General features: G+C 49.4%; 414 protein-coding genes, 8 pseudogenes and 2 riboswitches (1 of these 424 cut by a window edge). Of the genes and pseudogenes, 173 read left to right on the top strand and 249 right to left on the bottom strand.

Features of this window, described 5'->3' with window-relative positions; all coding sequences use genetic code 11:
- On the top strand, window positions 1-446 hold the 3' portion of the coding sequence (locus tag PGRAT_RS14640; RefSeq protein WP_238326736.1) for a GNAT family N-acetyltransferase. Its footprint begins 163 nt before the window's first position; the window shows 446 of its 609 coding nt (coding positions 164-609); the start codon falls outside the window, past its left edge; its stop codon occupies window positions 444-446.
- Window positions 447-467: 21 nt separating this feature from the next.
- Window positions 468-902 carry an SRPBCC family protein gene (locus tag PGRAT_RS14645; RefSeq protein WP_025703593.1) on the top strand — a complete coding sequence of 145 codons (435 nt, stop codon included), beginning with the start codon at window positions 468-470 and terminating at the stop codon, window positions 900-902.
- A gap of 91 nt (window positions 903-993) precedes the next feature.
- On the opposite strand, the gene PGRAT_RS31670 is transcribed toward PGRAT_RS14645, so the two are convergent.
- Complete coding sequence (locus PGRAT_RS31670; protein ID WP_025703592.1) at window positions 994-1968, bottom strand: S-layer homology domain-containing protein; 975 nt, start codon at window positions 1966-1968, stop codon at window positions 994-996.
- A gap of 49 nt (window positions 1969-2017) precedes the next feature.
- Window positions 2018-4345 carry a helix-turn-helix domain-containing protein gene (locus PGRAT_RS14655; RefSeq protein ID WP_025703591.1) on the bottom strand — a complete coding sequence of 776 codons (2328 nt, stop codon included), beginning with the start codon at window positions 4343-4345 and terminating at the stop codon, window positions 2018-2020.
- Between the two features lie 247 nt (window positions 4346-4592).
- Here PGRAT_RS14655 and PGRAT_RS14660 point away from each other — a divergent pair, with 247 nt between their 5' ends.
- The 5 genes from PGRAT_RS14660 (at window position 4593) to PGRAT_RS14680 (ending at window position 10146) form a co-directional block, all read left to right on the top strand.
- Window positions 4593-5528, top strand: coding sequence for an ABC transporter permease (locus PGRAT_RS14660; RefSeq protein WP_025703590.1), 936 nt, complete (start codon window positions 4593-4595; stop codon window positions 5526-5528).
- A 51-nt stretch (window positions 5529-5579) separates the two neighbouring features.
- Window positions 5580-6452: a carbohydrate ABC transporter permease gene (locus PGRAT_RS14665; protein WP_025703589.1), complete on the top strand. Its 873-nt coding sequence runs from the start codon at window positions 5580-5582 to the stop codon at window positions 6450-6452.
- A gap of 60 nt (window positions 6453-6512) precedes the next feature.
- Window positions 6513-8078, top strand: coding sequence for an extracellular solute-binding protein (locus PGRAT_RS14670; protein ID WP_025703588.1), 1566 nt, complete (start codon window positions 6513-6515; stop codon window positions 8076-8078).
- A gap of 34 nt (window positions 8079-8112) precedes the next feature.
- Complete coding sequence (locus PGRAT_RS14675) at window positions 8113-9063, top strand: DUF1861 family protein (RefSeq protein WP_025703587.1); 951 nt, start codon at window positions 8113-8115, stop codon at window positions 9061-9063.
- A 72-nt stretch (window positions 9064-9135) separates the two neighbouring features.
- Window positions 9136-10146: a glycoside hydrolase family 130 protein gene (locus PGRAT_RS14680; protein ID WP_042266801.1), complete on the top strand. Its 1011-nt coding sequence runs from the start codon at window positions 9136-9138 to the stop codon at window positions 10144-10146.
- A gap of 152 nt (window positions 10147-10298) precedes the next feature.
- Here the strand turns inward: PGRAT_RS14680 and PGRAT_RS14685 are convergent, their stop codons facing one another.
- The gene (locus tag PGRAT_RS14685; protein WP_025704388.1) at window positions 10299-11543 is read right to left on the bottom strand and encodes a CynX/NimT family MFS transporter; all 1245 of its coding nucleotides are present in this window, start codon (window positions 11541-11543) and stop codon (window positions 10299-10301) included.
- A 73-nt stretch (window positions 11544-11616) separates the two neighbouring features.
- Window positions 11617-12288 (bottom strand): FadR/GntR family transcriptional regulator, encoded by a 672-nt coding sequence (locus PGRAT_RS14690; RefSeq protein ID WP_025704387.1) that lies wholly within the window; start codon window positions 12286-12288, stop codon window positions 11617-11619.
- A gap of 288 nt (window positions 12289-12576) precedes the next feature.
- Here PGRAT_RS14690 and sufC point away from each other — a divergent pair, with 288 nt between their 5' ends.
- From sufC to PGRAT_RS14770, 19 genes and pseudogenes are all read left to right on the top strand, one after another.
- On the top strand, window positions 12577-13356 hold the full coding sequence (gene sufC / locus PGRAT_RS14695) for a Fe-S cluster assembly ATPase SufC (RefSeq protein WP_025704386.1): 780 nt from the start codon (window positions 12577-12579) through the stop codon (window positions 13354-13356).
- Between the two features lie 24 nt (window positions 13357-13380).
- Window positions 13381-14703 carry a Fe-S cluster assembly protein SufD gene (sufD, locus tag PGRAT_RS14700; protein WP_025704385.1) on the top strand — a complete coding sequence of 441 codons (1323 nt, stop codon included), beginning with the start codon at window positions 13381-13383 and terminating at the stop codon, window positions 14701-14703.
- A gap of 39 nt (window positions 14704-14742) precedes the next feature.
- Window positions 14743-16140 carry a Fe-S cluster assembly protein SufB gene (sufB, locus tag PGRAT_RS14705; RefSeq protein ID WP_025704384.1) on the top strand — a complete coding sequence of 466 codons (1398 nt, stop codon included), beginning with the start codon at window positions 14743-14745 and terminating at the stop codon, window positions 16138-16140.
- A gap of 255 nt (window positions 16141-16395) precedes the next feature.
- On the top strand, window positions 16396-16608 hold the full coding sequence (locus tag PGRAT_RS14710) for a hypothetical protein (RefSeq protein ID WP_025704383.1): 213 nt from the start codon (window positions 16396-16398) through the stop codon (window positions 16606-16608).
- Window positions 16609-16656: 48 nt separating this feature from the next.
- Complete coding sequence (locus tag PGRAT_RS14715; RefSeq protein ID WP_025704382.1) at window positions 16657-16896, top strand: NifU family protein; 240 nt, start codon at window positions 16657-16659, stop codon at window positions 16894-16896.
- Window positions 16897-17163: 267 nt separating this feature from the next.
- Window positions 17164-18234 (top strand): hypothetical protein, encoded by a 1071-nt coding sequence (locus PGRAT_RS14720; protein WP_025704381.1) that lies wholly within the window; start codon window positions 17164-17166, stop codon window positions 18232-18234.
- A gap of 3 nt (window positions 18235-18237) precedes the next feature.
- Window positions 18238-19746, top strand: a complete 1509-nt coding sequence (locus PGRAT_RS14725) for a hypothetical protein (RefSeq protein ID WP_155990329.1) — start codon at window positions 18238-18240, stop codon at window positions 19744-19746.
- Window positions 19747-19757: 11 nt separating this feature from the next.
- Window positions 19758-20516, top strand: coding sequence for a DUF6063 family protein (locus PGRAT_RS14730; RefSeq protein WP_025704379.1), 759 nt, complete (start codon window positions 19758-19760; stop codon window positions 20514-20516).
- Window positions 20503-24999: a coiled-coil domain-containing protein gene (locus PGRAT_RS14735; protein ID WP_025704378.1), complete on the top strand. Its 4497-nt coding sequence runs from the start codon at window positions 20503-20505 to the stop codon at window positions 24997-24999. Before PGRAT_RS14730 ends, PGRAT_RS14735 begins: the two co-directional genes overlap by 14 nt.
- Before the next feature lie 99 nt (window positions 25000-25098).
- On the top strand, window positions 25099-25221 hold the full coding sequence (locus PGRAT_RS34650; RefSeq protein ID WP_272945704.1) for a hypothetical protein: 123 nt from the start codon (window positions 25099-25101) through the stop codon (window positions 25219-25221).
- 419 nt (window positions 25222-25640) lie between these two features.
- Window positions 25641-25931, top strand: a complete 291-nt coding sequence (locus PGRAT_RS14740; protein WP_025704377.1) for a hypothetical protein — start codon at window positions 25641-25643, stop codon at window positions 25929-25931.
- Window positions 25932-26009: 78 nt separating this feature from the next.
- Entirely contained in the window at window positions 26010-26177 is a 168-nt protein-coding gene (locus tag PGRAT_RS33245; protein WP_155990328.1) for a hypothetical protein, read from the top strand.
- Window positions 26178-26308: 131 nt separating this feature from the next.
- Entirely contained in the window at window positions 26309-26359 is a 51-nt protein-coding gene (locus PGRAT_RS34905; RefSeq protein ID WP_411830742.1) for a hypothetical protein, read from the top strand.
- A gap of 318 nt (window positions 26360-26677) precedes the next feature.
- A complete protein-coding gene (locus PGRAT_RS14745) occupies window positions 26678-27796 on the top strand; it encodes a phosphodiester glycosidase family protein (RefSeq protein WP_025704376.1) in 1119 nt (372 codons plus the stop codon).
- A 159-nt stretch (window positions 27797-27955) separates the two neighbouring features.
- Entirely contained in the window at window positions 27956-28888 is a 933-nt protein-coding gene (locus PGRAT_RS14750; RefSeq protein WP_025704375.1) for a LysR family transcriptional regulator, read from the top strand.
- 15 nt (window positions 28889-28903) lie between these two features.
- The gene (locus PGRAT_RS14755) at window positions 28904-30019 is read left to right on the top strand and encodes a 5-methyltetrahydropteroyltriglutamate--homocysteine S-methyltransferase (protein WP_025704374.1); all 1116 of its coding nucleotides are present in this window, start codon (window positions 28904-28906) and stop codon (window positions 30017-30019) included.
- 401 nt (window positions 30020-30420) lie between these two features.
- A pseudogene (locus tag PGRAT_RS31215) lies at window positions 30421-31259 on the top strand (serine hydrolase domain-containing protein).
- Window positions 31260-31429: 170 nt separating this feature from the next.
- A complete protein-coding gene (locus tag PGRAT_RS14765; protein ID WP_025704372.1) occupies window positions 31430-31786 on the top strand; it encodes a PadR family transcriptional regulator in 357 nt (118 codons plus the stop codon).
- Window positions 31767-32321 carry a DUF1700 domain-containing protein gene (locus tag PGRAT_RS14770; RefSeq protein WP_025704371.1) on the top strand — a complete coding sequence of 185 codons (555 nt, stop codon included), beginning with the start codon at window positions 31767-31769 and terminating at the stop codon, window positions 32319-32321. The genes PGRAT_RS14765 and PGRAT_RS14770 overlap by 20 nt, the downstream gene beginning before the upstream one ends.
- 248 nt (window positions 32322-32569) lie before the next feature.
- Here the strand turns inward: PGRAT_RS14770 and PGRAT_RS14775 are convergent, their stop codons facing one another.
- A complete protein-coding gene (locus PGRAT_RS14775; protein ID WP_025704370.1) occupies window positions 32570-32998 on the bottom strand; it encodes a PH domain-containing protein in 429 nt (142 codons plus the stop codon).
- Window positions 32999-33385: 387 nt separating this feature from the next.
- On the opposite strand from PGRAT_RS14775, the gene PGRAT_RS14780 reads away from it, so the two are divergent.
- The 9 genes from PGRAT_RS14780 (at window position 33386) to PGRAT_RS31220 (ending at window position 43198) form a co-directional block, all read left to right on the top strand.
- The gene (locus PGRAT_RS14780; RefSeq protein WP_042268098.1) at window positions 33386-34444 is read left to right on the top strand and encodes a Gfo/Idh/MocA family protein; all 1059 of its coding nucleotides are present in this window, start codon (window positions 33386-33388) and stop codon (window positions 34442-34444) included.
- Window position 34445: 1 nt separating this feature from the next.
- Window positions 34446-35393, top strand: coding sequence for an AraC family transcriptional regulator (locus PGRAT_RS14785; protein ID WP_025704368.1), 948 nt, complete (start codon window positions 34446-34448; stop codon window positions 35391-35393).
- A 12-nt stretch (window positions 35394-35405) separates the two neighbouring features.
- Window positions 35406-36491 carry a Gfo/Idh/MocA family protein gene (locus PGRAT_RS14790; protein ID WP_025704367.1) on the top strand — a complete coding sequence of 362 codons (1086 nt, stop codon included), beginning with the start codon at window positions 35406-35408 and terminating at the stop codon, window positions 36489-36491.
- A gap of 219 nt (window positions 36492-36710) precedes the next feature.
- On the top strand, window positions 36711-37130 hold the full coding sequence (locus tag PGRAT_RS14795; protein WP_025704366.1) for a hypothetical protein: 420 nt from the start codon (window positions 36711-36713) through the stop codon (window positions 37128-37130).
- 380 nt (window positions 37131-37510) lie between these two features.
- Window positions 37511-39064, top strand: coding sequence for a lysine--tRNA ligase (lysS, locus tag PGRAT_RS14805; RefSeq protein ID WP_025704364.1), 1554 nt, complete (start codon window positions 37511-37513; stop codon window positions 39062-39064).
- 93 nt (window positions 39065-39157) lie between these two features.
- A complete protein-coding gene (locus PGRAT_RS14810; protein WP_025704363.1) occupies window positions 39158-39877 on the top strand; it encodes a YebC/PmpR family DNA-binding transcriptional regulator in 720 nt (239 codons plus the stop codon).
- 260 nt (window positions 39878-40137) lie between these two features.
- On the top strand, window positions 40138-40317 hold the full coding sequence (locus PGRAT_RS14815) for a hypothetical protein (protein WP_025704362.1): 180 nt from the start codon (window positions 40138-40140) through the stop codon (window positions 40315-40317).
- A 299-nt stretch (window positions 40318-40616) separates the two neighbouring features.
- Complete coding sequence (locus PGRAT_RS14820) at window positions 40617-42833, top strand: NPCBM/NEW2 domain-containing protein (protein WP_025704361.1); 2217 nt, start codon at window positions 40617-40619, stop codon at window positions 42831-42833.
- Between the two features lie 107 nt (window positions 42834-42940).
- Window positions 42941-43198, top strand: coding sequence for an NUDIX domain-containing protein (locus PGRAT_RS31220; protein ID WP_051424699.1), 258 nt, complete (start codon window positions 42941-42943; stop codon window positions 43196-43198).
- 49 nt (window positions 43199-43247) lie between these two features.
- Here PGRAT_RS31220 and PGRAT_RS14830 read toward each other — a convergent pair whose 3' ends face one another.
- Entirely contained in the window at window positions 43248-44720 is a 1473-nt protein-coding gene (locus PGRAT_RS14830) for an amidase family protein (protein ID WP_042266808.1), read from the bottom strand.
- Window positions 44721-44933: 213 nt separating this feature from the next.
- Here PGRAT_RS14830 and PGRAT_RS14835 point away from each other — a divergent pair, with 213 nt between their 5' ends.
- Window positions 44934-45698 carry a TSUP family transporter gene (locus PGRAT_RS14835; RefSeq protein WP_025703654.1) on the top strand — a complete coding sequence of 255 codons (765 nt, stop codon included), beginning with the start codon at window positions 44934-44936 and terminating at the stop codon, window positions 45696-45698.
- Window positions 45699-45879: 181 nt separating this feature from the next.
- Entirely contained in the window at window positions 45880-47052 is a 1173-nt protein-coding gene (locus PGRAT_RS14840) for an alanyl-tRNA editing protein (RefSeq protein ID WP_025703653.1), read from the top strand.
- A gap of 170 nt (window positions 47053-47222) precedes the next feature.
- Here PGRAT_RS14840 and PGRAT_RS14845 read toward each other — a convergent pair whose 3' ends face one another.
- Window positions 47223-48326, bottom strand: a complete 1104-nt coding sequence (locus tag PGRAT_RS14845; RefSeq protein ID WP_025703652.1) for a hypothetical protein — start codon at window positions 48324-48326, stop codon at window positions 47223-47225.
- Window positions 48327-48329: 3 nt separating this feature from the next.
- Complete coding sequence (locus PGRAT_RS14850) at window positions 48330-48905, bottom strand: GNAT family N-acetyltransferase (protein WP_025703651.1); 576 nt, start codon at window positions 48903-48905, stop codon at window positions 48330-48332.
- A 131-nt stretch (window positions 48906-49036) separates the two neighbouring features.
- Here PGRAT_RS14850 and PGRAT_RS31675 point away from each other — a divergent pair, with 131 nt between their 5' ends.
- The 6 genes from PGRAT_RS31675 (at window position 49037) to PGRAT_RS14880 (ending at window position 54688) form a co-directional block, all read left to right on the top strand.
- Complete coding sequence (locus PGRAT_RS31675) at window positions 49037-50170, top strand: copper amine oxidase N-terminal domain-containing protein (protein WP_025703650.1); 1134 nt, start codon at window positions 49037-49039, stop codon at window positions 50168-50170.
- 184 nt (window positions 50171-50354) lie between these two features.
- Window positions 50355-52328 (top strand): elongation factor G, encoded by a 1974-nt coding sequence (locus PGRAT_RS14860; RefSeq protein ID WP_025703649.1) that lies wholly within the window; start codon window positions 50355-50357, stop codon window positions 52326-52328.
- An 87-nt stretch (window positions 52329-52415) separates the two neighbouring features.
- The gene (locus PGRAT_RS14865; RefSeq protein ID WP_025703648.1) at window positions 52416-52817 is read left to right on the top strand and encodes an NUDIX hydrolase; all 402 of its coding nucleotides are present in this window, start codon (window positions 52416-52418) and stop codon (window positions 52815-52817) included.
- Window positions 52818-53008: 191 nt separating this feature from the next.
- A complete protein-coding gene (locus PGRAT_RS14870) occupies window positions 53009-53434 on the top strand; it encodes a DMT family transporter (protein ID WP_025703647.1) in 426 nt (141 codons plus the stop codon).
- A 15-nt stretch (window positions 53435-53449) separates the two neighbouring features.
- Window positions 53450-54154 carry a Crp/Fnr family transcriptional regulator gene (locus tag PGRAT_RS14875; RefSeq protein WP_025703646.1) on the top strand — a complete coding sequence of 235 codons (705 nt, stop codon included), beginning with the start codon at window positions 53450-53452 and terminating at the stop codon, window positions 54152-54154.
- A gap of 39 nt (window positions 54155-54193) precedes the next feature.
- Window positions 54194-54688 (top strand): DMT family transporter, encoded by a 495-nt coding sequence (locus PGRAT_RS14880; RefSeq protein WP_025703645.1) that lies wholly within the window; start codon window positions 54194-54196, stop codon window positions 54686-54688.
- A 90-nt stretch (window positions 54689-54778) separates the two neighbouring features.
- Here the strand turns inward: PGRAT_RS14880 and PGRAT_RS14885 are convergent, their stop codons facing one another.
- Both PGRAT_RS14885 and PGRAT_RS14890 read right to left on the bottom strand, forming a co-directional pair.
- Window positions 54779-55831, bottom strand: a complete 1053-nt coding sequence (locus PGRAT_RS14885; RefSeq protein ID WP_025703644.1) for an anthranilate phosphoribosyltransferase — start codon at window positions 55829-55831, stop codon at window positions 54779-54781.
- 12 nt (window positions 55832-55843) lie between these two features.
- Window positions 55844-56440: an ANTAR domain-containing response regulator gene (locus PGRAT_RS14890; protein ID WP_025703643.1), complete on the bottom strand. Its 597-nt coding sequence runs from the start codon at window positions 56438-56440 to the stop codon at window positions 55844-55846.
- A 329-nt stretch (window positions 56441-56769) separates the two neighbouring features.
- On the opposite strand from PGRAT_RS14890, the gene nirB reads away from it, so the two are divergent.
- The 10 genes from nirB (at window position 56770) to PGRAT_RS14945 (ending at window position 66151) form a co-directional block, all read left to right on the top strand.
- Window positions 56770-59199: a nitrite reductase large subunit NirB gene (nirB, locus tag PGRAT_RS14895; protein ID WP_036703138.1), complete on the top strand. Its 2430-nt coding sequence runs from the start codon at window positions 56770-56772 to the stop codon at window positions 59197-59199.
- Between the two features lie 19 nt (window positions 59200-59218).
- A complete protein-coding gene (gene nirD / locus PGRAT_RS14900) occupies window positions 59219-59530 on the top strand; it encodes a nitrite reductase small subunit NirD (RefSeq protein WP_025703642.1) in 312 nt (103 codons plus the stop codon).
- 115 nt (window positions 59531-59645) lie between these two features.
- Complete coding sequence (gene cobA / locus PGRAT_RS14905) at window positions 59646-60413, top strand: uroporphyrinogen-III C-methyltransferase (RefSeq protein ID WP_042266812.1); 768 nt, start codon at window positions 59646-59648, stop codon at window positions 60411-60413.
- A 131-nt stretch (window positions 60414-60544) separates the two neighbouring features.
- Window positions 60545-60877 (top strand): iron-sulfur cluster biosynthesis family protein, encoded by a 333-nt coding sequence (locus tag PGRAT_RS14910; protein WP_025709216.1) that lies wholly within the window; start codon window positions 60545-60547, stop codon window positions 60875-60877.
- A 419-nt stretch (window positions 60878-61296) separates the two neighbouring features.
- Window positions 61297-61986 (top strand): response regulator transcription factor, encoded by a 690-nt coding sequence (locus PGRAT_RS14920; protein WP_025709214.1) that lies wholly within the window; start codon window positions 61297-61299, stop codon window positions 61984-61986.
- On the top strand, window positions 61979-63073 hold the full coding sequence (locus PGRAT_RS14925) for a sensor histidine kinase (RefSeq protein WP_025709213.1): 1095 nt from the start codon (window positions 61979-61981) through the stop codon (window positions 63071-63073). The genes PGRAT_RS14920 and PGRAT_RS14925 overlap by 8 nt, the downstream gene beginning before the upstream one ends.
- Before the next feature lie 109 nt (window positions 63074-63182).
- Window positions 63183-64061, top strand: coding sequence for a D-Ala-D-Ala carboxypeptidase VanY (locus PGRAT_RS14930; RefSeq protein WP_025709211.1), 879 nt, complete (start codon window positions 63183-63185; stop codon window positions 64059-64061).
- Window positions 64046-64543, top strand: a complete 498-nt coding sequence (locus PGRAT_RS14935) for a VanZ family protein (protein ID WP_238326926.1) — start codon at window positions 64046-64048, stop codon at window positions 64541-64543. The genes PGRAT_RS14930 and PGRAT_RS14935 overlap by 16 nt, the downstream gene beginning before the upstream one ends.
- A 318-nt stretch (window positions 64544-64861) precedes the next feature.
- Window positions 64862-65704 (top strand): aldo/keto reductase, encoded by an 843-nt coding sequence (locus PGRAT_RS14940; protein WP_025709207.1) that lies wholly within the window; start codon window positions 64862-64864, stop codon window positions 65702-65704.
- A 48-nt stretch (window positions 65705-65752) separates the two neighbouring features.
- Window positions 65753-66151 carry an FAD-dependent oxidoreductase gene (locus PGRAT_RS14945; RefSeq protein ID WP_272945734.1) on the top strand — a complete coding sequence of 133 codons (399 nt, stop codon included), beginning with the start codon at window positions 65753-65755 and terminating at the stop codon, window positions 66149-66151.
- Window positions 66152-66241: 90 nt separating this feature from the next.
- Here PGRAT_RS14945 and PGRAT_RS14950 read toward each other — a convergent pair whose 3' ends face one another.
- Entirely contained in the window at window positions 66242-66610 is a 369-nt protein-coding gene (locus PGRAT_RS14950) for an SDR family oxidoreductase (RefSeq protein ID WP_051424806.1), read from the bottom strand.
- A 105-nt stretch (window positions 66611-66715) separates the two neighbouring features.
- Here PGRAT_RS14950 and PGRAT_RS14955 point away from each other — a divergent pair, with 105 nt between their 5' ends.
- Complete coding sequence (locus tag PGRAT_RS14955) at window positions 66716-68092, top strand: sedoheptulokinase (RefSeq protein WP_025709202.1); 1377 nt, start codon at window positions 66716-66718, stop codon at window positions 68090-68092.
- A 19-nt stretch (window positions 68093-68111) separates the two neighbouring features.
- Here PGRAT_RS14955 and PGRAT_RS14960 read toward each other — a convergent pair whose 3' ends face one another.
- Window positions 68112-68744, bottom strand: a complete 633-nt coding sequence (locus PGRAT_RS14960) for a hypothetical protein (protein WP_025709201.1) — start codon at window positions 68742-68744, stop codon at window positions 68112-68114.
- A gap of 151 nt (window positions 68745-68895) precedes the next feature.
- The gene (gene lacZ / locus PGRAT_RS14965; protein ID WP_025709199.1) at window positions 68896-72018 is read right to left on the bottom strand and encodes a beta-galactosidase, LacZ type; all 3123 of its coding nucleotides are present in this window, start codon (window positions 72016-72018) and stop codon (window positions 68896-68898) included.
- 107 nt (window positions 72019-72125) lie between these two features.
- Here lacZ and PGRAT_RS14970 point away from each other — a divergent pair, with 107 nt between their 5' ends.
- The gene (locus tag PGRAT_RS14970) at window positions 72126-72950 is read left to right on the top strand and encodes an AraC family transcriptional regulator (protein WP_042266819.1); all 825 of its coding nucleotides are present in this window, start codon (window positions 72126-72128) and stop codon (window positions 72948-72950) included.
- Window positions 72951-73321: 371 nt separating this feature from the next.
- Here PGRAT_RS14970 and PGRAT_RS14975 read toward each other — a convergent pair whose 3' ends face one another.
- Window positions 73322-73912 (bottom strand): P-loop nucleotide/nucleoside kinase family protein, encoded by a 591-nt coding sequence (locus PGRAT_RS14975; RefSeq protein ID WP_036706039.1) that lies wholly within the window; start codon window positions 73910-73912, stop codon window positions 73322-73324.
- Window positions 73913-74055: 143 nt separating this feature from the next.
- Between PGRAT_RS14975 and PGRAT_RS14980 the strand changes: the two genes are divergently transcribed.
- The 22 genes from PGRAT_RS14980 to PGRAT_RS15085 all read left to right on the top strand — a co-directional run bounded on the left by PGRAT_RS14980 (window position 74056) and on the right by PGRAT_RS15085 (window position 102757).
- The gene (locus tag PGRAT_RS14980; RefSeq protein WP_052415716.1) at window positions 74056-75222 is read left to right on the top strand and encodes a DUF116 domain-containing protein; all 1167 of its coding nucleotides are present in this window, start codon (window positions 74056-74058) and stop codon (window positions 75220-75222) included.
- A gap of 40 nt (window positions 75223-75262) precedes the next feature.
- Window positions 75263-76444, top strand: a complete 1182-nt coding sequence (locus tag PGRAT_RS14985) for a YARHG domain-containing protein (protein ID WP_025705743.1) — start codon at window positions 75263-75265, stop codon at window positions 76442-76444.
- Between the two features lie 55 nt (window positions 76445-76499).
- Window positions 76500-77057 carry a TetR/AcrR family transcriptional regulator gene (locus PGRAT_RS14990; protein WP_025705742.1) on the top strand — a complete coding sequence of 186 codons (558 nt, stop codon included), beginning with the start codon at window positions 76500-76502 and terminating at the stop codon, window positions 77055-77057.
- On the top strand, window positions 77057-77434 hold the full coding sequence (locus PGRAT_RS14995) for a DMT family transporter (RefSeq protein ID WP_025705741.1): 378 nt from the start codon (window positions 77057-77059) through the stop codon (window positions 77432-77434). Before PGRAT_RS14990 ends, PGRAT_RS14995 begins: the two co-directional genes overlap by 1 nt.
- Before the next feature lie 96 nt (window positions 77435-77530).
- The gene (locus tag PGRAT_RS15000) at window positions 77531-78022 is read left to right on the top strand and encodes a DUF1036 domain-containing protein (protein WP_025705740.1); all 492 of its coding nucleotides are present in this window, start codon (window positions 77531-77533) and stop codon (window positions 78020-78022) included.
- A 160-nt stretch (window positions 78023-78182) separates the two neighbouring features.
- Entirely contained in the window at window positions 78183-79352 is a 1170-nt protein-coding gene (locus tag PGRAT_RS15005) for a GntR family transcriptional regulator (protein WP_025705739.1), read from the top strand.
- Window positions 79353-79418: 66 nt separating this feature from the next.
- The gene (locus tag PGRAT_RS15010; RefSeq protein WP_025705738.1) at window positions 79419-80111 is read left to right on the top strand and encodes a response regulator transcription factor; all 693 of its coding nucleotides are present in this window, start codon (window positions 79419-79421) and stop codon (window positions 80109-80111) included.
- A 35-nt stretch (window positions 80112-80146) separates the two neighbouring features.
- Window positions 80147-81523, top strand: a complete 1377-nt coding sequence (locus PGRAT_RS15015; RefSeq protein ID WP_162165080.1) for a HAMP domain-containing sensor histidine kinase — start codon at window positions 80147-80149, stop codon at window positions 81521-81523.
- Window positions 81524-81632: 109 nt separating this feature from the next.
- The gene (locus tag PGRAT_RS15020) at window positions 81633-82970 is read left to right on the top strand and encodes a family 8 glycosyl hydrolase (RefSeq protein ID WP_244884024.1); all 1338 of its coding nucleotides are present in this window, start codon (window positions 81633-81635) and stop codon (window positions 82968-82970) included.
- 239 nt (window positions 82971-83209) lie between these two features.
- A complete protein-coding gene (locus tag PGRAT_RS15025) occupies window positions 83210-84475 on the top strand; it encodes a glycoside hydrolase family 125 protein (protein WP_036705680.1) in 1266 nt (421 codons plus the stop codon).
- Window positions 84476-84523: 48 nt separating this feature from the next.
- Window positions 84524-85834: an ABC transporter substrate-binding protein gene (locus PGRAT_RS15030; RefSeq protein WP_025706674.1), complete on the top strand. Its 1311-nt coding sequence runs from the start codon at window positions 84524-84526 to the stop codon at window positions 85832-85834.
- Between the two features lie 74 nt (window positions 85835-85908).
- The gene (locus PGRAT_RS15035; protein WP_025706673.1) at window positions 85909-86796 is read left to right on the top strand and encodes a carbohydrate ABC transporter permease; all 888 of its coding nucleotides are present in this window, start codon (window positions 85909-85911) and stop codon (window positions 86794-86796) included.
- Window positions 86797-86829: 33 nt separating this feature from the next.
- Window positions 86830-87717, top strand: coding sequence for a carbohydrate ABC transporter permease (locus PGRAT_RS15040; protein ID WP_025706672.1), 888 nt, complete (start codon window positions 86830-86832; stop codon window positions 87715-87717).
- A gap of 45 nt (window positions 87718-87762) precedes the next feature.
- The gene (locus PGRAT_RS15045; protein ID WP_036705678.1) at window positions 87763-88827 is read left to right on the top strand and encodes a glycoside hydrolase family 76 protein; all 1065 of its coding nucleotides are present in this window, start codon (window positions 87763-87765) and stop codon (window positions 88825-88827) included.
- A gap of 90 nt (window positions 88828-88917) precedes the next feature.
- Complete coding sequence (locus PGRAT_RS15050; protein ID WP_025706670.1) at window positions 88918-89970, top strand: glycoside hydrolase family 76 protein; 1053 nt, start codon at window positions 88918-88920, stop codon at window positions 89968-89970.
- 67 nt (window positions 89971-90037) lie between these two features.
- Entirely contained in the window at window positions 90038-92092 is a 2055-nt protein-coding gene (locus PGRAT_RS32415) for an RICIN domain-containing protein (protein ID WP_025706669.1), read from the top strand.
- A gap of 21 nt (window positions 92093-92113) precedes the next feature.
- The gene (locus PGRAT_RS15060) at window positions 92114-93670 is read left to right on the top strand and encodes a glycoside hydrolase family 76 protein (RefSeq protein ID WP_025706668.1); all 1557 of its coding nucleotides are present in this window, start codon (window positions 92114-92116) and stop codon (window positions 93668-93670) included.
- 533 nt (window positions 93671-94203) lie between these two features.
- A complete protein-coding gene (locus PGRAT_RS15065; RefSeq protein WP_042266831.1) occupies window positions 94204-98124 on the top strand; it encodes a galactose-binding domain-containing protein in 3921 nt (1306 codons plus the stop codon).
- Window positions 98125-98229: 105 nt separating this feature from the next.
- The gene (locus PGRAT_RS15070; RefSeq protein ID WP_025703291.1) at window positions 98230-98586 is read left to right on the top strand and encodes a hypothetical protein; all 357 of its coding nucleotides are present in this window, start codon (window positions 98230-98232) and stop codon (window positions 98584-98586) included.
- A gap of 194 nt (window positions 98587-98780) precedes the next feature.
- Window positions 98781-100436 carry a spore germination protein gene (locus PGRAT_RS15075; protein ID WP_025703290.1) on the top strand — a complete coding sequence of 552 codons (1656 nt, stop codon included), beginning with the start codon at window positions 98781-98783 and terminating at the stop codon, window positions 100434-100436.
- A gap of 25 nt (window positions 100437-100461) precedes the next feature.
- A complete protein-coding gene (locus PGRAT_RS15080; RefSeq protein WP_025703289.1) occupies window positions 100462-101565 on the top strand; it encodes a GerAB/ArcD/ProY family transporter in 1104 nt (367 codons plus the stop codon).
- Window positions 101558-102757 (top strand): Ger(x)C family spore germination protein, encoded by a 1200-nt coding sequence (locus PGRAT_RS15085; RefSeq protein ID WP_025703288.1) that lies wholly within the window; start codon window positions 101558-101560, stop codon window positions 102755-102757. Before PGRAT_RS15080 ends, PGRAT_RS15085 begins: the two co-directional genes overlap by 8 nt.
- 15 nt (window positions 102758-102772) lie before the next feature.
- Here PGRAT_RS15085 and PGRAT_RS15090 read toward each other — a convergent pair whose 3' ends face one another.
- Together PGRAT_RS15090 and PGRAT_RS15095 are read right to left on the bottom strand one after the other, a co-directional pair.
- Entirely contained in the window at window positions 102773-103759 is a 987-nt protein-coding gene (locus tag PGRAT_RS15090; RefSeq protein ID WP_025703287.1) for a hypothetical protein, read from the bottom strand.
- A complete protein-coding gene (locus tag PGRAT_RS15095; protein WP_025703286.1) occupies window positions 103737-104657 on the bottom strand; it encodes an AraC family transcriptional regulator in 921 nt (306 codons plus the stop codon). Before PGRAT_RS15095 ends, PGRAT_RS15090 begins: the two co-directional genes overlap by 23 nt.
- Before the next feature lie 156 nt (window positions 104658-104813).
- Between PGRAT_RS15095 and PGRAT_RS15100 the strand changes: the two genes are divergently transcribed.
- The 8 genes and pseudogenes from PGRAT_RS15100 to PGRAT_RS32420 form a co-directional block, all read left to right on the top strand.
- On the top strand, window positions 104814-105056 hold the full coding sequence (locus PGRAT_RS15100) for an acyl carrier protein (RefSeq protein WP_025703285.1): 243 nt from the start codon (window positions 104814-104816) through the stop codon (window positions 105054-105056).
- Window positions 105053-106393: an ATP-grasp domain-containing protein gene (locus PGRAT_RS15105; RefSeq protein ID WP_025703284.1), complete on the top strand. Its 1341-nt coding sequence runs from the start codon at window positions 105053-105055 to the stop codon at window positions 106391-106393. The genes PGRAT_RS15100 and PGRAT_RS15105 overlap by 4 nt, the downstream gene beginning before the upstream one ends.
- 16 nt (window positions 106394-106409) lie before the next feature.
- On the top strand, window positions 106410-107531 hold the full coding sequence (locus tag PGRAT_RS15110; protein WP_025703283.1) for a glycosyltransferase family protein: 1122 nt from the start codon (window positions 106410-106412) through the stop codon (window positions 107529-107531).
- Entirely contained in the window at window positions 107531-108724 is a 1194-nt protein-coding gene (locus PGRAT_RS15115) for a radical SAM/SPASM domain-containing protein (RefSeq protein ID WP_025703282.1), read from the top strand. The genes PGRAT_RS15110 and PGRAT_RS15115 overlap by 1 nt, the downstream gene beginning before the upstream one ends.
- Window positions 108721-109749: a Gfo/Idh/MocA family protein gene (locus tag PGRAT_RS15120; protein WP_025703281.1), complete on the top strand. Its 1029-nt coding sequence runs from the start codon at window positions 108721-108723 to the stop codon at window positions 109747-109749. The genes PGRAT_RS15115 and PGRAT_RS15120 overlap by 4 nt, the downstream gene beginning before the upstream one ends.
- Before the next feature lie 332 nt (window positions 109750-110081).
- Window positions 110082-110741, top strand: coding sequence for a TetR/AcrR family transcriptional regulator (locus PGRAT_RS15125; RefSeq protein WP_025703280.1), 660 nt, complete (start codon window positions 110082-110084; stop codon window positions 110739-110741).
- A gap of 112 nt (window positions 110742-110853) precedes the next feature.
- Window positions 110854-111999 carry an alpha/beta hydrolase gene (locus tag PGRAT_RS15130; RefSeq protein WP_025703279.1) on the top strand — a complete coding sequence of 382 codons (1146 nt, stop codon included), beginning with the start codon at window positions 110854-110856 and terminating at the stop codon, window positions 111997-111999.
- A 53-nt stretch (window positions 112000-112052) separates the two neighbouring features.
- Window positions 112053-112279: pseudogene (locus tag PGRAT_RS32420) on the top strand (Tn3 family transposase); the annotation flags it as partial.
- 66 nt (window positions 112280-112345) lie between these two features.
- Here the strand turns inward: PGRAT_RS32420 and PGRAT_RS15135 are convergent.
- The gene (locus PGRAT_RS15135) at window positions 112346-113134 is read right to left on the bottom strand and encodes a nucleotidyltransferase domain-containing protein (RefSeq protein WP_025703278.1); all 789 of its coding nucleotides are present in this window, start codon (window positions 113132-113134) and stop codon (window positions 112346-112348) included.
- A gap of 275 nt (window positions 113135-113409) precedes the next feature.
- Here PGRAT_RS15135 and PGRAT_RS15140 point away from each other — a divergent pair, with 275 nt between their 5' ends.
- The 3 genes from PGRAT_RS15140 (at window position 113410) to PGRAT_RS15150 (ending at window position 117105) form a co-directional block, all read left to right on the top strand.
- The gene (locus PGRAT_RS15140) at window positions 113410-114792 is read left to right on the top strand and encodes a DHA2 family efflux MFS transporter permease subunit (RefSeq protein ID WP_025703277.1); all 1383 of its coding nucleotides are present in this window, start codon (window positions 113410-113412) and stop codon (window positions 114790-114792) included.
- A gap of 181 nt (window positions 114793-114973) precedes the next feature.
- Window positions 114974-115744 carry an NAD(P)H-dependent oxidoreductase gene (locus tag PGRAT_RS15145; RefSeq protein ID WP_025703276.1) on the top strand — a complete coding sequence of 257 codons (771 nt, stop codon included), beginning with the start codon at window positions 114974-114976 and terminating at the stop codon, window positions 115742-115744.
- Between the two features lie 128 nt (window positions 115745-115872).
- Window positions 115873-117105 (top strand): macrolide family glycosyltransferase, encoded by a 1233-nt coding sequence (locus PGRAT_RS15150; protein ID WP_202903617.1) that lies wholly within the window; start codon window positions 115873-115875, stop codon window positions 117103-117105.
- Window positions 117106-117221: 116 nt separating this feature from the next.
- On the opposite strand, the gene PGRAT_RS15155 is transcribed toward PGRAT_RS15150, so the two are convergent.
- Window positions 117222-118877, bottom strand: coding sequence for a cellulase family glycosylhydrolase (locus PGRAT_RS15155; RefSeq protein ID WP_025703274.1), 1656 nt, complete (start codon window positions 118875-118877; stop codon window positions 117222-117224).
- A gap of 147 nt (window positions 118878-119024) precedes the next feature.
- On the opposite strand from PGRAT_RS15155, the gene PGRAT_RS15160 reads away from it, so the two are divergent.
- Window positions 119025-119249 (top strand): hypothetical protein, encoded by a 225-nt coding sequence (locus PGRAT_RS15160; protein ID WP_025703273.1) that lies wholly within the window; start codon window positions 119025-119027, stop codon window positions 119247-119249.
- A gap of 114 nt (window positions 119250-119363) precedes the next feature.
- The gene (locus tag PGRAT_RS15165) at window positions 119364-120185 is read left to right on the top strand and encodes a methyl-accepting chemotaxis protein (RefSeq protein ID WP_025703272.1); all 822 of its coding nucleotides are present in this window, start codon (window positions 119364-119366) and stop codon (window positions 120183-120185) included.
- Between the two features lie 70 nt (window positions 120186-120255).
- On the opposite strand, the gene PGRAT_RS15170 is transcribed toward PGRAT_RS15165, so the two are convergent.
- Window positions 120256-121923, bottom strand: coding sequence for a ribonuclease J (locus tag PGRAT_RS15170; protein WP_025703271.1), 1668 nt, complete (start codon window positions 121921-121923; stop codon window positions 120256-120258).
- A gap of 405 nt (window positions 121924-122328) precedes the next feature.
- On the opposite strand from PGRAT_RS15170, the gene treC reads away from it, so the two are divergent.
- The 6 genes from treC (at window position 122329) to PGRAT_RS15205 (ending at window position 130851) form a co-directional block, all read left to right on the top strand.
- Window positions 122329-124032, top strand: a complete 1704-nt coding sequence (gene treC / locus PGRAT_RS15175; RefSeq protein WP_025703270.1) for an alpha,alpha-phosphotrehalase — start codon at window positions 122329-122331, stop codon at window positions 124030-124032.
- Between the two features lie 28 nt (window positions 124033-124060).
- Window positions 124061-126079, top strand: a complete 2019-nt coding sequence (gene treP / locus PGRAT_RS15180; RefSeq protein WP_025703269.1) for a PTS system trehalose-specific EIIBC component — start codon at window positions 124061-124063, stop codon at window positions 126077-126079.
- 31 nt (window positions 126080-126110) lie between these two features.
- A complete protein-coding gene (gene treR / locus PGRAT_RS15185; protein ID WP_025703268.1) occupies window positions 126111-126845 on the top strand; it encodes a trehalose operon repressor in 735 nt (244 codons plus the stop codon).
- A 387-nt stretch (window positions 126846-127232) separates the two neighbouring features.
- Complete coding sequence (locus PGRAT_RS15190; protein ID WP_025703267.1) at window positions 127233-128711, top strand: Lsa family ABC-F type ribosomal protection protein; 1479 nt, start codon at window positions 127233-127235, stop codon at window positions 128709-128711.
- Window positions 128712-128736: 25 nt separating this feature from the next.
- Window positions 128737-129864 (top strand): NAD(P)/FAD-dependent oxidoreductase, encoded by a 1128-nt coding sequence (locus PGRAT_RS15195; RefSeq protein WP_025703266.1) that lies wholly within the window; start codon window positions 128737-128739, stop codon window positions 129862-129864.
- Window positions 129865-130203: 339 nt separating this feature from the next.
- Window positions 130204-130851, top strand: a complete 648-nt coding sequence (locus PGRAT_RS15205; RefSeq protein ID WP_025703264.1) for a FusB/FusC family EF-G-binding protein — start codon at window positions 130204-130206, stop codon at window positions 130849-130851.
- 137 nt (window positions 130852-130988) lie between these two features.
- Here PGRAT_RS15205 and PGRAT_RS15210 read toward each other — a convergent pair whose 3' ends face one another.
- Entirely contained in the window at window positions 130989-132008 is a 1020-nt protein-coding gene (locus tag PGRAT_RS15210) for a GDP-mannose 4,6-dehydratase (RefSeq protein ID WP_025703263.1), read from the bottom strand.
- A gap of 315 nt (window positions 132009-132323) precedes the next feature.
- Window positions 132324-133472 carry an epoxide hydrolase family protein gene (locus tag PGRAT_RS15215; RefSeq protein ID WP_025703262.1) on the bottom strand — a complete coding sequence of 383 codons (1149 nt, stop codon included), beginning with the start codon at window positions 133470-133472 and terminating at the stop codon, window positions 132324-132326.
- Between the two features lie 108 nt (window positions 133473-133580).
- On the opposite strand from PGRAT_RS15215, the gene PGRAT_RS15220 reads away from it, so the two are divergent.
- Window positions 133581-134426: a helix-turn-helix domain-containing protein gene (locus PGRAT_RS15220; RefSeq protein WP_025703261.1), complete on the top strand. Its 846-nt coding sequence runs from the start codon at window positions 133581-133583 to the stop codon at window positions 134424-134426.
- Window positions 134427-134487: 61 nt separating this feature from the next.
- Here the strand turns inward: PGRAT_RS15220 and PGRAT_RS15225 are convergent, their stop codons facing one another.
- Window positions 134488-135078, bottom strand: coding sequence for a TetR/AcrR family transcriptional regulator (locus tag PGRAT_RS15225; RefSeq protein WP_025703260.1), 591 nt, complete (start codon window positions 135076-135078; stop codon window positions 134488-134490).
- 154 nt (window positions 135079-135232) lie between these two features.
- Here PGRAT_RS15225 and PGRAT_RS15230 point away from each other — a divergent pair, with 154 nt between their 5' ends.
- Window positions 135233-135895, top strand: a complete 663-nt coding sequence (locus PGRAT_RS15230; RefSeq protein WP_025703259.1) for a nitroreductase family protein — start codon at window positions 135233-135235, stop codon at window positions 135893-135895.
- A 161-nt stretch (window positions 135896-136056) separates the two neighbouring features.
- Entirely contained in the window at window positions 136057-137127 is a 1071-nt protein-coding gene (gene xerS, locus PGRAT_RS15235; protein ID WP_025703258.1) for a tyrosine recombinase XerS, read from the top strand.
- Window positions 137128-137362: 235 nt separating this feature from the next.
- Here xerS (PGRAT_RS15235) and PGRAT_RS33255 read toward each other — a convergent pair whose 3' ends face one another.
- Both PGRAT_RS33255 and PGRAT_RS15245 read right to left on the bottom strand, forming a co-directional pair.
- Window positions 137363-137707 carry a hypothetical protein gene (locus tag PGRAT_RS33255; protein WP_036702817.1) on the bottom strand — a complete coding sequence of 115 codons (345 nt, stop codon included), beginning with the start codon at window positions 137705-137707 and terminating at the stop codon, window positions 137363-137365.
- 94 nt (window positions 137708-137801) lie between these two features.
- The gene (locus PGRAT_RS15245) at window positions 137802-138479 is read right to left on the bottom strand and encodes a lactate utilization protein (protein ID WP_025703256.1); all 678 of its coding nucleotides are present in this window, start codon (window positions 138477-138479) and stop codon (window positions 137802-137804) included.
- Window positions 138480-138591: 112 nt separating this feature from the next.
- Between PGRAT_RS15245 and PGRAT_RS15250 the strand changes: the two genes are divergently transcribed.
- Together PGRAT_RS15250 and PGRAT_RS15255 are read left to right on the top strand one after the other, a co-directional pair.
- Window positions 138592-139275, top strand: coding sequence for a Crp/Fnr family transcriptional regulator (locus tag PGRAT_RS15250; RefSeq protein ID WP_025703255.1), 684 nt, complete (start codon window positions 138592-138594; stop codon window positions 139273-139275).
- 442 nt (window positions 139276-139717) lie between these two features.
- Window positions 139718-140461 (top strand): suppressor of fused domain protein, encoded by a 744-nt coding sequence (locus PGRAT_RS15255; RefSeq protein WP_025703254.1) that lies wholly within the window; start codon window positions 139718-139720, stop codon window positions 140459-140461.
- Between the two features lie 413 nt (window positions 140462-140874).
- Here the strand turns inward: PGRAT_RS15255 and PGRAT_RS15260 are convergent, their stop codons facing one another.
- The 4 genes and pseudogenes from PGRAT_RS15260 to PGRAT_RS15275 all read right to left on the bottom strand — a co-directional run.
- Window positions 140875-142242 (bottom strand): S41 family peptidase, encoded by a 1368-nt coding sequence (locus PGRAT_RS15260; RefSeq protein ID WP_025703253.1) that lies wholly within the window; start codon window positions 142240-142242, stop codon window positions 140875-140877.
- Between the two features lie 88 nt (window positions 142243-142330).
- Window positions 142331-143701: a sensor histidine kinase gene (locus PGRAT_RS15265; protein ID WP_036702815.1), complete on the bottom strand. Its 1371-nt coding sequence runs from the start codon at window positions 143699-143701 to the stop codon at window positions 142331-142333.
- Window positions 143694-144377: a response regulator transcription factor gene (locus PGRAT_RS15270; RefSeq protein WP_025703251.1), complete on the bottom strand. Its 684-nt coding sequence runs from the start codon at window positions 144375-144377 to the stop codon at window positions 143694-143696. Before PGRAT_RS15270 ends, PGRAT_RS15265 begins: the two co-directional genes overlap by 8 nt.
- 76 nt (window positions 144378-144453) lie before the next feature.
- Window positions 144454-144633: pseudogene (locus PGRAT_RS15275) on the bottom strand (cyanophycinase); the annotation flags it as partial.
- 271 nt (window positions 144634-144904) lie between these two features.
- Here PGRAT_RS15275 and PGRAT_RS15280 point away from each other — a divergent pair.
- From PGRAT_RS15280 to PGRAT_RS15305, 6 genes are all read left to right on the top strand, one after another.
- Window positions 144905-146122, top strand: coding sequence for an NAD(P)/FAD-dependent oxidoreductase (locus tag PGRAT_RS15280; RefSeq protein WP_025703249.1), 1218 nt, complete (start codon window positions 144905-144907; stop codon window positions 146120-146122).
- A 355-nt stretch (window positions 146123-146477) separates the two neighbouring features.
- Entirely contained in the window at window positions 146478-146720 is a 243-nt protein-coding gene (locus PGRAT_RS15285; protein ID WP_025703248.1) for a hypothetical protein, read from the top strand.
- Between the two features lie 12 nt (window positions 146721-146732).
- Window positions 146733-147119: a spore coat protein gene (locus tag PGRAT_RS15290; protein ID WP_025703247.1), complete on the top strand. Its 387-nt coding sequence runs from the start codon at window positions 146733-146735 to the stop codon at window positions 147117-147119.
- A complete protein-coding gene (locus tag PGRAT_RS15295) occupies window positions 147116-148252 on the top strand; it encodes a zinc-dependent alcohol dehydrogenase (RefSeq protein WP_025703246.1) in 1137 nt (378 codons plus the stop codon). Before PGRAT_RS15290 ends, PGRAT_RS15295 begins: the two co-directional genes overlap by 4 nt.
- Before the next feature lie 30 nt (window positions 148253-148282).
- Window positions 148283-148483, top strand: a complete 201-nt coding sequence (locus PGRAT_RS15300) for a hypothetical protein (protein ID WP_025703245.1) — start codon at window positions 148283-148285, stop codon at window positions 148481-148483.
- A gap of 10 nt (window positions 148484-148493) precedes the next feature.
- On the top strand, window positions 148494-148790 hold the full coding sequence (locus PGRAT_RS15305) for a spore coat protein (protein ID WP_025703244.1): 297 nt from the start codon (window positions 148494-148496) through the stop codon (window positions 148788-148790).
- Window positions 148791-149252: 462 nt separating this feature from the next.
- On the opposite strand, the gene PGRAT_RS15310 is transcribed toward PGRAT_RS15305, so the two are convergent.
- From PGRAT_RS15310 to PGRAT_RS15395, 18 genes are all read right to left on the bottom strand, one after another.
- Complete coding sequence (locus PGRAT_RS15310; RefSeq protein ID WP_025703243.1) at window positions 149253-149699, bottom strand: sugar phosphate isomerase/epimerase family protein; 447 nt, start codon at window positions 149697-149699, stop codon at window positions 149253-149255.
- A 401-nt stretch (window positions 149700-150100) separates the two neighbouring features.
- Window positions 150101-151963 carry a beta-L-arabinofuranosidase domain-containing protein gene (locus PGRAT_RS15315; RefSeq protein WP_025703242.1) on the bottom strand — a complete coding sequence of 621 codons (1863 nt, stop codon included), beginning with the start codon at window positions 151961-151963 and terminating at the stop codon, window positions 150101-150103.
- A gap of 360 nt (window positions 151964-152323) precedes the next feature.
- A complete protein-coding gene (locus PGRAT_RS15320; RefSeq protein WP_025703241.1) occupies window positions 152324-152512 on the bottom strand; it encodes a hypothetical protein in 189 nt (62 codons plus the stop codon).
- Window positions 152513-152740: 228 nt separating this feature from the next.
- A complete protein-coding gene (locus PGRAT_RS15325) occupies window positions 152741-153571 on the bottom strand; it encodes a phosphoenolpyruvate hydrolase family protein (protein WP_025703240.1) in 831 nt (276 codons plus the stop codon).
- 21 nt (window positions 153572-153592) lie between these two features.
- Window positions 153593-154810 carry a Tm-1-like ATP-binding domain-containing protein gene (locus tag PGRAT_RS15330; RefSeq protein ID WP_025703239.1) on the bottom strand — a complete coding sequence of 406 codons (1218 nt, stop codon included), beginning with the start codon at window positions 154808-154810 and terminating at the stop codon, window positions 153593-153595.
- Window positions 154811-154917: 107 nt separating this feature from the next.
- A complete protein-coding gene (locus PGRAT_RS15335) occupies window positions 154918-156117 on the bottom strand; it encodes a phosphoenolpyruvate hydrolase family protein (protein ID WP_025703238.1) in 1200 nt (399 codons plus the stop codon).
- On the bottom strand, window positions 156114-156302 hold the full coding sequence (locus PGRAT_RS33730) for a hypothetical protein (protein ID WP_025703237.1): 189 nt from the start codon (window positions 156300-156302) through the stop codon (window positions 156114-156116). Before PGRAT_RS33730 ends, PGRAT_RS15335 begins: the two co-directional genes overlap by 4 nt.
- A gap of 44 nt (window positions 156303-156346) precedes the next feature.
- Window positions 156347-158191 carry a sensor histidine kinase gene (locus tag PGRAT_RS15345; RefSeq protein ID WP_025703236.1) on the bottom strand — a complete coding sequence of 615 codons (1845 nt, stop codon included), beginning with the start codon at window positions 158189-158191 and terminating at the stop codon, window positions 156347-156349.
- A 20-nt stretch (window positions 158192-158211) separates the two neighbouring features.
- Complete coding sequence (locus PGRAT_RS15350) at window positions 158212-159654, bottom strand: response regulator transcription factor (RefSeq protein WP_025703235.1); 1443 nt, start codon at window positions 159652-159654, stop codon at window positions 158212-158214.
- A 122-nt stretch (window positions 159655-159776) separates the two neighbouring features.
- Window positions 159777-161381 (bottom strand): extracellular solute-binding protein, encoded by a 1605-nt coding sequence (locus PGRAT_RS15355; RefSeq protein ID WP_156124067.1) that lies wholly within the window; start codon window positions 161379-161381, stop codon window positions 159777-159779.
- Between the two features lie 118 nt (window positions 161382-161499).
- Window positions 161500-162396, bottom strand: a complete 897-nt coding sequence (locus PGRAT_RS15360; RefSeq protein WP_081954752.1) for a carbohydrate ABC transporter permease — start codon at window positions 162394-162396, stop codon at window positions 161500-161502.
- Window positions 162390-163340, bottom strand: coding sequence for an ABC transporter permease (locus PGRAT_RS15365; RefSeq protein ID WP_025706734.1), 951 nt, complete (start codon window positions 163338-163340; stop codon window positions 162390-162392). Before PGRAT_RS15365 ends, PGRAT_RS15360 begins: the two co-directional genes overlap by 7 nt.
- A gap of 281 nt (window positions 163341-163621) precedes the next feature.
- Complete coding sequence (locus PGRAT_RS15370; protein WP_025706733.1) at window positions 163622-166207, bottom strand: ABC transporter permease; 2586 nt, start codon at window positions 166205-166207, stop codon at window positions 163622-163624.
- Window positions 166204-166887 carry an ABC transporter ATP-binding protein gene (locus tag PGRAT_RS15375; protein WP_025706732.1) on the bottom strand — a complete coding sequence of 228 codons (684 nt, stop codon included), beginning with the start codon at window positions 166885-166887 and terminating at the stop codon, window positions 166204-166206. The genes PGRAT_RS15370 and PGRAT_RS15375 overlap by 4 nt, the downstream gene beginning before the upstream one ends.
- Before the next feature lie 24 nt (window positions 166888-166911).
- Window positions 166912-167850: a VanZ family protein gene (locus tag PGRAT_RS15380; protein WP_025706731.1), complete on the bottom strand. Its 939-nt coding sequence runs from the start codon at window positions 167848-167850 to the stop codon at window positions 166912-166914.
- Window positions 167851-167951: 101 nt separating this feature from the next.
- Complete coding sequence (locus PGRAT_RS15385) at window positions 167952-168953, bottom strand: sensor histidine kinase (RefSeq protein ID WP_025706730.1); 1002 nt, start codon at window positions 168951-168953, stop codon at window positions 167952-167954.
- Complete coding sequence (locus tag PGRAT_RS15390) at window positions 168954-169637, bottom strand: response regulator transcription factor (protein WP_025706729.1); 684 nt, start codon at window positions 169635-169637, stop codon at window positions 168954-168956.
- A 284-nt stretch (window positions 169638-169921) separates the two neighbouring features.
- Window positions 169922-171664 (bottom strand): glycoside hydrolase family 2 protein, encoded by a 1743-nt coding sequence (locus PGRAT_RS15395; protein WP_036705743.1) that lies wholly within the window; start codon window positions 171662-171664, stop codon window positions 169922-169924.
- Window positions 171665-171827: 163 nt separating this feature from the next.
- Here PGRAT_RS15395 and PGRAT_RS15400 point away from each other — a divergent pair, with 163 nt between their 5' ends.
- On the top strand, window positions 171828-172619 hold the full coding sequence (locus PGRAT_RS15400) for an AraC family transcriptional regulator (protein WP_025706727.1): 792 nt from the start codon (window positions 171828-171830) through the stop codon (window positions 172617-172619).
- Window positions 172620-172673: 54 nt separating this feature from the next.
- On the opposite strand, the gene PGRAT_RS15405 is transcribed toward PGRAT_RS15400, so the two are convergent.
- The gene (locus PGRAT_RS15405) at window positions 172674-174092 is read right to left on the bottom strand and encodes an MDR family MFS transporter (protein ID WP_036705739.1); all 1419 of its coding nucleotides are present in this window, start codon (window positions 174090-174092) and stop codon (window positions 172674-172676) included.
- 115 nt (window positions 174093-174207) lie between these two features.
- Between PGRAT_RS15405 and PGRAT_RS15410 the strand changes: the two genes are divergently transcribed.
- Together PGRAT_RS15410 and PGRAT_RS15415 are read left to right on the top strand one after the other, a co-directional pair.
- Window positions 174208-174801: a TetR/AcrR family transcriptional regulator gene (locus PGRAT_RS15410; protein ID WP_025706726.1), complete on the top strand. Its 594-nt coding sequence runs from the start codon at window positions 174208-174210 to the stop codon at window positions 174799-174801.
- A 39-nt stretch (window positions 174802-174840) separates the two neighbouring features.
- On the top strand, window positions 174841-175602 hold the full coding sequence (locus PGRAT_RS15415) for an ANT(4')-I family aminoglycoside nucleotidyltransferase (protein WP_051424753.1): 762 nt from the start codon (window positions 174841-174843) through the stop codon (window positions 175600-175602).
- A 69-nt stretch (window positions 175603-175671) separates the two neighbouring features.
- Here PGRAT_RS15415 and PGRAT_RS15420 read toward each other — a convergent pair whose 3' ends face one another.
- The 6 genes from PGRAT_RS15420 to PGRAT_RS15445 all read right to left on the bottom strand — a co-directional run bounded on the left by PGRAT_RS15420 (window position 175672) and on the right by PGRAT_RS15445 (window position 182864).
- Window positions 175672-177024 (bottom strand): MATE family efflux transporter, encoded by a 1353-nt coding sequence (locus tag PGRAT_RS15420; protein ID WP_025706723.1) that lies wholly within the window; start codon window positions 177022-177024, stop codon window positions 175672-175674.
- Between the two features lie 210 nt (window positions 177025-177234).
- Window positions 177235-177915, bottom strand: a complete 681-nt coding sequence (locus tag PGRAT_RS15425; protein ID WP_025706722.1) for a MarR family transcriptional regulator — start codon at window positions 177913-177915, stop codon at window positions 177235-177237.
- 231 nt (window positions 177916-178146) lie between these two features.
- Window positions 178147-178842 (bottom strand): AIR synthase related protein, encoded by a 696-nt coding sequence (locus PGRAT_RS15430; protein WP_052415717.1) that lies wholly within the window; start codon window positions 178840-178842, stop codon window positions 178147-178149.
- 117 nt (window positions 178843-178959) lie between these two features.
- Window positions 178960-181581, bottom strand: a complete 2622-nt coding sequence (gene ppsA, locus PGRAT_RS15435; protein ID WP_025704658.1) for a phosphoenolpyruvate synthase — start codon at window positions 181579-181581, stop codon at window positions 178960-178962.
- Window positions 181582-181902: 321 nt separating this feature from the next.
- Window positions 181903-182367, bottom strand: coding sequence for a DUF8821 family protein (locus PGRAT_RS15440; RefSeq protein ID WP_025704657.1), 465 nt, complete (start codon window positions 182365-182367; stop codon window positions 181903-181905).
- Between the two features lie 17 nt (window positions 182368-182384).
- Window positions 182385-182864: a GyrI-like domain-containing protein gene (locus PGRAT_RS15445; RefSeq protein WP_025704656.1), complete on the bottom strand. Its 480-nt coding sequence runs from the start codon at window positions 182862-182864 to the stop codon at window positions 182385-182387.
- Window positions 182865-182973: 109 nt separating this feature from the next.
- Between PGRAT_RS15445 and PGRAT_RS15450 the strand changes: the two genes are divergently transcribed.
- Window positions 182974-183939 carry a helix-turn-helix transcriptional regulator gene (locus PGRAT_RS15450; RefSeq protein WP_025704655.1) on the top strand — a complete coding sequence of 322 codons (966 nt, stop codon included), beginning with the start codon at window positions 182974-182976 and terminating at the stop codon, window positions 183937-183939.
- 114 nt (window positions 183940-184053) lie between these two features.
- Here PGRAT_RS15450 and PGRAT_RS15455 read toward each other — a convergent pair whose 3' ends face one another.
- A complete protein-coding gene (locus PGRAT_RS15455) occupies window positions 184054-185103 on the bottom strand; it encodes an NAD(P)-dependent alcohol dehydrogenase (protein ID WP_025704654.1) in 1050 nt (349 codons plus the stop codon).
- A 159-nt stretch (window positions 185104-185262) separates the two neighbouring features.
- Between PGRAT_RS15455 and PGRAT_RS15460 the strand changes: the two genes are divergently transcribed.
- Window positions 185263-185814 carry a TetR/AcrR family transcriptional regulator gene (locus tag PGRAT_RS15460; RefSeq protein WP_025704653.1) on the top strand — a complete coding sequence of 184 codons (552 nt, stop codon included), beginning with the start codon at window positions 185263-185265 and terminating at the stop codon, window positions 185812-185814.
- A 151-nt stretch (window positions 185815-185965) separates the two neighbouring features.
- Here the strand turns inward: PGRAT_RS15460 and PGRAT_RS32430 are convergent, their stop codons facing one another.
- Both PGRAT_RS32430 and PGRAT_RS15470 read right to left on the bottom strand, forming a co-directional pair.
- Window positions 185966-186364, bottom strand: a complete 399-nt coding sequence (locus tag PGRAT_RS32430) for a YmaF family protein (protein ID WP_081758688.1) — start codon at window positions 186362-186364, stop codon at window positions 185966-185968.
- 283 nt (window positions 186365-186647) lie between these two features.
- On the bottom strand, window positions 186648-187724 hold the full coding sequence (locus PGRAT_RS15470) for a hypothetical protein (RefSeq protein WP_025704651.1): 1077 nt from the start codon (window positions 187722-187724) through the stop codon (window positions 186648-186650).
- A gap of 229 nt (window positions 187725-187953) precedes the next feature.
- On the opposite strand from PGRAT_RS15470, the gene PGRAT_RS15475 reads away from it, so the two are divergent.
- The 3 genes from PGRAT_RS15475 (at window position 187954) to PGRAT_RS15485 (ending at window position 192178) form a co-directional block, all read left to right on the top strand.
- Window positions 187954-188706 carry a LytR/AlgR family response regulator transcription factor gene (locus tag PGRAT_RS15475; protein ID WP_025704650.1) on the top strand — a complete coding sequence of 251 codons (753 nt, stop codon included), beginning with the start codon at window positions 187954-187956 and terminating at the stop codon, window positions 188704-188706.
- Window positions 188696-189994 carry an ATP-binding protein gene (locus PGRAT_RS15480; RefSeq protein WP_025704649.1) on the top strand — a complete coding sequence of 433 codons (1299 nt, stop codon included), beginning with the start codon at window positions 188696-188698 and terminating at the stop codon, window positions 189992-189994. The genes PGRAT_RS15475 and PGRAT_RS15480 overlap by 11 nt, the downstream gene beginning before the upstream one ends.
- A 126-nt stretch (window positions 189995-190120) precedes the next feature.
- Complete coding sequence (locus PGRAT_RS15485; protein WP_025704648.1) at window positions 190121-192178, top strand: serine hydrolase domain-containing protein; 2058 nt, start codon at window positions 190121-190123, stop codon at window positions 192176-192178.
- A 120-nt stretch (window positions 192179-192298) separates the two neighbouring features.
- On the opposite strand, the gene PGRAT_RS15490 is transcribed toward PGRAT_RS15485, so the two are convergent.
- From PGRAT_RS15490 to PGRAT_RS15525, 8 genes are all read right to left on the bottom strand, one after another.
- Window positions 192299-193549, bottom strand: coding sequence for an MFS transporter (locus PGRAT_RS15490; protein WP_025704647.1), 1251 nt, complete (start codon window positions 193547-193549; stop codon window positions 192299-192301).
- Window positions 193550-193894: 345 nt separating this feature from the next.
- Window positions 193895-196546: an endo-beta-N-acetylglucosaminidase gene (locus tag PGRAT_RS15495; protein WP_025704646.1), complete on the bottom strand. Its 2652-nt coding sequence runs from the start codon at window positions 196544-196546 to the stop codon at window positions 193895-193897.
- 12 nt (window positions 196547-196558) lie between these two features.
- Window positions 196559-198091: an ABC transporter substrate-binding protein gene (locus tag PGRAT_RS15500; RefSeq protein WP_025704645.1), complete on the bottom strand. Its 1533-nt coding sequence runs from the start codon at window positions 198089-198091 to the stop codon at window positions 196559-196561.
- A gap of 69 nt (window positions 198092-198160) precedes the next feature.
- On the bottom strand, window positions 198161-199114 hold the full coding sequence (locus tag PGRAT_RS15505) for a carbohydrate ABC transporter permease (RefSeq protein ID WP_025704644.1): 954 nt from the start codon (window positions 199112-199114) through the stop codon (window positions 198161-198163).
- A 24-nt stretch (window positions 199115-199138) separates the two neighbouring features.
- Complete coding sequence (locus PGRAT_RS15510) at window positions 199139-200068, bottom strand: ABC transporter permease (protein WP_025704643.1); 930 nt, start codon at window positions 200066-200068, stop codon at window positions 199139-199141.
- A gap of 209 nt (window positions 200069-200277) precedes the next feature.
- Window positions 200278-201840, bottom strand: coding sequence for a response regulator transcription factor (locus PGRAT_RS15515; protein ID WP_025704642.1), 1563 nt, complete (start codon window positions 201838-201840; stop codon window positions 200278-200280).
- A gap of 4 nt (window positions 201841-201844) precedes the next feature.
- Window positions 201845-203671 carry a cache domain-containing sensor histidine kinase gene (locus tag PGRAT_RS15520; RefSeq protein ID WP_025704641.1) on the bottom strand — a complete coding sequence of 609 codons (1827 nt, stop codon included), beginning with the start codon at window positions 203669-203671 and terminating at the stop codon, window positions 201845-201847.
- A 216-nt stretch (window positions 203672-203887) separates the two neighbouring features.
- Window positions 203888-206602, bottom strand: coding sequence for a fibronectin type III domain-containing protein (locus tag PGRAT_RS15525; protein WP_025704640.1), 2715 nt, complete (start codon window positions 206600-206602; stop codon window positions 203888-203890).
- Window positions 206603-206780: 178 nt separating this feature from the next.
- Between PGRAT_RS15525 and PGRAT_RS15530 the strand changes: the two genes are divergently transcribed.
- A complete protein-coding gene (locus PGRAT_RS15530) occupies window positions 206781-207644 on the top strand; it encodes an AraC family transcriptional regulator (RefSeq protein WP_025704639.1) in 864 nt (287 codons plus the stop codon).
- Between the two features lie 147 nt (window positions 207645-207791).
- Here PGRAT_RS15530 and PGRAT_RS34345 read toward each other — a convergent pair whose 3' ends face one another.
- From PGRAT_RS34345 to PGRAT_RS15550, 5 genes are all read right to left on the bottom strand, one after another.
- Window positions 207792-207920 carry a DUF6254 family protein gene (locus PGRAT_RS34345; RefSeq protein ID WP_238326769.1) on the bottom strand — a complete coding sequence of 43 codons (129 nt, stop codon included), beginning with the start codon at window positions 207918-207920 and terminating at the stop codon, window positions 207792-207794.
- Between the two features lie 197 nt (window positions 207921-208117).
- Window positions 208118-208861 (bottom strand): amino acid ABC transporter ATP-binding protein, encoded by a 744-nt coding sequence (locus PGRAT_RS15535; protein WP_025704638.1) that lies wholly within the window; start codon window positions 208859-208861, stop codon window positions 208118-208120.
- A gap of 15 nt (window positions 208862-208876) precedes the next feature.
- Complete coding sequence (locus tag PGRAT_RS15540; RefSeq protein ID WP_025704637.1) at window positions 208877-209536, bottom strand: amino acid ABC transporter permease; 660 nt, start codon at window positions 209534-209536, stop codon at window positions 208877-208879.
- 28 nt (window positions 209537-209564) lie between these two features.
- A complete protein-coding gene (locus PGRAT_RS15545; RefSeq protein WP_025704636.1) occupies window positions 209565-210335 on the bottom strand; it encodes an amino acid ABC transporter substrate-binding protein in 771 nt (256 codons plus the stop codon).
- Window positions 210336-210585: 250 nt separating this feature from the next.
- On the bottom strand, window positions 210586-211464 hold the full coding sequence (locus tag PGRAT_RS15550; protein WP_025704635.1) for a LysR family transcriptional regulator: 879 nt from the start codon (window positions 211462-211464) through the stop codon (window positions 210586-210588).
- Window positions 211465-211577: 113 nt separating this feature from the next.
- On the opposite strand from PGRAT_RS15550, the gene PGRAT_RS15555 reads away from it, so the two are divergent.
- A complete protein-coding gene (locus PGRAT_RS15555) occupies window positions 211578-212957 on the top strand; it encodes an MFS transporter (RefSeq protein ID WP_025704634.1) in 1380 nt (459 codons plus the stop codon).
- Window positions 212958-212990: 33 nt separating this feature from the next.
- On the opposite strand, the gene PGRAT_RS15560 is transcribed toward PGRAT_RS15555, so the two are convergent.
- The 8 genes from PGRAT_RS15560 to PGRAT_RS15595 form a co-directional block, all read right to left on the bottom strand.
- Complete coding sequence (locus PGRAT_RS15560) at window positions 212991-214943, bottom strand: FtsX-like permease family protein (protein ID WP_025704633.1); 1953 nt, start codon at window positions 214941-214943, stop codon at window positions 212991-212993.
- Window positions 214930-215712, bottom strand: coding sequence for an ABC transporter ATP-binding protein (locus PGRAT_RS15565; protein WP_202903625.1), 783 nt, complete (start codon window positions 215710-215712; stop codon window positions 214930-214932). Before PGRAT_RS15565 ends, PGRAT_RS15560 begins: the two co-directional genes overlap by 14 nt.
- 2 nt (window positions 215713-215714) lie before the next feature.
- Window positions 215715-216746, bottom strand: a complete 1032-nt coding sequence (locus PGRAT_RS15570) for a sensor histidine kinase (RefSeq protein WP_025704631.1) — start codon at window positions 216744-216746, stop codon at window positions 215715-215717.
- 14 nt (window positions 216747-216760) lie between these two features.
- Window positions 216761-217447 (bottom strand): response regulator transcription factor, encoded by a 687-nt coding sequence (locus PGRAT_RS15575; protein ID WP_025704630.1) that lies wholly within the window; start codon window positions 217445-217447, stop codon window positions 216761-216763.
- A gap of 188 nt (window positions 217448-217635) precedes the next feature.
- Window positions 217636-219738 (bottom strand): serine hydrolase domain-containing protein, encoded by a 2103-nt coding sequence (locus PGRAT_RS15580; protein ID WP_052415718.1) that lies wholly within the window; start codon window positions 219736-219738, stop codon window positions 217636-217638.
- 110 nt (window positions 219739-219848) lie between these two features.
- Window positions 219849-220643 (bottom strand): SDR family NAD(P)-dependent oxidoreductase, encoded by a 795-nt coding sequence (locus tag PGRAT_RS15585; protein ID WP_025704628.1) that lies wholly within the window; start codon window positions 220641-220643, stop codon window positions 219849-219851.
- Between the two features lie 24 nt (window positions 220644-220667).
- Window positions 220668-221729 (bottom strand): helix-turn-helix transcriptional regulator, encoded by a 1062-nt coding sequence (locus PGRAT_RS15590; protein WP_025704627.1) that lies wholly within the window; start codon window positions 221727-221729, stop codon window positions 220668-220670.
- Window positions 221730-221878: 149 nt separating this feature from the next.
- Window positions 221879-222970 carry a hypothetical protein gene (locus PGRAT_RS15595; RefSeq protein WP_025704626.1) on the bottom strand — a complete coding sequence of 364 codons (1092 nt, stop codon included), beginning with the start codon at window positions 222968-222970 and terminating at the stop codon, window positions 221879-221881.
- Between the two features lie 112 nt (window positions 222971-223082).
- Here PGRAT_RS15595 and PGRAT_RS34350 point away from each other — a divergent pair.
- A pseudogene (locus tag PGRAT_RS34350) lies at window positions 223083-223229 on the top strand (DUF2306 domain-containing protein); the annotation flags it as partial.
- A 15-nt stretch (window positions 223230-223244) separates the two neighbouring features.
- Here the strand turns inward: PGRAT_RS34350 and PGRAT_RS15600 are convergent.
- Window positions 223245-224243: a histidinol phosphate phosphatase domain-containing protein gene (locus tag PGRAT_RS15600; protein WP_025704625.1), complete on the bottom strand. Its 999-nt coding sequence runs from the start codon at window positions 224241-224243 to the stop codon at window positions 223245-223247.
- A gap of 41 nt (window positions 224244-224284) precedes the next feature.
- Window positions 224285-225184 (bottom strand): metallophosphoesterase family protein, encoded by a 900-nt coding sequence (locus PGRAT_RS15605; protein ID WP_025704624.1) that lies wholly within the window; start codon window positions 225182-225184, stop codon window positions 224285-224287.
- A gap of 149 nt (window positions 225185-225333) precedes the next feature.
- On the opposite strand from PGRAT_RS15605, the gene PGRAT_RS15610 reads away from it, so the two are divergent.
- The 3 genes from PGRAT_RS15610 to PGRAT_RS15620 all read left to right on the top strand — a co-directional run bounded on the left by PGRAT_RS15610 (window position 225334) and on the right by PGRAT_RS15620 (window position 227693).
- The gene (locus PGRAT_RS15610; protein WP_025704623.1) at window positions 225334-226116 is read left to right on the top strand and encodes a DeoR/GlpR family DNA-binding transcription regulator; all 783 of its coding nucleotides are present in this window, start codon (window positions 225334-225336) and stop codon (window positions 226114-226116) included.
- Between the two features lie 186 nt (window positions 226117-226302).
- Window positions 226303-226926 (top strand): hypothetical protein, encoded by a 624-nt coding sequence (locus tag PGRAT_RS33265; protein WP_156124068.1) that lies wholly within the window; start codon window positions 226303-226305, stop codon window positions 226924-226926.
- 56 nt (window positions 226927-226982) lie between these two features.
- Complete coding sequence (locus tag PGRAT_RS15620; RefSeq protein ID WP_036706641.1) at window positions 226983-227693, top strand: YwiC-like family protein; 711 nt, start codon at window positions 226983-226985, stop codon at window positions 227691-227693.
- 210 nt (window positions 227694-227903) lie between these two features.
- On the opposite strand, the gene ilvB is transcribed toward PGRAT_RS15620, so the two are convergent.
- Entirely contained in the window at window positions 227904-229577 is a 1674-nt protein-coding gene (gene ilvB / locus PGRAT_RS15625; RefSeq protein WP_025708330.1) for a biosynthetic-type acetolactate synthase large subunit, read from the bottom strand.
- Window positions 229578-229679: 102 nt separating this feature from the next.
- Here ilvB and PGRAT_RS15630 point away from each other — a divergent pair, with 102 nt between their 5' ends.
- Window positions 229680-229919 carry a hypothetical protein gene (locus tag PGRAT_RS15630; RefSeq protein ID WP_025708329.1) on the top strand — a complete coding sequence of 80 codons (240 nt, stop codon included), beginning with the start codon at window positions 229680-229682 and terminating at the stop codon, window positions 229917-229919.
- An 8-nt stretch (window positions 229920-229927) separates the two neighbouring features.
- Here PGRAT_RS15630 and moaA read toward each other — a convergent pair whose 3' ends face one another.
- The 10 genes from moaA to PGRAT_RS15680 all read right to left on the bottom strand — a co-directional run bounded on the left by moaA (window position 229928) and on the right by PGRAT_RS15680 (window position 241919).
- A complete protein-coding gene (gene moaA, locus PGRAT_RS15635; protein ID WP_025708328.1) occupies window positions 229928-230944 on the bottom strand; it encodes a GTP 3',8-cyclase MoaA in 1017 nt (338 codons plus the stop codon).
- A gap of 35 nt (window positions 230945-230979) precedes the next feature.
- The gene (locus tag PGRAT_RS15640) at window positions 230980-232470 is read right to left on the bottom strand and encodes a nitrate/nitrite transporter (protein WP_025708327.1); all 1491 of its coding nucleotides are present in this window, start codon (window positions 232468-232470) and stop codon (window positions 230980-230982) included.
- A 183-nt stretch (window positions 232471-232653) separates the two neighbouring features.
- Entirely contained in the window at window positions 232654-233187 is a 534-nt protein-coding gene (locus tag PGRAT_RS15645) for a hemerythrin domain-containing protein (RefSeq protein ID WP_025708326.1), read from the bottom strand.
- 19 nt (window positions 233188-233206) lie between these two features.
- A complete protein-coding gene (locus PGRAT_RS15650; RefSeq protein WP_025708325.1) occupies window positions 233207-233854 on the bottom strand; it encodes a response regulator transcription factor in 648 nt (215 codons plus the stop codon).
- 7 nt (window positions 233855-233861) lie between these two features.
- A complete protein-coding gene (locus PGRAT_RS15655; RefSeq protein WP_042266849.1) occupies window positions 233862-234932 on the bottom strand; it encodes a sensor histidine kinase in 1071 nt (356 codons plus the stop codon).
- Window positions 234929-235387 (bottom strand): GAF domain-containing protein, encoded by a 459-nt coding sequence (locus tag PGRAT_RS15660; RefSeq protein WP_025708324.1) that lies wholly within the window; start codon window positions 235385-235387, stop codon window positions 234929-234931. The genes PGRAT_RS15655 and PGRAT_RS15660 overlap by 4 nt, the downstream gene beginning before the upstream one ends.
- Window positions 235388-235435: 48 nt before the next feature.
- A complete protein-coding gene (gene narI / locus PGRAT_RS15665; RefSeq protein ID WP_025708323.1) occupies window positions 235436-236122 on the bottom strand; it encodes a respiratory nitrate reductase subunit gamma in 687 nt (228 codons plus the stop codon).
- Window positions 236119-236685 (bottom strand): nitrate reductase molybdenum cofactor assembly chaperone, encoded by a 567-nt coding sequence (gene narJ / locus PGRAT_RS15670; protein ID WP_025708322.1) that lies wholly within the window; start codon window positions 236683-236685, stop codon window positions 236119-236121. Before narJ ends, narI begins: the two co-directional genes overlap by 4 nt.
- Entirely contained in the window at window positions 236678-238255 is a 1578-nt protein-coding gene (gene narH / locus PGRAT_RS15675; RefSeq protein ID WP_025708321.1) for a nitrate reductase subunit beta, read from the bottom strand. Before narH ends, narJ begins: the two co-directional genes overlap by 8 nt.
- Entirely contained in the window at window positions 238245-241919 is a 3675-nt protein-coding gene (locus tag PGRAT_RS15680) for a nitrate reductase subunit alpha (protein WP_025708320.1), read from the bottom strand. Before PGRAT_RS15680 ends, narH begins: the two co-directional genes overlap by 11 nt.
- A 318-nt stretch (window positions 241920-242237) precedes the next feature.
- Here PGRAT_RS15680 and PGRAT_RS15685 point away from each other — a divergent pair, with 318 nt between their 5' ends.
- A complete protein-coding gene (locus PGRAT_RS15685) occupies window positions 242238-242663 on the top strand; it encodes a hemerythrin domain-containing protein (RefSeq protein WP_025708319.1) in 426 nt (141 codons plus the stop codon).
- Between the two features lie 50 nt (window positions 242664-242713).
- Here the strand turns inward: PGRAT_RS15685 and PGRAT_RS15690 are convergent.
- Window positions 242714-243136: pseudogene (locus PGRAT_RS15690) on the bottom strand (RrF2 family transcriptional regulator); the annotation flags it as partial.
- Window positions 243137-243287: 151 nt separating this feature from the next.
- Between PGRAT_RS15690 and hmpA the strand changes: the two are divergent.
- Window positions 243288-244469, top strand: coding sequence for an NO-inducible flavohemoprotein (gene hmpA / locus PGRAT_RS15695; RefSeq protein ID WP_025708317.1), 1182 nt, complete (start codon window positions 243288-243290; stop codon window positions 244467-244469).
- Window positions 244470-244841: 372 nt separating this feature from the next.
- Here the strand turns inward: hmpA and PGRAT_RS15700 are convergent, their stop codons facing one another.
- From PGRAT_RS15700 to PGRAT_RS15735, 8 genes are all read right to left on the bottom strand, one after another.
- Window positions 244842-245549 carry a Crp/Fnr family transcriptional regulator gene (locus tag PGRAT_RS15700; RefSeq protein ID WP_025708316.1) on the bottom strand — a complete coding sequence of 236 codons (708 nt, stop codon included), beginning with the start codon at window positions 245547-245549 and terminating at the stop codon, window positions 244842-244844.
- A 25-nt stretch (window positions 245550-245574) separates the two neighbouring features.
- Window positions 245575-245736 (bottom strand): rubredoxin, encoded by a 162-nt coding sequence (gene rd, locus PGRAT_RS15705; protein WP_025708315.1) that lies wholly within the window; start codon window positions 245734-245736, stop codon window positions 245575-245577.
- Between the two features lie 23 nt (window positions 245737-245759).
- Entirely contained in the window at window positions 245760-246983 is a 1224-nt protein-coding gene (locus PGRAT_RS15710) for an NAD(P)/FAD-dependent oxidoreductase (protein WP_025708314.1), read from the bottom strand.
- Window positions 246984-246998: 15 nt separating this feature from the next.
- Window positions 246999-248234 (bottom strand): FprA family A-type flavoprotein, encoded by a 1236-nt coding sequence (locus tag PGRAT_RS15715; protein ID WP_025708313.1) that lies wholly within the window; start codon window positions 248232-248234, stop codon window positions 246999-247001.
- Between the two features lie 290 nt (window positions 248235-248524).
- Window positions 248525-249478, bottom strand: a complete 954-nt coding sequence (locus tag PGRAT_RS15720) for a helix-turn-helix transcriptional regulator (RefSeq protein ID WP_025708312.1) — start codon at window positions 249476-249478, stop codon at window positions 248525-248527.
- Between the two features lie 298 nt (window positions 249479-249776).
- On the bottom strand, window positions 249777-252572 hold the full coding sequence (locus PGRAT_RS15725) for an endo-beta-N-acetylglucosaminidase (protein WP_025708311.1): 2796 nt from the start codon (window positions 252570-252572) through the stop codon (window positions 249777-249779).
- A gap of 149 nt (window positions 252573-252721) precedes the next feature.
- Window positions 252722-253081 (bottom strand): MmcQ/YjbR family DNA-binding protein, encoded by a 360-nt coding sequence (locus tag PGRAT_RS15730; protein ID WP_025708310.1) that lies wholly within the window; start codon window positions 253079-253081, stop codon window positions 252722-252724.
- Between the two features lie 60 nt (window positions 253082-253141).
- Entirely contained in the window at window positions 253142-255535 is a 2394-nt protein-coding gene (locus PGRAT_RS15735; protein WP_025708309.1) for a polyprenyl synthetase family protein, read from the bottom strand.
- 342 nt (window positions 255536-255877) lie between these two features.
- Here PGRAT_RS15735 and PGRAT_RS15740 point away from each other — a divergent pair, with 342 nt between their 5' ends.
- Complete coding sequence (locus tag PGRAT_RS15740) at window positions 255878-257530, top strand: beta/gamma crystallin-related protein (protein WP_025708308.1); 1653 nt, start codon at window positions 255878-255880, stop codon at window positions 257528-257530.
- 111 nt (window positions 257531-257641) lie between these two features.
- On the opposite strand, the gene PGRAT_RS15745 is transcribed toward PGRAT_RS15740, so the two are convergent.
- The 10 genes from PGRAT_RS15745 to PGRAT_RS15790 form a co-directional block, all read right to left on the bottom strand.
- Complete coding sequence (locus PGRAT_RS15745; RefSeq protein ID WP_025708307.1) at window positions 257642-258541, bottom strand: hypothetical protein; 900 nt, start codon at window positions 258539-258541, stop codon at window positions 257642-257644.
- A 242-nt stretch (window positions 258542-258783) separates the two neighbouring features.
- Window positions 258784-259944, bottom strand: coding sequence for an amidohydrolase family protein (locus PGRAT_RS15750; protein WP_238326908.1), 1161 nt, complete (start codon window positions 259942-259944; stop codon window positions 258784-258786).
- Window positions 259941-260999, bottom strand: a complete 1059-nt coding sequence (locus tag PGRAT_RS15755) for a pyridoxal-phosphate-dependent aminotransferase family protein (protein WP_025708305.1) — start codon at window positions 260997-260999, stop codon at window positions 259941-259943. Before PGRAT_RS15755 ends, PGRAT_RS15750 begins: the two co-directional genes overlap by 4 nt.
- Window positions 260983-261768 carry an ABC transporter ATP-binding protein gene (locus tag PGRAT_RS15760; protein ID WP_042266855.1) on the bottom strand — a complete coding sequence of 262 codons (786 nt, stop codon included), beginning with the start codon at window positions 261766-261768 and terminating at the stop codon, window positions 260983-260985. The genes PGRAT_RS15755 and PGRAT_RS15760 overlap by 17 nt, the downstream gene beginning before the upstream one ends.
- Window positions 261768-262526, bottom strand: coding sequence for an ABC transporter ATP-binding protein (locus PGRAT_RS15765; protein ID WP_036705490.1), 759 nt, complete (start codon window positions 262524-262526; stop codon window positions 261768-261770). Before PGRAT_RS15765 ends, PGRAT_RS15760 begins: the two co-directional genes overlap by 1 nt.
- Window positions 262523-263389 (bottom strand): ABC transporter permease, encoded by an 867-nt coding sequence (locus PGRAT_RS15770; protein ID WP_155990433.1) that lies wholly within the window; start codon window positions 263387-263389, stop codon window positions 262523-262525. The genes PGRAT_RS15765 and PGRAT_RS15770 overlap by 4 nt, the downstream gene beginning before the upstream one ends.
- The gene (locus PGRAT_RS15775) at window positions 263386-264375 is read right to left on the bottom strand and encodes an ABC transporter permease (RefSeq protein ID WP_238326832.1); all 990 of its coding nucleotides are present in this window, start codon (window positions 264373-264375) and stop codon (window positions 263386-263388) included. Before PGRAT_RS15775 ends, PGRAT_RS15770 begins: the two co-directional genes overlap by 4 nt.
- A complete protein-coding gene (locus PGRAT_RS15780; RefSeq protein ID WP_025706404.1) occupies window positions 264372-265991 on the bottom strand; it encodes an ABC transporter substrate-binding protein in 1620 nt (539 codons plus the stop codon). The genes PGRAT_RS15775 and PGRAT_RS15780 overlap by 4 nt, the downstream gene beginning before the upstream one ends.
- Window positions 265992-266132: 141 nt before the next feature.
- A complete protein-coding gene (locus PGRAT_RS15785; protein WP_025706402.1) occupies window positions 266133-266993 on the bottom strand; it encodes a Cof-type HAD-IIB family hydrolase in 861 nt (286 codons plus the stop codon).
- A 143-nt stretch (window positions 266994-267136) separates the two neighbouring features.
- Window positions 267137-267568 carry a MarR family winged helix-turn-helix transcriptional regulator gene (locus tag PGRAT_RS15790; RefSeq protein ID WP_154965551.1) on the bottom strand — a complete coding sequence of 144 codons (432 nt, stop codon included), beginning with the start codon at window positions 267566-267568 and terminating at the stop codon, window positions 267137-267139.
- Between the two features lie 384 nt (window positions 267569-267952).
- Here PGRAT_RS15790 and PGRAT_RS15795 point away from each other — a divergent pair, with 384 nt between their 5' ends.
- Complete coding sequence (locus PGRAT_RS15795; protein ID WP_025706400.1) at window positions 267953-269557, top strand: M4 family metallopeptidase; 1605 nt, start codon at window positions 267953-267955, stop codon at window positions 269555-269557.
- Window positions 269558-269712: 155 nt separating this feature from the next.
- Here PGRAT_RS15795 and PGRAT_RS15800 read toward each other — a convergent pair whose 3' ends face one another.
- The 5 genes from PGRAT_RS15800 to PGRAT_RS15820 form a co-directional block, all read right to left on the bottom strand.
- The gene (locus tag PGRAT_RS15800) at window positions 269713-271674 is read right to left on the bottom strand and encodes an ABC transporter permease (RefSeq protein WP_025706399.1); all 1962 of its coding nucleotides are present in this window, start codon (window positions 271672-271674) and stop codon (window positions 269713-269715) included.
- Window positions 271664-272431 carry an ABC transporter ATP-binding protein gene (locus tag PGRAT_RS15805; protein ID WP_025706398.1) on the bottom strand — a complete coding sequence of 256 codons (768 nt, stop codon included), beginning with the start codon at window positions 272429-272431 and terminating at the stop codon, window positions 271664-271666. The genes PGRAT_RS15800 and PGRAT_RS15805 overlap by 11 nt, the downstream gene beginning before the upstream one ends.
- Window positions 272432-272530: 99 nt before the next feature.
- Window positions 272531-273562 carry a sensor histidine kinase gene (locus PGRAT_RS15810; protein ID WP_025706397.1) on the bottom strand — a complete coding sequence of 344 codons (1032 nt, stop codon included), beginning with the start codon at window positions 273560-273562 and terminating at the stop codon, window positions 272531-272533.
- The gene (locus tag PGRAT_RS15815; protein ID WP_025706396.1) at window positions 273559-274263 is read right to left on the bottom strand and encodes a response regulator transcription factor; all 705 of its coding nucleotides are present in this window, start codon (window positions 274261-274263) and stop codon (window positions 273559-273561) included. Before PGRAT_RS15815 ends, PGRAT_RS15810 begins: the two co-directional genes overlap by 4 nt.
- Before the next feature lie 73 nt (window positions 274264-274336).
- Complete coding sequence (locus PGRAT_RS15820) at window positions 274337-274681, bottom strand: hypothetical protein (protein ID WP_025706395.1); 345 nt, start codon at window positions 274679-274681, stop codon at window positions 274337-274339.
- A gap of 320 nt (window positions 274682-275001) precedes the next feature.
- Between PGRAT_RS15820 and PGRAT_RS34045 the strand changes: the two genes are divergently transcribed.
- Window positions 275002-275340 (top strand): ribosomal protein L7/L12, encoded by a 339-nt coding sequence (locus PGRAT_RS34045; RefSeq protein ID WP_025706394.1) that lies wholly within the window; start codon window positions 275002-275004, stop codon window positions 275338-275340.
- A gap of 152 nt (window positions 275341-275492) precedes the next feature.
- On the opposite strand, the gene PGRAT_RS15830 is transcribed toward PGRAT_RS34045, so the two are convergent.
- From PGRAT_RS15830 to melA, 4 genes are all read right to left on the bottom strand, one after another.
- Window positions 275493-276131 carry an ABC-2 transporter permease gene (locus PGRAT_RS15830; RefSeq protein ID WP_025706393.1) on the bottom strand — a complete coding sequence of 213 codons (639 nt, stop codon included), beginning with the start codon at window positions 276129-276131 and terminating at the stop codon, window positions 275493-275495.
- A complete protein-coding gene (locus PGRAT_RS15835) occupies window positions 276124-276993 on the bottom strand; it encodes an ABC transporter ATP-binding protein (RefSeq protein WP_025706392.1) in 870 nt (289 codons plus the stop codon). Before PGRAT_RS15835 ends, PGRAT_RS15830 begins: the two co-directional genes overlap by 8 nt.
- Window positions 276990-277370 carry a GntR family transcriptional regulator gene (locus tag PGRAT_RS15840; protein WP_025706391.1) on the bottom strand — a complete coding sequence of 127 codons (381 nt, stop codon included), beginning with the start codon at window positions 277368-277370 and terminating at the stop codon, window positions 276990-276992. Before PGRAT_RS15840 ends, PGRAT_RS15835 begins: the two co-directional genes overlap by 4 nt.
- Before the next feature lie 234 nt (window positions 277371-277604).
- Window positions 277605-278903, bottom strand: coding sequence for an alpha-glucosidase/alpha-galactosidase (gene melA, locus PGRAT_RS15845; RefSeq protein ID WP_025706390.1), 1299 nt, complete (start codon window positions 278901-278903; stop codon window positions 277605-277607).
- A 170-nt stretch (window positions 278904-279073) separates the two neighbouring features.
- Here melA and PGRAT_RS15850 point away from each other — a divergent pair, with 170 nt between their 5' ends.
- Window positions 279074-279934 (top strand): AraC family transcriptional regulator, encoded by an 861-nt coding sequence (locus PGRAT_RS15850; protein WP_025706389.1) that lies wholly within the window; start codon window positions 279074-279076, stop codon window positions 279932-279934.
- A 14-nt stretch (window positions 279935-279948) separates the two neighbouring features.
- Here the strand turns inward: PGRAT_RS15850 and PGRAT_RS15855 are convergent, their stop codons facing one another.
- From PGRAT_RS15855 to PGRAT_RS15865, 3 genes are read right to left on the bottom strand one after another with little or no spacing between them, the layout of a single operon-like run.
- Complete coding sequence (locus PGRAT_RS15855) at window positions 279949-280563, bottom strand: DedA family protein (RefSeq protein ID WP_025706388.1); 615 nt, start codon at window positions 280561-280563, stop codon at window positions 279949-279951.
- Window positions 280564-280612: 49 nt separating this feature from the next.
- On the bottom strand, window positions 280613-282031 hold the full coding sequence (locus PGRAT_RS15860; RefSeq protein ID WP_025706387.1) for a HAMP domain-containing sensor histidine kinase: 1419 nt from the start codon (window positions 282029-282031) through the stop codon (window positions 280613-280615).
- Entirely contained in the window at window positions 282028-282699 is a 672-nt protein-coding gene (locus tag PGRAT_RS15865; RefSeq protein WP_025706386.1) for a response regulator transcription factor, read from the bottom strand. Before PGRAT_RS15865 ends, PGRAT_RS15860 begins: the two co-directional genes overlap by 4 nt.
- A gap of 192 nt (window positions 282700-282891) precedes the next feature.
- On the opposite strand from PGRAT_RS15865, the pseudogene PGRAT_RS34910 reads away from it, so the two are divergent.
- Both PGRAT_RS34910 and PGRAT_RS15870 read left to right on the top strand, forming a co-directional pair.
- Window positions 282892-283026 (top strand): annotated as a pseudogene (locus PGRAT_RS34910) (Rpn family recombination-promoting nuclease/putative transposase); the annotation flags it as partial.
- A complete protein-coding gene (locus PGRAT_RS15870; protein ID WP_025706385.1) occupies window positions 283024-283203 on the top strand; it encodes an Rpn/YhgA-type helix-turn-helix domain-containing protein in 180 nt (59 codons plus the stop codon). The pseudogene PGRAT_RS34910 and the gene PGRAT_RS15870, both read left to right, overlap by 3 nt.
- 292 nt (window positions 283204-283495) lie before the next feature.
- On the opposite strand, the gene PGRAT_RS15875 is transcribed toward PGRAT_RS15870, so the two are convergent.
- Window positions 283496-284029, bottom strand: coding sequence for a GrpB family protein (locus tag PGRAT_RS15875; protein WP_238326831.1), 534 nt, complete (start codon window positions 284027-284029; stop codon window positions 283496-283498).
- A 174-nt stretch (window positions 284030-284203) separates the two neighbouring features.
- On the opposite strand from PGRAT_RS15875, the gene PGRAT_RS33735 reads away from it, so the two are divergent.
- Both PGRAT_RS33735 and PGRAT_RS15880 read left to right on the top strand, forming a co-directional pair.
- Window positions 284204-284374 carry a hypothetical protein gene (locus PGRAT_RS33735; protein WP_167337230.1) on the top strand — a complete coding sequence of 57 codons (171 nt, stop codon included), beginning with the start codon at window positions 284204-284206 and terminating at the stop codon, window positions 284372-284374.
- 451 nt (window positions 284375-284825) lie between these two features.
- Complete coding sequence (locus PGRAT_RS15880; RefSeq protein WP_025706383.1) at window positions 284826-285179, top strand: DUF4190 domain-containing protein; 354 nt, start codon at window positions 284826-284828, stop codon at window positions 285177-285179.
- Window positions 285180-285265: 86 nt separating this feature from the next.
- On the opposite strand, the gene PGRAT_RS15885 is transcribed toward PGRAT_RS15880, so the two are convergent.
- From PGRAT_RS15885 to PGRAT_RS15930, 12 genes are all read right to left on the bottom strand, one after another.
- On the bottom strand, window positions 285266-286474 hold the full coding sequence (locus tag PGRAT_RS15885; RefSeq protein ID WP_025706382.1) for a response regulator: 1209 nt from the start codon (window positions 286472-286474) through the stop codon (window positions 285266-285268).
- Window positions 286471-288237 carry a sensor histidine kinase gene (locus PGRAT_RS15890; protein ID WP_025706381.1) on the bottom strand — a complete coding sequence of 589 codons (1767 nt, stop codon included), beginning with the start codon at window positions 288235-288237 and terminating at the stop codon, window positions 286471-286473. Before PGRAT_RS15890 ends, PGRAT_RS15885 begins: the two co-directional genes overlap by 4 nt.
- Window positions 288238-288312: 75 nt before the next feature.
- Entirely contained in the window at window positions 288313-289137 is an 825-nt protein-coding gene (locus PGRAT_RS15895) for a carbohydrate ABC transporter permease (protein WP_025706380.1), read from the bottom strand.
- Window positions 289138-289154: 17 nt separating this feature from the next.
- Window positions 289155-290045: a carbohydrate ABC transporter permease gene (locus PGRAT_RS15900; RefSeq protein ID WP_025706379.1), complete on the bottom strand. Its 891-nt coding sequence runs from the start codon at window positions 290043-290045 to the stop codon at window positions 289155-289157.
- A 123-nt stretch (window positions 290046-290168) separates the two neighbouring features.
- On the bottom strand, window positions 290169-291539 hold the full coding sequence (locus PGRAT_RS15905) for a sugar ABC transporter substrate-binding protein (protein ID WP_025706378.1): 1371 nt from the start codon (window positions 291537-291539) through the stop codon (window positions 290169-290171).
- Between the two features lie 138 nt (window positions 291540-291677).
- Window positions 291678-291821, bottom strand: coding sequence for a hypothetical protein (locus PGRAT_RS33270; RefSeq protein ID WP_155990432.1), 144 nt, complete (start codon window positions 291819-291821; stop codon window positions 291678-291680).
- 435 nt (window positions 291822-292256) lie between these two features.
- The gene (locus PGRAT_RS33275; RefSeq protein ID WP_155990431.1) at window positions 292257-292424 is read right to left on the bottom strand and encodes a hypothetical protein; all 168 of its coding nucleotides are present in this window, start codon (window positions 292422-292424) and stop codon (window positions 292257-292259) included.
- Window positions 292425-292883: 459 nt separating this feature from the next.
- The gene (locus tag PGRAT_RS15910) at window positions 292884-295082 is read right to left on the bottom strand and encodes a DEAD/DEAH box helicase (RefSeq protein WP_042266862.1); all 2199 of its coding nucleotides are present in this window, start codon (window positions 295080-295082) and stop codon (window positions 292884-292886) included.
- Entirely contained in the window at window positions 295079-296398 is a 1320-nt protein-coding gene (locus tag PGRAT_RS15915) for an ATP-binding protein (protein WP_025704477.1), read from the bottom strand. Before PGRAT_RS15915 ends, PGRAT_RS15910 begins: the two co-directional genes overlap by 4 nt.
- Window positions 296395-298092: a TerB N-terminal domain-containing protein gene (locus PGRAT_RS15920; RefSeq protein ID WP_025704476.1), complete on the bottom strand. Its 1698-nt coding sequence runs from the start codon at window positions 298090-298092 to the stop codon at window positions 296395-296397. Before PGRAT_RS15920 ends, PGRAT_RS15915 begins: the two co-directional genes overlap by 4 nt.
- Window positions 298093-298252: 160 nt before the next feature.
- A complete protein-coding gene (locus PGRAT_RS15925) occupies window positions 298253-299467 on the bottom strand; it encodes an MFS transporter (RefSeq protein ID WP_025704475.1) in 1215 nt (404 codons plus the stop codon).
- Between the two features lie 84 nt (window positions 299468-299551).
- A complete protein-coding gene (locus PGRAT_RS15930) occupies window positions 299552-300319 on the bottom strand; it encodes a DUF1836 domain-containing protein (protein WP_025704474.1) in 768 nt (255 codons plus the stop codon).
- Window positions 300320-300434: 115 nt separating this feature from the next.
- Here PGRAT_RS15930 and PGRAT_RS15935 point away from each other — a divergent pair, with 115 nt between their 5' ends.
- Window positions 300435-301757, top strand: coding sequence for a hemolysin family protein (locus PGRAT_RS15935; RefSeq protein WP_025704473.1), 1323 nt, complete (start codon window positions 300435-300437; stop codon window positions 301755-301757).
- A gap of 54 nt (window positions 301758-301811) precedes the next feature.
- Here PGRAT_RS15935 and PGRAT_RS15940 read toward each other — a convergent pair whose 3' ends face one another.
- Entirely contained in the window at window positions 301812-302336 is a 525-nt protein-coding gene (locus tag PGRAT_RS15940; RefSeq protein WP_036703903.1) for a GNAT family N-acetyltransferase, read from the bottom strand.
- 286 nt (window positions 302337-302622) lie between these two features.
- The gene (locus PGRAT_RS15945) at window positions 302623-302976 is read right to left on the bottom strand and encodes a VOC family protein (protein WP_025704471.1); all 354 of its coding nucleotides are present in this window, start codon (window positions 302974-302976) and stop codon (window positions 302623-302625) included.
- A gap of 213 nt (window positions 302977-303189) precedes the next feature.
- Between PGRAT_RS15945 and PGRAT_RS15950 the strand changes: the two genes are divergently transcribed.
- Entirely contained in the window at window positions 303190-304473 is a 1284-nt protein-coding gene (locus tag PGRAT_RS15950) for a TrkH family potassium uptake protein (RefSeq protein ID WP_042268124.1), read from the top strand.
- A gap of 102 nt (window positions 304474-304575) precedes the next feature.
- Here PGRAT_RS15950 and PGRAT_RS15955 read toward each other — a convergent pair whose 3' ends face one another.
- Window positions 304576-304863 carry a hypothetical protein gene (locus PGRAT_RS15955; RefSeq protein WP_025704469.1) on the bottom strand — a complete coding sequence of 96 codons (288 nt, stop codon included), beginning with the start codon at window positions 304861-304863 and terminating at the stop codon, window positions 304576-304578.
- 159 nt (window positions 304864-305022) lie between these two features.
- On the opposite strand from PGRAT_RS15955, the gene PGRAT_RS15960 reads away from it, so the two are divergent.
- From PGRAT_RS15960 to PGRAT_RS33280, 3 genes are all read left to right on the top strand, one after another.
- Window positions 305023-306255 (top strand): aminopeptidase, encoded by a 1233-nt coding sequence (locus PGRAT_RS15960; protein ID WP_025704468.1) that lies wholly within the window; start codon window positions 305023-305025, stop codon window positions 306253-306255.
- A 36-nt stretch (window positions 306256-306291) separates the two neighbouring features.
- Complete coding sequence (locus PGRAT_RS15965) at window positions 306292-307521, top strand: aminopeptidase (RefSeq protein WP_025704467.1); 1230 nt, start codon at window positions 306292-306294, stop codon at window positions 307519-307521.
- A 229-nt stretch (window positions 307522-307750) separates the two neighbouring features.
- Complete coding sequence (locus PGRAT_RS33280; protein ID WP_155990333.1) at window positions 307751-307924, top strand: hypothetical protein; 174 nt, start codon at window positions 307751-307753, stop codon at window positions 307922-307924.
- 135 nt (window positions 307925-308059) lie between these two features.
- Here the strand turns inward: PGRAT_RS33280 and PGRAT_RS15970 are convergent, their stop codons facing one another.
- From PGRAT_RS15970 to PGRAT_RS15980, 3 genes are read right to left on the bottom strand one after another with little or no spacing between them, the layout of a single operon-like run.
- A complete protein-coding gene (locus PGRAT_RS15970) occupies window positions 308060-308749 on the bottom strand; it encodes an AlkZ-related protein (protein ID WP_036703901.1) in 690 nt (229 codons plus the stop codon).
- A gap of 35 nt (window positions 308750-308784) precedes the next feature.
- Window positions 308785-309372 carry a TetR/AcrR family transcriptional regulator gene (locus PGRAT_RS15975; protein WP_025704465.1) on the bottom strand — a complete coding sequence of 196 codons (588 nt, stop codon included), beginning with the start codon at window positions 309370-309372 and terminating at the stop codon, window positions 308785-308787.
- A gap of 1 nt (window position 309373) precedes the next feature.
- On the bottom strand, window positions 309374-310093 hold the full coding sequence (locus PGRAT_RS15980) for an MBL fold metallo-hydrolase (RefSeq protein WP_025704464.1): 720 nt from the start codon (window positions 310091-310093) through the stop codon (window positions 309374-309376).
- Window positions 310094-310286: 193 nt separating this feature from the next.
- Between PGRAT_RS15980 and PGRAT_RS15985 the strand changes: the two genes are divergently transcribed.
- The gene (locus tag PGRAT_RS15985) at window positions 310287-311300 is read left to right on the top strand and encodes an alpha/beta fold hydrolase (RefSeq protein ID WP_025704463.1); all 1014 of its coding nucleotides are present in this window, start codon (window positions 310287-310289) and stop codon (window positions 311298-311300) included.
- An 84-nt stretch (window positions 311301-311384) separates the two neighbouring features.
- Here PGRAT_RS15985 and PGRAT_RS15990 read toward each other — a convergent pair whose 3' ends face one another.
- The 5 genes from PGRAT_RS15990 to PGRAT_RS16010 all read right to left on the bottom strand — a co-directional run bounded on the left by PGRAT_RS15990 (window position 311385) and on the right by PGRAT_RS16010 (window position 316050).
- Entirely contained in the window at window positions 311385-312182 is a 798-nt protein-coding gene (locus tag PGRAT_RS15990) for a hypothetical protein (RefSeq protein ID WP_025704462.1), read from the bottom strand.
- Window positions 312183-312382: 200 nt separating this feature from the next.
- Window positions 312383-313159 carry a phosphate ABC transporter ATP-binding protein PstB gene (pstB, locus tag PGRAT_RS15995; RefSeq protein WP_020432278.1) on the bottom strand — a complete coding sequence of 259 codons (777 nt, stop codon included), beginning with the start codon at window positions 313157-313159 and terminating at the stop codon, window positions 312383-312385.
- Window positions 313160-313196: 37 nt separating this feature from the next.
- Window positions 313197-314093 carry a phosphate ABC transporter permease PstA gene (gene pstA, locus PGRAT_RS16000; protein WP_025704460.1) on the bottom strand — a complete coding sequence of 299 codons (897 nt, stop codon included), beginning with the start codon at window positions 314091-314093 and terminating at the stop codon, window positions 313197-313199.
- Entirely contained in the window at window positions 314090-314992 is a 903-nt protein-coding gene (gene pstC / locus PGRAT_RS16005) for a phosphate ABC transporter permease subunit PstC (protein WP_025704459.1), read from the bottom strand. Before pstC ends, pstA begins: the two co-directional genes overlap by 4 nt.
- Before the next feature lie 95 nt (window positions 314993-315087).
- On the bottom strand, window positions 315088-316050 hold the full coding sequence (locus tag PGRAT_RS16010) for a phosphate ABC transporter substrate-binding protein (protein WP_025704458.1): 963 nt from the start codon (window positions 316048-316050) through the stop codon (window positions 315088-315090).
- 317 nt (window positions 316051-316367) lie between these two features.
- Here PGRAT_RS16010 and PGRAT_RS16015 point away from each other — a divergent pair, with 317 nt between their 5' ends.
- Window positions 316368-317264 (top strand): LysR family transcriptional regulator, encoded by an 897-nt coding sequence (locus PGRAT_RS16015; RefSeq protein ID WP_025704457.1) that lies wholly within the window; start codon window positions 316368-316370, stop codon window positions 317262-317264.
- A 74-nt stretch (window positions 317265-317338) separates the two neighbouring features.
- Here PGRAT_RS16015 and PGRAT_RS16020 read toward each other — a convergent pair whose 3' ends face one another.
- The 10 genes from PGRAT_RS16020 to PGRAT_RS16065 all read right to left on the bottom strand — a co-directional run bounded on the left by PGRAT_RS16020 (window position 317339) and on the right by PGRAT_RS16065 (window position 325431).
- Window positions 317339-318193 carry a class I SAM-dependent methyltransferase gene (locus PGRAT_RS16020; RefSeq protein ID WP_025704456.1) on the bottom strand — a complete coding sequence of 285 codons (855 nt, stop codon included), beginning with the start codon at window positions 318191-318193 and terminating at the stop codon, window positions 317339-317341.
- A 33-nt stretch (window positions 318194-318226) separates the two neighbouring features.
- The gene (locus PGRAT_RS16025) at window positions 318227-319141 is read right to left on the bottom strand and encodes a DMT family transporter (RefSeq protein WP_174469027.1); all 915 of its coding nucleotides are present in this window, start codon (window positions 319139-319141) and stop codon (window positions 318227-318229) included.
- 94 nt (window positions 319142-319235) lie between these two features.
- Window positions 319236-320372: a zinc-dependent alcohol dehydrogenase gene (locus PGRAT_RS16030; RefSeq protein ID WP_025708128.1), complete on the bottom strand. Its 1137-nt coding sequence runs from the start codon at window positions 320370-320372 to the stop codon at window positions 319236-319238.
- Window positions 320373-320466: 94 nt separating this feature from the next.
- Entirely contained in the window at window positions 320467-321285 is an 819-nt protein-coding gene (locus tag PGRAT_RS16035) for a VanW family protein (RefSeq protein ID WP_238326893.1), read from the bottom strand.
- 3 nt (window positions 321286-321288) lie between these two features.
- Entirely contained in the window at window positions 321289-321816 is a 528-nt protein-coding gene (locus tag PGRAT_RS16040) for a cysteine hydrolase family protein (protein WP_025708126.1), read from the bottom strand.
- Between the two features lie 162 nt (window positions 321817-321978).
- Entirely contained in the window at window positions 321979-322701 is a 723-nt protein-coding gene (gene queE, locus PGRAT_RS16045; RefSeq protein ID WP_025708125.1) for a 7-carboxy-7-deazaguanine synthase QueE, read from the bottom strand.
- Window positions 322694-323176, bottom strand: a complete 483-nt coding sequence (locus tag PGRAT_RS16050) for a 6-pyruvoyl trahydropterin synthase family protein (protein ID WP_025708124.1) — start codon at window positions 323174-323176, stop codon at window positions 322694-322696. Before PGRAT_RS16050 ends, queE begins: the two co-directional genes overlap by 8 nt.
- Entirely contained in the window at window positions 323176-323844 is a 669-nt protein-coding gene (gene queC / locus PGRAT_RS16055) for a 7-cyano-7-deazaguanine synthase QueC (protein WP_202903658.1), read from the bottom strand. The genes PGRAT_RS16050 and queC overlap by 1 nt, the downstream gene beginning before the upstream one ends.
- A gap of 24 nt (window positions 323845-323868) precedes the next feature.
- Complete coding sequence (gene queF / locus PGRAT_RS16060; RefSeq protein WP_025708122.1) at window positions 323869-324369, bottom strand: preQ(1) synthase; 501 nt, start codon at window positions 324367-324369, stop codon at window positions 323869-323871.
- Between the two features lie 201 nt (window positions 324370-324570).
- Window positions 324571-324614, bottom strand: a riboswitch (PreQ1 riboswitch).
- A 79-nt stretch (window positions 324615-324693) separates the two neighbouring features.
- Complete coding sequence (locus tag PGRAT_RS16065; protein ID WP_025708121.1) at window positions 324694-325431, bottom strand: ZIP family metal transporter; 738 nt, start codon at window positions 325429-325431, stop codon at window positions 324694-324696.
- 211 nt (window positions 325432-325642) lie between these two features.
- On the opposite strand from PGRAT_RS16065, the gene ymzB reads away from it, so the two are divergent.
- Window positions 325643-325978, top strand: a complete 336-nt coding sequence (gene ymzB, locus PGRAT_RS16070) for a protein YmzB (protein ID WP_025708120.1) — start codon at window positions 325643-325645, stop codon at window positions 325976-325978.
- A 53-nt stretch (window positions 325979-326031) separates the two neighbouring features.
- Here the strand turns inward: ymzB and murB are convergent, their stop codons facing one another.
- The 17 genes from murB to bcaP all read right to left on the bottom strand — a co-directional run bounded on the left by murB (window position 326032) and on the right by bcaP (window position 345505).
- Complete coding sequence (gene murB / locus PGRAT_RS16075) at window positions 326032-326943, bottom strand: UDP-N-acetylmuramate dehydrogenase (RefSeq protein WP_025708119.1); 912 nt, start codon at window positions 326941-326943, stop codon at window positions 326032-326034.
- Window positions 326944-327147: 204 nt separating this feature from the next.
- The gene (locus tag PGRAT_RS16080) at window positions 327148-327954 is read right to left on the bottom strand and encodes a (2Fe-2S)-binding protein (RefSeq protein WP_025708118.1); all 807 of its coding nucleotides are present in this window, start codon (window positions 327952-327954) and stop codon (window positions 327148-327150) included.
- A gap of 12 nt (window positions 327955-327966) precedes the next feature.
- A complete protein-coding gene (locus PGRAT_RS16085; protein WP_025708117.1) occupies window positions 327967-328773 on the bottom strand; it encodes an ABC transporter ATP-binding protein in 807 nt (268 codons plus the stop codon).
- 123 nt (window positions 328774-328896) lie between these two features.
- Window positions 328897-329931, bottom strand: a complete 1035-nt coding sequence (locus PGRAT_RS16090) for a FecCD family ABC transporter permease (RefSeq protein WP_025708116.1) — start codon at window positions 329929-329931, stop codon at window positions 328897-328899.
- Window positions 329928-330986 (bottom strand): FecCD family ABC transporter permease, encoded by a 1059-nt coding sequence (locus PGRAT_RS16095; protein WP_025708115.1) that lies wholly within the window; start codon window positions 330984-330986, stop codon window positions 329928-329930. Before PGRAT_RS16095 ends, PGRAT_RS16090 begins: the two co-directional genes overlap by 4 nt.
- Window positions 330987-331201: 215 nt before the next feature.
- The gene (locus PGRAT_RS16100; protein WP_025708114.1) at window positions 331202-332239 is read right to left on the bottom strand and encodes an ABC transporter substrate-binding protein; all 1038 of its coding nucleotides are present in this window, start codon (window positions 332237-332239) and stop codon (window positions 331202-331204) included.
- A gap of 213 nt (window positions 332240-332452) precedes the next feature.
- A complete protein-coding gene (locus PGRAT_RS16105; RefSeq protein WP_025708113.1) occupies window positions 332453-334270 on the bottom strand; it encodes an APC family permease in 1818 nt (605 codons plus the stop codon).
- Between the two features lie 126 nt (window positions 334271-334396).
- Window positions 334397-334554: riboswitch (cyclic di-AMP (ydaO/yuaA leader) on the bottom strand.
- A gap of 228 nt (window positions 334555-334782) precedes the next feature.
- Window positions 334783-335214, bottom strand: a complete 432-nt coding sequence (locus tag PGRAT_RS16110; protein ID WP_025708112.1) for a disulfide oxidoreductase — start codon at window positions 335212-335214, stop codon at window positions 334783-334785.
- On the bottom strand, window positions 335214-335969 hold the full coding sequence (locus PGRAT_RS16115; RefSeq protein ID WP_025708111.1) for a DsbA family protein: 756 nt from the start codon (window positions 335967-335969) through the stop codon (window positions 335214-335216). Before PGRAT_RS16115 ends, PGRAT_RS16110 begins: the two co-directional genes overlap by 1 nt.
- Before the next feature lie 93 nt (window positions 335970-336062).
- Window positions 336063-337982, bottom strand: a complete 1920-nt coding sequence (locus PGRAT_RS16120) for an ATP-binding protein (RefSeq protein ID WP_025708110.1) — start codon at window positions 337980-337982, stop codon at window positions 336063-336065.
- Window positions 337983-338157: 175 nt separating this feature from the next.
- On the bottom strand, window positions 338158-339474 hold the full coding sequence (locus PGRAT_RS16125; protein WP_025708109.1) for a hemolysin family protein: 1317 nt from the start codon (window positions 339472-339474) through the stop codon (window positions 338158-338160).
- 743 nt (window positions 339475-340217) lie between these two features.
- Window positions 340218-340619, bottom strand: a complete 402-nt coding sequence (gene gerQ, locus PGRAT_RS16135; RefSeq protein WP_238326896.1) for a spore coat protein GerQ — start codon at window positions 340617-340619, stop codon at window positions 340218-340220.
- Between the two features lie 350 nt (window positions 340620-340969).
- Entirely contained in the window at window positions 340970-341392 is a 423-nt protein-coding gene (locus PGRAT_RS16140; protein WP_025708106.1) for a cell wall hydrolase, read from the bottom strand.
- 308 nt (window positions 341393-341700) lie between these two features.
- Window positions 341701-342093: a DUF2500 domain-containing protein gene (locus tag PGRAT_RS16145; RefSeq protein ID WP_036706434.1), complete on the bottom strand. Its 393-nt coding sequence runs from the start codon at window positions 342091-342093 to the stop codon at window positions 341701-341703.
- A 226-nt stretch (window positions 342094-342319) separates the two neighbouring features.
- A complete protein-coding gene (locus tag PGRAT_RS33740; protein ID WP_020432222.1) occupies window positions 342320-342496 on the bottom strand; it encodes a hypothetical protein in 177 nt (58 codons plus the stop codon).
- A 311-nt stretch (window positions 342497-342807) separates the two neighbouring features.
- Window positions 342808-344097, bottom strand: a complete 1290-nt coding sequence (locus tag PGRAT_RS16150) for a WD40/YVTN/BNR-like repeat-containing protein (protein WP_051424794.1) — start codon at window positions 344095-344097, stop codon at window positions 342808-342810.
- A 22-nt stretch (window positions 344098-344119) separates the two neighbouring features.
- On the bottom strand, window positions 344120-345505 hold the full coding sequence (gene bcaP, locus PGRAT_RS16155) for a branched-chain amino acid transporter BcaP (RefSeq protein WP_025708104.1): 1386 nt from the start codon (window positions 345503-345505) through the stop codon (window positions 344120-344122).
- Window positions 345506-345774: 269 nt separating this feature from the next.
- Here bcaP and PGRAT_RS16160 point away from each other — a divergent pair, with 269 nt between their 5' ends.
- Entirely contained in the window at window positions 345775-346701 is a 927-nt protein-coding gene (locus PGRAT_RS16160) for an L-lactate dehydrogenase (protein ID WP_025708103.1), read from the top strand.
- Window positions 346702-346983: 282 nt separating this feature from the next.
- Here the strand turns inward: PGRAT_RS16160 and PGRAT_RS16165 are convergent, their stop codons facing one another.
- Both PGRAT_RS16165 and PGRAT_RS16170 read right to left on the bottom strand, forming a co-directional pair.
- Window positions 346984-347895 (bottom strand): tyrosine-type recombinase/integrase, encoded by a 912-nt coding sequence (locus PGRAT_RS16165; RefSeq protein ID WP_025708102.1) that lies wholly within the window; start codon window positions 347893-347895, stop codon window positions 346984-346986.
- 60 nt (window positions 347896-347955) lie between these two features.
- Window positions 347956-348888 carry a LysR family transcriptional regulator gene (locus PGRAT_RS16170; RefSeq protein ID WP_025708101.1) on the bottom strand — a complete coding sequence of 311 codons (933 nt, stop codon included), beginning with the start codon at window positions 348886-348888 and terminating at the stop codon, window positions 347956-347958.
- Between the two features lie 130 nt (window positions 348889-349018).
- On the opposite strand from PGRAT_RS16170, the gene PGRAT_RS16175 reads away from it, so the two are divergent.
- Complete coding sequence (locus PGRAT_RS16175; protein ID WP_025708100.1) at window positions 349019-350329, top strand: APC family permease; 1311 nt, start codon at window positions 349019-349021, stop codon at window positions 350327-350329.
- 105 nt (window positions 350330-350434) lie between these two features.
- Here PGRAT_RS16175 and PGRAT_RS16180 read toward each other — a convergent pair whose 3' ends face one another.
- Together PGRAT_RS16180 and PGRAT_RS16185 are read right to left on the bottom strand one after the other, a co-directional pair.
- Entirely contained in the window at window positions 350435-351535 is a 1101-nt protein-coding gene (locus PGRAT_RS16180) for a DUF4179 domain-containing protein (protein WP_025708099.1), read from the bottom strand.
- Window positions 351532-352068 (bottom strand): RNA polymerase sigma factor, encoded by a 537-nt coding sequence (locus PGRAT_RS16185; RefSeq protein WP_025708098.1) that lies wholly within the window; start codon window positions 352066-352068, stop codon window positions 351532-351534. Before PGRAT_RS16185 ends, PGRAT_RS16180 begins: the two co-directional genes overlap by 4 nt.
- A gap of 180 nt (window positions 352069-352248) precedes the next feature.
- Between PGRAT_RS16185 and PGRAT_RS31225 the strand changes: the two are divergent.
- The 3 genes and pseudogenes from PGRAT_RS31225 (at window position 352249) to PGRAT_RS16200 (ending at window position 355788) form a co-directional block, all read left to right on the top strand.
- Window positions 352249-353197: pseudogene (locus PGRAT_RS31225) on the top strand (alpha/beta hydrolase).
- 246 nt (window positions 353198-353443) lie between these two features.
- Window positions 353444-354202 (top strand): alpha/beta fold hydrolase, encoded by a 759-nt coding sequence (locus PGRAT_RS16195; protein WP_025708097.1) that lies wholly within the window; start codon window positions 353444-353446, stop codon window positions 354200-354202.
- A gap of 251 nt (window positions 354203-354453) precedes the next feature.
- A complete protein-coding gene (locus PGRAT_RS16200; protein ID WP_025708096.1) occupies window positions 354454-355788 on the top strand; it encodes an outer membrane protein assembly factor BamB family protein in 1335 nt (444 codons plus the stop codon).
- A gap of 12 nt (window positions 355789-355800) precedes the next feature.
- On the opposite strand, the gene PGRAT_RS16205 is transcribed toward PGRAT_RS16200, so the two are convergent.
- Entirely contained in the window at window positions 355801-357030 is a 1230-nt protein-coding gene (locus tag PGRAT_RS16205) for an aminotransferase class I/II-fold pyridoxal phosphate-dependent enzyme (RefSeq protein ID WP_025708095.1), read from the bottom strand.
- A gap of 328 nt (window positions 357031-357358) precedes the next feature.
- Window positions 357359-357931, bottom strand: coding sequence for a TetR/AcrR family transcriptional regulator (locus PGRAT_RS16210; RefSeq protein WP_025708094.1), 573 nt, complete (start codon window positions 357929-357931; stop codon window positions 357359-357361).
- 172 nt (window positions 357932-358103) lie between these two features.
- Between PGRAT_RS16210 and PGRAT_RS16215 the strand changes: the two genes are divergently transcribed.
- Window positions 358104-358853, top strand: a complete 750-nt coding sequence (locus PGRAT_RS16215; protein ID WP_025708093.1) for an SDR family oxidoreductase — start codon at window positions 358104-358106, stop codon at window positions 358851-358853.
- A 99-nt stretch (window positions 358854-358952) separates the two neighbouring features.
- Window positions 358953-359120: a hypothetical protein gene (locus PGRAT_RS33745; protein ID WP_167337231.1), complete on the top strand. Its 168-nt coding sequence runs from the start codon at window positions 358953-358955 to the stop codon at window positions 359118-359120.
- A gap of 228 nt (window positions 359121-359348) precedes the next feature.
- Here PGRAT_RS33745 and PGRAT_RS16220 read toward each other — a convergent pair whose 3' ends face one another.
- From PGRAT_RS16220 to PGRAT_RS16230, 3 genes are all read right to left on the bottom strand, one after another.
- A complete protein-coding gene (locus tag PGRAT_RS16220) occupies window positions 359349-360332 on the bottom strand; it encodes a cation diffusion facilitator family transporter (protein WP_036706411.1) in 984 nt (327 codons plus the stop codon).
- Window positions 360333-360443: 111 nt separating this feature from the next.
- Window positions 360444-360857: a VOC family protein gene (locus tag PGRAT_RS16225; RefSeq protein WP_025708091.1), complete on the bottom strand. Its 414-nt coding sequence runs from the start codon at window positions 360855-360857 to the stop codon at window positions 360444-360446.
- A gap of 39 nt (window positions 360858-360896) precedes the next feature.
- Window positions 360897-362726: an ABC transporter substrate-binding protein gene (locus PGRAT_RS16230; RefSeq protein WP_025708090.1), complete on the bottom strand. Its 1830-nt coding sequence runs from the start codon at window positions 362724-362726 to the stop codon at window positions 360897-360899.
- Between the two features lie 181 nt (window positions 362727-362907).
- On the opposite strand from PGRAT_RS16230, the gene PGRAT_RS16235 reads away from it, so the two are divergent.
- Entirely contained in the window at window positions 362908-364146 is a 1239-nt protein-coding gene (locus PGRAT_RS16235) for an MDR family MFS transporter (protein WP_025708089.1), read from the top strand.
- 145 nt (window positions 364147-364291) lie between these two features.
- Here the strand turns inward: PGRAT_RS16235 and PGRAT_RS16240 are convergent, their stop codons facing one another.
- Complete coding sequence (locus PGRAT_RS16240) at window positions 364292-365248, bottom strand: helix-turn-helix transcriptional regulator (RefSeq protein WP_025708088.1); 957 nt, start codon at window positions 365246-365248, stop codon at window positions 364292-364294.
- A gap of 114 nt (window positions 365249-365362) precedes the next feature.
- On the opposite strand from PGRAT_RS16240, the gene PGRAT_RS16245 reads away from it, so the two are divergent.
- On the top strand, window positions 365363-366298 hold the full coding sequence (locus PGRAT_RS16245; RefSeq protein ID WP_025708087.1) for a Gfo/Idh/MocA family protein: 936 nt from the start codon (window positions 365363-365365) through the stop codon (window positions 366296-366298).
- A 418-nt stretch (window positions 366299-366716) separates the two neighbouring features.
- Entirely contained in the window at window positions 366717-367103 is a 387-nt protein-coding gene (locus PGRAT_RS16250; RefSeq protein WP_025708086.1) for a hypothetical protein, read from the top strand.
- 43 nt (window positions 367104-367146) lie between these two features.
- Here PGRAT_RS16250 and PGRAT_RS16255 read toward each other — a convergent pair whose 3' ends face one another.
- The 5 genes from PGRAT_RS16255 to PGRAT_RS16275 form a co-directional block, all read right to left on the bottom strand.
- Window positions 367147-368178, bottom strand: coding sequence for a hypothetical protein (locus PGRAT_RS16255; RefSeq protein ID WP_025708085.1), 1032 nt, complete (start codon window positions 368176-368178; stop codon window positions 367147-367149).
- Between the two features lie 75 nt (window positions 368179-368253).
- On the bottom strand, window positions 368254-369783 hold the full coding sequence (locus PGRAT_RS16260) for a sensor histidine kinase (RefSeq protein ID WP_155990520.1): 1530 nt from the start codon (window positions 369781-369783) through the stop codon (window positions 368254-368256).
- Complete coding sequence (locus tag PGRAT_RS16265) at window positions 369752-370450, bottom strand: response regulator transcription factor (protein WP_025708083.1); 699 nt, start codon at window positions 370448-370450, stop codon at window positions 369752-369754. Before PGRAT_RS16265 ends, PGRAT_RS16260 begins: the two co-directional genes overlap by 32 nt.
- Window positions 370451-370481: 31 nt before the next feature.
- The gene (locus PGRAT_RS31685) at window positions 370482-372515 is read right to left on the bottom strand and encodes a serine hydrolase domain-containing protein (RefSeq protein ID WP_025708082.1); all 2034 of its coding nucleotides are present in this window, start codon (window positions 372513-372515) and stop codon (window positions 370482-370484) included.
- 122 nt (window positions 372516-372637) lie between these two features.
- Window positions 372638-373147 (bottom strand): GNAT family N-acetyltransferase, encoded by a 510-nt coding sequence (locus PGRAT_RS16275; RefSeq protein ID WP_025708081.1) that lies wholly within the window; start codon window positions 373145-373147, stop codon window positions 372638-372640.
- 178 nt (window positions 373148-373325) lie between these two features.
- Between PGRAT_RS16275 and xerS (PGRAT_RS16280) the strand changes: the two genes are divergently transcribed.
- Complete coding sequence (xerS, locus tag PGRAT_RS16280) at window positions 373326-374408, top strand: tyrosine recombinase XerS (protein WP_025708080.1); 1083 nt, start codon at window positions 373326-373328, stop codon at window positions 374406-374408.
- A 33-nt stretch (window positions 374409-374441) separates the two neighbouring features.
- Window positions 374442-375311, top strand: a complete 870-nt coding sequence (locus tag PGRAT_RS16285; protein ID WP_025708079.1) for a pentapeptide repeat-containing protein — start codon at window positions 374442-374444, stop codon at window positions 375309-375311.
- 168 nt (window positions 375312-375479) lie between these two features.
- On the opposite strand, the gene mobB is transcribed toward PGRAT_RS16285, so the two are convergent.
- From mobB to PGRAT_RS16335, 10 genes are all read right to left on the bottom strand, one after another.
- The gene (gene mobB / locus PGRAT_RS16290) at window positions 375480-376040 is read right to left on the bottom strand and encodes a molybdopterin-guanine dinucleotide biosynthesis protein B (RefSeq protein ID WP_337588177.1); all 561 of its coding nucleotides are present in this window, start codon (window positions 376038-376040) and stop codon (window positions 375480-375482) included.
- Window positions 376041-376183: 143 nt separating this feature from the next.
- A complete protein-coding gene (locus PGRAT_RS16295) occupies window positions 376184-377464 on the bottom strand; it encodes a molybdopterin molybdotransferase MoeA (RefSeq protein WP_025708077.1) in 1281 nt (426 codons plus the stop codon).
- Window positions 377465-377629: 165 nt separating this feature from the next.
- Window positions 377630-377860 (bottom strand): hypothetical protein, encoded by a 231-nt coding sequence (locus tag PGRAT_RS16300; protein ID WP_025708076.1) that lies wholly within the window; start codon window positions 377858-377860, stop codon window positions 377630-377632.
- Between the two features lie 82 nt (window positions 377861-377942).
- On the bottom strand, window positions 377943-378446 hold the full coding sequence (locus tag PGRAT_RS16305; RefSeq protein ID WP_025708075.1) for a DUF4178 domain-containing protein: 504 nt from the start codon (window positions 378444-378446) through the stop codon (window positions 377943-377945).
- A gap of 57 nt (window positions 378447-378503) precedes the next feature.
- Window positions 378504-378914 carry a DUF350 domain-containing protein gene (locus tag PGRAT_RS16310; RefSeq protein ID WP_025708074.1) on the bottom strand — a complete coding sequence of 137 codons (411 nt, stop codon included), beginning with the start codon at window positions 378912-378914 and terminating at the stop codon, window positions 378504-378506.
- A 129-nt stretch (window positions 378915-379043) separates the two neighbouring features.
- Window positions 379044-379712, bottom strand: a complete 669-nt coding sequence (locus PGRAT_RS16315; protein ID WP_020429902.1) for a PspA/IM30 family protein — start codon at window positions 379710-379712, stop codon at window positions 379044-379046.
- Window positions 379713-379775: 63 nt separating this feature from the next.
- Window positions 379776-380123 carry a prenylated flavin chaperone LpdD gene (gene lpdD, locus PGRAT_RS16320; RefSeq protein ID WP_025708073.1) on the bottom strand — a complete coding sequence of 116 codons (348 nt, stop codon included), beginning with the start codon at window positions 380121-380123 and terminating at the stop codon, window positions 379776-379778.
- A gap of 86 nt (window positions 380124-380209) precedes the next feature.
- Window positions 380210-381142, bottom strand: coding sequence for a dihydroorotate dehydrogenase (locus tag PGRAT_RS16325; protein WP_025708072.1), 933 nt, complete (start codon window positions 381140-381142; stop codon window positions 380210-380212).
- Entirely contained in the window at window positions 381135-381839 is a 705-nt protein-coding gene (locus PGRAT_RS16330) for a dihydroorotate dehydrogenase electron transfer subunit (RefSeq protein ID WP_025708071.1), read from the bottom strand. Before PGRAT_RS16330 ends, PGRAT_RS16325 begins: the two co-directional genes overlap by 8 nt.
- Window positions 381840-381935: 96 nt before the next feature.
- Complete coding sequence (locus tag PGRAT_RS16335; RefSeq protein ID WP_025708070.1) at window positions 381936-382976, bottom strand: NADH:flavin oxidoreductase/NADH oxidase; 1041 nt, start codon at window positions 382974-382976, stop codon at window positions 381936-381938.
- Between the two features lie 182 nt (window positions 382977-383158).
- Here PGRAT_RS16335 and PGRAT_RS16340 point away from each other — a divergent pair, with 182 nt between their 5' ends.
- The gene (locus PGRAT_RS16340) at window positions 383159-384043 is read left to right on the top strand and encodes a polysaccharide deacetylase family protein (RefSeq protein WP_025708069.1); all 885 of its coding nucleotides are present in this window, start codon (window positions 383159-383161) and stop codon (window positions 384041-384043) included.
- A 73-nt stretch (window positions 384044-384116) separates the two neighbouring features.
- On the opposite strand, the gene PGRAT_RS16345 is transcribed toward PGRAT_RS16340, so the two are convergent.
- Window positions 384117-384785: a 3D domain-containing protein gene (locus PGRAT_RS16345; protein WP_238326892.1), complete on the bottom strand. Its 669-nt coding sequence runs from the start codon at window positions 384783-384785 to the stop codon at window positions 384117-384119.
- Window positions 384786-385154: 369 nt separating this feature from the next.
- On the opposite strand from PGRAT_RS16345, the gene ppk1 reads away from it, so the two are divergent.
- A complete protein-coding gene (gene ppk1 / locus PGRAT_RS16350; RefSeq protein ID WP_036706406.1) occupies window positions 385155-387275 on the top strand; it encodes a polyphosphate kinase 1 in 2121 nt (706 codons plus the stop codon).
- On the opposite strand, the gene PGRAT_RS16355 is transcribed toward ppk1, so the two are convergent.
- The 4 genes from PGRAT_RS16355 to PGRAT_RS16370 all read right to left on the bottom strand — a co-directional run bounded on the left by PGRAT_RS16355 (window position 387223) and on the right by PGRAT_RS16370 (window position 391197).
- A complete protein-coding gene (locus tag PGRAT_RS16355) occupies window positions 387223-388752 on the bottom strand; it encodes a Ppx/GppA phosphatase family protein (protein WP_025708066.1) in 1530 nt (509 codons plus the stop codon). The two genes, ppk1 and PGRAT_RS16355, sit on opposite strands and share 53 nt — an antisense overlap.
- Window positions 388753-388865: 113 nt before the next feature.
- Entirely contained in the window at window positions 388866-389588 is a 723-nt protein-coding gene (locus tag PGRAT_RS16360; RefSeq protein WP_025708065.1) for an amino acid ABC transporter ATP-binding protein, read from the bottom strand.
- The gene (locus PGRAT_RS16365; protein WP_025708064.1) at window positions 389575-390234 is read right to left on the bottom strand and encodes an amino acid ABC transporter permease; all 660 of its coding nucleotides are present in this window, start codon (window positions 390232-390234) and stop codon (window positions 389575-389577) included. Before PGRAT_RS16365 ends, PGRAT_RS16360 begins: the two co-directional genes overlap by 14 nt.
- A 144-nt stretch (window positions 390235-390378) precedes the next feature.
- A complete protein-coding gene (locus PGRAT_RS16370; RefSeq protein ID WP_025708063.1) occupies window positions 390379-391197 on the bottom strand; it encodes a transporter substrate-binding domain-containing protein in 819 nt (272 codons plus the stop codon).
- 372 nt (window positions 391198-391569) lie between these two features.
- On the opposite strand from PGRAT_RS16370, the gene PGRAT_RS16375 reads away from it, so the two are divergent.
- On the top strand, window positions 391570-393315 hold the full coding sequence (locus PGRAT_RS16375) for an alpha-glycosidase (RefSeq protein ID WP_025708062.1): 1746 nt from the start codon (window positions 391570-391572) through the stop codon (window positions 393313-393315).
- Between the two features lie 452 nt (window positions 393316-393767).
- Here PGRAT_RS16375 and glgA read toward each other — a convergent pair whose 3' ends face one another.
- Window positions 393768-395198 carry a glycogen synthase GlgA gene (glgA, locus tag PGRAT_RS16380; protein ID WP_025708061.1) on the bottom strand — a complete coding sequence of 477 codons (1431 nt, stop codon included), beginning with the start codon at window positions 395196-395198 and terminating at the stop codon, window positions 393768-393770.
- Window positions 395199-395230: 32 nt separating this feature from the next.
- Window positions 395231-397150 carry a 1,4-alpha-glucan branching protein GlgB gene (gene glgB / locus PGRAT_RS16385; RefSeq protein WP_025708060.1) on the bottom strand — a complete coding sequence of 640 codons (1920 nt, stop codon included), beginning with the start codon at window positions 397148-397150 and terminating at the stop codon, window positions 395231-395233.
- Window positions 397151-397366: 216 nt separating this feature from the next.
- On the opposite strand from glgB, the gene PGRAT_RS16390 reads away from it, so the two are divergent.
- A complete protein-coding gene (locus tag PGRAT_RS16390; protein WP_025708059.1) occupies window positions 397367-398590 on the top strand; it encodes a glucose-1-phosphate adenylyltransferase in 1224 nt (407 codons plus the stop codon).
- A gap of 90 nt (window positions 398591-398680) precedes the next feature.
- Here the strand turns inward: PGRAT_RS16390 and PGRAT_RS16395 are convergent, their stop codons facing one another.
- The 5 genes from PGRAT_RS16395 to PGRAT_RS16415 form a co-directional block, all read right to left on the bottom strand.
- The gene (locus PGRAT_RS16395; RefSeq protein ID WP_025708058.1) at window positions 398681-400108 is read right to left on the bottom strand and encodes a sensor histidine kinase; all 1428 of its coding nucleotides are present in this window, start codon (window positions 400106-400108) and stop codon (window positions 398681-398683) included.
- Window positions 400105-400803, bottom strand: a complete 699-nt coding sequence (locus PGRAT_RS16400; protein ID WP_020431216.1) for a response regulator transcription factor — start codon at window positions 400801-400803, stop codon at window positions 400105-400107. Before PGRAT_RS16400 ends, PGRAT_RS16395 begins: the two co-directional genes overlap by 4 nt.
- Window positions 400796-402079 carry a hypothetical protein gene (locus PGRAT_RS16405; protein ID WP_025708057.1) on the bottom strand — a complete coding sequence of 428 codons (1284 nt, stop codon included), beginning with the start codon at window positions 402077-402079 and terminating at the stop codon, window positions 400796-400798. Before PGRAT_RS16405 ends, PGRAT_RS16400 begins: the two co-directional genes overlap by 8 nt.
- A gap of 38 nt (window positions 402080-402117) precedes the next feature.
- Window positions 402118-402843, bottom strand: coding sequence for a phosphonate ABC transporter ATP-binding protein (locus PGRAT_RS16410; protein WP_025708056.1), 726 nt, complete (start codon window positions 402841-402843; stop codon window positions 402118-402120).
- 95 nt (window positions 402844-402938) lie between these two features.
- Window positions 402939-404117, bottom strand: a complete 1179-nt coding sequence (locus PGRAT_RS16415; RefSeq protein ID WP_244884025.1) for an MFS transporter — start codon at window positions 404115-404117, stop codon at window positions 402939-402941.
- A 137-nt stretch (window positions 404118-404254) separates the two neighbouring features.
- Here PGRAT_RS16415 and PGRAT_RS16420 point away from each other — a divergent pair, with 137 nt between their 5' ends.
- The 3 genes from PGRAT_RS16420 to PGRAT_RS16430 all read left to right on the top strand — a co-directional run bounded on the left by PGRAT_RS16420 (window position 404255) and on the right by PGRAT_RS16430 (window position 406801).
- On the top strand, window positions 404255-405172 hold the full coding sequence (locus tag PGRAT_RS16420; RefSeq protein WP_025705148.1) for an ArsR/SmtB family transcription factor: 918 nt from the start codon (window positions 404255-404257) through the stop codon (window positions 405170-405172).
- Window positions 405173-405211: 39 nt separating this feature from the next.
- Window positions 405212-405964 (top strand): HAD family hydrolase, encoded by a 753-nt coding sequence (locus tag PGRAT_RS16425; protein WP_025705147.1) that lies wholly within the window; start codon window positions 405212-405214, stop codon window positions 405962-405964.
- Between the two features lie 99 nt (window positions 405965-406063).
- Window positions 406064-406801: a DsbA family protein gene (locus PGRAT_RS16430; protein WP_025705146.1), complete on the top strand. Its 738-nt coding sequence runs from the start codon at window positions 406064-406066 to the stop codon at window positions 406799-406801.
- A 124-nt stretch (window positions 406802-406925) separates the two neighbouring features.
- Here PGRAT_RS16430 and PGRAT_RS16435 read toward each other — a convergent pair whose 3' ends face one another.
- Together PGRAT_RS16435 and PGRAT_RS16440 are read right to left on the bottom strand one after the other, a co-directional pair.
- Window positions 406926-409214, bottom strand: coding sequence for a type IA DNA topoisomerase (locus PGRAT_RS16435; RefSeq protein WP_042266884.1), 2289 nt, complete (start codon window positions 409212-409214; stop codon window positions 406926-406928).
- Between the two features lie 93 nt (window positions 409215-409307).
- Window positions 409308-411032, bottom strand: a complete 1725-nt coding sequence (locus PGRAT_RS16440; protein WP_025706210.1) for a proline--tRNA ligase — start codon at window positions 411030-411032, stop codon at window positions 409308-409310.
- A 503-nt stretch (window positions 411033-411535) separates the two neighbouring features.
- On the opposite strand from PGRAT_RS16440, the gene PGRAT_RS16445 reads away from it, so the two are divergent.
- Entirely contained in the window at window positions 411536-413533 is a 1998-nt protein-coding gene (locus tag PGRAT_RS16445) for a methyl-accepting chemotaxis protein (RefSeq protein ID WP_025706209.1), read from the top strand.
- Between the two features lie 146 nt (window positions 413534-413679).
- Here PGRAT_RS16445 and PGRAT_RS16450 read toward each other — a convergent pair whose 3' ends face one another.
- The 5 genes from PGRAT_RS16450 to PGRAT_RS16470 form a co-directional block, all read right to left on the bottom strand.
- Complete coding sequence (locus PGRAT_RS16450) at window positions 413680-414789, bottom strand: GerAB/ArcD/ProY family transporter (RefSeq protein WP_025706208.1); 1110 nt, start codon at window positions 414787-414789, stop codon at window positions 413680-413682.
- Window positions 414790-414816: 27 nt separating this feature from the next.
- Window positions 414817-415995, bottom strand: a complete 1179-nt coding sequence (locus PGRAT_RS16455) for a Ger(x)C family spore germination protein (protein WP_025706207.1) — start codon at window positions 415993-415995, stop codon at window positions 414817-414819.
- A 9-nt stretch (window positions 415996-416004) separates the two neighbouring features.
- A complete protein-coding gene (locus tag PGRAT_RS16460) occupies window positions 416005-417522 on the bottom strand; it encodes a spore germination protein (RefSeq protein ID WP_025706206.1) in 1518 nt (505 codons plus the stop codon).
- Window positions 417523-417903: 381 nt separating this feature from the next.
- Window positions 417904-419610 (bottom strand): GMC family oxidoreductase N-terminal domain-containing protein, encoded by a 1707-nt coding sequence (locus tag PGRAT_RS16465; RefSeq protein WP_025706205.1) that lies wholly within the window; start codon window positions 419608-419610, stop codon window positions 417904-417906.
- 10 nt (window positions 419611-419620) lie between these two features.
- Complete coding sequence (locus PGRAT_RS16470) at window positions 419621-420280, bottom strand: hypothetical protein (RefSeq protein WP_025706204.1); 660 nt, start codon at window positions 420278-420280, stop codon at window positions 419621-419623.
- A 335-nt stretch (window positions 420281-420615) separates the two neighbouring features.
- Between PGRAT_RS16470 and PGRAT_RS33285 the strand changes: the two are divergent.
- Window positions 420616-420801, top strand: a pseudogene (locus tag PGRAT_RS33285) (transposase); the annotation flags it as partial.
- Between the two features lie 116 nt (window positions 420802-420917).
- Here PGRAT_RS33285 and PGRAT_RS16480 read toward each other — a convergent pair.
- The 3 genes from PGRAT_RS16480 to thyA all read right to left on the bottom strand — a co-directional run bounded on the left by PGRAT_RS16480 (window position 420918) and on the right by thyA (window position 423969).
- Window positions 420918-422405: a glutamate synthase subunit beta gene (locus PGRAT_RS16480; protein ID WP_025706203.1), complete on the bottom strand. Its 1488-nt coding sequence runs from the start codon at window positions 422403-422405 to the stop codon at window positions 420918-420920.
- Window positions 422406-422639: 234 nt separating this feature from the next.
- Window positions 422640-423131 carry a dihydrofolate reductase gene (locus PGRAT_RS16485; RefSeq protein WP_025706202.1) on the bottom strand — a complete coding sequence of 164 codons (492 nt, stop codon included), beginning with the start codon at window positions 423129-423131 and terminating at the stop codon, window positions 422640-422642.
- A 43-nt stretch (window positions 423132-423174) separates the two neighbouring features.
- Entirely contained in the window at window positions 423175-423969 is a 795-nt protein-coding gene (gene thyA, locus PGRAT_RS16490) for a thymidylate synthase (protein ID WP_025706201.1), read from the bottom strand.
- A 299-nt stretch (window positions 423970-424268) separates the two neighbouring features.
- Between thyA and PGRAT_RS16495 the strand changes: the two genes are divergently transcribed.
- On the top strand, window positions 424269-425060 hold the full coding sequence (locus tag PGRAT_RS16495) for an alpha/beta fold hydrolase (protein ID WP_025706200.1): 792 nt from the start codon (window positions 424269-424271) through the stop codon (window positions 425058-425060).
- A 13-nt stretch (window positions 425061-425073) separates the two neighbouring features.
- Here PGRAT_RS16495 and PGRAT_RS33290 read toward each other — a convergent pair whose 3' ends face one another.
- From PGRAT_RS33290 to pdhA, 5 genes are all read right to left on the bottom strand, one after another.
- Window positions 425074-425232 (bottom strand): hypothetical protein, encoded by a 159-nt coding sequence (locus PGRAT_RS33290; RefSeq protein ID WP_155990418.1) that lies wholly within the window; start codon window positions 425230-425232, stop codon window positions 425074-425076.
- A 410-nt stretch (window positions 425233-425642) separates the two neighbouring features.
- On the bottom strand, window positions 425643-427055 hold the full coding sequence (lpdA, locus tag PGRAT_RS16505; RefSeq protein ID WP_025706198.1) for a dihydrolipoyl dehydrogenase: 1413 nt from the start codon (window positions 427053-427055) through the stop codon (window positions 425643-425645).
- 3 nt (window positions 427056-427058) lie between these two features.
- Window positions 427059-428693 carry a 2-oxo acid dehydrogenase subunit E2 gene (locus PGRAT_RS16510; protein ID WP_042266888.1) on the bottom strand — a complete coding sequence of 545 codons (1635 nt, stop codon included), beginning with the start codon at window positions 428691-428693 and terminating at the stop codon, window positions 427059-427061.
- A 142-nt stretch (window positions 428694-428835) separates the two neighbouring features.
- A complete protein-coding gene (locus tag PGRAT_RS16515) occupies window positions 428836-429813 on the bottom strand; it encodes an alpha-ketoacid dehydrogenase subunit beta (protein ID WP_025707013.1) in 978 nt (325 codons plus the stop codon).
- A gap of 15 nt (window positions 429814-429828) precedes the next feature.
- Window positions 429829-430896, bottom strand: coding sequence for a pyruvate dehydrogenase (acetyl-transferring) E1 component subunit alpha (gene pdhA, locus PGRAT_RS16520; protein ID WP_020431186.1), 1068 nt, complete (start codon window positions 430894-430896; stop codon window positions 429829-429831).
- A 265-nt stretch (window positions 430897-431161) separates the two neighbouring features.
- Between pdhA and PGRAT_RS16525 the strand changes: the two genes are divergently transcribed.
- A complete protein-coding gene (locus tag PGRAT_RS16525; protein ID WP_025707011.1) occupies window positions 431162-431893 on the top strand; it encodes an alpha/beta hydrolase in 732 nt (243 codons plus the stop codon).
- A gap of 152 nt (window positions 431894-432045) precedes the next feature.
- Here the strand turns inward: PGRAT_RS16525 and PGRAT_RS16530 are convergent, their stop codons facing one another.
- Entirely contained in the window at window positions 432046-432510 is a 465-nt protein-coding gene (locus tag PGRAT_RS16530; protein WP_025707010.1) for a low molecular weight protein-tyrosine-phosphatase, read from the bottom strand.
- 157 nt (window positions 432511-432667) lie between these two features.
- Here PGRAT_RS16530 and PGRAT_RS16535 point away from each other — a divergent pair, with 157 nt between their 5' ends.
- Both PGRAT_RS16535 and PGRAT_RS16540 read left to right on the top strand, forming a co-directional pair.
- Complete coding sequence (locus PGRAT_RS16535; RefSeq protein WP_025707009.1) at window positions 432668-433309, top strand: thiamine diphosphokinase; 642 nt, start codon at window positions 432668-432670, stop codon at window positions 433307-433309.
- 272 nt (window positions 433310-433581) lie between these two features.
- Window positions 433582-434088, top strand: coding sequence for a C40 family peptidase (locus PGRAT_RS16540; RefSeq protein WP_025707008.1), 507 nt, complete (start codon window positions 433582-433584; stop codon window positions 434086-434088).
- A gap of 61 nt (window positions 434089-434149) precedes the next feature.
- Here PGRAT_RS16540 and PGRAT_RS34655 read toward each other — a convergent pair whose 3' ends face one another.
- The 19 genes from PGRAT_RS34655 to PGRAT_RS16625 form a co-directional block, all read right to left on the bottom strand.
- Window positions 434150-434908, bottom strand: a complete 759-nt coding sequence (locus PGRAT_RS34655) for a response regulator transcription factor (RefSeq protein WP_025707007.1) — start codon at window positions 434906-434908, stop codon at window positions 434150-434152.
- A gap of 122 nt (window positions 434909-435030) precedes the next feature.
- A complete protein-coding gene (locus tag PGRAT_RS16550; RefSeq protein ID WP_025707006.1) occupies window positions 435031-435333 on the bottom strand; it encodes a Dabb family protein in 303 nt (100 codons plus the stop codon).
- A 16-nt stretch (window positions 435334-435349) separates the two neighbouring features.
- Entirely contained in the window at window positions 435350-436420 is a 1071-nt protein-coding gene (locus PGRAT_RS16555; RefSeq protein ID WP_025707005.1) for a ThiF family adenylyltransferase, read from the bottom strand.
- Between the two features lie 73 nt (window positions 436421-436493).
- A complete protein-coding gene (abc-f, locus tag PGRAT_RS16560) occupies window positions 436494-438047 on the bottom strand; it encodes a ribosomal protection-like ABC-F family protein (protein ID WP_042266892.1) in 1554 nt (517 codons plus the stop codon).
- Between the two features lie 152 nt (window positions 438048-438199).
- Window positions 438200-439705 (bottom strand): serine/threonine protein kinase, encoded by a 1506-nt coding sequence (locus PGRAT_RS16565; RefSeq protein WP_042266894.1) that lies wholly within the window; start codon window positions 439703-439705, stop codon window positions 438200-438202.
- Window positions 439706-439832: 127 nt separating this feature from the next.
- The gene (locus tag PGRAT_RS16570) at window positions 439833-440900 is read right to left on the bottom strand and encodes an SAM-dependent methyltransferase (RefSeq protein ID WP_025704226.1); all 1068 of its coding nucleotides are present in this window, start codon (window positions 440898-440900) and stop codon (window positions 439833-439835) included.
- Entirely contained in the window at window positions 440897-441679 is a 783-nt protein-coding gene (locus PGRAT_RS16575; protein ID WP_025704225.1) for an ABC transporter ATP-binding protein, read from the bottom strand. Before PGRAT_RS16575 ends, PGRAT_RS16570 begins: the two co-directional genes overlap by 4 nt.
- Window positions 441680-442003: a thioredoxin family protein gene (locus PGRAT_RS16580; RefSeq protein WP_025704224.1), complete on the bottom strand. Its 324-nt coding sequence runs from the start codon at window positions 442001-442003 to the stop codon at window positions 441680-441682. It lies immediately after the preceding gene.
- Window positions 442003-442137: a hypothetical protein gene (locus tag PGRAT_RS34660; RefSeq protein WP_272945703.1), complete on the bottom strand. Its 135-nt coding sequence runs from the start codon at window positions 442135-442137 to the stop codon at window positions 442003-442005. Before PGRAT_RS34660 ends, PGRAT_RS16580 begins: the two co-directional genes overlap by 1 nt.
- On the bottom strand, window positions 442134-442997 hold the full coding sequence (locus tag PGRAT_RS16585) for a deoxyribonuclease IV (protein WP_025704223.1): 864 nt from the start codon (window positions 442995-442997) through the stop codon (window positions 442134-442136). Before PGRAT_RS16585 ends, PGRAT_RS34660 begins: the two co-directional genes overlap by 4 nt.
- Window positions 442987-443802, bottom strand: coding sequence for an Fpg/Nei family DNA glycosylase (locus tag PGRAT_RS16590; protein ID WP_025704222.1), 816 nt, complete (start codon window positions 443800-443802; stop codon window positions 442987-442989). Before PGRAT_RS16590 ends, PGRAT_RS16585 begins: the two co-directional genes overlap by 11 nt.
- Window positions 443803-443857: 55 nt before the next feature.
- Window positions 443858-444646: an HAD-IIA family hydrolase gene (locus tag PGRAT_RS16595; RefSeq protein ID WP_025704221.1), complete on the bottom strand. Its 789-nt coding sequence runs from the start codon at window positions 444644-444646 to the stop codon at window positions 443858-443860.
- A 307-nt stretch (window positions 444647-444953) separates the two neighbouring features.
- Entirely contained in the window at window positions 444954-445904 is a 951-nt protein-coding gene (gene rnz / locus PGRAT_RS16600) for a ribonuclease Z (RefSeq protein ID WP_025704220.1), read from the bottom strand.
- Window positions 445905-446103: 199 nt separating this feature from the next.
- Window positions 446104-449481, bottom strand: coding sequence for a methionine synthase (metH, locus tag PGRAT_RS16605; protein ID WP_420329492.1), 3378 nt, complete (start codon window positions 449479-449481; stop codon window positions 446104-446106).
- Between the two features lie 185 nt (window positions 449482-449666).
- Complete coding sequence (locus tag PGRAT_RS16610; RefSeq protein ID WP_025704218.1) at window positions 449667-450089, bottom strand: FixH family protein; 423 nt, start codon at window positions 450087-450089, stop codon at window positions 449667-449669.
- Between the two features lie 204 nt (window positions 450090-450293).
- Entirely contained in the window at window positions 450294-451079 is a 786-nt protein-coding gene (locus PGRAT_RS16615; RefSeq protein WP_025704217.1) for an HAD family hydrolase, read from the bottom strand.
- A 38-nt stretch (window positions 451080-451117) separates the two neighbouring features.
- The gene (locus tag PGRAT_RS16620) at window positions 451118-451645 is read right to left on the bottom strand and encodes a hypothetical protein (RefSeq protein ID WP_025704216.1); all 528 of its coding nucleotides are present in this window, start codon (window positions 451643-451645) and stop codon (window positions 451118-451120) included.
- An 84-nt stretch (window positions 451646-451729) separates the two neighbouring features.
- Entirely contained in the window at window positions 451730-451903 is a 174-nt protein-coding gene (locus PGRAT_RS32445) for a DUF896 domain-containing protein (RefSeq protein WP_081758631.1), read from the bottom strand.
- A 103-nt stretch (window positions 451904-452006) separates the two neighbouring features.
- Window positions 452007-452411: a LysM peptidoglycan-binding domain-containing protein gene (locus PGRAT_RS16625; RefSeq protein ID WP_025704215.1), complete on the bottom strand. Its 405-nt coding sequence runs from the start codon at window positions 452409-452411 to the stop codon at window positions 452007-452009.
- A 240-nt stretch (window positions 452412-452651) separates the two neighbouring features.
- Between PGRAT_RS16625 and lexA the strand changes: the two genes are divergently transcribed.
- The 3 genes from lexA (at window position 452652) to PGRAT_RS16640 (ending at window position 454381) form a co-directional block, all read left to right on the top strand.
- Window positions 452652-453278: a transcriptional repressor LexA gene (lexA, locus tag PGRAT_RS16630; RefSeq protein WP_025704214.1), complete on the top strand. Its 627-nt coding sequence runs from the start codon at window positions 452652-452654 to the stop codon at window positions 453276-453278.
- Window positions 453279-453510: 232 nt separating this feature from the next.
- On the top strand, window positions 453511-453849 hold the full coding sequence (locus PGRAT_RS16635; protein ID WP_025704213.1) for a L,D-transpeptidase: 339 nt from the start codon (window positions 453511-453513) through the stop codon (window positions 453847-453849).
- Between the two features lie 154 nt (window positions 453850-454003).
- A complete protein-coding gene (locus PGRAT_RS16640) occupies window positions 454004-454381 on the top strand; it encodes a hypothetical protein (protein ID WP_025704212.1) in 378 nt (125 codons plus the stop codon).
- Between the two features lie 96 nt (window positions 454382-454477).
- Here PGRAT_RS16640 and PGRAT_RS16645 read toward each other — a convergent pair whose 3' ends face one another.
- The 3 genes from PGRAT_RS16645 to PGRAT_RS16655 all read right to left on the bottom strand — a co-directional run bounded on the left by PGRAT_RS16645 (window position 454478) and on the right by PGRAT_RS16655 (window position 455735).
- Window positions 454478-455020 (bottom strand): hypothetical protein, encoded by a 543-nt coding sequence (locus PGRAT_RS16645; protein ID WP_025704211.1) that lies wholly within the window; start codon window positions 455018-455020, stop codon window positions 454478-454480.
- A 106-nt stretch (window positions 455021-455126) separates the two neighbouring features.
- Window positions 455127-455348: a hypothetical protein gene (locus tag PGRAT_RS16650; protein ID WP_154966243.1), complete on the bottom strand. Its 222-nt coding sequence runs from the start codon at window positions 455346-455348 to the stop codon at window positions 455127-455129.
- A gap of 156 nt (window positions 455349-455504) precedes the next feature.
- Window positions 455505-455735 (bottom strand): hypothetical protein, encoded by a 231-nt coding sequence (locus tag PGRAT_RS16655; protein ID WP_025704209.1) that lies wholly within the window; start codon window positions 455733-455735, stop codon window positions 455505-455507.
- A gap of 326 nt (window positions 455736-456061) precedes the next feature.
- On the opposite strand from PGRAT_RS16655, the gene PGRAT_RS16660 reads away from it, so the two are divergent.
- Together PGRAT_RS16660 and PGRAT_RS16665 are read left to right on the top strand one after the other, a co-directional pair.
- Entirely contained in the window at window positions 456062-456280 is a 219-nt protein-coding gene (locus tag PGRAT_RS16660; RefSeq protein WP_025704208.1) for a hypothetical protein, read from the top strand.
- A 384-nt stretch (window positions 456281-456664) separates the two neighbouring features.
- The gene (locus PGRAT_RS16665) at window positions 456665-457096 is read left to right on the top strand and encodes a hypothetical protein (protein ID WP_025704207.1); all 432 of its coding nucleotides are present in this window, start codon (window positions 456665-456667) and stop codon (window positions 457094-457096) included.
- Window positions 457097-457427: 331 nt separating this feature from the next.
- On the opposite strand, the gene PGRAT_RS16670 is transcribed toward PGRAT_RS16665, so the two are convergent.
- Entirely contained in the window at window positions 457428-457646 is a 219-nt protein-coding gene (locus PGRAT_RS16670) for a helix-turn-helix domain-containing protein (protein WP_025704206.1), read from the bottom strand.
- A 454-nt stretch (window positions 457647-458100) separates the two neighbouring features.
- On the opposite strand from PGRAT_RS16670, the gene PGRAT_RS16675 reads away from it, so the two are divergent.
- Window positions 458101-458343 carry a DUF7667 family protein gene (locus PGRAT_RS16675; RefSeq protein WP_025704205.1) on the top strand — a complete coding sequence of 81 codons (243 nt, stop codon included), beginning with the start codon at window positions 458101-458103 and terminating at the stop codon, window positions 458341-458343.
- Between the two features lie 483 nt (window positions 458344-458826).
- Window positions 458827-459789 carry a hypothetical protein gene (locus PGRAT_RS33930; protein ID WP_179945394.1) on the top strand — a complete coding sequence of 321 codons (963 nt, stop codon included), beginning with the start codon at window positions 458827-458829 and terminating at the stop codon, window positions 459787-459789.
- 39 nt (window positions 459790-459828) lie between these two features.
- On the opposite strand, the gene PGRAT_RS16685 is transcribed toward PGRAT_RS33930, so the two are convergent.
- On the bottom strand, window positions 459829-460170 hold the full coding sequence (locus tag PGRAT_RS16685) for a YolD-like family protein (protein WP_244884026.1): 342 nt from the start codon (window positions 460168-460170) through the stop codon (window positions 459829-459831).
- Window positions 460171-460587: 417 nt separating this feature from the next.
- On the opposite strand from PGRAT_RS16685, the gene PGRAT_RS16690 reads away from it, so the two are divergent.
- The gene (locus PGRAT_RS16690; protein WP_025703357.1) at window positions 460588-461331 is read left to right on the top strand and encodes a stalk domain-containing protein; all 744 of its coding nucleotides are present in this window, start codon (window positions 460588-460590) and stop codon (window positions 461329-461331) included.
- Window positions 461332-461373 lie beyond the last annotated feature (42 nt).

The following is a 461373-nucleotide window of genomic DNA, read 5'->3' on the forward strand; positions in this document are numbered from 1 at the left end:
ATACGGCGCTTGCCAATCAGGCGAAGGGGACCGAGCTCCCTTTTGTCATGATAGAGCAATCCACCGGCAGGATCGCCGGCACCTCGCGGATTATGCATCTTGACCACATTCACCGCAACGCGGAGATTGGCTGCACATGGATCTCCCCGAAGTTCTGGAGAACAGCGGTCAATACAGAATCCAAAGCTCTGCTGCTGCAGTATTGTTTTGAATCTTTAGGTCTGATCCGGGTGAATTTTACCGTTGCGGGGGATAATAAGCGATCCCAAAAAGCAGTCGAACGCATCGGTGCGGTGAAGGAAGGCATGCTGCGCAAACACCGGATCACTGCGGAAGGCCGTATTTTGGATAGTGTGCTGTACAGCATTATTGACGACGAATGGCCTGCGGTAAAAGATAATCTGCACTACTTGCTTAACGTAAAGTATGCGGACAAGAAAATCTAAAGTTCCTAAGGGGGTTATGTATTGGAAACAGGTAAGCCGGTAACGATAACTGTGGAAGCGCTCGTTCATTCTCCAGTAGAAAGCGTGTGGAAATATTGGACCGGGCCGGAGCATATTACGAAATGGAATACGGCTTCTGATGACTGGCATACGCCATACGCCGAGAATGATCTTAGGGCTGGCGGTAAGTTCCTCTCAAGAATGGAAGCCAAGGATGGCAGCTTTGGATTTGATTTTGGCGGAGTCTACGACGAAGTGAGTATGAACGAGCGCATCGCCTATACGATTGGCGACGGCAGAAAAGTGAAGATCGATTTTGTCCGCCAAGGCAACGATACGAAAATCATCACAGTGTTCGAAGCGGAAGAGACCAACTCCGTCGAGATGCAGCAAGCCGGGTGGCAGGCGATTCAGGACAATTTCAAAAAATATGTGGAAACAGCTGCAGAAAAATAAATCCTTCGTTGCTTTTGAAGCGCATGCCGGTGTCGGCATGCGTTTTGTTGTCTACCGTGTTAGAAGAAGATGCGACTTGAATTACATGATCCTAATCGATTAGGAAGTCGATTTCTTTTTTTTGCACATCATTACTCAAGTTCAGGTATTCTGTCTTTAAGGCTAAATCTTCTGTTCCATATTGTACATCTGTTGGAGTATTTATTGTGAAGACGACATTTTCTCTTTCACCGATTTTGTATATATGAATGTTTTTCATAAGTTCCGGTCCCTCTGAAGACCAGACTTCTTTGGGCCAAACCGTCAAAGTAAAGAGTGTCCCACCATAATTTTTGTTGGATTTATCAATGAAGTTGTAGCTCATGGTTTTTACATCCGTATTTGTGGCAGTAACCACTTCGTATTTGCTCTTCCATTGTTGTGGAAACTGAATGCTTATATTTTGTTCCGAAATTGTATAAACATCTTTTTGTGCAAGGTCACTATTATACTTTTCTGCTGCTTTAGGAATTGTCTTCAACTCATCAAATCTATAGTTTAGTCGTTCTATAAAGGCCAATGCTTCAGTTCTTGTAACAGGCTCGTTTTTATTGAACCCCTGTAAGGATCGTTCCGTTTTTCCCTTTGCTATACCAATATCCAAAAGATATTGGATGGAGTCGTCAACAGTAAAGTTTTTCCCGGTTGCATTAGTTAAGTAACGAGCTACATTTCCTCTATTCAAAGCTACCTCCTCAGAAGGCTGAAGCTCTGTCCACCCAAGTTTATGGATATAGCTTAGATAAGGTGCGGACCAATCTTGACTCTTTTGGCTTGAATTAAAGTCGGAGGGCTTGTAGCTTCTGATGAGCATCGCCATAAATTCACTTTGACTTACCTTTGCATCAGGTTTAAACGTCCCATCAGGATAACCTTCGACGATTTTATGCTCAATTGCTCTTTCAATATACTCCTGTCCCCAAAAGTGATCTGGAACATCTTTAAACATGCTTGACTGCTCTGCCAGGGCAATGTTCGCTTGAAAGACGAGACTTATGCCCAATATACATGATAACCATTTTCTCATAATGATTCCCCATTCTCCTTCCACAAAATAAATACGCTGCTGTTGAAGCTTAATCTTCTCCAGCGCCCTCAGGACTTTTCAGCGCCTCCTGCTCGCGGTAGGCCGAAGGAGTCAGGCCATACTTTTTCTTGAAGAGCGTGGAGAAGTATGTGATATTGTACATGCCTACCGATTCACTGATTTTGGCGGCAGTCTCATGGGTGGAAGCCAGCAAATCCTTTGCTTTCTCCAGTCTGGTGTGGTTCAGGTATTCACTGAACGATTGCCGGGTTGCTCCTTTGAACAGCTTTCCCAGATAGCTTGGCGACAGGCCAGCAATGTTGGACACCAGCTCCAGGGATAAGTTCGGCTGGGCATAATGCTCCTGGATGTAATTCTGCACCTTCTCAATAATAAAATTGTGCTTCTGGGCATTCATCCAGAGACTTTTCTCTTCGATTAATGCGCAGATATTGTAACAATACCGGTGGAAGATGTCCTTGATTTCCGTTAGATGTTCGGCGGATTCAATATCTGTCACCGCAACCAGATACTCGTTGAAATTGGAATCCGGCACATGCTGCAAATACTCAAAGTGCTTGAGCAAGGAGAGCATAAGCTGGATGCTGTAGGTAATGACCTGATTGATTGAACCGTTTGAGATTTGTTCTACGAATTGTCCGATTGCATCTTGAATAGGCTCCGGCTTGCCGGATTGCACAGCATCGATTAGCCTCTTCTCATAGGCACTGGGATAGCTCAAAGCCGTCATCATATGCGGCCGCGTTGCTACAGCATCCAGAATCGATTCCTTTCCGTAGATCATCCGATATTTAACATACTGCTGCGCCGAAGTATAGGAGGAAGGGATATTCTTCCTGCCATAGCTTATATCCCCTACACCGATGGATACAGTTACCTTGAAGTAACGGTTCAAAAAGCTCTGAATATTACGCAATGCGGGTTTGAGTTCCTCCGGCGTCTGGTTTTTCGCGCACTGAAGGATTGCGGCAGTTTCATTCTCCCCAATATTTAAGTAATCACATACCCCGATATGCCCCAGCATCTCTTTTGCAATATTGCCAAGGGCGAAACGCAGCATAGGACGCTGTTCCGCATCCATTCTCCCTTTTGCCAGCTCCAGCTCATTGATTTTGAATACCAGTACGCAAAAATAAGGCCCGGACACCGCTGCGTCGATATCCCGGATGAGTTCGCTCGGAACCGAGTATTCCAGCGGATGGCCCTGGAGCAAGGAATGCAGATAAAGCTCACGGATCGTCCGGGAGGAGCTGCTGATCACGAACTGCATTGATTTATCCCGTTCCTCCAAGGAATGGAAAACCTCGGCCATGATCTTATATTCATCGATGAACGGCGAACCGGAGGCCGGAACATTCATGCCCGGCATGATCTTTTCAAACAGCGTCGATAACGGACTATAAATATTTTTGGTCAGAAAAATAGAGATCAGCAGACCTGCCAGTACGATCCCCGCCGTCACTAGCAGTGTAACGCTGCGGAGCTGGTCAATGTTAGAGATGAGCCCGGAGTAAGGGGAAACGCTTACAAAATACCAGTCCATTTTCTCCGACTTCACATAAGTGACCAGATGCTTTTTATTATGAATATTTGTTGTGAAACTGTTCTCATCCTTGTCTTGATTCAGAATTTGCTGCACATACTGTTCCTTGGACAAATCCTCCAGGAATAAATTTGAATCGGTATGGGAGATTACTTTGCCCTCGTTGTTGATAACGAAAACATTGCTCGCGGCATCCGCTTTGCTGATCTTGCGAATCGTCGTCAGAATGGACTTCTCTTCCACATTGATATAGATGAGCGGGTTGTCAGAGGTCTGAAATGAGAAATCCGGGTATAGCAGAAAGGTTAGAAGCTGCAGCGGCGCATCGTTATTACGGCCGGCAATCGTCAGGCTGCGCGGATAGAATTCCATGTACCGCTCCGCGCTGAGAGCGGTGAGCGATGAATCGAAAGGAAGCCCGGCTGTGTCGACTGTTGTTCCCGTAGAAGGCCGGTAGATTCCTATGCTGTGAATATAAGGATATATACTTGTAATCTGGGACATCTGTTGAAAGATACGATAATTGTTTATCTTGTTCTCAGTCTTGTCGTTGAGGAACGCGATGATCTCCCGCTGGATGAGCAGTGCATTGCCGATTGTCATGACTTGGTTATAGACAACATCTGAGGCGTAAGTGATCTGGGACAGCATGGCTTTGGAATTGCGGTCGATCTCCTTGACGGCGCTTCTGGAGAAGAGATAGAAGAGAACACCGGACAGCAGGCTGACGGTTAGAAGAACAAGCAGGAAATATGAGATGGTAAGCTTTTGAAAAGCCTTGTACCGGACAAGCTGGTTCATGGTGTTCCGCATGAAGAATACCTCCCAATGCGCTAATAGTACCTCTTCAATATAGATCATATTCGGCTAAAAAGGTACTCCATCGCGTAAAAATGAAAGCCAGTTCGTTTATTTGGAAGCCTTGTGCCGCATTGTAGAAGGGTTCTCCAGATTTTAAAATAGACAGGCGCCGGGCGCGCCGGCTAACCTGAATACATAACATCGGCCGCTGGTGAGATGCAGCAGCCGGTAATTCATAATAAATGGGGGGGAACAGAATTTGGAAAAGAAACAGCGGCGGGGATTCGGAATGCTGTCCGATATTCGCAGGAACGGTACGTCTTATCTGCTGGTTCTGCCTGCGATGGCCTACACCTTTATTTTTGGGTATATGACGTATCCGTATATGCTCATTGCTTTCCAGCGATTCAATTATAGTAAGGGAATATTCCATAGCGAGTGGATAGGCTTAAAGAACTTCGAGTTCTTCTTCCGGTCGAACAAGGCGTTTACGGTCACCTTTAACACCATCTTCCTAAACTTGCTCTTTATCGTCTTCGGCACGCTGACGGCGCTGGCGATCTCACTGATCCTGAACGAGCTGCGCAAAAGGCTGTTCGTTAAGATCAGCCAATCGATTATGCTGTTTCCGCACTTCATATCCTGGATCGTCATCAGCTATGTTCTGTACGCGTTTTTTTCTATGGATATGGGGATTGTGAACAAATTGCTGAACCAGTTCGGCATCGCCCCGGTTAACTGGTATACTGAGCAGCAGGCATGGCCGGCAATTCTTACCGTCATGCATGTTTGGAAGGGAGCCGGGATGAGCGCCGTTATTTATCTGGCTACCATTACCGGAATCGATGATACTTTGTATGAAGCAGCCGAGATTGACGGGGCCAGCCGCTGGCAGATGTGCATGCGTATTACAGTTCCGTTGATGATGCCTACGGTGGTTATCCTATCGCTGCTGTCTGTCGGTAAAATCATGTACGGCGATTTTGGAATGATCTACGCATTGATTGGCGACAACGGCACCTTGTATGCGACCACTGACATTATTGATACGTATGTATTCCGCTCTTTGCGTCAGATTGGCAATCCTTCCGAAGCAATGGCCGTCGGACTGTTCCAATCCGTTGTCGGATTTATTCTTGTCTTCGGTACAAATGCCATTACCCGCAAATTTTTCAAAGACGGCGCGTTGTATTAAAATCCGCTTACGGCATTAGCTTACCGAAGAGAGGTTTTAGGAGGAATAAAAATGAAGACGTTTTCAATCAGCAAAACGGTTATGTACGCTCTGATTACGATTTATTCGGCGCTTTCTTTGCTTCCGATGCTGCTGGTGCTAATGATCTCGGTTACGGATGAGGATGCCATATTGAAGAACGGCTACAGCCTTTTCCCGGAGAAGTTCTCCCTGTATGCCTATAAGCTGATCTTTACAGGCGGCTCCCAGGTTATGCGGAGCTACGGAATCTCCATCATTGTCACGATCATCGGCACCATGCTGGCGATTCTGATTACTTCCATGGCCGGCTATACGCTGGCGAACAAAAATGTGAAATACCGCAATCTGCTGTCGCTTTATTTCTTTATCACCATGATTTTTTCCGCTGGGATTGTGCCCTGGTATCTGATGAACCGGTCGCTTGGATTGACCAACAATATCCTTGCTCTGATTATTCCTTCACTGCTGTTCAGCCCGTTCAACCTTTTCCTTGTGCGCAATTTCATGAACGGGGTTCCAGACTCACTGCGGGAGTCGGCAACCATTGACGGTGCAAGTGATATTACGATTGCTTTCAGGATCTATCTTCCGTTATGCAAGCCGGTACTGGCGACGATTGCACTTTTCTACGGACTGGATTACTGGAACAATTGGTGGAATGCGATCATGCTGATTGACAGCAAAGATTTGTACCCGCTGCAATTTATGCTTCTGCAGATGCAATCGGAGATCAGTATGCTGAACGAGATGACGATGCTGGCCGGATCAAGTGATATCACGCTTCCTTCGGAATCGGTCAAGATGGCGACGGCGGTCGTCACGATCGGTCCGATCATATTTCTGTATCCTTACTTACAGAAGTATTTTGTCAAAGGGCTGGTAATTGGTTCGGTCAAAGGCTGATATTATCCCTTCGGGGTTAACATAAATAAGAAGGCATTATAGAAGGAGGTCGACTTTTTTATGAAAAAGTATTACGTAATTCTATTAGCTGTGGTACTTTTGCTTTCGACACTGATTGGATGCAGCCAGGGTTCCAATTCATCCAACACTGCGGATAAGGAAGACAACACTTCAGCCTCAAAACAGGAGAATAACGGCAAGCCTGCAGAGACGGTGAAAATCAAATATTTGGTTCCCGGCACAGAGCCGAAAGACTACAAGGAAGTGTTCCAAAAGGTCAATGAGAAGCTGGCTGCGGACGGTGTCGGCGTTGAGGTGGAGAAAATCTACATTCCGTGGGATGCGTGGGATCAGAAGCTGAACTTGATGCTGTCCACCGGCGAAGATTTCGACCTGTTCCACGTCATGCAGGACCGTACACCGTTCTCCAGCTACTATAATCGTGGTGCGTTGGCAGATATCACGGATGCAATCAAAAAGTATGGACAAAATCTGAAAAAATATATTCCGGAAGATATTTTCGACGGAGCTAAAATCAATGGCAAATATTATGCCGCTCCATCTTATTGGGTTGAAATGGCGAGTGAAGGTGAGTTCGATATCCGCCGCGACATTCTCCGCGAGAACAATCTCAAAGAGCCGGCTACTCCGGCTGAATTGATCAGCACTTGGGAGATTGTTATGAAGAACTGGAAGGGAAGCAACAAGCCCTATCTGAGCACACGGGCGGATTTTGACCCGATCTTCCTGCATACGTCTATTCTGCACCGGACTTATGACACCTTTCCGTTCACAGTGAAGGATAAGTTCTTCTATGTGAATCAGAGCGGCGAGGTCAAGTCTTGGATTGAAACCGAGGAGTTCAAGAAGGATGCATCCTTCATGCGCGAGCTATACACAAAGGGAATTACTAATCCCGATATCCTGGTCATGAAGCAGGAGCAGGTAGATGCGCAGCTCGACAGCGGTGAATGGTTCGTCCGCCTGGGAACCGGCGGAAGCTTGACCGGACTCAAGAAGTACAATCCAGAGGCCACTGTAAACGATATCGGTGTTGTGTGGTTTAACCCGGAGAAAGAATATCTGCGTCCGCTCACCTTCAAAAACGGGAATGCGGTACCGGTGAACAGCAAGCATCCGGAAGAGGCCGTCAAATTCATGGATTGGATGCTGGCAAGTCAAGAGAACTATGATCTGGTGCAATATGGCATCGAGGGCAAGCACTACACCAAGGACGGCGAGAAGGGCTATAAGCCGATCAAAGATCCGAATAACAATAACAATCCGGGGTATAGAGGATCTGATTCGCAAAACGGCAACGTAAACTTCATGCGTTTTGACTTGGAGAATAGCATTCCCGATAATAACAAAGTTTTGTTTGAGCCCAATCCGAAGGCGGTCAACAGTATCGCGGCGAACTTTATTTTTGACCCGACAAATGTAAGGACCGAGTACACCAACATTTTGTCCGAAGCTTCAGCAAGCATTACTCCGATTTATATGGGCGTCCTGGAATACGATAAGGCCTTCCCGGCCGCACTGGAAAAAATGAGAAAAGCCGGTTTGGATAAGGTAGTTGCGGAATACCAGAAGCAATTCCAGGAATATCAGGCTACACTTAAATAATGTAGTCGAAAACTAAAGGAAAGGATGGATAAATTTGACCCTGCAGAAGCAAAGAAATGAATTTGAAGCGGCAAAAAAAATATATGAACGTGCAACTTTGAAGTTTCAGGGTGTGGACGTTTATGATGTCTACAATGTTTCGGTCCTCTTCAAAAGGGACGGGAAGCGCTATTTGTTCGGACGGGTAGAACGCCGCGGGGAATGGGCCCGCTCTTGGGTCCGGCTGTTCGAGGAAACGGGACAGGATGAATGGTCCGTGGTGAAAGATAGCATGATCTATACCCTTGAGGACCCTTACATTAGTGAGATTGGCGACGAGCTTGTATTGGGCGGGACACATGTGCAATATCAGAGTGGAAGGTACAGTACGTTTTTCGGCTATTTCTTCCGGGGCACCGATCTCCACAATTTGTACTACTTCACTACTGGGCCTAACAAAATGAAGGATATCCGCCTTGTTGCGCTGGCGGATGGCAAGATCGGCGTCTTCTCGCGTCCGCGCAGCACCGGGATGAAAGACAAATACGGAAGTGAATCCATGATCGGCTTCACGGTTATTGACAGACTGGAAGAGTTGACCGCGGACGTTATCGAGAGCGCACCTTACATTCACGGCATTTTCGGGGCGGGCGAATGGGGAGGTGTCAATCAGGCGTATCTGCTGGACACTGGTAAAATCGGCATCATCGGACATATTTGCTACCAGGATAAGGATGCGAATGGCGGGGAAGTGAAGGTGTACCTGAACATGGCCTTCATCTTCGATCCAACAACCCGGGAGTCAATTGACCTTCATCTGATTGGAAGCCGTCCCTGTTACCCGCCGGGACCATCCAAGGCACCGTATTTGGCCGACTGCGTTTTTTCTTCGGGCATAGTGATGCGCCCGGACGGCAAGGCCGATCTGTACAGCGGTATTGGCGATTGCGAAACAGGGCGTATTACGATCGACTATCCGTTCGCAGGACATGGGCTTCTTGTCTAGAAGAAGATGGAATGACTCAGTCCTCACTATCGGACATATTAACAATCTGGACAACTAGGAGGATGTTGATAGATGAAAACCACAACTATGCCCATCATCGGAGCGCTGGAGTCCAGCCTGCTCATTCGCCGCCATCCGGCTAATCCTGTGCTGGACGCGGCCCGCGTGCCGTATCCCACCGCATTAGTCTTCAATGCGGGCGTCGCTAAGTTGGGGGGCCGCTACATCATGGTATTCCGCAACGACTACGGCTCTCTGGAGAAGCAGATCATCGGGCCGTCTCACACGACGGATCTCGGCATCGCTTTCAGCGACGATGGCATTCACTGGACGGCGGGGCCGAAGCCGGTGTTCAAGCTGTGCGACGAAGAGATTATACGCGCCTATGATCCGCGTCTGACAGTCATCGACGGCCGCTGCTACATGTGCTTCGCCGTAGATACACAACACGGCATCCGGGGAGGTATCGCAGTGACGGACGATTTTGAATCCTTCGACATAGTGAGCTTGTCGACACCGGACCTGCGGAATATGGTATTGTTCCCGGAGCGAATCGGCGGCAACTACGTCCGGCTGGAACGGCCGTTCACCGTGTACAGCCGCGGCGGCGTTGACCGGTTCGATACCTGGATTTCGGAGTCTCCGGATCTGATCTATTGGGGCCGTTCCGGGCTGCTGCTGGCGGTGGAGCAGGTACCGTTCGCCAACGACAAGATCGGCCCGGCAGCACCGCCTGTAAAGACGAATAAGGGATGGCTCACTACATTCCATGCGGTGGATATCGATCCCGCCCGAGGGAAGAACGGCTGGGAGCCGTCCTGGAAGAAGCGGTACACAGCCGGCATTATGCTGCTTGATCTCGACAATCCGAAGAAAATCCTCGGCATGAGCGCATCGCCGCTGCTTGTGCCTGAAGCAGATTATGAGACGGACGGGGGCTTCCGCAATGATGTCATTTTCCCCGGCGGCATGGTGCTGGAGGAGGACGGGGAAGTGAAAATATACTACGGAGCCGCCGATACGGTGGAATGTCTGGCTACCGCTCATGTGGACGATCTGATCAGGCTTTGTTTGGAGGGATGAGCCCTCTGTTCAAATAGATATGTATATGTGCCGCCTGTAATCTAGGAAGCAAATATAGGATGCTTAAACAAGGACTGGCCCTGTGCAGTAAGCTGCACAGGGCCAGTCCGTTTTGTATTCGTAGCGGCTAAGATCAAAGCGGTGGACTGTTCCTACTTCGCAGAACTAACAAATTGATTTCTAGCCGCACCCAGACCGACAAGACAGAGCAGAGCAGAAGCGCCAACCAATATCAGGAGTGGAACGCTCCAACTATGGGTGGCATCATGCAAGTATCCAATCAGCGCTGGGCCCATTGCAGCCAGCAGATATCCGATGGATTGGGCCATGCCCGATAATTCAGCCGCTTGATGGGCACTTCGGGTACGCAAGCCGAAAAACATCATGGACAAGCCAAAGGCAAAGCCTGCTCCCATACCAAGAATAATAGCCCAAAACAGAACCAGATGGATACTGCCATAGAGAAGTCCAAGTGTTCCGATCAAAAGCAGAATCGTTGTAATCACCACTAACAACCGTTGGTTAGACATGCGCCCGGCTATAACAGGAACGATAAAGGCAAAGGGGAGCGAAGCCATAATCAGAACCGATAGAAACCAGCCGGATTGACTTGAACTGATGCCCTGATCCTTTAGTATTTCAGGCAGCCATGCCACCAGTACATAAAAAATGGTTGATTGTAATCCCATAAAAAGAGTTACCTGCCAAGCCAACGGAGAGCGCCATATATTGACCTGATGCTTGTTCCCTGTGCTGCTGCCGGCAGCAGCGGCTGATTTCGCCGGAGCCTTGAGCTGCGGTGCCCAAAAGAGAATGGAGATGACGCTAAGTATCCCCCATACTCCCAAAGCACCTTGCCAGTTCAAGCCTGCCCCCACAGCTAAGGGAACACTAATGCCGGAAGCAATCGCCCCGCATAGATTCATGGAAACACTATAAACCCCTGTCATTGTCCCCATTTGCTGCGGAAATTCCCGTTTTATCAGGCTCGGTAGTAATACATTACATATGGTGATAGCAAACCCTAGAACTGCGGTTCCAACATACAAGGTTACCGCCCCGGATAACGAGCGAACAGCGATACCGATGGCCAAAAAAATAAGGGAAATCAGCATAATCCGTTCCACACCATATCTGCGTCCTAATTTTGGTACAAAAGGGGATAACAATGCAAATGCAATCAGTGGAACTGTGGTAATCAGGCCTGCTAAGGTATTCGAAATATGCACGTTCTCCCGGATAAGACTGACTAATGGTCCCACCGAGGTGAGGGGAGCACGCAAATTCGCTGCGATAAGAATAATTCCTACGATCATGAACCAGAATGCCGCTTGCTTGCGAATGCCGGTAGTGGATATTGCATCCTGTTTTTTTAACAATTGTTCTGATGAACTCATAAGGGTTCCTCCCGCGTTTTAAGTTAATTCATCGTCAATTTCATCCATGTGGAAGAAGTACCCTGATCACTATTTAGCACAGTTTTGCACGGGCCTTTTCAATGTATAAACGAACAGCCTCCTCGGCCTGAGGGCAATCCTGATTGGCAATGGCTTGATACAGCAGCTCATGAGAGTCGAGATAATAAGCTGCATTTTTGAAGTCCTTTGTTTCTAAAAGCATGTTTTGCAGTGCCTCGGTAATATGGTTGTACAAATTCGCCATCAGTAGGTTATGTGATGCAGCAATCACCATTTTGTGAAACTCGACATCCCAGTGAGCATAAGCTTTGAGATCCTGCTGGCTGGCTGCATGTCTGCACTTATCCAAGCATGTCCGAATCGCCTCTAAATCTTCATCGCTTCTCCTGGACGCAGCCAGGGCAGCAGCCTCTCTTTCCAATGCATATCGGACCTCCAGGCTCTCAAGCATATCGGTATGCTTAATCACTTTTTCGATCACTGACCCTAAGACACTTGAGGAACAGACATAGGTTCCATCCCCTTGTCTGGTCTTCAGCAGACCCGCATATGTTAAAGCCCGAATGGCTTCCCTTAACGTATTACGGCTGACTTGAAGCTGTTCCATTAGCTCAGGCTCTGCAGGAATTCGCATCCCTACTTGCCATTCGCCGTTTTCGATCTTCCCCTGGATCTGGTAGGCCACCTGTTCCACCAAGGTTAAACGTTGAGTTTTAATTAACAACAGCATCATTCCTTTACAAACGTAGGATGTTTGGTATTTTGCTGTTAGTATATCAGATTGACTTTGACTTGCATAGATGAAATTGAGAATGATTATCATCAAAATAATGATATTGATAATCATTATCACTTGTGATATATTGCTATTGTTTACTAGTGAACAATAATAAACAGTCACCGCATAAGCTCTGTTATTGCAAGAGAGGAGAGGATCGCCACCATTGGAGTTTTTGAATAATTGGAACGATGCGGGCTGAAGAAAGAAATGTAGAAAGGAAGAATGTGACCAATGACGACTTTAAAGATTAAGGATCTGAGATCCAGAATTGAAGGCAAAGAAATTCTAAAAGGACTTAGCCTGGAGGTTCATGGCGGAGAGATTCATGCCATTATGGGTCCTAACGGGACGGGGAAAAGCACGTTGGCTTCTGCGTTAATGGGCCATCCCAAATATGAGGTTACAGATGGCAGGGTAACGCTGGATGATAAAGATCTGCTGGAGATGGAGGTCGATGAGCGTGCCCGGGCAGGCTTGTTCCTGGCTATGCAGTATCCAAGTGAAATTGCCGGTGTAACGAACTCGGACTTTCTCAGAAGTGCGGTTAATGCACGGCGCGGGGAAGGCAATGAAGTAACCTTAATCCGCTTTATCCGCCAGATGGAGAGCAAGATGAAGGGATTGGAGATGAATCCTGAATTTTCACACCGTTATCTGAATGAAGGCTTCTCCGGAGGGGAAAAAAAACGGAATGAAATTTTGCAAATGATGCTGCTTGAGCCCAAATTCGTCATTTTGGACGAGGTGGATTCGGGTCTTGATATTGATGCCTTGCGTATTGTAGCCAATGGTGTTAATGAGCTGCGCAGTCCTGACAGAGGTTTTCTCATCATTACCCATTATCAGCGTCTGCTGAATTATATCACCCCGGATTTCGTGCATGTGATGATGCAAGGCCGAATTGTCAAATCTGGCGGTCCAGAGCTTGCACATCGTTTGGAGGCGGAGGGATATGACTGGGTGAAGGAGGAACTTGGCATCACGGATGAGACGGTAGAGCAGGAGGCTTAAGAGGCCGGAAAGGAGGAAAAGACAGTGGATGTACTAAATAGAGTTTCAGTGGATGCGGATGACTTGTGCGCCTGGTCAAAAGCCAAGGCCGAGCCACAATGGCTGCTTGAGCAACGTTTACAGGCGCTTAAGAAGGCAGAAGATCTGGAGCTGCCAGAAGTGGAAAAAATAAAGCTTGAGCATTGGGATATTCATGAGCATGGAGTCTACAAAGCTGAGAAAATGTGGCCGGACCTGCAGGAGGCGCACGAGGCAGTCCACAGTCTGGTCAACTTCCCGGTGGAAGGCGGGCTTATCGTTCAGCATAACTCAGATGTAGTATATACCGAATTGTCTGCTGATTTGGCTGCACAAGGAGTGATTTTGACTGATCTGCATACGGCGGCGAGAGAGCATGGGGAACTGGTGCAACGGTACCTCGGTCAGGCTGTAAAACCGGAAGAGCATAGGCTATCTGCTGTACACAGTGCCGTATGGAGCGGCGGTGTATTTCTATATATCCCGGATGGAGTAGAGGTTGAGGTGCCGCTTCAGGCGATCTTTTTTAGCAGCATGAGTGGGGCGCGTTTCGCACCGCATATCCTGATTGTGGCCGGAAACAACAGCAAGATCAGTTATGTAGACAATTGCATATCTGGCAGTGAGGATATCAAGGTTCTACACAATGGTGTGATGGAAGTTTTTGCAGGATCAGGCTCCAAGGTGCAGGTTGCTTCGGTTCATCAGCTTGCTGCTGCTACAACGGACTTTACCGAGCGGCGTGCGGTTGTGCTTGCAGATGGTGCGGTAGAATGGATTACCGGGGAGATGAATAATGGTTATACTGCCACAGATACCAAGACATTGCTCCAAGGCAACGGCTCCATCTCTGATGCCAAGGTGATAGCTGTAGGCTCGGGCTACCAGAAGTTAAGCTATACGACTCAAGCCCAACATTTTGGCAGAAGCTCTGTGAGCCGGATGATTACACGTGCAGTAATGCGTGAAGAGGCAACGGCCATTATCAATGGGATTACCAAGATTGAAAAAGGAGCAACCCATTGTGACGGCCAGCAGACAGAACGTATTCTGATGTTGAGTCCCAAAGCACGCGGCGATGCCAACCCCATCCTGCTGATTGATGAGGATGACGTCACAGCCGGCCATGCCGCATCCGTGGGACAAGTGAATGCGGAGCAGATCTATTACTTGATGTCACGGGGGATCTCCCGGAATGAAGCAGAATATCTTGTTATTTTTGGCTTCCTGGCTCCTGTCATTTCAGAGATTCCGCTGGAGGGAGTCCGCAGCCGCCTGCAGGTTTTAGTGGAGAGAAAGCTGGGCAGATCACAGGAATTCAAATCGTAGATCAAAGTAAGTTATATGAGGGACAAAGGAGTGACATCAATGGCTAAAAACGCACCTGATATGGGCGACTATAAATATGGGTTTCGTGACGGGCATCAGTCTGTTTTCCAATCAGGAAAAGGGCTGACCCCGGAGATCGTGCGGGAGATTTCCCGAATCAAGGAAGAGCCGGACTGGATGCTTGAGTTTCGTCTGAAAGCGTTGGAGCAATTCTATAAAATGCCGATGCCCCGGTGGGGAGCAGATTTGGATAGGCTTAATCTTGATGAGATTCAATATTATGTGCGTCCTTCAGAAAAGCAGGGAAAGACCTGGGAGGAAGTGCCGTCTGAAATCAAAGCAACCTTTGACAGGCTGGGCATTCCCGAAGCGGAGCAAAAGTTCCTGGCGGGTGTGTCCGCTCAATATGAGTCGGAAGTGGTATATCACAGCATGCGGCAGGATCTGGAGGAGCAGGGTGTTGTTTTTCTGGATACGGATACCGCTTTAAAGCAATATCCTGAATTGTTTAAGGAATACTTTGGTACTATTATTCCCCCAGCTGACAATAAATTTGCAGCACTTAATAGCGCGGTATGGTCCGGTGGAAGCTTTGTATATGTTCCCAAAGGGGTACAATGCGAGGTGCCTATCCAAGGGTATTTCCGGATTAACTCTGAAAACATGGGGCAATTTGAGCGGACACTAATTATTGCCGATGAAGGAAGCTTTATCCACTATGTTGAAGGCTGTACAGCACCTATTTACAGCACCAGTTCTCTGCACAGCGGGGTCATTGAGATCATTTGCCGGAAGGATTCCCGTGTGCGTTACACTACCATTCAGAACTGGGCACCCAATATCTACAATTTGGTGACCCAGCGGGCTGTGGCAGAGGAAAATGCCACGATGGAATGGGTAGACGGTAATATCGGCTCCAAGGTTACGATGAAGTATCCGGCGGTACTATTGAAAGGGCGAGGGGCCAAGGGGTCAATATTGTCGATTGCCGTAGCCGGCAAGGAGCAGCATCAGGATGCCGGTGCGAAGGTAATTCACCTGGCTCCCGATACCACTTCCACGATTATATCCAAATCAATCAGCAAGCAGGGGGGCAAAGTCAGCTACCGGGGCTTGTCCAGCTTCAGCCGCAATTCCGCGGGTTCCAAGTCCAATATCAAATGCGATACGCTAATTCTTGACAACCTGTCGACATCGGATACGATTCCTTACAATGAAATTAAAAACGATCAGATTACGCTGGAGCATGAGGCTACCGTATCTAAAGTATCCGAGGAACAGTTATTTTACCTAATGAGCCGCGGCCTTACAGAGGAAGAAGCCACGCAAATGATTGTCATGGGCTTCATCGAGCCCTTCACAAAAGAGCTGCCGATGGAGTATGCGGTTGAGATGAACCGGCTGATTCAATTTGAGATGGAAGGAAGCATCGGTTGATATGCTATATGGATTGAACTTGGCGGAGGTGAATTTTGGAACTGTAGAAGCGAACGCGTCCGCCTTTGTCTGCGGATTTCCACTGCGAACAGCGGCATACCATCAAAAAATCTGCAGATGGGCAGCGGCCGGAAGTCCAAACATTCTCTGGAGTCACGACCCATCCCGAAATAGAAAAAATCACAAGTTCAATTTATATAGTTTATAAATCAAGCATTTAACTTTTGCTCTTTAAAGAAGTACGAGGTGCTATTAATGAAGAAAAAAAATTCGGATATTGCAGAACTAACTCAAATTACCCGTGAGAAAAGGAAAGTTCAGTTCTACCTCAATATGCTGTTAGGATTGGGCGCGAGTTGTGGCGTGATGATACCTACAGAACCCATTTATACGCTTTTAATGGAGCTTTCGGATCAAGAAGCTTCACTGATGCAAAAAGCAAAGGATCACTCAGACTATCCAGAATGAAGCAGGCTTGAATTGACAGTTGATATAACTATGAGAGGAGCTGGCATAATGGAGGAAAATAGTATTTTATTTGATGAAGTATCGGAAGTGCTTCTCAAACTGCGTCCTTTCTTACTGCGTGATGGCGGAGATGCAGAATTGGTTGAGGTTGAGCACGGCGTAGCTAAATTAAGATTTTTGGGAGCTTGCCACGGTTGCCCAAGTGCAACGATTACGTTAAAAGCCGCTATTGAGCGCGCAATTCTTGAGGAAATCGATGATATTAAAGAAGTTGTACAAGTATTTTAAATTCCTAAACCCGCAAAAACCTTGTTTTTACAAGACTTTTTGCGGGTTCTTTTCAAATCAAACCTTAATGCGGTTATCAGGCTGATAAATTTTCTCTTCATTAATATGAAATGCAAATAGCCATATCTTTAAATCATTGATATAATAGAAAACGTTAGAATAGAAACATATATTCCCCGATAGCAGAAATTGAGCATGATCTTCCCAGCCCATACTCCACCCTTCATGGGGCAGATATGGGTTTATGTTATTTTATGAGGTGATTAATTGAAAGAGTTAATCATGCAGGTCATTGAGTGCAAATACGGTGCAGTGCGCCGAACGAGAACCAAACTGAAGCTGGAGAAGCTTGAGCAAGAAATTATAGGTACCTACGAGTACCGTTCGGATTATGTGGATGCAGGCGGTTTCTCCAAGTTTCAGGAGGGGATGAAGGTGCTTTTAGCTGAAGGGTATCTAACCCCGCTTATCCGGCCAAAGAAATACAAGTCTTCTGCTCTGGATGAAGTCTATTGGCTGGCTGAAACTGCGTCCACTACGGAAGGCTGGAACAGGGCTTCCATGCTGCGGGTATTGGCTGCGCATCCGCTGAAGATTAACTACTATATGAACCATCCCGCAGAGCAGACTGCACAAATATGGGAATACATAGAGCGGATATATACTTTTCTGCAGTCCGCAGGAGAACGGGAAATCATCACCCGGGAAGAACGCTCACTAGAGCTGTTCGGCGATGAGAAGTTTCTGTCCGGGAAAGAAGGCATGCAGCTCTTAACGAGATTGGGCATTACATTGGAGAACCTTAAGGCAGTGACCGTGCGGGAGCACTTTGAGTATTATCCGGAGCCCTTGCAGTCTGTACGTTCTATCCTGATTTCGGAGAATCATTCTTTTTATGACTCTGCCAAAAGACTGATCAAAGCAGGCAAATCCGTTTGCGGCTTGCAGCCGGATATGCTGATTTACGGTGAAGGCTGGAAGATCGCCAGCAGCTTAATGTTTCTTGAAGAACTGGATGTGGACCCCGTTGGAGCTTCCATCTTCTATGTTGGCGATTTGGACAAGGCGGGCTGGGATATTTACGGAAATCTGAAGCTCAGCTATCCGCACTTCAAGCTGAACCTGGCGCTCACAGTTTATGAATACATGGTCGATGTTGCAAAACAAACATACCCTTATGCAAACGAACAGAAATGTACCGCGTCCCACTTAGAGCTTGTGCTGCAGGAGTTGTCTGCGGTCCCCCGTCTGAAGCTGTGTATCGAGAAATTGCTTGAAGTGAACAACAGGATTCCCCAGGAAGTCCTAAACTACGAAGTGATGGCGAGGTTGGCGTAAAGCATGAATTGGAGTGACTTTGGAGAACGGAATCAACGGCTTAACCCTTTATGGACTCTGGGGGCAGGCATGAATCTCGGCGAGCTGCAGCCTTATAAGGAGATGATAGCGCTCAGTGTGCTGCTTCAGGTCTATTATCTGGAGCTGGAGTCCAACGAGCAGAGGGCCAGGGAAGATATTGTGGAGCTGGCCTGGAGTTCACTGGAACGGTTCAATATTACGAAGCTTGGCACTGCCGAATCTGTGGAGCGGCTGGTGGACGGTCTGCTGTGGAGCGGAAGCGGAGGGGATTTTGAAGCCTACTATTATGATGATCTGTCCCGGCAGATGGCCGTGCAGAAATATAAATATTTTACGGTGGACGAGGATGCTACACGCACCAGCTGGGAGGAGAGCGGGAGAACCGTCTACCGGCTGTCGGAATATGCCATGGAGCTGATCTTCATGAGCCATGAGATTATTGAAGAATTTCAGATCAGCATCAAGCTGCTGGAAATTCAGATGCACATCAAGCATGGACGGGTCACACGGGCGATGCAGGATGTGGGCGAGCTGATCTCACGGGTGCGGAAGATGACACAGCAGCAGCAGGAATACCGCAATGCGCTGCGCCGCAATCCCAAGCATATGTTCAGTGAATACGGTGTGCTGCGGCATCGGCGCCTGGAGGAAATTCACCTGCAATTTGACGAAGAGCGCAGGCATTTCGATAACATCCATCGTTCGCTGGCCCGGCTCGCCAATGATGAGAAGGATGTGATCGACTTCAATGAGCTGCGCCAGCTCTCGGAGAGGGTGGAGCTGTCCAGACGGGTGCATGATGAGCTGGCTGAGGTGGTGCTGAGCATCTTTGAGGCGGAGACGAATCTGCGGCTGAATTTCCCTGAGCTATTCTGGGGAGCCGGGGGCTTTAATTTCCGCACCCATATCTGGGAGGAATGGGTGAAGTCCGAAGGGCTGCCGGATGCGGACAGTCTGGAACTGCTGATCGGCGGGCTGTTCACGCCCAGCCAGGATTTTATCTATCCGCTGGCTTGGGCTTGGGAGGAGCAGGAGGCCGGCTTTTTGCCCGAAGATGTTTTAGACGAGCCGGACGAAGCCGGTGAAGAAGAGAGTATCCCATATACACCCAAGTCTATTCCCTGGGCAAAAGTTTCCGAGCTGTGGCTGCCTGTTTTTAAAGGACTGGCGGAAGAAGGAAGCTTTACCTTTGGCGCAGAAGCATTTACAGAAGAGGAACAGCGCAAATGGTCGGGTACTCCGGATGCGGTTGATCTGTGGGCGCAGTTTTTTCACACGGAAATTACTGTGCAGGCGCAGGACGCCGACAGCCAGAGCGGGGCGGCAGATGAATGCCAGACATTAATCCGGCATCTGCTGGCGGCAAATCCGGAGCTTACGGTTCTGTGCGGCAAGGTCCTGCGCACAACGATTCAAGGCAGCCATCGCCGAAACGTCTCCTGGCCCGGTCTGGAAATGAGTCCTTATACCATAACTATCGTAGAGAGGTGAGATGATTCAGCATGAACTATTCGCTAGAACAATTACAGCAGGCTTCGCGGCTGTTTTTTGACCTGCTGCGCCGGAAGGTGATTTCGCTGGATGATCCCGCAGCCGCAGAATGCCTTCAGGACAACGGAGCTTATGACGCCCTGCAGTACATGGCCAAAGAAGGAGGCTGCCGGATAATGAATTCGGGGCACCGCCTGCACCTGCTGGTCAATCCGCTGGGCTCGGGTTTTGCCAGCAACTTCACGCAACTCAGGAACAAATATTCACGGATTGAACGAAAAACCCATTTACATATCATCAACATCATTATTCTGGTGTTCCTGGCTGAGATGGACCAGGATGAGCACCATTTCAAGCCGGGTCAGGACAGCATGTCCTATATTCAAATCTCCGATCAGGTATCCTCGCTGTTTCAGGCATGGATCGAAATGGACAGCGAGGGCGGATTCAGCAGGCAGTGGCGCCTGGACATCCAGGCGATGCACAAGGTCTGGACCAGCCTCTACATGCAGACCAAAAGCCAGGAGGAAGCCGATTCTCTAAGCAGAGGAGCGAGCTCCCGGATCGGGTTGATTCATGAGGGCATGAAGCTGCTGGAGGAGGAGCATCTGGTCTTCATCTCGGAGAACGAGAAGCGGATTTTCCCCCGTGAAGAATTATATGAAAGAATGCGTTATCTGTACCATGATGTTGACCGTTATAAGGAACTGAAGGCACTGATCGGGCGCACTTTGACGGAGAAGGAGGGGGAAGCCCATGCCGCGCATTGAGCGGATTCGGATTGCCGGACTTAAATATGAGAAGATGCTCAAAAAATATGATGATATGGTTCTGGACCTCAGCAATGAGGAAGGGCCGGCCAACACGCTGATTACCCTGATGAACGGCGGCGGCAAGGGTGTACTGCTGCAATCGATTTTCCAGCTGCTGATTCCGAAAGCGGCCTGGGGCAAGGACAATGAGAATCAGGTTGAGGCTTTTTTCCATAATCACAAAAAACAGCTCAAGCCCTATACCTTTCACGTGGCCATTGAATGGCGGCTCGATAATAACGACCGCAATGAGTACATGACCACCGGTATCGCGATGACGGCCCACAGCTCTGTAGACCAGCTTGAGATCAAGGTCGATTATCTGCTCTATGCACTGCTGGACTATGAGGAACATGCTGAGCTTACACTTTCCACATTGCCGCTCTATGACATCGATGCCGGTGGTCCCGTGAGTTTCGAGAGCATTCAACAGTTCGTACGGGACCACCGGGGAGAAATGGCCTCCTTCGGAAGCCACAGCTCGGATCTCAAAAAATACTATAATTTCCTCGCGGAACGGGATATCCATATCGGCGAGTGGCGCAACATGCGGCGGATTAACGGTGAAGAGGGTGGAATTAAGGGCTATTTTCAGAAAAATGATGCCTTTACGAACCAGAATCTGTTCGAGAAGCTTATTATTCCCGAGATCGGCACCAGCCTGAACGAAGGCCTGCCTGAGCAGGAAGGCTCGCTCCAGAAAATGTTTATGGACGCGGCGACCGTTGCGCAGAGACTGCCGATGCTGGAGCAGCGCGAGAAGGCTTTTGCCGAGTTTACCGTGCTGGCTGCGCCGCTGCATGAGCTGGTGAAGCAGGGGACGGAAGCGGACCTTCGTTATCGCGAAACGGAGCTGCTGGGGCGGCAAATGTACACCGTGATCCATGACGAGCTGAAGACAGCCGAAGAGGGGCGCCGCAAAAAAGCAGACGAGCTGGTTCAGCTCCATCAGGAGGCCCGGCAGCTGCGTTTTGAAGCGGATAACCTGAATTACCTGCGCAGCAAAGAGGAGGCCGACCGGAAGCAGGAGGATTTCAACAAGATAAGCGATAATCAGAGCCGTGCCCGCCAGCGTCTGGAAGATTCGAAAGCGAAGGAAAAAGAGCTGGAGGTGGCCCATTATCTGGCCCGGCGGAAGCTTCAGCTCCGCCAGATGGAGCAGTGGCAGAAGGAGATTGAAGCCATCGAAGGGTCGCTTGAAATGAAGGAGCGCCAAGAGGTGGTGCAAGCTGCGAAGGAAGAGCTGCGCCAGCAGTGGGAGCAAGTGTCCAGGCTGTGGGAGGGGCAGATTTCGGCGTTCAGCCGCCGCCAGCAATCCTTGAGCGCAGAAGAAGCTGCCCGCCGCAAGGAACGCGAAAGCTGTCTGCTGGAGCTGGGCGGCCTGGACAGCCGGATTCACGAGCTGACCGCCTCCATCCGCCAATACACGGAAGCGCTCGGGGCATTTGCCTCCCGCCATGGGCAGGAAGCTGCCCATTCACCGGCTGCATCGCTTCAGCGGGCCATCGCTGCTGCCAGAGGTTTCGCCGAGAATATCGTTACGCTGAATGAACGGCGCAAGGCTGCAGACGAGGAGCACTTCAAGCTGCATACGAAGCATACTCAGGCCAGCGGGAAACTCCTTGCCCATGAGCAGCAGGAGCGGGAGCTGCAGGAACAGTTGGATAACCAGCTGAACCGGGAATCACAGCTCTGGTCACAGCTGGTCGTGCTGCTGGAACTGTATAATGAGCATAACGAGCTGGGCGCTACGGGCTTGTTCGAAGCAAAAGCTGCTGTGCAGGAGCGCTTCATCCGCAGGCTGGACGAAGCTGAGCTGCAGACCAAACGGCTCAGAAGAGATTATTATCATCAATTGCTGGATGTTGAGCTCCAGCATGAAACCTATTGGCTGCCGAACAGCGACCTGTTGAAAGTGCAGGACCGGCTCGATGCGCTGAAGATCAGCTCGATGCTGGGCAGCGCCTTTCTGAACGATCAGCCTTATCTGATCCGTGAGGAAGAGCTGGACCGGCATCCGCTGCTGCCTTACGGCCTTATTGTCACGGAGAAAGAGGCTGCCAAGCTGCAGCCTGGAATGCTGAAGGATCTGCTGCTCAAATCAGCAGTCCCGGTCTTCATCCGCGAGCAGATGGCGCAGCCGGCGGAGCAGCCTTTTCTGCTGCTGGGCGGACAAGGCCCGCAGATGGTGCTGCAGCCGGACCTTTTTCTGGAGTGGAAGCAGGGGATCTCTGCAAGACTCAAGGAGCAGGAAGCGGAGCTGCAGGATGCGGAGGGATATCTGGCCAAGCTGAAATCCGCAAGGCAGGAGTATGAGCGCTTGTTCCAGAATGAGCATTCGGTTAGCCTCAAGGGCAAGCTGAAAGCTCTGAATAGCTTGCAGAACGAGCTGCGCACAAGCTTGGGTGAACTTAACACAGAAATAAATGAAAACGCAGCTGCAATAGGTGTGATAGTGCGGGAAATCTCCGAATGTGAAGCCGGCAAAGCGGAGCAGGACGAGAAAGCGGCAGCACTGCGTGAGTGGAATGAAAGGACCCAAAAACAAGAACAGGACTATAAAGACAAGCAGAAGGCGGTTGACCGCAAAAGCGAGCTGAATAAAGAAATTACAGGCAAGGAACAGCAGCTCGCACAGTTGAAGGCTGAATTGGACAGCACCTCCCTGGAACGGGAAAAATGGGTTGGAGATACCCGGTATTCCTTGTTCCCAAGGCTGCAAGTCTGGTTTCCTGAGCTTGTCTTCCCGGCCGGACTACAGGCTTCCTCAACCGGACATGCAGAGGATCAGCCGGAGTTCCCCCTTGATGCTTCCATTCAGGACAAGCTCCTTCAGACCCTAAGTACTCTGGAGAGCCTTCAGCATTCCCTGAGCCGCAATGAGCTGGAAATCCGCACAAGGGCCGCACAGATCAAAGCAACGGCTGAACAGCTGGCCGAGCTTGAAGCAGCCGTGCAGCAGATCGAGGCGAATTGGCGCAATGTGCGTGAGCCGGGCGATACGCCTGACTCGATCATGGCAGCCAGAACGCGGCAGAAGAGCGACACAGGAATGCTGGACGAGGACTATCAGCTTGTCCGGGATTCCTTCGTCCGCTGTCAGACGGAGCTGGACAATCTGCAGAAGCAGCTGGCCAAAGCAGAGAAGTCAATCAAGGAAAAGCATGAACGGGCTGTGGAGCTCTGGAATGAACCGCTGGACCCGAAGGAGGAAGAAATCCGGGAACGGTCCCGCGAGAATGAGTATGCGCTGAACGGCTGCAAGCAGACCCTGGCTTCACTGGACCAGTGGCTTCAGACACTCGCCAGCCAGAGCAAAGTCATGGAAACCCATGTGGAAGGGCGTCTGCAGCTGCGTGACATTCCTGAAGAGGTGCAGCTGCGCACAAGAGAGGCCTGCGAGCAAGCGGTGGCAGAGTGGCTGCTGCGCAGCAAGGAAAGCCGCAGTGAACGGAGCGAAATTTCACGCAAAGTCAAGGAAGAGAAAACCTCACTCAGCGGCAGGATTGCCAAGAGCGGCTGGAATACCGAGCTGGAAACCAAGATCCAGGAACGGCTGAACACCGTGCATTGGGAGGACTTCTCCATTGCGCTGCAGGTGCTGGACTCGATGCTCCAGAGCTCACAGGATCAGATTGAGAGCATCCGCAGCGATAAGGAAGGTATGGAGCTGTCCCGTAAAATGTGGGTTGGACGGGCGGCTAAGCGGGTAGTGCAGATCGTTGACATTTTGAAGCGCATGGAGCGCCGGATGATGATCCACAACGAGAATGGCCATGCGTTCCCGCTGGTGCGTTTGAATTACAAAAACATCAATGTGCCCAAGACCACCGAAGATATCGAACCGCTGGTGAGCGATTACTTCAACCGCTGCATTAGCAGCCTCCTGGAGAAATTCCCCAAGATTGAACAGGCGCCGGCAGCGGCGGTAAGGGATCTGATCAGCGACGGCAAGATTGTCTACGCTGCCCTGCAGAACCGCTTCCCGGTCTTGCAGGTCTATAAGCCGGTGACGGAGAATTATTTCCTCTATGCCGCTCCGGAAGAGTATCACTACTCGGATTGGGAAGTCATCAACCGCGGAGCTTTGGATGAAGCGGTCGGCAGCGGCGGACAGCGCCAGTCGGTCCAGCTGCTGGTGGCGATGATGATCATGACCCATAAGCGGGTCAACCGCGAGAATAAAGGCTGGACGGTCTTTTTATATGACAATCCGTTCGGTGAAATGGTCTCCAATAACGTGCTTGATCCGGTATTTGAAATCTCCAAGGCACTGCGGTTCCAGTGGCTGATCGTTACACCGCCGGAGCTGGTGAAAAATGATGTCAGCGTCCGCTTCGGCGTCTACTGGCAGCTTTATTTTGGCGGTGAAAAGGGCGACATGCTGGAATCCACGCTCATTAAAGGCGGACGCAAGCTGATTCCGGCCTCCTTGTTCTGATTCTCAAATCATAATGATTGCAACTGATATAGAAGTTAGGTTTCTATGTCAAGCCTGGGGTACGTATGAAAAAAAACTTTTAAATCGGCACTTATCGCCATGCTGCTCAGTGTACTGCTGCTGCCGTCGCTCAGCTTGGCCAAACCCGCCGTTCCCAAACATACCGCTTCGTTTTATGTGAATGATTTTGCCAATGTCATTGACACGAAAACCGAGAATTAGTTGGAAAAAGGGAACTTATTTCCCCTCCAAATCAACAAATGGGAGATATAAGTGGAAAAAGGAAACTTAAATGGGTGATTTTACTCACTCAGGAGCGAAACGAGCTGAATTAGTGATCCTTTTTCCAACTTAGGCTACGGAGACCGGTGTCTGGGGCAAATTAATGATCCTTTTTCCACTTGGAATTGCCCATGGATTCATGCAGCGCCCTCCAGGCAATGCTAAACTGAAATTCAAAACGGCTGACTTATCCAATCAAGGACGCGCAGCCGTTTTGTTCTTTGTTTTGAAAACCATTTGCTGGGTGTGGACATCTCCAAGCTCATGGGGGGCAGGAGCAGCAGAAGGCGGCGCTGCGCCACAGGCACAGGAGGAAGGTCTGGCTGCGGACAAGAAGCTTAATAACAGACGACACCGAAATGGAGTCGGTGGAAGAAGGGGGGCTGGACCTGCGCTGGTGCAGAAAAGCGAATCTCAAGGATGGAGAAACGAAGCAGCTTCCAGGCAGCAGCAAGCCGGCTACGCTGGGCAGCATCATGGCGGATTTTGATACCGGAAAAGCGGATCAAAGCCTTGGCGGTAAAATCGCCGACGGCGCGAAGCTTCGTGCCAGCAATGCTAAAATGTGGTTTAACAGGCGGGGCAATCACTGCCGTCCTTTCGATGATTATGAATCTCATCACACTGTACCTGCAAGCAGATGCGATTAAAACCCTCGCCCAGACCTTAGTCCAAGCCTCTGATTATATTGGCACCTACCTGAGCCAGGGCAATATCGAGGTGCGGTAGTGAAGAAGACAGCGGGCGCAGGAGTCCAGGGCATCAAGTGCCTGCTGAAATCCGGAGCCAAGCTGGCCTCCAGGAGCGGCAGCATGAACATCCGGCGTGATCAAGAGTCAGCAAAAAAGGCTCATGAAGGGCTGAAGTCCTGCTTGACCGGTTCTTCAGAAGCTTAAATTCAAGAAGTTTAAGCTGAAGCGTAAAGGTTAGCAAATCCGTCTTTTTGGCGAGATTAATCCCTAGGTGCGTTGGCAGACGGTACATTCGAAAAAGTTAATGGGAACCGGAGCATGGTCTTGCTGTAAAAATTGAAGATGAAAAACTAGTAGAAGTTGGGTATCAGGATATAGTTCTCTGAGGGTTCATAAAAACGTAATAATTTAGAATTTGAATTTAAAACTTATTAGATTGTAATTGGAAGTATAAGAATTAATCAGAGACCACTTGGTGGTCTTTTATCATATAAGGGCAAAACCGGCAATAATTCCTGTACAAATCCAGATGATCCGCTTGTTCACACTGTGCTTCGCCATTACTTACCCCTGCATCATTTAATAAAGTCAATACCAACAGTTAAACAAACTGAAACCTTTAATCTCGCAATATCGTCTATGATGGGGTATATGAGCTTATGCCCATTTCCATTATCAGGCAGTAACAGGGAGGAAATCAAGCAGTGAATTCTTCATCATTACCACAACGCTCCACGGTCCGCAAGAAGAAACCCGTACGTAAACGCAAGAAAAAAAGCTTTTTCCGCACACTCTTCAGAGTCTTTTTATTCGGCCTATTTCTGCTCTTGGCCGCCGGAGGCTGGCTGTATTTTGCCCCATCTGCGCAGAACACCCGTTATCTGATAGCAGATACGTTAATAACCACACAACACCGCTATTTGGCGAAATATATCATTGGCGAAGATGAACTGAAAGAACGTGTTACGGAATACAATCAGCGGTTTGAGCATATGGGAGACGAGAAGGATACCCACGTGATAAAAGAACCTGCGGCTGAAGAACAAAATAAACCGCTGGTTGAGGTAGAAAAGGTGTCAGGCAGCGGCTACACCGGATATGTGATGACGGTTAATGATCCCACCAAAGTCCGCCTGGGTGTACCGAACAAGATCGGCTCAGGCGAAAAGGTGACCAGCATGGTTGCCCGCACAGGCGCAATTGCCGGCGTCAATGGCGGAGGGTTCGCCGATCCTAACTGGAAGGGCAACGGCTTCAAGCCGATTGGTCTGGTCATTTCGCAAGGCAAGCTGTTCTATAACGGTCTCGGCGGCAAAAAATCTACACAAATCGTCGGCTTGGACAAGCAGGGTAAAATGATCGCCGGTAACTATACGCTGGACGAGCTAAGCAAGATGGGTGTACAGGAGGCCGTGTCTTTTCAGCCCCGGATCATTGTCAATGGCAAAGGGCTGATCAAAAATGCCGCGGAAGGCTGGGGGATTGCTCCAAGAACCGCGATGGGTCAACGTGCCGATGGTGCGCTGCTGTTCGTGGTCATTGACGGCAGACAGCCCGGGTACAGCATTGGCGCAAACCTCTATGATGTGCAGCAGATTATGCTGAAGCACGGAGCCGTTATCGCTGCTAACCTCGACGGCGGTTCATCAACGGTCCTGGTGAAGGACAATGAGATTGTCAACAAACCATCCTCGCAATATGGCGAGCGCTATTTGCCCACCGCCTTCCTGGTGTTCGAGCATCCGGAACAGGCAAAGATCAGAAACATTTGGGAAGGGCTCGACCCATCGAAGATCGATGCAGGTAAAAAACGCAGCCAGTAGATACCCGCAGACTTTTCATATATATAGGCATGGATCGAACTATGAATCTATGCTACTATAAGCAGAAACTGAGGTGCCGTTCCTTCCGGGGAACGGTATCTGTTTTAAGCGGGAATAGAAGATTCAGCAACAACAGTTCTTGCTAAAGGGGGAACAGGGTTGACATTGCAGCAGCTCCGCTATGCCATAGAGATTGCGAACAGCGGCTCGATGAATGAAGCGGCCAAAAGGCTTTTTGTCTCCCAGCCAAGCCTCTCCAATGCCATTAAGGAGCTGGAGAATGAGCTGGGGATTACGATTTTTGAACGCAACAACCGGGGTATCAGCATTTCTGCCGAAGGGGTGGAATTTCTGGGTTATGCCCGGCAGATTATCGAACAGACTGAATTTATGGAGAACCGGTACACCGGGAAGAAGCGCAGCCCGATCTATTTTTCCGTGTCTACCCAGCATTATCCTTTTGTCGTGGATGCTTTTGTCATGCTCATGAAAGAGAACAGGGTGGCGGAATACAACTTCAGTCTGAGAGAGACACAGACCTATGAGATTATTGAGGATGTCCGAACGCTCCGCAGCGATCTGGGGATTCTCTACATCAATGAGGGCAATTATAAGGTGATGAACAAGCTGTTCAGCGACGGGAACCTGAAATTCACTCCGCTCTTCAACACCAATCCGCATGTGTATGTGCGGGCAGGCCATAGTCTTGCCGGCAAGGAACTGATTACACTGAAGGATATCCTCCCGTACCCGTACATTACCTTTGAACAAGGCGAGAATAACTCCCTGCATTTCTCTGAGGAGATGCTCAGCTTCACTCAAATTGAGAAAAATATCCAGGTCACAGACCGGGCCACGCTGACCCATCTGCTGCTGGGGAGTGACTCCTATACGGTAGGTACGGGAATTATGGATGCTGAGCTGAACGGCGACGGGCTGGTGACGATTCCTTTTGACAGTCCTGAGGTCTTCACTGTCGGTTGGATCGCCCATAAGGACCGCAAGCCCGGCGTGATGATGTCGGCCTATATCGATATTTTGAACGACCTGGTTACCAGAAATAATTTTGACCTTAAAACTTTTCTACTCTAACCGCAGGAGGAACGTATGATCAGTCCAGTTCACGGCTCCAAACGAAATACTCCGCCCTTTCGCTACGACATTGTCGGCAGCTTTCTCCGCACAGAAGCATTAAAAACCGCGCGCAGCCTGCATCTTCAGGGTGAAATTACAGACGGGCAGCTGCATGAAATCGAGAATACGGAGATTTACAAGCTGCTGCAACAGGAGAAGGCACTGGGTCTTAAGGCTGTCACAGACGGCGAGTTCCGGCGGTCCTGGTGGCATCTGGATTTTTTTCTCGGGATTACCGGTACGCAGAAGATCAGTCTGGATCAGGGCAGAAGCGCCAAAGAAGCAGTACAGCGGGCAGAAAGCTTTCGGATTGTCGGCAACATCGCTTTCGGCGATCATCCCATGGTTGGCCAGTTTATTGAGCTGCAACAGATGGCTGGAGATACACTCGCCAAAATGACCATTCCATCTCCGGCATTATTCCACTTCGTTGAGAATTACAACGGAAATGAAATTTACCCTGACCGCGAGACGTTGTTCCGCGATATTATCCAGGTCTACCAGGACGCCATCCGGGCCTTCTACGCGGCAGGCTGCCGTTATCTGCAGCTGGATGATACCACCTGGGGCACCCTGTGCAGCGGCAGACACCGGGCGCATCTGCGCAGCCGCGGCATCGATCCCGATCAGCTGGCACAGGATTATGTTCGATTAATCAACGAGAGTATCGCCGGACGGCCAGCGGATATGACCATTGCTCTGCATGTCTGCCGGGGCAATTTCCGCTCCACCTGGTTCGCCGCCGGGGGATATGAGCCTGTTGCGGAGGTCCTGTTCAGCCAAGCTGAAGTGGATGCCTTCTTCCTCGAATACGACAATGAACGTTCCGGTGATTTCGCTCCGCTGCGCTTCATCCGGGACCAGCAGGTGGTACTGGGCCTGGTGACTACGAAACACGGAGGTCTGGAGAGCAAGGAGCAGATCATCGCCCGAATAGAAGAAGCTGCCCAGATTGTACCGATCGACCAGCTGTGCCTCAGCGCCCAGTGCGGCTTCGCTTCCACTGAGGAAGGCAACATGCTGACAGAGGAGGAGCAGTGGGACAAGCTGCGGCTGATTATTGAGACGGCAAATGAAGTGTGGGTGTGAGGGGGGGCAGCCTCCTTCGGCAAGGGTGCAAATACAGGCAAAGCGACAGTTGTTGAACTGTAAGAATCTAATCTAGAAGTTCATACTCTTTGACACAAAGCCATCCGTAATCCGGGTGGCTTTTACTATCCCACGAGTTGAAAGAAGCTTCATTAGGCGCCTATTGCGTAACAGCCCGCTATTTCTGCTTGCGCTCGGCGGTGGTTGATATTGAATTTCTTTCAAAAGATCTCTCGATGAAAAAATATGATATACTATTGATAATTGAGGTACTGTGTTGTACGATGTACATGCAAGTGTGAAAGGCGGAACAGACTTGTTAGGACAGAATAGCGTTGGCAAAACAACAAATATGAAGATGATTACAAACTTACAGTCTTAAGAGAGAAGAGGAATGTCTTATGAAAATACGTAGTCAAATTACATTTGCGAGTCTGGCCCTTTTAATAATCGGGAGTTCCCTGCTATACTCATCGCCAACCTCATTTGTAAGAGCAAAGCCCACTCAAAATGTATCTAGTTCGTTACAAACAACCACTCAACGAGATCATAATCCCGTCAAGCAAGCAATGCATGATGCATTGCAACTTGGATTCCCGGGGATACTTGCTAAAACTTCTGAGGGTGGAGAAACGTGGGCTTATGCCACTGGGGTAGCGAATCTGAGCACCAAGAAACCCATGGAAACAGATTTTCGCTTTCGCATTGGAAGCGTGACGAAGACCTTCACCGCAACGGTTGTACTTCAATTAGCTGGTGAGAACCGCTTGAATTGTCGGATACATTCCTGCCTGGTAATTCAAACGTTATTCCAGGCACCAAACATGCTCGGGGGTATTCCCAACCAGACGAAGCAAGTGAGATAAAAGACGTTACATATTATAACCCAAGTGCATGTAGCTCGGCTGGTGATATGATTTCTACTGCTGACGACTTAAATAAATTCTTCTCTTCCTTGCTCGGTGGCAAATTACTAAAGGAACAGCCACTAAAACAAATGCTTACTACAGTTCCTGTAGGAAAAGGAGGAATCGATAGATATGGTCTTGGAATCTTTGAAACAAAGCTTCCAAATGGTGTATCGGTATGGGGACACACAGGTGGCATTCTAGGGTTTTCTACATTTGCTGGAGGTACACTTAGAGGCAAACATACGTTGGCCGTCAGTTTGAACAGTTTAGGTAGAGATAACAGCCCTAATCCTTTTAAAAATATTTTACTTGCTGAATTTAGCAAGTAGGCAAAACGGAAAAGCGGAAAAATTTTGGGGGGCTTTCTGGAATTATGACGCCAACTTTTTAAAACCTTGCCCGTATCACCCAAATAACCCGCGCGATACAAGGGGGGCATCAAGTACTATTGATAAGTATAGTACTGTGTTGTACGATATATGTGCAGGAGGTACATTACATGAGTGTGGAAGATTGGAAATCGCAAATTAAGCGGGGGACACTCGACTTTTGTATTCTATTGCTAATAAAGCAACGATCATATTATGGGTATGAAATCATAAGTAAGTTAGAGCAGTATCCTATTGTTGCTGCAAAAGAAAATACAATTTATCCTCTGCTTAGAAGATTATTGAAAGAAGAATATATTTCTTCATCTTGGCAAGAAAGCACAGAGGGCTTGCCACCGAGAAAATATTATACCCTTACAGAAAAAGGAAACGAATACTTAAACGCGATGTCGTTAGAGTGGGATAATTTATTAACAGCTATATCAGAAATCAAAGGAGAGTTAAATAATGGATATAAGTATGAATGAGTATCTTATAAAAATTGAAAAGTATTTGAAATCCATGTCCGATTCCGAGCGTATTGACATTGTAAAAGAAATCAAAAGTGTAATGCTTGAATTGCAAAATAATGGTGTATCTTCTGAGCAAATCATCGAACGGTTAGGAAACCCAAAAGAATTAGCGAAAGCATACTTAGGTGAAGCCATTTCAAAGAACAGTAAATTTAGTTGGCGTAAATTCGGCGCAATATTTGCATTTTGTAGCAGCTTTGCTGGCATCAGCGGTATATTACTTTTACCGTTCATCAGTACTCTGTCCATTGCTTTAATGATTGGTGGAGTTATTACGATGCTAGGCGGGATTGTTAAATTTATCGGGTATCTTATGGGATATGATATTGCCGGAATAACAATGGAAATGGGAGCATTTACACCAAGCCCATTGCAGTTCTTGCCCATTTCTATTGTGATTGGTGTGTTGATGTTTTGGCTCGGGAAAGTCTTATGGAATCTTACTATTAAATATATACACGTAATTAGTCAGAAAAAGAAAACAGTATAATAATATAAGACGGGGCGCGGCGGTCATTCAAAGACCAACCGCACCCCGTTTATACTATATGTCCTTCCAGACGAAGACGGACTGCCTGGTACCTTTCGTAGGAGTCGTTTGTCCGATGTTTGTTTTATTGCTGCATTCAACCGCTCGATTCCTTCGTTTCTCAGTTCACCGCCGCTTTCGGGAAAGTTATTACTATTCTTTACCCGATTTGGCGATTGGAATGACTTTGGCTGTTTCTTATATGCGTTCTAGGAATTTAGGCGCTTGTAATTGTCATTGGAAATACTGACCAATGCGGTATACAACGGCTGGACGTTGAATTTCTTGCCAAATTCAAATTTATAGAATGCGGTCTGCAGATTGTTGGATTTGTGATAGGGTGAGGTTATATAGTGAAGGGTAACTTCGCAATCATCAAAGCCGGTGCCTCCCGTCTCCATAGTGACCTCATAAATGGAGCTGAGGTGGATCGAAGCTACACGGGTCTTCTTCCCGGTAACACCCTGGTGGTCAATCAGAATCAATCTGTCATCCGTAATAATAAAAGCGTCGCGGATCAGCTTGAAGCCCATCCGGATTTCTTCCTGCGGCATCAGATAAGCGCCGTATTGATTCATTAATTCGGGAATGGTAACCTCCGAATAATTACCCATCAAACCGCCAAACAAGTTAGCCATTATTTTCCCTCCTGATTTTAAACCCCTAGTAAATGTACTGTTGTTTGTACTCTTTTGATATTCTCCACCAGTCGACAATATCCTGCATTTTCCTTTTGGCGATTTAGGGAACAGCTATAGAACGCATTGAATACCCTTATAAGATGGAGAAAGGAGCTTTTATATAAAAATACGTGATTAAGGAGGCGGTATAGTCCGCTTTGTTTGTATTTTGGACTAACCTGTACACTTCGTTTCTTTTAATCGGCAGAAGATGTACTGCGCTAACGGAGAACCATAGCTCAGCAAATCAGCGGTAGTCTAGGACTTTAATGCGCTGACGCATACGAAGAATGGCGTAATTCCATATAATCAATGTCGCATATTTCTATTAAAAATACGCTTTTTATGTGCTATTTTAAATGGAGATGTCTGAATATTATATATTGGAGGTATAACGCTGTGACGCTTAGAATCGGTGTATTAAGCTTATGGCATGTGCACGCCTGGGATTATATCAAGCAGGTCCAGGAACATGAGGATACTGTGATCGCTGCCGTGTGGGATGAAGATCCCGTGCGGGGGCAGGCCGCCGCCGACCAGTTGAACGTTCCTTTTTTTGCTTCACTGGCCGATCTGCTTGCGGAGGAGGATATAGACGGCGTTATTGTGGATGCGCCGACCTCCCAGCATACGGAGGTACTGACCGCTGCGGCGCAAGCCGGAAAACACATTTTTACCGAAAAAGTGATTGCCGCCACGCTGAAAGAAGCCAACGCCGTTCTCTCTGAGGTTTCCAAGCAGCAGTTAACCTTGACCGTGTCCTTGCCTCGTCTGAATGACGGATATACCTTGGCGATTCAAGAGGTTCTTCATCAGGGCTTGCTCGGCACCATTACTTACGTCAGAGTGCGCTTGTCGCATGATGGAGCGGTTGCCGGTTGGCTGCCGGCCCATTTTTATAATCTGGAGGAGTGCCGGGGGGGAGCTTTGATTGATCTCGGATGCCATCCAATGTACCTTACCCGGCTCTTCCTGGGTGAACCCGTGACTGGGGTAAGCGCAAGCTTTGGTTATGTCACCGGCAAGGAAGTGGAAGATAATGCAGTGGCGGCCCTTTCCACGGATTCCGGAGCGATCGGTGTCGTCGAAGCAGGGTTCGTCAACAGCCATTCACCCTTTGCCATTGAAGTGCACGGTACCGAAGGGACACTGCTGTTCGGGACACCTGAGCAAAAGCTGTTAATTCGCACGAAGGCGGCAGGAGACGCCTATCAGGACTGGACCGAATGGCCTCTGCCGGCTCCCAATAAGAGCGCTTTCCAGCAATGGGTGGCTCATATCCAAGCGAATACTTTTGCCGAGGAAAATGTTCAGATCGCCTTAGAATTGACAAGGCTGATGGAAGCGGCGAACCTTGCGGCCAGGGAAGGCCGTACGATCCTTTTGAAAGCGCTGACCGATTAGGATGATCCGGGAAGGTGCCGTATGGAGCCGGTCTTCATTTGAGAAAATGTTCGAGAAGCAGGATATGCTGGAACGTCTCGATATTTGCATTGAATGGGGGCATTACGAGATCAGGGTGCTCCGCTTCCACTTGACCTCTTTTCCGGCAGGCAAAGTTGTAGATTTCCACAAACATGCGGAGTTCGAATTCCATTTCATCCCGCGCGGGCGGGGTAAGGTTATTCTCAGCGGACACCAATACCCTCTTTCGGAAGGCATGCTCTATCTGACGGGACCTGGGGTCATCCACTATCAGGAAGCGGATGCAGGGGAGGCTATGGACGAACTGTGCCTGCATGTGGATATTACTGCCAAAGAAAGGGAAGGCGTTGACCCTTGGGAAGCCGCCGAAGCCGAGGAGACCATGGTCAAGCTGCGGACTCTGCCTGCGGTTCCGGCGCATGATTATCATCGGGCGATGCACTGCTTTTTGGAAGCCTACGATGCATGTGACGAGAAACTGCTCGGATATTACACTTCTATTAAACAACTGGTGATCAGTATCTTGTTAAAAACCATCAGGGCGTATGACAGCGGGGACCATCGGGCAGAAGCACCAGTGCGGAATATGGCAGCGTACAGATATGAATATGCGGTCCAGTATATGGAAGCCAATCATAAAACCCCTGTCACCTTGGACAATGTGGCGGAAAAGCTCCATATCAGCAGCAGACAGCTGCAGCGGATCTTCAAACAGGTTCAGCCGGAACGGCCATTTAGCCGGATTCTTGAGGAAATCCGCCTGCAGGCAGTATGCCGTGCCCTGGAAGAGAACTTCTCCTCCATTGAGCAGATCGCCCAAGATTCGGGATTTACCAATGCAAATTATCTGCATGCTGTGTTCCGCAAACGTATGGGCATGACGCCCGCAGCGTTTCGTGCGATGAGGCAGCAATCCAATTCAAAGTGAGGGTGACTTTACATGAGTGCAACGTATCGGATAGGCATTATTGGGTGTGGGGGTATCGCAAATGGCAAACATCTTCCCAGTCTAAGCAAGCTTCAAAATGTAGAGCTGGCTGCTTTTTGTGACATTGTTGAAGAACGGGCGGAAGAGGCCTGCCAGAAGTATGGAAGCGCAGAGGCGAAAGTGTATGCCTCATACACAGAGTTATTAAAAGATGATTCGCTTGATATTGTCCATGTGCTAACTCCCAACATCTCCCATGCGGAAATTTCAATCGCTGCCTTGGAGGCCGGTAAACATGTGATGTGTGAAAAGCCAATGGCCAAAACAGCCGCTGAAGCCAAAGCGATGCTCGAAGCCGCCAAACGGACCGGCAAAAAACTGACGATTGGCTATAATAACCGTTTCAGGGAGGACAGCTTATATTTAAAGCAGCTATGCGAAGCCGGGGAGCTTGGCTCCATTTATTTTGCCAAAGCCCATGCTATCCGCCGCAGAGCTGTACCGACCTGGGGCGTGTTTCTGGATGAAGAGAAACAGGGCGGCGGACCGTTGATTGATATCGGCACCCATGCGCTCGATTTGACCCTGTGGATGATGGACAACTATCAGCCTAAGGTGGTTCTGGGCACTACCCACCACGAGCTTTCGAAGCGAGAGAATGCAGCCAATGCATGGGGGCCGTGGGACCCGAAGCAATTTTCGGTAGAGGATTCGGCCTTCGGGATGATTGTCATGGAGAATGGTGCCACCATTATGCTGGAGTCCAGCTGGGCACTGAATTCGCTGGATGTCGATGAGGCCAAATGCAGTCTCAGCGGAACAGAAGCGGGAGCCGACATGAAGCAAGGACTGCGCATTAATGGTGAAAAGCTGGGCCGCTTGTATACGAACGAAATTGAGCTTAGTGCGGGCGGAGTAGCCTTTTACGAAGGCAGACAGGAAAGCGCGCCGGATACCGAAATGCGCCAATGGATCGAGGCAATTGACCAAGATAAAGAACCTGTGGTGACGCCTGAACAGGCTTACGTGGTATCCCGGATATTAGAAGCGCTCTATGAATCCTCCCGTACGGGTAAAGCTATTTATATGAATGAATAGGGCAGCAGGCTGCGCTTCATCAAAGAAATCGCCAGGGAAGTCTGGCAATAAATCGAAATAGATAGAAGTCCACACTTTTCAATTTGTGAAAAAATATAAACAAGATATCTTCTCGCCCGAACTAAGGATATACTGGACAAAGCAAGTATTCCAACCAGTAAGGTGGAATATGTTCAAATGTGCTTGTGCTTCAGCTTAGTTGACTAGGGGGCGGATTCAATGGGGGTCCTTTCAAGTATCCTTGAGTATTACGATGTCATTGAGGAAAAACTGGAAATTTTTATTTTTGATAACACGTCGATTATGTTTGCTGAATTCGCATCGGATCTTATGCAGGACGGTACCATGAAGTGGGCCAGGCTGAAACCGTATGAAGCCCATATGCAAGCGCATATCCTGACAGAGTATGTTCGTCTAACCGCCTGGTGCTCATTAATTCTGCGGAATGTGAACAGCCCCAACCTTTCAGCATTCGAACAAAGCACTGGCAATGTGCAGAGCTATATCGAGCAGGATACGATTCTAATGTTGACTACCTTGAAGGATATTTTCGCGGAAATTAAAAACGAGCTGGATGTTCAGCGGGAGATTATCGCTCAGCCTTACAAGGGTTCCCTTTTGAAAAATTTGATTGGATAATGACTTTTTATTGTGATTTTGTTATAGTGGCTATATTGGAAAAGCATAACATTTCAGCGATGAAGAGAAGAGTAATCAGGCGGCATCGTTCACAGAGAGCTTCGGAAGTGGTGAAACGGAGCAGCGGTGTGCTTGACGAAAAAAGTCTCCGAGCCTCATACGGAATTGGGCGTTGCGCCCAAGGATGCTATGACGGGATCTCCCGTTACAGAGATAGGGTATAAGCGTAATGGCCGTACCCGAAGAGGCGGATGTGGCAACATGTTCGCGAACAGAGGTGGTACCACGGCGCTGATTACAGCTCTCGTCCTCAAGATGACAATCTTGCGGATGAGGGCTTTTTTGTTTGTTTTTCACATTAATTGTTGAGGTGATTGTTCATGCATTGGTCAGAAAAAATAGCAAGCCGGTTAATCGATAACCACCCGGGGCAGCAGACATTCGTGTGCGCATCGGGGATCAGTCCTTCGGGCCACATCCATATCGGGAATTTCCGGGAGATTGTGACGACGTATTTTGTAAGCAGGGCGCTCGAAAAAGCGGGCAAACAGGTGCGGTTTATTTTTTCATGGGATGATTTCGACCGGTTCCGCAAGGTTCCAGTTCAAGTAGATCCAAGCTTCGGGCAGTATATTGGCAGACCCTACACGCAGGTTCCTTGTCCTTATGGGTGCCACACCTCCTATGCGGAGCATTTTGAGCAGGAATTTGAAGAGGCGCTCCAGGCGTTTGGAATCCGGCCGGAATTTATTTATCAGAGCAAGGAGTATCAGTCCCGCCGGTATGCACCCGGAATTCTTCATGCGCTGCGCAGCAGAGGTGAAATCTATGACATTCTGATGTCGTTCAAAACAGGTAAAGCCAGCGAAGCGGACAGAGCCGCATTCTATCCCGTCAGTATCTATTGCGCAGATTGTGGTAGGGACTCGACCACGGTGCATTCTTTTGAGGAAGAAAAAGCGCTATTAACCTACAGCTGTGCATGCGGACATCATAGCAGTCTGTCTGTTCCCGAGGCGGATAATATCAAGCTGCAATGGAAAATCGACTGGCCGATGCGCTGGAACATGGAGCAGGTGCTGTTTGAGCCTGGAGGCCGCGACCATTCGTCGGAAACAGGCAGTTATAATGTAGCTTCAGTCATCTCGGAGCGGATATTTGGAAAGGCGCCGCCCATGTATGAGCCTTATGAATTCATTAGAATTAAAGGGAGCTTTGCCAAAATGTCCAGTTCATCCGGGAACAACTACACACCAGATGATCTGCTGAAGGTCTATGCGCCGGAAAATATTCTCTTCCTGTTCGCCAAATATCAGCCGGGTGCCGCGTTTCATATCGGGATGGATGAAGATGTGCTGCGCAACTATACGGAATATGAGCGTTACCGGAAAGCATACGACTCCCATACCCTCACGGATGATCTTCGCGCTGCGGTGGAGCTTTCCCTGATTGATCCGATGGACGATAACACTCCCGGCTTCGGACCCGTTGCTGGCTTGCTGCCCTTGATTCATTTTGACCGCCAATTACTGCTGGAGATTATGACACGGAACGGGGAAAAAGTAGATGTTAAGCGGCTGGAGCAGACAGCGGAACGGGCAGAATATTGGGTCAAACACTGGATGCCGCAAAAGCTGGTCACTGTAAATACCCGCCGTGATGACGCACGCTATGAAACATTGGAAGCTCACGAGCGAGGGTGGCTGGATGCTTTTTGCAGGCTGCTGAGAGCCGGCGGAATGGAGGATGAGCCGCTGATGACGGAGATCTATGCCATTTGTTATGACGAGGATAAAAAAAGAATGAAGAACAATCAAAAACGCTTGTTCACGTTAATCTATCAGCTGGTGCTGGGCCGGGAGACGGGGCCGCGAATCCCCGTACTGATTCAGGCGGTAGGGATGGAAAAGCTGCTGGCATTGCTGGATTTTTAGCGGGACCGTGACTGCCCTTTACGGGATATATCGAACAGAGGTATAATATGTAGGACTGTTTATAATTAATGTTGGAAAGTGAGCGGGAACAATATGGGTCGTAAATGGAATAATATTAAAGAAAAGAAGGCATCCAAGGATGCCAATACAAGTAAGGTATACGCCAAATTTGGCGTAGAAATTTATGTGGCAGCGAAGAAGGGTGAACCGGACCCGGAGTCGAACCGTGCGCTGAAGGTCGTGCTGGAGCGCGCCAAAACGTACAATGTGCCGAAGGCCATTATCGACCGGGCCCTCGACAAAGCCAAAGGCAGCGGCGACGAAAACTACGTGGAACTGCGCTATGAAGGTTTCGGTCCAAGCGGTTCGATGATCATCATCGATGCACTGACCAACAACGTTAACCGGACTGCCCCTCTGGTGCGGTCCGCATTCAGCAAAAACGGCGGCAATATGGGTGTCAGCGGTTCAGTAACCTATATGTTCGAGCCTACAGCGGTTATTGGCCTGGAAGGCAAAACGGCGGACGAAGTGATGGAATTGCTGATTGAAGCGGATGTCGATGTACGCGATGTGCTGGAAGAGGACGAAGCCGTGATCGTCTATGCTGAACCTGACCAGTTCCATGCGGTTCAAGAGGTTTTCCGGAGTGCCGGGATTACAGATTTCACCGTAGCTGAGCTGACCATGCTTCCGCAGAACTATGTGAGTCTTCCAGAGGATGCCGAAGCGCAGTTCGAGAAGCTGATCGACGCTTTGGAAGAACTGGACGATGTGCAGCAGGTATATCATAACGTAGATTCGGAAGAATAGGATTGCGGTCTTGTATAATAGAATTGCTTCATGCCAAAGCCGGACAGGCAGATCAACGATCTGCTTATCCGGCTTTTTTTTGTGAACAAGCTTATTCCTGTTTGAGTATTTATCCCAATCTACGTAAGATGTATAAACTTCACCGTGGATTGCCACAATAAGCTGAAGAGAACCCAGTTCAGGAGCGTATGCTTCCGAAGCCGTTTGGTATGAAGCTCTTTCAGGAAGCAGCGCTAACAAAACTTATAGGAGGCAACACAGTGGAGAATCACACCAAACCGGACAAGAATTTGATCAACACGGTAGAGGAGCTGAACAATGCTCCGGTGACCAGCCAGGAAGCGCAGCAAATGGAGCAGAAGAAACTCGATATCCGTAAAGAAGCGCTGCGGGATGATAAAACCACGTATAAGAAAAATGAGCAGAATACGTATAAGTGAGAAGTTAAAAAAAGGGTATTGAATATACGGGTGGCAGGGAAGGTTCCTGCCGCTTTTTTTGTTCCGGAATTTTTTCCGGGAAGTAATAGGTCACATTTTAAATAACAAATAATGTTAATAAAAGAAGAATAAATTTGAATTTGAAGCAATAGAGATAAATGGTGTTATTTGATAAATGGTAAAAAACGTAATGTAATTGTGTCATAATCGTCTGAAATTTATGTACTACTTACCCAGATGGATATGCCAGCATTTAGATGCTAGCTATGCATAAATTTAATTCATTTTAGGAGGATTTGATGAGAAAATTTAAGAAGTCGCTTCAGATTTTATCACTAATGGTGGTAACAGCAGTTGTAGTATCTGTCTCGCCATCTGGGGGGGTTCTAGCCCAAAGTTCAGAGGCAGCCATTACACAGCAAAGTAATCTTGTTGTTCAGCGGAATTTTGAAGTAAAAGCCCTTGGAGATATATGGGCGGAAGGCGAGCGGGAGCGCAGAGCAGCGGGGTATGCGGATGCCCGGAAAATATTTCAGCCAACCGGTCTATATGCAAAAGCCAATGAACAAATTGAGATTGAAGTCTCCGGTGACAAACCAATTACAGCGGTTATTGGGACACATCAACATGATAAAGAGTGGGCGATTAGATATCCATTAAAAACAGGTAAAAACACAATTTCCTCACCAAATGGCGGGTTGTTGTCTTTTGATAACAGCAACAATGAAGGTAGTATTAATGTAAATGTAGTGAGTGGGGGGAGTCCTGTTCCATTCTTTGTATTAGGCAAGAATACCAAAGAGGATTGGCAGGCAATGATGAGTGCTTATCCTGATGCACCTTCTGTTGTTCTTCAATCAGAAAAAGCTCTCTTAATCTTCACATATGCTTCTGCTAAAGACCACATCTTGAATCAAGACCCCATTCCTGTTTTACAGACTTATGATAAGTTTATTGCAGCACAGGATAAAATTTCCGGACTTTCAAATTCTGATTCTGATCCTAGACACCGGTTAGATAAGCATTTGATTGGAATCATTGAATCACCAACATACACAGGAGGAGCGTATGCATATGCAAGCTGGGATGGTGCAATTATGCCCACAAAGACTGGAGCAAATGCGGATGCTTTAAACCTTACAAGGATGGGTTGGGGGCAGTATCATGAGGCAGGTCATTTGAGACAACAAGGGCCTTGGACTTGGAGTGAGATGGGTGAGGTGACAGTTAATCTATATTCTCTAGCTGCTAAGAAGGTTCTTTACCCTACTGAACCTGCAAGGTCACAAGGTGAGTACTTAGCTGCTTTCTTGTTTGTAGACCAGCCAACCAAGGATTTTAAAGACTCTGATTCAAAATTAGAAATGTTGTGGCAGCTTAATCTTGCTTTTGGGGATAACTTCTACCCGGATTTACATCGATTATATCGTGAGATGGCAAAAGCTGATCTGCCGACTACAGATGATCAGAAAAAACAAGCATTTATTCTAAGCACTTCAAAAGTAGCTCACTATGACTTGACGCCTTTCTTTGATAAATGGGGTTTGACTGCAACAGATGAAACACGAAACAAGATTAAATCATTGAATGTACCTCTTCTAACTGCACCCATTTGGTTTGGATCAGATTATAACATCATTAAACCGACTGATGGAATAGATAAGGTAAAAGGTATCATTGGGATAACAACAAATAGCCAAGAGACTTCAAGTGCTTATGATCCTGCAATAAATGCATTTGATGGAAATACAAATAGTATCTGGCACAGCGAATGGAATAAACCCAATCAGTTCCCATACAATATTACAGCAAAGTACGCCAGTCCATCTACATTCTTCAAACTAACCTATCTCCCACGACAAACTGGAGATAATGGTATTATTACAAATTATAGAATCTTAACTAGTCTTGACGGGGTAACATTCACTGAAGTTGCAACAGGCACTTGGGCAAAGGACAACACAGAAAAGACAGTAAATTTCACGCCTACTCTTGCTAAATATGTTCGGCTTGAAGTACCTCAAGGTGGCGGTACCAATGGTTTTGCCTCTGCAAGTGAGATTAAAATCTTTGAAACCGATCCAGTAACACCACAACCTGTTACAACGTATCTCAGCGATATGGATTGGTTTTCTGCAACAACAGGTTGGGGCACAATCCAAAAAGATCGTAGTATTGATGGAAATGCACTTAAGTTAAATAACACGGCCTATACAAAAGGTTTGAGCACGCATGCTAACAGTGAAATTGTCTACAAACTGGATGGGCAGTACACATCCTTTGGCGCGCTAGTTGGGGTAGATGATGAGGTGGGTTCGGTAGGTTCTGTGGAGTTCCAAGTTATTGTAGACAATCAAGTTGTATTCTCCAGTGGTGTAATGCATAATTATACAGAGCCCAAAGAGGTAAACGTTAATCTTACTGGAAAGAATGAGCTAAAACTAATTGTAACAGATGGTCAAGATGGTACAAATAGTGACCATGCTGATTGGGTAAATGCCCGGCTTATCAAATAGTATTGTAAGATAAAAGCACGTCCAAAAGAGAGGAGTCATTTCCTCTCTTTAGTTTTAGGGTTGATTGACAATATGTAGCTTTAATTCTCCTGTCCGTATCCTTAGCGATGGAGCATGAAGCAGCAGCCCGTGAACTGCAGGAGGAATGCGGCGCTGCTGTTCATCTCAAGGATCTCAAGATGCTCGGGGTTATGCATATCAAGACTACTGATGATGAACGGGTTGATTTTTTCTTCACTGCTAACCGGTGGCAGGGTGAGATTGTGAATGCTGAACCGGATAAATGTGATGATTTGCGATGGTTCCCCCTGGACCAGCTTCCCGGGAACATGATCCCTTTTGTAAAGCAGGCGTTAGATGATTAGCGGGATGGTAGCTGGTTTGCAAGTCATGGCTGGAAATAAGTGTGTCCAATTAATCGAATACCGGTTGTTTACGGTGTTTGGTGTGCTGCTCGAAAGAATACGCTATTGCAATTAGAGCGGGCTCGCTGAATGCTTTACCGGCGAAAGTGACTCCAAAAGGCCTTCCGTTCTCCATATATCCTGCCGGAACGGCAATCGAGGGATACCCCGCCCTGGCCGACAAGTCTGCACCGATGTAAGCAGGGAACATTATCGCATCCAGCTGGTATCGTTCAATGGCATAGTCAATGCCCTCTTGCCGGGCAAGGTGCAAATCCAAGATTGACTCCTGAATATATTTACTGTCATTCAAAAGATCGGCCAGGCTTTCTCTATACTCCAAAATATCCTGGCCGTACCGCAGCGCTTGTTCCGCATGATCTTGGTTCCAATTTATTAACTCTGACAATGTATTTACAGGCATATGGGCAGGAAGGTTGTGTAGAAAATTTTGAATTCCATGCTTGAATTCCATATTTATTTTGTTGAACCTCCAAGGACCATGGAATGAGGGGATTTCAATGGGCTTCACAACCTGTGCACCAGCTTTCGTCAGATCGGAAATCACTTGATTAAACAGAATTTCATCATACTCACCAGAACATTTTACATGTTCTGGTATTTCAGAGTAGACTCCGATTTTCGCTCCGCGTAAGCCTTCAACGTTCAAATAACGGGTATAATCCTGTTCCCCGTCTGACCATACATACCTCCAAGTTGCGGGATCGCTTTCATCTCTTCCTGCAAGCACTCCAAGAAGTATCGCTGCATCGGACACACTTTTGGCTAGTGGGCCTGCTGTATCCTGCGAGTATGAATAAGGAATTATTCCCGTACGGCTTATTAAGCCCACTGTCGGCTTGATCCCGACAACGGACATCTGTACTGCCGGACTCAGAATGGAAGCAGAGGTTTCCGTTCCAACCGCTGCGGCTGCAAAATTCATCGCAGCTGCTGCCGCCGATCCGGTGCTTGACCCGCCGACAAAAAATTCTCCATAAGGATGAGTAACCTGACCGCCCCTTGAACTGTAACCCGCCCACATACTCGACGAAATACCGTTAGCCCACTCTGTCATATTGGTTTTGCCCAGGAGGATGACACCCGCTTCTCTTAATTTACTGACTATGCTAGCATCCTCTGGACTTATATGCTGTGCCAATGCCAGGGCACCGGCACTGGTGTGCATTTTGTCACGGGTACCGATATTATCCTTTAACAGAATAGGAATACCGTGAAGTAATCCCCGTCTGCTTGCATACTTCCGTTCCAGATCAAGGGCTTCCGCCAGAAAAATAGCGTCGGGATTAATCTCCATGATGGCATTGATGTGCGGACCATCCTGATCGTACTCAGCAATTCGGGTTAAATAATAAAATACCAGATCTTTTGAAGTCAGGATTCCTTGTTCCATGGCCTCTTGTAATTCGAAGATATTTGCCTCGTCCAAATTCAGATTCTCATATTTATAATCATTTCGCATACACAGCCCCCCCAAATCTCATTATTCTTTTAAAAATAGCGCATGTTCCATTGAATGTATCATGATAATGATTTCTTGGGTGGGATTTATTGATTAAAATCGACTATTACTGCAAACTATCATCCAAGAATTCTCTGGTACCCTCCCTTGAAATTGTGTATGCTGGAGTTTGTTTGAACGCTTTTGACATTCCTGCAGGAGGCTTTGCGCAATATGGAACATGGCAGTATGGCAATGATTGCGGTTTTGGTGATTTGCGGTTTTTTGGCCGGGGTGATTGATTCAGTTGTCGGAGGCGGTGGGCTGATTGCCATCCCCGCGCTGCTCTCGGCCGGAATTCCGCTCCCGCTGCTGCTTGGCAGCAATAAATTGGCCGGGACGTTGTGCTCGTTCACCAGTACGGCGTCTTTTGTACGCTCCGGGAAGATCGATTTCGAACTGGTCAAGTTTTTGATTCCGTTTTCTATGGTTGGTGCGGTGGCTGGATCGCTGACGGTCCGGCAGGTGCCTTCGGAGTTTCTGAAGCCGCTCGTGATCGTGATGCTGATTGTAATAACGGTCTATACCTTGTTCAAAAAATCCTGGGGTGACGTCTCAACGTTCTCCCCTGGCAGCAAAAAATCTCTGCTGACCGGCATGGGCATTGCCCTGGTCATTGGATTTTATGACGGCTTCTTCGGCCCGGGGACCGGCTCGTTCCTGATCTTTGCCTTTCTCATGCTGGGTTTTGAATTTGTCACTGCCGCGGGCAATGCCAAGATGCTTAATTTCGCCAGCAATATTGCAAGTCTTTTGACGTTTGCCGCTGTTGGTTCAGTTAGCCTGTACTATGGACTGGTTCTGGGCATCCCGATGGTTATCGGTGCAATAGTCGGATCAAGGATCGCCATCCGTAAAGGAGCCAGTTATATCCGCCCGCTGTTCATCGCAGTTACTGTGATCTTGATCGGGAAGCAAATATGGGATACGATGCACTAAGACCAGCAGTGGAGTTGATATTATGGAGATCCAAAAAGTACATAAAGAAGCCGTCTGGCAGCTTAGGCATGAAGTCATGTGGCCTGAGCGGGAGTTTGATTATGTAGGGCGGTAAAGAATACATCATCATGGAGAAGCACTTCGGCTCCGCCGGAGACAGAAGCAGAAAGGAACCCTGATTATGACAAAAAAACTGTATTACGAGTCGGCTTATTTGAAAGATTGGCATACATCCATAAGCCAGGTTGTAGAACGTGAGGACGGACTGTACCTAATTCTGGAGGAAACCGCATTCTATCCGCATGGGGGCGGACAGCCTTGTGATGCCGGAACCATTGCGGGAATTCCCGTGCTCGATGTCATCCTTGAAGAGGACGAAGTGCTGCACAAGGTTGAGCGTCTACCGGATGGAGGCCAAGTAAGCTGCCAGCTTGACTGGAACCGCCGGTTCGATCATATGCAGCAGCACAGCGGCCAGCATCTGCTGTCAGCGGTATTCCGCGAGCTGTTCCAGGCCATGACCTTAAGCTTTCACCTGGGCAATGATTATGCGACCATCGACATTGAACTCCAGGAGCTGACGTTAGATCAGCTGGCGGCGGCAGAGCGGGAGGTCAACCGTCAGGTTGTGCTGGACCGAAATATCGTGAGCTATTTGGTTACCCCCGAGGAAATGGCCGGCCTGCCACTGGTGAAGCTGCCTAAGGTTACCGAGAATATCCGAATTGTTGAGATCGCGGGAGTGGAACATAACGCCTGCGGCGGGACTCATGTAGCTTCTACAGGAGCCATCGGGATGGTCAAGCTGCTGAGGGCGGAGAAGCAGAAGGGCAATATCCGGATCACCTTCAAATGCGGGGGGCGGGCACTGGATGAAGCGAACGATAATCAACGCATCCTCGGCGCCCTTTCTGCTAAGTTCAATACAGGCAAAGATGAAATTATAGACCGGATCGAAAAGTGGGAAGCCGAGCAGAAGCAGCTTCTGGCTGAGCTGGCAGTACTCAGAGAACAGAACGATATGCATCTGGCAAAAGAAATGTTGTCGGTGCTTGGGCCCGAAGCAAGGGTGGTTGCGCACATTTTTGAGGATAAGTCACTGAAGGATTTGCAGAGTTTGGCCGCCAAACTGACTGCAAATACTGAACTCCCTGTACTGCTGCTGACCGCAATGGAGAACAAAGTGGTCCTGGCTTGCAGCAGCAGTGCCGGATTGTCCTGTGGAGCATTCTTCAAAGCCCATCTGAGTGGATTCCAGGGAAAAGGCGGCGGCAGCGATAAAATGGCCCAAGCCGGGTTCCCGGCGTGGGACGAGGTAATGAAATTCTATGAGTTTGCTAAAGTACATTTATAGCATTTGTTTAGCATTCGCATAGAAAAACAGCGCTGGGGGGCTTCCGCTGCTTAACCCAGCTCACCCGACAGCCTTATTATTTGTTGCGCGTCGCTTAATACTACTGTTCTGATTAGCAAGTGTAGTACCTCCAGTATTCTTATGTGAGATTCTGTCCGTGCTTGTTGTGTTCATCTAAAGGTTAATTGCTTCCCGGCAAAACGGCCAGACTCATCGATCTCAAGAAATACATTCGCATATGGATGGTAGGAATCAGGGCATAGCTTCTCATCGGAGAATTCCGTTTCACCTGTATCGGGATTCAGTATCGACAGGCCATTTTCCGGTCCCCACATTACAATCCTGCCGTTCACTGCGGCCATTTGACCTTGCGGATAATACATGCCTCCATTAATTAGTGGTTTCGTCCGGTAAGCAGGCACTGGAATAAACAGCCCCTTCTGTTCTCCGGTTTGCACATCGAATATAGCCAGAAAGTGAGAGTACAGGTGTTTGCCATAATCCTTCATATCCTCTTCCTCGTACATATCGATGGACAGTTGACCCCAAATAGCCAGGGTAGACGGATCAAGCCAGACTACGGGTTGATCCCAATCCTCCATCTGCTCCCCAAGCTTCCGCAAAGTAGCTCCATCCTCCGATTCCCAGCAGTTACTGAGCCAGGCCGAAAGACTCCAGGATCGTATCGAAGCGATAGGATGCCATATCCAACCTGTATCAATGATCCAGTCCCCTTGAGGGGAGATATGAATTTTGCCATGAAAATAATCGAGATCATGTTCCGGGTGTTGTCCGTCAGCATAGGGTGGACTCTGGCGGGCAGACATATTTTCACCAGAACGGACATCCAGCAGATCCAACCGGTTCCATTCTGTACCGTGAATCAACAGCGTCCGGCCCTCATATTCAGCAAAAGCGAGCGGGAAAGTACAGACATCATAATGATAATCCCCCCGTGACAGCAGCGTGATCAGCTTGGAATCTTGAAGATCGTACAGCGCCGCATACTGGCCAAATCTTCCCGAAACCGCAGCGAAGCGTTCATCTGCCGAAACTACAATCTGGACAGGCTCCTGCAATTCCAGACCGGGAATATCCACATGCAGCAGCATTGCGGCGCGTCCAGTATGCAAATCGATTTGCCAGAGATCACTATTCTGATCCAACGCAAGCAGAGAGACGGCATCCTTGCCAGTTCCTTTTATAGCCTGAATTGCTGCAGGTTTTCCCGGATACGCCGCAAGGTCAGGATAAGTAATATTTTCAATAGGCATTGTTCATACTCCTTCGCTCTCCCTCTTCCGAAAAGACTTCCTATGAAAATCAGTAATCCGGCCGAATAAAGCTTGTCCGTCATCCGTAACGGTAAAATCCCGGGTGAGCGGCATCACCATGGCCCGGTAAGGCTCAGGCAGCCAGATGTATTGATGCACATACTCCGTGACCCTAAAACCGCAGTGTTCCCAAAAATGAACTCTTGCCGCATCTTCTTCCGTATCGCCTGCTTCTACTTCGATCAGAACCGCCTGAATGTCATGCTTCCGCACTGCCCAGTCGCGGATATTCTCCAGAAACTTTCTTCCCAGGCCCTGGCCGCGGAGCCCGGCATCTACAGCCATATAGTCGATGATTAGCATCCGTTCCGCAGCGGGCCTGCTAAGCCCCGTAACAGCCATCGCCGCGAGCTTTCCGTCCAGGTATCCGGTATGCAGCCAGGCGATTTTTTTGTCGAGCATGGCACGAAGTATGCCCACAGGTTTGGCTCCGTGCGGGAAAGCTTCCCGGTAGAGCGGTTCAATCGCTGCCCACCGTGCGTCATCCCACTTATCGTAAGTATTGAACTCAAATGTCATGTATGTCGCCTCCAGGATCATCATAGCAGAGCGGATCTCACGAAGTAAAATGAAGACTGGCCTTGAGTTAGCAACCTTTCCCAGTTTAATGCGTCCAATTCCTTAGGACAAATTAAAAGGAGACTCTGTGAATGAAGAAATGGAAGTTATCACTGGCCGTTTTTGCTGCAATTTGGCTTGCCTTAAGCGCCGGAACAGTACATGCGAGAGAAACCGGAATTGTATTGAACGACAAGCATACCCCGATGGGCAGCAGTCAGATAATCGTGGCAGGTGCAACATGGGTACCATTGAAGGAACTGGCTGATTCGATGGGCTATGCGCTCTCCTGGAATCAGAAGACTGCAACCGCTAAGCTGGTGCGTCCGGGGCGTGAAGTGATTTTTACAGCCAAATCCAAAATGGTGAAAATGAATGATTCGACCGCAACGATCGCCAAAGCCCCTAATATTCTCAAAGGTAAAGTGTATGTCCCCCTGGTCTCTTCAGTCAGTATATTGGGCGGCAAAACCTGGACGGACAAGAGCAGCGGCAACATCATGCTGACGGATGAACCGAGGTTTACGTTGTCTGCCATCCAGGGCAGAACGTATTGGGTATCGCAGAAGAGCGGAGAAATCTTTCTGAGTGCTTCATCAGGGAGCAAGCCGGAATCCATAGGGAAATTTCCTCTGGGCGAAACACCTTACTCTTTCTGGTTACAGATTAAAAGTGCGGGGAAAGGCAGCGATTTGCTGCTTTTAATAGACAAACACTATGCTATGTTCAATGACTTCAGCAATGGCTACCAGGCCCTAATCAAGAACGGCAAAGTTCTGAAACAAATGGACTATCACTACATCATTGTTACCTATCCGCACGCTGCGGAGATCCCGACAAAACAGCTGTATATGACAGACGGCAAAAATGTGCAGTATATTAATGCCGACGGCAGTCTCGGCAAGCTGTTTGAACTGGAGAAGACTACAGGAAGGACAGGTGACTTTACGGTTGAGTATGCGGCTGAAGATATCGCGCTTGTCCGCAATCTGGAGCATACCGAGCTGTTTGCGGTCCATACCCGCTCAGGGGAAACCACGAATTTAAGCGCGAAACTGATTAGCTCCGCAGACCGCAAGGACTGGGACACAGCAGATGGCAGGGACACGTATGTGGTGACCAAAATGCTCGTACTCAAAAAACGTGAAGGAAATGTGCTGACATTCAACTATACAGGGATGATGGATGGAAAAGTGCATCAAGTGGTCTATACCATAACCAAATAATAAGGTATGGGGGACCGGAGCGCTGGACCTTCCATTGCGGAACCTTCATAATAGAAGAAGGAGTTGACCCGTACATATGGCGAGCGATTACTGTGAGCAAAGACTGCGCCGCCTGAACCGGGAGGCGATTGATCTGTGACAGATCCATTGCCCCTATATCCGTGGAGGTGTATCGTATTACCCTATGAACAATATTACCATCGGACTGCTCGCGCATGTCGACGCCGGTAAAACCACTTTTGCCGAGCAGCTGCTTTATCATACACAGGCAATACGCAGCCGGGGCAGAGTGGACCATAAGGATACCTTTCTGGATACCCATGAGATTGAAAAAGCGCGCGGAATTACCGTGTTTGCCGACCAGGCAGAGTTTATATACGGAGATACGCGCTATTTTCTGCTGGATACTCCCGGACACGTCGATTTCTCACCGGAGATGGAGCGGGCGCTGCAGGTTCTGGATTATGCTGTAGTGATTGTCAGCGCCGTCGAAGGTGTGGAAGGCCATACGGAAACCGTCTGGCAGCTGCTGCGCAGCCACGGGATTCCGACCTTCTTTTTTATCAATAAAACGGACCGGACCGGAGCGGATCCGCAGCGTGTGTTCGCAGAAATCCGCAGCGGGCTGAGCAGCAGTGCAGTGCTGCTCCCGCAATCCGAAAGCGGTGAAATCTCTGAGGAGTTGAGGGTTTTCCTGGCTGAACGCGATGAACGATTGCTCGATGCTTATTTCGAAGGGGCAATGAACGATGCCGGTTGGCGGGAAGCGATGAGGTCCATGGTCCGGGAAGGCACCCTATTCCCGTGTATGGCGGGCTCTGCTTTGCTGGATGTAGGCATTGATGTATTTCTGGACAGGCTGAAGTCCCTGACCGTAACAGATTATGATGCCGGGCTGCCTTTTGCAGGCAGGGTGTACAAAATCCGTCATGATGAGAAGGGGACCCGGATTACCTATATCAAAGCATTGCAGGGAGTGCTCAAGGTAAGGGAAGAGCTGAATTGTGGAGCGTCAGAGGAGGCGGAACCTGAGCGGATTACCGGAATCCGCAAAGTGAATGGCCTGAAGTATGTCTCGGTGGATTGGGCAGCGGCGGGTGAGCTGTTTGCAGTCACCGGGCTGTCGGCCGTGAGGCCGGGTGACGGTGTTGGGGTGCTGCAGGACAGACGGGACAGCGAACTGGTCCCAACGCTGAAATCCAAGGTGCTGTTCGAGCCGCCGGTGCATCTGAAGGAGGTGCTTACGGCCTTTCAACTGCTGGGAGCAGAGGACCCTTCTCTGAATGTGAGCTGGGATATGACCCTGCAGGAGCTGCATATTCAGGTGATGGGCCAGATTCAGCTGGAGATTCTGGAGCAGATCCTGCGGGAACAGTTCATGATTCCGGTGGCGTTTGGCCCGCCGGAGATTCTATACAAGGAGACAATAGCTGCCCCGGTGTTTGGCTGCGGACATTTTGAGCCGCTGAAGCACTATGCCGAGGTGCTGCTGAGGATGGAACCGGGTGAACGGGGCAGCGGCCTGGTATTCGTCAACAAGTGCCATCCCGATGATCTGGCAGCGGGCTATCAGCACCAAGTCGGGCAATATCTGCTGGAGAGCGGACATCATGGACTGCTTACGGGTTCGCCGCTCACCGATCTGCGGATGACACTGCTGAGCGGAAGAGCCCATAACAAGCATACGCATGGCGGTGATTTCCGTGAAGCGGCGCTCCGCGCCTTGCGCCAGGGGCTGGAACAGGCTGAGAATATTCTGCTGGAGCCGGTCTATGACCTCAAAATCAGGATAGACACCGATGACCTTGGAAAAGTAATGACAGACATCCAGCAGGCGAACGGCAGCTTCGGCCCACCGGAGATCACCGGCACCAAAGCAGTGATCACCGGCAAGGTGCCGGTAGCCACTTTTTTGAATTACGGTGTCCGGCTGGCTGCGATGACCCAAGGGAAAGGCGCACTCTCGCTTAAGGTTGCCGAGTACCAGCCTTGTCACCAGACGGAGTCAGTCATCGCACTCAAAAATTACAATAAGGATGCCGATCCGGCGTATCCCTCATCATCTATCTTTTGCGCCAAAGGCCAGTCCTACTCCGTCCCTTGGGATGAAGCACAAGCGCATATGCACATTAAAAACGATTTTGGACCCATCAGCTGATCTGCCGGGACATATGTCCTTTCCTAATCTCCGGATATGTTTTTTAATTAGGACCGGAAGAGAAGAAGCTGAGGAGGATTACTGGAAATGTACGGAATCATCGATAAAGTTGCCTGGATTGTAATCTCAGATGGAAGAGTGCTGGGTGCGCGGTCCAAAGGCAAAGATACTTATTATTTTCCCGGAGGAAAAAGAGAGTCCGGCGAGACGGATGTCCAGACGCTGATCCGGGAAGTCAAAGAAGAGCTGTCCGTGGACATCCTGTCCGACACAGTCACACCTTTCGGTATCTTTGAAGCTGCCGCCCATGGCAAAGCGGAAGGTGTACAGGTGAAGATGGCTTGTTATACAGCCGATTACACGGGAGAATTGGCTCCAGCCTCGGAAATTGCCGAGATCGCTTGGCTTGGCTATGAAGACCGGGAGCGGGTGTCGGCTGTCAGCCGGATGATTTTTGACCAGCTCCATGAGCTGAAGCTGCTGGATTAATGTACATATGCGGCAGCTCTGCGTATAATTCAAGCCCGTCTGAAGCCCGTTTGCGGCCTAAGACGGGTTTTGTGCTGTCTCTGGACAGTCGCTCCCGGAGGACCGCTTACGCTGCTCAGGACATATGTCCTACCGCAAATGCTGAATATGTCTTTTAATGAATACAGAGATTAAGACAGAGGAGAGAACTTATGAAAGGGATTATTTTTGCTTTTATCGGCGGGGCCTGCATTACACTGCAAGGGGTAGCCAACGCCAGGATCAGCCAGGATATTGGCACCTGGCAGGCTGCAACGGTTACCCAATTTACCGGATTCGTAATGGCACTGATGATTCTGCTGTTCGTACGGGATGCGAAGAAGCAGGGGGTTAAGCAGGTCAAACCTTTATATCTGTTCGGCGGGGCGCTGGCGGCATTTGTTATTTTCAGCGAAGTTACCGCTATTCAAGACATCGGAGTGACACTTACCATCTCTGCACTGCTGATCGCCCAGCTCTGCCTGACCTTTCTGATTGATATCAGCGGGTGGTTCGGAGTGGTGAAGCAGAAGATGCGTCTGCCGCAGTTCATCGGGATCGGGATGATGATTGCCGGTGTGGTGATTTTGAAATTTTAAGGATGGGAGCGGGCTATGAAAGAAATTCAGGATCGGGAGCAGCTTCAGGCACATATTGCGGCACATTCCCTGACGGCTATTTTTAATGAACAGCTTAGTGGACATCTGCATCTCTACAGCTTTGCACAAGGGGAGCATATCTGCTCCAAAGGGGACCCTTCCGAATATCTATATGTTCTGGTCAAAGGAAAGCTCAAAATCTTCACGGCCACTCCTGAAGGAAAAACGCTGATTATCTGCTTCAAAACACCGCTGGAGCTGATCGGTGATGTCGAATACATTCAAGGCACGGAAATGATTAATACGGTGGAAGCCGTGTCCCCGGTGCATATGCTTGGCATAGAGTACCGCTGGCTGAACAAATACGGCAAGGATCATCCGCCGCTCCTGAATTTTTTGCTGGAGATTATTACCCACAAGTTCTACCGTAAATCTAATTTCCTCAGCTTGAATCTGATGCATCCTGTTGAGGTGCGGCTAGCCAGTTATTTGCTGTCCATCTCCTATGATGAATCCGACCCTAACTTTACAGGCCAACTGAGTACGATCAACCTGACCGATACCGCCAATTTCATTGGAACGAGCTACAGGCATTTGAACCGGGTCATTCAAAAGCTTACGCAAAACGGCCTCATTGAGCGGGGAAACGGACATCTTCTGGTAAAAGACAAGGCAGGGCTTACCGCACTCGCGAGCCGCAACATCTATGAGCCCAACTGAAAGACATAAGATTAAGCTTTTGAACGGAGTGATTTTGAAATGTTAATAGGATTAATTTTGGCGCTGATCGCCGGTTGCCTGGTAAGTTTACAGAATATTTTCAACAGCAAAGTCAATGAGCATACGGGATCTTGGTCTACTACAACCTTGGTATTGGGCATGGGATTTATCGCTTCACTGCTGATGGGACTGATTATGGAAGGTAAAAACATGTTCACTCTGCAGCATATGCAGCTCTGGTATTGGTTCAGCGGCATGATTGGCGTAGGTGTGGTCATCTGCCTGGTGCAGGCCACCCGGCTGCTCGGACCTACTTATGCCATTTCCATCGTACTCACCTCGCAGCTGGGATTTGCACTTCTATGGGATTCGCTGGGCTGGCTGGGCCTGACCAAGGTGCCGTTTTCCTTCAATCAGCTTATCGGCGTGCTGATTATTGTTGGAGGGATTCTGGTGTTCAAGTTAGGAGGGGCGCGTGAGCCTCAAGGCGATTCTTCAACAGGCAAGCCGCAGCGTGCACTGAATTTGAAGTGAGAAGGAATACTCTGCGGCATTTGAAAAAGTTGTGGATAGTAAAAAACGCGCATCCGTATGAGTACGGGTACGCGCTTTTTTTGTGTATGTTCAGATGGACAAGCCGGATTCTGACGGCGTTTTGCTGCCAAGCAGTGAGCTTTTCCATTTCAAATAGACTGCCCAGGCGTCGCCGTTATCCAGCAGATGCTTGCAGGTGTAGACACCTTCTTCAATCGAATTGACTCTTCCGGCCAGATGCAGGCGGGCAGCCCCATTTAGCAGCACTTGATTGTAAAAGGCGAGATGTCCGCCACCTTGCAGCACAGCTTCCGCTGCCGACAATTGCAGCCGGGGAGTCCAGTCCATCTCCGGCACCGGCGTTTCAAGGCCCAGCAGTTCCGGATCAATGATATCTAGTTGGGCTGTCCCATCGGCAACGTAATATACCCGGTTCGGGCGGTCGATATAGAGATCTTCGGAGCCTTCCGATCCCTGTACAACCAGGCCTTTGCGGTAGCCAAGCTTAAGAATCATTCTGGAGATGCGGTCAAAAACCGTATTGTGATAGATTCCAAATACGATATAGGGAGAGCAGGCATAATCAATGAACTTTTCTACCGTATTAAAGATCGTCCGCATGCCAATATCCTCACGAAGCTGGCGGATAGACGCAAGCGGCGGACACCACCCTTCCGCATGGACGTACAGCACTCCGCTTTTGCCTGCCGATTCCACCACTTCTGCCCGGCTGAGCGCGGTCACCTCAACCCCCGATTCCTGAATAATATCCTGCAGGGTGATCCCCCATTTAGGCGGTAATGAGGCTGACCCGTGAAGGGTGACAGGAAGCCCCGCCGCAGCGCATAAGAAGGAAGTCGGGAACGTTGCGGCAAAAGACTTCTTCCGGCCATCATAAGGCCCGGCGCAATCCAGACCCTGCTGTACAGGTTCACGGTGGGCGTATTTGCGGCAGACAGACACAAAGGCCTCGAGCTCTTCAATGCTTTCCAGCTTGATCCGCTCCGCAATCAAAAAGGCACCGATCTGCACAGGGGAAGCACTCAGACCCAGAATCGACTCTGCTGCGTATTCCGCTTCCTGGTAGCTTAAATCACGGGCCCCCCGTTTGCCCCGGGCGACTTCTTTTAGAATATTAATCATATGGGATTCTCCTTAAGTTTGATCCTGCAGCAGTTGATACACTTTGACTATAGAAGTAGCTACATCAACCATCCGCTTGCGTTCATTCATGGCTTGCTTGCGAAGAAGGTCATAGGCTTCGGATTCGCTGATATTCTTGGCTTTGGAGAGGATGCCTTTGGCCATATCGATCCATTTCCGCTCTTCAATCCGTGACAGCAGCTGCTCCCGCTCCTTGAGCCACTGCTGGCGCTCGAAGCATTGCCTTGCACTGAAATGAAGAATCCAGTGAATCTCCTGAGGCTGCATAGAAGGAGATAAAATTCCGTCCACCATAATATCATCTTCGCAGGCGGCAACCGATAAGGTTGCCGTTGATGAAGTGCACCACCATAGAATTGGAGCGGTTTTACACTGCATCAGTGATGTTCTCCAGGAGGCGATCTCTGTAACCGGCAAATCTAGGATAGAGGCATCCGCATCGCTGATCATCAGCTTTGCCTCCTCTGGAGAAGCTGCCGCCGTGACCACATAACCACAGGAACGAAGCAGGGAGTCCGGTCCTGTTGATGAACGCTCTTCTGTGACGTTCTCTGTTTTGTTATTCTGGATAATCAACAGGGAATGCATAGTTTGACGCTCCTTTTTACTTCGTAGTCATCGGGTGGAAGTATTGCATCTTAGATACGTAAGAATGATGATGTAATATTATATAACACACATTACATGATTTTGTCGATAAATTAAAATTATAAAATTTTATGTGTTAACAATATTGACGTAATTAGAATTCCTGTAGTATAGTCGGGTTAAGAATTTCAACAAGTCTACGAATACAATGGTGTATTCGCTTGAAGCGGCAATGGCGCCTGCTTTCACTTTTCACAACGGGAGATATATGTTTCCGTGTGGAGTGAAGCGGGCTTTTTCTGTTGTCCACATGGAGAGGAGAGAGACAGATGACAGACATTCGCAAGAAACTCGTATTGGTGGGCAATGGGATGGCCGGAGTGCGGGCTATCGAGCACTTATTGAAATTGTCCCCGGAGGCTTATGAGATTACCATCTTCGGCTCAGAGCCGCATCCCAATTACAACCGGATTATGCTGTCCTCTGTTCTGGCAGGCGGCTCCAGCATGGAGGAGATCATTATCAATGATCTGGAATGGTACCACAGCCATGGCATCCGGTTGTATATGGGGCACACAATCACCTCCATTGATACTGCTGAGCGTAAAGTATACTCCGATAAAGGAATAGTATTGCCGTATGATGAGCTGATTCTGGCGACAGGCTCCAATCCGTTCATGCTCCCGCTCCCTGGAGCCGAGAAGGAAGGGGTCATTGCTTTCCGCGATATCAAGGATTGCCAGATCATGCAGGAAACCTCACAGAGCTACCGCAAAGCCGTGGTGATCGGCGGCGGGCTTCTGGGTCTGGAGGCGGCCAGAGGATTGCTGCATCTGGGGATGGAGGTCTCCGTTGTACACATCCATCCCTATATCATGGAGCGCCAGTTGGATGAACCGGCATCCGTGATGCTCCGCAAAGAGCTGGAAGAGCAGGGAATGAAGTTTCTGCTGAACAAGCAGTCTGAGGCGATTCTCGGTAAAAAGAGAGTCAAAGGCCTGTTGTTCGCAGACGGGGAGATTGCCGATGCGGATCTGATTGTGATGGCTGTCGGCATCAAACCCAATGTGGAGCTGGCGCAGAAAAGCGGAGTCCAGACAAACCGGGGGATCGTCGTTAATGATTATATGGAAACCAATATTCCCGGCGTCTATGCCGTGGGGGAATGTGCGGAGCACAGGGGGATTGCCTACGGGCTTGTAGCACCGCTGTATGAACAAGGCGCAGTTCTTGCCAAAAGACTGGCTCAGGTTCCTACGGATGGCTACTCGGGTTCGGTAACATCAACCAAGCTGAAGGTGTCCGGTGTCGACGTATTCTCAGCAGGCCAGTTCACAGAGCGGCCCGGCACCAGAGCCCTCCGGTATCAGGACGAGATCGAAGGGATCTATAAGAAACTGGTTATCCAGGATGACCAGCTGGTCGGCGCCGTTTTATTCGGGGATACCGGCGATGGTGCCCAGCTCTTCTCCATGATCAAAAATGGCGAAAACATTAAAGGAAAAGAAAAGGAGCTGCTGCTCGGCATATCCTCAGATGCGCTGGCTTCTCCCAAAGGCAACCGGCTCGAAGGAATGGCCGATGACGAAATCATCTGCGGCTGCAACGGGGTATCCAAAAGCGCCATTGCCGAAGCGATTCAGTCCGGAGGCTGTACGAGTGTCGGCGAGATCAAAGCCTGCACCAAAGCCTCCGCATCCTGCGGCGGCTGCAAACCGCTGGTGGAAGGGCTTCTGCAATTATATGCCGGAGATAATGTGGTAACGGTTAAAGAAGGCATCTGCGGCTGCACCACACTGGGACGGGACGAAATTGTCGCTGAAATCCGGCGGATGGAGCTGAAGACCGTCAAGGAAGTCATGAATGTCCTGGAATGGAATACGGAAGAAGGCTGTGCTAAATGCCGCCCTTCTCTAAATTACTATTTGGGGATGCTGTGGCCTGAAGAATATATCGATGAAAAAGAATCCCGGATCACGAATGAGCGCTATCATGCCAATATTCAGAAAGACGGAACCTACTCCGTTGTCCCCCGGATATACGGCGGCGTAACCTCACCGGCTGAACTGATGAAAATTGCCGAGGTTGCCGCCAAATTTGAAGTTCCGCTGGTGAAGTTCACTGGAGGACAGAGACTGGACCTGCTCGGTGTCAAAAAAGAAGACCTGCCCAAGATGTGGGAAGAGCTGGATATGCCTTCGGGCCACGCCTACGGCAAGACGCTCCGTACAGTCAAAACCTGCGTCGGCTCGACCTTCTGCCGCTTCGGTACCCAGGATGCCATGGGTATGGGAGTCCGGCTGGAGAAAGCATTCGAGCGGCTGAATACACCGGGCAAAGTGAAGCTTGCGGTATCCGGCTGTCCGCGCAATTGCGCGGAAGCAACGATTAAGGATTTTGGCGTGGTAGCCATCGATGGCGGCTGGGAGCTGCATATCGGAGGTAACGGTGGCGTGCATGTACGGGCCACGGATCTGCTCTGTGTGGTCAAAACCGATGATGAGGTCCTGGAATGGGCCAGCGCATTCCTGCAATATTACCGCGAACAGGCCGGCTGGAATGAGCGGACCGCGCAATGGGTGGAGCGGGTAGGACTAGACAGTATCAAGGAAGTGCTGGAGGTACGGGAGAACCGGCTTGCCCTTCAGGAGAGAATCCTCACCGCGCTTAGTGTGACAACCGATCCATGGAAGCAGATTGTGAATGAGCCGGAGCTGCGTAAGAATTTCGAGCAGTTATCCGAAATGAAGACGGTATAGGAGGGAACACCCAATGGAAATGACCAAAATGCTGGTGGGCAAGGTGACAGATATTGATATTAAGGGCTCCCGTACCGTCAGAATAGGCGACAATGTGATTGCACTATTTCGTCTCTCGGATGGAGAAGTGCTGGCGGTCGAGAATAAGTGCCCGCATAAAGGCGGAACTTTGTCGGAAGGCATGGTCTGTGGTTCAAAAGTACATTGTCCGCTCCACGACTGGCGCATTGATCTGCATACCGGCGTGGTCCAGGAGCCGGACCATGGCCATGTAGTTACTTATGAGGTCGAAGTGGACCAGAGCAATGGTTCAATCTATCTGACTCTGTAATACTTAACAATCAATATGGATGAGGGGTGCTATTCATGAATAACGTGAAGCCAAGTGAACCGTTCAGCGGAATAGCAGCCGCTAATTCACATAGTGATCTGCGGGAGAGAAGCCTATGATCCAAGGGAGTGTATCGATTGTTGGAGCAGGACCAGGCGACCCGGAACTGCTTACCCTCAAAGCCGTGCGGAGGATTCAGACAGCTGACATAATACTCTATGACCGGCTGGTGAATGAAGACATTCTGGGTTACGGGAAACCGGAGGCCCTGAGAATCTACTGCGGCAAAGCTCCTGGCCATCATTCCATGCCGCAGGAAGCCATCGAAAAGCTTATGATCAAATATGCAGCCGCCGGAAATCAAGTTGTCCGGCTGAAGGGAGGCGATCCCTATGTGTTTGGGAGAGGCGGGGAAGAAGCGCTGGCGGTCGCGGCCGCCGGTATCGCTTATGAGGTCATTCCGGGCATCACCTCAGCCATCGGTGCGGCGGCTTCCGCCGGAATTCCGCTGACACACCGCGGGCTTGCGGCATCTTTTGCCATTGTGACCGGCAGCCGCTGCCATGACCATGCTTCAGCCGTGCACTGGGAAGGGCTTGTCCACAGTGTGGATACTCTGGTTATTTATATGGGAGTCAGTACGTTAGCTGAAATCCGTGAGCAGCTGTTAAAGTATGGGAAGAACCCTGCAACACCCGCTGCACTGATCGAGAACGGAACGACAGTCCGTGAACGCACGGTAACGGGAACATTGGGCAACATTGATAAGCTGGCTGCCGCTATGAAGATCAGCAATCCAGCCATCATCATCATTGGAGAGTCAGTCACCGTAAGAGATCAGCTGCTAATTATGGAAAAGGCGGCACGTTCCCAGATCGGATAAGTCCCGCTGGCGGTTGTATGAGTGTCATAATTGAAGTGACTGCAATCACAGGCGTTGCGGGAAGAATAGGACTATACTACTTTGCACAGCTTCCGCTACGTAACTTACAGATCAAAGGAGAGAACTGTGAAATGCAAATTCAACTTGACCCATTAACCGTCAGACGGCTGGGAGAAAGCCTGAATGGCAGACCGGGATTTCTCAAGCTGTTCTATGATACCGAAGATTGCGGCTGCAATGGTGTCCTTGTCATTCAGATCGTAGACTCACCAAATGCTACAGACATCGTTTTTCAGAACGAACCCTACACTTTCTTGTGTGACCGCCAGCAGGAATCCTTGTTTGATTCCTCGATGACGCTGGCAGCAGAGGAGAATTATCCTTCTTATAAACTCACCAGTCCTTCAGGCCTGTTCAGCTCCAATCTAAGGGTTAAGGATCTCCGGTTAGCTGTGGAAGGGTAGACCTGCAGTGTGCTTCCGGGAGTGCATTGGAATTAGTGAACCATGGAATTGGCAGCATGCTAAGATCTAGGTTCACATTTCCCACTTTGGGCTTGCCGCCGGAACTATACATTAACATCCAGAACGGCTACGCTGTCCTTCACTGGACAGAGTAGCCGTTTGTCTTGCGCGCCAAGGCTATGTTAGCTGGAATCAAAGGTATTTCTGCCTTTGATTTGACCACCAGCGCCATATTGGCTGGAATCAAAGGTATTTCTGCCTTTGATTTGACCGCCAGCGCCATACTGGAATCTAAGGTATTTCTGCCTTTGTTTCCAGCTTCCGCACTGACTCAGCGGACCAGTTCGATCATAACAGGATGCAGAGACCGGCAGTTTCAAGTATAATGGGGGCTATCTGAAACAGGAGGCTGTGACGAAATGAAGCCGATTACAATCTTGATTGCGGATGATGAGGCGGAGATCGCTGAACTGATTGCCATACACCTGGAGAGGGAGGGCTATCATACGGTTAAGGCCGCAAACGGGAGAGCCGCTATGCAGGCCGTGCAATCCCAACCGGTTGATCTGGCCATACTGGATATCATGATGCCCGAGCTGGATGGTCATGAGGTCACCCGGCAGATCCGCGAGCAGTACCGGATGCCAATCATTTTTTTGAGTGCCAAGGCTACGGATCTGGATAAAATAACCGGTCTGGTCCTTGGAGCGGATGACTATATGACCAAACCGTTTAATCCAATGGAGCTGGTAGCGCGGGTCAAAGCCCAGCTTCGCCGGGCCATGCAGCTGAATCAGCCGGCTGAAGGCGTGCACTCTATACTGCAGGTTGGCGCTCTGATCATTGATCCGGATAAACGCACCGTCGCAATCTACGGACAGACGGTTGAACTCACACCGAAGGAATTTGACATTCTGCATCTGCTGGCCAGCCACCCGAACAAGGTATTCAGTGCAGAAAATATCTTTGAGCAGGTATGGGGCGAGTCCTATTATGACAGCGGCAATACTGTAATGGTCCATATCCGCACCCTCCGCAAAAAGCTGGGCGAGGACCCTAAAAAGTTTGTTAAAACCGTCTGGGGCGTAGGATATACGTTCAATGGTTAGACAAAAGCGCAGTTTCCGCACAAGTATGCTGCTGCTGTTCGGGCTTAGTATGCTGATCTCCGGTTTCCTCACTTATCTGGTCTATAAAGGACTGCAGTTGTATTACCATGAAAAGGTTCTGGCAGAGGATGATATTGTCCGCTTGCGGGCTTTCATATATAAGGTTGGGGATGTTAACTTTTTTTTAATTTTGTTCGTGCCGTTGGCAATCATCTTTTTCTTCCTGCTGACCAAGCGGTACGCCGCCTATTTTGACAAAATTTCCTCAGGCATTCACAATCTTGCCAACGGTGAGTTTAGCTCCAGGGTGGAGATCACCTCTCACGATGAATTTCAGGTTATCGCCGAAGACATCAACCGGGCGAGCGAGCAGCTGCAAAAAGCTGTGGAGCGGGGGGATTTTGCCGAGAGCAGCAAGGATCAGCTGGTGCTGAATCTGGCGCATGATATCCGGACGCCGCTGACGTCGGTGCTGGGTTATCTGGATTACATCCTGAATCATACTGATCTGACGGCCGAGCAGACCAAGCATTATACCATGATTGCGTACACCAAATCGCAGCGGCTGGAGAAGCTGATTGAAGAGCTGTTCGAGATTACGAGAGTCAACTATGGAATGCTTACAGTCGTCAAGACGCCGATCGATCTCAGCGAGCTGCTGTTCCAGCTTAATGAAGAACTCTATCCGCTTTTCGAAAAAAACAAACTGGCAACCAGGCTGCAAATTACGCCTCAGATCGTCATTCCTGCGGATGGGGAGCTGCTTGCCCGCGTCTTCGAGAATCTTCTGACCAATGCAGCGCGATACGGCAAGGATGGCCAATTTGTGGATATACACTGCCGGCTGGATGAAAGCAATGCGCTGGTCCAGATCATTAATTACGGAAATTTCATTCCTCCGGATGAGCTGCCTTTCCTCTTCGATATGTTCTATACAGGAGACCGGGCGCGCACCTCGGATGCGAACAGCACCGGCCTGGGGCTTTTTATCGCCAAAAATATCGTCGAGCAGCATGGCGGCACCATCTCCGCAGAGAGCAGTGTAACCCGGACCTTATTCGAGGTGCGCTTGCCGCTTCAAGACTGAAATCAGACAGACTTATTGAATTTAAGGAAAATTTAATTTTTAGGCCACTTTGTATTTAAGCTTTTCCCTGTATTCTGGTGAAACAAACGGTAAAAGGGAGATGCTTGCATTGAAGAAGTGGCTTTTTTTGTGCATTGTTTTGCTGGTCATCGCGTTCAAAATCTATCAAAAAGAAATGCTGCCGGCCAAGAATCCGGCCATTATAGAGCATGCGGCAGAAATATCTGCTTCTGGAGAAGATACAATAACCATACGTATAGACAAAAAACAAATTCACAAGGGTAATCTCATTCTAGTCAACAAGGACTATCCTGTACATACGAAAGGGGTTGCTAATGACATCATTGAGCTTTCCCGCCATGATGAGCTGACCCAGGGGTTTGAATTGCTTGACCGTTCCATCGAGCTGTCCAGGAAGGTAACCGAACGGTTTTCGGAGCTGACCGCAGCGGCGGCCGAGGACGGGGTAGATAATTTCCGCATTAGCAGCGGATACCGGAATCAAGAGGAGCAGGGCAAGCTCTACCGTGAAAAAGGAGCGGATTACGCCTTACCTGCTGGTTACAGTGAACACAACACAGGCCTGTCGCTGGACATTGGCTCTTCGCGCGGAGAAATCAAGGATTCACCGGAAGGGAAATGGCTCCGGGCTAACGCTTGGGACTACGGGTTTATTCTCAGGTACCCCGAAGACAAAACGAATATTACGGGAATTAAATACGAGGCCTGGCATTTCCGCTACGTCGGTCTGCCGCATAGTTTGGTCATGAAGGAGAAGAACATGGTGCTGGAAGAATATCTTGCCGATCTGAAACAGCGGAAGCGCCTGGGAATTACGGTCGCGGACCGCAAATATCTCATGCTATATGTACCGGCTTCCCAATTGGGCAGTGTTCAGGTGCCTGCCGGACATCCTTATACAGTATCAGGAAACAACAGCGATGGGGTCATTGTCACCGTGGAGCTCAGCAAGTGGAGCACAACATGAAGCGGATGGACCGGAAGCTTTTGACCCTGATGTTTGCCGTATATTTGTATATATTGATCAAAATTATTTTGTTCAAGTACGCTCCGGTGGAAATGGCTTTCCTCTGGCATCAGTTGCATAGTGTGCTGGAACATCCTGAGATGATAGAGAACGGGCTGGCATATGCCAATTTCACTCCCTTTTTCTCTATCCGCCAAAATCTGGACCATCTCTCTAATACGCACGACTTCGTCAATCTGTTTGGGAATATTGCGCTGTTTGTTCCCTTAGGGATATTCATCCGGCTATCAGCTAAAGGGGGCTTATTCAAGGCTCTTGTACTTTCACTCGGATTAAGCTTTTCTCTGGAAGGCACACAGCTTCTCTTATCCATGGGCAGTTTTGATGTCGATGATCTGATTTTGAATGTGCTTGGAGGTCTGATTGGCTGCGCTATTTGTTTGGTAGCACCTCAACCTGTTGTTTTTCAAAAGAAATCGTAGGACATAAACACAAACGCTATGGCGCTGTGGCATAACCTGAAATAAGAATGCCAGCCAGCAGTACTTTTATGGGATAACGAACTTATAAAATAATGGTCACAAAGTGGGCTGTGCATTTATGCAGTCCGCTTTTTATGTTCTCTTCCGGCATTCCCTGGATATTTATAGGTACTTTTAAGTGCCTACGGTACTAAAAAGTACGTACTACTCTTAACCACAGATTGAATTTATAATGTAACCTGCGACGGGCCGAAGGGCCGAAGAGCCGGACCCGCCTCATGAATTTCACTGAAATCGATACGGATGGAGGAAGAATTAATGCCAAAAGATTTACAAGATACAACTGCTCTATATAATGGTGTGAGCATGCCGTGGTTTGGTTTGGGCGTATTTAAAGTGGACGAAGGTCCTGAACTCGAAAATGCGGTAAAGGCGGCTATCAAACACGGGTACCGCAGCATCGATACGGCCGCCATCTATGGCAATGAAGAGGGAGTTGGACGGGGAATTCGCCAAGGGCTCGAAGATGCCGGTACCGGCAGAGAAGAACTATTTGTGACATCCAAAGTATGGAATGCCGATTTGGGGTATGAGTCTACGCTGGCAGCCTATGAGACAAGCCTTAACAAGCTGGGTCTGGATTACCTGGATTTGTACCTGATTCACTGGCCGGTAGAAGGGAAGTTCAAGGAAGCTTGGAGAGCCTTGGAGACCATTTATAAAGAAGGCCGTGTCAAAGCGATTGGTGTAAGCAACTTCCAAATTCATCATCTTGAAGAGTTAATGCGAGATGCGGAACTTAAACCTATGGTGAATCAAGTGGAGTATCATCCGCGTTTGACCCAAAAGGAATTGCAAACATATTGCAAAGCGCAAGGCATTCAATTGGAAGCATGGTCTCCATTAATGCAGGGTCAACTGCTGGATCATCCGGACATCAAAGAAATTGCAGATAAATATAACAAATCCATTGCCCAAGTTATACTGCGCTGGGACTTGCAGAATGGTGTAGTGACGATTCCGAAATCCACTAAAGAAAACCGGATTGTTGAAAATGCCAACGTGTTCGATTTTGTATTAACGAAAGAAGACATGGAACAAATCGACAGTTTGAATCAGAATCACCGGGTCGGCCCAGATCCAGACAATTTTGATTTTTAAGTGGAAAAGATCGCTCAGTAAAATCCAGTGTCCTGCCTGGTCAACCCGTTGACAGGCAAAGAAAGCGAGTATGAGCTTAAGGAAGCTGAGGTTAAAAAGAAAGTGATGGTCACCGGCGGCGGACCCGTCGGTATGGAAGCGGCCATTATCGCCGCAAGACGCGGTCATGATGTAACCTTGTATGATAAGAGCGGTAAGCTTGGCGGACAGTGGCTCCTGGCTGCAATCCCTCCTGGCAAAGAACTCCTGAACACCTTTACTGTATGGCAGAAGGGTGAGCTTGACCGGTCAGGGGTAAAAGTCGTGTTAAATACAGAGGTAACGCGAGAATTCGTGGAACAAGTGAACCCGGATGAAATCATACTCGCTTCGGGAGCAACTCCAATCATTCCCGGTATTCCAGGCGCAGACAAATCTCATGTATATACAGCCAACAGCTGCTGTTAACAGATTGGAGTGGTGGATTGCCCACTCCATGCCTTATCCGGCACCCCCAGCTTATTTGCGGTTGCCGGATTTTTTTGCTTAGGTAACCGGTCAATAGTAGGCGGTCCAGCCGCCATCTGCGGTGACCACCACGCCATTGATAGAGCTCGCTTCATCTGAGGCGAGAAAAAGCGCGAACTGTGCGGCTTCTCCCGGCTCGCCCATCCTTGGATTAATCGCCATTCCCGGCTGGGTCCGGCCCATTCCGAACTCATTAATATGGGTCGTGCTTGAGCCGATAGTAGTATTGACAGCAAAGATCCGCTCCCAGTCGGCATCGGCAATATCATCGGCTGGCTCAAAGTTATCCATGATCCCGGCATTATTGACGAGTATATCCAAGGTTCCGTAGGTCGTAACCGTTGTATCGATTAAGCGCTGAATATCTGCTTCGGCAGCGACCTTATCCCGAAGTCTCATTCCAGATCCTCCATCGTGTATCATAAGGTTTGTTAGCTATGCCTAGTATCATGGATTATGTTTTAATTTATGTATGACGCATTAGATTCGACAGGAGGATACCTTGTGAGAACGATCGGAATCGATATTGGAACAACCTCCATTACGGGATTGGTATATGACCTGGAACACCGAAGGGTCTTGCACCAGATTACAGCAAAGAATTCGGCGCACATTTCCGGCTGCGGGAGAATATGGGAACGCCTGCAGGACCCTTCGGCTATCCTCGGTCTCGTGCAAGGCATTTCTGAGCAGCTGCTGTCGCGGGAGCCTGAGGTTCAGGGGATCGGATTCACCGGACAAATGCATGGGATTGTGTACATAGATGCTGCGGGGAAGCATGTGAGTCCGCTCTATACCTGGCAGGATGGAAGAGGCAGTGTGCCATATGACGAATTCCACACCCACGCGCAGAAGTTGAGTGAGGATACCGGTTATCCGGTTGCTCCCGGCTACGGGCTGGCCACTCATTTCTATAATCTGAGACACGGGCTTGTCCCCATAGAAGCCGTCAGCTTATGCACCATCGCCGATTATGCCGCCATGCGATTAGCAGAAAGCTCGGAGCCGGTGATTGATTCCACGCAAGCTGCCGGGCTGGGATGTTACAGCCTCCCAAATGGAGCTTTTGACATGGCGGCCATTGAACGGTCAGGTATCCATTCAGACCTGCTGCCCCGGGTGGTTCAATCTGGAACGCTTGTGGGATTAACCCGGCAGGGTATTCCGGTATACACTTCACTCGGGGACAATCAGGCAAGCTTTATCGGCAGCGTTCCATTTCCCGAAGAAGCGCTGCTGCTGAACATTGGGACCGGCAGCCAATTGTCGGCCATGCTGACCGGTTCGATCGGCAGGATTGAGGGATTGGAAGCACGGCCTTATCCCGGAGGCGGTGTCCTAATGGTTGGTGCCGCACTGAGCGGAGGGAAATCCTATGCGCTTCTGGAGAAGTTCTATCGGCAAGTCATCGAAGCCTATTCGGGACAACCCCAACAAGAGGTGTACCCTTTATTGGACAAATTATTGGAAGATGGACCTGTCACAGCAGAAGGCCTCACCGTGAACCCGCAGTTTCTGGGTACGCGGCTGAACCCGGAGGCACGGGGGAGTGTGGAGGGGATCACGTTGGACAATTTCACTCCAGGCCTGCTGGCCCATGCTTTTCTCCAAGGCATTACCGATGAGCTGTATGCTTTTTATTCAACTATTGAGCAGATGGGTTCCGGGAAAACATGGTCTAGGCTCATAGGTTCCGGCAACGCGTTGCGCGCCAATCCGGCTCTGCGCTCGAAAGTGGAGGCACGGTTCGGACTGCCCCTAATCTTGAGTGCTGCTTCGGAAGAAGCTGCAGTCGGAGCTGCATTGTGCGCAGCTGTTGGCGCTGGAGGAATTCCAAGCTTTCAGGAAGCAGGACAATTCCTGAATGAGCAGGTAGAGTAGTAGATTTAGCAGCAACAGATCAGAACCTCTGCGGAAATTGATTAATAATCGCCGAGCTAAGCATGTCGGCCATTGCCAAGGCACCTTTTTCGATAGGGTCATAGAGCTGGACACTTTGTTTGTAATCCTTCTGGAGCAGAGTCACGGCTTCTGCTTTGGTTAAGGCCAGATGCTGGTAGAACATTTTTCTGAATTCCTCTTTGGGCAGATACGGATTCAGACGGCTGAGAAATTCCACAATCTGGTCGCCATTGGCATACCATTTCTTCTCCGCTGCGGCCGCAGCCGCTTGGTCTCCAGCTTTAGCGGCTTTGACCAGGTCGGCAGCAATGACTAGATGCTCTTTAATAAGCTGGCCATAAGCGTCACCTGCTGCTGCACCATAGAAGGGCTTAAGGGCATCTCCCATATCCTGTGCATTCTGCAATAGGCGGGGCAATACAGCATCGATGTCAGGCAACCCGTATACAAGGCTGCGGATGGCAATGATGGTCCAGGTCACATGCTGCTCCCATAGGGTTCTCATATGGAGTATCAGTTCAACCTGCGCTCTGCTAAAGCATCCCTGCGCTGCCGCATTTATAGGCATGGATTGGTGCATGGCATTAGGGCTTCCCTGTACGGGGAAGTAGGATCTCCAATAATACTGCATGAAATATTCCTCCTTAGTTCCTGTATACCCCTATCTTATGGTACACCCGCCCAGGTGGTTCATCTGAAATAAAAAAGGCGCGTTTTCCCTTTCATAGAAGGGAACGCGCCTTTTTTAAATGGGAAATTCCGGTTCTCGCAATATTAAAAAATTAAATAACAGACAATGTGAAGCGGAAGCTGTATGGACGGTTAGACGGAAGCGTGAATTCTGCGTGCGTCGGAGCACCCCAGCTGTCATCTCCGCCGACACCCATTTGTTTGTAATTGACTCGCAGCACGCTCTTGGCGGAAGGGGCCAGTTTATAAGGATGATCGCTGGCTTCCAGTTCTTCCGGTGTCCATGGCAGGACGTTGACTTCGAACGGTAGAGTGCTTTCCAGGTGCATCCCGTTGCCGGACACGCTCTCGGTAAGTGAAGCGTAGCGCACACCGGTTTTGTTGCCGCATTCCTGCGGACGGAGATAATGGACGAACTGTTCACTTACCTTGCCGGAGTAGCGTCCCAGCTTGGCGCTGGTCTGCCGGTCCCAATAATTCTCATGCGGCCCTTTGCCGTACCAGGAGACCGTATCCAGCTCCCCATCCAGTTCAAACAGCAATCCGAACTCGGGGATTTCCGGCAGTCCTTCACCTCCCGGATTCAGTTCCTGTGTGATATCGACTTTTCCGTCCGGCGTAATCTTATATTGCAGCAGCAGAGTGGAAGCAGGCTGAGTGGCCAGCAGATAGCTGACTTCTACAATGCATGAATGATCTCCGGCTGTACAGGAGAAGCCCGTAAGGGTTCTGCTGTAAGAAACATCCTTCCATACCGCGCAGCGTTTATCAAGACCATTGCCCAGATCGTTGTCCGTCACCGCTCTCCAGAAGTTAGGTCTCACAGGTGCAAGCAAACGCTCTTTGCCGGAAGAAGTATAGGAGAACAGCTCACCGGTTGCAGTATTAAAGGCCAGAGCAAAGCTGTCTCCCTGTATCGTAACGACCTCCGTTTGTTCGGTGATACGCAGTTCAGTTCCGGCTGCATTGGCAGCAGCGGAAGGGTTTGCTCCGGCACCTGGGGACAACACAAATTGTTCCCAGGAAATCTCATGCCCCGCTTCAGACCATGCAGTCGCTGAAGGCTGAGTGAAGGATAGGGTCAATACCGCTTCTTTCTCACTTGCAAAAGTGCTTCCATCGTAAGGAATGACACATTCAGCGGTTGCTCCCGGTTCAGCAGAGACCTGGGTTGCACCTGTTTGCACTACTGTACCATTCAAGGCAACTGTCCATATCAGCCCGTACTCAGCCAGGTTCGTAAACAAATAATGGTTGCGGATTTCAAAACGGCCTTCTGCCAGATCCACAGCGGTTATCTTTACATTCTGGTAACATTTTTTAACCTCCAGCAGCTTAGGGGTAATGCTGCGGTCTGCGAACAGCAGTCCATTGCCGCTGAAATTGCCGTCATGCGGATTTTCCCCGAAATCTCCTCCGTAAGCCAGATACTCAATTCCATCTGCCGTTGTGGTGCGGATCGCCTGATCTACCCAGTCCCAGATGAATCCGCCCTGAATGATATCATATTGGTCGAACAGCTCTGTATACAGATGCAAGCCGCCGCAGGAGTTCCCCATCGCATGGCTGTATTCGCAGAGAATGTAAGGTTTTTTGGGGTCTTTCTTCGCATACTCAACAACATCCCGCGGCTTGATATACATTGTGGATTCAATGTCGCTTGCTGCATCCGACGGACGGTAATGGAATGTCCCTTCATAATGAACCACCCGGCCCGGATCAGCTTCCCGCAGATAGTCATGCATGGCAATAAAGTTATCTCCCCCGAAGGACTCATTGCCGAGCGACCAGATCACCACGGATGGATGGTTCTTATCCCTTTGCATCATGGAATTGCAGCGGTCGAGCACGTTGGCGCGCCATTCCGGTCTGCTGGCGGGTACGTTACCGTCATGCAGCTCTTGTTGACCATACTGCCAGGAGCCGTGCGTCTCCAGATTGGTTTCATCAATGACATAGAGTCCATATTCATCACACAGCTCATACCAGATGGATTGGTTCGGGTAGTGGGAGGTGCGCACGGCATTGATATTGTGGGACTTCATCAGCTCAATGTCGCGGATCATATCCTCTTTACCGAGTGCCCGGCCGGTTTCACAAGAGAACTCATGGCGGTTGGTGCCTTTGAAAACAATCCGCTTCCCGTTAATCTTCATCAGGCCGTCCTTAATTTCAAACGTGCGGAATCCCACTTTGCTGCTGACCGCTTCCTGCAATTCACCCTGTTCATTCTTCAAGGAGAGGACAAGGGTATACAAATACGGCTTCTCAGCGCTCCATTTATCCGGTCCGGCAACTGCTGCTCCGAGCTTCAGCTGCTGCAGTTCACCGTCCCCAAAGGAAACCACCGCAGATACCGGAGCAGCCCACACGGTTTGGCCAACAGCGTCATACAGCTGCATTTCAACCGTATATGGGCCAGCTTTTGCATGAAAATAATCTTCAACCTTCACATCCACATTCAGTTCCGCATCAGTATAATGCTCATCCAGGCCGGTATGGACAAAAAAGTCGGCAATGTGCACGGGAGGGGCCGTATAGAGATAGACATCACGGAAAATCCCGCTGAGCCGCCAGAAATCCTGATCCTCCAGCCAGCTTGCATCACACCAGCGGTAGACCTCAACTGCCAGCTTGTTCTCGCCTTCCTTCAAGTATGCTGTAATATCGTATTCGGAAGGGGTGAACGTATCTTCACCATAACCGGCTAATTCACCATTCACCCACACATAAAAAGCGGCTTCAACTCCCTGAAAGCTGAGATAGACCGGCTGGCCCGCCCAGCTCTCCGGCACAGTGAAGGTACGGATATATGAACCTACAGGATTGTATACCGTCGGGGCAAAAGGAGGCTTCAAATCCGGCTCCGAAACTGCCCACGGATACCGGACATTGGTATATTGAGGGTAGTCATACCCCTGAAACTGCCAATGGGAAGGGACAGGGATTTCCGCCCAGCTGCTGCTGTCATATCCCGCTGTATAGAAGTCCTGAACGCGCTGCTCCGGTGTTTCTGCAAAAGCAAATTTCCAGGTCCCGTTCAGCAGATGGTAATGGGGCGACGCTGTCCGTTCCCCCTTCAAGGCTTCGGAAATACTGGGATATGAGATCATGGAGGCATGCGCATCCAGACGGTTCAACTGAAAAATTTCCGGGTTGTTATTCCATTCAGGGTATCCGTTGGCAGGTGGCACATAGGTAAATTTGTTGCGCACATTAACATCTCCTTATATTATTATATTCATATTATAAAAGGGCTACTCTTCAAGAGATATAGAAGAATATTCGCATATATATCACAATATGAAACAGGAGAATGAACATGAAGAGCACACTGGTCTTTTGCGAAACGGAAGAGATGACGGCATTGCCGCTGTATGCGACTACAATCGGGTTCTGGGAGCATCAGCCGGAAATGGAGCGGCCTGCTGGATTCCCGGACTATCAGCTGCATCAGGTTCTTGAGGGCAAAGGAGAGCTGTTCTTGAAGGACAAACATTACATTGTGGAGCCGGGGGATGTCTTTTTTCTTTTTCCGCATGTTGCCCATGCCTACGCACCGATCAGCGCAGCCTGGAAGCTGTCCTGGGTTTCTTTTAATGGAAGAGAGGCGGGAAGTCTGCTGGCATATGCCGGAATCCGGGAGTCCGGAACGGGGCGGCTAAACGGGCTCTCACTACTGGAGCCTCTGCAAAAAATGCTGGAGCTCTCGCATGGCAATAGTCTCCAGATGAATCTGGAGCGTTCCAAGCTGATGTATGCACTGATGCTGGAGCTCAAAGTTCAGCTGGCGGCACCGGCAGGCGGACCGGATGAGCTGGAACGCATCAAGCCGGTGCTGGAGCATATCGAAAGCAACCTGCACCGGACACTGCCGCTCAAAGAATTGGCCGAGATAGCTTCGATCTCGCCGCAATATTTATGCCGGCTGTTTCAGCGGACGCTGCACGAACGGCCGGTAACCTATATCAACAAGCAGCGGATCAACCGCAGCAAGCAGCTGATGTTCAGCGGCAGGGAGAAGAAGATTTATGAGATTGCAGAGCAGGCGGGGTTTGAGAACACCAGCTATTTTTGCGCAGTCTTCAAACGGGTCACCGGCATGAGACCAGAGGAGTTTAAGCGGCTGCATGGGCTGGAGGGCTGAGATAACATACCGAATAAGGAAGCACTCCTGGGTTGTTTTGCTCTAAAACAACGGCAAAAGTGCCGTTGTTGAGCACGCATAGGATGTTTTACCCCGAAACAACAGCAGAAGTGCCGTTGTTGAGCACGCATAGGATGTTTTACCCCGAAACAACAGCAGAAGTGCCGTTGTTGAGCACGCATGGGTTGTTTTGCCCCGAAACAACGGCATAAGTGCCGTTGTTGAGCACGCATGGGTTGTTTTGCCCCGAAACAACGGCATAAGTGCCGTTGTTGAGCACGCATAGGTTGTTTTGCCCCGAAACAACAGCGCCCACAGAGCAATTCGGTGCAGGTAAGCCGGATTATTTACGCTTAACTACCGGTGTCCACTTAACGCGAACCATAAATAAACCGCTCAATCGCCTCAGCCGTTGTCCGGACATCCGGGCCCGAATTGTCAATTTGCAGAATGTTATCTGCCGGAAGCGGCCAGGCTACCGTGCGGCTGCCCAGTGAAGCGCGGAACGTCTCCCAGTTCTGAAACTTCCAGGCATCCAGCGGCGAATGCCTGCCTTCAATCCGTTCACGGTACAGCCCGGCGTTGCCCAGACTCATCAGGACAACCTTTACTTCAATTTCCTCCAGGGTCCGGCCGATCCGGGCCAGCTCACTTCCGATCCATCCCGGATCAGCGGCTTCTTTGGTGAATGGACCCACCACAAACACGTCACAGTCCAACCCCATATTGTCAAGCGCGGCATCCATGGTGATCCGGTAGCCCAGATCGCGGCATAACCTCTTATATTCGGCAGAATCCCGGTCAGCGGGGTCCAGACCATGCATCTTCATAATGACATCAGCAGCAGGACGGAGCAGAATGTCCATATCCAGGACAGCGGCTTTATTGCGGGACGCAACGGTTTTGGCCAAAGTTGTTTTGCCAGCCCCCGCCGGTCCGAGGAAAAATACAAGCTGGTTCATCAGTGTCTCTCCTTACCTTTAATTATCATCTCATTATCGTATCATTTTTGATCCGGGAAATCTCCTGCCTTTGAACGAAAGTCACTGACAGCGGGCAGATGAAATGCTACTTTATTGGTATATAAATGCAGGAGGTGATCCCTTTGCGTGAGAGCAGCGATGAGCTAACGTACTCCTTAACCGGGGAAGACGGAAGTGCCGGGCCGTACTATCGGGACGTTGCTCTTTTAACAGATGAAGTTCTGGTGAAATTGCATGAAGACCAATCAATAGCCAAGTTTGGCCGGTACATAGCATTAAGAAAGCTGGAAACCTGGAATCCCGATATCTATGCGCTGGAATGGCTGATGATTGGCGTACTGTGGAACGTATATAAGGCAAGAGCAACGGTGGGAAGTGTGGCTGCCGGCCGGCTTCTTTCATCATTGTACAGTCTCAAAAGCCGAGGCCGTGAGGCGCGCAAAGCCGTGGACCGGGTGAAGGGGATCGCTGGAACTACCGTGTTGGCCCGGCACCAAAAAGCTGCTGGGTGCTTACAGCTGCATTCATTAACCAGACTGATTGGATGGCTGCGCGCCAGCGGAGAATTCGAGCAGGAGAGCAGGCGGCTGAAGATCTGGCTGGATTTTCTCAGAGGATTGCCGGGTAAAGAGAGCGCGGGCATACTGCACCGGGCTGTGCAGAAGGCTTCTTGGTTTGAGCGGCGCAGTCTGGAGTGCCTCGGCAGCTATACTTCCAAGGTAGAGGCTTATATTGAGAATAACCGCCAGCGGTTGAAGTGGCAGGAAAACCGTATTTTCTGCAGCCGGGAACGGGTGGAGTACCATTTGAACATGGTCGGCGCGGAAATCATGAACCGGGTTTTCCACGCTGGCTTCCAGGCGGCACCTGAGAAAATAGTATTCCTGCCCATCTGCATGCGCAACAAATCTGCCGAGGCTTGCCGGGCAGTGCAGGAAGGACCGGGATATGTGTGCAGACGCTGCTCCAAAACCTGCCGGGTACATGCAGTTACAGCGATGGCTGAAACCTGTGGCAGCAAGGTGCTGATGATTCCGCATGCCTCAACGGCCTTTGGGAAAGAACGCATCCCTGAGGGAAAAGTCGGGATTGTCGGCATAGCCTGTGTGCTGAATCTCATCTCCGGCGGCTATAAAGCCCGTGATATCGGATATCTTCCGCAATGTGTGCTGCTCCATTATTCAGGCTGTGCGATGCATTGGCATCCGAAGGGCATCGGGACCTGTATCGATATGGACCGTCTGCATGCTATGCTGGAACAGGGGGAGCCTTCAAGCAATCCTGAATAAAATATAAAAACAAACACATAGAAAAAGAGGCCCATTTGAAATGAACAATCGCAAACTTCAACTTTTCTGCTTAATGGCGGCTGGAATGCTGCTAATAGCCGGGTGTGAAACCCGTACAGCCGCGCAGCCGGATCAAGTCCCGCAGATTCAGGCAGAGAAAAGTAATCAAGGTACGCTTACAGCAGAGAATAGAGGAACTGGCAGGGATTATATCTTTCAAGACAGTGACAAGACGCTGTTGACCGAAGATAATCTCAGCAACATCGACAGCAGGATGCTGGAGCTGGCGAGGAATGAGATTTATGCCAGACATGGTTTAGTATTTAAGCGGCCGGACCTGAAAGACTATTTTGCAGGCAAACCCTGGTACATACCCAATGCGGATTACAATGGCAGCCTGTCCGATACAGAAAGCAGAAACATTAAGCTGATTCAAAAACATGAGAAGCTCATGTCTGCCAACCATCTGGAAAAATTGTGGGACGTGGATGATCACGTGCTGGGTTATCCGCAGGGCGATGAGTCTACCCGGCTTCCGGCAGCAAATATAGATTTGAATGGTGACGGAACCGTTGAGCATATCCAAATGACTTTAACGCAACATTACGAGGTCAGTGATGAATGGAGCCTCTCGGTGAATGATTCTGAACTGAAAATTGAGCTGTCTGATTCGTATTCCACTTCCTATTTCAAAATAGTTGATTCGGATATCAATGACCCCTACTTTGAAATTGCTTTGGAGGATAGCAATGAGTCCGCGCAGTGCACAACGGACTATTACTATTACAATGGACATAAAGTGATACATATGGGAACGCTGGACGGGCTCACTGCCAATGCGCAGTCTTTGGATGGGCAAGGGACCGTAACAACATCGAGACAGTCCATTGACTTTCAATGCTGGTTCTATCTTGAAACATTCAAGCTGAACGGCGGGCATAAGTGGAAGGAATCCCCGGCTGATTTTTATCCCATGGAACCGCCTACGCCTTGGGTAGCCAAAGTGCGTTTTCCTATCTATAAAGCCTCCGGGCAACACGATATACTCAAATGGGTGGAGCCAGGGGATTCAGTCTATTTCCAGGGCGGAGACGCAGAGGGGAATGGAAAAATCAAGACAGAGGATGGCACAACGGGTTGGATTCAAGTCAAGGATGGTCATCTTTCCGGAACGGATTCAGATATCTATGAGTGTTTTGAAGGGCTGTTATTGTATGGCTGATCCGTTTGACAACTAAACCGTCCAGACGGTATAGTTATTTCAGGACGGTGATGATATGAGTAAGGACGACAAAGAAAAAATCCCCAAGCGGATGCTTATTATTCTCGCTGCCATAGAGGTTATGCGTGAGCTGGGCGGAGAGCAATTGACGCTGGAGCTGGTTGCCAAGCGGGCCGGAGTCAGTAAAGGCGGCTTGCTTTACCATTTTCCGGCTAAAGAAGCGCTGGTTAACGGCGTTGTGGAGGCGTTGACGAACAGCTTTGAGAGCGGTTTGGAAAAACGGATTGGTGCGGATCAAATCCGCAGCGGGAGATGGAGCAGGGCTTATATTGAATCCACTTTCGACGACGCCGGTGTCGGCAATGATATAGGGGCAGTGCTTGCTTCAGCGCTTTTTCTCAACCCGGAATCCTTGAACGGAATTCGCAGCGCTTATACGGAATGGCAGCGGAATATTGAAAATGACGGAATAGACCCCGTACAATCGACCATTGCCAGACTAGCTGCCGACGGCTTATGGTTTGCGGAGATGTTCAGCCTTGCCCCTCCGGACAAAGAATTGAAGCAGCGGGTACGTGAGGCTTTGCTGCAGCTTACAAAGGAGGGCAACTAATGGCTTATTTACTGCTGGCGGTATCCATTGCCAGTGAATTGCTGGGAACATCGATGCTGAAAGCTTCCCAAGGCTTTACACGGCTGGTTCCGTCTATTGTGACAGTGGTTGCATTCGTATGTTCGTTCTATTTCTTGTCGATCTCGCTGAAGTCCATTCCCTTGAATACAGCGTATGCCATCTGGTCAGGGCTTGGTACTGTAATTACAGTAGTTGTGTCAGTCATAATCTGGAAGGAAAAGATTAATACCGCAAGCATCATCGGCATCGCCCTCATCATCATTGGCGTGGTTGTGCTGAATTTGCTGGGTCCGGGACACGGGGCTTCTGAAGATCAGCAATCTAGTAATATGCATTCTGCGGCTGCTCGTAAGTAGCCTCTTTTTTTCGCAACCATCTACATGTCCACTGCATATGTAAAATATTTACATAGAGTATGTTGTATTTATATTTTACAGAATGGAGTGATAGTAATGGGTTTTTATGTTCAAAATAACACCCCTAACCCCATATGGGTTGCTGTCGGCTACTATGATCCTAATTGTAGTCCTACCACTTATGTTAAACAGGGCTGGTATCGGATAGTACCAGGTAGACGTTCACTCATTGTGTCAGGATCTGCCGCCAATCAAAGATTCTATTTCTACGGGCATGACAATTTCGGTAATATTTGGGGCGGTAATTTCAACACCTATATTCCAGATTCAGTTTTCAAGATGTGCTGGGTAGAAAGATGCCAGGGCACAGGCTGTAACAGGGTGGGGTTTGATGAAAGAGTTGTCGGCAATTTCCAAAACTACACAGTAAACTTTATCAATGAAAACCAAGGTGCATCTAGAGCAAAAAATACTGTAGTATCGAAAAAAGGAACTCCTAGATTCAAATTAGGCAGGTTCAGCATTAAGAAGACACCTGGGAAGTTAGGCAAGTTAGGCAGAGTAGTTAGACCGTTACGCGGTAGATAGGAAGGGAAAATGAATCCGAATTCAGAAGCGGCTCGCAGGAATAGCATCTGCGGGCCGCTTTTGAAACTGAAATCCTATACATACGTCGACAATCTTAATATATCATGATATATTATTATGTATAATCGTGAAAAATCAGAGTCAGGAGATAGTGAAAGTCATGAACGAACCGACTTCTTCCAAGCCGATGTATGAGAAAATATTTGACGAAGTGAAGGAGAGCATCTTGACTCAAGCCTACCGGCTTGGAGAGCGCGTCCCTTCTGAGAAAGAGCTTGCCGAAACCTATAATGTAAGCCGCATTACCAGCAAAAAAGCGCTAGAGCTGCTCGCCGCGGAGCATCTGATCGTCCGCAAGCCGGGCAGGGGCTCCTTTGTGGCCGATCCAGCGGTCGAATCCCAGGAACTGCCGACTGCAGCAGGTACCGGGAGGACTGCAATCAATACAGAAGAAAAGACGATTGGGCTGATTATAACCGACTTCGGCAACAGCTACGGGACCGGACTGATTTATGGAATGGAGCAGGCCTCCCGCGATAATGACTGTTTCCTGGTCCTGCGGAGGACCTTCGGTATTCCTGAGAATGAAGAGCAATCTATCCAGAAGCTGCTCAATCTTGGCGTGGATGGGCTCATCATTTTCCCGGCTCAGGGTGAATATTTTAATGCTGAAATTCTCAAGCTGGTCATTGGCCGTTTCCCGCTGGTCCTGGTGGACCGGCATTTGAAGGGGGTTGCCGCCGCATCGATCAGCTCGGATAATCTCCAGGCTGCACTTGAAGCCACCGAATATTTGTTCGATCTGGGGCATACGCATATATCGTTTTTGTCACCTCCTCCGGTAGATACAACAGCCGTTGAAGACCGGATTGAAGGCTTCATTCAGGCTCACGCCCAGAGGGGAATTATGGTAGATAAGGAACTGTGGGTCAGTGACCTGACTTCGACACTGCCGAAGTTTTTTAACCCGGATAATATTGAAAGGGACATAGCGCGCCTGATCTCTCATTTGGAAACCCACCCTTCCATTACCGCACTATTTGCCATTGAGTATAATATTGCCCTGCTCGCCAAGACTGCAGTAGAACGCCTGGGGCTGCGAATTCCTGAAGACATTTCAATAATTTGCTTCGACAGTCCGCCCACCCATCTCGGCGGCGGCTATTCCTTCACCCATATGCGCCAGAATGAAGAAGAGATGGGCCGGATTGCTGTGGAAAATGTGCTGAGTCTTATGAACGGGCAGCCCGTACCTAATAAAGTAATGCTGGAGGCGAAGCTGATCCCCGGCAGCTCGACCGGACCGGCAGCCCTTAAAAAAAGACATTAGCCAGAGAACCCATTCCAGCGAATGGGTTTTTTTATGGATACAATATTGAGAAAAGAGGGATGTCCGGTGAGTCAAACTGTATTGATCGTGGATGACGAGCGCGAGGTCGTCGATTTGCTGAAATTGTATATAGAGAACGAAGGATACAATGTGCTGGAGGCGTTTGACGGAAAAGAAGCGCTGGAGCTGGCCCGCAAGCATGCCATACATCTAATTGTGCTTGATATCATGATGCCTGACTGCGACGGGCTTCAGGTGGTTAAGGAGCTGCGCCAATCTCTGTCCGTGCCCGTGATCTTCCTGTCCGCGCGGGTGCAGGATCATGATAAGATTCTGGGGCTTAATCTCGGAGCTGACGACTATATGACCAAGCCTTTTAACCCGCTGGAGGTGGTCGCGCGCATACAGGCGCAGCTTAGAAGATATCAATATCTGCATACAGAGTGTGCTGTGGTCTCCGAGGTGCTAGAGATCGGGAGCCTGATGCTGGACAAAGCCGGCTGCCAGCTGCACAAGAACGGCCGGTTAATTACACTGACGTCCATTGAGTATAAATTACTGCTTCATTTCATGGAGAACCCGGGGCGTGTATTTACCAAACGCCAGTTGTTGGACCGTGTCTGGCAGCAGTGGTTTGGGGACGACAACACTCTCCTGGTGTACATAAGCAAGCTGCGTGACAAAATTGAGGATGACCCCAGAAAGCCGGTCTACTTAACCACGATCCGGGGCCTGGGCTACCGGTTTGAAAAGAAATGATGAAGGCAGAGCGCAAAAAAACAGGAATAAGGGAAATGCTGCGCATCCATTATTGCTTGCTGGTCGTAATGATCAGCATCATCGGAGTGCTTAGCATTGCTTACGCGTCCGAAGGTTCCGACAGGAGCTATGCCTCTACGGAAATGCTGGTGACAAGAGCGCAGGATTTGGCCGATGCCGAGCGGGATTCCGCGAAGATGGAAGTGTTGGTTCAGAATATTCTGAAGGTTCACGGGTGGGTTGAACTGCTGGATGCGGACAAGCAGGTTATCCATTACATCGGCACGCCCCTGGACCAATCCACACCCGAGGCACAGCGCCTGGCTGAAGAGCCGGAGCATGCCCCTTATATCAGCTCGGAAGCCTCTTTTTTACGAAAAGGACTGCTGTATATCTATACCGTAAAAATACCTGTAGACCAACTGGAAGTAAGCATATGGGACCAGCAGAGTGCCAGGGAACGTGACAAGCAGATTCAACAGTACAAGGTCCTGGCTGTGCTGGGATTCATTCTGCTCTCGACCGTGGTCATTATAGTCTACAGCAGATGGACCGCAAGAAAAATAAGCCATCCGCTCAGCACCATAGCCCGGGGTATTAATCTGCTGAAGACGGGAGACTACACGATCCGCCTGAACCACAAGCTGGAGGGCGAGTTTCTGCAAATCGGCAATACTTTAAATGATATGGCTGAGAAACTGGAAGAGGCCGGAGCGCTTAAGGTGCGGATGGAAAAGGACCGGCAGAGAATGCTGGCGGATATTGCCCATGACCTGAAGACACCGATCTCAACCTTATACGGTTATGCCAAAGCGCTGCATGAAGGGATGGTCAAAGATGAAGTTAAGCAGCAAAGCTATCTGCTGTCCATCTACACGAAAGCCAAAAGGGTAGACGCCCTGCTGAATACATTGTTCGATATGACGCAGTTGGATCATCCTGATTACATGCCTGACAAACAGGTACAGGACCTGGGAGAGTGTATGCGTGAAGCGATTCTGGACCATTTCTCCGAAATGGAGGAAAAGGACATCCAGCTGGAGGTACGTATTCCCGATACCGAGGTGAGCTGCGCTTTTGACCGGAAGCAGATGGGCCGTGTCTTCAGCAATCTGCTGTCCAATGCGGTGCGTTACAACCCGGCCGGCACCAGGCTGCGGGTGTCACTGGAGACTCACGCGGACGGACTACTTCTGGAATTTGCCGATAATGGAATTGGAATACCGGAGCATTTGCGCAGCGTGATTTTCGATCCGTTCGTCAGAGGCGACAAAGCAAGGTCCAATGAGGGAGGAACGGGCCTCGGGCTGGCGATCGCCTACAAAATTGTCAGCCTGCATCAAGGTTCCCTGCAGCTGCTTGGCACAGCGGAGGAATGCACAATCTTCCGCATCCGCCTGCCATATTTTTAAGATTACATTAAGTTTCGGTTTAGAGTAGGGAAAGTCTGCTCTGTTATGCTGTGAATGTACGGTCATGATTAACAGGCCTATTCTTACTTTTAAAGGAGATGATGTTATCTTGTTCAAGCGGCTTCTTACAACCGTAACCGTAATTTCCTGCTTGACCTTAACCCTGCAGGCAGCCGCCGCAGAGAATTCCAGCTCTGTGCTCACCGGAGGGGTCGCCGCCCCCGCGCCAAAGCATCCTTTTCCGGAGCATGAATCTTACCAGAGTGGCACTATTAAGCCTAACCATGTATCCCAAGGCCAGCTGGATAATGACGTGCGCAAGAAATACGATGAATGGAAAGCCCGGTATTTGGTGCAGCCTCCGAAGCAATCCGGCCAATACTATGTGTATTACAACCTGGAGAAGCAAGCCTCTCCCGCCAATGCCGTTTCCTGTTCGGAGGGTCATGGCTACGGGATGTTGATTACATCTCTGATGGCAGGTTATGACCCCCTTGCCAAGGATTATTTTGACGGGCTATACCGGTTCTACAAAGCACATCCAAGCGTGAACAATCCGGCATTGATGGCCTGGCAGCAGATCAAAACCGCTCAAGGAGATGTTATCGACACCCCCCCGTCTGACAGTGATGACGGCAGCCGTTCGGCTACAGACGGTGATATGGATATCGCTTACGCCTTGCTGCTTGCAGACAAGCAATGGGGCAGCAGCAGCCAGATTAATTATCTGGGGGAAGCCAAGGCCGTCATTTCCGCCATCATGGAGCAAGATGTGAATCCGCAGAAATGGAGCTTGAAATTCGGTGACTGGGTGGATAATAATGATCCCGATTATGCCCTTGCCACCCGCCCCTCTGACTTTATGCTGGGCCACCTGCGGGCTTTTGGGAAGGCATCGGGGAATGGGGACTGGACAAAGGTAGCTGATAACACTTATAAAATTATCCAAACCATTTCCACTAAATATAGTCCCGCAACCGGTCTTCTCCCGGACTTTGTAGTCTTTAAGAACGGCGCCTATGCTCCTTCGCCCCCCTATTTACTGGAGACCGAGAGAGACGGCTTCTTCAGCTGGAATGCTGCCCGGGTACCCTGGAGAGTTCCGGTTGATTATCTGCTGACAGGAGATACACGGGCGCTGAACCAGACCCGGTTGACAAACGCCTGGATTTCCAAAAAGACAAATAATGATCCCGGAAAAATTGTGGCCGGCTACAAATTGAACGGCACTCCGCTGGATGACGAAGATCCCGCAATCGCGTTCTCCGCACCGTTTGCCGTTAGCGCGATGGTGGACGCCAGCAATCAGACATGGCTGAATGCCCTTTGGAATAGCCTTGTCACTGCTCCAACAGCTGCTAACGCCTACTATGGCAACAGCATCCGCTTGCTCTGCATGATCACCGTCTCCGGGAACTGGTGGGACCCTACGGATGCCCGCAATTAAGCGTTTAAGGGTTTAACTTCAGATTGAACAGGGATGTTTCCTTCAGCAGTAATAAGATGACTTCTGTATCCAACAGAGTCATCTTTTTTAATGCCATTCTATATTGATATATCATTGCTCCAAAAATATTGATTGACATATTAATTACATACCAATATACTATTTAATGTAAGCGCTTAATAAAACATAAAAAAGGGAGGGTATCTCTGCTGAATACCTCAAAAGAAATACCTCATTCCATGCAGCGGCTGTCCGCGCGGGTCAGAGAGGCGCTGCCGGACCGGCCGAAGCTGGCAGACATGTTCGGGGAATGTTTGGCGAACACCTGGAATACAACAATCAAACGCAATCTGGATGGAACAACTTTTGTAATTACCGGGGATATACCTGCCATGTGGCTCAGGGATTCCGCCGCTCAGGTCAGGCCTTTTCTGATACTGGCCGCTGAAGATGAAGAAATAGCAGATATGATCGAAGGATTGGTGAAGCACCAGTTTGCTTGCATCGAATTAGATCCTTACGCGAACGCCTTTAACCAAGAGGCGAACGGCCAGGGGCACCAGCAGGACCTGACGGACATGAACCCGTGGATTTGGGAGCGGAAATACGAAATTGACTCCTTGTGTTATCCTATCCAGCTCAGCTATCTGCTGTGGAAGAACACCGGGCGGATTACTCAGTTCGATGATGCTTTTGTAAAGGGAGTCTGGCGGATCATCGGGCTGTGGACCACGGAACAGCATCATGAACGTGACTCCGCTTATACCTTTCAGCGAACGGATTGTCCACCCACCGATACCCTGGTCCGTGAAGGTAAGGGCAGCAAGACCTCCTATACGGGAATGACTTGGTCCGGCTTTCGTCCGAGCGATGATGCCTGCGACTATGGCTATCTGGTTCCGGCTAATATGTTCGCCGTCGTTGTCCTGCGGTATGTATGCGAAATTGCCGGAGAGGTGCTGAAGAACCCGGAGCTTGCGGCAGCTGCACAATATCTGCTGGAGGAGATCGATGGAGGCATACGCCAATATGGGCTTATAGACCATCCTGAATATGGAACTATGTATGCCTATGAGACGGATGGATTGGGCAGCGTGAACCTGATGGACGATGCGAATGTTCCAAGTCTGCTGGCCAGTCCTTATCTGGGCTACACTTCCGCTGATGATCCCTATTATATGAATACCCGCAGGTTTATTTTGAGCAAAAGCAATCCTTATTACTATTCAGGAACTGCAGCAGCAGGTGTTGGCAGTCCCCACACACCCAGCCGGTATATCTGGCCTATTGCTTTGGCGGTGCAGGGAATGACATCGGGGAGTGCAGAAGAACGGCAATCCATGCTTGATCTGCTCGAACATTCCGATGCCGGGACCGGATATATGCATGAATCCTTTCACGCAGACCACCCCGGCGAGTATACCCGCCCCTGGTTCTCTTGGGCCAATATGATGTTCTGTGAGCTGGTGCTGATGTGCTGCGGGATTGAAGTCAAGCGAAGTTGAAGGAATGGGCAACAAGGACATACCAAATAGTGTAAGGGGGATACAACAATGAAAAAATGGTTGATTACAGCGCTTTCTTTGGCTATGCTCTCTGCCCTGGCAGCCGGATGCGGCGGGAATTCGGACAATTCCGGAACACCTGCAGCCGGAAACAGCGGAACAGACGCAGGAGGTAAAAGCGGAAAAAAAACAGAGCTCACCTTCTGGGGAGACTGGGGCGGGGAAGGCCAGAAGCAGTTCGAGACCATGGTCGACGCCTTTAACAAATCCCAGGATAAGATTCATGTGAAATACGTGCTGCAGCAGGATATGATCACAAAGTTCCTCACGGCAGCCACGAATGGCGGCGCCCCCGACGTGCTGTTCTGGGACCGCTGGCGGACCTCGCTCTACGCTCCCAAAAATGTGCTGCATCCTGTAGATGAATATCTAACACGGGACGGCGTCTCCAAAGATGATTTTTACAGTGAATCACTGACGGAGCTGTCCTATAACGATAAATTATACGGCCTCCCGCTTACAGTAGATGCACGAGCACTGTTCTATAATAAGAAGCTGCTGGCCGAAGCCGGGCTTCAGCCCCCGACAAATTGGGATGAGCTGGAAACCGCAGCCGCAAAGATGACCAAATGGAAGGGCGACAAGCTTGAAGTCGCCGGATTCTCGATGGCCGACCTGGGTCTGTTCAATATGTATCTCCAGCAGGCTGGCGGCACCATGCTGACCGAAGACGGAAAGACCAACTTCAATAATGACAAAGGCAGGCAGGTGCTGGAATTCTGGGACCGCTTAATGAACAAAGACAAGGTATACAAGGTTGGCTTTGAGCTGGGGCTTGGAGAAGGGCAGGATGCCTTCGTTACCGGCAAGGTTGCCATGCTCTACTCCGGTCCATGGATGCTGAGTACCTACAATAAATATGGCAAAGACCTTGATTACGGCATTGTTCCGCCACCAGCGGGTCCGAACGGCGACAAAGGCAGTGTAATGGGCGGCTTTGGCCTCGTTATTCCTGAAGGCTCCAAGCATCATGATGAGGCATGGGAATTCATTAAATGGTGGACAGCGAGCAAGGACAACGCTTTGCTCTGGGCCAAGACCAGCCTCAATCTGCCGGGCTTCAAGCCTTCCATGGAGGACCCGTTCTTCCAGAACGATCCGCTGTGGAAACCATTCTTGGAAACGCTGGAATTTGCCAAGGTCCGCCCTTCGCATCCCGGCTACTCTGTAATGGAAACGGATGCGCTCGCACCTAATCTCCAGTTGAACCAGCAGAACAAGCTGAGTATTGAGGATACCCTGAAGAAAGCCCAGGAGCAGGGGGACAAAATGCTCAAAGCTAACGAAGTTGTAAAGTAGACGGATGCTAACAGCAGGGGGCATAACCCCCTGCTGCCATGGAGTCTTGCCGCATGATGAAGGGGGGAAGTTAAATGGCTTCCATGAGAAAGGTAGAAAGACACCAGGCGCGGACAGCATATTTGTTCATCACACCAACGGTGCTGCTGTTCGCAGTATTTACAATCATACCTGTTGTGATGGCCTTATATTTAAGCTTTACCAACTATGATGTGCTAAGCAGTAATGATTGGATCGGTTTAGACAACTACCGGCGGCTGATCGATGATGATCTGCTGTGGAAGACATTCCGCAATGTCTTTCTGTATTCGGTGATTTTTGTCCCGCTGAATATTCTGATTTCGTTGCTGCTGGGGCTGCTGCTAAGCCGGGCGTGGCGCGGGGTCAAGCTGTTCCGTACCTTCTATTATCTGCCAACGCTGACTTCAGCCGTTGCAGCGGCAACGGTATGGATCTGGCTGCTGCATCCGGAATTCGGGCTGGTCAACGGACTGCTCTCCTATGTAGGCATTACCGGACCCGCCTGGCTGTCCGAGACGAGAACCGCCATGCTGTCAATCGTTATGCTGACCCTGTGGCAGTCCGTCGGCTCCAATATGATTATTTATCTGGCCGGTCTGCAGGGAGTGCCGGATTATCTGTATGAATCGGCGCGGCTCGACGGTGCGGGTAAGCTGGACTGCTTCCGGTTTATCACCTGGCCGCAGCTCCGGCCAACCACCTTCCTGGTCAGCACTATGGCCATTATCGGTGCGCTGCAGCTGTTTGACCAGGCATTTGTCCTGACACAGGGCGGTCCGGCGAATGTCACCAAAACGCCGGTCTATCTGATCTATCAGCAGGGCTTCAACCAGCTGCAGATGGGATATGCTTCGGCGCAGGCTTTTGTGCTGGCCATGGCTATTCTGGTGTTCTCACTGATCAACATGCGGATATCCAAAGCCGAAGAACCGGTCGTATGAGCAGCATAGCCCGGAAAAAGGAGGTATACAGCCATGGGTGTTACCGGCGGCTCCGCACTGAAGCGGGGCTTTAACAAATCTGTGTATTATATCGTGTGTATTCTTATCGCTATCGCTATGTTCCTGCCGTTCTACTGGAGTGTGCTGACATCACTGAAGCCGGATGATGAGATTTTCGCTATGCCCATTAAGTGGTTTCCGGATCATTTAACCTTTGAGCATTACCGCAAAGCCTTTACAACCGTACCTTTTGCGCTATATTTCTGGAATTCGCTTGTCCTGGCGGTAGCTGGTGTACTGGCTAATCTATTCTTCGGCTCGCTCAGCGGCTATGCCTTTGCGAAGCTGAAGTTCAGACTGAATAAGCCCATCTTCCGCGTGCTGCTGGCAGCGATGATGATTCCCGGCATCGTAACCATGATTCCGACGGTATATGTCATGCGCCATATTCCGTTTGCCGGCGGCAATGACTTCTTTGGCAGCGGCGGGAATGGCCTAATGAACTCATTTTGGGGCATTATTTTGCCGGGTGCATCCGGGACCTTTGCGGTATTCTTCATGCGCCAATTTTTTCTTACCCTGCCCAGCGACATGATGGAAATGGCCCGGATCGAGGGCTGTAGGGAATTTATGATCTTTTGGCGCATTTATCTGCCCTTGACCAAGCCGGCTCTGGCTACGTTAAGCATTTTCACCTTTCAGGCAGGCTGGAATGGTTTCCTCTGGCCGATGATCGTACTGAATGACCCGGATAAGGCGACCATCCAAATGGGGCTGCAGGCCTTTTCCTATAATTTCCAGACCGATTACGGGCCGATGATGGCGGGTGCGCTGGTGGCGATTCTACCAATACTGGTGCTGTTTCTGGCTTTGCAGCGTTACTTCGTTCAGGGCATTGCGTTCAGCGGTATCAAAGGGTAAGTGGTTGCTGGCTATAGATTATCAGATACGGGGAGAGAGAGCCTTATGAAGCATTTGAAGCTTGAAGCTGGGTTATGGGAGGAACGGGCAGAGGAAGCGCAGGAAGCGCTGGACCATTTCTTCTGGAATGAAACCATTGGCATGTATAACATCGAAACGCCTTGCCCAGACGGGGAGTGCAACATTGTATTCCATTACTGGTGGATGGCCCATGCTGTGGATGTATTGGTGGATGGACTCTTGCGGGCAAAAAACGGACGTTACGAAGCACGCCTCGCCTCGCTGTATGATGGCCTTCTGCGCCGCAATGGCGGAGTATGGCCGAATGAGCTCTATGATGATATGGAGTGGATGGCCTTGGCCTGGCTTCGTGCCTATCAGGCAACCGGGGAGACACGCTACAAGGAGACAGCGCTGCTGTTGTGGCAGGATATCAAGACAGGCTGGAATAACCACATGGAAGGGGGGATTGCCTGGCAAAAATCACAGCTGGATTACAAAAACACCCCGGCCAACGCACCAGCTGCCATTTTAGCCGCCCGGCTGTATCAGTCATTCGCCGAACCGCAGGATCTGGAATGGGCAGAGAATATTTTCAATTGGCAAAAGCGCCATCTCGTAGACCCGGAGACTGGTTTTGTCTGGGATGGTATGAACCGTGAGGGTGACGGCTCAATCGATAAGGATTGGAAATACACCTACAATCAAGGGGTATATATCGGTGCGGCCATCGAGTTATACCGGATTAAGGGGCAGGCTGTTTACCTTGAAGCTGCCCGGCAGACCTTCGCCACAGCCGTCCGGGAGCTGGCCGATCCGCAGTCCGGTGTCTTGCCGGAAGAAGGTAATGGGGACGGGGGACTGTTCAAGGGTATTCTGGTCCGCTATGCTGCGGAATTGGCGAAGGCTGATCCGGATGCAAGCGAAGCGGCTGCCTTTCTGCGGCAAAATGCTGAATTGCTCTGGGAGAGAGGAAAGGGAGCAGAGGGCGCCCTGTTTGGTACGGACTGGAGCCATCCACCCTCCGGCATTGTGCAGCTCAGCTCTCAGCTCAGCGGCATTAAGCTGCTGGAACGGATGGCTGGGCTGAGCAGAATGGCTGGTAAATAAGTTATACCGGAATTTCCGCAGCCACGACCAGAACCAATTCGGTATTTGTAGTGTTTGTATACCACTCATCCTGACACAAGAGGTGATCTGATGGGCACTTCCGCAGAAGCGGCAACGGAGGCGGATTGGAAGACGCGTGCAGACTGGTTCCAGCACAGTCTCCGGAAGTATTTTTTTAATGAAAAAACCGGAATTATGAATCAATGGTTCCCCAAGGAGTACAACCGGCCGGGTGACAACTTTTACTATTGGTGGCATGCTCACGTGCTCGATGTTCTTGTAGATGCATATGAGCGTACCGGAGATCCTGCGATAGTGGTCCAGATCCGGGAATACAGCTCTTGTCTGCGTGCCAATAACGGCGGGACCTTCCTCCATAATTATTATGATGATATGGAATGGACGGCGCTTGCACTGCTGCGGGCATACCAGGCTACCGGTGAAGAGGAGTACAAGACCGCCGTATTGGAGCTTTGGGCGGATATTCAAACCGCGTGGAATGACCATTTCGGCGGAGGAATGGCCTGGAAGAAGGATCAGCTGGATTACAAGAACACCCCGGCGAATGCGCCTGCCGCCATTCTGGCTGCCCGTTTGTATGGCCTGCGGCGGAATCCGGAGGATTTGGAGTGGGCGGTCCGTATTTACGAATGGAATCAGACGCATCTGGTTGACCCGGATACCGGGCGGGTATGGGATGGCATCAACCGGCTGGGGGACGGCAGGATCGATTATGATTGGGAATTCACTTACTGCCAGGGCGTATTTCTGGGCGCAGGCGCGGAATTATTCCGGGTAACAGGGGAGCAGAAATATGCCGGGGACGCTCTGCTTACGGCCAGAAGCTGCATTAAGCGCCTGTGCCATCCGGAAACTTTATTGCTGCCGGATGAAGGCATTGATGACACGGGTTTGTTCAAAGGAATTCTGATCCGTTATTTCGTTCTGCTGGAGAAGCAGTTACCCGGAGCAGTTTCCATCCGTGAGATTATACTGGCGAATGCCGATGCTTTATGGACAAAAGGGCTGGACCACCCGATGGGGCTGTGCGGCCCCTCTTGGGAACACAAGCCCGTGCTGCCGGTTCAGCTTAGCGTGCAGCTCAGCGGACTGATGCTGCTTGAAGGTGCAGCCGTTATCTAAGATTTGCCACATCACGAGCACACAGACTTGCGTCTTGCTTTGGAAATGAATCCAGGGAGATGATGTGATGGGGAACAGAGTAAACGGCAGGGTCGGATTCGGATTGAGATGCTTGCTGGCTTTCCTACTAGTCTGGCCATTAATAATGGATGCTTTCACTGTGCCGCAGGCTTCAGCGCTAAACAACGGTCTGGCACAGACACCGCCGATGGGCTGGAACAGCTGGAACTATTACGCTTGCAATGTGGATGAGAACAAGATTAAGGAAGCGGCAGATCTGCTGGTCAGCACGGGAATGAAGGATGCCGGCTATAAATATGTCGTGATTGACGACTGCTGGCAGACCGGCCGCGATGCGAACGGCACTATTCTGGCCGATCCGGTCAAATTCCCCAGCGGGATGAAGGCGCTTGCGGATTATATTCACAGCAAGGGTCTGCTGTTCGGGCTGTATACAGACGCAGGTTATACCACCTGTGCAGGAAGGCCAGGGATGTACAACCACGAGGTTCAGGATGCTCTTACATTCGCCTCCTGGGATGTGGACTATGTGAAGGTGGACTGGTGTGATAACGGAGGGATGGACCCGCAGACGAGGTATACGCTGATCCGGGATGCGCTTTTGAACTCCGGGCGCGATATCCTGTTCAGTATCTGCAACTGGGGCATCAACAAACCTTGGGTATGGGGCGCGGCCACAGGGAATATGTGGCGTACTACAGATGATATCTTTGATTTCTGGCAGCGGGTGACCTGGATTATCGATCAGAACTATCCGCTCGCCAACTTTGCCGGACCGGGCAGGTGGAATGATCCCGATATGCTGATGGTAGGCAATTATGGAACAGGTGCTGTGTTTGGGGAGGGAATGACGGATACCGAATACCGCTCCCACTTTTCCATGTGGGCGATTATGGCTGCGCCGCTGATTGCCGGGAACAATCTCTCCAGTATGACCGCATATACCCGGGCTACGCTGATGAATTCTGAGGTGATTGCTATAGATCAGGACCCGCTCGGCAGACAAGGCGTACTGGTCAGCGATGTGGACGGCAAACAGGTATATTCCAAGCTGCTGCAGACACCGGGCACCAGGGCTGTTGTCCTGTTCAACCGGTCGGAAACCGCTGCCTCCATGACCGTAAACTTCACCAGTCTGGGGCTGGGCTCATCAGCTGCTGTCCGGGACTTGTGGCAGAAGTCGAACCTGGGCACCTACAGCGGCAGCTATTCGGCAACCGTTCCCGCACATGGCACAGTGATGCTGAAGCTGACCGGCACGGAAGCAACGACGAGTCCAGTAGTTTCCGGGAAAACCTACCGGATTATTCCCAAATCAACCGGTCTATCGGCGGCAGTCGAAGCTTCTTCGACACAAAATGGAGCCAAGGTGCTGCAATGGGATTACGGCATCTCACAAAATGACAAATGGACCGTAACCGCGACTACCGGAGGATTTTATAAACTAATGAATGTGAACAGCGGCAAAGCGCTGGCCGTAGAGAACGGGGATCTCCAGAATAACGCAAAAGTCCTTCAATGGGATTATGGCACAACAGGCAATGATCAGTGGCAGATTCAAGGCATCGGACAGGGTTATTACAAGATCATTAACAAGCTCTCCGGCAAATCCCTCAACGTGGCGGATAACTCGCTGATCAGCGGTGGCGGATTCATTCAATGGACCTATGGGGCAGAGGACAATATGACCTTCCAGCTGGTAGAGACCGATGTGACCTATGAAGCGGAATCGGCTGTGCTGCATTCTCTCTCCACGGAGTCTACTCATCAGGGGTATACGGGTAAAGGCTACATCTCGGGCTGGAACGCAAACGGCAAATGGGTGGACTTCAACGTCATTGCTGATACGGCCGGTGTCTATAACCTGACCTTCCGTTATTCAGGCGGAGCGGGGACAGCAGGGCGTTATCTGTATGTCAACGGGGCAGGGGTTGTCAATAATGTGGTTTTTAATGGGACGGGGGGATGGAATTCTTATAACAACGTCACTATTCCAAATGTTACTCTGAACAGCGGCAGCAACACGATTTCATTAATCTACGATACCAGCAAAGGAAGTACGAACTATCTGAATCTCGATCATCTGAAAGTATCCCGCTGATAAATGAAAGGGGAAATGAATGTGATCATCTGGAAAAAGCTGTGTTCCGCCGCTTTACCCGCTGTGCTGGCTTTATCCCTGCTGGCTCCTGGCGGGAGTCCGAAGGCGGAGGCCTTCACTGCTACGAACGCCGATGATGCCATGGCGGCTCTGGTGAATGTATTCTACGATTCGTCTGCGAAATACTTCTATGTCAACAGCGACCATCAAATTCATTCCGAACATGCGCATGGGCCGGATGGAGGCCTATATACGGATTTCTGGTGGGAAGCCCAGCTGTGGGAAACGGTCATGGATGCATTTGAACGCACGAACAGTCCGGTCTACCGGACGATGATCGACGATATCTATGCCGGCTTCAACAACAAGTATCCTGATATGATGGCGAACCCCTTCAATGACGATCTGGGCTGGTGGGCACTGGCCTGCATGCGGGCTTACGAACTAACCGGAACGACCGAGTATCTGAACCGCGGCAGCTTCCTGTTCGGCCAGATCTATTCAGAATGGGACACGGCTTATGGCGGAGGAATTTGGTGGAGAAGGGACGCACATACGCCGGGTCAGGCGAACGCCCAGAAAAACATGGCAACGAACGCCCCCATGGTCATGACTGCCGTCAAGCTCCGCAATGCCTATAATGATCCTGCCTATCTGGCCAAAGCCACACAAATCTACGACTGGACCAAGTCAACCCTGGTGAACGGCAGCAAGGTCAACGATCATATCGAAGGCACCGGCAGCGGCCTGGTCAAGGATTGGGACTTCACTTATAATTACGGAACATTTCTGGGGGCTGCCGTCTCCTTGTACCAGGCTACAGGAACCGCTTCCTACCTAACTGATGCCAATACTTCGGCGCAATATGTTGTGAACAAAATGGTATCCGCTCAAAGTCTCATGTATGAAGGGGAAAATGATGCAGCCGGCTTCAAAATGATCTTCGTCCGCAATCTGAACCGTCTGAGGGTCCAAGGCGGACAATCGCAATATTTAAGTTTTCTTCAGCAAAACGCGACGCAAGCCTGGAATCACCGCCGGGCTTCCGATCAGATCATCGGCAGCGACTGGCTCCGTCCGACGGGTATGTCCTATGTGCAAAGTCTGGCTGCGGCTGCGGGCGCTTCCATTCTGCAGATTGTGCCGGCTGACGGTTACAGCGGCTATATTGCCGGCAATGGGGCATATGAAGCTGAGAATGCGCAGCGGACCCTGGCCCCCGGCGGGGGTATGATGAATGAGAGCACCAACGCCGGCTTTACCGGAAGAGGATACGTGGGAGGGTGGAACACCAGCGGAACATCAATCGACTTTTATGTTAACCAGAATACAGCGGGCACCAAAACAGTGACCTTCCGTTATGCCGCTGCCGCCGGCAATGCCTCGCGTTATGTAAAAGTGAACGGGGTTGTGGTCTCGGCCAATCTGGTGTTCAGTTCAACCTCCAGTTGGGGAACTTACGGAACAGTATCGGTAACGATACCGCTGAATGCAGGCTCTAATACCATTCAACTGGGATATGACAGCACACTGGGCAATTCGAATTATCTGAATGTGGATTTGCTGAGCGGTCTGTAAATATAGCAGACTCTCGAACAATGGGGTTAGAAGCGCATGAGGGTGACTTGGGTCTGAAAACAGGCTCTGAGTCACCCTCTTTTGTCAGTGCCTAATTTATTACAGCCACCAATGCAGCAGATCCGGCCGCTATAATTCTCTCAATCAGGCTGATATCTGCATGACCTTCATAATATACAAGGGTTAGCTGCCGTGTTTCTTCGCTGCCAATAGTATAGGAACTGACGTTTGCTAAGGCCCGGAGTTGATGCCCATCAGGACAACCGGTGTTTCCAGCATGAAATCATTCAGTATAAAAAAATCAGCGTTGACGGCATATTGTTCCTTAATGCTGTTAATGAACTCTAAGACAATCCTCTCTTTAGAACAAAAATAGTTGCTAGAAGGGTTCCCTTGAATGAGAAAGGGTATGCACGTTTTTGCATGGAATCCCCTATCTTTTCAGTAGAAATGCGTATCTTAATTATTCTGCATTAAATCTATAATAAGTATGTATTGCAGCAAAATTCCACACAATCTGAAGGAGGCAAATAATGCGCAATAAGTATTTTCTATGGCTGGTCATCGGGGCCCTGATGATTACAAGCTTGTTTATGGGTGTAGGTTCATTCACTCCCGCTTCAGCAGCCGGAGGCCCCAACCTGACGCTCGGCAAAAGCATCACTGCAAGCGGACAATCCCAGATCTACAGCGAGGACAATGTTAAGGACAGCAATCAGGCTACGTATTGGGAAAGCACGAACAACGCATTTCCGCAATGGCTGCAGGTGGATCTGGGCACCGCCACGAGTATTGATCAAATTGTACTTAAGCTTCCGGCAGGCTGGGAAGCACGGACACAGACGCTTGCGGTTCAGGGCAGCACGAACGGGACGGCATTCACAACCTTAGTCGGCAGTGCCGATTACAGCTTCAGCCCTTCCGTTCAGAATAACACCGTAACGATCAGCTTCAATGCAGCAGACACCCGTTATGTGCGCCTGAACTTCACAGGCAACACAGTCTGGCCGGCGGCACAGGTGGCTGAATTTGAAATTTACGGCACCAGCGGCACCACGCCGACCCCGACGTCTGCCGCCACTTCTACCCCCGGCCCAACAGGTACCTATCAGGCTGAATCTGCTGCACTCTCCGGCGGGGCGAAGGTGAACACGGATCATACAGGATTCGCAGGAACGGGATTTGTAGACGGCTACTGGACACAGGGCGCATCCACGACCTTCACAGTCAACGTCCCGGCTGCCGGAACCCGGGAGGTAACACTGAAATATGGCAATGCCAATGGGAATGCGAGCACAATCAGCGTCTACGTTAACTGCATAAAAATCCGCCAGTCCACCCTTCCTTCCTTAGCCAATTGGGACACATGGGGGAATAAGGCGGAAGCGCTTACTCTAAATGCGGGCAATAATACGATTGCCTACAAATACGATTCCGGCGATTCCGCCAATATCAATCTGGATCAAATCACGGTTGAGACGTCAGGTTCACCTTCGGCAACTCCAAGTGTGACTCCAACACCGACTGCGACCGTGACACCAACACCAGTCCCTACAGCGACTCCTACACCAACATCAACACCAACTCCTACAGCAACTGATGCACCGACTCCTGCACCAACAGCCACGGCTACACCTGTTCCAGGCAGCAACATCGCCATCGGCAAATCCATAACCGCGTCTTCCAGCATACAATCCTTTGTGGCTGCGAGTGCGAATGACAACAGCACAAGCACATACTGGGAAGGAAACGGCAATCCCAACACATTGACACTGGATCTTGGCGCCGATCACAATATTAGCTCTATCGTGCTGAAGCTGAATCCGGCAACGGAATGGAGCACGCGTACACAAACCATTCAAGTGCTTGGCCAGAACCAGGGTACATCAGCATTCAGCAATCTGGTATCGGCGCAACCCTATACCTTTAATCCATCGACAGGGAATTCGGTTACTATACCGGTTGCAGCAACAGTCAAACGACTGCAGCTGAACATTACATCCAACTCCGGTGCTCCATCCGGGCAAATCGCCGAGTTCCAGGTCTTCGGTTCTCCCGCGCCGAACCCGGATTTGACGGTTACAGGGATGACCTGGTCTCCGGCCTCTCCGGTTGAGACCAGTGCGATTACACTAAATGCTGTCGTGAAGAACAGCGGAAATGCTGCTTCCGGGGCAACCACCGTCAACTTCTATCTGGGCAGTGAACTTGCCGGTTCGGCTCCGGTAGGCGCACTTGCTGCAGGCGGGTCCGTTACAGTCTCATTGAACGCAGGAACAAAATACGCTGCCTCCTATGCGCTTAGTGTCAAGGTGGATGAGAACAACACCGTTATCGAGCAGAATGACAGCAACAACAGCTACACTAATCCGTCGAACCTTGTAGTTGCACCTGTTGCAAGCTCTGATCTGATTGGGGTCGCATCCTGGACGCCAGCTGCTCCAGTGGCGGGCAATACACTCGGATTTACAGTGAATCTCAAAAATCAGGGAACCGTCGCATCAACCAATGGTGCCCATGGCATTACAGTCGTGCTCAAAAATACGGCCGGATCAACCATACAGACCTTCAGCGGGTCCTACAGCGGAGTCATTGCTGCAGGTGCATCGGTCAATATCTCCATTCCGGGTACATGGACAGCAGGAAACGGAAATTATACTGTAACCGCCACTGTAGCTGCAGATGCCAATGAGCTTCCTGCCAAACAGGCCAACAACGTTAACACGTCAAATCTGGTTGTGTATGCGCAGCGTGGAGCAAGCGTTCCTTACAGCCGGTACGACACGGATGACGCTGTGCGCGGAGGCGCATCCGCATTGAAGTCTGCACCGAATTTCGATCAGTCACAGATTGCCTCGGAAGCTTCCGGCCAGCGCTATATCGCACTTCCTTCGAACGGCTCCTATGCCCAGTGGACTGTAAGACACGGCCAAGGCGGGGCAGGGGTAACCATGAGATTTACGATGCCGGACGCTGCGGATGGCATGGGCCTGAACGGTTCCCTCGACGCTTATGTCAATGGCGTCAAGGTCAAGACCATATCCCTGACCTCATATTACAGCTGGCAGTACTTCTCAGGAGACCAGCCCGGAGATGCGCCGAGTGCAGGGCGCCCGCTGTTCCGGTTCGATGAAGTGCACTGGAAACTGGACACTCCGCTCCAGCCGGGTGACACGATCCGGATCCAGAAGAACAACGGGGACAGTCTGGAATACGGTGTCGACTTCCTTGAGATCGAGCCTGTACCGGCGGCCATAGCCCGCCCGGCCAATTCCGTCTCCATCACCGACCATGGTGCAGTAGCGGACGATGGCCAGGATGATCTTGCAGCGTTTAACGCGGCGGTCACTGCGGCAGTATCTTCCGGCAAAACTCTGTATATTCCTGCAGGAACCTTCAGCCTGAGCAGCATGTGGCAAATCGGCTCGGTCAACAGCATGATCAACAATTTTACGGTTACAGGTGCGGGCTTCTGGCATACGAATCTGCAGTTTACGAACCCTAATGCGGCAGGAGGCGGAATCTCGCTCCGCATTACCGGCAAGCTCGATTTCAGTAATGTGTATATGAATTCAAACCTGCGGTCACGGTACAACCAGAATGCGGTCTACAAAGGATTCATGGATAACTTTGGCAGCAGCTCCATCATTCATGAGGTCTGGGTAGAGCATTTTGAATGCGGTATGTGGGTCGGGGATTACGGTCATACTCCGGCCATCTACGCCAGCGGGCTGGTTGTAGAGAACAGCCGGATCCGCAACAACCTCGCGGACGGCATCAACTTCTCGCAAGGTACCAGCAACTCTATCGTCCGCAACAGCAATGTGCGCAATAATGGAGATGACGGGCTTGCTGTGTGGCCGAGCAATACGTTTGGCGCACCGGATGGTGTGAACAATACTTTCTCATACAACACCATCGAGAATAACTGGCGGGCGGGAGGCATTGCCTTTTTCGGAGGAAGCGGGCACAAGGCGGATCATAACTATATTATCGACACCGTAGGCGGCTCAGGTATCCGTTTGAACACTACTTTTCCGGGGGCCCATTTCAATAACAATACCGGCATTCTGTTCTCGGACACAACCATTATCAATAGCGGAACCAGCCAGGACTTGTATAACGGAGAGCGGGGAGCCATTGATCTTGAAGCTTCCGCCGACCCGATCAAGAATGTAACGTTTACCAACATCGATATCATCAATACCCAGCGGGATGCCATCCAGTTCGGATATGGCGGCGGATTCAGCAACATCGTGTTCAATAATATTACCATTAACGGCACGGGGCTGGACGGAGTGACCACCTCACGCTTCTCGGGAGCGCACAAAGGTGCGGCAATTTACACCTATACCGGCAACGGGGCTGCCACCTTCAACAACCTGACCACCAGCAACATTGCCTATCCTGACCTGTATTACATCCAGAGCGGCTTTGGATTAACCATTCAATAGAAATAGCGGAAGGGAGGGGCTTTTACAGCTTCTTCCTTTTTATGTTGTGTGATCTGCTCTGCGGGTATATCATACAGGTAATAGAACATAAGGAAGGTGAGACTCATGGGGCAGCATCCTTCAACCTCGCAAACCGCAATATTGAAACAAAAGTACACCGAACTCTACCCTCAAGCAGAAGCGCTGGTAAATGCCTGGGACCCGATTGGACTTATTGGGGGAGGGGCGCCTCCAGATGAATATGACTGTATCACCGTTCAACTGTTGGAACTGCTTGATCAGGGAAAAAATGCCGCCGAAATCTATGAATTTATCCTTCAGGAACTCTATGATCATTTTGGAATGGGACTAAATTCGGTAAAGGAAGAAAATTTGGGATCATACATCAAGAAGCATAAAGACTTCAGTTCGGAGATCGTACATTGGTACGAAGAACTGAAATTTACCGTTGATCTGGACTAACCCTGAAATGTTCGAATCAGTACATAAGGACCAAAACCGCTGCGTGCGGTGATTGGTCCTTTTTTGTTGTTGATTGCTTTACAGCCTGAACCACACAGCAGGAATGACTAAAATTTGCTGTTTTTTGGCACACTTAAATCACGGCTTGCTGCCCTAGCCATCTTGGCAAAACTATAAGTTAAGGAATGAGCATAATGTGGTCAACTATTGTATCCTATATCCCCGGATGGATCATATTTATGCAGGCTGCAATTACTTTGCTCTGTCCGCTGGGAATTTATTTTATATACAAAAAACTGTATACATTCGTAAGCACGGCGGGACCCAAATTGAATAACAGCGTTCAACCCGTTGCTGAATCCACAGCGGACAGCCTGGTCAGCGGGCAGTACGAAGCGGATTTGTCGTATGTTCAGCAGGCAATTGGCGGGAACAGTGATGTGAATTTTCGTGAATTTATGGTACAGGGGTATGAGCTCCGGGCTGTACTTGTCTTTGTTAACGGTATGCAGGATGAAGAATCGATCAACAAGCATGTCATGCATCAGCTTATGTTCGGAAACAGCGGGATGAAGGAGGAGGGGCAAGATTCCCGGGAAACCTTAACCCTGTCCGCCCTAAAAGCAAACCTGCTGCCGCTCACAGAGCTTGAGGAGGTTAAAGAGCTGGACAAGCTCCAGGAGCGGATTCTTTTCGGCTATACGGCATTACTGATTGAAGGGATATCCGCAGGACTTCTGGTTGGACATCCCAACGGGTCTATCCGTGCGATTACGGAACCGACTTCAGAGGCACTGCTTCGCGGACCAAGAATCGCTTTTTCGGAAGTGTTAAGTGAAAATACTTCTATGCTGCGCAGACAAGGCTTGAATAAGAACCTGGAAATGAAGGTATACGAGGTGGGCAGTCTTGTAAAACGCAAGCTGGTCATTGCGTATATGAAGGATATCGTCAACCCCGATTTACTGGAGGAAGTCAAGACGAGAGTATCCAGGATCGATATGGATTTTATTGCCGAATCGGGTTATGTGGAACAATTGATAGAGGATAACGTTCTGAGCCCTTTCCAGCAAATACAAAATACCGAGCGGCCTGACCGGGTAATTAACGCCTTGCTTGAAGGCCGGGTTGCTCTGCTTCTGGAAGGGACACCATTTGCACTGATTGTGCCTGTGACCTTCAGTATGCTGCTTCAATCACCGGAGGATTACTTTGAGCGGTGGCTGCCTGGAACATTGCTGCGGCTGCTGAGATTTTTCGCTGCATTTATGGCGCTGATGGCACCGGCTTTGTATATTTCCTTTATCTCTTTTCATCCCGGATTGATTCCGACCGAGCTGGTGATCAGCATCATCGAGACCCGCCAGGGGGTGCCTTTTCCTTCTGTTATTGAAGTTCTGATTCTGGAAGTATCCATTGAAATCCTGCGCGAAGCGGGAATCCGGCTGCCCAAACCGATCGGACCTGCGATGGGCATTGTAGGCGGTCTGATTATTGGCGATGCCGCAGTAAATGCGGGACTCGTCAGCCCGTTTCTGGTCATTGTGGTAGCGGTCACAGCGATTTCATCCTTTTCGATCCCTATGTACAGTGCCGGCATCACGCTCCGCATTTTAAGGTTTGTTGGCATGATGTTCGCAGCTCTTCTCGGCATGCTTGGCACTATTCTGTTTATTTTACTGATCTTTATCCATTTGACCAAGCTGAAGAGCTTTGGCGTGCCCTATGTCACCCCATTCTCCCCTCTGCGCTTGAGCGACTGGAAGGATCTCTATATTCGCGCACCGCTGCCCTTAATGAAGCGCAGACCTGAAATGATGAAGACTCAGAAGAAAAAACGCCGCACCTAGCCGGAAAACAATAGGAGGAATAGATGTGTTTGAACGCTCAGACCTAAAAATCACATCCACACAGGCTGCTATATTCTTGACAAACACAGTTCTCGGTGCCGGAATATTGACGCTGCCCAGATCGGTTACCGAGACCGCCAAAACTCCGGATGCCTGGATTTCGGTTCTGCTGGGCGGCGGAATTATCATGCTGGTCATCGTGCTGATGGTTAAGCTGAGTCAACAATTCCCCGGGCAAACGGTCTATCAATACTCCAGGCAAATTGCCGGCAGCATTCCAGGGAGCTTCCTTTCCGTGCTGCTGATTGTCTACTTCATCATAATCGCAGGGTTTGAGATTCGGGTATTTGCCGAGATTACCATGTTTTTTTTACTTGAAGGTACTCCTATCTGGGCCATTGTCATCCCGTTTATCTGGGTGGGGGGATATCTGGTCTTCGGAGGGATTAATTCCATTGCCAGAGTGTATCAGATTATTTTTCCGGTCAGCATATTTGTACTTCTGCTGTGCTATCTCTTCAGTGGGAGACTGTTTGATATCAATCATTTGCGCCCGTTTCTAGGTGATGGAATTATGCCTGTCATCAGGGGTCTTAAATCGACAATCCTGGTGTTTACCGGTTGTGAGGTTGTAATGACATTAACAGCATTTATGCAGCACCCTCAGCAAGCCGTCAAAGCTATGTTAGCCGGGATTGGAATTCCGCTGATCTTGTACTTGATTACTGTGGTTATGTCCATTGGCGGACTATCGATAGATTCAGTGATTACAAGCACATGGCCCACGATAGACCTGATCCGCAGCTTTGAAATTTCAGGCTTCTTTTTTGAACGTCTGGAATTCCCGCTGCTCGTCATTTGGATGATGCAGATGTTTTGCAATTTCTGCAGCTTCTTCTTCAACGCATCACTGGGAATCTCCCAGTTGTTTAAACTAAAGATGGCTCCGATTATATTCGGATTGATGCCGCTCATTTTTTTGGCAACCATGATTCCTGTACGCATCAACGATGTATTTGCTCTTGGCGACGCAATCGGGAACATGGGAATTGTCTTGTTTGTCTTGCTTCCTGTTTTGCTGTCTCTGGTTCTTATCGTTAGGAGGAAGGGGTTGAAGCAGAATGTATAGACGCAGATTATTCCCTGCCTTCCTGGCCACAGCACTCCTAATGACAGAGACCGGCTGCTGGAGCAGCAAGGAGATTGAAGATCTGAGCATGTACACGGCGCTAACTATGGACACAGGGCAACCAAGCAAGGTGGAGCAGACCTTTGAGAAAGAGGGAGGAAGCTACTTAAAAGACAACAAAATTACAGTAACGATTGAGATTGTCCCGAAAAAGTCATATGGGAATTCCAATAAAACATCAGATACCGATGCCAAATCACCTAACTATGTCAATATTTCCGAAACAGGCGATTCAGTGCTGGAAATTTTGCGCCAGTTCGCCATTCGTCTGGATCACCCGGTGATTGGACATCACCTGAAGGTTATTGTGATTTCCAAGCAGCTGCTGAAGGAGCAGCGAATACAGAGTTTGATGGATTTTGTGCTTCGGGATAATGACATCCGCCCCAGCAGCTTAATATTAATGAGTGAAGGCCGGGCTGCGGATACGCTCAAAACGAAATATGGCGATGAGATACCGGCCTTTCACATTAGAGGCATGACGCGGAACCGTTTTAGAACCAACAGAATTATGAAGGGCATCGTTATCTCCGAACTGGATGCGCTGATGCATTCCAAAAAAAGCTTTGTCTTGCAAAATATCGTTGAAGCGAATCAGGAAGTGGAGTTCTCTGGCGGAGGGGTGATTAAGGGGGACACCGGCAAATGGGTTGGAAATCTGGATCAGGAGGATACTGAGAGTATTGCGTGGATAATGGGGGATGTAAAAGGAGGAACGCTCAAAACCTACGATCCGGATCATCAGACCGTGACCTATGAGATTAAGTCGGCAAAAAGCAAAATATCGGCAAAAGTGAATAAGGATCATGAGCCGGAGTTTCACGTGAGTATTGAATCCGAGGGGCGGTTAATCGAAAAGTGGAAAAATCCGGGACAATCCTCTAAAAAAGAATATCTTGAAAAAATGCAGGGGATATTCGAAGAAAGGCTCTCTGCCATGATTCAATCGCTTATGCAGAAGATGCAGTCGGAATACAAAGTAGAGGTAGCCGGATTCGGAGAACGGCTAAGTGTGGAAGAGCCGCAGGAATGGAAGAAGCTGAAGGATCATTGGGATGAAACCTTCAGCCGCACTCCAGTCACCTTTGATATTAAGCTTACAATTACAGATTTTGGCTCGTTTATTGAATAATGCAGTGAATAAAGCTTACTGGACCAATTCACTCTGCATCGTCAGATGTACCAGTTCATCCAGGAGCTGTTCTTCGAGGCTGATCATTTCATGCATTTTTTTGTGAATCTTCCGCCGTTGGGATAGCTTATTGCCTGAACACATCACTTTGATCATGAATTGATTAATAAGATTCCACTGTTCTCCTGAATGCTGATAGCCCTCAGCAGCCCGGGAGAGTACGGGCAGGCAGGCCTCACGGTTAAGCAGACGCAGGAACAGGCTGAACCGGATCCGGTGGATTGGCAGGGTGTTGGCTGCCAGCATGAAGCTGGAACTGTATTCAGCGGGACAACCGGCAGTGATTCCCGCATTCAAATAGGCGTCGGCATAGGCCCTGAGGTGAGCGGCAACCTGGTTGGGCTGAACCCGATCTAAAGGGCTGGTCAGCATTCCTTGAAGTGTAGTCAGCCAGTCTGTATATGAACGCGAAGAATCGCAAAGCTCAAATAATGCATAGAAATGACAGGCTTGCTGGAATACATCGATATCCACAGCTTCAAGCTCTTTGCCATAGTAGGCATCCGTTAAATAAATTAGGTTGCTTGAACGGTCCAGTCCAACGGCAAGACAGGCATGGCTGGTATGCAGCTTGCGGAAGGCCAGGCACCAGGGGCAGTCATAAGAATCAAATCCGACCAGGACCGGCATTCCTGAAGACAACCGGCCCTCCAGCATGTCGAGCATGAAGTTCTTATCCATTTCCGGCTCCTTCCGTTCAATATAAGTGAACATAAGGCCATGGTACGCAGACAGAGATTCTGTACTGATCCGCGGCAGGGCTAACCGCTCAATCAACGGCTGATCCGGAAACTGCTGTTCTTCAAAGGACACCTGCCAGGCATTTCCGTACATGCACTTGCTGTCCTTTCCCTGCCATTCGGCCACAGAATGAATGCAGTCATCGATACAGCTGCGGAGCGTGGGGTAGGAGGTACTCTTAACGGGAACAATGTTCAGCACTGCTTATCATCTCCTTCGCCGACAAATAGTGACTATGAAACCGGTTTCGATAACAGGCAGGAGTCATACCGCTGTACTCGCGGAACAGCCGGTAGAAATATTTCATGTCGTAAATTCCGACCTCCAGCGCAATAGCCTGTATCCCAAGCTCCGTGAACATCAGCAGCATGCAGCTGTATTTCATGCGGATTTCCTGGAGCATCTGGATGTAGGATCTGCCGGTCTTTATTTTGAATAATCTCTGAAACTGGCGGGAGCTCATCGCAATCTGGCGGCTAATCTCCTTCAGTGTGATTTTCTCGCTGAAATTACTGATCATATACAGAATAACGTCATGCAGCGGATCTTCGTCAACCCGGGGCTGTTGTGCGAAGGGGACAGATGCAGCGGGCAGAATGAGGCCCGCGAGCTCGAACAGCAGCGGGTACAGCTGCAGCTGATCCTCAGCGGAACCATTATGATGTATCCCCTGCATACGGCGGAGTATCAAGGATAGCTCCATGTTTTTCTCCCTGTATCCGAACCATTGCTTCAACTCCAGAAGCGTCAGCAATGGAAACATATCCTCTTCAGAAAATTCTCCTGAAAGTTCGCGGGGAATTCTGCAAACCTCAGGCCTGAGCATACAATTGAGGATGATGAGCGGCTGGGAACCGGTCAGATCCTGCGGGTGAAAGACATGGGAAACCCCAGGCGGTATAACTAGCAAATCCCCCTGTACAACCTGGATTTTATCCTTAGCTGCCAGATGGATTCCTTCCCCCTGAACCACATAAGCGAGTTCCAAAAAATCGTGCTGATGACGTACGGAAGTGACTGTTTCCTGAGTCAGGAGCAATTGAACCGGTGAACAGGAGTCAAATAGATATTCCCCAGTGAATACCGGAAAAACTTCCATAGACAAGCCTCCGTTTCCTACTTCCTTATGATAGACACCTGGAATCCACCCTAGTATAGCTGAATATTTTGGCGCATTCAACCATATATTAACATTCGGGTTTTTGGTATATTCAGTTCATTCATTCCTACTATGCACACTGAAAGGGGTATACACATGCAGCAGAAAGTCATTGAGATTATCGCTGAAATCAAGGAGGATCCGGGCCTGCTTCAGACGCTGAACGGGGCTTCGGATCTGACTCTGGATGCCGCACTTGATTCGCTGCAAATCATCAATTTTATTCTGAGAATCGAAGACGAATTCGATATCGAAGTAGATTTCGATACCTTTGATCTGGAACATTTGAAATCGGTAGACCGTTTCTCCGCTTATGTCGCCGGGCTTGCCGTGCGATGAAGAACGCTGTGCACTGCGGCAGCCTGGAGTCGGAACGGTACTGGCGGGAGGAAGACCTGGCCACTTTGCCGTCCATTCCTGATGCGAGGGCTATGGCTATCGTTCAGGCCATGGATGAAATGCTGTTTGTCTTTTGCGGCAACGGGGATATTCTATTAACCCGTCATGGTATGGACAAAGCTCAATATGATTATCTGCAAACTCTCAAATATGCCTTCAAGACGAATATGAATCCATTAACATTGGGAGCCGGGGAACCTGGCACAATGCAGAACGCACTGAACGTATTTGAATTGCTGGGCAGGCTCGACCCCGGACAGGAACCCGATAGGTTAATACCGGAAGGATCGCTGCTTGAACCTTTTGCCGTGCTTCCCGGGACGCAGGAGGCGGTTAGGCGCTATAAGCTTCTGCCCGGACTCCCGGATGAGCAGACCGTGCGCAAAGTGAACACCAAAACCTATTCTGCTGCCATGCGGGATAGGCTGTCGTTGCCGAATATCGCCCAGATCGTCCACAACGTGGAGGAGCTGCTGCAATCAGGACAGAAGCTGCTGGAGAGGGGGCCTTTTCTGATCAAGGATGAGTATGGTGTATCCGGCAAAGGAAATCAGCTTGTGGACTCTGAGCGCATGCTGCGCAGAATTGCCGGTTACCTGGAGTCCAGCCGAAACCAGGATAAAAGAGTCCTATTTGTGCTTGAACCCCTGCTGGACCGGGAGGCAGACTTCTCCTGTCAATTTCACATCGATCCAGAAGGCCGGATCTCGATATTGTCCGTTCAGCAGCTGGTGAACCATGGTTTTGCCTTCGGAGAGTCACATTCCCCGAAGCCGTCTCTGCTCGAAAGACTGGACCGGGAAGGCTATTGGGAAATCATGCACAACATTGGACGGGAACTGTATGCCGATGGTTATTATGGCGATGTATGCGTGGATTCAATGCTGCTGCGTGACGGAAGCCTCGCACCGCTGGTGGAGATCAATGCCCGCAAATCGATGAGTTTGATTAAGCATAATGTAGACCGCCGCCTCAAGCAGGAGGGGATGCATACCTGTCTAATCCAGGTACCGCTGGCGACCATGGGAGAGGTTCGTTATGGAGAGCTGCTGCAGCGGATGGAGGAGACCGGCATACTATTTTCAATGGAAGAGGGTGAAGGAGTGATTCCCTTGACTTCAGGCACACTCCAGCCAGCGGACCCGTCCCGCTCCTCCGGTTCCTCCAAGGGTAAGCTGTATGCAGCACTCGCCTACCGGAATGAAGACCGCAAAAACAAGCTCACCGGCAAGCTGGACGAATCGCTTCTGCGCACTGGCTATACTATACTGCGTTAATGAAAGGAACCCTCCAATGAATAATACTGTGACTATTCTATGTTCTGGGTTTGGTCTGGGCTTCTATGTCCCCGGCCTGCTGATTGAAGCAAAACTCAAGGCGCTTGGCATCAAGGCAGAGATTGAGGTTTTTGAAACATTAATGCCTGACAGCAAAAAAAAGCAGACGGACAACAGCCGCCAAGCGTACCAGAAGAATTTTGCCGTAGCCCTGACCTCACAAAAAATACCTTCGGATATCCGCAGCAGCCTTGATTCAGCAGCCGTTGAACAATTATTTCAGCAATGGAAGCAGGAAGAAAGACAGCGCTTCATTATTTTATCCGGGCATTGGGTGCATATTATGGACAGATACCGTGAAACTGCCGGTTTTCCTGTGTATGCCGACCTGCTCTATATTGATGCCGGTCTTTCGCCGTCATGGAAGAATCTCCTCAGGCTGAATCCCGGTTACGCGGAAGGCTGCCGTGAAGTAAGCATGTATGATCCCGGGAAGCGGGAGATACTCTGCAGTATAGATGCCGGTCCTATGGAAGCGCTGCCGTATCGTGCTAGGAACGGGAGATTGGTTATTCATGGCGGCGGCTGGGGAATCGGAACCTTCCGCGAGAAGTTCGATGCACTGGAGTCGGCAGGATATGAGCTGGATATCGCTGCTTACAGTTCTCAGGAGATTGGAGGGGCCATTCATGGAAGACGTTATTATATGAACGACCCGGAGTGGCGGACCTGGCTGCGTGACAGCAGCGGACGGTATACCTTCCCGCCTTTTGCAGAGGTAACCGGTAAACAGGCAGACCACTTTCCGCCTTGCCGTCACTACCAGGAGGGGATGTTTGGGGTCATCCGGCAGGCATCTGCTGTAATCAGCAAGCCGGGAGGAGGGGCCTTGATTGATTCATTGGCTTCAGGCACTCCGCTGGTGCTGCTGGACCCTTTTGGCCCACATGAGAAGATCAACAGCGATCTGTGGGTAGAGCTTGGTTACGGTATCCGTTACGGGGAGTGGGCCGAGACAGGCTTTGACCGGGAGGAATTGCGCAAGCTGTCGGACAACCTCCAGGCAGCCAGAGCCCGATATCCAGATTATGCCGCAAGTTATGCGGAACAATTATCCGCAGCAGAAGGGAGAAGCTAATGCAGCCTACCAGCAGAGTGAACCTGGATGCCAAATCCTTTGAGGCTTTGAAACGCACGATCAAGAATGTTGTGGTTCCCCACAGAGAACGCAAACATGATCCCGGTTTCAAAACCGTTATGCCGGAAATTATGTCACTGAAGCTGACCAACCGCTGTAATCTCCGCTGCAAGCATTGCTACCAATGGAATGAATCCGGCTATCATCATGATATGGACACCGCCGAGCAGAATCTGGATATGGATTTGGAGATGATCCAGAGGCTTTTGGAGGAAACGGATGAAGCACAGTCCCGTCTGTATTTATGGGGAGGCGAACCGCTCTTTCACCGGAGTACCAAGCAAATCCTGGAACTGCTGAAAGAGCATCCCCGGGATACAACGATCTGTACCAATGCTTATCTGATTCATAAGTATGAAGAAGAGCTGTGTGCGATCTCGGACAATCTGGAGCTGCTGATTCCGATAGAGGGGTTCGAGGAGGAGCATGATTATCTGCGCGGCAAAGGATCGTTTCACAAAGTGATCGAGAACGTCGAACGGCTGCTTGAACTGCGCAGGCAAGGCCGCTTCCGCGGCCGGATCTCTGTGCATAATGTGATTAATGATAATATGATCGGCAGATTGTATGAGCTGGTGGAATTTTTTGAGCAAAAGGGGGTTGATCTGGTGCTGCTCTGCTTCCCCTGGTATATTTCTGCAGAAACCAGCCTGGAAATGGACCGCTTCTACGATGAACACTTCCAGTGGCTGGGGGAGCTTGCGCCGGATCACCGGAGCAGCTGGCATGCTTTCAAGTATCATATTAAGCCAGACAACGTCACCAAGCTAACCGAGGATCTGAAACGGATCAACAGCAACACTTGGCATAATACAAGAATCCGTTACCAGCCGGGGCTTGACTTTGATGAAATCGAAGATTTTGTGGCCGGCAAGCCGATGGCCTCCCGCAGTACGTCGAAATGTCTGGCGCTCAGCACCAGAGTTGATATTGCCCCGAACGGCATGGTGAGTGCTTGCAAATTTTTTGGCGAGCTGTCCATTGGCAATGTAAATGAGCAGTCCCTGACGGAAATATGGAACTCAGACCGCTATGACCGGCTGCGGCGGATTCTGGATGAAGGCTTGTCGCCAGCTTGTTCCAAATGCAATGTGCTGTACTTGAATACCTATGCTGCGCTGACACATGTATGAAGAACGGCTGTGGACAACCTGCCTATAGACTCGGTATCCTGGGTTCCTCGAACATTGCTGTATCAGCTTTACTGGAGCCTGCTCGGTATGTAGAGAAGGTGAGTATAGCCGCAATCGCAAACCGGACCTTTGAAAAAGCGGCAAAAATGGCGGAAACTTACCAGATTCCTTATGTGGCGGGCAGTCTGGAGGAGTTGCTGGAGCTAAACGGTCTGGATGGCGTATATATTGCACTCAGCAATGAGCTTCATACAGAATGGGCGGTCCGGGCCTTGCATGCAGGTAAGCATGTATTGGCAGAGAAGCCGATTGCCTTGAAGACTGAAGATGCTGAACGGTTACGGATGGCTAAAGAAAGACCCGGCTCCCCGAAGCTCGCCGAAGGTCTGATGATAGCATTTCATCCCTGGCAGCAGGCATTGAAATCTATTGTTGATTCCGGACAATTTGGTCAGCTGCATAGAATCAGGACACGGATTACCGTACCTGCCAAAGACAGGCATGCCGGAAATTACCGCAGTGTCAAAGCTAAGGGCGGAGGTGTTTTTGCCGATCTGGGCTGCTACTGGCTGCAGTTCCTGCAGGTCCTGGTGGGTCTTCAGCCCAGGGAGGTTACGGCACAGTCAGCGTTTGACGGGCCGGAAGGCTGCGACTGGACCTTTCAGGCAGCGCTAAAATATGCGGATGGACTGGAAGCCGAATGTCTCACTTCCTTTGAGCAGCCATTCCAGGCTTCGCATACCCTGTATTTTGATCATACCGTGCTGACGATCCCGGATTTCTTCCGTCCGGTCAAAGGGTTCTACAAAATCAAAATACGGCATGACCTTCCGGATAACCGCAGCACCCTATGCGAATTCGAGCCGATGAATTATTATGTGAACCAGCTTGGAGCATTTGCGGAGATCATGAGCGGGCAAAGGGCGGAGCAGCTGGAAGCCACATGGGAACGGGTGCAAATGCAATCCATCATTATGGACGAAGCGCAACTGCGAAGGGTCTATTATGAGGCAAATCGTCAATAGCCCAAAAAACAGCGATTCCCAGTCACCGGGGAGTCGCTGTTTTTTACCTAATAGGGCAGGAGTCATTCAGACATCCGGGTTCGGTTGTGGTTTCGGTATTTTCACCTGACACAGTCTCGATCTTGGACCATGCTTGATTCTACACCTTTTTAAATAAAGAGTGATCCTGGGCACCAGATACGGAATACGTTCATTAAATAGAAAATACGGCATTCCTCGTACACCGGCAAGGCGGGTATCTTTTTGATATTAATACATCAATACGACTTGACATGTGAATAAATTATCGATATAGTGTGAATGAGTTCACACTTTACATGAAGGAGTAATCTATGCCAAAAAATACTTTCTTTCGTTTAGATGAAGCAAGGCGCGAGGAAATATCTAATAGCGCTATGCATCTTTTTGTTGATAATCTTTACGAGGATATAACTATGAAGATGGTTTTGGATAGTTTGTCCATGCACCCCGGAACATTTTATCGGTATTTTGAAGACAAAGATGACCTTTATTGTCTCTTAATACATAATGTGACCCAGAAAAGAGCTGCGTATTTTAATAACAGTAATGAAGATTCCCTTTTCCGGTTTTTCCTTACTGGCTTATTTGGTAACGTTAACGGCATTGTAACCGAGCCGCTGAATGAGTTGGAAATCAAACTCACTGAAACACTTTTATACATTCCTGAGAACATTTTGCTTAAAATATATCTGAATGTGCTAAAGGGAGAGTCATTCCCCTTGATCAAGGACATTTTACGCCGAATGAGGGTTGATGGATATCTTAGGCCTGATATTGACGACGACCTGATTTCTTTCATGTTTGAGTCCATGCAGTTTAATTTAGTCCTGTTTTTTAGGGAATTCGATATTAAGGACTCTAAGCTGCAACATAAGATTAGCAAGTACTTTGCTGACTTTATGGGTCATGGGCTGCTTGAAGATCATAAATATTCTGAAATGGTTAGCGATATCAGGAAAGCCAAGGAGTAGATAGGATTCACTGAAAATAGGCTGTAATAGCTTCACAGTTTTGAAAAGCGCTCATAGCACAATGTATGTATTTCACATTCGCCACTTTTATTAATTAAGGGGGAACAAGAAAATGAAAACGTATGACGCATTTCCAGAACCAATTGGCGGCTATACTGTCGGTCGAACCCAGATGGATTTCGAGTACACGGCATCAGATCACTCAAAAAGAGAGCTGACGGCGTTTGTGTACTATCCGTCCGACAGCAGCGAAGGTAAGACTACATCAACGTACATGTTTCCTGAAGTCTACGAAATGTTTAATGAGCAGCCGCTTATCACTGCGTATCATAAAGAGAAGGATGTTTTCTCTATAGATATCAAGACCCAGTGTTACGATGGCCTTGCTCTCTCCGGGAAGGAAAAGCGCTATCCGGTGTTATTCTATGTTTGCGGCGGGGGCGGTTCTCCAGAATGGGGTACAGTGATCTGTACAGACTTGGCAAGCATGGGATATGTTGTGGTAAGCATCGGCCATCAGAATAGCACGATGTATAAGCGTAAAGATGGGCGCCTGTTTAATGTATCAAAGGATTTTTCGGAGGCCATTATGGCGTTTTCTGAAGATCCGGAGATGCTGGCGTTGGCTGGTAAGATGGAGATGCGGCCTGACGATGAAACTGCTATTGAGATGTGCCGTAACGTGCTTGCACTGCCGGTACTTGCCAAGTTAACAGAGTATGGTGAATTACAGGCAGAAGATGTAAGGTATGTAGCCGATTATCTTTACAAACTGGACTCTGGAGAGCTGGATTCCATCTTTAAGGGCAGATTGTTGCTTGACATCGGCATGGGCATAGTCGGACATTCTTTTGGAGGGCCTACGACGGCGATTGTTTGCCGGGACGACGACCGGTTCGCCTGCGGGATTGGCTTGGATAGCGGTGCGTTCGGCCTTCAGGGCAGCGACCTTAAGAAACCCTTCTTGCTGCTGTTTTGTGAACCTAACTATAACATGAATGCGATAATTGGCGCTAACAATAGCATGGAAACCTATTATTTCTCTGTTGATCGTGTTGCGCATTTAGATTACTGCGACATCGTGTTTACCGGTGTTAATGAGGAACTCAGAGGCGAACGGGATGCTATGGAGATGCGAAATCTTGTTACAGACTATACGAAGAACTTTTTTGATCATTACTTACTGCAGAAGGCTGCAAGTGTGGAAAGTCTGGCATACGATGGCGTGGACTTGATCAAGAAGACCGGCAAGAAGTGACATAACCGTGAGGTTGCTGATAAACGCATCGCTACCTGATTGCTGTCAGCCGAAATATTATGAAAATTTCTGTTCGAATAAGAGAAGGAACAGTCTCGGCGTCCCTTATTATGGGGAAATTAGGTTCTTACCTAGCCAAAACAGCTAGGAAAGCCATGAATGGACTGGCAAGAGCTATTTTCTCAGGAGAACAAGGAGAGCTTAGGGAACGAACCATACAGCATCAGCTTCAAAGAGCTAGTGCTTTAAAAATATAATTATAAATGCCATCCGTATCTGGACGGATTCCAATGGCAGGTTGACTGTCACATCTGCAGAAAATTCACTTATGGGGCAGCCCTGTATTTTAACGGTCCTGCAATGAAGGAGGCTGTTCTGCCCAGGATCGCTCATTGTTTAGCACATAAATTCCCAGCGCCTGCTCGAAGGAAAGGCCGTGATTGTAAAAAGCGAGTATCTTCGCAGCAAAGCGCATACACTTATCTGCACCGGGAGTCTGCAGCAGCTCAGCAGCCAGCCTCCGGAAGTCCTTCGGCTTATGTTCCGCAGCATCCACGGCATCCAGCAGCGCCTTGTGGCTTGGGAAAAGCATCCGGTTATACGCCAGGATCATCCTCCCGCTGTAGAACACCAGATTGCTGGCGGTGTGAGCAAGCAGATAGGCGTCATTCTTTTTGGCTGCCTCTTTGGCAAAATAGAAAGCGTACAGGAAGATCTGCGCACAAAAATCCCGCAGATTGCGATCCCGGTTCTCTTCAGGATAGACGGGAATCCGGGCGACCAGCTCACCCAGCTCCGGGATTCTGGAGAACAAAACCTCCGAACCGGTAAAAGCATACCTCGTCGGTTCATTGCCCCGCTCGGCTGCAAGCTCCAGAAACCGGAGGTTGATGACTTTTATATCGGCGTATCCGCCTTCATATGTGCTGACATCACGGTCCACATAGGACAGAGTGTTGTTCCGGTTATATTCTTCATAGGCCTCATCCGTTAACAGGAGATGAACATCTACATCGGAGGTTTCCTTCGCGGTTCCCTGGGCTACCGAACCACTGGTGATTACCGCCAGACAGGAAGGGTTCATTTCAAGCTTCCCCACCAGTTTTTTCAGAGTTTGTTTGTGATGGTCAAACATCTTTTACATCCTCTCTTTATGGACTCTTATCCCTTAGCGTACCGGTTGAACCGTGCATCGGCTATGGTCAATTCAGACATATCCGGCAGAATGGATGATTGACAAAAGGTTTATATGAATATATTGTAGATATATTATATCCGTGATTGAATTCGCCTTTCTATTATCCGGCAAACCTATGGTTGATAGGGAATAGCGAATTTTTTTGAAATTATCGAGGATATTAGGAGTCTTTGATGTATTTTATTAGATGCAGAGATAGGGTGGGATGTGGAATGAAAAGTAAACCTGGACTATTAGTTTCATCACTCGTAATCGCGAATTTTCTGGCACAGCTGATGCAGACGATGCTGAATACCGCGCTGCCGCGCATCATGCAGGATTTGGGAATCGACGAGAGCAGGGCGCAGTGGCTGGTCACTATTTATTTTCTGGTTGCAGGCATTACAGTGCCTGTTGCCGGGTTTTTGGTCGGAAGGTTCACTACAAGGGCATTATTTTTTACTTCTGCAGGCTCATTTGCTGCAGGAACACTGCTTGCCGCAATGTCGCCTGATTTTGGACTGATCCTCGCTGGACGGATGATACAGGGGATAGGGGCAGGCCTGCTGATGCCGCTTTTTCAAACTACGGTGCTTAGAGTTTTTCCCAAAGAGAGGATCGGTTCTGCCATGGGGCTGATCGGTCTGGTAATGGGGCTTGCTCCGGCTCTGGGGCCGACCCTGTCCGGTTTGGTTGTTCAGGAGCATTCCTGGCGGATTCTGTTTTACGCTTTGCTTCCCATCGTGGCTGCCAATTTACTGCTGGCTTCTTTCAGCCTGAAGAACGTCGGGGAACCCCATCAGGCGAAGCTGGATCTGCGGTCCATCCTTTATTCAACCGTTGGCTTTGCCGGCCTGATGTATGGAGTAAACCGGGCAGGAGAGCAGGGAAATTCACGGCTGATTACGTGGGCTTTCATCCTAGGGGGAATTATCATCATTGTCCTGTTTATCCACCGCCAACTTAAGCTGACGGTGCCGCTGCTGGATTTCAACTTATTCCGCAACCGGAGATTCACCCAGTCTACCATCATTGGGGTGCTTATGTTTATTGTCATGGCCGGTGTGGAGCTGCTGCTTCCGCTTTATGCCCAGAATGTCCGTGGACTGACTCCCAGAATGTCCGGTATGATGCTGCTGCCGGGGGCTGTCCTCTTGGGTGTGACCAGTATGATCTCCGGCAGGCTCTATGACCGGTATGGCATAAAGCTGATTATCCGGGGAGGCTTTTCCCTCATTTCTGTCATTACACTGCTTCTGACCCTTCTGTTGTCGGCAAATGCTTCGATGATTCTATTGGCTATTGTTTATGCGCTCCTTATGGTTGGCATCGGGTTCATCATGACACCGGTCACCGCTTTTGCCATGGCAAGCGTGCCCGTCCCGATGATTGCCCATGCCTCACCGATGACCATTACTATACGTTCCCTAAGCAGTTCAATGGGCGGAGTTATGCTGATTTCCATCATGGCTGCTTCAATGAACCATGCTTCAGTCCATTTTCCGGGGAATATTCTCCAGGGACTGCTCAACTCATTCTGGACATTGACCGGGATCGCAGCCATCGGGCTATACATTTCCTTTATTCTGAAAGAGCGTAAGGCAGGCCATTCATAATAACTATACAAATCTGTGTGGATGAACAAGAACAACTCCCACATCCATTTTTTGAATGTGGGAATTGTTTACATGCAATTACAGACAACAAGATTTATTCGTGCTACAATATGAATGAATTAAATATTATTCATTCATATTGATGGAGAATAATAATTTACCCCCCATTAGGAGGACTTAAATGAAAAAAGTTACGGCATTTCTCGGCACTCCACGTAAACAGGCAACGTATAAAGCGGTACGTGAATTTGAAAGGTATCTAAAAAAAGATGCTGAGATTGAATTTGAATATGTATTCTTAAAAGACTACCGGCTGGAATATTGCCTCGGCTGTAAGCTTTGTTTTGAGAAAGGTGAGGAACATTGTCCATTGAAGGATGACCGTGACTTGCTGCTGGAGAAGATGACAGCTTCGGACGGCGTTATTTTTGCTACTCCGGTGTATGCTTTCCAGGTAACCGCACCAATGAAGAATTTGTTGGACCGGCTCGCGTTTATATTCCACAGACCGCAGTTTTTTGGCAAATCGTTTACCGCAATCGTCTCACAAGGCATACTCGGTGGGGAGAAAATTGAGAAATACCTTCGCAGCATGGGAGAATACTATGGCTTTCAAGTTGTCAAGGGCTGTGTATTAAAGGCATTGGAGCCAACCGCAGCAGCTGTGGAGGCAAGAAACTCGCTCAAATTGGAGAAAGCGGCAGACCGGTTTCACAATGACCTCATGCGCACTTCTATACCTGCACCTTCTTTGTTCCGTCTGCTGTCATTCCGAATGGCACGATCAAGTATAAAAGAAATGCTGAATCCTGATTACCGCGATTACCGGCATTACGAAGAGAAAGGCTGGCTGGAGTCCGGCTACTATTATCCGGTATCCCTCGGGCTTATTAAAAATATATTCGGCCGCCTGTTTGATTTATTAGGAACACGTATGATAAAACGTCCTTAGCCGAACTCTGGGTGGGAGCGCACCCGGCCAAGCACAAACACCAAAATCAGCTGGTTTAATTTGAGTTTATAAATGGGGTGTATATTAGATTCAGCCTCAAGAACTATAAACTAAAATAAGGGAGTGTAATGATGTCAAACGTACTGTTTTTGAGTGTTTCGGCTCATGGTCATGTTAATCCAACCCTTGGACTCGTGCATGAATTAATTCAGCGGGGGGAAACGGTCACCTATTTCGGGTTCGAAGAATTCAGAGCGAAAATCGAACAAACTGGAGCTGTATTCAAGTCGTATAAAGAAAAGTTACTGCTCTTTCAAGACGGCTTTGGAAAAGCTAACGAAGAAGAGCAGGCAGCGGCAGCTGAGGATCTTCTGTCATTGCTGACGGATACCCTCCGGCCCGGCAAGCGGATTATTGAGGATGTATTGGACCAGATTCAAGGCCTGGAGTTTGATTATGTGATCTACACGGCCGCTTTTCCATTTGGAAATGCCATTGCCCAGATTCTCAAAATCCCTGCGGTTGCATCGATGGCTATCATAGCGACACCCGCAGAATTCATGCTTGCAGGCAAAGAGCCTGGGGACGAAGAACCTTCAGAATCCGCTAATCTGGACAGCTATCAGCAAATCGTACAGGAGTTGAAGGAAGCTTTCGATGTGGAGATGCCTTCGAACATACTGGACTGCTTCTATTGCAAAGGCGATATTAGTATCATTTATACCTCCAAAGCTTTCATTGCCCATCCCGAATACTACGATGACAGCTACAAGTTCATAGGCCCGCCTATTTTTGACAGACAAGAGAAGGTGGATTTTCCGTTTGAGCAATTGGAAGGAAAAACCGTCATCTATATTTCCATGGGAACCCGTGTGAGCACCATACCGGAATTATATGACCTTTTCTTCAAAAGCTTTGCCGATTTCGATGCCGTTGTGGTCATGACTGCTTATAACATGGACATTTCCCAATTCTCCATCCCTGATAACTTTATAGTCCGCAACTATGTTCCGCAACTGGAGGTGTTAAAATATACGGATGTAGCGGTTACTCATGCAGGAATGAACAGCACCAGTGACTTGTTGTACAGCAATGTGCCATTCGTTGCGATTCCGATTACGGCGGACCAGCCCTATATGGCCGCAAGAGCTCAAGATCTAGGGGCGGCTATCGCACTGGATGTCCTGACGCTTACCCCTCAATTGCTAAGAGCTTCCGTGAAGAAGGTTCTTGCCGATCCCGGCTACCGTGAGCATATCCATCAGATCAGTAAGTCCTTTAAAGAGGCAGGGGGTTATCCGAAAGCCGTTGATGAGATATTTAAATTAATAGAGGAAAACGGAAAACGTAAAGGTTCCTAAGCTTCCTCAACGTTATGCGGCTGCCACCGTTCTACACTGGACGGTGGCAGCCGTTATGTTCCTGGTATTAAGTCGCTTTCATCCACGATTTACTTCGTCAAATTTATCCCTGAACTTTAAGGTTCAATCCCATAAATCAGCTTCCCTTTATGATAGACCGTGATATGATCATTCGCAGCATAACTGGTGATGGCGGGTTGAAAAGAGTAATCATCAGCCTGATTGTAATTCGACCAATCCTTGTTGTGAATGCGGAACTGGATGTCTCCGGTTGTGCCCAAAGCTGCGAGCGAGCCTGCACCTGCCGTAAAACCGATCTCCGCATAGGTATCGGCACCTGCCGACGGCGTAGTCAAGGGGACGATTTCCGTCAGCAGTTTTTCTTTTCCTATTACCGCATAGTCAAACTCCACGGTCTGTTCCGTATTTCCATCCCTTGTATACCAATAACGTATCTTGAGTTCATGCAGCGGAATAGAAGCCCCGGACTCGTTCTTGAGCTGCAAGCTGGCCCGGATTGAATTGACAGCAGTCCCTGTTTCACCTGCGCGATAAAGTATTGCCGCTTGAGGGTCACCCGTACCTGGTCCTTCCCCGGGATCGCCAACAGGGATAAAGGTTACCGGCTTCATAATAAGGTCCAGCATGGCCTGCTTCGGCTCATTCCACGAGGTCCAGTCATCCAGCAATAGCCCTCCGGTATCCCCGCTATTCGGATTAAGACTCCAGTACGTCCAGTAGAGGTTATTCTGGCCGATGTAGCTTACGAGCGCATGTTGCCATTTTCCTTCCACCGAAAGGGTATCCACGCTGCGGCCGCCGAATTCCCCTGCAAGGATTGGGGCAATTTGTTCCTTGCTAATGTATCCCCAGGTATCATCCCACAGCTTGGGCAGATTGTTCGGGAAATCGGCAGCGCTGAACCAAGGCTGTGAAGCGACGCCAGGACCGTAATCATGCGGGGAATAGACCACCCGATCCGGTACTGTAAGCGTGACCGGATTATTGCGCACACCTGTCAGATTACCGCCCCACCAATAGCTGCTGGAGTTGCCCTGGACGTTGGTTTCGACGCCTTCGACTATAATCAGCCAGTTCGGATTCACGGCGAGAATCGCATTTCCTGCCCGTTCGCTGGCCAGCCGCCAGTCTGTGGCAAGATTACCTGACCCCCAGCTTGCCGTACCGTGCGGTTCATTATGCAGATCGGCTCCAATGACCGTAGGATTATCTGCGTAACGCTGAGCAAGCATCACCCAGTCACTGATCCAGCGGGTTTCGGGATAGGCCGCAGTGTACCACAGCGTGGATTGTCCGCCAGAATCCGGCCGGTGCCGGTCGAGGAAGATCCGTATGCCGCGCTTTCCGGCTTTTTCAATCAGTTTATCCATGATCTGAACGGGCTTCAGACCGGCAAGATCGGGATTTTTGGCATAATCAATACTATTGGCAGCAGAGCCTGAATCGAACATTTGGTTGCAGTAAGGCAGCCGGATCAGGTTATAGCCTTCCGCTTTGATTTGATCGAGCACATCATCCATTGAACGGGTCCACAACCCGTGTGGAGAGTAATTCGCGGTTTCGAAGCCAAACCAATTAAGTCCGTTGAATACGGCAGGACTGCCTGACGAATCCACGATTCTGCTGCCTGAGGTATGATAATAGCCTGCTGCATCTTGAGCCTTCACTTCATAACCCGGATACGAATAAGCACCTGCCAGCAATACAAAAGCAACGAACAATACTCCCAGTTTCCTGAACCCAAACGACATTCATTTTCCTCCTCTTAGTGATTTCAATGAGGTCAGACTTTATAGCATACGAGCAGGATGTTAACGTATTCGTATGAGACAGGCTGCAAATATGGAGAATCGGGGTATTTTCGAATTAAAAATTCCTCCTCCTTGAGCAGTTTCACCATGCGGCTGGCAGACAGTTTCACAGATGCAAAGGGTGGAGTACATCCGATTCGCGGAGACAACGATTATTCAAGCCGCACCCTATCAGATGAGAGTACTATTGAAGGTTACGCGGTCAGTTTTGGTAAAGAAGCCCAGGACTATCCCCAGCCGCTTACAATTGCAATCGAACGGTATTGGAATCCGATCCTGGAGTCTCAAACCTTGGAACTGCACGCCAAATAAACGGCCTTAGCTGAAAGATAACTTTTTGTGCGGCAAGGAACTTCTCTCTCTTAATTTATGGCTGGAATGTGACGATAATAATCTAAAACATGCATGAATTAGGAGAGCGACATCATGGACAATTTGAATGCTTTAGTGTTAGCTGCACCATTCTTCAAACAAATACACTCCCAGGATATTATGATTGGAATTACAGACAAGGAAATATTCCATTATTATGCGCCCAGCAAGGTGCTGGATTTCGGACTGACCAAAGGAAGCCCTGTCCCTCCGGATGACCCTTCCTTGAGCAATGCACTCGCTGGACGCGCTACGACCAACCGCTTGTCGCCCGAGCTCTATGGAGCAACAGTCATTTCCTCGGCAGTACCGGTTTATGATGCTGCCGGGGAAATTATCGGCGCATTTGCAATTGCCTACACCCTGGAAAATGAGGATAAAATGGAGCAGTTGACAGGCAGCATTGAACGGATTAGCGGCCAGCTGGTTGATATGGTCCAGAATGTCGCTGCCCAGTCCGAAGAGCTGTCGGCTACCACAGCCCAGATTCTTGATAATTCACGTAAAACGGTAGAAGAGTCCAATCAGGTAAGCAAGGTGGCAGGCTTCATCCGGGAAATCTCCGAACAGACGAATCTTCTCGGCTTGAATGCGGCTATTGAAGCAGCGCGTGTGGGACAGGAAGGCGCAGGCTTTGGTGTAGTGGCTACGGAAGTGCGCAAATTGTCCGTACATACCAAGGAAGCGACAAAATCAATCGAAGATTCGTTGAACACAGTCCAGCGCTCGATCCGCCAGATGGAAAAAGAAATCGAAGCCATTGCCGCGTCTTCCTCCGAGCAGGCTGAGCTGGTCACCGAGTTCAGTGATGTCATAGAACGGTTGAATCAGACCAGCGGGGAGATGGCCAAATTCATCAATTCCATTATTCAATAAACCCATATCCCATGAAAAAATCCGCAGACAGGACGCGACCGTCCTTGTTCTGCGGATTTTTTCATTCTGCCTAGACCTCAATGATGATAGGAAGAATCATCGGTCTGCGTTTCGTGCGTTCGTATAGGAACTTACCCAGCGTTTCCTTGATCGTTTCCTTGATGATATTCCATTGGCCCAGGTCAGCCGGGCTCATCTTCTGCAGGGTCGAGGTAATCAGCTGGTTGATCTCTTCCATCAGCGTGTCGGAGTTGCGCACATATACAAATCCCCGGGAAATGGTATCCGGATCGCTCAGAATTCTTCCGTCATTTTGGCTTAAGGTAATCACTGTAATCAGAATTCCGTCAGCAGACAGCTGCCTGCGGTCACGAAGTACAACATTGCCGATATCACCAATGCCGAGTCCATCCACGAAGATTTGTCCGGCCGTAATCCGGCCGCTTTGGCGGACATTCCCGGCGTTCGATTCCACAATATCCCCATTCTTCAAGATAAAGATGTTCTCATTCTTGACCCCTACAGCTTCGGCCAGCATGGAGTGATGGTGAAGCATCCGGTATTCCCCGTGAATCGGGATGAAGTATTCAGGCTTCATCAAGGTGAGCATCAGCTTCAGCTCCTCTTGACTGCCATGCCCCGATACATGAAGCTCACTGCGGGAACCGTAGATTACCCGTGCCCCGAGCATATACAGATTGTCCACAATTCTGGAAACGTTGCGCTCATTGCCTGGAATCGGATTTGCCGCAAGCAGAACCGTATCTCCGGCGCTGATCTCAAGCAGTCTGTGACTGGAATTCGCCAGCCGGGACAATGCGGCCATGGGTTCGCCCTGGCTGCCGGTGCATAATATGGCTATCTTGCCGCGCTCCATTTTGCCCGCTTCTGCTGGTTCAACCAGCATGCCTTCGGGAATGTTCAGATAGCCCAGTTCCTGGGCAACGCCGACAACATTGACCATGCTTCTGCCCAGCAAGGCGAGCTTACGGCCCGTATGCCCGGCAGCGTCCACGATTTGCTGCAGACGGTGCACATTCGACGCAAAGGTGGAGATAAAAATCCTGTTCTCCGCCTTAAGAAAGGCTTCCTCCAGATGGGCGCCTACAAGCCTTTCAGAAGGGGTGAAGCCGGGCCGCTCGGCATTCGTGCTCTCGGACAACAGAAACCGGACTCCTTTTTCACCGATCGCCGCCATTTTATGTATATCGGGATACTGCTTGTTGACTGGGGTCATATCGAACTTGAAATCGCCGGTATGAACCACAGTCCCTTCAGGCGTATCGAATACAATACCTAGGCAATCCGGTATGCTGTGGTTTGTTCTGAAAAAGGTGATCTCAATAGAGCCGAAATTCAGCGTAGACTCTGTATCGATGCAATGCAGCTGGGTCTGGCGCAACAGCCCATGCTCCTTCAGTTTAGTCTCAATTAAACCGAGGGTCAGGCGGGAGGCATATACCGGAATGTTAAGCTGTTTGAGAAAATAGGGAATTCCCCCAATGTGATCTTCATGTCCATGTGTCACTACAAGAGCTCTGACTTTGTCTATATTGCTGAGCAAGTAGGAAATATCAGGAATGATAAGGTCAATACCCAGTAAACTCTCGTCCGGAAATTTGGATCCGCAATCTATAACGATGATGTCATCGGCATATTGCAGAAGATACATATTTTTGCCAATTTCATACACCCCTCCCAAAGCTGCAATCCACAGACGCTCACCTGTCATCTTCATGCTCATTCCTCCTTTTTTTGATTACGCATATTATGCATATCACAACAAGAGTTTATCCAGAGAGAAGTGAATTCATATGCTGGAGGAGCTGGATTTGGATGTCCTGATTCCTCCTGCAGGGGTTGAAGCGTAACCAACTCTCTATAGCCCCTGGAAGGCCCGCCTAAAGCGGGTCTTTGTGTAGTTCTTTCAAACATTATCCATTTCAGTGTTAGTAACCTACTATTATAGTTTAAGTAAGTGACGTAACAACTTTTTCCAAGACCTGATCGGATTTGCAAAATACGAGCGGAACAGGGGATTTTCCAGTTTGACAACCTGTATATACAAGTGTAAAATCCATACTTGTATATACAGGTTGTTTGAATAGATAAATAGATACCGCATACAGGGAGGGACTTTCACATGGAAAAAACGCCGCATGCAGACTGGTGGCGGAAGTCGACGGTATATCAGGTTTATCCCAAGAGCTTCAAGGACAGCACCGGCAGCGGGACAGGAGACATCCAGGGATTAACCGGCAAGCTTGACTATTTGCAGGACCTGGGAATTGATATTGTCTGGCTGCAGCCGGTTTATGTATCTCCACAAAATGATAACGGTTACGATGTCGCCGATTACCGGCAAATTGACCCCGCCTTTGGAACCATGGAGGATTTTGAGGAATTGATCCGGGAACTGAAGAAACGCGGCATGCATCTGATGACCGATGTCGTAGTTAATCATTCTTCTACAGAGCATCCATGGTTTCAGGAGGCCAGGAAATCCAAGGACAATCCTTACAGAGATTATTACATCTGGCGGGACCCTGCACCGGGCGGAGGGTTACCCAATAACTGGCAGTCCAAGTTCGGCGGACCGGCATGGCAATTCGATGAGACCACCGGCCAGTATTTCCTCACCCTGTTTGACAAGACACAAGCAGACCTAAACTGGGAAAATGAGCGGGTTAGACAGGAAGTCGCTGACCTGATGATTTTTTGGGCGGACAAAGGGGTCAGCGGTTTCCGGATGGACGTTATCAATCTGATCTCCAAAGATCAGAGCTTCCCTGATGATGACCCAGCCGCCACACCAGGCGATGGGCGAAAGTTCTATACCGATGGCCCGCGTGTCCATGAATACATCAAAGAACTGTATGCGAAGGTTTTCGGTCCTTACAATCTGGTGACCGTAGGCGAGATGTCCTCAACTACCCTGGAGCACTGCATCCGTTATTCCAAACCTGAGGAACGGGAGTTTTCCATGACCTTCAACTTCCATCACCTTAAGGTCGATTATAAAAACGGACAGAAGTGGGAACTGAAACCATACGATTTTACCGAGTTGAAAGAGCTGTTTACCCAGTGGCAAACCGGAATGCAGCAGGCCGGGGGCTGGAATGCCCTCTTTTGGAATAATCATGACCAGCCGCGTGCCTTATCCCGCTTCGCAGATGACGGGGAATACCGCACACAGAGCGCCAAGATGCTGGCTACAACACTCCATGGCATGCAGGGCACGCCTTATGTATACCAGGGGGAAGAGCTGGGAATGCCCAATCCCGACTGGCACGATATCCGGGAATTCAATGACATTGAATCGAAGAATATGTACCGGATTCTGCAGGGGCGGGGGCTGACAGAGGAGCAGGCGCTGGAAATTATACGTGAACGCTCCCGTGATAATTCACGGACACCGATGCAGTGGGATGCTTCAGAACATGCCGGTTTTACCAGCGGGACTCCCTGGCTCAAAGTGGACAGACGTTATAGAGAAATCAATGTCCAGTCCGAGCAAGCTGATCCAGACTCGATTCTTAACCATTACAAGCAGTTAATTCGTCTGCGGAAGCAAGAACCAGTCATTACGGACGGGCTTTTTAAAAGATTGGATGAACAGCACCCGCAGATTTTTGCCTATGCAAGAATTTGGGATACGGGGACACTTATTGTAGTATCCAACTTCAGCGGTACACCCACCGGCTTTACTTTTGCAGAAGAATTCTGGTCGAGCTGTGTCGACATCCAAGCGGCAGAACTGCTGATTGGCAATACAGCGCATACACCCGTGTGGGGCCGGTCACTTGAGATCCCGCCATACGGCTCTTATATGTGGATTATCCGCTAAAACAACAACGAAATAAGGGGGAGCAGATATGGCTATTAACAGACAGAATGTAGAAGAGATCGTAAAGGCCGTCGGAGGAAAAGAAAATATTGAAGCCGCTACTCACTGTGTAACACGGCTGCGCTTTGCCTTGAATGACGAGAGCCAAGTGGATACAGACGCACTGGAGAAGAACGACCTGGTCAAAGGCCATTTCTCATCTCAAGGTCAATTCCAGGTAATTATCGGTCCGGGGCTTGTGGACAAGGTATACGACGAAATGATCAGCATCACCGGAGGGAGCAGGGCAACTAAGGACGAAGTGAAAACGGCGGCCAGCAAAAAGCAGAACCCGCTGCAGCAGGCGATTAAGACGCTGGCCGATATTTTCATTCCGATTCTGCCAGCCATCGTGATGGCGGGTCTGTTGCTTGGGGTTAATAACATCCTTACGGGTCCTGGCATTTTCTTCGACAGCAAGTCTCTCGTGGAGGTCTATCCGCAGTGGAAGGATTTTGCCTCCATTATTAATACGATTGCCAGCACAGCCTTCACATTCCTTCCGGCTCTAATTGGCTGGTCAGCGGTAACACGTTTCGGAGGCAGTCCGCTGCTGGGGATCGTTCTCGGACTTATTCTCGTTCATCCTGATTTGCTTAGCGCATATGGTTATGCGGATGCCAAAGTTGAAGGCACCGTTCCAGTATGGAATCTGTTCGGCTGGCATGTCAACAAAATCGGCTATCAGGGACAGGTACTGCCCGTCCTGGTCTCCGCCTATTTGCTCGCCCGTCTGGAGCGGTGGCTAAATAAAAAGGTCCCTGACTCCTTCAAGCTGCTGATTGTAGCGCCAGTGGCCCTGCTGATTACTGGATTTCTGGCCTTCACAGTTATCGGACCCATCACCTTCGTCATTGCCAATGCAATTACTTCCGGACTGGTCAGCATCTTTGGCGGATTCCCGGCACTGGGAGGATTGATCTATGGGGGACTGTACGCGCTCCTGGTTATTACAGGGATGCATCATACCTTCCTGGCTGTCGATATCCAGCTAATCGGTTCGGAAGGAGGGACCTTCCTGTGGCCGATGCTGGCATTATCGAACATTGCCCAAGGGGCTGCCGCACTCGGGATGATGTTTGTAGCCAAACAGGAAAAAACTAAGGGGCTGGCTGTCACTTCCTCCATCTCCGCTTTTCTGGGAGTTACGGAGCCTGCCATCTTTGGGGTGAACGTGCGCTTCAAATATCCTTTTATCTTCGGGATGCTGGGTTCAGCCATTGCCGGTGTGCTGCTGGCCATGAATAATGTGCTCGCTTCTTCCATTGGTGTAGGCGGGATTCCAGGATTCCTGTCCATCTTCCCGAACCAGTGGGGCGTGTTCTTCATCGGGATGGCGATTGTGCTGATTGTTCCGTTCACAGCTACTGTATTATTCGGGAAAATCCGCGGCCGTGGAACGGATGAGGCTGACAATGTGGACGATACTGCTGTAAAAACCTCTGCAACAGCCAATGATTCCAGTAAAATTGAGCCAGCTGCCCCATCAAGCGCACAGGTTGAAACTGCTTCTGTTCCGGTATCCGGTCCTGCTACAGCCGTTAATGTGCTGGAAGTCCTGTCACCGGTCCGTGGCAGAATTGTGCCTTTGGAGCAAGTGCCTGATCCGGCCTTCGCGGAGCGGCAAATGGGCAAGGGCGTAGCTGTGGAGCCATCCGATGGAAAGGTAACCGCACCTTTTGATGCTACAGTTGCCCATGTGATCAAGAGCAAACATGCCGTTATTCTGGAGCATGCCTCCGGTGTGCAGCTGCTGATTCATATCGGGATCAATACCGTATCCCTTAAGGGCAACGGATTCACTGCTCATGTCGCTGCAGGTGATAAGGTCAAAGCCGGTCAGCTATTGCTGGAATTTGACCGCGACGCTATAACGGCGGCTGGTTACCCGTTGATCTCACCAATTATTGTCCCGGACGGCCAGGATGTCATTGAGCGGGTGGAAGAACTGACCGGCGGAGATGAGACTCATCACAATGCGGTATTAAAGATCTATCTGCAAGGTTAACTTTCATGATAAAATGAGCATGGTGATTCCAGTGAACAAGAATATTTATTCGCATATCTATAATGATTACTCAGCACGGATTCAATCGGGACAGCTTCAGGCGGGGAAGAAAATCCCTTCCGAAAGCCAGCTTGCCGCCGCTTACAGCACCTCCAGAGAAACCGTGCGCAAAGCGCTGCAAATGCTCTCGGAGAACGGGTACATTCACAAGATCAAGGGCAAGGGATCTTTTGTGCTGGATACGCAGCGCCTGAACTTCCCTGTCTCCGGCTTAATCAGCTTCAAGGAGGTTGCAGACCAGCTTGGGCGTTCGATACGCACCATTGTCTATGAGAATAGCCTTGTTCCATGTCCAAGCAGTGTGTCACAGCGTCTGCTCATCAGGGAGAATGAACCTGTGTGGAAAGTAGTCCGTGCAAGGGAGATCAAAGGCGAGAAGATTATTCTCGACAAGGATTATTTCCTGCCGGCAGTCGTTCCTTCCATACCGGCTGCTGCCGCTGAAGATTCCATATATGAATACCTGGAAGGCAAGCTACATCTGCGGATCAGTTACGCCAAAAAAGAAATTTCTGTAGAAGAAGTGACCTCCGAAGATCAGCTGCTCCTGGACCTGCATGATTATCAGCATATTGTCGTTGTGCGCAACTACGTGCATCTCGTCGATACCCAGCTGTTTCAGTATACCGAATCCCGCCACCGGCTGGATAAATTTCAGTTCGTAGATTTTGCCCGCCGGGCGCAAATCGAAGGGAACCCGTTATAAAAAGCAGCCCCCCTCCGGAATCCGGCGGGGGTAATACTACCAGGACGTCTGCGGCGCTCACCTCCAGGATGATAGCAGGAATCAGCACACGTTAAGGAATAGAGTTGTTTTTGTTCAATCGGTATGATAAAATGCACTTAATTTAATGATTGGGGTTGAAAAGAATAATGTAGGATTTTCTTGCTGATCTATAAACGAATAAAACGTTGAAATGCGATGGGATTCGCATGTTTTATTATGTTTTTAGCAAGAAAGTTACATTTTCTTTTCACTCATACGATAGGTCCTTAATCTGCCCTCATGAGGGCTTGATTTGCTGTATCTATTTGAGCTGCGAGAAATGAACTTTCTTGCGGCTTTTATTTTTGTATACAGGAGGACCATGTGATGTCATTAATTAATGTTACCGGCCTTACTTTTGCGTATGAGGGCAGCTATGATAACATCTTCGAGAACGTAAATTTTCAGATCGACACCGACTGGAAGCTGGGGTTTACGGGAAGGAACGGAAGGGGAAAGACTACATTTCTTCAGCTGCTTCTCGGCAAACATGAATACAGTGGAACCATTTCAGCTAAGGTTAACTTTGAATATTTTCCGTATCCAGTGCCTAACAAAGAGGATCATACCCTTGATGTGATCAATGAAATTTTTCCAGACTATGTTCACTGGCAATTCATGCGTGAGCTGTCACTATTGCAGGTGGACGAAGACGTTCTCTATCGTCCTTTTGTCTCCTTATCCAATGGAGAGCAGACGAAAGTGCTGCTGGCCGCATTGTTCATTAAGGAAAACAGCTTCCTGCTGATCGATGAGCCCACGAACCATTTGGACATGCATGCCCGGACCCTGGTCAGTGAATATCTGAATACCAAAAGCGGATATATCCTGGTCTCGCACGACAGATCCTTCCTGGATCACTGTGTTGACCATATTCTCTCCATCAACAAAACCAATATTGAGATTCAAAAAGGCAATTTTTCCAGCTGGTGGGAGAATAAGCGGAGACAGGATAACTTTGAGCTTGCCCAAAATGAGAAGCTAATAAAAGACATCAAACGGCTGTCGGACTCTTCCAAACGCACGGGGAACTGGTCCCATGAAGTGGAAAAATCCAAAAACGGAACCCGGAATTCCGGTTCTAAGTTAGATAAAGGGTATGTTGGCCATAAGGCTGCCAAGATGATGAAACGTTCCAAATCTATTGAACAAAGACAGCAGTCGGCCATAACCGAAAAGTCCAAGCTGCTGAAAAATATTGAGAGCTCGGACACCCTGGAGATTTCACAGCTTGCTTACCATAAAAACATACTGGCGGAGCTGGAGCAGGTCTCGGTTTTTTACGGGGAGAAGCAGGTGTGCGCTAATGTGAGTTTTACGATTGAGCAGGGGGAGCGGATTGCGCTTTCGGGTAAAAATGGTTCCGGAAAATCAAGCATCCTCAAATTAATCTGCGGCGGGGATATCCCTTACACGGGCAGCTTCATGAAGGATAGCCAGCTGAAAATATCGTATGTGTCCCAAGACACCTCGCACTTGCAGGGCAGCTTAACCGATTACATCAGGGACAACGGTATTGACGAAACCCTGTTCAAATCGATTTTGCGGAAGCTTGATTTTTCCAGAATGCAATTTGAGAAGGATCTATCCACATACAGTGGCGGCCAGAAGAAGAAAGTACTGATTGCCACGAGCCTGAGCGAACAGGTGCATCTGCACATTTGGGATGAGCCGCTGAATTTCATTGATGTCATTTCGCGGATGCAGATTGAAGAGCTGCTGCTGGAATATACGCCGACTATTCTTTTTGTGGAGCATGACCGCGAGTTCTGCAACAATGTAGCTACGAAGACCATCCAACTTTGAACCTGTTAAGGAAAGGGAAGCATTCATGAAGAAAGTCATCGTAATCGGATCAGGAATTCTCGGGGCTTCAACCGCCTATCACTTGGCCAAAGCAGGTGCAGACGTCCTTGTGGTAGACCGCAAGGATAAAGGGCAGGCAACAGATGCTGCTGCCGGGATTATCTGCCCGTGGCTGTCCCAGCGGCGCAACCAGGCTTGGTATCGTCTCGCCAAAGCGGGGGCCCGTTATTACCCTGAATTGATAGCACAGCTTCAGGAAGAAGGAGAATCAGAAACCGGATACGCTCAGGCAGGTGCCTTAAGTGTCCATCATGATCCGATAAAAATCGGACTAATGATGGAACGGGCCACACTGCGGAAGACGGATGCGCCGGAAATTGGAGACATTACAGAGCTTACGGAATCCCAAACGCGCGGGCATTTCCCGCTGCTGGCAGAAGGCTTGTCTTCCGTTCACATCAGCGGTGCCGCCAGGGTAGATGGGCGTGCGCTGCGTGATGCGCTCATCCGGTCCGCACAGCGCAGCGGTGCTGTATTTATCCGCGGGGAGGCGTCGCTTCAGGTTCAGGCCAACCGTATAACCGGCGTAACTGCCGGGAAGACAACCTTTTCGGCTGACAGCATCATTGTATGTGCAGGAGCATGGGCAAATTCACTGCTGCAGCCATTAGGCATTGATTTCCAGGTCGGGTTTCAAAAAGCGCAGATCGTCCATTTAGAGGTTCCTGATCATCAAGACACTGGAGTATGGCCGGTAGTTATTCCGCCTAATGACCAATATCTGCTGGCAATGGGTCAACAAAGAGTCGTTATGGGTTCTACACACGAAAATGGAATTACAGGCTACGATACAAGGGTCACTGCCGGCGGGATGCAGGAGGTTCTGAATAAGGGGATAGACCTGGCACCCGGTTTAGCAAACAGCACTTTTCTGGAGACAAGAGTGGGCTTCCGTCCCTTTACACCTGGATTTCTTCCTGTGATGGGAGCAGTTCCCGGCTGGGAAGGGCTGATTGCGGCCAATGGACTTGGAGCGTCGGGATTGACGATGGGCCCGTATATAGGAAAACAGCTGGCACAACTGTCCCTGGGAATGGAACTGGAACTCAATATTAGTGACTATGATATCCGGAATGCGATAAAAGGAGTCTGATGCTTGTATGCTTCGGATTTCCCTGCTATAATTTTTTCAAAAGATAAGAATTTATGTGCTTCGCGCTATATATTATCCTTATCTTTCTCGCTGAAACGGTACCGTCCCTTTAAGTACGGTGGAGCCGTTTCTGCTGTGTTTATCTTGATAGGGGGTTTTACTGATGGCAATGCCGAATTGCTCATTAGCTAGGAAGTCCTCATGCAAAGCCTAATCTAGGGGCGATACTTTGCGTGAGGGCGGGAGAGTAGATTCAATCGCCCATGCTTGACATTATCGTTTCTAATAATGGCTTTGCACCTTATGTTTTTTTATAATAAATAAGGGGCTGAAAGCTATATGAATACACCATTTATTAGAAACCACCAATACAACGTAATTAAGAAACAAACGGAATTTCTTCAGAAGACACTACGGTCTGTCGCGGATCAGAGCGTCTTGAAGACGGTAAGGTACCGTACAGCTGTGAATATTATTGAGGCGTTCTCTTCTCTGACAACAGAGCAGGAGCGGATGCTGGAACAAGTTTCGGGCTTAGAGACCGCACATGAATTCCAGAGTTATATTTACGCATTGGAACCATACCTGGAGCCATTTCCGCCGATAACTCTGAAGCAGATCCAGAAGCTGTTCCCGAAGAATAAAAAGCTCAAAATGCCTGATCTGCAATCGATTGACCTTAGATATGTGACCTATCTGAGCTGGGTAGATATAGCCACGAACAAATTATTCATGGTCTATCCGTTCGAAGGGCAATTCATCGGCATCGAGGGAAGAATCACGCCGACCCACAAAAAAGGGTACTGCATGTTCTGCAACCGGCATCAGGAGCTTGCGTTCATAACGGTCAAGACCAAGCCCGCCAATGCTTTGCCTGATCAATATTCTTCCATCGGCCAATACGTATGTATGGACGGCCATGCTTGCAATCAGAGTATTACCAATACAACCTCGCTGGAGAGGTTCATTGTCTCCGTTCGTAAATAACAATAAGCGTCAGGCTGCCTCTAGGGGCAGCCTTTTTTGATGAAAACCAATTCTATACTATCTATTCGAATTCGATTGTTTAATTTTTAATGCGCTTTCATAAATAGGTTCAAACTATACCTGAAATCACAACAGTTTTACTCATGGGTTATCAGTCCTAACGCAGCATTTTTGGAATCGGAATTCCAATAATTGTGATACCACTCCACCGTTTTTCTGATTCCTTCTTCGAGAGAAGTATCGGCAGACCAATTGAGGATAGATTTTGCTTTTTCCGGAGAAAGGTGTTGGTGCAGGATCTCACTATTTTTTTGATGTTCGTAAAGCGGTTCAATATGTTCAAGGTTCATGACACGTTGAATGATTTCAGTGACTTTTTTGATGTCCCACAACTTGCCTGTTCCAAAATTAAAAACAGTACCATTCGCCTCATCATTTACATAATGGTACATAGCCATATAGGCAGCCATTAAGTCTTGAATATATAAGAAATCTCTCATGTATATCCCGTTTGAAGGGATTCTAATAATTGGCGGAAGATTTGCATACAACCGCTGTATGGTCCCTGGAATTAACCGGCGAAAATTCAAGTCACCTCCCCCAAAAATATTGCCGAAACGGCCTATCACTATAGGCAAATTAAAGCTGTGTCTATAACTCTGTGAAATAAGATCGGAACAGGACTTTGATGCATCATAGGGGTTTCTGCCTTGAATGGGCATACCTTCATCATAAGGGAGGTCGGGACTGTCACCGTAAACCTTGTCACTGGATGCGACTATTATTTTTGATATCTGGTCTTGGTGAACACGGCAAACTTCCATTAGATTATATGTACCTTTTACATTCGTTTCAAAAGTTTGCCAGGGGATCTGGTAGGCCAAATCTTGAAGGGAAACAGCAGCGAGGTGAAAGATAGTGTTGATTTTCCCGTCTGTAATTGCACGCTCAATCAAATTGTAATCGGCAATCGAACCATAATAGCATCGAATCTCTTTGTCCAATCCCAGTTTTGCAAACTGGCTCCGCGGGTTGAACTCGCTCAAGACAGAGGTTACTTCAGCACCTTGTTCAATTAGATGATGAGTTAACCAGGCACCTACAAATCCGGAAGCTCCTGTAACTAAAGCGCGGCAATCCGATAAAGAGCGTTTCATTGTTAAAACCTCCTTAAGTGTTATGGTTAAGACGGGAAAGGGACAAATATCCATTTTTGCCGATGATATACCACTCACAACATAATTACAATATATTTTTATTCTCTCCTATTGCTTTTATCTCAAAAAAGTACTTGCTGCTATTTTGAGTCTACCCTCAAAGCCCAAATGGACAAAGAAAAATTAATGAGTCTGTAACTATCCCTACAAAAAAACCGCCATGCAGGCGGCTTTTTGGGGATGAGGGGACCGGTTATAGATCGACTGGCAGGACAATTCCGGCCGATTGCTCCGGATCTCCGCAAGCTTGGGGGGTTATTTTCTAAAAGGTCTGTAGAATGCACGAATGTCGTTGGCCAGCGGTTCCGGTTCTTCCATAGCAGTAAAATGCCCGCCGGCGGGCATGGTGGTCCAACGTGTTACATTCAGATTGCGCACAACCCAGGATTTAGGAGGCTGTAATACATCCCCGGGAAATACGGCTATTCCTGTTGGAACTTCTATGCGGCCCAATGGCGGCAAGGAATGCGTATTTTCATAATACATATGTGCTGATGATCCTATGGTGTTAGTCACCCAGTAGATCATAATATGAGTCAACAGCTCGTCCTTGCTATATTTCTGGCTGAGGTCACCCTTATAATCGCTCCAGGTGCGGAATTTCTCGATGATCCAGGCTGCCAAACCTACCGGAGAATCGGAAAGTCCATAAGCAAGAGTCTGGGGTTTTGTCGATTGGATGGCCATATAGCCGCCCTCATGGGAGATCCATTCAGAAGCGTTGTTCTTATATTGCCGTTCTTCATCCGTACATTCCGACTCGTCCTCTAAAGTTATGAGACTTCTTATAATACCAACATCAGTTAGATGGATTCCAAATAAAAGTTCAGGACGGTTTACTGCCAGATATCTCGTAACACCGGAGCCTATATCACCGCCTGCAGCGGCAAATTTTGAATATCCCAATTCCTGTGTCATCAGTTTAGCCCACATCTGGGAGACAAAAAAATTGTTGACGCCCGGCCGGTTAGGGTGACCGGAAAACCCGAATCCCGGCAGGGAAGGGACAATGACGTCAAAGGCGTCCTCCGGATTACCTCCATAACTAGCAGGGTCTGAAAGAAGAGGAATTATTTTTTGATAACGAAGGTAACTGTCTGGCCATCCATGGGTAAGGATAATGGGGAGAGGGTTAGGTCCTTTGCCGCGCTCGTGTACGAAGTGTACATCTATCCCGTCAATATTGGAACGAAACTGGGAAAAACGGTTCAGCATAGATTCTTGGGCGCGCCAGTCGTAATGATCCCTCCAATAGGAAACAAGTGATTTTAAATAACTTAGATCAGTTCCTCTGTCCCAGCCTGAGTTTTCCAGTTCATCGGGCCAACGGATATGATGCAGCTTATATTGCAGATCGTCAAGAATCTCATTGGAGACATGAATATGAAACGGTTCGGCAGCCATCATGGTTCCCCCTTTTTTTGTTTTCACAACATTATTATATACATTGAACTTGTATGTTACACTGAATTAAGTGAAGCAATCAACTATACTATTTGACAGGTGATCCTTATGCCACAAGCAGACCGGCACAAAAAACGAACCGTGAATATAGAATTTGCAGCAGTGGAGGATTTTAGTATTCTTCCATATCCAGAACGGTTTACGCTGATTTTTATAACGTCTGGAAGTATAAAGGGGGTACTGAATCAACGTCCAATCTCTGTTAGTGCTCCTGGTGTCCTTTGCATAGCTGAAGACGCTCAAGTGCAGGTGGTTGAAAAGATTAACGTATCGGCACAATCCTTTCATTTTCATTCCGAATTTCTTAATAGCGTTAAGCTTTCCGAAACGAAGGATTATTTTCCTGCACAGCCTAGAATCCAAACAGGACTTTCCCTTTTTCAAAATAATGAAGTACCTCGTGTAACAGAAAAAGCATATCCGCTATTGCTCGAATGGTTTTTCATACTGGGTATGGAAGTGAAGGCGCAAAGTGATGCGCTTTGGGTGTGCAGAATAAAAAAGTACCTTATTCAAATTTTTGGGTTATTGGAGGAATTGAATCGGACTAGCGAACACTCGCCGGTCGATGTAGTGCTGGACTATATTCACACTAATTATCCGCAAAAGATTTCATTGGAGGATTTGACAAAATGCGGCCATTTGAACCGTGTGACTTTAAATAAGAAGTTTCAGGAAAGGTGCGGGAATACAGCGATTGGTTACCTGCTTTCACATCGTTTAAAAGTTGCAGGTGACCTGTTGGTGCATACAGATATGAGCCTCAATGAAATTGCACGCGCTACCGGATTTGAGTATGATACCTACTTTATCAAACAGTTTACCGCCAAAAAAGGGATGTCACCGACGACCTATCGGACTGCTTCCCGTAAGTTGGCCAGTGTCAGTATCTAATATAATTCTATTATTGAACACTGCCCGCCCTATGCGGTGGCTTAATCGTTAGCGACAGAACTTATCCCAGCAGTTCATTGGCTCCGTTCATCAATAAGGGCATAGTCTGTTTAACGAATGACTCCGCACTTATTAGACACCCCTCATTGTTCCAAACGTAAGCCGCCCCGTACATCCCCCAACTTAACATAATAGAAGCTGTATTTATTAAGAATTGCGCGTTTGGACCCGATTGCATCTTGTCTTTGTCTATAAAGGCAAGAAGTATCGTTTGAATTTGTTCTTTTATTTGATTTTCGAATACAGGTCCAAGTGATGTATACCTTCTCTTGCACATCGTGCTTAGACCCTTATGAAAATCGCATACACCCAGAAAAATACTCTGAATGGTTTCTTCATTTAATACTTCGTGACCGCTTATTCTACGATTTATGATTGTCATAAATGATTCCATTAGTTTGACCTCAAGCATTTCGAATTTATCTACAAAGTGCGCGTAGAAAGTCGTCCTGTTAACAGTAGCCCGCTCCGCAATATCCCTAACGGTTATCGATTCAAAATCTTTTTCTTGAATTAATACAGCAAAAGCGTCTTGAAGGAGCCGCCGTGTACGAATCACACGAGGATCAGCTTCATTCTTTTTAATTGTCATAGTTAGGATCTCCTCAACAAAAAAGACATTATAGAGATGGTGTTGTCTATCCAACGGCTTATGGTTATTGATGATTGTGAATCAATCGGTTGTTATTATAACATACAAATACAGCAGGTGTTGTTCAAACAACTTCCCAAAGGAGGAGAGGGCCATGTCGGTTTCACAACCATCGACAACGACGGAGCACCAATTTTTTTTCGATGTTATTCTAGAACGCCGGTCGGTTCGCAGCTATGATCCCCAGATCAAAATTTCGCGGGAAGAATTGACCGAAATGTTGCGGCAAGCCACGCTGGCACCTTCAGCCGCTAACCTGCAGCCGTGGCGGTTTCTCGTTATCGACACGCCGGAGCTGAAACAGAAGCTGCTTCCGATCGCATTCAATCAACAGCAAGTGGTTGAGGCTTCGGCTGTCATTGCGGTACTCGGAGATTTAGAGTGTTATAAATGGGCAGAGAAAATTTACGGAATGGAGGTCGATGCGGATTTCATGCCTACAGAGACGGCTAAATCGTTCGTGGAACGCTATACCGTCATGTATTCGAACATGTCTTCCGAGGCCATCCACCAAAAAGTTTATACCGACGGCGGACTAGTATCGATGCAACTTATGCTTGTCGCCCGCGCTAAAGGGTACGACACGGTACCGATGGGAGGCTACGACAAACAAAAGTTCATGGAAGCTTTCCGTATATCAGAACGCTACGTTCCGATTATGCTGATTGCCATCGGCAAGGCGATGAAATCCGGTCATCCGACAGTGAGGCTGGCAGTCGATGATGTAGCTTTCTTTAACGAGATGCCTGAGGAATAACAAAATGAAAAAGACCTTGGCGCCGCATAAACAAAGGCGAGCTAAGGTCTTTTACAGGTTCTGCACCTCAGATTCTAACAAGGTGTATTAATTACGTAAAATAATAATTTGACGAATAAATAACAATGAGATATATTGGATTCACGGAGGTTCATACATATATGGATAACCAGATGAAATTGCACTACATGCAACGAATTGATGAGAAGCTGTCCGGTTTACCTTGGTATGTAACAGAATATATAGATAGCAAAAAACGCAAATTATCTCCAACGACACTTCTTAATTATTGCCATGATTACATCATCTTTTTTGATTGGCTTATTGCTGAGAATCTAACTTCGTCAACCCGGAAAGAAATAACCTTAGAAACGCTGGAGCGATTAACCATCCGAGAAGTGGAAAATTTCTTGTCATTCCTGGATTATCAACTCGGGAACAAGAAGCTTACGATCAATCGTAAATTGTCCTCGCTGAAATCCTTGTTTGATTACCTTCAGAATAAGGCTGAAACCAGCGACCTGAAGCCTTATATTCAACGAAATGTTATGGCCAAAATGGATTTGAATGCCGTAAAAGAAAGCCAGGAAACCATTGCAAATCGTATTGAAGGGAAAATCCTCAGAGAAGACGATTTTGAATTATTCAGGCAATTCGTAGCGTATGATTTTGGCGAAATGTATAAAGATAACAAGCGGATTTTTACATTCCATCAGTTTAATCGTGAGCGTGATACGGCAATCATTTCGCTGATCTTAGGCTCAGGACTCAGATTGTCAGAGGTTGCAGGTATTAATATGGATGACCTCGATATGAATAAAGCATTGGTACGAGTAATACGCAAAGGTGATAAAGAACAATACGTGTACTTTAGCAAACAAGCCCTAATGGATCTGGAAAGTTATCTGCAGATCAGAGAATCAAGATATACACCAGAAAAACACGAGAACTATTTATTCATTGCAGCTCCAGTAGGCCGTAAAGGTAAAAGCCGGCGTTTGACGGGACGATCAATTGAAAAACTGATTGAAAAGTACGCTGCTGCCTTTGGGAAACCTTCATTAACGGTACATTCGCTTAGACACTCATTTGCAACGCGATACCATTTGGAAAACAACGATGTACCGAGATTGAAAAATCAATTAGGGCATTCATCTATTCAAACAACAATGATTTATACACACTTAACAGACGAAGAGATGCGTAATGCTGTAAATAACATGGATCGATAAACCCGCGGTGCTTCGCGGTTTTTCCAATACTTCCTCACAAAACCCGTATTTTGTACATATGTCTATAAAGCATTTAATTCCTTCGAACTTGGTTTCATTGCTCGCGGCTCTTTACATCATATCAATCATACCATCACCATGATTTAGCACCAACTCGTAATCACCGCCATTGCCCGCATACCTGGCCGGATATTTTGGTGTGCGCTCCCATGACGGGTTCAGATCCTCCAAGCCACTATACTGTGGGTGATGCAATCCCCGCAGCGGGCAATTTCATTGCCTGCACTCCTCCGCCCCTACTGAATATCCATTTTACATATCCTGGAATTGATTCAACTCCACTCCGGCTTCCGCGTTCGGTCCGCGGAGTGCCTGCAGCATCCGTATTCACCAGCTCCAGGACCTGTCCGTTGCCGTCATAGCCGTACTGGTAGCTTTTCATGTTCTGCCCCGCTGCACTGTCTTGCCGCTGAGCAGGCCCCGGACATTGTAGCTGTTGCTCTCCCGATACATCACCGTCCCGTCCATGTGACACCGCGTCCTTCCGGCGTCCCAATTCATCACTACCCTTCACAGCCATATCCCACTGGACCCCAAGCGAAATCGCGGAGGGAGCCATCAAGCGCGGAGTGGTTTTATATGCCGTTTGGCAGCTAATAAACTATAATCCTTATTCAAAATCCCAAAGATTCACCAACGAGGATAACCTTTATTCTCCCCGCCGGTTTACACATTCTTGTTTGGACGATGTAAGAACAGATACAATCATCTGTTTTACAATCTCCGCAAGCACCATTGATCAGGCAGGGCGTTTTTTGCGGCGAATGTAAAAATGGGCTGGACGAACACGAACAGCGGTATACATTAATGGGGGCCGCATATGTTCTGGCTCTTATAACTGCGTCTTCAGCGGTCTTGCAAACCTTATTTATCCCAACGATAGCAATAACACTTTTCGGTCCAAAGGTAATCGCCGCTGTTCGATTGCCCACACTATCTATATTGACCAATATGCCATCTTCGCTAACGGCGTTAAAGCTCGTTAAATAGGTGTCGCACAAAAGAGATTGGCGCATAAGGTCATAACGTTCCTCCATGGTTTGCGCTTTATCACGATCAGTGATCATATAGCTGCCTTGACGTACTCGATTAAGAAGCCCGATTTCCTCAAGCGTGACTGACCCACCCCATGATACCGAAGAATGTTCCGGAATAAATGATAGTGCCTTTTCTACAGCTTCTATGGCGTTATCACAGTAATAAGCCTCAAACTTTCTGCTTTGCAGATTTTTAATAACCTTTGAGGCTAAAAGTCTATTTCTCGCTTTTATTGAATTTTCTTTCCCTTGCATTGTTTTCCCTCCATTCTGACGTTAGAAAAGGTGACTAACTTCTTTTGTATTTATGATTAATATAGTATAGTAAAAAGAAAAAATATGTTGCACATGCAACGAGGAGCCTCTCATGAACAACTTAGATTCCCTATGTCAATCACGTTTATTTTCGGGGATTTCCCCAAATGATATTTCCCAAATGCTTAAATGTCTGTCAGCCACACGGAAAGAATATGCAAAAGATGAGATGGTTGTCCGTGAGGGCGATTTAGTGGATGATGTCGGCATCATATTGCAGGGGAGCGCTCAAAGTACGAAATTGAGCGTCACGGGAAAACAAATTATTGTATCCCTCCATTATCCGGGTGGATATACCGCAGTTTTAACAGCGGCTAGCCGTGGAAGAAGATGCCCTATGTCAGTACAGGCAATAGAACCACTTGAAGTTCTGTTTATTCCTATCAAAAGCATATTGAGCCGTTGTACGAAGTTATGTATGGGACACGAACAATTACTTGGCAATCTTTTTGATAGTATCGCAGAACGAGCGTTAGAACTGCATGACCGAAATGATTGTCTGATTATGCCTACTATTCGGGATAAGGTCTTAACTTATTTAACAAGAGTTATGCGTGAAACTGGAACAGAAACTTTTACTATTCCTTTTGATAGAGAAGCGATGGCCGAGTATTTAGATGTAGATAGAAGTGCTTTATCCAGAGAGCTTGCATGGATGAAGCGGGACGGCTTGATTGACTTTTATAGAAACGAATTTAAGCTATTGCAAAAAGCAGTAGAAAAAGATTTTCACTAACCGGCAAGCAGGGCGTTCCTGTCCACCGACATAACGACTATATTTTTAGCACAACAACCCCGATCAATTCTCCAATCCTATGAGTAATTCCACACCGTCCGGAGCATCAGCCATTCTTCTCTTCGGAGCAGCTTCATCCGTCAATGGATGCTTTGCGCAGTTGGATGCAAAGGAGATTCATCGGCCGCATAAGCCTGCAGTTGTGGACCTAAAGACCCCCCGTTCACGCGCAATCGAGATTTACGGCCTCCTGCTCAAGTCGGGATACCCCATTTTTGCATGGATACCCCAGGTAATTCGAATCGATAGACCCATCGCTCCGGGGCTATGCCTTTTGTTATACTTCCAAGTGAGGTTTCAAACCTTCTAGAATCAGGAATTTAATCGCAGCATCCTTCATTTCGCACGTAAATTCAAAACCCGCACAGAGGAGCGCAAAGACATGAACTTTTTCAAAAAACTGTTTGGCGGCAATGAAATGGGCAAATCGGAAGACGGTACCACAATTTACGGCTATGACGCTCCGGATGAGCGGCAGGTTACGCCTCTCTCCGAAATTTTGTACATGGAAGAATTAAACGAACATTTTAATAAAGTCTTTCAAAACCGAGAAACCGGCGTGTTCCATGAACTGATTTCAGACATCGTACATATTGATGTGAACATTATGGAAGCTACACCTGATGAGCCATACCGAGTGCTGTACACCAATGGGATGAGCGATCTGCCGATGACACTCCCACAGGAGATCCGTAAAGAGTACAAGCATCTTGAACGCTCGGAGCTGATGATGTTTTTGCCGGCGGACTGGCCGCTTACGCAGAAGGATTTTGAAGCGGAGGAGAACTACTGGCCGATCCGGCTGATGAAGATGCTTGCCCGGTTCCCGCATATGTATCAGACGTGGCTTGGATACGGCCATACCATCCCCAACACGGAGGATTACGAGCCATATGCGCCTAACACTGAGCTGTCCGGCGCGATCCTGTTTGCTCTGCCGGAAGAGGTTAGCACAGTCCATACGAAAGATGGCAATCAGGTTCAGGTTTATTTCCTGGTTCCGCTTTACCGGGAGGAAATGGAATTCAAACTGGAGTCCGGTATGGATGAACTGGTTGCCAAGCTGTCCAAGCTGCCCGGGGATTTCCTCGTTCTGAATCCGAATAGACCCAACACTTGTAAATAACTGCCCGGATTAACGGGTTTGAAACAGCTTTAAAAGGCTGAGCCTAAGTAATGGATATGACTTAGAGTTCAGCCTTTTTATTAGAATGTAAATCCCACGTGTAGCTCTAGTGTAGCAGAGCAGTCACTGCGGCAAATTTGGACTTCCGGCAATGCTCTGTTCATAAGAAACCGCCCCTTTTCGATTTCCGTTACTCAGTGACTGAAAAGTATCTCTCCTCTAAAGATATTCGACTTCTACCCTTGCTCACTAACTCCTTTGATCAGCTCTTCTACGCGCTTGGTAATCTTTGAGATTACGGCTTGTGATTTTACCCCGCGGAATGAACGCCAAAAAACCCCCGGCATTTACATTTGCCAGGGGCTTGTGTTTTATCCCATTGGAGGAGTCCCGATGAGTGAAAGGGATATCCCTTATGGCTTCTTTTTAAGCAATTCCAAAGCTCGGTTCATCACCGGGTCCTTGCCGGCATCAATATCGGCTTGCTTGATCATGATCTTTTCGTCCGGCGGCAGGCCGCGCTGCTCGTAATTAGTGCAGTCAGGCGATGTATAGCGTTCGTTGCTCAGGGAGAATAACTGTTTGTTCGGCAACAGTCTAAGTAGCATGTCCGAAAAGTATCCGCACGTCTTTTCCCCGATAACCGTTACTTTGTCCAATGCTTTTAAGGCCATCGTCCCTGTCTCGCCGGCGCTTACCGTTAGCGGACTGGTCAGCACCACAATATTGTCAGCTGAAAACTGCTTTGCTCCCGGTTCGATATATACCTGCGTAGGCTTGGAGAATTGCTCGTATCCGCCTGTTCGGACCTGTTTGGCATACGCCAGCTTGCGTTTCTCGGCAAACAACCCGGCTATTTTCAACCCGAAGAAGTCCTCGCCCCCCTCATTAAAGCGCATATCGATCATAAAGTTGCGGCAGTTCGCCAGATCCTGCACCATTTCCGCCAGCGCTTGGTCAATTTTCTGAGGATCGGACTCGTCAAAACCAATCAGCTTGATGTAAGCGCCGCCGCTTTTCGTTTGGCCATAAACAATGCGCCCGTCGAGCTTGCTCTTTACCGCCCCTTTCATATATCCGTCTTCGACGTTTCGTTGCATCGACTTCGAATTGGCTTCGAAAAACTCCTCTCGCTCAACTTTGGTCTTGGAGAAGATCATACCCTTTTTACCGAATATGACGCTGTGTCCGTCGTTCAGCTTTTGGAACATTTGCGTCAAAATGTCTTCCAGTTCCTTCTCGGAGGTATCGGCGCCAACTTTGGGCCGATACTCTTTGTACACCTCTTTCCAATTCACTTTGACGAGCGGAAAGAAACTGAAATTCTCTTCAAAGGATTGCCAGAATACTTCAAAATTTTGCACCGGATCATTGCTGAATCCGTTATACTTCACCTTGGGAAGATTATCGATCCGTTTGAGATGCTGCACGTACCCCAAGCCATCGGTCAAGCTGCCGTTAACGAAGCGGCCCATCGGAAAGCGCGGGGTATTAGATTGCTCCAGGGATTTGGTGTTGTCGTAAATTTCATTAATATAAATGTCGCCGTTGTTCTCGATATTTCCTTTCCCGAACGGTACCAAGCTGTCCTTGGTGTAGCTGTAGACCTTAACGGATTGGCCTTCTATTTCGAGTATATGGCCATACCCTTTCGATTGCCAAAGCTGGCGCTCGGTGGCTGCGGTTGCGGGGGGCGGCTGCTTCCGGTTCTCCTTCGCCTGGACATAGGTTCCCGACATGCTGAATGTCAGGAGGGTCAAGATGGCAATCAATACTTTCATTTTTGGTCCTCCTTCTGATCAAAAAATATAAAATTGGCTTTTCGAGGATAGTATAATACCCGAATTTGTCCTCAGTTTGAACGGAGGATTACAATTCGGGCTTTGTATCTTCGAGGGGAAGTATGATCGAGAAGGAGGTTCCTTTCCCCAATCTGCTGGACACTTCGATTTTTCCATGATGAAGATCGACAATCCGCTTCACGATGGAAAGACCGATTCCGTTGCCGCTAACATTGCGGTTTCTCGCTTTATCCACTTTGTAGAACGGTTTGAAAATTTGGCTGATTTCCTCCTCAGGTATGCCGATTCCATTGTCCGTCATTCGGACGACTGCGCTTTCGCCTTTCTTGAAGGACTCCACCATTATCTTTCCATGATCGGCGGTAAATTTGATGCAATTGCCAAGCAAGTTGTTCCACACCTGATTCATCCTGTCTTCATCCGCCACAATGGTTATCGATTCCAGCATTAGCTGCATATCCAGATTGCTGGCAGACCATTGCGGTTCCAGGCGAATGACAGCTTTGCGCAGTTGCTCGTCTAGACGAAACTTTTGCGGAGCAGGCTTTGCATGCTCGTGCTCCAGACTGGTCAATTCCAGCAGATCGTCGCACAGCCGGGACAGCCTGTCGCTCTCCTCATCGATAATATTCAGCATCTGCATACGGGTTTTCTCGTCCACGGACTTGATCTTCAGCACACGGGTATATCCTTTGATCGACGTTAGAGGAGATTGGATTTCGTGGGATACATCGGAAACAAACCGCCGACGGAGCATATCCAGCCTTCCCACTTCAGCCGCCATCGCGTTAAAGCTTAGGGTGAGCTGTCCAATTTCGTCGCGACGTTTAGTAGACAGGCCAACGTTAAAATCGCCCCTGGCCATTCTTTGCGTTGCATGCGTCAGCTTCTGCAGGGGCCTGACCATATACCGCGCAGCGATCAACACCAGAATACTTCCCAAACCGAGAGTAAACAGCTGCTGATACCGGGTCAAGGAATCGATTTCGTCGAGGACAAAACTGGTCTGGGTCGTAACCAACAAGACGTGCGGCGAACCGTTCAGCTCAAAAGGCAGGCCAACCGTAATCTCATCATCCTCGCTGGCCCCGTTGCGATAAATTTTGTTCTGCTTGAGCACTTGCTGCAGATACGGTTGATCCTTCTGCCGGTCTGGAGCAGCGCTCCCCGGGTTCAGCAGCGTTCCCGAGCTGTCATAAAACCGCACCTTATAAAAAGGCATAGAATTGCTTACTTCCACGAAAGCTTTCGCATCCTTCGGAGCCAATTTCTTATATAATTGAATGATCATTTGCGCATTGCCAATCATCTTCTCTTCCACGATCGCTTCGATATGGCCATTGTAGAAATAGCTTTGAACGAATAAAACCGAGAGCAGGCTGACTATGACGACCCCCAGAAACGTGAACACGACGCGGGCATAAAGCGATTTAATCATGATACGCCTCCAGACGGTAGCCCATACCGCGCATCGTTACGATGCGGAAATCTTTGGCATACTGCTCAAACTTATCGCGCAGACGTTTGACATGCGTGTCCACGGTGCGTTCATCCCCATTGTACGCGTAACCCCAGATGTCGCGGATCAGCATGTCGCGCGTAAAAATTTGCCCGGGATAACTGGCCAGTTTGTAAAGCAGCTCAAATTCTTTTAAAGGAAGAGCCCATTCCTCGTCCGTATCGGAAAAGTGAACCTGGTAGCTCGTTTTATCGAGAATGACTCGACCGAGCTTCACGATATGGGAGGTAGCGATCCGATACCTTTTGAGCAGCGCCTTGACCCGCATGACCATCTCCATCGGATCAAAAGGTTTGGTCAAATAATCGTCCGTCCCCAATCGAAAGCCTTTGACTTTGTCCAGCGATTCCTTCTTGGCCGTGACCATCAGCATCGGCTTGTCCCCGGCCTCCCTCAGCTTTCTGCACAGCTCCCAACCGTCCATGCCGGGCATCATAATATCCAAAATGATTAAATCGACGGAATGATGCAAGTAATAATCCCAGGCTTCGAGTCCATTCGTTTTCTCTACGACATCCATACCTTCGTCTCTTAATAACAGTCCTACCAGTTCGCAGACAAAGACGTCGTCATCCACTACCATAATTGTCGGCAATGTTCATTCACCTCGTACTAAATTTCCCTGCCATGAGAAAAGCATCTAATTCAAAGCCCCCTCCCTTTCACCCTAGTTAGAGCGTCTCAACTAATTTCTGAATCTTGGAGTGGGAAATTAAGTATACAGGCCCCATTATGTCTACTTTGCCGTCCTTTACACGTATAGCGCTCTCCTGTTCTGCCGCAAAAACATCAATCTCTTCAGACAAGGGAAACAGGTAGCCTTGAACAAACGCCGCGTAGTCGCGTTGCGATTTTCTGTCTTTTATATCCTCATGCAAACAATGGACCAGCTTCTCTGGAAAAAATTCATTAAACCAACTGAAATAGTAATGAGTTTTCAAATTTAATTACCTCCATATGTACTATTTACATTTATTCGCTTGTACACTTTCATAAATTTCATATTACCATAACCTGGTACTTGATAATGTTAAATAAATTTACTGATTCTCAGATGTTCTGCATCGAGTCGCAGTAATGTGTCCATACTAAGCGTTGAAATATTAATAAGGAGAGGCTGAAATGGATCTGCAAAGTGGTAAATTGTACTGGCCCACTACGGTGGTTAATCCTCCTTCTTATCCTAAGCTGGAAGAGGATATAGCTTGCGATGTATTGATTATTGGTGCGGGCAGCTCCGGTGCCCAATGCGCAAGTATCCTCAGTGAACAGGGGATGTCCGTCGTTGTGGTGGACAAAAGAAAAGCTGGAGAAGGCAGCACCAGCACTAATACAGCATTAATTCAATATGCGGGAGAAAAAAGCTTTGTATCGCTGAGCCACTCTTTTGGCGAAGAGGTCGCCGCTCGTCATCTTAAACTATGTGAGCAGTCCATTAACGACATAGAGCGGGTAAGCCTGCAGTTACCCATTGATCCGGATTTCATAAGACGGGACAGCCTGTATTATGCAAGCTGCAAGGAAGATGTCTCTGCCTTGACCGAAGAACACGTTCTCCTTCAGAAGCACGGGTTCAAAGTTGATCTGTTGGATGCGCAGCGTATATCCGGCCTCTATCCTTTTCAGAAAGAAGCAGCGCTTTACTATTATGATGATGCTGAGATGAACCCGCTTAAATTTGTTTACGGGCTTCTTGAGAAGGTTAAGTCACAGGGAGGAAAGATTTATGAGGATACGGAAATAACAGGAAGACGCTTCGAACAGGAGTATGCCCTGTTTTACACCAAGGAACACCGCGAAATCCGGGCCAGACACGTCATTATTGCAGCCGGTTATGAAGACAGCGACTTTAAAACCGAAAAAAATGCTACACTGGCCAGTTCCTATGCAGTCATTACCAAGCCGGTCGCCGACCTCTCAAGCTGGCCTAAAAGAACATTAATATGGGAGACCGCACGCCCTTATGTTTATATGCGTACTACCCCTGATGACCGGGTCATTATTGGAGGAATGGATAAGGAGACCTCCTTCGCCGCAACAAGGGATTCTAAAATCCCTGCAAGCAGGGACAAACTTCTTGAAGCCTTTAAAACGCTCTTTCCGGATATACCGGCTCAGCCGGAATACTATTTCGGAGCCTTTTATGGCGGAACACATGATGGCTTGCCTGTCATCGGCCAATATGAAAGCTATCCGCATTGTTATATCCTTATGGCTTACGGGGATAACGGAACTGTATATAATGGTGTTCTGGCCAAAGTTGTTTCGGACATGATACTAAATGGATCCAGCCCCGATTTGGACCTCTACCTGCAGAGCAGCCCCCTTGTTCACCGGTAAGATGGATGATCAGACTTGTCCGCTTATCGTTCTTGGTATAAAAAAACAACCCCAGTGAGTTGTCAGATTGTCAAAGAAACCCCGGTCATTAAAACAGCAAGCTTCCGAATTATCGGTAGCTTGTTGTTTGCCTTTTTAGCACTGGCAGCTGTTTATAACTCGATTGTTCAGTGTGATCTACTTCAGAATCATGACGCGGTAAATCAAGCGCGGTCGCCGACGTGTTTTCTTGAGTTTTTGGTGGCTGGATTAATTTTGGGAATATCCAGACCCCACATTTCCGGCAATCATTTTAGTATAAAATCAGATGAGTCGGGGAATCTAACGTTGATGAAAAGGAGGGGTCAAATTCTCAATGAATACGCCAACGCTAGCGCCGCACGAATCGATGGAACTGCATGAAGCGTTAAACTTTAAAACGCTCTGCCTCGCTAAGTCAAAACTTATGCAAGGCCTGGTCTTTGACCAAGAGCTAAAAGCGTTAATGCAGAAAGACGTACTTCAATCCACACAACAGATCGCCGAGCTGCAAGCAATCTACGCAAGAGCTCCTTTCCAAGCGCCTGTTCCGAATAGCCCCACACCTATAACACATTAAAGGGGAACGCAAATGAATACTGATTATCAAGACCCGATTAATTCATTAAATATGCCAGAAATGGCAGATATGACTTTCGCAATGGACTTCCTTCTTCGTGCCAAGGAGGGAGTGCGAAATTTGTCTATCTCCCTGACGGAAACGGCTTCTCCTGATGTAAAAGCGCTGCTGCGTAATCATCTTAAGCAGGGGATTGCTTTGCACCAAGAAATCACGGACCTCATGATTCGCAAAAAATGGTTTCATCCTTACGAGCTGAACGAACAGTACCAGCTCGACCAGCTTTCGGCGAAAAATATGGTGATGATCGGGCAGATGAATTTGTTCCCGGATGATACGTCGCGTAAAGGGATGTTTGATCGGACCCCAGATGAACATATTGGAGGTCATAATGCATGAAGGCGGTAACCTATCAAGGGATTAAAAATGTCGTGGTCAAAGAGGTACCCGATCCGAAGATTGAGAAACCGGACGATATGATCGTAAAAATCACCAGTACCGCCATTTGCGGTTCTGACCTTCACCTTATTCACGGGATGATCCCTAACCTTCAGGAGAATTATGTCATCGGGCATGAACCGATGGGGATCGTAGAAGAAGTAGGCCCCGGCGTGACAAAGGTAAAGAAAGGCGACCGTGTGATCATCCCGTTCAACATCGCATGCGGAGAATGCTTTTTTTGCAAAAATCAGCTGGAAAGCCAATGTGACAAGTCAAACGAACACGGGGATATCGGGGCCTATTTCGGCTACTCCGGAACGACCGGCGGATACCCTGGCGGGCAATCCGAGTATTTACGAGTCCCGTACGCAAATTTTACCCACTTCAAGATTCCCGAAAACTGCGAACAACCGGACGAAAAGCTAAGCTTGATTGCCGATGCAATGACGACCGCATTCTGGAGCGTAGATAACGCAGGTGTAAAGAATGGAGATACGGTCATCGTACTCGGCTGTGGTCCGGTCGGACTTCTGGCCCAGAAATTCTGCTGGCTGAAGGGGGCAAAGCGGGTCATCGCCGTTGACTATGTCGATTACCGCTTGCAGCATGCGAAGCGAACGAACAATGTGGAAATCGTAAACTTTGAACAGGATAAGAATATCGGCAACAATCTCAAGGAAATGACCAAAGGCGGCGCGGATGTCGTGATTGATGCGGTAGGAATGGACGGAAAGATGAGCGATCTCGAATTTCTAGCCAGCGGTATGAAACTGCAAGGCGGCACCATGAGTGCATTTATCATTGCGTCTCAGGCTGTCCGCAAAGGCGGGACCATCCAAGTCACTGGGGTATACGGCGGACGCTATAACGGATTCCCGCTAGGCGACATCATGCAGCGCAACGTGAATATCCGTTCGGGACAAGCTCCGGTCATTCACTACATGCCGTATATGTACGAATTGGTTACTTCGGGCAAAGTGGACCCTGGAGACATTATTACGCACGTCATTCCGCTCAGCGAGGCCAAACGCGGCTATGAAGTGTTCGATACGAAAACAGACGATTGCATCAAAGTCGTCTTAAAGCCTTGAATATGGATAGATACAGGGAGGACGATCTGAATGAATTCCAATTACGCCTTGCATGAGATGCTGGAGGTTCATGAAATCGCTGCGTTCAAGACCGTTTGCATGACCAAATCCAAAACCATGCAAGCTCTGGTAACCGACCCGGAGCTCATACAAATTTTGCAGCAAGACGTGCAATTATCACAGCAGCAGCTTCAGGAGCTCGGTGGTTTGCTGTCTAAAGTGACCCTATAGGAGGGAAAAGATGAACATAATATTAGAACACTTGACAGGGCTTCATACGCTGACCGACGACGTGATCGCAATGGATTTTTTGATGAACGCCAAGAACGGAGTCAGAAACTACGCCATGGCCGTAACCGAATGTGCCACTCCCGAAATCAAGCAAATTTTGATGAAACAGCTCGACGAAGCCATAGACTCCCATGAACAGATAACAAACTACATGATGCAGCGTGGCCTATACCATCCCTACACTATTCCAGAGCAAATTCAGCTCGATCTGAAAAATATTCAGACCGCTATGAACATTCCGTCCTGACACCGAGCAAGTCAGACCTCTGGCCCCCAAGTCATTCAAAAGTGACTTGGGGTTTTTCCTCGATATACTATTTTATCCAATTTGAATGTGCTGGCTGATCATTGAATAACTTGGCTAGCCCTAATTAAACTCCCGGATCTTTTCCAGCGCGGCTATCGGTTAACGGGCTTCGGTAAGCAGGTAATTTAGTTAACATAATAATATTTATGTCACTAAATATGTTTAATGATCCAGGTGTTACCCTAGCCTTTAAGAAAAAAAAGACACAGGGTGCTCCTGTGTCTGATCAAAGCGAATAAATTGCAAAACTTTCACCAGAATCGTTTGCTCACTTGCCTGTCCATCTTCCTACAGAATGCTCCTGTAAAACCCCAGTTTGTAAAAAAACTCCTGCTGCCCGGGTAGCATATTCATCAGACAGAGCCCGAAGGGAAATGTTCCGCCTACTTCTACCCTCTTCTTTCAATCCTTCCCGATATATTTCTCGAACGCTTCCATAATCTGCCGATCGGTTTCGTCCGGGTGCTCATAATAGCGGAAGTCGGTAATTTCCTGTCCCAATAACCCCTTATACCCATAATCGTTCAGCGTTTGGATCATGGACGCCAGCGGAAAGGTTCCATCGCCCCAAGCCAGGTGGCCGTAAGGTGTCCCATCGATGAAATGGAGGTGGACGATCGACTCGCCTGCCGTCTCAAACCACTGCTCCAACGTCTCTCCGGCAATGCCCATCGCCGTGGTGTCCACCATCAACCGGAAGGCCGGAGAAGCGATTTCATCCAGCATTCTTTTAGCATCAGCGAGCGTGGTCACAATCTGCGATTCTTCCGGACGCAGCGCCTCCATGGCGATCACCACACCTTCCTGTTCCGCTGCGTGTGCTTCCGGCGTAAACGCGCCGATCGTCAAGCCGCGGGCCGCCGCCTTGTGCCGGACGCTTGTGCAGTCAGTGAATATTCATTCCTGCAACTTGCTGACGCTGTATACCGGGCATCGTAACAACTCCTTCATAAGAGATATTAATTCATCTAATTTGGAAATCCGTCTTTTTCGTTAATTGTGCTGATCACTATCGATAGTTCATATATTCACCCCTTTAGTATTTCGTTATATAACGTATTGTCAAAAACATATAACCGCTTTCAAAACCGGCGTCAAGGCCAACATCCGAAAGTCCACAATATAAATGGGATTGGTACCGTACGATTTCATTCCTTTAACGTGCTCTCTTTTTCTTAAGCTATGATTAAGTAAATCAAATAACCACCTGCAAGGAACTGCATGCAGGTGGTTATTCCAATAATAAGTGCCTAAGCTTTTTTTACCGTGAAGTAAACTTGATAGGGTTCATAGCCGATATCACGAATTCTTCTCAGCTGAATTCCCGGGTCCTGATTTGCGGTCTTGAAGAAATAGCGCCAGCTGCCCCACTCACGTTCATTTTCCATAATTAATTCAGAGGCAACATCATCTAATGGTGTAAAGAGAATCCTCTCATTCTCACAAATACCAGCCAGTACCTCAGGACCAAAACGAAACGCTCCTGTCTGTTCGTCGTCCGGCAGAGGAATAAAACGGATGCCGACAGGCAGAATGATACTGATTCGATCGCCGTCCTTCCAATTCCGCAATATTTTATAGAATGTATGGTTATCCGCAGATTTCCCATGAAACTGATCGTTCACATAGATGCTGGCTTCCGACATGATCCAGTCCGGAATCCGGAAATGGATGGCAAACTCATTAGATGTGCCCGTATGGACTACGAAATCATACTTTTTATAATTAGGCAGATTCTCGTGAAGCGCTGTAATCTCATTCAATTCCTGCTGTCCTGCAGTATTCGAAGAGTTCAGCATGCTTCCACTCATATGATCCTGAGCTTGATGAATCCGGACGTTCTCTCCGTTGATCTCTGTTGTCAGCTCAGAATGGAAATACTGGCATACAAAGACATCCTTATGATCCTGATAATAAATGCCTCTGTTTAATGCTGCATTTGCTTGTACCATAGTTCCGTGGCAGCAGAAGAAACTATCGGTCTCCGAACTCCAATCCTTCCTGAGGCCTGCCTTCATCGGCAGGAAATAAGTGAGCAGCCCTGATCCGGGATAACCGTGCTTATTGCCGGTCAGGTGATATTCCTGGTAATAGGCTTGAGCCATAATACCGTTATACAAATTATATTCGATATACTGTGCATATGCCGGATCTGATGTATGCCGGAAGAGAAACTCTGCCAGACGAATCATGTTATAAACCGTACAATGCTCTTGATTCTTATCACCAAGTCGTGCCTTGATCTTCATTTTCGGCATCCACACTTCACCGGCAGTATTTCCGCCAGTTGCCAGCGTCCCTCTCTCTGTGACAGCACATTTCCAGTAGGCAGTGACAATGTCCATCCATCTTTGTTCGCCGGTTACTTCGTAAGCTCTGGCACATCCGAGTACTTCAGGAATGGTCGTGTTGGCATGCATGTTGGTCAGAGGGTCTTTATTTTCCAGTAACGGGTGAAAAAGTCTGCTGCGATAATAACGCTCCAGCAAGGCAGTATATTTATCATTCCCTGTAATATGGAGCAGGTCCGCCCAAGCTTCAAGCATACCGCCTGTCTCCATGTCCAGAATGTCATCGAATTTCTCTCTTGAGAAGGTGCTGCTCCATTCGACGAACCAGTCTGCAAAACGATCGGCTACTTCGAGCGCCTTTTGGCTGCCGGTAAATTGGTACATATCGACAAGTCCCATAAATAACTTATGGATATTATACTGTGGAGCCCATATCCCTTTTCCTTTTGCGATCCAATGTAAATATTTCTCTGGAATAGGCCCAGCCCATTGTCCGCCGTTATCTTCCTGGCATTCGGCGAGCTCGTCTAATATGAGATCCGCTTTGATTTTGAGTTCCAGATCACCCGTCTCATGAAACCGCATAGCCGCAGCAGACAGCCAATGTCCAAGAAAGTGTCCCCGGATCTGACAGACTGGCGTCTCCCATCCCCCATGTGCATCCTGAGGAATATCTCTGCCATGATATCTTCCTGCTTCTACTTTATAGTTAAACAGGAGATTATCATTCGTCAGTTTCATTAAATACCGTCTGTTTGCTTCTTCCCTGCGTTTCAAATCACCATCATGAAGAACGACATGTTTGCCTTTCAGTTCTATCATCGTCTGCAGCCCCTTAATCGATTGACTTTGATTTTACAATGAAATTATAAAGCAGCATGTCCGGTAATCCAATGATGAATACGCATACAAAGTTGATTCATACTGATTATTAAAGCAAGCTTTGCTGAATTATAAAACTTAGATATTTTATAACAAGTACTATTCTTTTTCTAACTAAGTATAAAAAATATACTTTTGGAGAATAACAATGAAATATGACTCTAATTTTGACCAATTATGCCCGGCAACCTATGCGTTTAGCGTTATTGGTGGTAAATGGAATTAATTGAAGGATCTGATGGATTAACGGTACCGCCTTATTAAAGGACGGTACCGTTTCTGCTTGTAGATTTCCTAAGATCAATTCTGTCTGTTCTCAACAGATTTCATACGGTTTTGATCGTCAGGCTTTCGATCATTACTGAATTCCTGGCCTGCTTCTACCTCACCATCGCCGCAAACACCCCGGGCAAAATTTGTGAACTGTCTTTTGTGCTCATCCAGCTCGTGTTTTTGCTTAAGAAGCTTCTGAGAATCCTGATTTGTCATAAGGTTAACCTCCCAAAAATGGAATCAAGTTGTTTATCCGCACTACAGAAGTTTCCCATAACAGAACGATTCTTATACTGAAATTCTGTTCATTTGCTGCTTCAGCTCCGGTTTTCATTGAAGCCAATCTGGTTGCAGCATTAAAAAAGCCCTTAAATATCAAGGACTTTAGTGCAAGACTATAGTTTCAATGTCTGCGGCAATATCTTTCATGTTAACAGGCTATGCCTATTTTCGAATCGCTTTAAAAGACTCGGTCTGCTGTGTAATGCCCTTTTCCGCCGCAAAGCGCTCAACGCTCGACGCGCCGAAGAATCCATGGATGCCCTTCGCTCTCTTAATGACATAAGCCGCATCCTCCGGCTCGGCGATGGGACCACCGTGGCAAATAATCATGATATCCGGATTCACAGTAAGGCCTGCTTCAATAATCGCCTCGATTCGCTCTACACAGTCGTCCAAGGTCAGCGCTGTTTTTGCACCAATCGTTCCTTTGGTCGTCAAGCCCATATGGGCAACCAAAATGTCAGCTCCCGCCTCTGCCATGGCTTTCGCCTGCGCAGGATCAAAAACATACGGAGTGGTCAGTAAATCCAGCTCATGGGCGGTACGGATCATTTCAACCTCCAGATCGTACCCCATACCGGTCTCCTCCAGGTTTTGTCTAAACACTCCATCAATCAAGCCTACTGTAGGGAAGTTCTGAACACCGCTGAAGCCCTGCTCCTTCAATTGCTTCAGATATACCTCCATCACTCGAAAAGGATCGGTGCCGCATACCCCTGCCAGAACAGGCGTGTGCTTGACGACGGGCAGTACCTCGGCTCCCATCTCAACTACGATTTGATTGGCATCTCCATAGGACAGCAAGCCCGCCAGTGAACCGCGGCCTGCCATTCTGTACCGGCCGGAATTGTATACAATCAACATGTCTGCTCCGCCCGCTTCACTGCTCTTGGCCGTAATCCCCGTGCCTGCCCCGACACCGAGGAGAATCTTGCCCATCTTCACCTCAGCCTTGAATTTGGCTATAATTTCTGATCTGGTTAACTTATTCATTACTATATCCTCCTTATTGTGTTAGGAATTTGATGCATGCATGAGTGCAATCAGCTTTTGGGCTGCGGCCTCGGCAAAGACCGGATCGTTGATGGCGCAATCCATTTCAATCACTTCAACCCTCGAGCGGTCGACATGCTGACGCAGGGTATCGAACAGCATTTGGTCCTCCTCCGGGCCGTAGAACGGCTGCCCTTCCACATCAATTGCGGAAATGCCCCTAAGCGGCAGCAGCAGCACTGTGCTTTCCTTGGCCATGTTCAGCTTCTCCGCAAGCTTCCTGCCGATCTGTTCATTCTCTGCCACTGTCGTTCTCATCAGGGTAACGGTCGGATTATGCTGATAAAACGTATGATCCTTGAATTTCTCGGGTACGGTATCTGCCGGTCCAAAATTGCACATATCCAAGGCGCCTACCGAGACTACCTGCGGAATGCGTTTGCGGCCTGCTGCCTCCAAGCGGTGTGGTCCCGCATTCAAAACACCGCCGATGATCTCATCCGCCCACTCGGTCGTCGTCAAGTCCAATACCCCTTCAATGAAACCCGCGTCGACCAACGCCTCCATCGACTGCCCGCCGATGCCCGTGGCGTGGAACACAAGCACCTCGTAGCCCCGCTCCTCCAAATATTTTCTTGCCGCTGTCACACAGGGCGTCGTTACTCCGAACATCGTGGCCGCAACGAGCGGCTTCTTCTCCGGTTGATGCGTATGCTCAAACTTAAGCATTCCCGCCAGCGCAAATAAGGCATTTGTAAATATTTTCGTAGAAATCGAATTCAATCCTGCTACATCCACCACAGACGGAATCATGACAATATCGCTCGTGCCTACGTATGGAGCTGTATTTCCAGACGCAACAGTCGATACCATCACCTTCGGAACGCCAATCGGCAGGGCTCTCATGGCCGGTGCGACCAGTGAGGTTCCACCCGTGCCCCCAAAGGAAAGGATTCCGTCAAATTTGCCCTGCTTGTACAACTGGGGTACCAGCTTCATCAGCCCATTGGACAAGATCTCTGTAGCCAAAGCCCGATCCTTTCTTGACGCAAGCTCCTCCATATCCATGCCTGCGGCGCTGGCGACCTCCCGGTTGGACACATCCGGAACAAAGGCCGGCTCGAATACACCCGTATGAATCGTTAAGGTCCCCAGCCCAAGCTCTTCTGCAATTCTCTTGATGTAAAGGTACTCCTCACCTTTGGTATCAAATGTTCCAGCTATTGCGATGGTCTTCATCTGCTGCCTCCTCATATGAATCATTTAGAACAGTGCTCAATCACAGGTAGCGAGCGCTATAGCTTCATCATACGGGTCCTGTCCAACTATGGAAACGCTTTTATGTTCTATGTTCTTGTGTTTAGGTTAGATCGGAACAGCTTGGGAGAGCAGCCCTTCAGCTTTTTAAACATTTTGCTGAATTGGGCATAATCCGGATACCCTACCATCGCTGCCACCTCAGATAATTGAAGCTGCGGCGCCTGGAGCAGCGTCGCGGCTTTATTGATGCGAAAGTTTACAAGATAGGTCTGAAAACTGCAGCCCACCTCCTTTTTAAACATGCTGCTCAAATAGCTGCGCGAAACATGAGCAACCTTGGCGAGATCCGAAAAAACAATTTCATCGCTGTAGTTTTGGGCCACATATTCCTTGACAAAGTCGATATAATCATAATGCCTGGTGATGCCGTTCAGCATTTTGACCATAAAATCGTCCTCATCCAGCTTGCCCAGACGCTTAAAATCACGGGTGATTGCCGTAATCGACTTCTCGGATGGAATTCGTTCAAAGGCAGAACCGCCAATATAGCCCATAATGTCTGTGTTGTTGCTGTACATGTACTGGACATCGACCGGTGTCTTTACCGGACCGCCGTAAACCATCTTGATCACATCCGGCTGAAGCTGCCCGCAGGCAGCGAAAATGCGCAGCGCCTTTGCTTTGGCTGCCTCTAAGGATACAACCTTCCGCGCACCCAATAATCCGCCTTCAGTCAGGCCAAGATGAGCACAGATCACATCTGCCCCCGCCCCGATCATTTGGTTCGCTTGAAGCTCGTCAAATACGAAGGCCACCGTAAACAACTCCTGCTGATGGGCCAGGCGTATGGCCTCAACCTCTCTGTCATAGCTGATTCCGTCTTCCTCCAGAGCCTCTCTGAATAATCCGTCCATCAGGCCGACCGTCGGATAATTATTGACTCCCGAAAAACCTCTGCCCTTGATTTCCGCAATATAGCTGGCCATTTCTCTGGTCGGATCATTCGCATTCAGTCCAAAGAGCACGGGAGCATGCCTCACCAGCGGCACAATTTCTCTTGACGCAAAGTCCATCACCATATCATTACTGTTGCAGAACGGTAAAAAGCCCGCCAAAGAGCTTCTCCCCATCTGGCGAAACTTGCCGGAGTTCAGCATTAATATAAAGTCCGCTCCGCTCTGAGCAGCATATTTGGCTGTAATCCCCGTGCCTGTCGAGACGCCAATGATGTGATTACCCTCGTGCAGCTGTGATTGAAGTCGCTCCAGTATGGCTGTTCTGTTCAAGCTCTCTCGCTCCTTATCTCTGCAGGAATCTGACGGCTGAAGGCATTCTGACCGCTGCTCCATAGCCCGTTATCGCCAGCACGTTCGTCATCAGATTCGAACTCCCATGTTCCATTCAGATGCTGCCAGTCTGGCCTTACGAATTGCGGACGCGGATATGCTGTCCGCAGGATGGATGAAGTCATGGCTCACATTCCCTTCTTTTATGAAATACAAAACATATTTCCTTTTACTCTTCCAATGGATAATCGTCCAACGTATTACGGTCATTTAACAGCTTCGGAATCTTCACGGTCACTGTCGTCCCATGGCCGGACCGGCTTTCTATGGCGGTCCCGTAACCCTCTCCGAACATCAGCCGGAGCCTGTGATGGATATTCGTCAGCCCAATGCCTTGTGCTGTTTGGCCTGCTGACGCTTGCTCCGGGTACTCCAAGCCCAGCTTGGCCTGGAGGGCGGCCAGCTCCTCCGGCTCCATTCCCCTCCCTGTATCTGTAATACAGAAGCACACATCCCCATGTGCATCCATGCTTCCGGTAACCAGGAGCCGCCCGCCTTGGTCCATCCGCTCCAGCCCGTGGTAGACGGAATTCTCCACAATGGGCTGGAGGATCATCTTGGGCGTTTGCATATCCATCAGCCTGTCCTCCACATCAAGCTCCATGGAGAATTTATTCTCATAACGGATTAAGATAATCTTCATATAAGCCTGAATACAGTCAATTTCTTCCTTGACCTGTACAAGATCATCCTTCTTGATGCTGTAACGGAAGATTTTAGACATGCAAAACGTAATCTGCGCAATCTCTCTGCTTCCGTATTCCAATCCGATGCTGCTGATGCAATTCAGCGTATTATAGAGGAAATGGGGATTGATCTGGCTTTGCAGGGCAGAAAACTCCGCCTGCTTCTGGCCCAGCTCAGATTCGTACAATCTGGCCTGGGTATTGAACATATCTCTGGCCATTTCCTCCATTTCATCCATCATCCGGTTAATGTCGCAGGCCAGCAAGCCTACCTCATTGGTAAACCGGACTTTAATGCGGAAGCCCATATCCCGCCTCCCCACCTTCTTCATATCCATAACAAGTCCCATCAACGGACGCATCAGATTATTCATGAAGAAACTGCCGGTTAAGAGCATGGTTAGAATAATGCCAATGCCTACGATAATGCTGACCTTCCGCATGGGCGTCATATCCGCGGTCAGTTCACGCACCGGAATCATACTAACCACCCGCCACCCATCTGCTTGCTCCAAACCTTTGACCTGGACAAGAATGTCTTCCCCGTCGATGGTTGCTTTTACGCCATTAAGCAAGATGTCCTTATCCATAGACAGAACATCTCTGAACAACGTGCCCCGGGCATTAGAATTCGTGGATGCAATCACCTCGTCCTGGCTATTCAGAATGTACAAGGTAGAGCCCTGCGTTAATTCCGTATTTTCTACCAGCCCCTGCAGCTTGTCCATATTGACCATCACGGTGCAGTAACCTGTAATCTGGGAGAAATAGATTCCCCCAATGTTCTCCACAATCGGCGCGATATAGAAGAACTGTTCCGTACCTGTCCGGTCGTCCTTCAGAATCGTGGTGAACATCCCCTGCTTCCGCAGCAAGGGGTCATCCTTATATTTCTGAATAAAAGTTTCATAGGGGTTGATGAAGAAAATATCGCCGCTTGCCGAGTCCAGACTGTGCAGCCGCCTTCCCTTGATGTCGTTAATGACGATGCCGTTCACATAGGAATTGAAGGATCTCATATATTCCATAAGATCCAGTGCATACGGACCGCTGTCGAACGCTCTTTTGTAGTCATCATCCACCACGGAGAATTCCTGAATCAGCTTGCTGTTGACCGCAATGCCGGTGCTGACCCGGATATCATTGAACACAGAATCAATCTTGCGGCGGGTCTGCTCAATCATCTGGTTGCCGTAAGTGGCAGCTCGCTTCTGGGTTAAATTAGAGAAGCTATGGAAGAAATATATTTCCATGACGGTAAATATAACGATCGAGAAAAAAAAGATAAGCCATATCTGATGTTTTAATTTCACTTTACTGGTCTTCATGGCTTACCGCTCCGATCCGATTAGCTTTTTCTGAATTTGGTGGGCGTCATCCCGCAATGCTTCTTGAACACTTTATTGAAATAATAATAATCCACATACCCGGACTTAACGGCAATTTGCTCAATGGACAGGTCCGTCTGCTTCAGCAGCTCCCGGGCTTTCCTGATCCTCAGCTCTGCCACATATTCGGAGAAGGTTCTGCCCAGATTGTTCTTGAACAACTGACAGCAATACACCTGATTAATGAAGAACTGGACAGACAAATCCTTCAGATACAATTTCTGCTCAAAGTTCCGGTCGATATAGGCGACCATCCGGTTGAAGCAGGATAGGATGTCCCCTTCCTGCAAGGAACGGCTTCTGCCTTGCCGGATGACCGTGAGGACGTCATTCAAGAAGCTGCACAGAGACGCAAAGTCTTCGAACCGTTCCTTGATCTCGGAATAATTGAGGAATTCCAGCTCCATGTCCCTCAGTTCCTCAGCATATGCGTTTATAAGCATCCCTACAGACTGATTCCATAAGTAGACCACCTCACCCATGCCCAGATGATGGTTCCTGAAGTATGCCTGCAGCCCTGTAATGTACACATCCATATCGTCAAGCGAATTCCCGTGAATGATCGTATAGAGACCATCAATGCAAGGTTTCATGAGATGAAACTTCGGCTCATAGTGAACGGCTTCTGCCGTCTGCTCCAGAAAAATATGCGAGGCGGACAGGTCAGCTTCTTTAATCAGCTTGCTCACCTGCTGAAGCTGGCTGGTGATGCTGCTGATGCCCACACTTTGGATTCCCGTCTCCGTCAGCACCCCTTCATCCGGGGTCCACTCCAAGCCGCTCAGATGCTCAGCCATCCGTACGACGAGCAGCTTTCGGGACCCGGCTTCAACCTCCACTGCAGTTATGTTCCTGCCCTCCAGAGACAGCAGCTTCCTGATATCCTTAATGTCACTCCGCAAATAGACCGCAAATACCTGGTAATAGCATACATCCATGCTGGCCGGAAGCGGCAGGAACCGCCTGATCTCGGTCTCATCCCCCGAGGTCAGCGCATCCAGAAGAAGGTGATTGCGCGTTGCGCTTCTCCGGGAGAAGTGAGTGGCCAGCTTCGCAATGAATGTATCCGCCATATCGACATCCAGAGGCTTCAGGAAATAATCGAGCGCCCCGTAGCGTATCGCTTCCTGGGCGTATTCAAATTCCCCATATCCGCTTACGATGACAAACTCAGTGTTCAGCCCTTGCGCTTTGGCCCGCTTCATCAGATCCAGCCCGGAGATATCCGGCATCCGGATATCCGTAAACACCAAGTCCGGCTGCTGTGTACACATGGCCTCCCACGCTTTGTAAGCGCTTGTAAATTGTCCTGTGATTTCAAAACCGTATTTCTCCCAGTCAAAGGCGTTCTGAATTCCTCTTATCGCCCATGACTCATCATCTACAATCATGACCTTGTACATGGGTCGCCTCCTGAACCTATGAATTCATCGTTCTAATAGAACCAGGGTCCAAGGACAGCAAACGAAATTAGGATAAACCACGGTGAAGAATAATCAGTGGTTTATCCGGATTCCATGATGACCTATTGTTTGGCTGTGACTTCCCTGTAATTCTTCACATTCTCCTCTTGAACAGCTTTACCGCCGGCGTCCATATATTCTTTAACCAGCTTATCGTACAGGGCGTCGAACTCTGCCGGCTTGGCAACGATCAGCCTGTCAATCATTTGCTTGTTCATGTCGCCCAGGGTTTTGCCGTACTTGATATTGGCTTCGTTCGGTACGCCATAGTTGAAGCTGCTATAGCCGTCCGTTGTATTGATTTTATAGGAATCGGTAGCCAGCTTCTCGTAACTCTTGTCCCCGGCTGCCAGCGCTGCGGCATATGTTCTGACATTCTTGTCGGTATCACCCAGCTCAGCGCCGTTTACAATCACCGTATAATCCATATTCAAATTGCTCATTTGCATATTCTCGCCGGTCTGTGCAATCCCGTGCGGGATGCCGTCTACCAGCTTGTGGTTAACGCCTTCTTCACCGAACTGCAGGAAGAACATCACTTCCGGGTCAGCCATCCAGTTCAGATATTTAATCGCCAGCTCTGCGTTCTTGCTGCTCTTGGGAATGAAAGAGAATATTCCATTCTCATTATATACCTCTTTGAGGTATTTGCCTTCGTCATTTTTGAAGGTATCAACCGGAACATAGTTGGCCTCCGGCGCATTTTGCTTTAGCGGAACACGGATTTTTTGCGTCATCGGATAATCCCAGTTGGCAGCATAGAAGCCTACCTTGCCGTTGGTTACATCGGCATCCGCCTGCTTGGTTGTTTTGTCCAGGGCAAAATCAGGGCTGATCAGCTTCTCATTGTACAGCTTGTTCAGCCATTGGTAAGCCTCCTTGTTACCGGGCTTCAGCCAGTTTGTCGTGGTGACGAATTCCTCCTCCGACATGGTCTTCCAGAACGATTGCACCAGGTTGCCGAAGGTGTAGTTCATACCGGCAGCCGCTGTAGCCCAAGGGATGACGCCGTTCACATTACCGGGGTTCTTGTCACGGAAGGCTACCAGCGTCTCATACAATTCGTCCCGGTTCGTCGGAACCGGCAGGCCCAGCTTATCCAGCCAATCCTTGCGGATGAACATTCCGTTCCAGGCCAGCAGGGTCCGCTTGCCCGGGATGGAGACCTGTTTGCCGTCATATTTTCCGTAGGAGAGAACCTTCTCGCCCAGGTACGACTTCAATTGCTGGCCGTGCTGTTCCAGCAATTCGTCCAGCGTATAGAGTCCCTTGCTTTTGGCGAAGCGGGTGACCAGTGTCCCGTCGTAGGTGAAGGAAATATCAGGGGCCTGGTTCGCGGCCATTAATACATTCAGCTTGTCGACTTCCTGGGATCGGGGGACAGGAACAAATTCTACAATGGCGTTATTGGGCTTGCCGAATTTCTCATTGACGTATTGGGTCCATTTGTTGTTGTTCAAATCCGGCTGTCCCTGAACCCCGCGGTCGAACACTTCTACCGTCAAGGTTACCGGAGCACCGGAAGGGGCCCCAGAGGCCGCCGTTGATGCCTCTGACGACGATGTCTCCCCGCTCTTGTTGCCATTCCCTCCACAGCCTGCCGCAACACCGGCCAGAAGCGTCATACTGAACAGAATTGCTGCTGTTTTCTTTATGCCCGTACTCACGTTAACCACCCTTTCATTCCCCTGTTTGTTGAGATCATCCATGCTGTAGATCTTGTGCAACACTACATTTCCGCTTCTATCCGTCCGGGAATCCCCCCTTCACTCGGATCTGCCGCCCTCAGCCCTTAATCGCTCCGGTCATTACCCCATCTACGAAATACTTCTGGAGCTTCGGATAGATCAGCAGAATCGGAACGGTTGTAAACATCACGCTCGCTGCTTTCAGGGATTCAGGCACGATGAAGGAGCCGATACTTCCTTCTCCCCCCTGCTGGCTATCAAGCTGCTGATTGGCCGAAATGATCTGGTACAGCTTGAGCTGCATAGGATACAGCTCTTTCTTCGTAATATAGAACAAGGCATCCTGGAAGCCGTTCCACCGGTCCACTGCATAGAAGAGGCTTAATGTGGCAATGGAAGGCAGCGAGAGCGGAAGCACAATTCGGATGAGAATGCCCAGATCCGAACACCCGTCAATGGACGCTGATTCCTCCAGACTCTCAGGAAGCGAGGTGAAGAACGTTTTCAGGATGATCAGGTTGAAGACGCTCATGGCGCCCGGCAGAATCAGACTCCATACCGTGTTCATCATACCGAGGTTTTTAACCAGAATATAGGAAGGAATCAGTCCGCCGCTGAAATACATCGTGAAGACGAGGGCTGACAGAATAAAATTTCTTCCCCACAGCCGCTTCTTCGTTAACGGATACGCCGCGCAAATGGTCAGGAACATACAGACGACCGTGAAGACAATTGTAAGCACAATACTGTATCCCAGCGTATACAGCATATCCATATCGCTCAGAATGGTTTTGTACGTTTCAATTGTGAAATCTACCGGCCACAACCCTACCTTCTGGGCCACAATCGCTTCGTTAGAGCTTAGTGAAAGCGCAATCATATATAGGAACGGAACAATACATGTGAAGGACAAGGCCACAATGAATACTATAATCGCAATATCGGCTACACTCATTTTTTTCCCTGGACGCACTTTCTTCATCAGCTTCACCATATTCCATCCTCACCTAATTTCTTCGCGATATAGTTGGCGCCTACGAGCAGGGTCAGACCGACCACGGATTGGAACAAGCCTACCGCTGTAGCCTGGGAGAAGTCTCCCGAACTGATGCCCACTCTATACACGAAGGTACTGATTACATCGGAGTATTCACTGACCAGTGAATTCCCCATCACGAAGGGGCGGTCGAACCCGATGGACACCATCCGGCCAATCTGAAGGATAAGCAGAATGTTGATGGTCGGCTTAATGCCGGGCAGGGTAATATGCCACATTTTGCGAAGCCTGCTGCACCCGTCCATATCGGAGGCCTCATACAATTCCTTATTGATTCCGGTGATCGCCGCCAGATAAATGATGGTCCCCCAGCCGATATTCTGCCAGACGCCAACGAAGATGTAGGTGATCAGCCAGGGGATTTTCTGCGACAGGAACTCAATCTTCTCTAGTCCGAGGGCAGCTATGAAATGATTGACCATCCCGCTGTTCGAGAACATCAGGTATACAATCCCCCCAATGATCACCCAGGACATAAAGTGCGGCAGATACAGGACGGTCTGGGTTATTTTCTTGAATCTGGCCTGTCTCACTTCATTAAGCAGAATGGCCAGTAGAATCGGTGCCGGAAATCCCGCGATCAGATCCAGAACATTCAGCACCAGGGTATTCTTCAGTGCACGATAGAAGCTGTCCTGCTGGAAAATAAAACGGAACACATCAAGTCCCACCCACTCGCTACCCCGTATGCCTTCAAAAATGTTGTAATCCTGGAAGGCCATAATCAAGCCGTAGATTGGAGCATATTTAAAAATGGCAATATAAGAAATAGGCAACAGCAAAAGGGCATACAGAAGGGCATCTCTTTTGATTCGGAGTAGAAAAAGTTTTCCTCTTTTGATCCCGACATGGTTTCGTTGACTGTCTAAAACCGCTTTCATTTCTCTCATCCCTCCGGCTGTAATCAGGAGCGCTCATGTCCTTCATTATACCTGGCGGAGCAAATAAGAAAATGTAATCCCTTAAATGAATTTGGTAATAACTTAAAATCGCCTTAAGTTCGGCCCGTATGAAAATTCTTACCAATCCTTTTGGAGACGTTCTTAAGTCAGTTTGCTAAAAAAGCAGTGCAGACCCAAAACTTGGTCTGTCACTGCTTCTATCATGCATAAGATGCTATAAGAATTAATGAAGTGTCTTAGTAGTCAGGCTCGATGGCCAATCATATACTCTCTTTCTTTAATGCATCAATAATGTTTTCCTTTTTTACTTTCGCACCGGAATAAACAATCGCGGAACCGACAATGACAAATACGGCAACAATGACAGAAAGAATGCTCATCCAAGGGAGGGTGAACCCGTAGCTGAATTTGTTCGCAAATGCCCTATAGATCAGATACATCACGACGAAACTGACGGGGAGACCGAAGAGCAGCGACTTGACCCCATAAAAAATACTTTCATAGTTCATCATTTTCGCAAAGCCTTTTGGGGTCATGCCAACGGATTTCAGCATCGCAAATTCCCGTTTTCGAAGGGATATGCCCGTCGAGACCGTATTAAAAATGTTCGCAATGGAAATCGCTGAAATCAATACGATAAAACCATAAGAAAAGACAGACATCAATAGAATCTGTTGTTCTTCGCTTTTTCTGGATTGATATGAATTGGTGGCATTCAGATTGGTCTCATGCATCTCTTCGATTTCCTGCTGTGTTGTCATCGGTTCCGTACTTTTCAAATAGAGGTATGTCTGAATGCTAGTTATGTCCTCGTCGTCTGCCAATCGATTCATGACGCGCTCCGAAACGATGATATTTAACCCGCCTATTCCTATCGTGTTCATCCCCATAGGAGCTTGATCCGTCAAAGCGGCAACGGAAACTTTATTTATTTCCGCTTTTCTCCCATTATAGAAATTCATTAATTCGATGCTTTGGCCGACATTCGTATACATGGCCTTCGTCCGGACATATTTTCCCGTATCCATATCTTTGTAATGGATCGTATCCATCACGATCGCGGCGGGATGATCCGGATCCGTGAGCTGTTCGTAATCTGCGCCGACCGCTTTGGCATAGGCTTGCAGACCCGAATCGTTCAATGCATGGATCTTAATTTCGTAAGGATATTTCCCGTCTTGCAGTAAACTCTTATCCTTCTTAACCTTCTCTTGCAATTCATCGGCGATGAACGCTTCATCAACCCAAGCGCTCTTAGACAGCTCGTGAATCACGTTGTATTCCTTTACGCCATCCAGGGAGACAATCGATTGTATCAAACGGTCATCTATTCTTTCTCCATTGCTGTACGATACTTCAATATCGAAATTGACGCCTTCCTGCGACAGATCCAGGGATTGTTTCATGCCGGTGATAAAAAACGATACTGTTAAAAACAAAACGATGCTGATGACGAGCGAAAATACGATGGCATGATATCTCCGTTTGTTCCTTTTTAAATTTTTCAGCCCGATTTCCGCTTCGATGCCGAAGAGCCGGCGAATGAACCTCGACGTTTTTACAGCTTTGGCCGTAAGCTTTAAGTCGGTTGTTTGGCGAATCGCGTCCATGGCGGATACCTTGGATGCTCTGATGGCCGGAAGATACGCCGAAATGAAAATCGTCAGCATCGAGACCACACAGATAATCAAGAGCGATAACGGCGTGACGATGAGCACCAGCTGTTCAGTGGTCCATAATACCCCTTGAATCAGTGCGTTCATGAACCAAAAGGTGATCCCAATCCCGGCAAGACCGCACAGGATGCCAATGGGAATGCCCATCAAGCCAATGACGGCTCCTTCAAAAAGCACTGAATTCCTCTTCTGCCTTTTCGTAGCCCCCACGCTCGCGAGCATCCCTAAATGGCGGGAACGTTCCGAGACGGATATCGCAAAAGCATTATAGATGAGCGAAACCGAGCCGATCATAATGACCGCCATCAGAATCACCGCTAAGGAGTACATCATGCTGTACGAGGCTTTGCTTTTGGACAAGCCGTAATAATGAAGCAAATCGTTATTATATTGGACTGTCTCGATATGGTTCCTCTTCGCCAAATTTTCCGCATGAGCGAACAAGGACGGATTAACTTTCTGCAAGACCACCGCCGCATTGACCCGATCGTTTGCACCGATGATGTTTTCATCGATATAGCTAAGGACCGTATAACCCGGGGCCCAAGCTGTTTCCCCTTCGGGAGGTTTGATGAAGCCCACCACCGTATAATCCTTTGTCATTAAATGCTGCAATGTTTCGGTCAATATGCCGTCTTTCCTACGCAGCGATTCAGTCTGATCCAAGGGATTGCCCCCCCCTTGCTCGAATCGTTCACCTACACGAAGGGTTAGACGATCGCCGATTTCAACCTTCATTTTGGCGTTCGTTGCAACGGCTTCAGACATAACGATTTCCTTGTCCGTGTGCGGAAGACGCCCCTTGCTTAATTCAATTGGAAATTGCGTGAAACCTTGTGCATTATATTCCTTGATGAACAAGTACGGTTTATTAGGATTCTGTCCCCCTTCTAATGGGGCATAGCCAAGATCTCTTGTGATCGCAACGGTTTTGGCTGCGTTATCGCCCTGTATCGCCGCGAGCTGTTCTTTGGTTACATCTTGATATTGGACATGCCACTCCCCTGTTTCCGCAATGGTTTGTCTGATCAACAAATCGGAAAAGGAAAAAACAAGCGAAGCGACAGCAGTCACCATGGCAACCGAAATGATGACGCCGATGATGGTTAATAGCGTTCGTTTTTTATTTTGCTTCAGATGCCGGATGGTTAGTGTATTGACAATGTTCATCGCCGGATCACCTCGTCTTTGGCAATCCTCCCGTCTTCAATCGAAATGATCCTGTCGGCTTGCAAGGCGATTCGTTCGTCATGCGTAATCACGATCAGCGTCTGATGATAGGTTTTATTCAACATTTTTAATAGATCGACGATCTCGCTGCTATTCTTGCTGTCCAGATTCCCGGTCGGTTCGTCTGCCAGGATGATTGCAGGATTGCCAATAAGGGCTCTGCCAATCGAAACCCGCTGCTGCTGTCCTCCGGATAACTGATTCGGCAGATGATTTAACCGGTGCTGCAAATGGAGTGTATGCACGAGGCTATTCAGCTGCTTTTGATCTACCTTTTGTTTATCCAGCAAGAGCGGCAGCGTCATATTCTCCTCCACCGTCAGGACGGGAATCAGATTGAAAAACTGATAGATCAGGCCGATTTGCCTGCGTCTGAAGATGGCCAGCTGCGTTTCGTTTAAGGCATACATGTCCGTATCCTCAACAAAAACTTTACCCCCAGACGGCCGGTCCACGCCGCCCAGCATATGGAGAAGCGTCGATTTCCCCGAACCGGACGGGCCGATAATCGCAATGAATTCGCCTTTTTGGACCGAAAAAGAAACCTCGTCAAGCGCCTTCACCGCCGATTCGCCTGTGCCGTATATTTTAGATAAATGTTCGATTCTTAAAATTTCCATGGTCATAACTCCTTGCCCTGATGCTCAGTTCCAGAAATATTTCATCTCTCTAAGTCCAACATCCCACATGGCTACATTTCCCTCAATGGTTATCGTAAGCTCATTTGCCTGTTGGAGAAAAATTTCAGACATATACGACTCATGGCGTAGATAATCTGCAGCTGCGGACAGGAACTCATGTCCATCGATGGCAACGCTGATGCTGCCATGCAAATCCTTTTGATCGGGAATTCCATAATTCAAGGAGAAATACATCTCCTCCTTATTGTCTAACGTATATTTGTACGTTTTCTTGTTTTTGCCTTCGGCGCTATACACATTATATTGGGGTTCTACGTCTTGGCCGCCAATTTTGAGACGGTATCGTTTGGTCCCCGCCGAAGGATTTCCGGTGCTGTCTTTCAATTCGTTGATCGCCACAAAGGGGCCTTTTTCTTTGGTGAGCGCTTTGTCAACCAGCCCGAAGCTTCCCCAAATCCCGATCATAAGGACAACAATGGAAATGCCCGCAGCAGCAATATTTCTCCATACATTTTTTGTGCGAAAGCCAAATTTGTACGCCCCGAATCCGACTGCTGCGCCCATTGAGTTCTGAATAACGTCATTCATATCAAAGCTGCCGAGCAAAGTTAATGCCTGAAGGGTCTCCAGTACAAGTATGGAAAGGATAAACAATGTCATGAATCGAATAAAGCTGGTCCGGTATAACAATGGAATCAATATGCCAAAAGGGATAAAAGCTGCGATGTTCCCAAAACCCACAAGATCCATCACTGTAGGATGTAGAAGATCCGATAGGCCCGGCAGCCTAAAAAAATCATCCGGTAAAAAAATAAAGGTGTATTCGGTATTGAACTCTACAGTACCTGCTCTGCCGAAAGCGAGAAACATAAAATAAAGAATAAAAAGGGTATAGAATAGGGTAATGGTAAAAATAATCTTCCGCTGTTGCTTCAAATGCATTGTCATACCTCCATAGTTTAGCTGATGAATATCATTTTATCTGTCTAAAATGACTTTCAAGTGACGATGGAGGTGACAATTCAGTCACTTTCAGAGTGCCGCTAAATCACTTGCTTATAAAATTTAATCCGAAACTGTGTCCCCTTCCCGCTCTCGCTCGTCACATCGATCACTCCATTCTGGCTGGCAATGATGCTGTGAGCCATCGCAAGTCCTATGCCGATGCTCCCTTCGCCGGCGTTTTTTCCTTTATAAAAACGTTTGAAAATATAAGGCAAATCCTCTTTCGGAATGCCTTTTCCGTTGTCAGCAATGACGATTTCCGTAAATAACGTGTTTTCGGAAAAGGTGATGGTGATTGCTCCGCCTTCATGCGTGTGCTCCACGCCGTTTTTCAAAATATTGATGACCGCTTCGACAGTCCAATTGAAATCGCCGGCAAAAGCGACGTCGTCATCGCCCGCGATGGAAACCGTTTGTTCCTTAATATCCATCGGAATCATAACCGGCTCTAAAGCCTTCTGGATAAGGTTTTTCACGGGGATTCGGTCTTTTTTGAACTGGATAGTCTTCGCGTCCATTTTCGATAATTTTAATAAGGAAGAAACAAGCCAATCAATGCGTTCAAGCTGAATGCGGATATGATGGGTGAACTCCGTTCTTTTGGCAGGAGGCAGGTCAGGGGAGCTTAACAAATCCGCCATAACCTTCATGGAGGTGAGCGGCGTTTTGAGCTGATGCGATATATCGGATATGGCATCTGTCAGTTGAAGTTTGTCCCGGTGCAATAACGACCTGTGCTCCGATAACATGAGCGTCACTTTGTAAATATCATTTTTTAGAATGCTAAGCTCGCCTTCTTGATTATCACGGACGTCAAGGGAATCATTGCCGTTGCTAATTTCCCGCAGATAGACGGACAGCTTCTCTAGCTCGCGGTATCTCCATCTCATGAATAATAAACTGCTGCCAATAAGCAGAATGGATAGAATGGATACGAACACCGCCGAGATAGACGAAATGAAAGCAGCCGCAACGATCGCCGTTAAGCTAATCGAGCCCATGATGAGCAATAAAATCTGAATTTCCCGGTTACGCAGCATCTAATCACCGGCCTTATAGCCTAAACCGCGTATCGTTTTGATCAAAACCGGATGCCCTGGATCATCCTCCAGCTTTTCTCTGAGCCTTTTGATATAAACCGTTAACGTATTGTCGTTCACGAAGTCTCCGGCCACGTCCCAGATTTGCTCCAGAAGCTGATTCCTTGTGAGAACCTGTCCAATGTGGCTGCCAAAGATCAGCAATAAGCGATACTCTAATGCGGTCAACGAAATTTCAGCGCCGTTTTTATGCACTTTGCCTTCCAGCGTATTGATTCGGACATTGCCGATGTCTATGATCGCTATGGTGTAAGACGGCTTCTGGTATCTCCGCAAGACTGTCTTGATCCGGGAGAGCAGCTCACGAACCCGAAAAGGCTTTGTAATATAATCGTCGGCTCCCATGTCAAGCCCCATCACGACATTGACCTCATCGTCAATCACCGTTAAGAAGATGACCGGAATGTCCCGCCGCTCTTTCACCATCTTACACAATTCATAGCCGCTTCCGTCCGGAAGCTGTAAGTCGAACAAGCATAAAGCAAACTGATCGATGTCTTCGGTGAGCACCTTTTTGGCTGAGGCGACATCATGGCAGAGAACGGTTGGAAAACCGTCTTGCTGCAGCGAATATTCCAGGCCCGATGCGATCGTCTTATCATCTTCGACTAATAAAATTTTCATATGCAGATCATCCTTACGCTTGGATTAAATAACAGAGGAGAACGCCAGAAGCGGAACAGAACTTCGAAAGTCTTATTATACGCTGCTATCCAATATAAGTATAATATTTCGCAGCTAATAATTCATATCAATTACTGAAAACCATAAATAGTCCCATTTGCACTTTCAGCCTTTTTTCATAACAAAAAACCGTTAACCCGGTACTTAGATTAACGGTCTAAACTTCAATTTCGTATTATAGATGTTTTTGTGTATCATAATATTCAATTGTTCATTAGTGTTGGCTATCCCAAATTAACCGCCCGGATCTTCTCCAGCGCTACTTTCGGTTTTCGGTCTTCGGTAAGCAGGCCGTTAACCTCATGCTGCACGTCCGTAATCTGCGTATAACAGTAGCCGGAAATAAACGGAATGGCTTTAATCGCTCCGGTTATGCTGCTGAATCGCTCCAGGAAAGCTTCCTCGTTATCCACCTGATTGCCGTAACCCCAGCCATGCTCGCTCCGGAAAGCAATCCCCCCGAACTCGCTGATGATTATCGGTTGGCCTTTATAACTGTAGCCGTGGGCGAACGCAAATTTCCACTCGTTGTACGTGCCGCTGCTCCCCGTAACCGAGTCTTTATCCTTGTATCTTTCGTACAAATCTTCGCCCCGCTCCACATAATCATGAAGAGTCAAAATATCAGAAACAGTGTGCTCCCATCCATCATTGGTGATGACTGGACGATTAGGATCGATGGATTTGGTCAAATGATAAATGCTTTCTGTAAAATTTTGCTGCGTGACGTCATGGATAATATTCTGAATGCCCCAGGATTCGTTAAAGGGCACCCAGGTAATAATGCAGGGGTGATTGTACTGCTGCCGCACAACCTCCAGCCACTCTTTGGTAAAACGTTCAACGGCCTCATCGTTATATTCATAAGCGGCCGCCATTTCGGACCAGACCAGCATACCTTTGACATCGCACCAGTACAGGAAGCGGGCGTCTTCGATTTTCATATGCTTGCGCAAACCGTTGTAGCCCATCTCGGCAATCGCCTCGATATCTTGAATCAGCGCTTCTTCGGACGGAGGCGTCAGATGACTTTCGGTCCAGTAGCCCTGATCCAGGATCAGTCTTTGGTATAGGGGAATATTGTTCAACAGGATTTGGCCGTCTCTAACCGAGATTTTGCGCATGCCGAAATAGGAGCCCACCCGGTCAATCTCCCGTTCTCCTTCATACAGCACAAACTCCACGTCGAACAGATTGGGGTTGCCCGGCGACCAGAGGTTTTGCAGCCAAGGTCCGTTGATGCCGCTCATCATGCCGGTTTCCACCGTCAGCCAGGCCCTGTCCGCCGAAAGGCTCAGCTTTCTTACCATTTCCCCCTTAAACGTAATTTCCGTCTCCAGCCGGAGATCCTTTTTGTTTGTTGTCCCGTTAAACCGGAAATCAAACCGGATCATTTGGCGGTCGATGTCAGGCGTCATTTTCACCATATCCAGGCGGGTTTCATGGACATGTTCGAGCCAGACGCTTTTCCAAATGCCTGTCGTCTGCACATAAAATGAATCATGATTCCGGCCGGCCCAGCGCTGCTTGCCCCGGGGCTGCAGACAGCTGTCGCTGTCTTCCACCTTCAGCACAATCTCATTTTCGGCGCCTTGCCTGAGCAGGCTGGTAATATCAAAGGAAAAACGGGAGTATGCCCCTTCATGTTCCCCCGCAAAACTGCCGTTCACCCAGCAGGCAGCTTTATAATCCACACCTTCAAAATGCAGGATCGTTTGTTTCCCTTCCGCCTCGGGGGTAAGTGTCACTTTTCTGCGGTACCAGATCTGCGGATGGAACTTCTCGTCACCAATCCCGCTCGCCCCAGTTTCATAGGTAAACGGAACGTTTATTTTTTGCGCAGCCGGAAAGTCGTCCATATAGCGTTCGGCAACTCCGGCTTTTACATCATCGAAGCTGAAATCCCACTCCCCGTTCAGATCCAGCCACTGGCTCCGTACAAATTGGGGTCTCGGATAGTTTTTCATATAAAATTTCGTAGCTGCTTCGGTCACGTAGCACCAAATCCTCTCTCTGATCACTGAAGTATTCTCTGTATTTCTTATCACAGATTACTATCTTGTTCAGAGAAAGAAAATGATTTATCCTATCTAATGACTGATCTATTATCCTTTTAAGGAGCGGAAATCAATGATATATCTAAAGCGCTGCGGATATAATGTAATTCACCCTGGGGGCTTTACCGTCGACCGCCCGGACGGCTCCGGGGATTACGTCTTTTTATTCTTCCGGAGCAAAATGGAGCTTAAGATTCATTCGCAGGCTGTATTTGTTGAACCTAATACCTTTATTATATTTAACAAAAACACCCCATATTTCTACCGTGATGCTGAACAACCTTTGGTCCATGACTGGTTTCATTTTGAAATGGAGGCTGCGAATGCATTTTTCGATCGGCTGAATCTCCCTCTGGATACCTTAATAACAGCTTACGACCCCTTCTATATATCCAGAAAAGTGAATGATATTCATTGGGAGAATCTGCAGAACGGAACCTTCTGTAAGGAAATCATCGATAATACCATTCGTTGCCTGTTCATGAAGCTTAGCGACATTCGAAATCATGTGGAGCCGCACAATCAGATTAGTAAATACTATGCCCCGTTCTTGAACCTGAGAAATGAAGTGTTCAGTTCTCCTTCTACTTGGTATACTGTCGAATTCTTGGCGGATAAGATGAATATGAGCCGGTCTTATTTTCAGCATATATACAAACAAATCTTTGGCATACCGGTAGTTAACGACATCATCCTTAACAGACTAAGTTATGCCTCTTATCTACTAAAGAACACATCGTATGCGATCAGCCATATTTCCGGTATTTGCGGTTATGAGAACGATGTACACTTTATGCGGCAATACAAAAAGTTCGCCGGGCTAACTCCAAGTGAATATAGAGGAAGGTCTGAGGTTGGTCGTTAATTCTATCCGCTCGATGTCTTGGAGCTGCAAAAAGCGAGACGGCCTTAACCCGATTTATCTTTTTATTCTCGGCAGAGCTGCCGCCGTAATGAGCGCCAGTGCAGAGAAGGCAATCGACCAGATAAATGCATGATCGAACGCAACAGCTACAGACGCCGGGTCATGTGACATGACCGAATTATACTCGTTCTGCAAAATAATGGCAATTACCGCTGCGCCAAAGGCGCCGCCGATTTGCTGCATAATCCGAGTGGTGCTGCTGGCATGCGGGATTTGTTGTGAAGACAGGCCGATATAGGCGGAAGCCATGACCGGCAGAAACACAGCCCCTAGTCCTGCCCCCCGCACGATCAATGCTGCGCTCAAAAAATAATAGCTCGTATCTGCGCCAAGCTGTGTAAATGGCCATGTTCCAAGCAAGGTAAGCATGGTTCCGGCAAGAACGACGGGCCTCGAACCGATCCGGTCCGTCAGTTTGCCGGCAAGCGATCTTGTCAGCAGCATCCCGATCCCTTGCGGCACGAGCAGCAGACCGGAGATAAGCACGGATTCGCCGCGGACCTGCTGGAAGTATAACGGCAGCAGAAGCATTGCCCCGTAGGTGGTCAGGCCGGATAAAAAGAGCAGAATCGATGATACGGCTAAAGAACGCACCCGGAACAGCCTAACATCAAGCAAAGCTTCATTTTCTTTACGAATTGCATAAACGACAAACACAGCCAAAAGCGCTAAACCCGCTAGAACGGGAACGAGAACAGCCGCATGGCCGAAACCGCGGGTGGAGCTTACTTCTCCAAGACCGTAAATAATGAGAACGATGGCCGGGGACAGCAGCATCAGTCCCAGCAGGTCCAGCCGCAGCGTTCGGGTTCCGCGCTTTTCATTAGGCAGCCCCTTCCACGCCATAATGATGGCAACGATGCAGATCGGAATATTCACCAGGAAAATCCATTTCCAGTTCAGATGATTAATGATGAGGCCACCCAGTACCGGCCCCAAAATCGGTCCAAGCAGCGCCGGCAACCCGACCGTAGCCATCATTTTGCCCATATTTTGCCCTCTGAAGGCGCGTACTCCCAAGGTCTGCATAATCGGCATCAGCAATCCCCCGCCTATTCCCTGTATCGTACGGAAAAAAATCAGGCTTTCCACGTTCCACGCCAAGCTGCATAGAACAGAACCAAACAAGAACATGCCAAGTGAAAATAGCCACATAGGCTTGCCCCCAAATCGCTCCACCGCCCAGCCGGTTATGGGAATGACCATGCCAAGCGCAAGCAGATAACTGGTCATAACCCATTGAATGGTCGACACTGAGGTACTAAATTCCCGAACCAGCGTATCAATAGCAACATTGGTTATCGTCGTGTCGAACAGCGGGGCCAGCATCCCGATCATTAGAATCAACATCATTTTTTTCGCGGCCGCTTGCTGTTCAGCCGGTTCAAGCGTTTCAGTGCTTTGTTTCTGCAAGTTGAAAACCTCCCATTGGTTGTACATATAAGAAACTATTAGTTTCTTATTTGCGTTTATGATATACTATCGCTAAATGAAACGCAACGATTTTTTTAAGGAGTATGAGAAGAATATGTCCCATTCACAAGATCAAGATAAATTGAAAACCAGACGCAGAGGCAAAGAACTGGAAGCGGCTATACTACAGGCGGTACGGGAAGAGTTGAATGAACGAGGATATTCTAATCTTACGATGGATGGAGTGGCGGAACGGTCGGGAACAAGCAAAGCCGTACTTTACCGGCGATGGGCCAACCGTGCTGAGATTGTACTCGCTGCAATCCGGGAACGCGTGCCCCTGCCGCTGGAGGAGGTTCCCGATTACGGGAATCTGCGGGATGATGTTTGCGGCGTGCTTAGATCGATGAATCAGAACAATATCGAAGTGATGATGACGGCTTTCTATGGACTCGTAACGGATATCGGGGCCATGCCGCTTGCATCCCTAATATTCCCCGAAGGACGTAATAACAGGACAATGACAATAGTGCTACAACGAGCCGTAGACCGGGGTGAGGTGCCGGCCGAAGCCGTTACGCCCAGGATGCTTACTCTGCCTGCGGATTTGGCCCGCCATGAGTTAATCCTTTATAATAGACCCATGTCTGAGCAGACGATTGCTGAGATTGTGGACGAAGTGTACTTGCCGCTTGTGTTAAAGCGGTGATTTCCATTTCCGATCCTCTATAAAAAAGGAGGAATGTATATGATTGGTCCGAGAGAAGTTACAAGAGAAGAAAGAATGAATATTGCCAATGGAATCGCAAAGCAATTGTTGGATAAATACGGTGCAGATGTTGAAGCGATTGGTATCTATGGTTCTTTAGCCAGGGAAACGGATGGTCCATTTTCAGATATTGAAATTAAATGTATTTTGCATTCTTTGGAAGATGGTTTTAGCTATGAATGGACATCAGGTGACTGGAAAGCAGAAGTAAACCTTGATAATAAGGAAAGTTTTATAGAAGAAGCCACTGCTATAGAAGAAGATTGGCCGCTTACTCATGGACAATTCTTCACTATACTCCCCGTTTATGACCCGATGGGATTTTTTGAAGAGCTGAGACAACAAGCAGGTTCCGTGGATAACTCCATTTTTAAAGAAGCGGTTTGTAAAACATTAGTTGAGGAAATGTACGAATACATCGGTAAATTAAGAAATATAAAAATTCAAGGACCTGCAACATATTTGCCTGCATTGGCGATAAAAATAGCAACTGGGGGTGCGATGATTTTAGGTTTACACCATAAACGCTATTTTACTACAGCAGCTCAAGTATTACCGGAAGCCTTACTATTCACAGATAAGCCCTGTGGGTTCGATGAACTATGCCAGCTCGTGATGTCGGGCCACCTCTATGACTCTAAAAGGATATTTGATGCATGTGAAGACTTTTGGAATGGTTTGATGGACTGGTCGAAAAAGAATGGTTATATTATTAATTATTCTAACGGTGTACCCTTTTGATTGAAAATCTCAAAATTATAAAACCAATTTCTAAATATTATTGAGAAATTGGTTTTTCGTGATAGATTTCTACTGTACTAAATGATCCAAATCCGGCTGCAATTTGGTCCGCAGAGCATATAGCATGAAGGCACCCACAAGGAACGCGACGGCATCCGAAATGACGAGCGACCAGACCACCCCGTGGAAACCGTTCATTTGATTTGCGATATAGAGCACAGGGATCAGGGTGATTCCTTGAATAATTGACATAATAAATGCGGCGGTTCCCTGTGCTGTGGCTTGAAAGATCCCCGTAAACAGTGAGGTCATTCCTGTAATGAACAAGGATAGGAATGTCACATGTAATATGTAGCTCCCCATCTCAATCAATTGCGGGTCATTCGTGAACAAACCGATTAAATGGTCGGAAATCAGATAGACGATAACGCCGAACATCACTGCTAACGCGACAATCGTTTTAATCGTGAATTGTATGGTATGCTTCATGCGCAATCTATTTGCTGTAAAAGAGAAAGCAATGAGCGGCACGACTCCCTCGCTTAAGCCCATCAGAATTAACTCGGGGAATTGCAATAGGCGAGATGATATGCCGAACCCTGCGATAGCCTGCTCCCCATACTCGACAAGATAACGGTTGAAGATGAGCGACATTGCACCCATGAAGATACTCATCACAAAGACGGGAACTCCGATTTTGAATACATTGCCCAGAATGTCCTTGGTAGGCTTGAACTGTTTGATTGAGATTGTTAAAAATCGGCTCTTAAAACCTATATGGTAGGCGTAATAAGCACTCGCAACCAAGTTGGAAATGACTGTAGCAGATGCAACGCCAATCACATCCCAATGAAAGACGAAGATGACTAGTGCATCAAGAATAATGTTCACCACCACACTTAGAAGCATACCGACCATCGATGTAATGGCTGCACCCTCCGAGCGTACGATATTCTCCAGCGTGAAGAATAATCCAACGAAAGGTGAACCAATAAGCATAATCGTGACATAGTCCTTGGTAAACCCGAAGGAGTCAGGCGTTGCTCCCAAGCCATGAACGATTGAATCGATAAGCGGGAGGCCGAGGGCCATTGCGATTAGACCAAGAACTAAACTGCTGTAGAAGGCAAAAGAAGAGACATGCTTTACATCTGCATATTTCTTCTCTCCCAGCAACCGGGAGATGAAGGCACTGCTGCCGACACCAATCAGGTTGCCTAGCGCCATAATAACCGCGAATAACGGCAAGGTTAGAGCGAGTGCGGTTAGCATGGCCGTATTATTAAGTGTGCCAATGAAAAAGGCATTCAAGATAGAATAGATAACACTCATAGATGTGCCTAGCATCATCGGCAGTGCGAAGTGAGCAACAGCTTTTGCAACCGGTGCTTTTTCAAAGTAATGGAGGTTTTCTGTATCCATGCGGGGTCACCATTTTCTTATATTTTTGGTTTAATTCGGCTTTCAAATTACTTAGAACCCTAACTATATGTTGAATATGAACCAAACGGCGCAGCACAAACTAACCCGTAACTGCGTAGGACCACTTTGCGGGTGTGCTGTTATTGCGCTGCCTTACTCTTCATCCTTCTCTCTTGGAAAGGCAGCGCCTGCTTGATGAAAAAGCTCTACTTACTTATCATCCTGATCATGTGACTTATCGGGTGAAGAATTACCTCCGTCTCTGGAAGGCCTGCCGAATCCGTGCATTCCGTTTCCGTGACCTTCTCTGCCAAACCCGGGGAACCTTCCGTTAAAGCGCCCGTCCCCCAGCTCTTCCCACATTCTGCTCATTTGTCCGCGCATGGACATTAGTCTTTCAAATTCCTCTGTACCCATACGCTCCTTGGCGGCCTCCATCCAAAGAGCCGTTACGTCCCGCTCTGCATCTGTTCCAAGCTCTTCCTCCAAGGTCATAATAATACGGTCTGTGTATTCCCCATAAGCAACCTGCTCTTCGGGCAGCAGGCGGGAAAATATATCGCCTCTGTCTAACTCTTGTCCCTCTTCCTCCTGTCCTTTTTGCGTGAGGTAAATCAATATGATGCGCTTATCTGTTTCTGATGGCTTACGGGTGATATATTCAGCTTTCTCCAATTTTGCAAGCAATTCATTAAGGGATGATACACGGATGTCCAGCATATAGGATAAATCCTTTGTACTGATACCGTCTTTCATCCGGAGAAATGCCAATATCCTGCCTTGCCCGCGTGACGTGTCAGCCATAGGGCCAACAGCGGCGTGGGTTTTCAAATGTTGCCTCTGTAACAGCCATTGCAGTTTCGCCAGTTTTTCATACAATTCAGTATTCATGTTTATTTTGAAGCCTCCTTAATTGTGTTTGTTTATTTCTTTTAACGGTACCTGTTTATTATATTGTAACGGTACCTGTTGATTCGTATTATAACGGTACCTGTTGTATTTGTCGAAATTTTTTACAGGTGCCGTTAGAATATTTCGACTTAAGGAGTCGAAGCAGCAAAAAAAGCCCTGCATCTCTGCAAGGCATCATTAGTATTCCAACACCAATGAGTTGTACTTTCTCTATCGTCTGAGGGGAAATAAACGACCGATAATTTCCATAACGCCGCCAATTTCGGCTTGGATGTGTTCAAGCTTTTCTTCTGCCGCAGAAAAAATTACCGCCGTCGACGGACCTCCTGAGGCATTCAGTTTTTCTGTGATCCCTGGAACTGCCTGAAAACTGCAGCCGTTCAACTCTGCCAGAAGTCCTGCCTCATACCCTGCCCCCTTAGAGCCGACCGGATGAATCTCATGCACCTCAGGCGAGGCTACAAGTGGCTGCAGCTGCCGGATACTGCACCGTCTCGCCTCCTGTTCCAATACTGCGCTACCTATCAGCGGTTCCCCCAACATAACCACACAGTCTCCGGCAACCGACCGCATCAGCTTCAGCCGTTCCTCATCGGTTTCCCCGATTACGGTAATCCCTACGCCGGTCTGGCATGATTTGAAATTGTCCTCCGTGCTGCCGTTCAAATGAGCCTCCGTGAGTCCGGCTTCGTCCAGCAGCCTTTGTACACCGCGGATAATTTCGTTCCCTGTGGGATGCTTTTCCACAGCCAGGGTATCCACTACGCTAAGAATGTCCGCTCCAATGGACAAGACTTCCATAACCGCAACTCTGGCTGTATAATAACCGACTATATCCGGCGGAGCCTGTACAGCATCCATTGGCTTGTTCCCGATACTTGCACTGGAGTCACAGCCTATGACCAATAAGCGGCTTCCCGCCCTACGCACTAAAGTTAAATCGCGAATTTTTTGTATTGACGGTTTCAATTATTGCAATCCCCCTGACAACTTCGTACGCATTGAAGTTTGACGTTTCAGCCCTTACAATATTTCGATATACCCTTCTGTCCCATGCACGCGAATTCGTTGCCCGTCTTGTATCAGGCTGGTTGCATTCTCTACTCCAACAACTGCCGGCAAACCATATTCACGTGCAATAACGGCTCCATGGGTCATCAGTCCGCCAACTTCGGTGACCAGGCCTTTAATGGATACAAACAAGGGTGTCCAGCTGGGGTCAGTAAACGCAGTGACCAATATATCACCTTCCTCCAGATCAGCATCTTCCATATTTAAGATGACACGTGCCCGTCCCTCAATAACTCCGGAAGACACCGGCAGACCTGCAATAGCTTCGGCCGGCAGATTTTCCCGCTTGTACTTACCTGCAATGATTTCACCATCAGATGTAAGCACCCGGGGTGGAGTTAGTTTGTCATATAATTTGTACTCTTCTTTTCGTTGGGTGATGATCTGGTAATCCAGTTTATTTGTGCGTACGACTTCGTGAAGCTTTTCGAACGTGAGGTAATAGATATCTTCTTTTTCATGAATAACGCCCGCTTGTACTAGTTGTTCGGCTTCTTTCAGTAAAGCCCGCTTATAAACGAAGAAGCGATTAATATATGCATATTTTGGATATTCCCGATATCCAATCAGATTTCGGACCAGGCCGATCATTCGTTTTGTCTCTTTGGCTTTTTGTTCGCCATCCGGCAATCGCTTCAACCGCTCTAATAACTCTTGTTCTTTATTCAAAGCTTCCTGTCGCCCCTGCTCAAATTTCCGCTTTCCGGCATTAGGCTCAAAGTTTCTGATGTTACCCAGAATCATGGGAACAAGCGTAATCGGTTTTTCACTCCAGCGGGTTCTGGTAATATCGATCTCTCCGGTGCATCGCATTCCGTATTTGTCCAGATAAGCAGTGATCGCGTCTAGGGATTCCTGTCCGCCCTCAAACTTAACCAATTCATCCAAAAAGCGATCATCTTCTACATGTTGTAAATACGTAATGACGTCCGGGTAAGGGCGTATCACATCTGCGACATCCATTAGAGCCAAGCCCATTTCCGAAGTGATATTGTTAGGTACAGATTGAGACAGCGTATCTGCTGCGTTTTTTTCACCCAACCACTCCATCATTTTTTCATTGATCCATGCTGAAGCATTCATAGCTGTCATAATCACACCAAAGCTTCGTGGATCAGATACGCTCTTCCTCGTTCTGAATTCCTGGATATCTTCCTGGATAAAATCAAACAGATCCACTCCTGATTTCGTTTGGATCTTATGTTTTAACTCTTCGATCGATGATTCACTTCGCTGAATCAAATCAGAAACGATTGCCGGATCATAATCGTTAAGTGTTTCATAATTCGCAGGCGCCGGACCTTGATTGCTTTTACCGTCACCCTGTTCTGTCTTATCATCCGGTGCCGGTTTTATAAAATCCCCCCGCTCTAGGACGGTCGTCAAGGCATCTTTAATGAGCGGATCGTTTTTTCCCAGGACATTTATTAAAGTTTCCCTGCCCGAAGGTGAAGCCAGCATAAGCGAAACATCAACAAACAGCCTTCCGCCTGCTTTACGCATGGGTGCTGGAGTTAGCAACAGGTAAAAAGACAAGCCCAGTGGTTTCATGGGATCTGTCATCATTTGTTGGTGACCTACAGACACATAAACGTGATTCTCTTGATCATTCTGTTCAGGGATGGGATATAAAGTAGTGATGGGCCGGCTCTGGACAATATAAAAAGTACCATCGGCCAAACACCATTCAATATCTTGCGGGCAGCCAAAATGAGCTTCGATTTGCCTTCCAATGCTTGCCAGCTGTAAAATTTGGGGTTCAGTAAGTGTTTGAGCCGTTTGCTGACCGGGATCGAGCTGCCGGGTCTCTGTTCCGCCTTCTTTTAGTCCATAAATAGCCAGTTTTTTGGTTGCAATCCTCTTATCGACGATATTCTCTTCCTGTACCTTATAACAATCGGCTGAGACCAGGCCTGAAACCAGTGCCTCGCCGAGCCCAAAACTGGCATCGATCGACAGCAGCTTCCGGTTGGAAGTAATCGGATCAGCGGTGAACAAAATCCCCGAAGCCTGCGGGAAAACCATCCTTTGCACGATAACGGATAAATAAACTTGACTGTGGTCAAAGCCATTTTGCATACGATAAATTACCGCGCGGTCCGTAAACAGGGAAGCCCAGCATTTGCTGATATGCTGCAGGATTGCATCGGCGCCGATGATATTCAAAAAGGTGTCTTGTTGGCCGGCAAAAGAGGCATGCGGCAGATCCTCAGCAGTCGCACTAGAACGAACTGCATAGCTATGCTCATCACCAAGCTGGGAGAGATAGTGAGTTACTGCTGTGACAACATCGGAAGGCATTTCTGCTTCCATAATGATTTGGCGAATTTTTCTGCTGACTTCACGAATGGAATCCCAATCTTCTACTTTTAACAAGGTGAGCTGCTTCAACAACGCGTGATACATTTCGTTTTGTCCGATGGCCTGCTGATACCCTGCGGTTGTAACACAAAAACCTTCTGGCACTTGGATTCCTTCAATTTTGGATAACTTCCCCAAGTTCAATCCTTTTCCGCCAACAAGCAACAGCTGCGAATGTTCCACTTCCTGAAAACCGAGAACCAAAGCACTCATTCATAATCTCCCCTAACCATTAAATTGAGAAAAAAACTGTTGACAAGGATTTCACCGGCATGTTACACTTAGAATGTAAGATAAGATATTCATGTCGCAAATCTCCTCAAAAGTGGCAAATAGATTATATCATCGTGCCTGTATATATGCAATATGTAAGAGCCTGAGTATTTTACTCAGGTTTTTTTGGTTTTCTGCTACCCTGTCAGTCTTTTACGGTTTCGAAGCAAAAAAAATAAAAAATAGGGATGGAACTGTCCCATCCCTAATTCTATAGTCCAAGCAGGGCACTGGCTCCTTGCTCAAGCACATTTGCTTACTTTAATATTGACCTTTGATTACAAAAAACGAGCCCCGAATGGTTCCGGCCAGTTTGGACTTCTGCCTGGCAAACTTAAACTTTGTCTCTAACTCCTTAGGGACCTCCATCCCCTCAGAAAGCTTAAAACCAACAGCCCGCTTCTTAGAGTCATCCACCGTATACATGACATTGACCGCAAGGCCATCCTCATAAAAAACGTAGGCAAATTGGATATTTTCCACTTGAAAACGCGAAGTTTCTAAAGGTTTGGCCGAAAATTCAATATCACGTTCTTCTTTTAAAATCCGGTGCACATAGGCAAGGGTCTCCTGGCTTTCGCTGGCGGGTACCACTTTAAATTCATGCTTGTATTTGTTCATAAAGTAACGGGCTTCATTAGCCCGTAAACCGGCAAGCGCTTCGGCTACGGGGGAAGATTCTAAACCAACCGTAGACACATTTTTAAAATCAACGATATTCGGCATTCTCTTCTCTCCTCTCTTTATTTCCTTACAACAGGAATCCACATTTCCCCAAAAACCAAGCCGTCCCGCTGCCCCATTTCCACCGATGTGTTCGGCCCCCCGACATAGGCAAAATCCTTGGCTTCCGGCAAGGCTTGGCCAAAGGCAACGCCGGCCAGCTTATTATTTAATTCATCGGCTGTCTGCGCTTCTCCTTTAACAACCAGGTATTCCCCTTTAGGAAATTGAATCACTCTCGCTTCTTCCGGTGCCGCTGCCTCGGTCATAACGCCGGCATAATACATCATCTTGCTGTTCACCGCTTCGTTTACGGCAAAAATGTAGTCATTGGCGGCAATGCCTTTTAAATAATCAAGCCTTCCATCCTGGCTGACAGCGTGCCAAAAGTCTGACTTTTCCTTGTTAATGCCGGCATAATCTGTGTAATCGCTCTTTAGCTCAGTTCCTAAACCTATAACAATAAAGCTGTCTTTATGCTCCAGAGTATATTCTGCCATTTTTAAAACTCCTCTTTTTGTGGATTAATCAAATGATTTGTCTTCTTCACTTGATAAGTATATGATAGCTTTGAATCATGTCAAAAAATGATACTGTTTAGGAGTCCCGATGAAAAAAGTTGAACGGATTAATACCATCATGCGGTATATTAACAATCGTGCCCATTTTACCATTTCTGAAATCATGCGGGAGTTCAACATCTCCCGTTCAACGGCTATTAGGGATATCCGGGAAATTGAAGCCTTGGGGATGCCGCTTGTCGCTGAAGTTGGAAGGGATGGCGGGTATTCTGTCATGCGCAACTCTGTCCTTCCGGTTGTCCGGTTTACCGATAATGAGGTCAAAGCTCTTTTTATCGCTTTTATGGCAACAAGAAATCAACAGCTCCCCTATTTAAAAAGCCGCCAGTCTTTGGCTGAAAAATTACTGGGCCTCATCTCCGAAAATCAGCAGGATGACCTGTTTCATTTAAATCAAATTTTGCTTTTTGAAGGGACCAATCCGAGCAATCCCGACCTGCTTGATCTTTCAGACCTCCCCCATCCCATGTTAGAACAACTGATTCAAATCCTTCTTGTGGACAGCTATTTATTAATTACCGTCGAAGAAAAGAAGGTGATTAAGTCTTATCCCATTTATCTCTTGCACCTTTACCGTGAGAAAAGCCTTTGGCTGATTGAAGGCTTTGACTTACAGGAAGAAAAGAAGCAGATTTATCCAGTCGACCATCTCACCAATGTCATACCCCACCCGGCGAAAAAAAGATTAAGCAAGAAAAAGATACTGGAAAAACTAAGCAAGCAGGAAGAGGAGATTAATCTTATCCTTGAGCTTGGTCCTGATGCGATTGCCCAATTCAAAAAATACCATCCCTTAAATATTTCAATTTCCTATACGAATCCTTACCAGACCACAGCCATTCTAAAGACTTTTATCAATGTTAATAAGCCCAAAGAAGCGGCCGAAATCACAAATTGGCTGCTGTTCCTGGGTGGGGATATCAAGGTTAGGCAAATGCCGGAAGAAGTCTTAGAAGGTTTACAAGAGAGAATACGCTTATACTGCCCTTTATAAAGGGCCCTTTATACCCTATTTTCTCAAGTACGAGGAGAGCATTTATAATCACTTTTAAGCAAAAAGAAGCACGCCAATGTAGGCGTGCTTCTTGATTTACTTGCTATGCTCAACTTATTCCTTCCCCATCGTGCTGATGTCGATCACAAACCGGTACCGGACATCTGAAGCTAATACCCGCTCCCAAGCTTCATCAATCTGATTAGCATGAATAATCTCAATTTCCGGAGCAATACGGTGTTCAGCACAGAAATCAAGCATTTCCTGCGTTTCACGAATCCCGCCAATCATCGATCCGGCAAACGACCGGCGGTGGCCGATAAGTGACATTGCGTTGACCGGCAATGGTTCTGCCGGCGCTCCAACGTTGACCAGCGTACCATCCAACGACAGCAATGACAGGTAAGCATTGATATCAATTTTTGCGCTCACTGTATTGATAATAAGGTCAAACGAGCCGGCCAGCTGCTTAAACGTTTCCGGGTCGCTAGAAGCATAATAATAATCTGCCCCGAGCTCCAGGGCCTCTTCTTTTTTCTTCAATGTCTGTGATAGAACAGTAACCTCAGCCCCCATTGCATGAGCAAGCTTCAGGGCCATGTGTCCAAGCCCGCCAAGTCCAACAACAGCTATTTTCTTACCTGGACCGGCTTCCCAATGGCGGAGCGGCGAGTATGTCGTGATGCCGGCACAGAGCAGCGGAGCTGCGGCATCCAGCTCAATGCCGTCTGGAATGCGAACCACGAAATCTTCGGTTACAACGATATGCGTGGAATAACCTCCTTGCGTATATTGGCCATATCTGTCTATGGCAGCATAAGTACCTGTCATTCCATGAAGACAATACTGTTCTTCGCCCTTATGGCAATTAGCACATTCTCCGCAGGAGTCAACCATACAGCCTACCCCTACACGGTCGCCAACCACATACTTTGTAACTTCAGAGCCAATCTGAGAGACAATTCCGGCAATCTCGTGTCCTGGAACCAGCGGATATTTTACCGGTCCCCACTCGCCGCGGGCTGTATGAATGTCAGAGTGGCAAATCCCGGCGTACCTAATCTCAATGAGGACATCATGAGGTTGAAGCTCTCTCCGCTCAATGGTGGTCAGCTTGAACGGACCTTCTGGACTAAAAGTAGCCCGTGCATTAACAGTTATCATTGCAGTACCTCCTGTAATTATATAAACAACATAATTTGTTTAATCAACTCTCATCTATTATTATAGAGGGGAGAAGTCTGCGTTCAATAGTTAAAAATTACCGATCTGTTGATATATCAACAGATCCTTTGAAATTGTTGATTATGGGAGGAAATAATGATGGCAAAGCTGGACCGGAGAATTCAAAAAACCCAGGAAGCTTTGAAGAATGCGGTTATAGAGCTAATGGGTGAAAAGGATTTCGATAATATCACTATTCAGGACATCGCAGACCGGGCTAATCTGAACCGGGGTACGATTTATCTGCATTATCAGGACAAATATGATTTATTAGACAAGCTCATTGAGTCACACATTAATGAAATAGCAGAGATGGATAAATGGGCATGTGATGAAGAATGGATGGATGCTTTTATTCCTTACTTTGAATATTTCAAGCAAAACCATTTGTTTTTTTCCACCATGTTAACCAGTAAAGGGGCTGGTCCCTCCTATTTTAGAACCCGGCTTCTTGCTCACTGTATCGCAGGCTTTCAATGCGAGATTGATAGGGAGAGCGGCAAAAATAATAATCTAAAGGATGATGTGATTCTGCAGTTTGCCGGAACCGCATATGCAGGCGTAATTGAATGGTGGATCATAAATGGGATGCCCTATCCGCCGGAGGTAATGGCCAAACAAGTAGGCGTCCTGCTTGAGAGAAGTTTATAATCCTCCTCTCTCTACAGTTCAAACCATTCATCCTTGACCGCTTCGAACCATTCGGTTTCTTCACCAACAAGAAAAGACGGGCCCGTAGCAGCCCGCCATTGAAATTTATATTGTTCGATGTCTTCTGGGGAGGAAGAGTTTGTCAAATTGATTACTGTCGGTACTCTTTCTCATCTCCAGTATTTCCACTGTACCGATGGGCGTGTGGAACTCTACCGTTTATTGTTGTATATCCTTCAAAGTGATGGTAATGACCACCGCCTGTCAAGGGTATTGCTGGTCCTGTAGTTCCCCTAATTAAGTGCGTATGTTGATCGTTAAAGGATGTTTCTGCATAATAATTATGAACATGCGGAACACCGCTTGGGGCTGGTTCTGTTACTCCAGCGTAGTGGTGGTAATGCCCATCATCAACCGAGGTATTTCCTTTAAATGGATGAACATGAAAATTAACGGGTCTTCCATCCCAAGAATTAATAAAAAGTTTGTGCGAATGTTCGAAATCGGGACCATGGGAATGCATAACAAAACCTGTTATTGGTATTTCCATCAGTAGCCACCTCACTTTATCAACTGCTATATGCTATGAAAGAGGTGATCTAAATGTTCAATTATGTTTCGTACGAAAATATCATTAAATTGTGGAATAAGGCTATTCGTGTCTGTGCGTACTATCGCCCAGATCCATGCAGAGTTTACAGATATCAGGTATGAATACTATTAATACGAATCATCCTCTACACTAAATATTTAATCACAAAAAGACTGCCGGACAATCTGCAGCAGTCTTTCTCATTCCATCATTAAGCGTTCTTCATGCTGATTGGGAGTCACTAAATCTTATAAATGTACTGGACCCTGTTGTTGCGGATGTACAAATATACGTTGCCGTAAACGACATAACCTAAATCATCGTTAATGCTGTCAGGCTCTCCCCAGGAAAGGAGGACCTCCTCCGGCTTCATGCCGACAATCACCCGCTCTTCCCGGATCGCCGACCATATTTTATCATTGATGGAAAAGACAACGCGCGGATTTTTGAAATAGAAAAGTCCATTAACGTATTTAGCAGGGTTGGCGCTCGGGGCTATTGTCATATTGATCTCCTGGCCATTCGCCCGGCGAATAATGATCTCTAAATTTCCGTTATTGGGATTGGACCGGAAGTCTTTGACCGTAACTTTCTCCATATTCTTAAAAGGGCTATCCGCTATATCCGAGTTACTGGCCCATGCAGGAAGGCCGTTATAGACCTCCTTCAGTGCCTGGAGTATTTCCGGAGAATACAGGGTATGGTTCTCATAGCTGTCCAAATCCAGTGTCCATATTGTTCCTGCTTCGTTCTGCATGGTTAAGATCAGGCTGGAATTATCGGTATACTGGACGTCCGTCACCCAATGGCTTCCTGGATGTCCGTACATGTAGACCTTTTTGCCGACGGCCAGGCCCATCGTTCCGGGCAGCTTACTGATCGCGAACAGCATGCTGTTGCTCTTTGTCTGTCCTTCCTCTGTACCCCAGATGAACAGCGAATCGGCACTTGAGGCATATTTGCCATCAATGGCTCCTAGCTTAAGCAGTGTTGTAAAGGCTACATAGTTGGAGTTGTTGTACAGGACGGAGTTGTCTTTGTTCAGCTTGCCGCTTCCTTTGGACCCCGTAATGGTTACACCCGAAGTGGCAGAGGCAATGGTAAAGCCCGGAATCTGATTCACAAGCTTCACCGGCACATAAGAAGAACCGTTGACGAGCATTGATTTGGAAGGCGAGATAATGAGCTTGCCGTCGACAAACGTTGAAATTTCCTTATAAGACGGTGCATTGGCTGCCGCTGCATATCCGGTGCCCGGAGGATAACCCAGTCCGATTATGAGCAGCACCGCGATGAGCGACATTGCAATTTTTTTCATAGTTGTTCTAATCCTTCCCCCATTGTATGTAGAACATCCGGCTGAATACCGGAACAGTTCATTAGAGATTTCGACGGGAGACCCATAATTTCCTCCTATACGCTTAATGCAGTTAAGGGATTTAAATGTGCATTTCATCCAAAAACGATTTATTCCAGCCGAAAAGCTTGTATGATGGTTATGAATCCTTCTAGAATATTGGCGTTTGAAATGAGAGGTGTTACACCCTATGTATCGAGTGGCTATTTGCGATGATGAGGATAAACAGAGGGAGTTTGTTAAAAGCATGTTAATTGCTTTGTCTATCAAGGCAAATCTCAATTTTGAAATGGAGGAATTCAAATCGGGCGAGCAGCTTGCCGCTCATTATGAGCGTAATGATCCCCCCTTTCACATTTTAATATTGGATGTTGAAATGGCGGGTATTAACGGAATTCAGACGGCCCGGCGGATAAGAGGGTTAAAACATCTGGATGAACAAATTATTTTCCTGACTAACTACCCGGAATATATGGTGGAAAGCTTTGACGTAATGACTTTCCAGTATTTAATCAAACCCATTGCCCCTCAGATCTTTGAGGAGAAGATCATTAAGCTGTGCCAATACTTTCAAGCCCTTGACAAAAAGTTTATGATTATCAAGTCGGCCTATGAAGAGGTTATGCTGAAGTATGATGAGATCATTGCCATCGAAGCTGCCAAAAGCTTAACGATAAAAAGCAAGCTGAACTTTATTACCTTAAGCCAAGTCTATGAAAGCAAAGGCATTCTTGCCGAATATGCACTGGCGCTCAAAGACAATCATTTTCTGCAAATCCACCGTTCGGTGATTATCAATCTGCTCCATGTGCGGAAGTTCGCCAGCGGTGTTGTGCTTATGACGGGTGGGATGGAATTCCCGATTGGCCGCTCTAAATTGAAGGAGGTTAAAGATTATTACACCAAATTTATGATTATGAAGGTACACGGCTATGATCGCTAACAATGGGTTGATTGTGCTGTGTATTGAGGTTGTCATGGGCCTTCAGATCATATATTTCTTTAACTCGGTGTTCGGCAAATCTGCCCAAAAGCGTAAGAAGTGGATGTACTTTATGGTATTTGGAGTACTTGGTTACATTTATTTATCCATTCCGGGTTCTTTTGTGATCTCTTCCTGCCTGGCTTTGGTGGTCATTTTCTGTTTGGGATTAGCCTATAACGTGGAAATCAAAACAAAGATTATTTTCACCGTACTGTATGTGGTGTTAATGTCTATCGTTAATATGATTTCGGTCAATTGTTTATATATGCTGGATATAGTTGAACGTGGCAGTCTTGATTCTCTAGATGAACAGAACCAGTTCCTGTTAATCAAGGCAACCCTGCTCAGCTTCACGATTATGTTTGCCGTTATCCAGATTATCCGGCTGATCGCCAAACGCAGAAGCTTCTCCCTGCATTATCGTTACTATATATTATTAATACTTGTCCCTATCATCAGCATCTACCAGCTTAATGTACTCACGTATTATAATGAGATGAACATCCATTATTTTATTTCCGCGATTGGGTTTCTTTTTATTAACGTGATGATTATTTATATTTTTGATACGATTATTGATAAATTTCAGTTCAAGCATGAAAATGCCAGGCTGGAGCAGCAAATGGACTATCAGGATGCAAATTACGAAAAAACGGTGCACAGCTTCAAATCGGTCAAAAGAATCATCCACGACACGAACCAGCAGTTGCTCTATATCGAAGAGTGCATCAAGCGAAATGAGCCGGCGGCGGCACTGGAGCATATCCGGACGACGTTAAACAAGGTTGAAGGCGCCTACCAGCGTGTAAATACAGGGAATTTAGTGATAGATGCCCTGGTTACCAACACACTTAATATCGGGCAGGCGAACGGCATACGCATTGAAACGAAGCTGAACTTGTATTCTCCTGAGATTTCGTTAGATCGTTATGACTTATGTGTCGTACTCGGAAATATGCTGGATAATGCGATCGAAGCCTCCAAACAGGTGAAAATTGCAGCGGACCGGTACGTGGTAATTACTATATTTTCCAATGACACTTCCCTGTTCATACACATTGTCAATTATATGGAACAGGATACCGCCCTTCTGCGCAGCCAAAAGCCCAACCCGGAGAACCATGGTATCGGACTCATGAATATCTCCAGAATATGCGATAAATACGGCGGACATATGACGATTGAAACGAAGCAAAAAACCTTCAATAATATGGTCATGATCCCCTTTTGGACGAACAATCCCTAGCGCAAGCTGTTGTTTAGGGATTGTTTTTTGGCGTTTCAGGGTAATTTGCCTTCCGACCGCCTCCTCTCTTGTATGCTGATAACCAGCCAATCAAATCCGCTTAAGGATGCTAAGGAGGAATTTAGAATGAAGAAAATATTTGCTGCAGTGCTCAGTGCCATGCTTATAACCATCCCCATACCCATGAACCCGGCTTCAGCACAAAACCATAAGGATACCGTATTGGAGAAGGCCCACAAGCTGGCATCGACGATCGTGTCCGACTATAAGGTGACCAGCTTGCAGTATGCCATTATGGACAAGGGAGAGATTGTATTATCTGACAGCACGGGTGTCCGCGATAAAGCCACCCACGCTCCAATTACAAAGGATACGATGTTCGGCATCGGCTCGGTCAGCAAAATGTATGTAACGGCTGCAGCGATGATGCTGGCTGATGCGGGCAAAATTGATATCGATCAACCGCTTGTCACCTATATCAAGGATTTCAGCATGGCGGATGAAAGATATAAGGAAATTACGCCGCGCATGCTCATGAATCATTCCTCAGGTCTTTACGGCAGTCATTATGCCAATAGCATATTGTTCGATGATAATGACACCAGGAACCGTGATGAATTGTTATTAAGGCTGCAATCGGAGCGCCTAAAGTCCAAACCGGGTGAATATTCGGTGTATTGCAATGATGGATTCCAGCTGCTGGAGATCCTGGTTGAACGGGTAAGCGGCTTAAGCTATACCGAATTTCTGGATCAGAAGATCAACCAGCCTCTGAAATTCACCTCCACCCAAACGCCGCTCAGCACTTTTGACAGAGAGAAACTGGCGAAAACCTATTACCCCGGGCTAGAACAGGCGCTGCCCGCTGAGAATGCCAACGTCATTGGTGCGGGCGGGATTTACTCCTCTGCTGAAGAACTGGCTGCTTTCGGAGATGTATTGAGCGGAAACCGGACAAATATTTTATCTAAGCAATCGGCTGCCGCCATGCAAAGCGCAGAATATAGAAAAGGCATTTGGGTACCAGAGGAAACAAACAGCTTTAACTATGGTCTTGGCTGGGATGCCGTCAGCTTGGCCCCGTTTGACGGTTATGGCATCAAGGCATTATCCAAAGGCGGAGATACCGTAATGTATCATGCTGCTTTGACTACATTGCCTGAGCATAATATTTCGATCGCTGTCCTGTCATCGGGCGGGAGCTCGCTGTATAACACTGTTTTTGCTTCTAACGTTCTATTGGAGTATTTGCAGGACACAGGCAAGATCCAAAAGATTTTGCCGGATCGGACCTTTGAACCCTCCGTCAAGGCCGATATGCCGGCGGAGCAGCTCGCGTATTCCGGATTATACGGCGCAGTGGGTACAACGGTGAAGGTGGAGATGAAGAATGGGGAGATAAAACTCCCCGCCCTCGAAGGTGGGATTATCCCTCCACAGACCTATGTGTATACGGGCAATGGGCAATTCAAAAGCAACGACGGCAAAACGGAAATAAGCTTTGACAAACCAGCGAATGGAAAGATCTATTTGAAGTTGAAGGCGTATGTGAATTTTCCCGGAATCGGGCAAGCGGTTATGGTTACCTATGAATATCAGAAGCTGGATGCCAATCCACTTCAGCCGGCAACGAAAGCTGCATGGGAGAAAAGAAGCAATAAAGATTACTATCGATTGGGAGAAAAGATCAATTCACTGTTCTATCTCTCCCCTGACAATCTAGTCTGGAATATCGCTGTGGACAGTGAGAATGGCTATGCTTCAGGCACCAGAATTGTTGATGAACATACCGCCGTAAATGCCGCTGAAATCCCGGTGATGAGCGGAAGGGATGCCTTCGATTTGAACTTCCATACCGAGGACAACAAAGAGTATTTGACGATCGACGGGCAGTCATACCTTAGTGAGGATGCCGTAAATCCGATCTACGGCGGAAGTACATCGGTCTGTACCATTGGAGATAGCGGTCACGCCGTATGGTTCAAGATCGATGCCAAATCGGCTGCCAAAACCATGCACGTTGAAGCTCCGGCAAGCGGAGGGGTCATTGTTTACGATAGTAAAGGAATGCTAGTATACTCCTCAATCGTGAATAAAGACAAATCATCCGTGATCCTCCCGGAAGGCGGAATGATTGTTTTCGGCGGAGCAGCAGGGGATGTTTTCCAGATTAATATGAAGTAATAGAGGTTCGGAACAACAAAAAGACCGCCCCCAGGAGGCGGTCTCTTTGTGTGTTAAATCCCCAGCAAGGAAGAACCGAGCACAGGCACTTCAGTATAAAACCTTATAAACATAGCGATATTATGTCTCTTGTGCAGCATATGCGTGATCCGGTGCTTTTTGGTTCATGATCGGCACCATGACCAGTGCGCCAAGAAAAAATAATAATCCTGCTCCGCTATAGATCGTACCCAGCGAAAAGGCATCCTTCAGCGCGCCGGCGAAAGACATGGAAACGACCATCATGCCAACGAACATCGGATTCAGAACCCCATTCACCCGGCCGACAATGGAGGTATGTGACCATTTCAGAATCATTGTGCTGATCCCGATATGAATGCAAGGGAACACCAACCCATTCAGAAATTGAACGGTCAGCGTCAGCGGAACGCTTGTCGAATATCCCACAATGACTGTGCAGACTGCCCCTGCCAGCATACCTATCGCTAGAAGAAGCTGCGGAGGAACCCGTTTTGCGAATACGGCTACGACTCCGCCCCCAATCAGCATGGCAGCGCCGTTCACCATCAGCAGATATTGCAGGAACTCCTTGCTTTTGCCCAGCCGCTCCGTGACGATGAACAGGTTAAGAGCTTGGGCTACCCCAACAGCGAGCCCCGCGAGGATAAAGGCGAGTCCGAGCATACGCAGCACTTTGCTGTTCCAGACATAGCGGAAGCCTTCAATGAACTCTTTGCGGAACTGCCCTTTTGCAGCGTCCGTTTTGGGTTTCAAATTATCCTCTGGCAGGCGAATCAGAACGAGTGCTGACAGCAGAAAGACTACGCCCATAATGGCAATTGAGGTTTCAAGGCCAAATGTACTGTAAACGAAGGTGCCGAGCATAGGGCCAAGCACCATAAAGATGGCCATGAGCGATTGAAATAGAGCCATCCCTTGCTGCAGCTGTTCCTCTGCCACATGATATTTAAACAATCGCATGCTTGAAGGCTGGGAGAATTGCGAGAGAATCGCCGAGATGAAGGCGACAAGGTAGACGGAATGCCAGGAACCGTAATGTACAGTCAGAAGCACTGCGAATACCGATACCGCAGATAATAAATCGCACCAGATCATCGTCCGCTTCGGCCTCCAGCGGTCGGCAAATGTTCCTCCGATGAACGAAAAAACAAAAATAGGGGCGAACTCTGCTACGCTGATCAGCGAAATAGCGTAGGGATCATTGTTTGTCCTATCCGCAACATACAGGAGAATAGCAAAATTACGGACCCAAATGCCGATCTGCAGCAGTACGCTAGATAATAGAATCGTCTGCAGAAACCGATTGCGGAGCAGGCTTGGTGCATTGGTGCTTTTTTCATGCCTATTCAATCTTATTCAACCTCCAATTGTCTGCAAAGATGCCCATTTGGATTAAATGGTCTGACTCTCCTTTCATCAGTCTCACCTTTTCATTTGATCTAAGTCATTTTTGTTCATTATAATATACTTTAATACTTAATATTTCTTATTTTTTGCTATGTTACGCAATTACTCTGGTAAGACACTAACGCTGGTAATACGGGCCCGGCCAATGTCGGCCGGAAGATTTCTTTTATTGAAGCCGCTTCTCTCCGGAATGAAGTAGGCTAATAGTAAAAGCAAATAAACCGTATACCTTATGAAGGGCGTACGGTGTATTTGCTTCATTTTAATGATGATATTTTTAGAGTACTATTACAGTCCCTTGACTTCAAACTCATAGATTCGTGCGGCTGTATCGGCACCCTGCGAGGGCTTGGTAATTATTAATTTAACATAGCGGGCTTTAACTAGGGCAATCGCGTCAGCCGTCTCGGCTGCGGTGTTTCCTTGGACCTTGACGACATCTACCCAATTCGTACCGTCGCTGCTTACCTGAATGGTATAATCACTGGTATTAAACCCTTGCCACTCTCCCCCGCTCTCCGCATGTTTGATGACAAAGGTGCTGATGTGATGCTCGGCGCCCAGATCGACTTGAAGCCAATGCGGCAGATTGCCAAGCGCACACCATTTGCTGTTGTCCGTCACTTTACCGTCTACAGCATTAGGTGCTCCTTCTTTTTCTCCGCATCTCTGATCCGCTGTTGCAGTTGTGCCAAGTGCCAGATTCTTCAGCGCACCCGCTTCCTTGCTTACTGTGATGAGCGCCTTTTTCGTCATTGTGTCTTGTCCCGAGCTGTTGGCTGCAGTCAGTGTCACGCTGTACACGCCTTCCTGATTGAACGTTACAACCGGGTTCTTCGCGGTGCTGACAGCCGGGCTTCCGTTTTCGAACGTCCAAGACCATCCTTCTGTCACTTCGGTCGACTGGTCTGTGAAGGTTACACTCTCGCCTGGAGCCACCAGCGTCCGATCGGCCTTGAACTCTGCAGTCGGCTTCGGATAAGCCGGCCAGCTGATCTTCACACTGGAGGCCTGACCTTGCCCGTAAATTCCATTGACCGCAGCGACCTTTAATACCGTTACCGCTTCTTTATCTATTCTTCTCATCTCAGGGACGTAAAACACATGATTTGATGTTGCACCCATTAGCACCTCATTGCCATCCGGCAGTACACGATAGATTTCGTACTGCTTCACCTGCTGATCAAGCGGTTTCCACTGCAATCTGGCATCTCCATAAATTCCATTGCGGAAATCGGAGTTAGCAGCTTTAAGCTCGCGAACTGCCGGGAGCGGTTTAATCGGGTCGTTGGCATTGTGGATGGAGAGCTGGCCAATTTGTATGGCATAATCATTTATCGTATCCCTGGTGTCAAAATACAGTGACAACGCTACGATCTGCTTCCCTTTGTAAGGGGTCAAATTCAATGTTTCTGTAGTCCAGCCTGATGATGTCTTATCCTTCACGTTAAGGAAGACAAATTGGTCGGGATGGTCTGCGAAAGCAAGGCCAACCTTCAGGCTCGGCTTGCTCTGCGTTTTGTACGTAACCGACAGCTTCGTGCTTGCTTCGATCTTCAGTTCTGTCCTGTAGAGCTTCAGATGTGTTGCATTGTCATGGCTCAGCACGCCTGATATCTTCAGCGAACTGCCGCCGTAATACGCATCAGACCAATCGAGCACCGGTGTAAGCGGTGTTCCTGTGCTGTCTGCGATCCAGCGCCATGTCGGCAGGATATCCTGCAGGCTCCGGTTGTTCCATCCCTTATCCCGCACCTGCTTTCCCCGAACATAATATTTCTGCCCGCTGCCAGTGTTGAAGTTAGTGATGAAGGGCAGCTCATTTACCGGGGATGCTTCGACCACATCGTTTGCGATTCCTTTCCAGGCCTGGCCGCCAGCGGTATTGCCCGGATTTCCGTTTGGACCCACCCAGAATTTGTTCTCGCGGATAAAGAAATCCTCCATACTCTCTGCGCTGTTAAAAGCCCAGTCCGGCCGGTAAATACCCAGAGAAGTGACTGCAGGCTCTCCTTCCGGAAACAGCAGATTCCAGTTCACCTTTGTATCGTAACCCTTGGCTTCAACATCAATGCCTGCATACAGGTCATACGGACTTCTGCCCAAGCCTTTGGCCTTCTCCGCCGAGCTTTTAAGATCCTTCCACCAGAAGTTCAGGAACATGCTGTCTGTTACTTGCTTCCCATTGTCCTGCAGGAACATCGCATTTTTGTCATTTAGTGCATTCTGCCAACTGATATTGCCTTCTTTGGTCATGGAATCGTACCATACGATGTCCATAGATGTAGACTTGTGCGATTTAAGATAACTCAGGAAAGCTTTCATTTGCTGTGCGTCAGCCGGCGTTCCACCCTCAGTCTCCTGATTAATGAACCACCCGTCAAATCCGTAATGCTCCGCTACCTGGATCAGCTTGTCAGCGGCAGGAAAGGAGCCGTCGCTGTTCTGCCGAAGCATCTGCTTCACCCATTCATATGTCCCGCCATACACCGTCGGCGGGAAGAACACGGTTCCGAGGATCGGCACGCCATTTTTATGAGCCGCGTCGATCGTATCAGCGCTTGGAGGCACGATGATTCCTTCGCCGGCCGAGCCGCCCCAATAGACCAGTCTGTCAACATACTGCCAATAGGTGAACGTGTTTGCCCCGAATTTGTCTGAGCCCTGCGAGGGTACTCCACTTGTTCCCGAATTGAGTGCCGCTAAAGCCATGACCTTCGGCGCTTTAGTCGCATGCGAGTTGACCCCCGCTCCCACAAAGCGGTCCTGCAGCGGGACAGTACTCCGGTTGAATGCCGCATCCGGGTCGGATGCCGGACTCCACTGGAGTAACTGCTCTGGAAACCAATAGGATGAATAAGGCTGTTTTGCAAACGCTGAGGTGGATAATGCTGCGCACATCACAACTAAGAAGATCAAACCTGCACCTATCTTTTTCATGCCATCCTCCTCTTATTTATTGGCTGCTTTCCACTCGTCGTATTGCTTCTGTGCTTCTGTTATGACTTTATCCAGCCCGGCAGCCTTCATCTTGGAGATTGCCTTCGGCAGGTGTTCATCCGGGTCGACCGCACCTGTCATGATAGGCGGATAGAATTCTTTTACGATCGCCGAGATAGACGCCACTTCTGTCTTCACTGGATCAGGGTTGAAGTTGAAGCCGAAGCTTGGAGCAACCTTGGCGGAATTGTTGAACTCCTTGAACGCCTCCCATTTATCCGCAGGGTCTTCCTTGTGGCTGTAGGTCAGAAAAAGATTGCCTAATGCGAATCCCGGCATCTGATACCCGTCTTTCATGGCCGGCAGATCTTCAATGACGTCTTCAGAGATCTTCTTGTAATGCGTGCCTTCGATACCGTAGTTGATCAGATTACGTAAATATTTGTCCGTATTGAGCAGGTTCAAGAACATCATCGCACGCTCTGGATTTTTGGAATTCGCCGAGATGGCGTGCATGGAGCCGGTAGCGGAGCCTGTGAAGATAACCGGATCCTGCATCGGTGAGGTCACAATGTCATAGCCCGCACTTCTCGACCAGCCCAATTCTGCATAAGGCTGCGTTTGCTCGCGGTCAGCGAACCATTTGCCTGTCTTGATGTTATCAATGCCTTCCAGCGTTGCAACATCTTTGCGCAAATAACCGGCCTGATAGTATTTACGAATGGTTTTGAGCGAGCTTTTCAGTTCGCCGGATTCAAGGATATTAACGTATTTGCCATCCGTTGAATTCATGTTCATGCCAACCGGGAACTCATCGCCCAGGAGAAAATCAAACGGAATATAAGGCTTGAAGCCTTTTGGAACAGCCAGTGGTGTGATATCAGCCGGCTCGCCTTCCTTGATTTGTTTCAAATAAGGTTCGAGATCCTCTAGGGTGCGGATTTTTGAAATATCCATTTTATACTTGTCGACATACTGTTTGTTGAAACGCCATACCCACTGCGAAGCCAATTCCTTGTTCACCGGCACGGCATAATTTTTGCCATTCACCTGCGATCCGGTCAGGAAGCGCGGATCGAGCTCCTTTTTGATATCCTGACCGTATTTTTCCAGCAAATCATTGATTGGCAAGAATGCACCCCTGGTCGCGTTAGGCAGATAGTCAAAAGCCCAGGATGAGGTAAACGCGATATCGTAATTCTCCCCGGAAGCCGTGATAACCGGCAGCCGTTTCGAGTAGTCCCCCCAGTCAATCATTGTGATGTCGACGGTTGCGTTGATTTTGTCCGTCAAATATTTATTCATTTCCTCTTGAACCGTTGGCAGGTCACGCTGTGGACCACCGATCAGATATACCTTCAGCTTCACGGGGTCCAGCTTATCCCCTGTCTGGCCGCCGGTTTCCGCCGAGTTGGCTGATTGGGTCCCGGACGGCGTATTCCCATTACTGTTCTGATCCGTGTTGCTGCTGCCACAGCCGGTCAATGTGGAAGCGAGTGCAAACAAAAACACAACCATCAGCAATACATTTTTCTTGGACATCATAGGTCTCCCCCTAATCATATAAATATCTATTGTTACTGCTCTGGATCGGGCAGCTGCAACTTATCCAACTTATTCTTTAACCGAACCAATCGTAAGTCCTTGGATAAAATACTTTTGGAAAAACGGATATGCCAGCGCGATTGGCAGCGTAGCCAGCACAACCATCGCCATACGGACCGTTTCTGTCGGCAAGGTCGCAGCAATGTCGTAGGATACCACCTGGCTGCTGTTCTGTACGATGAAGTCCATATTGTTCTGAATCCGGATTAACAGGGTCTGCAGTGGTATTAAATTTGGATTATCAATATACAGAAGCGCATTGAACCAGTCATTCCAGAAGCCAAGTGTACTGAAAAGCCCGATAGTCGCAATACCCGGCAGTGAAATGGGCAGCACAATACGTGTGTAGATACCAAATTCGGTTGCGCCGTCGATTTTGGCCGATTCGATGATCGCATCCGGTACAGTCGTCGTAAAGAAGGTGCGCATGACGATAATATAGAACGCGTTCAGAATCGAAGGGAATATCAGTGCCCATATAGAATCCCGCAAATGAAGTACTTGCGTAACGACGATATATCCCGGGACCAGCCCCCCGGAGAACAGCATGGTGAAGAAAGCAAGAAAGCTGAAGAACCGGCGCTGGTCAAAGTTCTTGCGTGAAATTGCGTACGCATAGGTAGAAACAAGATACAGCGTCAGAATTGTGCCAATGACCGTTACGGTCAGGGTCACGCCCAGGGATTGGACCATTTGCTCACCGGAGCGCATCAGAAACCGGTAGGCGTCCAGACTGAGCACCTCGGGCAGGATACTGAAGCCGTTGATGGCCAATGTCTTCTCGTCCGTAAAGGAAATGATGATGATAAATATAAACGGAAAGATACAGGATAGGGCGAATAAGCACACACCTGCATTAAATATAAAATTCCATAATGGGCTAATCGCATTGATGTCCCTGGTCTTCTTTTTCCCGGGAGCAGAGAGCAGCGTTCTCTCCATAGATTTGCTTAAGTCATTCATTGCAGGCACCCCCCTTGCCGATTTTTAGAATACGGCATAATCCTTTTCAATTTTGCGTACAGCGTAATTCGCCAGCAGCACGAGAATCAAACCGACAACGGATTGATAAAGGCCCGTAGCCGTACTCATTCCCGTATCGCCCATGATCGTCAGTCCCCGATATACGAATGTGTCGATAACGTTGGTGACCGGATACAATGCACCGGAATCCCGCGGAACCTGGTAGAATAAGCCGAAATCCGAGCGGAAGATGCCGCCGAGGGCCAGAACCGTCAAAATGATCATCAGCGGCCTCAGCATCGGCAGTGTAATAAACTTGATCTGATGCCATTTGGTAGCACCGTCGATCATTGCTGCCTCATAATAAGAGCGGTCAATGCCGGCAATTGCCGCAAGATAGACGACACTCCCATATCCGGCATTTTTCCAGAGACCCAGAAAGATAAGAAAATACGGCCAAAATTTCGTCTCGCTGTACCAGCTTACCGGGTCTTCGCCCAAGAAGACCAGGAACTGATTGAACACGCCTTTTTCTACATTGAGGAACGAAAATACAAAATAGCTGATAATAACCCATGAGAGGAAATACGGCATAAACATCGCGGTTTGGTATAATTTCGCCAGACGTTTATTTAACAGCTCATTCATAATGATGGCAAGCGTAACTGCGAGAACCAGTCCAAGCATAATCAAACCGGCGTTATAAAGAATCGTATTGCGCGTTATGATATAAGCGTCATCGGTCGAGAACAGAAACTCGAAATTTTTAAAACCGACCCATTCGCTCTTTAAAACGCTTTCAAGAAATCCTCCCGGATGAATCCGGAAATCCTTAAAGGCAATAATCGTCCCAAACATCGGCAAATAAGCAAAAATAATAAACCACGCTGCTCCCGGCAGCACCAGCAGAAGAAACGCCCTATTCTTCATCAGTTTCTTCAAGATGCCTTGCACGGCTGTCCCTCCTTTGATTTACTTGTAGCTGACCTCAACTCATTTGGTGTTTTGGATTTTCCCGATCCCCTGTCTTTATTATGAAAGCCGCGCAGCCGCCGAGAAAGTTGAAAAATACAATATAATGATGGATTAATTAAAGATAGCGCCTTCATTTCACTAAAAAACACACCTCTGCAAGGTGTGTTTTTTAACCGGCAGGCCGCAGCCTACTTTTTCATATACATCGAACGCAGCTCTGTCGGGGAAACGCCGGCATATTTTTTGAACTGCCTGTAAAAGTAAGACGTATCCCAAAAGCCTACCTCCGCTGCCACCTCCGCCGTCTTTTTATCCGAATACAACAGCAGATGGGTGGCACGTTCGATCCGGTACTGATTCACATAATCGGAGAAGCTGGTGCCCGCCTCCTGTTGAAACAACTGCCCCAGATAGTTGGGGTGAAGGTCCAGTTTCTGGCTGAGCGTCTTCAGCGAAAGCTCCTCTTTGTAGGTGTTCTTTACAAAATCCAGTGCAGCCATCACATGCGGGCTATAGTCTCTTTCAGTCGCATGATATGTATCAAGTGTTTGATGGACCACTCTTTTCACCAGCCGCTTCAGCCCGCTGAGGGTATGGATTCTGGATAAGGGACCGAATACGCCTCCGTAGTCCGGAGTTTTCTCCAAATTTTTGGCCGCCAGCATAAGCTGGATTGCGGAGTTGAAGAACGGCGTTCTTGCCGGGTGCCCATCCTCTGACGGAACAGCAAAGAAATCGTCGATGAACCGGTCAACCTCAAGACTTTTTCCGTCCCGGAGCAGCTTATGGAATTGATCCATAACCGGCTCCCTTTTCTCACACGCCTGCCCGGCTTCACTTCCGTTGTCCGATGTCACTATGATAGTCTCTGATTCGCCTAACAAATGATTCTGAAGCCACAGCTTCACTTGTTTGCAGCTTTGCGGAACCCCCAGATAGGATTGCTCAGACAGTCCTTTCACACCCCATACACTGGCGCCTGTATCAGAGGCGATCCACTGCTTCATTCCGCAAAGCGATTGAACTTGCCATTCTTCTCCTTCCCTGCCGGTTGAAGCGAACAGCACAATGATATCTCCTTCCTGATCAGGGAAGCAGATGATCTCACAGCCGTCCGGTACATGTGTTCTGCCTATGATTTCACATTGCTCAGCGATTACGGGCCTGTAAAACTGCGGATCATCCATCCCGTGATCAAGATCGGTTACAATCCGCAGCGCAGCTGCACAGTAACTTGACTTGGTCAAGGGGAGTTCCAGCAGCTGCGCGCGCTCCCGGAACTCTTTGGCATCGATGGTTTCATTGGCCCACCGCTGCAATATATTAGTTCTCAGAATCCGCCAGCTCTGATCCATTTGAATTTGTCTGATTTCCTCCCGCTCCCAATCGTGCTGCATATGCTTAATGGTCGCTTCTAATTCGCCGATATTGACCGGCTTGAGCAAATAATTCTCGACACCCAGCGTAATGCCTTCCCGGACGTAATTGAATTCCTCGTAACCGCTCAGAATGATGAACTTAGTGAGAGGACTGCGGACTTTGACTTCCCGGATCAGTTCAAGACCCGTCATCTGGGGCATCATAATGTCCGTGATAACCAGATCTACGGATAAGCCGTCCAGCTTTGCTAGCGCTTCCACGCCATTTCGCGCTGTATCTGCAATTTGCATATGATTCGCATTCCAATCAATGATGGACTGCATTCCTTTGACAATGAGTGGCTCGTCATCCACCAGCAATACGTTCCTCATTCGGTTAGTCCTCCCTTGTGAATGGAATTTTGATGATAACCTCACAGCCTTTCCCTTGTTCGCTGATCACATGGATTCCACATTCGCTGCCATAATTCAAACGAATGCGTTCATGGACATTTTTGAGACCCAGGGAATCACTGGATAGCGAAGGCGTTCCCCCCTCACTTTGCAGCGCCTTGCGCAGCGCTATCAATTTCTCATGCGCAATACCTTTGCCGTTATCCTTCACACGAATAATGATGTGCCTCTCTTGTTCTGCAGCCGTTATGGATATCCGGTTATCGTCGTCATTCGTCCGAAAGCCGTGAACGATATAATTTTCGATAATCGGCTGAATCAGCAGCTTAACCACTATGCATCCGGCGACCGACATCTCGATGTTCGTTTCCACCTGCAGCTTGTTCTCGTACCGGTATTGGATCAAGGCCAAATACATCCCGCACAGCTCGATTTCTTCGGCCAAAGTGACATGTGTCTGTTTTTTGATCAAATGCCTGAACATTGTGGCGAGAATATAAATCATTTGACCGACATCCCTGGCCCCTGAGCTGATGGCTTTCATGCGTATACTCTCGAGCGTATTGTACAGGAAATGCGGATTAATCTGCGCCTGCAGAGCCACGAGCTGGGCATTCTTCTGCTTGATTTCTGAGATGTAGACGGTCTGGATATAGGACTCCAGCCGGTCACACATATAGTTAAAGCTTTGCGAGATTTGCTGCAGCTCGTCCTCCCCTTCCATTTTGATCCGCTTGCTCAAATCGCCATCCTGCCATCGCCGCATGTAGACGATAATTCTATGGATTTTTTTGGAGTAGCGGCGGATAACGGTGAACGTCACTGAAATACTGATAATGATGCATAAGATCACGATCCCTGTAAGACTATAACGTAAGGTTTGAAGGCTTTGTACGATTTGAGACTCCGGAATGATGGCAGCAGCGGCCATCCCTGTGTTCCCGATATTCAGCAATTGTACTTTGGAACGTTCCTCCAGATTCACCCAATCTCCAGGCTTAGTCATCTGCTTCCAATACGGATAGACGGAATTGCCGTAACGCCCCTGTGAGTCAAAAATCACTTGCCCCTGCGACGTGATCAGCATGATCCGGCTGCCCGTATTGTTCAATTTTTCCCGCAGCAGCCCTTTTATTCGGTTTGTATTGAGTTCGAACAGGATAGCACCGTATTCCTTCAGCGTCACTGGGTCTTTGAGCACATTCACGTAGCTGTAAGGCGTTGATTCCCCGGCGGCTTTTCCCTCGAACAGCGGCTCGTTGCCCATATACTGCCAAGGCTGATTCCGGAACCGTTCGTACCAGTCCTGATGTGCGGCGGATAACGCCGGTTGATCGTAAAAATGCTGGGTTTCCCGGTTCAGAACGTAATAAAAGTCCTGGTCGGAGCTGTACAGCACGATGTTCGAGATGGATGTTTCCTCCTTAAGCAGCTGGCGTAAATGATAATCGATGCTGTTGCGTTCCGTCCGGTAGCTGTTTGCATATTGATTCAGACGCCACTTGAGGAAATCCTCATATTCATGAGTCAAAAAATACTTCAGATCATCTCCAATCATCGCATCCGTGTAAATCTGCTGCACCGCTCCATACATCCGTTCGTTTTGCTGATTCAGACTAATGCTGATGATGTCCAGTTCCTGAAGACTCGCATCCATCTGCTCCCGTACGAGCCGCTGCTCATAATAGCGGTAAGCCAGAATAGAGACACTAATAAACAAGAGAACCATGACCATGGAGTAGAACAGGAGAATCTTGTTAAACATTTTTTTCTTCAGATGATTTTGATAAAAGGTCCGCAACTTGGACATTCGCGCCTGACCGCCTCCTTCGGAACCAATTTTCAACTCAGTGTATCACCGTTCGTTAAATTTGCACAATAAAAAATAGGCAACATCCATGCCGCCTTATGCAGGTACTGCTATCGGTTCCGAGAAATATAAACGGAGGATGAATAACTATAAAATGCAACGACATCACGTGCAAGGATACCTGCACATCAGTCGTTGCATGGAGGATGAATCTAATTAATCTGCTGTTGCACTTGCCGTGACTGGACTGGAATTGTCCCTTCTTCCGACAGACTTGATCACCAGGTTATATTGTATCTCTGGATTTAAATGCTCGATAATGGTGCTGTATTGCGCCGTTCCCGGCTTTACCGGCACATAAAGGCTCCAATGCTTGCTGATTTTATCATCCTTTTCATAAATACGGAATCCCCTCACCTGTTCCTTGCTGGTGAAAGGCGTTTTCCAGGTTAAAGTAGCCTTGGTCCCTTGAAGCTTCACCTTGAACTCCTCCACGGGAGCGGGTTTGGTATCCGTGCGTTTGATGCCGTAATGATCGTATACCTTTAGCCCGTTTTTTTCATATCCGGTCTTTCCTTCATCTTCCACAGCAGCCGTATAGGCATCAAATTGCAGAATTTGATCTGAAACCGACACATCCGTAAACATTTTTTTCTCCGGTTGCTTATTTACTGCCGCAAAAAAGTCGTCATAGGGTTCGTTTTTGTAATAAAACTTGTTACCAAAAGCATTGGACATCAGATACACCGTTCCTTGAGGATTAACAACGTTCCCCGCCTCGTCTTTCTCCAGTTTTTTCGGATCTATAACTTTATCCCCATACATCTGGAAAGAACGCATATACATATGGTCGTGGGCCTCAAACACCATATCGATGCCAAGCTCGTCAAAGACTGGAATCAGATTCTTTCTGTAAAATTTAACGCGATCCCCTTCCCATTGTGCGGAATTATCGCCGGATGCGTAAGGCGCCTTGTGAAATGCAACGAATTTCCACTTTTTATCAGACTTAGCGACTGTATTCCGCATCCAATTGATCTGGTTCCAGAACTGCTCATGCTTCTCATCCTCCCAGTTGACAGATCCATCTTCATTCAGCTTGCCGTCAAACTGGGAGTTGTACACCATGTAAAGGGCGTCTCCGTATTCAAAAGAATACACCGAGCCGTCATGTGTTGCTTCCACCACTTTCCGGGGCAGATTGAAGTGGTTGTAGAAGTTGTTATTCACCGTGGTTTCATCCCCGTCCCAATCGGACACCTCATGTCCGCCCAGCACGGGAACGAAGGGCACTTTCATCAGAGACTGCTGTGCGAGCCCGAGCATCCACTGCCACTGCTCCTCCAGGTCACCGTTGTCGACCAAATCGCCGGCATTAATCAAAAATTTGGGATTGCCGATATGTTCATTTGCTTTTCTGAAGGTATCTGCCCAGGGTTCAAAACCCGGCTTGCTTGAAGCCTGCGAATCGGAGCCGACAATAAAATGATAGGGCTGAGAGGTCGCCGTATCAGTCTCGAATGATCCGGTGGAGCTCCAGACCGAACCGTCACCCACTCTGAATACATATGGGGTGCCCGGCTTCAACCCAACTGCTGTTGCTTTATGGCTGTAAAAATTTTTCTTCTTACCGGCTGTTCTGTCGCTCTTGGTCATATAGGTCGAGATTTTCTCTGAGGTTCCTGTGAATTCGAGAACCCCCACGTCCGGAAACCCGTTTCCGGTTCCCCCTGCTGCTTCAGCAGTCTGGACTTTCGTCTCCGCAGAGGTATCCGTGTACCATGCGAACGACATGCTCGTTTTCGTATCGCCGTTAAAAGTCATATTGATAAGAGTTGGCTGAGACGCAGATGGCTGGGTCGTAAAGCTCCATTCGACATTACGGATCAAGGGAGAGCCATCTATGCCTTGGACCGTGGTTTTGGGGATGAAAACTCTGTACCTTTTCCCTTGACCCAAACCGCCATGCCCGATGCGCAGGGTCGATTGGTTTATGACTTCAGCTATAAGGTTGGAGACAGGCTGATTCTGATCATCTTGAATCGTGATAGCCTGTGGATTCATCAGTTTTATCGATTTGTTGAATTTAACTTCGATTGGAGCTGCCACGGATACTTTTTCAGCTCCATCTCCAGGAGAACGGGACTTATCCATTGTCGGCTGTATGGGCGTTTCTCCAGGAATTAGATCGCCCGTCACACGAATATTCCGGATTTTACTGGACCCGCCATCACCAATGCCTTTCGGATTATCCTTGGGGTTCGTGGCCAGATTGGAATTGACCAGCCAGCGGATATACAGCAGTTCCTTGTCGTCTGCATTCGGCATGGGCAGCTTGCTCAGCTTGCAGGACTGCCCCGGACAACTGTAGCTCGAAACCGTCTTCATCTGAACGGTACCTCCAGGCACGTCGGTCCAGACTGTCCGGTCCGAACTTACCTGTACTTTGAAATCGTTAGGACCGGAACCGGAAGAGCTTTGTTCAGAGGATAATCTGATATTCTTGTAGGCGGATGTAGAAAGGGTTGCCAGCCAATACTTCTTGCCTTCGCCTTTGTCCCAGCCCTGATAGCTGATGTCTTTGGCTTTGCTGTCAAAATTCTCGAAATAACCTCCGACCTGTTCCAGGCTTGAGGAAGAGGCATACTCTCCTCCGGTGGCTGGATGGCTTCCCGCTTCTCCCTTGTTGGTGAAAATCCATTCGGCGATTACGGCCTCAGCTGCAGCAGTTTCCTTCTGTACAAGTGAGGCTTGCTTGGGCTTACCCGTCACGGGTCCGGCCAGTGAATCTGCCGGGAATGACCAGGGGATCAACAGGAGTGCCAAGAACATAAAGAATAGTTGTTTCGGATTACTTCCTCTCTTTTTCTGGATTTGCATGGTTTTGCAGCCCCTTTCCCGTTCAAGTGAACGGATTAGCTTGAGATTCATTAAGAATCCCGCTTTCTTGAATATATCCCACACCCGCCTCTGGATTCTCAGAGAATCTTATTAAAAAACCGCCATTTTCAACATATATTACCACTAACATTTTATTTAACAATTTATACTGCTTCAGCTACAATGAGGATATTCATTCAAATACCGGAGTGCCGGAGAGGTGATTGAGATGAACTTTTTTCATTCTGATCCTTTTTATATCAGCCGAGAGAGCAAATCCCGATCCAGCATTCCTTCGTTCCACTATCATGATGCTTATGAAATTCTATATATTGTCTCTGGGGAACTTCACTATTGTATCGGAAGCCAGCCGTTTCAGCTTGTTGGCGGCTCCATGCTGCTTATCCGAAAAAATGACGAACACCGGCTGATTAATCCCAATGGTGCAGAATTTGAGCGGGTAACACTGCTTTTTAAAGAAGAGTTTTTGGGCGGGCTGTTGACCGGGGATTTATCATTTCATCCGTTGTCCGCTTTCCAATCCGGTTCTGGTTCCCTCCGGTTAAAGGGGCAGGAACAAGGTTATGTCGAAGGAATTTTTGCGAAGATGGCCGCCGAGTCCGCGAACGGATTCCCGGAGTCCGCTTTCTATCTCAAAATCCTGTTGTCCGAGCTTTTAATTTACATACACCGCTTATTGAACAGCGGCCGTCCATACATGAATTGCACTGCCAACCAGGTTTATCAGCGCATCTCCCATATCACCCATTTCATCAATCATCACTATGACCGGCGCTTGACTTTGGAGGATCTCGCGGTCCGTTTCCATGTCAGTCCCTCCCACCTTAGCCGGACCTTCAAAGAATCAACAGGGTTTACCCTCATCGAATATGTGAACCATGTCCGGATCAAACAAGCCTGCCATTTATTGAAAGCATCCAACTTGCAAGTTTCGGCTATTGCCGAGTGTGTCGGCTTCGAGAATTCAACTCATTTTGGCCGGACATTTAAAAGCATCACAGGTTTCTCTCCCTTGAAATTCCGCAAAAGTCCACAGGCGGGATACATGGCCGTAAAACAACAAAAAGCCTGATCCTCTAAAGGAGTTCGGCTCTATAAAACGTTTGTTTATGATTTAGTGCCCTCTGCTGGAGCTATGTAGTCTGGCAAATGTTCCTGGATCACCTGCGGCCCGAATAGGCTGCCTTATGGAACCGGCAGCCTACCGCCTTGTGATAGGTTACGACGTAGTATGTTCCGCATCATACTCGCTGGAAAGCTCTTTCAGCGGCTTGATTTTACCATGGGGGCGCTGGTTCTGCTTTTGGGATTTCCACACAGCTTCACTTCTTTGCTTCTGCTGGCTCATCTCGGGTAGCCTCCTCTGGATGTGCATCATGTATACTACAGTAAATAGGATGCTGAATATGGCGATTATTCATACGTGTAAGTTTGTTTTGATACCCATACTCCGCGGACTTCATCTTTCACTGCACAATAAGGGGCTGTCCCCAACAGCCATTTTTTGGCTTTTGAGACAGCCCCTTTCCGAAATCACTTCTTTTGTTAATCTTGATTCAAAAACATCCGGGTCCGCTCCAGCCTCGGGCTGCCAAAAATCTGCTCAGGGGTTCCCGATTCGGCAATTTCCCCGTCAGCCATGAATAATATACGGTCGGCCACATCGCGGGCAAAATTCATCTCATGTGTGACGATAATCATCGTCATGTTCTCCTCCGCAAGCTGGCGGATGACACGCAGCACCTCGCCGGTCAGCTCGGGATCAAGCGCCGACGTCGGCTCGTCAAACAGCAGGATGTCCGGGTTCAACATCAGCGCTCTGGCGATGGCTACCCGCTGCTTCTGCCCGCCCGACAGCATGGACGGGTATACGTCCGCCTTATCGGCAAGACCCACCTTGGAGAGCAGTTCCCGGCTTTTGGCGGAAATCTCCTGAGGGCTCCCCTTCTTCAGTGTTCTGGGGGCAAGCTCCAGATTTCCCCGTACGCTGAGGTGGGGGAACAGATTAAAGTGCTGAAATACCATGCCCATGGACGCGGTAATCTCCTTAATATCCGCACTGCCGGCATATTTACCGTTCTCTACCAGCGGCTTGCCGTGAATACGAATGCTTCCGCCGGTCACTTCCTCCAGATGAACAAGACTGCGCAGCATCGTGCTCTTTCCTGAACCGGAAGGCCCAATCACCGCCACGACTTCCCCGGGGTTTACATCAAAGGTAATCTTTTTCAGCACATCGAGGCTGCCAAAAGATTTCTGCAATTGCCTAACTTCAATCATACTACTCATGTTTGGACAGCCCTTCTACTCAAATTTGAAACGTTTCTCCAATGCCTTGAAGAACAGCGTTAGTACCAGTGTCATGAGCAAATAAATAACACCGGCTACTACAAATGGAGTTACCGTAAAATCACGGTTCACCGCCGTCTTCGCGTAATTCAGCAGCTCCGGTACGGCTACAGCGTAGAGCAAAGCGGTGTCCTTGACCAGGGTGATGGACTCATTGGCTACCGCAGGCAGAGCAACCCGGAACATTTGGGCGAGAATCACCTTGCGCAGGGTTTGCCATTTGCTGAGCCCGAGAACCTTGGCGGCCTCATGCTGTCCTTTATCAATCGACAGCAGCCCGCCGCGGAAGATCTCGGCAAAATAAGCACCATAATTAAGGATAAAGCCAAGACTGGCCGCAACGAAGCGGTCCAAAACCAGGTACTGGCCAATCACCGGAATCTGGGGGAGGCCGAAGCAGAAGAACAGCAGCTGCAGCAAAAGCGGAGTTCCGCGCATCACGTAAATATACGTGTGTGCGATCCAAGCCAGCGGCTTGATGGTGCTCTTGGCCATCAGCGTGACCAGCATCCCGAGCGGAATAGACAGCACGATAACAATCAGGAACAGCAGGACGGTTGTCCGCGCACCTTCCAGCATCGGCCCGGCAATTTTTATAATATAATCTATATCCATTTCTTCAACCGACTCCTAAAGGAACTATCTAGTTCAATACTTTATTCTCTCCAAACCACTTCGTAGAAATTTCGGCAGCCGTACCCTCACTGCTTAGTTCATCCAGAGCCTTCTGCAGCTTCTCCAGCAGCGCTTCATTGCCTTTCTTAATGCCGATACCGTATTGCTCAGGAGCCAGCGATTCATCCAGCAGCTTATAAATGCCCTTCTCCTTGGACATATAATATCTTGCCACCACTTCGTCAATGACCACTCCATCCAGGCGTTTGGACTTCAGGTCCGTCAGGGCAAGCACATTGTCCGGAAATTCGGATACGTTGGCAATCTTTGCTTTGAGCGGACTGGCATCCAGGGCATCGGCAGCGGACGACAGACTTTGCAGTCCGACTTCTTTTCCGGCCAGATCATCCAGCTTCGCCAGCGCTGAATCCGCCAGCACAACTACAACCTGGCTGTTCTCCAGATAAGGCTTGGTAAATAGTACCTTCTCTTTGCGCTCGTCCGTTATGGTGTACCCGTTCCATATCATATCAATGCGTCCGCTGTTCAGCTCTGATTCCTTGGCCGACCAGTCAATCGGCTGGAAGGTAACTTCCTGGCCCATTTTCTCGGCCGCCGCTTTCGCATAATCAATGTCAAAACCGACGATTTCATTGTTGTCATCTCTAAAGCCCATTGGAGCAAACTTATCATCAATACCGATCACCAGTTTGCCGTCATCCCCCTTTGAACTGGAGCAGCCTGCTATCGCCGCAATTGCCATCATTACCAATACAACCAATAACCCTTTTCTCTTCATCTCTCAATTCCCCCTAGTAAATAACAACAAACGCATCAATCGCTTTAGTTCGTTAACACGTTATCAGTTTATCATAATAACATATGATGTCAGTGTCGTCGATAGAGAAGAGAAATACTTCTGTGACAAATAAGTGGAAACGGGTACCGTCCTCATAAGGACGGTACCCGTTTCAGCGAGAAATAGAAGGATAATTTATAGCGCGAAGCATATAAGTTCTTATATTTTAATAAAAGCTATCGCTTTATGTTCAGGTCAGTGGTTTAAAATAATCTGCAACGACCTCGCGGAACTCCAAGGCAGTCTGCGAAATGTAGCGGCTCTTGTGCCATAATAATGCAATCTCCCGCACCAATTCGTGATTCTCCACTTGAAGATAATGGATCTGTTCCCGTGAGTTTCTTGCCGTGCTTGGTATAAAAGCAATGCCGATTTCTGCCTCCACAAGAGCGCTCAGCCTTGCAGGTTCATCTCCCTCATACACATATCTGGGTTCAAAGCCAACCGATTTACAAATCCTGTCTGCCAAATCGCGGGTGCCATAGCCTCTCTTCACACCGACAAACCATTCCTCCTTAAGTTCTGCCAAGGATACGCTGCTTCGTTCAGCCAGCCGGTGCCCTTTTGGAACAGCAACAAGAATGGGGTCAATGTAAACGATTTGACATTCAATGTCCTCCTCCTCTTCGACTGCTGGTGAAGACAAGCAGACATCAACCTCACCTTGGTGAAGCCGCTTAACCATTTCCTGCGTGGTCAGCATTTGCACATGAAATTGGACAAGGGGCCGCTTTTTGCGGAACGCCCGAAGGATATTGGGCAACGCGCTTGCAGCGGTCACCGCCAATTCCAGTGTGCCTTGTTCGGGGGAGGATAGATCCCTCAGCTCCTGCTTTCCCTGTTCTAATTCAAACAAAGCCCTTTCTGCCCTGCGGAGGAATTTGCTTCCGAACTCATTGAGCCGCAGCTTCCTCCCTACCCGGTCGAATAAAGGGACTCCCAGATCCTCTTCCAGACGCCCAATTGTTTTACTTAGGGATGATTGTGTAACGTGCAGGCTTCGTGCTGCTTCGGTCACATGCTCCAAACGGGCTACTACGAGAAAATATTGCAGTTGAAGAAGTTCCAATTCACACCCTCCATTCATTCCTTCAAGTCCATGAAATCATAACATAAAAGGCGTTGGAATAAATAATTGAATTCATGTACGATGACATCAATACAGCTTAGGGAGGACCAAAAATGAATGCGCGCAGCAGGTGGTTGTTAATTTCCGTGGGTCTCGGGGTGCTATTGAACCCTTTAAATTCTTCGATGATTTCCGTTGCTATTGCAAGGCTGCAAAATGTGTACCGTCTTGATTTTACAGAGGTATCCTGGATCATTTTTTCATTCTACATTGCAAGTGCGATCGCCCAGCCTGTCATGGGGAAGGCCAGTGATTTATTTGGACGCAGGAAGATATTTCTGGCTGGCCTTGTTGTAGCCTTCGCTGCTTCATTAGCAGCTCCGCTGTCTCCAAGCTTCGGGTGGCTCATCGTGTTCCGGGTTGTGCAATCCATCGGAACAAGCATGATGGTCTCTGTAGGAATGGCTATTGTGCGGGTTCATATTACGGAGAAACAAGCGTCTGCGCTGTCAGTGATGTCCATCTTCCTGTCAGGAGCGGCAGCAATTGGACCCTTTATTGGCGGGGTTTTAATCCACTGGTGGGATTGGCATGGTATCTTTTTTGTGAATATTCCAATTGTGGCAGCGGGCTTTCTATTAGCTTGGAGAACCATTCCTAAGGACGAACCGCCAGCACCCGCTCTGCGCAACATGTCCTGGCGCCAATGGATAACCATGATTGATGCGCCAGGCATCCTGCTTTTCGCAGCGGGTCTGGTTGCCCTGCTCGCGGGGTTACTGTCGGCCAAATCATCCGCCCATATTTCATTTGGACATGTCCTCACCGGAGGGATTGGCCTTATAGCATTGGTTGCATTCGTACGGCATGAGTTACAGGCGTCTTCACCCTTTATTCCGGTGCGCACCTTCGCCAAATATCCGGAGATGACCCGGATCAATGTCGAATTTATACTCGTTAACGTCCTATATTACTCACTGTTTTTCGGGCTTCCTTCCTATTTGCAGATGGTGCGTCATGTCAGCGAATTCCATACAGGGCTTCTCATGCTTAGCTTAGGATTGTGCTCGCTGGCTGCTTCTCCAATAGCAGGACGATGGATCGATAAATCAGGGCCGGGGCCGGCATTGCTCCTGTCCGCAATATTAATGGCATTGGGGTCCGTCTGGATCGTGACCATGAATCAAAGCTCTCCGGCAATCAGCGTATGTGTGGCGTTAGGCGCATTCGGTATTGGCAACGGATTGAATAGTGTCGGTATGCAGGCAGCCTTGTTCAAAAGCGCTCCAAAAGAAATCATCGGTGTAGCCTCCGGAGTATTTATGACCTCAAGATACTTGGGGACTATTCTCTCCTCATTGCTGCTGGGCATCGTGATGGGCGATACATTCAGTGCTGGGGGATTTCGGCTGCTTGGGGTTATCCTCTCGGTAATTGCCTTGCTCTTAGTATTTATGAATTGGCGGCAAAGGGTGTCCAAGCCATTGCAATAGCCGCAAGTTCTCCTGGGTCCGCTGATGCCAGAGTTACCGTATGCGGTTGGAGATCATATCTGACGAACCGCTGTACGCAGCCGCTTTGACAATACGGCGGTAAAAGCCTACAGTGAGCACAGCAAACATCAGATAAGTGAACGTATATACCGCCATGGCCGCAGCCGCAGGGAATAAAAGGTCCGAGAACGTCAGTGTTGCAGCTGCTTGTACGGCGAAGCTGGAATGCATCAGTCCGATGGCCAGCGGAATGCCGAATACAAACAGCTGCTTGCGGATAATGCCGCCCAGCATCTCACGCTCACTGAATCCCAGCTGCCACAGAATTGTATAGTTGTGTCTATCCTGCTCGGCTTCAGTCACCTGTTTGAAATACAGAATACTGCCTGTAAAGATCAGAAAGATTAGTCCGAGAAAACCTGCAGCAAACATAATAAGCCCGAATTTTTGCCGCGATTCTTGAGCATAGGTATAGAAATCCGTTCTGAACTCTTCCTGCTTGGCATATTTCGCAAAAACCTCCGAGGCCGCCGCACGTTCATCCGGGTCCGCAATCTGATAGGTATGGATACGAAAGGCTTCCGTCTTGGAGGAAACCTGCATCTGCCCACGAATCGCTTTTACCGTCGCTTCACGCACGACAAGTTGGAGGCCGCGTAAACTGTAATTCATCGCATAACGGTCCATGACTCCGGTCAACCGGACTTCGGCAGGAACCCCGCTGGCGGCAAAAGAAATGGTCTGCGGATAAGCAGTATGGCCCGTTTCTTTGCTTAATGCCTTTCTCCGGCCATTGTACAAAACGCCTTCGCCTTCAGCCGGTATTGCAATTTCCGCACCGCCTGTCTGCAGCTGCTCTGCCGCAAGCAGCATTAGGCTGCGTTCATCCCCGCTCCCTTGTCCAAATGTACCGGGTAATCTAATAGCCTCTACCGCTTGATGGGCAAAGGTAAAGCCGCTTTTCTCCAGCTCAGCCCCAAAGGCTTGGGCAGCCTGCTCATTATGCTCAATGGCGAAATCGTAGGGCAGCATGGCCCGGGACTCCCGCCCGGCCGAATAGTACAGCGAATAAGCGATGGCCACCATTGTCAGTGTCACCGCAGACAGAATGGTAATCAGCGTCAGCGAGTTGGCATTCCCCTTCATCCGATGGATGACCGGGGCCAGTGACAGGCTGTTTTTCAGCCCCAGATGTCCGTCCATGCCTTGGCGGAACCGGGAGAATCCCCAGCCGATCGTTATCCGGAAAAGCAGATAGGTTCCAATTATAGTGAGGGCCAGAATCCCCAGCACCGGCAAGAGCAGCGCTTGGCTGCTTAATTTACCGGAGAGCAGATACCCGGCTGCGATGAATCCAAGGCCAAGCAGCCCCAGCGCTGCGGATAGAACCGGTCTCGGCTGACCCGAATGCTCACCCTGCTGCTCACCCTTGAAAAGCTCAAGCAGTGTAGTACGGTATACCGTTAACAGCATCTGGACCCAGGTAAAGCTGGTAAGTAGAGCAAACACGGCGGCAGTCTGCAGAGCTGCTGTGCTGGAGAAAGACCATGTAATGACATAGTCAGTTCCCGCCAGTTTCATCAGTATGAGCATAAAAAAACGCGATACAACCGCGCCGCCTCCGACACCAATCAGAAGCGCACCCGCCCCCAGCAGCAGATTCTCCGCAATAAGCAGCCCGCCGACCGTCCTTCTCGTCAGCCCCACCAGCTGATATAAGCCAATTTCCCTGTTCCGCCGCTTAAGAAACATTCCGTTTGCATAAATGATGAATACCGCCATAATCACGATCAGCAATATCCCGGCTGCTCTAAAAAAGGACTTGAACTGAATATCCTCGAAGGCCCGGGCCATTACCGCAGAGTCATTCTGTAATGAAGCAAACACAAAATATAAGCTTGTGCTTAGAATCAGGGCGAAAAAATACAGGTAATAATGCTTGAGATTCGCCCGCATACTGCGGATGACCAACTCAAACAGGGTCAACGCGGTCACCCCCGAGCACGGCCTGCACATTGAGAATATCTTTGAAGAAAGTCTCGCGCGTTTTGCTGCCGCGGTATAATTCAGAATAGAGCGCTCCATCCTTCAAAAACACGACGCGGCTGCAATAGCTTGAAGCTAAGGGATCATGCGTGACCATCATAATCGTAATGCTGCGCTCCCGGTTAAGCTCCTCGAATGTTCCCAGTAAAGAAGAAGCCGCCTTTGAATCCAAAGCGCCTGTGGGCTCGTCCGCAAATACGAGAGAGGGCCGATGGATCAGCGCACGTGCTGCCGACGTCCGCTGCCGCTGGCCGCCGGAAATTTCATGCGGAAATTTATGCGCGATTTCCCCAATGCCAAGGTTCACGGCAATGGCCTGATACTCAGCTTCTGCTGCCTGTTTGTTCCTTTTGCCGAGCGAAATAGGCAGCAGGATATTCTCTTTTACCGTCAATGTATCGAGCAGGTTGTAATCCTGAAAGATGAATCCGAGCTTTTTGCGCCGAAACGCACACAATTCAGGATGATTCATGGCCGCGATGTCCGTATCCTCAAGAAAAATTGTGCCTTTCGTCGCTGTATCGATGGTGGACAGTACATTGAGCAGCGTTGATTTCCCGGACCCGGACGGGCCCATAATGCCGACAAACTCCCCTTCTAATACACGGAGGTCTATGCCTTTGAGCACTTGTTGAACATTGCCCCTGGCCCCATATGATTTACGCACCTGCTTGGCAAGCAGCACGGTTTTTTGAAGTCTGTCTTGCATCTTCATCCCCTCCCTGTCCGGACGGACTCGAACCTGTTGCTTACAGAAAAGGTGAGCTGCATGGATGTTCCTCTGTTCAGCTCCGACTGTACGGTCAGGGATATTCCGATTTTGTCCGCAACTGTACGGGCCAGATAAAGCCCCAGTCCGGTTGCCGCATTGTGCAGTCTTCCATGCCCTCCGGTAAATCCTTTGTCGAATATCCGCGGCAGGTCATGCGCGGCAATACCCGGACCTTCATCCGCAACCGTCATTCGAACTGTACCATCCGGCGCGGCCATCGACGTGAGATATATCGTTCCGCCTTCCGGGCTGTATTTGACCGCATTGGTCAACAACTGCCGGATGATGAAACGGCACCATTTGCAGTCCGTATTGACCGTGGCCTCTTCTCCGCCGAATTCGACAGCTATATTTTTTTCCACACACCAAGAGGCCAGTTCGCGCACTTCCCGGGCAGCAAGCCGCTGAATCCCGGCCTGTTCCAGCATATAATCGGACTCCAGGGACGGCAGACGTGAAATATGCAGCTGCTGGTCCAGAAGCAAATGAATCCGCAGCCATTCAGATTCGATGCTGCGCATAGCCGGGTGGCCTTTGCCGGCATCAATTGTCAATTTCATGGCGGTCAGCGGCGTCTTCACTTCATGGACCCAGGCAGCCATATAATCCTGCTCCAACGAATGGGCAGCCATGCCGTCAGAAAGCTGCTTCCAGTACCAGCGGTTCACCGCTCCCAAGAGCCGGCTGGTCGCTTCTTCCTGATAGAAACAGGCAGCAGGCAATGTCGCAATCCAGTCTTCATTCATCTCTTCGGCCAGCTTCGCCAGACTCTGCGCATACTTCATTTCTTTCTGACAGCGCCACCCCAGGAAAACGGCCATGGCCAGAATCAGCAAGAGGTTCAAATATAGAAGCGACTGCCCACGGACCGCAATCCCGCCGTCCATCCAGATCAGCAAATCCACCAGCAGCAGGGACGACAGATAGAAACTGATCCAGCTTTTCCTGTCATACAGATAGCGGAGTATCAAAGCCAGGTTCCCCCTCATAATGTTGCTGCCATATAACCAAGCCCTTTTTTCGTGACAATAGCCTCATCCAGTTCAAACACGGCCAGCTTTTGGCGCAGCCGGGCGATATTCGCAGTTAATGTATTGTCGTTGACAAAATGCTCATCATCCCACAGCTTGCGGATCAGCTCATGCCGGGAGATAATCTGATCCTTCGCCTGGACGAGTACAACGAGGATAAAGAACTCATTTTTGGTTAACAGGACATCCTGCCCAGCCTTGCGGATCAGACCGCGCTTCATGTCAATAATGGCACCGTTCCATTCAATCAGATCAGCAGCTGACTCCTCTGTGTAAGCATATGTCCGGCGGAGAATCGCCTGAATTTTGGCCAGCAGCACGTCCATATGGAACGGTTTGGAGATATAATCGTCCGCCCCCAGGTTCATCGCCATCACCATATCCAGCGGATGGTCGCGCGAAGACAGAAACAGAACCGGCACTTTGGACACCGCCCGGATCTCCCGGCACCAGTGAAACCCGTCGTACATCGGAAGCTGGATATCAATAATCACTAACTGAGGCTGCAAGCGGATAAAAGTATGCATCACATCATCATACCGCTCCGGTCCCGTAACTTGAAACGACCATTGCTCCAGTCTTTCCTTCAAGGAACGGAAAATGGCCGCATCGTCTTCGATAATATAAATGTTCAAATCCATCATGGCTGTAATCCTTCCCGCGATTCCCGTGAGATTCCGGCACGAAAGCAATTAATTCATAGCTGTCTCTATCATACTACTCCAGCCCGGATAAAAAAAAGGAAGGCCAATAACGGCCTTCAGATTCTGCTGTTTCTGAGAGGTGTATTATTGTCCTTCCTTATCGCTGGACCTGTATCCTTGTGCCTTTAATCCGGCAGGAGCATCGTGAACAGCAGTGCCGCCAGCTCCTGCTTGTTCAGCGTCCGCTGTGAGCCGTAGTCGAACACGCCCTTCGACTCGGTCACTTCCGGTCCATGAAGCTTCCAGACGACAGCCGAGCTGACCGCCTCCTCAGCCCACTTGGACGTGCCGGGCACAAGCTTTGTTGTGGAATCCGGCTTTCTCATCCCTGATCCGGCCAGTAAGCGAAAGACGATAACGGCTGCTTCTTCACGGCGGATCGGACGGTCCGGTTCAAACAGGCCTTCCCCCGCCCCCTCCAGCAAGCCGGATTCGACAGCGGCTTGAATTGCCCGCCGGTACGGGGAATTTGCCGTGTCCTTGAACGCGGGCGGCTTGGATGATTCCGGGATGCTCCACACCGCATTAAAGGCTTGGACAAATGCTCCGCGAGTGACGGCTTCCCCGGGCTGAAACGGCTTGGACAGATCATCTGCCAGATAGCCAAGTGACTTCAGGCCGAGAATGTATTTTGCATACGGATGACCCTCTGTTACGTCCGGGAATCCGGCGGGATTCTCAGGTATTTTGGCTGCATAGCTGTATAAATTAGAATATTTCAGATCATTGATGCGGCCAGCGCCATCCGCCTTGAAGGCTAGCGGCTTGCCCTGCTCATCGATGAAGAGGGTATCCTCCACTTGTCTCAGCTCGTGACGTCCCCCCTTTAGATCACTCACAGACAGCGTGCCTGTACCGGATACCTCGACCCGGGTCAGCAGTTTGATCCGCAGGTCGGAGTACAACCCTGCAAATTTAGCGAGACTCTCTCTGGATTGCGGTTTGAAGCCCTTTGTTCCAAACGAAGTCGGATGTCCGGAATAATAATGGTCCATAAAGGCGGCAAAAAATTCATCCCGCAAATCCTGATTTGCATTATAGGTAATGAAGACACCCGTTTTGCGGTCCGGCAAAAGCCAGAGCAATGAACTGAAACCCAGGATATCTCCGCCCTTGGATATTACGTTTTCACCGTTTGTCTTAGAGGGAAGAGCCGGCGCTTCGAAGCCGTAGGTCATATCCGGCAAATCCGGATGAATCGCTACGTGGTAGGCTGACATTGCTTTGATCGATTCGGGCGACAGCACAACCGTACCGTCAGCTGTCCGCCCATTGTTCAAGAAGGCCTTCATAAACAGAGCCATATCGGAGGCTGTCGATATCATACTGCCCTCCGGCCACTCACCCGGTGAAAAATGATACACAGGGATGGGTTTGCCCTCCGAATCATAGGATGATGCCAAGCGTCCAGCCAGCTCCTTGCTCCGGCTAAAGCTGCTTGAATGCATGCCGAGCGGCTTAAACAGATGCTGCTGCATATAGCTTCCGAAGGGCTCTCCGCTTGCCTGCTGGACGATATACCCCAGCAGCCTGGATGCGAAGTTATCGTACATATATGACGTTCCCGGCTCGCGGACAACCGGAGGAAACTGCTCCAAGATGCTTTCCTTTAGTGAGACCGGCTTTTGGGAATCATCCATTAAATAACTGGCATCTGAAGGTTCACGCACTTCAAATCCTGACGTATGTGTCAACAGATCCTCGATGGTAACCGGTGTGCCGAAGGGATTGGTTAATGGATACCCGTCCAGATACTTTTCAATATTGTCTTGCAGCGAAACCTTCCCTGCCTGGACGAGCTGCATGACTGCTGCGGCTGTGAACACTTTGGAGACCGAGGCGATCCGGAAAGTGGTCCGGCTTGCCTCCACTTTCGCTTTCGACGTTCTGTCGGTAATACCGTAGCCTTTGGAAGCAAGCACCTTCCCACCTTGAACGACGGATACCGCAACAGCTCCTGCCTTCTGCCTGATGTCCTCCCTGGCAAAAAAAGCATCCAGGAACGCCTCCACTTCCTTGGCTTCACGCGGACCATCCGTCTTAGCTGTCAAAGCCGCAGTGTCCAGTACGGGAAGGGAGGCGCTGCCGGTTGAGGCCGGAACGGCGGCAGCCGAGTCCCATTCAGACGGCGCTCCGGCATATACACTTGATTCAGCAGCCAGGCTTACCATCAATAAAACGGTCAGGATGCCGAACGTGCGGCTAGCTCTCTTCTTCTTACGATTCAACTCATTCCTCTCCTCTCTTGCATATACACTTATCATAGGGTCTGGACCAGGCACTGTCGCTTGATTCAGATGATAAGCGGGAGCGGAATGTTACATTCTTGTCATGAATGTTAAAATATAGTCGGCACCATTCCCCCATCCATGCGGATAGGAGAACCTTTAAATGCGGAAGAATAAGGGCTGCATACAAAAGCAGCCAGTCTGCCGATTTCAGCTGGCCTGATAAACCTCTGAATTTCAGATTGCGGCAGGTTGGCCGTCATAAATCTTTTCTCTTTGTCAGCAAAAGTCATCTCTTCATTAGCGTAGACACTCTCAATGATTCCCTGCACATTCTCAGAGAGTGTGGGTCCTGGCAGGATGGTATTGACTGTAACTTCGCTGCCTATTGTTAATTTGGATAAGCTTTTAGATAGAGATAGCAGCATGGATTTGGTCACTGCGTACTGAGGCATTTGTCCAGAAGGCATAAGGGCTTCTTCACTGGCAATAAAGATCAGGCGGCCATCATTCTTTTTCAACATTTGGGGTAAATAAAATTTGGATAATCCATTTGCTGCAAGAACATTAGTACGGAAATAGTTCTCCCATACTTCATCGTCAACGTCCTCATACTGCATAATCTCATAAATTCCCGTATTGTTAACCAAAATATCAATATCCGGGTATTTTTCAAATAAAATTTCTCTTTGCCCGGGATCTACAATATCGGCTGTGGCATTTTGAGGAGAGGTAGCCGGGAAATTGGACCTCAATTCATTTACAGTTCGTTCTACCTCTTCATACTTCCTTCCATTAATCAGGACATGAACACCTTCCCGGGCAAGTTCAATGGCAATGGCCTTGCCAATCCCTTTCGTTGATCCTGTAACTAATGCCGTTTTACCGCTTAATCCCATCTCCATTATGCTAATCTCCTTTGAAGTTAATTATTTACCAGGCATTATATTAACTTGTCCGGAGTGTTCAGTAACTAGCGTACTGCGCCAATCTTCTTGCTTAACACGCCAGTTTGAAGGGGTATCCCCTTCCCACAGACGAAAGGCACGGTAGAATGAGTTTTGGTCTTCATATCCAATTAAAAAAGCTACTTCTTTAATATCGAGCGAGGGGTCTGCCAAGTACTCCCGTGCCTGTGCATGTCTTACTTCTGTCAACAGTTGTTTGAAGCTTGTGTTCTCGTCAGTCAGCCGGCGCTGCAGGGTACGATCGCTCAATCCCAACTCCTTCGCGACAGCTTGAAGGTCTGATTGCCCTCCTGTGAGATTGCGCTTCATGATCCATTTGACCCTGCCGGTTATGGAGCGGCTGCGCTGCTGTTCAAGGAGTGATTGGTCCAGCGCGGGAGTCAGCATCTCCAGCAGTTCTTCATTGTACGAAACAAAGGGCCGGTCCAAATCTCCCCGATAGAGCGTCAACCGGTTACCTTGCGCACCCATCCGTATAGGGCAGCCAAAGTAAGCCTCAAGGGCCTGTACATCGCCCATGTCAGGCGAAAATTCGACGAAACGTGCTGTCAAAGGTTGACCTGTGCCCCGGCGGCCAAGCTCCAGAAGATGCGCCAGTGTAATTCCGGTCAATACCGGCGGACCAGGTTGTCCGGTATACAGCCATTCCAGTTCGATGGTGCAACTCTCGCCTTCCTCGGTGATGCGCAGGTTTTCCGGGGGACACAGTTGTTTGTAGCGAACCATTCGCTTTAGCGCGTCGCGGTAGTCACGAGCGTGATAGGTCGCTAAGGCGGTTGGCGGGTACTTTGCTGTATCAAAACCGGTCGCCAGCGCAATGATACCTTTGGCTGTATCGCCAATAAGATCGGAATAAGCCTGCCAGACCGCAAAATATTGGGCCGTGGTGACTGCCGGTTCAGCAATTATGGTAAGCGGCTGTCCAGCTTTGCGGGCAACGTCATGGGCGGCAATCCCCAATTGACGTAATCCTGCCCAAAATCCTTGCGGAATCTTTATGCGGTCAGCCGATTGAAATTTCATACAAATGGGCCTCCTTAAGCTCTTATTATGATTATTGCACCTCTCCGGCAGCCAGATATGTACACGAGTTCTAGTCCTCCACAAGTGCCGGGCCAAAGCATAGGCAGTTCAAGACAAATCCTTCGCAGTGGCCCGTGTGAAAGGCTGCTTTATTTAAAGTACAAATAGAAGGGTTTAAATGGACCCATATTTTTTGTATCGAGACCTGGACCTGCAATATCTATAGATAAATTTTCTATCTTGTCCTTAAGACAATCCGTAAAGGTCTGTTGGAATGCCTGAAAGGCTTGCTGAAAAGCAATAACGAGCGATGCGCCTCCGCTGGAGGCTGCAAAAGCCACATAAATCAGCAATTGCTGGACTGCTGCGTCTTTTGCCTCCTGGAAACATGCGTTTACTATAGCTTTCACATCTTTCGCACCGGAAATAGCCGGATACTTCAAATCAACATAAAGAACTTGGGTTGAGTCTGCTATTTCCAGACTGGGAATAGTTGTGGGTATGGTTTTATTTATTGGTCCGATTGTTACCTTTTTTCTATACGGGCCGATAGAAAATGTCTTCGAAATACCAGGAATGGATAAACTGATTCTGCCAAACCGGTTGCCAACCGATGCGCTGACTCCAGGAATACTAAGTGTTTTGCGAATCGCAGGAATCGTAAACGTTTTGCTTTGGGCTGGGATTTTTATGGGTTTGGCCAAAGAGATGAAACCTAGTTTAAATTGCGGGATTTGAAATTCAGCAAGGATTAACCGTTGGGTTACGATTTCCGGTGGAGCCGCTGGAGGCGGTGGTGGTACGTCGTCATCGTCATCGTCATCGTCGTCATTCACAACCAGAAAATTAAATGGTTGAGGGCTCACCACCTGGGGAGGAGCAGCACCATTTCCTATATTGATCGTGGTGAACGGCGGCGGAGCCATTTGGAGCAAAAGCCCCGGCACCTGTGACAGCAGCTGCATTTCTTCCGGACCAATTCCTGTGGCATCTATGTCCAGATCGTCAACGGTCTCGGCATTTGCTTCAATCTGTGCGGCAGTCGCAGCGTCTTCTTGTACAAGCTGCTGAATGCTGCTGTCCAGGGCCTGGTTAAGCCCTCCGGTGATTTCAGCGGAAAGCGTACCTCCGAACAACAATCCGATGTCCGGTGGAGTAATCCTTTTTCTCGGGCAGCGCTTCACACGGCGGCACATATGGCGGAAACTTTTGCCGCTGCGAACTTTAACCTTATATTTCAACTCCTCACATCCCCTTCCCAAATCTTTCCTTTTATAGATATGAACCCAGGATTTAGCGTGTATAAGCATTTGTCCCGTGTTGGGCTTCATTTATTTTGAGATTTGAGGAGAAGGGTTTATAAACCAAAAAACCGGGCTGAAGCGTGAGCTTAATCTCCCGGTCTGGTTAAACGTTATGCGCGTTCATGTTGCCTTTGCCTGTATTGCCCTGGCGGCGGGCCTGATCAACTTTTCTAACCGCTTCTTTGCACAAAGCCGCACGCAAAGGTAGTTATTATTCCAGCCAGTGCCGGCTTCGCCGCCGGTTCTGGAAGGTTACAATTTCCCGCACCCCCGCCTGCTTCAGCATCTCCAGCTGCTGATCTGTATACCCGCCGAGGTCGTCTGGAAAGTGGGCATCGGTAGAGGTAGTGAACAGCACGCCCTTGGCTGCCAGTACAGCCAGGAAAGCCGGGCTCGGGCACATTTCCCGGATCGGATAGCGGTACACCATTCCCGCGTTAATCTCCGTGGCCGTATCATGCGCGACCAGCAAATCTGCAATCTTCTCATACATCGGCAGGAGACGTTGTTCATCCGGGCGGTAATTGAAGGCTTTGAGGTTGTCGAGGTGGGCGACAATATCGAACAGGCGGGAAGACACCGCTTGGCCGACGATCTCAAAGAACCGGGCATATAGGACTTCCAGATCAAATTGTTCAAAATACGTCTGGGTCGCCGGATTGTCAAACCCCCAGCCATCTACAAAATGCACTGAACCGATAACATAGTCATACGGCTGTTCCTTCAATATTCCGGCTAGCTCCTGCTCGCAGCCCGGGAAATAATCCGCTTCGATGCCGAGCCGCAGCTGCACCCCTTCCCGCTGCCATTTTTCCTTCTGGGCCTGAATGCAAGCAACAAAATGATCTGAATCCGCCATACACACCTGATCCAGCCACTCCCGCTGAAGACGGCCTATCAAGGTATCCTCCAGGAGCATGTGTTTTTCATAATAGGCTTTATATTTCGTGAAACGGTACAGATGATCGACGATGCCCACCGTATGAATGCCGCGCTGCTTGGCTTGCTTCAGATACAAATCCAGCCACTCCGATGTAAAAGCTCCGCCTGCCATCCGCCGCTCCAGCAGACCGAAGCTCTCCTGCATCCAAGCCTGCGTATGAATCTGCTCACTGCTGTCTGTCATCGCAGTCAGACTCTCCATCGTCCGCTGCAGCCACCTTGGTGAATAGGGTCCTTCTTCCAGATGAAGGTGCAAATCTATTTTCATTACGTATCCACTCCTTTTAGGGTACCTGCTCCACCCCTGCGTTAAACTACGCTTCCATCCTCCTGCCTGATCCAGGTTTCGAAGCGGCGTTCTCCTTCCGTCAGCTGAATGACCCTCGCCCCGCGCTGAAGCGCCCCGTATGTGTTATGCCCGGTCACCCGGCCATAGGCCAGTGTAATCCCATGCAGCACACCTATGTAATCATTGTCATGATCGTGACCGGCGAAGGCTGCCATCACATCCCCTGCTTCCAGCATTGCCGCAAACCACCCGCTGTTCACTTTGGAGCAGCAGACCATTTCGCCTTTTCTCCCGGCTACACTCCCAGACTGCCACACTTCCTGATACTCAGGGATGGGAATATGCATAAAAGCCAGGGCAGGCAGAACACCGCCGTTTCTCTCTCTATTCTTGGCCGATTCCTGCAAATACCAGGCCACTTGATCCGAATGAATCCAGGCATATCCGCCGATTGCTGCAGGCGCATATTCACCCGAATCCACAAAATATAGTGCCCCCGACTCCCGGTCATCAGCATGGTTGAAGAGCGGCAGCACATAATTGCCCGTGCCGTGAATCTCTCCCGGTCCGGCTTCAGCCATACATAACTCATATTCCGCCAAAATCGCCTGCAGCTCTTCCCGCGTAACCCCCTTCTCTGAATCGTGGTTGCCATAGATTACAGCAAAAGGCGTACCTGCCTGCACTGCAATCTCAATTACCCGGCGGAACGTAGCCTTAGGGTCCACTGTCTCTTCACTGTAAATCAGGTCACCACTGAACACTATCAGATCCGGTTGCTCGATGATCAGAATGCGTTCCATCAGGGCCAGCGTCCGGGCATCACGCTCCGGTTCGATTCCATCCTTCAGATGGATATCGGTAAACTGTACAATTTTAAAAGTCCCATCTGCATGAAAAGAAAGACGTTGCTTGTTCATCTTGAACCTCCTCATAGTAAAACCCGCTTAATTGTGATATTCATGTTGTTCTTTGTGTAATTTCGTTGTTTTTTGTGTTCTTTTATTTTAAAATAGCACTAACAGCCAAAAAGATGCAAGCGTTAATTTTACATAAGGGGGGGAACACGATGACATTACTCGCAGAAGAACGGCAGCAGATGATATTGCAGCAATTAGAGGAAACCGGAAAGGTAAAAGTGATCCCGCTGGCACAGCAGCTTGAGGTGTCCAATGAGACAATCCGCCGCGATCTGGATGCCTTGGAGGAACAACGGAAGTTAAAGCGTGTGTATGGAGGCGCCGTGAAGCTTACCCATTTTGACGGGGAGCCTTCGTATACGATGAGGCGCAAGCTGAACCAGGAAGGAAAGCAGGCGATTGGCCGTGAAGCTGCCAGACTGCTGCAGGATGGGGATACAGTGTTCATGGATACAGGGACGACCGTACTGGAGATGACCCGCTATATGGCAGGAAAGAAAAATATCACTATTGTGACGAACTCCCTGCCTACAGCGTCCGCCTTGCTCCAGGCTTTGGGCCTTGAGCAATTTACGGGCAAAGTCATTATGCTTGGCGGTGAAATCTCCATTCAGCAGCAATCGGTGAGCGGAATTCTTGCCCATGAGCTGCTAAAACAATTCACACTGGACAAAGCCTTCCTGTCCGTCGGCGGAATCTCGCCTGCCCAAGGCATTACGGATTACGATATGAATGAATCGCTGGTGTCACGGCTGGCCTCCGGGCAAGCAAACGAAGTGATTCTGCTGGCAGACCACAGCAAAATCGGCAGCACGGCTTTTTGCCAAATCGCTCCGCTGCAGAGCGCCGACGTGATCATCTCCGATCAGGAGCTGCCGGGGGGCTGGAAGGAAGAGCTGGAACGCATAGGGGTAGCGTGGATTAAGTCCTGACAAGTAGAAACGGCTTCGCCTTCCTTTTAATGGACAGTACCGATTTTGGATAAAATCACCCTGACGGGTGATACAGCCGCTCATTAAAGGTTAAACTAATGGGCTCTCACTTGTCCTGTTATACCATCCGTCACAGTATAGTCTCATCTACCACACCCTTTAGGGCTAACAACGGCATTTCTGCCGTTGTTTCCGTGCGACCCGGCCTTCGGCGGTTCAACAACGGCGTTTCTGCCGTTGTTTCCGTGCGATCCGGCCTTCGGCGCTTCAACAACGGCATTTCTGCCGTTGTTTCCGTGCGACCCGGCCTTCGGCGCTTCAACAACGGCATTTCTGCCGTTGTTTCTGTGCGATCCGGCCTTCGGCGGTTCAACAACGGCATTTCTGCCGTTGTTTCTGTGCGATCCGGCCTTCGGCGGTTCAACAACGGCGTTTCTGCCGTTGTTTCCGTGCGATCCGCCCTTCGGCGCTTCAACAACGGCATTTCTGCCGTTGTTTCCGTGCGACCCGCCCTTCGGCGGTTCAACAACGGCATTTCTGCCGTTGTTTCCGTGCGACCCGGCCTTCGGCGCTTCAACAACGGCATTTCTGCCGTTGTTTCTGTGCGATCCGGCCTTCGACGGTTCAACAACGGCATTTCTGCCGTTGTTTCCGGGTAAACCCGCCGAAAAAACATATAATTTCCTATACGACGAGAAATATAAGGAACATTTAGGGTATGAAGCATATAGATGCTTAATTTTAAAATCCACGATATCACAAGCAGCATGTGCTCGAAATCACTATTGCAGACAGCGGAAGATCATATAGTTAAATAGTCCAAGAGATTAGAGGATCAATAACTATTCATACAGAGGTGTATTACAATGAAGAGGTTTATTCCCAATCAGCACGGAGCCTGGTCCATGCTGGTTCTCCCTTTTTTGTTAGGGATGGCGGCCTCCCAAGCATCATTTCTGCATATTCCCCTGTTCTTGTGCTGGCTGCTGATTTATTTGTTCATCTTTCCGCTCCTCCAGGGGGTCAAAACAAGGCGTTTTGACCGGTATGCACCGCCGCTCAAAGTGTACGGCCTGCTGCTCTTGCCTTTTGCAGCTTATCTGATGGCTGCCGAACCTAAGCTGCTTTGGTTTGCCTTGCCGGCACTCCCGCTGTTTGCGGTTAATTTGTATTATGCCAGAACGAAGAACGAGCGGGCCCTGCTCAATGATATCGCGGGAATTCTGCTGTTTTGCCTGATGGTCTTTCCCGTTTTTTATATCGGCGGAGGAACAGACCGCGGAATGGCTGCCGAATTTTTTATACTGGCTCTGCTGTATTTTGTGGGTACTGCCTTGTATGTAAAAACGATTATTCGTGAAAAAAACAATCCCCGGTATTATTACGCGTCTGTGATTTATCATAGTCTGTTCGTGCTTGCGGGAGTGGTGCTGTTTCCATCCTTAACGGTTCCGCTGTTAATTCTGCTGGCGCGCGCAGCAAGCCTTCCCAGAACAAAAATTACAGCCAAACAAACGGGAATAATGGAAATCGGCTTTTCTGTAATGCTGTACCTATCTGTAATCGTTCTGTTATAAAGTCCGCATTTGTTGTACAACGTGATTTTCGAGAGTTAACACGATCAGAAGCACAAGAAAAAGCGAGTCTCCGATAACCGGAACCCGCTTTTTTTAGACTTTAAGAATTTATATACTTCGCGCTATACATGTTCCTTCGATTTCCCGCTCAAACAGGTGCCGCCCTTTCGGGGACGGCGTAGCGATTCTACTTGTATGCATGGGATGAAGCTAATTCTCGATCATGTCGTGATTGCCGGACCCTGGGGGAACGATTGGATACACATTGGATTCTTCTGTAATATCGAACTCCATGATAACGACTCCCTTCGTGTGAAGCGCCTCTTCCATAACCAGCTTCGCTTCCTCCAGCGTCTGCGCCCGCAGGCCATGGGCACCAAAGGATTTGGCTAATGCGACAAAATCCGGTGAGCTGATGCGCACCGAAGAGTATCTGCGCCCGAGAAACAGCTGCTGCCACTGTCTGACCATGCCGAGGTAACCATTTTTGAGAATGGCAACCTTCACATTAAGCTCCAGATCAACAGCGGTCATGATCTCCTGGATGTTCATCTGGATGCTCCCATCCCCTGTGATGCAGATGATCTGGCGTTCAGGGCAAGCGGCTGCAGCACCGATAGCAGCTGGCAATCCATAGCCCATGGTTCCGAGTCCGCCTGAGGTCAGAAAAGAACGCGGCTCCGTAAATTTATAATGTCTGGCTGTCCAAATCTGATGCTGGCCTACATCCGTGGTGATGATCGCATTGCCGTCTGTAGCTTCATCGATACAAGCAATCACCTCTTGCGGGGTCAATGTGCTGCCGGCTGCACGGAGAGGTTTGGCGGACCGTTGTTTCCATAGCTGTATTTGCTCCTCCCAGGCCAAACGCTCATGCCGATGTACGGATTCCATCAGACCGGCAAGCATTTCTGATACGAGTCCTGTGATAGAAAGATCCACATGGATATTCTTATTTAGTTCAGAGGAATCGATATCCACTTGTATTTTACAGGAATCCGGTGAGAACGACTTCCGGTTTCCTGTAACGCGGTCACTGAAGCGGACTCCGAGGCACAATACCAAATCTGCGGCCTGAAGGGCGCGGTTGGCAGCGACGGTTCCGTGCATCCCGACCATACCCAGATGCAGGGGGTGATCGGAAGGAAAGGCGCCCAGGCCCATTAATGTACTCGCTACGGGAAGATTAAACTTCTCCACAAACTCTCTTACCCAAGAAGGCGTATTATCCGTCATACAGCCTCCGCCAACCAGGATCAAAGGCCGCTCCGCATCATTTAGCCTTTCAGCTGTTAACTGGAGGCCGTGCGCCGGGATTGGATGATAAGGCTGATAACCCCGGATATGTATTGCTGGCGACGGGCCGCTTCTATGCATGTCCGCAACAACAGCTGTCATTACATTCTTCGGCAGATCAATCAATACAGGACCGGTACGGCCCGTTGTCGCCAAATGGAAGGCTTCATCCACAATCCTGCGAAGATCACAAATTTCCCTGACAATGTAATTATGTTTAGTAATAGGCATAGTCATTCCGTAAATATCCACTTCCTGAAAGCTGTCCAGACCGATCAATTCGGTAGCTACCTGCCCGGTAAGGATGATCAATGGAACGGAATCCATAAACGCCGTTGCGATTCCGGTAATCGCATTGGTCGCACCCGGCCCGCTGGTTACCAGCGCAATGCCCGGACGCCCTGTTGCTCTTGCGTAACCGTCCGCAGCATGTACAGCTGCCTGTTCATGCCTAACTAAGATATGCCGGACGGATTCACAGTCAAACAATGCATCGTATAGGGGCAGTACGGCTCCGCCTGGATATCCAAAAATAGTTTCGACGTTTTTTTCGGTCAAGATCTGAATCAGCAGCTCTGCTCCGTTCATGGTTAGCCATCGTCTCCTACATTCAAGTCATTAAAAAATGATTCTTTATGGATAATATGGGGTATTATACCTAGATAAATCAATGGAAAGGGGATTCTGCAGATGGCAAAAGAAAGCGAACCAACCTCCTTCCCAAGCCGGGAAGAGCGTGAAGAAATAGGCCGCCGGACCAATGCCGGCTTCGCCCGTGTGGAACGGACAGAAGTTGAAGCAAGCGCCGGCGGCATCCCTACAGGACCCGTAGCACAAGAGCTCTCCGAAGAAGAAATCCGCCGGAGAGTAGGTTCCGGAAACTTTGAAGCGGCGAAAAACGATCTGCAAACCGGATCAATCAACAGTTAATGCAACCCTTATCCGCCTATATAGGACATGCTTATCTTTTTCCGGTCTGCTGCCGTGTGCTCCTGACGCTCATCGGAATACCGGTCCGCACGTCTCTCCCAGACGTCCCTTATCACGTTCAGCAGTCTGCTGTCGTCAGCCCCGCTGCGTAGCAGTGCCCGCAAATCCGTTCCGCCGGAAGCAAAGAGGCAGGTGTAGAATTTACCGTCAGAAGATAACCGGGCCCGTGTGCAGGATGAGCAAAAGGATTCAGACACCGAGGTAATAAACCCGATCTCCGCCCCGCAGTCTTTGTAACGGTAACGCCGTGCAACTTCTCCATAGAAATCCTGCTCCACACCCTCCAGCTCATACACATCCCGGAGGCTTTGGAGCATTTCCTTTTTAGTAACGACTTGTGCCAAGCTCCAGCCATTGTCATTGCCGGCATCCATAAACTCAATGAAACGCAGGGTGATTTTGCGTTCCTTGAAATATGCAGCCATCGGCAGGATTTCCGATTCATTCACCCCTTTTTGAACCACCATATTAATTTTAATCTCAAAACCAATGTCCCGGGCCTGATCGATATGTTTCAGGATAATAGAGGGCTTGAGCCCTCTTCCATTCATTGTTCCAAAAATCTCCGGCTGCAGCGCGTCCAGACTGATATTTAACCGCCGCAGTCCTGCTGCGTACAAGCCTTTCGCCTGCTGCCCCAGAAAAACCCCGTTAGTCGTCAGCCCAATATCCTCCACTCCACTAAGCGATCGGATTCCTGCCACAAGCTCCGGAAGATCTTTCCTCAGCAGCGGCTCTCCTCCGGTCAGGCGGATTTTGACACCCCCCAAGGATACAAACAGCTTAGTCAACCGCAGAATTTCAGCAAACGACAACATCTCCCGGGCCGGCAAAAAGGCATACTCATCACCGAATATTTCCTTCGGCATGCAGTAGGAACAGCGGAAATTGCAACGGTCTGTCAGGGAAATCCTCAAATCACGGATGGGCCGCTTGAGCTGATCCTGAATAGGTGTAGTGTTCATGCGTCCCTCCCCTTTTGCATGTGAATGATATCTCTTTACTTCTGCGTAATATCGCTGAATGTTCCGACATAACGGATATCTACCCCTGTCTCATCCTTGACGGCACTGATATTCAAGAGCTGCAGATACTCCTCACCATTCTTCCTTCTGTTCCAAATCTCTCCCTGCCAAACACCCTTTGCTCTGATCTCGCTCCACATGCTGCGGTAGAAATCCGGGGATTGCCTGCCTGACTTCAATACGTTTGGCTGTTTGCCTAGCACTTCCGCTTCTGTGAAGCCGGTAAGCCTCGTAAATGCAGGATTGACACTCTTAATGACACCCGCCGCATCCGTTACCAGAATCCCCTGGGCTGTTGAGTTGAATACTTCGGAAGTTAGTGCCAAGCGGTCATGATAATAGAGCCATATCACAAGAACAAGACTGGCTAGAGCCACCTGCGAAAGCAGCATGAACCCGATCGAATATTGGCCTGTGACCGAGAAGATCAATGAGAGCATGATCGGCGGGAAGAAGCCGCCAAGCCCGCCCATCATAGAGACAATTCCGTTGGCAATCCCTGCCTGCTTGTTGAAATAAAACGGAACTAATTTGAAAATCACTCCATTGCCTATCCCGGCACTTACAGCAATTGCCAGGCACCCGACCGTGTAAAGACCTATGGACGGCAGAAAAGCCAGGAGTATGGCGGCGACAGTATAGATGCTGAAGGTCCCGATCAGCAGAATCAATGGCTGGAATTTGTCACCAAGCCAGCCGCCGACGGGCCGGAAAAAGGTGGCAACGGCAATAAAACCGGCTGTGCGCATGCCTGCATCTACCTTCTCCAGTCCGAAATTAGAAACCAGGAAGTTAGGCAAATAAATCGTGAATGCGACGAACGATCCGAATGTAATGAAATAGAAGAGTGAGAACAGCCATAGCTTCTCATTTTTAACAACGCCCTTAATTTGTTCTATAATCGGTGTTCTTACCTTCGGTTCATGACGGTCTCCGAAAAAGAAATTCAGGACAATAAAGACCAGCAGAAGAATCAGATACAGCTTCACCGCCGTTGCCCAGCCGAAACGCGCAGCGATGATCGGGGCAGTGAATGTTGTGAGAGCTGTGCCCAGATTCCCGACGCCATAGATCCCGTTAACAAACCCATGCTTTTCTTTCGGAAAATACTTGGGTAATGAAGTAACCCCTACCGAAAAAACAGCTCCGCCGATACCAAGAAACAAACCGCCGATAATCAGGTCTGTATACGTGGACGCTTCACTAATATAGAATACCGGAAACAGCAGCAGCACGAAGCTGACGAGAAAGATGATACGCGCCCCAAAAATATTCGCATAATAGCCAATCGGTATACGCAGTATGGAACCGAGTACTACGGGAATCGCCGTAACCATTGCCAGTTTTCCGGCCGGTATCGGAATATCCTCGGAAATAAAAGGCATCAGAGAGGAAATGATAACCCATACCATGAAGCCAACAATCAAGTTCAATGTTTGTAACGGCAATTGCAGTTTTTTAATCATATAACTCACCTTTTCCGCCCATTTTTTGTCTGCTGAATGTCTAATTCACTTCCTGTCCTTATTGTATCTGCCCTTGCTCTGCCTGAGATATAGGGGAGTACCCTTTCCCTTAGAGGGGAATCCCTGAAAACAAGAAAAAAACGGCTTCCCCGTCCTTATATGGACAGTGAAGCCGCTTTGCAGTTATTGGGTGATAAGGGTATTCATCCTGGAATACAGCCGCCCTGCATCCGGTTCGCTCAGCTGACTTTCCGCCATTGGAAAAATGACAGCCTCTTCTTTTACAAAATGCACGGTTAAAACTTCGAAAGCCTCTCCTGCATCTCTTACTGCGGAAGCAATTTTCTGTTGGGACATAAGCTCAATATCACCTTCCGTATGATGCAGAAAATGTCCGAGGTATCCGTCAATCTCGGCATGTTCCTGCTGGATCCCTACCAGCGGCCCTTGTTCAAAACCGATATAGGTTCCCAGCAGCGGGAAAAAGTGCGCTTCCTCTTTTTGCGTATGTTTATCCAGCGGAACCTTGAAATCAAGAATAAGCCTGCGCAGCTCCTTGACCTTCCTCCTGCACTCCTCCAAACTGAGCTGTTCATCCTGTTCGAAGGAGAGTACAATGGCATGCCACTCTCCCATCAGGAATGACAAATAGCGGTGCTCGTTCTCAAGAATGCGCATGGCCGGTGAAGCAAAACGCAGTCCGGAAGGATTCGGCATGATGTACCTCCATTCAGCGCTAGAAATCCAGCAGCTTTTTTTTCAAGGCATATTCGACCAGCTCCGGCCGGCTCTTCAGGTTTAATTTTTCCATGATTTTGGATTTATGAGCTTCTACAGTCTTCACGGAGATGAACAGTCTTTCCGCGATCTCTTTGTTACCGTATCCCTTGGCGATTAGGGGTAAGATTTCCAGCTCCCGCTTGGAGAGCAGTTCAAACAAATCCTCTGCAGAGGCAGTTTTGTCCTTTTTGATAAACTCACGTACCAGCGAGGTTGCCATCTTGGGATGAATATAGGTGCCTCCCTCATAGATTGTGCGGATGGCGAGCAGCAGCTCCTCGTCGGGAGCACTTTTCAGGACATAACCGGATGCTCCGTTCTTCAGGACATGGAACAGATATTCTTCATCATCATGCATGGTCAGGATCAATATTTTGGTATCGGGATAATCCTCTTTGATTTTACCTGTGGCGATCAGTCCGCTTTCTCCAGGCGGCATGCTAAGATCCATGATCAGGATATCCGGTCTCCGTTTCGCTACCATAGCATATGCCTCTATACCGTCTGCCGCAGCCCCTATGACTTCGATGTCGTCCTGAAAATTCAGAATCATGGAAAAGCCGCTGCGCACCATGGCGTGGTCGTCTGCGATAACGATCTTCATCCGGGAATCATTCCTTTCCATTTCCGTCTGCAACAGGAACTTGAATGATGATTCTGGTTCCCATTCCCGTTTCCGTCTTTATACTGAAGCTGCCTCCTACCAATTCTGCACGCTCCTGCATGCCGTAGATGCCCAGACCGGTCCCGCTCGGCTCATCTCCCAGGCTGAATCCAACACCCTCATCTTCAATAGTGAGCTGCAGCATCCGGTCCCGCTCGGTAAGCTTTACTTTCACCAGATCTACCTGAGCGTACTTCAGGGCATTGAGCACCGCTTCCTGACAGACCCGGTAAATCACCGTTTCAATTTCACTTCCGTAGCGTTTCTCTGAAAGGTCGGATTCGAATTCTATCATAAGCCCGTAGATTTGCTCCATCCGCTTAAAGTGCGAGCGAAAAGCAGCCTCCAGACCAAAATCATCGAGAGCAGCAGGACGAAGCTCCACAGAGAGATTGCGGATGTCACTTAAGAGCCTTGTCATGGATACTTCCGTTTGCTTCACCTTTTTGAGCAGCTCTTCATCTCTGGTCATATATTTAAGCACCCGCAGATCGACTACAGCACTCATAAGCTCCTGGGCAACGCTGTCGTGCAGCTCCCGGGAGATCCGTTTCCGTTCGTTCTCCTGGGCTTCGATAACATGCTTCATCATTTTATTCTGATAAAATTTCTCCTGCGTCTTAAACTGCCTGGTGAGATCCCTCAGCATAAGCACCCGTATTCCATTCTCTGAATCGATGGTATGAAAGCTGGCTGCAAAAGGGATAATCCCTTTGTATTTGGTCTCAAGATAGACCTGATAGGAGGTGAAGTCCTCCGATTCCGGCACATGAAAAAAGCAATTGAGACAGGTGCGCAGCTCCAGGTCGCTGGTATACCCTCTGCATGTACTGCAAAGGGCAAGGGAATTCCCTTGCTCCAGCTGCTTCAGAAAGTCGCTGTCGACAATATAGGCGGCTGCCGGATTCATCGCCAGTGTCCTTCCTTCGCTGTCAAAAAAGAAAATAGCCTCCGTACTGTTCTCGAACAACTTCAGCATCAGCGTATTTAATGAATCCATCCCGGCTCGCAGCTTCAACTCAGCAACAGTTCCTTCCCGTTCAAGTCTCCGATTCCTTGGCGTGCCGTATTTTGCAGCTCCTGCAGCATCGTTTCGTTCACCTGCCGGTCTCCTCTAAATCCGCCGAGAAGGACCCCTGCCACGCGGGCGTCATTCCACAGCGGCACCGCCCCGATACTCTTTAGCTTCTCTGAATTGATAATCGGATAACTAAACAGCATTTCCTGCTTCACCTGTTCTTGTACAGAGTAGAGTAAAAACGGCTTTCCGGTTTTGAATACGATTCCCGCTATGCCTCTTCCGGACTGCAGCACAATCCGCTTATACCGGGAATTCAAGTTGCCGGAGGCGTATTTCCATCGGATCACATAGTCATATTCCGCAGGGTCGGCAAGTGCCAATGACATGAAATCATACCCTAGGGCGTGCCGGATTTGGTCAAGCTCCAGCTGGTAATCGACCTGGTTTTTCATCGTTTCCTCTCCTATTGAACAGGGAAAGAAGTTTGGGCTTACTTTCCTTTAATTCGATTTATGTCTTCTGTATAGAATATAACTTCTTCCCACATAATTCAACGGAACACTCCATACATGAACGAGCCGGGTGAACGGCCAAAACGCAAAGATGGCAAAGCCGAACAGGATGTGGATTTTAAAGGAAAGCGGCACATCCTTCATAAGCGACAGATCGGGGCTGAACATAAACAAGCCGCGGAACCATATAGAGATCGTCTCCCGGTAATCAAATTCGGGCTGTACTGCATTCGTAACAAGAGTGGAGTACATACCCATAAACACGATGAACAATAGCAGGGAATTGACAATCATATCGGAGGCGCTGCTAAGACGGCGGACATTCTTCATCGTAAACCGCCGTGAGGTGAGAATCAGCATCCCGGCAAGGGTTGCCATTCCGAATATCCCCCCGATATATACAGCGCCGATATGGTACAAATGATCGTTTACACCTATTGCCTCCATCCATGACTTCGGGACGGCCAGACCGCCGATATGTCCGAAGATAACCGGAATAATCCCCAGGTGAAAGAGAATACTTCCATATTTCAGCTGCTTTTTCTCAATGAATTCGCTGGATTTGGCCGTCCAGTTAAACTGGTCTCTCCGGTAGCGGTAAATATGCCCGACGATAAAAACGGCGAGGCAGATGTATGGAAATATGACCCATAAAAATTGATCGAACATTTTCATTGACTGGTTGCCTCCTGTTCGATGCAAGCTTTGAGTGTTTCCCGCAGTCCTTTAACCAGGTGGAAATACGGACTTTCATGTTTGTCCAGCGCCTTAAGCAAATGATACGTGCCATCTTCAAGAATCGCCGTCAGCATCCGGAAGTTCTCAGCCGCAGCCGGATCGTTCAGCCATTCCGCAGCATACAGGAATTCACACATGAGCGGGAGGTAATCCGGCAGCTCGCCTTCAGGCATTTCAAGGCCGTACATTTCATACATTATTTTCAGTTTGGCCAGGATTTGTCCGCGCTCCTTGGCATCCTCAAACTTAAAATAGGTCATATAAAGGGCGCAGTCCCGCTGAAAATCAAAGGTCGCGGCATAGTTCTCCTGACTCTCATCCAAACTGAAGTTTTGCATGAGCGACCAATAAGCATGCACATGCGTGTAAGCCGGATGTCCGGCTTCGAACGCCTCTTCCAGAAAGGCCGGATGATAATCAAGCTTTTCCGGATACATCAGCTGCAGGGCGAAATATCCGAAGGATGATTTGTAATTATGGAGCCTGCTTAGATCAATCACGCCAGATCCCTCCGTAGAAATTCTCTTCGTACATCTCTTTTGCGGTCTTCGTGTCTCCGCCGGCAGAGCTTGCCGGTCCGCAGCCATCGCATCCGGAGCCGAAGCCTGAACCCATATCCCCCATCCGGTTGCCGTATCCGGCTGAGCCTTGTGCGCGGTAAGGATTCATGGTCTGTTCCTTATGCGAGGTCGGAATCACGAAACGGTCCTCATATTTGGCAATGGCCAGCAGCCGGTACATCTGCTCTGTCTGGTGTGCTGTCATGCCAACCCGATCAAGCCGGGACAGATCAAACGGTTGATCTGCTGATTTGGCACGCATATAGGAACGCATCATCGCCATCCGCTGCAGGGCCTCTTTTACAGTCTGCGTATCGCCTGCGGTCAGCATATTGGCCAAATACTGAACCGGTGTCCGCATTTCCTCAATAGCCGGGAAAATCATGTCCGGGTTTTTCAGGGAATCCTTGCCTTCAAAATAGTTCATAATCGGGCTCAGCGGCGGCACATACCATACCATAGGCAGCGTCCGGTATTCCGGATGCAGCGGGAACGCCAGCTTATGCTCAATCGCAAGCTTGTAAACCGGTGAATTCTGTGCCGCTTCCAGCCAGTCTTCCGAAATGCCGTCTTTTCTGGCCTGGGCGATGACTTCAGGATCATGGGGATTCATAAATAAATCACACTGTGCTTTATAGAGATCTTTTTCATCCGGTGTTGAAGCGGCATCAAGCACCTTGTCTGCGTCATACAGCAGTACACCGAGATACCGGATGCGTCCTGTACAAGTCTCGGAGCAGACCGTTGGCAGACCAGCTTCCACACGCGGGAAACAGAAGGTGCACTTTTCCGCTTTGTTGGTTTGCCAGTTGAAGTAGACTTTTTTGTAAGGGCAGCCCGTCATGCAGTATCTCCAGCCCCGGCAAGCCTCCTGGTCTACGAGGACAATGCCGTCCTCCTCCCGTTTGTACATGGCACCTGATGGACAGGAAGCCACACAGCTGGGATTCAGGCAGTGTTCACAGAGACGGGGCAGATACATCATAAACGACTGCTCGAAGTTGAATTTGATTTCCTCTTCGATCTTCTGGATGTTCGGATCAAGGGGTCCCGTGACGTGTGCGCCGGCAAGATCATCCTCCCAGTTTGGACCCCATTCCAGATCCATTTTCTCTCCGGTTACCGCCGAATGAGCGCGTGCGACCGGTGAATGTTTTTGTTCCCCTGCCTCGGTTAAATGCTCATAATTATAAGTCCACGGCTCGTAATAATCCTTCATTTCCGGCATGTCGGGGTTATAAAAAATCTTCCCGAGGGCTACCTTGGACAGCTTGTTGCCGGACTTCAGCTCAAGCTTGCCTTTGCGGAGCTGCCAGCCGCCTTTATAGAGCTCCTGGTCTTCCCAGCGTTTCGGATATCCGATGCCGGGTTTCGTTTCCACGTTGTTGAACCACATGTATTCCGCGCCTTTGCGGTTCGTCCACGTTGTTTTGCAGGTAACACTGCAGGTATGACAGCCTATGCACTTATCCAGATTCATCACCATTGCCACTTGAGCTTTAATCTTCAAGCCAGTTGACCTCCTTCATTAATCGCACGGCTACGTATACATCACGCTGGTTGCCGATTGGACCGTAGTAGTTGAAACCATAGCTGAGCTGTGCGTAACCGCCGACCATCTGGGTAGGCTTCAGATGGATCCGGGTAGGTGCGTTATGACTGCCTCCGCGAGTATCTGTAATCTCTGAACCAGGCACTTGGATATGCTTGTCTTGCGCGTGGTACATAAACATGGTGCCTCTTGGCATCCGGTGGCTGACGACAGCGCGGGCCGTGACTACGCCGTTGCGGTTATAGACCTCCAGCCAAGCATTATCAGAAATGCCATGCTGCTCCGCGTCCTCGTTGTTGATCCACACGGTAGGACCGCCGCGGAACAGTGTCAGCATATGCTGGTTATCCTGGTAAGTGGAGTGGATATTCCACTTGCCGTGCGGAGTTAAATACCGCAGCACTAGCGCATCCTGCCCGCCTTTCACTTCCTTGTCGCGCGGTCCGAATACCATGGGCGGCAAGGTTGGCTTGTAGACCGGCAGCGCCTCGCCAAACTGCTGGAAGATCTCGTGGTCGATGTAGAAATGCTGCCTTCCCGTCAAGGTCCGGAACGGGACCAGCCGTTCAATATTGGTGGTAAACGGCGAATAACGGCGGCCTTGTTTATTGGAACCGCTGAACACGGGAGTAGGGATCACTTCCCGCGGCTGTGCAGTGATGCTCTGGAACGTAATTTTCTCTGCCGCCCGGTCCGCCGAGATATCTCTCAGCACAACACCAGAATCCTTTTCCGCCTGCTCGTAAGCCTTCTGCGACACGCGTCCGTTGGTTGCTGAGGACAGATGGAGTATGGTATCGGCCACTTGCCGGGCGGTTTGGATTTTGGGAAGACCGTTTTTGATCGATTCATCAAAAAAGACGCCGTTGAGCCGCTTGAGCTCTTCGTATTCTTCAGCCACCGAGAAGCTGATGCCATGCGCACCTGCTTTGCCGACAATCAGATTGGGTCCAAGCGAGATGTATTTATCGTGGATTTTGGTATAATCCCGCTCAACAATGCTAAGGTTCGGCATCGTTTTGCCGGGAACAGCTTCCACTTCCCCTTTGGCCCAGTCTTTGACCAGCCCCATCGGCTGGGAGATCTCACTGATCGAATCATGCGCCAGCGGCGATGCGACCAGATCTTTATAGACTCCCGGCAGCTCCGAATTCGCCATTTCCGAGAAAACCTCCGACAGCTGGCGGTAGATATCCCAATCCGAACGGGATTCCCACAGCGGATTCACCGCCGGATTAAACGGATGAACGAATGGATGCATATCTGTGGAGGACAGATCCGTCTTTTCATACCAGGTAGCAGCCGGAAGTACGATGTCTGCGTACAGCGGAGTGGTCGTCATCCGGAAATCCAGCGCGACCATCAGGTCGAGCTTGCCTTCCACATCCTCCCGCCAGACGATTTCTTCGGGTTTCTGCTCTTCATTCGGCCGGGCAAGGAGCCCATCGGATGCGCCAAGCAGATGCTTCATGAAATATTCCTGCCCTTTGGCAGAGCTGGAAATCAGATTGGAGCGCCAAATAAACAGCGAGCGCGGAAAGTTCTCGGGTGCTCCAGGATCTTCTACAGCAAAACGCGTCTTCCGTGATTTGATCTCTTCCAGCGTATGGGCAATGATTTCCGCATTGGACTTCTTGCCCTGCTGCGCAGCTTCTTCCGCGAACAGGAGACTGTTCTTGTTGAACTGCGGGAAGGAAGGCAGCCAGCCGAGTCTTGCGGCAAGCACATTGTAGTCAGCGGGGTGCTGGTAAGCTACCTCCCCTGCCGTCGGCGACTTCAGCGAATCGGTACCACTCTCCTCATAGCGCCACTGTTCGGTCGCGAAGTAGAAGAATGACGTGGCATTCTGCTGCCGTGCCGGCCCTTGCCAGTCCTTCGCGAAGGCGATGGTGGACCAGCCTTCAATAGGGCGGCATTTCTCCTGCCCGACATAATGCGCCCAGCCGCCGCCGTTGACCCCCTGGGATGCCGTCAGTACAACAAGGTTCAGAATCGAGCGGTAGATGGTATCGCTATTGAACCAGTGATTAATTCCAGCCCCCATGATAATCATGGAGCGGCCGCCGGTATCGAGTGAATTCTGGGCAAATTCACGGGCAATCTGGATCACTACACTGGATTTCACGCCCGTAATCTTCTCTTGCCAGGCAGGGGAATAATGAGACGCGCTGTCGTCATAATCCTTGGCATTCCAAGGGCTCTCTGTTCTGGCAATGCCGTATTGGCTCAGCATCAAATCATACACGGTGGCGGCGTATCGTTCTGTCCCGTCGGCCAGCCGTATGGTCATCGCCGGGATGACACGCTTAAACGTTCCGTTCCCCGCTTGATCAAAGTAAGGGAAGACGATTTCTTCCCACTGCCCGCCGTGGCCTTCTACCGAAAGTGCCGGATCAATCTTCGTCCCGTCTTCCTGTTCGAGAATAAGGTTCCATTTCTTATCCGTTTCCCAGCGCTGCCCCATCGTTCCGTTAGGGACAACCAGCTCTCCGGATACCGTGTCATAAATCACCGGTTTCCAGTCTGCATGCTGGGAAGTGTCACCAAGATCGCTTGCCCGCAGGAAGCGGCCGCCCTTTAAGCTGGACTCATGCGGGTCCAGCAGGATGATAAACGGCATGTCCGTAAACTGCTTGGCATAATTAATGAACATGGATTCCTGCCGTTCATTGTAGAACTCGTTCAGGATTACATGAGTCATCGCCTGAGCCAACGCGGCATCCGTTCCGGGATTCGGGGCGAGCCAGTTGTCCGCGAATTTGACATTTTCGGCCAAATCCGGGGCCACTGACACCACTTTGGTTCCTTTATAGCGCACTTCGGTCATAAAGTGGGCGTCCGGTGTACGGGTAAGCGGCACATTGGAGCCCCACATCATCAAATAGCCGGCGTTATACCAGTCGGAGGATTCGGGAACGTCCGTCTGCTCGCCCCAGATCTGCGGAGAGGCTGGAGGCAGATCCGCGTACCAGTCGTAAAAGCTGAGCATTTGCCCGCCAAGCAGCGAGATGAACCGCGCACCCGAAGCATAGCTGACCATGGACATGGCCGGAATCGGAGTGAAGCCTGCAATCCGGTCTGGCCCATACTTGCGGATCGTATAGATCAGCTGGGCCGCGATCAGACGAAGCGCATCCTCCCAGGCTACACGGATATGGCCGCCTTTGCCGCGGGCTTTTTTGTAGGAATCCGCTTTCGCCGGGTCTTCCACGATGCTTGCCCATGCATCCACCGGATGGTCATGCTCAAGTAGTGCAGCCTTCCACAGCCGCCACAGCTTCCCTCTCATATAGGGATATTTCACCCTAAGCGGGCTGTATTCATACCAGGAAAAGGTGGCCCCTCTGGGACAGCCTCTGGGTTCAAACTCCGGCATATCGGGACCGCAGGACGGATAGTCAATCTGCTGATTCTCCCAGGTGATAATCCCGTTCTTCACAAAAACCTTCCAGCTGCAGGAGCCCGTACAATTGACTCCGTGTGTAGTGCGGACTACTTTATCATGAGACCAGCGCTGGCGGTACATGTCTTCCCAATCCCTGTTCTTTTCCTCCAGAATGGACCAGTTCCCGGAATAGCTTTCGACCGGTTTAAAAAAGTTGAGACCGTATTTTTTCTTCATTGCTTACGAACACTCCTTTGCAGAATGAAGGACATGGAAGAGTCACACTCACTTTTCATTCGAATAATTTCATTATGGAGGTCCCGGGCATGAGTTCCCATTAGGGAATATCCTATAGTCCCGCGGGAAATCCCTTGATTCCGCAAAAAGCAAAAAGCCCGCCTCTTCAAGAGGTGAGCTTTTTGTATGTTAACAGGGTGATATAAATATCGGCTCAGCAGTTAGGGAGTTCCCTCTTTTTGTCCAGGAGATGTCCTAACCGGAATTTCCACAGCTATTCTATATGCTATACTGAAAAAAAATCGGGGAGGATGAACAATGACAGGACCCTCATTACGCCAACTGCATGCCCATCATGCGATTCATCAAGGCGGACTGTCCGGAGCCATCGACAAGACAGAAGAAGTGGAGAAGCTGCTGGAGATTCGCGAATTAGAGGTTGCCAGACAAGCGGCTGATCACCTCGTGGAGTATTGGGAAACAAGAATACTCAGCCATGCGGAAGCAGAGGAAGAAGGCTTCTACCCGGAGATGGCAGAGAATAACCCAAGTCTGCAGGGTGCTGTAACGAAGCTAACCCGTGATCATGAGCTGCTTCGCACAATCGTTACGGATATCAAAAATATGCTTAATGAAGAAGGCCTCACTCCGGAAGTTCTTCAACAGTTTCATGCCCTTTTGGTTGTGAACGCTATTCATAGCCGGGATGAGGAAAGGCTGCTGCTGGAGGAGCCGTCACTATAATCGTTATCGTTACTGGATTGCCGGGTGGTATCTAATGATTCCCTCTGAAAAATAGCCTGCAGATCATGCTTATTCAGCAATAAATCCTGTAATGTATATTCGCTGAGCACCTGCAAGTAAGCAGCCAATGCTCTGCCAAGCACTCCCTTTAATCCGCACACCGGAGAGATCGGACAGTTGTTGCCGGAAGGGTCAAAGCATTCTACAAGATGAAAATCATCTTCCATCCGGCGCACAACTTCTCCGATGTTAATCAGCTCGGGTGCCTTGGCCAGACGGATCCCCCCTCCTCTGCCTCTTACCGTTTCAATATACCCCGCTTGCCCAAGTTCATGGGATACCTTCATCAGATGATTTTTGGATATATGATAGGCATTTGAAATATCTTGTATCGTTGACAGCTCGCCCCGCTCTTTCGTTCCGAGGTACATGAGGACCCGCAAAGAAAAATCTGTGTACATAGTAAGTCTCATTTGATTCATCATCCCTCAACTGCAGTATGTGATCTTTGTTACAAATGATACCATATAAATTGACGTTTTTGTTAAAGTGGTATTTTAAATATATCTTTTAGCCGAAAAAGAGTATATATTAAATTTGTAATAATGAGAGGAGTGAACGGTTATTTTATCCAAACAAACACGCGATATCGTCAAATCCACGGCCCCTGTCTTAGCGGAACACGGCACAGCCATTACATCGGTGTTCTATCAGAATCTGTTTGCGGCCCATCCTGAACTTCTGAATGTGTTTAACCATGCCAACCAGGCCCAAGGCCGGCAGCAGGCAGCACTCGCGAATGCGGTGTATGCAGCAGCAGTTCACATTGATAATCTGGAGAATATTTTGCCGGCGGTTGTTCAGATTGCCCACAAGCATGTCAGTCTTGGCATTAAGCCGGAGCAGTATCCGATTGTCGGTGAGTTTCTGCTGAAAGCCATCAAGGAAGTACTTGGCGATGCAGCAACGGATGACATCCTGCAGGCCTGGGAAGAAGCCTATGGTGTGATTGCCGATGCCTTTATCGGGGTTGAAGCGAATATGTACAAGGCAGCCCGGGAGCAGGTGAACGGCTGGAACTTCTTCAAACCGTTTACGATTGTCCGCAAGGTGCAGGAAAGCGGCAGCATTACATCCTTCTATCTGAAACCAGCAGACGGTTCCGGCGTACCGGCGTTCAAGCCGGGCCAATATGTCTCCGTGCGTGTTCTGATTCCAGGTGAACAATACACCATGATCCGCCAGTACAGCCTGTCCCAGGCGCCAAAGCCGGATGAGTTCCGCATCTCCGTGAAGCGGGAAGCCGACAATGATCCGAACGGTGTCGTCTCTGTTTACCTTCACAAACAAGTGAACGAAGGCGATACTGTCGAAGTAAGTGCACCTGCCGGTGAATTTCTGCTGGATGCTGCCAAAACCACACCGGTCGCTTTTATCTCAGGCGGTGTAGGAATCACGCCGATGATGAGCATGCTCGAAACGGTGGCTGTATCCACACCGGACCGCCCTACCGTTTTCCTGCACGCTGCCCGTAATGAATCGCTTGCCGCTTTTGGTGAGGATATCCAAAAACATGCTTTGAACATGAGCAACATTCAATATAAAACCTATTACTCGGGCGGCCCCGATGGTCAAATCACCCGTGAAGCCCTAGAAGCGTATGTTGATCCTACAGGTGATGCCTATGTGTGCGGCCCTGTCCCCTTCATGGAAGCCATGATCCGGGAACTGCTGGCGATAGGGATGCAGGAAGAACAAATTCATTATGAATTTTTTGGTCCGGCCCTGCAATTAGAACAGGCATAGTTAACCCATTATACCAAACGGGTACACCGTCCTTTGCCGGACGATGTACCCGTTTGGTTAGGTTTATGGTGCCTGGGTGCCTTGGAGTTACCCTTGCCGGGTGTATCTAAGCTCCTCCCCAGTCCCACCGAGCCTACATACACCCGGCGGAAAACTCAAGTGGAATAAGTGAACTTAAATCCTCCACATCCCGCCTCCCCGCGAGCATTAGTTGGAAAAAGTAGATCTAATCCGACCGATACTCAACCAGAACGCTGAATTCGCTTGAATTAAGTATACTTTTCCCCACTATCCCCCATTAGAAAGCTTATGTTTACATTTAAGTATACTAATTCCACTTTACTTCAAGGGCAGTCTTTTACTGTTCACGGTTTAGTCCATGTATTTCTCCAAGGAGGGCCGGTTCCTTATAACCAACCGTTTGTTGCCGATCAGTTCGATCAGCCCCAAGTCTTCAAAGATGGCAAATTTCCGGCTGATGGTTTCCCGGGTGACGCCTGCGTAATTAGCCAGCTCTTCACGGGACAGCGGGAGATCGATATGAATACGGCCGCCGCGCATTTTTCCATAAATATCGCTTAGCTCCAGAATCATGTAAGCAATACGGATTTCCGGGTCCTTGGTTGCCAGACTTTGCGCCAGATTTTCAGTATGGGCCAGTCTTTTGGTAACCGTCTTTAGCAGCTTGAAGGCGATGTCCGGATTTTCCAGCATGATCTGCTCCATATCCGCTCTGGTCAGCATACAGATGCTGGTGTCTTTCAATGCATAAGCACTAAAGTTGCTGAGTTCATCGCTGTTAAAGATGCTCAGTTCACCAAAAAAATCACCTGCGGTTAAAATGTGCAGGATTTGCTCCTTCCCCTGCGGCGTCATTTTGGACAATTTAACTTGCCCCTGCTGAATAATGAACAAGGTATCGGTCGGCTGCTCTTCCAGAATCAGCGGCTGTCCCTTGGCGTATTTCCGGTGGATAATCATGGTGCTGATCCGGGAGAGGTCCGCACCGGACAACGAAGCAAAGATCGGCACCTTACGGGTACACGGCTCTGCGGCATTTTGACAGGAATGTTCCGGCATCTCGGGTCTCTCCTTCTCTTATCCTCTATGAAATGGGTGAAAAATGGCTGGTGTCTTCTCCGCAGACCGGGCAGACCCAATCCTCCGGCAAATCTTCAAAAGCAGTGCCCGGTGCCACATCCTCATCGGGGTCGCCAACCGCAGGATCATAAATATAACCGCAGGGTTCACATACATATTTGTTCATCAGGTTCATCTCCTGTTTCAAAGTTAGTTTTGTAATCTCGTTTGAACTTCTGTCATAATTTCTGAGAGGCTGCGGGAAAGATCAATGCCTTCCAGGCTGCAGCCCGTCTCAATGGCAGATTTATAGACCAGTGAAGCCGCTGCGCCTTCCCAAGAAATAGCTCCGGTTATTGTGTGATCTTTCACAAATATCTGTGTGTAAATGCCGTTCTCCTGCGCGGACACACTCAGGTCACACTGTGATTCATCGGTCATTCCAATGGAAAATAGCGATATTCCAAACGCATTGAAAAAGGTAACCGGAACGGCTTTGCGGTAAGCGGCAGGCTCACTCGCTGCCATATTGTTGCCGGCGATGCGCCCCTGCTCCATAGCCCCTCCCCACAAGCCTTCAACTTGTCCGTTCATTTCCGCGATATCCCCGGCAGCATATACATGGGGAGCGCTGGTCTCCATATTGGGGTTAACAATAATACCTGAACGGGTATCAACCGGCGTATCCTTAACAAGCGTTGTGTCCGGTACGATACCAATCGAATACACGACATGATCACAGGCAATTGCAGATTCATCGTCAAGAGCAACTCCAGTAACGGACTCCTCTCCTGTGATCGAAGTTACGCCGGTATGAAGAATCACCTTCACCCCCGATTGTTCCAGAGTTTGCTTAAGCATCTGTGAAGAGGTCTCATCCAGCTGTCTGATCATTAACCGCGGGGCCGCTTCGACAACAGTCACTTCGTATCCGGCATCGTGCATGGCCCATGCAGTTTCCAAACCCTGCACGCCACCGCCGATAATAACGATACGATTACCGCTATGGAGACTGGCTTTCAGCCTATCGGCATCTTGTAAGTCCCGGATGGTATGGACGTTCTTCAGCCCTGCACCTTTCACAGGAAGTGCGCGGTTTCTCGCTCCCATGCAGAGCAGAAGCTTGTGATAAGTGAACACACGCCCATCTGCGGTTTCCACCTGCTGACAGTCCGTATGGATACGAGTGACCCGGGTTGAAGTTTGGACGGTGATACGGTTGTCCTTGTACCACTTTTCCTTTTTGATCAAGACCTTCTCACTGTGCAAATCGGTGAACAACCCCTTGGTCAGCTTAATCCGGTTATACGGAAGATGCGCCTCCTCCCCAAGGATGGAGATCTCCGTATCCGTATCCGGCTCCCGATCACGAATCGCCTTCGCGGCATGAACGGCGGCCACCCCGCTGCCTACAATCACATAATGTTTGGACATGAACGTTCGCCCCCCTTAGTTAGCGCTGAGCAGCAGATCCGAAACATATTCCGCAGCATTTTTGATTTTTTGCACCTTATCGGCGTCCTTGGGCGAGAAACGTACCCGGATCGGAAATTCCACATGGATCATCCCTGTTGACTTGATCACTTCCGATGTGCTCTGTACGGTCATGTTGGTCGCGTTCAGGTAATCCTGGATGACCTCTATGGCTTCCCCGCTCCATCCGTAGGAACCAAAAGCAGCTGCTAGTTTGCCTTCAAGATTCATATTTTTCATTTCCTGCAGAATAGGCTCCAGATTCCCTATCATATCCGCATATCTGGTGGAGCTTCCGACAAATACGGCGTCGGCTGAGGCAATGCTGCTCAGAATTTCCGCTGCACTGTTCTTGTCAGCATCCCAAACTTCGGTTTCGATATGATTTTCCTTCAGGCAATCCTGCAGGATATTCGCCATTTTTTTGGTATTATTCTTGAGCGTGGTATAGACGATCGCCGCTTTTTTGCCTTCAGTTGTTTCACGGCTGAGCACATCGTAGAGATCAATATATTTGCGGATATTTTCCCGGATTAAGAACCCGTGGGAAGGTGCGATCATCTCAATATCCAAGTCTTGGACGGCTTCAATCAGCGTTCTGACATATCTGCGGTGAGGGTGGATGATCGCACTGTAATAGCCTTTGAAATCCTCCGTAATATCGAAGCCGGCTTCATCGCTGAACAGCTTCTTTACCGCAACATGGGTGCTGAAGATATCGCAAGGGAAGAGGATTTTATCTTCTACACAATAGGTGATCATCGTTTCAGCAGTATGAAGATACGGTGTCTCTTTGAACAGCAGGGTTTTACCGCCGATATCCAGCGTATCCCCATCATTCATAATGAGAAAATTCCGGCTGTGGAGCTTGTACATTTCCTGCAGTTCCGGTACAGCAATTGCGGTGCAGACAATGGTGGCGTTCAGAGCCCGGGAGGCCAGTGCGGCCAATCCCCCGGAATGGTCAGGCTCTGTATGGTTGATGACGATATATTCAATATCCATGGGATCAATGAACTGGCTGAGCCGCTCTGCATACTCACGTCCAAATTCCATATCCACGGTATCAATCACAGTCGGTTTGCCGGTTTTTAGCAGGTAGGAGTTATAGGTTGTTCCTTTCGCCAGAATCAGACGATGGAACGGAACTTCACGGTTGTCAATTTTACCGACCCAATACGTATCTTGTGCAATCTTATATTCTGTGTTCATAAGCTCAGCCTCCTGAATGATAATGTTTATCAACAACCTCATTCTATAATGGGGGCTAAGCGAAAAGGAGGATTACAATCACATTTTGAAAATTTCAAAGCACATTTCGAAAAGTTTCAAAGTCTGCTATATATTTATACTTTGAATATACACCGTTGCAGCCAAAGGATTATGCGTTGGATCTCTTTTGAGAGATGACTATATAAACTGAACTCGAGATTTTTCGTTTTTGGGATGGGCCGTGACTCCAGAGAATGTTTGGACTTCCGGCCGCTGTATACTTAATGGCATTACCTTTCATACCTCTTGAACATCCTTTCCGCCTCTTCACGAATCCGGCGGCGGAAAAACTCCGGTTCCAGCACTTCGGCATCCCCTCCCCATCCCAGGACATAGGGCAGTAGTTCCTCCGGCTGCCGGATGCGAAAAGTAACCAGAAGACTGTCCTCCCGCTCTTCGGTAGTCTCCAAATAGTAATTAACGGTCTCGAGAATTTTGTCGGCAATATTCAGATTCATCCGAACCACAACGCGTAAGTTACGGTCGTCAGGCGGGCGGTAACGGCTCAGGTTAAATCCGGCCGGAACCGAGAAGCCCTCTTCCAGCACCGCAAGCTCTGTCATCCGCGACAACCGGAAATGGCGGATATCCTGCCGGAGACCGCAGCGCGCGACCAGCGTCCAGTTCCCCTGCACGAGCGCCAGGCCATAGGGGTCAACCTCACGGCTGCTCTTGCGGCTGCCGTCCGATTCCGGCATTTTTTTCAGATAGCCGAAGCTTAACTTGCGCCGCTCCAGGATCGCGCGCCGGATTTGTCCGAGATAGTCCTTTTCCTTCTGATGGGTTACCGGTTCACTTGCATGAATAAGCCGCATCGTTTCCCGTACGCGCGCCGACTCGGCGCGCACCGGCTCCGGCAGAATCGCTTCGATTTTGCGCCTGGCAGACTTTGACACGCTGTTGTAGGCAGCATCCAGCCTCTGTTCAATGAAATCCGTCCCCATCAGCAGGGCTACAGCCTCTTCAGCTGTGAAGCCTACCGGGGGCAGGAAATACCCTTCCATCAACGAATAGCCCTGCCCGGGAGCGCCAATAATCGGAACTCCCGCTTCGCTCAGGGCTTGGATATCACGGTAGATCGTCCGCACGCTTGTCTCAAATTGAGCGGCCAAATCTTCCGCTCTATGCACCTTGCTCCGCTGAAGCTCAAGCGTAATAGCAAGCTGCCGTTCGGTTTTGTTCATCTTCTTTTCCCCCGCTGCTGTATAAGTCTGTTACATCTTATAATAATCGCGGCTGATGAACAAATCCATGCGGCTGAGACGCGGAGAATGCCGCCGCCTATCCTCTGGGTATGGGACATTAACCTCCAAAGAAAACAGCCTGTCCAGGAAGAATCCGTCTTGGACAGGCTGTATTGCTAAAAGGGTAAAATTAACGGGATTTGTTCAGGCAAATGGTGCTGCTTCGGTGCTGGAAGAGCTGAGGGATAATGTGCTTTATGCTTTACGTGGCGGGCAACATGCCTTAGGCCCAGGCGGCCTAATGGCTTCCCTTCAAGTACACCGGTTCAGAGCGGTTGCCCGCATAGTCCTCCATCACCACATACACAACATTAGCCGTTGAGCGGAAGCTTAGAGAAGCTTTGGTTGTCCGTCCACGGACAATCATCGGCTTATTGCCGGAGCTGTAGGTGGTTGGAAAAGATTTCGCCACCCCATCCTCATAAACATACAGATACCGCCAGTCTCTCGTATTCGGCATCGGCAAATTCAGCACATCCTGATTCCAGGACCAGGCTTCCGCATACGGCCCGGCAATGGTATCCATAAAACGCCCGCTTACCGAAACCGGATCTGCATTGCCTGCCGTGACAGTAACGATATAATCATCCCCGTTCACCGGCATCCCTGTGAATACCGCTGAAGTGGAACCTGCTGGAACAACAGTGTGCTGCTGCACCGGCTCCGCAGTAGTAATCCAGTTCACGGATTTCACGCGGACGGTAATCTCTCCTGCTGCGTTGCCGGAATTCGACCAGCTTACAGCAAACTTCCCGTCTGCCTGGGAGTTTACCTTCAGATTGGAGACAGCCGCATTCAGGTTAAAAGCCAGGGTGGCGGCTTCCCCTTCCCGCCCATCCGCACCGACGGCCACAACTTTAAGCGTCCCGGATTTAGCCGGAAGGCGCTTGAGGTAGAATACTTCATCATATTTGCCGCCCATATAGACATCATTTACATAGACATTGTATTGCTTAACCTTGCTGTAGTCAGGGTCCAGCTTCCAATGAACGACCATTTCATTCGTATCTGTAAACGCATTGGCAATCGTAAGGCCAGCCGGAGCCGCAGGTTTCACGGCAGTACCATCTGTTATCCGGATCTGTCCGATGTTGATCTGATAATTGTTCACAACCCCTTGGCCGGGATGAAAGACGAGTCCGAACGCGGCGACCGTCCGGCCTGCATACGCGCTCAGATCCAGCTCCTTCGTTACCCAGCCGCTGGTTTTGCGGCCGCTGTCCGGAACAGGCACTTTGACTACGGTATTCGGATCATCTGCCAAAATGATGCCCACCGACATTGATGATGAATTTGCACCCGATGGCTTGTTGTAGCTAATGGACAGCTTGGAGCTTGTCTTCAGGCTGAGCGCTGTTTTGTATAAACGCAGGAAATTCTCTGCATTCAGATTACCGTTCACCACCAGCGAGCTGCCGCCGTTAAACCCGCCGATTTGCTTATACTTATAACGTTCCGTGCCAGACAGATTGTATTCGGGCCCATAGTCAAAATCCACAGTAAGCCTGTTGCCTGTGGTCTCCTGCCACCATTGCCAAGTGACGGGAATGTCCTGCAAGCTCATGTTGGACCATTCCTCATTGCTGGAGACCGCACCGTTCACATAATACGACAACCCGTGCCCGGTATTGAAGCTGGTATAGAAGTTATTGTCCTTAATGACCGAACGTTCTGCAATCACAGAAGAAATCCCCGGCCAATAACGGTTGTCGGCATAGACATCCGAGACGGTGTTGGCGGCTGGCTTGGCGGTATTCTTGGGATTCACATTGGGTCCCGACCACCACAGCTGCTCACGCAAATGCGTCATCCACTGGTAATCATTCTCCGATCTGTGGGAGACGGGATAGGATAACCCCATATCCTCATCCAGACCGGCGTGTACAAAATCGGCACCAAGCGTAGCCAGACTGAGTCTCGGCAGACCGCCCGCATCCAGCTTGGCCGCAAGTGCTGAACCATTAACGGACTTGAAACGGTCCCGGCCCGCCTCCAGGCCTGCATACCCTACATCATATAAGCTGTAGCTGGTGCCCAGGCTGCTATTCAGATTGGTCAAATAATTGCGGGCACCCGTAATCTGGGTGTTTCCGGCCCCATAATCGAAGAAAAAGGAATTGGACACCGGCTCCTTTGTGCTTTTGTCGACCAGCATAGAGCTGTTGGACTCATTTAACGTCCGCGCGAACGTGTTCGCACCGGTCTGGGTATTCAGCGAATCGTACCATTGGACATACAGCCCGCCTTTTTGTAGCGCTTTCATAAATGCGATGTAATCCGGAATATCCGCTGCTGCAACATTGGGGCTCATTTCCTCCTGATTGACAAAATAGCCGTCAAAACCAAAATACTGTGCCATTTCAATCAGCTTCCCGGCTACCGGGAAATTTCCGTGCGCATCCCGGACGATCATCTGCTTGTAGGTCTGCTGGCCGCGGTCATTATTGGAGAAGAAAATGCCGGCCAAGGACATTACGCCATTTTTATGCGCTGCATCGGTATAGGTTGGATTGGGAATATTCAGCATCCCGAATTCGAACCATTTCTGCTGCCAGTCCTTCTGGGCCAGCTCATCATAATATTCCGGAGGGGTATACGCGGTTGCCGTGCCATGCCAGTAAGAGTAATAATCGATATATTGCCAAAAGTTAAAGTGGTACTGCGCAAACTTGTTCGTATACGGGGCATTCTCAATAAAGGCGTTGCCGTAGTCGCCCGCCACGTTCATCATCCGGGTCTGCGGGCTAAGCGCCGGGTTCGCCTGAGTCGCAGCAAAAGGGGCGATCCGCTGCTGCAGCGGCACGCGTGATCTAAGCAGTTCAGCATCCGGATCGGTCTGTGGACTCCAGTTGGCAATATGGCTGCTGGTATAACCATGAACATTGGGCTGGTTAGCACCAGGAGCACTGTCTCCTTGAAAAGGCCATGTGTCGCCGGCATACGCCGTTAAGGGGAGACCTGAAACTAACAAAGCAGCAGCCAACAATGCAGATGTCAGCTTAGGAAGTGATTTGCTACCGGTGGGAATGTTCATCCTTCCATCCTCCTCGTCAATTGTGGTTTCATCCTGCAAGTGTTGCCATCCCTCACCCCTTCTTTACTTATTTGCTTTCCCACCCAATCTATCCCGGATCTTCGCTTACAAATAGTGGAGAAATTAAAGAAATGCTGGACTAATTAAAGTTAGCTGGGATTTTGAATTGATTCACGGATGCTTTTGGGAAGCTTTTTCACGACTAAATCATAGGAATGGTCGATCATGTAAAAAATATCCTGCTCCGGCACGGAACCGTCGAGAGTGACTGAGTTCCAGTGTTTCTTGTTCATATGGTACCCTGGCCGCACATTGTCATATTGCTCCCGCAAATTTGCGGCGATTACAGGATCGCATTTTAGATTGATAATCATTTGGTTCGCTATATTCTCAAAAATAAGTGCAAACATTTTACCTTCGACCTTAATCACCAGCGAATCCAGCCCAAAGGGATGCGTGGGGACCGCACCCTTCTTCTTCAAACCATATTCTATTATGTTTTCTTTCATTTTTTTCATAGCAGCAACTTTCCTTTCTGTATAAGTTGAACTTTAGACGGTGTATTCGTTTTAGCGGTTCCGGTTAATAATATAGTCCAATAAATGGTTCAGAAAAGATATTTTGCGGGGAACAGCATTCAGCGCCTCTACAGCATGGCAGTAGTGATCCCACATTTCGATTCGGGCGGCTTCCGGACCAAGGACGGACACAAAGGTCGAATTGTTATTCTCCGCATCCATCCGGGTGTTTTTGCCCAGCAAATGATGGTCTCCTTCCAAATCCAGCAGATCATCTTTGATCTGAAAGGCAATGCCCGCATGGTAGGCGAATTTCTTCAACGCTTCGATTTCGGCAGATTGTACCCCGGCCAGAATGGCTGGCATGACCAAAGAGGCTTCAAACGCCAACCCGGTTTTGTAAAAACACATCATATTCAACTGCTCCAGGGTCATTGCTTTTCCTTTGGAGTGCAAATCCATCGCCTGCCCCATACACATATCCTCTGCCTTTTCGGCCGAATATTGCATGAGAGCCAGCACAGTTACAGGATTGAAAGCCTGAAGTGATGCCTGTTCCTGAATCGCTTTTTGAATCAGGTACAGGCCGGTTAGTTCCGCCGTAGCGCTGTTATGCACCTGATGCAAGGTAGGCCGTCCTCTGCGGGTGGGCGCATTATCCTGGGAGGGCAGATCATCGAAGATCAAGGATGCGGTATGCATAAACTCCAATGATCTCAGAAGCGGCTCGATTGCAGCTGACTGCAGTCCATACACCTCAACGCCCAGCACCCAGGTCAATATAGGCCGTATCCGCTTTCCGTCCCCGGTCAGACTATAATTCGCCGCCTCAATCAGTGATTCTTTCATCGGAGGGATTCCGGCCGGCCTGGGAATCTTCAGCAGATCGTTGATCTGATCCCGGACCGTGCGGATGGTCGTCTGAAATTTCTCTTTTTCCATCCGGTCATTTTTCAATTGGGTGTTGATCTGATCCCGGAGCAGCTTATCGAAGAAATCCACATCGTCTGCTTTCCGGACCATAAGTTGTATGAGGCGGTTGAACTCCGGATTCCCCGAAGCAAAAATCTCCATGATTTCGTTATACTGTTCAGTACCTACACGTTCCTTGCAGCGTTTCAGTCCGTTGATTGCCCGGTCTATCATCACCTCAAGAGTCTTGGCATCGGAATGATATACATTATGGATCAAGTAGGAGATTACCGTCCAGTAGAGTTCATAGGGGTTGATTAGATCAGGACGCTGCTTCCGGTATTTTAAATAATAGGTATATGGGGTGACCGCCCCGTCCCTCATATCGTCATACATATCCGCAAAATCATCAGCCAGCTGGTTATAGATTCCATAAAAGAAGGTCCGCTCATCAAAACCTTTATCCTCAGAAGCACTAATCACCGAACGGACAATTAACCTCGAAGATGAGGATTTTAATATGACAGGGATGTACAGCTCTTCGTTGGTGTAATCCGCCTTAGCCAGATCCTTGTTACGGTCGATATCCTGGGAATGAAAAAACACATAAGACTGTTCAAAAAAGGTTGCCTCGGTTTCAGGCTTCTGCAGGCTCTTAATATATTCAAAGGCAGCCTTCAGTTCTGTATGGACGTATTGAATGATTTCCAGATGGACTCCGGGCCACTCGCTCAGTTCCGGCACATTTCCCGTCAGAAGTGCAGTTCGTATCATTGCGGAATATTGTTCTTTCTCGGGAGCCGTTAAGACTTGGGAATCCAGCAGGTCGTCAATAAAAGGATAGGTCAACCCATAAGAATACCCGATCCGGATGGCTTCATCCAATCTATGGGCACGTTCAGCAGACGTGGTCTGTTCATCCATTTCTTCTATTACATGCAGAATAACCCCGACGATGATTTTGATCAGTTTACGCTCGGCTTGCTCTGCATCCATTTCCTCTGGTATGTGGGACGATACATTCTTAAGTTTGTCTATCACCCAAATCGCGGCGCTTTCGATGCCTTCCCTCTGGGCCCAGCGGTAAAATCCGGCTAAGCTGGTCAATCCGGTCAATCCGGGCTGGTCCTCCCGCTCATTGGCACCGGAATGCATCAAGTGGCCTTTCAGGTCCGTGACTACGCGCTGAATCCGGGTCTTAGTGCGGGAATCATCCAGCGCTTTGCCCAGGTCTCTCATGTAAATATAGGATACACTCCGGTCCAAATAGTCATCCAGCTTGCCTGTATAGTTCAGCCACTCTAAGTATTTTTGATAATCCCGGCTAACCGCTGCTCTCTTCCCCCGTGTAAAAAAAGCCAGCCATGACCGTTGAGGGATATGGTTCTTTTTCCACAACTGAATATCTTTAGTCAATATGGGGACATAAGTTTTGTCCATGACCTGCTTATACAGGGCTGCAAAATACTGGGCTGCCTTATGCTCAGCACACTGGTACACCGTATCGCCCTGCTCCGTAAAGTTCTTATTCATATGCATTCGTTACCTCTGCTCGATTTTTTGTTTGGGCATCCTAATGATACCCTTATACGCTCAAAAATCTTTTTGGTTACCTATCGGCAACACAGTGAGGGAAATCGAACAGATGCCTATGGAGAAGAATTAAGTTTATTGTGAATGTTGCATACGCCGTCTGAGAAAGCTGGACGAATTGGCCTCCACTCCCTTGATGCCGGAAAGGTAGACGCATTTTTGAAAAAAAAGAATAGTTCACTGTCCTTACTTCCGCTATGAAATTTATCATATTTACAACCAAGCTTTAATAAAATTAGTTAGAAAGTGTATTTCACAACATCTACAAGAGGAGGATTACCCATGAACTTAAATGAAAATTCTTCAAATCCAGCAGAATGTGCACAGTCACAAACGATGAACGGTCACAGTCCTTTATTCGATCGTTTAAGTACAGATGGTAAACCTTACTGGGACTATATTACAAAATATTCCCCTGTTATTTATCAAGATATTAATAAGGAGTTTGCTGATGGAATAGCGGATTTAATTGCAAAATTTAATGTGGACGGGAACTGGAACCTGTCTGATCAATGGGAAACAATAGGTGTAGTTCCTCAAGTCCCATATGTATATGCTTCTGTTCAAGAAACCAAGACACATCTCTTTTTAGGCTATTATTTTTATCATGCACGTGATGATGGTCCCGTTCCCGCCGAACAACACGAAAATGACTTAGAAGGAATGATGATGACCGTTCGAAAAGATGGAGCCTACGGTGTTCCTGTGGCAATGGAAACAATAAGTCATTCTGATTTCCTGCGATATCGTTTAAAAGATCCTAATGTGCAGCCAGGATACGTTGGAATTGAAGGTACTTCGGTTCGTTACTCTGAAGTAACCCATCCAGAAGTGTTTATAAGTTCTAATGGAATTGGTGACAACCACGGACATGGTGTTAGGGCTTATACTAGTAACGAAGATGTTGGCGATGATGGGATTATCTATAAATTTGGAGAGCCTTCATATCCTGGACAGCCTAATCAATTTTCACCAAAGTGGAAACATGCTTATAATTATGGAATTCTGCCAATAGATGAATTATGGGAGAGAAAATTCCACTATAACAATACGCCATTTCAATCGTTTGGAGTTTTTCCAAACACACACACAAGCAACAACCATGCTAATGCCCCTTGGAACTGGACTGACAGAGACCAGGATGGAACGCTAGGAACGGGAATCTTTTTCACGGATCCAGCTTATTTATTTGATATTGACTTCAATGGATTAGGGACATTCTCTCATGAATATGTATACAATCCCTATTGGACACATAAAGTGATTCTCAAGTCTGTCACCCCTAAAGTTTATAAAGATCCTAGCAATAATCTACCTGATATATATATTAGTATGGACACTTATCCATTGAGTGGCAAAAGATATATAAGTGAAAAAGTGTGGATGAAAACGGACGCGGCCTTAAATACACCGCACCCTGTCATTTTTGGAGGTGACCAAAAAACCGCAAATACCACTTTTTCAGAGCGTTCAAATACAATTCATATCGCAGTGTCTAATATTAATCCCCGGTTGTGGCTGGAAGTAAAGGATTATGATCCATCAGACGCGGATGATTATATGGGATCTGTTGTAATCCCTTTAGATACAGGGAATATTGCAAAAAAAGCCGATTCATCAGAAGTTATAATTGATTATGAAGTGATATCAAACCCGGGTTTTCCATTAGCGCAACAAGGGGTCTATATTTACAAAGATTCTAACTTTTCCGGGACCTCTAAGCATTTGACAAGTAGTGTTACGAACTTTAAAGATATTGGTATGAATGATGCAGTGACTTCTATTAAGATTGTTGGACCTTATGATGTTGTAGGTTACTCAGATGCGGACTTTAAAGGACGTTCCTCAACATTAGTAACAAATGATAATCTAAGTTCTACCTATCTTAATAATGATGCCATGTCTTCTATTCGAATTACCCGAAGAACGATCTAGAATAAATTGGGTTTTGTTGTATATTTAACAAAAACAGCCGGTGACCTTAAAGTAAAGGAACCGGCTGTTTTTTTCTTAGCGTACGATTTGCGCGTTTTGTTGGCGTGACCCCTACGTGTCATAACTCAGCTTCTGGCGTATTAATACGGCCAGTTCTTCTGCTGTGTCCCATACAATTGGACGGATAATCCCGGCATGTACATTCAGTTTATCTGCTGCGCTGTTGTTCACAGTCCAGATTACCGGGATACTCAAACCAAGTGCATACCCTGCCGCAAAATACACCTCCGGAGACTGCCCGGTTAAATCCGCGATAATTAGTCTGCTGTCCGCAATCAGCGCCAAAGCATCTTGATGAAGGTTGTGCGTGTTGTCATGAGTAAGCAAGCGCGGCAGATAACCAAGCTGCTCAATTTTTGGCAAAAGCATTTCCTGCCACTCCATGCGCAATTCTTTTTTCTCCGCGGTCAGAATGAGGCACGGCTTTAATTTTTTGCCTCCGGCGCTCGCCGCAGCCTCACTCCAGCCTTTATCCGTAAGCTTAAAGGTCATGCCTTCCCGTATAAGCAGCTGCTCATTCATGAGCTTATCGATGATATATACCAGCTCCTGCAAATTGGGGGAATACGTCAGATTATAGCTGCCCGAGAGCGGCTGAATAACAACAGAATCTCCAGCGCTCTCGGAATGCCTGTACAAATATTGCAGCAGACGGTTTCCTTTATCCTCAATGGTTACTGGAATTTTGGGGGAATTTGCGATGGTTTCTAAATCGCTGAACGTTAGCGCAACCTTTTCTTCACGATCGGTCAGCTCCCGGATGTACCCTGAGATCAAATGAAGAACATCGCGTTTTTTAGGGTGCGGGAGCGCATTGATAGATTCGTAGCTGTCTCTCAGCAAATTATAGTACCCGCCGGGCGAACAAGAACAACCGAGATATCTATCGTAATCTCCCTCCGTTGCAATAGGGACAATCTCATCGCAGAACAAACAGTGTTTCTTCGTCATAACAACTCTTCACCTCTTATTCATTGCTACCCCCTACCTTAACAATTTTCATTTGAAAAGTAGACAAGAAGATATTTCCTAATAAAACAAACTGAAAAAAACGATGTCCGATCAGAGGACATCGTTAGAGGAAACTTGTTATGGAAGCCTCGAATTGGGCGGCAGCAAGTCCGGGACGGAATTTAGCGGGAGTAACCGTAAATGAACACTGCAGATTTCAAGCTCAGGCCTGAACAGTAAGATCATTTAATCAAATCCGATTCCTGCGCTCCGGTCATGACGGAAACAATGCTGCTCCGAAGCTGCTCCGCGTTTCGTGCCTGATACGGGTCGGCATTGTAAATCACAGCATCGGCGATATAACCTTCGGCAATCCGCCCTAATTCGTTGCCGCTGCCCAGAATCCCGGCAGCACTCTCTGTGGCAGACTTCCACGCTTCTGCCCGGGTCAGCCCATACTCCATTAAGGTATCGAGCTCTTGCAGGTTGTAGCCATGGAGCGCAGGAGTGGCATAATCCGTACCGAAACCAATGCAGACGCCTGCCTTTTTAGCGTAACCGATGGCTTTCGCGTGGGCTTCGGCAGCACGCGCAGCCCGATCGCAAATCACCGGATTCAGTCCAAGTACCCCCTTCGGATCTGCTGCAATCCGGTAGATCGAAGTTGTGGGTACAAAAGCTACTCCAGCTTCAGCAAGTCTGCCGGCCTGAGCTTCACTCAGGAACATGCCGTGCTCGATGGATTCCACACCGGCCTGGGTAGACCAGTCTATCGTCACTCCGCCCCAGGTATGTACCAGAACCTTTTTATGATGCGCATGTGCATTGCGGACAATGAAGGCAAACTCCTCTTCCGAAAAATTCGGTTCAACCACTTTCTCGGCAGGTGCACCGAGGCCGCCTGTAGCCATGATTTTGATCCAGCCTGCTCCGGTATCGAAAATTTGCGCCATCCGCGCGCCCAAATGCTGAATACCGCGGGCATCGGCTGCTCCCAGCATATCGCTGCTGGTTTGCACCCTCAGAGGCTGCAGATAATGCTGAACAAGATGCCGGATGGTGCTGGGCAGAATCCCGCCTGCATCGCGTGCCGTCGTGACTCCCGTCCGCAAAGTAGCTGCAAAAGCGTCAGCCTGCATGGCTTCGATCTCGCGGCTGCTGCGTTTCAACTGATCGTCATGGTCAAAGTCTGTCCAGGCCAGATGCGTGTGAAGATCAATGATCCCCGGACTTATCCATAACCGCTGATCCGGGTGAGCAGGCTCCTCAAGCTGCGGCTCCAGCTCAACAACCGATGAGAAACGCCCGTCTTGGATTACTATATCGAACCGCTTGTCCTGAATACCTGCGATAGAAATACCGCTAAAGGTCTGAAGGGCGGGCCGTTTATGGAGGATGCTCATTCCCCCCACACCTCCCGGACAGCCTGCAAGGCCTGCCCAGGTTCCTGCTCTAATAATTGGGCCAGAGCCGTAATGGCTTTCTCGACACTATTCCGGGATGCATTTGCCCCAAAATGATTGATCCGCAAAAGCTGGCCGGATAGCTCGCCGTCACCGGGCGCAACAATACCGATCGGCTGATGGATCAGCAAGCCCTCTCTCCCGGTGATCCGGACCGTTGTAGTCAGTGTAGAATAATGTCTGCTGTCCTTCTGCCACGGCTCAATCCCCAAGGCTCTGATCCCGGCTACAGCAGAGGCGGCGGCGCGTTCATGACGTTTGATAACCTGCTGCAGTCCCTCTTCCTCCACCTGCGTCAAGGCTGCAATCAGAGCTCTGGCTTCGAGGGTGGGAATATTAGGTGGAACCCGCAGCAACGCGGCCCCCTCAGGGGACGCTTTCAAATCCAGCAAGGACAGAATGGAGTTGCGGGGAGCCGCAGGATTGGACTCAAGAAATTCCCAGCCGCGCGGTGAAATGCTCACCGCACTGACGCCGTTAGGCCCAGCCAAGGCTTTTTGTGCACCGATCACCGCAAAGTCTACTCCCCATTCATCCACATGCAGCGCTTCTCCCCCGACTGCCGATACAGAGTCCGAGACGGTAATGAGCTTGTATTTCTGTGCAAGCTTAAATATGTCTTGAGCGGGATTTGAGCCGCCGGTAACCACTTCAGCGTGAACGAAGGATAACGCATCCGGCTGGTACTGTTCAATCGCCGATGCAATCCCATCGGCTGTTGCGACTTCATCAAAAGGCACTTTAACCTCAACAACCGCTGCCCCGCCCCGCTCCAGCCATTGTCCAAATAATCTGCCGTATGGGCCAGTCACCACATTTACAAAAGTACGGCCAGGTGCAGCTATCCCGGCAGCAACGGCCTCAATACCCAAAATCGCCTCACCCGGGATAATAACCGGGGGATGCTGTGTGTACAATAGTTTGGAGAGCAACCCGGTCAGTGTATTGAACTCTGCCAGGGACAACGGCATAAATCCTTTAAATTCTGGGTTCATAATAACCTCCTGCTGTAATGGTGTTCGGCATTTTGGGAACCGCGGACAACAGCTCGCGGCTGTAATCATGTTCCGGGCGGGTAAAGAATTGGTCCATGGAGCTCTTCTCTACAAGCTTGCCCTGCCGCATAACGGCTACCGTATCGCTGATGGCGTGAATCACTCCCAGATCATGGGAGATGAAGAGCATGGTAAGATTAAGTTCAGTTTTCAGCGTTTTGAACAGTTCAAGCACACTAAGCTGTACGGACACATCGAGGGCGCTTGTGGGTTCATCCGCAATCAACAGGCTGGGCTCCACACTCAATGCACGGGCAATTGCAATCCGTTGGCGTTGTCCGCCGGAGAATTCGTGGGGGAACCTGTCCAGAGCCTTCGCCTCCAGGTGAACATGGGCCAAAAGATCTTTGCAGCGCTGCTCCACTTCCGGCCGGTGTACAATCTTGTGAAACAACAGCGCTTCAGATAGGATCTGCCGGATGGAATGCTTGGGATTCAGCGAGGCATCGGGATTCTGAAAGATCATCTGGATCTTTTTGTGCTGCTCACGGCTTCTCTTCTTCAGCAATTCCTGTGATCCCAGCAGAATCTTACCTTCGTCTGGAGCGATCAACCCGGCTATAACCCGAGCCAGCGTCGATTTCCCCGAACCTGACTCCCCCACAAGCCCGAGAGTAGTATGCTCCTCCAGATTGAGGGTGATATCATTCAGCGCGATAAATCCGCCATAACGAACTGTTAAGTTTTGAACCTGCAGCGCACTGCCCATTACCTTTCGCTCCTTTCCAGCTCCGGCAAAGGAAGCACCGAATCAATCAGCATTTGTGTGTAAGGATCAGACGGGTTCTGCAAAAGATTAAGCGTATTGCCGTGCTCCACAATCTGCCCCGCTTTCATTACATATAGTCTGGAGCACAGATTGGCGGCAATCGCCAGGTTATGGGTGACAAAGACCATGGCAAACCCCAGTTCTTTTTGCAGGCTGGTGATTGTCTCAATAATTTGCCGCTGAACGGTTACATCCAGGGCCGTTGTCGGTTCATCACAGAGCAGAATGCCCGGTTTGCAGGCCAATGCAATGGCGATGACAATCCGTTGGCACTGGCCGCCTGAGAGCTGGCTGGGATACCGGTCCGACCGCTTCAGAGCGTCAGGCAGTCCGAGCCTTTCGAGCAGCTCCAGCGCGATCGTGCGTGAAGCCCTCCGGCTTACCTGCTGTCTATAGTACACTACTTCCGCCAGCTGCTTCACCACCGGGCAAAGCGGGTCAAGCGCACCTCTGGGGTCCTGGAATACCATCGCGCTGCTTGTCTCGCTTTTAATGACGCCGCCTGTCTGTGTCACACCGCGGGGCAGCAGCCCAAGAATGGCCCGCAGTGTAAGCGATTTGCCGGAACCCGACTCCCCAACTAGCCCTATACTCTCTCCTTTTCCAAGCGAAAAGCTGACATTATGGACTAAAGTTTCATTGGACTTTGCCGCCAGCGAGAGTGCCTCTAATTCCAAAACCGGATGTGTAGACATCATTTTTTCCTCCAAATATCGGCCAATCCATCCCCTACGAGTGACAAAGCGATTCCTGTATATACGACTGCGAATCCCGGCACAGCCGAGAGCCACCAGGCTGTCGTAATGAAAGGTTGTCCATCTGAAATCATGGTTCCCCAGTCCGGAGTGGGCGGTGCTATGCCTATGCCGAGATAACCGAGTGTAACAATGGCAACAAGCAGGCCGATCATATCGGTCATCAGGACAACAACCGCTTGAGGCAGCACATTGGGCAGCAGATGACGCAGGATAATTCTTACGCCGGGCAGGCCCAAAGTCTGCGCAGATGCAACCCACTCCTGCTTGCGGAACGAAGCGCTAAGCCCTCTGACGACACGGGCAAACACAATCCATCCGACCAGCATAAAGGTGATATAAATGCCCCGTTCCCCTGCTCCGCTGGCAAAGGCCACGATAATAACAATCAGATAAAAGGGAAAGGCAATAAATGTGTCTGTCAGCAGTGAAATAGCGGCATCGAGCCATTTCCCATAATAGCCTGCCAGCATTCCCAGAAATACACCTGTACAGAATGGGATGATCTCCGCCAAAACCATAATTTTCAAATCTGTACGCGCAGCATAGACCAGTCTTGTAAACAAATCACGGCCCAGCTGGTCTGTTCCCAGCCAATGTGCTGCGGACGGAGGCTGCAAAAAAGCGCTCAGATTCTGCTCAGTGGGCGAATATGGACTTAAGTAAGGGATGAAAACAGCCAGAATAATCAGCACGGCAAACATAATGCTTCCCACAAGCAGTGAAGGCGCATTCCATATTCGGTTCAAGCGGTTAGCCGTTCTGCCGCCCTCATGCAAGTGTGGTTCTACTCGTATATGGTTCATTGTTTTCCTTTCGTTCTGGGATCAAGCCACCAGGAAATGATTTCAATCACCAGACTGATGATCACCACTGAAAGTGCACAGTACAGGGCTATGCCTTGGATGACCGGGAAATCCCGATTCGAGATGGAAGTGAACAACAGACTGCCAATGCCCTTGATGCCGTACACCTGCTCAACTACCAGTGTGCCGCCAATCAGGTAAGATATATTAACTCCGAGCAGCATCAGTGTGGGAAGCGCCGAGTTGCGCAGCACGTGCTTAAACAGAATAATCCTGTCCGGGATTCCCGCAGCCCTCAGGGTCACTACAAAATCGGATTCCAGCACTTCAAGCATTTGCGCTCTTAACGACCGGACAAGCGTCGGGATTTGTGAAAAAGCGACGGTTACCGCCGGAAGCGCAAGACTGTGCAGGGTTCCGCTCCATCCTTCTCCCACACCGCCAACTGGAAACCAGCCCAGCCGGACACTGAAGAGCAAAATCAAAAGAAGGCCAACCCAAAAGATTGGCATACCCAAAGTGATTGCAGGAAATATACGGATCAAATGATCGAGCAGCTTATCCTTATGTGTGGCTGCAAGCGTAGCAAGCAGAAGCGCTATGATGATTGCCAGCACACAAGCGAGCAGAATGAGCAGCAAAGTAATGGGGGCGCGCTGTGCAATCAGCTCTCTGGCCGAAGTCCCCGTAATGATGGAATTCCCGGTGTCCCCTTGGGTAAAGAGTGTGTTCATAAAACGGAGGAATTGATCCCATAAAGGGAGGTCAAGCCCGAGAGCGTGGTGCATGCTCTCGAGCGCCTCCGGTGTGCTGTATTCTCCTAAAATCATTTTTGCGGGGTCTCCCGGTACAATGCGGATGATGAAAAAGACCGCCGTCATCACGCAAAGGATCACGGCCAATGCTCTCACAAGGGCTATCACCAGCCACTTGTGAGAAACATTGCCTTCCGTCCGTTGATTGGAAGTCAGCTTGGATTTCATCATTTGCTGATGCTAACCGCTTCTAGACGCACGCTGCCGTTAGGCAGAACAACCAGTCCCTGAACGGAAGAACGGGCACCGATTAAGATATCAGGATAGTACAGCGGAATGTACGGTACTTCATCGGCCAGCGTCTGCAGCAGCTTGGAGTAGATCTCTGCTCGGCCATCACCATCCGCTGTTTTTTGTCCTTCATGTAGGAGCTTGGTTACTTCATCGTTAGTATAATGGGTCCAGTACGATTTGCTGAAGCCTTCAGGATCAGTCTGGAAAGCAAGAATCGAGTTTGCTTCCGGGGAGTCAGCTTGGCCGCTGTTCAGCATTGCTGCGAAATCGTAAGCGAAGAATCGTTCACGGAAAGTAGCCAATTCAATGGATTCAATCTCAATCTTGATGCCAATTGTCTGGCCTGCTGCCTGAATAATCTGTGCCTCTTGCGCTCTTGTACTGTTGCCGGAAGCTACAAGCAATTTCGTGCTGAACCCGTCAGGGAAGGCGGATTTGGCAAGCTCTGCTTTGGCTTCGTCCACATTGAAGTTCAGTGCTTTGATCGTATCATTAGCGTTATATGGAATCGTGGTCGGCAGCAAGGAGTTTGCCGTCTGTGCATAACCAAAGGTAAGCGCCTTGGTCAACCCGTCACGATCCAGTGCCAGTGCCAGAGCACGGCGGACATGGACATCCTTGAAATGCTCGTCCAGTGTATTGAAGAACAGCTGCTCGGTTACCCAGCTGCCATTCGTCAGCACGGCAGTGTCTGTACCATTCTTGATCTCATTGGCATTTTGCAGCGCCAGGGATTCAATCGCGTTCACTTCTCCCGCTTTTAACTGGTTGATGGCCTGGCTGTCGTCTTCGATCAGCTTGTACACAAGCTTGTCGATATACGGTTTGCCTTGCTGCCAATAGTTCGGATTTTTGGTAAACGTCAGATCCCCTGCAGGGTCCCATGTCTCCACAACGAAGGGTCCTGTACCTACCGGTTTTTTGAAAAACTCTGCTTCGGTCACACCGCCGAAATTGTTCGGAAGAATGCCGTTGGAGAAGTTGGACAGCTCTGAGATAAACGGTGTGTACGGCTCTTTAAGCGTAATGACCAGCGTTTGTTTATCCTGCGCTTTGACCGTATCTACCTTGGCCGATATCTCCAGCGGGCCGCCTACCTTCAGATGGCGATTCAGTGAAAATACCGCATCTTCAGCCGTTACTTCCGTACCGTTCGAAAATTTCAATCCATCGCGGAGGACAAACGTATACGTCAAGCCGTCTTCACTGATGCTGTGTGACTTGGCAAGCCAGTCCACAATTTCGCCTTTGCTGTCAAAAGCAACCAGGGATTCAAACACTTTATCAATGGCAAACGCATTGTTTGACGTAATTTCATGATGCAGATCGAACGAGGTTACCGCAGCAGGCCGTCCATATACAAAAGTTCCTCCCGTTGCCGGTTCTGCCGTATCGGCACTCTGAGTCGGTTCCGGACTGGCACTTCCCTGAGCAGTATTCGTCGAATCAGCTTTGTCGCCCGACCCGGAGCATCCGGCAAGCAATACCAAAAACAGAATTGCCAATGTTCCCAGCCCCATCGATTTTCTGAATAACTTTTTAAAATTTGACACGTAGGACCCACTCCTTCATATAAATCATATATGTTTAGTATGGATTGAATTATGGATTACTCGACCTTATCTGTCAAACAAAAAAATCATCTCCGGACTCATCGTAGTTCTAATTTATCCAGTACAGGAAATGAATTCGCTTCATTTCTCTTGTTCTGCATACAGCTTCCCTTCTTCTATATTTTCCAGCAAGGAAGGTTCCCCCAATAGCAGGGAAATTTCATGCAGCACGCCATGCTGATTATTGCTCACCGTATGATAATTGACTACAGCCTTGACTTCCGGCGAAGCGTTCTCCATCGCGTAACTGTATTTGCACAGCTTCAGCATCTCAATATCATTGCTGCTGTCTCCAAACGCTGCGCATTCATCCGGCCGGATACCATAACGCTTCAGCAGGCGTTCAAGCCCCGAGGCCTTATGGCAGCCAGGGATGATCAGATCAATACATTGATGTCCGCTGGTCACGGGGTCAACCACTCCCTTCAGCTCTTCCATCAACAGGGGTAAATATTTTTCAACTCCGCCAGCAGCCAGGTCAGGAGTAATTAAGGCAAATTTAAAAATCTGGTCTTTGACCTGCCCAAATGCGCTCACCTTCTCAAGCCGCGGATAGTAATGGCACATTAACGCATAGAATTCATCGCTGGCGCTTTCGAGTACATACGCTCCATTTACACCGCACATGACGGCAGAAATCTCCTCATATGGACTCAGCTTCTCCACGATTAGCTTCACCTGCTCCGGTGCAATTTCACCGGTAAACAATACTTCGGTCCCGTCGATGACATAGGCGCCATTCTCCGCAACATACGCGAGCTCGTCCTGGATATCTTCAAAAATCGTTTTCAGCTTATAGTACTGGTTCCCGCTCGCCACCACAAAATGGACGCCTTTAGCCTTCATTACGGCGTATAGCTGTTTGAACCATGTTTGATGGTAGTTCTTTTTATCGTCTAAAAAAGTACCGTCCATATCGACTGCAATTAACTTGATGTCCATTGTAAGTTCTCCCCATATCTATTTATATTTTCTCCTTTACTGTAAATGATGAAATGCATTTCATGTCAAGCTGGGGCCAGTTTCCATAATAAAAAAGCGAGCCGCTCCAAATCAGTGAGCCTCCCGCCTATTTTCATCTTGCGTTATAGATTCGAATTCACCTTGAGCAATAATTTCATGAGCGTCTCCGCTTCTTCCGCTGTAAGGCCATCGGTGATGCTTTTTTCCACTTCTGCAAAAATGTCATTGAACTCTTCCACAAGAACCGCTGCTTTGTCCAACAGGTATATCTTTTTCTGCCGCTCGTTTTCTTTCGGAATTACGCGTTTGATATACCCTTTTTTCTCGAGGCCCTGAAGCATGCTTGTGATGCTGGCTTCCTTGCGGTTGAAATGCTCCGCCAGATCCTTTTGAATCAGTCCTTTGTCCTCATGCTCTGCAATGTAGCCGATCATTTGTCCCTGCTGTGCATTAAGGCCCAGTTCGGCTAATCTTTCATCAGCGTCTTTTTTCTTTTTTAGTCCAATCTCCCGGATCAGATCTGAAAATGGCGTATTCGACATTCGCTTAGTCATGCGGCGTCTCCTTTGCAGAAATTAAGTTAGATATCTAATTATATGAAAATCATATACTTTATCTATCTAACAGTCAATTTTAGGTGTGTAGTTATTCCAAAAATATTATTTTTTTGATTTTGATTCATTAATTATGATTATAATCACAGTTGATATGAAGTTCTGTAAATATAATGTAAACATTATAATTACATTTTTTACTATATCTACAATTTTTTTTAGGTAGATCGCCATGTAATTATAAATTTCACGAAAAACGAAAGGGGTTGTGTCCGCTCTTCTTCTTTACATCCCAGATCGCAGCTTAGTAGAGGCCAGATAAATGACGTCTGCAGGAACTCGGCACTGATAAAACCAACTTTTTAGATCGGAGGAGTATTTATTATGAAAAAAAGTTTAGTTTCCCTTCTTTCTGGCATTGTAGCGTTAGGTTCGTTTGCATCCGTTGGTATCGCAGCCGAGAGCACTGAGCGCAGCCAACCCGCAGAGCTTTTCACGGGTTCTTCCCCTATTTCAATTACGGGCCAGTCGTCGAAAGCCCCAGCGGGAGATGGTTCAGAGGACCAGGTATATAATTATCTGGAAAGCGTCAAAGGCAACCTGCATCTGTCCTCCAAGGACAATATCCGTGGGAGATTCCAAATTAAGGAGCAGCAGACAAACAGCAAAACAGGCAGCCAGCACTACCGGATAAGCCAATATATTAACGGAATACCGGTGTACGGAGCGGACCAGACAATTCATATCGACAAAAGCGGCAATGTCACTTCACTGCTTGGCACTGTAGTTGAAGATGTATATCAGTCCATCCCGCAGCCGCTTATTCAGCTCAAAACCATCTCAGGCGCCGAAGCCGTCTCTGCTGCCGAAACGGATGCCGCACAGCAGTATGGTCCTCTTGGCGAAGCGCAAGTTGCGCCTCAAGCGGATTTGTATTATTTTATCGTGGCCGGTGAGCCGAAGCTGGCTTACAAGACAGAAGTAAATGTACTCGAACCTGAGCCGCTGCGGATCCGGTACTTTATCTCTGCAGAAGACGGAAGCGTGCTGTTCAAATACAATATTCTAGAAAATCTGACCGGTACGGGTACGGGGGTTAACGGCGATACAAAGACTTTCGAGACGCGGCTTTCCGGCTCAACCTATCAGCTGTATGACAACACACGGGGTAAGGGCATTGTTACTTACACGGCCAAGAACCGAACCTCTCTTCCCGGAACTTTGCTGACCAGTTCTAAAAATGTCTGGTCGGATAGAGCTGGTGTGGATGCCCATACTTATGCGGAAAGAACCTACGATTATTATCTCCAGCACTTTGGACGCAACAGCCTAGACAACAAAGGGCTGCAGATTCGATCCACTGTTCACTATTACACTTCCTATAACAACGCTTTTTGGAATGGTTCGCAGATCGTCTTTGGGGATGGGGACGGGACTGTATTTACTCTTTTATCCGGGGACTTGGATGTTGTGGGACATGAGCTTACACATGGCGTAACCGAGAACACAGCCAATCTTGAATACTATGGCGAGCCGGGAGCTCTGAATGAATCCTTCTCCGACATCATAGGAAACTCAATTGAAGGGGACAACTGGCTGGTAGGTGATGATGTCTATACACCTGGTGTACCAGGTGACGCACTGCGTTCACTGGCCAATCCAACGCTCTACGGACAGCCTGATAAATACAGCGACCGGTATACCGGTTCCGATGATAACGGCGGTGTGCATACGAACAGCGGCATCAATAACAAGGCCTTTTATCTGGTTGCCCAGGGTGGTACGTTCAACGGAGTGACAGTAGCGGGAATTGGCCGCGAGGACGCTGTTCAGATCTATTACAATGCACTGGTCTATTATCTTACCACCTCTTCTGACTTCTCCGCTGCCCGCACAGCAGTTATCCAATCTGCAACTGAGCTGTTTGGAGCAGGCTCGGCTCAGGTTACGGCTGTGACTCAAGCGTATAATGCGGTTGGGGTGTATTAATCGTTAAAAGAACAGGCCAGATGATCAGAAATGATCACTGGCCTGTTTTGTTAAGATGAATGGAACGCCCTGCGGGTACATCTGAGATACCCCGATCAGTTTCTCCTACGCCCGCTTCAGCCGTGTACGAATTGGCTCATCTTTAGCATTTTGCCCTAAGCCGCACTGGTCAGCTTGCGCACAACCTCCTGGCTGTATTTACGCTTGGTGATGAAGTAGAAGCTTAATTGGAACCCGAAATAGACCGCGACCACAATCGTTGTATTTTTCATAAATTCGCCGAGGATATCAGCACCGCTCATGACATGGGTAATCAGATAGATGAAGCAGTAGCCGAAGATGCTGCCAAACAGCAGCGGTACAAAGAACGTTATCAGCAGCTCTGCCGACACGACCGCCCGAATCTCCCTGTCGCTGATTCCAATTTTGAACAGCTTGCGGAAAAAGACCGTGGCATTCCCTATTTCAGTGTATTGCTTGAAGTACAGCACCATCCCGCCCGCTACAAAAAACAATACGCCGGCCAGAGAAGTTACGAACACAAACAGGGAATAGTTCTTTTTCAGCTCTTTATAGGTATCCACTTTGGAGGCTACCGCAAACAGCTGGCCGCTGCTGCCACCCTTGTCCGTGGCATTCAGCGTATCCTTCAGCTTCTGGACGATCCCTTCCGTGTTCTTCCAGGCTGTAAAATCGATTCCGTAATGGGTCCCCCATGCTCTGGCACTTACCTTGGATTCCATATCTTTGTAATCTTCATTGCTGACTACAATGCCAGAACTTGTTGGATAAGCACTTGCTGTTGCAAACCAGTCGCCATGGTAAGAAGACTTCACCTTGTAGTTGAAGGTTCGGGTGCCGTCCGTGAACGCAATCGCTGCTCCCTGTTCAATACCATGTGAACCCGGCTCCCAAGCCGTGATGATGTTAAGGGCTTCCCCTGTTCCCACGGTTACCTTCTCCCCCGTCAGCGAGTTGTACATATCCTGTGAAATTATGGGCTTCGTCTTAAGGACATCGTATTTGTCGCCGTCCAGGCTCATCTTCAGGTTCAGAAAGTTCGTTTCTTGGATTGAATTCAGCGGTTCAGAGGATTGCTTCATCAGCTGTTCCAGTTGTCCGTTCTCCAGTGCATGTACACCAGCCACCGAAATATATTCGATATCATATTTATTCCGCTCCGCAATGCTCTCCGACAGCTGCAGCAGTGAAAACGGAGAAGCAACGAGGAAGATCGTCATGCCGCTGAGAATACTCAGAATGAACATAATCCGTTTGTTCTGATTAAATTTGTTATTGATCTCGGTGATGGAGAGAATGTGGCGGTAATAGAATTGCTTGTTTCTCAGAAAGCTGACCCATGTATTCCCCAGATGGGAAATGACCATAAAGATACCGGTAAAGCTCATTAAGATATAGGTAATGATCATGAACGGATTCGTATTCAGGCTCTCGTGATTAGAGATCACCGCCAGAAAGAGGATTGAGGCCACAACCAGCCCCACTCCAACCAGCCCGAGCTTGGTGTCGTTCTTCTTCGCTCCGTTATCCTGCTTGCGGGAAGCCTTCATCAGATCAGCGATGTCCAGCTTGCCGACCTTTACACTTGAGATTATCTGCGATGCGCTAAAAATAACGGTAAATACAATCGCTGTCACAACGAAGCTGGCGGCACTGAGGGAATACGAGACCCCCTGCAGATCCAGCAGATCAATCGCCACAGTCTGGAACAGCCGGGAAAAGACCGTTCCTGTGATGATGCCGACAATGAGTGAAGAGATACTGATAATCAGATTCTCCAGGAGGATAATTTTCTGCAGATCGGTTTTGTGCATACCCAGGGACATAAAAATGGCGAATTCCTTACTTCTTGACTTGATAAATGAGGAATGCGCGTAATTGATAAAAAACACTGAAAACAGCGTCAGGGCAGCCAGGCTCAGCATCAGCACAATCTGAATAACATTCTCCGTCGCACCTTCCCGGATACTGTTATTGAACAGCAAGGCGGCATAAAGGAAAAAGATCGTGATCGCGAAGGCGCTGCAGATGAAATAGGAAAAGAAATTCCGGACATTGCGTTTGAAATTTTTTATCGTAACGTCTCTAAAGGTCATTTCGTTCCCCTCCGATGACCGCCAGACAATCGAGGATTTGATCAAAAAACTCCTTGCGTACCCCGCTGCTGACAATCTCCATGCAGATCGCACCGTCCTTGATGAAAATAATCTTTTTGCAAAAGCTTGCGGCGAAGGCGTCATGTGTAACCATCAGAATAGTACTGCCGCGCTCCTGATTCATTTTCTCGATGCATTTCATCACCGTGCCCGAAGACTTGGAATCGAGATTGCCTGTCGGCTCATCGGCAAAAATAATATCCGGATCATTGACCAGCGCCCGGCTCACCGCGACTCGCTGCTGCTGGCCGCCGGAAATATTGTAGGGATACTTGCCGGCAATTTCGTCAATGCCGAACAGCTTCATAATCTCTTCACTTTTTGCTTCCATCTGCTCTTTGTCTTTCTTATCGAGAATCATAGGCAGCATCACATTTTCCTTCAGGGTCAGACTATCCATCAGATTAAATTCCTGAAATACAAAACCGAGATGCTGCCGGCGGAACAACGCCATTTCATTTTTGTCCAGGGAGGTGATGTTCTTGCCGCCAATATAAACCTCGCCGTAGCTCGGCTTGCCGATGCCGCTTAAAATATTCAGCAAGGTTGTTTTACCGCTGCCTGAGGGGCCCATAATGCCGATGAAGTCACCCTTCTCCACATTAAAGCTGACGGAATCCAGCGCCACTGTGGAATTGTCGCCGTTCTGCACACCATAGACTTTTTTAACGTTTTTGACTTCGAGTACTGTGCTCATGGTTCCCTCTCCTTATCCCAGGCAATATTGCTGCGGAAGCCCTGGGCTTTGTTACCTATAACCTCATTGTAGTCAACACTGGACGCCGTATCCATCCATTTACATGACGCTGTCTTTCAATTTTGAAAGATACGAAATCTGCGCCTCGGTGCCCTGATTGACTTCAGAAGAAATAGTGAGGCGGTGTCCCAGCTTCCTGGCAATTTCAGAACAGACGTAGAGGCCGATTCCCGTCGCCTGGTGGTGTGTGCGGCCGTTTTTCCCGGTAAAAAAGGGCTGGAAGATGCGCTGCAGATCCACTTTTTCAATCCCGATGCCTTCATCCCGGATGGACAGCACCACCTGATCGCCGCGCCGCTCAATATGGAAGTGAATGGATTTGGTCTCTTCACCCGCATCCGAGTATTTGATTGCATTGGAGACGATCTGCTCCAGCATCGCCATATTCCATTTGCTGTCTGTCATGACCATAATGCTCTCCTCTTCGCACTCGATCAGCGGATAGACATTGTTGTAAATGTATTGATTCCGCTTGCTGTTGATTAAGCTCCTAAGCGATTCGAGCAGATTGACTGGCTCCGGTGTATAATCCCGGGAGAAATGTTCCAGGCGGAAGAACTTCAGCATCTGATTCAGCATGCTAAGAATTTTATCTTTTTCTTCCCCGATATGCTGCAATGCCACGGCATGGCCGGTGGAATTCATTTTGTAATTCTGCAGGATCAGGTCGATGACCGACAACGGGGTTTTCAGATTATGTATCCACTGTGAGATGAATTTATGGGTATTGTCAGCCTGGGCCTTGACCTCATAGATCTGATCCTGATAGGTCTGGTGTATACGGTGAATCAAGGTAATTGCAGCCTGCTGTTCACAGGAAAAGCCTTTTTCTTCAATCTCAATATTTTCCGATAAACGCTGGATTTCCCGGTTGGCGGAAACGTATTTAATGAAGCGGAAGCACAAAAATATGATAAACACATAAAAATAAATGCTGAGCAGGTACATGAGCTGGATATTGCTGCTGATATAATAATTACAGTATATGCTCACCAGAATATGGCTGATGAAATAGACAAGAGTAAACGCGAAATGATCGCGCATGAAATCCCGGAACAGCTTAAGGGTCATTGGCGGGTCCCTCCCGCCATCGCTGAATCAAAGATATAGCCTACCCCTCTTTTAACTTTAATGACATTCTGGAAGCCGAGATTGGCCAGCTTGCTTTTGACCCGGGTGACATTTACGGTAAGCGTGTTGTCGACCACGAAATGCACATCGTCCCACAGCTCTTCCAGCAGTTCTTCCCTCGTGACGATGGTATCCTTCTTGTCCATCAGCTTCTTCAGCAGCTTGTATTCATTTTTGCTGAGCTCTTCTACCGCGCCCTTGCAGGAAATACTGAAATTGCGGTCATCCAGATGGATCGGCAAAGGCTCATTATCCGGCTCAGGCTTGCCCGCATATTCCCCGTAATTCCGGCGCAGTATCGCCATAATCTTGGCCAGCAGCACCTGAATATTCAGGGGTTTGACAATATAATCATCCGCCCCCAGCTCCATGCTGAGCACCTGGCTGGACTCTTCATCCCTGGCAGAGATCACTATGATCGGCACGGTGGTTTTCCTTCTGAACACCCTACAATAGTAGAAGCCGTCATAATAAGGCAAATTCAGATCCAGCAGCACAAGCTGCGGAGCTTCCTGCTCGAAGATCTTCTCCACCTGCAGGAAATCCGCAACCTCTACCACTTCATAGCTGTACTTGCGCAGGATATCAGTCAGCAGGGTTCTGATTTTAATATCATCTTCGACGATCATGATCTTGAACATTTCGGCACCTCTTTTATAGTGGCATTAGTGCTTCCAAACCTTGCATCAACCGGATTTCTCGATTATGAAACAATCAAAAGGCCATATGCACGGAACCGTCCTCATAAATATCGACCCTCTGGGTACATAGAAGCATGCCCAGCCCGTTTGCCGTGCCCTTTTCCTGTAAATCTTTTTCCCGGCGCTCCCATAGCTCTCTGTCATGAATAATGTCATAGAGATAATATTTCCCGGTGCCTGCTGTATCCATCTCCTCAACAAAGATGAAATTGTCTGCAAACAAGCTGCGGAACCAGGAAGCGGCCTCCTCGCGGGAGGTAAACGGGGGCAGATCTGCCTCAAAACGCTCCTGTAAATATCTCTGTTTCAGTCTGCCAATCCTAACGTAATACGCTTCAAGTGTTTGTGGAGTAATCATATCCAAGCCCCCTCTGCTGTATTCGAAAAACTTTCGCCAAAAATATCACGTTCACACCTGGAGAGATATGACATTCTTCATCGAAGAGTGTATTGATAAGCTTTAAGGGATCGGGTATCTTAGAAAAGAGGTGAGCTTCTTGAGTGGAACGGTATTGACAGCGCAGACCCGGAAGCTGATCAAGGATACTTTTATCCTGCTAATGGGGCAGAAAGGCTTTCATAAATCATAGTGTTGTCATCTCTATTGTGTTCATTGCCAGGCATGACGGGTATTGAAAAATAGAGAATTACACCACTCATAACAGGGAGGATATGTCCTTGGAAAACACAGATTGGATCTCCATCACTGCACTTGTTCTTGCTATGCTGTTATTGTTGAGGGTATTTAGCCTCAATAGACGCGTCAAAGATTTGGAGTCACAGCTGGAGCGGATTGACAGCCGTTCAGCAATGGGCGGAGGGATAATAAAACCCGGGATAGATGCTCCGGCACCGTTGTATGCACAGAACATGGAGGTTGCACCGGATTTGGAGAGAAGATTACGGCTGCTGCTGGCCGAAGGCAAGAAAATACAGGCCATTAAAGTACTTCGTGAAGCGCGGGATTTATCCCTGAAGGATGCCAAGAATTACGTGGACCGTATGGAACAGAGCTAATAATATATTGTCAAAAACCGGCTATGCCGCCTTAATGGACGGAATAGCCGGTTCTTTGTGAGCACTATAATTGTTTCTGTGCCTTGTTCAGGTCCTCCAGCAGCTTCGCTGCACCTATAGCTCAATAACCATTAGTAGATCTGCTGTATGAGTTATATGTCTTTTTTAACAAAAATCCGTATCGAGATCAGATATGAGCAGTAGAGCAGAAACAGATAGGCCACAGCGCTGATAACCCATAATACGATATTGTCCGTGGTTCCTGTGTTTATCCAGCCGAGAAGTCCGGGGAGCTTTGTAGTTATTATGGGAGTTGCAGTGAAGCCGAGCATGACCGCCATCATGAAAATCATATTTACAATTTGCATCCCTTTTTGCCCCAGCCAGTAGTATAGCGGAAAGTAAAGCGCTGCAAGAAGCGGGAAGCAAGCGATGACAAGCAATAAATCTCTCCAGTTAATCGGTTCCAAGGTACGTCCTGTTGCAATCCCGGCCAGATAAATTAACAGTGTACAGATCAGACTGATTACGGTATACGGCAGCAGACTTAAATATTTGGCCAGTACGAGCTGATGACGGGGCAGCGGCAGACTGACAAGGAAACGCTGGTTATTATGCTGGACATCCAGGGAGCAGGCGTTCATCAGCATCAGCATCGAGGGGAACACTGCGGACACTACATAAGAATCCAGATTCGAATAACCTATAACTATGTAAAATAGAAGCAGCAGCAACAGATATTTGCGCGTCAGGATAAAATCCTTGCGGATCAGATAGAACGAGCTATACATGAGCTTCACTTCCTTTTACGGTAAAATACATGATCTCCTCCAGCGTAGGAATCTCGCAAATGGCAGTATCCTTGAAATAGCGTTCCCCTTCCACCCTGTTGCCGATCAGCCCTTCAAAACCCACTCCGCTTTCGCGGATCCCGATGAACCAGCGCCGGACGTCCCGGTCAAGCAGTTCCTTCCCGCCTTTAACCAGCAGGTACTTCTCTGTGAGCGTCTCCTTCATTTCGTTAAAGACAAGGCGTCCCTCATTAATAAAAACAATATAATCTGCAATCCGGTCCAGATCCGCGGTGTTATGTGTGGAGAACACAATCGACTTTTTTTCATCCTGGATGTGCTCACTGAGCAGTTCCAGCAGCTCCCTGCGGAAAATCGGGTCCAGCCCTGAAGTGGGCTCATCCATAATCAGCAGATCCGCTCCATGTGACAGGGCAACCGCAAGCGAGAATTTGATTTTCATCCCTTTAGACAGATCCTTGATCTTCTTGCCTGGCGGGAGCTTGAATTTCTCCTGGTACTTCTGGTATGTATTCTCATCCCAGCGTGTATAAAAGGGGGCGGTGACCCGTTTCATATCTTTGACCGTAAGGTTCTCGTAATAGATATTTTCATCGGACACATAGCCAATCCGGTCCTTGTTCGCCGCTTGATGCAGCAAGTGGTTCTGCCCGAACAGCTGAATTTCGCCCTGGTCGGGAAAGACCATGCCCATAATCATTTTGATGAGGCTTGTTTTGCCTGCCCCATTCGGACCGATCAGCCCCGTGATATACCCTTCCTTGATGCCAACCGTAATATCGCGCAATTCAAATCGGTCGTAGCTTTTACACAAACCCTCCAGCTTAATGACTTCACTCATTCTTTTTCCTCCTCATAGAGCAGCTTCAGCATTTCCGTGAGCTCGGTGTATTCCATTCCCAAAAGCCTGCTCTCGTCGATAATCTCCTTCAGCTTCCCCTCCATAATCCGCAGCCGCTGTTCCCGGATGAATTCCTGATCTGCCCCGGATACAAACGATCCCTTGCCGACGATAGAGTTAATGAGCCCTTCCCGTTCCAGCTCTTCATATGCACGTTTGGTAGTGATCACGCTGATCTGCAGCTCTTTGGCAAGTTGGCGGATGGATGGCAAAGGCGTCCCGGAGACCAGTTCACCCTGCAGTATCAGTTGGCGGACCTGTCCTGCAATTTGGGCGTATATGGGCTCACCGGAAGTACTTGATATCAATATGTTCATGTTGCAGCATCAGCACCTTCTGTGATTACTGTAATTAGTGTATATATGTAATATATACATTATTTATTTGCTTGTCAATACTGCCTTTAAGCAGGGTTATCACATTCATGTGCCGATTTCTCTCCCCATGCTGAACAGGCATAACCCGCCCGTTAAGTGGGTTGCAGCGAAAATTCCGCACGCAAAAAAGCCTGATTTCTCAGGCCTTCACCGCTTCAGATCTGTTGTCCAGTACTATTTAAACTCTGGAAGCCATGTGCCATGAGCAGCTATCAAGTCGTTGCACATGGCTACAATATCATCCATCGACAGCTCGGCGGATGTGTGCGGGTCCAGCATTGCCGCGTGATAGATATGCTCCTTTTTGCCTGTAATAGCCGCTTCAATGGTCAGCAGCTGCGTATTAATATTCGTGCGGTTCAGTGCAGCGCATTGCGGCGGCAGATCGCCAACATAAGTGGGAGTGACTCCGCTGGCATCGACAAGACAAGGCACTTCAACGCAGGCTTCCCGCGGGAGATTCGTGATCAGTCCAGTGTTCAGCACATTGCCGCCGATTTTGAAAGGCACATTGGTTTCGATCGCTTCAAGAATGTATGACGCATACTCATGGGAGCGTTCATGCTGCAGCGCTGTATCATGAACCAGTTCCTCGCGCATCTGCTTCCACTTACTGATCTGCTCCACACACCGGCGCGGATATTCGTCCAGCGGAATTTGAAACCGTTCGATCAGCTCAGGATAGTTCCGTTTGATGAAATAGGGATGATATTCCGCATTATGCTCTGAAGATTCCGTAATGTAATATCCGAATTTCAGCATCATTTCGTACCGTACCATATCATGATGGTGCTCTTGTTGCTTCTCAGCAGCCCGGCGCTTAATTTCCGGATACAGATCCTCCCCATCCTTCGTAACTTCCAGCAGCCAGGCCATATGATTAATCCCGGCGATCTTCGCCTGCACACCTGTCTGGTCCATTCCTAGCGCTTCGAATAAGCCGGGAATACAGTGCTGCACACTGTGGCACAACCCCACCGTCTGCACTCCGCCATACGTGTTCATTACATTAGTCAGTACTGCCATCGGGTTGGTATAGTTCAAGAAAAGAGCGTCCGGGCATACCTCACGGATATCTGCGGCAAAATCAAGCATAACCGGTATCGTGCGCAGGTTGCGGAAAATGCCGCCAATGCCGGCTGTATCTGCGATCGTCTGCCGAAGTCCGTATTTCTTAGGAATCTCAAAATCTGTAACCGTACATGGCTCATAGCCGCCGACCTGGATCGCATTGATCACGTACTTGGCACCGCGCAGCGCTTCCTTCCGGTCCGTGTAGGCCTTCACCATACATGTGCTGCCCGTACTGGCCTTGATATTGTTCAGCATCCTTCTGGAATCCTCAAGCCGCTCCAAATCTATGTCAAACAAAGCAAACTCAAAGCCCTGCAATGCAGCTGTCCCCATGCAGTCACCCAGCACATTCTTAGCAAAAACCGTACTCCCTGCACCGATAAATGTAATTTTAGACATTACTGCTTCTCCTCCTCATTAGTTGCACTATTCATTAATAAATATAGATGATAGCGTGTACAATGAATATGGAGAAAGACAAGAGAAGTATGGATAATTGTTGCATTTATGACTTTCCTGTTGTAGCCTGACAATAGTAGGTCTCAAGCTGATAATAAGGTGGACTGTCCATGATTCCTGAACATTATGACTTTTACGCCGGATTCAATCTGCTGCCAGAGGAGCAAGACCTTGCCGTTCTGTTCAGCGGCGAAGGCAAACCGTTTCCCGGCCATAAAATCGGACCCTCCGTACATGATTATTATCTGATCCATACCGTTTTGGCTGGCGAGGGCAGCTTTCAGAGCAGCACAGTCACGCAGCAGTGCCGGAAGGGCGATACCTTTGTGATCTTCCCCGGTTCGCTTTTCAGCTATCAGGCGGATGTGCAAAACCCCTGGTATTATGCCTGGGTGGCGCTCCAAGGTACAGGTGTATCCGGACTTCTCTCCGATATCGGCATAACGAAGGAACGGCCCCTGCTGCATACAGAGAATATATCCGAGCTGCACCGCTTGTACGAACGAACCCGCTTGTGCTTCAAGCAGTCTGCCTATCCCCGCCTGGAGAGTCTGGAGGCCTCCGGCTGGACAAGGCTATTGCTCCACCATTTCGGGCAGGATAACCTTGCCCTTCTGCCTGCCAGGCCTAAGGAACTGCCTGAAATCATTGACCGGCAGATTGACCAGGCAATCCGCTGGATCTCGCTGCAGTTCCATCAGCAGATCAGCATTGATCATATGGCTGCTACGCTCGGTTACCATCGTGCGCATCTTTCCAAAGCTTTTAAACAAAAAACAGGTCTGTCCCCCAAGCAGTATCTGCTGAAAATGCGGATGGACAAAGCCAAAAGCCTGCTCTCCGGTACGCTCACAATTGATCAGGTGGCTTCATCCGTAGGTTTCAACGATGCCCTGTATTTCTCCAGGCAGTTCCGCAAATTCAGCGGCATGTCGCCCAGTGAATACCGCTCGTTGCTGTGGCAGGAATAGACGTGCTTGCCAATTTATACGGTACGTTCTTTCCTCCGCCGCACCAGCCATAGAATAATCAGTAGAACGACAGCTCCGCAAATGGCATAACTAACCGGACGCATGTACTCCTCAACGATTGTCCACTTGTCTCCCAGGCGGTAGCCCAGATAGACCAGCGCGATATTCCAGGGCAAAGAGCCAAGTGTGGTAAAAAAGATAAACTTCCAAGTCTTCATTCCGGCGATTCCGGCAGGCAAAGAGATGAAGGTGCGGATAAACGGCAGCATTCGGGTGAACAATACGGTCCCCTCCCCGTAACGGTCGAACCAGCGCTGGGACTGCTCCAGGTGACGGGAGTTAAAGAAAATATACTTCCCATACTTCTCGAGCAGTTTTCTGCCGCCATGCATCCCTACATAGAAAGCTGCAATCGAACCCGTCAGATTACCGAGCACCCCGGCAGCCACCACCTCTGGAAAAGACAACGTTCCCCTGGCAATCAGCAGCCCTCCGCTGAGCATGATGACCTCGCTAGGAATGGGAATACAGGCGCTCTCCAGCATCATCCCGATCCAGATCCCCCAGATTCCCAGTGTACTAACAAGATCTAGAGCAGCATCGGTTATAGCGTTCAAAATTTGGTGCATGCTATCCCTCCCTATCCTACCTTATTGCTCAGCTTACACTTCAGAACCCTCAATTGGACTTAGGCCTTTGCACAATAGGAAAAGTGAGTGTTACCGCCGTTCCTTGCCCTGCCTTGCTGGCTATTGCAATGCTGCCGCCGTATTTTGCAACCAGGCGTTCTGCGATAGCCAGCCCCAGGCCGCTGCCTCCTTGTCCCCGGCTCCTGGACTTGTCCACACGATAGAAACGTTGGAACACAAAAGGCAGATCATCCTCAGGCACTCCAATTCCGCTGTCTTCGACACGGATCTGAACCTGTGATCGCACCACAACTCCATCCAATTGGATGACCCGCAGCGCTCCGGAGTATTTAACTGCATTATCCAGGAGGATCAGCAGAATTTGTTCCAGGTGATTCGGCACGATGTGCACGACTACATCCTCCAGCTCATTGAGATTCTGGGTAATCTCGAAATCGGAATGCAGCAGGGCAAAATTCCGCAGGGTGTAAAGCAGGGTATCCAGAACTACACAGGGGAAATCGTACTGCTCCCTGCTGTTCTCCTCGGCCCGGGTAAGCTCCAGCAGTTCATTGACAATCCCCTTCAGCCGGCCCAGCTCCTGCACAGATACATTCAGCGACTCTTCAAGTATTGCCGGATCATGTTTACCCCAGCGGTTAAGCATTGAAATATGTCCTTCGATAATGGAAATCGGAGTCCGCAATTCGTGGGAGGCATCTTGGGCGAACTGTTTCTGGTTGTAAAAGGAGGTTTCAAGCTGATCCATCAGATCATTAAAAACTCTCGCAAGCTGTGCCAGCTCATCATTATTGCTGCCCGGGACACCCACCCTTTCCTGCAGCCCGTTTTGCTTAATGCTTATCATGGTGTCGCTTAACGATTGAATTGGCCGCAGCAGCAGCCGGGACAGAAAGACGCCGCCGGCAGCACTAATGACAATGGCTCCAAGCCAGCCGGCAATCATAACACCCAACAGCATATCGCTTAGCTGATCTGAGCTTTCCAGGTTGTTCACGATCTCAATCGTGCCTGTGAAATTGGCTGTCTGCAGCGGACTACGGATCAGCAGCAGATGTTCTTCCTCATGCCAGACACTGGTTGTAGTGGTTTTAACAGCTGCCTGTGGCTGGACCCAATCCTCTGGCAGCTGATCTGATACAGTTAATATCGGGGTTCCAACAGCATTCAGAATGCGGATCATCTGATGGCTCTCATTGATGCTTTCGATAAAAGAACGGCTGCCCGCAATCCTGTTATCCATTCCGCTCTCTGCCCTGAAATACTCCTGAATTTCTTCCACATTCTTTTGGATCGCATTCTGGTTCTGGTGTAACATCCAGTGGTTAATTACAAAATATTGCACCCCGTTATAACCGAGAAACAGCACGCACAACAATACGGAGGACCAGATGGCCAGCTTCCAGCGGACCGACAGCCGAGAGAGAAGTGCAGTGAGCCTGCTCATTTGCGGATCACGTATCCCAAACCGCGCAGGGTCTGTACGATGCTGGGCTCTCCGGGTGTGTCAATTTTACCTCTCAAATAGCTGATATACACGTCCACTACCTTCATATCCACATCTGTTTCATAGCCCCATACCGACTCCATCAGCTTCTCACGGGTCATCACACGCCCCATATTCTGCATCAATACCAGCAGGATATCAAACTCACGTTTGGTTAGATCAAGCACTTCACCGCCTTTGGTAAGCGTCCGGCCCAGAGGGTCCAACTGAAGATCCTGACACACCAGCAGTTGCCCCTGACACAGTGAACCTGCTCTCCGCAAAAGCGATCTCATACGTGCCAGCAGTTCCTCTATTGCAAACGGTTTGGCAATGTAATCATCCGCTCCGCTGTCCAGTCCGTTAATTTTATCAGACAATCCATCCCGGGCTGTAATCATAATGACCGGAGTCTGCTTCTCCAGACGGAGACGCCGGCACAGCTCTATTCCATTTAGCCCTGGAAGCATCAGATCAAGCAAAATCAAATCCCAGGTTTCCTCCAACGCAAGCCTCAGACCGGCTAGCCCGTCCTGTACCAGTGTTACCGAATAAGACACATGCTGCAGCTCCAGCTCGATGAAACGGGCCAAATTCTTCTCGTCCTCAATCAATAATATTCTGTTCATAAGCAATCCTCTCCGGGTCATTCCATTCATCCCGTTCCCTTGCATACAGGCACAACTAAGTGTAACTCGCGTTCCTTAAAGAATCATTAATTTATGGATTATGGCTAGAAAAAGCAGCTTACAAAGAATGTCGTTTGAATTACGCAACAAAGATGGATGATGATAGAATGATATTGAAACGGAATCTTACCTTTTGCTGAAGCCGGGAAGCCGCCGCTTAGTGAGAGTATCCTGCTTACCCCATACACCGAGAAGGACTCCCCTCGTGATAAACAGTCTATACTGGATAAACGGGCAAGAACAACAGAGGGTGAAATCATCAATGTGCCAGCGGCTGAGCTAGCAGCAGCGTGTGCGCGTGCTGAAGGAGAAGCTAAAGGGGAAGCTGAAGCTAAAAAAGAAGTGGCCAGAAAACTGCTTGCTCTAGAAGTTGATCTTGCTGTAATAGCCGAAGCATCGGGCCTATCAGAGGAGGAGATTAGGACATTAAAACCATTGCAATAAAAAAAGAGCCCCATAGCCTCGGCTCTTCTTAACTAGATCAGCCATCAAAGGCGTTATCCCTAAAAAATCTACAAACGCATACAAAAAGGAGCATCGGGGGAAATGCTCCTTTTTGCCTTGCAACTTCAGTCGGTTGAGGTGATCATTGGGTCAAATTGAAACCCAAACTTATATCTATAATTTACCATCAAACTCACATAAATACAAGTAATTCCTATGAATGGAATCTAAATGGTTTATTAAAGAGCTTCTCTCACCTGCTCAACTTGTACATGTAGGGGAAGCAGATTATTTAAATCATATGTCCAGCCTTCCTCAGAATAGAATGCACTACTTCTGTTTTCCCCTCGCAGTAAGCATCGATGTTATCCCGGAACTGCTCGCTAAGCTTCAGCTTCACTTCCTCATATTCCCTGGCGGCTGCCGGATTGACCCTCATATAATCTCGCAATGCAATATGCTCCAGATACCCTTTGCCATCCTTGGGGCACACGTACAGATGATATTTCATGAAGCCGTCTTCCTGTTCTCGCCGGAATGCTTCCCTGCCCTCAATTCCAAGATTACCCTGATGAACATATCCATGCTGGCTTAACCTTTGAACAATCTCCGGGAAATTCCCGTAGCTTTCCATTACCAAGTCAATATCGATGATGGGCTTCGCCGACAATCCCTCGACGGAGGTGCTGCCGACATGTTCGGCAGCGATAATTAAATCCCCGGTGATTTCCAGTAAAAAATCGCGCAGTCTGATGAATTCCTTCTTCCATGCGGGATCATAAGGAACCACTTCGACAATTTTAGTTTTTTCAGCGATGTTCTTCACCCTCCTTGCATTTTATCAAATAACCCATGGTTGTATTAGCAAATAAATTATAGCAGCACCACTCGCACGGAGACTACATCAATACCCTATATTCCAGTATCGAGAAGAACTGAAAGCCCGGATAAAATACAAAACACAGTCTCATACTAAGTTTCAGAGATGGAGGTGAACGTCATGCCCAAAAACAGTGCAGATTCCAAATACGACCGCGCCAATAACCGTGCGGACAAGAAAAATAATCAGCAGAATCACGATCATCTCACCGAGGAGCCTCAAATGGTGAGCAACAATAAAGCCGCTGACTATGTGCCAAGCTTAAACGGAGTTACTAAAAATGAAACTTAGTTGACAAATACAAACAGCATCGCCGTTCTTATGGAAGGACGGGCACCGGTTCAGCGAAAGCTGCACTTTCGTCCAACAGCGACGCAGGTGCAGTTTTTTTCATAGGTGCGCAGATTAGATTATATTCGACAATATTATTGAGGTCATGAGCCTGATTTTGTAGTAAAATTGAAGAAATATCCGTTTCTGGTCTTCTATCAGGAGGTGAATACGAATGATCCAGCACGATATCATTATGGTAAAGAAACCAGGGTGCAGGACACCAAGGTCCCTTCCATCATCTGGCGGAATCCTTGGGACTGCCGCTTGCGGTTAAGCTTACCCACTGGATGAACTACATAGAGCAGCCGATATAATGAAAAGACAACAAATTAACGCATCTCCGGTTGGAAAATATTATATAATACACTGGAGCAAGGGTTAACACAAATTTTTTAAAAGGAGCTATTACATGAGTTATCAACCGCCACCATTCGGAAATCAGGAGTACTACACACCACCACCTCCGCCCGCCAAAACGAACGGCAAGTCCATTGCCGCTCTGGTGCTTGGGATTTTATCGGTAGTGACCCCTTATATTGGCCTGCTATTCGGAATTATTGCCATCATCCTCTCTGCGATTTCGCTCAAAGAGATCCGTACCCGTTATGAGCAAGGCAAAGGCATGGCTATTGCCGGGCTGGTCTGCGGGATTGTAGGCACTATTATTTATGCGGTTATTATTGCACTTATCATCATCGCAGTAATTTTCTTGAACGACTACGACGGAGGTTTTAATGCCTTCAACAGCTTCAACAACATCTAGTAATTCTTATCTTTTCAAAAAGGGAAGCAGAAACCGGTTTCGATACCGGCAGCTGCTTCCTTTTTTTTGATATGTCCCCTGGGATATTATTGCGGCGGTGTTCCTTTGCTCAGCAGAATATTGATATTCTGCTGCTGGCGGTATTCGGTGGGTGTTAACTGGTATCGCTTGCGGAACATCTGGGTGAAATGCTTCATGTCCTGATAACCCACCCGCTCAGCGATCTCTGCCAGCTTCAGCCGCGGATTCAGCAGAAGCAGCTTAGCCTGTTCCAGCCGCAGCGAAGTCACATACTCTTTGTAGCCCTGCCCGGTCTTTTGCTTGAACAGCTGGCTGAAATATGCCGGATTCAGGAACACCACCGAAGCCATTTTTTCCAGGGACAGGTCTTCATAGAAATGCTCCTTGATATAATGCAGGGCGACATCTATCGCTTTCTCACCGCTTCCCTTCATCGGCTCAAGCTCCAGCACCTGTGAAGCAGACGCTTCCCTCATCCGCTTGACGACCTGCGGAACTGTGCTGAAATCATAGCTAAGACCAGAATGGATCACTTGAAAAGGAATTTTTAAATAGTGGGTAAGATGGTCCTTAACCTCACTCTGAAACTGCTGAATCCCGGCATCCTCCCGCAGGGAAATAAGGCCCAGCAGACTCTGCCGGTCATAGCTGACAACGAATCCGCGCCCGTGCAGCTCAATGAGCTCTGACAGCACATTCTCGACAATAAAATGCTCCAGCCGGATGCTCCTGTCCTCCGCATCCAGCTGAACCATCACCATATAGAAATGCTTATAATCTTCAATGAAAGGCTCAATATCCAGATTGCCGATATCCAGCCCTGAAGCCAGACGCTGAAATACGCCTTCCCGCAAAAACCGCAGACTGGCCTTCAATCTCTCCCCCTGCTTGGACATATCGTTGTCCTGCTCAATTTCAGCAGTCAGATTATTGATCAATTCCAGCAGCTTATTCTTGCCGATCGGCTTAAGCAGGTAGTCCCTTGCCCCGAGACGTACCGCTTCCTGGGCATAGGAGAATTCACTATGCGCCGAGATTACAACCCATTTCACATAAGGATACCGGCGCTTGGATATCTTCATGAATTCAAGGCCGCTCATCCCCGGCATCAGAATATCGGTCAGAACGATGTGAATCCGCTGCTCTTCCATAATTCTGACCGCTTCTTCGGCTTTGGCCGCCACAAAAACCTGATGATCCGGACTGATCTGTCCGATAGTACGTCTGATGCCTTCGCGTATTACCCGTTCGTCATCGGCTACGAGAATATTCACGTAAATGTATCTCCTTCCAACCTAATCGGCAGCACAATGGCCACCTGCGTCCCTTCTCCGGGATAGCTCTGGATTTGCAGGCCGTATTCCTCTCCGAACATATGCTGCAGGCGGCGGTGCAGATTTTGCAAGCCTATGCCGCCTTTGCCGCCCTCTTTGGGGCTGTCTCCGCTTAGTGAATGAAGCAGCCGCTCGAGCTGTCCGGCGGTCATCCCTTCTCCATTGTCCTCCACAATCAATTTGAGAATGGAATCCTCTTCGTGGGTGTACACCTTCAGTATACCTTGGCGGCTAAGGGATTCGAGCCCATGCTTGACGGCGTTCTCAATAACGGGCTGAACGGTCATCTTCGGTACGCGGATATTCAGCCAGCGCTCGTCGATATCCATGACGATCTTCAGCCTTCCTTCCAGGCGGATGGAAATGATCTTCAGATAATGCCCGATCTGCTCGAGCTCTTCACGCAGCGTAACCTCTGCGGCATCTTCCCACTGGCTGCTGTAGCGGAACATGGACGACAGGGAGAGCACCAGCTCGCCTAACTGCTCATTCCCCTCCTCATCCAGCATCCAATAGATCATATCCAGCGTGTTGTAGAGGAAATGAGGATTGACCTGGGACTGCAGGGCGTGCAGTTCGGCATTTTTTTCACTGACGGAGGAAAGCTTCACGCGTTCGATCAATTCCTCAATCCGCCGGACCATCCGGTTAAAAGACGCTACAAGGATATTGATCTCCTGATAGGACGACACATTGACCATTCCCCGGAAGTTTCCAATCTCCACCTGCCTCATTTCACGGATCAGCTTCTTCAGCGGCGAGGAAATCGTCTTGGAAACCATGGAAGCGATTAACGTAGAAACAATGATCAGAATCGAGATCACGATTAGCAGATAGCGCTTCATCTCGTTCAATTCCACATTGAGATCCTTATCCGGTGTAATGCTCATAACCCACCATCCTGAAAAGGACAGCTTCGAGGCCACCACCAGACGGCCCGCTTCCTGCCGGACAATCTGATTCTGGAAATTCTTCAAGGAAGGCAAGGTTTCCAGCACAGGCGCCGGGTCCGTTGCCGAAGTCACAAACCGACCATCCTCCGACATTAGATACACCTGGCTGTTCGCACCCAGCTTGAGGTTCTCCAGAGCGTCCAGCACAGGCTGGGGGTTCGTTTCGTAAAGAACAATGCCGATCGGCTTGTGCTCATTCAGATCATAGATCTGCCGGCCAAAAGCAAACACCGGGCTATCCTCCACCTGGTCGATCAGAGAATGTTTATATACGCCGAGCCAAACCATTTTTCCGGATGAGGCCTGAAGCTGCTTGTACCAGTCCTGGCTGCGGTATTTGGGGTCGACCACATTCATATAATTCCCGTAATTATAGATTTTGCCCTTATCTGTAATCACATGAATACCTACCAGGTCGTCCCGTGAGTAAAAAATCGAACCGATAATGTTGGTAATGGTCTGCTCGTTGATGTAGGCGACCGCCGGTTCATCCGTTGTTTCATTAATCAAGCGAATCATCTCGAAGTTGTTGCTGAGTGATTTGGACAATGCGTCATACCCTTTGTAGAGCAGGCTGAACAGCCCGGCCGTCTGGGAGACATTTTTTTGCGACAAATCACTGATCTTCTCATGCAGCTGCACAGTAGTCCGGTTATAGTACAGCAAGCTGACAATAAGCAGAATACTGGACATGCAAAAAAGAAACAGCAAGAACAACCGATGATGGATGGAATGAAAGCCGCTCTTCATTGGACTCTCTCCTTTCAACACCCTGTCCTGCCGTTCCTTATTATAAATCCATGATAATTTCATTTGCAATGGCGATTAGCCTTTGACCGCACCTGCTACCATGCCTTTGGTAATTTTGTTCGACAGGAAGAAGTAGATCAGGATAACCGGCAGTGCGCCCATGACCAGGAATGCCCCGATGTTGCCGTAATTGACTGAATATTGGCTGACAAAGGTGTATACCCCAAATGGCAGTGTTTTGAGCTTTTCGGATGAAATAAAGGTTGCCGCCAGGATATATTCATTCCAGATGTTGATGAAGGTCAGGATACATACCGTCATCACCGGCGGGATCGACACCGGCAAAATAATGCTGCGGAAAATCCGGTATACGCTCGCTCCATCGATGAATGCCGATTCCTCTATTTCATGCGGGATATCTCTCATGAACCCGGAGAGGATGAACACCGCAATCGGTGTGGAAAAGGCAATATAAGGCAGGATCAGCGATAAATGCGTATTCAGCACATGAATGTTTTTGAAAATAATCATCAGCGGCAGCAGTGTCGCCTGCATCGGAATCATCATGCCCATCAGGAAGATGGTCATGACGATGTTGCCGTATTTCCAGCGGAAACGCGAGATGGCATAAGCCACCATGGAAGCCAGCACAATCACGCAGATCATTGTAACACCGGTAACAAACACACTGTTGGACAAGTATTTCAGATAGCTGCCGGAAGTATAAGCTTCACTGTAGTTATGCCATTGAAAGGATTTGGGGAAGGAGAAAAAGCTGCCGTCCATTATTTCTTCGTTGGTCTTCAGTGAATACAGCAGCAGCCAGAGCAAAGGATACAACTGGGTCACTACAGGAATTGCGAAAAGAAGATACACGATTCCTTTTTTGAATTTTCGCATGATCGCGCACTCCTTTTCTAATTGAATTTGCGTTCGATTCTATTGAATAGGGTATTGATGAATCCGGTAAAGACCAGACAGACTATCACCAGGAAGCTGGCAATCGCACTGCCGTATCCATACTTCAAAGACATAAATGAGCTGTTGTACATATGGGTAGAGATGACATCGGTTGCATGAGCCGGACCGCCGGCGGTCATAACCATTACCAGGTCAAAGGCCTGCAGAGAACCGATAAACGCCAGTACAATCGATATTTTGAAGATCGGGACAATCAGCGGAAGTGTGATGTAGCGGTCCGCTTTGAATCCGTCTGCCCCGTCGATTTTTGCCGCTTCATAAAGCTCGTCCGGAATATTCTGCACGCCGGTATACTGAATCAGCAGATGGTAGCCGAAGAACTGCCACAAGGAGACGAAATATAGCGCAAACATGGCAATTTTGGGCTCGGTAAGCCAGTTATGTGTCCAGCTGTCCAGTCCCAGTGAGATCAGAACGCCGTTGAGCATGCCGCCCATAGACGCCGGGTTGTAGACCGTTTTCCACAGCTGTCCAATAATGACGACAGACAGAATGACCGGTGTGAAGTAGATCGAAACCAGTGTGTTTCCTCTTCTGACATAACGGTTAAGCAGAATAGCCATCCCCAGGCAAAGGGGAATTTCCAGCATAGATGCTACAGCGTAGAGCAAGGTTCTTCTTACCGACGGCCAGAACACTGGGTCATTGAAGAACATATCTTTGAAATTGCCGAATCCGACAAACTGGGCAGTCGTAAGGCCGTCCCATTTCAATAAGCCGGTATACAGTGAAACCAGTATGGGGATAAACACAAGGCACACATACAAGAGCAGACATGGCAATACGAAGACGGCTATTGTGCGTGCTGGCACCTTAAGTACTTTCATCTTTCCCGCCTCCTAAACAAGCAGATTCTTTATCTATAGCCGATGGGATTTCCTGTGATAAATTTGGTGCGAAGAAGCCGGGATCAGCTTGCTTCGCACCGAGGTTGAACGATTTTTGCCTGCTTATTTATTCGCTTCAAAAGCGGTTTGATGTTCTTTGGCTACTGCAGCGGAATCCATTTTCTGCACGAACAGGTTCTGGATACTGCTGAGGTGCACCTGGGAGGTAGCAGGGTTCATCGTGTTGTCGAATGAAAGGTCGCCGCCCTTCACCTGGTTGAACAGGCCCGCGATGGTAATCGCCAGATCGGAGTACCCGGCTGCTTTGAGGTCGCCGTCTACTTTTTGACCCAGACCAACAGCGTTTTTCAATTCAAATTGTTTCTTAGGCAGGTTGCTGGCGAAGAAGTTGAGGAAATCTTTGGTTTCCTGCAGATGCTCGCTGTTAGCGGACACTGCGAATGCGCTGCCTGGTGCCAGCATGAATTCGTTAGGGTCACCTTTGCCGTTTACAGTAGGGAATTGGAAAGCTCCTACTTTGCCGGCTACGGAAGAAGCATCAACTGCTCCTGTTTCCCATGAACCGATGACCCACATTGCCGCTTTACCGGATTTGAAGATGTTCCCGCCGGCATTGGCGTCGATGGAGGTTGCGCCATCTGGGAATGCGCCCGCTTGAACCAGCTGCTGGAAAGCGTCAACAGCTTCTACGAAAGCAGGATCTTCAAAAGTTTTCTTACCGTCCATAACGTCCTGCAGGAAGCCGGGGCCGCCGTTGGTGCGGAGCAGAATGTTCATGAACAGGAAAGAGCCGGTCCAGGAATCTTTTTCACCGATTGCCAGTGGCGTAATGCCTTTGTCTTTGAGGATCTTCACATCTTTAAGCATTTCTTCAAAGGTGGTTGGTGTATTGGCGATTCCTGCCTGAGCGAACAAATCTTTGTTGTAGTACACCACTTCGATATTGTTGCCGTCCGGCAGCGCGTATACATTGCCGTCAAAGCTGTAGTAATCCAGCAGTCCCGTTTGGTAGGTGTCTTTCAGTCCGTTCTTGTCCAGCATGTCGTTCAGTGGAGCGAATAATCCGGCATCTACAAACGGTTTCATTTGTGCAGCCGGGTTCACGATGGTAATGTCCGGGACCTCTTTGGAAGCCGCCTGGGTTTTGAGCTTCACTTTTTGCTGGTCGGTGTTAAGCGTATCCAGTTCAATCTTGACATTCGGATGCTCTTTCTCGTACTGCTCACTCAGCTCATGTACCATTTTGTAGGACGGTGTCGTAGGATCGGGATAGATGTTCTGGAAGGTGATGGTTACCTTCTTGTCACTCTTCGTTGTGTTCGTTGCTGTACCGCTGTTGGTTTTGTCAGGTGCTGCACTTGACGCTGCGTTATTCTTGCTGTTGTCGTTAGAGTTGCCGCATGCCGCAACGCTTAATGCCATTGCAGCTGTGAGTGCGACGGTGAATGTTGTCTTCATTTTTCTGTTGACCATGAATCAATGCCCCCTGTGTTCGTGATAGGTTTATTATCTTCTGATTAAGCGCTTCCAACAAGGTGCGAACTACAGAAATAAGGTTTGTTTTTTCTAGGAGTATAGCGGAGTATAGAATGAAAAAAGCAGGCGGGTGAATTATACATGGGGCTGGGGATGGCCGGAATGCAGCTTGCGTTGCCCCGGATGCAGCTTGCGATACACCGGATGCAGAGCTTGCGAAGGGCTTAACGTTGCCCGGAATGTTCTATGCTGCGCGAAATGATTCTCGTTTCCCTGCATGCGGAGAGGAGACCCCTTATTAGGGCGGTTCAGGTGATTTCCCAGGGTCCAACGGACTCAGCTACCTTTATTTGACCGTCTCCCCTCATTTCGGGTTCAAAAAAACAATATAACGGCTCCTGAGTCCGAAACATCTGCATAAGGTCCTTTTTTCTTAAAATAACGCCTCCTCAGTCCGCATAAGTATTGCTGCAGATGGGTCGATTGCACTTGCAACAAGTATGCTGAATGCTCCTCACAAGGTGATGCTGAATGCTCCATCAGGTAGTGCAAATGCTCCTCACCAGTTAGTGCTGAAGGCTCGTATCAGGTGATGCTAGTTGGCATGAAATCTCCTCACAAGGTGGACATGAATGCTCTTGCACCAGATGCAGCATCGAGTTATCCGCATTTTGGGCTATTTTGAAGCAAGGTATAATCCCTTAAATTTAACAATCATATGGGATAAGCTTCGCTTCCCCAAAACATACTTGAAAAAAACACGGCCGCGCCGTCCTTACCAAACAACGTAGCCATATTGGATTTCAGTTTTGCGTTGCCTGGAGAACCCATTGTCAACCCTTCCGTCATTCCAAGTGGAAAAAGGGTAACTATTTTGCTCATGCACCCTATTCTCCGCAGGTGAAGTGGAAAAAGGGCAACTAATTCAGCTCATTTCGGCCCTGAAGAGGAAATATGGCCTAATTAAGTTTCCTTTTTCCACTTTAATCTCACAATTGCTGATTTTGGGGCGAAATAAGTTCACTTTTTCCAACTAGCACTGCTCACCTGCTTCTTCGAATGGCGCTAGTTAGAAAAAAGCTCAAAAAGGCTATCTACTTTGACTGATTCCACCCTTTTGGGTAATCTGCTGAATTTACTTCTACTTAACTTCTTAACTTCAACTTCATGTACACGCCTTGACGGCCCACACGGCAGGACACCGCGACGCGCCAACCTTCATTACAAAAGGGAAACCATAACCTCCTAAACAGTAAAAAAAAAAAAGAACTCCCGGACATCGAGAGTTCCCGCATTATTGAATACAGCAAAGACAGGCTTTTTTGTTGTCTCAGCTTGCCTTTATTCTGCCTCCTTCCACTGCTTCAGCACCTCTATCAATCCCGGAACGTCCAGGCCGTCGAGAGAAAAGGCTTTGCGCAGCAGATCGCGGGGAATAAATTCGTCATATTTGCCAAGGTAAGGCGCTTCATCGGGTCCCAGGAGAGCAATCGGATCTGATGCGGCGGTGGCTTCGGCGATGATCTCCTGCTCCAGCGTTTCGGCATCTGTCTTCCCGGAAACGACCATATAATAAGGCTCCATAGGGGTTACAGAACGCAATCCCAGCGGGCCTTTGAGATTATTCTTCAGCAGCCGTTCCAGCGTCCGGAACTGCCGGCTCCCGGCCCAGGGCAGAATGAACATCGAGTCCCCTCCGGCCGGGAGCACCGAATGCTTAAGCAGACCGCTCTCCTTGGCCAGACGGCGGGCCCGTTCGAGTCTTGCTGCCGCACTGGGCGCCAGGTAGGGATATAGTGCCGTAGCTCCCAGCACCTCACGGATTTTAGTCATAATGCGGGTATGCACGTCCCCGCCCGCACTCAGCCATAAGGTATCTACTTTGCCGCGCGAGCCTTTGACATATACGGCTTTGTGGCGGTTATCCACCTCTTCGACCTTCCACAGCTTGCCGGCAAGGGTGAAGCAGTATCCCGGCGGCGGGACAGTGGTGATTGAACCAATCTCTTCGGTGCCGTTGTATACCACATGTTCCTCGTCGTCTTTGAATACCGCATAGAAACGGAAGTTATTGACGATCTTCTCTCCTGCCAGCCCTATCAGCAGGCTGCCCTCATCCATGGACTCAATATGGCCCATGCCGGTCATATATTCCATGAACGCATCATAATCCGCAGGCTCGATGCTGCTGAAGGACGGCAGGCTCAGCACGGCTGCCTTCAGATCGTCCGGCTCTGCTTCGCCCATACTCTTCAGGATGCTCATCGTCTGATGGTAGAGCAGCCCTACCGGAAGCTGGCGCACGGCCAGCGGCTCGACCCATTTCTCGCGCACATAGAGCTCGATAACGGCAATAGCCCGCAGCAGCGTCCACGGCATCCGTGCGGGGAGCTGGGCCTCCTCGTCCTCTTCCTCCGGCGTGACGAAGATCATCTCCGAAGCGGCGTCGCCCCGCCGCCCGGAGCGTCCCAGCCGCTGCACGAAGCTCGCGCAGCTGTAAGGCGCACCAAGCTGGAGCACGCGCTCCAGCTCGCCCAGGTCAATGCCCAGCTCAAGCGTCAGCGTGGCTGCCGCCACCGCCGGGCCGGGCCCCTGACGGAGCGCGGCCTCCGTCTCTTCACGCAGCATCGCGGAGATGCTTCCGTGATGCACATGGAACACATCGCGCTCCCCGCGCTTCGCGGCAAGCCTCCGCATCTCCAGGATCGCCTCCTCGGCATCCGTGCGGCTGTTGGTGAAGATGAGCGCCTTCTTCAGATGCGTATGGTCATAGATGAAGCCATAATACGCCTGCCGCGCCCGCTCCAGATGCTCGGCCTGCACTTCGTCCCGTGCATCCGGGAAAGAAAAATGCTCTACGCTGAGGCGCAGCTTGCGCCCGCCCTGCGGAGCGGAGACTTCTACGCTCTCGCGGGTGCCTGCGGCCAGCCATTCCGTAACGGATGCATAGTCGCTCAGCGTGGCAGACAGCCCGATCCGCCGCGGGCGGCAGCCGGACATGCGCGAGATCCGCGCCAGCTGGCTGAGCACTTGAATGCCGCGGTCCGCTCCCATGAAGGCATGCACTTCATCAACTATAATGAAGCGAAGATCATGGAACAATGCCGGAATGGCGTTGGGGCGGTTCATCAGCAGCCCTTCCAGGGATTCCGGGGTAATCTGCAGCACGCCCGAGGGATTCTGCATCAGCTTCGTCTTGTCTGCCTGCGGCACATCTCCATGCCAATGCCAGACCGGTATATTCCCTTCACGCAGCAAGTCATTCAAACGGGTGAACTGGTCATTGATCAGCGCCTTAAGCGGCGCTATGTAGAGAATGCCTACTGAAGCGGAAGGAGCTTCATGCAGCTGGGTCAGCGCCGGAAAGAAAGCTGCTTCTGTTTTGCCTGAAGCCGTGCCGGAAGCAATGAGCAAATGATGCGGTGTATCGAACAGCACCCGGCAGGCATCCACCTGGGCTTCACGCAGCGTCTCCCAGCGGTTCTTATAGATAAACTCCTTGATAAACGGAGCCAGCCTGTAAAACGGATTGCTGCTCATAGATCAAACTCCGCCAGAAATCCGTCCAGCTCATTCGTTTCCGGTTCGGCAGGTTTGGCAGTCCGCTCGCCAACAAGCTTCTCAAACGACATTTCCGGATGCTGATGCAAAGTGTGCAGCAGGTCCATGAAATCACGCACGACCTCACGTGCGGTAAGCAGCTCATCTGCACCCAGCCGGCCTACAGCTTCCTCCATGAAATGCACCAGCTGCTCCTGTGTCAGCTTAGCGTCATACCCGTAATGAAGGGCATGTATATCCCGCAGCTTCTGCAGCAGCACCAGAATTTCCTCGTGGGATAACATCTCCAGGGCAATAATCGGCCCGGTATAATTATTTAACCCCGTCCCGCCATAACGTCCGGCGACGAGCCGTGAACGCAGGGCTTCGTAGCTGAACAACCCGCGCCGGTTGTCTTCGACAAACTGCGGGGTCCCGCCGATAAAGATCCCCAGCCGCTCCGCCTTGCCTTGCATCGTATCATTGAACATAGTCAGCAGCTTCTCATAGTTGCTCTGGCGTGAGATGCTGTTGGTGATCTTATACAGGTTCACGCCTTCATCTATAAACAGCAGCAGCCCCTTGTAGCCGATCGCACCGGTAAACTCTGCCCACAGCTTCATATAATCGTACCAGTTATCATCGTCGATGATGACCCCTACCCCCAGCGCCTTGCGGGCTTCGGTACGGGTAGCGAACTCCCCGCGCAGCCACCGCAGAGAATCCTGCTTCAGCTCATCATCGGCAAGCTTATGGCCGTTCCAGTAGCTTGCCAGCACCTTGGCAAAATCAAATCCGTGCACAAGTCCGCGCATTTCGGATGCCACCGTATAGATCCGCTGTTCCACCTCTTGTCCAAGCTGCGGGGCTTCCGGGCCATAACCTTTCTCCTGCATCACGGCTTGCTGAAGGGTAACGATCCACTTCTGAAGGATCATCTCCAGCGCTCCACCGTCAGGGCGTGTGCGTGTGGAGAGATGGCTCATCAGCTCCCGGTAGGTGGCCAGGCCCTGCCCTTTGGTTCCAACCAGCCGCCGTTCCGGGGACAGGTCGGCATCCGCGACCACAAAATCCCGGTCCATGGCATAGTTGCGGATAATCTGCAGCAGGAAGCTTTTGCCGCTGCCGAATTTGCCGGTGATCAGCTTGAAGGCAGCTCCGCCCTCTGCGATGTTCTCCATATCCAAGAGGATGGACTCGACCTCAGGTCTGCGGCCAACCGCGATATGCTCCAGACCAATACGCGGCACTACTCCCGCCGTCAGTGAGTTCACGAGCGCAGTCGTCATCCGTTTTGGTATCTTCAGTTCACTCATCGATCATTCACCCCACCCAAGTATTGCAGCATCGGCATAAATTCCTCGTTCAACTCTTCATTATCTATAATCAGATCACCAAGCAGATCCATAGCAGTCTCATTAATCCCGTCGATCAACAGCTCTGCCATCGTTCCGCCTGCTGAAGCCAAATGCTGTACAGCTGCCATTCCGCTGCCTAACGCAAGCGCACGAACCGCCTCCCACTCCAGGGGAGCCAGCGCAGCGGCGAATGAACGCCACAGCTCAGCAGCGCTATTGCCGGAATCCTGCTGAACTTCAGCCACAGCGCTGCCTGCTTTCACAATTGAAGCCGCATCGGAACCGGCAGACAGCTTCACAGCTTCATGTTCCTCCTCAGCTGGCGGGACTCTGGTGTCCTCAGCTCCAGCTGGATCAGCCGGCTGAACTTGTGTACCAGACTCATCTGCCACCGGTATATCTGTCCGCGCATTCACATCCCCGTCTGCCTCTGGCTCGCCAGGCCGTCCCTCTAATTCTTCAGTTTCTTCAACCGTAAGCAGCGTCTTCACAATGTCAGAGTCGTTCTGGAGCTGCTCAAGCTTCTTAGCATCAATGACTACCGCCGGCCCCTTTTCGAGCTGCTCCGCTTTGCGGAATTCGCGCTGCAGGAACCGCATAACCAGATCCGCCATATCTGCTTCAACCCTTACATCCTTCAATCTTCCCCGGTAGCCGAGCAGTTCCCGCAGCTTATTCTCCGTCAACCGGAACAGGCGGGTAATCAGACTGCGCAGCGGGGGAGATTTGCTGATCCGCACCACTGGGACAAGCACAGAATAGCCATACAATGAGATGTCATATACCGCGCTGCGAAACAGATAACGCTCCCGGACCACTGCCGGACCCGGCGGAAACATGCCGATCAGATTCGAGCCATGCTTGCGGGCCACATAAGCGTCAATCAACGCAACCACCTGTGGAATATAGCGTTCCGCCGCAGCTTTGCCTTCACCTGTATAAAATTTCGATTTGCTCATATCGTAATCGGACATGACGGTCAGCACTTCAAAGGTAAGCTGCTCCGGAGCAGCGGTCAGACAGCGCATCAGCTCAAGCTCGGCCAGATCGCCGGCAAGTCCGCGTGAACGGGCGACAATCCCCGATAGCGGAACATCCAGGTGATGGACAAACGAGAAATCCGCAATCCAGCCGCCCAGATATTGATCCAGTCTTTTATATTGATCCCGGTAGGCTTCCCATACCAGATTCAGCTGCCGGTATCCATCCTGAGGCTCGTCCCACCCTACACCGTTGATCAGCTCATAGACATGCAGAAAGATATATGACAAATCCGTTTTGGGATATCTGCCCTGTCTGACCTCATCACGCCAAAAGAAATACCATCTGCTCTGCGCCCCGGTCATGTGGCCATAGGTTGGCCAGTAGCTCTTGAAAGGAACAAACAGCGAAGCCGTTTCCTTGTGATCCACCAGCTCCCTGGCGCGGGCCACGAACTGGCTCTCTGTCGTCGTTACCGGCTCCTGCGGCTCTTCCATATCCCATAACTGAAGCTGTACGGTGGCTTCTTCAGGAGCTTTTTTCTTCGGTACGGCTGCCGGCGGCCCGGGAACCTTGGAGTCAGCCGAAGCACGCGGAGGAATCGGCAGATTCTGCTCCGTGCTCTCCCACACCAGCTCTGTAAAATGCGGCTCTTTTCCGTCTCTGCTCAAGTCTCTCCCCCCGTTTCCGGTCTTACGAAAAAACGGTCCTGTTCACAGAAGTGAAGGAACCGTTTGTGTTCTTCCGGTATGAAATAACGCTGTCTATAACCTACTACTAATATTAGCATTCTTGCCTGACCAACATCAAGCCTCAGGCGGAGATTGAAATCTAACTCAGGTCAAGCCCTTTCGTCTCTTTGCCCAGGAACAGCACGGCGACAGCACCGATAATAATTGTCACAAAAAACAGCATAAATATCGTACCGATCCCTACTGCGTTGCCGACCATGACCCCAACCAGCGTAGGTGCGATAATCCCGCCAATCCGGCCAAAAGAAGTCGCAAGGCCTGCTCCTGTTGAGCGGATAGCTGTTGGATACAACTCCGGTGTGTAAGCATACATCCCGCCCCATGCCCCAAGATTAAAGAACGACAAGCAGATTCCGGCAGCCATCAGCATACCTTCTGTCGTGGAATTTCCGAACCAGGCAGCGCTGACCGCAGTGAGCAGCAGGTAGATTACAAGCACAAACTTGCGGCCGAATTTCTCAATGAAATAAGCGGCTGTGAAATAGCCCGGAAGCTGCGCCAGCGTCATAATCAGCACATATTCAAAGCTTTTGACGAGGCTGAAGCCTTTGATCACCATTACGGTAGGCAGCCACAGAAACATGCCGTAATAAGAAAAAACCACCGTGAACCACAAAATCCAGAGCATGATTGTCGAGCGGCGGTATTCGCCAGACCAGACCGTGGCAATACGGCTTCGCAAGGGTACGGGAGCTTTCTTTTGGATCTCAGCAAATTTGGGAGAGTCATCAATCGCCCGCCGCAAATACAGCGCATAGAGGGCAGGAACCGCCCCGATGGCAAAAGCTACTCTCCAGCCGTAATCCGGAATTACAAAATAAGCGATCAGCGCCGAAAGAATCCAGCCAACCGCCCAGAAGCTCTCCAGCAGAACCACCGCCCGGCCTCTTTCCTTGGCAGGCATGCTCTCCGACACCAGAGTTGAAGCAACAGGGAGTTCCCCGCCCAATCCGAAACCGGCGATAAAGCGCAGGACACACAGCATGGCATACCCGGCGGCAAAGGCCGACAATCCGCTGGCGAGCGAGAAAATAAGCAGTGTCCACAGCAGCACCGATTTGCGGCCGAAACGGTCGGCCAGAATCCCTGCAGCCGCCGCCCCCACAGCCATTCCAATGGAATTTATACTGGTCAAATATCCGATTCTTTCCGGTCCGAGGCCCCATTCCTTGGCAAGCGCCGCCACCACAAAAGAAATCATTCCCACGTCCATCGCGTCAAACATCCAGCTAAGACCCGCACTGAACAGCAGCTTTCTTCGCTTCGGATTCTTCAGCAGCGACATATTATTCATACATTTTACACCTCTTCCCTAACTCCGGCTATTCAACCCGGTTTCTATGGCCTGTTTTACTTACACATTCTATGTTTACCGGGTTCAAAAATCAAGGAATAACGCCGCATGGCAATATTGGCGGGCCAAAGCCTGAAAATAACAGGTCTGTACGGAGATGGCAGCAATCATCAGCATATTCCGCACCGCATGCCGCTGGGACCCTGTTAAATGATTCAGACGCTGCATCATTTTCTCGAGCGAAACCTTTAGCACCTTATCAGCTCTTGATGAATACATCTGCTGTGCGCTTAGGTCTGCGGGTCCCTGAACCGGCAGTACAGGACTGCTCTTAATCTCTTCGAACAACTCCGCATAAGCGTGATACAGCTGGGCGGGTTCGACCAGATCATCATCGTCCCGCTCCGGTGCCAGGAAGAGCAGCCGGAACAGCTGGCGGATACTCTCGAAATCGAGGGCGGCCTTCAAATCATCGATCATGAACAAAAGAGCAGCCTGATTGACGGAGTATTTTTTTCCCTCTCTGGGGGAGCCCAGATATTCTTTGAAGTCGCGTTTCACCCAATTCTGCATAGAAGTGGCAGAAAGTGTAGAATACTCAATCAGGTGGCCCAGTGTGGCGATCTCTCCAAGCGACAGCCCCTTTACACTGCCGCCTTTAATCAGTTTTTGCAGGATGGGAGGAATCTCCGTGGACAGAAAAGCCGGGAGAGAAGCGCCCTTTTCCACCGCTTCATAATGAAATTTTGACCATGCGCCCTGCAGGATATGCAGCGGCTTTCGTTCAATCGTTCCGTTCAGGGACAGCAGCAATTCGGACATTTCGATGCGGCTGAGTGTAAAAGCTTCCATATATGGCACCCCTTCGCCATTTGATTTTTCATTGAAAAGTTCGTACAATGAGTTCATATGAACTCATAATATGAGTATAACCTATTTTAACAACGAGAGGGATGGTAAAGATTATATGGGTATAGGACTTAGTTTGATGCTTGTGGCAATTTTGATCATTTTAACCGCTTTTTTTGTAGCAACGGAATTTGCATTGGTACGGCTGAGAGGCAGCCAGATTAGCCAAATGGTGCTTGAGGGCAAAAAAAACGCCCTGGCGGTTCAAAGGGTTGCAGCTAACCTTGACGGCTATTTGTCTGCTTGCCAGCTGGGGATCACCATTACAGCACTGGGGATTGGAGCCTTGGCGGAGCCGGCTTTTGAGCAGCTTCTGATTCCATTGTTCGACCTTGGCAATATCAGCCACAGTGTGAGTGAGCCCATTGCTTTTGCCTTGGCATTCATTATTGCCACATTCCTGCATGTCGTAGTCGGTGAACTTGCCCCGAAGACGGCCGCTATCAATATTCCGGAGAAAATTGGTCAAATTACCTCACCGCTGATTATTTGGTTCTACAAAATTTTGTACCCTCTGATTTGGCTGATGAACGGCTCCGCCAATTTGCTGGTCCGCATGTTCGGGATGAAGCCGGCAAGCGAGCATGGAGATGCGCATAGCGAAGATGAGATCCGTCTGATCCTCTCGGAGAGCTATGAGAGCGGTAAAATCAACAAAGCTGAATATGGCTATGTTAACCGTATCTTCACCTTCGATGAAATGCTGGCCAAAGAAATTATGGTGCCGCGGACGGATATGGTATGCCTGTTCACCAACCATTCTCTGAAAGAGAATTTTGAAATCATCCGCAAGGAGCAGTACACCCGCTTCCCGGTTGCCGATGGCAGTAAAGACAACATTATTGGAATGATTAATACCAAACAGCTGTATTTGCAATATGACAACAATCCGGATTTCGATTTCAAAAGCCTGATTCTTCCGCTTCTCACCGTGTCTGAAGTCACTCCGGTCAAAACACTGCTGACCCGGATGCAGAAAGAGCGTGTGCATATCGCCCTGCTGCTTGATGAATACGGCGGAACCTCCGGCCTGATAACCATTGAGGACATTCTTGAAGAGATTGTAGGTGAAATCCGCGATGAGTTTGACGGAGACGAACGCCGCAATATCGAAAAACTGAGTGATGCTCATTACTTATTCGACGGAAATGTCTCTGTCCTGGAAATCAAAGAGCTGACAGGTCTTGATCTGCATGATGACGAAGTGACTACAATCGGTGGATGGCTCTATAGTCATCTGGAAGAACCCGCTGTCGGTAAAAGTATAACCCATGAAAATGTGACCCTTACCGTCCGCGAAATGAACCGTCACCGCATCCGCAAAGTGGAGTTTGAACTTGCACAGCCGGGATCTGAAGAATCGGAATCATTGCCGGAATAATCGTATATATAGCAAAGGCGCTCCAGTTGCGGAGCGCCTTTTATTTTGAGTAAATTACATGGACTCAGGTCCTGCTTGAAAAATTCTGCTCATATAGTACTCATCTACCCATTTGCCTTCGACCATCAATGACTTGATCTTGGTTCCTTCAATTTCAAAGCCGTTTTTGGTGTACAATGCCAAAGCACGAACATTATGAACCATAACGGTAAGCTCCAGACGAATGATCCCCGTTTCTTTGGCCCAATTCTCCAGTTCCTTGAACAATGCGCTGCCAAGCCCCATCCCCTGGAATTCCTTTAGGATGCCGATGACAATATAAGCACTATGCCTGTTGCGCCTGACGCTTCCGCCCCGCACCGAGAGATACCCGGCCAGACTGCCCTCCACCTCAGCACCAAGCAGTATGGAGTTTTCGGCATTCGCGAAGCTCTCGATCATGTCTTCTGCCTGCTTGATTCCTGTCTGGCGTTCACCCGGCTCCAGCAGCATAAACGCAGATTCTTCGTCCAGGCGATACTGCAGACTGAGCAGGTCGGCGGCGTCCTCCGGCACCAGTTCCCTTATTGTTACTTTCAATGGCTAATCCTCCTGCTTAATTGTCCATGGATGGCTATAAGTACCGTTTGAACAGTCTGCTGCCATCCCCGTCATAGCCGAGCTTTTCATAAAGAGTACTATTGCAACAACGGCTCCATCCGCCTCATACACTAACAGGTAGCTGTCGGGATGGTTCCCGATTTGACGGCTTCTCTAATCATGATAAATGTCCTCCGTTCTATAGTTAATGCAGTTAATTATAAAGAAAGATTAATTACGTTAATTATAAAGAATGATTAATGCTGTTAATTGATTTTCACATCTTCTAACACCGGCAGATCATTAGTACATTCCCATCCGGGTCCTTGAAGTTGAACCAGTGGTCATGCTCAATGTCGGTCAGCAGCTCCGCTCCGGATTCTTTGACAAAATCATAGGCGGCATCAATATCCTCAGTGTTCAGGTGGAAGGAAGGAACCTTCAGTACAGCCGCCGCTGTGAAAATTCTGCTGTCCAGCACGATGCCGGGTCCTTGCATCGGAATTACGTATAGATGCCCAAACAGCACTTCACCGTCAAGGGGAAGCCCCAGCAAACTGCAATACCAGTTTTTCGACCTTTCAATATCACTAACCGGAATAAAAACAGCGCCAATCTGATTCAGAATCGGACTTGTCACAGCCAGTATGCCTCCTCTATATATCTTGAAAATAATCGAGCCTCTTTACCATTTCGATAAAATATGTCAATTCCCTCCCCATTTAGTGGAAAGAACTAAAGATATGGTATAATCTTGTCAGATTATCTTCAGACGTCAGGAGAATGAGAATTGGCTATTGTACCCTTCGCGCATCCAAAACTGACACCCCCCAAAATACTATCTCTGGGATTCATGGTACTGATCGCAGCCGGAACGATTCTTCTATGCCTGCCTGCTGCTTCCACCGGAGAGAGAATCATTTTTATTGATGCTTTATTCATGGCGACTTCAGCCACCTGTGTGACTGGACTTGCTGTCATAGATACCGGAACACAGCTTACTGTATTCGGACAGATCGTGCTGCTGGTATTATTTCAATTCGGCGGTCTGGGTTTCGTTACAATGGCTACTCTGATTACACTTGTGCTTAACAAGCGGATCTCACTCAAAGAACGCCTGCTGCTGCAGGAATCCATGAATCAGAATTCAATGCAGGGTATTGTCCGGCTGATACAGCGGGTGCTTATTTATTCGCTCGTCATCCAGCTTGGCGGTGCTGTCCTCCTTGCCGCCAGATTCACACTCGATATTCCTTTCGGCAAAGCGGTATATTATGGGCTATTTCATAGCATTTCGATCTTCAACAATGCGGGCTTTGACCTTTTTGGCGATATACACGGTCCATTCAGCGGCTTGACACGGTATGCGGAAGACCCGGTTGTGAATATTACTTCCATGCTGCTGATTTTCCTTGGCGGGATCGGTTTTATTGTATTGTCGGATCTGATTGACTATCCCAAACGCAGACGGTTGACCCTGCATTCCAAAGTCGTGCTTTCAACTTCTGCCGTTCTGATTCTGGGCGGGGCTGCTGTCTTTTTCTGGCTTGAACTGGCTTCTACCCTGAAGCCGCTGCATGCCGGAGGCAAAGTCATGGCGTCTTTCCTGCAAGCGATCACCCCGCGCTCCGGCGGTGTTACAACCATTGAGATCCCGCTTCTGCGCGAATCAACCCAGTTCCTCATGATCCTGCTTATGTTCATCGGCGCAGCTCCCGGTTCAACCGGAGGAGGGATCAAGATCACCACCTTCGCCATCCTGGCCGTTACCGCATACACCAAGATCCGGGGCAAGGAGGACATTGTCATGTTCCGCCACAGGATTTCCAAAGAAAATGTATACCGGGCGATAACCATGACCCTGCTCTCGCTGATGCTTGTGGTGGCCGCGACGATGCTGCTGTCGGTCACCGAAAGCGCCGATTTTCTCACCGTGCTCTTCGAAGCAGTTTCTGCTTTCGGCACCTCAGGCATCACAATGGGTCTGACACCTAATCTAACTACAATAGGCAAGGTACTGGTGATCCTCCTTATGTTCGTCGGCCGGACAGGGCCGCTAACCCTGGCCTACGCGCTCAAGCCGAAGAACAGCAAAGAGCTCTACCGCTATCCCGAAGGCAATATTACTATTGGCTGACACAATCACAAACAGCCTCACTATCCATCCAAAAACCAATATTCACATCAAAAATGCGACCCTCTTCCGGCATCAATGCCAAAAGCGGTCGCATTTATCTTTTTACTCTTCCTCAGCCTCTTCCGTAAGCTCTTGGGTATCCAGTGCCGCATCCAGCAGCAGATTGTAGACATCGTCATCATTTTCCAGCAGCGAATCGGTTTCCAGGAACTGCTCCTCACTCCCCGGCTCGCCGGCAAAGCTCAGGCTGTAATCCCATTCCGAACCGCGTTTGCTGAAAAATGTGATTTCATAGGGGGAGTTGTGATTTTCAAGGGTGAAAACCGTTCTCCCGATAAAGCTTCTATCCTCTTCGCGTTTCATTTCTGCTTTTATAATTTCTACGTTCATGTACTGTCCTTCCCTTCCCCTCATCATATCCTGACTATTCCTTAGTATATCACGAGAAATGAGCAATTCCCTACCTATGGTAAGCCAATTGACTTTTTTCATCCGGCGGTTAATAATTTAATACTAAAGACAAATCAATCGAAAATGGAGGAAATCCCCATGACCCAACTGGAAGCTCAGCTTAGTAAATATGCGGATTTGGCGGTTCAAATCGGTGTCAACGTTCAACCCGGACAAACCCTGATCGTGAGCGCGCCAATTTCGGCTGCAGAATTTGTGCGGCTCATTACTGCCAAGGCCTATGCCATCGGTGCAAGCCAGGTCAAGGTCAACTGGAGCGACGAATTCATTACCCGCCAGCAATTTGAGCATGCCGCGCCGGAAGTGTTCACGAAGCCGCCTACTTGGTTTGCTGGTGAAATGACCGAGTTCGCCGAGAATGGCGCAGCATTTCTTCACGTCATTGCCGAGGACCCGGATGCGCTCAAAGGCATCGATCCCGAACGGATTGCGAACTTCCAGAAAACCCGCGGTGAAGCTTTGACCAAATACCGCGAGCTGCAAATGTCGGATAAAGTCAGCTGGAGCATTGTTGCCATTCCGTCGCAGGCATGGGCAGATAAAGTATTCCCTGATGTTCCGGCAGATGAACGCATTGACAAGCTTTGGGAAGCGATTTTCCACACCGTTCGTTTGGACCGTGAAGATCCTGTAGCCGCCTGGCAGGAACATTTGGATACCCTTGAACAAAAGGCCAATGTCCTGAACGCCAAGAAATATAAAAGCCTCCATTACATAGCACCCGGTACAGATCTCAGCATCGAACTGCCTGAAGGCCACTTGTGGGCGCAAGGAGACAGCATCAATGCCAAAGGCCATTCATTTGTTGCCAATATGCCAACTGAAGAAGTGTTTACGGCCCCACTCAAAACCGGTGTCAACGGAACGGTCAGAGCCACTAAGCCGCTTAGCTACGGCGGGAACATTATTGACGGCTTCTCCATTACTTTTGAACAAGGCCGGATCGTTAATGTGACAGCAGAACAAGGCCAGGAAGCGCTGGAATATCTCATCGGACTGGATGAAGGTGCGAAATATCTTGGCGAAGTGGCGCTTGTCCCGCATAAATCTCCAATTTCAGAATCCAATATCCTGTATTTTAATACTTTGTTCGATGAGAATGCCTCCAACCACCTGGCCATTGGCACAGCTTACGCCTTCTGTCTTGAGGGCGGCAAAGATATGAATAAGGAAGAACTGATTGCCCGCGGCCTGAATACAAGTGTTACCCACGTCGATTTTATGATCGGCTCAGCGGAGATGGACATTTACGGCATCACCGCTGACGGTACAAGAGAGCCTGTATTCCTGAAGGGAAACTGGGCGTTCTAAGACAGACTGGACAGAGATTTTAAGAGGAGTGGTATTATGCTGAGTTTTAAGCAAAAGCTGGAGAATTACGCACTGCTGACGGTCAAAATCGGAATTAACATTCAGCCGGGACAGACACTTGTGGTCAACGCTGATATAGCTTCGGCAGAACTGGTGCGCCTGGTCGTGCGCAAAGCCTATGAAGCCGGTGCAAAGCTGGTAAAGGTGAATTATACGGATGAACTTGTCACCCGCACACGTTACGAGCTGGCGCCGTCCGAAAGCTTCCTTGAACCGCCAAAATGGCAAGCCGACGAACTGGAGGACCTGGCAAAGAATGGAGCAGCCTTCCTGTCGGTCATCTCAACAAATCCGGATCTGCTGAACGGGATCGATCCCGTGCGTATTGCCGATAATCAGCGCACTGCCGGTCAAGCTATGATGCCTTACCGGGAACTGCTGATGGGCAACCATGTCAGTTGGAGCCTCGTAGCCTACCCCTCTCCTGTATGGGCGGCCAAGGTATTCCCTGACGCTCCGCCAGAGCAGCAGGTAGAAATGCTGTGGGATGCCATCTTCAAGGCTGTCAGAGCAGACCAGGAGAATCCGGTTGAGGCCTGGAGCCTTCACCTGGGCGGCCTGAAGCAGCGCTGTGATGTGCTGAATGCGAAAAAATACCGCAAGCTCCACTATACCGCACCAGGCACTGATCTCACGATTGAGCTGCCGGAAGGACATATTTGGTGCCAAGCGGGAGCGGTCAATGGACGGGGAGTACCTTTTCTGGCTAATATTCCTACAGAAGAAGTATTCACGGCACCGCTTAAGACAGGAGCAAACGGTACAGTCAGCAGCACAAAACCGCTCAGCTATAGCGGCAACATCATCGACCGTTTCACCCTTACCCTGGAGAATGGGAAAGTTACTGATTTCACTGCAGAAGTGGGCCAGGATGCGCTTGCATCTCTGCTGGCGATGGACGAAGGCTCCGCTTATTTTGGGGAAGTCGCACTCGTTCCCTACCACTCTCCGATCTCGGAAAGCGGCATTCTGTACTTCACTACGCTTTACGATGAAAATGCTTCCTGTCACCTGGCTCTGGGAGCAGCTTACGCTTTCACTCTGGAGCAAGGTACGGCAATGACCAGAGAACAGCTTGTCGAGCGGGGGATGAACCAAAGCCTGACCCATGTGGATTTCATGATGGGCTCTGCGGATATGAACATTGACGGCATTACGGATGAAGGCCTAGCCGAACCTATCTTCCGCAACGGAAATTGGGCTTAATTCCTACTATAATGATATCTTGACAAAGCGCATTAACATACTACACACCCTGTAGATTCTCTTGAAAAGGAGCGTCTCAGGGTGTTTTTTTGGCTGTATAGCTATAATTCAGTAAATAAATAACCCAAATTTGAAGATTTGTTCAAAAATCATTCACAATATTGTTGAATTTTATTCACAATTATGTCACAATACAGTTAAGGATTCTATTTCCAAGGAGGTCATTCCGATGAAAGAATCATTATCCCGCGACCTGGAAACGGTCAAGCCGGATCGGACAGAAGCCGAGGCCCCTACCGATTCAAGCATCGTTGCTTCCAATGCCATCAAGTATACGGCCTATGTCATGCTGCTGTTTGGATTTCTGTATTTTCTGATTGCCTACCTGGCCCCCATGCTGTAAGAGGCTCTTTTCATTATATACAATATACACCCGATAGAAAGCGCTTACGGCTGACGTCTGCCCTTACGGGAAAAGGTCAGCCGTTTATTTGTTTAACCGTCTTATTGGGGTTGATGAAGATGAACCGAGTTTAACTTACCAGGACAACACTTTGCCCAGCCAGCTTACAGATGCAGGATTCCAGTTCCCCTCCATCCGGTTGCGCAGCCATGCTACAGCCTCATCCCTCGTTCCTTTAAATTCTGGTATATGATTCTCTGCCATCCAGTGGCCGGCAGTTTCAAACGAGGTGCTGTTCCAGCCGTTCTTCTCTCCCTCGGCATTATGCCGCTCCTTCACTCCTGAGATCACAATATCCAGAGTGCCCTGCAGTTCCGTAACCGCATTGTCAAAAGCAGTTTTCTTCTCCTTCGCCTTCATGTCAGCCAGCATACGGAGTTCACGTGTCTCAATGCCTTGATTGTCACGGATTATCTGAAGCAAGGCTAAGGCTTCTCTGCTGCACAACCCGCTATCGAAGCGTTCCTCCAAGGATTGTGAGCTGCCCGCAGCAGCCACATAAGCCGGGAACCATTCCCTGGCGACCAGGATCGCTTTTTTGCGGATAAATTTCCCGTAGGCAGCCAGCCCTTCACCGGGAAACCGGGCACGCCAGGCCCAGGGGTCAAGATCTGTATCGGTATGCCAGTTCTCGGCTTTGGTTAATCCGTTCACGGACGGATGTCCAGGTATCAGCGCAGCCAGCGGAACAATCCCTAGTTTGTCGATAACCTCTTTCATTTCTTCATAAGTCGTTACCATCCCTTGCTCTTCCATGTTACTCATCAACTTTCCCTCCTGCGGTTCATATTCTTAATTCTTTACTGCCCAGTTCCAGTACTTGAACTCATGCTGCGGATGCCGGCAATGAATGTGCTGATCAGCCAGTTCAAGCTGATATTCGTATCCAAAGGCATCCCGAACCCCCCCTTGTTCTCCAAGGCAGCGAATCCATGCAGCAAGCTGCGCAGGCCCCTGACCGCATGCAATTCCCCTTCTGCGTCTAACCCATAACAGGACAGCAGCCCAATAATTAAGGACAGTACCTGTTCGCTTGCCCTCTCCAGCTCTGAATGGCCTTCCTCCGGTGCCCGCAGTGTAGTTTCATACAGACCCGGATGTTTCCTGGCAAAATCCACATAGGCCTGTCCCATGGCATATACAGCTGCATCCCCCTTCAGCCCCTCTGAAGCAGCGGCAATTGCTGCATGCAGCAGCTCAAGGCCGTGTTCGGCAAGCAGCGAGCGCAGCCCCTGAAGACCGTTAATGTGATTATATAACGACGGTGAACGGACGCCTAGCCTGGCTGCGAGCGCAGCCAGGGTTACCTCCTCAATGCCTTGCTCATCGGCAATCTCAGCAGCTGCCAGCACTAATGTGTGAGTATCCAATCCTGCTCGTGGCGACATTTTATTTCCCCGCTTTCAGCTGAAGCCGTTCCGCTTGTTGTATCGCATATTTCATGTGTTCAATTGGGGCATGCAGCAGATTGCCATGTCCCACAGCAAGCATCTCCGGCGACAGTTTGAGAAGCTTAACCGCACTTTCCAAGGCACTGGCCTTATTCCAGGTAGCCATAGCGGGGAAAGGAAAAAACGGCACTACAGTCCCCGCGACAGCTGTTCTACGGAAAGTCTGCAAAGCATCTCCGGCAATTAACGCTCCAGTACGCTCATCCAGAAAAGACATTGAACCCGGTGTATGTCCTGGCGTAGCGACCGCTGTTAAGGAACCTACCGCATCACCCTCCTTCAGCAGAATATCTGGTACAGTGGTGATTTGGGTTGGCACACTGCCTTTAATGGGTGTCTGCGGCTCGCCCTCTCTCAGGGAACGATCCCCTCTAAGCAATGCCGCATCCCGTTCCGAAATGTACACCCGGGCTGAGGGAAGCCGCTGCTTCAGTTCATCCAGTGCTCCGACATGATCACCATGGGCATGTGTCAGTATAATGCGGTTAATGGGCTTATTCAGCTTGGCCGCCGTATCCAGAATCCCTCGCACACTGAATGACATAGCCGCATCGATCAATGTTAGTCCATCTTTTTCTTCAACCAGATAACAGTTTACGGGAAAGAATCTTGGCAGCCAGGTAAGCTGCAGCAGATGGCCTTCTTGTATTAATCTCATAGAAACCCCTCCAAAACTAATGTCATTAGTTATAATATAAACTAATGTGGTTAGTTTTTCAAGTGTTCACTATCTCCACGATCATCCATATACTGGTTTGATTGTTATTTTAAGTCCTACTATTTCCAATCATAACGTGTTATCATACATTTTATATAATACAGTTGTATTAAAAAAGGAGACATGCTGAATCATGAATCAGGTTAAAACTGAGAAAAAATCATCAAAACGCATATGGAAAAAGCTGCTGCTATTTGTTTTGTCTGCAATAATCCTCCTTATTGGATCAGGATTTCTGTACGAAGCTATAGCCTCAAATGCTGCCAAAAAGCATTATCCACCGCCAGGAAAACTGGTAGATGCAGGAGGCTTCAAACTGCATATCCATAAACAAGGTGCCGGGAGCCCCACCATCATTCTCGAATCGGGGAGCGGTGAGACCAGCTTATCGTGGAGAGATATCCCTGACCAGCTGGCTGAATCCGCCACTGTGGTCAGTTATGACCGGGCTGGTTATGCCTGGAGCGAGTCTTCCCCTAACGAACGCACCGGCGCTAATATCGTCCATGAGCTGCATAACGCACTTATGAATGAAGGATTACCCGGCCCATATCTGGTTGTAGGCCATTCCCTGGGCGGAATGTACGCCCGCCTTTTCACTCAGACTTACAGGGATGACGTCATGGGCCTAGTACTGGTTGATGCCAGACCGGAGAATGACGAACGGGAGACGGCAGCCATTCTGAAAGCAGAGAAATTCGCCGGGAATCCATCATCCGCCATCCTCACCCTTCTGAAGCGCTCTGGAGTTATGCGGTTGTTCCAGGACAGCCTGCTGAAAGGTATGGTAGCGAAGGAAGACCGGGGCAACTTCATTAACGTCATATCTACACCAAGCTATTTTACCGCCAAGGAGCAAGAGGGAGCCTTGGCAAGCTCCACCGAGGATGCGATCCGCGGACAAAATTTCGGCGCTCTTCCGGTACGCATCATTGCCCGGGGGCTACCTCAGGACTATGCTTCATTCGGGTTCTCCGAAGCAGGCGGCAAGCAGCTTGAAGCCATTTGGCAAGCCGGGCAGCGCAGCATGCTGAAGCTCTCTACAGACAGCAAACTCACAATTGCCGAAAAAAGCGGCCATATGATTATTCATGATCAGCCTGAGCTGGTGATCGAAACGATACGCAGCTTATTGAAACAGAAATAATCAGCTTACTACAGATTTCTCTCAATTGTATGTAACGCAGATATGTTATGCCATTTGCGGTTGAACTCGGTATGATCATTGGGCTTATAGCATTGGGCCAAAATAATAATTCAGCCGCTCCTTTGAAATGCCTTCTTCCCCCCGCCAGTTGGCCACAGAGTTAAAATCACTATCCCCGCCCCGGCCTTGCCGGGGCTTTTCCTGCGGTGCCAGTATACCTGCATATCCCCAGATTTCCAGGATTACATCCCGTTCATGTTGATTTGCCGGGAACAGCTCCTTCCAGCGTTTCTCCAGCTTCCGTGCCGTATCGCCGGGGCCACACTCCCCAACCGCTTCTACCATCCGTTTCAGAATGTCCAGGTCTTCCCTGCCGAAACTGAATTCCTCCTCTCTGCCCAGCAGCTCCAGATCCATCCAGCAATACAAAAGGTGGTTGAGACGAATGCCGCCCCATTTGACCCGTTCAAAATTCAGCACATTCAGGTCTGCACCTACATAGCTTTTATTAGACATCACTTTACTGGCGTTGCAATCGCCGCAGCAGCTGTAACTGGCTCTCTCCAGCGGATGCTGCTCGTAGGAGTGCAGCTCCATACCGGAAGTCAGCGCCCAGCTGGACAACGCACTCCGCAGATGAACTTTTCGCGTAGACAGACTATGTAAAAAAGCAGCGGCCACCCGTTCTTTGGTGATGATTCCTTCATGGTACCTGCGGATCTGCCGCACACATTCGTCATGTGTAATGGTCATGGGATCAAACATCAGACCTTGGCTTTTAGCATATTCAAAGTCTTCACCGGAATAGGCAGCGGGTACATTCTTCCAGCCTGCCGAGGACCAGAAGGTGGTCTGCAGAATTTTCTTCGCTTTTTTGTCCATCATTCATTTCCTTTCTTTGTCATATTGGGGCAACCGATTCACATAGGCATTATGTGATAATTATTCCCAGGTGATTGTACACGGTTTGTAGGTGGATTTCAAATTCCGCCACATTTTCTGGCATTGCTTATATTTCCGCAAAAAAAACGGGTAAATCTCCTTACAATCAAGGAGCTTTACCCGTTTCTGATATGTTGTAATCAGCCGAAGCGGCCCATAATATACTCTTGGGTCATTTGATTCTCGGGATTGCTGAATACCTTCTCTGTTTTGTCATACTCCACAAGCGAACCCAGATAGAAGTAAGCCGTAAAATCAGAGATTCGCGCGGCTTGCTGCATATTGTGCGTTACAATAACAATCCGCAGTTCCTCCTTCAGTTCCTTAATCAGTTCTTCCACTTTGCCGGTTGATACCGGGTCGAGCGCAGAAGCGGGTTCATCCAGCAGAAGAATCTGCGGATTAACCGACAATGCCCGGGCAATGCAGAGACGCTGCTGCTGCCCGCCGGACAAGGCGAGCGCTGAATCCTTCAGCCGGTCCTTAACTTCGTCCCACAGCGCGGCGCGGCGCAGACTGCTCTCCACGATTTCATCCAAAGCCGCTTTACCTTTGATGCCGTGATATTTAGGACCAAATGCGATGTTGTCGTAAATTGATTTATAGAACGGATTGGGCTTCTGCCAGACCATGCCGATTTTCTGACGAAGCTTGATGACATCCGTGCCCGGAGCATTGATATCCACACCGTCGATCCAGATGCTCCCCTTCGTGGTCGAACCGGAGATTTCATCGTTCATCCGGTTCAGCGAGCGGAGAAAGGTCGATTTGCCGCAGCCTGAAGGGCCGATCAGTGCTGTAACTGTATTCTGAGCAAAGGGGAGGCTAATCCCCTTAACTGCTTCATAAGTGCCGTAAAATATGCTCAAGTCCTCTGTCTGGAAGGATTCGCGCACCACCGGTTCCGCTATACCCATCTCGTACTCCTCCTAATTGTCCTTCGTATACTTGCTTTTAGCTCATTCTTTTGGATGCCGTAAGCTTGCGGTAAATTACGCGGCCGAAGTAACGCGCCGCCAGATTGAAAATAAGCACCGTAATGACGAGTACAGCCGAAGCACCGGCTGCAATCTGTACGGCATCCGGGGCCAGGCCTTCACTGTTGATCTTCCAGATGTGCACAGCCAGTGTTTCGGCCGGACGGAAAGGATTCAGCGGTGAAGTCGGGCTGGACGGATTCCAGTTCGTGAAATCCAGACGCGGACTGCTCATGCCCGCCGTGAACATCAGCGCTGCCGCTTCCCCGAAGACACGGCCCGCCGACAGGATGGTTCCGGTGATAATGGTCGGCAGCGCGACCGGAAACAGCACAGTGGTTACGATCTTCCACTTGGATAACCCAAGGGCAAAACCTGCTTCCTTCTGCTGCTTGGGTACTGTGCGGAAAGCCTGTTCTGTAATACGCACCATTAGCGGGAGATTGAAGAAGGTCAGTGCCAGCGCACCCGAGACCAGGGAGAAGCCAAGGTCAAACGTGTTCACGATCAGCAAGAGACCGAACAAGCCGACAACGATCGAGGGAAAAGAAGACAATACCTCCACGATCAGGCGGATGAAGTTGGTCAGCTTGCCTGGACGGGCATATTCCGCCATGAAAATTCCAGCGCCAAGACCTAGCGGTACGGTTATGACCAGTGTCAGCACCAGCAGGTAGATCGAGTTGAACAATTGTGGACCGACACCTCCGCCTGCACGGATCTTTTGCGGTGCCGAGGTTAGGAAATCCCAGCTGATGTGGTTAAGGCCACGAATAAGAATGTAACCAAGCAGTCCGACCAGGATAGCTACGATGAGTAATGCGAAAAATACAATAAGCACTGTGGCAATTTTGTCTGCGGTTCTCGGCTTCAAATTTTATTTCTCCTTTCAAGCATTCTTACGAGGAGGACAAAGATAAATGTCATCAGCATAAGAACCAGCGCCATACTCCACAGCGCGTTATTTTGCGGTGAACCCATCGTGGTGTTGCCCATGCTCAGTGTAATTACACTGGTCAGGGTTGAAGCAGATTCAAAGAGCGATTTCGGTACAAAGGGCGCATTCCCGATCACCATTTGCACAGCAAGGGCTTCACCGAACGCACGGGCCATCCCCAGCACCACCCCCGTCATAATCGCCGGGAACGTAGTCGGAAGAATCACACGGGCAATAGTCTGCCAGCGGGTGGCACCGAGCGCAAAAGAGGATTCTTTCAGGTTTTGCGGCAATGAAGCCAGCGCGTCTGCAGCCACGCTCGTAATCGTCGGCAGGATCATAACCGACAGGACAAGCGCGCCTGCAGCAACCCCGATGCCCTGGCCGGGGAACGTATTACGCAGAAAAGGAACGATGACGCTTAAGCCTACAAAACCATAAACAACCGATGGAATACCCGATAACAGCTCGATGACCGGCTGCAGCAGCTTTTTCCCCCAGCCGGGGACAATCTCGGTCATGAACAGCGCGGCACAGATGCTTAGCGGACTTGCAATCAATGCAGCAATCAGCGTAACCAGAAAGGAACCGGCGATGAATGGAAATGCTCCGTACGAGGGCGTGTCCCCTTCAGGCGACCATTTGGTGCCGAACAGGAATTCCGAGATTTTGACATCTCCGCTAGTGAAAGTGGAAATTCCCTTGGAAGCTACAAAATATACCATTGAAACAATGATCACGATCAATAGCAGTACACAAAAGGACATGTAAGCACGTCCTACAAAATCTTCTAAATGATGTTTTTCGATCCTGGTTTTCTTCGGTTTTACCCTCAAGATGCTCCCTCTTTCTAAAGTGAAAAGAGAGGCAGAAGAAATCCGCCTCTGTTCACATGAAGTTCTAATGGATGGTACCCTTTGTGTGTACTAGATTACTTCTTAGTAACTGTTCCTGCCACATCGCGGGAAACCTGCATTTGCGAAGCAGGGATGTATCCCAGTTCCACTACATCGCCTGTTTGCACTTCAGGGGTCATGATATAATCGAGGAATGCTTTTACAGTTTCATTCGGTTCGCCGTTAGTGTACATGTGCTCGTAAGCCCATACCGGATATTTGCCGGAGACTACGTTATCAACGGATGGTTCAACGCCGTCATAATTCAGTGTTTTTACTGAATCATCCAAGTAAGACAGTGCCAGATAACCAATCGCTCCCGGTGTTTCGCCGATCATTTTCTTAACAGTACCGGAGGAATCCTCTTGGATCGAACCTTGGAGATCTTCTGTCTTGGTTCCGAGCGCGAAGCCTTCAAAGGTAGCACGTGTGCCGGAGCTGCTTGGGCGGTTGATGATCTGGATTTTTTGGTCCTTGCCGCCAACCTCTTTCCAGTTTGTTACTTTGCCGGTGAAGATGTCGACAAGCTGTTGCTTCGTCAAGGAATCCACACCTGCATCCGGATGGGAAACCGCTGCAATCGCTACAACCGCTACCTGGTGGTCAACGAGAGCTTTTGCTTTTTCGGCATCGGCATCCTTTAACTTTTCTTCGGCAAACACATCAGAGTTACCAATATCCACTTGCTTCTCGGCAACCTGTGTCAGCCCTGTACCGCTCCCTCCGCCTTGCACCTGGATGTCAACACCTTTGTTGGTTTCCATGAATTTCTCAGCTACCTGCTCAACCAGCGGCTGAAGTGCTGTGGAGCCCGAAGCCAGAATAGATCCGCTCAAATCTGCGCCGCTGCTTGTTTCTGTTGGAGCGTTTGTGGCAGCTGCGTTAGTTCCTCCATTATTGGTTGCTGCATTGTTTCCTCCGTTGTTGTTGCCGCATGCCGAAAGTGCTACTACACTTGTTAATGCCAAAGCCATGACCCACGTTTTTCTAAATTGCATTTTTTTGTCTCCTCCTGAGTGTTTTGTATAACATCTGCCGGAATGATAGCTGTATGCTATCCACTGCACAGCAATGCTATGTGCTGTGAGTATCTGCTGCCTGTAAACTGCTTCGTACAAAACTCACCTTTGGAAGCATCAGACTGTGTCCGTGTCACATCTGACATTTCTTATTCTAGAGCCCGTTCGTCAGGGAAAAGTCTTAAGTATGTAAAACGAAAGATAAAAAACATAATAGAAATTGAATATCTTCATAGATATAATCTATAATATGAATTACAAAACTAATAAAACGCTGTCATAACCGGGGGTTCATCATGAATATTGTTAAACTTCAAATTGTAGTTCTGATTGAAAAATATAAAAAGGTTACGGATGTAGCCGCCGAAATGGGATTGAAGCAGCCTACGGTATCCTTTCATATGAAAAGCCTGGAAAATGAGCTGGGCACTCCGCTCTTTCAATACCGAAGCGGACGGGTGCTGCTGACCGACGCCGGACGGACCCTTTACCAATATGCAGCCAGAATTGTCGCGCTAACCGCTGACGCAGAGCGCAGCATGAAGCAATATTCCACCCTTGCTTCCGGCCACCTGCAGGTGGAAGCAGGCTATGTGCCTGGTACCTATCTTTTGCCCAAAACGGTTTCGCAATTCGTCCGCCAATACCCGGATCTCGATATTTCACTGACGGTGCAGCCCGAGACAACGATTCGTGAGCGGCTGCGGAGCCGGGAAATTCAACTGGCGGTTCTGCACAGTACGGAGGGGCAGGACAGTTCTTTTGAGACACGAAGCCTCGCCCGCAATGAAGCTGTGCTGGTGTTCGCGCCAGGGCATTCATTTGGAGAGATCAAGAATCTGTCTGCGGAGCAGCTTGTGCTGGAGCCATGGATACAGCATGAGCCCGCCTCGTTCCTGCGCGGAATCGCTGATGAGTGGGCCCAGCTGAACGGGGTCAGGGTATGGGGGCATGCAGTGCTGAATTCACCGGAGGCTGTCAAAGGAATGGTCCGCGAAGGCGGCGGTGTGGGGCTGTTCCCAGTGGCGGGAATCAAGGCTGAGGCCGCTTCAGGAAGCTTGCGTTATCTGCCATTACCGGGTGTTCAGCCGGATCATGGCGAATTCGTGCTGGCTTGGCGGAAGGATTATCCGCTGACCCCGTTGCAGAAGGCTTTTGTAGAGCTGGCAGCCGCTCCTGCCGAAGAGGAATAGCACAAAAACCGGTACAGCCGCCTGGGTCCGCTCTTGTGGAGCGCCAGGGCTATACCGGTTTTTTCGTGAAATCACTACATGGTCTCCGCCACCAAAGCGAAGGTCTTGGGAATCCCTTTATCGTATATATCGGAAGATAAATTGGGCTCTTCGGCCAATTCTCGGATGACCAGGCCGCTTCTGGCTGCTGCGGTCACAATCTCTCCCAGCGTCCAGCGCCGCCAGTAAACGACACTGTTCTTGCCGTCTCCCTCCGCTCCTCCCGAAGCAGGCAGATATTTGGAATAGGATACCTTCTTTTCTTCCAGTGCAGTGTCAAAATAGTCGCCGCTCACCTTATGCTTGCGGACCTTGGCAGTAGATCCTTTCGAGGAAATCAGTTTCGTCGTCACGGGATGGAAATCCCGCAGGACGAACCGGCCTCCGGGAGTGAGCAGCTGGCATACCGTATCCATAAAAGGTGCCAGATCTGTAAAGTAATGCACAATTCCCATCTCGGCAAAAACAATATCATATGTATGGTTCAGCAGTTCCTCCGGCAGCTTCAGCACGTCGGACACGGTGTAGGCCAGCGGAACACCTGCCGCTTCCGCCAGTTCGCCGGCATAGCGGGCATTGGCTTCCGAGAAATCGGCCACACTCACCTCTGCTCCCAGCAGCCCGAGTGCCACGGCCTTCATGCCGCTCGAGCCCATGAGATTTATTATTTTTTTACCGCGAATCTCACCGAGATAGTTCAGCAAGGGATAAAGTTTGGCAGCAGGGTCTTTCATGAGCTTTGCCGCCGCCTCTGCAGGACTGCCAAACCGGGTAGTCCAGGCCGCATAGGTATCCTCGTTCCACAGTTCTTCACTGGATGGGACAACTATGTGTTTTTCGGTCTGATCCGCTGGATTTGTAGCATTTGAAGCTTGTTCATGTTCGTTCATAAGATAGAACCCCTTTTTCTTATTTCATGTCTTTCAAGATGCGCTCTGAAGGGATTCGTGAACCTTCACCGCTTTTTTACGCCCTGATAATAAGTATACAGCAAGTCCGCCCATTACCAGCAGCCCTCCGGTCCATTGCAATCCGGTAAGCTCCTCGCCCAGCAGCAAAAAGGCCAGAATGCTTGCCCCCACAGGCTCCCCAAGGATATTCATTGAAACGGTAGTGGCCGAAGTAAACTGCAGCAGCCAATTGAACAGGATATGACCGAATACCGTGGGCACCACAGCTAACAAAATAAAAATGCCCCACTCCCGCGGAGGATAATTCACAAAAGAAATGCCGGCCAGCAGATTATAAACAGCAAAAACCACGGCTGCGGAGATAAATACGATCAGACTGTAGAGGTACGAAGGCATACGTGCAACAAGCTTCTGCCCGATCAGCAAATGGCCGGCAACCGCCACGGTACCGCCAACAGACAGCAAATCACCTTTCAGGTTATCCGAAGACAGGCCGATGTCCCCCCATCCGATGCAAACAACGCCAAAGATGGCGATTGCTAAACCCAGTATAGCCGCTCTTGTACTTCTATCCTTATACAGTATGTAAGCTCCAAGCATAATAAATAATGGTTCGAGCGCCATAATCATTGTGGAGCTGGCAACAGAGGTATATTTCAGCGAGCCCATCCACAGCAGAAAATGCAGAGCCAGCAGCACGCCGGAGGCACCAAGCAGCAGCCAGTCTTTACGGCGCAGGGCAAAGGCTGCTCCGCTGTAAGGCCGGGCAAAGGGCAGCATCAGCAGCGAGGTGAAGAGCAGCCGGTACATTCCCTGAACAGAAGCCGGGGCCGCCGACCATTTAATGAAAATCGCAGAAAACGAGATAGCCACAATTCCAGCCAGCATCAGAAGCGGGACAGGAACGGGCGGTTTTGTAGCATTCACGGATAAGCTTCCTTTCGGGGTTTGATTCAATCACACAAGAGCAGCATGGACCGGAGAAGCTCCATGCTGCTCTTTGCTCAATCTTATAATAGGTCTATGGTTTAAGCACAACCTTAATGCAATCCTCTTCCTTACCGTCAAAAACCTTGTAGCCATGCTCCGCTCTGCTGAGCGGCAGCCGGTGCGTGATAATATCCGTCGGGTCAAACACCTCATCTTTGATCATCTGATATAGGGCCGGCATGTAATGAATGACCGGTGCCTGTCCCATCTTCAGTGTAATATTACGCTCAAACAGCTGGCCCAGCGGGAACATATTATAGTTCAGGCCATACACGCCAACCAGCTGAATCGTTCCGAACTTGCGCACAACCTCGGTTGCAATCCGGAAAGCGCCAAGGGAGCCGCCCTGCAGCATAAGAGTGGTTTCCACTTTTTCCATCACAGTCTTCTTAGCATCCAGCCCTACGCAGTCGATGACGACATCCGCCCCACCGCGAGTAATTTCTTTTAAATGGGTCTTGATATCCTTGGTTGTCTCAAAATTAAAAGTTTCCACATTGTTGGTCTGCTTAGCATGCTGCAGCCGGTACGGGACATGATCCACAGCGATTACGCGCGATGCACCTTTGATCCAGGCAAACTTTTGAGTCAGTAATCCAACCGGTCCGCATCCCAGAACAATAACCGTATCTCCGGGTTTGACCCCGGCGTTCTCAACACCCCACCAGGCTGTCGGTACAATGTCCGAGAGGAACATCAGTTGTTCATCCTCCACCTCGGCGTCTTCCGGCACGACAAATGGCCCGAAATTGCCAAAGGGCACACGCAGCAGTTCAGCCTGCCCACCGGCAAACCCGCCATACGTATCCGAATATCCCAGATAGCCGCCGGTATCCTTCGCATCATTGGCATGATCACACTGGCTTTCCATTTCATGCTGGCAGAAAAAGCACTGGCCGCAGGCTACATTGAAAGGAACTATCACCCGGTCGCCTTTTTTCACCTTGGTGACTTCAGGTCCCACATCCTCAACAATTCCCATCGGCTCATGTCCGATAATATAATCATCATGCATCCCCGGAATCTCTCCGTTGTAAATATGAAGGTCCGAACCACAGATGGCGGTGGAGGTAACACGCACGATAATGTCATCCTTTTTCTCAAGCTTTGCGTCGGCAACTTCTTTGACTTCCACTTTTCTTTTTCCTTGATAAGTAACTGCTCTCATGGTGTGGAACACTCCTTCGGAAGTAGAGATATGAACCCAAGCAGGCCGTTATTCCTTCATGCCTTACTATGTTATACCCCCAAATCCTTCAGGCCTATCCATGCAACAGCGGAGAATACATCATCAGGGCAACATTCTCGGCAACCGCTTCATCGCGCAAAACCTCACCGGTACATGTCATTACCTTGCGCCGGATGCGGTTGCTGCGGATATAGCCGCCCCAGGGCTCCAGATTGATCTTATGATCCGCCTCGTAAATTTCGTACTGATAGAGTGGCTGTGCGTCACAGCGCCATTCCCCATACAAATGAGTATCATCCAGCCACAGCTTAAGCTGATACGTTTCTTCCGTCGGATTCAGCAGCTGCAGGTCCAGATAATTATAGGCGCAGGTTGCTCCGCTGCCGAAAGGCTGGGTCCGCTGCTCATCCGGAAACACATCATAACTATGCCTGTGCCGTTCCGTTACACTCAGCGGAGTGTGCAGTGTCATCCAATAGATCAGATTGGACAGCTGGCATAGGCCGCCCCCCGTACCGGAACGAAAGCCTCCGTAATAGAGCACCATTCCATCCAGGTACCCCTTTCGCCGGGTCGGCTTGCCGATGCTTTGCCAATAAGAGAAGGTCTCGCCGGGGCGTATCACAAGTCCGTTCAGCCTTGAGACTGCAAGCTTCAGGTTGGTTATTTTGTTATACTGCAGCTGCATATCTACATTTCGCAGACTGCGCAGGAGCGGCGTGGCGTGATCAGCAGTGGTATATTGAAGGTCAGCTGCAAGATACGACTTTGCTCTCTTTTTCCGCTGCATTAGCCATTGCCCGTATCTTTTCCAGGTAAAATAACGCTTCCCTGCAATTTGTCTTAACCGGGACCGGTGAATCGGCTTCATAGCAGCTTTGGCGGTCTCCATAGGTTAGAATTCCACCTCCCGGGCTTTGCGCAGCTTGGCAAATCTTCCTCCGAGTATGGAGTTGTGATGCTTCACAATCTGGCCGCCGCTAAGACTTCCATTATCAAAGGTGCTGTGGGCATCCTCCACCAAAACACTGGAGTACCCCAGACTGAACGCGCGCCGGATAGTGGAATCCACACAGAACTCGCTTTGCATGCCGCAGAACACCAGACCGGTAATCCCCCGCTGCTGAAGCTCCTTATGCAGTGGTGTTAAGTGAAACGCGTCCCAGGTCGGCTTTTCCACAATTAACTCTTCCGCACGCGGAGCAATACGTCTGCTGATCTCCCAGGTCGGGGTGCCTTTAGTGTATTCCTGATCCTCCGTATGCTGAATATATACCACAGGTGTTCCTGATGAACGGGCTTTATGCAGAAGGAAAAGAATTCTGTCCATTACACCCTCTTCATCATGAAGCTTCATGTCAGGATAAGAAAACATTGCCTCTTGCACATCAATAATAACCAATGCGGTTGAACGGTCCGCCACTTCATAATCTCTCCTTTGCATTTGGAATGGGTTCCACTGCTTGTTTCTCTAAACTAAAGTATACCAGATGAGCAATTCGCGAAAATCCTTTTTTTGTGACCCCTATGTGCCAGAAAAAAACGAACCTTTGCATCATTGCAAAGGCCCGTTCTTCATCTCCGTTTATTTCCCACGTTTATTATGCCAGATGAGTGCATGCAGCTGCGGGAGCACCCGCGCTTTGTTCATCTCCGGATCAGCAATGACCAGATTGAACAGCCACTCCAGCCTCGCCAGCAGGCGTACCGAGATATCTCCCTCTTCATTTACATCCTCGTTGCCCGGCTGCAGGAAGAGCGGCACCCCCGGATAGCGGCGGTGAATACTTTTGGCGTACTGGTAGTCCTCGTCGTTGAACACGACCACCTTCAAGCTGTGGGCAGCTCTTCCATGCTCCTTCATCTGGTCCAATATACCGTCAAGCATATTCCAGTCCGTCTTCATCCCGGAGCTTGGCGGTTTGGGGCTGACTGTCAGCACATCGACATCGTAGAACCAGTCCTGCCATCTGCTGCCCTGCGTTTCAATAGCTGCCTGAATACCGCGTTCATGCAACAGCTGTATCAAGGTGCCCATTCCCCCGCCAATCAGTGCCGGGTTGCCTCCCGAAATCGTAACACAGTCAAAATTGTCTCCGGCCAGCGCAGTCAGCTCATTCATAATTTCCTCTGGTGCAAGCATCCGTACCTTATCCTTCGCCGAGCCATCCCAGGTAAAAGCCGAATCACACCAGCTGCAGCGGTAATCGCAGCCGTAGGTGCGGACGAACATCGTTTTGACGCCGATTACCGCACCTTCACCCTGGATCGTCGGCCCGAAGATCTCTATCACCGGCAGCTTACTCACAGTCACAACCCCCAAACAGGCGGTAGGAAGGACCTTCGGCAGGAATATCCGCAGCCAGTACCTCCGCCCAGGAGGTTGGCGTTTCCCACAGCTTAACGGAATACAGCGGCAGTGAGGCCTGTTTCAGCTTGTAGGCAATATATGCCGACATATTCTCCACCGTTGTGCGGAACGAGAGCAGAGCGACCTTGGAACCGGTGTTCATCAAGGTTTCCAGTACAGGCTCATTCCCCATGGCCAGAAAAGCGTGATCCAGATGATCCACCAGGCTCTCTTGCACCGCTGCCTTGATATCGCTGAAATCTACTACAAACCCTTCGTCAGAATGGCCTTCCTCTACTAAAGGCTTGCCCTTCAAGACCACCTCCAGCTTGTAGGTGTGGCCATGCAGGTTACTGCACTTCCCCTTATGTCCGACCAGCTGGTGGGCCGAGTCAAAGGTAAAGATTTTACATACAGATACCTCGCCCAGCATCAGGAACCGACCTCATTTCGTTCCGCTTCATACTGGTCCAGGCCGCGCTGCCGCAGCAGGCAAGCCGGACAGGTGCCGCAGCCGCTGCCAATAATTCCGTTGTAGCAGGTCAGCGTATGCTCACGGATATATTCAAAGTAACCAAGCTCGTCGGCCAGCTTCCAGGTTTCTTTTTTATCCAGCCACATCAGCGGCGTGTGAATGATAAACTCATAATCCATAGACAGATTAAGGGTAACATTCAGGGATTTCACGAATACATCCCGGCAGTCCGGATATCCGCTGAAGTCGGTCTGGCATACCCCGGTAATGATATTGGCAAACCCTAGCTGTTTGGCAAGAATCGCCGCAAAGGACAGGAACAGCAGATTGCGGCCATCTACGAACGTGCTCGGAAGCTCCTTCCCTTCACCGGCAGCAATCTCTATATCATCTCGGGTCAGCGCATTCGGCGCCAATTGATTCAGCAGGCTCAAATCGAGGATATGCTGCTTTACGTTGAATTTCTTGGCGATTGCCTTGGCGACTTCAATCTCAGCCGCATGGCGTTGATTATAATTGAAGGTTACCACCTGAACCTCTTCATAGTTCTTCAGTGCCCATACCAGACAGGTTGTGCTGTCTTGGCCGCCGCTGAAGACGACGAGCGCTTTTTTGTTCATTGTCATGAGTCTCCTCTCACTTGCTCCGGATTAACGGTTGTCTACTTTTTCGGGATACAAATCATGATTGATCAGCCGGTGCTCGGCCATCGCTTCATATTTGGTCCCCGGACGCCCCCAGTTGCAGTAAGGATCGATGGAAATGCCGCCGCGCGGGGTAAACTTGCCCCAGACCTCAATATACCGCGGCTCCATCAAAGAGATCAGATCATTCATAATAATGTTTACACAGTCTTCATGGAAATCCCCATGATTGCGGAAGCTGAACAGGTAGAGCTTCAGTGACTTGGATTCAACCATCTTTTGTTCCGGAATGTACGAGATATACATCGCGCCGAAATCCGGCTGGCCGGTAACAGGACACAGGCTGGTAAACTCCGGACAGTTGAATTTCACGAAATAATCACGTCCGGGGTGCTTGTTGTCAAACACCTCCAGAATATCCGGGTCATAACCGAATTTATACGTTGTGCCTTGGTTGCCCAGCAGGGTAACCTCTTGCATTTCCTCTTTCAATCTGCCTTCTGACATGACAAAAAACCCCTCTCTTTTCCCCCGGCTTGCTGCCGGAAATGGAAAGAAGAACGAGTTTCGGAAACTTGGCTCTACTAAGAAGAAACGCCTTCCCGTATCCATCCTTGAACGGATAAAAGTATACTGACTGACAGGCGCTGTCTTTTTGTGCACAGCATATACCACAACCCCTTAGTTTCCGGGGACGTTTATGCCTGGGCGGTCTTAGTTTTTTATAGAGGGAGTTTGCGAACCTCTCCTGCGGCTACATGCGCAGAATTCTTCTTTATGCTATTACTCGCGAAATGAACTATACCATGTCCGGCAGCAGGTTGACAACCCTCACAGCTGATCCAAAATCAGAGAACACAGCATACCCAGCGCAGCGAGCAGCCCGGTCAAAGGCCCGCCATCCTCATAAGCCTCCGGCATCATGCTGGAGGACACCATAGAGATAATCCCTCCGCCGGCAAAAGAAGCGATCAGCGCCGATGCAGCTCCGCTGGCGTGATCCATGAACGTGTACCCTGCACCCGAAGCAGCTGTAGAAATCAGGAGTACGCCAAGCCACAACAACAGAATCTTAGCTTTGCTGTAATTATCCTGTTTAAGTCCTGCTGTACTGGACAACCCTTCGGGAATATTGCTGATGAAGATGGCAGCTACAAGCAGTATGCTAACCCCCTGCCCGGAGATCAGACTGGCACCGATCATAATTGATTCAGGAATCGCATCCAGAACCGTTCCCGCAAAAATAGCAAGTCCGCTTCCCTGCACCTTCGTACCGCTGCTGTCCCTAACCGAACGTTTGCGTCCAGCACCGCCTTTCCGCGAAATGTACCAGTCAAAAAGCGTAAACACTAGCGCCCCGGCTGTGAAGCCGATGATGGTCGGAATGAGTCCTCCTTCATTAACTGAATCGTCCAGAAGCTCGTACGCGGCCGCACCAATCAGCACCCCGGTTCCGAAGGCCATGATGAATCCGATCAGCTTATTCGGTATCGGCAAATACAGCGCCAGCAGTGCACCAAGCAGTACCGCAGAGCCGGAAATGGCTCCCCATAACAAAGCACTCCACAAACGATTCACGCTCCTTAGCTAATTAGGCAGATTGAAGTGCATGATAGTAGATTACACTTATAAAGGGAAATACAATCACCTGCCGGCCGGGAAGTATAATTATTAATAGCATATATTATTCATTGAGTTAAATATCAGAACGATGGATTCAATTCCGAAGAAAAGGGTAACTTAATTTCTATAATCTCCTTGATAAGGATGGGATCATCTAATGGATCAAAGCGTATTGAAGCTTATGGATTGGCTGACCGCCCAAGCTGGCGAAACCCTTGTGATTAAGAAACAGGAGATGAGTGACCTGGACACTGTCCACTTCAATCTGGAAAACGTGGATTACCGTAACACCGAGGATGTGATTGATGAATATTTGGACAGCGCGCTGATCCTCCGGGGTACAGGTAATACCCTGAACAGAGATGGCGAGCTAGTGCCTCTTCCCCAACAGAATTATGAAATTGCTGTCAGCGGGCTTCTGCTGGAGAAGGTGGATGACGGACAAGTGGAACTTCGAACAGAACGGGCGAAATATTCCATCACCAAAGCTTGAATGAACCGGCCTCAAAAAAACAGGACGCGGCATACGTGCCTGCGTCCTGTCTGTTATTCTTCGCCTATAATCTCTACTTCCGTCTCCAGTTCCACACCGAACTTATCCTTTACCGCAGCCTGGACATGCTGTATCAACCCGATGTAATCCTTCGCCGTCGCGTGATCTGTGTTCACGATGAAGCCTGCATGTTTACGGGACACTTCAGCTCCGCCGATTCGGGTTCCCTGCAGTCCGCTCTCTTGGATCAGCTGTCCGGCGAATCTTCCGGGGGGCCGCTTAAATACACTTCCGCACGAAGGATATTCCAGTGGCTGTTTGGATTCACGCTGACGGGTTAAATCATCCATAGCCGCTTTGATTGCCGCTGAATCACCCGGCTGCAGGGCAAATCTGGCCTCCAATACAATAAATTCACCACTGGCGAAGACACTTTTACGGTAGCCCCATTCCAGCTCATCTCCTTGAAGCGTGACCATCCGCCCGGCTTTGCTGATCGCTAGCGCACTTTGCAGCACATCCTTGACCTCACCGCCGTATGCGCCGGCATTCATGTACAGTGCCCCACCGACCGTCCCCGGAATTCCGCAGGCGAATTCAAGACCCGCAAGCTTCTTTTCCCAGGCAAACTTGGAGACATCGATAATTTTCGCACCGCACTGTGCATAGAGTACATTGTCCCTGAGTCCCATATCGGCCAAATCGGAAGTCTGAAGAACAATGCCGCGGATTCCCCCGTCACGGATAATGACATTCGAGCCGTTTCCCAGAACAGTCAACGGAATTTCATTTACACGGGCATATGTAACCACAGATTGAAGCTCTTCATATGTCGCAGGCGCCGCCAGGATGTCGGCCCGGCCGCCGATGCGAGTGTACACATGGCTCTCCAGCACCTCATTGCGTTTAACCACTCCAGTTGGAACCAATTGCTGCAGATCCTCATGTATTTTGCTGATATTCATCTTCTTTGCTCCTTTGACTCTATAAAAATAATAATCTTTTATTTGCCGATTCAATCATGCACCGTTGTTTATATGCAATGAGATAAGATGAAATTTAACCAGGGCAACCACAACTTTAACAACGAACAGGCTCCCTTGTCAATGACGGGAGCCTGCGGCTTGCTGCATATATAATCATTATGAGTCTAATTTCACGATTATAACCTATCTCTGGCCGGAAGCAGCCTTCTGACGAAACTCGGCCCGCCGTGCTGCCCTCTCCTCTTCCTTCAGGCGCGGGCAGGTGTAACAGTAGCTTCCGCCTTCAGTCCGGTAATATAAGCAGCAGCGGTTGCGCATCTGCACCGTTTGCTCCGGATCTGCCAGCCCTTCAATTCTGCGGACAACGACATCCAACGGATTCCGCTTCATCCCAAAAAGTTCTGCCGGCAGACTGTGCTTCAGATAGTCGTAGTCTTCCTGCAAAGTGCCCAGCTGCCTGGAGTCTTGAAGATCTGCTGCGAACAGCTCCATATAGTAGTTAAATTTGGTCGGCAGCTGGCCCCATATTTCACCAAGGCTGAGACCGCTGGCCCGGGACATGCTGCGCAGCAGCGGAGCAGCAGTATCACGGTAGAAGCTGGCCAGCACCTCATGGCGCCAAGCTTCACGCGACTCTTCCTTGGGGACCGCCTGGATCTCCCAGTCCCGCAGTGAAAAGGCAATCCGGCAGTACCCGCTGGACGGAATAAGATGAACGGATAGGCGGGACAAAGCGATTACAGGCACCGCTGAATACATGGAAACCGAATATTGAACAGCAAGCGCCATGCTTGAACACCAGCTGCCGAAATATGCTGCAACTGCCTGATTATCCAACGCCTTCATCAAAGGACGGTAGCAGTCGATGAAGTTGCGCATTCCCTCTTCATGAACAAGCTCCTGTGCATCAAAGGAATGGAGCGCCTCAGCCGGCGGCGAGGGATGAAGATCAAACTTGCTGATCAATTCTTTACTCAGCGCCTCATTCATTCTCTTGCCTCCTTACATCCCAACGGCTTTGTAAGCCGCCAATTCATAAGGAAGACAGAGCGGCACACCTGTACGGGGATCAGGAACAATATCCGCTTCGATACCGAACACCTCACGCAGCACACCAGGCGTCATAACCTCAGACGGAGCACCTTCGCTGATCACACTCCCCGACTTGATCGCCACCATATGCTGTGCATAGCGGGAAGCATGATTCAAATCATGCACAACCATAATAATCGTGCGGCCTTCTTCCTGATTCAGCTTCTGCAAGAGCTGGAGAACCTCCAGCTGGTGAGCCATATCGAGAAAAGTTGTCGGTTCGTCCAAGAACAGAATATCGGTCTGCTGAGCCAGAGCCATTGCAATCCAAGCCCGCTGGCGCTGCCCCCCGGACAGGCGGTCGATCGGGCGGTCGTGGAACTCATCCATTCCCGTTACCGTGATCGCCTTGGCAATAATACTGCGGTCTTCCGGAGTCAGTGTACCGAAGCCCTTCTGATGCGGATAACGTCCATAGCCGACCAGCTCGGAGACAGTAAGCCCGTCGGGAGCGGTAGGATTCTGCGGCAAAATGGCCAGCTGCCGGGCTACTTCTTTGGTAGACAGGTTATGGATCGACTTCCCGTCAAGCATCACGCTGCCGCTCTTGGGCTTCATGATCCGGGCCATCGTCTTGAGAATCGTAGATTTCCCGGAGCCATTGGCCCCGACAAGCGCTGTGATCTTCCCTGTAGGAAGTGACAGGTTCAGCCCTTTGACAATCATCGCCTCAGCATAGCCTATACTTAGCTGTTCTGTATTCAAACGTTCCGACATGATCTTCACTCCTCAAAAGATTAAAGTTTTTATGAAGCAAACGCTCCACTAGATATATCTTCGTAATAAAACTTGCTTAGTAAGCATGTGCTTGAGTTCACTCGTGCTTCCACCCGTTAAGAATCAGGCCTTGGATCTGGCCAGCAGATACAAAAAGTACGGTGCCCCAAGGATAGCCACCACAATTCCTGTCGGAATCTCGGATGGTTGGAGAATCCAGCGGCCTATGGTATCAGCCGTCAACAGCAGCAAGGCACCGGTCAAAGTGCAGGCAGGCAGCAGAATCTGATGCCTCGGCCCCACAATCCGGCGGGCCAGATGCGGAGCGATCAGTCCCACAAAGCCAATGCCGCCGCTGACAGCGACACAGGAGCCGGCTAGCGCGACTGCGGCGGCCATCAGCAGAATGCGTTCCCGCTCCACAGCCATGCCCAGTCCTGCCGGTGTTTCTTCTCCCAGATTAAGCACATTAAGGACCCGGGCTTTATAGAAGGTAAACGGCAGCAGGATCAAAATCCAGGGCAGGAGCGCCAGGACAAAACGCCAATCGCCGCCCCAGATCTTTCCGGCCAGCCAGGTGGCAACAAACTGGTAATTTTGCGGATCCAATCTTAAAGACAATATCAGCTGAATTGCGTAGATGCCTGCCCCCACGGCAATCCCGATAAGAATGAGTCTTGTCGGTGACAGACCGTCTTCACGGCGGTAGGCCAGGAAATAAATCAGCGCTGCGGTAAGACCGGCCCCGGCGAGCGCCAGCAGCGGCAGCATGAAGATCGGGGCTGCGGTAGTTGCCGGAACAAAGGAAATAAAGATCAGCACAGCTAAGCCTGCCCCGGCGTTAATCCCGAGTGTAGAGGGCTCCGCCAGCGCATTTCGCGACAGACTCTGCAGAATGCAGCCTGCAACGGCAAATCCGGCGCCAACGAGCAAGGAAATGACGATCCGCGGCAGACGGAAATCGAAGAGAATCAGCTTTTGTTGCGGGCTGCCTTCTCCCAGCAGAGTATGTAGAACTTCTATTGGAGACAACCGGATGAGTCCGGTGTTCATACTGATAATGAACACAAATACTATTAGAACGGCCAGCAGAGATAATATGGCGGCGTCACGGGGTCGGCGCTTTTTCTGTACGGAAGACTGCTGGATACGGCTCATATCAGTCCCCCCTTGCGCTTGCTGGCCAAGTAAATGAAGAACGGTACCCCGATTACCGCAATCAAAGCGCCCAAAGGTGTCTCATAAGGCGCATTGATCAATCTGGCGGCAATATCCGCAAAGACAATCAGGACGCTTCCAAGCACGGCTGAGCAGGGAATAATCCAGCGGTAATCGACCCCGACGAGAAATCGTGTGATATGAGGGATAATCAATCCGACAAAAGCGATGGGCCCCACTGCGGATACCGCTGCTCCAGCGAGCACTACTACGATAAGTATACCGGTGGTCTGGACCAGCCGGGTTCTCTGCCCGAGGCCTGCCGCCACGTCCTTACCCAGACTGAGCAGGGTGATGGAACGCGAAATCATCATTGACCCTACAAGAGCTCCAGCAACCCAAGGAAACATGACCCCCAGCTGTGTCCAGCTTGTCCCCCCGATTCCTCCCGCCATCCAAAAAGCAATATCCTGCGAGAGATGGAACAAAATCGCAATGCCCTGACTGATGGCAAGCAGCAATGCGCTCACGGCAGCTCCGGCGAGTGTCAACCGCAGCGGGGTTAGTCCGCTATGCGACAACGAACCAATTCCGAAGACCAGAATTGACGCTGCTGCGGCACCGAGGAAACAATAGAGCATGATATACATGAAGGACAACGAGGGCGCAAAGGCAAAAGCCAATGCCAATCCCACACTTGCTCCAGCATTAAGTCCAAGCAATCCCGAATCTGCCAGCGGATTGCGTGTCATTCCCTGCATAATTGCACCGGCTACTGCAAAACAGGCACCGACCACTGCCCCCGCCAATGCCCGGGGAATCCTGAGTTCCCGGATCACCTGATGCTGCGGCAGCTGGGGATTAAAGCGGAATACCGCCTCCCATACAGAGGCCAGCTTGATATCCGCCGCACCAACCGAGACGGAAAGCGCCAGACCCATAAGGATAGCCCCAAGACCTGCCACCAGAATAACTGCAGCTGCAACAGGGCGGGATTTCAGCTGCTTCTCCCCTTCCGGATGAGCACGGGAGTTTGCGTGTGTGGATGTGACCATAAGTCGTCCCCTTACCAGGATAATTACTGAAATCTAAATGATAACAAATATCATTCTCATTATCGCAAATCTTCTGATGATGCACAAGCGTTCAATTTCCAAGCAGATTCTCTTACATTTTTTAAAAAAGGTGCAGAATCGCGTATCCGTGGATACAACGGCCTGCACCTTCAATACGCTTCGAAGGAAGCATGTCAACGAGCGTTTACGGATTTTTATTTCACCAGACTGCTCAATACATCGTCTATGGTTTTGGAGTTGGCGATCGCTCCGCTGTACAGCCAGCTGTGGTTGGAGGCAAATTGATGCACATTTCCAGCCTTAACGGCAGGAATGCCTTTCCAGATTGGACCGTTCAGAATTTCTGAACCTTCGGTTTTGTCGCTGTTAACCAGGAAGATATGATCTGCAGTGAGCTCTGCCAGTTTCTCAAGAGAAATCGGATTCCAGGTGGCTCTGGAAGCCGCAGGAATCTCTGTAACAAGATTAGGTAGCTTCAGGCCGAGGTCACCGTAGACTACCGCGCCGCTGCTGCGTGTTTCGTCTACAATATAGAAGTTCTTTTGAACAAGCCACAGGATCGCTACAGAATCATCTCCAATTACAGCGGAGATTTTGGTTTTGGCAGCGGCAGCTTTTTGATCATAAGCGGCTATCACCTGCTCAGCTTCGGCGCTCTTGTTCAGCAGTTCACCAATTTTAAGCAGAGACTTGCGCCAGTCTTTGCTGATCTCGTCGCCCAGCACATACGTAGGTGCGATCTTGTTCAACTGGTCATAGAGGCCATTCTCCACGCTGGATTCCGATTGAACAATATGAAAATCCGGTGCAAAGCCTGTTACTGCCTCCAGTGGAAGATCATAGCTGATCGTTGGCACATCCTTCAATTCAGCTGCCAGATAGTCCTGAATCCCGTTGGGCACCGACCATTGTGCAACCGGAGTTACCCCAAGCGCCACCAGATAATCTTCAAGATACGAAGCAAGCACACGCTGAGGATTAGCCGGAACGGTTACCTCATGCCCCATGGCATCGGTTACCGTTTTCTCTGCGGCTGGCGCGGCTGTTGCGGAAGGAGTTTCTGAAGCTGGTGCTGTAGCAGCATCCGTTGAAGCTGCGGGCGCATTGGCCGCTCCCCCTGTTGAATTGGTACTGCTATTATTGCCGCAGGCCGACAATACAAGCATTGCAGCCAACAATCCCGTTGAGACCAGCTTCATACGGCCTGCGCTTTTTAGGTTAACCGAAAACATGAATACCCCTCCTATATATGTATAATCTGAAATGGTCAAAAGTCTGGTTGCCATCGCCTTATCCCATTAAATGATATTGATTCTCATTCTCTATGTCAACATAAATATTTAAATTTTGCATATTTGCACGTTTTGACAAATGAACTCATTTATATATGTAAAAAGACTGCTCCCGGAATCCGGAAACAGTCTTAATGGTGGCAGCTACCCTGTCTATTTATGCAAATGATAAGGGACGGTTGCAACGACGATATCTTTTTGATTCATTAGATAAGAACGGATGAACAAGCTGGTCTGATTGTGCAGAACCGCCTGCCACCAATGCTTGGTGATAAACTGAGGGATGAGTACAGTAATATGGTCGGTTGAAGCAGTCTTCCACTCTACTGTATCTATGAATTTGACCAGCGGACGGAGAATACTGCGATAGCGGGAACGGAGAACAATCAGGCGCACGCCCGGATTCCATTCCTCCCATTTCTGCTCCATTTTGTTGATCTCTTCTTCATCAAAGCCTACATACACAGCCACCACATTATCCGTTAAGGACTTGGCATAGCTGATCGAATGCAGCACTGCGCGTGTTACACCGGCGACAGGTACGACCACTGTGCTTCCCTTGATGCAGGGTTTATCCGTTGCCGGACAAATCCGCAGCTGATCCGCAGTATTCAGGTAATGGTGGTGAATCCTGTGGAACACGAACATTACAATCGGCAGGAAGATAAAGGCCATCCAGACGCTGGAGAATTTGGTGATAATGAAGATTAAGGTAATGGTCAGAGTCGTAAGCATCCCCACCGTGTTCACGGCAAATTTATTCTGCCATCCTTTAGGTCTGGTTTTGTACCAATGCACCATCATCCCTAGTTGGGACAGCGTAAACGGAATGAAAACACCCACCGCATACAATGGAATCAAACTTTCCGTATTTCCGTGAAAGGCCGCGACCAGCAGAGCTGACAATACGCCCAAAAAGATAATGCCGTTCGAGAAGCCCAAGCGGTCACCGCGGACCATAAATGCATGAGGCAAATATTTGTCTTTGGCAAACATAAACGCCAGCAGCGGGAACGCCGAGTAGGCTGTATTCGCAGCCAGGAACAAAATGACAGCTGTGATCCCTTGTATGAAAAAGTACAAACCGCCGCGCCCAAACGTAGATTCGGCAATTTGCGAGACCACCGTAGCTTTTTCATCAGGCGTAATTCCATACCAGTAAGCCAGCAGCGTGATTCCCGTAAACATAATTCCCAGGATAAGCCCCATCATCATCAGGGTTTTGGCGGCATTTTTCTCCGCAGGCGCCTTGAAGTTCGGAATGGCGTTCGAGACAGCCTCTACCCCGGTCAGAGCCGAACAGCCCGAGCTGAAGGCCTTAAGCAGCAAAAACAAACTGACATTCGACACAGCCGCCCCGATTTCAGGAACATTTGCATGTGCTCCGCCGGTTGCATATTTGAATACCCCCGCAATGATCAATACGAAGATCGATACCACGAACAGATACACGGGAATCGCGATGAATGATGCAGATTCTGTTACCCCCCGCAGATTGACGATGGTCAAGAGCAGAATCACAGTAACAGCGATAAGTACGCTATGATTATGAAGACTTGGAAAAGCGGAGGTGATCGCATCCGTGCCCGCCGATGCACTGACCGCAACGGTCAAAATATAATCCACCAGCAAAGATCCTCCGGCGAGGAGTCCGGTTGGAACACCCAGATTGCTTTTGGCTACGATATACGCGCCACCGCCCTGCGGATAAGCAAAGATGGTCTGACGGTAGGATAAAATCAGTATAGCCAGCAGGCCCAATACGGCTAGTGCGATTGGCAATGAGTACCAGATAGCCGTGAAGCCTGCAGCCACCAGCACAATCAGGATTTGTTCCGTTCCGTAGGCTACAGACGAGAGCGCATCAGAAGACAGGACAGCCAGTGCTTTCACCTTGGATAACTTTTCATGATCGAGTTCGTTCGACTTCATCGGACGCCCGATCAATAGTCGTTTTACCTTGCTTACCATTGTAGTAACAGTTCCTCTCTTTGTTAGGTTGAAACGGTAATACCGTGCGCTGTTTTCATTGGTGGATTTTCATAAATGCAGGCACAAAAATAAGCATACGGAAATGATCCGCATGCTTACGCATCGTCATTATCCCACCATTGCTTACGAGGTTAGCTGGCGGATTCGGGCTGTGGTAGCCCTACGGTTGCAGCCCTTGCGGACCGCCCCGATTCACCCCTTTGGCCTTAGGCCAATGTTGGTTCCCCCGTTTTTCCATACGGAAAATTCAGCGCATATTCAACTTCTCACAAGGTCTAATGATAGTCTACAATGAGCCTTCCGTAAAGCGGTGAAAAAAATGAAAAAAGAATGAAAAAACATCCAAATTACGCAAAACAACGATGAGGGAACTCGCGATCTTTCATTCTCTGCGATTATCCCTTTATCACGTGTTTTTTCAAGGTTTTGATCGCTAATTGTGTCAGAAATTTCAGGATTAATTGAACCTCTTAATCCTGCTGCGATATTCTTTATTCTACGTTATCCTCTTTACGCCCGATCCAGAGCAAAATTGCGATTAGCGCAAAGGCAATTAAGGCTAACAAAGGGATCGTAATAAACCCGAAATAATTCAGATAGTCCTTGTTGCAGGGTACGCCAATTGTGCAGGGAAGCACCTTGCTGAGCGCCGGTATCTTCTGCTCTGCATAATGATAGATAGAAATGCACCCGCCAATGAGACTTAGGGGCAGCACATAGGGAATGATCTTTTTGTCATTCCGGTAGGTCGCAATGCCCAGCAGGATAAGCTGCGGGTACATAAAAATCCGCTGGAACCAGCATAACTTGCAGGGCTCGTACTTTAATACCTCACTTAGATACAAACTTCCCGCTACTGCGATAACAGACACAAACCAGGCCAAATAGAGACAGTGGCGTCTGCAGAATGTAGTGGCCTTCATCACTCGGCGCTCACAGCTTCGGAAGCGGACTTAATCTGAGCTTTAATAGCTTCCATATTGAAAGGCTCATCCACTTTGTGTCCATTAATGAATACACTAGGTGTAGAGGTTACACCGGTATCCTTGGCGGTGCTGATATCACTTTGCAGCTCACTTTCATAAGTTCGTTCCTGGATATCTTTGCGTAAAAGATCCAGATCGACAGGCAGCTTTTCCTTCTCCGCAAGACTCACCAGGAAGTCCTCCGTGGCCCACTCTGCATTCTCATCCCCCTGATTGGCGTAAAGCGCATCGTAGTAAGTCCAGAAAGCCTCATTGTTCTGATGATAGACTGATAATGCCGCCAGCGAAGCTGTTTCGGAATCCGGGCCGATAAAAGCCATATTTACAAAGTAGAAAGCTGCTTTATCCTGATTCACATACTCCTGCACAATCTGCGGCTTGATTACACCTGTAAACTGGGCGCAGGCCGGGCATTTGAAATCACCGAACTCGACGATTTTGACAGGGGCATCCTCTTTCCCCAGTCTTGGGAACTCACTGTAATTGAAATCAACCGCTTTGCCTGAATCTGCCGATGAAGAGGAATCCCTCGATGCCAACATGAAAAGTCCGACAAAAATTATCACCACAATTGCGACCGTACTAATAATTAGAATTCTCGTTTTCTGTTTCTGCTGCTCCAGCTCAGCCCTGCGTTTCTCAGCTTTACTTAGCCCGGAAACCATGACATTGTTTGTTTTAGATTTGCCCAAAAGAGAGTTCCTTTCTGTCCTGGAGGGACTGTTGTGAGGAATCATATTCTTTAAAATTATATAATTAAAACTCTCCGCTTGGCAAACCTTCGTTCAACCCGCTTCCGACTTCTCCCGCTTCTCCCGGATTCCCTGTTCATTGGAATTTCCTACCGCCGGGAAGGTGTCCATAAGCTGCAGCGGGATCTTAAAAAAGAAGTCCGTCCCCCCGTCCCTTGCCTTTTCCGTCCAGATGCTTCCATCCATAAGCTCAACAAGCTTTTTGCAGATCGCCAGCCCTAAGCCAGTTCCCTGGTACTTGCGGTTATGCGAAGCATCCACCTGCGAGAAGGGCTGAAACAACAGCTTCAACTTGTCCGGTGCAATCCCGATTCCTGTGTCACTGACTCTGAACAGCAGTCCCAGGGAAGCCCCCTCTTTGCTGTAGGTTTCAAGAGCAACTGTTATGCCTCCCTCATGAGTAAACTTAACTGCATTGCCAATCAGATTCACCAGAATCTGGCGGATCCGCGCACTGTCCCCGATTAATTGTTCAGGAATGGACGGGGCGATCTCAAGGGTCAATGCAAGCCCTTTGTGGCTCGCCGCAACCGTGAACAGATTTATGCATTCCCGCAGCAATGCAGGAAGCTTGAACGGCGATTTTACCAGCAGCATGTTCTCGGCTTCAAGACGGGAAATATCGAGCACATCGTTCATCACATTCAGCAATGCAAGACTGCTCGTATTTTGCAGCTTCAACAATTCCTGATGCCCGGGTGCCGTGATTTCCTCCGCGAGCAGTTGGTTGATGCCAATAATGCCATTAAGCGGTGTCCGGATTTCATGACTCATTGTAGCCAGGAATTCACTTTTCATCCGCGCAGCGCTTTCGGCCGCATTTTTGGCGATCAGAAGCTCCTGCTGTTGTTCAGCCAGAGCCGTAATGTCTTCAGCGATAATGTACACGTAAGTTTCTTTGTCGTTAACCAGCGGAAAAACGGTCGTACTGCATATCAGCCTGGCCCCGCTTTTGGTTTTGACGGTCAATTCCAGCTTTCCGGACTGTCCCCGCGCAGCGCGTTTAACGGCTGCTTTGAGGGCCAGTTCATCCCCGGTGCTGAACAACACATTTTTGTAGTCACTCAGTTCCTCTTGTCCGTAACCTGTTGTCTGCCGGAGTGAGGGATTGGCGCTGATCACCTTTTTGCGCACAGGGTCGATACACACTACCATATCAGGGCTGAACTCGAATAAAGCCGTGTAGCGCTGCTCATTAAATTGTGCTGTGAACAGCACCTGCTTCCTGTCTTTGTACATAAGTCCAAGCACAACGGCCACTACCAGCAGGAACGTGCAGGCAAGAATCATTCCCAGCATTGAATCATTCAGAAGCGGAGTCCGGCCCATATAAATATAGGGCTCCGTGTCCACATATGAGGCTCCGGCCATAGCTATATAATTCGTTCCCGACAGCACAGCGGTCAGTACAAGGATGAGCAATAACTTTTTGGCAGAAAACATATTATAGCGTTTCGCTGTCCAATTCGGATGATAGGAAGCTGTGACTGCAGGGATCACCAAAGAGAGTACGAAGGCCCCCAGAATCGAACCCGTGCTTTGTTCAAAAGCCGCCGTATAGCGAACGCTCATCATCCCGCTGCAATGCATAATCAGAATCCCGCAGCTGAACAGCAGCCCGCCAAATCCAAGAGTTGCCTTGCTGCTCCGCGTGCGGGGATTATTGAACAGCATCAGCAGCACATAGGAAGCCGAAATGGGCACAAACAGCGAGAGTAACAACATCGGGATATAATAGGACGCCGTGCTCTCATGCTTCATTGCAATCATGCTGATATAATGCATACTCCACATCCCTATTCCCAGGGCACCGGAGCTGAATAGGACAAAAACTACATTTCTTTTATGACGTACCATTCTTTCCGCGAGATCCACGGCGATGAAGCTGGATAAACATGCTATAACAATAGAAAAGAGGACCAGCAAATCCATATAAAGCGGATGATCAGACATCGGCCTCTCTCCTTTCTTTTTTTGAATGAACTACTGCAGCCAGATACACTCCATTTACCCGCCATGAAACGCCCCGAATCCGGAATCCTATCCCGACGGCTGAGGTAATCTTTGTATAAAAAAAGACATAGCGCCTAATCTGACGCCATGTCTGAAAACATCTCTTATGTTATTGTCAGGCTCCCGCCTCTTCAGTCAAAAACTGCACCTTCATCACTTTAATACGGGATATCCGTTTGTTGTCCGTTTCTTCCACCACGAATAAGTGGCTGTCAAATTCTACAGTCTGGCCTTTTTGCGGGGGATTCACCTCTAATTTGGAGTACAACCAGCCGCCTACTGTATCATAATCATCTGTCTCCATATTCAATCCAAGCCGGTCGTTGATTTCTTCAATCAGCATCAGACCATCGATGGAGAATTCATCCTCCCCCAGTTTCTCTACGCCTGGCCGCTCTTCATCGAATTCGTCCTGAATTTCACCGACGATCTCTTCCATAATATCTTCGAGCGTAACCATACCGGACGTACCCCCATATTCATCGATCAGAATGGCAATCTGTGTCTTCGCACGCTGCATAACCTTAAGCAGAGCACTAATCTGTATCGACTCTGGAACGGTAAGAATGGGACGAATCAGTTCACTGTATTTGGGCGCATTGTCACGGATCAGATCCTTGATATGAATGAAGCCGAGAATATGGTCCTTGTCACCGTCACATACCGGATACCGTGTGCGCATCCCGTCAAACGCAATCTCCATGTTCTCTTCAACCGTCAGATGATTGTTCAGACAGATCATTTCAGTGCGGGGAATCATGATCTCACGGGCCATGGTGTCGGCAAATTCAAAAATATTGTCCACCAATGTCATTTCCGTATTGTCGATAAGTCCGCTCTTGTTGCTTTCCTGCATAAGGATGCGGATTTCCTCTTCCGTGTGCGCTGTAGCCAGCTCCGAAGCAGGCGCTAAGCGGAACAGCCGCAGCAGCCCGCTGGCCAGGCCTTTTACGATCCAGATAATAGGATACATGATCCGAAAAAAAACATTCATCGCACCCGCGGTTAGCAGAAGTACCGCTTCGGCTTTGTTCACAGCTATCGTCTTGGGAGCAAGCTCTCCGAGTACGATATGCAGAACGGTGATGAACATAAACGCAATAACTAGCGAAATTACATAAACCGAGGTTTCGCCAAATCCTAGGCTTGTTACAATCGGCCACACAATCGTTGCGACAGCAGGTTCCCCCAGCCAGCCAAGTGCCAGTGAAGCAAGGGTGATGCCCAGCTGGCAGGCGGACAGATATCCGTCCAGATTGTGTACGATATTACTTGCTGCTACTGCTCGTTTACTGCCTTCCTCCATCAGAGAATCTATGCGGCCGCTTCGTACTTTCACCATCGCATATTCAACCGAAACAAAAAAGCCATTCAACAGCACCAGCAAAATAATAAGACCTACATGTAATATACCGGGTAAAGGGTCGCTCAATTTATACTCCTATCCACCGTCTCCACGATTCAGGCGGATAGGCCCACCTCCTTCGTTTGTTCAAAATGTCGGCTTGTGCAGCAGCAATACCTTTCCAAATCAATTTCCCAATGCTTTCATCTCCTGACTGGAATCACGGATATAAATATACACATTATTATAATATTTCTTCGCATATAAAAACAGATGCGAACAAGCGTAAAAATATGATCTTGGTTATTGCCGAATAAACATTAGAGATGGAAGGAATCTTTTTTCTGTTTATTCCTGCTTAATAAGGTTAAATCGTAGGCACCCTCTTCGTCAACTTTAGGTGAATTTCGTAATCCGTTGTTAGCGGCATTCCCGTTGGTGCCGCTCCCCGAAAACCCAAAAAACCGCCCTGCCAGGGCGGCGATTTTTGGAGAGCCTGCGATTCTATTTCAGCAAAATTTTCACAGCGGCATTCAGCCGTTTTATAGTTTCTGTGCCAATCCATCCGCCTGCACTGGCCAGGATCACATTATGAAAAACCTTCATAGCCAGAGAGTATGTCATTGTCCCGATTAGGATCTCTACAACAAAGAACCGCATAATATCTCCAGTGGTTATAATGTAAACTTTAAACTCCTGATTATGAAGCATGGGCTATATCATCCGCCTTTAAAGGGTTTATATAACCCATATGCTTCAAGCTGATTGTCCGATGCCAGATGTATTTGGATGGGAAATTTTACGAAATCCGCTCCAATGGTTAGCAGTTATTACCAACAGTTCCGTGTAGTCGGCGGATTGCCAATGGTGCCGGGATATTGATAAATAAGGGGTTCCTCAAAGGTGGCATAATCGAAGTTAACCATCAACAGCACAATGCGTTGTCCGGTGGCCTTGTCGCTGATAATTAAGTGGTCGCGGCCTGCAGCTTCCAGCACACCTGTGTAGACTTTGGCATTCCAATCTTTGTTGTTCTCGTATGTGAAGTAAAAGGTGCCGACTTTGCCAAGATTCAGCCGGAAAATGTTTTCGATGTATGATTGTTCAAATACTGGAGCCGTTGTCGGTACTACACCGCCTGCTGGAGTCATCGGGCTGCCGCTGGTGACTTGGGGAGGGGTTGCCCCCATGGTACCCATGTTGCCCATACCCATCGGGCTCATGCTGCCCATTCCGGCAGGACTCATACTGCCCATACCCGCTGGGCTCATACTGCCCATACTCATGGGGCTCATGCTGTGCATGGCGTTCATATTATTCATGTTGTTCACGTTGTTCATGTTGTTCATTGCACCTGAAGGATTGCTGCCGATCGTATAGGTTACGGGGCGGTAAGGTTGTGCTATCATCTGTTAAAAACCTCCTGATAATTAGTATGCCGGCTGTTTGGCCAGCTTAGGCAATGTGACTTGTTCACAACTAAAGTTCGCTGAGAATTTCTGACCGGAGAAGAACTGCAGCGGGCTGTGGAAGCGAATCGCCAGGCTTTTTTGGCTGCACCCGCATCCGCACCCCTAACGATCTAGTATACTGCTGGACATTCCCCGCTAGCGGGGGCAAAGAAGCAATGCGCTTTATACCTTCCGGTATTTTGCTGGTCGTACCAGGTTGCCGGACAGTCACCGACCGGCCGGAAGAACCAGAGCGCATTGGTCGCCGGCCTTGTTCTTTCACCCGCGATGGCGCGTCTGGCAAGGCGAATGTCGGATTCCCTGGCACGCTGGTAGAAATAGCCCTTCTGCGGGGCTTCGAACCCGCCCGGACTTTGAAATACCATGTCGTTGACATTGCGGATGTTTCTGAAGTCCAGACAGTTTCCAAGTATCCGGTTGACGCCGACATTGCCGACCATCAGCATGCCGGACTCCCCGTCTTCCTCGGCTTCCGCCCGCATCAGCCGTGCAAGTGTCCTTACATCTTCCGAATTTGCTTTAATTACGGCCATGCTTTCTCCTCCTTAGCCTACACTTTCTCAACTGCTCGCTGTATTGTATGTGCATTCGCCTAAGAGGTGACAGTCCACGCCCAATTTCTGACCCATCCCGGATAAATCTGATTACGGTTCATAGATCATTTTACGTCCTATTTCAATCTCCGGTTGTCCCATCCGGTCCGGCAATAAGCACGTTAGCCCCAGATCAATCCCAAGTATAATCAGATTTCTCTTTATACAACTATCCCCTTGTTCCACTGACGGGAAACAAGGGGATTGTATAAGATACACAATATATTGTAAACAACATATCATTTGATCTATTCTGCCGTCGAGTAGTGAGGCTGCCTCTGAAAACCGTGGTATCTTGTACCCTGATACGTAAGAATTCCCCGGTCTCCCTCAGCGCTCATGCCATACTCATTGCCGTCCACTTTGAATTCCATCCTCACCCCACGGTCTGACTCATACGTTAAATAGTAGGTTGTGCTGGTGCGGCTGTTATTGCTGTCATCCTGCAGCTGCTGCTGCCGGACCTCAGTACGTTTACTGACGATGCGTGCGGGGATGGTCATGATGGGCGATTTGTTGTTCCGGTTCCACTGCAGCAGCCCCCGGCCTGCAGATACAGCGATTATGCCAATAACAACGGCAAGAAAGATCGGTATTACCGTCCCCGTAAAATCAAACATCCAAGATGGATCCGGGCCCATTCCCATGACTCTTCCCCCTTATTTCCCATGTTATCCTGCTTCCTGCAGGGATACAGGCACTTCTGTACATGTATATGCCCCGGCTATTCCATACAGCACAAGTAGAAACGGCTTTGCCGTCATTCCAAAGACAGTATCGGTATACATTCTCTTATCAAAAAAACCACCCTGTTCTCTGGGGGCAGAGTTCAGGGTGGTCCTCATTATCGTCTATACGGGAGTAGTATTATGCGTGCACAAGGTCTAATAATTGCTTGGTTTCATCATTTTCTTCAGGCAGCATTCCATTGTCTGCCCAGCAAGCTCTACATTGTTCTTCTGTTTCACAGAGGTGTGCATCATCACAGTTGTAGCACAGTTGCAACAGGTTTCTGGTCACATAATCCGTTTCGAAAGTTTTCATTATAATCTCTCCTATTCGGGATGAAAGTTTGTGAAAAAATGAACTTGTTCTCTATGTGTTAAATATATCACAGGGAGATTCGTTTGTCATGTGATTTTTTTCACATTTTTAAAGAAAATTTTAAATAAGATTTTATTTTAATTTTATTCCCTAATTCCTTTTAAAACTATGTGCCTCCTCCGTCCTACCGGTCCGCTAGCCAGCCAAGTGCCAGACTGGTCAAGCTTCAGACTCTCAACAGAGCAGTTCTCCAACTATAAAAGGAGGTGTATCCCGCAAACTGTAAATCAGCTTGCCGGACACCTCCTATGTTACATCACCCGCCAGCTTAATCCACCGTTAGTAGTCTGCAGCAGAATCGACTTGCGGTCTTCTTTTTTCTCGATCAGCAGCCAGCCTACTTCACTGGATATAAACTGCAGCTTCACAATTTCCGGATAATCCACTAGCTTGGATTTCAGCACACTGCTGGCCGGAAGCGCCGTCCAGGTCTTGCCCTGGTTGGTAGTCTTATATAACACATCCTGCTTAAGGGCCCAGCCCAGTCGGGAGTTCAAAAAGGTTGGGGGGATATGGCGGTTGATCCCCGTCAGGGTTCCCAGCCCAAAAGATACAAATTTCCAGTTCTCTCCCCCATTGGCCGTGAAATAACCATTATAGGTGATACTGCCTTCCTTGTCTTTTTGGCAACCTACTGACATCCAGCCGTTCAAACTGCCTTTATCAAAAAAATCCGGCTCCCCTGTAATCACCTTGTCACAGCCCCTAAATTGATCATTCACAAGAAATTCCGGTCCCGGATTCCAGGTTGCCGCTCCGTCCTTGGTCATATAAATCTTGGGAAGTGCACCGGTCTGCATAGTCACAAAGCCATGGCTGATGTCCTTGAAGACCATCCCCGTAATCACACCCGATACCGGGATCGTATTATTCGGTAAATTCGGATTATACTGCTCATTTTGCATCACCAGGCTCCAGGTAGCGCCACCATCACTTGTTGCATACAGCGCTTTGCTCTCTTTGGTAGCTTTGGCATCCCAGGAAGTCATCAGCCAGCCATAATCAGGAGAGTTGAAATAGATTGAAGAAATGGCGTTCGCATCAGGAAAAGACGATACTTTCCAGCTGCTTCCCCCATCTGTTGTACGCAATACAACCGTTTCTGTCAGCCCGGAGGCGCTTCGGATAATCCAGCCATTGCTGGGATCGGTGAACAATATGTCCTTTCCATATACAGGGTTCGACAAAAATTGAACATTTGCTGACGGGGAAATATTGCTCCACGTTTCGCCGTTATCCTTGGTCATGTAGATCCGCAGTTCATTTTTGGTCACGCCCCAAGCCAGCCCGATGGCATCATTTAACAGTCTGAAATCTGTCAGCCGGGTTTGAATCTGGTATTTCGGGGTATTCTCGTTGTTAACGTTCTTGGCATCCGGTGTAATCAACGTAATGGTCTGCCCCTCTTCCGGCGCTTCCGTCGGCTGGGGGGGCTGGGAAGGCTCCGGAGGAGGAGAAGAGCAAGCCGAGAATATGAGCAGGGTCAGGAATACCGTGAATACAGCCCCCAGAACCCTGAAACCTATATGTTTATGTGACAAAGCTCTCCTCTTCCTTCATTAATTATTTGTTCTGATTCAGTTTGCTGCGCTTGTAGCCATATAATCCGTAAATGAGCAAACCGATAACCAGCCAGATCAAGAAGCCAGTCCAAGTATCTCTCCCCAGATTATACATTAAATAGCCGCAGGCCGCTGCACTTAGCAAGGGAACAACCGGAACCCATGGCACTGTGAAGCCCCGTTTCAGATTCGGATGAGTATACCGGAGTACGATAACACCCAGCGAAACAACCAGAAAGGCGAACAGTGTACCGATACTGGTTAGGTTGGCCAAACGGTCCAGCGGGACAAAGCCGGTGAGTACGGCAATAATTCCGCCGACCAACCAGGTGCTGCGTATGGGAGTATGTGTTTTCTTGCTCACCTTGGACCAGGATTCCGGCAAAAGCCCGTCCCGTGATATTGCGAACAAAAGCCGGGTCTGACCAAACAATAAAACGAGCAGAACCGTAGTCATTCCGGCAATAGCACCCACGGAGATCAGCCCGGCGACCATATTCTGATCCACAAACCGCAGCGCAAAGGAAACCGGATCACTGACATTCAGTCTCTGGTAAGGGACAATCCCGGTAAGCACCAGCGATACAACGATGTAGAGCACCGTACAGATGGCAAGGGAGGAAATAATCCCGATCGGCAGATCACGCTGCGGGCGCTTGACTTCTTCTGCCGCAGTGGACAAGGCATCAAATCCGATATAGGCAAAAAATACAGTAGCCGCCCCATTGACTACACCATGAAATCCAAAGGGCATAAAGGGTGTCCAATTCTCCGGTTTCACATAAAAAAAGCCAGTAACAATAAAGAGAATAACGACTGACAGCTTGATTACAACCATAATGGCATTAAAACGTGCTGTTTCCTTGACCCCCCTGGTCAGCAAGTAGGAAATCAGTAAAATGATAATAATCGCAGGGAGGTTGATAAACGTTCCTTTGTCCGCATTATACGCCCCCGAGAGTGCTGTGGGCAAATGCAAGCCAAAGCCTTCGAGGAGGCCCTGAAAATAACCGGACCACCCGCTGCTCACTGCAGCTGCAGCCACCCCGTATTCCAGCACCAGATCCCAGCCCAGAATCCAGGCTAACAGTTCACCAAATGCCACATAGCTGTAAGCATATGCACTGCCGGACACCGGTAATGTGGAAGCAAATTCGGAATAACACAGAGCCGACAATACACACGCAATACCTGCCAGCACAAAAGAGAGCACCAGGGCCGGTCCCGCATGCTCGGCAGCTGCCACTCCCGTCATTACAAATATACCGGTACCGATGATCGCCCCCACACCAAGTAAGGTCAGATCCAGTGCACCAAGTGTCTTGCTGAGCTTCTCTCCTCCGGCGCTTACTGGAGCGGTCAAAGGCTTCTTGCGGAATACATCCATTCGTAAATTCTCCCCTGTCTTCTTAATAACTTTTTAAATAAATAGATATTATTATTGTGAAGTGGCCGACCTTTTATGACCCGGCGCCGATAATTACAAGAAATGTGGAAATACTAAACATCACTTACTCCGTTCTTCCAAAATTCTTGTTAACTCGCTTAATTTCGGGTAATGGATTAAAAGCAGACCGCTTGAAAACACTAACCTTAGCGATTATGATGGATAAGATTGGACACAAAAACTTCAAAAACTCAGGAGGAGATGTAGCAATGGCCCCCCCATTCAAACCAAATCGTGTCGTAGTGATCGGCACAGGTGCTGTCGGTACGACAACTGCCTATACTTTGCTGCTGCGCAGACGCATGCAGGAGCTGGTCCTTATTGACGTCAACCATCAGAAAGCACTTGGTGAAGCACTAGATATGAACCATGGCATGCCATTTGTCGGTGGTGTGAAGCTCTGGGCAGGAACCTATGAAGATTGCCGCGATGCAGATATCATTATTGTGACCGCCGGCGCCTCCCAGAAACCGGGTGAAACCCGGATTGATCTGCTGCGCAAAAACATTTCCATTTTTAAAGACATCATCCAAAAAATCACGAAATACAACCAGCATGCTATTCTGCTGATCGCGACCAATCCGGTGGACATTCTGGCCTATGCCACCCTGAAGATCAGCGGTTTCGACCGCAGACGTGTCATCGGCTCGGGTACGGTGCTTGACAGTGCCAGATTCCGTTACCTGATCGGCCTGCACAAAGAAATCGACCCGCGCAGCATTCACGGTCAGATTATCGGTGAGCATGGAGATTCCGAGCTTCCGGTATGGAGTCTCGCCAATGTTGCCGGAATTGATCTTGGCTTTGACGATGCGGAACGTAAGGAAATCTTCGAGGATACCAAAAATGCCGCTTACGAAATCATTGATGCCAAAGGTTCAACTTCTTATGCGATCGCACTTGCACTGGACCGGATCGTGGTCTCCATTCTGAATAATGAAGGTTCTGTGCTGAATGTCTCCACTTTGCTGAACAACTATAATGGAGTATCCGATGTATTCCTGGGTGCCCCATGCGTAGTTGACCGTTCCGGTGTACGTGAAGTGCTGGATCTTCCGCTCAGCGAAGATGAGAAAACCTTGTTCCAGCAATCCGCTGAGAAGCTGAAAAGTGAAATCTCTAAGCTGGAGCTGTAGGACAAGCTCACCCCATAACAGAGACTATCTCCCCCTCACATCGAGGGCGGGGATAGTCTTTTTGTCGGGCTGCTGAAAAGCGGCAAACAAAGAAAACGCCCTTCAAGTCATGGAGAATAACCCCCATACTGAAAGGACGGAGCTTCTGAACTCAACAAATATAACATGAATCGTCATGCCTGCCAATGAAATAGGTCCTTGCCCATTTAAAGCTTTCCGGCTTTATGCTGTCCCCGCATTAAAGTTTGTGCCGGACGGCCTGCCGCATTTAGAATGTAGCCATTACTTCAGCATGCCGATCTGCAGCCTGGCCATGGCTTCTTCCTTCTCCCGGCTGGTAATATGGGTATACACGGTAGTGGTCTGGATGGACGAGTGGCCCAGCAGCTCCTGTACGGTCCGCAAGTCTGCCCCTTTGCGCAGCAGCATGGTGGCGAAAGAATGGCGCAGCTTATGGCTGGAGTATGGCCTGCGGCGGGCAGCGGGAACTTCCGCTTGGAAACGGCCAAAGGTGTCGGCAGCAATACCCTGGATGGCACGAATCGAGAGCCTGCGCCCTTTTTGCGAAATGAACATCGCTTCCTCCTTGCTGCGCCAAGGCTCCAGCCGCTCAGACAGGGCCTGCTCCAAAAGAGGAGCCAGCTCCGCAGGCACCGGAATATTCCGCCATTTGCGGCCTTTTCCGAAAACACGGAGCGTAAGGCGTTCCGCATTATAATCGCTTAAGTTCAGGGTGTGCACCTCCCCTACCCGCAATCCCATGTAGGACATAAGCAGAAAAACCGCCAGATTCCTGCTTCTGTACTTGCCTTCAACCGCAGACAAAAACCGCTGCAGTTCATGTTCTTCCAGGTAGACGGGCTCACGGTTTTTTTCAGTCTTGGATTTCTTGATTCCCGCTGCAGGATTGGCGGTTAGCAGCTCCAGCTCCATCAGCGCCTTGAACAGGCAATTGACTGAAGCATGCTTGCGGTTACGCGTAGCATCACTGACCCCCCGTTCACGGACCGAGGTTAAATAGGAGATGATATGCAGCTTCTTGACATTCTCCAGGCTTTTGCCGTTCAGACTCCCCAGGAACTCCCGCACATCGGCAAGATAGGACTTCTGGGTATAAGAAGTGAACCCGGCATCCTTCATCCAGATGAGAAAAGCCTCCAGTTCTTCTTCATAGTCGGGCTCAGAATCATTCATGTCCTATCTCCTCTCCGAGTTCAGTAACAATCTATTCTACCATAGAATAACTTCATGGAATCAAGTAGAGAATAAGCTCGGTTTCGTGTCCGCTATCCCATTTCTCCACTCTGCCGCGTGTTTTTGAACAGTGGACAGGAACTCCGCAAGCGCCGGCGATTTCCACTTTTTGTGGTGGTAAGCGATTTGGGTAGCTACCCGCTGCGATTCGTCATTCCAATGGAGCCGGGCAAGCTTGCCCTCGGCCAGCTCACTCTGGACCGTAATCATCGGTATAAACGAAAGGCCCAGACCGGCCATCACGCACTGCTTGATCGCTTCAATACTCCAGAATTCCAGTTTTGGATCGGGGAATACGCCGTGACTGTTCAAATGGCGCTCGAACAAGGTCCGGTAGGTGCAGCCGGTTTCGGTGTGCAGAATAGTCTCATCTTTTAGGTGAAGCGGCAGTACTTCTGCGAGCTCCAGAAGCGGATGTCCAAGCGGAGCAACCAGCGTCATCGCCTCGTGGATGAGCGTCTCCGTGTGTAGGTCCTTATACTCCGTCTCCGGCTGCAGCAGAAATACCAGATCCAGCTCTCCGGAACGGACAGATTCGGTTAGTTCCCAGCAGGCACCCGGCTTCAGGGTGATTTGCACCTGAGGATAGCGCCCGCGGAATTCCTTAATAATGCCCGGCAGCCTGAACGCGGCCAGCGACTCCGGTGCGCCAATGCGCAGTGCTCCGGCCAGCTCAGTCTCCGAACGCAGCGCAACCTCAGCCATGGTGTGCATCCGGGAGATTTCCTGGGCGTAAGGGAGCAGACGGCGTCCGGCGTCGGTAAGAATGATCTTTTTGCTGATGCGGTCAAACAGCGGCTGGCCCAGCTCTGCTTCAAGCGCCTGAATCTGGGCGGTAATGCTGGACTGCGCATAATCCAGCTTCTGGGCGGCACGCGTAAAGCTGCCGGTTTCTACTACGACTAGAAACGTGAACAGGTGACGCGATTCCACTGGACTTCCCCCTTTGCTGAATTGTATCATCGGTTTTTTGAATGGATATTATCTGATAATTCCGTTTTTCCAATGGATCTATTATCTGATACTCTATACATAAATACAAGGAAAGCGGGCCATATTCATTATGAAAGAAACTTTACAACGCAATATCGGAATGCCGCAGGCCATCGCCCTGTACATTGGCGCCGTGCTGGGGTCAGGGGTCCTGATCGTCCCCGGACTTGCGGCCGAGATGGCCGGTCCGGCTTCCCTGCTCGCTTGGGGATTTATGACCCTCCTGATTCTTCCCCTTGCTCTTTCGATGGGTCTTCTCTCTGCCCGGTTTCCGAATGCGGGAGGCGTCTCCCACTTTGTCACGCTGGCTTTTGGCCCCAAGGCCGGAGCGCTGGTCGGCTGGTTCTTCCTGATGTCGGTGCCGATTGGCGGTCCCGTCGCCGCACTAACCGGTGCCGGCTACATGACCGCAGCTATGGGCTGGGGGGACAACGCCAGAATCGCCTTGGCTGCAGCCATGCTGGGAATTGGTCTGGTTACGAACTGGATTGGAATGCAGGTAGCCGGGAAAGTACAGATTGCTGTAGTAATTGCCATCGTCGCCGTATTGGTCTTCTCTTTCGCTGCCGCGCTTCCCCGGATGGAAAGTGTGCACTTCACGCCTTTCGCTCCGCATGGCTGGATGAGCGTCGGCCAGGCAGCGGCAATATTATTTTGGTGTTTTATCGGCTGGGAAGCCGTCTCCCACCTGTCTGAAGAATTCAAAGACCCGCAGCGGGCCGCAGTCCGGGGCGTTACCATTGCCGCCATTATTGTAGGTGTCCTGTACTTCCTGTCCGCCCTCGCCACCGTCGGTACCCAGAGCTATCTGCGGGGAGGAGCGGATTCCTCCCTCGTCTGGATCATCAGCCAGCCGCTGGGCTCCTGGGGCGGATTCATTGCCGGCCTGACCGGGCTGTTCATCTGCACCGCGACCATTATCGCGTATAGCGGAGCAGCATCACGGGTAGCGTTCGCTTTATCCCGACAGGGCTATGCCCCAAAATGGATGGGCCGCTTGTCTAACCGCTATCAGACACCGACAGGTGCCATCGGCTTTCTGCTGATGTGTTTTACCGCCGTACTGTTTCTGTATGGAAGCGGCTTGCTGTCGATCACAACCTTGATCCAGTTTCCCAATGCCACCTTCATTTTGACATATATCGGGGGCTGTGCGGCAGGAATCCGGCTTCTGAAAGGCAGCCGGCTGGGCGTTGGAATCAGTTGGATTTCGTTTGCCGCAACAATGGCAGTGTTTCCTTTTACCGGCTGGGCAATTGGCTATCCGCTGCTGATTACCGCTCTCTTTTTCCTGATTGTGTATTTCAGAGGCAGCCGCAAACACATTCATCCTGAGCTTTCACCACACGATCCGCAAGAGGCTGAGCGCCAAGCACTTTAACTTTATCGCAGCGTACGTATCATAATGACTATCTTTATAGCCATCTCGCACCAAACAGCAGGCCGCAACCGTCCTTGTTCCCAAGGTCGCAGCGGCCTGCTGTTTTTACAATTTCACTTCATCTTTATCCCACTCCAAAGGAATTTTAAATTTGAACATCTGCACTTTATCGGAAAGGGTAATGGGCATACTAGCCTCTTTACCTGCATGCTCAGTCAAGGTTAATGTTACATATTTGGGATGGGGATTCAGTTCATTGAACGGCGGCAGGTTAAAATAATAATAGTCCCGGGTAGATCCACTCCCTCCATAGTTCCTGTATAAGTTACCCATATCATCCTCCATCGTCAAATCAAACGGATAATAGGGCATAACATTTCCAATGACTACTTGAGTGGTTACCGGACCAAGCACCAGCTTATCGATAGTATATTTGGTGTTTTTGTAGGTGAATTCCAGATTTTTAGGATAGACGATTTTCGTCAGTTCATCACTTTTTTGCTTGTTTAGAGGGATGGAGACATCCCACTTCCCCTTTGTGGTGCCGATACAATCCACCGCCATATTAAGCTGCAATTGCGCAGGCATATCCTTATCACCAATACTCATGCGGGTCGTTCCCACAAAAGTATGCTCGCCGGTAATCGTAAAATCATGAGTCGAGATCGCTTGAGGCTCAATTCCTGAAAAACTAAGATTGTAGTACACCACGGCTTCTTTTTCGGTCAACTTGGGAGTAGATTCAGGATAGTTCACTTCATAGTTCAACACCAACTGAATGCCATCATAAAAAACATTAACCACATTAAATTCTATTCCTTGGTCTATTGCTGTTGCGTTCGCCAGTGTACTGAGATTTTTCTCTTCAATCTGCTTCAGATCACCAGTATCCACCCCTTTTGCATACAGATAATCAAAAAAAGGAATACTGCGCAAAGCCTCGGCTACTTGTGGTGATACTGCCCCAATGCCGATTAACACTCCTGAAGCTGCGACCAATGAGACTGCAATACCTGTCCCCCATTTCAGGCATCTAGAAATAAACTTCCGGTTGGTCCTTGTCAGATTGGCCTGCTCGTATTTCGTCCATACTTCCTCAAATTCAAAAGATGGCTTGTACTGTTCCGCCAGCCTTTTACCCTCACGCTGCAAGTCAGCGGCCAGTATCTCATGCCCGGCAGGCTCCCGACGGTTATGAAATTTCATTTCAACCCCTCCTTCAGTGTCTGAAGCTCCGGTTCTTTTTCGTAGTACAGCCGCAATTTCTCCAGTGCAGCATGCAGGCGTGATTTGCAGGTTCCAAGCGGTATGCCCAAAGCCGAGGCCGTCTCTGGCAGGGGCAGTCCCGCATAATAATGAAGCGTAATTACTTCACGCTGTTTTAAGCTTAGCCGGCTTACCGCATGCCATAATATTTGTCTATCTTCGCCCTGCATCGCCTTGTATTCAGCAGAATCCTCTGCAGCCATTGCTGGTATTCCCATGAACAGCTGCTTCCAGCTTTTTTTACGCAGCATATTTCGCGCCGTATTGACGGTGATCCGGTACAGCCAAGGTCTTAATGGTTTGGCGTCGTCATAAAGATCAAACTTGGCAAAAGCGCGAAGAAACGTTTCCTGCGTAATATCATCTGCCAGCACCCGCTGGCGGGTGAGCATCAAGGCAACTCCGTAGATATAGGAAGAATGCTCTTTGAACACCTCCCTGGCCCTCTCCTCTGCAATAGGATAATCCTTCACACACTCTCCCCCTTATCTTTCAATGACTATACACCTCCATCAAGCCAAACCGTTCGCTTTTCATTCAATAAAAGCTCATAACACCTCCAAGGGGCGGCAGCCTCTGACGTTTCAGAGAAGACAAACCTGGTTATGAATGAAGGGAGACTGCCCAAATGGGAGAGAAGGAGACGATTGACCATGTCAAAAGATAATAAAATCATTCTTGAAGCGGCAGCCCGGAAATTTGCAGACGATAATGCCGAACCTCCATTTCTGCCTGACCTGGGACCTGAAAAAGGACGCGAAACGGTGAACACCGTACAGTCCGGTGAGATTTACAAACCGGAAGCGGATCTTCAGGATCTCACGGTTCCTGGCGGACCAGGCGGAGGTTCGGGTGCGGATTATCCGCCCGGTGAACACTTCAGGCGAAACTCTGCCTGTCATTCTGTATATCCACGGTGCAGGTTGGGTGTTTGGCAACAGCCACACCCATGACCGGCTGATCCGTGAACTGGCGACAGGTGCCCGAGCAGCAGTCGTATTCCCGGAATACAGCCTCTCGCCGGAAGCCAAATACCCTACAGCCATTGAAGAAATTTATGCGGTCCTGACATGGATAGCTGAGCATGGCTCCGAATATGGCTTCGACACAAGCAAATTAACCGTTGCCGGTGACAGTGTCGGCGGCAACATGACTGCTGCCATTACCTTGATGGCCAAGGAACGGGGCGGCCCGGCGATTGCCAAGCAGCTATTGTTCTATCCGGTAACGGACGCTTCTTTTGATACCGAATCCTACCATCTCTTTGCAGAAGGCTACTTCCTGCAGCGGACCGGAATGAAATGGTTCTGGGATCAATATACGACCAGCGAGGAAGAGCGTGCCCAGGTCACTGCCTCCCCGCTGCGGGCCAGTCTGGAGCAGCTTAGCGGGCTTCCCGAAGCGCTGATCATCACCGGCGAAGCCGATGTCCTCCGGGATGAAGGTGAGGCCTACGCCAATAAACTGCGTGAAGCCGGAGTTTCCGTAACCGCAGTCCGGTTCCAGGGGATTATTCATGACTTTGTGATGCTGAATGCCCTGGCAGAGACTAACGCCAAAAAAGGCGCTTTGCTGCTGGCTGCCAGTTGGCTGCGGCAATAGGTCCGGTTTAGCATTTACTTCATTTAATATACAACAGTAAACAGGCCTGCATTGGATATTCTCCGGCGCGGGCCTGTTTGTTAATGGGGTTACATGTTATTAAGTTTACATATTTATTATTATGTTAATTAAATTTGACAGTAAAGATTCCTGACCATAACAGCAAATCCATATCATACGAAACCAGCATCTAACACCTTCGTATTACTCCATTATGCCTAGATTCCAAGGTTGAGGTGAGATGAATTGACTCTAAAGTTATTAAACCTGAATACATCGCGCGGGAAGCTGCAATACAATATAAGCGGGAACCAAAAACCCAATGTTGTATTAATCAACGGCGGTTCTGGGCCTATAGAAGGTTGGATGAAGATCGTGCCGGAAATTTCAGGATTCTGCTCTGTTTTTTCCTATAACCGTTTTGGCGTTGCAGGCAGTGATAAACCGCGGGAACCCCAAGATGGGCTAACGATTGTCGAAACATTACGGGAGGCATTAAAAACCGTTGGTTTTGAGCCTCCATACTTGCTGGTTGGACATTCATTAGGCGGATTATATGCAAATCTATATGCCCGGCGTTACCCAAGCGAAGCAGCGGGTGTTGTATTTTTGGAATCCAGCCACCCGAAAGACTTAAGTCTTGGTGACGATCAAGGTAAAGCCGTAAAAACCATTAATAAAATGTTAACGGTATTTGATTTCTTATCTCCACATAAAAAATTCAATGAAGACAAATATGTGAAAGAAACAGTGGAGCAAATCGAGGCAGAAGGCCAGTTTCCCGACATCCCTGTATATGTGATCACCGGCGGGAAAGAACATCGCATGATCCCCGAAATTGTCCAAAAAAAACGGATGCAGCACCAAATGGAGCTGCTCTCATTGTCCAGGTACAGCAAACATATCTCCGCTCCTAAAAGCGGGCATTTCCCTCAGTTTTCCGAGCCGAAAATTGTCATTGATACAATTAAAGAGGGTCTCGAACAAATCAAACGCAACTATTAACCTCCTCCTGCTGCACAAATCTGTCCATAAGTTCTATGCTCGTTGTAAAATCCCTGCCGATCCGGCAGGGTTATTTTTATGGAAAATTTTCTAGGACCCTTCCCTTCTATTTCTCTCTGAAACAAAATGCCGTTTAATTTTTCGAATAACATAATAATTATTATGTTAACTTGATTAACTTACTTATTTTAGCAACTAAATACCGGTTCATGCGTCTAACAATTTAGAATAATCTCAAGGAGTGGAAACCATTGCCACAACTCAAAACCATTAAACCTGTACTATCTGCCTTTCTCTCCATTTCCCTATTGTCTACCGGTATCGGCCTTTCATTACAAGCCATCCATGCAGGTACAGCACACGCAGCATCCGTTAACAGCACTGCCGCCACAGTCTCCAAAGATACTCTATTACCTCTCAAGTGGAAAGTTGCAACGGACGGCATCGGTATGTATGACATCAAACAATCCGTTAGGAATGGAATTCTCTACTTCTCTGCCAAAAATACACTTTATGCCAAAAATATTGCTTCCGGCCAAATCCGGTGGTCGTATAAAACCGGTGAACATCCGCAAATTGTTACGAAGAATTCCGTCTTCTTCATTGATAATAATGAACAACTTGTAAAAGTCTCCGCTTCGGCCGGAAAGCTGCTCTGGAAGGTAAAAGTATCGGAGCGCCCCATGGAGATTGGCGGACAAGCCTGCCTCATGAACGGCAAAGTCTATTTCGCCAATGAGAGCGGCGGCGTGGCTGCCTACGATCCGGGAACCGGCAAGAAATTATGGGAGAATAAAAAAATCCCCATGTACGTCGGCACCCTGCATGGAGAATACAAGGGCGTACTTGTTGTTTCCAGTACAGTCGATAATATTCGCAGGCAATTTTTTGGCCTTGACCCCGCTACCGGCAAGCAGCTCTGGAGAACCGAAGGAATCTACAGCATGATTGCTTATCAGGAGGGGCAATTGGTGCTGCGGGAGCAAGCTAAGGCAGCATATGCAAATGTAAAAGCTCCTGTACCGGGCCATCTATTGACACTGGTGAGCATGAATCCCGTTACAGGCACAGTGACCACCAAGGAGAACTACCAGGCTCTGGACGACATCTCCAGACAGGGGAATTTCTTCACTTTCATTCAGAAACCTTATGTTTATTCAGTAGACGGTAATTTCGATAAAGATGAATATACTCTAACCCGCTTTACACGTGGAGCGAATGCCGGCTCTGCCCCAAAAAGCTATGAAAGCTTCGGAAAATGGCTGGCCGGCCCTGCCGATGGAATGGCCTTTTTTCAAAAAGGCGCTCAAATTACCGGCGTTCATCTCGACGGCGACAGCGTGGTTACATTCGACAATCCGGCAAGCAAGGTAGAACATCTGCAGCGGGTTGGCAAGGCTGTATTCGCAATTTACGAGAACGGGTACATTTCCATTAATCATTCTGATACCGGAGCATTGCTGGGAATGATTAAGAGCGGAGCCGCCACCCCCTATTTTGGTGATATCACCATCGTCAATGGAACAGCGCTTATTACAACAGAACATAATATACTTGCGGTAAGCTTGCCAAAGGGATGGCAATAAGGCTTCAGAAGGTTAACCTATTCTACGCAGGTACTCCCCTATTCTACGGGCGGCTTCCAAGAGCCGCCTTTCTTCTTCTACCAGCGCAATGCGGACAAATCCGTTCCCTTGTTCTCCAAAAGCGTCTCCAGGAATGACTGCTACTCCTGTCTTCAGTAAAAGGTCACGTGCGAAGCTGCGTGAGCTTCCCTCTTCTTGTCCGGCACCGTAAGCGTCAGGCAGTGGCGCCCAGATAAACATTGTCGCTTTGGGATTCGGAACCGCCCAACCTTGCTGAGCCAATGCCGCAATGAACACGTCCCGGCGCCGTTCATACAGCGGGGCAACGCCCTGGTTCTCCCCGGCTTTCATCGCCAGCTCCAGGGCAGCAACCGCCGCCTCCTGGATCGGGTCAAATACGCCATAATCCACATTGCTCTTAAGTTCTCTCAGCGCTCCAACTGCCTCACGGTTGCCGGTCATGAAGCCAATCCGGCAGCCGGCCATGTTGAAGCTTTTGGAGAAGGAATGGAACTCAACCGCGGTATCCAAGGCGCCCGGGCCCTGCAATATACTTACAGGCTTATACCCGTCAAAACCCATTTCCGAATAAGCCAGGTCGTGAATGACCAGCACATTCCATTTGCGGGCCAGCGTAATTAATTTCTCCATATAGGCCAGATCCACCGTTGTTGAGATGGGATTGCCGGGGAAACTGAGCAGAATAAATACCGCCTCTTGCCATACCCCGTCCGGAATGCTGTCCAAATCAGGGACGAAGGCGTTCTGCTCCAGCAGAGGCAGCGTCCACGCCTTCACACCGGCTATTGCGAGTGAACCGGCGTAAATCGGATAACCAGGGTCAGGTACGATCGCCAGATCACCCGGATTGCAGACGGCAAGCGCCAAATGTGCGAGCCCATCCTGCGAGCCCATGAGTGCCACGACCTCATCGTCGGAATCCACCTTTACACCAAACCTTGCTTCCATCCAGGCCGCTGCCTGCCTGCGGAAAGCCGGGCTTCCTTTGGACGACGGATAGGAATAGCTATTCTCTCTGAGTACGGCTTCACTTAAAACCCGCCGGATTTCCGGAGCGGGCGCCTGGTCCGGACTGCCGATCCCCAGATCGATCACGTCCAGTCCTGATTTGGCCGCCTCCCCTTTCCATGCTGCCACTTCCGCAAATATCGAGGAACCGAGACGGGACAACTTCTCCGATCTCCAGCTTCGTTTGGAACTGCTATACGTCAACGAGTCCACCTACTTGTTTTTTTGAATAATTATAGCACGGTGCAGCAGTTGTTGATTTCGAAACTTTAGGCGGAAGCCGATTAGTTTAATTCAATAGTTAAATATAAACGAAAATATTATAATTTTCCTTTTTGATTCATGGATTAGCGTCGTACAAGTGCCCTATTTCTAAAATAAAATCGCCCTCATCCAAAACAGCGTATAATTTATGTTATACGCTGTTTTTTCGGCCTTAAATGGACTATTTGCACATACTCTCTAAGTCTCCAATCGCCGGCAATCATTTGGATTTCTCTGACCCTAATTCACAATGCGTAAAATAAATGCAGATCGTTATTTAATCGGAAATAGCACCCTGTTGGTGTCCTTCGACACCTTGATTCAGCAAATTCCAAATCTGTTCCACCATGACCGGTGCCGGATATGGCATCGCACGGATAATCCACCATTCCAATACACCCACTGCCGCTGAAGTTAAAAATTGCACCGTAATGTCCCTGTTCAGTTCCCCATCGAGGTTGATCGAATCCAGATGCTCGCTCAGTCTTTGCCGGAACATTGTCTCCACTTGGTTTCGAAAAACCGTGCTTCCCTTGCTCGTCAGCATTAAGGAATAGAACGAAGCATGCTGCTCCAAATATTCAAACGTGCGTAATAGTGTGGTTTTGGAAGGGAGATGAACCATATTATCTTCAGACATACAATGATGTAGCAACTGGTTAATTTGAGCTTCCAAGTGTTGATCGCGCAGATCGTACTTGTCTTTGAAATGCAGATACACCGTTCCCCGGTTGACATTCGCTTCCTCAGCAATTTGATTGATCGTTATGCTCTCGAATTCCTTTTCTGACATCAGCCTCATAAAAGCATCAATAATCGCTTGCCTCGATTTTTGAATACGCCTGTCCATATCCTTCTCCCCTTTATCCCATATAGAATGAACACATCGAAGCCCTCTGTTGAAAAATCAACAACGGAGCTTGCTTTAACCATTGAACACCATTTTTCGCTCTGGTACATTCACTATATAAAACGTATGTTATTTATTCAACATATGTTTAATTTAAGAGGAGGTATACAAAATGAAACTAACAGGAAACACGATTTTCATTACAGGCGGCGGTTCGGGAATTGGACGTGCGTTAGCAGAAGCTCTTCACAATCTTGGGAATAAAGTTATTATCTCCGGCCGGAGTAAAGAGCGTCTGGAGGAGACAATCAACGCGAATCCCGGCATATCCGCAGTGGAATTGAATGTACAAGATCCTGCCAGCATAGAGGCGGCCGCTAAGCAGTTAATCGAAGAACACCCGGATTTAAATGTCTTGATTAACAACGCCGGCATCATCCACTCCGATGACGCGGCGGGTGTGATTGATGAGGATGTTTTGGTTTCGACAGTCAAGACAAACTTGCTTGGACCAATTCGTATGACTTCTGCATTGATCGAGCATTTGAAGTCCAAAGAAGAAGCGGTTGTCATCAACACGACTTCGATACTTGGATTTATGCCATTAGCGGCGACTGCTGTATATTCCGCGACGAAGGCAGCACTTCATACCTATACACTGTCCCAACGGTACATGCTTAAAGACACACCGGTAAAAGTATTAGAAATTGTGCCGCCATGGGTTCAAAGCAACAACAATGAACCGCGTGCGATGCCCCTTGCGTCATTCATTGAAGCAGCGATAAAGGTACTTGGTACGGATACAGACGAAGTGCTGGTTGAAGAAGCAAAAATGTTTCGAAATAACCCTGGCCCGAACGAAGGTGTTTTGGTGACCCAGTTTAACGATTCGATGAAGTCCCAACCTCCAAAGATTCATTGATCCACCAATTAGACACCTCCCATTCTCCTTTCGTCTCCTTTCACGCTGCCGTCAATTTGGGCATATGATAGGATATCAAGCGTGAAGGTGGAACAGAATATGTCTAAGAACAAACGCGGCAAAGCCTTATGGCGGACTCCCTCCCGGAGCAGAGGCACCTGCCCGATCTGTGGCAGCACAAGAATCAAGCTTTTATTTTTTGGCAAAGATCCCTCCGGCGACAAACTTGCGGTCTGCAAAAAATGCGATGGGAAACAAGCAGGATAAGGGCTGACTAAAGGACCCAGTGCGGTGAGAGGACGGCCCTCGGCCCTTTCTCTCGTCAAACCAAGCAGAAACGACTGCGCCGTCCTTAAAAGGACGGTACCCGTTCTAGCAAAAAATATAGGATAAGGTATAGCGCAAAGCATATAAATTCTTATATTCAAAAAAGGGGAATGCCGCTTTCGCAGCACTCCCCTTTTTTGTTTATTCCAGTAGTACCTATTGAAAAAGTTAACCTTCCGTCTGCGGCTCCCAGTTGCGGATGCCATTATCCTCCAGAATTCCGAGTGTCACATCCGAGATATGCGGATCAGCCAGCAGTTTGTCTCTGACCTTGAATTTGATATCATCCGCATCAGCCAGGGTCATCCCCTTCTTCAGCTCAATCAGACCTTCGACGTGATAATACCGCCCCTCCTGCAAAATACGCATCTGGTAAATATCCGTCACCTGCGGATCGTCGAAGATGATCCGGGCAACCCGGTCTTCAATCTCCGGAGGGGCAGCTACACCGATAAGCCCGACCATATTGTCATATCCCACGCGAAAAGCAACTCCGATCATCATAAAGGCAATCAGAATGCTGGACACGCCGTCAAGCAGCTTGAAACTGGTAAAGGCGGTCACCAGCACGGCGAGCATCGCCAGTGCCCCACCGCTTGTGGCCACCAGATCTTCATAAAAAACCAGGCGGGTCGGAGGTGCGGCTCTTTTTACATTTTTAAGCGATGCGGTGAATTTCCTAAATCCTTTGGCTTCGATTCTGGATTCATGCAACACTTCATTCATCGCCTTCACCCAGACAAATCCATCTGCACCGATGGAAAGCAGCAGTACGATCACATTGATCCAATAGCCACCCGATTCCTCCGCCGGATGCTTCAGCAAATGGAAGCCTTCCAGCATCGTTTCATAAGCCATAATGGTCACGACAATCACGGCTACCATACAGAACAGGTTAATGACACGGCCGAAGCCGTCCGGGAAACGGCGGGTCGGCCTTTTCTCAGCGAGTACACTTCCGGTAAACACGAACATCTGGTTCACTGCATCGGCGATTGAATGCATCATCGTGGCGAACATTGAGCCACTGCCGGTGAGCGCGAACGCGGCGGCTTTGACGACGGCAATGCAGGTATTGCCGATCGCGGCCGAGCCCGACGATTTGTTGCCTTTGCGGATTAAGCTTCCAAGCGATTCACTGGTTTGTTCCATTGCTATGAATGCCTCCTTACGCTGCGATTAGCCACTGCTGCGGGTCCATGTATGTATTTACCCTTTGCAGCCGGTTTCTATCACTCGCGGGGATTGGAGGCACCTGTTAATTTACTCCGGGTCCGGCAGGTTGAGCTGCCAGGTTACGCCGAACCGGTCGGCCACCCATCCGAATTTGCGGCTGAAGGGGTATTCGCCTAAAGGCATCAGAACATTGCCCCCTTGAGATAGTTGTTCAAAAACAGTATCAAGCTCTGCTTCACTCGCACAATTGACATACAGTGAAATAGAAGGTGTGAAAGAGAAGCCGTGCTTCACATGGCTATCAATGCACATGAAGGAAGCTCCCTTAATCGTAAATGAAGCATGCATCACCGTTCCCTCTGCTCCGGCTTCACCTGGGCCATAACGCTTAATGCTGGTTACTTCTGAACGGTCGAACAATGAAATATAGAAATTCATCGCCTCTTCAGCCTGTCCTTCAAACATCAGAAATGTGCTGATCCCTGGTTGTGCATGGGTCATGTACTCACAGCTCCCTCGTATAATTTGGCTTGTCCTATCTTATTCTACCGTATTGGAATTGGACATGCCATGGTCCGCCCCTTGCTCTGTTTCCGCAAATCCTGTTTTGATCCACAGCCGGGAGATGTCAAGAAAACCAAACGAACCGGTATGCAGGCCGAACAGGCTCTGGTTGAGCTGCGCCCTTTTGTTCAAATGGGAGCCGTATAATACCCAGCAGTTGTCACGGATCAAGGATTCCGCACGCTCCAACAGCAGAATTCTTGCTGCCTCCGGCACTTCGGCAAACTCCTGCAGCTGCGCTTCGATTTCGTCCCGCTGACTCTGCTGCAGCAGAGAATAAAAATGATTGGACTGATTGACGAAATAGTTAATCATTCCCCATTGCCAGTCGTCCTCCAGCACCTCTTCCGCAAGCAGCAGATCGGCCTGCAGCAGAAGCTCCGCAATATTTAAATTTGAATAGGGTGCAAGACGGAGGTTCAGACCGATTCGTGCTCCACGCTGCTGCAGCCACTCCGCTTCTTCCCGCTCTTCTTCCCGTCTGGATGCATAGGCAAGCGTGATTTCTTCTCCCTGATACCCGCTGGAACGCAGCAGCTTCTCTGCTTCTTCAAAAGAAGGCCGTTGCCAAAGGGTGCGGCGGCTTTTCCAGGGCAAAAAACTGTCGGCCGGTGTAATGCGGTGGCCTCCCAATTCACTGACCAGCGTTTCCGGGTGGTACAGCATCCGCAGCACCTGCCGGAACAACGGGTGATGCTGTCGCCCTTCCCGTTGAAAGTTCATCATAATATATCTGCAGCCCAGAGCCGGATAATCAATACTGTGATTGGCACACCCCCCACCGTTATCCGCTCCAAGTTCCGTATCCGGCAGCTGATACATACGGTCATTATAGCCCAGCTCCGGCACATACCAGATTTCAACCCGGTCCAAAAGCGGGCGTATAGCATAGTAATCATCGAACGCCGCCAGCACCAGCACATCCTCATTGTAATCCAGCAGACGGTAAGGGCCGGTTCCAACCGGTTCATGGATGAAATCCACATCATAAGGCAGAATGGACATGTGCACACAGCTGAATAAATGCAGAAAAAACAGGTTGGGCCGCGCCAGATCGATGCGGATACGGTGATCCCCTTGAAGCTCTATCCGCACTATATCACGGTAATGCCACAAGACTGGACTATGCAAATCGGTCAGCCGCTGCAGTGTCTCTTTCACATCTCTTGAGGTCAGAAACCTGCCGTGATGAAAACGCACTCCCTTACGCAGATAAAAAATATAGCTGGTGTGCTCCGGGTTGGTCTCCCACATATGGGCTAATCCTGGCAAAAAGCTGTTGCTCTGCGCATCATAGGTTACGAGCGTGCTGCAAATCTGTTCGATCAGGTAGGATTCAAAGGCCGTATACACGGATGCCGGGTCCAGCTTCTCCATCCGCCGGTTGCGTGTGATGCGCAGAATATCAAGCCCGGCCGTGGATTCAGCCTCACTGTGATAGCCCATGTGCTTATTCAAAAGCGATAACAGACGCTCCTGCAGCGCACCGTTCACCTCAGGCAAACCAATCAGCTCGATCCCCTGTTTGATTTTCCCCTTGCCGGTGAGCTCCTGAAGATGCTCCTCCAATATCTCCTCCACGCTCCGCATAAAGGCCATCCCGGACTTATGTCCCCGCCCCCGTCCAGGCTGCCATTGTATGAAGCCCTTCTCTTCCAGCTTGCGCAGGATGAATTTCACATTGCGGGGAGTACAGCACAGGACCGAAGCCAGCAGTTCTATCGTCACCGGAATCGGCTCCTGGAGCTTGAAGGGGGTATTCAAGGCCGAAGTTAGCCGCAGAAAATGCACGACATTGTTATCCATATCGAGTGCTCCTTTAAAGGTGAAAGAGAGGAGATAAAGCTTACACTTTTATTTCCCCCTTTTATCTATACAATTATACACATGCAGACACGGTTGTGTCCTATCTATCCGTATATTTTTGAACAGCACCAGTAAGGTTTCCCCAAAAATTCAGCAATCAGATTAGGAGATCCACGATTACATGAAACAGCATTTGCAGCAAATCCATCCTTTGGCCTGGACGATTATTATCGGCACCATGTTCGGCCGCCTGGTAACCTCGATGAGTATTCCCTTTTTATCCATTTATTTGACGCAGGTCCTTGGCGCATCACATTCACAAACAGGCATCACTGTAGCTGTCAGCTCATTGGCAGGCGTGCTGGTCAGCTTCTATGGCGGATATATTTCCGATGTCTTCGGCCGCAAGATCGTCATGCTGGTCTCTGTATTCGGCTGGGCATGTGTCTTTTTCGGCTTCTCGTCAGCCCAGCACATCTGGGTCTTTTTCCTGGTGAATACGCTGAATGGCCTGTGCCGTGCCGTATTCGAGCCCACTTCGCGTGCACTGCTCTCGGATATTACCCCTCCGGATCATAAACTGCTGGTTTTCAATCTGCGGTATGCGGCAGTTAATCTGGGTGTTGTGTTTGGCCCAATAATCGGTTTACAGCTGGGTTCGGCAAAATCCACCTTCCCGTTCGTAATCGCAGGAGTTGTATATATTGCTTACGGAATCGTACTCTTTATGCAATTCTCGGCCCATCGCGCCAGTCTGCCTGTGCGTTCGGAAGCCCGTGCTCCCCAGCTGCGTGAAGCGCTGGCAGTGACCGGGCGGGACCGTGTCTTTCTGCCGGTGCTGGTGGGGACTATCTTTTGTGTACTGGGTTATGGGCATTTCAGTTCCACGCTGGCTCAGTATCTGGCGGTTGACACTCATTTCTCGAATGGCAGCCAGGTCTTTTCCTACATGCTGTCACTTAACGCAGTCACCGTACTGGTGGTCCAATACCCGATCGTCCGTACAGCCAGTAAATTTCCGCCGCTTGTTCCGTTAATTCTGGGGAATATTTGCGTGGCGCTCAGTCTGGTCCTGTTCGGAGTTGCTGGCGGGGTAGCCCTATTGATGTTCAGCGTGGTGCTCTTTACCGTAGGCGAGGTCCTTCTCTTCACCATGATGGATATGCTGATTGACCGGATTGCTAAGCCGGAATGGAAAGGCACGTATTTTGGCACGATAGGCTTTAATAATCTGGGTAACGTGATGGCACCGGTTCTCGGGGGGCTGCTGCTTGATGAATTTGGCGCCACGAATGGCCCGGCTGTATTTGTACCGCTGGCTCTAAGCACAGCACTGGGTCTCCCGTTCCTCATTACCGCACATAAACGGCTGCATGCCAGAGAACGCACTGAAGCAGCAGGCACCTCTCAAAGCGCCTGATCCAGTAAGTGTTCTAGCACGAACCTCACTATTAAGACCCGCCAGCAGCCGAAGCGCTTGGCGGGTCTTTGTTAGGCAGGATTTTGCCTTAAGTAGTTTCTAGTTAACATAATATTTAATATGTTACCTTATTTCATGAACTTGGTTAAACATATACCTTTTGCAGGATTAGAAGCTGCTCTTTAATGTAATTTCTGATCTCAGGAGGCTGCATGATTTCCGTTTCATCCAGCAGATTCATTACCTTCCTGCACGCCGATTCATAGCTGTACAGATTCAGTGTAAACTCCAGGTGTTCCCCGGTTCCTTTTACTTCGACGATCTCATACTGTCTCAACCCCTGCTGCCGCTCCTTAACGGTTCGCACAACTACAGGATAGAACTCGTCTTGCCTGCAGGTTTGCTTAAAAACGTCATTCCCGCGCAGCCAATATTCCTCCAAGGAGAAATCCGCCGGAACTGTATATTGCCCATCCATCGATTCAATTGCTGCAATCCGCTCACATTTGAACGTACGAAGCTCTTCCGCTGCCTCGCAGTAAGCTGCCAGGTACCACTCCCCCTGCTTCACGATCATTCCATAGGGATGCAGAATGCGGGAGGTCAGTTCCCCATTAACCTTACGGTACTGAATGCGGATCATCCGGCATCTCCAGACGGCCGAGCGAAGCTGCTCCAGGCAAGGAAGCTCTGCCCGTTCCTCCCACCAGGGTGCGTTATCATAATAGAACCGGGTTTTGGCTTTACGGATATCCTCCTGATAGGCAGCGGGCAAGGTATTTTCAAGCTTCAGCAGCGCATTCTTAAGCTTCAATCCTGATTCGGTCTGAGCGTCAAAAGGAATACCCATCCCCGTCAAATACAGATTGATCACTTCTTCACCGTGCAGCTTCTGAAGATTGACCGTATACCCTTCCATCAGCGAGATTCCGCCCCCCGGCCCTGGGGTTGTGACCATGGGAATTCCCGATTCGGCTAAAACATCAATGTCTCTGTATATAGAGCGAACTGAGGTTTCAAGCGCCTCTGCCAGCTCGTTGGCTTTCATTTTCCCTCTGGATTCAATCAGTAAAAGGATTGCAATTAAGCGGTGCAGCCTCATTTTAAGCCCCCTAGCATGATAGTAAAAAATCTGCAGTTACCACATTATTCTCGCCACTCTGTTGTCAACAATACATGTGTATGCTGAATGTATCAGAGAGAGGAGCTGCTGTAAATGAATATTGGCATACTGGGAACAGGCTTTGGAGCTTATCACGCAAAACTATTTGCAGAAATGGAAGGCGTCAAACGGATCGTTATCTTTGGCAGAAATGAAGCCAAGCTGGACAAGCTGAAGGAAGAACTGGGGGTTGAAATTACAACCTCGATTGAAGAGATTTTAACCGATCCCTCACTGGATCTGATCGACATTTGCCTGCCATCCGATCTGCACAGCACATATGCCATCCAGGCTTTGAAATCCGGAAAACATGTTTTTTGCGAAACTCCGGTTTGCCTGAATCATGAGGATGCATGGGCTATGCGGCGAGCTGAAGATTGCTCCGGGAAGCGGATCATGGTCAATCAGTTTATCAAATTTGATCATGCATATACCTATTTGTACGAATCAGTACACAGTGGGCAATACGGTAAGCTCCTGCATGTATCCTTAAAAAGAGAAACCGCACCATTATGGGGCGATCTGGGTTTAGGTAAGATTGCTGCTAACCTAATGATCCACGAATTGGATATGATCACCTGGCTGCTGGGTAATCCTCCGCTATCCTCTGTCTGGGGAAGCAGCAGCGGTAAGGATGGGCAAGCACTGGTCCATGCGGATTTTGACACCTCACAGGTCTCTGCTGAGATTATCGTTTCCTCACAAATGCCTGAATCTTATCCGTTCACAGTGGGGTATGAAGCCTATTTCGAACAAGCTAAGCTTGTGTTCCATGAAGTAGATTATCCGGACGGCAAAGTGGAAGCCACGTTGTACGAATATGGACCGGCCGGTAAACAGGAGATTGTACTGGATCAAGGCAATCCTTATGAAAAAAGCTTGCGCTACGCGCTCCAAAGCTTCACCGATGGCACCCCCTCCATTATTTCACTGGAGCATGCCGCAAACGCCGCTGAAGCTGCTTTTGAGATTACCCGAAAATTGTCTTGACACACATAGCAGCTTGAATAGCCGGGCACCCCCACCTTTTTCTTTGTTTTAGTATGTAAGGACCGTTATATGGTGCATTCAGGCGGTGTTGGCGGGGGCTGCCGGGTTTTTGTTTTATTATTATGAATTTTTCATATGATGTAATATTCATTGTATGCTATTTCGAGTTCGAATTCACGTCAGGTTAGGCATAAGTTCTAACTTAAAATAAGTTAACATATTTATTGTTATGTTAACTTATAATATTTTATAAATGTAAAATGCCAATTATTAGGTATCGTTATTAAAATTTTGCGTTTCATCCACATAAGAACATATGTTTTTATTTCTGGTTTGCTTATCTAAAGGGTATTCACGTAGAATCCAAGCCCGTTTTTTTGCTATAATAAGGTAATTACAGGGTTGGGAGGTATGTAGCATGAAAAAGGATAATAGTTTTAAGGAATTCATAAAAAGTCCAGATCCTAATATGGCAGAACTCCCCTACTCTCGCCACGCTATAGAGCCGGAAAATATCGTCTGGCATAAGGAAACCATGAGCGTCGACAGTCTTCATGAAGCATATGAATGGATCACAAGCGGTCCTCTTTTGGAGATTCGCTACCTCTATTCCGGCTATCAGACATCCGACTGGATGCTGGCTCATGTTCTGGTGTTTGAACTCACTCGGCTGAATACAATTTCCGATCCTCAGTTTCTTGTCCATGCGAATTATGATTTCACGAGTGAAGGCCTATGCTACAAAATCTGGGTAACGCCATTGACTCCGCTGCCCGCCTATAGTGACGACGAAAAGCCTGAATAACCCTCATATTTGATGGGGTTATCCAAGCTTATCCATTGATTCATTAATCAATATTGGCTACCTTCCATTCCCCTTGCTTGTTGCGCAGCAAATAGATTCCATAACTCTGATCCGCCTGATAACCTTCATCCGTCATGAACTTATAGCTTACATTAAAGCTTGCCCTCTGCGTGCCTTCCGCAGAAATTCCCTCATACGTCAACTCCGTAAAACGGTAAGCCGTTGAATTCTCAACGAAAAACATCAAGTACTCTCCGGTTTCAGGTGATTGCATTGTGCTGAGAAACTTCTGTTTGTCATGCGCAACAATAGCTTCGAGGCAGTTCATTACCTCCCTCAGCATCTGCCTGCCCTCTTTGCTATTCCCGACATCGGGCTCCTGAACAAAAACTCCGGCCACCAGCGCTGGCTGCTTCTTCATATACTGCACTTCTCTCAAGACATCAACGAACAGGGGCAAAAGCTCTTTCCGCTGCTCTGCAGTGGTCCGGATTTCTGCCTGGTAGACTTGTCCTTTGGCTTGAAACTTGAACACGTCCACTCTGCTGTTTCCATCGGAATAACCGCCTTGGTATTCCTTATATTGTTGCAGGGCTGCATCACTGCCGGCTATTTCAGGCTTGTCCTCCCCGGCTTGGGCGGAATCGCCTTCACTTGAAACATGAAATGATATCCAATTTCCTTTGTCGCTAGTCCCCCATGCAGTTCGGCCATTCTGTTCAAAACGGTTCATATTCTCCGGCATAAAAACGGCCAGCGGCAAGCTCTGGTCAGCAGAATATTTCGCCTGCAGCTCCGTGCCTGTAGTCAGATACGACCGACCGCTTCCATCGTATTCGGGGACTTCACCTTGAAACAACCCGACAGACTTTGCAGCAGGCAAAGGGGATGATTCAGTAGTAGGTGAAGCTGCCGGGGCAGTTGTTGTTGGAGCTGCGGCAGGGACAGTTGTCGGCTGTGCCGGACTGGCTTTTGCTTCCGGAACATTAGAATCTGTAACGTTGCTGCAGCCTGCGCTAAAGGCGGCCATTGCTGATAAACAACCAATCCAGACGATTTTTTGGATGTGGGACATGATCAATCACCTCAAAAGAAAGACGCTGGAAATCTCTAGAAGTTGCACTATCTTCATGCCCGCTGTTAATTAGCCCTAAAAAAGTTCGATAATCATTCCCAGGCGTTCTCCTTCGATCTGCGCTTCCAGCCTGCCTCCATGCAGCCTGATGATCTCCGCAGCAATGGACAGACCCAACCCCGCGCCTTCACCAGTCCGCGAGGAATCCCGTTTGTAGAACCGGTCAAACAGCCGGTGCAGCTCCCCGCCCTCTACCGTTTGGGCCGGGGTGCTCCACAATTCCAGACGCACCGGGCATTGACGGCGGCTCTCTACCACAGATTCCCGGAGGCGGATGATAAGCTCCGTATCCGCACGGCTGTATTTGAAGGCGTTGGAGAGCAGATTTTCCAGCACCCGGACGAAAAGGTCAGCGTCAATCTCCACATGGACCGACTGATCCGGAAGCAGCAGAACCGTATCAATCTGCCTGTCCCTGCTTTGGGGATGATACCCATCCACAACCTGGCGCAGCAGCTCCTGCATATTCACCCTGCTCTTGTTCATCACGGTGGGTTTCCATTTCAGCTGCGAAATCTCAAAAAACTCATCAAGCAGCTTCTTTAAATAACCTGTCCGTTCCTCCAAAACCTCAATATACCGCTCCCTTTCCGGCTCACTGTCATACGATTTTTCTTTGAGCAGACTGAGAAAGCCCATGATGGATGTTAACGGCGTGCGCAGATCATGGGAAATATTGAGCAGAAAATCCTTCTCCTTGCTCCGGCTTGTGACGATTTGCTCCGCCATATCATTCAGTGCTGCTGCCATCGTGGTAAGCTCGTTGTTGTATTTTAGCGGGATACGGGCCTGAAATTCAGTCGCGTACAGCGTATGCGTGCCCCGTTCGAGAGTACGCATATACCGGATTCTCCCCCGGACACCGAGATAAAAAAACAGCAAAAACACAACAATACCCAGCAGAGACACAGGATTCTCGGTATACGTAATCGTGCTTGCAGCCACCAGATAGAGTCCGTTCCCCAGCTTTCGCGTTTCCTGCATTTTTGTGCCGGAGCTATTGTTATAGCTGATGTCGATGCCTTCTTTGGGTGTAAAGAAAAGGATATTGTAGACTTGTTCCTCCTCCGGATTGCCGATCACGAAACTTCCAGCTTCGAGCGCAGGGGAAACATCTGCGGTAGACCGCAGTGCCTTGCCCCCCGGCAATGTCTCCCCGGAGCGGACAATGACAACGTGTGAATTGGCTTGCAGCAGTTCCCCCTGCACGTTAACCACAGACACAACAATTTCCTCTGCAGCCCTAAAGCCTTTGCTGTAATCCAAAGGAAACTTCTCCCGCAGCTCCTGCTCCAGCTGGTGGGGAATAGCCGCCTCGCCTGCCCGGGCATCCAGCCAGGCCGCCAGCGGATTGCCGACCTTCTCCCTGTAGTTCATAATCCGCTCTGCATCGGTCTGCACCGGATAAAATAACGCGGAGCCCTTCAGAAAATGAGCTGTCAATGAAACTGCGGCCAGCGTGGCGGCCAGCGACAGAATAAAAATCAGGACCAGTTCCCCGACCAGTCCTGTTTTAAGCTTCTTTGTCCACTTTATAACCAACACCCCAGACCGTTCTGATGTACTTGGAGTTTTTGACGGTATCACCCAGCTTTTCCCGCAGATTGCGGATATGGGTAAGCACGGTGTTGTCGCTCTCCAGATAGGTATCTTCCCATACCAGCTCATAAATATCGCGTGAGGTAAACACCCGGCCCTTGTTCCTGGCCAGCAGCAGCAATATCCCATATTCTTTGGGCGTCATGTTGATCTCTACGCCATTTTTGGACACGGCATGTTCCTCCGGCAACAGAGTGACATCCTTAATCTGCAGCTCTCCCGGTGCTTCCGCCGACTTTTCTGCGGCTGCCGGCCTGCGTTTTAGAATCGCTGAGATTCGCAAAGACAGCTCTGTCAGATCAAAGGGCTTCGTCACATAATCATCGCAGCCGGCAATGAATCCCCTGATTTTATCCTCCTGCTGGTCCTTGGCGGTCAGGAAAATCACCGGAACCTCCGAGATTTCCCTAATCCGGCCAATCAGATCAAAACCATTCATGACCGGCATCATTATATCCAGTAAAATGAGCTGAAAAACCCCGGTCCGAATGTGGTCCAGCGCCGTCTCCCCATCATAGCAGGTCGAAATGCTGTACCCTTCCCGCTCCAAATATATGGATAAAAATTCCACAATCGTCCGGTCGTCATCCACAATTAAAATCCGGGCACACATCTCGTCCAGCCGCCTTTCGTCCCTGTCTCCTCTAAACAAAAAGCAGCAGCTTCATCAGATACATGTAAAAGATCGCGCTTGCTCCGGCCAGTCCCAATCCCAGGATGACCGCTGCGTCAAGGAGATGCAGTTTTTTGCTTCGTCCATATTTTACCGTAAACCCTACCGAACACGCTATGCCTGCTGCGACCCCGGCTGCAAGAATGTTGGCTGCAAGCAGCCAATGGCCCTGTACCGCCCGGCTTTCGGAGAAAACACCAAGCAGGATCGCTGCCGCCGCACCAAGAATAAGCGGAGCAATAAGATAGGCAGGAAGCCTGTGCCGCAGACGCATTCTCGCCGCTCCCGGTTTTTTGCGCCTGCAAATGGCAATCACTCCCGCTATAAGACCCGGCAGTGCACCGGCCAGCGCTATTTTCCAAGCCAATCCTCCGGCCCCTGCTTCCCACGAATCCAGCTTCACAAACGCCTGGTAGGGTACTGTAGTGTCCAGCACGAGATATTTGCTCCCGCTCTCCCCTTCTTTTAGCACAAGATATTTATTGACCCTTTTATTGTAAAAAATCCGCTTGCCAACCGGTGTGTATGGCCCGTTCAGCTCCTCACCCGCGGATTTCAGGGTAACCTCCCCCTGATCACTGACGGTCACTCCGGGTGTCATCATCCGGTACCGCAGCTTGGAAACCCCTGGGCCGAGTCCCTCGCTGATCACCATGGCATATGTACCGGCGTAGGATTGAATGCTTGCAGCGGGTTCCGGTGCCTCACCGGTGGATGTGGTCAGCGGCTGATCCATACTTACCCCGAAGAAGGAGTAGAACTGTTTCTCAAAGGCATCCCGCAAGGTCCCGTCGTCTCCTTCGTATTGGGAGTTGCAGCCGATGAAAAACCCGATTCCTCTGGAGGGCATGATCGATACCAGGCTGGAAAAAGCCTCCGTATCTCCGGGGTGAACCAGAATGGCGGGGTTTTTATAGTTTTGAAAAAAGCCATAGGCATAACCGGGCATTAGGGGATGCGCGGAATATTGCAGCGAGTGCATCTGCTTGGCGGTATCTTGTTGTAAAATCGCGCTTTTCCCTTGCCCTCCACCCTGCAGATGGGCCAAAAGAAACTTGCCCATATCGTCAGCGGTTGACCAGATGGAGCCGGCGGGGTAGGTCAGAACCTCCCCCTGCTTCATTTTGACAAACCCTTTATCGTAAGAATATCCCTGGGCCAATTGCCGGTTCAAACGCTCCGGCGTAAGATAGGTCAAGCTGTTGTCCATATGCAGTGGAGCAAAAATATGCTGGCGTATATACTCATCGTAAGACAGGCCGCTTGCTCTTTCCACAATATATCCGGCGAGTGTAAATCCTTCATTGCTATACTGCACCGCATCTCCCGGTGCCCTCACCAGCGGCGGCAGCAGCTTCTGCAGGGTCTGCTCAAGCGGAACCCGCTGCTCCGGCACTGTGTCCGACCAGGCCCCTTCGCGTTGTTCGGCATTGGCGAAGCCTCCGGTATTTGTCAGCAAACGTTTCATGGTCAGCGGAGTTTTATACGGGTTGGCCACTTGCAGCGAATCCGGCAAATAGCGGTTCACATCCGCATCCAGGTCCAGTTTTCCCTGCTCCGCCAGCTGCATGGCAGCTGTAGCCGTAAAGACTTTGGACACTGAAGCGATGCTGAAGCGGGTCTTGTGCGGATCTACCGGCACCTTGGCTTCCACATCCGCATACCCGTAGCCCTTCTCCAGCAGGACTGCACCATCCTTGACCACCGCCAAAGTTACGCCCGGCACATGGTACTTGTCCATCGCTGTCTTCATAAATTCGTCGGTCTGCTGCTCCAGCCGCTCACGTTCCCTCACTGCGGCTGCTTCTGCGTGCTTCTCCGGCGGGGCGTACGCTGTGTGCGGCGCCGATTGCACCGTCTTTGGCTGAAGCTTCGCTGCCTGCACCTCCGCCTGCTCCGGCTGTATCTTCACCGCTTGTGCCTGTGCCGACGCTGGCTGCATCCCTGCCGCTTGCGCCACAATCGCCGCTGCCAGCCCTATTTTCATCCATTGTCTCATTCTCATGCTCCCACTCCTGTCTCTATCAACATCTTATGGGTTCATGATACAGCGGCAATATGGAGAAAAAAGCGGCATAAATCTAAAGAAAAAATAAAGCCCTGTCCCATGATTGAACTGTAAGTTTTTTATTTGTTCACTCTATTAATACTTAATGTACTGAAATATTGGCTGGGATTACCTTGCTTGGGATTAAAGCGTTCTTTGAATTCCCCTCCAGTATACGAGCCGATGACACGATGCCAAAAATTGCGTGCAGGGGTGTTGGCCCGGATCTGCGAAACCTTCCAGTCGCCGGGAAACATATCGAACAGCCGGTGTGCCGCCCATGTGCCTACTCCGCTGCGGCGGTATTTTTGCATCACAAAAAACTCGGTCATATAGAATTGCCCCTCTGCACTGCGAAGCAGCCTGTCCACTAGCGCAAATCCGGCAATATTATCGTCCACCGTGAACAAATAGGCGAATTTATTAGTTCCGCTGTTCCAGTAAGCCTCCAAACCGGGATAGGCCGGAAACGCGCCGTCACGGTCTACCTCAAGCTCCAGGTAGCGGGTAAAGTCATATAAATAAAACTGCATCAGCCTGCTGATGGTATGGCGCTGCTCTTTGGGAACCAGCTCAATTCCAAGTTCCATTAGGTCACCTCTGGGATTCACTTTTATTACACATTCTATAACTTTGCCATCTCAGGAGCAAGGCACCCCCTGGACCAGCTGTAAAATCCGGCCAAACGCCATGAAACATGATAAAATAGGAAGAAACAAGGAAGACAACTCCGCAGTTGATCAGCAACCATGAGGCAGGTGAACAATTTTGAGCATTCAAAAAAACAGCGACCGCAAACATTTAGACGAAAAAGTGCTGCATATGCCCTGGTTTGTACAGCAGTTCATTGACTTCAAACGTCCAGACCTCTCCCCCTCTACACTGCTGGAGTACATCCGCGATTATGAATCGTTCTTCGGCTGGCTGCGTGCAGAGGGGCTTACCCAGGCAACCCGTCTGGCGGAGATTACTTTACTGGATCTGGAGACGCTGCATATGGACAGCATTGTCGGTTACCGCCTGTACCTGACCACCCGTGCCGAGGGAACAAATACCAGAGTTACGGTCTCCCGCAAGCTTTCGGCCCTGCGTTCGTTATTCCACTATTTAAGCCAGATTGCTGAAGACGAAAATTTCTATCCTTTGCTCAAACGCAACATCATGGCCAAGGTGGAGATCAAACGCATTCATAAGCCCAAAGACACCGCTGCCAAGCTTAAAGGCAAAATTCTGGAGGACGAGGAACTGCTGGAGTTCGTAGGATACATTTACGACGGATATGGGCGGGATGTTGAAGCGAACAAGCAGGCCTACTACTCTTTCCAGCTCAACCGTGAACGCGACGCGTGCATTGCGAGCCTCATTCTGAACTCCGGTCTGCGTGTCTCTGAAGTGGTCAACCTGAACGTGGATGATCTGGATGTGAACAATAAGCTGCTGTATGTCTACCGCAAGGGGAATAACGATGAGACGTTCAAAACTCCGGTCTACTTCAGGGAGCAGGCCAAGGATGACCTCTTGCTCTACCTGAGCCTGCGGCAGTCCCGCTACAAAACGCCCAAGAAAGAAAAAGCCCTGTTCATTGCACTGCCGAACGGCAGCCATGAAGGCAAACGGATGACCAAGCGGGCGATCCAGGAGATGATTATCAAATACGCCAAGCGGTTTGGCAAACCCTATCTTACCGTGCATAAGCTGCGGCATTCTTTTGCTACAGACTATTATCTGCAAAATGATATCTACAAAACGAAGGAACAGCTCGGACACGCTTCAACGGAAACTACCGAAGTATATGCGCATCTTACAGACAAAACGATGTCTGAGGCTATTGAGCGGCGTCTGGAGAGCTGATAACCTTATTATCGAAAGGAGTTATTGTCTTAAATGTCATACCCTCAAGAATTGCTGTCTGCTTCACCCGACCAAAAACACATCCATTTACAATCCAATTGCGAAAGCTGCTTTGGCCTATGCTGTGCCGCACTGCCTTTTGCCGTATCATCGGACTTTGCCATCGATAAAAATGCCGGGCAGCCTTGTCCTAACCTAAGGAATGACTTCCGCTGCGGGATTCATACCGGACTGAGAGCCAAGGGATTCAGAGGTTGTACTGTATATGAATGCTTTGGTGCAGGTCCAAAAGTTTCCCATATTACCTTCAACGGCAGGGATTGGCGCGAGGCTCCGGAAACCGCCGCTCAAATGTTCGAGGTCTTCCCGGTGATGCGTCATCTTCATGAGCTGCTGTGTTATCTGACCGAAGCACTGCTGCTGCCGGCTGCCCAGCCGATCCGCAGCCAGCTCCATTCCGCTCTTGAGCAGACGGAGCGGCTCACCCTGCTGCCGGCTGAAGCCCTGCTCAAGGTGGATGTGTACACTCACCGTGCAGAGATCAATGAGCTGCTGCTGCGGACCAGCGAACTGGCACGCGAAGCTTCACGGCGCCAGCTGCACAATGCCCCCAAACGTCCCAAAATCTATCGGGGCGCTGATCTGATCGGCGCCAAGCTCAAGAAGGCAGATCTGCGCTGTGTCAGTCTGCGTGGAGCTTATCTGATTGCTGCAGACCTTAGCGGTGCAGATCTGAGGGGAGCCGATCTGATCGGCGCTGATTTCCGCGACACCAATCTTTGCGGCGCTGACCTTAGAGACACGCTGTTTCTAACCCAATCGCAGCTAAATGCCGCTAAGGGGGATATTTTAACCCAGCTTCCCGATAGATTTGTACATCCTGAACACTGGACTATGGTGTAGAAGCGATGCTGCAAATGCTGGCTCTTTATTTCCCAAAGTCCATATAGCAGAACAGCGGCCCCGCACTCCATCGGCTGGAGAGCGGGCCGCTGTTCTTTGTAACAGGGTTTATAAGGAATTAACATCTACGGGAGTTGTTGTACTACTGAGATTTCTATTGTGAATTTTTCATATATTGAAATTTTGAAAATAAGATCGTTGCTGCCACAAAAAGTTAGCTATTTCCAGGCTATCGTTAATGGCAAACCGGTGAATGCCTTGGATCTCCGGAAATTCCATATCCCGTATTGAGTCCCAGACGGCCATTCCGGCTATATTGCTTGCCTCTCCCAGCAGCGGGATATCCTCTTCACGGCGGATCAGGACGATTTTGGGGTAATGTTCCTGTTTGAAGCCCTCTACCAGCACATAATCATAGCCGGCAAAAGCTTCAACCAGTTCCGCCAGACGGCTTCCCCGTTCCTGAATCACCGATGTCCGGGCAGCGCTGGTGATGGCAACCGCTGAAGCTCCGGCCTGCCGCTGCTTCCAGGTATCCGTTCCCTCGTGGTCCATCTCAAAGTCATGTCCGTCATGCTTGATGACCGCCACTGTACAGCCTCTCTTTCGCAACAGCGGAATCAATTCGCAGAGCAGGGTTGTTTTGCCGCTGTTTTTATAACCAACGATCTGGCACACGGCAGGTCTGCTGCTCCCTTTTTTCAAAATATAAGAATTTATATGCTTCACGCTATAAATTTTCCTTCTATTTCTCGCTGAAACGGTACCGTCCTTAAAAAGGACGGCAAAGCCGTTTCTACTTGTCTTCTTTTGAAGTCTGCGCCGCCTCATTCCAGCAGCCTCCCATTCCGCATTGCCTGGCTCAGGCCTTTTCAGCCCCGAATTTCACCAGGCAGCTTGAGTACTTTCACAGAATCTCCCGCAGATACCCCCCGTTCCTCCGGCGGGATCACGATCAGGCAGTCGCTATCCTTAATCGTTACCATCACTGAGGATTCATCAATGCTGGCCGGATAGGCATAAAGCTGCCCTTCATGAATCTCCAGCCGGGCACGGACAAAGCGGGTGTAATTATTCACTTTGTTATAATCTGCTCCCAGCACTGCTGTCCATTCCGGCAGGAATGGCTGGTCAGCCCCTTGCATTTGCAGGATGACAGGCCGGGCGAACAAATGAAATCCAACAAAACAGGCACCCGGATTGCCCGACAGCGCCAGTAAAAGCGTCCCTCCCCGGACAGCGGCCGTTGTCACACTTCCGGGACGCATCGTCACCTTATTGAACAGCATGTCCCCGCTGTTCTCGCGGATCAGATCGCCCATGATGTCATAATCCCCGACAGACACCCCGCCAGTGGTGATCACCACATCATAACTTTCAAGGGCGATCTGCACCTTGCTTCGCGCCTGCTCAATATCATCTACAATCGCCCCAAGCATCACCGGCTCCCCGCCACTCTCACGCACCAGCGCTTCCAGCATGGGAGAATTGCTGTTTCTGATCTTGCCTGGAACAAGCGGTTCATGAATGTCCAACAGCTCGGTTCCGGTTGCAAATATGCCCACCTTGGGTCTGCGTATGACTTTTACCAAAGGAATGCCGAAAGCTGCCAGAACTGCAATATCGCCAGCTTTAATCATCCTTCCGGCGGGAAGCACAAGCTCACCCTCCCTGAGCTCATAGCCGCGCAGCGTCACATTCTTGCCAGCTGCCTGCGGCTTGCGGATGCCCACCTGAAGTCTTCCGCCTTCTTCCCGGCTCTCGGCAGCTTCCAGCATTACGACCGTATCTGCCCCTGCCGGCACCTGGGCTCCTGTCATAATGCGGGCAGCCGTCCCTCTCCGGATATCGGCAGCAGGTACGGCTCCGCATGGAATATTGTCCACTACGTCCAGCCAGACCCATTTTCCTTCCCCCGTCTCCTCCGTGTCAGCGGCAATCAGCGCATAGCCGTCCATTCCTGAACGGTTAAAGGCTGGAAACGGGTGAGGAGCATAAACGGGCTCCGCCAAATAACGTCCCGCACTCTGCTCCAGAGGCACCTCTTCCATCTGGAGCAGCTTCCCATATTCAATGATCCGCGACTGGGCTTCTGCAACCTGCAGTGCTTTTCGGTGAAACTTCGAATCTTTTGCTTCCTCTTTACTGTTCATATGCACCAAACCTCTTCATCTCGTTTTGTCATATATAACTTACCCTGAGTTGATCCACTGTCCATACAGAACTATTTTAACATGGCAGACCTTAAAGAGTTCAAAAAAAAGATGCCCCGCAATGAAGCGAAAGCATCTGTCATGATAGAGATCCTCAAGGCTGGTTCAAACGAAACGGCAGTATTTGGCAGCACGTTGTGCCTGCTGACTCTCCGGTGCAGACAACCTCTGTTTGCCTGATACATGCTCCAATAGCTGCTTGGCTGAGAATTCAGGAGTGCCTGCGGCTTTTTTCTCCGTCATGTCCGGGTCAAAAACTGAACTGGAGAGGAACCCCTTAAGGACGCTGCCGCAAAATGCTATGACTTCTACAGACTTTCCGTTCTTGTCTTTCATAACATGCTCCTCCTTCTAACGTCTTCTCACCGGTATACATCCTTTAAAGGCCATACAGCTGTATTGCAAATCTCTTGTACTTTTAGGCACGGATGACTTTTACGTCTCCCGGAATGACTTTTTCACCTTCATACAGCATAAAACGGCCATTCTGCCACTCTACACGAAGCAGCCGGGACTCATCGGACTGGTACTGCCAGACATGCTGCTGCCCGCCGTTCATATAAGGAGTCTGTCCGGTGACCGAAGCATAACCTTCATATTCCTCTTCCAGATGATACGTGTAATCATCCAGCTCCAAAGTAGCCGGCACCTCGGCAGGATTATCCAGACGCCCGTCAATCGGCTGATACAATGCGTACTGAAGCTGCTCTCTTTGTTCTATATAGAGGTACCCGATACGGCTGCCGTCACGCAAAGTCAGTACCACAGCATTGCGGCCGCTGGTTTGCGTCCGCCCAGTTACCTCGTAGGTGACTAAGGACACCTCGCAAATATCGCCTGGCGACAGGTCCAGCATACTTTTGGGCGCAGCCGGAGCCTCAGGTTTGGAGAAAATATTACCAATACGTTTCCAAATACTCAAACTCATCATTCCTTTTAAAGGTTTTGTCCAAAAGCATAGACCGGAGGTAATACGCTGCTAACCTCGAATAAAAGCTGCAATAATCAATGCCCCGGTCACATGAAGTGAGCCTGCCAGTACCCCGTAGCCGATTTTACCCAGTTGGGTCCCATGGTCCAGATCCAGTTTCGCCCAGCTGAACAGGAGCAGACGCACTATTTTTTCCAGGAAGAACAAAAGAACAAAGGAAACTATGGAGACCACAAGTGCATCCCCCAAACTGTTGGAAGAAGCAATGGAGGACGATAGAATATAGGCTTGTGCCAGCAGCTTAAGCACAAACCGCATAGTGACCGCCATATTGCCTGCTTTGATCTCTTCCAAATCGTTATAACGGGTAAAAAGCGAATCCACGTACATCAGCACACATAGCAGTACCGAGCCGCTCACCGTCCATACCACCATGGACACCAGAATATGGAAATCCATTGCTTAGCCCCCGATAATCAGTTTGCCTGCCCGCAGCGGGCAGCATAGAGAAGGCGAAGAAGAAACGTTCAATCTGTCTCCCCTTCGCCTGTGGACATTAGCCTTGAAGCCCGGGCCTATGCCAATATGTTATTGTTTGTCGTATTGCTTCATCAGTGCGGCCAATTCATCCTCTACCGCTTGATCCTTGCCCAGCTTCTCAAATTCGTCATCCAGCGATTTGTTGCCGGAGCTCATCTCGTTGCTGGCTTCAGCCTGTGCTTCCGCGGCCAGCATTTTGTCTTCCATCCGTTTCAGTCCTGCGGAGGCAGAATCGGAGCTGAATCCGCTCATGGCTTTGTTAATTTCCGTCTGGGCCTTGGCGGCATTGTAACGGGCAACCAGCGTCTCACGTTTGTTCTTCATCTGGGTAAGCTGTTTGCGCATTTCCTCCAGCTTGCCGCGCAGATTATCCGCAGATGCCTTATTCTGGTCAAAGCTTGCCTTGTATTCCACCAGCTTGGCTTCTGCAGCCTTCTTCTCTTCCAGAGCACGGCGTGCCAGATCGGCATTGCCTGCCTGAGCAGCGGTATGCGCCTGCTGATTGCGTTTGCTTACCAGCGCTTCCTGTTCTTCATAGAGCTGCTTGAATTTTTTCTCAATGGCGATTTGGGCGGCAACAGCTTTTTCCGCATCCTCCAAATCTTCAGTCATATCACGAATGTATTGGTCCGTCATTTTGACCGGGTCTTCAGCTTTGTCGATAATTGCATTCACATTGGACATGGTCAAATCACGCAATCTTTTAAAAATAGACATTGGTTCATTCCTCCAAAATAAAAGTGAGTTGCTTATTTGTTATCTTCTACGCAGGGAGTGGCATTATCGTTTCAAATTTTGCCCAAATAAATATTGGTCCACTTTGAGATTCACAACTTCCACAACCCGGACTATGCCTTCCTTGCTTAAATTGTCGTAATGAATGCCCATCACCACGGTAACCGTCCGGTCAAGCGCAGCGGCAACCCGCGCGGCAATAGACTCGCAGACCATATGCTCCTTATGATGAGGAACCGCCGACGTTGATACCTTGACGTTCCCTTCCTCCATATAAGCAGTGCTGGCGGCGCCAATGTGCCTTGCTCCTCCGCCAATCAGCAGCAGCAGGTCCCGGCCAACCTCGATAGCTGACAGTTCAATGTCACCCGGATGAAGCTGTAAAGAAGACATCAGTTGCTCCCCTTTCCCATTATATTAACCATAGTACACGAAGATATCTCAGGAAGAGAAGACTTAACCCTAAATCCTTCATTATTTTAGATGATGCCGCGGATTTCCTCCAGCGACGATATGTTCTCCTCGATCATGAACTCCTGCAGCTCTTCGACAAGCGTGCTGCCAGCCCGCAAATTCATGAAGTTATAGGTGCCTACCTGAATCACTGTTGCTCCGGCCATAATGAATTCGATGATATCTGTAGCGGAGGTAATTCCCCCCATGCCAATCACCGGTATAGATACCCGCTTCGCCACCTGGTGCACCATCCGGAGCGCCACCGGTTTGATTGCAGGACCGGATAATCCGGCATACAAATTATTAAATACACTGCGGCGGCGGCGGACATCGATCTTCATGCCGGAGATCGTATTGATCAGCGAAATGGCGTCAGCGCCTTCCTCCTGGCACATTTCGGCCATTTCCGCGATATCCTCGGCGTTCGGGGACAGCTTCACAGCGAGCGGAAGCTTGGTTGCCGCTCTAACAGCACGCACTACCTCCTGTGCAGCAGGCGTTTTCACACCAAAGGCTATGCCGCCTTCCTTGACGTTGGGACAGGAAATATTCAGCTCAATCATATCCACTGCAGGTTTGCCGGCAGCGCTGCGCGCATCGGCATCCCGCTGAATCAGTTCAGCCCCCAGCACATAATCAGGCAGTGTGTTCCCGCCGAGATTCACCAAACGTGCGGTATCCAGCGTCTCCCAATAAGGAAGCTCCTTGACAATGAACGCTTCTACCCCAGGATTCTCCAGCCCTACACTATTCAGCATGCCGGAAGCTGTCTCATAGACACGCACACCGGGATTGCCTGCCTTGGGGTTAAGGGTAAGGCCTTTGCCGGAGATGCCCCCCAGCAGGGATACATCGTACAGCTTGCTGTATTCACGGCCGAAACCAAAGGTTCCGGAGGCCATGATGATCGGGTTCTTGAAATGAACACCCGCTATATTGGCAGTCATATTAATCATGGAAGATCACCTCATCCGCGAGGAATACCGGACCGTCTGCGCAAGCTTTGCGCTGTCCGTCACGGCAGGAGACGCTGCACACGAGACAGGCGCCGATTCCGCAAGCCATGCGGTTCTCCAGGGACAGATACACCTTGGGTCCCTTGCCAGCCGCTTGTGCAGCTCTACCCTTCAGTTGGGCTGCTTTCAGCATCGGATGCGGCCCGCAGACAAAGATATGGTCGTAGCTGGAAAAATCCACACTGTCGAGCACCAGGCCGCCCACGTTGACTGTCAATTCAGCGGCCAGTGGGCGAAAAGCCTCGGTGCGGAACGCCTCACGGCTGAAGCCCAGATAAATATCGCTGCCCGGCAGCTCCTGTGCACAGTAGTACAGAGGGGCGATCCCGATTCCGCCGCCCACCAATGCCACTTTGCCATCGACAGCCGGAAATCCGCTGCCAAAAGGCCCTTCAAGCTCCAGGGAATCTCCAGGTTCCAGTTCAGCCAGGATTTTGGTCCCCTCACCCACCACATGATACAAAAATTCCACACCGTCGTCGTTCACCTGATGTATGCTTAGCGGTCTTGACAGCAGCGGAAAGGCTCCCCATGCCCGCAACATGTAGAATTGCCCCATTGCACCGCCGTAATCCCCCTCTACCCGAAGGTGATACACTCCATCTGCCAGCCGCTCGTTACTAATCACCGTCGCCACGTTATCAAGCTCCTTAAAATTTAATCTTATTAACCATGCCTTAGAAGGAACTTAAAATCTGTGACAAAGATCACATTTCCAAGGGCCGATTAGTGTCTATTTCCGCTTCCAGATCCCGCGTTCATAGGGCTTGGGCACATTCGACTTATCCACACCGCCAAGCGCCTCCTGGGCGTGGAGCGCCCAATAAGGATCGCTCAGCATTCCCCGGCCTACCGCGACAAGCTCCGCCTTCTCTTCGGTGACAATCGACTGCGCCTCCGCATAGGATTCCAGGCGTCCAACTGCAATTACGGGAACTTGAAGTCCGCTGCGGATGTACTCAGCAAGATTGACCTGGTAAGCCGGTCCTGCATTAGGACCGCCATTTGATCCGATGGGTCCTTCGCCTCCTGAAGACACATGGAACATATCCACTCCCGCAGCTTTGTAGCGGCGGCAGAACTCAAGAGCATAGGCTTCATCATATCCGCCTTCGACGTATTCTTTGGCGGATACTCTCATAAGCAGCGGCATTTCAACAGGAAGCACTTCACGTACGGTACGGGCCACCTGTTCTCCGAACAGAAACGGGTCTGCCCCATATTCGTCTTCTCTGACATTGGTCAGCGGAGAGTGGAACTGGTGTATCAGGTACCCGTGTGCCCCGTGAAGTTCAACAGTATCAAAGCCAGCTTCTGCTGCCCGCCGCGCGCCTTCACGGTAAGCCTCAACCAGCTCTGCTATTTCTTCTGCGCTGAGCGCCCGAGGTGTCTTGGACTTGGCGTCGAATGGAATCGCTGACGGTGCAACGGGAGGCTCCGCATCCTGGGCCTTGCGGCCGGCATGACCAAGCTGGATGGCAATCTTGGCGCCTTGAGTATGTACCGCATCGGTCAGTCTCCGGTAAGCATCAATGTGCTCATCGCTCCAGATCCCCGTATCTTGATTGGTGATCCGGCCATCCGGATGAACTCCGGTCATTTCTACAATAATGAATCCGGTACCGCCCACGGCGCGGCTTACATAATGAACAAAATGCCATTCATTTGGGATTCCATCCTGCCGGGATACTGCGTATTGGCACATAGGGGGCATTACAACCCGATTTTTTAAGGTCAAGGCTTTTAACTCATAGGGTGCAAATAAATCCGGCATTTCCATTCCTTCCTTCCCGCTGCGTTCTCATAATAGACAGGGCTTTTCCCCGTCAAATGTAGTATACACGTATTTTCAGCATTGGAGGCATGGAGATTCAGCATAATTCTGCCTGCGGCAGGGGATAACAAGACAAGTTAGAAGTCAGCGGAGGAATTCAGTTTAAAAGGAGGCGAGACTTGATGAAATGTCTGCAGATGAGCCTAAGACTGCTCATTCTGGGGAGTATCTGTCTAACACTGTACATTCCTGTGTCCCCCACTCAGCCTGCCGCCGCCTCTTCGGAGATTCGCGGGCCGATTCACCGACTGGTCAGCGGCCAGAACACTGAGGCTAATCCCAAGGATGATCAAGCCATCCCCGCAGGTTCTTCTTCCCGCAGTGCGGCACCATTGCAAAAACGCTCCAAAACACTTACCCTCAGCCAATTGCTGCGCAAATATCCTGAAACGATCAAGACCCGGGGGCCACACCGGAAACAAATCGCTCTCACGTTCGATGATGTGCCGGACCCCCGGTTCACCCCGCAGGTGCTGGACGTGCTGCGCAGGTACCATGTACATGCCACATTTTTTGTTGTAGGCAGCCGGGCAGCGAAGCACCCGGAGCTTGTGGCAAGAATCATCAGGGAAGGCCACACCGTCGGCAATCATTCCTACAACCATCCGGAGTTCAGCAAAATCAGCGTAAATGCGTTCCGTACACAGATTATCCGCACTGAAAATATCCTCAAGACAACGGCCGGCTATAAACCTCGGCTGATCCGTCCTCCCTATGGGGACATCAGCGAACCGCAGCTGAAATGGGCTAAAGCCCACGGCTACAAGCTGGTGAACTGGAATGTGGACTCACTCGACTGGAAGGGGCTGCCTAAATCACAGGTGCGGAATAATATCATTGCGAACGCCGGCAAAGGTGCCATCATTCTTCAGCATGGCGGAGGAGGCAGGGGCAGCGATTTGCGGGGAACCATACAAGCACTGCCGGAAGTGATCAGTATCATGCGCAAAAGAGGTTATACCTTCGTTACCGTCCCGCAGATGCTTCAGATCAGCCAGGAAAAATAAATAACAGCATACAAAAAAAGGAAACGGAGACTGCCGGGCTCCGGCATGCTTCGTTTCCTTTTCGGTCTAGAGCCTATTCGATCATGTACAGCTGCACATATTGGAAACCAAAGTCCGCAACATAGCTTTGGCTGCCGGGGATAAAGATGTCAATGCGGTTTCCCTTAATCGCGCTGCCCATGTCGGCTGCTGTAGCGATAAACGCCTGCTTGGGCAAACCCGGATGGGAATAGCCGGTTACCAGCACCTTCGTGCCAAGCGGTATCACACTGGGATCGACTGCAATGGTGCCCAGCTTCAGCGGGTTGCCAAAATAGTCCACTGCTCCCCATTTGCCGTTCTCGCTGAGTGCGGAAGAATACGCCGATGCTTTGACCTGAAGCACTTTGTCATAGCTGTATTCCTTACCCCAAGCCTGAACGGTGTTGGTCTGCGGTTCTACACTTAAAAGGGAGGCTTCCCCGGATTCCTTGGCTGCGGGTTCGGCAGCAGCTACGGCCTGTGTCTTTACAATGCCCGGAATAGCCAGCTTCAGGCCCGGATAAATATTATTGGCTGCAATATTGGGATTGGCGTTCATAATCTTATCCATGCTTATGCCATAATGATTGGATAAGGTATAATAGGTAGTAGCTTTTCCTGCGATATGTACGCTGTCTGCCTGTACAGGTGCTGCCTGCACCCATGTGCTGATTCCTAGCGCTGCAGCGAGTGCTGCAACCGCTCTAAATTTGATTTTCATAATATCCTCCTTCATTATTAGCGCAGTCCGATGGGGGTGTCCCGCTCTTCCTGCTTCACAGTAACTCCGGACGTATGTACCTTGTATTTGCCCTGATGTGTTGTTTTGTAAAACTAACAGTTATGAATATATCACAATTTTGTAACCAATGCCTATGAAATTGTTACCAAACTGACAGAAATGGCATTTTGAAGCGTTACCAAACGAACAATAGTTTACATATTTTTAATGAATATTTTCAATAATTCATCATTTTGAAAAAATCGAGTACAAATTCCCCGCAGATTTTACACAGATTTAACATTTCTCCCTTTAGCAAATAGTAGAATGATAGAAGAACACAAAGACATTGAAGCACTTGGAGGGTCCATGAACGTGAACGAAGAAGAAAAAAAGAATAACCATACCAGTCCGGCAACCGCTTATCTGAACCGTGATTTAAGCTGGATCGAATTTAACCGCCGCGTTCTCCAGGAGGCGCAGGACCCGGACAATCCGCTGATGGAGCGGGCCAAATTCCTGGCGATTGTGTCCAGCAATCTGGATGAATTCATCAGTGTACGCGTGGCAGGGATTCAGGATCAGATCCGGGCCGGCTATACGAAAAAGGATTTTACCGGCTATACCCCCTCCGGTCTTTATAAACGCCTCATCAAGCGGGTCAGCAAAATTATTGCCGATCAATACCGGACATTCCGCGACATCTCCCGCAGTCTGCACAAGGAAGGCATCGTGTTCGTGAATTATGAGGACCTGACACCGGCACAGGAACTGTCCATTGAACAGTATTACCGGGACATTATATTCCCTGTCCTGACACCCATGGCGGTCGATCAGAGCCGTCCCTTTCCGCTGGTGCACAGCCAGTTCATCTATCTTGCCGTCGTGCTGACACGCAAGGACAGCCAGGAGGAAGAGCCTTATTTTGCGATTCTGCAGATTCCATCCAATCTGCCGAGATGCATTCCCCTTCCCCACCGTTCCAACAGCAAAAAACGGCAGTTTGTTTTTATAGAAGATGTTATCCGCCATCATATCCAGACTCTGTTCAGCGGCTACGATCCCGTTGCCGTAAGTGAATTCCGCTTAACCCGCAACTCCGACCTGACGATTGACGAGGAAGGTGCGGAGGACCTGCTTGAGGAAATTGAAAAAGAGCTGCGCAAACGGCGGCGGGGCGTCCCTGCCCGTCTGGAGGTCCAAAAGGGAATTCACCCCTATGCGCTGGAGCAGCTGCAGGCTGAATTCGAGCTTGAGGATTTTGTCTTTGAGATTGACGGGCCGCTGGATCTTGGTTTCCTGCGCGGCTTCGCCGGCAGCCTGAAGGGCTTCAGCTACCTGCATGATGCGCCGATTGAACCGCTCTATCCTGCGGAGTTTGATGAGAATGAGGATTTCTTCGAGGTGCTGCGCGAACGCGATGTGCTGGTGTACCATCCTTATGAATCCTTTGATGCGATGACCGACTTCATCACACAGGCCTCTGAAGACGAGCAGGTCATGGCGATAAAAATGACGCTGTACCGTGTCAGCGGAAATTCTCCGCTAATCAGTGCCCTCGCACTCGCCGCCGAATCCGGCAAACAGGTCACCGTAGTTGTCGAGCTGAAGGCCCGCTTCGACGAAGAGCGCAATATCGCCTGGGCGCGCAAGCTGGAGCAGTCCGGCTGCCATGTCGTGTACGGCCTGGTTGGCCTGAAGACCCATGCGAAGATCACGCTTATTGTCCGCCAGGAAGGGCTTGAACTGCGCCGCTATGTGCATGTGGGAACAGGCAACTATAACGACAGCACGGCCAAAGCCTACACGGACCTCAGTCTGTTCACAGCGAACAACGAGATTGGCCTGGATGCTTCTGAGCTGTTCAACCAGATGACAGGCTATTCGGCCAATTATGACTGGAATGCCTTCGTTGTGGCCCCAACCAACATGAGCCTTTCGCTGCAAAAGCTGATTCTGCGCGAAGCCGAGCATGCCGCTGCCGGGCGTCCATCCCGGATCATCGCCAAAATGAACTCTCTGTCGAACCAGGAGGTCATTGACAATCTGTACAGCGCCGCCCAGGCGGGAGTGCCTATTGATCTGATTGTGCGCGGGGTCTGCTGCCTGCGGCCGGGGATAGAAGGCCTTAGTGAGCGGATTACTGTACGCAGCATTGTAGACCGTTTTCTTGAGCATTCCCGGATCTATTATTTTGAGAATGGCGGCGATCCTGAGGTCTACCTGTCCAGCGCCGATTGGATGACGCGCAATCTGACGCGGCGCATTGAACTGATGTGCCCGGTAAAGGACCCTGTAATCCGCAAGCAGATTGTGAAAATACTTGATCTCACCCTTAAGGATAATGTGAAATCGAGCTTTCTGCAGCCAAACGGATATTACGAACGCGCAGACGACAAAAAGGCCCCTTTCCGGAGCCAGTTCGCTGCTATGGAGGTTACGCGTTGGAAGGGAAGCCGAGCTTTACCTTCAGCCCCCAAACATTCCTGAACGCTTTGAGGGCGTTCTCGATGTCCTCCAGCCCAATAAGGAGCTCACCTGCGCCCTGCAGCTCCAGATCAAGCGTATTCCCGTGCAGGCGGGCTTCCAGCCCGCTTACAATGCCAATCTCGGTACTGTCCAGAGCAATGCTCAGTTGTACCAGAGTACCGAGCTTATGAATCCATTCCTCGTCGGAAGCCAGCAAAATGTCCTTGTGTGTCTGGGACAATTTCTGCTTCCGGCTTTTCGTGCTGTAAGAGGCAATTAAAGCGCCCAGAATCAGCTGGCGGTGTGTAAGCCCGCGGATCGGGGAATTCATGAGCCAGTACCGCGTATGCCGTTTGGATTGATAATAATTGATATTGGAGCCGGTCCGGTGCAGCATGATTGACACATAGATCAGCATACGCTGCTCGTCCCGGTCCCCCTCGGTATCAAATGCCTCAAAAAGGCTCAGCGCCAGCTTGTAGATGTGGTCCAGATGCCGCTTCGAGGTGCGGATATCAAAGCGGATAATCGTGTTCAGACTGAATGCCAGGGCACTGTCGCGCACAGGCTGTCCGGGATCGAGCAGGTCATGCAGCATGCCTTCCCGCAGGCCTTCTCCGCTGATTACGGCCCGGCTGGCGCCGATATACCGGTACACCGTGTGAAATATAATCAGCCCGGAGACGATGATATCCCCCCGGCTCTTGGAGAGCCCGTCCAAATCTTTGCGTTTCTCATACGGAATGGAAGGCAGCGTCTCCATAAATTTATCTATAGTCTCACTGAAAAGAGTGTAGCCGTGTGAATTCTGCAGTGAATAATCCCGCGTCTTCTGGTCCAGCTTCCCGAGGGAGCGCAGTGTTCCGCCAAGCCCAAAGAGCGGCAATCCCGGCCCGCTGTTCAGCCAATCATGCTCCACCAGCCTCCCGGTCACATAGGCCTGGAGCTTGCGCACCTGATCACTGTTCCAATTGCCATGGTGGCTGAACATCAGATTCGTATTTACCGCACCGAACGGGAAAGAGATACTCTGCTGGTAGCGCCGTCCCCGGAACAATGTGATCTCCGTGCTTCCGCCCCCAATATCAATAACAAAGCCGTCCTGGACATCAAAGGCGTTGATGACGCCCAAAAATCCAAAGTAGGCTTCCTGGTGGCCGCTGATTACCTCAATATGGATCTCCGATGCCTCCGATAGGTAGGAGACGATCTCCGTTGAATTCGCCGCGTTGCGTATAGCAGCAGTGGCGCCGGCTCGGATGTTGTCGACCTCAAATTCGCTGCAAATCTCCTTGAACTGATGCAGGACAGGCACAATCGTATCCATGTCCTTCCGCTCCAGCCTGCCGTCCTTGGTAATCTTCTCACTCAGACGAGCAGAGTATTTGCACTCCTTGATGATTTTGTAGCCTCCTTCCGGCGTCGTATCATAGATCACAAGGCGAATGGAGTTGGAACCAATATCAATGATGCCAATCCGGCAAAGATCATCTCTCATCTGTATGTACTCCTTTTTAAGTTGATTGGCCATCTATATACTATATCACCCATTTCTCCCCAGGCAAAAGCAAAACGGCCGCCGGATAGGTCCGGGGCCGTAAAAGGGCTGTTCTATAGGACTTTGCTTAAAAAATCCTTGGTCCGCGCATGCTTCGGATTGCCGAACACCTGTGAAGGATTGCCTTCCTCCACGATAACGCCGCCGTCCATGAACAGAATGCGGTCGCCCACTTCGCGGGCAAAGCCCATTTCATGGGTAACAATGACCATCGTCATGCCGTCTTCCGCCAGCTTCTTCATGACCTCCAGAACCTCACCGACCATTTCCGGGTCAAGCGCTGAAGTGGGCTCGTCGAACAGCATCACATGCGGCTGCATGGCAAGCGCCCGCGCAATGGCAATCCGCTGCTTCTGTCCGCCGGAGAGCTGGGCCGGATAAGCATCGCGTTTGTCTGCAAGACCGACGGTCTGCAGCAGCTCAAGCGCGATTTTTTCCGCTTCGGATGCCTGCTGCTTTTTCACTTTCAGCGGAGCCAGCATAATATTCTGCAGCACGGTTTTGTGCGGGAACAGATTGAACTGCTGGAAAACCATACCCATTTTTTCCCGGGTCACGTTGATATCATGCTTCTTGCCCGTAATGGACTCCCCTTCGAAGGTGATTTCGCCGCCTGTAGGCTGCTCCAGCAGATTGAGGCAGCGCAGGAAGGTGCTTTTGCCGGAGCCGCTGGGGCCGATGACAACGACAACTTCCCCTTTGTGAATCTGCAGATCAATCCCCTTCAGAATGTCCAGTTTCCCAAAACTTTTGTGCAGGTTGTTAACGGCGATCATCCGTATTCAGCCTCCTTTCCAATATGCCCAAGATCTTCGACAAGGTGAATGTAAGGACAAAGTACATCACAGCGATCACAATTAAGGGATTCAATCCCTCATAGGTTATAGTTGTTACGGATCTTGCCTCGAAGAGCAGATCTGCCACCCCGATCATGGAGACGATCGAAGATTCTTTGATGATCGTAATGAACTCATTGCCGATGGCGGGAAGCACGTTTTTGATCGCTTGGGGAAGAACAATATAACGCATCGTCATCCCCTGCCGCATGCCGAGCGAACGCGCCGCTTCCACCTGTCCACGGTCCACCCCTTGGATGCCGGCACGGAAGATCTCAGCCAGATAGGCGGAGCTGTTAATGGTCAGTGTGATGGCCCCGGATTGGATCGGCGAAAATTCCAGGCCAAACTCCGGCAGCCCGTAATGGATTAAGAACAGCTGCACCAGCATAGGTGTGCCGCGCAGGAATTCTACCCAAGCCGTTGCGATAAAACGCAGAATCCACCATTTGGACATCCGAAGCAGAGAAACTATGATCCCCAGCACAAAACCGAAGAATACCCCCAGCACAGCCAACAGCAATGTGTACTTCAAACCGGAAAGAAAAAAATTGCGGTACTCATAAGCGATATCGAATACATTCATTTTTGGCATAACCTCCTGTCTGCAAAAAAATAGAAAACAGCGGAACACCGCCATTTTCAGATCATTCCCAACTATTTTATACCTTCCCTGCAGCAGCGGCTGCAGGGGTTAAACTGCTTGAGATCACTTCAAGCGCATGAAGAATTATTTCTCTGCCAGCTCGCTTGCAGCCGCAACATACTCATCGATTTTGCCTTCGGAGTTCAGACGGGTCAGGGTCTTGTTCACCTGAGCCAGCAATTCGTCGTTGCCCTTCTTCACACCGATCACATAACCATCATCCTCCACCTCAGGTTTGGCATCAGTGATGGCCAGTCCCTTGACGTTCTTTACGAAGGATTTGGCTACCGGACCTTCCATGATCGAGGCATCTACACGGTTCGATTGCAGCTGCAGCACGATTTCGGAAATTTTGCCCAGTGAAGTCAGTTGCGCGCCTTCAATCCCCTTGGCGATGTCTTCCTGAATCGATCCGGTCTGCACGCCCAGCTTCATGCCCTTCAGGGAATCCATTGTCGCAAACTTATCTTTGTCGGCTTCACGCACAACAACCGCTTGTTCGGCTTTGTAGTAAATATCAGACAGCCCTACCGCTTTTGCCCGTTCCGGTGTTGGACTCAGGCCCGAAATCACAATATCGACTCTGCCGCTTGAGAGCTCATTCAGCAGGGAATCGAAAGCCAGATCCTTGATCTTCAGCTCGGCTCCCATATCCGCAGCGATTTGCTTGGCGATCTCGATGTCAAAGCCCACGATGGTATCCTTGCCGTCCACCACTTTGTGGAATTCATATGGAGGAAAATCGGCGCTGGTTCCCAGTGTAAGCGTCTTAGACGCAGTACTGCTATTCGTATTCGCACTGCTGCCGGTAGCTGCGTTATTTTCTTTGTTATTATTACCACACCCGGTCATAAGGCCAGCTACGAGCAGCATCCCTAATGAAAGTTTACCCCATTTGTTCATCTGTATATCTCCCCTATTCTCTTCAAATTCTCTAGTTGTGCCATTGACCGATTTATTATAAATCAACACGTATGAATATGCAAAGACAAATTTGTGACAAAGACTGTAAAATTGCGGAAGAAGCTCGCGCCGCTGCGAGACTGCTTTGCCGCTTCATTTTGCACAACCCTTTGAAAGAAGTATATACTATGTACTATCTCCAATTGATCCCAAAATAACAGAAATGGTTCATGCGCTCATTATGGGTGGTATTAATATGCTAAAAGTCCCACAAAGCTTAAGCCTATGCCTTCGAAGCGGGAGTTATGACTGAGTTGTTCAGGAAGCTTTTTGAAGCATTTATTCATCACACAACTTTTAGGAGGTGCAATCATGCTTTTGGAAGCTATGTACCATGTCCCCCGTGACAAATGGGCTTATGCCTACGATGCAAAGACTATACATCTGCGTGTTCGCACCAAACGGGATGATGTGGACTGTGTAGTCGCGCTCACCGGGGATAAATACAATTGGCAAGACACCTCATACGATATCATGATGGATAAAGCGGCCTCGGACGACATGTTTGATTACTGGGAAGCAGCGGTCCGGCCCAAATATAAACGCCTAAGCTACACCTTCCGTGTGAGCAAAGGCAATGAAAGTGTATATCTGCTTGATAACGGAATCCGGACGGAATACCCGGCCCCCCCGAACCACTACTATGAGTTCCCCTATATACACCAAATCGATTTGTTCCAGGTGCCGAACTGGGCCAAGGATGCGGTGTTCTACCAGATCATGACGGAGCGGTTCGCCAACGGTGATCCTTCGAATGACCCGGAGGGGACGGAGCCATGGGGCGGAACGCCGAAGCTGGATAACTTTTTTGGCGGAGATCTGCAAGGCGTGCTGGACCATTTGGACGATCTGCAGGAACTCGGGATTAACGCCGTTTATTTTACCCCACTGTTCGTTTCCCCTTCCAATCATAAGTACGATATCATGGATTATAAAAGGGTCGCTCCTCATTTTGGTGATAATGAGCTGCTCAAAACCGTTGTCGAGGAATGCCACTTCCGGGGAATCCGCGTCATGCTGGACGCCGTGTTCAATCATTGCAGCGACAAGTTTCCGCCATTTCAGGATGTTCTGGAGAAGGGGGAGTACTCCGTCTATAAAGACTGGTTCCATATAAACTCCTTCCCGGCCGAAATTGTCGACGGTATTCCTACGTATGACACCTTCGGTTTTTTTGGCAATATGCCGAAGTTCAACACCGCCAATCATGAAGTGAAAACCTATCTGCTGGAGGTGGCAGAATACTGGATCAAGGAAATCAAGGTGGACGGTTGGCGGCTCGACGTGGCCAATGAAGTGGATCATCATTTCTGGCGGGATTTCCGCAAAGTAGTCAAAGCGGCCAACCCCGAAGCCTATATTGTGGGTGAAGTATGGAGTGACTCCTTAACCTGGCTGCTGGGCGACCAATTCGATTCCGTGATGAATTATCCCTTTTCCGGGACCGTATTGGAATTTTTCAACGGGGGGATGGACGGCATTACCTTCGGACACCGGATCGGCGCCCTCCTTATGCGTTATCCGCAGCAGACCAATGAAGTGGTCTTCAATTTGCTGGGCAGCCATGATACCCCGCGGCTGTTGACGGTCGTAGGTGAAGACAAACGGAGGCTCAAGCTGGCCGTTGTTTTTCTTTTTACTTTTATGGGGACTCCTTGTATTTATTATGGTGATGAAATTGGTCTTTCAGGCCATGAAGATCCGGATTGCCGCAAGTGTATGGAATGGAATGAAGCAAGCCAGGACCGCGAGCTGTATGATTTCTATCGGATGATGATTGCCCTGCGCAAACATAACAAAGCGCTGCGCGAAGGCCGCTTCCGTATCCTGCAGGCATGTGAGAATGACCCGTGCATCGTCTATGAGCGTGCGGATGATGTGATTCATTTTACTGTGTGGATGAATAATTCGCCGGTGCCCCGCATCCTCAGCCATCCGATGGAAACAGATGATTGGCAGGATGCCTTGACCGGAGAGCCGGTAGCACCGGAAGCAGGGATGATGCATATCTCACTCGACCCGTACGGGTACCGGATTCTCAGCCGGCACTTGGGTTAAAACAAGCAGCAACGGCTTCGGCTACCTCAACAAAATACAGCTTCCGTTTCAGCAAGTAGAAAATCTAGGTTCAGCTTATCTAATGTTACCTGGAGAATGCCTCTCCATGAGCCCTTCCGTAACTATAAATGGAATAAAGGCGACTAATTGGCCCCAGCGCCCTCTCCTCCGCAGGTTAAGTGGAAAAAGGGTAGCTAATTCAGCTCATTTTGTTCCTGGCGAGGGAAAGTGGCCCAATTAAGTTTCCTTTCTTTCCACTTAAATCTCACAATTCTTGATTTTAGGGTGAGATAAGCTCCCTTTTTTCCACCTAATGCTTGCTAAGAAGCCGGTGCGCAGGCGCTAGGTGGAATCATTTCAGACTTCCAAGTTGTCCTCATTTGCACAAAGGACGTTCAGCAAGATCTTCTGATCTGCTAAACGTCCTTTTTCTTTGCCTGCACTATGCTGTTTTATACGTGTTCCAAGACACGGTTGTAGATCTCCATGTACTGCTGTGCTGATACATTCCAGCTGTAATCACCGGCAAACGCGTTTTTGGTTACTTTTTTCCAATGCTCCGGCTTCTGGTAGAACGATACTGCCCGGCGGAGCGTGTACATCATGTCGTGGGCGTTATAATCCTTAAAGGTGAAGCCATTCCCCTGTCCGGTTTCCTCATTGTAGGCGTGAACCGTATCATTCAGCCCTCCTGTTTCCCGCACGACCGGAATACTGCCGTAACGCAGGGCAAGGAGCTGGCCGATCCCGCAAGGCTCGAATTTGGACGGCATGAGGAACAGATCGCTTGCTGCATAGATTTTGCGGGACAACGCGTCGCTGAACAAAATCTGTGAGGATAGCTTGTTCGGATAACGCCACTGTGCCTCACGGAACCAGCGTTCATAGACTTCATCGCCGGTCCCCAGCAGGACAAATTGAATATCATCATAATAGAGCAGCTCATCCAGCACACGGGTTAGCAGGTCCAGTCCTTTGGAGTCGACGAGACGTGTGACCATTGCAACCAGAGGAATGTATGGAGCCACCGGCAGACCCAGCTCCTGCTGCAAAGCAATTTTATTCTCCGCTTTTTTGGCCAGATTGGTGCGGTAGCGGGTATAAATCTGCGGATCGCTGGCCGGATTGTAGATCTTAGTGTCTATACCGTTAACAATCCCGCTCAGACTGTCCGCCCGTGAGGAGAGCAGGCCTTCCAGTCCATAGCCATAGTAGGCTGTACGGATTTCTTCGGAATAGGTCGGGCTTACTGTAGTGATGTGATCGCTGTAGACGATCCCCGCCTTCATGAAATTCACATTGCCGTAATACTCTACACCCAGGAAATAGCTGTCATCCAGACCCAGCAGCTCACCGAGCACGGAGTACGGGAATACTCCCTGATACAGTAGATTATGGATGGTAAACACCGTCCGGATTTCACTGTAAAACGGATTATGCCGGTAATGGGCCTGCAGCAGCATCGGAATCACTGCGGCATGCCAGTCATGGCAATGCAGCACATCAGGCTGGAAATCAAGAGTCTCCAGACACTCCAGCACCGCCCGGTTGAAAAACGAAAAGCGCTCTCCATCGTCCATGTAGCCGTAAATGCCATCCCGCCCAAAATAATATTCGTTATCGATAAAGTATACGGGAATACCATCATATACCATCCGTTCAATGCCGCAATATTGGTTACGCCAGCCGATCGGCACAGTCAGAGCTGCAACATGCTCCATTTGCGAGACAAATTTGTCCGGAATTCCTCTGTACTTCGGTAAAATCACACGTACATCCACACCCGCGCCTTTCAGCGCTTTGGGCAAAGCACCAATGACATCGGCCAGCCCTCCCGTTTTGACGAACGGATGAGCTTCGGCTGCAGCAAATAAAACCTTCATCTCTAGAAATCCCCCTTATGTGTATGGACTGCCTATTTTACCGCCTTGCGGCCTGCTTTTTTCAACACCAGGAAGCTTAGCGGAGGAATGGTCAGTTCAATGCTGTTCACCTGGTTGTGCCATTCTTTTTTGCTGCTCTTCATCGGGGCATTGTGCACACCGGAGCCGCCGAATTCCGTATTTTCGGAACTGAACAGTTCTTCATACGTTCCCGGCCGCGGGACTCCGATCCGGTACATCCGCCGCTCCACCGGCTGGAAGTTGATAATAATCAGCAGCGTATCGACAGGCCTTTTGCCCCTGCGGATATAGGAAACGATGCTCTGGCCGCTGTCATCGGCATTGATCCATTGGTACCCTTCCATCTCATGGTCAAGCTCCCACAGCGCTTTTTCATTCACGTAGAGCTTGTTCAGCGCTGCAGTGAACGCCAGCATCCGGCGGTGGCTTTCATAATCGAGCAGCAGCCAATCCAGCTGTTCTTGATCCTTCCATTCGATAAACTGGCCAAACTCTCCTCCCATGAACAGCAGCTTTTTGCCGGGATGGCTGATATGGTAGCCCAGAAGCAGGCGGAGTCCGGCGAATTTCTGCTCATAGGTGCCGGGCATTTTGTCCAGCAGCGACTTCTTGCCGTGCACCACCTCGTCGTGGGACAGCGGGAGGGTGTAATTTTCCGAGTAGGCATAGCAGATGGGAAAGGTCAACAAATTGTGATGATAAGGTCTAGCCCCAAAATCATGTTCTATGTAGCCTAATGTGTCATTCATCCAGCCCATGTTCCATTTGTAGTTGAATCCCAGACCTCCCTCATGCACTGGCGCAGTAACTCCCGGCCAAGCACTGGACTCTTCTGCCATCATCAACGCTTTGGGATAATAATGAAAAATCGTCTTATTAAGACGCTGGATAAACTGGATGGCTTCCAGATTCTCCAGTCCCCCGTTGGCATTTCTGCGGTATTCATGCCCCTTCTTCTCAAAGTCCAGTCTAAGCATACTGGTGACCGCATCTACACGCATCCCGTCGATATGGAACATCTCGAACCAAAACAGCGCATTTGATATCAGAAATGAGGAAATTTCCGGCTTGCTGAAATCAAAAGACAATGTCCCCCAGCCCGGCTTCTCCGCCAGCATCGGGTCAGCATATTCAAACAGCGGCGTGCCATCGAACATTCTCAAACCATGGGCATCTTTGGCAAAATGGGCCGGTACCCAATCCAGCAGTACGCCAATTCCAGCCTGATGCAGCTTGTCGATCAGATACATCAAATCCTGCGGTTCCCCAAAGCGGCTGGTTGCGGCAAAATAACCTGTGCCCTGATATCCCCAGGATAAATCGTAGGGATGCTCGGCCAGCGGCATAAACTCAACATGGGTATAGCTCATTTCCACCAAGTAGGGAATCAGCAGCTCACTCATCTCCCGATAAGTGTATAATCCGCCATCTTCCTTTTGGCGCCAAGTTCCAAAATGCATTTCATAAATGTTCAAAGGCGCGTTATATGGAGCCTTGCTCCTCCGCCGCCAAGCCGCATCCCCCCACACATAGCCGTCCAGATCTGCAACAATGGAAGCCGTCGCCGGACGCACCTCTGCATGGAAAGCATAAGGGTCAGCTTTAAGAAAGTTTGAGCCGTCTGGGCCCACAATCCTGTATTTGTAAAAAGTTCCCGCTTTCATTCCCGGAAAAAAACGACTCCAAAATCCTGAATCGGGTATCTTATATAACGAGTCCACGTCTTTGGTCCCATCCCAGCCGTTATGATTACCAGCCAGTCCTACATATGTCGCATGAGGAGCCCACACGGTAAAGCGTACGCCCGGTATTCCTTCTTCAGCGGCAATGTGCGCGCCCAGCATCGTATAGCTGCGATAATTCGTGCCCTCATGGAACAGATAAATATCATCAGATGACGGGAGGTTAACTGTTGTTGATGTATCGGCCAAATCATCACCACCTTCTTATATAGGATGCACCTTTAACATTACCCGAATGTAGCGGTTTTGAAAATGATTTTGGGCAGATTTTCGGGTTCTGAAGAATAAAGAAAATAATTCATGTAATTTTTGCAGAAGCAGGGCAGTATATTTCACCTATGCGTTTCAAGTGCTTGCGCAGCGTGTATATTACAAGCATTGACAAAAAAATGGGAGGGATAACAAATGAGTAAAAAAGAATGTATCGCCATGCTGCTGGCAGGCGGGGAAGGGCGCAGACTCGCCCCCTTGACAACCACCATGGCTAAGCCTGCAGTCCCTTTCGGAGGACAGTATAGAATCATTGACTTTCCCCTCAGCAATTGTGTGAATTCCAATATTGATACTGTTGGGGTACTGACTCAGTATGAAGCCAATTCTTTGCATAACCATATTGGTGAAGGTGAGCCCTGGGGGCTCCATACCGAGTCGGGCAAAGGAGTGAAGCTGCTACCCTCCGGCGTTGAAGGCAGAGACAGCTACACAGGAACAGCCGATGCCATTTATAAAAATATTGAATTTATTGACAGCCACAAGCCAGAACATGTTCTTATTCTGTCGGCGGATCATATTTACCATATGAATTACCGGAAAATGCTCGATTATCATATCAGCAAAAATGCAAAAGCCACCATCTCCGTGATGGAAGTGCCTTGGGATGAGGCCAGCCGTTTCGGGGTAATGAACGTGAATGATGAGCTTAAAATTTCAGAATTTGCCGAAAAACCCAAGGTTCCAAAGAGCAACCTTGCTTCTATGGGGATTTACTTATTTGAATGGAAATACCTCAAAGAGCATCTGCTGCTGGATGCAGCCGATTCAGCCTCCAGCCATGACTTTGGCAAAGATGTCATTCCAGCTATGCTGGATGGCAGCGAAGCTTTGTTCGCCTACCGTTTCAAGGGATATTGGCGGGATGTAGGTACGGTTGACAGTCTCTGGGAAGCTCATATGGATCTGCTGCACGAAGGCAACGGCTTCAAGCTCGACAATTCCCGCTGGCCGATGTACAGCCGGGCCCGCCGGACGAAGGCAGCTGCGCATAAACCCCGCATTCAAATCCCTTCTGCTGACAGTCTTGTGAATGATTCCTGCCTGCTGGAAGGCAGCCTGAACCGTTCGGTCGTCTTTGGCGGCGTTGAGGTCGGCAAGCTGAGCCTGGTGAAACAGAGTGTCATTATGCCCGGCGTAAGAATCGGACGGGGCGTGCTGATTGAGAATGCCATTATTGGTGAAGGGGCTGTCATAAAGGACGGGGCCGTGATTAAGGGCAGTCCGGACAACATTGTCGTCGTTGGCCCGCATGAGATCGTTGCCGCTAAGCCGGTCATTAAGACCCAGCCTTCCCGCCTGCTGCAGGAAGTCTACGAGAAAACTGGACGTCTGCGTGCAGAGGGCCTTCCTTCTTAATCAGAATAACGCTCCAATCTGAATAAGGGATGAAGAAGCTGTCATTGACAGTTTCTTCATCCCTTATTTTGTCTCTAGTCCAAGCTTGGACTAGAGTGGTTTCTCTTCCTTTGGAGCCTCCGGCGCCAGCTCCTCCGTCATCGGCAAAATCACAGTCACCTGCGTTCCCTTGCCAAGCTCGCTGTCCATTTCCAGCTTGCCGCCGTGCAGCTCGACAATTTGTTGTGAGATCGCGAGTCCCAAACCTGTTCCCCCATTCAGGGCATCCACCTGGAAGAAGCGGTCGCGCACTCTGCCGAGATGGGCCTCACTGATACCTATCCCGCTGTCCCGCACAATAACCGCAAGTTCACTGCCCGGCAGCCGGTGTGCAGACAGGACGATGCTTGAATCCTCGGGAGAAAACTTCACAGCATTGTCCACCAGATTAAGGAACACTTGCTTCAACCGGTTGGCATCAGCCTTGATATAGAACGTTTCGTCACATTCCAACAGCAGGTGAATGCGTTTTTTCTCTGCTTTGGCCCAGATATTCAGAATGGTCTCCTGCAGCAGCACTTTGATATCCACACGTCCCATGGACAGTTTCATTTCATTCTGCTGCAGCTTAGAGAAGTCGAGTATTTCTTCCACCAGCCCGATCAGCCGGTCGCTTTCCTTGGAGATGATCTCCATGCCCAGCTTGGTTTCCTCCGGATCATAACCGCCGGATACGAGCGTTTCGCTCCAGCCCTTGATGCTGGTAAGCGGAGTCCGCAGCTCATGCGAGATGGAGGAGATGAAATCATCCTTGATCTGGTTGCTGCGGATAATCTCATCCGCCATATAATTCAGCGTCGAAGCCAGATCACCGATTTCGTAGCGGTAATCGCCTTTGATGCGGGTAGTGAATTTGCCCTTCGCCATCTGCGCGGAGACAGCGGTGATATTCTTCAGCGGCTTGACAATAGAATTCGCCAGACCAAAGCTGAACAAAACGACAATCGCCATAACCGCTGAACCAATCCCAATGGAGACCAGCGTCAGGTTCAGCAGATCACTGTCGATTCTTTCCATTGAGGTAACATAACGGATGACATATGTCTCGCGCCCGTTGATATGCACCAGCTTGGAAACGGCCATTACGCTTTCGTTCGTCCCCGGCTGGCGGCCCACCCAGCGGCCGACACTCCCCCCCACCGCTTCCGGGACATCACTTGTCGTAATGGTGCGGTCGGGCTGAAATCCGGTGGAACTGATCAGCATATTCCCATCCTGCGTCAGCACCTGGAGTTCCGTGTAGTCCATTTCGAAGAAATCGAGCAGCTTTTGCAGTTGATTGGGTGAGCGTTCTCCGGAAATCTCATATTTCAGGAAATCCTCTGCCGTCCCGATATGCGTTGTGATTTTACTGTAGACACTGTCGTAATAATACGTCCGGATCGCCAGCAGGAATATAACCTCAACGAGGAGAAGCGCCACAAAGACGACAAAAATATAGTGCAATACAATCTGTCTGCGCATCCCCTTCTTGATCATTGTCCCTGGCCTTTCCACTTATAGCCGTGACCCCACACGGTCTGAAGATATTCCGGCTCCGACGGATTATTTTCGATTTTTTGCCGCAGCCGGCGGATATTCACATCCACTATTTTGGGATCGCCCATATATTCCTTGCCCCAGACATGATCGAGCAGTGAATCACGGCTGAGCGGGGTGTTCTCCATCTCCAGGAAATATTGCACCAGTGAAAATTCAGTCGGGGTCAGCTCAATCGCCTCACCGCTGCGTTTGAACTGCTTGGAAATCAGGTCCAGCGTAAACGGCCCGGACTGAAAAGAAACCTTGGCTGACTGCTCACGATGCACATTGACCCGGCGGAGCAGGGATTGAATGCGGGCGATCAGTTCTGTAGGGCTGAACGGTTTGCTTACATGGTCATCTGCTCCTACCGAAAGCGCATAGACTTTGTCCTGCTCCTGAACCTTCGCGGTCAGAAAAATAATCCCCAGCCGCTCATTGGTCTCTCTGATTCGTCTGCATACCTCAAATCCGTCGATCCCCGGCACCATTACATCCAGCAGTGCGATATCAATATCGGGCACCGTTGTCAGCTTGTGAAGCGCCTCGTTCCCGTCTGCGGCCTCCAGCACCTCAAACCCGTTGCGCTTCAGGTTAATCACAATAAAACTCCGGATGGATTCTTCATCCTCCAGGATCAGTACTTTACTCATCGATTCCCTTCCTTTCAATAGGCGAGGTGATTTTGTTGCTGTCTCCCCCGCTTGTATTCTGCTCCAGTTCTCCCCGGTAGCCGATAATTTTGTCCATATCGCTTCCGAGCATCTCCCAGCCTTCATTTTTCTCCCGGTCCCATTCCGCAGGAGTAAAGAATGAAACCTCAGCGACCGTCTCTCCAGTGTCCAGCATGATGAATCTTAGATATTTGTCCTGGACGGACTTGGTGTCAACTGTCACCTTCTCATACCATTTCGGTAAAATGTTAAGGGTGAAGCGGTCCGACGGGTCCTGATACAGCTGATCGGAGAAGGTAAGTCCGTTCTTGCCATCCCATTTATAATAGGAATTAAAATACGGAATGGTCTGCGGATCGAAGTATTCCCAGCCCTTGGGAGGCTCAAGCAGACCGATCTCCAAAATCCCGTCGCCGTCGATGTCTTCACTGACAATCTTACGCTCCTTGAAGGTTCTGGCGTCCCCCGGAACAACCACACGCAGCTTGTTGTTCTCCATCACTACCATAGTTGAATAGGCCGAATGGGAATCAACCGCAGCATCCAAGATGATACCTTCTTTATGTTCGGCTACTTTTCCTGAGACAATATTGTAATAATTATTAAAATACGGGTCCAGATCATCAAGTTCATCCAGAACCTTGAACCCGTCGCTGTACTGATAGGTTGCAATCGTGACAAATTCATTGCGTTTGAAATTTACAACGGTTATGTCTTGAATTCCGTCTTCGTTCAGATCGTCCAGCAAATATTTGGTGTAAGGCTGAGTCAGTATTTCCTCCAGAACCCCGTCTGAATAGCTGTATACCACCATTCCCTTTTCTTCTCCGCGCGAATAGCCTGCAATGATATCCAGCTTGCCGTCACCTGTAACATCCTGAATATTCACAGAATCCAGTCCGGTTCCATTGCCGTCGAACACCAGCTTCTTCGCCCAGTCTTTATCGTGCTTCTCCAGGATCATGCCGTGAATCTGCACCGTTTCATTCTTCGTCAGATAGAAAACGAGTGTCTCCATAGTGCCGTCCATGTCCAGATCCTCTGTAAAAATGGCGCTGTCATCATTATTGGCCGGACGAATCAGCGTGGAGCCGGCAGGCTTCAGGGAATTGATCGCTGTCTTCAATGACGCCTTGTCGGCGGACAGCTGCGGCGCCCTCATCTTCGAAACAGGATCGCTGATGAAGGTGCAGCCCGACAGCACAGACAGTGACAATGACACCGCCGCCAGGCGCTTCAGAACTTGTCTACTCAACTTCATCACTCTTTCCCGGTTGCCTTCAGTTCGGTTCATTACAGCCGGGCGCGCTCCTGGGAAGTCAGTCTGCGGCCCTTCACATCATGTTTGATTCTTCCGTCTTCGAGCACCCAGATTCGGGTGGCGTAACGCTCCGCCAGCTCGATCGGGATCACGGTGATGACCGTAAGCCCGGTTTCCTTGCACAGTTTGCGCAGTGTCTCCAGCACATTTTCCGCCGATTTGGGATCAAGGCCGGTCACCGGCTCATCTGCCAGTATAACCTTGGCGCCATGCACTAATGCGCGGGCAATAGCCACGCGCTGGCGTTCCCCCCCGCTGAGCTGGCTGGTCTTCAGCTTAGCCTTGTCGAGCAGACCGAGCAAATCAAGCTGATCCATTGCGCCCATGTAATCATCCGACCGCACCATGCCGGTCACCATCCGCCACAGCGGAGTCTGGGAAGACTGGCCAATCAGCACATTCTTCAGCGCCGTCCGGTTCGGGTTCAGCTCCGCATTCTGTTCAAGGTACGCCCATTCACGGCTGATCTTGCGTTTGCCGGCAAAGGCGCTTTTCATAATATCCATTCCATCTACCCTGAAGTTGCCGCGGTCCCATTTCTCCTTGAGCGCCAGGCAGCGCAGCAGCGTCGACTTCCCGCTTCCGCTCGCTCCGAGCAGCACTACCAATTCACCTTCTTCTAATTGAAAGCCAATATCCTGCAGTACCGGAATTTTGTCTTCCCCGACTGCCTTGGCCAAATGTTCAACTGTGATCATAGTTCAGCCTCTCCCTGTCTTCATCTCTACTCTACTCTATAGTGTACTCTGAAAGCGGGATCAAATTCCATGCGAGCACTCGTTCTTATCTTACCTCAAATCGTCTGGCGTGGCGAGAATAATAACCCGGCCAGGCCGAACAAAATATATAAAATGCCCATCAGGAGAAATACCCCGCCGCCCCAGCCGAATTGCAGCAGCAGGCCGCCGAGGCCCGGTCCGATAATACTGCCGAAGCTGTAATGGAATGAAGAAACTACATTGGCGGCAGGCAGCAGATTGCGCGGCAGGATATCTGCGGCATAGCTGAGGCCCAGCGAGAAAAAAGAGCCTACAAGCCCGCCGGCTGCCATGAGCACGGCCAGGGTCCACCAGAACCGGTCTTGCGCCAGCGGCAGAAGGGCGAACGCTAATCCCCCGCCAACCCCGGAGACAATCAGAATTTTCTTCCGCCCGTAGCGGTCGCTCCATATGCCTAACGGCATCTGCAGCAGCAGGCCTCCAATCCCTGCGAACGGCAGCAGCGCCGCGATCTCATTGGCGCTGAAGCCGATGCGCAGCCCGTATACCGGGAAGTTGCTGTTCAGGCTTGCTTCCATATACCCGTATAAAAGGGCCGGGATCAGCGCATACCATGCCAGACTGTAGCTGCGGGCGAACCGGCGGGCCTGGCCCTCTCCATGCTCGACCTTGTCCGGACGGGAGTCCGGGAGCTTGACCAGCACGAGGAGCAGCACAAGCAGAAACAGCAGAGCAATCGCCGCAAAAGGTACTGCCTGTCCAAACCGCAGCAGGCTGATGCCAAGCGGCCCGAGGCTGAAGCCGAGCCCGTAAGACATCCCGTACAGGGAGAGATTACGGCCACGGTGCGCAGCAGGCGTCATCAGCAGCACCCAGAGCTGGGCAGCATAATTGATGGCCGAATCCCCCGCGCCAACCAGCAGGCGCAGCAGAAACCAGGCTTTAACTCCAGTAAGCAGCGGAAATAAAAGGAGCGACACCAGTACAATGCTAATTCCGGCTGCGATCAATTTTTTGAAACCGATCCCGCTGAGAATCCGTTCCGCCACCAGGGTCATCGCGAACGAGCCTACATACAGTGCGGCGGCATTCAGGCCATTCAGCGAGGAAGAGATCCCCTTTTGCTCCAGCAGAATGGATAATACCGGGAGTAGCAAGCCCTGGCTGAGTCCCGCGGCGATGATAACGGTAATCAGAATGAAGTAATTCAGTTTACTGCTCTGGTTCACAGATGTAGCGGTACTGTCTGGCACGGATGAATCCTCCTATGTATTTCTATGATTACGGAAACTTACACCGCCCTCGCAAACACCGAACATTATAGTGGACAACCTTCTTCAAAACAAGAGATAATATATAGAAGTGACCGATTTCCTGGGGGTGCAAGCTCGTGAACTATAAATTAGAAATTGATGTATCGCCGGTATATGAACTGCTGGACAGTTTTATGTTATATGTAACAAGAAAATGGATCTCCAATCTGGACATCGGACCCGATTGGATCCGCGATGTCGACAGCCGCATCGCCCCGCAGCAGATTTCTGCACTGCGCCAGGCTGCCGAATGGCCTTTTGGTGACTATGATGTGCTCTACGCATGGGCGTACAGCAGAGGACCGGCTTCAAAAGTCACCCAATTCCTGGATGAGCTGGAGGCCTGTTCGCTTGAGGAATGCTTTGAGCGTACAGCGCCTTTTTTTGAAGAGTTCTCTCTGGAAGAATGCGCCCGGATCAAATACGGCTACACACCGCTGCTGCGGCTGTGGTACGACCAGTATTTCCGCCATACGGAGCAAAAGATGCTGCCGCTGATGATCGAGGACGCCTCGGAGAAAAAAATGCTGGAGAGCAAAATGGATATCGTCGCCCTCATTGAATATGCGTCCGGCGGCATGGTCATCGAGGACATTCCGGAGCTGGAGACAATAGTACTGCTGCCTACCGTCCACAACCGGCCGATCAATACCTATTGCTTCTATAAAAGATTGATGCTGGTGCAATATCCTGTCGATGTGCCTCAGGACAGTGAAGACGAGCCGCCTACCGTGCTGCTCCGCTTAACCAAAGCCCTCTCCGACCCGACCCGGCTGCGTATGCTGCGCTTTATCGCCCATGAGCCCAAGACGATGTGGGAAATGCAGTCCGAGCTGAACCAAACGAGGGAAATGCTGATGCACCACCTGCTCATTCTGCGCGTCGCCGGCCTGCTGCGGGTGCATTTGCGGGGAGAAGGCACAGAGCGCTACAGCATCAGACCTGATGGAGCTTCGGAACTTCAGATGTTCCTGGAGTCCTATATTCGTATATAATAATGATTTAGAGATAGATACTTATTAGGAGTGAGCATTATGAAATATTTGACACAGCAAGTGATTTTCGATCTTGATGACACCCTGGTGCATTGCAATAAATATTTTGACCTTATTCTGGGGCAATATTTCGAGCTGATGTCCGAATGGTTTGGTGAGTATGGCGGGACAACCGCCGAATTCCGCAGCAAACAGGTAGAAATAGATGTACAAACTGTAAGCTCAAGCGGACTCGCCAGCGATAATTTTCCGAAATCCCTCATCGCGACGTACCGTTTCTTTTGCATCAAATACAACCGGCCTGCTGACCCTTATCAGGAACAGCAGCTGATGAAGCTCGGTATGAGCGTCTATGATCAGGAGGTTGAGGCCTACCCCGGCATGGTGGAGACCTTGGACACTTTGAAGCAGGACGGGCATGCGCTTTACCTTTACACCGGCGGGGACGATACTATCCAGCAGCGCAAAATTGAACAAATGAAGCTTGACGTTTATTTTAATGACCGGATCTACATCCGCCAGCACAAAAATGTGGAGGCACTGGAGAATATCCTGAGCACGCATAGCTTTGACCGCAAAAACACATGGATGATCGGTAATTCCCTCCGTACAGATGTGCTTCCCGCCTTGACTGCTGGCATCAACAGCATCTATCTGAAGCAGCAAAATGAATGGCTCTACAACCTCATTGAGCTGCAGCGCGAGATGCAGCAGTCCGTCCAGACGATCACCTCCATCAGCGAGGTGCCGCCTGTCATCCGCTCTGCTGCCCTGCACAAAAATCACGGGTGATGCGCTTCTTCATCGTTTGTTACAAATGACATATTCAGCCTGCTGCGGGTGTGATTATACTTTATGGAGTAGATTTTCATATCACGCAGGAGGTCAGCAATGAACAAGAAAGCAAATCCCAACACCTCAGCGGGCAATAGAAGATTATTGCCAATGCTGCTCGGAATCGTTGTCGTTCTGCTCATTGGAGTCCTTGTCTTTGTCACAACCAAAGGCACAGCCAGTGAAACTGCCGAGCTCAACGATCTCCCGAACTACACGGATGTCAAAGGAACCATCGTTGTTGACGGGCTGAAATACGAGAAGCAGCCGCATCTGGGCAGTGAAAATGCCAAAGTGAAGGTCATTGAATTCGCTGATTTCAAATGCCCTGCCTGCAAAAAATGGACCGCAGCCTATCTGGACACCTTCATCAAGGATTATGTGGATACCGGTAAAGTACAGTTGTACTTCATGAATTACGCCTTTCTCGACCGTGACTCCTATCTTGCCGCCAGTGCCGGTGAAGCCATCTACAAACAAAGTAATGAGAAGTTCTGGGAGTACATGCATAAGCTGTACGAGAACCAAGGGGATGAGAGCAAAATATGGGCGACCCGGAAATTCATCCTGAACTTCGTGAAAAAGAACATCGGCGGTATTGATTACACCAAGTTCGAGCAGGATCTTAAGAACCAGACGTATATGTATGATGTGAAGGAAGATTTCAAAATCGCCGGCTCCTATGGTGTGAACGGCACGCCCAAGTTCATGGTTGACGGCATTCTGCTTCCGGACTCCTCTTATGACGGTCTGACCGCTGCGATTGAAGCCGGACTGGCTGAAGCCCAGCAGTAGCCAGATCAGGTGAATGGATCTGTTTATGAAAAAAGAAGAGGATGTGCCCGGCCTTCATGTTTGCTGGCCGGGCACATCCTCTTTTGTCATGGCGGCGGCAGCCCGTCCAGGGCAGGGCAAGCTCTTACTCGATGCCGAGCTGTCCGGTATCGCTGCTCTTCAGCACCAGCTTGCCCTCCAGCGGTGTGCCATCCTCTGCAGTGAGCTTAAGCTTGCCGGTCTTCCCCTTCTCGATCAGCGCCTTCACCTGGGCATCGGTAAGCGTCCGGCCATACGATTCTTTCCAGATAACGAATTTGCAGCCTTCCTTGTAATGGGAGCAGCCATAACCTTTGCGGCCCATAAAAATCATGCCGCCGCAGCCCGGACGCGGGCAGGCTCCAATGATCTTGGGCCCGGTATCCGATGCACTTCCGGCGGAAGTCTGCCTGCTGCGGACAGGCTTCACAGCAGCCGTGCTCCCCTCTTCCCCGCTGCGCTTCCTTGGCGCCGGTTTTTCGGCCGCCTTGCCGGAACCAGCAGCATTCCGGCCTTTGGCTCCACCGCGGAGCGAAGGTGTCTCTCCTTCGAAGGAAGTTCTGTCCGCCCGGGACTGCACCCGGACCTTATCCACAATCATAGAGGCGAAGCGTTTCACATTCGCCATGAACTGGCTGTCTGCCGCTGTTCCTCTGGCAATTTCATTCAGACGCCGCTCCCACTGCCCGGTCATTTCCGGCGAAGTCAGCAGTTCAACGCCTGCACCGCGGATCAGTTCAATGGCCGTACGGCCCTTTTGGGTAATGGCTATTTTTTTACCCTGCATCTCCACATAACCGACATTCTTCAGCCGTTCAATGGTTGCCGCCCGGGTAGCCGGTGTGCCCAGCCCAGAATCCTTCATGGCATCGCGCAGCTCTTCATCTTCAATCTGCTTGCCGGCGCTCTCCATTGCTTTTAAGAGGGTTCCTTCGGTATAGTGCTTGGGCGGCTGGGTGTCCTTTTCTTTGACCACGGCATCGCTGCAGAGCACACCGGCATTCGAGTCTATGGAGAAAGGCTCATTGACCTCAATTTCCTCTTCCTCGTCTTCCTCCTTGCCTTTGCCTTTGGCTGGCTTCTTATCCTTCTTCTGATCGCCGTAGATGACCTTCCAGCCCAGGCTCAGTAGTTCCTTGACCGTTGTCTTGAAGTTTTCGCCTTCCACCTCAGTAATAACGGTGTGCACCTTATACTCAGCAGCCGGATAGAACTGTGAGAGAAAACGGCGGACAATCAGATCATAGAGCTTGGCCTCATCGGTACTCAGTCCGGAAGCCTTGCGGTTCGTCGGGAGTATGGCATGGTGATCCTCAACCTTGGCAGGGTTGCAGATGAATTTGTTGCCTTTGTGCACCAGATTCCGGTTTGCCCCTTTTACCCACTCGTCATAGGTTGTGCCCTGAAGCGCCGAAAGCGTTTTATGCATTTCCGGAATATTCTGTTCGGTGACATAGTTCGAATTGGTACGCGGATAGGAAATCACCTTATGCTTCTCGTAAAGCGCCTGGGCGAGATCAAGCGTTTTTTTTGCCGAAAAAGAATATTTGCCGTTCGCTTCCCGCTGCAGCAGCGTCAAGTCATACAGCTTGTTCGGATATTCCTTAGTCTCCTTCACCTCGTAGGATGCGATCCTGGCCGGCTTGCCCTTGACCTTGGCAGCGAGCGCTTCAGCCTTCGCTCCGTCGGTCATCCGCTCCCCCTGCCACATCCCTTTGTATACCACTTCATTCTGGGTAAAATGCCCTTCAACTTCAAAAAATTTCAGCGAGGAGAAAGCTTCAATCGTCTTCTGCCGGTCATAAATCAGCGCAAGCACAGGCGTCTGCACCCGGCCTACCGAGAGCAGCACATTATGCTTGGTCGTGAACGCACGCGAGCCATTCATCCCAATCAGCCAATCCGCCTCACTGCGCGCCTTGGCGGCCTTAGTCAAATTCTCATATTCCGATCCGTCCTTCAGCTCCTGAAACCCTTTGCGGATGGTTTCCGGAGTCAGGTCGGAGATCCACAGGCGCTTCACAGGCTGGCTGAGCTTCAGATGCCGCTGAATCAGCGAAAAGATATGCTGCCCCTCACGCCCGGCATCACAGGAATTCACCAGCAGGTCGCTGCGTTTTGCCAGCTCCCCAATCACCTTCAGCTGATCCAGGGTACGCGCATTCGGTACCAGCTTGAACTCCTCGGGAATGATCGGCAGGTCGTTAATGTTCCATTTTTTGTACTTTGAATCATATGCTTCCGGTTCGGCCAGACCGATCAGATGACCGATGGCCCAGGTAATGATATACTGCTCGCCTTCCAGATAAGAACGGTAGTTTTTGGCCTTCGGTTCTATTGCGGCGGCGATATTCCGCCCCATATCCGGTTTCTCCGCAATAATAAGTGTCTTCAAAAAGGTTCGCTCCTTAGCCTCAATCTTCCAAAATACGTCCAGTAGTCTATTATACCATCAACTCCGCCACTTTTTAACGTATTCCCGGAAACTTTACCCCTCAACAGTCCTGCCGGAAGTAATTCGCGATACCGCTTCTGTTATGCCAATGACCTCTTTGCTGTTTGATCTCCGGTCCATATATTCCACTTTCTGCTCGGCTGCAGCCTTGCCTACAACAATGGTTACAGGTATCCCCATCAGAGCCGAGTCTTTGAACTTCACACCTGCGCGTTCATCCCTGTCATCCAGCAAGACTTCAATTCCAAGCTGGGCAAGCTGTTCATACAGAGCTTCTGCAGCCGCTGTCTGCACCTCGTCTTGGACCGACATCAGCAGGATATGAACCTGGTATGGCGCCAATGCCGCAGGCCAGATAAGCCCCTGCCCATCGTTGTTCTGCTCAGCCACCGCAGCCAGCAGACGCGAAATTCCGATACCATAGCAGCCCATAATCATCGGTTTGCTCTGCCCGGTGGCATCCAGAACAGAAGCACCCAGCTTCTCGCTGTATTTCGTCCCCAGCTTGAAGATATGCCCGATTTCAATTCCCTGCTGAAAATGCAGGACACCTTTCCCGCAAACAGGGCAGCTCTCCCCTTCCTCTGCTGTGCGGAAATCCGCCACATGTTCCAAAGTGAAATCCCGGCCAGGCACCACATGGCGCAGGTGGAAATCCCGTTCTCCGGCTCCGGTAATTCCTTCACTCATTGCAGCTACTGCCTGATCTGCCAGCAAAGTCAAAGTGAGCCCAACCGGTCCAACAAAACCGCTCTCAACGAAGGCCGCAGCCTGTACAGTCTTAGAATCAGCCAGAGCAATTTCACTGGCTCCGATATAGTTCCGGACCTTGACCTCATTTACCTCATGATCCCCGCGAACGAGCACGGCAAAGATTTTGCCTCCGCCTTGATAGATCAGCGTCTTGATCACCTGTTCCGGTTCAATCTGCAGCTCCTGTTCCAGTTGATCAACCGTGCGGATTCCAGGGGTGTGAAATTTCTCGGCAGCAGGCAGAGTGCTGGCGTTCCGCTGAACCGCCTCCGCCTCCGCCTCTGCATGAACTTCAGCCTGCTCCAGGTTAGCGGCATAATCACATGCAGAACATACCGCAATCGTATCTTCGCCTATGCCCGATATGGCCATGAATTCATGGGTTTCCCCTTCGCCTCCTATCGCCCCGGCATCGGCTTGCACCGCCCGGTAGACAAGACCACAGCGGTCAAAAATCCGCTGATACGCCTTATACATCCTGCTGTATGTCTCATCCAGCCCTTCCCAGCGGGTGTCAAAAGAGTAGGCGTCCTTCATCAGGAACTCTCTCCCCCGCATCAAACCGGAACGGGGACGGCGCTCATCGCGGAATTTCGTCTGGACCTGATAGACGGTAATTGGCAATTTCCGGTACGAGCTAACTTCGCCCCGCACAAGAGAAGTGATGACCTCTTCATGGGTTGGCCCCAGCACAAATTCACGGTCATGACGGTCGCTCAGCTTCATCAGTTCTTTTCCGTAGACCTCATAGCGCTCCGATGCCTTCCACAGCTCTGCAGGCTGCATGGAAGGCATCAGCATTTCCTGCGCACCGGCGGCGTCCATTTCCTCCCGCACGATAGTTTCAATCTTGCGCAGGACCCTCCGCCCCAGGGGCAGATACGTATAAATTCCGGCTGCCAGCTGGCGGATATATCCGGCACGCAGCAGCAGCTGGTGGTTAACGGTTTCGGCCTCCGCAGGCGCTTCCCGCAGTGTGGTTGCTAACAGATTGCTTTGGCGCATAGTAATCAGCCTCTCTTCAGTAAATTAAGTGGTATCCAGTGCCTCAAATGAACACAAAAAAGGCACATCCGTCAGGGACGAATGTGCCGTGTTACCACCCTGTTTCGACTGCCGCTCCTTATCCTAGCAGTCCTCCATTCGGATAACGGCCGATTCCGGCAGCATGGGATGCTGCAGCTCCCAAGGCAGGATATGCTTCTCTCGTATGGTGAGGGACCTTTCAGCCGGTGAATCCCTTCTCTGTACTAACGATCGTTGAAACATAGATCCTCGGTCAATGCTGTTCGATATAAATAGTGTTTTTAATCTATACGATTTTCGGGGCTGCGTCAAGCTTCAATAGTTTAATAAAAAGCAATGCACAAATTAAATATTTTTGACCTAGCGCATTAGATATGAAATTAATGTGTCAATCAACCGAATATATCAATAGAGTTTATCAAAGAAAGGCTACGGGGAGATTGAGCGATCATTTTTTCCGTATCCAAGGGGGAGAAACTACAATGAACACTATTCAACGAGTATTCCAAAAAGCTGCATCCAGATCACTTCAGAAGCGAATGATGCTAATCTTCACTCTGATGCTAGTTATCCCCATCCTCCTTGTGAGCTATTTCTCCTATTCCAGTTCGAAGAAGCAATTGGAACTGAAGATGCAGGAATCTACACATTCCAGCGTAGAGCTGCTCCAAGGAACGATCACGGAAACCATCATTGCCGCTGAACGGAATGTTCAGCAGCTCAGCCAGCAGATCACCACTGCTGACATTGAAGCCAAGAAGCCGGAAACCCGTGCGCTGATTGATTTATTCATGAAAGAGCACCCTGAACTTGAGATTATTACACTAGGAAGCAGCAGCGGAGCCTGGATGAAAGCACCCGATCCCGGTAAACAAGAGTACGATCCCCGGACACGGGACTGGTACAAAGCAGCCATGGACAACGCAGGAAAGGTTACCTTGATTGATCCTTTTGTCTCTTCGACAACAGGCAATTATAATCTGTACATATCCGAGACACTTAAAGACGGCAAAGGAGCTTTAACCACAAGTCTTGCACTTAAGCATATGGGTGAGATAATCAACAATGTCAAGATTGGCTCTGACGGCTATATATTCGTTGTGGACCGCAATCACAAGTTCGTATCTCATCCGGTGAATAAAGCTGGAGACGATGTTCCTGAAGACGTAATACAATTGCTGGACAAAGATAGCGGAGCGTTGTCCTACGCCAGTTCAACTACAGGCCAGCAAATGCGCGGATACTATACCACCGACAAGACCACCGGATTTAAAATTGTCGGAGTACTCTCCACAAAGGAATTTTCGGATGCTTCACTCCCGGTTCTGTACAATGGTCTAATTGTACTGGGTGCAGCTCTGGTTATCGCCCTGCTGATGATGTTCTTTATTATCAAAGCTATTATAAAACCCATACTAAGCTTGAACCGGTCCGCCCGCCGTGTCAGCGAAGGTTATCTGAACGAAGAGATCCAGATTAACCGTACGGATGAGATTGGCCAGCTGGCCCAGAATTATAATCTCATGGTCGGCTCACTTCGCAATATCGTTGTGGATATCTCGGATACTTCCGGTATACTAGCCTCTTCAAGCCAGCAATTGACTGCTACAACAGAAGAAAACTCCAGAGCTACAGGCTATGTTGCCGAGCTGGTACAGAATTCCTCCATGGAGGCCGAGACCCAAACGGCTGCGATGGCAGAAACTGCCCGGGCGATGGAAGAAATGTCATCCGGCATTCAAAAAATTGCTGAGGCTGCCTCCTCCATCGTTGAGTCCTCATCGGACACCGAAGCCGACGTATCGACAGGCAGCCGGAAAATCGAACAGATGAGCCTTCAAATGGATGCGATCCGCCAATCTACCCATCAATCCTCCGAGCTGATCAGCCAGTTGAATGGGCTGAACAGTCAAGTATCGGAGATGAGCACCGCTATTTCCAATATTGCCGTCCAGACCAACCTGCTCTCATTGAACGCGGGCATCGAAGCTGCAAGGGCCGGTGAGCACGGCCGGGGTTTCGCAGTGGTAGCTTCAGAGGTACGCAAACTGGCAGATCAGTCGAAGACAACCGCCGGAAATATCCAGGACACCATTGAAAAAATGACAGAACTCATTGACCGCACTTATGAAGCCATTCATCATACCGTGGCTGCCGATGTGGAGCTTGGCATCCAGGCTACTGCTGAAGCCAAAGAGGCTTTCATCAGCATTGAACAGTCTACGGCCAAGATCAACGGCCAGATCCATGACATCTCAGCCATCACTGAACAAATGTCGGCGGGCGCAGAAGAGGTTGCCGCATCCGTCCAGGAGATCTCCAATATCGCGCGCTCGACTTCCGATGCCTTCCAGAATGTTACGGCGGCGACGGAACAGCAGCTGGCTTCCATGGAGGAGATTTCATCTTCTTCAACCGAGCTGTCCAAAATGGCTGCCGATCTGCAGCACAAAATCGAGCGTTTCAAACTTGAAGAGTAGGAGCACACCTCCAAGACACCTTATGGACCGTCTATAAGAGGTGTTAGATTACCCGGAATTGTTTCTTAAGATCACATTAAAAAGGGGCTGTCCCAAAAGCCATGAAATGGCTGCTTGGGATAGCCCTCTCCTCTGTACATACGGTTTTAAGCATGATCCGCAGCAGCCGGCCATTTCCTTTGTCTCCATTTACCTATTACAAGCAAGAGTAAGGGCAAGCCGAGCATATTCACCGGCATCGCAAACGGCACCCAGTAACGCTGCAAATAATTTGAAGTCGCCTCCGTTACATCTTGGGGAATTAACGCAAATACAAACATAACCGGGGCAATGAACCAAATCAGGTTCCTCCAGTTGCGGACATGCAAAAACTGGGCGGTGCCATAGCTCATCAGGAAGAGCATCACAGCAAATTTGACGAATACGCTGGCGAGCCATATGACGACCGGAATCGCATCGAAATTATCGATAAAGCCGAACAGTGATATTTTTTTGGTCATTTCGAAAAAAGGGTACCACGTGTTAGAGGAAAGATTGACCCCTAAAGTGAAGATCACCATCAGCGTTGTTATCAGTACAAAGAATACCGAGGTCAAGACGGCCCCGAACGTGTACAACGCCCCCTTGCGCGGCTGGGTCAAAAATGCGGCAAACATAAGGTATTCAACAGAATGACCGAGGTAGGAGGCTGGTGCCAGCGCCCCACCCAGTATTCCCGTCATTCCGCTATCCGCATAGACCGGGAGGATGTTCCTCCATTGGATATTGTTGGTGCTAGCGATCAGGACAAGGCCAATCATGAGCAAGATGATCGGCCCCAGAACCTCGCCGCAGCGGGCAATGCCTTCAATTCCGCCAGCGTAGGTTGCATAGACAATCACGAAGATCATCAGAAGCATGACCGCTTCTTTTGGTGTCCCGTGAAGCAGCATGACTTGGACCAAATCAGAGAATTGGCGGAGAATTATCGGAGTAATCGTATACCATTGAACCAAATAAATTACGATTACAGCTTTGCCGATCCATTTCCCAAGAATCAAATGAATGTATTCAAAAAACGTCTGCCCAGGGTATAGCTTCGCGGCTTGCGTCGCCAAGAGTGCGATCAGCGTAGCGATACCTCCGGCAACGATAACGGAAATCCACGCATCCTGTTTTGCCTGTAGGCTTGGGGTGACCGTCATGACCAATGTCATCCCGAGATCCATGATAAGGATGATCCAGAAAACCTGTATACCCTTCAATTTCATCTTCATCGCAAAGAGCCCTCTTCCGGTTGATAGTCAGTCCGTTTTTTCTTTATGTGCGGGGGAGTGCGTTTTGCCCGTTCGTTCAATCTTGATGTGGGCATCAACAGTCACGGGAACCTCAGGAAAAATATCAAGCCATTCATCCTTCATTTTTTTCCAGGCATACGGATACTCGATGTGAACCTCCTCTCCGATGCCGAAGATATCCGACTTGAGCACTTTTTGCACATGCGTCAACATGCTCTCTGCCTCGCTTTGAATTTTCTTCGACAACAAGGTTTCGACACGTTTCATATGATTCACTTTGCTCAGGTCCAGCTTCGAATCGTTATCGATCGCCCGGACGGTGGCATGTAACGAGACCTTTATTTCGGGGAGGTCATTCTTGATTACCAAGTGCATTTTCATGCCGCTTTGCAGCAGTTCAACACCTACGGTTCCTCCGTATTGTTCGTTCTCAGGTTCCACTTGCACAGTAAACCTCAAATGGTGTCCCCTCCCTGTCCACCAGCGCAATAGTTTTAATTCGTCGGATGACAAGTATCCGGATAGTTGATTTCTATGGTAAACTGCAGCCCGGTCAATCGTGAACGTTTCCTTATCAGTACCTTTATTAATGACCCTTATGGCAGCGGTAACCGGTGATCTGTCTTGTGAGGACAGAGCATTCAAGAATTCGTCGATTTTGACAGGAAAGCTTAATTTGCTGGATTGAATTTTGTTGATACCGATACCCGGAATGAGTTCAAGCTGATAGGGGGTGTTCAAAATTTCTTTGGCTGTCCCTCCATAAGTTGTTAGCACATAACTATTGGAGCGGCTCTCAGGAAATCTGGTAAATGTATCCACTACCTGATTGATACCATGCCGGGCGAATTGTTCTCCGAAAATGATGACGCCTCTATGCCCAAAAAAAATGGCACGAGACAATTGCTGCTGCAGTTTCCCTGTCACTTCCGATGTGTTCTTCCCGCTGGCCGAGATGACGATGACTGATTTCTTGCCGCTCCCCCCGGACTGTACGGCACTGGGGATTCCCGTTGGGAGGGCGATCTGAAGGGTTATTTCGAGCTGTCCGTCTTCTGTAAGATCAATTCCGCTTGCCATAACCAAAGCGAGATCGTCCATTTCATTGCGGTCCCAGCAGCCGGTAGTCAATCCGAGAATAACGAAAATAACCAGGAACCTGAATGTCCGGAGTATTCTGGTCATTTGCTCCTTTCACTCCATTCTTCGCTGTGTTTGCTTTTGACGCCTCCGCATTACCCGCCATGGGGCACGGATCAAAGTATCCGTTAGTCCTGTGGGGTTAAACGGTGCAATTGGTGTCATATAGGGAACACCGAAGGATTTCAGGGTTACCAGATGGATCAAGACGCAAATCAAGCCAATCCCAACTCCATACAGACCGAAGCTTGCAGCGAGAAGCATAAGCGGAAACCGTATAATACTGATCGCCTGGCTCATGCCCGGGTTCGGGATGAGAAAGGAAGCAATACCTGTAACGGATACGACGATGATCTGGGGAGCGGAAATAATACCTGCCTGAACGGCAGCCTGTCCAATGACAAGTGCGCCCACAATGCTGATCGTCTGGCCTACTGGACGGGGAAGGCGGATTCCTGCTTCGCGCAGCGCCTCAAAGGTAATTTCCATGATCAATCCTTCCGCTATTGCTGGAAAGGGGACAACTTCCCGCGCCGCTGCAAGGCTGAGGGCCAAGCTTGTAGGGATCATTTCCTGATGGAAGGTCGTGATCGCAATAAATATGGCAGGGAGCGCCATCGCTAAAAAGGCAAATAGATATCTGAGCCATCGTAGCATCGTAATGTATATGAAATTAGTATAATAGTCCTCGGCTGTCTGAAAACCAAACCAGAATGTGATCGGGAGAACGAGCACATTCGGCGAACCGTCAATCAGGACCGCAATTTTACCTTCGATCAGGGAACCTGAAACCAAATCGGCCCGTTGAGTTGCCTGCATCAGGGGAAAGGGTGAATAGGGATGGTCGCTAATCAATTCCTCGATATAACCGGATTCCAGCACACTGTCCATATCGATGCTGGATATCCGTTTTTTCACCTCTTCAACTACGCTTTGTTCTGCTAGATTTTCAATGTATACAATCATCATGTCAGTCTGGGAAAGCCTTCCTGCACAGAGCTTCTCCGTCTTTAGCCGGGGCGTCCGGAGCCGATGGCGAATGAGGGCAAGGTTGATGTCGAGTTTCTCGATAAAACCGTATCGCGGACCGCGAATGACTGCCTCCGTTGCCGGTTCCTCAAGCTGACGATGCAGCTTGTCTTTGAGCCCAAAGGAGAACGCCTCCATGGAGGATTGGGTGAATAGAACGACTTCTCCCCTAACGATGCTTTGAACGACTTCATTCATATTCGTGGCGATACGGGGTTGTACGATGGAAGCCAATTTGAAGTTCAGTATTTCATAGATGTGGGAGGAGCTGCTGCTGGACGCAGCTTCGGGCTGCATCAAAGGCTCCAAGAAACCGTCATCCCAAAGTTGATCGTCAACTAATACATCCAGATAAACGACCATACCCGGAATGGAGCCAAACATATGAAGTTTGCGCACGACTAGATCGGAGCAATTGGCAAACAATTGAGCGAGGGCCGTTTCATTGTCATCCAGTTCGCTGGAAATCTTCAACTCAATTGTTTTATCTAATTCTTTCAGTTTGTTTCCGAAAGGATCAGTTACTCTTTTTTTCGTTTTCATATGCTCCTCCTATCAAAACATAATCTTCCCCATCCATTATTGGATTATTCGGAATAAAATACCATGAGTTAGAGGCAAGTGGAAACGGCTATGCCGCCCTTAAAAAGGAGCATATGCTTCCGAAGCAGCGATACAGAAATAAATTATTGAAGTTTCGAAAAAGGGGCTATCCCCTTATGCTTTTTCCAAAGCATTTGAGATAGTCCCTTGGCGGGGCTCCGTTGAGGTATATTTTCCCTGCCGCCGTGCATACTTCATGCATAACAAAAGAATGCATATGGAAGGGGTGCAATAAATGAAAGTGCTCGGAAAAGCAGCCGCCTTTTTGCTTATTATCGCTTTATCAGGAGCCGTCCTGTATTATGCCACCGCAATGGGTGGTTAGCTGAAATACTTAGTGACAATCTTCTCTGCCGTCCGGGTAGCCAGCGCTTGTGTCGTGAGAGTAGGGTTAGGGCCGCCGATGCCATTGAAATGCACACTGTTATCGGCTATGAACAGGCGCCTCACTTGATAAGCCTCACAGTTCGTATCGGTGACATATCCCATCCGCATCGTGCATTCGAGATGGATCATGGAGCCAAAGGGGGTATCTGAACGGATAATCTTTCTGGCACCGGCTTGCTTCAGCGTTTCCGAAGCGTATCTCGCCAGTTGGTCCCTCCTCTTCAGTGTCTTCGGGCTAGGCGTATAATGCATGATCGGAATCGGACCGTTCTCGTCTTTCAGGAGTGGATCGACCTCTACCCTGTTACGATAGAGTGTCTCATCATCCGTAAGGATCAGTATGCTCATCGTCCGGGAATAGTTCATCATCAGCTCTTTGAGCTGAGGACCGACGACACGGCCGTGAATATCCCACGGCGCTCCCGGCTCCGGCGGATTAAGAGCGTCATATCCCGCTTCACTGAACCCATAGGTCAAGAAGGACATTAGACCTGGGCTTAGGCAAGAGACTTGAAAAATCCCGGTTCCCGGAATATCGACCCTGGCCCCCGAAGTATGTCCGACGTACGGATAAACAGCCGGCCGGCCCATAATGCTCATTAGATCCTTTTCATCGAAAACGCCTGCAACCCAGTCAAAGCAATGATTGGTTAGTCCTCTTCCCACCCATTCGTTATAGGGTAACCCCGAATTCAGCCAGAGACGCGGAGATTCGATGCAGCCAGCGGCCATAACAACCGTTCTAGCCGTTAACTCGCCGATTTCTCCCGTCCACGTATCCCGGAACTGCACACCAGTTGCGCGAAGTCCTTCTTTCGGATCTTGCGCCGTCAAGAGCTTGATCACGAAGGAGTTCGGCCGGATTGCAACGTTTCCGGTTTTGAGTGCGAGTGGAACGTAGCTGACAAGGGTACTTCGTTTGGCAATTTTGTCGACCGAAGAACCGGTCGTGCATCCGTTGACGCAGTTTCCCTTCAGGGTGCAGCCCTCCATGTTGGATAATTGCTCGAGCGAGTAACTCTGGTCCATCAGATGTTCGTTGGTTGGCAGAATGGCATTCGGATTCGGGCGATACCCCGGAGTCGTAACGTTCAACGTCGGAATCAGCGGCCAGCCTGCTTTTTTGGCGCCGTAGTAAAATAGCTCTTCTTTGGGCGTTGTAGGCGCGAACTGGACCGGCAGCGTGGCTTCGGCCTTTTCGTAATAAGGAATCAGCTCCCGATAGCTGATCGGCCAAATATTGTCGACCGCAAGGGGGAAAGCGCGCGGTGACTGCGACCAATAAAGCTGGGTCGTTCCCCCTACGCCAGATAGCTGCCAGATGTCACCTTTCTGGCGCATTACCCGGTGCCAAGGTGTACGGCGGCGGTCGGCAGGCCCAAAACGGAATACGCCGGACACCAAATCATTCATATTGTTTTCATATGCATTGAAGATCTTCTTGTATATCCCTACATCCAAATCCTTATAATCGGAGCTCCACTCTCCGCCCCGCTCGCTGTTCGGATTCGCCCATTGTTTGTTTCCGTACCATGGGCCGGCTTCCAATACCAGCACTTTCAAGCCTGCTTCTCCAAGCTCCTTTGCCGCAACGGCGCCTCCACCGCCGGACCCAATAACGATTACGTCGGCATCGAACATTGCATCTGCATCATACAATGGTGGATTCCCCTCCCTTGCGTTCGATGGTCAGCATGTAGCCAAGGAGCGCCCTGTAGCCCGGCACAACTCCAGGATATTCCGCCTGCTTCCATGAGACCGGGAAATATTCCAGCCTTCGTTCGGTCGGTGTCCTTAGCCGGGTCGTCCCGTATGCCGACCACTCCGAATAGTTGCCAAACATCGTTTGCCGGTTAAGAAAGTCAATCATATACCGGGTAAACCCCAAATCGTTCCGGTATGGAGGAGGCAAAACTCCAGGATCGATATTCCCTTGCTCCAGCATGGCGAGAACACAAATCCGGTCATTCCGGGATATTGCACTGAATGGTCCGCTCTCCCAGAGAAGATGATTAGGAGGATGCTGCAGCTGTCTTGAGGCGGCTAAATGGACGGCACCAACATTAAGCAATCCTGCGGTGGAACAAGACAATGGAATGTCCGTCAAGCCAAATCCCAGTACAAGGGAAAGGCTGTGGTCCAGCTCCCAGATCATATACTCGTGAATGCACAAATCAGCTGCTCCTGCAGTCAGCTCTGGCGAATATGTGGCAGACACTGGTGAATCAGGAATAATTGCCTCAACAAGTGCTCTAAATGTTGCAAAGGTATGGGAATCCACTGTTGCAGCATAGATTGCAGACGGATGCATACTAATTCCCCCTTTAGTACAGTTATGGGTCAATCAACTAAAAAAAACCCCATCACCTATATCTATTCGCCAGGAGGATCTTTCAGACTCGATTAAGCAACCAGCAGCTTAGAACAGCTCAGCTAACGCTTCCAATCCTATAGTTAAACAAAATTTGTCGACATTGAGGCCGCAGAGAAACTAGAAGAACAGGAACACCGTGGCCAGGACCTGAACGAACTCGGCGAGTCCGCAGAGATGAGCAGTGAGAAACTCGGACAAATGACTCAGGCGCCGGCACATTTTCGTAGAGAAAGCAAGGAACTCTTAGAGAGTGGATATGAAATTCGGAAACGTCCGTACGTCGAATGACAGAGCCGGAAAGTGTGTTTGGACAACTGAATAATAACCAGGGCTTCCGCCGATTTCTGCTTCGCGGCATGAATAAAGTGACGCTTGAGGTCGGCTGGCTTTCCCTTGCTCATAATCTATTGAAGCAAGCTGCAATTGATCAAAAACAAAGAGCAGCCATTCTCCAGTGATGGGAGAATGGCTGCTCTTGTTGACCTTTTGTGGTTCTGAAAATGAGAAAGGGCTGTCTCTACTAGTAGAAAACTACTTTTGGGACAGCCCCTTTTAGATTGTGCAATATCCGGGTCTAGACCAATACAGTCGAGCCCATCAAATATTTATCCACTTCACGGGCGGCTTCGCGCCCTTCATTGATCGCCCATACCACCAGGCTTTGCCCACGGCGCATATCTCCGGCGGCAAACACTTTATCCACATTGGTATTGAACTTTCCATAGCGGGCTTTCACGTTGCTGCGGCGGTCCGTATCCAGCTTCAGCTCCTCGATAATGTCCTGCTCCGGTCCATCGAAGCCAATAGCGATCAGCGCAAGCTGAGCCGGGTATACCGCCTCGGTCCCAGGAATCGGCTGATAGATTTTGCGTCCGGTCTCATCCACCATACGTTGGATTTGAACGGTGTGAAGCTCCTTCAAGTTGCCTTCATCATCCCCAACAAATTTGGTAGTCATGATGGAAAATTGGCGGGGATCATCGCCGAAGACAGCCTTGGCTTCCTGCTGCGCATAATCCAGTGTATACACATTCGGGAATTGCGGCCACGGGTTCGCGATAGGATCACGCTCCAGCGGAGCCTTATCATGGGTTCCGAACTGGGTAATGCTGCTGCATCCATGACGCAGTGCAGTTGCCACACAGTCTGAGCCTGTGTCTCCGCCGCCAAGCACAATTACATCCTTGCCTGCCGCAGACACAAAGTTCCCATCCTCCAGATTGGAATTAAGGTAGCTCTTAATCGTTCCATTCAAATAATCCATTGCGTACATCACGCCGTTCAGTTCACTGCCCTCTACATTGAAACGGCGAGCTTTGGTCGCACCACCGCACAGAACCACTGCATCATACTCATCGACCAGCTGCTGGGCGGGGATGTCTTTGCCGATTTCGGTGTTCACAACAAACTTCACACCTTCAGCAGCCAGCAGATCCACTCGGCGCTGAACCACCCGTTTATCGAGCTTCATGGTTGGAATGCCATAGGTCAGCAATCCGCCAATACGGTCGCTCCGCTCAAATACCGTCACGGTATGCCCGGCTTTGTTCAGCTGTGCAGCCGCGGCAAGACCGGCTGGTCCGGAGCCAACGATGGCAACCGTTTTGCCCGTCCGTTTCTCCGGCGGATTCGGTACAACCCAGCCTTCCTCGAAACCTTTATCGATAATCGCCAGCTCAATGGTCTTGATCGTAACGGGCTGCCCGATCAGACCGACGGTACAGGAGCCTTCACAAGGCGCAGGACAGATGCTGCCGGTAAATTCAGGGAAATTGTTCGTCTTGTGCAGCCGCTCCAGCGCTTCCTTCCACAATCCCCGGTATACCAGATTATTCCATTCCGGGATAAGATTGTGAACCGGACAACCTGAAGTGCCGCCGCTCATATCAATGCCGGTATGGCAGTAAGGAGTACCGCAATCCATACAGCGTGCACCCTGTGTCCGAAGCTCGTCCTCGGTTAAATGATGGTGGAACTCTTCCCAGTCCTTTACGCGCTGCTCAGGATCCCGGTCACCTGGGAGCTGGCGTTTATACTCCATAAATCCAGTAGGTGTAGACATATTTACGATTCCCCCATCCGATCTCTTCGTGTTGATTGTATAGTACATTGTAGCATATTGCGGCATCCATATGTTTTTCAGCGCAATGAAGTACCTGCACATTCTATATTACTTAAACGTTTAGCATTTCTAATTTTAATAATTATAGTAGCATCCAACACTTTCGCACTGTAATGGACTAATCTGCTGATTATTTGTACTATTTCACATGTTGTGTCAGAGAAAACGCTTTTTTCAAACCGAACGTTCATAAACGTAGAATCGGTAATCATACGGATTTTTTTCATCCCTAATTCCTTGGCTGCTGGAGATTTCTCTCCACTCGCTCCAGTCGACCTCCGGGAACTTCGTATCCCCTTGGATGTCCTGTTCTATCCGGGTTACCATCAGCTTGTCGGCATAAGGCAGCATCATCTTGTAAATCTCCGCACCGCCAATAACCATCAGCTCATCACCCTTGTCTCCCTCAGCCACAGCTTCCTTCAGCGAATACACGACTTCCGCCCCCTCAGGGGCAAAGCTGCGGTCCCGTGTCAGGACAATGCTTGTTCGGCCTTTTAACGGCTTGCCGCCTAAGGAATCCCAGGTTTTGCGGCCCATCAGCATTCTCTTCCCCAGTGTCTGCGACTTAAAGTAATCAAAGTCCCGCGGCAGATGCCAGGGCATATCATTATCCTTGCCGATTACACCATTGGCTGCCATGGCCCAAATCAGGCTAATGCTCATGAAGTTCCTCCTCTACTAAGGAATCTTTTCCCTCCGCGAAGGGTTATATTGCAACCGGCGCTTTAATTCCCGGATGATGCTCATAACCGACAAATTCGAAATCCTCGAACGTATAGTCAAAAATGCTCTCGGGCTGTCTGCGGATCACCAGCTTTGGCAATGCAAACGGCTCCCTGGACAGCTGTGTGGCCACCTGTTCCAGGTGATTTGTATAAATATGCACATCTCCCCCGGACCAGATGAACTCTCCTACCTCAAGACCGGTCTGCTGGGCTACCATATGCGTCAGCAGCGCATAGCTGGCGATGTTGAAGGGCAATCCCAGGAAAGTATCCACGGAACGCATGGTCAGCATGCAGGACAACTTGCCGTCCGCCACGTAGAACTGAAATACAAAATGGCAGGGCGGCAGCTTCATCTGCTCTATTTCACCCACATTCCAGGCGCTGACGATATGACGGCGGGAATCCGGGTTGTTTTTAATCGAATCGATTACAGCAGCAATCTGGTCAATATGGCGCCCATCCGCACTCTCCCACGCCCGCCATTGAGAACCATAGACGGGTCCAAGCTCGCCATTCTCGTCGGCCCACTCATCCCAGATCGAAACTCCGTGTTCTTTTAAATAGGAGGTATTGGTATCCCCCTTCAGAAACCAGAGGAGCTCATGTATAACCGACTTAAGATGGATACGCTTGGTGGTTACCAGCGGAAACCCTTCGGCCAGATCGAACCGCAGCTGGCGTCCAAAAACAGATAATGTGCCTGTTCCAGTCCGGTCGCTTTTGGAGGCGCCGTGGTCTAAGATATCCTGAAGCAAATCCAAGTATTTACGCAATTGTCCAGCACCCCTCTCCACTATTTTTCTTTTATCAGTTTACCATGACCTAACGGTCCTTGTAACTTGTTAACACTTAGAAAATACAAATTCCTTTATATATTCGGCTTTTTCCTGTATGGTTTTTCCTATTCATAAAAATTGTAGCAGCAAAAAAAGCCTCCGCCGTTATGGCGCTCCACTCCCCTAACATTTTTTCCATGAATGAACGGATTGGGTTATCCACAAAATAAAGACCGGACATAATTTCCGGAACAAATCAGGCAAGACAAATCGGAATGTAAAGAAGGTGATATCCCATGCCCCAAGCCTTTATCAATGGATACAGCATGTATTACACAGACTGCGGCCAAGGAACAACGATAATTTTCGTCCATCCTCCAGTGTTGACAAGCTTGAATTTCCTATATCAGATGAAGCAATTATCTGCGGATTTCCGGACAATTTCTTTTGATATCCGGGGTCACGGCAGCAGCAAACCTTCCAGGGAAGAGATTACTTATCCGTTAATTGTTGAGGATATCAGGCAATTGATGAATCAGTTGAAGATCGAAAAAGCATTTTTGTGCGGTTACTCCACCGGCGGCTCGATTGTCCTTGATTTTTTGTTAACCTGTCCCGAGCGCGCATTCGGCGGAATTGTGATTAGCGGGATGTCGGAAGTAAACGACAAAAAGTTAAGAAATAAAATAGCACGGGGAGTCTTCTTGTCCCGTATCGGGGCAATCGGTGCCATCGCCCTTTCCATTTCGTGGAACCAGGCAAAAGCCAGGCTGTCATTATTGCGGTCATTGTTTACCGATGCTAAAAAAGCAAACGCTAAAAACGCTGAACAGTATTATAAATACAGCTTGCATTATAACTGTACAGCTCAATTGGACAGGATCCATCACCCCGTCTTGCTGGTTTACGGAGAAAAGGACACCCTGTTCCATCCATACGCCCAGCTTCTGCAAGAGCGATTGCCAAGAAGCGAGCTTGTTTTTATAAAAGAAACCAAACACCAGATTCCTACAAAAGCAGCGGGTAAAGTGAACGAGTTCATCCGGCAGTTTATTTACCGTTGTGAGTCTTCTTCGCCACAAGGTTAAGCAAAACAGCTTTTTAGTCAACAACTCGTAAATGTCCGGGCTTTTGATCCGTCCCGCTGATGATTAAAGGCATAAGTGATTCCATTTTACGAATGGAACCATGCGCTCCTCCACCCTTATGCGCCAATGAAGCTTTGTCTGCCAATTCATATCCCGGTTTTGCAGTAACCACCAAAAAATCTCCCTGGTGCGAATGGCTGACAAACGTTTCAGCACATCAGGATACTTATCGTAATCCAATGCATCAGCGGCAGCATTCACTTGCAAATCCAGGACTCCGATATCCTTTTCAACCGTCCATGATTGTCCGTATGCATCAACTTCTCCGAGCAGGAACAGGCCGTTTCTCTGGATGCCCCGGCTTCAGAAGCGATCCTGCTGCTGTCTAATTACCCCTCTACGGAAGATCCGCTTGAATCACTGTGCCTCCGCCCTTTTAAGGCAAGAGTCTATCTTGTACAAAAATAATTTTCATAGCACATCAAAAAAATGGCAAACAAAAAGCAGCAAGTCTCCGGGTCAATGGAGACTTGCTGCTTTACGTTTCCGTCTGTTCAGCCTGCACGGCAAGCCGGCTGTCTGTTATTTCACCACGTGAATCGGGTGGCCTTCCACCAGCTCAGCCGCTTCCATGACGATTTCGCCAAGGGTTGGATGCGCATGGATGGTGAGTGCGATATCTTCGAGTGTAGCGCCCATTTCAATCGCCAGTCCCAGCTCAGCAATCAGGTTGGATGCTTCAATACCCACGATTTGTGCGCCGAGTACAAGGTTATTCTCGCTGTTAGCCACAATCTTGATGAAGCCTTCCGGACTGTTCAGGGATACCGCACGGCCGTTGCCGGCGAACGGGAATTTGCCGCTCTTCACGGTGTAGCCTTTATCCTTCGCTTCTTTTTCAGTCAGACCCACGCTAGAGCATTCAGGATCTGTGAATACAACAGCCGGGATCACTTTGTAATCCACCACAGATTTGTGTCCGGAAATGGCTTCCGCAGCAATTTTGCCTTCGTAGGAGGCTTTGTGTGCCAGTGCCAGGCCAGGAACGATATCTCCGATGGCATAGATGTTAGGGATGTTGGTACGGCCCTGATGGTCAACCTTAATCAGTCCGCGTTCGCCCAGTTCAATGCCGATCAGATCCAGACCCAGTTCTCCATCCGTATTCGGACGACGGCCAACTGTAACGAGCAGGTAATCTGCAGTAACTTCCTTGGACTCTCCGCCAACAGAGTATTTCACAGTAACTTCCTTGTCGTTCTGAACCGCACTTTCAGCTTTGGCATTGGTTACGATTTCGATGCCTGTTTTAGCCATGTTTTTGGCAACCAGACGGGTCATATCCTTGTCAAAGCCTGGCAGAACGGTATCCAGACCTTCTATGATAGTTACCTTAGTACCGAACTTAGAGTACATTTGACCAAGCTCTGCACCGATGTAGCCGCCGCCGATAACGATCATGCTCTTCGGAATTTCCGGCAGCTCAAGCGCTTCGGTCGAAGACAGAATACGTCCGCCGAACGGGAAAGGCTTCAGCTCAATCGGACGCGAGCCCGTCGCGATGATGCAGTTATTGAATTTGTAGCGCGGGGACTCATGCTCGTTGAACAAACGGGCTTCGTTTGCACTGATGAACATGGCTTCGCCGCTGAACACCTCAATTTTGTTGCCTTTCATCAGGCTGGTTACGCCGGTGGTCATTCTTTTAACCACACCGTTTTTGAATTCCTGCGTCTTGGACCAGTCCACTTTGACATTCTCGGCAGTAACACCGAAAACTTCACCGTGCTGTGCAGCCTCGTATTGATGTGCTGCTGAGATCAGTGCTTTGGAAGGAATACAGCCGCGGTTCAAACATACGCCGCCGAGTTCCGATTTGTCCACGATCAGGACCTTCTGGCCGAGCTGGGCGGCACGGATTGCCGCCACATACCCGCCGGGACCTGCACCAATAACCAATGTGTCGATTTCGATTGAAGCGTCTCCGACTACCATTTATTACACCTCCATAACTAACATATCAGGATTTGCAAGCAGAGTCTTAATGTAATTCATAAAGTTCTGTGCTGTTGCGCCGTCGATGATCCGGTGGTCAAAGCTCAGGGACAATGCCATTACAGGAGCCGCTACGATCTCACCGTTCTTAACGACCGGTTTCTCAGTGATGCGGCCGGTACCCAGGATCGCCACTTCAGGGAAGTTGATGATTGGAGTGAAGAACATACCGCCGGCAGAACCGATGTTAGTGATAGAAATCGTGCTGCCTTTCATTTCATTTGGAGCCAGCTTGCCGTCGCGTCCGCGTACTGCCAGATCGGTGATGGCACTTGCGATCATCCAGATGCTCTTGCGGTCAGCATCCTTGATTACCGGAACAATCAGACCATTGTCTGTATCCGTTGCAATACCGATATTGTAGTACTTCTTGTAGACAATTTCGTTGTTCGCTTCGTCAATCATGGCGTTAAGCGCAGGGAACTGGCGGGAAGCTGCAACAAGTGCTTTGACGATGAACGGAAGGTAAGTGACCTTCACGCCTTTCTTCTCGGCAACAGGTTTCATGCGGGCACGGAAAGCTACCAGCTCGGTAACATCGACTTCGTCCATGATGGTAACATGAGGCGCAGTGTAGGCCGACTTAACCATGGCGTTGGCAATGGCCTTGCGGATGCCTTTAAATGGAACGCGTTCTTCTTCCAGGCTTACGTTGCCGGAAGCTGCTGCCGCAGGCGCCTTGTCTTTTGGAGCTTCTGCTGCTGGTGCCGCTGAAGCAGAAGCCGCTGCTGCCGGAGCCGCCGCTGGCGCTGAAGGGCCGCCTTTCAGGAAGGCTTCAACATCTTCATGGGTAATTTTTCCGTTTTTACCGGTGCCGTTCACCTTGGAGATGTCGACGCTTTGTTCACGGGCAAACTTGCGTACACTTGGCGTTGCCAGCACATCGCGGTTAGGCGCTGGAGCCGCTGCTGGTGCTGCAGCCGCTGCCGGAGCTGCTGTCTGGGCAGCCGGAGCTTCGGTATGACTGCCTTCCTGCTGAGGAACATCGCCTTCTGCGGCAATGATGGCTACAACTTCGCCTACACGGCAGATCTGCCCGTCCTTGGCGAATACTTCCAGCACTGTACCGTTGACTGGGGAAGGAACTTCCACTACAGCCTTGTCATTCTGCACTTCCATGATGATATCATCGTCGGTAATCTTGTCCCCTGCTTTGATATGCATCTTGATAATTTCGCCTTCATGCAGACCTTCGCCAAGTTCTGGGAACTTATATTCAAAGTTAGCCGGGCTGCTTGTAGCAGGAGAAGAAGCAGTGTCTGCTCCGCCTTTGGCTGCATCCGCTTCTTGCGTGGACTGTGCTTCGGCATGGCCGCCTTCCTGCTCAGGAATATCGCCTTCTGCATCAATGATGGCAACAACTTCGCCTACGCGGCAGACTTGGCCATCCTTGGTGAACACTTCCAGGACTGTGCCGTTGACTGGACAAGGAACCTCCACTACAGCCTTGTCATTCTGTACTTCCATTACGATATCGTCATCGGTTACTTTGTCGCCAGCTTTGATATGCATTTTGATAATTTCGCCTTCATGCAAACCTTCGCCCAGCTCGGGGAACCGGTACTCAAATTTTGCCACCTTAATAACCTCCTAAAAGTTTATGAGCATTGTTACCTCAATTCAACTTTGTAAAACTCCCAATTATCCATATATCTGATAATAGTTCAAGTGAATCAGAAACGGCTGCCGCCCTTATATAAGGACGGCTGCAGTAGTATTCTTAAAATTCCATTACTTTCTTCACAGCTGCGATTACACGTGCAGGAGTAGGAATCCAAGTATCCTCGATTTGCGCAAATGGATAGATGGTATCAGGACCCGCAACACGAAGCACCGGAGCTTCGAGATGGAGAATAGCCTTTTCATTGATTTGTGCGATAACCTCAGCGGCTACACCGGAGCTCTTCTGTGCTTCCTGAACCACAATGGCGCGGTTCGTCTTCTTCACAGAAGCGACAATGGTGTCGATATCAATCGGGCTGACCGTGCGCAGGTCGATAATTTCGGCCTTAATGCCGTCTTTTTCAAGCTGTTCGGCCGCTTTGGTAGCAGTATGTACCATCAGACCGTAAGTGATGATCGAGACGTCGGAGCCCTCGCGGACCACATTGGCTTTGCCCAGCTCAACGGTATATTCACCTTCCGGCACTTCTGCGCGGAATGCATGATAGAGGTTCAAATGCTCCATGAAGAATACAGGGTCATTGTCACGGATCGACGCGATCAGCAGTCCCTTGGCATCGTATGGATTAGAAGGAATGACCACCTTGATCCCCGGGCTTTGCGCGATCAGCCCTTCCAGGGAGTCAGTGTGAAGCTCCGCTGCCTTTACGCCGCCGCCAAACGGAGTGCGGAATACTACAGGAGCATTGAATCTGCCCCCGGAACGCCAGCGCAGACGGGCTGCCTGAACGACGATTTGGTCGAGCGCCTCAAAGATAAAACCAACGAACTGGATTTCGGCAATCGGGCGGAAGCCTTGAACACCCAGACCAAAAGCCAGACCGCCGATTGCGGATTCAGCCAGCGGAGTATCAAATACGCGATCCTCGCCAAATTCTTTCTGCAGGCCTTCCGTTACACGGAATACGCCACCAACGTTACCAACGTCTTCCCCGAAGATCAGCACGCCCGGGTCACGGTTCAGTTCAACGCGCATTGCGTCACGAATTGCTTCTTTCATATTCATTTGTGCCATTGCCTGATATCCCCCTTATTCAAAATCGGCTTTTTGTTCTTCCAGATGTTTCGGAGTTACCTCAAACATGCTGTCGATCAAGCCGGGAACGGTCATTTTTTCGGTTTGCTCTGCTTTCTTGATCTGCTCGTTTACAGTAGCCTTCGCTTCTTCTCTGACACGCAGCGTGTCTTCTTCGGTCCAGAGGCCCTTCTTCTCCAAATATTTAGCAAGACGGGCAATCGGGTCCTTCTCGTTCCACTGGCCTTCTTCTTCCTTGGAACGGTATTTGCTGGCGTCATCGGACAGGGAATGCGGACGGAAACGGTAAGTTACAGCTTCAATCAGCGTAGCGCCTTCGCCTTTGCGGGCGCGTTCCGCAGCTTCTTGAACAGCGGAGATAACAGCGAAAACGTCCATGCCGTCAATCTTGATGCCGGGAATACCTGCTGCAACCGCTTTGTGGGCGATCGACTTGGCAGCTGTCTGTTTCGCGAATGGTGTAGTAATGGCATAGCCATTGTTTTGTACGAAGAAGATTACCGGCAGTTTGAAGCGTCCGGCAAAGTTCAGGCCTTCGTAAAAGTCGCCTTCGGAGGAACCGCCGTCACCCGTGTAGGTGATGGCAACATTTTGCTGCTTCTTAAGTTTGAAGCCCATTGCAATCCCTGTAGCGTGCAAAATCTGCGCGCCGATGATAATCTGTGGCATAAGCACATTTACACCTTCAGGAATTTGTCCGCCATGCTGATGGCCGCGTGAATATAGGAAAGCCTGGTATAATGGAAGTCCATGCCATACCAGCTGCGGTATATCACGGTAACCCGGGCAGACAAAATCTTCTTTCTGAAGTGCAAATTCACTGCCGATCATAGTAGCTTCCTGGCCGGACACCGGCGCATAGAAACCCAGGCGGCCTTGACGGCCCAGATTAACGGCGCGGTCATCCCAAGTCCGGGTAAATACCATACGATACATGAGTTCTTTCAATTGATCGTCGGTAAGTGCAGGCATTTTATCCTTATTGATAACTTCTCCATCGGGGGAAAGCACCGAAAGGGCCTCCACGTCCTCTGTGTACACTTCGTAAGGAACTTTAGTCATCATCTTCACCTCAATAAAAAAATTTGAATATCAGTGTCCTCTGTTATAGAATTATTATACACCTGTTTTATCTGTTTCGTCAAAGAAATACGCATAAAATTTATGTTTTCATAAATTTTGTATGTATAACAGGATTCGAAATATCCTATAACAGATTGACATTTATTTAGCAAGTAAATGATATTTAACACATCTACTGCTTGGGTAATTTTAACGCAACCTGAAGACTAATGCAAAATCCGACAAGAAAGGTGACGATTGAGCGATGAACGAGCCTGTTTTTCTGAAACGTACAATTGTAAAACAAACTTTGTGGAGCGAGCATCTCCAGGAAGAGCGCAAACTGCGTATATACCTTCCTCCCGGTTATAATGAGGTACTTAGTTATCCTGTAATCTACTGCCAGGACGGAGAAGAATTTTTTAACTTCGGCCGGATCGCAACCCTTGCCGGTCAATTGATCCTGGAGCAGGACATCGAACCCTTCATTATAGTAGGCGTTGAAGTAAACGTAGCTGTGCGCACTCAAGAATACGCTCCCTTCGGCAACCGGTTCAAGCAGTATCTTTCATGCTTTGCCGAAGAGATTATTCCCTTCATTGAACATAATTATCCGGTCCGCCGCACACGGGATGAACGGATCATCGCAGGGGATTCACTTGGCGGCAGTGTCTCGCTGCATCTCGCATTAGCCTACCCCCGCCTGTTCAACCGTGTACTAAGTCTTTCTGGCGCCTATTATCCGCAGACACGCGAAATCCTCGCACAGGAAGAAGACCTCTCCTGGCTGGATATCAACATGGTGGTTGGTCTGCAGGAAACCGAATATACGACCGATACCGGCGTCTACGATTTTGTGCAGATGAACCGGGATACCAGGTCTCTGCTGGAGTCACGCGGGGCAACCGTTTCTTACCGGGAGAAAGACGGCCGCCATCTCTGGGGATTCTGGCAGAAGGAGCTGCCGGAATCGCTACTCTATTTCTTAAACAAATAAAACAGCTTTGAAAGACAAAAAAAGTGAACATCTTAAGGACGCAGGTATATTCCCTACATGTTCGCGCTTTCATTATGGGACGGGCACAAGGTGCCCGTCCTTATTTTCAAGGACGGCCTTCGAATCAGCAACGCAGGGTCACACATATTCTTCTATAGCTTTTCCTTAATGATCCGGTCTAGCAGCACATCACAACCGGCATTGATCAGCTGATAGACTTGTTCGAAGTTTCCGGTAAAATATGGGTCAGGCACTTCTCTCAGCTCCTCCTCAGGCAGCAGGTCCATGAAGAACAGCAGGTTCGCGTTCTGGCCGCCTGGAATCCTGCGCACATTCTCGGCATTGGACTGGTCCATACAGATCATATAATCAAAGTTCCCGAAATCATCACTGCCCACAAGACGCGCTTTCATATTCTCGTAGCTGATTCCCTGCTGATCAAGAATACGGCGGGTTCCTTCATGCGGCCCTTTGCCGACATGCCAGTCCCCGGTACCCGCAGAATCTACAGAGATTTGTTCAGACAACCCCAGTTTCAGGATCTTATGGCGAAGCACAGCCTCAGCCATCGGCGAGCGGCAAATATTGCCCAGACATACAAACAGCACGTTTACGATTCTTCTCACCTCCGGCTACGTTTTTTATTTTCCTGTATGTACATAATATGTACTGTATTTATTTTAGCGCGGGAGGACGCAATTGTACAACTTTTCGATCTGCATTATACTTGGTCTTTGGAAAACTAACTATACAGTCACCAATAAGGAGGTCCCTATGCCAGCCAAACGGGTTGTTATTTTTGCCGGAGGAGATCTGTCGGCGGAGTATTTGTCTCTATTAGATGAAGAGGATTTTGTAATCGGAGCAGATCGGGGCGCATTATTCCTGATTACGCATGGGGTTGTGCCGGATATTGCAGTAGGTGATTTCGATTCTGTCCCCCCGGAGGCTCTTCACCAAATCGAGGCGGGAAGTAAAAAAACCATTACATGCGATCCCGTTGACAAGGATTTAACAGACAGTGAAATGGCGCTAGATCTGGCACTCGGAACCCAGCCGGAATCCATACTGCTGTTCGGGGTGACGGGGACACGGATGGACCATACCCTCGCCAGTATTCAAATGATGACAAGAGCACTGCAGCGCCAGGTACGCTGCTCGGTGATGGATACCCATAACTATATTACCCTGACCGGCTCCCAAACAGAGATTCATGACCTGGGGTATACCTATGTTTCACTGCTGCCGCTAACACCTGAAGTGACTGGAATCACGCTTGAAGGCTTTCAATATCCGCTGACAGGAGCCACTCTGAAACTGGGGCAATCTCTGGGAGTGAGCAACATTCTGACGGCGGAACGCGGAACGGTCTCTATCGAAAGCGGCTTGCTTCTGATTATTCAAAGCAAGGATTGATACATACTGAAGACAGTGCTGTAACCTTTGTTTCAAAAATATAAGTCGGGAATCCCCTTGCTCCATGGGGCCTTTCCGGCTTTTTTTGATTTGCCTAAACTTTAAAATATTAATATTTTGTAACTTTTAATGAGATTTTAATAAAGCGTTTCCAGTTCAGGCCCCGCTTGGCTTTGAGTCCTGCGCTCCAAAATATAGGAGATTCATAACCTGCTATACTACGAACAGGCAAGAAAATAGACATTTAGATATTAATTGGGAGGAATTACAACATGAAGAAACATCAATGGTTTAAGCAGGCAATTGTAGTTGGGATGTGCACTACGATTGGCCTGAGCACTCTGATGGCTACTGGAGCCGGCACAGCACCGGTTGCTGCCGCATCCGTGTCCTCCTCTACCGGACAAAAAATTGTGAATCTCGGTAAAAAATATATGGGAGTGCGTTATGAGTTCGGCGCCTCCACTTCATCAACCCGTACCTTTGACTGCTCCTCGTTCACCAAATATATTTTCGGTAAATACGGCGTGAAACTGCCCCGCACCTCTGTAGCACAATCCAAAGTCGGGAAAGCCGTATCCAAAGCGAATTTGAAAACGGGCGATCTGGTATTCTTCTCCAGCGGCAGCAGAGCTAACGGATCAAATGTAACTCACGTAGCCGTCTATATTGGAAATGGTAAAATTCTTCACACTTACGGTTCACCGGGTGTAACCATCTCCGACCTTAACTCCGGCAACTGGAAAAGAACCTACCTGAAAGCACGCCGCGTACTGTAACAGCTCATTAGAGACCCCTTTCAGATCTTTTACAGCGGTTCAAAAAAGTGGCCTGTATGGTTCAGAGTATAGTGTCAGCATGTGGCGCGCCTTCCGGCGCGCGCAGTACATATCCGGTTCCGCGCACCGTGTGAATCAATTTATTCTTGTGGCCTTTGTCCACTTTTAGCCGGATATGCCTGATATAGACATCAACTACGTTGGTGTCCGGATGAAAATGATAACCCCAAACCTGCTTTAGAATTTCTTCCCGGGAACAGACCTCCCCCAGATGCACAGCCAGATAATAGAGCAGATCAAACTCTTTGGGCGTCATTTTCAGCTCGGTTCCATCCCGCAGGACCATCCTGCGGGCAGGGTCAAGGATTAGCCCATCTACCTTCAACCGAGATGAAAGGCCGCGGCGGCGGCCTGTAAGTCTCATTAAATTATCCACTCTGCATTTGAACTCGCCGGAATGTACAGGCTTCACCATATACTCATTGCCGCCCGCCTCAAAAGCCGCTGCCGCCTCCTCGCCATACATCCCATCCGAGATCACCATTACGGTAAGCCGTTTCCCCTGTTCCCTCAGATCCGAAACCAAACTCCATCCAGCCCACGCTGACGCATGATTCAGGTCCGCAATCAGCAGTACAGGCTCCACTCTGGACAGCAGTAAGCGAAGATCCTCGAGATCTTCGCTTATTGCTGTTTGGACGCCGAGCTCCTCCAGCGCAAGTTGCAGCTTTATTCGTTCTTCCCTTTCCCGGCTCGTCTCCAGGGTTTCACTGAAATCAGCGGGCTGCCGGGGTATAAACCAAGCAATGATCTCATTCACGCTAATCCCCCGCATCCAATCAGCCTTGCAGCCATGCCGCTGCAGAATAGGCTTATTGTTCCCCTAATGCAAAAAGACCATTCCCCGGAATGGTCCCAATGGTCCTGAATAATTTTGATCAATTATTTCATCAAGTCGATTTCCTGGAAGCTGATTACCTCAGTTTCCCAGCGTTCCTGTACGAACCGCTGATGGTCCGGATGCGCATTGTAGGCATCGTAGGCCTCCTGATTCTCGAACTCCATGGAGAAGCCATAGTCAAATTCACATTTCGTGCTTACCTGGCGCAGTACCTCGAAGCGCTTCACAACCGGGATCGCGCTGAGAATCTTCTCACCGTCTTGTAAGAAATGCTCAATCTCCGGAGATCCTTCCCTATGCTTCAGTGTAAATATTGCCATGTGTCTGATTGTACCTATCTCCATCACACTCGCTCCCTCATCAGCCAAAATACCGGTGATAAAAGCTGCGGGCGGCAGCAACATCACTGGTTCCATGAATCAAGGCCCGTCCATCTCCAAAAACGACCATCCGGAACGGTTCTTCCGTAAACGAAACTAAATAGGGATTACTCTCGACCTTGCCGCTGCCAAGTCTTGCGAGTCTTGCGGCTGTCTCCTGAAGATTCAGCTGGCGGCGCTGTGCCGGCCGGATTTGCACCGTATCCCTGCCGCACAGCACATCACTGCGCTCCGTATTGGCCGCTGTCAGATAGGGATAAACGGGATGGCTGCCGCAGGATGGACAGCTGTCCTTTTTGGCGGCCTTGACGCCGATCTCCTGATGCTCATTGCGCCATACATCGAACGACAGCAGCTTGCCCCTGAGCTGCTCCGGGCGTCCTCCAAGCAGCTTGAGCGCCTCTGCAGTAGCATTCGCAGTCACCAGCTGCACAGCCTGCGGTAGGATGCCTGCTGTGTCACAAGTGTCTCCGCCGAGCGGCACTGCGCCGAGCAGGCAGTTCAGACATGGCGTTTCACCCGGCAGAATCGTAAAGGTGATGCCATAACTTCCGACACAAGCTCCATAAATCCAGGGTATTCCGTGCTTCTGGGCCATATCGTTGATAATCAGCCGGGTGTCAAAATTATCCGTGCCATCCATGATGAGATCCACACCCGGAAGCAGGCTCTCCAGCTCTTCGGCGCGCACATCCAGCACCTGGGCTTCAATCGTAATTTCCGAGTTGATGCGCTCAAGCCTCGCCTTGGCCGCTGCGGCCTTCGGCATGCGCTGACGGGCATCCTCTTCCGTATAGAGCTGCTGGCGCTGGAGATTGCTCCACTCCACATAATCGCGGTCAGCAAGGATGATGCGTCCTGTACCGCAGCGGGCCAGCGTTTCGGCAATCCCTGTTCCCAGAGCCCCTACTCCGACGATGAGCACGGTCGAGCCGGCAAGTCCGGCCTGCCCTTCCGCACCAAACGGGGTGAATCTTACCTGGCGCGAATAGCGGCCGTCCCGCCCACGCTCCCGGGCAGCTCCAGCTTGTTCCTTTTCCATTTGGCTCATTTCAAGGCACCCCCATCTATTTAAAGCCGGAAAGGAGAGGCATAGGGCCGCTCTTCTCCGGCTTCAGCTTAACCTAAACTGTCTGTGCCGACCACTGCTCCACATCCCAGACTTTGGTGACCCAATCCTCATAGAAATCGGGTTCGTGGGAAACCAGCAGAACCGTGCCTTTGTAATCCTGCAATGCCCGTTTCAGTTCTGCCTTGGCTACTACATCCAAGTGATTGGTGGGCTCATCGAACAGAATCCAGTTGCTCTCGCGCATCATCAGCTTGCAGAGACGCACTTTGGCCTGTTCGCCCCCGCTCAGCATGCTCAGCGGACGGGTGATATGCTCGTTTTTCAGGCCGCAGCGGGCCAGATGGGCACGCACCTCATGCTGGTTCAGACTGGAAAACTCATTCCATACATCGTCGATTGGCGTGAGATTCGCAGCCTTAACCTCCTGCTGGAAGTATGCTGCATTCAGGTAATCGCCAAGGTAGGTTTTACCGCTGTAAGCAGGGATGACACCCAGAATGGTCTTCAGCAAAGTGGATTTGCCCACCCCGTTGCAGCCGACAATGGCAATTTTCTCGCCGCGCTCAATCGTCATATTCAGTTTTGGCAGCAGCGGCCGGTCGTAGCCAATCTCGAAGTCCAGGCCTTCGAACACCGTCTTGCCGCTGGCCCGGCTCTCCTTGAACGAGAACGCAGGCTTCGCCGCTTCCTCCGGACGGTCAATCCGTTCCATCCGGTCAAGCTGCTTCTCACGGCTTTTGGCCCGTCCTGAAGTGGAGGCACGCGCTTTGTTGCGCTGGATGAAATCCTCCTGCTTTTTGATGAACTCCTGCTGCTTCTCATAAGCGTCGATATGCTGACTCTTATTCATCTCCGCCATATCAAGGAAACGCTCATAGTTGGCTGTATAACGGGTCAGCTTGGCAAACTCCAGATGGTAGACAACATCGACGACTTTATTCATAAATTCAGTATCATGGGAGATCAGGATGAACGCATACGGATATTGCTTCAGGTAGTTCGTCAGCCAGTCAATATGCTCCACATCCAAATAGTTGGTGGGCTCATCCAGCAGCAGAACATTCGGCTTCTCCAGCAGCAGCTTGGCCAGCAAAACCTTGGTCCGCTGTCCCCCGCTTAATGTTGATACATCACGGTCCAATCCAATGGCCGACAAACCGAGGCCGTTGCCCATTTCTTCTACTTTGACATCAATCAAATAGAAATCACCGATATCCAGCTGTTCCTGGATTTCACCCATCTGCTCCAGCAGCAGCTCAAGCTCCTCTGGATCAGCCTCACCCATTTTCCCGGTAATGGCCATCATTTCATTCTCAAGCTCAAGCAGTGGCAGGAAGGCATCCTTCAGTACGTCACGGATGGTTTTGCCCGGTGCAAGAATCGTATGCTGATCCAGATAGCCATAGCGGACTTTCGGGGTCCATTCCACTCTGCCGCTGTCCTTGAGCAGCTTCCCGGTCAAAATATTCATCAGCGTAGACTTGCCGACGCCATTCGCTCCTACCAGTCCAACATGCTCTCCGGCCAGCAGCCGGAAGGATACATTTTTGAACAGCTGCCGGTCTCCGAAGTTATGCGAAACGTCTTCCACTGTAAGTAAACTCATAAATTCTCCATAAACTCCTATCTATATTTAAAATGAAGCGGCATTCAGTCCTAACTGCACATACAACGATTCATTCTAGCACATGTAAGCGCCACACTGAAACAGGAATATGCCTTAAAAAGCTAGACCTGGAGAAAAAACTATATTTCTTTTCATTTTTTTCTGAAAATTCCATTACGCTTCGCAAACATCCGTTCCGGCGTATACTCTTTCAGCAGGCGTTCGAGTGTCTCAGCCAGCTTGCCCTTTTGCTGAAAAGGGTCCTGCTGATACGGCAAAGTGTGTACTGTAACGCCACCCAGGGCGGCTCCCAGCAGACCGGCCGCAGCCTGGCCGGAGAGCGGCAGGCAGACCCTCCAGTTCGGCTGGGGCACTAGCCCGCTGCGGGCCAGCCAATGCAGTGTATCCTCCAGCCGCCAGTCCGCACCGGAAGCCACAAGCAGCGGGATATCACTTGCCGCAAATTCCTCAACAGCTCCCGCATAGCCCGCCGTACCCAAATCAAGAATCACAAAACGATACGTACCTCGCAGCAGGGAGCTAATATCACCTTCAGGCGGTCGCTTATAGTAGTGGACCCCTTTCCACACCAGGGGGCTCCCTCCGGCTCCATGGTCATGAGCTTCTTCTGGCCTGTCCAGCAGATTACAGATTCGCTCATACACAGCAGAGGCAGGATGATAATCCACCCAAGCGGCAGCACCGGACCGGGACAGGAAGGTGACCGCGGCCAAAGAAGTATGGGTTGTGCCAAGGCCCGGAGCTGTCCCAAGGAGAGCAACCACCGCCGCTTTCCTTTTGGCAGGGTGTGCGGCAGATGGGCTGGGCCTATATTGGGGTCCAGATGTTGTCCCAGCTTGAGCTTCAATCGGCTCCAATGCACGCAGTACTGCTTCTGCATTAGGATACCTCTCTTCAGGATGCTGGCGCAGCAAGCGCCGGATCACAGGAATCATAGCGTCCGGCAGTCCGGGACGCAGCTTATCCTCCAGTCCCGGCTGCCAGCGGCTGAATTGGCCCCCGGTTGCCATATACAGCAGCAGAGCCCCCAGACCGTAGAGATCCGAGACAGGCCCGCTTTGCCCTCCTCCATACTGCTCCGGTGCGGCAAAACCTGCTGTCCCGAGTTTCTCCGTGTCTTCATTCCCAACTTTTTTTAGCCTGCGCGCAATACCCAGGTCGATCAACATCAGCTCATCTCGTCCGGTCAGCATAATATTCCCTGGCTTCATGTCGCGGTGAACAATTGGCGGATGATGCCCGTGCAAATATTGCAGCACGTTCAGCAGCTGCTTGGCATAACGAAGGATACAGATAGCCGGCAGCGGCCCGGGGTTCACCAGAAGATATTCACTTAATGTAACACCCTCGATATAATCCATCACAAGATAGCAATACCCCTCCCCGTCCGGCGGGAAGAAATCAACCATTCCCGGCAGCAGCGGATGGTTCAGCGATATCAGCAGTTCGGCTTCCGCTTGGATATCTCCATAGGCCTCCCCTTTATCGATACTCTCCTTCACCGCCCAGCATTTCCCAGGCAGACGCAAATCCTCCGCGAGAAAAACATGGCTCATTCCCCCTATTCCGATTTTACGGGCAATTCTGTACCTGTCCCCTAGTATCAGTCCAGCTTTGAGCTTCGTTGCAAATTCCATTTTTACTCCTCCAGTCTTTTGATCCGGCACAAAAAAAAGGGAAAGCCCCCGTTAGCCATGCAAGCAGCGGCATACAACCGGCTGCGCGGATAACGGGATGCTTTCCCATCGGTAAAGATGAATATTATTAATATTTAATCATATAAAGTGTAATTTCGTCCCGGTTATGGAACAACTGCTTGGCACGTTGGATTTGCATCCGCCCGCTCTCAAACATAGCGATAATTTCCTTGATTACCGCCAGCGGCTTCTTATGCATCAGCTTTACGGTGACAATGGCCGTTCCTCCGGGAGAGAGGCTGTGCAGCAGGCCGGTAACCAGCTTGGCCATCAGCTTGGGGCTCCAGCTCATGTCACAGACGAGCAGGTCAAATTCATTGTCCGAAAATTTCACGTCTCCGGCATTTTTGCGCAGGATCTTCAGCGAAGGATTCTTGCGGAGCGACTCGTGCATGAGCGCCGGGTCAACGGCTGTCACCTTAAGCCCCCGCTCCAGCAGAAACGAGGTCCAGCCGCCGGGCGATGCACCGATATCCACAGCATTCCGGAAGCTGTGAAACGGAATCGCGAACTCCTTTTCCGCCTCCATCAGCTTGAACTTCGCCCGAGATATCTGTCCATCCTCTTTGCGGAAACGGATCATGCCTCCATTCCAGCTTGACAGGTTTTCCTCCGGCCGGGATACACCCGCATACAGCGCCCCGCCGTCTGCATAGACGGAAATCACCCAGGCCGGGTCCTGGACGGTGAACTCAGCGCCCAGGTCCTGCAGGCGCTCCTGCAGCCATTCGCGCAGTTCACCCGGACTATCCGGCCAGAAAGAGTTGTTGCCTTTGCGGACATGCAGCGACACCTTCTCGCCTTCAAGCTCGCTGCGCCGGCTCAGGTAAACAGCCAGCCGGTCCAGCGCAGACAGGTCGCCCTGGTCCTGAAACTGCACCGGCTGTATATGCCGCAGGAAGATGGGCAGATGACCGGCCAATAGCCGCGACACCTCTTCAGGCTCCGCTTCAAGTGTGGCCAGAAAAATCTCGCCCGGCAGCAGCAGCGTGCTCTTCACCGCACCGAACAGGCGGCGGAGCTCCTCTTGTGCATATGGGGCAAAACCGTGGTTGGCGGTACAAATATACCGCGAATGCGCTTTTCCTTCCGGAGCAGGGGTCTGCCGTGGAGTTTCTTCAGTAAAATCATTCAAAGGATTGAGCCTCCAGGTCTTATTTTAATCCAGGGACGGCCGCTATCCCATTCAATATCAGCAGGAATATCATAGGTGGCCAAGATCATTTCTTTCGTCAGCACTTCTTCCTTGGGTCCGGAGCCGGCCAGCTTGCCGTCCCGGATCAGGGCCACATGTGTAAACAACGGCACAATTTCTTCAACATGATGTGTCACATATACAACAGATACGTCACGCTGTTTCAGCTTGTCAATCTCAGCCAGCATTTTTTCGCGTTCATACAAGTCGAGCCCGGCGCAGGGCTCATCCAGGATCAGCAGCTTCGGCTCAGCCATCAGGCAGCGTGCCAGCATCGCCTTTTTGCGTTCCCCTTGGGACAAGGTTCCAAACGGATGGTTTGCCAGCTCACCGAGATTCATGTCCTCCAGCAGCCGGATCGCCTGATCGTGTACGGCGCGCGGAATATCCTGATAGAAACGGAGAAAAGCATAGGCACCCGTAGCGACAACCTCCCATACGGGATCGGTCAGCGACAGCTTTTCCATCAATGACGGTCCGATATAGCCGATTTCCTTGCGCACCTCGCGCAGATCACACTGGCCGTATTTATAACCAAGCACCTCGACGGAACCCTTGCTCGGAAACAAGTAGCCGGTCATCATTTCTAAAATTGTAGTTTTTCCTGAGCCATTGCGGCCCAGAATCACCCAGTTCTCGCCTTGCTTCATTTCCAGCGACACATCGTCCAGAATCAGGCTTTGTTCCCTGCGAAGGGTCAGATGTTGTAAAGATATCATTTATGAGGTCACACTCCTTATGTAGTCCAGCACCCGTTCCACAGAGCTCATTGAATAATAAATAAGCGGAGCCTTGCTTCGATCTGCGGGGGCAACCAGCAGTGCAGGCACACTGGAGATCCGGCAGGTATTCACCAGACCTGGCAGCATGTTCACATTGCCTGCGGCAATCAACAGCTCCTCCGGCAGCAGATGCTCTGCGACCTCCAGCATCCGCCGCGCCGCTTTACAGGTTCCGCACAGTGGGGTATAGAAAAAGACCACCAGCGGCTCACCCTTCCGCTCCAGCGCTTCCAGCAATTCCTGCTGATTCATCTCCTTCATCATCTGCCTCCCCAGGCGGCAATCTCCAGAAATCTGGTAGCATCCAAACGCAGCAGCAGACATCCCATCTTCGAACGGATCAATGAGAAGCCCTCGGGCCGCTTTCGGCTGACGTTCATAAACAGGCTGATCACAGCTGCACCTCCGCTTCATACCATTTGCAGACTGCGGCAATTTCCTGCCGGTGTGTCCCGTCCGGTCCCTTCCCCGTTTCCAAGGCAATAGCCATCCGGCCAAATGGTTCCGCAGTCAGCAGATTCCGCAAGCCTTCATCACCGATACAACCCTTGCCGATCTGGGCATGCCTGTCCTTGCGCGAGCCGAACGCATACATAGAATCGTTCAAATGAACGGCCACAAGCTGCTGCCAGTAGCCAAGCGCTTCGCCGCGCTGCAGGAATTCCTCCGTATGCTGCGGGTTCCAGATCCCGGCGGCGAATGCATGGCAGGTGTCCAGGCAAAACCCGATTTTCTCCGGATAACGGCTGAGCTCACGGATTTTGACCAGCTCTTCCAGAGTCATGCCTTCTTTGCCGTGATTGCCGGCCTGGTTTTCTATCAGGAGCTTGGCCTGCCCGTCCCAGCTTTCCAGCGTATTATTTATACATTGTATAATATTTTGGTATCCTTGTAATGGCTCAATCCCGGAGAAATGTCCAAAATGAACCACAATGCCCAGCGAACCGCAGGCCTCAGCGATCTCCAGGTCGTTGAGCAGCGATGCCACCATTACCGTCCGCGGCGTCGCCCCGTCACTGGCCGCAGCCAGATTGGTGGGATAGGGAGTATGTGCAATCGACACCATCCCCTTTTCCCGGCAATAGGCAGCGCAGCTGGCGGCATCACGCCTGTCAAGCGGCTTCACGCGCAAACTGCGCGGATTCTTAGGGAAATATTGAAAACATGTCGCACCGCTCTCCCAGGCGAACCGGGCAGCCTGCCCGTAACCGCCGCGAATGCTGACATGTGCCCCAATGTTGGGACTATTGGTCATGCTGGCAGTCCGGGCAATAAAACACCTTGCGGCCGGACAGCTCTATTTTGACAACCGTTCCCCCGCCGCGCAGACAAGGTTCGCCTTCACGGTCGTACACTTTACACTTATCATTATAGGAACCGGTAACTGTATCTCCGGTCATGAACGGCATTTCCATGTAACCTCCGATTTCGGTGGCCTCCGTCAGCACCTTGCGGACACTGTCATACAGCCGTGCTACCGCTTCCGGCGTCAGATTCTGCACCAGCGTCGTCGGCAGGAGCCTGGCCTCAAAAGCAATTTCATCCGCATAGCAGTTGCCGATCCCCGCCATAACCTGCTGATTGACCATCAGGCTCTTCAGCGCGCCCCGGCGCCCTTTCAGCAGTCCCGCGAAGCGTTCAGGTGTCATGCGGCGGTCCAGCAGCTCCGGTCCCAGCTTGCCCATTGCCGCCTCACTTTCCTTGACGGACAGCAGATGCAGATACCCCAGGCGCAGCCCCATGAAATACAGGATGTGGTCTCCAAAAGCAAGCTCAACCTGCGTAGAGCGTTCAGGCCGCTCCTCCTCCGTACCGTAGAACAGCAGTCCGCCCAGCATCAGATGCAGCAGCAGCCTGCGGCCATCGTGAAGATGGAACAGGATATGCTTGGCACGGCGCTCCACAAAAACAATCCGTGCTCCAAGGAGCGCTTGGGTGAATTCCTGGGTCTCCATATTGATGGTTTTCTCACGGTTTACGGTTACGCCCGTAATTGGAACATTTATAAGATGCTGGCTGAGCAGCTTTCTGTAATTCTCCATTTCCGGCAATTCCGGCATATTGGCATCTTCCCTTCGAAGGTATCATAGATAAATAAAAAGCACACCTTTGACATTATACACCGAGTGTCAACATAAGTTCAGCTAAATCAGCACAAATTTCGTCCGGCTCTACGCCGGTTAGACGCCGATAGTCTTCCAGATTATCCCTTGTAGTCAGCCCGGTCAACACCAGAATGGTCCGGCAGCCTGCACGGGCTCCTGCGGAAATGTCTGTCCGCATGTTGTCCCCGACCACAACCGCCTCACCCGGATCAATTCCCATCAGTGACGTGGCATACGTAATGAGATGCGCTTCAGGTTTGCCGATGACAACTGGCGGAATCCCGCTTGCCGCTTCAATTGCGGCTCCCAGTGAACCTGCACCGGGCATGACGCCATCATCGGAGGGGAGCATCAGGTCGGGATTTGTCAGCACAAACTTCGCCCCCCCGCGCACCCAGCGGGAAGCCTGTGCCAGGGAATCGTATGTAAAAGACCGGTCAATGCCCTGTACAACATATTCCGGCGCTTCGCTCACCAGGCGAAGTCCGGCTTCGCGGCATGCCTGAATCAATCCCTCTTCTCCAAGTATCGCCACTGTTGATCCCGGCGATTCTCCGGAGATGTAGCGGGCTGCAGCCAATGATGAAGTGCACACCTCCTGAGCTTCTGCTCCGATGCCCATTGCGCACAGGTGCGCCGCTACATTGGCAGGGGTCCGCGAAGAATTGTTCGTTACGAACATAAAAGGAATTCCTGCCTTGCGCAGTGCGGCGATTAGCAGATCTGCGCCCTGAATCATCCGTCCTCCATGAAATAGAGTTCCATCCAAATCGATCAACAATCCCCCAACATGATCCATTGCAACCGCCCCCATTGCAGTAATTTTTCTTTTAACCAGATTGATTATTAATCCTATTAATTTTCTTAATCAACAGTTATCCAGTAGAAGATGCCCCTGTCCTGCACATCAATTAAGGCTGGCTTCATGCTCATTCCGGCCGGGCAGAAACCGTTGATTATTCGCCAATTTCTCTAGTGCTTCGTTGCTTTTTCATCCAGCTACTCCTTTAAATTTAACACACTTCGTCGAAAGCTAGCGAACCCCTGCCCGGGCCGTCTTTTTTTGGCATCGCCCTGTCATTTCCTGCGCTTTCCCGGAAAATAATTCACTTTCCCGGGACATTTCCCGGCGTTCTCCGGTACACAGGAAAAGTGCAGAATTCCTCCGCCAGCAATGTCTGCGGAAAGATTTCCCGGGCCTCCGCCAGCAGCGGAAGCAGCTCTTCATGTGTGGTATAACGTGAACTGAAGTGTGTCAGCAGCAGCTCACGCCCGCCTGCATCACGCGCCAGCTCAGCAGCCTGACGGGCTGTACTGTGATGATATTGATGAGCCATTCCCTCCAGATCATGGCCAAAGGTTGCCTCATGGATAATCAGATCTGCATCCCATGCAAGCGGCAGGGTCCCTTGGCAAGGTCTGGTATCTCCCAGCACAGTTACTATCCGTCCCCGCTTTGGAGCATTGACCACCTCCGCTGCGCGGATCAGAACGCCTTCCTCGGTCGTTACATCCTGCCCTTTTTTCAAAAGGCCATAAAGCGGCCCCGGCTTCAGGCCATAGCTCAGCAGCAGCTCCTTATTCAGATTGCCTGGACTGTCTTTCTCCGTCACCCGGTAGCCATAGCTGTCAATCCGGTGCTCCAGCAGACCGGCCTCGACCTTAAAACCGTCATCCTCGAAGATAAGTCCTCCGCTATGTTCAACAACCTCAAGCGGGTAAGGAATCCGGGACTGGCTGACTGATAACGAGATGTCCAGATAGGCTTTGAGACCAGGCGGACCATACACTGTAAGCGGGCCTGTGCCGCCCTGATACCCGCGGCTGGACAATAGACCCGGCAAGCCGAACAAGTGGTCACCGTGCAGATGAGTTATAAACAGCTTCTCCAGCTTCCCCAGCCGCAGCGGGGAACGGAGAACCTGGTGCTGTGTACCTTCTCCGCAATCGAACATCCAGAAGCTTCGCCGTTCTTCCAGCAGGCGGAGTGCAACCGAGGTTACATTCCGCTGCAGCGTTGGTACCCCGGCATTGGTACCCAAAAAGTAAATTTCCATAGTGCTCCTCCTCTCTTCATTCTGCCCAGGAATCATTGCATTTCCCTTCATCAGAATCTCATGAAGAGAATTTTACCCTTTTTAGGACAAAAAAGCATCTTTCGGACCCGTATAAACTCCAGCAAAAAACCTCCCGGTTACGGGAGGTTCCGCTCTGAAGGGTGTTGTCCCTGCAGAAGGAGTGTATGCGGAGGGAAGCTTACTGCTTCTCAACATTAAAATATTGCGCTTCAGGATGCGCAAACACCATTGCCGATACCGAAGCTTCTGGCTCCATCATGAAACCTTCGCTAAGCTCGACGCCAATATCCCCGGGCGACAGCAGCTTGAACAGCGGCCCCTGATCCTCCAGATCCGGGCAAGCCGGATACCCAAAGGATACACGAATGCCCTGATAGCGCGCCCCGTGTCTTTGCTTCATCGTCATATCCGCCGGGTCCGGGAATCCCCAGGTATCCCGCATCATATGATGGACACGTTCGGCCAGGCCTTCTGCGACCTCCAGCGCCACCGCCTGCAGGGCATGGGAGCGGAGATAATCGCCTTTGTCCCTCAGCTCAGCCGACATTTCACGGATACCGTGACCGGCAGTAACCACCAGGAAGCCGACATAATCCATAGTTCCGCTGTCCACGGATTTCAGGAAGTCAGCCAGACATAAATATGGCTCAACATTCTGGCGCGGGAACGTGAAGGTATGAAGTACAGTGGCTGTATCCCGGGGGTCATAGATTAGAATATCATTCCCACTGGACTGCGCCGGGAAAAATTGATACATGGCATGTGGAGTCATCGTACCCTCCAGCATGGCATGATGGAGAATACCATCCACGGTCTCCTTCAGTTCGACTGTGCGCGGGTCACCAGCGGCAAGCTGGGCTTCCACTGAGCCCTTCAGTCCAAGATGATGGCCCAGCAGCATTTGCATATTCACATAGGGAATAATATGCCCCAGCGGATAATTACGCAGAACATGCCGTTCCAGATCGGGGGGTGTAAACACTGGCGCATCCGGCGAAATCTTGGAACGGACTGCCCTGGTCAACACTGGAAGCTCCTGCTGCGGAGCGACAGCTACAGCGGCTTCCGCTTCGAGACGAACCTCTTCTTCGATCTTAACCCGTTCCTCCGGATTCATCAGCCGGTTGGCGATATCCAGACCGTCCATGGCATCTTTGGCATAGAGCACCAGTCCGTCATACTCCGGACGGATACGCGTCTTGGTGAACTTGCGGGTCAATGCCGCACCGCCGACCATGATTGGCACATCGATACCTGCTGTGCGCAGATCCTGGGCAGTCAGCACCATTTGCTGTGCCGACTTTACCAGCAGGCCTGACAGCCCGATGGCATCAGCTTTTTCCCGCCGGAACGCTTCGATGATATTCTCCGGTGGTACTTTTATACCCAGATTAATAATTTCGTAACCATTATTGGAGAGAATGATCTCCACCAGATTTTTGCCGATGTCATGCACATCACCCTTAACGGTGGCCAGCATGATCTTGCCCTTTACAGAGGTCTCATCTTTCTGCATGAACTGCTCCAGATGGCTGACAGACGCTTTCATCACTTCAGCGCTTTGCAGCACTTCCGCAACAATCAGCTCATTGTTGTTGAACAGCCTTCCGACTTCGGACATTCCCGCCATCAGCGGCCCGTTAATAATCTCGAGCGGTCCTGATTGGGTTAGAGCCTCATTGAGATCAGGGATCAAGCCTTCCTTCGTTCCCTCCACCACATAGGAAGCCAGACGCTCTTCAAGAGAGAGATTGGAAATTTTCTCTTTCTTCTCCACCTTCTTACCGCGAAAAGCGGCAACAAAGGCAGCTAGCGTATCATCATTCGTATTATAGATCAGCTGCTCGGCCAGATATCGCTCTTCTTCTGGAATGGACGCATAGCGTTCCACCTTTTCCGTATTCACAATGGCATAATCCAGTCCGGCTTTGGTGCATTCATAGAGGAACACCGAGTTAAGAACCTCGCGACCCGCTTCAGGCAGACCAAAAGAAACGTTGCTGATACCCAGAATCGTATGCACTTCAGGAAGAGCTTCCTTAATCAGCCGGATACCGTCGATCGTCTCCTTGGCGGAGCCGATATACTGCTCATCCCCCGTACCAACAGGGAATACCAGCGTATCAAAAATCAGGTCCTCCGGCGCCAGACCGTATTTATTCACCAGCAGCTCATAAGAACGTTTGGCCACTTCCAGCTTGTCTGCTGCCTTTATCGCTTGTCCCGATTCGTCAATGGTGCCTACAACTATAGCTGCGCCATATTTATGGATCAACGGTGTGACCAGTTCGAACTTTTCTTCACCATCTTCAAGGTTAATGGAGTTAATGATCGCTTTACCCTGGCAGTACTGCAGCGCCAGATCGATCACCTTGGGGTCGGTAGTATCTATCATTAGCGGTACTTTTACCTTCTTAACCACCAGCTCCAAAAACTTCTTGATATCCTCGCTCTCATCACGGTCAGGGTCCTGCACACAGACGTCAATCACCTGTGCACCGCTCTTTACCTGGGCACGGGCGATTTCGGAAGCTTCCTCATATTTGCCTTCCACAATCAGCCGTTTGAACTTCCGCGAACCGAGCACATTCGTGCGTTCACCCACCATGTACGGGCGGTTGTCGCTCTCAATATACACAGGCTCTATCCCTGAAAGCGCCGGCGGATGCTGCCCGTCGAGTCCCCGGGGTGGATATTCCGCCAATACCTCAGCCATTGCGCGGATATGATCCGGCGTTGTCCCGCAGCAGCCTCCGGCAATATTCAGCCAGCCTTTCTCCGCAAATCCCGCAAGCTTGCGGGCAAGCGAATCCGGCGACTCATGATAATTGCCATTCTCATCGGGCAGTCCCGCATTCGGATAGCAGCTCACCGCTGCGGAGGAGATGGCCGAAAGTGAACGGATATGATCGCGCATAAACTCCGGCCCGGTCGCGCAATTGAGGCCGATGGAGATCGGCTTCAGGTGCTCCAGCGAAATGTAAAAGGCTTCAATGTTCTGGCCGGCAAGTGTAGTCCCCATAGGCTCAATCGTCCCCGATATCATGACCGGAAGAGTAATCCCCGACTGTTCAAAAGCATTGCGGATACCGATGCTTCCCGCCTTTACATTCAGGGTATCCTGGGATGTTTCGAGCAGCAACGCGTCTACTTTGCCGTCGATCAGCGCCACTGCCTGCTCCTCATAGCTCTGCACAAGCTCCTGGAAGGTAACTCCTCCGGTTACCGAAAGGGTCTTCGTTGTCGGACCCATAGCTCCAACCACATAGCGGGGCCGGTCAGGTGTGTCATATTTATCTACAGCATTCCTTGCAAGTCTGGCTGCTTCGAGATTAATCTCGCGCGCCCGCTGCGGAATATCATATTCGGCCAGGACAACTGAGGTAGCACCGAAAGTGTTCGTCTCAATTAAATCCGCACCGGCTTCGAGATATTTCTCGTGGATACCCTGTATTACTTCAGGCCGGGTAAGGACCAGCATTTCATTGCAGCCGTCAAGCTCCTCCCCGCCAAAATCGGCACCGGTAAGCGGCACCTGTTGAATCATCGTTCCCATTGCCCCGTCAAGAATCAGTATGCGCTGCTGTAAGCTTTCAGCGAGTGTGAATTTAGCCACTTTCTATCCCCCCAGTAAAACATTAGAGTAAGTTTAGCAGAATAAAAGGATTTCGAAAAGCCTTCCTTTCCCCTCTGCTTTATCTGTAATTGTGGACGGCAGTCCCCGTCTTGGTTTTTATCCTGTTAGGGCTGAACCACTAGCTTTTTGCTGGGCATGGAATGCTGAGTCCGTGCTGTTACGTGGGAAGTTACAGTGAACTCTCCATCGGCTTCCATGGTTCCTTCAGCTTTATATATACCATCCCCTGATGACTCCCCGGCGAACTCAAGTTTCTGGCCCTTATCATTCTTGTTGACGACTTCAAAAAGGACTTCTTTCGCATCATCTACCGGTTGGCCGTCTTGTGTAACCAACGCCTCAAAGACCACCTTCTGGCCTGCAGCAACCTGCAGCGGGCTCCAGGACAGTTCTACTTTTATAGGCTCCATGGACATATTTGACTCAGCATGCATATGATTGTTATCCCCTTTGCCACCAGAACAGCCAGAAACAGTTGCCGCTATGATTAACGATAACAACACATTCAGTTTCCTTGAGTTCAACATTTAGAGTCCTCCCAGGTTAATGGTAGATTTCATGATAATGCTGACATCTTGTGAAGCATTCTTTACTATTATACACATAATAATCGAATTATCAGTAAAGAAACTCATTTTTCACCACTATACTGTGATAATGTTCATATACATGCTTTTTGCGATAAAAATAGCCGCATCCTAAATCAGGATAACGGCTTCTCGGAAGAGGTGCTATAAAGTTTTCACAAGCGGCAGAAGCTCGCTGAGATGTCCAATCTGATAATCCGGCGTAATCTCCGGGTCGGATGCTTTGCCGGTGCGGTTAATCCATACTGTAGTCAAGCCTGCTCTTAGTCCGCCAAGGATATCGGTTGTCAGTTTGTCACCCACCATAATTCCTTCCCCGGGCGTAATGTCCAGCAGATTCATGGCATGTGTGAAGATTCCCTTGTCCGGTTTGCCTTTGCCAAAGCTCCCCGAAATCACAACATGGTCAAAGTAAGGAACCAGTTCCGGCACTCCGTCAAGCTTCTCCTGCTGCAGCGCAGGACAACCGTTCGTCAGGAGCAGCAGCTTGACTTTTCCCTTCAGCTCATCCAGTACTTGCAGTGTTTCTTCATATATATATGGACGGCTGCGGCGTTCTGCGGCAAACTTGGCCGCCAGTGTTTCGGCAAGAGCTTCATCCTCCACACCCAGCGCAGCCAGTCCGCGGCGCCAGGATTCCTTGCGGTAGACAGGAGCCAGCTGCTCCATTTGGCGGAATTCAAGCTGTTCACCGGCCGTGAAATTTCCCCACAGCGCTTCAAACGGGTTGATTCCAATCAGCTTGGTGAACGGAAATGTCTCATACGATTCATACAAGTTCCTTGCTTCCCTGCGGACCGCTGCTTCCAGCTCCTTGGGATCGACGGAGTCTCCTGCTGCTTCACTGGCATAGCGGAACGCTTCTTCTACGCTCCGTTCATCCCAGAGCAATGTGTCATCAAGGTCAAAGAGTACGGCGGAAATCGGCATTATAGTTCTCCCTCTCCCTATGCTGGACTATATCTTTTCTATTCGTTCACTATTTCAACATGATTCTGCTTGGCAAACTGCTCCAGACGTTCAGTCATAGCCTTAATGTCATAACGGTTGATCAGTCTGGAGAACACCCACTGTGTGCGCTTGCCTTTATACTTAATAGAGACAGTGCCGCGTGTAACGGTGATCTTCTCAATATCCGCTGCCGGCAGCAGACGCTCACGGTTATATTTAATGGTGGACAGTCTGGCACGTTCTACCTTTAAATACGGTCGGCGGAAAAACAGCAGTGCCGCAAGCAGAAAATACAGCACAACTCCCAGCCAATTGGCAAGAATACCGCTGCCCCTAGCTTCATCAATGGAGCCAACTACCCAGAACATAATGCCAAGCAGCATCAGTACTGCCGGAAATACGATATTGCGGCCTTTAAAAACATCGCTGCTTTTGGCAGCGGCAGAAGAGGTTGAAGCATAGATAGACTCTTTCCCTTGCTTCTTGCGTTGCTTGTTAATTTGCTGTGTGTTGCGTTGAACCATTCTTTCCCAAGAACGGGCCATGTCAGTTCCCCCTAGTCATCCTAAAATATCTATGAAAAGGAACAGAGCATTACTAACTCCTGCCTTGTTGCCTTGTTCATGCTCTTATTTATCCACAATCTCAATGTTGTTGAGCTGAGCACGGAAGTTGCTGCGGATATTGCCCAGGTAGATCTCGCGAAGCTTGGCTCTTTCCGCAAGCTCCTCTTCACTCAGGCCGTCACTCTTCTGTTTGCGCGCCAATTCGTTGATGCGGGCGACCAATTCATCAATATTCAATGTGTTCCCCTCCCTATAAATTCATTCTAACTTTGCCATGAGAAAAAGAGCTTGTCAAGGTCTGCTCCCTGAAAGCTCTTAGCATCAATCTATGGGTACTGATTCAGTATGAATATACAGGCAAAGTCAGCACATCTCCGGCTTGAATATTACTGTTCTCTAGACCGCTTGTCCGTTTGATTCCTTCTATATATACAGCCGTTTTCATATCAGCCGGTTTGTTCTTCAGTGCAATGCTCCATAGAGTATCCCCGCGTTCAACAACGACCCTCTTTTCCTGCTTGGCCGAAGAGACGGATCCTGCAAACACATTACCCACTACCGTAAACCCTGAGATCACCAGCAGAAAAATCATAGCCAGCTTTACAATATTGTCTTTCCGGATTAATGTTCGATAGGGTGATATAAAAGATAAGAGCAGATTCTTAATATTTAGTCTGTCCATTGAAGCTGTATGGTCCTCATGAACCTCATCGTAAATACTACGGTATGTGCTGTACTTTAACATATTAATCGACCTCCAAACACTTGTTCTTACTTTCGAAATTAATATAACACGAACATGTGTTTTGATCAATAGTTTTTTCGAACAATTGTTCCCTTCTTTTGAATGCTCCTTTTTACCGGAATAAGACAGCTTATTTCACAAAATCCCTGCTATTTTAGCCAGCGTTTTAGAACTTATGTTTGTACGAACGGCAGTTCTATGTTATAATTTTCCCAAACATAATATATGGGGTTGATTCCGATGTCAAAGATTTCGAGTCGTCAGCTGGCGATCCTGGAATTTATTCGTAACGAAGTCCGCAGCAAGGGTTATCCGCCTTCTGTCCGGGAAATCGGCGAAGCTGTAGGACTGGCTTCCAGCTCCACGGTACATGGCCATCTGGACCGGCTGGAGAAGAAAGGGCTTATCCGCCGCGATCCAACGAAACCGCGTGCAATAGAATTGCTGGGTCAAGAGGATTCCGAGAATGTTCATCAGTTCGTTCAGACGGTAACACGCATTCCTGTCGTTGGAAAGGTTACTGCCGGGGTGCCAATCACAGCAACAGAGAATATTGAGGATTACTTTCCGTTGCCTACTCATTATGTAGGAGATAACAAAGTGTTCATGCTGTCCGTCCTTGGTGATAGTATGGTGGACGCAGGCATTATGAACGGTGACTACGTCATCGTCCGCCAGCAGCAGACTGCGGATAACGGCGATATCGTGGTGGCCATGACTGAAGAAGATGAAGCAACCGTTAAGACCTTCTACAAAGAGCGTGACCACATCCGCCTGCAGCCGGAGAATCCGGCTTATGAGCCTCTACGTCTGAATCGTGTCACGATTCTGGGCAGAGTTATTGGTCTATTCCGCGATATTCATTAGCATTGCATTTACTCCCCTCCATTAAGACTGCTCCGCTGGAATAGCGGGACAGTCTTTTTCCTTTTCTCCAGTCCGACCTTCCCGCGTAACCTATTTTGTTCGCCATCCAGTCTTTCCATATGCCCTTTTCACCCGATAAGAACATTTGTTCTACCCGACTCGCTGGTGCATATTATTTCAGAACTCTCCTTCCTCTCCACTCATATCCTGATCATAAAGGAGTGCTGATCACATGCCCAACTATCGAATCATTATCGATCTGTCACAGCGGATGCTGTATCTGCTGGACAATAACACTGTTATTAGAGGGTTCCCTGTAGGGATTGGCAAAATGTTAACGGTCTCTCCGGTTGGAGAATATACCATTATCAACAAACAGCGTAACCCCGGAGGCCCGTTCGGGGCCTTTTGGATGGGCCTGTCCAAACCCCATTATGGGATTCACGGAACCAATGACCCTTCCTCTATCGGCAAAATGGTCTCCCACGGCTGTATTCGGATGTACAATGAGGATGTATTGTGGCTCGCAGCCACCGTCCCCGTTGGAACCCGGGTAACCATTCGGCAATAACCAGAGAAAAGGACACCTATGCCAGACGTGCAGCAGCGTCCTCGCAGGGTGTCCTTCATGTTATAACATTTATTTTGCGCACTAACAGGAAAAGTGCAGTAATATGTCGAAACTTGTACATTGGAAAATTAAATCTTGAAAGGAAGTGCCTGGTTTGAATCAATCCAAAGTCAGAACCCACGTCGATTTTAAAGTCGAAGCACTGGGTAAGCTCTCTAACCTTTTGCTGAACAATAATCATGGAGAACGCAAAGTCAATCTGCTTACTGCGTTCGGCAGCATCGAGGGCAATGTAGCTACGAATACCAGCAGTAAAGAGGATGTATTTAATTTCAAATCACTAATGGACGATGTTATCGTAGACGAATACATCTCCTACTTGGGTGCTGAGCATCCTGAAAAATCATTCAACTATAATTTTGTTGTCCTGGACAACGTGATTGTACGTCCTTTTGCCAGTTATGGGACTGAAATTGAATATAAGCAGCTTATTGTCTATGCGGATCAAATTACCGCCTTTAACTTTCTGTAAAGCTGTACATCTCTACATATTGAAGCAATAAACAGCTTGTGCCTCCTGGTATACATCACCATGGCCCGCAGAATAAAATCACGGAGGCACTTAGCTTTATTGCCGCGTCTGCTCATATCCGAGTTCATCCAGTATACCTTCTGCCAGTGCGAGCTGAACCTCTCCGGGTTCCTTCAGCTTTCTGGCATGGACCACTGCGCTTTTAACCACTTTTTCAATCAGCCGCCGGCCCTGTTCTCTGGTAATGGACACTTCCACTCCAGAGCGCCCCACCACTTCCGATAAGCAGAAGAATGCAATCCGCATACTGTAATTTTCCCGGCTTAAAAAGTAGAACAGATAAGGGATATTCTTCAGCAGACGATCTACCCAGTTCGTGATCTCACGGATCTGATAAATTTCTCTCCGGTCTAGCTCATACCCGTTAAAGATCAGGGTTACCTTTCCGCGCAGCCTTTTCTTTTCGTACTTTTTGAACTCCCGCAGATAATTCTCCAGCCGCCCCTTTTCTACATCTTCCCTGGATACATTCAGGACGGTTATCCCTTCCGTATCCGCATTTCGTGCTGGCGTTACTGCAATATCTCCAGTTTCCTGCTGCTTTGGCAGCCCCAGCCGCAACCGCAAACTCTCTTCCATTCCCGTCACCTTCCAGTTATGTAGATTAAGATACCTCTTATCATTGAAAAGGCACCCCGAAGGATGCCCTGAATCCCAAGACTTCTGCTGCTAAGCCCCAAGCTAACTACAGAATGCTGCGGAGTAACCGGATTGCTGCAGCATTTAAACGCAATGCTTCACGTATGGAAGCTCTCGCAGCCAGCAGTTCGCGTCTGGCCCGGCTGGGATTGGGTACCCGCCGTAAATTTTCATTGATTTCTTCCAGTCTCTCCAGCAAAATAGCTCTTTGCGCACGCAGCAAATTCAGCGCTCTGCGGATTCTTGCACGCTCGCGTTCTGTCATCATTTACACCTCTTTTACGTTTGATAGTATAAGAGATGCAATTGATGCTGCATTGGTATGTGCGATCAGGCAGTAAAATTCAAGAAAACAAAAGAGCCGCTTCTCAGCAGCTCATAGTAAAGGACGGAAAAAAGCTCATCCGGAACAGGGCTGGGCCATCTATTCTTCCTGTTTTTTCGGAACACGGACTCTGAACTCAAATCCATCCCGGCTGTAACACATTCCGGCTACAAGCACATCATCCGGGGTCCATCTCTGCACAGGTCCGGCATAGTCTGCAATTACATGCGGCTTGCCTTCAATTAACTGAACGACATATACCTTCACTTGAGAAAGCGCCGCAGCGAACAAATCGGCATCGCTCGTCAGAACTTTATACGTTGACTTCACAAAGGCACCTCCTTATCGGCTGGTTGATACCCACACAGGCAATTCCCTGATTTTTTGGAATATATGTATAACAAATTAACAGACTTCCATTTCAGACAGAAGAATTTCCATACATAGGTAGTATACAGCGGCACCGAACAATATGTAAACGAGTCAGGCTGTTTATTTTCCATAAAAAAAGTGCATTCTGTTAATTATTTAAATTCTGGCATGAGAAACAAATTTTTTTTGCAAGTGTCATTTTTATGACTTGGCTTGCCTTTCCGTGCGGGATTTGGTAAGACTAATTTAGTTTAGAACAGACTGAATGATAAGGAGGAAGCACTTTGGAGGAAGTTAGAATTCAGAAAAAGGACCGTACCGTCAGCTTTAGGGTGATCGAGGAAGCAGGCGAATTTATCGTGTTTGATATGTCACTGTCCAACCCGTCCGGCAGTCGCACCAATTATAGCGGGAAACAGTTCCAGGAAGCCTGGAAGGCAGTAGAATCCATCCTTGGGGAAACTGCAATTCCAGACGAAATCATCAAGTATGCCAACTCCTAATCCGCAGCAAAGGCCCCTGCAACGGGGCTTTTGCTGTATTCTATCCATTTTCCTGACGATTATTGGAGCCTGGGTAGGAACCAATTCCATCACTTTAGATCCGCCGCGAAATTTCTTTTACCGGTGGCCCAGAAATTTTTCCATAGCATTTTGGGTCGAAGCCTTCATTGCCCAGCCTGCAGCAAGGTTGGCTATGAAAAAATTACATGCACAGCAGGCCCGCAAATTAGCAAGCGGACGTTCTTAGGCCTTCGGGCTAGGTGTCAGCTAGAAACCCGACAAGTGCAGGAGCGGCAGGTATTCATCAAAATAATTGCCGTGCTGCGGATGAACCCCTTCTACCATTTGCATAGTCTATCTCAAATACTACTGGGGGTATGCACTATGACACGGTTTCTTGATGCCAGAACTTCACAGAACGCCAGTACTGCAGGCAGTATGAACGGAGTAGGATTAACCGCAAACCAAAATGTACTTGTTGGCCAGATCGGATTAAATACCGCTGGAGCTGAGGGGCCAATCAGGGTACAGCTTTATGGAGTTGCAACATTTTTTGTGTTTTCAGGAGGATTCATCACCTTGAATCTTTTTGCAGTCAGAGGAAGTGTTGCCACCGATCCAGTGATCGCGTCAAACCGGCTTCAGTTAAATCCCGGAGCTACAACTCCGACAAATACATTCCCGCTGTATCTGATAGGTTCGGACTACAATCCAGTACCGTCTGATGAGATCGTCTATTCCTTATTTGTGAACAGCTCAGTTAACGTTAACCGGATCGGTCCAGAGAGCTTTAATGGCTGCGCTTATTCAGACTAGAATGATATTCCCCGACTGTACCGGATAACTTGATATCTGCACAAAAAAAGCCCTTGACGCATTAGCGTCAAGGGCTGCTTCATCCTAGTAAAGAGTCATGTACTGATCTCTTTCCCATTCGTGGACTTGGGTGCGGTTTACAGTTTGGCCTTTTTAGATCAATCTGAACGCTACTGAATGCCTTGTATAAAAGGGAACTAAGAGAGGTGACTTTTTAAAATGTACTGCCTTCCTTCTATTATATGTGGGCATTTTGTGGGCATTTTGTGGGCGTTTATGTGGGCACTACTTTTGAGTCATATTAAAGCCATAAAAATTGAGCCGTCCAGGATTATTCCTGTGGCGGCTCTTCTACATACTCAATTAATTCAGAAATGTCTTTCAGTTCCAATGCAATCATAATCTTGTTGAGATTTTCCGGGGACCAAGCTTTGGATTTATTATCGGCCATATCTGAGATAGTGGGGTACCGTATTCCTGTCGTTTTAGATAGTTGGTTTGCATTTAGCCTTTTTTCATAAAGTAGCTTGTCCAGTTTGAGTCTTAACATATGCTCACCTCATCAATAATATACCCGATTTCCGTAAAATATTCAACGAACCTCGAACGATTATATACGATTATCGTTGACATATATACGAATATCGTATATAATTATATATGTAGAGAGGAGGTGAACACATTGGATAAATCGAGACAAGAAAGGCGGAAAGAGGAAAAAGCTGAAACAGTCAAGACGGTGACGGCAATCATCGGCTTGATAAACTCAATCCTCACCCTCATCTACTTGCTGATTAGGTAAGTTATCCCGAAACCTTGGCCCCGAAAGGGGCTGAGGCCTAGGGGGATGAAATACAAGGGCCGCCTTTCCTCTCGATTATAACATAACTATAAGATAAGGAGCGATGAGCCATGAGCATTAAAGAAAGAACTACTGTAATTGCCACATATGCCGCACTGGTAATAAGCATCGCCAATACCGTTATCTTGTTGGTGAAATGGTAATGCTGCCGGCACATGTAAGACTCGCTGAGTTTTACTACCTGCATAAAGCCGGCAAGCTCACAATGGAGCATGGCCCCGAGCTGCTACAGTGCCTCCACGTTAACGCCCGCTACTGCTGGGACAGCCTAAAGCTGCGGCAGCTCTCCAATATGGCCGTAGCCACGCAAGATATGGAATGGTTGACTAAACTTCACATCCAGGAGGAAGCCCTGCGGCTGACCGGGAGGGCTCCCACCATATGAAACTTTCTGACATCAAACCCGGTCAGCGCGTCCAGATCATTCCCCGCCACCCGAGCAGCTTCGGCGGCCGGATCGGCAGCGTGGTCGCTATAGGCACTTTCGAGGGCGGTCCTATGTAGATCGGCGTGTTGGTGGATATCGGTGAGCCACTGCTGACCATCATTGAGCCGGAAGCTTTGGAGCCAGCACCGGAAGATCCACTACCACCTGGATGGGCGGAATACGACATATGACAAATGCCCCGCTGGCCTTATTATGGCTGCGGGGTGATTTCAGTCCCAAAAAATGGATATACCTTTCCAACTATGTATGCATATGTTTAGACATATTCTAGAACCTATCGTATTCTATGTAATGGATTTGTCCTAAATATCAGTTTTACAGTAACTTTAAGTAAATTTTCAATTGGCAGGAGCGTGATTATCAGTTGAAGATAATATAAACAAAAGTAAGTGCCAAATTTAAAATTACGGAGGTCCAAAAATGAAACGAATTCTTACATTGTTTCTGACATTAATTCTTTGTTTAACTGCAGTTCCGTTTAGTACGTATGCCGCTTCTGAAAATCATATTGCCGGACTACCCTTTATTTCCACAAATAATCCTTCTGATAGTCATACTGAGGCAACTGATGGAGACCTATCCACTAGTTTTAAAATGAAGGACTCAGATTACAAGTTGACTTTTGATCCCACCGAAGTTAAAAGCATAAGCATAATTGCCTCATTACCAGTACATAACGGTAGTGGATTGTGGTTAAGAGCGTTTGATAATGGAACTCAAAAAGTATACGAGATCTATCACCCCACACTGGAAAAACAAACATTTACTTACAGGTTTAAGCAGCCTGTAAATCTTACGTCTATACGCCTTTCATACTCGGGTAACTTAATCTACGAGGTAGCAATAAACTCAGATTTGAGTACAACACCTACTCCTACACCGATCGCTACACCTACACCAAGTGCAACTCCTACACCAAGTGCAACTCCTACACCAAGTGCAACTCCTACACCAAGTGCAACTCCTACACCAAGTGCAACTCCTACACCAAGTGCAACTCCTACACCAAGCGCTACTCCAACACCAAGTGCAACTCCTACACCAAGTGCAACTCCTACACCAAGTGCAACTCCAACACCAAGTGCAACTCCTACACCAAGTGCAACTCCAACACCAACTGCTACGCCAGAACAACCAAGTGAAAGTGAACGAGCAATAGTTACAATCACACTGATTAATGGAATTGAAAAGGAGTATGATCTCCCTATTTCAGAGGCCGACGCTTTCGTTAAATGGTACGATGCAAAAGATGCTGGAAGAGGCCCAAGCTCATACGCAATTAACAAGCACTCCAACAACAAAGGCCCATATAAAAAACGCACAGATTATGTTGTATTCGATAAAATCCTTACCTTTAGTGTAGACGAGTACACCGCTGAATAAGCTGATAAGCCCCGCTTAGCCGTTACTGGCCAGCGGGGCTTATATTATGTAGAAACCGAAATAACCTCTTCCTTCGCGGATCCAATCCCAGTCATCTTCCGACCAACGCAGCTTGATGCCGCGCTGCCGATCCAGCTGCATGACAATGCCTCGGGCGAGGTTATCCTCGAACGGATCAAACAGGGTCAATGTAACAGGGCTGTGATCCTCCATCAACTGAGCCAGGGCGCGTTCAATTTCCTCCACTGCCTGAGGATCCAGGACCGGCTTCTGCCGCCGCAGTTGCTCCCACTCCTCTTCGATGATGCGCTGTTTATGCTCCGGCAGCATCATGCGGCTGCTCTCCCAGAGACCGTTGCCTTCAAGCTTTTTACGTTCCACATCTCATCGCCTCCTGGGTCCATTATATGCGAACACTTGTTCTTTTATTACAAGAAAAAAGCCCCTTCATTGTCATAGAATTACCTTTGCTTACAAATTTTATTGATTTTATATTATCATCTCCAGATAAATTTGTCACCTTTTATATGCTCCGCTTTTGACATCAGCAAACGCCTCAGTCAACAGGTAATGGTACAGACTCCGACAACTGCAATAATACCGGTGACTTTGATCGCCTCCGCTGATGCCCCAAACGCTCCCAGGACATAAGTACCGACTGCAGCCAGTAGCACCCGAAAATTCTGGCTTAATAATTTCGTAAGGACTTTATTCATTCTACTAATATTTGCAAAATCACATAGTAAATATTACCTATATTTGATAAACTATCTCCATCAACCAAATATGGAGGTACATATGAAAAAAAAGAAATTGATTACCGCTGCCATTGCCGGCTTGGTCCTTGTTTCTACGTTTTCCGCCGGAGCGTATGCTGCTACAAAATTTAAATTGATTGTAGATGGAAAGACTACGTCTGCTGATATTCAAGAGATCAAGGGCGCTCCTTACGTATCATTGAAAGATGTTGGAAATCTATTAGGAGCAACGGTAAAGTATGACAGCATAACAAAAACGGCCACTATAACCAGCAAAGGAAACGCATCTACAACTGCTCCTGCTACGAATGACACTGTGCAATCAAGTCGTACCAAGCCAGCTGCTGTCGGATCCAATCTTCCTTTTACAGTCGATAGCGCTCTGAAAAAGTATACCGGTCAAGTTTCAATCACTCAAATCATACGCGGGGATGAAGCATGGAAAATGATCAGTGAAGCGAATTCGCTTAACAGCCCGGCAAAAGAAGGTTATGAGTATATTTTGGCAAAAGCGAATGTTAAGATTATTTCCAATAAAAAAAGTACGGATGCAGCGGTAGACGTTTGGAATGGAGATTTTAAGCTTGTATCCAGTTCCGGAACCGATTACGACTATTTAATGTCAATAGTTCTCCCTGAACCCAACATAGACGCAAAGGTATATGCGGGTTCGTCCAAAGAGGGGTGGGTTGCATTTCAGGTCAAGAAGGATGATCCTTCACCTGTCATAAGTTTTGCTCGAAAATATGACGGTTCTGGTGGTGTCTGGTTCAAAACAAACTAAAAAACAGCCCTGCCGACTATTATGGTCAGCAGGGCTTTTCAT

The organism is Paenibacillus graminis, from assembly GCF_000758705.1.
Lineage (GTDB): Bacteria > Bacillota > Bacilli > Paenibacillales > Paenibacillaceae > Paenibacillus_AQ > Paenibacillus_AQ graminis.

Bases quoted from the DNA above. Each gene is read 5' to 3' on its own strand.
- gerQ (WP_238326896.1), bottom strand. From the start codon at position 340,619: ATGGGCAGCATGAGCCCGATGGGTATGGGCAACATGGGTACCATGGGG.
- PGRAT_RS15740 (WP_025708308.1), top strand. From the start codon at position 255,878: ATGAACTTAAATGAAAATTCTTCAAATCCAGCAGAATGTGCACAGTCA.
- PGRAT_RS15970 (WP_036703901.1), bottom strand. From the start codon at position 308,749: ATGAGTAACATGGAAGAGCAAGGGATGGTAACGACTTATGAAGAAATG.
- PGRAT_RS14880 (WP_025703645.1), top strand. From the start codon at position 54,194: ATGTTAATAGGATTAATTTTGGCGCTGATCGCCGGTTGCCTGGTAAGT.
- PGRAT_RS16080 (WP_025708118.1), bottom strand. From the start codon at position 327,954: ATGAATGAGGCGCTGAGTAAAGAATTGATCAGCAAGTTTGATCTTCAT.
- PGRAT_RS31675 (WP_025703650.1), top strand. From the start codon at position 49,037: ATGAAGAAATGGAAGTTATCACTGGCCGTTTTTGCTGCAATTTGGCTT.
- PGRAT_RS15520 (WP_025704641.1), bottom strand. From the start codon at position 203,671: ATGTCCAAGTTGCGGACCTTTTATCAAAATCATCTGAAGAAAAAAATG.
- PGRAT_RS15905 (WP_025706378.1), bottom strand. From the start codon at position 291,539: ATGGTCAACAGAAAAATGAAGACAACATTCACCGTCGCACTCACAGCT.
- queC (WP_202903658.1), bottom strand. From the start codon at position 323,844: ATGACAATGAACAAAAAAGCGCTCGTCGTCTTCAGCGGCGGCCAAGAC.
- PGRAT_RS14870 (WP_025703647.1), top strand. From the start codon at position 53,009: ATGAAAGGGATTATTTTTGCTTTTATCGGCGGGGCCTGCATTACACTG.
- PGRAT_RS15965 (WP_025704467.1), top strand. From the start codon at position 306,292: ATGCTGAGTTTTAAGCAAAAGCTGGAGAATTACGCACTGCTGACGGTC.
- PGRAT_RS16620 (WP_025704216.1), bottom strand. From the start codon at position 451,645: ATGGCCCGTTCTTGGGAAAGAATGGTTCAACGCAACACACAGCAAATT.
- PGRAT_RS32415 (WP_025706669.1), top strand. From the start codon at position 90,038: ATGGGGAACAGAGTAAACGGCAGGGTCGGATTCGGATTGAGATGCTTG.
- PGRAT_RS16215 (WP_025708093.1), top strand. From the start codon at position 358,104: ATGAAACTAACAGGAAACACGATTTTCATTACAGGCGGCGGTTCGGGA.
- PGRAT_RS15500 (WP_025704645.1), bottom strand. From the start codon at position 198,091: ATGATGTCCAAGAAAAATGTATTGCTGATGGTTGTGTTTTTGTTTGCA.
- PGRAT_RS14860 (WP_025703649.1), top strand. From the start codon at position 50,355: ATGAACAATATTACCATCGGACTGCTCGCGCATGTCGACGCCGGTAAA.
- nirB (WP_036703138.1), top strand. From the start codon at position 56,770: ATGACAGACATTCGCAAGAAACTCGTATTGGTGGGCAATGGGATGGCC.
- PGRAT_RS14910 (WP_025709216.1), top strand. From the start codon at position 60,545: ATGCAAATTCAACTTGACCCATTAACCGTCAGACGGCTGGGAGAAAGC.
- PGRAT_RS16295 (WP_025708077.1), bottom strand. From the start codon at position 377,464: ATGAACAGTAAAGAGGAAGCAAAAGATTCGAAGTTTCACCGAAAAGCA.
- PGRAT_RS16085 (WP_025708117.1), bottom strand. From the start codon at position 328,773: ATGTCGGAACGTTTGAATACAGAACAGCTAAGTATAGGCTATGCTGAG.
- PGRAT_RS15660 (WP_025708324.1), bottom strand. From the start codon at position 235,387: ATGAAAAACCAGGTCGATTACCAGCTGGAGCTTGACCAAATCCGGCAC.
- PGRAT_RS16235 (WP_025708089.1), top strand. From the start codon at position 362,908: ATGAAACAGCATTTGCAGCAAATCCATCCTTTGGCCTGGACGATTATT.
- PGRAT_RS14710 (WP_025704383.1), top strand. From the start codon at position 16,396: ATGAAGAAAAAAAATTCGGATATTGCAGAACTAACTCAAATTACCCGT.
- PGRAT_RS33735 (WP_167337230.1), top strand. From the start codon at position 284,204: ATGCCCAAAAACAGTGCAGATTCCAAATACGACCGCGCCAATAACCGT.
- abc-f (WP_042266892.1), bottom strand. From the start codon at position 438,047: ATGAGTTTACTTACAGTGGAAGACGTTTCGCATAACTTCGGAGACCGG.
- PGRAT_RS15395 (WP_036705743.1), bottom strand. From the start codon at position 171,664: ATGAAAAACTATCCGAGACCCCAATTTGTACGGAGCCAGTGGCTGGAT.
- PGRAT_RS15350 (WP_025703235.1), bottom strand. From the start codon at position 159,654: ATGTACAAGGTCATGATTGTAGATGATGAGTCATGGGCGATAAGAGGA.
- PGRAT_RS15025 (WP_036705680.1), top strand. From the start codon at position 83,210: ATGCAGCGGCTGTCCGCGCGGGTCAGAGAGGCGCTGCCGGACCGGCCG.
- PGRAT_RS16360 (WP_025708065.1), bottom strand. From the start codon at position 389,588: ATGATCGCCGTTAACAACCTGCACAAAAGTTTTGGGAAACTGGACATT.
- PGRAT_RS15425 (WP_025706722.1), bottom strand. From the start codon at position 177,915: ATGAATACTGAATTGTATGAAAAACTGGCGAAACTGCAATGGCTGTTA.
- PGRAT_RS15895 (WP_025706380.1), bottom strand. From the start codon at position 289,137: ATGCGAAAATTCAAAAAAGGAATCGTGTATCTTCTTTTCGCAATTCCT.
- PGRAT_RS16160 (WP_025708103.1), top strand. From the start codon at position 345,775: ATGGCCCCCCCATTCAAACCAAATCGTGTCGTAGTGATCGGCACAGGT.
- PGRAT_RS16440 (WP_025706210.1), bottom strand. From the start codon at position 411,032: ATGCGCCAAAGCAATCTGTTAGCAACCACACTGCGGGAAGCGCCTGCG.
- PGRAT_RS16565 (WP_042266894.1), bottom strand. From the start codon at position 439,705: ATGGAATTTGCAACGAAGCTCAAAGCTGGACTGATACTAGGGGACAGG.
- PGRAT_RS33275 (WP_155990431.1), bottom strand. From the start codon at position 292,424: ATGAGCAAAATAGTTACCCTTTTTCCACTTGGAATGACGGAAGGGTTG.
- PGRAT_RS16425 (WP_025705147.1), top strand. From the start codon at position 405,212: ATGAAATATTTGACACAGCAAGTGATTTTCGATCTTGATGACACCCTG.
- lysS (WP_025704364.1), top strand. From the start codon at position 37,511: ATGCATTGGTCAGAAAAAATAGCAAGCCGGTTAATCGATAACCACCCG.
- PGRAT_RS16375 (WP_025708062.1), top strand. From the start codon at position 391,570: ATGCTTTTGGAAGCTATGTACCATGTCCCCCGTGACAAATGGGCTTAT.
- PGRAT_RS16030 (WP_025708128.1), bottom strand. From the start codon at position 320,372: ATGAGAGCAGTTACTTATCAAGGAAAAAGAAAAGTGGAAGTCAAAGAA.
- PGRAT_RS15565 (WP_202903625.1), bottom strand. From the start codon at position 215,712: ATGCAAGACAGACTTCAAAAAACCGTGCTGCTTGCCAAGCAGGTGCGT.
- cobA (WP_042266812.1), top strand. From the start codon at position 59,646: ATGATCCAAGGGAGTGTATCGATTGTTGGAGCAGGACCAGGCGACCCG.
- PGRAT_RS14840 (WP_025703653.1), top strand. From the start codon at position 45,880: ATGACAAAAAAACTGTATTACGAGTCGGCTTATTTGAAAGATTGGCAT.
- PGRAT_RS15860 (WP_025706387.1), bottom strand. From the start codon at position 282,031: ATGAGCAGGCTCACTGCACTTCTCTCTCGGCTGTCGGTCCGCTGGAAG.
- PGRAT_RS15960 (WP_025704468.1), top strand. From the start codon at position 305,023: ATGACCCAACTGGAAGCTCAGCTTAGTAAATATGCGGATTTGGCGGTT.
- PGRAT_RS15125 (WP_025703280.1), top strand. From the start codon at position 110,082: ATGCCAAAAAATACTTTCTTTCGTTTAGATGAAGCAAGGCGCGAGGAA.
- PGRAT_RS16255 (WP_025708085.1), bottom strand. From the start codon at position 368,178: ATGTCCCACATCCAAAAAATCGTCTGGATTGGTTGTTTATCAGCAATG.
- PGRAT_RS15385 (WP_025706730.1), bottom strand. From the start codon at position 168,953: ATGCTGCGTAACCGGGAAATTCAGATTTTATTGCTCATCATGGGCTCG.
- PGRAT_RS15770 (WP_155990433.1), bottom strand. From the start codon at position 263,389: ATGAACCATATACGAGTAGAACCACACTTGCATGAGGGCGGCAGAACG.
- PGRAT_RS15840 (WP_025706391.1), bottom strand. From the start codon at position 277,370: ATGAACATATTGATATCAAGTACTTCCGGTGAGCCCATATACGCCCAA.
- PGRAT_RS14990 (WP_025705742.1), top strand. From the start codon at position 76,500: ATGAGTAAGGACGACAAAGAAAAAATCCCCAAGCGGATGCTTATTATT.
- PGRAT_RS15100 (WP_025703285.1), top strand. From the start codon at position 104,814: ATGCAGCAGAAAGTCATTGAGATTATCGCTGAAATCAAGGAGGATCCG.
- PGRAT_RS14665 (WP_025703589.1), top strand. From the start codon at position 5,580: ATGAAGACGTTTTCAATCAGCAAAACGGTTATGTACGCTCTGATTACG.
- PGRAT_RS31220 (WP_051424699.1), top strand. From the start codon at position 42,941: ATGGAGCATGAAGCAGCAGCCCGTGAACTGCAGGAGGAATGCGGCGCT.
- PGRAT_RS15005 (WP_025705739.1), top strand. From the start codon at position 78,183: ATGAACGAACCGACTTCTTCCAAGCCGATGTATGAGAAAATATTTGAC.
- PGRAT_RS15980 (WP_025704464.1), bottom strand. From the start codon at position 310,093: ATGAGATTAATACAAGAAGGCCATCTGCTGCAGCTTACCTGGCTGCCA.
- metH (WP_420329492.1), bottom strand. From the start codon at position 449,481: ATGGGAACGATGATTCAACAGGTGCCGCTTACCGGTGCCGATTTTGGC.
- PGRAT_RS16460 (WP_025706206.1), bottom strand. From the start codon at position 417,522: ATGAAAACGAAAAAAAGAGTAACTGATCCTTTCGGAAACAAACTGAAA.
- rd (WP_025708315.1), bottom strand. From the start codon at position 245,736: ATGAACAAATATGTATGTGAACCCTGCGGTTATATTTATGATCCTGCG.
- PGRAT_RS16485 (WP_025706202.1), bottom strand. From the start codon at position 423,131: ATGAGCATTAGCCTGATTTGGGCCATGGCAGCCAATGGTGTAATCGGC.
- PGRAT_RS16310 (WP_025708074.1), bottom strand. From the start codon at position 378,914: ATGGATTTCCATATTCTGGTGTCCATGGTGGTATGGACGGTGAGCGGC.
- PGRAT_RS15105 (WP_025703284.1), top strand. From the start codon at position 105,053: ATGAAGAACGCTGTGCACTGCGGCAGCCTGGAGTCGGAACGGTACTGG.
- PGRAT_RS16665 (WP_025704207.1), top strand. From the start codon at position 456,665: ATGACACGGTTTCTTGATGCCAGAACTTCACAGAACGCCAGTACTGCA.
- PGRAT_RS15930 (WP_025704474.1), bottom strand. From the start codon at position 300,319: ATGGAAGCTTTTACACTCAGCCGCATCGAAATGTCCGAATTGCTGCTG.
- PGRAT_RS16650 (WP_154966243.1), bottom strand. From the start codon at position 455,348: ATGATGACAGAACGCGAGCGTGCAAGAATCCGCAGAGCGCTGAATTTG.
- PGRAT_RS15910 (WP_042266862.1), bottom strand. From the start codon at position 295,082: ATGAGCAGCAATCCGTTTTACAGGCTGGCTCCGTTTATCAAGGAGTTT.
- PGRAT_RS15360 (WP_081954752.1), bottom strand. From the start codon at position 162,396: ATGGTGAAGCTGATGAAGAAAGTGCGTCCAGGGAAAAAAATGAGTGTA.
- lpdA (WP_025706198.1), bottom strand. From the start codon at position 427,055: ATGGTAGTCGGAGACGCTTCAATCGAAATCGACACATTGGTTATTGGT.
- PGRAT_RS16050 (WP_025708124.1), bottom strand. From the start codon at position 323,176: ATGCTGGGCGAGGTATCTGTATGTAAAATCTTTACCTTTGACTCGGCC.
- PGRAT_RS33270 (WP_155990432.1), bottom strand. From the start codon at position 291,821: ATGCAGGGAAACGAGAATCATTTCGCGCAGCATAGAACATTCCGGGCA.
- PGRAT_RS16450 (WP_025706208.1), bottom strand. From the start codon at position 414,789: ATGAAGATGAAATTGAAGGGTATACAGGTTTTCTGGATCATCCTTATC.
- PGRAT_RS15410 (WP_025706726.1), top strand. From the start codon at position 174,208: ATGTCCCATTCACAAGATCAAGATAAATTGAAAACCAGACGCAGAGGC.
- PGRAT_RS15725 (WP_025708311.1), bottom strand. From the start codon at position 252,572: ATGAACATTCCCACCGGTAGCAAATCACTTCCTAAGCTGACATCTGCA.
- ymzB (WP_025708120.1), top strand. From the start codon at position 325,643: ATGGATCAAAGCGTATTGAAGCTTATGGATTGGCTGACCGCCCAAGCT.
- PGRAT_RS15805 (WP_025706398.1), bottom strand. From the start codon at position 272,431: ATGAGCACAGTACTCGAAGTCAAAAACGTTAAAAAAGTCTATGGTGTG.
- PGRAT_RS14920 (WP_025709214.1), top strand. From the start codon at position 61,297: ATGAAGCCGATTACAATCTTGATTGCGGATGATGAGGCGGAGATCGCT.
- PGRAT_RS15470 (WP_025704651.1), bottom strand. From the start codon at position 187,724: ATGAAAAAAATTGCAATGTCGCTCATCGCGGTGCTGCTCATAATCGGA.
- PGRAT_RS16090 (WP_025708116.1), bottom strand. From the start codon at position 329,931: ATGAGCCGTATCCAGCAGTCTTCCGTACAGAAAAAGCGCCGACCCCGT.
- PGRAT_RS15075 (WP_025703290.1), top strand. From the start codon at position 98,781: ATGTGGTCAACTATTGTATCCTATATCCCCGGATGGATCATATTTATG.
- PGRAT_RS16165 (WP_025708102.1), bottom strand. From the start codon at position 347,895: ATGAATGATTCTGAGCCCGACTATGAAGAAGAACTGGAGGCTTTTCTC.
- PGRAT_RS16220 (WP_036706411.1), bottom strand. From the start codon at position 360,332: ATGGAACAAACCAGTGAATCGCTTGGAAGCTTAATCCGCAAAGGCAAC.
- PGRAT_RS14670 (WP_025703588.1), top strand. From the start codon at position 6,513: ATGAAAAAGTATTACGTAATTCTATTAGCTGTGGTACTTTTGCTTTCG.
- PGRAT_RS15115 (WP_025703282.1), top strand. From the start codon at position 107,531: ATGCAGCCTACCAGCAGAGTGAACCTGGATGCCAAATCCTTTGAGGCT.
- PGRAT_RS16020 (WP_025704456.1), bottom strand. From the start codon at position 318,193: ATGAACGAACATGAACAAGCTTCAAATGCTACAAATCCAGCGGATCAG.
- PGRAT_RS15555 (WP_025704634.1), top strand. From the start codon at position 211,578: ATGAATGCGCGCAGCAGGTGGTTGTTAATTTCCGTGGGTCTCGGGGTG.
- PGRAT_RS16335 (WP_025708070.1), bottom strand. From the start codon at position 382,976: ATGCCGGATTTATTTGCACCCTATGAGTTAAAAGCCTTGACCTTAAAA.
- PGRAT_RS15345 (WP_025703236.1), bottom strand. From the start codon at position 158,191: ATGAAGACCAGTAAAGTGAAATTAAAACATCAGATATGGCTTATCTTT.
- PGRAT_RS16175 (WP_025708100.1), top strand. From the start codon at position 349,019: ATGAAAGAAACTTTACAACGCAATATCGGAATGCCGCAGGCCATCGCC.
- treC (WP_025703270.1), top strand. From the start codon at position 122,329: ATGGAAAAAACGCCGCATGCAGACTGGTGGCGGAAGTCGACGGTATAT.
- PGRAT_RS16550 (WP_025707006.1), bottom strand. From the start codon at position 435,333: ATGGAGATAGGTACAATCAGACACATGGCAATATTTACACTGAAGCAT.
- PGRAT_RS14655 (WP_025703591.1), bottom strand. From the start codon at position 4,345: ATGCGGAACACCATGAACCAGCTTGTCCGGTACAAGGCTTTTCAAAAG.
- PGRAT_RS16110 (WP_025708112.1), bottom strand. From the start codon at position 335,214: ATGAAGGCCACTACATTCTGCAGACGCCACTGTCTCTATTTGGCCTGG.
- PGRAT_RS15835 (WP_025706392.1), bottom strand. From the start codon at position 276,993: ATGAGTGAAGTCATTAAGCTGGAGGGTTTGTGTAAAAGCTACGACCGA.
- PGRAT_RS15250 (WP_025703255.1), top strand. From the start codon at position 138,592: ATGAACAACTTAGATTCCCTATGTCAATCACGTTTATTTTCGGGGATT.
- PGRAT_RS15225 (WP_025703260.1), bottom strand. From the start codon at position 135,078: ATGACAATTAAAAAGAATGAAGCTGATCCTCGTGTGATTCGTACACGG.
- PGRAT_RS15600 (WP_025704625.1), bottom strand. From the start codon at position 224,243: ATGAAAATAGATTTGCACCTTCATCTGGAAGAAGGACCCTATTCACCA.
- PGRAT_RS15070 (WP_025703291.1), top strand. From the start codon at position 98,230: ATGGGGCAGCATCCTTCAACCTCGCAAACCGCAATATTGAAACAAAAG.
- PGRAT_RS15065 (WP_042266831.1), top strand. From the start codon at position 94,204: ATGCGCAATAAGTATTTTCTATGGCTGGTCATCGGGGCCCTGATGATT.
- PGRAT_RS31670 (WP_025703592.1), bottom strand. From the start codon at position 1,968: ATGAGAAAATGGTTATCATGTATATTGGGCATAAGTCTCGTCTTTCAA.
- PGRAT_RS15645 (WP_025708326.1), bottom strand. From the start codon at position 233,187: ATGCCGAATCCTTCCGGACTGCGTTTTGCTTCACCGGCCATGCGCATT.
- PGRAT_RS15700 (WP_025708316.1), bottom strand. From the start codon at position 245,549: ATGCCGGAACATTCCTGTCAAAATGCCGCAGAGCCGTGTACCCGTAAG.
- rnz (WP_025704220.1), bottom strand. From the start codon at position 445,904: ATGGAAATTTACTTTTTGGGTACCAATGCCGGGGTACCAACGCTGCAG.
- PGRAT_RS15795 (WP_025706400.1), top strand. From the start codon at position 267,953: ATGAAAAAAAGTTTAGTTTCCCTTCTTTCTGGCATTGTAGCGTTAGGT.
- PGRAT_RS15750 (WP_238326908.1), bottom strand. From the start codon at position 259,944: ATGAGCATCCTCCATAAACGGCCCGCCCTTCAGACCTTTAGCGGTATT.
- pdhA (WP_020431186.1), bottom strand. From the start codon at position 430,896: ATGACTAAAGTTCCTTACGAAGTGTACACAGAGGACGTGGAGGCCCTT.
- PGRAT_RS15620 (WP_036706641.1), top strand. From the start codon at position 226,983: ATGAAGAGGTTTATTCCCAATCAGCACGGAGCCTGGTCCATGCTGGTT.
- PGRAT_RS16590 (WP_025704222.1), bottom strand. From the start codon at position 443,802: ATGCCGGAATTGCCGGAAATGGAGAATTACAGAAAGCTGCTCAGCCAG.
- PGRAT_RS16325 (WP_025708072.1), bottom strand. From the start codon at position 381,142: ATGATTAATATGACTGCCAATATAGCGGGTGTTCATTTCAAGAACCCG.
- PGRAT_RS16585 (WP_025704223.1), bottom strand. From the start codon at position 442,997: ATGACCAATAGTCCCAACATTGGGGCACATGTCAGCATTCGCGGCGGT.
- PGRAT_RS15415 (WP_051424753.1), top strand. From the start codon at position 174,841: ATGATTGGTCCGAGAGAAGTTACAAGAGAAGAAAGAATGAATATTGCC.
- PGRAT_RS15790 (WP_154965551.1), bottom strand. From the start codon at position 267,568: ATGACTAAGCGAATGTCGAATACGCCATTTTCAGATCTGATCCGGGAG.
- PGRAT_RS15990 (WP_025704462.1), bottom strand. From the start codon at position 312,182: ATGGACAAAAAAGCGAAGAAAATTCTGCAGACCACCTTCTGGTCCTCG.
- PGRAT_RS16145 (WP_036706434.1), bottom strand. From the start codon at position 342,093: ATGGGCCCGGATCCATCTTGGATGTTTGATTTTACGGGGACGGTAATA.
- pstB (WP_020432278.1), bottom strand. From the start codon at position 313,159: ATGGGTATAGCGGAACCGGTGGTGCGCGAATCCTTCCAGACAGAGGAC.
- PGRAT_RS16250 (WP_025708086.1), top strand. From the start codon at position 366,717: ATGAAAAAGGATAATAGTTTTAAGGAATTCATAAAAAGTCCAGATCCT.
- PGRAT_RS14985 (WP_025705743.1), top strand. From the start codon at position 75,263: ATGAACAATCGCAAACTTCAACTTTTCTGCTTAATGGCGGCTGGAATG.
- PGRAT_RS16575 (WP_025704225.1), bottom strand. From the start codon at position 441,679: ATGATATCTTTACAACATCTGACCCTTCGCAGGGAACAAAGCCTGATT.
- PGRAT_RS15220 (WP_025703261.1), top strand. From the start codon at position 133,581: ATGCCACAAGCAGACCGGCACAAAAAACGAACCGTGAATATAGAATTT.
- nirD (WP_025703642.1), top strand. From the start codon at position 59,219: ATGACCAAAATGCTGGTGGGCAAGGTGACAGATATTGATATTAAGGGC.
- PGRAT_RS15785 (WP_025706402.1), bottom strand. From the start codon at position 266,993: ATGGACATCAAGTTAATTGCAGTCGATATGGACGGTACTTTTTTAGAC.
- PGRAT_RS14755 (WP_025704374.1), top strand. From the start codon at position 28,904: ATGATCAGTCCAGTTCACGGCTCCAAACGAAATACTCCGCCCTTTCGC.
- sufB (WP_025704384.1), top strand. From the start codon at position 14,743: ATGGCTAAAAACGCACCTGATATGGGCGACTATAAATATGGGTTTCGT.
- PGRAT_RS16470 (WP_025706204.1), bottom strand. From the start codon at position 420,280: ATGCATCCGTCTGCAATCTATGCTGCAACAGTGGATTCCCATACCTTT.
- lpdD (WP_025708073.1), bottom strand. From the start codon at position 380,123: ATGTCTTCTTTACAGCTTCATCCGGGTGACATTGAACTGTCAGCTATC.
- PGRAT_RS16140 (WP_025708106.1), bottom strand. From the start codon at position 341,392: ATGGCCGTAATTAAAGCAAATTCGGAAGATGTAAGGACACTTGCACGG.
- PGRAT_RS15165 (WP_025703272.1), top strand. From the start codon at position 119,364: ATGGACAATTTGAATGCTTTAGTGTTAGCTGCACCATTCTTCAAACAA.
- PGRAT_RS16210 (WP_025708094.1), bottom strand. From the start codon at position 357,931: ATGGACAGGCGTATTCAAAAATCGAGGCAAGCGATTATTGATGCTTTT.
- PGRAT_RS15370 (WP_025706733.1), bottom strand. From the start codon at position 166,207: ATGAACATTGTCAATACACTAACCATCCGGCATCTGAAGCAAAATAAA.
- PGRAT_RS16495 (WP_025706200.1), top strand. From the start codon at position 424,269: ATGCCCCAAGCCTTTATCAATGGATACAGCATGTATTACACAGACTGC.
- PGRAT_RS16265 (WP_025708083.1), bottom strand. From the start codon at position 370,450: ATGTGTGCCCGGATTTTAATTGTGGATGACGACCGGACGATTGTGGAA.
- PGRAT_RS15545 (WP_025704636.1), bottom strand. From the start codon at position 210,335: ATGAAGAGAAAAGGGTTATTGGTTGTATTGGTAATGATGGCAATTGCG.
- PGRAT_RS15505 (WP_025704644.1), bottom strand. From the start codon at position 199,114: ATGAATGACTTAAGCAAATCTATGGAGAGAACGCTGCTCTCTGCTCCC.
- PGRAT_RS14810 (WP_025704363.1), top strand. From the start codon at position 39,158: ATGGGTCGTAAATGGAATAATATTAAAGAAAAGAAGGCATCCAAGGAT.
- PGRAT_RS14820 (WP_025704361.1), top strand. From the start codon at position 40,617: ATGAGAAAATTTAAGAAGTCGCTTCAGATTTTATCACTAATGGTGGTA.
- PGRAT_RS16340 (WP_025708069.1), top strand. From the start codon at position 383,159: ATGAAATGTCTGCAGATGAGCCTAAGACTGCTCATTCTGGGGAGTATC.
- PGRAT_RS15320 (WP_025703241.1), bottom strand. From the start codon at position 152,512: ATGACAAATCAGGATTCTCAGAAGCTTCTTAAGCAAAAACACGAGCTG.
- PGRAT_RS15830 (WP_025706393.1), bottom strand. From the start codon at position 276,131: ATGTATAGCTCGTTCTATCTGATCCGCAAGGATTTTATCCTGACGCGC.
- PGRAT_RS15650 (WP_025708325.1), bottom strand. From the start codon at position 233,854: ATGAAGATCGTTATCGCAGACGACCACGCCATGGTGCGCAGCGGCTTT.
- PGRAT_RS14865 (WP_025703648.1), top strand. From the start codon at position 52,416: ATGTACGGAATCATCGATAAAGTTGCCTGGATTGTAATCTCAGATGGA.
- PGRAT_RS15985 (WP_025704463.1), top strand. From the start codon at position 310,287: ATGAATCAGGTTAAAACTGAGAAAAAATCATCAAAACGCATATGGAAA.
- PGRAT_RS15380 (WP_025706731.1), bottom strand. From the start codon at position 167,850: ATGCATTTGAAGCAACAGCGGAAGATTATTTTTACCATTACCCTATTC.
- PGRAT_RS15135 (WP_025703278.1), bottom strand. From the start codon at position 113,134: ATGTTTGACCATCACAAACAAACTCTGAAAAAACTGGTGGGGAAGCTT.
- PGRAT_RS16430 (WP_025705146.1), top strand. From the start codon at position 406,064: ATGAACAAGAAAGCAAATCCCAACACCTCAGCGGGCAATAGAAGATTA.
- PGRAT_RS16610 (WP_025704218.1), bottom strand. From the start codon at position 450,089: ATGTTGAACTCAAGGAAACTGAATGTGTTGTTATCGTTAATCATAGCG.
- queF (WP_025708122.1), bottom strand. From the start codon at position 324,369: ATGTCAGAAGGCAGATTGAAAGAGGAAATGCAAGAGGTTACCCTGCTG.
- PGRAT_RS16540 (WP_025707008.1), top strand. From the start codon at position 433,582: ATGAAGAAACATCAATGGTTTAAGCAGGCAATTGTAGTTGGGATGTGC.
- PGRAT_RS16300 (WP_025708076.1), bottom strand. From the start codon at position 377,860: ATGAAAGACAAGAACGGAAAGTCTGTAGAAGTCATAGCATTTTGCGGC.
- lexA (WP_025704214.1), top strand. From the start codon at position 452,652: ATGTCAAAGATTTCGAGTCGTCAGCTGGCGATCCTGGAATTTATTCGT.
- PGRAT_RS16120 (WP_025708110.1), bottom strand. From the start codon at position 337,982: ATGTCTGATCATCCGCTTTATATGGATTTGCTGGTCCTCTTTTCTATT.
- PGRAT_RS14875 (WP_025703646.1), top strand. From the start codon at position 53,450: ATGAAAGAAATTCAGGATCGGGAGCAGCTTCAGGCACATATTGCGGCA.
- PGRAT_RS16105 (WP_025708113.1), bottom strand. From the start codon at position 334,270: ATGGTAAGCAAGGTAAAACGACTATTGATCGGGCGTCCGATGAAGTCG.
- PGRAT_RS15110 (WP_025703283.1), top strand. From the start codon at position 106,410: ATGAATAATACTGTGACTATTCTATGTTCTGGGTTTGGTCTGGGCTTC.
- PGRAT_RS15710 (WP_025708314.1), bottom strand. From the start codon at position 246,983: ATGTCCAAACATTATGTGATTGTAGGCAGCGGGGTGGCCGCCGTTCAT.
- PGRAT_RS15515 (WP_025704642.1), bottom strand. From the start codon at position 201,840: ATGAGGAACGTATTGCTGGTGGATGACGAGCCACTCATTGTCAAAGGA.
- PGRAT_RS16395 (WP_025708058.1), bottom strand. From the start codon at position 400,108: ATGATCAAGAAGGGGATGCGCAGACAGATTGTATTGCACTATATTTTT.
- PGRAT_RS15925 (WP_025704475.1), bottom strand. From the start codon at position 299,467: ATGAATAATATGTCGCTGCTGAAGAATCCGAAGCGAAGAAAGCTGCTG.
- PGRAT_RS14925 (WP_025709213.1), top strand. From the start codon at position 61,979: ATGGTTAGACAAAAGCGCAGTTTCCGCACAAGTATGCTGCTGCTGTTC.
- PGRAT_RS15575 (WP_025704630.1), bottom strand. From the start codon at position 217,447: ATGGATTTGAACATTTATATTATCGAAGACGATGCGGCCATTTTCCGT.
- PGRAT_RS15610 (WP_025704623.1), top strand. From the start codon at position 225,334: ATGACATTACTCGCAGAAGAACGGCAGCAGATGATATTGCAGCAATTA.
- PGRAT_RS15480 (WP_025704649.1), top strand. From the start codon at position 188,696: ATGATCGCTAACAATGGGTTGATTGTGCTGTGTATTGAGGTTGTCATG.
- PGRAT_RS15680 (WP_025708320.1), bottom strand. From the start codon at position 241,919: ATGAAGAAAAAATACGGTCTCAACTTTTTTAAACCGGTCGAAAGCTAT.
- PGRAT_RS14735 (WP_025704378.1), top strand. From the start codon at position 20,503: ATGCCGCGCATTGAGCGGATTCGGATTGCCGGACTTAAATATGAGAAG.
- PGRAT_RS16675 (WP_025704205.1), top strand. From the start codon at position 458,101: ATGCTGCCGGCACATGTAAGACTCGCTGAGTTTTACTACCTGCATAAA.
- PGRAT_RS15265 (WP_036702815.1), bottom strand. From the start codon at position 143,701: ATGATTAAATCGCTTTATGCCCGCGTCGTGTTCACGTTTCTGGGGGTC.
- PGRAT_RS15205 (WP_025703264.1), top strand. From the start codon at position 130,204: ATGAATACACCATTTATTAGAAACCACCAATACAACGTAATTAAGAAA.
- PGRAT_RS15285 (WP_025703248.1), top strand. From the start codon at position 146,478: ATGAATACGCCAACGCTAGCGCCGCACGAATCGATGGAACTGCATGAA.
- PGRAT_RS14890 (WP_025703643.1), bottom strand. From the start codon at position 56,440: ATGCATTCCCTGTTGATTATCCAGAATAACAAAACAGAGAACGTCACA.
- PGRAT_RS15720 (WP_025708312.1), bottom strand. From the start codon at position 249,478: ATGAACAAAACCGAACGGCAGCTTGCTATTACGCTTGAGCTTCAGCGG.
- PGRAT_RS32430 (WP_081758688.1), bottom strand. From the start codon at position 186,364: ATGGAAATACCAATAACAGGTTTTGTTATGCATTCCCATGGTCCCGAT.
- PGRAT_RS14940 (WP_025709207.1), top strand. From the start codon at position 64,862: ATGCCAAAAGATTTACAAGATACAACTGCTCTATATAATGGTGTGAGC.
- PGRAT_RS14885 (WP_025703644.1), bottom strand. From the start codon at position 55,831: ATGATTAATATTCTAAAAGAAGTCGCCCGGGGCAAACGGGGGGCCCGT.
- xerS (WP_025703258.1), top strand. From the start codon at position 136,057: ATGGATAACCAGATGAAATTGCACTACATGCAACGAATTGATGAGAAG.
- PGRAT_RS15715 (WP_025708313.1), bottom strand. From the start codon at position 248,234: ATGAACACAGAATATAAGATTGCACAAGATACGTATTGGGTCGGTAAA.
- PGRAT_RS15730 (WP_025708310.1), bottom strand. From the start codon at position 253,081: ATGAAAGAAAACATAATAGAATATGGTTTGAAGAAGAAGGGTGCGGTC.
- PGRAT_RS15120 (WP_025703281.1), top strand. From the start codon at position 108,721: ATGAAGAACGGCTGTGGACAACCTGCCTATAGACTCGGTATCCTGGGT.
- PGRAT_RS14835 (WP_025703654.1), top strand. From the start codon at position 44,934: ATGGAACATGGCAGTATGGCAATGATTGCGGTTTTGGTGATTTGCGGT.
- PGRAT_RS15040 (WP_025706672.1), top strand. From the start codon at position 86,830: ATGGGTGTTACCGGCGGCTCCGCACTGAAGCGGGGCTTTAACAAATCT.
- PGRAT_RS16615 (WP_025704217.1), bottom strand. From the start codon at position 451,079: ATGCCGATTTCCGCCGTACTCTTTGACCTTGATGACACATTGCTCTGG.
- PGRAT_RS15975 (WP_025704465.1), bottom strand. From the start codon at position 309,372: ATGTCGCCACGAGCAGGATTGGATACTCACACATTAGTGCTGGCAGCT.
- PGRAT_RS15305 (WP_025703244.1), top strand. From the start codon at position 148,494: ATGAACATAATATTAGAACACTTGACAGGGCTTCATACGCTGACCGAC.
- PGRAT_RS15540 (WP_025704637.1), bottom strand. From the start codon at position 209,536: ATGGATATAGATTATATTATAAAAATTGCCGGGCCGATGCTGGAAGGT.
- PGRAT_RS15150 (WP_202903617.1), top strand. From the start codon at position 115,873: ATGATGTCAAACGTACTGTTTTTGAGTGTTTCGGCTCATGGTCATGTT.
- PGRAT_RS14680 (WP_042266801.1), top strand. From the start codon at position 9,136: ATGAAAACCACAACTATGCCCATCATCGGAGCGCTGGAGTCCAGCCTG.
- PGRAT_RS15935 (WP_025704473.1), top strand. From the start codon at position 300,435: ATGGGTATAGGACTTAGTTTGATGCTTGTGGCAATTTTGATCATTTTA.
- PGRAT_RS15900 (WP_025706379.1), bottom strand. From the start codon at position 290,045: ATGAAAGTACTTAAGGTGCCAGCACGCACAATAGCCGTCTTCGTATTG.
- PGRAT_RS16230 (WP_025708090.1), bottom strand. From the start codon at position 362,726: ATGGATAACAATGTCGTGCATTTTCTGCGGCTAACTTCGGCCTTGAAT.
- PGRAT_RS15450 (WP_025704655.1), top strand. From the start codon at position 182,974: ATGAAAAAAGTTGAACGGATTAATACCATCATGCGGTATATTAACAAT.
- PGRAT_RS15140 (WP_025703277.1), top strand. From the start codon at position 113,410: ATGAAAAGTAAACCTGGACTATTAGTTTCATCACTCGTAATCGCGAAT.
- PGRAT_RS15445 (WP_025704656.1), bottom strand. From the start codon at position 182,864: ATGGCAGAATATACTCTGGAGCATAAAGACAGCTTTATTGTTATAGGT.
- PGRAT_RS16315 (WP_020429902.1), bottom strand. From the start codon at position 379,712: ATGTCTATTTTTAAAAGATTGCGTGATTTGACCATGTCCAATGTGAAT.
- PGRAT_RS15880 (WP_025706383.1), top strand. From the start codon at position 284,826: ATGAGTTATCAACCGCCACCATTCGGAAATCAGGAGTACTACACACCA.
- PGRAT_RS15215 (WP_025703262.1), bottom strand. From the start codon at position 133,472: ATGGCTGCCGAACCGTTTCATATTCATGTCTCCAATGAGATTCTTGAC.
- PGRAT_RS15190 (WP_025703267.1), top strand. From the start codon at position 127,233: ATGTCATTAATTAATGTTACCGGCCTTACTTTTGCGTATGAGGGCAGC.
- PGRAT_RS16445 (WP_025706209.1), top strand. From the start codon at position 411,536: ATGAACACTATTCAACGAGTATTCCAAAAAGCTGCATCCAGATCACTT.
- PGRAT_RS15195 (WP_025703266.1), top strand. From the start codon at position 128,737: ATGAAGAAAGTCATCGTAATCGGATCAGGAATTCTCGGGGCTTCAACC.
- PGRAT_RS15300 (WP_025703245.1), top strand. From the start codon at position 148,283: ATGAATTCCAATTACGCCTTGCATGAGATGCTGGAGGTTCATGAAATC.
- PGRAT_RS15685 (WP_025708319.1), top strand. From the start codon at position 242,238: ATGACAGGACCCTCATTACGCCAACTGCATGCCCATCATGCGATTCAT.
- PGRAT_RS15015 (WP_162165080.1), top strand. From the start codon at position 80,147: ATGCTGCGCATCCATTATTGCTTGCTGGTCGTAATGATCAGCATCATC.
- PGRAT_RS15365 (WP_025706734.1), bottom strand. From the start codon at position 163,340: ATGAAAGCGGTTTTAGACAGTCAACGAAACCATGTCGGGATCAAAAGA.
- PGRAT_RS15950 (WP_042268124.1), top strand. From the start codon at position 303,190: ATGGTACTGATCGCAGCCGGAACGATTCTTCTATGCCTGCCTGCTGCT.
- PGRAT_RS15630 (WP_025708329.1), top strand. From the start codon at position 229,680: ATGGCAAAAGAAAGCGAACCAACCTCCTTCCCAAGCCGGGAAGAGCGT.
- PGRAT_RS15735 (WP_025708309.1), bottom strand. From the start codon at position 255,535: ATGAATAAGAACTTTACGGAGCAGGGCGATACGGTGTACCAGTGTGCT.
- PGRAT_RS16400 (WP_020431216.1), bottom strand. From the start codon at position 400,803: ATGAGTAAAGTACTGATCCTGGAGGATGAAGAATCCATCCGGAGTTTT.
- PGRAT_RS14770 (WP_025704371.1), top strand. From the start codon at position 31,767: ATGGATATAAGTATGAATGAGTATCTTATAAAAATTGAAAAGTATTTG.
- PGRAT_RS15290 (WP_025703247.1), top strand. From the start codon at position 146,733: ATGAATACTGATTATCAAGACCCGATTAATTCATTAAATATGCCAGAA.
- PGRAT_RS16180 (WP_025708099.1), bottom strand. From the start codon at position 351,535: ATGAAATTTCATAACCGTCGGGAGCCTGCCGGGCATGAGATACTGGCC.
- PGRAT_RS15260 (WP_025703253.1), bottom strand. From the start codon at position 142,242: ATGAAAGTATTGATTGCCATCTTGACCCTCCTGACATTCAGCATGTCG.
- glgA (WP_025708061.1), bottom strand. From the start codon at position 395,198: ATGAAGGTTTTATTTGCTGCAGCCGAAGCTCATCCGTTCGTCAAAACG.
- PGRAT_RS15485 (WP_025704648.1), top strand. From the start codon at position 190,121: ATGAAGAAAATATTTGCTGCAGTGCTCAGTGCCATGCTTATAACCATC.
- ppsA (WP_025704658.1), bottom strand. From the start codon at position 181,581: ATGAGTGCTTTGGTTCTCGGTTTTCAGGAAGTGGAACATTCGCAGCTG.
- PGRAT_RS16240 (WP_025708088.1), bottom strand. From the start codon at position 365,248: ATGAGGCTGCACCGCTTAATTGCAATCCTTTTACTGATTGAATCCAGA.
- PGRAT_RS14850 (WP_025703651.1), bottom strand. From the start codon at position 48,905: ATGACATTTGAGTTCAATACTTACGATAAGTGGGATGACGCACGGTGG.
- PGRAT_RS33745 (WP_167337231.1), top strand. From the start codon at position 358,953: ATGTCTAAGAACAAACGCGGCAAAGCCTTATGGCGGACTCCCTCCCGG.
- treP (WP_025703269.1), top strand. From the start codon at position 124,061: ATGGCTATTAACAGACAGAATGTAGAAGAGATCGTAAAGGCCGTCGGA.
- PGRAT_RS15390 (WP_025706729.1), bottom strand. From the start codon at position 169,637: ATGAAAATTTTATTAGTCGAAGATGATAAGACGATCGCATCGGGCCTG.
- PGRAT_RS14685 (WP_025704388.1), bottom strand. From the start codon at position 11,543: ATGAGTTCATCAGAACAATTGTTAAAAAAACAGGATGCAATATCCACT.
- PGRAT_RS15810 (WP_025706397.1), bottom strand. From the start codon at position 273,562: ATGACCCTTAAGCTGTTCCGGGATTTCATGCGCGATCATTTCGCGTTT.
- PGRAT_RS16015 (WP_025704457.1), top strand. From the start codon at position 316,368: ATGAATATTGTTAAACTTCAAATTGTAGTTCTGATTGAAAAATATAAA.
- PGRAT_RS15000 (WP_025705740.1), top strand. From the start codon at position 77,531: ATGGGTTTTTATGTTCAAAATAACACCCCTAACCCCATATGGGTTGCT.
- PGRAT_RS15050 (WP_025706670.1), top strand. From the start codon at position 88,918: ATGGGCACTTCCGCAGAAGCGGCAACGGAGGCGGATTGGAAGACGCGT.
- PGRAT_RS15440 (WP_025704657.1), bottom strand. From the start codon at position 182,367: ATGCCGAATATCGTTGATTTTAAAAATGTGTCTACGGTTGGTTTAGAA.
- PGRAT_RS14995 (WP_025705741.1), top strand. From the start codon at position 77,057: ATGGCTTATTTACTGCTGGCGGTATCCATTGCCAGTGAATTGCTGGGA.
- PGRAT_RS15585 (WP_025704628.1), bottom strand. From the start codon at position 220,643: ATGGAGATGGGATTAAGCGGTAAAACGGCATTAGTTACAGGATCAACG.
- PGRAT_RS15255 (WP_025703254.1), top strand. From the start codon at position 139,718: ATGAACTTTTTCAAAAAACTGTTTGGCGGCAATGAAATGGGCAAATCG.
- PGRAT_RS16245 (WP_025708087.1), top strand. From the start codon at position 365,363: ATGAATATTGGCATACTGGGAACAGGCTTTGGAGCTTATCACGCAAAA.
- PGRAT_RS16525 (WP_025707011.1), top strand. From the start codon at position 431,162: ATGAACGAGCCTGTTTTTCTGAAACGTACAATTGTAAAACAAACTTTG.
- PGRAT_RS16645 (WP_025704211.1), bottom strand. From the start codon at position 455,020: ATGGAAGAGAGTTTGCGGTTGCGGCTGGGGCTGCCAAAGCAGCAGGAA.
- PGRAT_RS15130 (WP_025703279.1), top strand. From the start codon at position 110,854: ATGAAAACGTATGACGCATTTCCAGAACCAATTGGCGGCTATACTGTC.
- PGRAT_RS15475 (WP_025704650.1), top strand. From the start codon at position 187,954: ATGTATCGAGTGGCTATTTGCGATGATGAGGATAAACAGAGGGAGTTT.
- melA (WP_025706390.1), bottom strand. From the start codon at position 278,903: ATGTCTAAAATTACATTTATCGGTGCAGGGAGTACGGTTTTTGCTAAG.
- PGRAT_RS15820 (WP_025706395.1), bottom strand. From the start codon at position 274,681: ATGATTACTCCACAAACACTTGAAGCGTATTACGTTAGGATTGGCAGA.
- PGRAT_RS15210 (WP_025703263.1), bottom strand. From the start codon at position 132,008: ATGAAACGCTCTTTATCGGATTGCCGCGCTTTAGTTACAGGAGCTTCC.
- PGRAT_RS14975 (WP_036706039.1), bottom strand. From the start codon at position 73,912: ATGAACCAGCTTGTATTTTTCCTCGGACCGGCGGGGGCTGGCAAAACA.
- PGRAT_RS15775 (WP_238326832.1), bottom strand. From the start codon at position 264,375: ATGATGAAATCCAAGCTGACTTCCAATCAACGGACGGAAGGCAATGTT.
- PGRAT_RS16390 (WP_025708059.1), top strand. From the start codon at position 397,367: ATGAGTAAAAAAGAATGTATCGCCATGCTGCTGGCAGGCGGGGAAGGG.
- PGRAT_RS15155 (WP_025703274.1), bottom strand. From the start codon at position 118,877: ATGTCGTTTGGGTTCAGGAAACTGGGAGTATTGTTCGTTGCTTTTGTA.
- PGRAT_RS15030 (WP_025706674.1), top strand. From the start codon at position 84,524: ATGAAAAAATGGTTGATTACAGCGCTTTCTTTGGCTATGCTCTCTGCC.
- PGRAT_RS15160 (WP_025703273.1), top strand. From the start codon at position 119,025: ATGCGGCTGGCAGACAGTTTCACAGATGCAAAGGGTGGAGTACATCCG.
- PGRAT_RS14785 (WP_025704368.1), top strand. From the start codon at position 34,446: ATGATCCGGGAAGGTGCCGTATGGAGCCGGTCTTCATTTGAGAAAATG.
- PGRAT_RS16625 (WP_025704215.1), bottom strand. From the start codon at position 452,411: ATGTTAAAGTACAGCACATACCGTAGTATTTACGATGAGGTTCATGAG.
- PGRAT_RS33740 (WP_020432222.1), bottom strand. From the start codon at position 342,496: ATGAAAACTTTCGAAACGGATTATGTGACCAGAAACCTGTTGCAACTG.
- PGRAT_RS16670 (WP_025704206.1), bottom strand. From the start codon at position 457,646: ATGTTAAGACTCAAACTGGACAAGCTACTTTATGAAAAAAGGCTAAAT.
- PGRAT_RS15315 (WP_025703242.1), bottom strand. From the start codon at position 151,963: ATGATAGAACTGAAAGGCAAACATGTCGTTCTTCATGATGGTGATTTG.
- PGRAT_RS15855 (WP_025706388.1), bottom strand. From the start codon at position 280,563: ATGCACCAAATTTTGAACGCTATAACCGATGCTGCTCTAGATCTTGTT.
- PGRAT_RS16225 (WP_025708091.1), bottom strand. From the start codon at position 360,857: ATGACCCATGCACAACCAGGGATCAGCACATTTCTGATGTTTGAAGGA.
- PGRAT_RS14740 (WP_025704377.1), top strand. From the start codon at position 25,641: ATGGAGTCGGTGGAAGAAGGGGGGCTGGACCTGCGCTGGTGCAGAAAA.
- narI (WP_025708323.1), bottom strand. From the start codon at position 236,122: ATGAAAATGTTCGATCAATTTTTATGGGTCATATTTCCATACATCTGC.
- PGRAT_RS33255 (WP_036702817.1), bottom strand. From the start codon at position 137,707: ATGGCTGTGAAGGGTAGTGATGAATTGGGACGCCGGAAGGACGCGGTG.
- PGRAT_RS15245 (WP_025703256.1), bottom strand. From the start codon at position 138,479: ATGCAAGGGAAAGAAAATTCAATAAAAGCGAGAAATAGACTTTTAGCC.
- PGRAT_RS14715 (WP_025704382.1), top strand. From the start codon at position 16,657: ATGGAGGAAAATAGTATTTTATTTGATGAAGTATCGGAAGTGCTTCTC.
- PGRAT_RS16285 (WP_025708079.1), top strand. From the start codon at position 374,442: ATGTCATACCCTCAAGAATTGCTGTCTGCTTCACCCGACCAAAAACAC.
- PGRAT_RS14725 (WP_155990329.1), top strand. From the start codon at position 18,238: ATGAATTGGAGTGACTTTGGAGAACGGAATCAACGGCTTAACCCTTTA.
- sufC (WP_025704386.1), top strand. From the start codon at position 12,577: ATGACGACTTTAAAGATTAAGGATCTGAGATCCAGAATTGAAGGCAAA.
- PGRAT_RS15230 (WP_025703259.1), top strand. From the start codon at position 135,233: ATGTCGGTTTCACAACCATCGACAACGACGGAGCACCAATTTTTTTTC.
- PGRAT_RS15455 (WP_025704654.1), bottom strand. From the start codon at position 185,103: ATGATAACTGTTAATGCACGGGCTACTTTTAGTCCAGAAGGTCCGTTC.
- PGRAT_RS33280 (WP_155990333.1), top strand. From the start codon at position 307,751: ATGAAAGAATCATTATCCCGCGACCTGGAAACGGTCAAGCCGGATCGG.
- PGRAT_RS16370 (WP_025708063.1), bottom strand. From the start codon at position 391,197: ATGAACAAATGGGGTAAACTTTCATTAGGGATGCTGCTCGTAGCTGGC.
- PGRAT_RS16580 (WP_025704224.1), bottom strand. From the start codon at position 442,003: ATGAAGGAGATGAATCAGCAGGAATTGCTGGAAGCGCTGGAGCGGAAG.
- PGRAT_RS15095 (WP_025703286.1), bottom strand. From the start codon at position 104,657: ATGGAAGTTTTTCCGGTATTCACTGGGGAATATCTATTTGACTCCTGT.
- PGRAT_RS16455 (WP_025706207.1), bottom strand. From the start codon at position 415,995: ATGACCAGAATACTCCGGACATTCAGGTTCCTGGTTATTTTCGTTATT.
- PGRAT_RS14765 (WP_025704372.1), top strand. From the start codon at position 31,430: ATGAGTGTGGAAGATTGGAAATCGCAAATTAAGCGGGGGACACTCGAC.
- PGRAT_RS16365 (WP_025708064.1), bottom strand. From the start codon at position 390,234: ATGAATGTATTCGATATCGCTTATGAGTACCGCAATTTTTTTCTTTCC.
- PGRAT_RS16595 (WP_025704221.1), bottom strand. From the start codon at position 444,646: ATGGATCATGTTGGGGGATTGTTGATCGATTTGGATGGAACTCTATTT.
- ppk1 (WP_036706406.1), top strand. From the start codon at position 385,155: ATGAACGTGAACGAAGAAGAAAAAAAGAATAACCATACCAGTCCGGCA.
- ilvB (WP_025708330.1), bottom strand. From the start codon at position 229,577: ATGAACGGAGCAGAGCTGCTGATTCAGATCTTGACCGAAAAAAACGTC.
- PGRAT_RS15755 (WP_025708305.1), bottom strand. From the start codon at position 260,999: ATGAACCCAGAATTTAAAGGATTTATGCCGTTGTCCCTGGCAGAGTTC.
- PGRAT_RS15375 (WP_025706732.1), bottom strand. From the start codon at position 166,887: ATGGAAATTTTAAGAATCGAACATTTATCTAAAATATACGGCACAGGC.
- PGRAT_RS15530 (WP_025704639.1), top strand. From the start codon at position 206,781: ATGAACTTTTTTCATTCTGATCCTTTTTATATCAGCCGAGAGAGCAAA.
- PGRAT_RS15590 (WP_025704627.1), bottom strand. From the start codon at position 221,729: ATGAAATTTCAATCGGCTGACCGCATAAAGATTCCGCAAGGATTTTGG.
- PGRAT_RS16275 (WP_025708081.1), bottom strand. From the start codon at position 373,147: ATGGAACTTGGAATTGAGCTGGTTCCCAAAGAGCAGCGCCATACCATC.
- PGRAT_RS16355 (WP_025708066.1), bottom strand. From the start codon at position 388,752: ATGAGAGATGATCTTTGCCGGATTGGCATCATTGATATTGGTTCCAAC.
- PGRAT_RS16515 (WP_025707013.1), bottom strand. From the start codon at position 429,813: ATGGCACAAATGAATATGAAAGAAGCAATTCGTGACGCAATGCGCGTT.
- PGRAT_RS15640 (WP_025708327.1), bottom strand. From the start codon at position 232,470: ATGATTAAAAAACTGCAATTGCCGTTACAAACATTGAACTTGATTGTT.
- PGRAT_RS15330 (WP_025703239.1), bottom strand. From the start codon at position 154,810: ATGAAGACCATCGCAATAGCTGGAACATTTGATACCAAAGGTGAGGAG.
- PGRAT_RS16480 (WP_025706203.1), bottom strand. From the start codon at position 422,405: ATGTCTACACCTACTGGATTTATGGAGTATAAACGCCAGCTCCCAGGT.
- PGRAT_RS15915 (WP_025704477.1), bottom strand. From the start codon at position 296,398: ATGAGTGAACTGAAGATACCAAAACGGATGACGACTGCGCTCGTGAAC.
- PGRAT_RS15890 (WP_025706381.1), bottom strand. From the start codon at position 288,237: ATGAAGAGCGGCTTTCATTCCATCCATCATCGGTTGTTCTTGCTGTTT.
- PGRAT_RS15460 (WP_025704653.1), top strand. From the start codon at position 185,263: ATGGCAAAGCTGGACCGGAGAATTCAAAAAACCCAGGAAGCTTTGAAG.
- moaA (WP_025708328.1), bottom strand. From the start codon at position 230,944: ATGAACACTACACCTATTCAGGATCAGCTCAAGCGGCCCATCCGTGAT.
- PGRAT_RS15495 (WP_025704646.1), bottom strand. From the start codon at position 196,546: ATGAAAAAGATAGGTGCAGGTTTGATCTTCTTAGTTGTGATGTGCGCA.
- PGRAT_RS15745 (WP_025708307.1), bottom strand. From the start codon at position 258,541: ATGACGAAGAAACACTGTTTGTTCTGCGATGAGATTGTCCCTATTGCA.
- PGRAT_RS15420 (WP_025706723.1), bottom strand. From the start codon at position 177,024: ATGGATACAGAAAACCTCCATTACTTTGAAAAAGCACCGGTTGCAAAA.
- PGRAT_RS31685 (WP_025708082.1), bottom strand. From the start codon at position 372,515: ATGAGAATGAGACAATGGATGAAAATAGGGCTGGCAGCGGCGATTGTG.
- PGRAT_RS15955 (WP_025704469.1), bottom strand. From the start codon at position 304,863: ATGAACGTAGAAATTATAAAAGCAGAAATGAAACGCGAAGAGGATAGA.
- PGRAT_RS15035 (WP_025706673.1), top strand. From the start codon at position 85,909: ATGGCTTCCATGAGAAAGGTAGAAAGACACCAGGCGCGGACAGCATAT.
- PGRAT_RS16100 (WP_025708114.1), bottom strand. From the start codon at position 332,239: ATGTTTTCGGTTAACCTAAAAAGCGCAGGCCGTATGAAGCTGGTCTCA.
- PGRAT_RS14950 (WP_051424806.1), bottom strand. From the start codon at position 66,610: ATGAGACTTCGGGATAAGGTCGCTGCCGAAGCAGATATTCAGCGCTTA.
- PGRAT_RS16010 (WP_025704458.1), bottom strand. From the start codon at position 316,050: ATGCAATTTAGAAAAACGTGGGTCATGGCTTTGGCATTAACAAGTGTA.
- PGRAT_RS15605 (WP_025704624.1), bottom strand. From the start codon at position 225,184: ATGAACAAGCAACGTCTTTCTTTTCATGCAGATGGGACTTTTAAAATT.
- PGRAT_RS16345 (WP_238326892.1), bottom strand. From the start codon at position 384,785: ATGAAAATCAAATTTAGAGCGGTTGCAGCACTCGCTGCAGCGCTAGGA.
- PGRAT_RS15085 (WP_025703288.1), top strand. From the start codon at position 101,558: ATGTATAGACGCAGATTATTCCCTGCCTTCCTGGCCACAGCACTCCTA.
- PGRAT_RS33930 (WP_179945394.1), top strand. From the start codon at position 458,827: ATGAAACGAATTCTTACATTGTTTCTGACATTAATTCTTTGTTTAACT.
- PGRAT_RS15765 (WP_036705490.1), bottom strand. From the start codon at position 262,526: ATGATGTCTACACATCCGGTTTTGGAATTAGAGGCACTCTCGCTGGCG.
- PGRAT_RS14790 (WP_025704367.1), top strand. From the start codon at position 35,406: ATGAGTGCAACGTATCGGATAGGCATTATTGGGTGTGGGGGTATCGCA.
- PGRAT_RS14830 (WP_042266808.1), bottom strand. From the start codon at position 44,720: ATGCGAAATGATTATAAATATGAGAATCTGAATTTGGACGAGGCAAAT.
- PGRAT_RS15815 (WP_025706396.1), bottom strand. From the start codon at position 274,263: ATGTTCAAGATCATGATCGTCGAAGATGATATTAAAATCAGAACCCTG.
- PGRAT_RS15045 (WP_036705678.1), top strand. From the start codon at position 87,763: ATGAAGCATTTGAAGCTTGAAGCTGGGTTATGGGAGGAACGGGCAGAG.
- PGRAT_RS15850 (WP_025706389.1), top strand. From the start codon at position 279,074: ATGATTCCTGAACATTATGACTTTTACGCCGGATTCAATCTGCTGCCA.
- PGRAT_RS16035 (WP_238326893.1), bottom strand. From the start codon at position 321,285: ATGGAGACCGCCAAAGCTGCTATGAAGCCGATTCACCGGTCCCGGTTA.
- PGRAT_RS16410 (WP_025708056.1), bottom strand. From the start codon at position 402,843: ATGATCACAGTTGAACATTTGGCCAAGGCAGTCGGGGAAGACAAAATT.
- PGRAT_RS15760 (WP_042266855.1), bottom strand. From the start codon at position 261,768: ATGGGCAGTGCGCTGCAGGTTCAAAACTTAACAGTTCGTTATGGCGGA.
- PGRAT_RS16535 (WP_025707009.1), top strand. From the start codon at position 432,668: ATGCCAGCCAAACGGGTTGTTATTTTTGCCGGAGGAGATCTGTCGGCG.
- PGRAT_RS15325 (WP_025703240.1), bottom strand. From the start codon at position 153,571: ATGAATAAGTTAACCAGATCAGAAATTATAGCCAAATTCAAGGCTGAG.
- bcaP (WP_025708104.1), bottom strand. From the start codon at position 345,505: ATGGATGTATTCCGCAAGAAGCCTTTGACCGCTCCAGTAAGCGCCGGA.
- murB (WP_025708119.1), bottom strand. From the start codon at position 326,943: ATGAATATCAGCAAAATACATGAGGATCTGCAGCAATTGGTTCCAACT.
- PGRAT_RS14960 (WP_025709201.1), bottom strand. From the start codon at position 68,744: ATGCAGTATTATTGGAGATCCTACTTCCCCGTACAGGGAAGCCCTAAT.
- PGRAT_RS14780 (WP_042268098.1), top strand. From the start codon at position 33,386: ATGTGCTATTTTAAATGGAGATGTCTGAATATTATATATTGGAGGTAT.
- PGRAT_RS16465 (WP_025706205.1), bottom strand. From the start codon at position 419,610: ATGTTCGATGCCGACGTAATCGTTATTGGGTCCGGCGGTGGAGGCGCC.
- PGRAT_RS15535 (WP_025704638.1), bottom strand. From the start codon at position 208,861: ATGAGTAGTATGATTGAAGTTAGGCAATTGCAGAAATCTTTTGGCAGC.
- PGRAT_RS33730 (WP_025703237.1), bottom strand. From the start codon at position 156,302: ATGACTTCATCCATCCTGCGGACAGCATATCCGCGTCCGCAATTCGTA.
- PGRAT_RS34345 (WP_238326769.1), bottom strand. From the start codon at position 207,920: ATGAGCCAGCAGAAGCAAAGAAGTGAAGCTGTGTGGAAATCCCAAAAG.
- PGRAT_RS16555 (WP_025707005.1), bottom strand. From the start codon at position 436,420: ATGAGCCAAATGGAAAAGGAACAAGCTGGAGCTGCCCGGGAGCGTGGG.
- PGRAT_RS15400 (WP_025706727.1), top strand. From the start codon at position 171,828: ATGATATATCTAAAGCGCTGCGGATATAATGTAATTCACCCTGGGGGC.
- PGRAT_RS14795 (WP_025704366.1), top strand. From the start codon at position 36,711: ATGGGGGTCCTTTCAAGTATCCTTGAGTATTACGATGTCATTGAGGAA.
- PGRAT_RS15145 (WP_025703276.1), top strand. From the start codon at position 114,974: ATGAAAAAAGTTACGGCATTTCTCGGCACTCCACGTAAACAGGCAACG.
- PGRAT_RS15865 (WP_025706386.1), bottom strand. From the start codon at position 282,699: ATGAACAGAATATTATTGATTGAGGACGAGAAGAATTTGGCCCGTTTC.
- PGRAT_RS15800 (WP_025706399.1), bottom strand. From the start codon at position 271,674: ATGACCTTTAGAGACGTTACGATAAAAAATTTCAAACGCAATGTCCGG.
- PGRAT_RS14775 (WP_025704370.1), bottom strand. From the start codon at position 32,998: ATGGCTAACTTGTTTGGCGGTTTGATGGGTAATTATTCGGAGGTTACC.
- PGRAT_RS34650 (WP_272945704.1), top strand. From the start codon at position 25,099: ATGCTGCTCAGTGTACTGCTGCTGCCGTCGCTCAGCTTGGCCAAACCC.
- PGRAT_RS16635 (WP_025704213.1), top strand. From the start codon at position 453,511: ATGCCCAACTATCGAATCATTATCGATCTGTCACAGCGGATGCTGTAT.
- PGRAT_RS15295 (WP_025703246.1), top strand. From the start codon at position 147,116: ATGAAGGCGGTAACCTATCAAGGGATTAAAAATGTCGTGGTCAAAGAG.
- PGRAT_RS14730 (WP_025704379.1), top strand. From the start codon at position 19,758: ATGAACTATTCGCTAGAACAATTACAGCAGGCTTCGCGGCTGTTTTTT.
- PGRAT_RS14845 (WP_025703652.1), bottom strand. From the start codon at position 48,326: ATGCCTATTGAAAATATTACTTATCCTGACCTTGCGGCGTATCCGGGA.
- PGRAT_RS15280 (WP_025703249.1), top strand. From the start codon at position 144,905: ATGGATCTGCAAAGTGGTAAATTGTACTGGCCCACTACGGTGGTTAAT.
- PGRAT_RS16095 (WP_025708115.1), bottom strand. From the start codon at position 330,986: ATGGTCACATCCACACACGCAAACTCCCGTGCTCATCCGGAAGGGGAG.
- PGRAT_RS14970 (WP_042266819.1), top strand. From the start codon at position 72,126: ATGAAGAGCACACTGGTCTTTTGCGAAACGGAAGAGATGACGGCATTG.
- PGRAT_RS15525 (WP_025704640.1), bottom strand. From the start codon at position 206,602: ATGAATCTCAAGCTAATCCGTTCACTTGAACGGGAAAGGGGCTGCAAA.
- PGRAT_RS15170 (WP_025703271.1), bottom strand. From the start codon at position 121,923: ATGAAGATGACAGGTGAGCGTCTGTGGATTGCAGCTTTGGGAGGGGTG.
- PGRAT_RS16690 (WP_025703357.1), top strand. From the start codon at position 460,588: ATGAAAAAAAAGAAATTGATTACCGCTGCCATTGCCGGCTTGGTCCTT.